General features: G+C 48.1%; 412 protein-coding genes, 45 tRNA genes, 7 rRNA genes, 26 pseudogenes and 5 riboswitches (2 of these 495 only partly in view). Of the genes and pseudogenes, 376 read left to right on the top strand and 114 right to left on the bottom strand.

All coding sequences use genetic code 11. The features are described 5' to 3' along the window. The 17 genes from L0M14_RS23675 to L0M14_RS23595 form a co-directional block, all read left to right on the top strand. Positions 1 to 2,287 (top strand): 23S ribosomal RNA (locus L0M14_RS23675); it begins 632 nt to the left of the window's first position. A gap of 203 nt (positions 2,288 to 2,490) precedes the next feature. Next, positions 2,491 to 2,607, top strand: a 5S ribosomal RNA gene (gene rrf, locus L0M14_RS23670). Between the two features lie 5 nt (positions 2,608 to 2,612). Beyond that, a tRNA-Asn gene (locus L0M14_RS23665) sits at positions 2,613 to 2,688 on the top strand. A 6-nt stretch (positions 2,689 to 2,694) separates the two neighbouring features. Then, positions 2,695 to 2,769, top strand: a tRNA-Glu gene (locus tag L0M14_RS23660). Positions 2,770 to 2,844: 75 nt separating this feature from the next. Continuing rightward, positions 2,845 to 2,920: transfer RNA gene (locus tag L0M14_RS23655), tRNA-Val, on the top strand. A 43-nt stretch (positions 2,921 to 2,963) separates the two neighbouring features. Beyond that, positions 2,964 to 3,040 (top strand) — tRNA-Met (locus tag L0M14_RS23650). A 27-nt stretch (positions 3,041 to 3,067) separates the two neighbouring features. After that, positions 3,068 to 3,144, top strand: a tRNA-Asp gene (locus L0M14_RS23645). Positions 3,145 to 3,159: 15 nt separating this feature from the next. Further along, positions 3,160 to 3,235, top strand: a tRNA-Lys gene (locus L0M14_RS23640). 7 nt (positions 3,236 to 3,242) lie between these two features. Next, positions 3,243 to 3,327: transfer RNA gene (locus L0M14_RS23635), tRNA-Leu, on the top strand. A 229-nt stretch (positions 3,328 to 3,556) separates the two neighbouring features. Then, entirely contained in the window at positions 3,557 to 3,808 is a 252-nt protein-coding gene (locus L0M14_RS23630) for a DUF1450 domain-containing protein (protein ID WP_235118950.1), read from the top strand. Positions 3,809 to 3,921: 113 nt separating this feature from the next. Beyond that, a complete protein-coding gene (locus L0M14_RS23625) occupies positions 3,922 to 4,431 on the top strand; it encodes a ferritin (RefSeq protein WP_235118949.1) in 510 nt (169 codons plus the stop codon). A gap of 184 nt (positions 4,432 to 4,615) precedes the next feature. Then, a tRNA-Gly gene (locus tag L0M14_RS23620) sits at positions 4,616 to 4,690 on the top strand. A 3-nt stretch (positions 4,691 to 4,693) separates the two neighbouring features. Further along, positions 4,694 to 4,770: transfer RNA gene (locus tag L0M14_RS23615), tRNA-Arg, on the top strand. A gap of 19 nt (positions 4,771 to 4,789) precedes the next feature. Then, a tRNA-Pro gene (locus L0M14_RS23610) sits at positions 4,790 to 4,863 on the top strand. A gap of 7 nt (positions 4,864 to 4,870) precedes the next feature. After that, a tRNA-Gly gene (locus tag L0M14_RS23605) sits at positions 4,871 to 4,941 on the top strand. Positions 4,942 to 5,136: 195 nt separating this feature from the next. Next, a riboswitch (cyclic di-AMP (ydaO/yuaA leader) is annotated at positions 5,137 to 5,350 on the top strand. 5 nt (positions 5,351 to 5,355) lie between these two features. Next, positions 5,356 to 6,228 carry a C40 family peptidase gene (locus L0M14_RS23600; RefSeq protein WP_235118948.1) on the top strand — a complete coding sequence of 291 codons (873 nt, stop codon included), beginning with the start codon at positions 5,356 to 5,358 and terminating at the stop codon, positions 6,226 to 6,228. A 176-nt stretch (positions 6,229 to 6,404) separates the two neighbouring features. Further along, positions 6,405 to 7,064 carry a hypothetical protein gene (locus L0M14_RS23595; RefSeq protein ID WP_235118947.1) on the top strand — a complete coding sequence of 220 codons (660 nt, stop codon included), beginning with the start codon at positions 6,405 to 6,407 and terminating at the stop codon, positions 7,062 to 7,064. Here L0M14_RS23595 and L0M14_RS23590 read toward each other — a convergent pair. The 3 genes from L0M14_RS23590 to L0M14_RS23580 form a co-directional block, all read right to left on the bottom strand. After that, a complete protein-coding gene (locus L0M14_RS23590) occupies positions 7,061 to 8,512 on the bottom strand; it encodes a phosphodiester glycosidase family protein (protein WP_235118946.1) in 1,452 nt (483 codons plus the stop codon). The two genes, L0M14_RS23595 and L0M14_RS23590, sit on opposite strands and share 4 nt — an antisense overlap. A gap of 43 nt (positions 8,513 to 8,555) precedes the next feature. After that, entirely contained in the window at positions 8,556 to 8,714 is a 159-nt protein-coding gene (locus L0M14_RS23585) for a hypothetical protein (protein ID WP_235118945.1), read from the bottom strand. 137 nt (positions 8,715 to 8,851) lie between these two features. Beyond that, complete coding sequence (locus L0M14_RS23580; protein ID WP_235118944.1) at positions 8,852 to 9,730, bottom strand: glycosyltransferase family 2 protein; 879 nt, start codon at positions 9,728 to 9,730, stop codon at positions 8,852 to 8,854. A 110-nt stretch (positions 9,731 to 9,840) separates the two neighbouring features. On the opposite strand from L0M14_RS23580, the gene yyaC reads away from it, so the two are divergent. Both yyaC and L0M14_RS23570 read left to right on the top strand, forming a co-directional pair. Further along, entirely contained in the window at positions 9,841 to 10,377 is a 537-nt protein-coding gene (gene yyaC, locus L0M14_RS23575) for a spore protease YyaC (RefSeq protein WP_235118943.1), read from the top strand. A gap of 383 nt (positions 10,378 to 10,760) precedes the next feature. Further along, positions 10,761 to 12,701 carry an ABC transporter ATP-binding protein gene (locus tag L0M14_RS23570; protein WP_235118942.1) on the top strand — a complete coding sequence of 647 codons (1,941 nt, stop codon included), beginning with the start codon at positions 10,761 to 10,763 and terminating at the stop codon, positions 12,699 to 12,701. A gap of 238 nt (positions 12,702 to 12,939) precedes the next feature. On the opposite strand, the gene L0M14_RS23565 is transcribed toward L0M14_RS23570, so the two are convergent. After that, complete coding sequence (locus L0M14_RS23565; protein WP_235118941.1) at positions 12,940 to 13,494, bottom strand: CcdC protein domain-containing protein; 555 nt, start codon at positions 13,492 to 13,494, stop codon at positions 12,940 to 12,942. Positions 13,495 to 13,659: 165 nt separating this feature from the next. Here L0M14_RS23565 and L0M14_RS23560 point away from each other — a divergent pair, with 165 nt between their 5' ends. The 3 genes from L0M14_RS23560 to L0M14_RS23550 all read left to right on the top strand — a co-directional run bounded on the left by L0M14_RS23560 (position 13,660) and on the right by L0M14_RS23550 (position 15,053). After that, positions 13,660 to 13,944, top strand: coding sequence for a hypothetical protein (locus L0M14_RS23560; RefSeq protein ID WP_235118940.1), 285 nt, complete (start codon positions 13,660 to 13,662; stop codon positions 13,942 to 13,944). Further along, complete coding sequence (locus L0M14_RS23555) at positions 13,944 to 14,582, top strand: HAD-IA family hydrolase (RefSeq protein WP_235118939.1); 639 nt, start codon at positions 13,944 to 13,946, stop codon at positions 14,580 to 14,582. Before L0M14_RS23560 ends, L0M14_RS23555 begins: the two co-directional genes overlap by 1 nt. Positions 14,583 to 14,720: 138 nt before the next feature. Continuing rightward, positions 14,721 to 15,053, top strand: a complete 333-nt coding sequence (locus L0M14_RS23550) for a hypothetical protein (protein WP_235118938.1) — start codon at positions 14,721 to 14,723, stop codon at positions 15,051 to 15,053. 241 nt (positions 15,054 to 15,294) lie between these two features. Here L0M14_RS23550 and L0M14_RS23545 read toward each other — a convergent pair whose 3' ends face one another. Genes L0M14_RS23545 through L0M14_RS23535 form a run of 3 tightly spaced genes read right to left on the bottom strand, consistent with a single transcriptional unit; the run spans position 15,295 to position 18,961 of the window. Further along, on the bottom strand, positions 15,295 to 17,445 hold the full coding sequence (locus L0M14_RS23545) for a DNA topoisomerase III (RefSeq protein ID WP_235118937.1): 2,151 nt from the start codon (positions 17,443 to 17,445) through the stop codon (positions 15,295 to 15,297). Positions 17,446 to 17,494: 49 nt separating this feature from the next. Beyond that, complete coding sequence (locus tag L0M14_RS23540; protein WP_235118936.1) at positions 17,495 to 18,166, bottom strand: hypothetical protein; 672 nt, start codon at positions 18,164 to 18,166, stop codon at positions 17,495 to 17,497. A 24-nt stretch (positions 18,167 to 18,190) separates the two neighbouring features. Further along, positions 18,191 to 18,961 carry a TSUP family transporter gene (locus L0M14_RS23535; protein WP_235118935.1) on the bottom strand — a complete coding sequence of 257 codons (771 nt, stop codon included), beginning with the start codon at positions 18,959 to 18,961 and terminating at the stop codon, positions 18,191 to 18,193. Positions 18,962 to 19,105: 144 nt separating this feature from the next. On the opposite strand from L0M14_RS23535, the gene L0M14_RS23530 reads away from it, so the two are divergent. The 5 genes and pseudogenes from L0M14_RS23530 to L0M14_RS23510 all read left to right on the top strand — a co-directional run bounded on the left by L0M14_RS23530 (position 19,106) and on the right by L0M14_RS23510 (position 24,026). After that, a complete protein-coding gene (locus L0M14_RS23530) occupies positions 19,106 to 20,152 on the top strand; it encodes a LacI family DNA-binding transcriptional regulator (RefSeq protein WP_235118934.1) in 1,047 nt (348 codons plus the stop codon). Positions 20,153 to 20,323: 171 nt separating this feature from the next. Next, positions 20,324 to 20,781, top strand: a pseudogene (locus tag L0M14_RS23525) (VOC family protein). Positions 20,782 to 20,872: 91 nt separating this feature from the next. Next, positions 20,873 to 21,571, top strand: coding sequence for an SDR family oxidoreductase (locus L0M14_RS23520; protein ID WP_235118933.1), 699 nt, complete (start codon positions 20,873 to 20,875; stop codon positions 21,569 to 21,571). A gap of 47 nt (positions 21,572 to 21,618) precedes the next feature. Next, positions 21,619 to 22,269: a ThuA domain-containing protein gene (locus L0M14_RS23515; protein WP_235118932.1), complete on the top strand. Its 651-nt coding sequence runs from the start codon at positions 21,619 to 21,621 to the stop codon at positions 22,267 to 22,269. A gap of 155 nt (positions 22,270 to 22,424) precedes the next feature. Beyond that, positions 22,425 to 24,026 carry a sensor domain-containing diguanylate cyclase gene (locus L0M14_RS23510; protein WP_235118931.1) on the top strand — a complete coding sequence of 534 codons (1,602 nt, stop codon included), beginning with the start codon at positions 22,425 to 22,427 and terminating at the stop codon, positions 24,024 to 24,026. A 53-nt stretch (positions 24,027 to 24,079) separates the two neighbouring features. Here L0M14_RS23510 and L0M14_RS23505 read toward each other — a convergent pair whose 3' ends face one another. Beyond that, positions 24,080 to 24,388, bottom strand: coding sequence for a hypothetical protein (locus L0M14_RS23505; protein ID WP_235118930.1), 309 nt, complete (start codon positions 24,386 to 24,388; stop codon positions 24,080 to 24,082). 281 nt (positions 24,389 to 24,669) lie between these two features. Here L0M14_RS23505 and L0M14_RS23500 point away from each other — a divergent pair, with 281 nt between their 5' ends. The 6 genes and pseudogenes from L0M14_RS23500 (at position 24,670) to L0M14_RS23475 (ending at position 30,285) form a co-directional block, all read left to right on the top strand. Further along, a complete protein-coding gene (locus L0M14_RS23500; protein WP_235118929.1) occupies positions 24,670 to 25,872 on the top strand; it encodes an MFS transporter in 1,203 nt (400 codons plus the stop codon). Beyond that, the gene (locus L0M14_RS23495; protein WP_235118928.1) at positions 25,865 to 26,512 is read left to right on the top strand and encodes a DUF4129 domain-containing protein; all 648 of its coding nucleotides are present in this window, start codon (positions 25,865 to 25,867) and stop codon (positions 26,510 to 26,512) included. The genes L0M14_RS23500 and L0M14_RS23495 overlap by 8 nt, the downstream gene beginning before the upstream one ends. Continuing rightward, positions 26,496 to 28,037, top strand: a complete 1,542-nt coding sequence (locus tag L0M14_RS23490) for a DUF4350 domain-containing protein (RefSeq protein WP_235118927.1) — start codon at positions 26,496 to 26,498, stop codon at positions 28,035 to 28,037. The genes L0M14_RS23495 and L0M14_RS23490 overlap by 17 nt, the downstream gene beginning before the upstream one ends. Before the next feature lie 5 nt (positions 28,038 to 28,042). After that, positions 28,043 to 28,962: pseudogene (locus L0M14_RS23485) on the top strand (AAA family ATPase). Positions 28,963 to 28,999: 37 nt separating this feature from the next. Further along, on the top strand, positions 29,000 to 29,893 hold the full coding sequence (locus tag L0M14_RS31660) for a DUF58 domain-containing protein (RefSeq protein ID WP_311198922.1): 894 nt from the start codon (positions 29,000 to 29,002) through the stop codon (positions 29,891 to 29,893). A 56-nt stretch (positions 29,894 to 29,949) separates the two neighbouring features. Beyond that, entirely contained in the window at positions 29,950 to 30,285 is a 336-nt protein-coding gene (locus L0M14_RS23475) for a hypothetical protein (RefSeq protein ID WP_235118926.1), read from the top strand. On the opposite strand, the gene L0M14_RS23470 is transcribed toward L0M14_RS23475, so the two are convergent. Both L0M14_RS23470 and L0M14_RS23465 read right to left on the bottom strand, forming a co-directional pair. After that, positions 30,263 to 30,862: a stage II sporulation protein M gene (locus L0M14_RS23470; RefSeq protein ID WP_350340524.1), complete on the bottom strand. Its 600-nt coding sequence runs from the start codon at positions 30,860 to 30,862 to the stop codon at positions 30,263 to 30,265. The two genes, L0M14_RS23475 and L0M14_RS23470, sit on opposite strands and share 23 nt — an antisense overlap. Positions 30,863 to 30,864: 2 nt before the next feature. Next, positions 30,865 to 31,254, bottom strand: a complete 390-nt coding sequence (locus L0M14_RS23465) for a stage II sporulation protein M (RefSeq protein WP_235118924.1) — start codon at positions 31,252 to 31,254, stop codon at positions 30,865 to 30,867. Between the two features lie 65 nt (positions 31,255 to 31,319). Here L0M14_RS23465 and L0M14_RS23460 point away from each other — a divergent pair, with 65 nt between their 5' ends. From L0M14_RS23460 to L0M14_RS23450, 3 genes are all read left to right on the top strand, one after another. Continuing rightward, positions 31,320 to 32,117 carry an RDD family protein gene (locus L0M14_RS23460; RefSeq protein WP_235118923.1) on the top strand — a complete coding sequence of 266 codons (798 nt, stop codon included), beginning with the start codon at positions 31,320 to 31,322 and terminating at the stop codon, positions 32,115 to 32,117. Between the two features lie 16 nt (positions 32,118 to 32,133). Further along, entirely contained in the window at positions 32,134 to 32,805 is a 672-nt protein-coding gene (locus L0M14_RS23455; RefSeq protein WP_235118922.1) for an NAD-dependent epimerase/dehydratase family protein, read from the top strand. A gap of 103 nt (positions 32,806 to 32,908) precedes the next feature. After that, complete coding sequence (locus L0M14_RS23450) at positions 32,909 to 33,214, top strand: hypothetical protein (RefSeq protein ID WP_235118921.1); 306 nt, start codon at positions 32,909 to 32,911, stop codon at positions 33,212 to 33,214. Between the two features lie 86 nt (positions 33,215 to 33,300). Here the strand turns inward: L0M14_RS23450 and L0M14_RS23445 are convergent. Together L0M14_RS23445 and L0M14_RS23440 are read right to left on the bottom strand one after the other, a co-directional pair. Further along, positions 33,301 to 34,217, bottom strand: a pseudogene (locus L0M14_RS23445) (ArsR/SmtB family transcription factor). Between the two features lie 309 nt (positions 34,218 to 34,526). Continuing rightward, positions 34,527 to 36,644 (bottom strand): methyl-accepting chemotaxis protein, encoded by a 2,118-nt coding sequence (locus tag L0M14_RS23440; protein WP_235118920.1) that lies wholly within the window; start codon positions 36,642 to 36,644, stop codon positions 34,527 to 34,529. 284 nt (positions 36,645 to 36,928) lie between these two features. Between L0M14_RS23440 and L0M14_RS23435 the strand changes: the two genes are divergently transcribed. The 6 genes from L0M14_RS23435 to L0M14_RS23410 all read left to right on the top strand — a co-directional run bounded on the left by L0M14_RS23435 (position 36,929) and on the right by L0M14_RS23410 (position 43,648). Continuing rightward, positions 36,929 to 38,275, top strand: a complete 1,347-nt coding sequence (locus L0M14_RS23435; protein WP_235118919.1) for an ABC transporter substrate-binding protein — start codon at positions 36,929 to 36,931, stop codon at positions 38,273 to 38,275. Between the two features lie 86 nt (positions 38,276 to 38,361). Continuing rightward, positions 38,362 to 39,282, top strand: coding sequence for a carbohydrate ABC transporter permease (locus tag L0M14_RS23430; protein ID WP_235123015.1), 921 nt, complete (start codon positions 38,362 to 38,364; stop codon positions 39,280 to 39,282). 3 nt (positions 39,283 to 39,285) lie between these two features. Further along, positions 39,286 to 40,131 (top strand): carbohydrate ABC transporter permease, encoded by an 846-nt coding sequence (locus L0M14_RS23425; RefSeq protein WP_405030803.1) that lies wholly within the window; start codon positions 39,286 to 39,288, stop codon positions 40,129 to 40,131. Between the two features lies 1 nt (position 40,132). Then, the gene (locus L0M14_RS23420) at positions 40,133 to 41,578 is read left to right on the top strand and encodes an arabinan endo-1,5-alpha-L-arabinosidase (RefSeq protein ID WP_235118918.1); all 1,446 of its coding nucleotides are present in this window, start codon (positions 40,133 to 40,135) and stop codon (positions 41,576 to 41,578) included. A 48-nt stretch (positions 41,579 to 41,626) separates the two neighbouring features. Continuing rightward, the gene (locus tag L0M14_RS23415; protein ID WP_235123013.1) at positions 41,627 to 42,625 is read left to right on the top strand and encodes a glycoside hydrolase family 43 protein; all 999 of its coding nucleotides are present in this window, start codon (positions 41,627 to 41,629) and stop codon (positions 42,623 to 42,625) included. A 39-nt stretch (positions 42,626 to 42,664) separates the two neighbouring features. After that, complete coding sequence (locus L0M14_RS23410) at positions 42,665 to 43,648, top strand: glycoside hydrolase family 43 protein (protein WP_235118917.1); 984 nt, start codon at positions 42,665 to 42,667, stop codon at positions 43,646 to 43,648. A gap of 67 nt (positions 43,649 to 43,715) precedes the next feature. On the opposite strand, the gene L0M14_RS23405 is transcribed toward L0M14_RS23410, so the two are convergent. The 5 genes from L0M14_RS23405 to L0M14_RS23385 are packed head-to-tail and all read right to left on the bottom strand — an operon-like array spanning position 43,716 to position 49,699. Continuing rightward, positions 43,716 to 44,900: an S-layer homology domain-containing protein gene (locus L0M14_RS23405; RefSeq protein WP_235118916.1), complete on the bottom strand. Its 1,185-nt coding sequence runs from the start codon at positions 44,898 to 44,900 to the stop codon at positions 43,716 to 43,718. A 30-nt stretch (positions 44,901 to 44,930) separates the two neighbouring features. Beyond that, positions 44,931 to 45,314, bottom strand: a complete 384-nt coding sequence (locus L0M14_RS23400; protein ID WP_235118915.1) for a ribosomal maturation YjgA family protein — start codon at positions 45,312 to 45,314, stop codon at positions 44,931 to 44,933. Between the two features lie 36 nt (positions 45,315 to 45,350). Next, positions 45,351 to 46,331, bottom strand: a complete 981-nt coding sequence (locus L0M14_RS23395) for a sugar ABC transporter substrate-binding protein (protein WP_235118914.1) — start codon at positions 46,329 to 46,331, stop codon at positions 45,351 to 45,353. Between the two features lies 1 nt (position 46,332). Continuing rightward, positions 46,333 to 47,919: a response regulator gene (locus L0M14_RS23390; protein WP_235118913.1), complete on the bottom strand. Its 1,587-nt coding sequence runs from the start codon at positions 47,917 to 47,919 to the stop codon at positions 46,333 to 46,335. Beyond that, complete coding sequence (locus L0M14_RS23385) at positions 47,894 to 49,699, bottom strand: sensor histidine kinase (protein WP_235118912.1); 1,806 nt, start codon at positions 49,697 to 49,699, stop codon at positions 47,894 to 47,896. Before L0M14_RS23385 ends, L0M14_RS23390 begins: the two co-directional genes overlap by 26 nt. A 285-nt stretch (positions 49,700 to 49,984) precedes the next feature. Here L0M14_RS23385 and L0M14_RS31655 point away from each other — a divergent pair, with 285 nt between their 5' ends. The 6 genes from L0M14_RS31655 to L0M14_RS23360 all read left to right on the top strand — a co-directional run bounded on the left by L0M14_RS31655 (position 49,985) and on the right by L0M14_RS23360 (position 55,901). Beyond that, complete coding sequence (locus tag L0M14_RS31655) at positions 49,985 to 50,515, top strand: substrate-binding domain-containing protein (protein WP_311198770.1); 531 nt, start codon at positions 49,985 to 49,987, stop codon at positions 50,513 to 50,515. An 8-nt stretch (positions 50,516 to 50,523) separates the two neighbouring features. Continuing rightward, positions 50,524 to 51,045, top strand: coding sequence for a substrate-binding domain-containing protein (locus L0M14_RS31650; RefSeq protein ID WP_311198769.1), 522 nt, complete (start codon positions 50,524 to 50,526; stop codon positions 51,043 to 51,045). 156 nt (positions 51,046 to 51,201) lie between these two features. After that, complete coding sequence (locus tag L0M14_RS23375) at positions 51,202 to 52,722, top strand: sugar ABC transporter ATP-binding protein (RefSeq protein ID WP_235118911.1); 1,521 nt, start codon at positions 51,202 to 51,204, stop codon at positions 52,720 to 52,722. Next, a complete protein-coding gene (locus L0M14_RS23370) occupies positions 52,719 to 53,750 on the top strand; it encodes an ABC transporter permease (protein WP_235118910.1) in 1,032 nt (343 codons plus the stop codon). Before L0M14_RS23375 ends, L0M14_RS23370 begins: the two co-directional genes overlap by 4 nt. Beyond that, positions 53,747 to 54,730: a galactofuranose ABC transporter, permease protein YjfF gene (gene yjfF / locus L0M14_RS23365; RefSeq protein WP_235118909.1), complete on the top strand. Its 984-nt coding sequence runs from the start codon at positions 53,747 to 53,749 to the stop codon at positions 54,728 to 54,730. The genes L0M14_RS23370 and yjfF overlap by 4 nt, the downstream gene beginning before the upstream one ends. Positions 54,731 to 54,839: 109 nt before the next feature. Next, the gene (locus tag L0M14_RS23360; protein WP_235118908.1) at positions 54,840 to 55,901 is read left to right on the top strand and encodes an ABC transporter substrate-binding protein; all 1,062 of its coding nucleotides are present in this window, start codon (positions 54,840 to 54,842) and stop codon (positions 55,899 to 55,901) included. Here L0M14_RS23360 and L0M14_RS23355 read toward each other — a convergent pair. After that, entirely contained in the window at positions 55,885 to 56,754 is an 870-nt protein-coding gene (locus L0M14_RS23355; protein ID WP_235118907.1) for an AraC family transcriptional regulator, read from the bottom strand. The two genes, L0M14_RS23360 and L0M14_RS23355, sit on opposite strands and share 17 nt — an antisense overlap. Before the next feature lie 171 nt (positions 56,755 to 56,925). Between L0M14_RS23355 and melA the strand changes: the two are divergent. The 3 genes and pseudogenes from melA to L0M14_RS23340 all read left to right on the top strand — a co-directional run bounded on the left by melA (position 56,926) and on the right by L0M14_RS23340 (position 60,983). After that, positions 56,926 to 58,223, top strand: a pseudogene (melA, locus tag L0M14_RS23350) (alpha-galactosidase). 717 nt (positions 58,224 to 58,940) lie between these two features. Next, on the top strand, positions 58,941 to 59,498 hold the full coding sequence (locus L0M14_RS23345) for a hypothetical protein (RefSeq protein WP_235118906.1): 558 nt from the start codon (positions 58,941 to 58,943) through the stop codon (positions 59,496 to 59,498). Between the two features lie 126 nt (positions 59,499 to 59,624). Beyond that, positions 59,625 to 60,983 (top strand): IS4 family transposase, encoded by a 1,359-nt coding sequence (locus L0M14_RS23340; protein ID WP_235117563.1) that lies wholly within the window; start codon positions 59,625 to 59,627, stop codon positions 60,981 to 60,983. Between the two features lie 531 nt (positions 60,984 to 61,514). Here L0M14_RS23340 and L0M14_RS23335 read toward each other — a convergent pair. The 3 genes from L0M14_RS23335 to L0M14_RS23325 all read right to left on the bottom strand — a co-directional run bounded on the left by L0M14_RS23335 (position 61,515) and on the right by L0M14_RS23325 (position 62,923). After that, positions 61,515 to 61,826: a dehydrogenase gene (locus L0M14_RS23335; protein ID WP_235123012.1), complete on the bottom strand. Its 312-nt coding sequence runs from the start codon at positions 61,824 to 61,826 to the stop codon at positions 61,515 to 61,517. Positions 61,827 to 61,924: 98 nt separating this feature from the next. Continuing rightward, positions 61,925 to 62,374: a cupredoxin domain-containing protein gene (locus tag L0M14_RS23330; RefSeq protein ID WP_235118905.1), complete on the bottom strand. Its 450-nt coding sequence runs from the start codon at positions 62,372 to 62,374 to the stop codon at positions 61,925 to 61,927. Between the two features lie 78 nt (positions 62,375 to 62,452). Next, a complete protein-coding gene (locus L0M14_RS23325) occupies positions 62,453 to 62,923 on the bottom strand; it encodes an HPP family protein (RefSeq protein WP_235118904.1) in 471 nt (156 codons plus the stop codon). Positions 62,924 to 63,037: 114 nt separating this feature from the next. Between L0M14_RS23325 and L0M14_RS23320 the strand changes: the two genes are divergently transcribed. From L0M14_RS23320 to L0M14_RS23300, 5 genes are all read left to right on the top strand, one after another. Continuing rightward, a complete protein-coding gene (locus tag L0M14_RS23320; RefSeq protein WP_235118903.1) occupies positions 63,038 to 63,928 on the top strand; it encodes a LysR family transcriptional regulator in 891 nt (296 codons plus the stop codon). A 127-nt stretch (positions 63,929 to 64,055) separates the two neighbouring features. Then, positions 64,056 to 64,658 carry an undecaprenyl phosphate transporter UptA gene (locus tag L0M14_RS23315; RefSeq protein ID WP_235118902.1) on the top strand — a complete coding sequence of 201 codons (603 nt, stop codon included), beginning with the start codon at positions 64,056 to 64,058 and terminating at the stop codon, positions 64,656 to 64,658. Between the two features lie 101 nt (positions 64,659 to 64,759). Next, a complete protein-coding gene (locus L0M14_RS23310) occupies positions 64,760 to 65,326 on the top strand; it encodes a thioredoxin family protein (RefSeq protein WP_235118901.1) in 567 nt (188 codons plus the stop codon). Between the two features lie 55 nt (positions 65,327 to 65,381). Further along, positions 65,382 to 66,005 carry an MBL fold metallo-hydrolase gene (locus L0M14_RS23305; RefSeq protein WP_235123011.1) on the top strand — a complete coding sequence of 208 codons (624 nt, stop codon included), beginning with the start codon at positions 65,382 to 65,384 and terminating at the stop codon, positions 66,003 to 66,005. A 251-nt stretch (positions 66,006 to 66,256) separates the two neighbouring features. Next, positions 66,257 to 66,580, top strand: coding sequence for a hypothetical protein (locus L0M14_RS23300; RefSeq protein ID WP_235118900.1), 324 nt, complete (start codon positions 66,257 to 66,259; stop codon positions 66,578 to 66,580). Positions 66,581 to 66,717: 137 nt separating this feature from the next. On the opposite strand, the gene L0M14_RS23295 is transcribed toward L0M14_RS23300, so the two are convergent. Beyond that, positions 66,718 to 68,085, bottom strand: coding sequence for an MFS transporter (locus tag L0M14_RS23295; RefSeq protein WP_235118899.1), 1,368 nt, complete (start codon positions 68,083 to 68,085; stop codon positions 66,718 to 66,720). Between the two features lie 483 nt (positions 68,086 to 68,568). Here L0M14_RS23295 and L0M14_RS23290 point away from each other — a divergent pair, with 483 nt between their 5' ends. From L0M14_RS23290 to L0M14_RS31645, 13 genes are all read left to right on the top strand, one after another. Then, positions 68,569 to 69,270: a CpaB family protein gene (locus L0M14_RS23290; protein ID WP_235118898.1), complete on the top strand. Its 702-nt coding sequence runs from the start codon at positions 68,569 to 68,571 to the stop codon at positions 69,268 to 69,270. 13 nt (positions 69,271 to 69,283) lie between these two features. After that, positions 69,284 to 70,510, top strand: a complete 1,227-nt coding sequence (locus tag L0M14_RS23285; protein WP_235118897.1) for a CpaE/TadZ family protein — start codon at positions 69,284 to 69,286, stop codon at positions 70,508 to 70,510. A 27-nt stretch (positions 70,511 to 70,537) separates the two neighbouring features. Continuing rightward, positions 70,538 to 71,929: an ATPase, T2SS/T4P/T4SS family gene (locus tag L0M14_RS23280; RefSeq protein WP_235118896.1), complete on the top strand. Its 1,392-nt coding sequence runs from the start codon at positions 70,538 to 70,540 to the stop codon at positions 71,927 to 71,929. A 39-nt stretch (positions 71,930 to 71,968) separates the two neighbouring features. Next, positions 71,969 to 72,643 (top strand): hypothetical protein, encoded by a 675-nt coding sequence (locus tag L0M14_RS23275; protein ID WP_235118895.1) that lies wholly within the window; start codon positions 71,969 to 71,971, stop codon positions 72,641 to 72,643. Beyond that, complete coding sequence (locus L0M14_RS23270) at positions 72,628 to 72,777, top strand: hypothetical protein (protein WP_235118894.1); 150 nt, start codon at positions 72,628 to 72,630, stop codon at positions 72,775 to 72,777. The genes L0M14_RS23275 and L0M14_RS23270 overlap by 16 nt, the downstream gene beginning before the upstream one ends. 138 nt (positions 72,778 to 72,915) lie before the next feature. Beyond that, entirely contained in the window at positions 72,916 to 73,818 is a 903-nt protein-coding gene (locus L0M14_RS23265) for a hypothetical protein (protein WP_235118893.1), read from the top strand. A gap of 20 nt (positions 73,819 to 73,838) precedes the next feature. Continuing rightward, positions 73,839 to 73,988, top strand: coding sequence for a hypothetical protein (locus tag L0M14_RS23260; RefSeq protein ID WP_235118892.1), 150 nt, complete (start codon positions 73,839 to 73,841; stop codon positions 73,986 to 73,988). Between the two features lie 11 nt (positions 73,989 to 73,999). Then, complete coding sequence (locus L0M14_RS31220) at positions 74,000 to 74,131, top strand: hypothetical protein (RefSeq protein ID WP_260115384.1); 132 nt, start codon at positions 74,000 to 74,002, stop codon at positions 74,129 to 74,131. Continuing rightward, positions 74,128 to 74,553 (top strand): hypothetical protein, encoded by a 426-nt coding sequence (locus L0M14_RS23255; protein ID WP_235118891.1) that lies wholly within the window; start codon positions 74,128 to 74,130, stop codon positions 74,551 to 74,553. The genes L0M14_RS31220 and L0M14_RS23255 overlap by 4 nt, the downstream gene beginning before the upstream one ends. Before the next feature lie 19 nt (positions 74,554 to 74,572). Continuing rightward, positions 74,573 to 75,055: a hypothetical protein gene (locus L0M14_RS23250; RefSeq protein ID WP_235118890.1), complete on the top strand. Its 483-nt coding sequence runs from the start codon at positions 74,573 to 74,575 to the stop codon at positions 75,053 to 75,055. Between the two features lie 84 nt (positions 75,056 to 75,139). Then, a complete protein-coding gene (locus L0M14_RS23245; RefSeq protein ID WP_235118889.1) occupies positions 75,140 to 75,952 on the top strand; it encodes an Rpn family recombination-promoting nuclease/putative transposase in 813 nt (270 codons plus the stop codon). Between the two features lie 258 nt (positions 75,953 to 76,210). Next, the gene (locus L0M14_RS23240) at positions 76,211 to 77,044 is read left to right on the top strand and encodes a M24 family metallopeptidase (protein ID WP_311198768.1); all 834 of its coding nucleotides are present in this window, start codon (positions 76,211 to 76,213) and stop codon (positions 77,042 to 77,044) included. Further along, a complete protein-coding gene (locus tag L0M14_RS31645; protein ID WP_350340523.1) occupies positions 76,926 to 77,402 on the top strand; it encodes a M24 family metallopeptidase in 477 nt (158 codons plus the stop codon). The genes L0M14_RS23240 and L0M14_RS31645 overlap by 119 nt, the downstream gene beginning before the upstream one ends. 209 nt (positions 77,403 to 77,611) lie before the next feature. Here L0M14_RS31645 and L0M14_RS23235 read toward each other — a convergent pair whose 3' ends face one another. Both L0M14_RS23235 and L0M14_RS23230 read right to left on the bottom strand, forming a co-directional pair. Then, a complete protein-coding gene (locus tag L0M14_RS23235; protein ID WP_235118888.1) occupies positions 77,612 to 78,178 on the bottom strand; it encodes a cysteine hydrolase family protein in 567 nt (188 codons plus the stop codon). 137 nt (positions 78,179 to 78,315) lie between these two features. Further along, positions 78,316 to 78,735, bottom strand: coding sequence for a MerR family transcriptional regulator (locus tag L0M14_RS23230; protein ID WP_235118887.1), 420 nt, complete (start codon positions 78,733 to 78,735; stop codon positions 78,316 to 78,318). Between the two features lie 175 nt (positions 78,736 to 78,910). Here L0M14_RS23230 and L0M14_RS23225 point away from each other — a divergent pair, with 175 nt between their 5' ends. Beyond that, entirely contained in the window at positions 78,911 to 79,768 is an 858-nt protein-coding gene (locus L0M14_RS23225; protein WP_235118886.1) for an SDR family NAD(P)-dependent oxidoreductase, read from the top strand. A 128-nt stretch (positions 79,769 to 79,896) separates the two neighbouring features. Here L0M14_RS23225 and L0M14_RS23220 read toward each other — a convergent pair whose 3' ends face one another. Further along, on the bottom strand, positions 79,897 to 80,328 hold the full coding sequence (locus L0M14_RS23220) for a PepSY-associated TM helix domain-containing protein (RefSeq protein ID WP_235118885.1): 432 nt from the start codon (positions 80,326 to 80,328) through the stop codon (positions 79,897 to 79,899). 151 nt (positions 80,329 to 80,479) lie between these two features. Here L0M14_RS23220 and L0M14_RS32260 point away from each other — a divergent pair, with 151 nt between their 5' ends. From L0M14_RS32260 to L0M14_RS23190, 6 genes are all read left to right on the top strand, one after another. Then, the gene (locus L0M14_RS32260; protein WP_405030802.1) at positions 80,480 to 81,646 is read left to right on the top strand and encodes a response regulator transcription factor; all 1,167 of its coding nucleotides are present in this window, start codon (positions 80,480 to 80,482) and stop codon (positions 81,644 to 81,646) included. 84 nt (positions 81,647 to 81,730) lie between these two features. Further along, a complete protein-coding gene (locus L0M14_RS23210) occupies positions 81,731 to 82,498 on the top strand; it encodes a sensor histidine kinase (protein ID WP_235118884.1) in 768 nt (255 codons plus the stop codon). A 130-nt stretch (positions 82,499 to 82,628) separates the two neighbouring features. Beyond that, positions 82,629 to 83,066, top strand: a complete 438-nt coding sequence (locus L0M14_RS23205) for an apurinic/apyrimidinic endonuclease family protein (protein WP_235118883.1) — start codon at positions 82,629 to 82,631, stop codon at positions 83,064 to 83,066. A gap of 1 nt (position 83,067) precedes the next feature. Beyond that, on the top strand, positions 83,068 to 83,730 hold the full coding sequence (locus L0M14_RS23200) for a PspA/IM30 family protein (RefSeq protein WP_235118882.1): 663 nt from the start codon (positions 83,068 to 83,070) through the stop codon (positions 83,728 to 83,730). A 197-nt stretch (positions 83,731 to 83,927) separates the two neighbouring features. Further along, the gene (locus L0M14_RS23195; RefSeq protein ID WP_235118881.1) at positions 83,928 to 84,638 is read left to right on the top strand and encodes a hypothetical protein; all 711 of its coding nucleotides are present in this window, start codon (positions 83,928 to 83,930) and stop codon (positions 84,636 to 84,638) included. 39 nt (positions 84,639 to 84,677) lie between these two features. Next, positions 84,678 to 85,754 carry a sensor histidine kinase gene (locus L0M14_RS23190; RefSeq protein ID WP_235118880.1) on the top strand — a complete coding sequence of 359 codons (1,077 nt, stop codon included), beginning with the start codon at positions 84,678 to 84,680 and terminating at the stop codon, positions 85,752 to 85,754. 34 nt (positions 85,755 to 85,788) lie between these two features. Here the strand turns inward: L0M14_RS23190 and L0M14_RS23185 are convergent, their stop codons facing one another. Then, positions 85,789 to 87,321, bottom strand: coding sequence for a sensor domain-containing diguanylate cyclase (locus L0M14_RS23185; protein ID WP_235118879.1), 1,533 nt, complete (start codon positions 87,319 to 87,321; stop codon positions 85,789 to 85,791). 582 nt (positions 87,322 to 87,903) lie between these two features. Between L0M14_RS23185 and L0M14_RS23180 the strand changes: the two genes are divergently transcribed. From L0M14_RS23180 to L0M14_RS23080, 21 genes are all read left to right on the top strand, one after another. Next, positions 87,904 to 89,445, top strand: a 16S ribosomal RNA gene (locus L0M14_RS23180). A gap of 331 nt (positions 89,446 to 89,776) precedes the next feature. Next, positions 89,777 to 92,713: ribosomal RNA gene (locus L0M14_RS23175) — 23S ribosomal RNA — on the top strand. 230 nt (positions 92,714 to 92,943) lie between these two features. After that, positions 92,944 to 93,060, top strand: a 5S ribosomal RNA gene (rrf, locus tag L0M14_RS23170). Together the 16S, 23S and 5S rRNA genes with 18 tRNA genes alongside form the textbook arrangement of a ribosomal RNA operon. A gap of 31 nt (positions 93,061 to 93,091) precedes the next feature. Then, a tRNA-Ile gene (locus L0M14_RS23165) sits at positions 93,092 to 93,165 on the top strand. A 6-nt stretch (positions 93,166 to 93,171) separates the two neighbouring features. Further along, positions 93,172 to 93,247, top strand: a tRNA-Asn gene (locus L0M14_RS23160). 6 nt (positions 93,248 to 93,253) lie between these two features. Beyond that, positions 93,254 to 93,325, top strand: a tRNA-Glu gene (locus tag L0M14_RS23155). 78 nt (positions 93,326 to 93,403) lie between these two features. Continuing rightward, positions 93,404 to 93,479: transfer RNA gene (locus L0M14_RS23150), tRNA-Val, on the top strand. A 45-nt stretch (positions 93,480 to 93,524) separates the two neighbouring features. Then, positions 93,525 to 93,601, top strand: a tRNA-Met gene (locus tag L0M14_RS23145). Positions 93,602 to 93,628: 27 nt separating this feature from the next. Beyond that, positions 93,629 to 93,705, top strand: a tRNA-Asp gene (locus tag L0M14_RS23140). Between the two features lie 18 nt (positions 93,706 to 93,723). Beyond that, a tRNA-Phe gene (locus L0M14_RS23135) sits at positions 93,724 to 93,799 on the top strand. Between the two features lie 15 nt (positions 93,800 to 93,814). Continuing rightward, positions 93,815 to 93,890: transfer RNA gene (locus L0M14_RS23130), tRNA-Thr, on the top strand. A gap of 33 nt (positions 93,891 to 93,923) precedes the next feature. Then, positions 93,924 to 93,997 (top strand) — tRNA-Trp (locus L0M14_RS23125). Between the two features lie 13 nt (positions 93,998 to 94,010). Further along, positions 94,011 to 94,086 (top strand) — tRNA-His (locus tag L0M14_RS23120). A 13-nt stretch (positions 94,087 to 94,099) separates the two neighbouring features. Next, positions 94,100 to 94,175: transfer RNA gene (locus tag L0M14_RS23115), tRNA-Lys, on the top strand. 73 nt (positions 94,176 to 94,248) lie between these two features. Then, positions 94,249 to 94,328, top strand: a tRNA-Leu gene (locus L0M14_RS23110). A gap of 42 nt (positions 94,329 to 94,370) precedes the next feature. Next, a tRNA-Gly gene (locus L0M14_RS23105) sits at positions 94,371 to 94,445 on the top strand. Positions 94,446 to 94,453: 8 nt separating this feature from the next. Further along, a tRNA-Cys gene (locus tag L0M14_RS23100) sits at positions 94,454 to 94,527 on the top strand. A 6-nt stretch (positions 94,528 to 94,533) separates the two neighbouring features. Next, positions 94,534 to 94,622: transfer RNA gene (locus L0M14_RS23095), tRNA-Leu, on the top strand. Between the two features lie 35 nt (positions 94,623 to 94,657). Continuing rightward, positions 94,658 to 94,734 (top strand) — tRNA-Arg (locus L0M14_RS23090). Positions 94,735 to 94,745: 11 nt separating this feature from the next. Next, a tRNA-Leu gene (locus tag L0M14_RS23085) sits at positions 94,746 to 94,824 on the top strand. Positions 94,825 to 94,832: 8 nt separating this feature from the next. Next, positions 94,833 to 94,906, top strand: a tRNA-Pro gene (locus L0M14_RS23080). A gap of 318 nt (positions 94,907 to 95,224) precedes the next feature. Here the strand turns inward: L0M14_RS23080 and L0M14_RS23075 are convergent. Both L0M14_RS23075 and L0M14_RS23070 read right to left on the bottom strand, forming a co-directional pair. After that, positions 95,225 to 96,229, bottom strand: a complete 1,005-nt coding sequence (locus L0M14_RS23075) for a DUF3231 family protein (RefSeq protein ID WP_235118878.1) — start codon at positions 96,227 to 96,229, stop codon at positions 95,225 to 95,227. Continuing rightward, positions 96,229 to 97,332, bottom strand: a complete 1,104-nt coding sequence (locus L0M14_RS23070) for an NAD(P)-binding protein (protein ID WP_235118877.1) — start codon at positions 97,330 to 97,332, stop codon at positions 96,229 to 96,231. Before L0M14_RS23070 ends, L0M14_RS23075 begins: the two co-directional genes overlap by 1 nt. 126 nt (positions 97,333 to 97,458) lie before the next feature. On the opposite strand from L0M14_RS23070, the gene bluB reads away from it, so the two are divergent. The 29 genes from bluB (at position 97,459) to L0M14_RS22925 (ending at position 131,401) form a co-directional block, all read left to right on the top strand. Then, the gene (gene bluB / locus L0M14_RS23065) at positions 97,459 to 98,112 is read left to right on the top strand and encodes a 5,6-dimethylbenzimidazole synthase (RefSeq protein WP_235118876.1); all 654 of its coding nucleotides are present in this window, start codon (positions 97,459 to 97,461) and stop codon (positions 98,110 to 98,112) included. Continuing rightward, positions 98,109 to 98,948 carry a polysaccharide deacetylase family protein gene (locus L0M14_RS23060; protein WP_235118875.1) on the top strand — a complete coding sequence of 280 codons (840 nt, stop codon included), beginning with the start codon at positions 98,109 to 98,111 and terminating at the stop codon, positions 98,946 to 98,948. The genes bluB and L0M14_RS23060 overlap by 4 nt, the downstream gene beginning before the upstream one ends. Before the next feature lie 979 nt (positions 98,949 to 99,927). Continuing rightward, positions 99,928 to 101,094, top strand: a complete 1,167-nt coding sequence (gene ltrA, locus L0M14_RS23055) for a group II intron reverse transcriptase/maturase (protein WP_235118299.1) — start codon at positions 99,928 to 99,930, stop codon at positions 101,092 to 101,094. A 429-nt stretch (positions 101,095 to 101,523) separates the two neighbouring features. Continuing rightward, a complete protein-coding gene (locus L0M14_RS23050; protein ID WP_235118874.1) occupies positions 101,524 to 102,642 on the top strand; it encodes a galactose-binding domain-containing protein in 1,119 nt (372 codons plus the stop codon). A 26-nt stretch (positions 102,643 to 102,668) separates the two neighbouring features. Next, the gene (locus tag L0M14_RS23045; RefSeq protein ID WP_235118873.1) at positions 102,669 to 105,326 is read left to right on the top strand and encodes a CARDB domain-containing protein; all 2,658 of its coding nucleotides are present in this window, start codon (positions 102,669 to 102,671) and stop codon (positions 105,324 to 105,326) included. A gap of 328 nt (positions 105,327 to 105,654) precedes the next feature. Continuing rightward, on the top strand, positions 105,655 to 106,581 hold the full coding sequence (locus L0M14_RS23040) for an ArsR/SmtB family transcription factor (RefSeq protein ID WP_235118872.1): 927 nt from the start codon (positions 105,655 to 105,657) through the stop codon (positions 106,579 to 106,581). Positions 106,582 to 106,846: 265 nt separating this feature from the next. Then, complete coding sequence (locus tag L0M14_RS23035; protein ID WP_235118871.1) at positions 106,847 to 108,196, top strand: ABC transporter substrate-binding protein; 1,350 nt, start codon at positions 106,847 to 106,849, stop codon at positions 108,194 to 108,196. A 79-nt stretch (positions 108,197 to 108,275) separates the two neighbouring features. Further along, positions 108,276 to 108,569 (top strand): hypothetical protein, encoded by a 294-nt coding sequence (locus L0M14_RS23030; RefSeq protein WP_235118870.1) that lies wholly within the window; start codon positions 108,276 to 108,278, stop codon positions 108,567 to 108,569. Then, positions 108,505 to 109,155, top strand: coding sequence for a carbohydrate ABC transporter permease (locus tag L0M14_RS23025; protein WP_235118869.1), 651 nt, complete (start codon positions 108,505 to 108,507; stop codon positions 109,153 to 109,155). Before L0M14_RS23030 ends, L0M14_RS23025 begins: the two co-directional genes overlap by 65 nt. 15 nt (positions 109,156 to 109,170) lie before the next feature. Further along, the gene (locus L0M14_RS23020; RefSeq protein WP_235118868.1) at positions 109,171 to 109,992 is read left to right on the top strand and encodes a carbohydrate ABC transporter permease; all 822 of its coding nucleotides are present in this window, start codon (positions 109,171 to 109,173) and stop codon (positions 109,990 to 109,992) included. 50 nt (positions 109,993 to 110,042) lie between these two features. Continuing rightward, a complete protein-coding gene (locus L0M14_RS23015) occupies positions 110,043 to 111,824 on the top strand; it encodes a sensor histidine kinase (protein WP_235118867.1) in 1,782 nt (593 codons plus the stop codon). Then, complete coding sequence (locus L0M14_RS23010; protein WP_235118866.1) at positions 111,817 to 113,418, top strand: response regulator; 1,602 nt, start codon at positions 111,817 to 111,819, stop codon at positions 113,416 to 113,418. The genes L0M14_RS23015 and L0M14_RS23010 overlap by 8 nt, the downstream gene beginning before the upstream one ends. Before the next feature lie 39 nt (positions 113,419 to 113,457). After that, positions 113,458 to 115,500 carry a glycoside hydrolase family 43 protein gene (locus L0M14_RS23005; protein ID WP_235118865.1) on the top strand — a complete coding sequence of 681 codons (2,043 nt, stop codon included), beginning with the start codon at positions 113,458 to 113,460 and terminating at the stop codon, positions 115,498 to 115,500. Between the two features lie 274 nt (positions 115,501 to 115,774). Then, positions 115,775 to 116,770, top strand: coding sequence for a Gfo/Idh/MocA family protein (locus L0M14_RS23000; RefSeq protein ID WP_235118864.1), 996 nt, complete (start codon positions 115,775 to 115,777; stop codon positions 116,768 to 116,770). Positions 116,771 to 116,791: 21 nt separating this feature from the next. After that, positions 116,792 to 117,748: a helix-turn-helix domain-containing protein gene (locus tag L0M14_RS22995; protein ID WP_235118863.1), complete on the top strand. Its 957-nt coding sequence runs from the start codon at positions 116,792 to 116,794 to the stop codon at positions 117,746 to 117,748. Beyond that, a complete protein-coding gene (locus tag L0M14_RS22990) occupies positions 117,745 to 118,827 on the top strand; it encodes a Gfo/Idh/MocA family protein (RefSeq protein ID WP_235118862.1) in 1,083 nt (360 codons plus the stop codon). Before L0M14_RS22995 ends, L0M14_RS22990 begins: the two co-directional genes overlap by 4 nt. 299 nt (positions 118,828 to 119,126) lie before the next feature. After that, a complete protein-coding gene (locus tag L0M14_RS22985; RefSeq protein ID WP_235118861.1) occupies positions 119,127 to 121,484 on the top strand; it encodes a dockerin type I domain-containing protein in 2,358 nt (785 codons plus the stop codon). 5 nt (positions 121,485 to 121,489) lie between these two features. Then, a complete protein-coding gene (locus tag L0M14_RS22980; RefSeq protein WP_235118860.1) occupies positions 121,490 to 124,105 on the top strand; it encodes an S-layer homology domain-containing protein in 2,616 nt (871 codons plus the stop codon). Between the two features lie 174 nt (positions 124,106 to 124,279). Further along, positions 124,280 to 124,705, top strand: coding sequence for a hypothetical protein (locus L0M14_RS22975; protein ID WP_235118859.1), 426 nt, complete (start codon positions 124,280 to 124,282; stop codon positions 124,703 to 124,705). Positions 124,706 to 124,810: 105 nt separating this feature from the next. Further along, positions 124,811 to 125,458: an HAD family hydrolase gene (locus L0M14_RS22970; RefSeq protein ID WP_311198766.1), complete on the top strand. Its 648-nt coding sequence runs from the start codon at positions 124,811 to 124,813 to the stop codon at positions 125,456 to 125,458. Between the two features lie 317 nt (positions 125,459 to 125,775). After that, positions 125,776 to 125,985, top strand: a complete 210-nt coding sequence (locus L0M14_RS22965; protein WP_235118858.1) for a hypothetical protein — start codon at positions 125,776 to 125,778, stop codon at positions 125,983 to 125,985. Continuing rightward, the gene (locus tag L0M14_RS22960; protein ID WP_235118857.1) at positions 125,982 to 127,070 is read left to right on the top strand and encodes a response regulator; all 1,089 of its coding nucleotides are present in this window, start codon (positions 125,982 to 125,984) and stop codon (positions 127,068 to 127,070) included. The genes L0M14_RS22965 and L0M14_RS22960 overlap by 4 nt, the downstream gene beginning before the upstream one ends. 172 nt (positions 127,071 to 127,242) lie before the next feature. Next, positions 127,243 to 127,647 carry a VOC family protein gene (locus L0M14_RS22955; protein WP_235118856.1) on the top strand — a complete coding sequence of 135 codons (405 nt, stop codon included), beginning with the start codon at positions 127,243 to 127,245 and terminating at the stop codon, positions 127,645 to 127,647. A gap of 451 nt (positions 127,648 to 128,098) precedes the next feature. Further along, complete coding sequence (locus L0M14_RS22950) at positions 128,099 to 128,494, top strand: MerR family transcriptional regulator (RefSeq protein WP_235118855.1); 396 nt, start codon at positions 128,099 to 128,101, stop codon at positions 128,492 to 128,494. A gap of 98 nt (positions 128,495 to 128,592) precedes the next feature. Next, positions 128,593 to 129,045: a YybH family protein gene (locus L0M14_RS22945; RefSeq protein WP_235118854.1), complete on the top strand. Its 453-nt coding sequence runs from the start codon at positions 128,593 to 128,595 to the stop codon at positions 129,043 to 129,045. Between the two features lie 169 nt (positions 129,046 to 129,214). Next, the gene (locus L0M14_RS22940; protein ID WP_235118853.1) at positions 129,215 to 129,691 is read left to right on the top strand and encodes a glycoside hydrolase; all 477 of its coding nucleotides are present in this window, start codon (positions 129,215 to 129,217) and stop codon (positions 129,689 to 129,691) included. Beyond that, a complete protein-coding gene (locus L0M14_RS22935; protein WP_235118852.1) occupies positions 129,646 to 130,560 on the top strand; it encodes a glycoside hydrolase family 30 beta sandwich domain-containing protein in 915 nt (304 codons plus the stop codon). The genes L0M14_RS22940 and L0M14_RS22935 overlap by 46 nt, the downstream gene beginning before the upstream one ends. Before the next feature lie 272 nt (positions 130,561 to 130,832). Next, a complete protein-coding gene (locus tag L0M14_RS22930) occupies positions 130,833 to 131,234 on the top strand; it encodes an NUDIX hydrolase (protein ID WP_235118851.1) in 402 nt (133 codons plus the stop codon). Between the two features lie 20 nt (positions 131,235 to 131,254). Beyond that, a complete protein-coding gene (locus tag L0M14_RS22925; RefSeq protein ID WP_235118850.1) occupies positions 131,255 to 131,401 on the top strand; it encodes a hypothetical protein in 147 nt (48 codons plus the stop codon). On the opposite strand, the gene L0M14_RS22920 is transcribed toward L0M14_RS22925, so the two are convergent. Together L0M14_RS22920 and L0M14_RS22915 are read right to left on the bottom strand one after the other, a co-directional pair. Then, positions 131,391 to 131,900, bottom strand: a complete 510-nt coding sequence (locus L0M14_RS22920; RefSeq protein ID WP_235118849.1) for an SRPBCC domain-containing protein — start codon at positions 131,898 to 131,900, stop codon at positions 131,391 to 131,393. The genes L0M14_RS22925 and L0M14_RS22920 overlap by 11 nt on opposite strands. 20 nt (positions 131,901 to 131,920) lie before the next feature. After that, positions 131,921 to 132,241 (bottom strand): ArsR/SmtB family transcription factor, encoded by a 321-nt coding sequence (locus L0M14_RS22915; protein WP_405030801.1) that lies wholly within the window; start codon positions 132,239 to 132,241, stop codon positions 131,921 to 131,923. A gap of 361 nt (positions 132,242 to 132,602) precedes the next feature. Between L0M14_RS22915 and L0M14_RS22910 the strand changes: the two genes are divergently transcribed. Then, on the top strand, positions 132,603 to 133,178 hold the full coding sequence (locus L0M14_RS22910; RefSeq protein ID WP_235118848.1) for a dihydrofolate reductase family protein: 576 nt from the start codon (positions 132,603 to 132,605) through the stop codon (positions 133,176 to 133,178). Positions 133,179 to 133,324: 146 nt separating this feature from the next. Here the strand turns inward: L0M14_RS22910 and L0M14_RS22905 are convergent, their stop codons facing one another. Next, positions 133,325 to 133,807: a helix-turn-helix domain-containing protein gene (locus tag L0M14_RS22905; protein WP_235118847.1), complete on the bottom strand. Its 483-nt coding sequence runs from the start codon at positions 133,805 to 133,807 to the stop codon at positions 133,325 to 133,327. Between the two features lie 157 nt (positions 133,808 to 133,964). On the opposite strand from L0M14_RS22905, the gene L0M14_RS22900 reads away from it, so the two are divergent. The 3 genes from L0M14_RS22900 (at position 133,965) to murI (ending at position 135,468) form a co-directional block, all read left to right on the top strand. Beyond that, positions 133,965 to 134,201, top strand: coding sequence for a discoidin domain-containing protein (locus L0M14_RS22900; RefSeq protein ID WP_235118846.1), 237 nt, complete (start codon positions 133,965 to 133,967; stop codon positions 134,199 to 134,201). A 131-nt stretch (positions 134,202 to 134,332) separates the two neighbouring features. Then, positions 134,333 to 134,518 carry a hypothetical protein gene (locus tag L0M14_RS22895; RefSeq protein ID WP_235118845.1) on the top strand — a complete coding sequence of 62 codons (186 nt, stop codon included), beginning with the start codon at positions 134,333 to 134,335 and terminating at the stop codon, positions 134,516 to 134,518. Positions 134,519 to 134,685: 167 nt separating this feature from the next. After that, entirely contained in the window at positions 134,686 to 135,468 is a 783-nt protein-coding gene (gene murI, locus L0M14_RS22890) for a glutamate racemase (protein WP_235118844.1), read from the top strand. A 57-nt stretch (positions 135,469 to 135,525) separates the two neighbouring features. Here the strand turns inward: murI and L0M14_RS22885 are convergent, their stop codons facing one another. Together L0M14_RS22885 and L0M14_RS22880 are read right to left on the bottom strand one after the other, a co-directional pair. Continuing rightward, complete coding sequence (locus L0M14_RS22885; protein WP_235118843.1) at positions 135,526 to 136,311, bottom strand: SDR family NAD(P)-dependent oxidoreductase; 786 nt, start codon at positions 136,309 to 136,311, stop codon at positions 135,526 to 135,528. Between the two features lie 58 nt (positions 136,312 to 136,369). Then, positions 136,370 to 136,681 (bottom strand): hypothetical protein, encoded by a 312-nt coding sequence (locus L0M14_RS22880; protein ID WP_235118842.1) that lies wholly within the window; start codon positions 136,679 to 136,681, stop codon positions 136,370 to 136,372. A 267-nt stretch (positions 136,682 to 136,948) separates the two neighbouring features. Between L0M14_RS22880 and L0M14_RS22875 the strand changes: the two genes are divergently transcribed. The 10 genes from L0M14_RS22875 (at position 136,949) to L0M14_RS22830 (ending at position 147,593) form a co-directional block, all read left to right on the top strand. Continuing rightward, the gene (locus tag L0M14_RS22875) at positions 136,949 to 137,410 is read left to right on the top strand and encodes a response regulator (protein ID WP_235118841.1); all 462 of its coding nucleotides are present in this window, start codon (positions 136,949 to 136,951) and stop codon (positions 137,408 to 137,410) included. A 115-nt stretch (positions 137,411 to 137,525) separates the two neighbouring features. After that, positions 137,526 to 138,554, top strand: coding sequence for a helix-turn-helix transcriptional regulator (locus tag L0M14_RS22870; RefSeq protein WP_235118840.1), 1,029 nt, complete (start codon positions 137,526 to 137,528; stop codon positions 138,552 to 138,554). Next, positions 138,551 to 140,365 (top strand): sensor histidine kinase, encoded by a 1,815-nt coding sequence (locus L0M14_RS22865; RefSeq protein WP_235118839.1) that lies wholly within the window; start codon positions 138,551 to 138,553, stop codon positions 140,363 to 140,365. The genes L0M14_RS22870 and L0M14_RS22865 overlap by 4 nt, the downstream gene beginning before the upstream one ends. Before the next feature lie 12 nt (positions 140,366 to 140,377). Then, positions 140,378 to 141,907 (top strand): response regulator transcription factor, encoded by a 1,530-nt coding sequence (locus L0M14_RS22860; protein WP_235118838.1) that lies wholly within the window; start codon positions 140,378 to 140,380, stop codon positions 141,905 to 141,907. 134 nt (positions 141,908 to 142,041) lie between these two features. Next, positions 142,042 to 143,739: an ABC transporter substrate-binding protein gene (locus tag L0M14_RS22855; RefSeq protein WP_235118837.1), complete on the top strand. Its 1,698-nt coding sequence runs from the start codon at positions 142,042 to 142,044 to the stop codon at positions 143,737 to 143,739. Between the two features lie 93 nt (positions 143,740 to 143,832). Beyond that, a complete protein-coding gene (locus tag L0M14_RS22850) occupies positions 143,833 to 144,804 on the top strand; it encodes an ABC transporter permease (protein WP_235118836.1) in 972 nt (323 codons plus the stop codon). Beyond that, positions 144,801 to 145,724, top strand: a complete 924-nt coding sequence (locus L0M14_RS22845) for a carbohydrate ABC transporter permease (RefSeq protein WP_235118835.1) — start codon at positions 144,801 to 144,803, stop codon at positions 145,722 to 145,724. The genes L0M14_RS22850 and L0M14_RS22845 overlap by 4 nt, the downstream gene beginning before the upstream one ends. 119 nt (positions 145,725 to 145,843) lie before the next feature. Beyond that, positions 145,844 to 146,377, top strand: coding sequence for a hypothetical protein (locus L0M14_RS22840; protein WP_235118834.1), 534 nt, complete (start codon positions 145,844 to 145,846; stop codon positions 146,375 to 146,377). Further along, positions 146,365 to 146,688 carry a hypothetical protein gene (locus L0M14_RS22835; RefSeq protein WP_235118833.1) on the top strand — a complete coding sequence of 108 codons (324 nt, stop codon included), beginning with the start codon at positions 146,365 to 146,367 and terminating at the stop codon, positions 146,686 to 146,688. The genes L0M14_RS22840 and L0M14_RS22835 overlap by 13 nt, the downstream gene beginning before the upstream one ends. 164 nt (positions 146,689 to 146,852) lie before the next feature. After that, the gene (locus tag L0M14_RS22830; RefSeq protein WP_235118832.1) at positions 146,853 to 147,593 is read left to right on the top strand and encodes an SDR family NAD(P)-dependent oxidoreductase; all 741 of its coding nucleotides are present in this window, start codon (positions 146,853 to 146,855) and stop codon (positions 147,591 to 147,593) included. Here L0M14_RS22830 and L0M14_RS22825 read toward each other — a convergent pair. The 3 genes from L0M14_RS22825 to L0M14_RS22815 all read right to left on the bottom strand — a co-directional run bounded on the left by L0M14_RS22825 (position 147,588) and on the right by L0M14_RS22815 (position 151,127). Then, entirely contained in the window at positions 147,588 to 148,676 is a 1,089-nt protein-coding gene (locus L0M14_RS22825; RefSeq protein WP_235118831.1) for a Gfo/Idh/MocA family protein, read from the bottom strand. The two genes, L0M14_RS22830 and L0M14_RS22825, sit on opposite strands and share 6 nt — an antisense overlap. A 132-nt stretch (positions 148,677 to 148,808) precedes the next feature. Further along, positions 148,809 to 150,662 carry an EAL domain-containing protein gene (locus L0M14_RS22820; protein WP_235118830.1) on the bottom strand — a complete coding sequence of 618 codons (1,854 nt, stop codon included), beginning with the start codon at positions 150,660 to 150,662 and terminating at the stop codon, positions 148,809 to 148,811. A gap of 126 nt (positions 150,663 to 150,788) precedes the next feature. Beyond that, the gene (locus L0M14_RS22815) at positions 150,789 to 151,127 is read right to left on the bottom strand and encodes a L,D-transpeptidase (protein ID WP_235118829.1); all 339 of its coding nucleotides are present in this window, start codon (positions 151,125 to 151,127) and stop codon (positions 150,789 to 150,791) included. A gap of 144 nt (positions 151,128 to 151,271) precedes the next feature. Between L0M14_RS22815 and L0M14_RS22810 the strand changes: the two genes are divergently transcribed. Next, positions 151,272 to 151,487 carry a CDGSH iron-sulfur domain-containing protein gene (locus tag L0M14_RS22810; RefSeq protein ID WP_235118828.1) on the top strand — a complete coding sequence of 72 codons (216 nt, stop codon included), beginning with the start codon at positions 151,272 to 151,274 and terminating at the stop codon, positions 151,485 to 151,487. 158 nt (positions 151,488 to 151,645) lie between these two features. Here L0M14_RS22810 and L0M14_RS22805 read toward each other — a convergent pair whose 3' ends face one another. The 3 genes from L0M14_RS22805 to L0M14_RS22795 all read right to left on the bottom strand — a co-directional run bounded on the left by L0M14_RS22805 (position 151,646) and on the right by L0M14_RS22795 (position 154,526). Beyond that, entirely contained in the window at positions 151,646 to 152,545 is a 900-nt protein-coding gene (locus L0M14_RS22805; RefSeq protein ID WP_235118827.1) for a DMT family transporter, read from the bottom strand. A 193-nt stretch (positions 152,546 to 152,738) separates the two neighbouring features. Next, the gene (locus L0M14_RS22800) at positions 152,739 to 153,860 is read right to left on the bottom strand and encodes an AbrB family transcriptional regulator (protein WP_235118826.1); all 1,122 of its coding nucleotides are present in this window, start codon (positions 153,858 to 153,860) and stop codon (positions 152,739 to 152,741) included. Between the two features lie 51 nt (positions 153,861 to 153,911). After that, positions 153,912 to 154,526: a TetR/AcrR family transcriptional regulator gene (locus L0M14_RS22795; RefSeq protein ID WP_235118825.1), complete on the bottom strand. Its 615-nt coding sequence runs from the start codon at positions 154,524 to 154,526 to the stop codon at positions 153,912 to 153,914. A 231-nt stretch (positions 154,527 to 154,757) separates the two neighbouring features. On the opposite strand from L0M14_RS22795, the gene L0M14_RS22790 reads away from it, so the two are divergent. The 3 genes from L0M14_RS22790 (at position 154,758) to L0M14_RS22780 (ending at position 158,986) form a co-directional block, all read left to right on the top strand. Next, positions 154,758 to 157,433, top strand: a complete 2,676-nt coding sequence (locus L0M14_RS22790; protein WP_235118824.1) for a YhgE/Pip domain-containing protein — start codon at positions 154,758 to 154,760, stop codon at positions 157,431 to 157,433. A gap of 112 nt (positions 157,434 to 157,545) precedes the next feature. Further along, entirely contained in the window at positions 157,546 to 158,469 is a 924-nt protein-coding gene (locus tag L0M14_RS22785) for an ArsR/SmtB family transcription factor (protein WP_235118823.1), read from the top strand. 151 nt (positions 158,470 to 158,620) lie between these two features. Continuing rightward, complete coding sequence (locus L0M14_RS22780) at positions 158,621 to 158,986, top strand: DUF1904 family protein (RefSeq protein WP_235118822.1); 366 nt, start codon at positions 158,621 to 158,623, stop codon at positions 158,984 to 158,986. 204 nt (positions 158,987 to 159,190) lie between these two features. On the opposite strand, the gene L0M14_RS22775 is transcribed toward L0M14_RS22780, so the two are convergent. Continuing rightward, the gene (locus L0M14_RS22775; RefSeq protein ID WP_235118821.1) at positions 159,191 to 159,799 is read right to left on the bottom strand and encodes a transglutaminase-like domain-containing protein; all 609 of its coding nucleotides are present in this window, start codon (positions 159,797 to 159,799) and stop codon (positions 159,191 to 159,193) included. Between the two features lie 98 nt (positions 159,800 to 159,897). Next, positions 159,898 to 160,794 carry a LysR family transcriptional regulator gene (locus tag L0M14_RS22770; RefSeq protein WP_235118820.1) on the bottom strand — a complete coding sequence of 299 codons (897 nt, stop codon included), beginning with the start codon at positions 160,792 to 160,794 and terminating at the stop codon, positions 159,898 to 159,900. Between the two features lie 115 nt (positions 160,795 to 160,909). Between L0M14_RS22770 and tkt the strand changes: the two genes are divergently transcribed. The 8 genes from tkt (at position 160,910) to L0M14_RS22730 (ending at position 171,079) form a co-directional block, all read left to right on the top strand. Beyond that, a complete protein-coding gene (gene tkt / locus L0M14_RS22765; protein WP_235118819.1) occupies positions 160,910 to 162,928 on the top strand; it encodes a transketolase in 2,019 nt (672 codons plus the stop codon). A 27-nt stretch (positions 162,929 to 162,955) separates the two neighbouring features. After that, positions 162,956 to 163,612 (top strand): fructose-6-phosphate aldolase, encoded by a 657-nt coding sequence (gene fsa, locus L0M14_RS22760; protein WP_235118818.1) that lies wholly within the window; start codon positions 162,956 to 162,958, stop codon positions 163,610 to 163,612. A 136-nt stretch (positions 163,613 to 163,748) separates the two neighbouring features. After that, entirely contained in the window at positions 163,749 to 164,237 is a 489-nt protein-coding gene (locus L0M14_RS22755; protein WP_235118817.1) for a NanQ anomerase/TabA/YiaL family protein, read from the top strand. A 276-nt stretch (positions 164,238 to 164,513) separates the two neighbouring features. Continuing rightward, positions 164,514 to 165,827 (top strand): ABC transporter substrate-binding protein, encoded by a 1,314-nt coding sequence (locus L0M14_RS22750; RefSeq protein WP_235118816.1) that lies wholly within the window; start codon positions 164,514 to 164,516, stop codon positions 165,825 to 165,827. A 25-nt stretch (positions 165,828 to 165,852) separates the two neighbouring features. Further along, positions 165,853 to 166,740 (top strand): carbohydrate ABC transporter permease, encoded by an 888-nt coding sequence (locus tag L0M14_RS22745; RefSeq protein ID WP_235118815.1) that lies wholly within the window; start codon positions 165,853 to 165,855, stop codon positions 166,738 to 166,740. Continuing rightward, the gene (locus tag L0M14_RS22740) at positions 166,740 to 167,561 is read left to right on the top strand and encodes a carbohydrate ABC transporter permease (RefSeq protein WP_235118814.1); all 822 of its coding nucleotides are present in this window, start codon (positions 166,740 to 166,742) and stop codon (positions 167,559 to 167,561) included. The genes L0M14_RS22745 and L0M14_RS22740 overlap by 1 nt, the downstream gene beginning before the upstream one ends. A gap of 94 nt (positions 167,562 to 167,655) precedes the next feature. Then, positions 167,656 to 169,446 carry a cache domain-containing sensor histidine kinase gene (locus tag L0M14_RS22735; protein WP_235118813.1) on the top strand — a complete coding sequence of 597 codons (1,791 nt, stop codon included), beginning with the start codon at positions 167,656 to 167,658 and terminating at the stop codon, positions 169,444 to 169,446. Then, complete coding sequence (locus L0M14_RS22730; protein WP_235118812.1) at positions 169,439 to 171,079, top strand: helix-turn-helix domain-containing protein; 1,641 nt, start codon at positions 169,439 to 169,441, stop codon at positions 171,077 to 171,079. Before L0M14_RS22735 ends, L0M14_RS22730 begins: the two co-directional genes overlap by 8 nt. A gap of 17 nt (positions 171,080 to 171,096) precedes the next feature. Here L0M14_RS22730 and L0M14_RS22725 read toward each other — a convergent pair whose 3' ends face one another. Then, positions 171,097 to 171,996, bottom strand: a complete 900-nt coding sequence (locus tag L0M14_RS22725) for an AraC family transcriptional regulator (protein WP_235118811.1) — start codon at positions 171,994 to 171,996, stop codon at positions 171,097 to 171,099. 147 nt (positions 171,997 to 172,143) lie between these two features. Here L0M14_RS22725 and yicI point away from each other — a divergent pair, with 147 nt between their 5' ends. After that, positions 172,144 to 174,480: an alpha-xylosidase gene (gene yicI, locus L0M14_RS22720; RefSeq protein WP_235118810.1), complete on the top strand. Its 2,337-nt coding sequence runs from the start codon at positions 172,144 to 172,146 to the stop codon at positions 174,478 to 174,480. 230 nt (positions 174,481 to 174,710) lie between these two features. On the opposite strand, the pseudogene L0M14_RS22715 reads toward yicI, so the two are convergent. Further along, positions 174,711 to 176,080 (bottom strand): annotated as a pseudogene (locus L0M14_RS22715) (MATE family efflux transporter). A gap of 192 nt (positions 176,081 to 176,272) precedes the next feature. Here L0M14_RS22715 and L0M14_RS22710 point away from each other — a divergent pair. After that, a complete protein-coding gene (locus tag L0M14_RS22710) occupies positions 176,273 to 176,650 on the top strand; it encodes an ATPase (protein ID WP_235118809.1) in 378 nt (125 codons plus the stop codon). 116 nt (positions 176,651 to 176,766) lie between these two features. Here the strand turns inward: L0M14_RS22710 and L0M14_RS22705 are convergent, their stop codons facing one another. Further along, positions 176,767 to 177,831, bottom strand: a complete 1,065-nt coding sequence (locus L0M14_RS22705) for an EAL domain-containing protein (RefSeq protein ID WP_235118808.1) — start codon at positions 177,829 to 177,831, stop codon at positions 176,767 to 176,769. A gap of 183 nt (positions 177,832 to 178,014) precedes the next feature. On the opposite strand from L0M14_RS22705, the gene L0M14_RS22700 reads away from it, so the two are divergent. From L0M14_RS22700 to L0M14_RS22625, 16 genes and pseudogenes are all read left to right on the top strand, one after another. After that, positions 178,015 to 178,587: a TetR/AcrR family transcriptional regulator gene (locus L0M14_RS22700; protein WP_235118806.1), complete on the top strand. Its 573-nt coding sequence runs from the start codon at positions 178,015 to 178,017 to the stop codon at positions 178,585 to 178,587. A gap of 44 nt (positions 178,588 to 178,631) precedes the next feature. Beyond that, entirely contained in the window at positions 178,632 to 179,906 is a 1,275-nt protein-coding gene (locus L0M14_RS22695; RefSeq protein ID WP_235118805.1) for an HlyD family secretion protein, read from the top strand. A gap of 6 nt (positions 179,907 to 179,912) precedes the next feature. Then, the gene (locus L0M14_RS22690; RefSeq protein ID WP_235118804.1) at positions 179,913 to 181,133 is read left to right on the top strand and encodes an ABC transporter permease; all 1,221 of its coding nucleotides are present in this window, start codon (positions 179,913 to 179,915) and stop codon (positions 181,131 to 181,133) included. 25 nt (positions 181,134 to 181,158) lie between these two features. After that, positions 181,159 to 181,428, top strand: a complete 270-nt coding sequence (locus L0M14_RS22685) for a hypothetical protein (RefSeq protein ID WP_235118803.1) — start codon at positions 181,159 to 181,161, stop codon at positions 181,426 to 181,428. Positions 181,429 to 181,432: 4 nt separating this feature from the next. Beyond that, on the top strand, positions 181,433 to 182,329 hold the full coding sequence (locus tag L0M14_RS22680) for a TolC family protein (RefSeq protein ID WP_235118802.1): 897 nt from the start codon (positions 181,433 to 181,435) through the stop codon (positions 182,327 to 182,329). Between the two features lie 313 nt (positions 182,330 to 182,642). Next, positions 182,643 to 182,930: an Asp-tRNA(Asn)/Glu-tRNA(Gln) amidotransferase subunit GatC gene (gatC, locus tag L0M14_RS22675; protein WP_235118800.1), complete on the top strand. Its 288-nt coding sequence runs from the start codon at positions 182,643 to 182,645 to the stop codon at positions 182,928 to 182,930. A gap of 32 nt (positions 182,931 to 182,962) precedes the next feature. After that, positions 182,963 to 184,422: pseudogene (gene gatA, locus L0M14_RS22670) on the top strand (Asp-tRNA(Asn)/Glu-tRNA(Gln) amidotransferase subunit GatA). A gap of 36 nt (positions 184,423 to 184,458) precedes the next feature. Beyond that, positions 184,459 to 185,910: an Asp-tRNA(Asn)/Glu-tRNA(Gln) amidotransferase subunit GatB gene (gene gatB, locus L0M14_RS22665; RefSeq protein WP_235118799.1), complete on the top strand. Its 1,452-nt coding sequence runs from the start codon at positions 184,459 to 184,461 to the stop codon at positions 185,908 to 185,910. Positions 185,911 to 186,005: 95 nt separating this feature from the next. Then, complete coding sequence (locus L0M14_RS22660) at positions 186,006 to 186,482, top strand: GNAT family N-acetyltransferase (RefSeq protein ID WP_235118797.1); 477 nt, start codon at positions 186,006 to 186,008, stop codon at positions 186,480 to 186,482. 47 nt (positions 186,483 to 186,529) lie between these two features. Next, on the top strand, positions 186,530 to 187,243 hold the full coding sequence (locus tag L0M14_RS22655) for an MgtC/SapB family protein (protein ID WP_235118795.1): 714 nt from the start codon (positions 186,530 to 186,532) through the stop codon (positions 187,241 to 187,243). A 62-nt stretch (positions 187,244 to 187,305) separates the two neighbouring features. Then, positions 187,306 to 187,908: an RNA polymerase sigma factor gene (locus tag L0M14_RS22650; protein ID WP_235118794.1), complete on the top strand. Its 603-nt coding sequence runs from the start codon at positions 187,306 to 187,308 to the stop codon at positions 187,906 to 187,908. Further along, entirely contained in the window at positions 187,859 to 188,191 is a 333-nt protein-coding gene (locus L0M14_RS22645; protein ID WP_235118793.1) for a hypothetical protein, read from the top strand. Before L0M14_RS22650 ends, L0M14_RS22645 begins: the two co-directional genes overlap by 50 nt. Positions 188,192 to 188,217: 26 nt before the next feature. Beyond that, positions 188,218 to 188,841 (top strand): DUF6677 family protein, encoded by a 624-nt coding sequence (locus L0M14_RS22640; RefSeq protein WP_235118792.1) that lies wholly within the window; start codon positions 188,218 to 188,220, stop codon positions 188,839 to 188,841. An 81-nt stretch (positions 188,842 to 188,922) separates the two neighbouring features. Beyond that, on the top strand, positions 188,923 to 189,357 hold the full coding sequence (perR, locus tag L0M14_RS22635) for a peroxide-responsive transcriptional repressor PerR (protein WP_235118791.1): 435 nt from the start codon (positions 188,923 to 188,925) through the stop codon (positions 189,355 to 189,357). A 122-nt stretch (positions 189,358 to 189,479) separates the two neighbouring features. Next, a complete protein-coding gene (locus L0M14_RS22630; protein WP_235118789.1) occupies positions 189,480 to 191,060 on the top strand; it encodes a glycosyl hydrolase family 18 protein in 1,581 nt (526 codons plus the stop codon). Then, complete coding sequence (locus L0M14_RS22625; protein ID WP_235118788.1) at positions 191,038 to 191,241, top strand: hypothetical protein; 204 nt, start codon at positions 191,038 to 191,040, stop codon at positions 191,239 to 191,241. The genes L0M14_RS22630 and L0M14_RS22625 overlap by 23 nt, the downstream gene beginning before the upstream one ends. Before the next feature lie 71 nt (positions 191,242 to 191,312). Here the strand turns inward: L0M14_RS22625 and L0M14_RS22620 are convergent. After that, positions 191,313 to 191,716: pseudogene (locus L0M14_RS22620) on the bottom strand (DUF2614 family zinc ribbon-containing protein). A 130-nt stretch (positions 191,717 to 191,846) separates the two neighbouring features. Between L0M14_RS22620 and L0M14_RS22615 the strand changes: the two are divergent. The 26 genes from L0M14_RS22615 (at position 191,847) to L0M14_RS22490 (ending at position 210,507) form a co-directional block, all read left to right on the top strand. Next, on the top strand, positions 191,847 to 192,716 hold the full coding sequence (locus L0M14_RS22615) for a nucleotidyltransferase-like protein (RefSeq protein ID WP_235118786.1): 870 nt from the start codon (positions 191,847 to 191,849) through the stop codon (positions 192,714 to 192,716). A gap of 901 nt (positions 192,717 to 193,617) precedes the next feature. Then, positions 193,618 to 194,784, top strand: coding sequence for a group II intron reverse transcriptase/maturase (gene ltrA / locus L0M14_RS22610; protein ID WP_235118299.1), 1,167 nt, complete (start codon positions 193,618 to 193,620; stop codon positions 194,782 to 194,784). Between the two features lie 453 nt (positions 194,785 to 195,237). Next, a 16S ribosomal RNA gene (locus L0M14_RS22605) occupies positions 195,238 to 196,779 on the top strand. Positions 196,780 to 197,053: 274 nt separating this feature from the next. Next, positions 197,054 to 199,997 (top strand): 23S ribosomal RNA (locus tag L0M14_RS22600). Between the two features lie 111 nt (positions 199,998 to 200,108). Next, positions 200,109 to 200,184, top strand: a tRNA-Asn gene (locus L0M14_RS22595). Positions 200,185 to 200,187: 3 nt separating this feature from the next. After that, a tRNA-Ser gene (locus tag L0M14_RS22590) sits at positions 200,188 to 200,279 on the top strand. A gap of 41 nt (positions 200,280 to 200,320) precedes the next feature. Beyond that, a tRNA-Glu gene (locus L0M14_RS22585) sits at positions 200,321 to 200,395 on the top strand. Positions 200,396 to 200,399: 4 nt separating this feature from the next. After that, a tRNA-Val gene (locus tag L0M14_RS22580) sits at positions 200,400 to 200,475 on the top strand. A gap of 42 nt (positions 200,476 to 200,517) precedes the next feature. Further along, positions 200,518 to 200,594, top strand: a tRNA-Met gene (locus L0M14_RS22575). Between the two features lie 27 nt (positions 200,595 to 200,621). Beyond that, positions 200,622 to 200,698, top strand: a tRNA-Asp gene (locus L0M14_RS22570). Between the two features lie 18 nt (positions 200,699 to 200,716). Then, positions 200,717 to 200,792 (top strand) — tRNA-Phe (locus L0M14_RS22565). A gap of 14 nt (positions 200,793 to 200,806) precedes the next feature. Continuing rightward, positions 200,807 to 200,882 (top strand) — tRNA-Thr (locus L0M14_RS22560). A gap of 27 nt (positions 200,883 to 200,909) precedes the next feature. Next, a tRNA-Tyr gene (locus tag L0M14_RS22555) sits at positions 200,910 to 200,994 on the top strand. 7 nt (positions 200,995 to 201,001) lie between these two features. After that, a tRNA-Trp gene (locus tag L0M14_RS22550) sits at positions 201,002 to 201,075 on the top strand. A gap of 13 nt (positions 201,076 to 201,088) precedes the next feature. Next, a tRNA-His gene (locus tag L0M14_RS22545) sits at positions 201,089 to 201,164 on the top strand. Between the two features lie 12 nt (positions 201,165 to 201,176). Further along, positions 201,177 to 201,248, top strand: a tRNA-Gln gene (locus L0M14_RS22540). A gap of 48 nt (positions 201,249 to 201,296) precedes the next feature. Continuing rightward, positions 201,297 to 201,371, top strand: a tRNA-Gly gene (locus L0M14_RS22535). Between the two features lie 8 nt (positions 201,372 to 201,379). Beyond that, positions 201,380 to 201,453 (top strand) — tRNA-Cys (locus L0M14_RS22530). Positions 201,454 to 201,459: 6 nt separating this feature from the next. Next, positions 201,460 to 201,548, top strand: a tRNA-Leu gene (locus L0M14_RS22525). Between the two features lie 30 nt (positions 201,549 to 201,578). Beyond that, positions 201,579 to 201,657, top strand: a tRNA-Leu gene (locus L0M14_RS22520). A 253-nt stretch (positions 201,658 to 201,910) separates the two neighbouring features. Next, on the top strand, positions 201,911 to 203,671 hold the full coding sequence (locus L0M14_RS22515) for a sensor histidine kinase (RefSeq protein ID WP_235118784.1): 1,761 nt from the start codon (positions 201,911 to 201,913) through the stop codon (positions 203,669 to 203,671). Between the two features lie 13 nt (positions 203,672 to 203,684). Continuing rightward, the gene (locus L0M14_RS22510; RefSeq protein WP_235118783.1) at positions 203,685 to 205,289 is read left to right on the top strand and encodes a response regulator transcription factor; all 1,605 of its coding nucleotides are present in this window, start codon (positions 203,685 to 203,687) and stop codon (positions 205,287 to 205,289) included. 133 nt (positions 205,290 to 205,422) lie between these two features. Then, positions 205,423 to 206,409: an ABC transporter permease gene (locus L0M14_RS22505; protein ID WP_235118782.1), complete on the top strand. Its 987-nt coding sequence runs from the start codon at positions 205,423 to 205,425 to the stop codon at positions 206,407 to 206,409. Between the two features lie 227 nt (positions 206,410 to 206,636). Further along, positions 206,637 to 207,368 (top strand): carbohydrate ABC transporter permease, encoded by a 732-nt coding sequence (locus L0M14_RS22500; RefSeq protein ID WP_311198765.1) that lies wholly within the window; start codon positions 206,637 to 206,639, stop codon positions 207,366 to 207,368. A 125-nt stretch (positions 207,369 to 207,493) separates the two neighbouring features. Then, positions 207,494 to 209,053 carry an ABC transporter substrate-binding protein gene (locus tag L0M14_RS22495; protein ID WP_235118781.1) on the top strand — a complete coding sequence of 520 codons (1,560 nt, stop codon included), beginning with the start codon at positions 207,494 to 207,496 and terminating at the stop codon, positions 209,051 to 209,053. Between the two features lie 110 nt (positions 209,054 to 209,163). Then, entirely contained in the window at positions 209,164 to 210,507 is a 1,344-nt protein-coding gene (locus L0M14_RS22490; protein WP_235118780.1) for a GH1 family beta-glucosidase, read from the top strand. A gap of 68 nt (positions 210,508 to 210,575) precedes the next feature. Here the strand turns inward: L0M14_RS22490 and L0M14_RS22485 are convergent, their stop codons facing one another. Further along, a complete protein-coding gene (locus tag L0M14_RS22485) occupies positions 210,576 to 210,677 on the bottom strand; it encodes a YjcZ family sporulation protein (protein ID WP_235118779.1) in 102 nt (33 codons plus the stop codon). A gap of 221 nt (positions 210,678 to 210,898) precedes the next feature. On the opposite strand from L0M14_RS22485, the gene L0M14_RS22480 reads away from it, so the two are divergent. Beyond that, positions 210,899 to 211,633 carry a class I SAM-dependent methyltransferase gene (locus L0M14_RS22480; RefSeq protein ID WP_235118778.1) on the top strand — a complete coding sequence of 245 codons (735 nt, stop codon included), beginning with the start codon at positions 210,899 to 210,901 and terminating at the stop codon, positions 211,631 to 211,633. Positions 211,634 to 211,711: 78 nt separating this feature from the next. After that, entirely contained in the window at positions 211,712 to 212,926 is a 1,215-nt protein-coding gene (locus L0M14_RS22475) for an ROK family transcriptional regulator (protein ID WP_235118777.1), read from the top strand. Here L0M14_RS22475 and L0M14_RS22470 read toward each other — a convergent pair. Further along, entirely contained in the window at positions 212,916 to 213,719 is an 804-nt protein-coding gene (locus L0M14_RS22470; RefSeq protein ID WP_235118776.1) for an alpha/beta fold hydrolase, read from the bottom strand. The two genes, L0M14_RS22475 and L0M14_RS22470, sit on opposite strands and share 11 nt — an antisense overlap. A gap of 425 nt (positions 213,720 to 214,144) precedes the next feature. On the opposite strand from L0M14_RS22470, the gene L0M14_RS22465 reads away from it, so the two are divergent. The 11 genes from L0M14_RS22465 (at position 214,145) to L0M14_RS22420 (ending at position 223,969) form a co-directional block, all read left to right on the top strand. Then, positions 214,145 to 214,522, top strand: coding sequence for a hypothetical protein (locus tag L0M14_RS22465; RefSeq protein ID WP_235118775.1), 378 nt, complete (start codon positions 214,145 to 214,147; stop codon positions 214,520 to 214,522). A 176-nt stretch (positions 214,523 to 214,698) separates the two neighbouring features. Beyond that, on the top strand, positions 214,699 to 215,415 hold the full coding sequence (locus tag L0M14_RS22460) for a response regulator transcription factor (protein WP_235118774.1): 717 nt from the start codon (positions 214,699 to 214,701) through the stop codon (positions 215,413 to 215,415). Then, positions 215,412 to 216,497: a HAMP domain-containing sensor histidine kinase gene (locus tag L0M14_RS22455; protein WP_235118773.1), complete on the top strand. Its 1,086-nt coding sequence runs from the start codon at positions 215,412 to 215,414 to the stop codon at positions 216,495 to 216,497. The genes L0M14_RS22460 and L0M14_RS22455 overlap by 4 nt, the downstream gene beginning before the upstream one ends. A 186-nt stretch (positions 216,498 to 216,683) precedes the next feature. Next, complete coding sequence (locus L0M14_RS22450; protein ID WP_235118772.1) at positions 216,684 to 217,127, top strand: stalk domain-containing protein; 444 nt, start codon at positions 216,684 to 216,686, stop codon at positions 217,125 to 217,127. 164 nt (positions 217,128 to 217,291) lie between these two features. Next, a complete protein-coding gene (locus L0M14_RS22445; RefSeq protein WP_311198764.1) occupies positions 217,292 to 218,317 on the top strand; it encodes a hypothetical protein in 1,026 nt (341 codons plus the stop codon). Continuing rightward, positions 218,278 to 218,724: a molybdopterin-dependent oxidoreductase gene (locus tag L0M14_RS31640; RefSeq protein WP_311198763.1), complete on the top strand. Its 447-nt coding sequence runs from the start codon at positions 218,278 to 218,280 to the stop codon at positions 218,722 to 218,724. The genes L0M14_RS22445 and L0M14_RS31640 overlap by 40 nt, the downstream gene beginning before the upstream one ends. A gap of 195 nt (positions 218,725 to 218,919) precedes the next feature. Then, the gene (locus tag L0M14_RS22440) at positions 218,920 to 219,567 is read left to right on the top strand and encodes an MOSC domain-containing protein (RefSeq protein ID WP_235118771.1); all 648 of its coding nucleotides are present in this window, start codon (positions 218,920 to 218,922) and stop codon (positions 219,565 to 219,567) included. Then, the gene (gene mobA / locus L0M14_RS22435; RefSeq protein ID WP_235118770.1) at positions 219,554 to 220,174 is read left to right on the top strand and encodes a molybdenum cofactor guanylyltransferase; all 621 of its coding nucleotides are present in this window, start codon (positions 219,554 to 219,556) and stop codon (positions 220,172 to 220,174) included. The genes L0M14_RS22440 and mobA overlap by 14 nt, the downstream gene beginning before the upstream one ends. Positions 220,175 to 220,299: 125 nt before the next feature. Continuing rightward, on the top strand, positions 220,300 to 221,304 hold the full coding sequence (moaA, locus tag L0M14_RS22430; protein ID WP_235118769.1) for a GTP 3',8-cyclase MoaA: 1,005 nt from the start codon (positions 220,300 to 220,302) through the stop codon (positions 221,302 to 221,304). 17 nt (positions 221,305 to 221,321) lie between these two features. After that, entirely contained in the window at positions 221,322 to 222,587 is a 1,266-nt protein-coding gene (locus tag L0M14_RS22425) for a molybdopterin molybdotransferase MoeA (protein WP_235118768.1), read from the top strand. A 113-nt stretch (positions 222,588 to 222,700) separates the two neighbouring features. Then, positions 222,701 to 223,969, top strand: coding sequence for an ATP-binding protein (locus tag L0M14_RS22420; protein WP_235118767.1), 1,269 nt, complete (start codon positions 222,701 to 222,703; stop codon positions 223,967 to 223,969). A gap of 140 nt (positions 223,970 to 224,109) precedes the next feature. On the opposite strand, the gene L0M14_RS22415 is transcribed toward L0M14_RS22420, so the two are convergent. Further along, positions 224,110 to 225,705, bottom strand: a complete 1,596-nt coding sequence (locus tag L0M14_RS22415; RefSeq protein ID WP_235118766.1) for a copper amine oxidase N-terminal domain-containing protein — start codon at positions 225,703 to 225,705, stop codon at positions 224,110 to 224,112. 173 nt (positions 225,706 to 225,878) lie between these two features. On the opposite strand from L0M14_RS22415, the gene L0M14_RS22410 reads away from it, so the two are divergent. Together L0M14_RS22410 and L0M14_RS22405 are read left to right on the top strand one after the other, a co-directional pair. Beyond that, positions 225,879 to 226,457, top strand: a complete 579-nt coding sequence (locus L0M14_RS22410; RefSeq protein WP_235118765.1) for an RNA polymerase sigma factor — start codon at positions 225,879 to 225,881, stop codon at positions 226,455 to 226,457. Continuing rightward, positions 226,454 to 227,275, top strand: a complete 822-nt coding sequence (locus L0M14_RS22405) for an anti-sigma factor (protein ID WP_235118764.1) — start codon at positions 226,454 to 226,456, stop codon at positions 227,273 to 227,275. Before L0M14_RS22410 ends, L0M14_RS22405 begins: the two co-directional genes overlap by 4 nt. A 463-nt stretch (positions 227,276 to 227,738) precedes the next feature. Here L0M14_RS22405 and L0M14_RS22400 read toward each other — a convergent pair whose 3' ends face one another. Then, a complete protein-coding gene (locus tag L0M14_RS22400; protein WP_235118763.1) occupies positions 227,739 to 228,443 on the bottom strand; it encodes a polysaccharide deacetylase family protein in 705 nt (234 codons plus the stop codon). 159 nt (positions 228,444 to 228,602) lie between these two features. Then, positions 228,603 to 229,394: a stalk domain-containing protein gene (locus tag L0M14_RS22395; protein ID WP_235118762.1), complete on the bottom strand. Its 792-nt coding sequence runs from the start codon at positions 229,392 to 229,394 to the stop codon at positions 228,603 to 228,605. Positions 229,395 to 229,400: 6 nt separating this feature from the next. Continuing rightward, a riboswitch (cyclic di-AMP (ydaO/yuaA leader) is annotated at positions 229,401 to 229,549 on the bottom strand. 163 nt (positions 229,550 to 229,712) lie between these two features. On the opposite strand from L0M14_RS22395, the gene L0M14_RS22390 reads away from it, so the two are divergent. The 6 genes from L0M14_RS22390 (at position 229,713) to cysK (ending at position 235,031) form a co-directional block, all read left to right on the top strand. After that, positions 229,713 to 230,303: a PspA/IM30 family protein gene (locus L0M14_RS22390; protein ID WP_235118761.1), complete on the top strand. Its 591-nt coding sequence runs from the start codon at positions 229,713 to 229,715 to the stop codon at positions 230,301 to 230,303. 578 nt (positions 230,304 to 230,881) lie between these two features. After that, positions 230,882 to 231,544, top strand: coding sequence for a cell wall-active antibiotics response protein LiaF (gene liaF, locus L0M14_RS22385; RefSeq protein ID WP_235118760.1), 663 nt, complete (start codon positions 230,882 to 230,884; stop codon positions 231,542 to 231,544). Positions 231,545 to 231,588: 44 nt separating this feature from the next. After that, the gene (locus tag L0M14_RS22380; RefSeq protein WP_235118759.1) at positions 231,589 to 232,638 is read left to right on the top strand and encodes a sensor histidine kinase; all 1,050 of its coding nucleotides are present in this window, start codon (positions 231,589 to 231,591) and stop codon (positions 232,636 to 232,638) included. A 67-nt stretch (positions 232,639 to 232,705) separates the two neighbouring features. Beyond that, positions 232,706 to 233,350 (top strand): response regulator transcription factor, encoded by a 645-nt coding sequence (locus L0M14_RS22375; protein WP_235118758.1) that lies wholly within the window; start codon positions 232,706 to 232,708, stop codon positions 233,348 to 233,350. 22 nt (positions 233,351 to 233,372) lie between these two features. Beyond that, the gene (gene lepB, locus L0M14_RS22370) at positions 233,373 to 233,921 is read left to right on the top strand and encodes a signal peptidase I (protein ID WP_235118757.1); all 549 of its coding nucleotides are present in this window, start codon (positions 233,373 to 233,375) and stop codon (positions 233,919 to 233,921) included. A gap of 171 nt (positions 233,922 to 234,092) precedes the next feature. Next, positions 234,093 to 235,031: a cysteine synthase A gene (gene cysK, locus L0M14_RS22365; protein ID WP_235118756.1), complete on the top strand. Its 939-nt coding sequence runs from the start codon at positions 234,093 to 234,095 to the stop codon at positions 235,029 to 235,031. Between the two features lie 34 nt (positions 235,032 to 235,065). Here cysK and L0M14_RS22360 read toward each other — a convergent pair whose 3' ends face one another. Continuing rightward, the gene (locus L0M14_RS22360) at positions 235,066 to 235,758 is read right to left on the bottom strand and encodes a hypothetical protein (RefSeq protein WP_235118755.1); all 693 of its coding nucleotides are present in this window, start codon (positions 235,756 to 235,758) and stop codon (positions 235,066 to 235,068) included. 188 nt (positions 235,759 to 235,946) lie between these two features. Here L0M14_RS22360 and L0M14_RS22355 point away from each other — a divergent pair, with 188 nt between their 5' ends. Continuing rightward, positions 235,947 to 236,393 (top strand): GNAT family N-acetyltransferase, encoded by a 447-nt coding sequence (locus L0M14_RS22355; RefSeq protein ID WP_235118754.1) that lies wholly within the window; start codon positions 235,947 to 235,949, stop codon positions 236,391 to 236,393. Positions 236,394 to 236,442: 49 nt separating this feature from the next. On the opposite strand, the gene L0M14_RS22350 is transcribed toward L0M14_RS22355, so the two are convergent. Further along, positions 236,443 to 236,778 carry a hypothetical protein gene (locus tag L0M14_RS22350; RefSeq protein ID WP_235118753.1) on the bottom strand — a complete coding sequence of 112 codons (336 nt, stop codon included), beginning with the start codon at positions 236,776 to 236,778 and terminating at the stop codon, positions 236,443 to 236,445. Between the two features lie 201 nt (positions 236,779 to 236,979). Between L0M14_RS22350 and zwf the strand changes: the two are divergent. The 5 genes and pseudogenes from zwf to L0M14_RS22325 all read left to right on the top strand — a co-directional run bounded on the left by zwf (position 236,980) and on the right by L0M14_RS22325 (position 243,649). Then, positions 236,980 to 238,517: pseudogene (zwf, locus tag L0M14_RS22345) on the top strand (glucose-6-phosphate dehydrogenase). A gap of 266 nt (positions 238,518 to 238,783) precedes the next feature. Further along, the gene (locus tag L0M14_RS22340) at positions 238,784 to 239,836 is read left to right on the top strand and encodes a metallophosphoesterase family protein (RefSeq protein ID WP_311198762.1); all 1,053 of its coding nucleotides are present in this window, start codon (positions 238,784 to 238,786) and stop codon (positions 239,834 to 239,836) included. Positions 239,837 to 239,923: 87 nt separating this feature from the next. After that, positions 239,924 to 241,507: a peptide chain release factor 3 gene (locus tag L0M14_RS22335; RefSeq protein WP_235118751.1), complete on the top strand. Its 1,584-nt coding sequence runs from the start codon at positions 239,924 to 239,926 to the stop codon at positions 241,505 to 241,507. A 235-nt stretch (positions 241,508 to 241,742) separates the two neighbouring features. Continuing rightward, positions 241,743 to 242,873: a glycosyltransferase family 4 protein gene (locus tag L0M14_RS22330; protein ID WP_235118750.1), complete on the top strand. Its 1,131-nt coding sequence runs from the start codon at positions 241,743 to 241,745 to the stop codon at positions 242,871 to 242,873. Further along, entirely contained in the window at positions 242,870 to 243,649 is a 780-nt protein-coding gene (locus L0M14_RS22325) for a YheC/YheD family protein (protein WP_235118749.1), read from the top strand. Before L0M14_RS22330 ends, L0M14_RS22325 begins: the two co-directional genes overlap by 4 nt. On the opposite strand, the gene L0M14_RS22320 is transcribed toward L0M14_RS22325, so the two are convergent. After that, the gene (locus L0M14_RS22320) at positions 243,650 to 245,077 is read right to left on the bottom strand and encodes a putative bifunctional diguanylate cyclase/phosphodiesterase (protein ID WP_235118748.1); all 1,428 of its coding nucleotides are present in this window, start codon (positions 245,075 to 245,077) and stop codon (positions 243,650 to 243,652) included. Positions 245,078 to 245,434: 357 nt separating this feature from the next. Between L0M14_RS22320 and L0M14_RS22315 the strand changes: the two genes are divergently transcribed. From L0M14_RS22315 to L0M14_RS22295, 5 genes are all read left to right on the top strand, one after another. Further along, a complete protein-coding gene (locus L0M14_RS22315; RefSeq protein ID WP_235118747.1) occupies positions 245,435 to 246,463 on the top strand; it encodes a LacI family DNA-binding transcriptional regulator in 1,029 nt (342 codons plus the stop codon). Between the two features lie 62 nt (positions 246,464 to 246,525). Further along, entirely contained in the window at positions 246,526 to 247,686 is a 1,161-nt protein-coding gene (locus tag L0M14_RS22310) for a Gfo/Idh/MocA family protein (protein ID WP_235123007.1), read from the top strand. Between the two features lie 132 nt (positions 247,687 to 247,818). Then, positions 247,819 to 248,448 (top strand): ThuA domain-containing protein, encoded by a 630-nt coding sequence (locus L0M14_RS22305; protein ID WP_235118746.1) that lies wholly within the window; start codon positions 247,819 to 247,821, stop codon positions 248,446 to 248,448. 161 nt (positions 248,449 to 248,609) lie between these two features. Further along, the gene (locus L0M14_RS22300; RefSeq protein WP_235118745.1) at positions 248,610 to 249,704 is read left to right on the top strand and encodes a Gfo/Idh/MocA family protein; all 1,095 of its coding nucleotides are present in this window, start codon (positions 248,610 to 248,612) and stop codon (positions 249,702 to 249,704) included. 92 nt (positions 249,705 to 249,796) lie between these two features. Beyond that, entirely contained in the window at positions 249,797 to 250,531 is a 735-nt protein-coding gene (locus L0M14_RS22295; protein WP_235118744.1) for an MtnX-like HAD-IB family phosphatase, read from the top strand. A gap of 264 nt (positions 250,532 to 250,795) precedes the next feature. Here the strand turns inward: L0M14_RS22295 and sspI are convergent, their stop codons facing one another. Continuing rightward, complete coding sequence (sspI, locus tag L0M14_RS22290; protein ID WP_235123006.1) at positions 250,796 to 250,999, bottom strand: small acid-soluble spore protein SspI; 204 nt, start codon at positions 250,997 to 250,999, stop codon at positions 250,796 to 250,798. Positions 251,000 to 251,154: 155 nt separating this feature from the next. On the opposite strand from sspI, the gene L0M14_RS22285 reads away from it, so the two are divergent. From L0M14_RS22285 to L0M14_RS22230, 10 genes and pseudogenes are all read left to right on the top strand, one after another. Further along, complete coding sequence (locus L0M14_RS22285; protein ID WP_235123005.1) at positions 251,155 to 251,814, top strand: potassium channel family protein; 660 nt, start codon at positions 251,155 to 251,157, stop codon at positions 251,812 to 251,814. Between the two features lie 11 nt (positions 251,815 to 251,825). Then, positions 251,826 to 252,620 carry a TrmH family RNA methyltransferase gene (locus tag L0M14_RS22280; protein ID WP_235123004.1) on the top strand — a complete coding sequence of 265 codons (795 nt, stop codon included), beginning with the start codon at positions 251,826 to 251,828 and terminating at the stop codon, positions 252,618 to 252,620. A gap of 299 nt (positions 252,621 to 252,919) precedes the next feature. After that, positions 252,920 to 253,889 (top strand): annotated as a pseudogene (locus tag L0M14_RS31635) (LacI family DNA-binding transcriptional regulator). 151 nt (positions 253,890 to 254,040) lie between these two features. Next, a complete protein-coding gene (locus L0M14_RS22260) occupies positions 254,041 to 255,003 on the top strand; it encodes an ABC transporter permease (protein ID WP_450091465.1) in 963 nt (320 codons plus the stop codon). Positions 255,004 to 255,015: 12 nt separating this feature from the next. After that, positions 255,016 to 255,924, top strand: coding sequence for a carbohydrate ABC transporter permease (locus L0M14_RS22255; RefSeq protein WP_235118740.1), 909 nt, complete (start codon positions 255,016 to 255,018; stop codon positions 255,922 to 255,924). Positions 255,925 to 256,053: 129 nt separating this feature from the next. Further along, complete coding sequence (locus tag L0M14_RS22250) at positions 256,054 to 257,679, top strand: ABC transporter substrate-binding protein (RefSeq protein WP_235118739.1); 1,626 nt, start codon at positions 256,054 to 256,056, stop codon at positions 257,677 to 257,679. 116 nt (positions 257,680 to 257,795) lie between these two features. Further along, positions 257,796 to 259,292: a glycoside hydrolase family 32 protein gene (locus L0M14_RS22245; protein WP_235118738.1), complete on the top strand. Its 1,497-nt coding sequence runs from the start codon at positions 257,796 to 257,798 to the stop codon at positions 259,290 to 259,292. A 108-nt stretch (positions 259,293 to 259,400) separates the two neighbouring features. Then, positions 259,401 to 260,357, top strand: coding sequence for a carbohydrate kinase family protein (locus tag L0M14_RS22240; protein ID WP_235118737.1), 957 nt, complete (start codon positions 259,401 to 259,403; stop codon positions 260,355 to 260,357). A gap of 149 nt (positions 260,358 to 260,506) precedes the next feature. Continuing rightward, the gene (locus tag L0M14_RS22235; protein ID WP_235123002.1) at positions 260,507 to 266,896 is read left to right on the top strand and encodes a GH32 C-terminal domain-containing protein; all 6,390 of its coding nucleotides are present in this window, start codon (positions 260,507 to 260,509) and stop codon (positions 266,894 to 266,896) included. A 180-nt stretch (positions 266,897 to 267,076) separates the two neighbouring features. Then, positions 267,077 to 268,171, top strand: a complete 1,095-nt coding sequence (locus L0M14_RS22230) for a LamG domain-containing protein (RefSeq protein ID WP_235118736.1) — start codon at positions 267,077 to 267,079, stop codon at positions 268,169 to 268,171. 18 nt (positions 268,172 to 268,189) lie between these two features. Here L0M14_RS22230 and L0M14_RS22225 read toward each other — a convergent pair whose 3' ends face one another. Then, the gene (locus tag L0M14_RS22225; protein WP_235118735.1) at positions 268,190 to 268,735 is read right to left on the bottom strand and encodes a CBO0543 family protein; all 546 of its coding nucleotides are present in this window, start codon (positions 268,733 to 268,735) and stop codon (positions 268,190 to 268,192) included. Positions 268,736 to 268,934: 199 nt separating this feature from the next. On the opposite strand from L0M14_RS22225, the gene L0M14_RS22220 reads away from it, so the two are divergent. Both L0M14_RS22220 and L0M14_RS22215 read left to right on the top strand, forming a co-directional pair. Then, a complete protein-coding gene (locus tag L0M14_RS22220) occupies positions 268,935 to 269,717 on the top strand; it encodes a hypothetical protein (protein ID WP_235118734.1) in 783 nt (260 codons plus the stop codon). Positions 269,718 to 269,729: 12 nt separating this feature from the next. Then, a complete protein-coding gene (locus L0M14_RS22215) occupies positions 269,730 to 270,194 on the top strand; it encodes a hypothetical protein (protein ID WP_235123001.1) in 465 nt (154 codons plus the stop codon). 243 nt (positions 270,195 to 270,437) lie between these two features. Here the strand turns inward: L0M14_RS22215 and L0M14_RS22210 are convergent, their stop codons facing one another. The 3 genes from L0M14_RS22210 to L0M14_RS22200 form a co-directional block, all read right to left on the bottom strand. Continuing rightward, complete coding sequence (locus L0M14_RS22210; protein WP_235118733.1) at positions 270,438 to 271,280, bottom strand: AraC family transcriptional regulator; 843 nt, start codon at positions 271,278 to 271,280, stop codon at positions 270,438 to 270,440. Between the two features lie 386 nt (positions 271,281 to 271,666). Further along, positions 271,667 to 271,900 (bottom strand): HPr family phosphocarrier protein, encoded by a 234-nt coding sequence (locus L0M14_RS22205; RefSeq protein ID WP_235118732.1) that lies wholly within the window; start codon positions 271,898 to 271,900, stop codon positions 271,667 to 271,669. A gap of 133 nt (positions 271,901 to 272,033) precedes the next feature. Continuing rightward, positions 272,034 to 273,053, bottom strand: a complete 1,020-nt coding sequence (locus tag L0M14_RS22200; RefSeq protein WP_235118731.1) for a LacI family DNA-binding transcriptional regulator — start codon at positions 273,051 to 273,053, stop codon at positions 272,034 to 272,036. A gap of 129 nt (positions 273,054 to 273,182) precedes the next feature. Here L0M14_RS22200 and L0M14_RS22195 point away from each other — a divergent pair, with 129 nt between their 5' ends. The 14 genes and pseudogenes from L0M14_RS22195 (at position 273,183) to L0M14_RS22135 (ending at position 287,116) form a co-directional block, all read left to right on the top strand. Continuing rightward, the gene (locus L0M14_RS22195; RefSeq protein WP_235118730.1) at positions 273,183 to 274,973 is read left to right on the top strand and encodes an L-fucose isomerase; all 1,791 of its coding nucleotides are present in this window, start codon (positions 273,183 to 273,185) and stop codon (positions 274,971 to 274,973) included. A gap of 14 nt (positions 274,974 to 274,987) precedes the next feature. Continuing rightward, positions 274,988 to 275,662, top strand: coding sequence for a class II aldolase/adducin family protein (locus L0M14_RS22190; protein WP_235118729.1), 675 nt, complete (start codon positions 274,988 to 274,990; stop codon positions 275,660 to 275,662). A 33-nt stretch (positions 275,663 to 275,695) separates the two neighbouring features. Further along, positions 275,696 to 277,210, top strand: a complete 1,515-nt coding sequence (locus tag L0M14_RS22185; protein WP_235118728.1) for a rhamnulokinase — start codon at positions 275,696 to 275,698, stop codon at positions 277,208 to 277,210. After that, positions 277,204 to 277,628, top strand: a pseudogene (gene fucU, locus L0M14_RS22180) (L-fucose mutarotase). Before L0M14_RS22185 ends, fucU begins: the two are co-directional and overlap by 7 nt. 305 nt (positions 277,629 to 277,933) lie before the next feature. Then, complete coding sequence (locus tag L0M14_RS22175; RefSeq protein WP_235118727.1) at positions 277,934 to 279,424, top strand: sugar ABC transporter ATP-binding protein; 1,491 nt, start codon at positions 277,934 to 277,936, stop codon at positions 279,422 to 279,424. 13 nt (positions 279,425 to 279,437) lie between these two features. Next, positions 279,438 to 280,430, top strand: coding sequence for an ABC transporter permease (locus L0M14_RS22170; RefSeq protein WP_235118726.1), 993 nt, complete (start codon positions 279,438 to 279,440; stop codon positions 280,428 to 280,430). Between the two features lie 81 nt (positions 280,431 to 280,511). Beyond that, positions 280,512 to 281,561 (top strand): ABC transporter substrate-binding protein, encoded by a 1,050-nt coding sequence (locus L0M14_RS22165; protein WP_235118725.1) that lies wholly within the window; start codon positions 280,512 to 280,514, stop codon positions 281,559 to 281,561. A gap of 116 nt (positions 281,562 to 281,677) precedes the next feature. Then, positions 281,678 to 283,306, top strand: coding sequence for a helix-turn-helix domain-containing protein (locus tag L0M14_RS22160; RefSeq protein WP_235118724.1), 1,629 nt, complete (start codon positions 281,678 to 281,680; stop codon positions 283,304 to 283,306). Further along, positions 283,303 to 284,388, top strand: a complete 1,086-nt coding sequence (locus L0M14_RS22155) for a cache domain-containing protein (protein WP_235118723.1) — start codon at positions 283,303 to 283,305, stop codon at positions 284,386 to 284,388. The genes L0M14_RS22160 and L0M14_RS22155 overlap by 4 nt, the downstream gene beginning before the upstream one ends. Further along, positions 284,286 to 285,173, top strand: a complete 888-nt coding sequence (locus L0M14_RS22150) for a sensor histidine kinase (protein WP_235123000.1) — start codon at positions 284,286 to 284,288, stop codon at positions 285,171 to 285,173. Before L0M14_RS22155 ends, L0M14_RS22150 begins: the two co-directional genes overlap by 103 nt. Then, the gene (locus L0M14_RS31215; protein WP_260115383.1) at positions 285,091 to 285,645 is read left to right on the top strand and encodes a substrate-binding domain-containing protein; all 555 of its coding nucleotides are present in this window, start codon (positions 285,091 to 285,093) and stop codon (positions 285,643 to 285,645) included. Before L0M14_RS22150 ends, L0M14_RS31215 begins: the two co-directional genes overlap by 83 nt. Further along, positions 285,642 to 286,085, top strand: a complete 444-nt coding sequence (locus tag L0M14_RS31210; protein ID WP_260115382.1) for a substrate-binding domain-containing protein — start codon at positions 285,642 to 285,644, stop codon at positions 286,083 to 286,085. Before L0M14_RS31215 ends, L0M14_RS31210 begins: the two co-directional genes overlap by 4 nt. Before the next feature lie 295 nt (positions 286,086 to 286,380). Next, positions 286,381 to 286,590 carry a hypothetical protein gene (locus L0M14_RS22140; RefSeq protein WP_235118722.1) on the top strand — a complete coding sequence of 70 codons (210 nt, stop codon included), beginning with the start codon at positions 286,381 to 286,383 and terminating at the stop codon, positions 286,588 to 286,590. A 10-nt stretch (positions 286,591 to 286,600) separates the two neighbouring features. After that, positions 286,601 to 287,116: a GNAT family N-acetyltransferase gene (locus tag L0M14_RS22135; RefSeq protein ID WP_235118721.1), complete on the top strand. Its 516-nt coding sequence runs from the start codon at positions 286,601 to 286,603 to the stop codon at positions 287,114 to 287,116. A gap of 153 nt (positions 287,117 to 287,269) precedes the next feature. Here the strand turns inward: L0M14_RS22135 and L0M14_RS22130 are convergent, their stop codons facing one another. Genes L0M14_RS22130 through L0M14_RS22120 form a run of 3 tightly spaced genes read right to left on the bottom strand, consistent with a single transcriptional unit; the run spans position 287,270 to position 290,118 of the window. Then, entirely contained in the window at positions 287,270 to 288,286 is a 1,017-nt protein-coding gene (locus L0M14_RS22130) for a zinc-binding alcohol dehydrogenase family protein (protein ID WP_235118720.1), read from the bottom strand. 27 nt (positions 288,287 to 288,313) lie between these two features. After that, a complete protein-coding gene (locus tag L0M14_RS22125) occupies positions 288,314 to 289,252 on the bottom strand; it encodes an aldo/keto reductase (protein WP_235118719.1) in 939 nt (312 codons plus the stop codon). Continuing rightward, complete coding sequence (locus L0M14_RS22120) at positions 289,249 to 290,118, bottom strand: amidohydrolase family protein (RefSeq protein WP_235118718.1); 870 nt, start codon at positions 290,116 to 290,118, stop codon at positions 289,249 to 289,251. The genes L0M14_RS22125 and L0M14_RS22120 overlap by 4 nt, the downstream gene beginning before the upstream one ends. 136 nt (positions 290,119 to 290,254) lie before the next feature. Here L0M14_RS22120 and L0M14_RS22115 point away from each other — a divergent pair, with 136 nt between their 5' ends. The 3 genes from L0M14_RS22115 to moaA (L0M14_RS22105) all read left to right on the top strand — a co-directional run bounded on the left by L0M14_RS22115 (position 290,255) and on the right by moaA (L0M14_RS22105) (position 292,659). Beyond that, entirely contained in the window at positions 290,255 to 291,118 is an 864-nt protein-coding gene (locus L0M14_RS22115; protein WP_235118717.1) for an AraC family transcriptional regulator, read from the top strand. Between the two features lie 208 nt (positions 291,119 to 291,326). Beyond that, positions 291,327 to 291,464, top strand: coding sequence for a hypothetical protein (locus L0M14_RS22110; RefSeq protein WP_235118716.1), 138 nt, complete (start codon positions 291,327 to 291,329; stop codon positions 291,462 to 291,464). Positions 291,465 to 291,630: 166 nt separating this feature from the next. Beyond that, on the top strand, positions 291,631 to 292,659 hold the full coding sequence (gene moaA / locus L0M14_RS22105; protein ID WP_405030800.1) for a GTP 3',8-cyclase MoaA: 1,029 nt from the start codon (positions 291,631 to 291,633) through the stop codon (positions 292,657 to 292,659). Positions 292,660 to 292,888: 229 nt separating this feature from the next. Here the strand turns inward: moaA (L0M14_RS22105) and L0M14_RS22100 are convergent, their stop codons facing one another. Next, positions 292,889 to 293,704: a hypothetical protein gene (locus L0M14_RS22100; protein WP_235118715.1), complete on the bottom strand. Its 816-nt coding sequence runs from the start codon at positions 293,702 to 293,704 to the stop codon at positions 292,889 to 292,891. 330 nt (positions 293,705 to 294,034) lie between these two features. On the opposite strand from L0M14_RS22100, the gene L0M14_RS22095 reads away from it, so the two are divergent. From L0M14_RS22095 to L0M14_RS22040, 13 genes are all read left to right on the top strand, one after another. Next, positions 294,035 to 294,568: a DinB family protein gene (locus L0M14_RS22095; RefSeq protein ID WP_235118714.1), complete on the top strand. Its 534-nt coding sequence runs from the start codon at positions 294,035 to 294,037 to the stop codon at positions 294,566 to 294,568. Positions 294,569 to 294,660: 92 nt separating this feature from the next. Then, positions 294,661 to 295,701, top strand: coding sequence for a LacI family DNA-binding transcriptional regulator (locus L0M14_RS22090; protein WP_235118713.1), 1,041 nt, complete (start codon positions 294,661 to 294,663; stop codon positions 295,699 to 295,701). Between the two features lie 157 nt (positions 295,702 to 295,858). Continuing rightward, entirely contained in the window at positions 295,859 to 297,442 is a 1,584-nt protein-coding gene (locus tag L0M14_RS22085) for a DUF5050 domain-containing protein (protein WP_235118712.1), read from the top strand. Between the two features lie 317 nt (positions 297,443 to 297,759). Continuing rightward, the gene (locus L0M14_RS31205) at positions 297,760 to 298,539 is read left to right on the top strand and encodes a spore germination protein (protein ID WP_260115381.1); all 780 of its coding nucleotides are present in this window, start codon (positions 297,760 to 297,762) and stop codon (positions 298,537 to 298,539) included. A 4-nt stretch (positions 298,540 to 298,543) separates the two neighbouring features. Next, positions 298,544 to 299,134 carry a spore germination protein gene (locus tag L0M14_RS31200; protein ID WP_311198761.1) on the top strand — a complete coding sequence of 197 codons (591 nt, stop codon included), beginning with the start codon at positions 298,544 to 298,546 and terminating at the stop codon, positions 299,132 to 299,134. 13 nt (positions 299,135 to 299,147) lie between these two features. Further along, positions 299,148 to 299,348, top strand: a complete 201-nt coding sequence (locus tag L0M14_RS22075) for a hypothetical protein (protein ID WP_235118711.1) — start codon at positions 299,148 to 299,150, stop codon at positions 299,346 to 299,348. A gap of 44 nt (positions 299,349 to 299,392) precedes the next feature. Further along, positions 299,393 to 300,076, top strand: a complete 684-nt coding sequence (locus tag L0M14_RS22070) for a hypothetical protein (RefSeq protein WP_235118710.1) — start codon at positions 299,393 to 299,395, stop codon at positions 300,074 to 300,076. A 153-nt stretch (positions 300,077 to 300,229) separates the two neighbouring features. Beyond that, positions 300,230 to 300,646, top strand: a complete 417-nt coding sequence (locus L0M14_RS22065; protein ID WP_235118709.1) for a Ger(x)C family spore germination protein — start codon at positions 300,230 to 300,232, stop codon at positions 300,644 to 300,646. 315 nt (positions 300,647 to 300,961) lie between these two features. After that, the gene (locus L0M14_RS22060) at positions 300,962 to 301,342 is read left to right on the top strand and encodes a Ger(x)C family spore germination C-terminal domain-containing protein (RefSeq protein WP_235118708.1); all 381 of its coding nucleotides are present in this window, start codon (positions 300,962 to 300,964) and stop codon (positions 301,340 to 301,342) included. Positions 301,343 to 301,545: 203 nt separating this feature from the next. Next, positions 301,546 to 302,682 carry a BtrH N-terminal domain-containing protein gene (locus L0M14_RS22055; protein WP_235118707.1) on the top strand — a complete coding sequence of 379 codons (1,137 nt, stop codon included), beginning with the start codon at positions 301,546 to 301,548 and terminating at the stop codon, positions 302,680 to 302,682. A 271-nt stretch (positions 302,683 to 302,953) separates the two neighbouring features. Next, positions 302,954 to 307,600 (top strand): fibronectin type III domain-containing protein, encoded by a 4,647-nt coding sequence (locus L0M14_RS22050; RefSeq protein ID WP_235118706.1) that lies wholly within the window; start codon positions 302,954 to 302,956, stop codon positions 307,598 to 307,600. Positions 307,601 to 307,797: 197 nt separating this feature from the next. Further along, positions 307,798 to 309,381, top strand: a complete 1,584-nt coding sequence (locus tag L0M14_RS22045; RefSeq protein WP_235118705.1) for a sensor domain-containing diguanylate cyclase — start codon at positions 307,798 to 307,800, stop codon at positions 309,379 to 309,381. Between the two features lie 65 nt (positions 309,382 to 309,446). Then, on the top strand, positions 309,447 to 310,841 hold the full coding sequence (locus tag L0M14_RS22040; RefSeq protein ID WP_235118704.1) for an MATE family efflux transporter: 1,395 nt from the start codon (positions 309,447 to 309,449) through the stop codon (positions 310,839 to 310,841). A 21-nt stretch (positions 310,842 to 310,862) separates the two neighbouring features. Here the strand turns inward: L0M14_RS22040 and L0M14_RS22035 are convergent, their stop codons facing one another. Continuing rightward, positions 310,863 to 311,792 carry a LysR family transcriptional regulator gene (locus L0M14_RS22035; protein ID WP_235118703.1) on the bottom strand — a complete coding sequence of 310 codons (930 nt, stop codon included), beginning with the start codon at positions 311,790 to 311,792 and terminating at the stop codon, positions 310,863 to 310,865. A 128-nt stretch (positions 311,793 to 311,920) separates the two neighbouring features. Between L0M14_RS22035 and L0M14_RS22030 the strand changes: the two are divergent. The 4 genes and pseudogenes from L0M14_RS22030 (at position 311,921) to L0M14_RS22015 (ending at position 316,969) form a co-directional block, all read left to right on the top strand. After that, positions 311,921 to 313,211 (top strand): annotated as a pseudogene (locus L0M14_RS22030) (adenylosuccinate synthase). 78 nt (positions 313,212 to 313,289) lie between these two features. Next, positions 313,290 to 314,387: an MBL fold metallo-hydrolase gene (locus tag L0M14_RS22025; RefSeq protein WP_235118702.1), complete on the top strand. Its 1,098-nt coding sequence runs from the start codon at positions 313,290 to 313,292 to the stop codon at positions 314,385 to 314,387. A gap of 65 nt (positions 314,388 to 314,452) precedes the next feature. Beyond that, entirely contained in the window at positions 314,453 to 316,207 is a 1,755-nt protein-coding gene (locus L0M14_RS22020; protein WP_235118701.1) for a protein kinase domain-containing protein, read from the top strand. Between the two features lie 126 nt (positions 316,208 to 316,333). Beyond that, complete coding sequence (locus L0M14_RS22015) at positions 316,334 to 316,969, top strand: FMN-dependent NADH-azoreductase (RefSeq protein ID WP_235118700.1); 636 nt, start codon at positions 316,334 to 316,336, stop codon at positions 316,967 to 316,969. Between the two features lie 75 nt (positions 316,970 to 317,044). Here L0M14_RS22015 and L0M14_RS22010 read toward each other — a convergent pair whose 3' ends face one another. Beyond that, on the bottom strand, positions 317,045 to 318,883 hold the full coding sequence (locus tag L0M14_RS22010) for a cation:proton antiporter family protein (RefSeq protein ID WP_235118699.1): 1,839 nt from the start codon (positions 318,881 to 318,883) through the stop codon (positions 317,045 to 317,047). Between the two features lie 348 nt (positions 318,884 to 319,231). Between L0M14_RS22010 and ehuB the strand changes: the two genes are divergently transcribed. From ehuB to L0M14_RS21960, 10 genes are all read left to right on the top strand, one after another. Continuing rightward, positions 319,232 to 320,134: an ectoine/hydroxyectoine ABC transporter substrate-binding protein EhuB gene (ehuB, locus tag L0M14_RS22005; RefSeq protein ID WP_235118698.1), complete on the top strand. Its 903-nt coding sequence runs from the start codon at positions 319,232 to 319,234 to the stop codon at positions 320,132 to 320,134. A 3-nt stretch (positions 320,135 to 320,137) separates the two neighbouring features. Next, a complete protein-coding gene (gene ehuC, locus L0M14_RS22000; protein WP_235118697.1) occupies positions 320,138 to 320,800 on the top strand; it encodes an ectoine/hydroxyectoine ABC transporter permease subunit EhuC in 663 nt (220 codons plus the stop codon). A gap of 3 nt (positions 320,801 to 320,803) precedes the next feature. Then, positions 320,804 to 321,472 (top strand): ectoine/hydroxyectoine ABC transporter permease subunit EhuD, encoded by a 669-nt coding sequence (gene ehuD, locus L0M14_RS21995; protein WP_235118696.1) that lies wholly within the window; start codon positions 320,804 to 320,806, stop codon positions 321,470 to 321,472. After that, positions 321,473 to 322,336 (top strand): ectoine/hydroxyectoine ABC transporter ATP-binding protein EhuA, encoded by an 864-nt coding sequence (gene ehuA / locus L0M14_RS21990; RefSeq protein WP_311198760.1) that lies wholly within the window; start codon positions 321,473 to 321,475, stop codon positions 322,334 to 322,336. It begins immediately after the preceding gene. A 13-nt stretch (positions 322,337 to 322,349) separates the two neighbouring features. Continuing rightward, a complete protein-coding gene (gene ectA, locus L0M14_RS21985; RefSeq protein ID WP_235118695.1) occupies positions 322,350 to 322,856 on the top strand; it encodes a diaminobutyrate acetyltransferase in 507 nt (168 codons plus the stop codon). Between the two features lie 34 nt (positions 322,857 to 322,890). Next, a complete protein-coding gene (ectB, locus tag L0M14_RS21980) occupies positions 322,891 to 324,186 on the top strand; it encodes a diaminobutyrate--2-oxoglutarate transaminase (RefSeq protein ID WP_235118694.1) in 1,296 nt (431 codons plus the stop codon). A gap of 15 nt (positions 324,187 to 324,201) precedes the next feature. Then, positions 324,202 to 324,582: an ectoine synthase gene (locus L0M14_RS21975; RefSeq protein WP_235118693.1), complete on the top strand. Its 381-nt coding sequence runs from the start codon at positions 324,202 to 324,204 to the stop codon at positions 324,580 to 324,582. Between the two features lie 24 nt (positions 324,583 to 324,606). Continuing rightward, positions 324,607 to 325,515 (top strand): ectoine hydroxylase, encoded by a 909-nt coding sequence (gene thpD / locus L0M14_RS21970; protein ID WP_235118692.1) that lies wholly within the window; start codon positions 324,607 to 324,609, stop codon positions 325,513 to 325,515. 99 nt (positions 325,516 to 325,614) lie between these two features. Next, the gene (locus tag L0M14_RS21965) at positions 325,615 to 326,130 is read left to right on the top strand and encodes a DUF2179 domain-containing protein (RefSeq protein WP_235118691.1); all 516 of its coding nucleotides are present in this window, start codon (positions 325,615 to 325,617) and stop codon (positions 326,128 to 326,130) included. Positions 326,131 to 326,175: 45 nt separating this feature from the next. Then, a riboswitch (cyclic di-AMP (ydaO/yuaA leader) is annotated at positions 326,176 to 326,316 on the top strand. A gap of 306 nt (positions 326,317 to 326,622) precedes the next feature. Then, positions 326,623 to 327,813 (top strand): KamA family radical SAM protein, encoded by a 1,191-nt coding sequence (locus tag L0M14_RS21960; protein ID WP_235118690.1) that lies wholly within the window; start codon positions 326,623 to 326,625, stop codon positions 327,811 to 327,813. 34 nt (positions 327,814 to 327,847) lie between these two features. Here the strand turns inward: L0M14_RS21960 and L0M14_RS21955 are convergent, their stop codons facing one another. Beyond that, complete coding sequence (locus L0M14_RS21955; protein WP_235118689.1) at positions 327,848 to 328,384, bottom strand: hypothetical protein; 537 nt, start codon at positions 328,382 to 328,384, stop codon at positions 327,848 to 327,850. 270 nt (positions 328,385 to 328,654) lie between these two features. Here L0M14_RS21955 and L0M14_RS21945 point away from each other — a divergent pair. The 5 genes and pseudogenes from L0M14_RS21945 to L0M14_RS21925 all read left to right on the top strand — a co-directional run bounded on the left by L0M14_RS21945 (position 328,655) and on the right by L0M14_RS21925 (position 331,485). Continuing rightward, a pseudogene (locus tag L0M14_RS21945) lies at positions 328,655 to 329,256 on the top strand (chromate transporter). Between the two features lie 23 nt (positions 329,257 to 329,279). After that, entirely contained in the window at positions 329,280 to 329,810 is a 531-nt protein-coding gene (locus L0M14_RS21940) for a chromate transporter (RefSeq protein ID WP_235118686.1), read from the top strand. Between the two features lie 17 nt (positions 329,811 to 329,827). Beyond that, on the top strand, positions 329,828 to 330,538 hold the full coding sequence (locus L0M14_RS21935) for a Crp/Fnr family transcriptional regulator (protein ID WP_235118685.1): 711 nt from the start codon (positions 329,828 to 329,830) through the stop codon (positions 330,536 to 330,538). Between the two features lie 147 nt (positions 330,539 to 330,685). Then, positions 330,686 to 331,081 carry a hypothetical protein gene (locus tag L0M14_RS21930; RefSeq protein ID WP_235118684.1) on the top strand — a complete coding sequence of 132 codons (396 nt, stop codon included), beginning with the start codon at positions 330,686 to 330,688 and terminating at the stop codon, positions 331,079 to 331,081. Continuing rightward, the gene (locus L0M14_RS21925) at positions 331,078 to 331,485 is read left to right on the top strand and encodes a sporulation protein YunB (RefSeq protein WP_235118683.1); all 408 of its coding nucleotides are present in this window, start codon (positions 331,078 to 331,080) and stop codon (positions 331,483 to 331,485) included. Before L0M14_RS21930 ends, L0M14_RS21925 begins: the two co-directional genes overlap by 4 nt. Positions 331,486 to 331,511: 26 nt before the next feature. Here the strand turns inward: L0M14_RS21925 and L0M14_RS21920 are convergent, their stop codons facing one another. Further along, on the bottom strand, positions 331,512 to 332,549 hold the full coding sequence (locus tag L0M14_RS21920) for a M23 family metallopeptidase (RefSeq protein ID WP_235118682.1): 1,038 nt from the start codon (positions 332,547 to 332,549) through the stop codon (positions 331,512 to 331,514). A 129-nt stretch (positions 332,550 to 332,678) separates the two neighbouring features. Between L0M14_RS21920 and larC (L0M14_RS21915) the strand changes: the two genes are divergently transcribed. Then, positions 332,679 to 333,161, top strand: a complete 483-nt coding sequence (gene larC / locus L0M14_RS21915; protein WP_235118681.1) for a nickel pincer cofactor biosynthesis protein LarC2 — start codon at positions 332,679 to 332,681, stop codon at positions 333,159 to 333,161. A gap of 27 nt (positions 333,162 to 333,188) precedes the next feature. Here larC (L0M14_RS21915) and larC (L0M14_RS21910) read toward each other — a convergent pair whose 3' ends face one another. From larC (L0M14_RS21910) to larE, 3 genes and pseudogenes are all read right to left on the bottom strand, one after another. Beyond that, positions 333,189 to 334,313 (bottom strand): nickel pincer cofactor biosynthesis protein LarC, encoded by a 1,125-nt coding sequence (gene larC, locus L0M14_RS21910; RefSeq protein WP_235118680.1) that lies wholly within the window; start codon positions 334,311 to 334,313, stop codon positions 333,189 to 333,191. A gap of 15 nt (positions 334,314 to 334,328) precedes the next feature. Next, a pseudogene (gene larB / locus L0M14_RS21905) lies at positions 334,329 to 335,112 on the bottom strand (nickel pincer cofactor biosynthesis protein LarB). Beyond that, positions 335,109 to 335,957, bottom strand: coding sequence for an ATP-dependent sacrificial sulfur transferase LarE (larE, locus tag L0M14_RS21900; protein WP_235118679.1), 849 nt, complete (start codon positions 335,955 to 335,957; stop codon positions 335,109 to 335,111). Before larE ends, larB begins: the two are co-directional and overlap by 4 nt. Positions 335,958 to 336,247: 290 nt before the next feature. On the opposite strand from larE, the gene lipA reads away from it, so the two are divergent. The 4 genes from lipA (at position 336,248) to L0M14_RS31195 (ending at position 340,025) form a co-directional block, all read left to right on the top strand. Beyond that, positions 336,248 to 337,123, top strand: a complete 876-nt coding sequence (gene lipA, locus L0M14_RS21895) for a lipoyl synthase (protein WP_235118678.1) — start codon at positions 336,248 to 336,250, stop codon at positions 337,121 to 337,123. A gap of 42 nt (positions 337,124 to 337,165) precedes the next feature. After that, the gene (locus tag L0M14_RS21890; RefSeq protein ID WP_235118677.1) at positions 337,166 to 337,477 is read left to right on the top strand and encodes a YutD family protein; all 312 of its coding nucleotides are present in this window, start codon (positions 337,166 to 337,168) and stop codon (positions 337,475 to 337,477) included. Positions 337,478 to 337,833: 356 nt separating this feature from the next. After that, the gene (locus L0M14_RS21885) at positions 337,834 to 339,246 is read left to right on the top strand and encodes a PAS domain-containing protein (protein ID WP_260115379.1); all 1,413 of its coding nucleotides are present in this window, start codon (positions 337,834 to 337,836) and stop codon (positions 339,244 to 339,246) included. After that, on the top strand, positions 339,210 to 340,025 hold the full coding sequence (locus L0M14_RS31195) for an ATP-binding protein (RefSeq protein WP_260115378.1): 816 nt from the start codon (positions 339,210 to 339,212) through the stop codon (positions 340,023 to 340,025). The genes L0M14_RS21885 and L0M14_RS31195 overlap by 37 nt, the downstream gene beginning before the upstream one ends. A 64-nt stretch (positions 340,026 to 340,089) precedes the next feature. Here L0M14_RS31195 and L0M14_RS21875 read toward each other — a convergent pair. The 4 genes and pseudogenes from L0M14_RS21875 to ylbJ all read right to left on the bottom strand — a co-directional run bounded on the left by L0M14_RS21875 (position 340,090) and on the right by ylbJ (position 345,089). After that, positions 340,090 to 340,903: pseudogene (locus L0M14_RS21875) on the bottom strand (NAD kinase). Between the two features lie 342 nt (positions 340,904 to 341,245). Continuing rightward, positions 341,246 to 343,360 carry an alpha-glucan family phosphorylase gene (gene glgP, locus L0M14_RS21870; protein ID WP_235118676.1) on the bottom strand — a complete coding sequence of 705 codons (2,115 nt, stop codon included), beginning with the start codon at positions 343,358 to 343,360 and terminating at the stop codon, positions 341,246 to 341,248. Continuing rightward, positions 343,305 to 343,802 carry a DUF3417 domain-containing protein gene (locus tag L0M14_RS21865; RefSeq protein WP_235118675.1) on the bottom strand — a complete coding sequence of 166 codons (498 nt, stop codon included), beginning with the start codon at positions 343,800 to 343,802 and terminating at the stop codon, positions 343,305 to 343,307. Before L0M14_RS21865 ends, glgP begins: the two co-directional genes overlap by 56 nt. Positions 343,803 to 343,848: 46 nt before the next feature. Continuing rightward, a pseudogene (gene ylbJ / locus L0M14_RS21860) lies at positions 343,849 to 345,089 on the bottom strand (sporulation integral membrane protein YlbJ). A gap of 294 nt (positions 345,090 to 345,383) precedes the next feature. Between ylbJ and L0M14_RS21855 the strand changes: the two are divergent. Together L0M14_RS21855 and L0M14_RS21850 are read left to right on the top strand one after the other, a co-directional pair. Next, the gene (locus tag L0M14_RS21855) at positions 345,384 to 345,776 is read left to right on the top strand and encodes a globin domain-containing protein (protein WP_235118674.1); all 393 of its coding nucleotides are present in this window, start codon (positions 345,384 to 345,386) and stop codon (positions 345,774 to 345,776) included. Between the two features lie 47 nt (positions 345,777 to 345,823). Further along, positions 345,824 to 346,522 carry a DUF2225 domain-containing protein gene (locus tag L0M14_RS21850; RefSeq protein WP_235118673.1) on the top strand — a complete coding sequence of 233 codons (699 nt, stop codon included), beginning with the start codon at positions 345,824 to 345,826 and terminating at the stop codon, positions 346,520 to 346,522. A gap of 84 nt (positions 346,523 to 346,606) precedes the next feature. Here L0M14_RS21850 and L0M14_RS21845 read toward each other — a convergent pair whose 3' ends face one another. From L0M14_RS21845 to L0M14_RS21835, 3 genes are read right to left on the bottom strand one after another with little or no spacing between them, the layout of a single operon-like run. Beyond that, the gene (locus L0M14_RS21845) at positions 346,607 to 347,716 is read right to left on the bottom strand and encodes a GGDEF domain-containing protein (protein ID WP_235118672.1); all 1,110 of its coding nucleotides are present in this window, start codon (positions 347,714 to 347,716) and stop codon (positions 346,607 to 346,609) included. 36 nt (positions 347,717 to 347,752) lie between these two features. Then, on the bottom strand, positions 347,753 to 347,989 hold the full coding sequence (locus L0M14_RS21840; protein WP_235118671.1) for a hypothetical protein: 237 nt from the start codon (positions 347,987 to 347,989) through the stop codon (positions 347,753 to 347,755). Positions 347,990 to 347,992: 3 nt separating this feature from the next. Continuing rightward, complete coding sequence (locus L0M14_RS21835) at positions 347,993 to 348,160, bottom strand: YycC family protein (RefSeq protein WP_235118670.1); 168 nt, start codon at positions 348,158 to 348,160, stop codon at positions 347,993 to 347,995. Between the two features lie 151 nt (positions 348,161 to 348,311). On the opposite strand from L0M14_RS21835, the gene L0M14_RS21830 reads away from it, so the two are divergent. Next, on the top strand, positions 348,312 to 350,111 hold the full coding sequence (locus tag L0M14_RS21830) for a M3 family oligoendopeptidase (RefSeq protein ID WP_235122996.1): 1,800 nt from the start codon (positions 348,312 to 348,314) through the stop codon (positions 350,109 to 350,111). 101 nt (positions 350,112 to 350,212) lie between these two features. Here L0M14_RS21830 and L0M14_RS21825 read toward each other — a convergent pair whose 3' ends face one another. Further along, a complete protein-coding gene (locus tag L0M14_RS21825; protein ID WP_235118669.1) occupies positions 350,213 to 351,472 on the bottom strand; it encodes a methyl-accepting chemotaxis protein in 1,260 nt (419 codons plus the stop codon). Positions 351,473 to 351,665: 193 nt separating this feature from the next. On the opposite strand from L0M14_RS21825, the gene L0M14_RS21820 reads away from it, so the two are divergent. After that, positions 351,666 to 351,890 (top strand): hypothetical protein, encoded by a 225-nt coding sequence (locus L0M14_RS21820; RefSeq protein WP_235118668.1) that lies wholly within the window; start codon positions 351,666 to 351,668, stop codon positions 351,888 to 351,890. A 180-nt stretch (positions 351,891 to 352,070) separates the two neighbouring features. Further along, positions 352,071 to 352,442, top strand: coding sequence for an O-methyltransferase (locus L0M14_RS21815; protein WP_235118667.1), 372 nt, complete (start codon positions 352,071 to 352,073; stop codon positions 352,440 to 352,442). Positions 352,443 to 352,505: 63 nt separating this feature from the next. Here L0M14_RS21815 and L0M14_RS21810 read toward each other — a convergent pair whose 3' ends face one another. Further along, a complete protein-coding gene (locus L0M14_RS21810; RefSeq protein WP_235118666.1) occupies positions 352,506 to 352,664 on the bottom strand; it encodes a hypothetical protein in 159 nt (52 codons plus the stop codon). 227 nt (positions 352,665 to 352,891) lie between these two features. On the opposite strand from L0M14_RS21810, the gene L0M14_RS21805 reads away from it, so the two are divergent. Then, positions 352,892 to 353,905: an ABC transporter substrate-binding protein gene (locus L0M14_RS21805; RefSeq protein WP_235118665.1), complete on the top strand. Its 1,014-nt coding sequence runs from the start codon at positions 352,892 to 352,894 to the stop codon at positions 353,903 to 353,905. A 169-nt stretch (positions 353,906 to 354,074) separates the two neighbouring features. Here L0M14_RS21805 and L0M14_RS21800 read toward each other — a convergent pair whose 3' ends face one another. Beyond that, the gene (locus L0M14_RS21800; protein WP_235118664.1) at positions 354,075 to 354,302 is read right to left on the bottom strand and encodes an alpha/beta-type small acid-soluble spore protein; all 228 of its coding nucleotides are present in this window, start codon (positions 354,300 to 354,302) and stop codon (positions 354,075 to 354,077) included. Between the two features lie 178 nt (positions 354,303 to 354,480). On the opposite strand from L0M14_RS21800, the gene L0M14_RS21795 reads away from it, so the two are divergent. From L0M14_RS21795 to ilvD, 3 genes and pseudogenes are all read left to right on the top strand, one after another. Next, positions 354,481 to 354,978, top strand: coding sequence for a hypothetical protein (locus L0M14_RS21795; protein WP_235118663.1), 498 nt, complete (start codon positions 354,481 to 354,483; stop codon positions 354,976 to 354,978). A gap of 2 nt (positions 354,979 to 354,980) precedes the next feature. Further along, positions 354,981 to 355,633: pseudogene (gene rnhA / locus L0M14_RS21790) on the top strand (ribonuclease H). Between the two features lie 105 nt (positions 355,634 to 355,738). Beyond that, on the top strand, positions 355,739 to 357,424 hold the full coding sequence (gene ilvD / locus L0M14_RS21785; protein WP_235118662.1) for a dihydroxy-acid dehydratase: 1,686 nt from the start codon (positions 355,739 to 355,741) through the stop codon (positions 357,422 to 357,424). 188 nt (positions 357,425 to 357,612) lie between these two features. Here ilvD and L0M14_RS21780 read toward each other — a convergent pair whose 3' ends face one another. Then, positions 357,613 to 358,638, bottom strand: a complete 1,026-nt coding sequence (locus tag L0M14_RS21780; protein WP_235118661.1) for a permease — start codon at positions 358,636 to 358,638, stop codon at positions 357,613 to 357,615. A gap of 466 nt (positions 358,639 to 359,104) precedes the next feature. Between L0M14_RS21780 and trpS the strand changes: the two genes are divergently transcribed. Beyond that, positions 359,105 to 360,085 (top strand): tryptophan--tRNA ligase, encoded by a 981-nt coding sequence (gene trpS, locus L0M14_RS21775; RefSeq protein ID WP_235118660.1) that lies wholly within the window; start codon positions 359,105 to 359,107, stop codon positions 360,083 to 360,085. A gap of 103 nt (positions 360,086 to 360,188) precedes the next feature. On the opposite strand, the gene bshA is transcribed toward trpS, so the two are convergent. Both bshA and L0M14_RS21765 read right to left on the bottom strand, forming a co-directional pair. Further along, positions 360,189 to 361,346 carry an N-acetyl-alpha-D-glucosaminyl L-malate synthase BshA gene (bshA, locus tag L0M14_RS21770; protein WP_235118659.1) on the bottom strand — a complete coding sequence of 386 codons (1,158 nt, stop codon included), beginning with the start codon at positions 361,344 to 361,346 and terminating at the stop codon, positions 360,189 to 360,191. A 157-nt stretch (positions 361,347 to 361,503) separates the two neighbouring features. Further along, positions 361,504 to 361,689: a DUF5325 family protein gene (locus L0M14_RS21765; protein ID WP_235118658.1), complete on the bottom strand. Its 186-nt coding sequence runs from the start codon at positions 361,687 to 361,689 to the stop codon at positions 361,504 to 361,506. Positions 361,690 to 361,840: 151 nt separating this feature from the next. Here L0M14_RS21765 and L0M14_RS21760 point away from each other — a divergent pair, with 151 nt between their 5' ends. Next, entirely contained in the window at positions 361,841 to 362,065 is a 225-nt protein-coding gene (locus tag L0M14_RS21760; protein WP_235118657.1) for an alpha/beta-type small acid-soluble spore protein, read from the top strand. 191 nt (positions 362,066 to 362,256) lie between these two features. On the opposite strand, the gene L0M14_RS21755 is transcribed toward L0M14_RS21760, so the two are convergent. After that, entirely contained in the window at positions 362,257 to 363,240 is a 984-nt protein-coding gene (locus tag L0M14_RS21755) for a metal-dependent hydrolase (protein ID WP_235118656.1), read from the bottom strand. Between the two features lie 129 nt (positions 363,241 to 363,369). On the opposite strand from L0M14_RS21755, the gene L0M14_RS21750 reads away from it, so the two are divergent. After that, positions 363,370 to 363,660 (top strand): hypothetical protein, encoded by a 291-nt coding sequence (locus tag L0M14_RS21750; RefSeq protein ID WP_235118655.1) that lies wholly within the window; start codon positions 363,370 to 363,372, stop codon positions 363,658 to 363,660. A gap of 61 nt (positions 363,661 to 363,721) precedes the next feature. Here the strand turns inward: L0M14_RS21750 and gerQ are convergent, their stop codons facing one another. The 7 genes and pseudogenes from gerQ to urtA form a co-directional block, all read right to left on the bottom strand. Next, positions 363,722 to 364,177 carry a spore coat protein GerQ gene (gene gerQ, locus L0M14_RS21745; protein WP_235118654.1) on the bottom strand — a complete coding sequence of 152 codons (456 nt, stop codon included), beginning with the start codon at positions 364,175 to 364,177 and terminating at the stop codon, positions 363,722 to 363,724. Positions 364,178 to 364,422: 245 nt separating this feature from the next. Continuing rightward, complete coding sequence (locus L0M14_RS21740) at positions 364,423 to 365,118, bottom strand: response regulator transcription factor (RefSeq protein WP_235118653.1); 696 nt, start codon at positions 365,116 to 365,118, stop codon at positions 364,423 to 364,425. 224 nt (positions 365,119 to 365,342) lie between these two features. After that, positions 365,343 to 366,038, bottom strand: a complete 696-nt coding sequence (urtE, locus tag L0M14_RS21735; RefSeq protein WP_235118652.1) for an urea ABC transporter ATP-binding subunit UrtE — start codon at positions 366,036 to 366,038, stop codon at positions 365,343 to 365,345. Then, positions 366,031 to 366,822: an urea ABC transporter ATP-binding protein UrtD gene (gene urtD / locus L0M14_RS21730; protein ID WP_405030799.1), complete on the bottom strand. Its 792-nt coding sequence runs from the start codon at positions 366,820 to 366,822 to the stop codon at positions 366,031 to 366,033. Before urtD ends, urtE begins: the two co-directional genes overlap by 8 nt. A gap of 61 nt (positions 366,823 to 366,883) precedes the next feature. Further along, positions 366,884 to 367,957 carry an urea ABC transporter permease subunit UrtC gene (urtC, locus tag L0M14_RS21725; RefSeq protein WP_405030798.1) on the bottom strand — a complete coding sequence of 358 codons (1,074 nt, stop codon included), beginning with the start codon at positions 367,955 to 367,957 and terminating at the stop codon, positions 366,884 to 366,886. A 21-nt stretch (positions 367,958 to 367,978) separates the two neighbouring features. Next, positions 367,979 to 368,885, bottom strand: a pseudogene (gene urtB, locus L0M14_RS21720) (urea ABC transporter permease subunit UrtB). 61 nt (positions 368,886 to 368,946) lie between these two features. Next, positions 368,947 to 370,218 carry an urea ABC transporter substrate-binding protein gene (urtA, locus tag L0M14_RS21715; protein ID WP_235118651.1) on the bottom strand — a complete coding sequence of 424 codons (1,272 nt, stop codon included), beginning with the start codon at positions 370,216 to 370,218 and terminating at the stop codon, positions 368,947 to 368,949. A gap of 277 nt (positions 370,219 to 370,495) precedes the next feature. Here urtA and L0M14_RS21710 point away from each other — a divergent pair, with 277 nt between their 5' ends. The 8 genes from L0M14_RS21710 to L0M14_RS21675 all read left to right on the top strand — a co-directional run bounded on the left by L0M14_RS21710 (position 370,496) and on the right by L0M14_RS21675 (position 377,293). Then, the gene (locus L0M14_RS21710) at positions 370,496 to 370,801 is read left to right on the top strand and encodes an urease subunit gamma (protein ID WP_235118650.1); all 306 of its coding nucleotides are present in this window, start codon (positions 370,496 to 370,498) and stop codon (positions 370,799 to 370,801) included. A 68-nt stretch (positions 370,802 to 370,869) separates the two neighbouring features. Continuing rightward, the gene (gene ureB, locus L0M14_RS21705; RefSeq protein ID WP_235118649.1) at positions 370,870 to 371,247 is read left to right on the top strand and encodes an urease subunit beta; all 378 of its coding nucleotides are present in this window, start codon (positions 370,870 to 370,872) and stop codon (positions 371,245 to 371,247) included. Further along, positions 371,234 to 372,949, top strand: a complete 1,716-nt coding sequence (ureC, locus tag L0M14_RS21700; RefSeq protein ID WP_235118648.1) for an urease subunit alpha — start codon at positions 371,234 to 371,236, stop codon at positions 372,947 to 372,949. Before ureB ends, ureC begins: the two co-directional genes overlap by 14 nt. A 17-nt stretch (positions 372,950 to 372,966) precedes the next feature. Beyond that, on the top strand, positions 372,967 to 373,671 hold the full coding sequence (locus tag L0M14_RS21695) for an urease accessory protein UreF (protein WP_235118647.1): 705 nt from the start codon (positions 372,967 to 372,969) through the stop codon (positions 373,669 to 373,671). A gap of 36 nt (positions 373,672 to 373,707) precedes the next feature. Next, positions 373,708 to 374,367, top strand: a complete 660-nt coding sequence (ureG, locus tag L0M14_RS21690) for an urease accessory protein UreG (protein ID WP_235118646.1) — start codon at positions 373,708 to 373,710, stop codon at positions 374,365 to 374,367. After that, complete coding sequence (locus tag L0M14_RS21685; RefSeq protein WP_235118645.1) at positions 374,360 to 375,214, top strand: urease accessory protein UreD; 855 nt, start codon at positions 374,360 to 374,362, stop codon at positions 375,212 to 375,214. Before ureG ends, L0M14_RS21685 begins: the two co-directional genes overlap by 8 nt. 223 nt (positions 375,215 to 375,437) lie before the next feature. Beyond that, positions 375,438 to 376,409 (top strand): heme o synthase, encoded by a 972-nt coding sequence (cyoE, locus tag L0M14_RS21680; RefSeq protein ID WP_235118644.1) that lies wholly within the window; start codon positions 375,438 to 375,440, stop codon positions 376,407 to 376,409. Positions 376,410 to 376,786: 377 nt separating this feature from the next. Beyond that, the gene (locus tag L0M14_RS21675) at positions 376,787 to 377,293 is read left to right on the top strand and encodes an SCO family protein (protein WP_235118643.1); all 507 of its coding nucleotides are present in this window, start codon (positions 376,787 to 376,789) and stop codon (positions 377,291 to 377,293) included. A gap of 1 nt (position 377,294) precedes the next feature. Here L0M14_RS21675 and L0M14_RS21670 read toward each other — a convergent pair whose 3' ends face one another. Together L0M14_RS21670 and L0M14_RS21665 are read right to left on the bottom strand one after the other, a co-directional pair. After that, a complete protein-coding gene (locus L0M14_RS21670) occupies positions 377,295 to 377,660 on the bottom strand; it encodes a ribonuclease M5 (RefSeq protein ID WP_235122993.1) in 366 nt (121 codons plus the stop codon). 367 nt (positions 377,661 to 378,027) lie between these two features. After that, positions 378,028 to 379,207, bottom strand: a pseudogene (locus tag L0M14_RS21665) (MFS transporter). A 127-nt stretch (positions 379,208 to 379,334) separates the two neighbouring features. On the opposite strand from L0M14_RS21665, the gene L0M14_RS21660 reads away from it, so the two are divergent. From L0M14_RS21660 to L0M14_RS31625, 12 genes are all read left to right on the top strand, one after another. Beyond that, entirely contained in the window at positions 379,335 to 379,490 is a 156-nt protein-coding gene (locus L0M14_RS21660) for a hypothetical protein (protein WP_235118642.1), read from the top strand. Between the two features lie 53 nt (positions 379,491 to 379,543). After that, positions 379,544 to 379,978 (top strand): hypothetical protein, encoded by a 435-nt coding sequence (locus L0M14_RS21655; protein WP_235118641.1) that lies wholly within the window; start codon positions 379,544 to 379,546, stop codon positions 379,976 to 379,978. Between the two features lie 63 nt (positions 379,979 to 380,041). Next, entirely contained in the window at positions 380,042 to 380,269 is a 228-nt protein-coding gene (locus L0M14_RS21650; RefSeq protein ID WP_235118640.1) for a hypothetical protein, read from the top strand. A 5-nt stretch (positions 380,270 to 380,274) separates the two neighbouring features. Next, entirely contained in the window at positions 380,275 to 381,153 is an 879-nt protein-coding gene (locus L0M14_RS21645; protein ID WP_235122992.1) for a transglutaminase-like domain-containing protein, read from the top strand. A gap of 360 nt (positions 381,154 to 381,513) precedes the next feature. Continuing rightward, the gene (locus tag L0M14_RS21640) at positions 381,514 to 382,008 is read left to right on the top strand and encodes an HAD-IA family hydrolase (RefSeq protein ID WP_311198759.1); all 495 of its coding nucleotides are present in this window, start codon (positions 381,514 to 381,516) and stop codon (positions 382,006 to 382,008) included. A gap of 21 nt (positions 382,009 to 382,029) precedes the next feature. Further along, positions 382,030 to 384,099 (top strand): peptidoglycan D,D-transpeptidase FtsI family protein, encoded by a 2,070-nt coding sequence (locus L0M14_RS21635; RefSeq protein WP_235118638.1) that lies wholly within the window; start codon positions 382,030 to 382,032, stop codon positions 384,097 to 384,099. Between the two features lie 455 nt (positions 384,100 to 384,554). Next, entirely contained in the window at positions 384,555 to 386,429 is a 1,875-nt protein-coding gene (gene asnB / locus L0M14_RS21630; RefSeq protein ID WP_235122991.1) for an asparagine synthase (glutamine-hydrolyzing), read from the top strand. Between the two features lie 229 nt (positions 386,430 to 386,658). Continuing rightward, positions 386,659 to 387,396, top strand: a complete 738-nt coding sequence (locus tag L0M14_RS21625) for a Cof-type HAD-IIB family hydrolase (RefSeq protein WP_235118637.1) — start codon at positions 386,659 to 386,661, stop codon at positions 387,394 to 387,396. A gap of 88 nt (positions 387,397 to 387,484) precedes the next feature. Continuing rightward, a complete protein-coding gene (locus tag L0M14_RS21620) occupies positions 387,485 to 387,970 on the top strand; it encodes a DUF456 domain-containing protein (protein WP_235118636.1) in 486 nt (161 codons plus the stop codon). Positions 387,971 to 388,027: 57 nt separating this feature from the next. Beyond that, positions 388,028 to 388,750 (top strand): ThuA domain-containing protein, encoded by a 723-nt coding sequence (locus L0M14_RS21615; protein WP_235118635.1) that lies wholly within the window; start codon positions 388,028 to 388,030, stop codon positions 388,748 to 388,750. Positions 388,751 to 388,767: 17 nt separating this feature from the next. Continuing rightward, positions 388,768 to 389,760 (top strand): oligosaccharide flippase family protein, encoded by a 993-nt coding sequence (locus tag L0M14_RS31630; RefSeq protein ID WP_311198758.1) that lies wholly within the window; start codon positions 388,768 to 388,770, stop codon positions 389,758 to 389,760. Beyond that, positions 389,757 to 390,443 carry a polysaccharide biosynthesis C-terminal domain-containing protein gene (locus tag L0M14_RS31625; RefSeq protein ID WP_311198757.1) on the top strand — a complete coding sequence of 229 codons (687 nt, stop codon included), beginning with the start codon at positions 389,757 to 389,759 and terminating at the stop codon, positions 390,441 to 390,443. Before L0M14_RS31630 ends, L0M14_RS31625 begins: the two co-directional genes overlap by 4 nt. Before the next feature lie 131 nt (positions 390,444 to 390,574). Here the strand turns inward: L0M14_RS31625 and L0M14_RS21605 are convergent. From L0M14_RS21605 to L0M14_RS21585, 5 genes and pseudogenes are all read right to left on the bottom strand, one after another. Beyond that, positions 390,575 to 391,874, bottom strand: a pseudogene (locus L0M14_RS21605) (DUF2515 family protein). Between the two features lie 43 nt (positions 391,875 to 391,917). Beyond that, complete coding sequence (locus tag L0M14_RS21600; RefSeq protein ID WP_235118634.1) at positions 391,918 to 392,121, bottom strand: hypothetical protein; 204 nt, start codon at positions 392,119 to 392,121, stop codon at positions 391,918 to 391,920. A 37-nt stretch (positions 392,122 to 392,158) separates the two neighbouring features. Next, complete coding sequence (locus L0M14_RS21595) at positions 392,159 to 392,404, bottom strand: type II toxin-antitoxin system antitoxin (RefSeq protein ID WP_235118633.1); 246 nt, start codon at positions 392,402 to 392,404, stop codon at positions 392,159 to 392,161. A gap of 13 nt (positions 392,405 to 392,417) precedes the next feature. Then, entirely contained in the window at positions 392,418 to 393,257 is an 840-nt protein-coding gene (locus L0M14_RS21590) for an SPFH domain-containing protein (protein ID WP_235118632.1), read from the bottom strand. A gap of 168 nt (positions 393,258 to 393,425) precedes the next feature. Beyond that, on the bottom strand, positions 393,426 to 393,578 hold the full coding sequence (locus L0M14_RS21585) for a DUF1540 domain-containing protein (protein WP_235118631.1): 153 nt from the start codon (positions 393,576 to 393,578) through the stop codon (positions 393,426 to 393,428). 193 nt (positions 393,579 to 393,771) lie between these two features. Here L0M14_RS21585 and L0M14_RS21580 point away from each other — a divergent pair, with 193 nt between their 5' ends. The 6 genes from L0M14_RS21580 to L0M14_RS21555 all read left to right on the top strand — a co-directional run bounded on the left by L0M14_RS21580 (position 393,772) and on the right by L0M14_RS21555 (position 399,716). Further along, positions 393,772 to 394,119 (top strand): thioredoxin family protein, encoded by a 348-nt coding sequence (locus tag L0M14_RS21580; protein ID WP_235118630.1) that lies wholly within the window; start codon positions 393,772 to 393,774, stop codon positions 394,117 to 394,119. 228 nt (positions 394,120 to 394,347) lie between these two features. Next, positions 394,348 to 395,256: a COX15/CtaA family protein gene (locus L0M14_RS21575; RefSeq protein WP_235118629.1), complete on the top strand. Its 909-nt coding sequence runs from the start codon at positions 394,348 to 394,350 to the stop codon at positions 395,254 to 395,256. A gap of 126 nt (positions 395,257 to 395,382) precedes the next feature. Then, positions 395,383 to 397,146, top strand: coding sequence for a UbiD family decarboxylase (locus tag L0M14_RS21570; RefSeq protein WP_235118628.1), 1,764 nt, complete (start codon positions 395,383 to 395,385; stop codon positions 397,144 to 397,146). Further along, positions 397,143 to 398,102 carry a DMT family transporter gene (locus L0M14_RS21565; protein WP_235118627.1) on the top strand — a complete coding sequence of 320 codons (960 nt, stop codon included), beginning with the start codon at positions 397,143 to 397,145 and terminating at the stop codon, positions 398,100 to 398,102. Before L0M14_RS21570 ends, L0M14_RS21565 begins: the two co-directional genes overlap by 4 nt. Before the next feature lie 89 nt (positions 398,103 to 398,191). Then, positions 398,192 to 398,908 (top strand): Cthe_2314 family HEPN domain-containing protein, encoded by a 717-nt coding sequence (locus L0M14_RS21560; protein ID WP_235118626.1) that lies wholly within the window; start codon positions 398,192 to 398,194, stop codon positions 398,906 to 398,908. 13 nt (positions 398,909 to 398,921) lie between these two features. After that, positions 398,922 to 399,716: an SDR family oxidoreductase gene (locus L0M14_RS21555; protein WP_235122990.1), complete on the top strand. Its 795-nt coding sequence runs from the start codon at positions 398,922 to 398,924 to the stop codon at positions 399,714 to 399,716. Between the two features lie 41 nt (positions 399,717 to 399,757). On the opposite strand, the gene L0M14_RS21550 is transcribed toward L0M14_RS21555, so the two are convergent. After that, positions 399,758 to 400,003: a NifU family protein gene (locus L0M14_RS21550; protein ID WP_235118625.1), complete on the bottom strand. Its 246-nt coding sequence runs from the start codon at positions 400,001 to 400,003 to the stop codon at positions 399,758 to 399,760. A 111-nt stretch (positions 400,004 to 400,114) separates the two neighbouring features. On the opposite strand from L0M14_RS21550, the gene L0M14_RS21545 reads away from it, so the two are divergent. Further along, entirely contained in the window at positions 400,115 to 400,369 is a 255-nt protein-coding gene (locus tag L0M14_RS21545; RefSeq protein ID WP_235118624.1) for a YuzB family protein, read from the top strand. Between the two features lie 41 nt (positions 400,370 to 400,410). Here the strand turns inward: L0M14_RS21545 and L0M14_RS21540 are convergent. Together L0M14_RS21540 and mqnE are read right to left on the bottom strand one after the other, a co-directional pair. Further along, a pseudogene (locus L0M14_RS21540) lies at positions 400,411 to 401,474 on the bottom strand (NAD(P)/FAD-dependent oxidoreductase). Positions 401,475 to 401,521: 47 nt separating this feature from the next. Then, entirely contained in the window at positions 401,522 to 402,622 is a 1,101-nt protein-coding gene (mqnE, locus tag L0M14_RS21535; RefSeq protein ID WP_235118623.1) for an aminofutalosine synthase MqnE, read from the bottom strand. Between the two features lie 265 nt (positions 402,623 to 402,887). On the opposite strand from mqnE, the gene L0M14_RS32065 reads away from it, so the two are divergent. Continuing rightward, entirely contained in the window at positions 402,888 to 403,028 is a 141-nt protein-coding gene (locus L0M14_RS32065; RefSeq protein ID WP_350340522.1) for an aspartyl-phosphate phosphatase Spo0E family protein, read from the top strand. Between the two features lie 85 nt (positions 403,029 to 403,113). Further along, the gene (locus L0M14_RS21530; RefSeq protein WP_235118622.1) at positions 403,114 to 403,476 is read left to right on the top strand and encodes a HesB/IscA family protein; all 363 of its coding nucleotides are present in this window, start codon (positions 403,114 to 403,116) and stop codon (positions 403,474 to 403,476) included. Positions 403,477 to 403,586: 110 nt separating this feature from the next. Here the strand turns inward: L0M14_RS21530 and L0M14_RS21525 are convergent, their stop codons facing one another. Beyond that, entirely contained in the window at positions 403,587 to 403,994 is a 408-nt protein-coding gene (locus L0M14_RS21525) for a YhjD family protein (protein ID WP_235118621.1), read from the bottom strand. Positions 403,995 to 404,221: 227 nt separating this feature from the next. Here L0M14_RS21525 and L0M14_RS21520 point away from each other — a divergent pair, with 227 nt between their 5' ends. Then, a complete protein-coding gene (locus L0M14_RS21520; protein ID WP_235118620.1) occupies positions 404,222 to 404,899 on the top strand; it encodes a glycoside hydrolase family 73 protein in 678 nt (225 codons plus the stop codon). A gap of 42 nt (positions 404,900 to 404,941) precedes the next feature. Here L0M14_RS21520 and L0M14_RS21515 read toward each other — a convergent pair whose 3' ends face one another. Beyond that, entirely contained in the window at positions 404,942 to 405,103 is a 162-nt protein-coding gene (locus L0M14_RS21515) for a mechanosensitive ion channel protein MscL (protein ID WP_235118619.1), read from the bottom strand. Positions 405,104 to 405,441: 338 nt separating this feature from the next. Between L0M14_RS21515 and sda the strand changes: the two genes are divergently transcribed. The 3 genes from sda (at position 405,442) to L0M14_RS21500 (ending at position 407,704) form a co-directional block, all read left to right on the top strand. After that, positions 405,442 to 405,606, top strand: coding sequence for a sporulation histidine kinase inhibitor Sda (gene sda / locus L0M14_RS21510; protein WP_405030797.1), 165 nt, complete (start codon positions 405,442 to 405,444; stop codon positions 405,604 to 405,606). Positions 405,607 to 406,205: 599 nt separating this feature from the next. Then, positions 406,206 to 407,396 (top strand): NAD(P)/FAD-dependent oxidoreductase, encoded by a 1,191-nt coding sequence (locus L0M14_RS21505; RefSeq protein ID WP_235118617.1) that lies wholly within the window; start codon positions 406,206 to 406,208, stop codon positions 407,394 to 407,396. A 29-nt stretch (positions 407,397 to 407,425) separates the two neighbouring features. Next, positions 407,426 to 407,704, top strand: a complete 279-nt coding sequence (locus tag L0M14_RS21500; RefSeq protein WP_235118616.1) for a hypothetical protein — start codon at positions 407,426 to 407,428, stop codon at positions 407,702 to 407,704. 196 nt (positions 407,705 to 407,900) lie between these two features. Here L0M14_RS21500 and hemQ read toward each other — a convergent pair. Continuing rightward, a pseudogene (hemQ, locus tag L0M14_RS21495) lies at positions 407,901 to 408,646 on the bottom strand (hydrogen peroxide-dependent heme synthase). A 203-nt stretch (positions 408,647 to 408,849) separates the two neighbouring features. Here hemQ and L0M14_RS21490 point away from each other — a divergent pair. The 4 genes from L0M14_RS21490 to dnaI all read left to right on the top strand — a co-directional run bounded on the left by L0M14_RS21490 (position 408,850) and on the right by dnaI (position 412,796). Continuing rightward, the gene (locus L0M14_RS21490) at positions 408,850 to 409,134 is read left to right on the top strand and encodes a YuiB family protein (RefSeq protein WP_235118615.1); all 285 of its coding nucleotides are present in this window, start codon (positions 408,850 to 408,852) and stop codon (positions 409,132 to 409,134) included. An 81-nt stretch (positions 409,135 to 409,215) separates the two neighbouring features. After that, entirely contained in the window at positions 409,216 to 410,091 is an 876-nt protein-coding gene (locus tag L0M14_RS21485) for an alpha/beta fold hydrolase (protein WP_235118614.1), read from the top strand. A 175-nt stretch (positions 410,092 to 410,266) separates the two neighbouring features. After that, positions 410,267 to 411,784, top strand: coding sequence for a replication initiation and membrane attachment family protein (locus tag L0M14_RS21480; RefSeq protein WP_235118613.1), 1,518 nt, complete (start codon positions 410,267 to 410,269; stop codon positions 411,782 to 411,784). A gap of 58 nt (positions 411,785 to 411,842) precedes the next feature. Then, the gene (gene dnaI / locus L0M14_RS21475) at positions 411,843 to 412,796 is read left to right on the top strand and encodes a primosomal protein DnaI (RefSeq protein WP_235118612.1); all 954 of its coding nucleotides are present in this window, start codon (positions 411,843 to 411,845) and stop codon (positions 412,794 to 412,796) included. A gap of 176 nt (positions 412,797 to 412,972) precedes the next feature. Here the strand turns inward: dnaI and L0M14_RS21470 are convergent, their stop codons facing one another. Continuing rightward, a complete protein-coding gene (locus L0M14_RS21470; RefSeq protein ID WP_235118611.1) occupies positions 412,973 to 413,977 on the bottom strand; it encodes a globin-coupled sensor protein in 1,005 nt (334 codons plus the stop codon). Positions 413,978 to 414,473: 496 nt separating this feature from the next. On the opposite strand from L0M14_RS21470, the gene L0M14_RS21465 reads away from it, so the two are divergent. The 3 genes from L0M14_RS21465 to uvrC all read left to right on the top strand — a co-directional run bounded on the left by L0M14_RS21465 (position 414,474) and on the right by uvrC (position 417,664). Next, entirely contained in the window at positions 414,474 to 414,848 is a 375-nt protein-coding gene (locus L0M14_RS21465; RefSeq protein ID WP_235118610.1) for a MerR family transcriptional regulator, read from the top strand. 142 nt (positions 414,849 to 414,990) lie between these two features. Then, positions 414,991 to 415,305: a thioredoxin gene (trxA, locus tag L0M14_RS21460; RefSeq protein ID WP_235118609.1), complete on the top strand. Its 315-nt coding sequence runs from the start codon at positions 414,991 to 414,993 to the stop codon at positions 415,303 to 415,305. A gap of 166 nt (positions 415,306 to 415,471) precedes the next feature. Continuing rightward, the gene (gene uvrC / locus L0M14_RS21455) at positions 415,472 to 417,664 is read left to right on the top strand and encodes an excinuclease ABC subunit UvrC (protein WP_405031114.1); all 2,193 of its coding nucleotides are present in this window, start codon (positions 415,472 to 415,474) and stop codon (positions 417,662 to 417,664) included. 14 nt (positions 417,665 to 417,678) lie between these two features. Here uvrC and L0M14_RS21450 read toward each other — a convergent pair whose 3' ends face one another. Beyond that, entirely contained in the window at positions 417,679 to 419,310 is a 1,632-nt protein-coding gene (locus L0M14_RS21450; protein ID WP_235118607.1) for a CPBP family glutamic-type intramembrane protease, read from the bottom strand. Between the two features lie 236 nt (positions 419,311 to 419,546). Further along, positions 419,547 to 419,694, top strand: a riboswitch (cyclic di-AMP (ydaO/yuaA leader). A 55-nt stretch (positions 419,695 to 419,749) separates the two neighbouring features. Between L0M14_RS21450 and L0M14_RS21445 the strand changes: the two are divergent. The 3 genes and pseudogenes from L0M14_RS21445 to L0M14_RS21435 all read left to right on the top strand — a co-directional run bounded on the left by L0M14_RS21445 (position 419,750) and on the right by L0M14_RS21435 (position 422,741). Continuing rightward, a pseudogene (locus tag L0M14_RS21445) lies at positions 419,750 to 421,098 on the top strand (TrkH family potassium uptake protein). A 12-nt stretch (positions 421,099 to 421,110) separates the two neighbouring features. Further along, positions 421,111 to 421,773 (top strand): potassium channel family protein, encoded by a 663-nt coding sequence (locus tag L0M14_RS21440; protein WP_235118606.1) that lies wholly within the window; start codon positions 421,111 to 421,113, stop codon positions 421,771 to 421,773. 242 nt (positions 421,774 to 422,015) lie between these two features. Further along, positions 422,016 to 422,741, top strand: a complete 726-nt coding sequence (locus L0M14_RS21435) for a response regulator transcription factor (RefSeq protein WP_235118605.1) — start codon at positions 422,016 to 422,018, stop codon at positions 422,739 to 422,741. 63 nt (positions 422,742 to 422,804) lie between these two features. Here L0M14_RS21435 and L0M14_RS21430 read toward each other — a convergent pair whose 3' ends face one another. Then, on the bottom strand, positions 422,805 to 423,704 hold the full coding sequence (locus tag L0M14_RS21430; protein WP_235118604.1) for a LysR family transcriptional regulator: 900 nt from the start codon (positions 423,702 to 423,704) through the stop codon (positions 422,805 to 422,807). 282 nt (positions 423,705 to 423,986) lie between these two features. Between L0M14_RS21430 and L0M14_RS21425 the strand changes: the two genes are divergently transcribed. The 6 genes and pseudogenes from L0M14_RS21425 (at position 423,987) to L0M14_RS21400 (ending at position 431,446) form a co-directional block, all read left to right on the top strand. Beyond that, entirely contained in the window at positions 423,987 to 424,649 is a 663-nt protein-coding gene (locus L0M14_RS21425) for a succinate dehydrogenase cytochrome b558 subunit (RefSeq protein ID WP_235118603.1), read from the top strand. A 16-nt stretch (positions 424,650 to 424,665) separates the two neighbouring features. After that, the gene (gene sdhA, locus L0M14_RS21420) at positions 424,666 to 426,429 is read left to right on the top strand and encodes a succinate dehydrogenase flavoprotein subunit (RefSeq protein WP_235118602.1); all 1,764 of its coding nucleotides are present in this window, start codon (positions 424,666 to 424,668) and stop codon (positions 426,427 to 426,429) included. 2 nt (positions 426,430 to 426,431) lie between these two features. After that, the gene (sdhB, locus tag L0M14_RS21415; RefSeq protein ID WP_235118601.1) at positions 426,432 to 427,196 is read left to right on the top strand and encodes a succinate dehydrogenase iron-sulfur subunit; all 765 of its coding nucleotides are present in this window, start codon (positions 426,432 to 426,434) and stop codon (positions 427,194 to 427,196) included. A gap of 158 nt (positions 427,197 to 427,354) precedes the next feature. Further along, entirely contained in the window at positions 427,355 to 428,443 is a 1,089-nt protein-coding gene (locus L0M14_RS21410; protein WP_235118600.1) for a YheC/YheD family protein, read from the top strand. 24 nt (positions 428,444 to 428,467) lie between these two features. Then, positions 428,468 to 429,645: pseudogene (locus L0M14_RS21405) on the top strand (YheC/YheD family protein). 25 nt (positions 429,646 to 429,670) lie between these two features. After that, entirely contained in the window at positions 429,671 to 431,446 is a 1,776-nt protein-coding gene (locus L0M14_RS21400) for an S-layer homology domain-containing protein (protein WP_235118598.1), read from the top strand. On the opposite strand, the gene L0M14_RS21395 is transcribed toward L0M14_RS21400, so the two are convergent. Together L0M14_RS21395 and L0M14_RS21390 are read right to left on the bottom strand one after the other, a co-directional pair. After that, the gene (locus L0M14_RS21395) at positions 431,436 to 433,577 is read right to left on the bottom strand and encodes a YheC/YheD family protein (RefSeq protein ID WP_235118597.1); all 2,142 of its coding nucleotides are present in this window, start codon (positions 433,575 to 433,577) and stop codon (positions 431,436 to 431,438) included. The two genes, L0M14_RS21400 and L0M14_RS21395, sit on opposite strands and share 11 nt — an antisense overlap. A 98-nt stretch (positions 433,578 to 433,675) precedes the next feature. After that, positions 433,676 to 433,849, bottom strand: coding sequence for a hypothetical protein (locus L0M14_RS21390; protein ID WP_235118596.1), 174 nt, complete (start codon positions 433,847 to 433,849; stop codon positions 433,676 to 433,678). Between the two features lie 150 nt (positions 433,850 to 433,999). Next, positions 434,000 to 434,107: riboswitch (guanidine-I (ykkC/yxkD leader) on the top strand. 65 nt (positions 434,108 to 434,172) lie between these two features. Here L0M14_RS21390 and L0M14_RS21385 point away from each other — a divergent pair. The 6 genes from L0M14_RS21385 (at position 434,173) to L0M14_RS21360 (ending at position 438,986) form a co-directional block, all read left to right on the top strand. Further along, the gene (locus tag L0M14_RS21385) at positions 434,173 to 435,198 is read left to right on the top strand and encodes an ABC transporter substrate-binding protein (RefSeq protein WP_235118595.1); all 1,026 of its coding nucleotides are present in this window, start codon (positions 434,173 to 434,175) and stop codon (positions 435,196 to 435,198) included. Positions 435,199 to 435,216: 18 nt separating this feature from the next. Then, on the top strand, positions 435,217 to 436,038 hold the full coding sequence (locus tag L0M14_RS21380; RefSeq protein ID WP_235118594.1) for an ABC transporter permease: 822 nt from the start codon (positions 435,217 to 435,219) through the stop codon (positions 436,036 to 436,038). A gap of 3 nt (positions 436,039 to 436,041) precedes the next feature. Continuing rightward, on the top strand, positions 436,042 to 436,845 hold the full coding sequence (locus tag L0M14_RS21375; protein ID WP_235118593.1) for an ABC transporter ATP-binding protein: 804 nt from the start codon (positions 436,042 to 436,044) through the stop codon (positions 436,843 to 436,845). Between the two features lie 192 nt (positions 436,846 to 437,037). Beyond that, on the top strand, positions 437,038 to 437,607 hold the full coding sequence (locus L0M14_RS21370) for a hypothetical protein (RefSeq protein ID WP_235118592.1): 570 nt from the start codon (positions 437,038 to 437,040) through the stop codon (positions 437,605 to 437,607). Continuing rightward, complete coding sequence (locus L0M14_RS21365; RefSeq protein ID WP_235118591.1) at positions 437,604 to 438,536, top strand: hypothetical protein; 933 nt, start codon at positions 437,604 to 437,606, stop codon at positions 438,534 to 438,536. The genes L0M14_RS21370 and L0M14_RS21365 overlap by 4 nt, the downstream gene beginning before the upstream one ends. A gap of 33 nt (positions 438,537 to 438,569) precedes the next feature. Next, positions 438,570 to 438,986: a hypothetical protein gene (locus tag L0M14_RS21360; protein WP_235118590.1), complete on the top strand. Its 417-nt coding sequence runs from the start codon at positions 438,570 to 438,572 to the stop codon at positions 438,984 to 438,986. Between the two features lie 73 nt (positions 438,987 to 439,059). On the opposite strand, the gene L0M14_RS21355 is transcribed toward L0M14_RS21360, so the two are convergent. Next, positions 439,060 to 439,842, bottom strand: coding sequence for a hypothetical protein (locus L0M14_RS21355; protein WP_235118589.1), 783 nt, complete (start codon positions 439,840 to 439,842; stop codon positions 439,060 to 439,062). Positions 439,843 to 439,919: 77 nt separating this feature from the next. Next, positions 439,920 to 440,943 (bottom strand): annotated as a pseudogene (locus L0M14_RS21350) (LacI family DNA-binding transcriptional regulator). A 438-nt stretch (positions 440,944 to 441,381) separates the two neighbouring features. Here L0M14_RS21350 and L0M14_RS21345 point away from each other — a divergent pair. From L0M14_RS21345 to L0M14_RS21305, 9 genes are all read left to right on the top strand, one after another. Continuing rightward, on the top strand, positions 441,382 to 442,266 hold the full coding sequence (locus tag L0M14_RS21345) for a hypothetical protein (RefSeq protein WP_235118588.1): 885 nt from the start codon (positions 441,382 to 441,384) through the stop codon (positions 442,264 to 442,266). Between the two features lie 36 nt (positions 442,267 to 442,302). Continuing rightward, entirely contained in the window at positions 442,303 to 448,272 is a 5,970-nt protein-coding gene (locus tag L0M14_RS21340) for a hemoblobin-interacting domain-containing protein (protein WP_235118587.1), read from the top strand. 361 nt (positions 448,273 to 448,633) lie between these two features. Then, positions 448,634 to 449,212 (top strand): TetR/AcrR family transcriptional regulator, encoded by a 579-nt coding sequence (locus tag L0M14_RS21335; RefSeq protein WP_235118586.1) that lies wholly within the window; start codon positions 448,634 to 448,636, stop codon positions 449,210 to 449,212. A gap of 317 nt (positions 449,213 to 449,529) precedes the next feature. Then, positions 449,530 to 450,231, top strand: coding sequence for an SDR family oxidoreductase (locus tag L0M14_RS21330; RefSeq protein WP_235118585.1), 702 nt, complete (start codon positions 449,530 to 449,532; stop codon positions 450,229 to 450,231). Then, a complete protein-coding gene (locus tag L0M14_RS21325) occupies positions 450,228 to 451,013 on the top strand; it encodes an SDR family NAD(P)-dependent oxidoreductase (protein WP_235118584.1) in 786 nt (261 codons plus the stop codon). The genes L0M14_RS21330 and L0M14_RS21325 overlap by 4 nt, the downstream gene beginning before the upstream one ends. A gap of 56 nt (positions 451,014 to 451,069) precedes the next feature. Beyond that, positions 451,070 to 452,152: an alkene reductase gene (locus L0M14_RS21320; RefSeq protein WP_235118583.1), complete on the top strand. Its 1,083-nt coding sequence runs from the start codon at positions 451,070 to 451,072 to the stop codon at positions 452,150 to 452,152. A gap of 111 nt (positions 452,153 to 452,263) precedes the next feature. Next, a complete protein-coding gene (locus L0M14_RS21315) occupies positions 452,264 to 453,262 on the top strand; it encodes an NADP-dependent oxidoreductase (protein WP_235118582.1) in 999 nt (332 codons plus the stop codon). Between the two features lie 247 nt (positions 453,263 to 453,509). Further along, a complete protein-coding gene (locus L0M14_RS21310) occupies positions 453,510 to 454,076 on the top strand; it encodes an HXXEE domain-containing protein (protein WP_235118581.1) in 567 nt (188 codons plus the stop codon). A gap of 158 nt (positions 454,077 to 454,234) precedes the next feature. Then, positions 454,235 to 454,735 (top strand): hypothetical protein, encoded by a 501-nt coding sequence (locus L0M14_RS21305; RefSeq protein ID WP_235118580.1) that lies wholly within the window; start codon positions 454,235 to 454,237, stop codon positions 454,733 to 454,735. A 162-nt stretch (positions 454,736 to 454,897) separates the two neighbouring features. Here L0M14_RS21305 and L0M14_RS21300 read toward each other — a convergent pair. Together L0M14_RS21300 and L0M14_RS21295 are read right to left on the bottom strand one after the other, a co-directional pair. After that, positions 454,898 to 455,530 (bottom strand): annotated as a pseudogene (locus L0M14_RS21300) (SDR family NAD(P)-dependent oxidoreductase); the annotation flags it as partial. A 44-nt stretch (positions 455,531 to 455,574) separates the two neighbouring features. Continuing rightward, the gene (locus tag L0M14_RS21295) at positions 455,575 to 455,736 is read right to left on the bottom strand and encodes an SDR family NAD(P)-dependent oxidoreductase (protein WP_235118579.1); all 162 of its coding nucleotides are present in this window, start codon (positions 455,734 to 455,736) and stop codon (positions 455,575 to 455,577) included. 161 nt (positions 455,737 to 455,897) lie between these two features. On the opposite strand from L0M14_RS21295, the gene L0M14_RS21290 reads away from it, so the two are divergent. After that, positions 455,898 to 456,806, top strand: a complete 909-nt coding sequence (locus L0M14_RS21290; protein ID WP_235118578.1) for a LysR family transcriptional regulator — start codon at positions 455,898 to 455,900, stop codon at positions 456,804 to 456,806. 213 nt (positions 456,807 to 457,019) lie between these two features. Further along, entirely contained in the window at positions 457,020 to 457,787 is a 768-nt protein-coding gene (locus L0M14_RS21285) for a hypothetical protein (protein WP_235118577.1), read from the top strand. A gap of 27 nt (positions 457,788 to 457,814) precedes the next feature. On the opposite strand, the gene L0M14_RS32255 is transcribed toward L0M14_RS21285, so the two are convergent. Next, a complete protein-coding gene (locus L0M14_RS32255; RefSeq protein ID WP_405031112.1) occupies positions 457,815 to 457,943 on the bottom strand; it encodes a hypothetical protein in 129 nt (42 codons plus the stop codon). On the opposite strand from L0M14_RS32255, the gene L0M14_RS21280 reads away from it, so the two are divergent. Further along, positions 457,920 to 458,126, top strand: a complete 207-nt coding sequence (locus tag L0M14_RS21280) for a hypothetical protein (RefSeq protein ID WP_235118576.1) — start codon at positions 457,920 to 457,922, stop codon at positions 458,124 to 458,126. The genes L0M14_RS32255 and L0M14_RS21280 overlap by 24 nt on opposite strands. 414 nt (positions 458,127 to 458,540) lie before the next feature. Here the strand turns inward: L0M14_RS21280 and L0M14_RS21275 are convergent, their stop codons facing one another. Beyond that, complete coding sequence (locus L0M14_RS21275) at positions 458,541 to 459,083, bottom strand: SMI1/KNR4 family protein (protein WP_235118575.1); 543 nt, start codon at positions 459,081 to 459,083, stop codon at positions 458,541 to 458,543. Positions 459,084 to 459,369: 286 nt separating this feature from the next. Between L0M14_RS21275 and L0M14_RS32360 the strand changes: the two are divergent. The 3 genes and pseudogenes from L0M14_RS32360 to L0M14_RS21265 all read left to right on the top strand — a co-directional run. Beyond that, positions 459,370 to 459,662: pseudogene (locus L0M14_RS32360) on the top strand (transposase); the annotation flags it as partial. A gap of 410 nt (positions 459,663 to 460,072) precedes the next feature. Beyond that, positions 460,073 to 460,804, top strand: a complete 732-nt coding sequence (locus L0M14_RS21270) for a hypothetical protein (RefSeq protein WP_235118574.1) — start codon at positions 460,073 to 460,075, stop codon at positions 460,802 to 460,804. Positions 460,805 to 460,876: 72 nt separating this feature from the next. Next, on the top strand, positions 460,877 to 461,373 hold the 5' portion of the coding sequence (locus L0M14_RS21265) for a hypothetical protein (protein ID WP_235118573.1). The gene runs 103 nt beyond the window's last position; 497 of the gene's 600 nt are visible here — the first part of the coding sequence; it begins with the start codon at positions 460,877 to 460,879; the stop codon falls past the right edge of the window.

Raw genomic sequence — 461,373 nt, 5'->3', positions numbered from 1 at the left:
CCGTGCGAGGTTAAGTCGAAGAGACGGAGCCGCAGCGAAAGCGAGTCTGAATAGGGCGCTTTAGTACGTGGACGTAGACCCGAAACCGTGTGATCTACCCCTGTCCAGGGTGAAGGTGAGGTAACACTCACTGGAGGCCCGAACCCACGAATGTTGAAAAATTCGGGGATGAGGTGGGGGTAGCGGAGAAATTCCAATCGAACTCGGAGATAGCTGGTTCTCCCCGAAATAGCTTTAGGGCTAGCCTCGGAGTAAAGAGTTGTGGAGGTAAAGCACTGATTGGGTGCGGGGCCCGCCAAGGGTTACCAAGTCCAGTCAAACTCTGAATGCCACAAACTCATATCCGGGAGTCAGACAGTGAGTGCTAAGATCCATTGTCAAAAGGGAAACAGCCCAGACCATCAGCTAAGGTCCCCAAGTGTGTGTTAAGTGGGAAAGGATGTGGAGTTGCACAGACAACCAGGATGTTGGCTTAGAAGCAGCCACCATTGAAAGAGTGCGTAATAGCTCACTGGTCGAGTGACTCTGCGCCGAAAATGTAACGGGGCTAAACACGCCACCGAAGCTATGGCATGTACGTAAGTACTTGGGTAGGGGAGCGTTGTATGTACATTGAAGTCTGACCGTAAGGACAGGTGGAGCGCATACAAGTGAGAATGCCGGTATAAGTAACGAAAAGATCAGTGAGAATCTGATCCGCCGAAAGCCTAAGGGTTCCTGAGGAAGGTTCGTCCGCTCAGGGTCAGTCGGGACCTAAGGCGAGGCCGAAAGGCGTAGTCGATGGACAACAGGTTGATATTCCTGTACCACCGTAGCCGTTATGAGCGATGGAGTGACGCAGAAGGATAGTGACGCGAGCTGATGGATGCTCGTCCAAGCAGTGAGGCTGGTGTGTAGGCAAATCCGCACACCGTAAGGCTGGGCTGTGATGGGGAGGGAAACTTAAAGTACCGAAGGTCATGATTTCACACTGCCAAGAAAAGCTTCTAGCCAGGTGAAGGTGCCCGTACCGCAAACCGACACAGGTGGGCGAGAAGAGAATTCTAAGGCGCGCGGAAGAACTCTCGTTAAGGAACTCGGCAAAAATGACCCCGTAACTTCGGGAGAAGGGGTGCCTCGGTAGGGTGAATAGCCCGAGGGGGCCGCAGTGAAAAGGCCCAAGCGACTGTTTAGCAAAAACACAGGTCTGTGCGAAGCCGCAAGGCGAAGTATACGGGCTGACGCCTGCCCGGTGCTGGAAGGTTAAGGGGAGCGGTTAGGGAGTAATCCCGAAGCTGTGAACCGAAGCCCCAGTAAACGGCGGCCGTAACTATAACGGTCCTAAGGTAGCGAAATTCCTTGTCAGGTAAATTCTGACCCGCACGAATGGCGTAACGACTTGGGCGCTGTCTCAACGAGAGATCCGGTGAAATTTTAATACCTGTGAAGATGCAGGTTACCCGCGACAAGACGGAAAGACCCCATGGAGCTTTACTGCAGCTTGATATTGGACTTTGGTACGATCTGTACAGGATAGGTGGGAGCCGTTGAAGCCTGAGCGCCAGCTTGGGTGGAGGCGCCGTTGGGATACCACCCTGATCGTATCGGAGTTCTAACCTGGTACCGTGATCCGGTATGGGGACAGTGTCAGGTGGGCAGTTTGACTGGGGCGGTCGCCTCCTAAAAAGTAACGGAGGCGTCTAAAGGTTCCCTCAGAATGGTTGGAAATCATTCGAAGAGTGCAAAGGCATAAGGGAGCTTGACTGCGAGACAAACAGGTCGAGCAGGGACGAAAGTCGGGCTTAGTGATCCGGTGGTACCGAATGGAAGGGCCATCGCTCAACGGATAAAAGCTACCCTGGGGATAACAGGCTTATCTCCCCCAAGAGTCCACATCGACGGGGAGGTTTGGCACCTCGATGTCGGCTCATCGCATCCTGGGGCTGAAGTAGGTCCCAAGGGTTGGGCTGTTCGCCCATTAAAGCGGTACGCGAGCTGGGTTCAGAACGTCGTGAGACAGTTCGGTCCCTATCTGTCGCGGGCGTAGGAAATTTGAGAGGAGCTGTCCTTAGTACGAGAGGACCGGGATGGACGTACCGCTGGTGTACCAGTTGTCTCGCCAGAGGCATAGCTGGGTAGCTATGTACGGAAGGGATAAGCGCTGAAAGCATCTAAGCGTGAAGCCCACCTCAAGATGAGATTTCCCAATTCGTAAGACCCCTTGTAGACGACGAGGTTGATAGGTTCGAGGTGGAAGTGCAGCAATGTATGGAGCTGACGAATACTAATCGGTCGAGGGCTTAACCTAAACAATCCCCACAAAGTGACGCGAAGCTGACGAAGCGAATTCCGATTACTTTGCGGGGAGCCCCGAAAGGTCAAGATCGATAGATTAAGATAAAAGGGCAAACAACTCACACTTTACGTAAGTTTCGTATCTAGTTTTCAAGGAATAAACCTTGAACAAAGCTTATGCTTTCGTAGCCAGTTTTGCTGAAGCAAAACTCTTAGTTTGGTGATGATGGCGGAGGGGATCCACGCGTTCCCATCTCGAACACGACCGTTAAGCCCTCCAGCGTCAATGGTACTTGAACCGAAGGGTTCTGGGAGAGTAGAACGTTGCCAAGCATTTTTCCCTGATAGCTCAGTTGGTAGAGCACTCGACTGTTAATCGAGTTGTCACAGGTTCGAGTCCTGTTCGGGGAGCCACATTAAGGCCCGTTGGTCAAGGGGTTAAGACACCTCCCTTTCACGGAGGTAACAGGGGTTCGAATCCCCTACGGGTCACCATTAATACCCACAAAGTGATGTGAGCTCAAAAGGCTAGATCTTATCACTTTGCATGGACGCTAAAAGATGATTCATGGAGGCTTAGCTCAGCTGGGAGAGCATCTGCCTTACAAGCAGAGGGTCGGCGGTTCGATCCCGTCAGCCTCCACCATAAATTTCCTATCTAGTAGTAGGAAGCGAATAGGTAATAACGACGCGGGGTGGAGCAGCCCGGTAGCTCGTCGGGCTCATAACCCGAAGGCCGCAGGTTCAAATCCTGCCCCCGCAACCAACCTCCAATAGCGAGGTAACTTAGTGTGGAGCCGTGGTGTAGAGGCCTAACATGCCTGCCTGTCACGCAGGAGACCGCGGGTTCGAATCCCGTCGGCTCCGCCATTTACAACTTTATTAGAGCCATTAGCTCAGTTGGTAGAGCACCTGACTTTTAATCAGGGTGTCGTAGGTTCGAGTCCTACATGGCTCACCATTGCTATGCGGTCGTGGCGGAATTGGCAGACGCGCACGGTTCAGGTCCGTGTGGGCTAACCCCCCGTGGAGGTTCGAGTCCTCTCGACCGCATCAAGTAAAAAAAGAGAGTGTTTAACAGCCTATGGCTATTGAACGCTCTCTTTTTTTAACATGTAAGAGTGTTTAACTTTTCCACCGAACTAAAACGTTAGGGCTGCCCCTTTTTAAAGCCAGAGACCGAGTCTTGGTCAAGCCCTTTCATTTTATGTTTGACAATGATAATTATTATCAATATTATGGATGATAAGATGTCAAGTTGAGCACGGGGAGTGAACATGACATGAAGACGATTAAATACTGCTGTAGAAACGAGAAATTTGGTTCCAAGCAAATATATAAATCGTTAAAAGACGAGTATCCTGACCTGAAACAAAAGAAGAAAGATTGCTTAGGCAACTGCAAGCATTGCAAGAAGGAATGCATCGCTATGCTCGGTAAAAAGGAACTGCTGTGCGCAGCATCTCCCCATCTCTTATACGCTCAGTTAAAGCAAATTATTGCGGATTCAAGAGCGGAAAAAGTAATGGTGTAAGCTTGCACAGGCTGAAGGTTATTGAATTCGTTTGTATTTCTAGGGGCAGTTCTGGTAATCTTGTATGTATGGGATTTTGACTAACGATAACCAAATAGAAAGGGCGTGCAGAAATGTTAAACGATACGCTTACAGAAGCTTTAAATGAACAAATGAACTATGAATTCTACTCTGCGCACGTCTATATGGCCATTGCCGGTTATTGCGCTGCTGAGAGCCTAGATGGCTTCTCAAACTTTTTTATTGTACAAGCTGAAGAAGAACGTTTCCATGCTATGAAGATGTTTAAATTTATAAATGATCGCGGAAAAAAGGTAACCCTAGCTGGTATGGAGACACCTGTAAACAACTATAAATCCATTTTGGATGCATTTGAACATGCCTTTAAACATGAGCAGGAAGTAACCAGAAGAATATATCATTTATCTGATCTGGCTTTAAATGACCGCGAGCATGCAACTATGCAATTCTTGAAATGGTTTATTGACGAGCAGGTAGAAGAAGAAGCAATGTTTGACAGCATAATTAATAAGCTTAAGCGGATCGATCAAGACAGCAATGCCTTCTTTATGCTTGATGCCGAATTTGCGCAAAGAACCTTCACGCCTCCGACTGGAGAATAATCGTCTTATGTATCATATAAACAAAGCCTACTCCAAGCTTACTACATGTTGCTGAGTAGGCTTTCCTTCTTATAGGGAGCCTCCAAAATAAATAAAAAAACATTTGCTTTTTTTCTAAATACCTGATATATTATTCCTTGTCGCCTCTGAAGAAATATTAGTGAGGGACATGCAATTAGGTCTTGCGGAAGTGGCTCAGGGGTAGAGCATCGCCTTGCCAAGGCGAGGGTCGCGGGTTCGAATCCCGTCTTCCGCTCCATAAGTGCCCTTAGCTCAGCCGGATAGAGCGTTTGACTACGAATCAAAAGGTCGGGAGTTCGAATCTCTCAGGGCACGCCATTCAAGTGAATATTGATTTCGGGACGTAGCTCAGCTTGGTAGAGCACCTGCTTTGGGAGCAGGGGGTCGCATGTTCAAATCGTGTCGTCCCGATATACACGCGGGTGTAGTTCAATGGTAGAACTCCAGCCTTCCAAGCTGGTAGCGTGGGTTCGATTCCCATCACCCGCTTATCTAATGAGAAGACCACAATTTGTGGTCTTTTTTCAATTTTTGATGTTTATGTTTATAATCGCATTTTATTAAAATCATTTAATAAGGCTTTGACTAGGCATAAAAGGGACGGGCAACCCCAAATTTTCGACATGGAAACTATTACTACGACACAAAAATTGATCTTTCTACGAAATCTATGATAGTCTATGACAGTAAAAAATGCCGAATCAGGGAGCAACATAAGCTCCTGTACGGGGGATTCTTTCTTAACAATGGGGTGAATGGCAGGATCACAGGTGCTCTAAGTGCTCTATTTGCTTGAAGTGTATCAAGTACATTATGTTTTGTAAGTCACCTGTGTAACAGCCAAGGGAATACCTCTTCCCGAACCCGTCAACTAACCTCGGAGGCTCAGGGAGGACATGGGTTTTGAGATTGTCAATGAAAGGTGTTATGGGAGTATCCACTTTGTTATGCGCGGCGGTTACCAGCAGTGTTGGATTTTCAGGTCAAGCAGAGGCAGCTCAACCTATTCCTGTTAAAGTTCAGATTAATGATGAAATTGTCCAGTTCGCGGAAGCTCAGCCGTTCATAGACTCGAAAGGGGTACTGCAAGTTCCCCTCAGGGCTGTATCTGAGAAGCTGGGTTATGAAGTTAAATGGGCTCAGCAGGGAGATGAGATTGCGGTTTCTCTGTTAACCAGAGATCAGGTTGTGTCGCTCAAAACCGATCAGCAGCAAGCTTTAGTGGGAAGCAAGAAAATTAGTATGGCAAGCAGTCCAACTCTTATTCAGGGGAGTACGTATGTGCCGCTGCGTTTCATTAGCGAGACGTTTGGATCACCTATTGATTGGAACGAGTCGAATCAAATTGCCATTGTCAACGCGGACGGCAAATCGCATCAACCGGCTTGGATCGCACCACCTCCCGCGCCAGCGGAGCCACCGTTATCGGACCAAATTGTGCAAATGGCGGACAGTTACTTAGGTGTACCTTATGTATGGGGAGGAACGACTCCAAGTGGTTTCGACTGTTCTGGGTTTGTTAACTTTGTCTATAATGCCAAGGGTGTTGAGCTGCCTAGAACTTCAGTCCAAATGTACGACCAATCCGGAGTAAGAGTTACCGATTTGAAAGTAGGAGATTTGGTCTTCTTTGCTTCAGGTATTGTCAATCATGTTGGAATTTATTTGGGTAATGATGAATTCATATCAGCTACTACTTCCAGAGGCGTTGCTGTAGAAAGTCTGACAAATCGTTATTGGAGCTCACGTTATGTGGGAGCCAAGCGCGTAATTTAAGGGATACATACTCAAAAAGGGAGCATTCGTTCTCATCAAGCCGCAAAATTGCGGTTTACGGAGCGAATGTTTCTTTTTTATGCAAAAATATCAAGTTATATATCGAATTTTTATTCATTTTCGCCTATAATGAAGTGATGTCCGGAGTCAGAGGAAGCGGGTGAAAGGCAATTAGCATGCTAGCTGGTGTTTGGAAGCAATGGCTATTTAAAAAAAGAGAAGCGGTTTCAAAGAATAGAAAGCAGGCTATCTCAAGCGGCGTATCCATACCCGGAGAAATTCAGGAAGTAATCCAACATTTCTTTTGCACTTATGATAATTTTCAAGGTGCCCGTAATCTTCAGACGGATACTTTTATAAAAGAAGTGTTTTACGCCACGAAGCAGGAGCCTATGGATCAAAGCACTGTTGAGGAAATGGAGACGTATCTCCACTACAATAATATGCAGAGACTGCGGCTAAAGCATTATGAAATTGATGAGTTTCTAATGGTCGACAGCGATGTGTGCCTGGTTGGCGTGACCAGAGAATACAGCGGCAATGTGAAAAACAGGGTGTTGTATTTTTTACATAAAGAAGATGGAGGCTGGCGCTTCCATCATATTGCAAGGTCTCATTATGGTGTTGTCCTTGATAAGTTTCAAGTAAGAGAACAGACGGGCTTTGTCATTGGTAATGAAAAAGCCGCGATGCTGTTTCTGACGCATAGTTCTTCTTCGGCGGCAACCAATTATATGACCGGAGATTACGTACACGCAGAAGGATACCTGGAAGTCGAGCAGCAAGTGAGCGGTCAACTGTTTTACAGGGTTGTTCGTATGAATCGCATTCATTAAGGAAAGGTAAGTGAAGCCCGGTATAGCTGAGAATCCCATGTTACTTTTCCACCAAGTGATTCTATGACTGCCCGAAGAGGCATATAGATATGTCCCTCTACGATTTCAGGAGCTGCAGGCAGTACGACTTTGTTACCATTCCAAAGCATGATCCGATCATCGGGATGCAGCCGGATATGGTTCGTACCATATTGTACAGTCAGTTCGCGTGCAGTTCCGTCCCATTCAAACTTCGCACCAATTCTCTCGAGAATTCCCCGCATGGGAACCATGCTGGTTTCTTCCGTTAAGTATCCTCGAAATTCTTGCACAAACTGTCCATTCACGGTTAATTGAATTTGTGGATTCTGCAATCTTTCCACAACAAGAGCGTTGCTGAGCTCCCTTCCAGGTGAAGTAATGATCGTGCCTCGCGCATACAACGCTGAGCTTGCGCCTCCATCTAAGTTCATGGCGTCTGTGATGCCTAACTGCTGTAAAACATGGGCCATATCCGAAATAGTGGCTGATGATACGGTGCCCATGAGCAGCTGACCGGATGCGTCAACGCCGATAAAGCTGCGAGCGTTCGCTTGAGTGGTGATTTTCGGGTCCGTAAAGCCATCACGGGTGTAATCGATGTCGATGTTTCCATCACTTAGCAGTCTAGGTCCAGCACCAACTGCAGCATCGACCATTGGCAATAGATCGGTACCGGAAAGAGATGCTTCCATGCTCATCGTATCCCCGATATGAATATTGGGCAGGACGTAGGTCTGGTTGTTGGCACTGTGGCCGATCAAGCAGACTTGTCCGTCTTCCGGGATCGTTACAGGGTCCTCTGTAATTGCGGTGACCACGTTGTTTTCAATGACAACTTTAACAGAATTCGTATAGGGAACTTGAGTGCCAAAGGAACGGGTATACCACACAACTTGATCATCTACGGAATCTCCGTAGTATTTGTTGATTCCCCATGCTGTAAAACGGTACGTGCTTTCCTCGTGGTTTACGCTGATTTGCTGCTGGGTCTCAACATTCTCTAAGTGTGCAGTATGGTCAGCGAGCACAAGCAGGGAAGCATTGCTGCCGGAGTGGAGTATACTGCCTGAGCCGATCAAAAGCCCATTCGGATAGCGGATTGATGCATCTTTTTCATAGGCATCGAAGAAGGTACCGTTAATGCCGGCGACAGCATGGCTGCGCTCCATCATGGAGCTGAAGGACTCAACATGCCCAATGCCGTCTGAAGCTATGACGGGTCTAATGCGCAAGTAAGGATCGCTTAGGTCGACGGAAACCCAATTGGCGCTGAAGACTTTACCGTTATAGGGAATGGTGGCTGAGTGCGTGTTGACGCTTTCCTGAGCGGAGGCTTGAAATGGGACCGATACGGATATCAGGACCGTACAGAACAGACATTGAAGGAATCCTGTACGGAACCTGTTAGGGGTTCTTGGTAGACGCATCTTTGAAGGTTTCCTTTCTACGTTGTGTTGGTAAGAAGGAGGTTTACTGCCTCCTCTTCTTAAGTTCGCTAAGCGAATAGAAGGTTCCTCTCCAATAGATGCCACCTTGCTTGAACGTCAGACTGACAGAGCGGATGATCGTATAAAGCAGCAGAGATGCGGTAACCGGCAGCAGAAAAGCGTCTTTACCAGGCGCCCCCATTAGTGCGAAGATCAGCTTACGGTAAAGAATAATCTGTATAATCACAGCAAGAGTGAATAGGATTCCTGATCCGTTCCAAAGGAGTAGCATGCCAATCCAAGGGAAAATAAAGAAAAGCAGCTGTCCTAGACAAGCGGCTATAGCAAACGGCAGGCTATAGTGAAAGCCTGAAAATAAATTTTTTCGAGTCCTTGAATTGCTTCTCGTAATGAGCGGTACCATTCCACCTGCAAGGAATGCCGTGCCGATAAAATGCGCTGTTTAAACCCGGCGCTTTTTAAGCGAATGCCTAGCTGGAGGTCGTCATCGGGGCGCAGAGCGATGGCTTGATGGGTGCCAATGGTCTCATAAGCATGACGGCTTACCATGTTAAAAGCACCGATGCCCATACCATGACGGCGCGTATCATCCCGATTAGCGTTCCAGGGACGGACAAATAGCGAGAAGGAGAAGAAAAAGAAGTGAACAAATCCCCGCAGCAAGGGCTGACGAGCTACCATTAGAGGAGCCAGCGTCAAGTGATCGACTTGATGCTCTTTCATGTAAGAAACTGCGTCCGTAATGGTTGTAGGTGAGAAAAGAATATCTGCATCGGTGAATAATACATATTGTCCTCTGGCTTGTAAGTAGCCCTGATAGAGGGCGTGATTTTTCCCTAGCCAGCCTTCCGGAAGGTGGGTGATATGAATGATTTTTAGCGGTGTGGAAATGCCGGTTCGCTGTTCGGACCATTTTCGAAGCTCCTCTAGCCTTATACCTGTAGCATCCTGTGAGCGGTCATTGACCGCAATGATCTCAAGCCGGGGGTAATTCTGAGAAAGAAGATGGCGAACCGTCTGCATGATGGTGCTTTCTTCTTCTTTCGCAGCAATAATGACGGAGACAAGCGGGGGCTTGTCCGGCAGGTTAGACCATCTGGGTAGCGGATATAGCAGGCGCAGCCCTTTAGAAAGCATGATGCTGGTCAAAAGCCAATATAGCAGGGTCAATAATGCGGCATAGTCATATATGGACATGGTGCACCACCTTGTGAAAGAATAGAAGTTGACCGCATTATAACATTGACAAACATCGGGTAGCAACGAAAGTACGGTGCCCGTCAAGCCATAGAGAAGGGGGAATCACGTTGAAGGAGGAAATTGTACAACCGGCTGACCGGTATTGGAAAAAACTGCGCGGCGATGAACTGGGCGACTATCTCCGTGCTGTTGCGGAAGTGCGGGAATTAAAGCCGGATCGTCTGGTATTTGTTTGTATAGGAACGGATCGATCTACAGGCGACGCATTGGGTCCACTTGTCGGTTCCGCCCTGCTGCAGGCCGGGTATCCCCGCGTCATTGGAACACTGGAGAAGCCCTGCGATGCAAGCAATCTGGTGGAACGGCTAGCGGAAATACCGCAGGAATCTGTGGTGATCGCCATTGACGCTTGTTTGGGTCAAAAGCAGTCCATCGGCCTCTACCAGGTGTCTAATCAGCCCATCTATCCGGGGAAGTCCGTAGGAAAGGTTCTTCCGCAGGTTGGGGATTATACCATTGCCGCAATCGTGAATGCGGATGGACCTAAGCAATATGCTGTGCTTCAGACAACTTCTCTGTATCATGTCATGAACATGGCACAGGAAGTGGTAAAAGCAGTTCAGTTTGCAGTACCGCTGGATTGATCGTAGAAACGAAGAGCACCAGAAGAGAGAGTAAGTAACAAGGGTCAAGAGCGGGATTAGACAGGAGATAGAGCCAAAAGAAGTTCCGGGGTAGGAATCGAGATCCAAGAATAAGGTCAGGACCCAAGGGAAGAGCAGTAGCAGGAGCCGAGGACTGAGAGCAGGGTTAGTCAGGAGACACCGCAAAGAGTATGGTCAGTGGCAGGAACGGAGTCCAAGAATAGAATCAGGATCCAGGGCAGCGACCAGGAACAGTCAGGTGCCAGAGAGAAGAGCGGGTCAGGAACTAGGTCAGTGGCAGGAATGGAGTCCAAGAATAGGGTCGGGAATTGGTGATGAACTCAGTCATCCAGCCCACGTGCGTAATCTCAAATGTAAAGTGAGTGGATTTTAAGACATACATTTCGGATCATGTCGACTATTATTTAGTGGGTCCGTTGGTTACGCTGGCAAGAGAAACGGGAGTGAATGCAGTGAGGAATGGGTTTGTTGAAGGTGTTAGTCATCATTTGGAGAAGAAAGGCCGGGTAGCCAAAGCAAATTTAAAGGACGTATCTTTACCTAGGATTTTAAAACTATTTCGAGGGTACAAGTCACAGCTTGCAGCTATTCTGTTGCTAGCTTTATTGGCGGCTGTCATCGGCCTGATTCCCCCTTTAGTGATGAGAGAGATTATTGATAAAGCTATTCCGCAAGGCAGTATGCGGCTGTTGACGGAGATGGCTATGCTTATGATTGCGCTGCCGGTGGCCAGCGGTGTGTTAGGCGTGTGGCAGAATCACTTAAACACGAAGGTGACGCAGGGTGTCATGCGGGATTTGGGGCAGTCGCTGTTTCGAAATCTGCAGCGGCAGTCGATGTCCTTTTTTACCGACGCTAAAAGCGGGGAGATTGTGCAGAGGCTGACGGGTGATGTACAGGCGGTTCAAAATGTGGTGACGTCATTAGTCGTATCGTCCATTACGCAAATTGTTATTGTTGCCACTACGATAGGAATCCTATTTGCTTTAGACTGGAAGCTTGCGATCCTATCGGTGTTGATACTGCCGCTGTTCGTACTGCCGGTGCGTAAGGTCTCGAAGGTGCGAAAGCAGCTGCGTGTAGAAACGCAGAAGGTCCGCGCTGACATCGCGTCCCAGCTTAGCGAAAGCTTTGGTGTGTCCGGTGCGCTTTTGACAAGGATTTTTGGGCGTGAGCGCCATCAGGAAGCGGAGTATCGTACGATGGTCCAGAAGGTCATGGACCTGGAGCTGCGGCTGAACCTCGTTGGCCGCTGGTTCGGGATGGCAACGAATACGCTGGGGCCGCTAGGCACAGCGATTATTTATATGTACGGCGGCTACTCCGTTATAACGGGGAGCATGACGCTGGGCGGTATTGTCGCGTTCGCGGCTTATCTAGGCCGCTTGTATATGCCTGTAGGCACGCTGCTGAACCTGCACGTGGAGGTTGCGACGGCGCTGGGCGTTTTCCAGCGCATCTTTGAATACGAGGACATGGTGCCGGGTGTCCTCGATCGACCGGACGCACGGCAGCTAGGGCTGGTGCGCGGGCACGTGGCATATAAGCAGGTATCCTTTGCTTATACGCCAGGGCAGTACGCGCTGCGCGGCGTCACCTTTGACGCGCAGCCGGGAGAGATGGTTGCGCTCGTCGGACCGAGCGGCGCTGGTAAATCGACGCTGATCGGCATGATCGCGCGTCTGTATGACCCGACGGAGGGTGCCGTCGAGGTCGATGGTGTGGACGTACGCGACGTCCAGCTCGCTTCGCTGCGCTCGCAAATCGCGTACGTGACACAGGAGTCGTTCCTGTTTCACGCCACGATCCGCGAGAACCTGCTCTTCGCGAAGGAAGACGCTTCGCAGGAGGAGATGGAGGCTGCGTGCCGCCAAGCCTACATCCATGATTTCATCATGTCGCTGCCCGAAGGGTACGACACGACAGTGGGCGAACGCGGCCACCGCCTCTCTGGAGGCGAGCGGCAGCGTATCGCCATTGCGCGCGCGATTCTCAAGCGCCCGCGCATCCTCATCCTCGACGAAGCGACCTCGCACCTGGACTCGGAATCCGAGTCCTATGTGCAGGCCGCGCTCGAGGAGCTGATGCAGGGGCGCACGACGCTTGTGATCGCGCACAGGCTTTCTACCGTGCTGGCCGCTGATCACATCCTGGTGATCGAAGCGGGCAGCATCGCCGAGCGGGGACGCATAGCGAGCTCTTGGCGCTGGGAGGACTGTATGCGAGGCTGTATCAAACGCAGTTCGAGAAAGCAAACGAAAGCTAATGGATGCTTCGGCATTCCAACAGCGTATGCTCGCTAGAGTGAGCTGCGCTTTTGAACGGTTGATGAAGGGAAAGAGAAAGCTCCGCAGTTTTCGGAGGAGCGTAGCGGTCTCCTCTGACAGTTTGCTATATCAGCAGCGATTGGAGAAAATCTACGGCAGCTGGCAATGAACCCCACTTGATCGACAAGCTGAAAGGCGATTCTCCATAAGAGCGGAGAATCGCCTTTTGATGGTACTCACATATGTGTGTCGGGCAAAGATAAGGGCCGTCTCATCATTTATCCAAGGTTGGATTACCAGGGGAAATGTCCGCAGCTGCTTCGTCATTCTCGAGCTTCACTTCTTCCCGGAGCAAGTAGCCGAAAAACAGCAAATAGTACGTGACGATTACGAAGAAAATGCCGGCTGTCAAAGGGTCCCTCGTGAATTGAGAAGGATCTGCAGGATTCATATTGTTTGGATTTGCAGCACTTGCGACAAACAAGATTCGGTAGGCAATACGTCCGATGAACAGGATGAGCACGGTAATTTCGACCCAAATATGGGTGCGGTAATACCAAGCGTCAGGCCGGCGTTCAAATCTGGTATGGCGTATGGCTGTCAATCCCAGGGCAGTTCCTGCGGCCATGCCGATCGCATAGGCGATAAAATGAATCGGATGCACGAATCCGAACGCCAGAATCATGAGACCGATGATGCTGAATATGCCGATGCGAAATTTAAGTCTGCCGCGGGAAAGCTTCTGAAAACCGATCGTGCGCTTCGTTCTACGGTAGACGATAAGCAGCACAATCAGGATTGGAATTGCATAATGAGACCAGTTTTGCACAATGTTTCCTCCAGACTTTGGTAATTGATTTCTATTGTAAACAAAAACAGGCGGCGTTGCATTAAAAATTGTTTGTCCGTTTACAAAAAAGCGTCATACACTTAATAGTATGTAGATACACTTACTATTACACACTATATGTGCCGCAAAGGAGTTGATTGCACAATGGCTCTGATTACGCATGCCAATATATGTAATACCGACAATGAAATCTATTGCTGCTTACGCAACAAGATTGTGAAGCTGGATGCTTACCAGAAGCAGCAGTTTTGCAGTGCTTGTAAAATGTATGCAGGAGACGTGGATGGACGCGGTGTTGCCTGTGTATGGGAAGATCTGCGAGATGTCAGCAATCCTCATTACGCTGCGGATCCGAATGCAGAGTTTGCAAGCAATCAAGTTCGTCAAGTGCCGCCAGAGGGGCCGGCCTTGTTTTTGTATTCAAGTTGATGAGCAAACACGTTCTGTTTGATTTCGATGGTACGTTGGTGGATTCCAGAGCTTTGCTGGTAAAGCTTTATAATGAGATCGCAGAAGAGAACCGGTTTCGGAAAATTCGTAACAGCGACCTGGTTATGCTCCGCAGCTTGTCGATATCGGAAAGAGTACATTGGCTAGGGGTGCCTGCCCTGCAAATTCCGAAGCTGATTTTGACCGGAAGGCGTCGTTACCAGGACAATCTTCGTTTTCTTCAGGTTGTACCCGGTATGAAGGAAGTGATCGGCCGACTTGCATCAAGTGGACACAAGATTTCAATCCTTTCCTCCAATTCCACCAGTAACATAAAACAGCTGCTGAAACAGAATCGAATGGATAGCGCGTTTGATGAAGTCGTATCAGCGAAGCATTTGCATGGCAAACATCACTCGATCAAAAGCATTATGAAGAGATGGGGAGTGCCTGCTTCTCGAATTGTGTATGTGGGTGATGAGCTTCGAGATATTGAAGCGTGCAAAAAGCTCGGAGTTCCCATTATTGCCGTAACTTGGGGCTATGATGCGCCTTCCTTACTTCGAAGAGGCAATCCGGACTATCTAGTGAATGCGCCTGGAGAACTACTTCATACGCTCCAAACCCTGACGACTTGAGTCAGGGTATTTTTCTTTCGAACACAGAAGTGCCTATGCTTAAATGCAATAGAACTGCAGCACTATTTATGATATGCTTATCCATGTAACAGCTAGAACGATGAATTAGTATGCTCAGATCGAAATGGAGAGGATGTCATGTCAGCTGGCAGGCAGGAATTAATTGATGAATTTTTTGAGATGATTCGCAAGCTGAACCGTACGGGTGCTGATATTCTTCATGTGAGGGACTTCTTTTGGAAGGCTTCAGAAATACGCACATTCGTTCCGCCGACCGTTGAATTTATGACCGTTTTGAAGCATTATAACGCAGTTCTGTTCCATGAGTTTAAAAGCTCCCTTGTGCCTAATTCCAGCATGAGCCTTCTAGCTAGCCTTCACATGGAGCCGGGAGAAGCGCTGATCAACTTGGGGATCACTAGCGTAGAAGAGCTGGAGCTTGCTGTCAAAGGAACAAGGACTACCGCCTAGGTACGATCTGCGGTGGACTGTACATATAAAATGCAACAAGTAAGCCCCTGCCTATTGAGCTTTAATAGGCAGGGGCTTACTTGTTGAGTCTTGCTTTGGCTAAGACAGTCTTGTGTTTACAGTGTGCTCACAGTTTAAGATTTGCTGTCGCTAAAACCGTTTTGTGCGTTCTATACTCTATTGCCTTGCTGTTAGGCCTGCGTTGTGTATGGCTTGCTGCATTAGTCTTGGCTTGGCTGCACTATTCTTGGTTTTGCTGCATGGCCGCCCGCAATTTATCAGCCAAGCTGTTGCCTACGCTTGTATTATCCGAATACTTCTGGATAAGCTGCTTGTTGGCCTTGGCGGATGCACGGCGACTACCACCGCCGCCTCCCGATTCGGTATCGAGCTTTTCCACGACATTGCAGGGACGGCATTGAAAATATTTCCCTGCTTTTCCGGTGTGAATCTCCATCTTCTTGTGACATTGCGGGCATCGGCGGTTGCTGAGCTGTCCGTCAGCCTCCCGTCTATAGGAGCATTCCCGACTCGAGCAAGTCAAATATTTGCCGCGTTTTCCTTTGATCTCTTGCAGGAATTCTCCGCATTCCGGGCACTTGCTGTGAGTGAGGTTATGCGGCTTGTAATTGGCCGAGCTCATTTTTACTTCGCTCACCAGCTCGGCTGCCTTCTTGCGGATTCCGCTGAGGAATTGCTCCATGCTTCCCTTGCCTTTGGCAATCCGCTCTAATTCCTGCTCCCATTCGGCCGTTAGCTCTGGTGAGCGCAGCTCCTCGGAGGCTAATTCAATAAGCTGAGCTCCTTTGCCGGTTGGCAGCAGCTGAGAGCCTTGACGCTCGATGGTATCGGAAGACACCAGCTTCTCGATAATATCGGCGCGCGTTGCCGGGGTCCCGAGATTGTGCTTCTCCATCTGTGACAGCAGGGAGGCCTCGGTGTATCTTCCTGGCGGCTTTGTTTGCCGGTTAAGCTGCCGGCTGCCTTTGACTGGCAGCGGGTCTCCAGCTTTAACCTGCGGCAGCAGCTGGGTTGGCTCGTCGTCCGCTTCTGCCTCCTCACGGTCCGGGTCGGAGAAGTCGCTAGCTCCGTAGACTTCCTTCCAACCAGCTTGTTTGATCACTTTACCGGAGGCGTAAAGCTTCTCACCGGCGATGTCAATGGTAAGCTTCGTTTCATCATATCGGCAAGGCCCGTAGAACAGTGCCAGGAACCTGCGGACAATTAAGTCATACAAACGGCGCTCATCCGCACTTAATGCGGCCAAAGATACGGCTTCACCGGTAGGGATGATAGCGTGATGATCGCTGACTTTGCTGTCATCCACAATTCGCTTGGTGATGTTCAGCGGCTTGCGCAGGAAAGGAGCCGCAAGCGGAGCGTAAGGTCCTATAGCTGCCCCTTTAAGCCTTGCAGGGAGTGTTGCAGCCATGTCGGAGGTTAAATGGCGTGAATCCGTCCGCGGGTAAGTCACAATCTTGTATTGTTCGTAGAGGCGCTGCAGCACATTGGATGTTTGCTTGGCGGAGAAGCCGAACTTACGGTTCGCATCACGCTGAAGCTCTGTTAAATCATAAGCAAGCGGATGGGGAATTTGCTTCTCCGTTTGCTGAACAGCGGCTACTTTGGCTTTAGTACCTTCCAGCTTGGCCTTGATCGCTTCGGCACGATCTCGGTCAAAGATGCGGGTATCGCCGCTCTTCGGGTCCCGCCATAGCGCGCGGAACGATCCGAAATCGGCTTCGATCATCCAGTAATCGACGGGACGGAACTCGCGGATTTCGGCCTCCCTGCGTATCATCATGGCGAGCGTCGGCGTCTGCACGCGTCCCGCAGACAGAGAAGCGCCGAACTTGCTGGTCAGCGCCCTGGTGACATTGAGACCGATGAGCCAGTCGGCCTCTGAACGGCATACGGCTGATTGATACAGCCGATTATAGTCGCTGCCTGGCTTCAGCTTGGCAAAGCCCTCACGGATGGCCTGATCCGTCTGCGAGGAGATCCAGAGCCGCTTGAACGGCTTTTTCCAGCGGATCAGCTCCATAATCCAGCGGGCGACAAGCTCTCCCTCGCGCCCTGCATCGGTGGCGATCACGAGCTCGGAGAGATCGGGACGCTTAGCCAGATGCTCGATTCCGCGGAATTGATGCGAGGTTTCCTTAATGACCTTAAGCTTCATGCGATCTGGGATGATCGGTAGATCTTCCAAATTCCACGTTTTGTAGCGTGGATCATAATCGTCGGGCTCGGCTAATGTAACCAGATGGCCCAGCGCCCATGTCACGACGTACTTGGGTCCCTCAAAGTGGTGCTTTTGCTTCTGATTGCAGCCGAGTACACGAGCGATTTCCTTGGCTACACTTGGCTTTTCGGTAAGCACTAACGTTTTCATTTCTGCTTCGTACCTCTTCTCTGATAACAGGATTGTAAGGGGCTGCTTTCTAATCGATCATGCCGACTTTGAATACAACGGCCCATTTGGCATTTTTCAAGGACTCTGGTGTAAAATCCACGTTCTTCATAAAGCTCTCGTCGGTGGCCTGGAACCCCCAGATGGGCGCATCCTCGTCATCGGGAATGTCTAATTCAGGAGGAGATGGAATCATCGCTGATATTTTGTGGTGAATCGAGGAGTCCACGTCCACCTCCATGCTCGACGAACCGTTCGAATGAACAAGAGCAACTGTGGCTGCATAGTGCGTTCCCTGCGTTTGCTCGCCATCCTTCTTGACTTCCTTCATAGATATAATCCACTCAGCACTAACGGGTGTGCTTTTCTCATTCATCAATGAAGATGAAAAGGGACCGAGTGTCTGGGTCTTACTTCCATTTTCCCAAATCTCGGCGTAAGTTTGAATCGATTTCTTATTCCCTGTGTACTGCAGCTTCACAGATCCTGCCGTGTCCATAAAGGGCTTAAACTTCGCAGCATCCCCCGCAAACAGCTCGGAAGGCTCGATATGAAGAACTCCTTCCTTGACGGAAGCGGTTTGTGCAGCAGGTGATACGGTAGAAAGTTCAACAGGGGCTTCAGCAGTAGATTCGGTTAAGTCACAGCCCGACAAGGTAAGCGATAGACCCATTCCCAAAACCAACAGATAACGAATTTGCATTTCATCCTCCCTATAACGGAACATTTACGCATGCGTCAGCAGCGACCAGACCTGTTTGCCTACAAGTAGTAAAGTTACAAGGATGAATAGCGGTTTGACAAAGGTGCTGCCTTTACGAATGGCGACTTGTGATCCGACCAGCGCACCGGCGATCATCGCGGCTCCCATCGGGAGCCCGTAGTAGATATTGACGGATTTCATCAGGAAAAAGGTTCCAAGACTTGCCACATTGCTGGCTAAATTAAGAACTTTGGCATTAGCGGATGCGCCGACAAAATCGAAGCCGACCATAAGAAATAGGAAGATCAGGAAAGAACCTGCCCCCGGTCCAAAGAATCCGTCATAAAAACCAATGCAGAAAGCCCCCGCAATGAGTAGGGCTGTCGTCTTAGGGGTTAATCCCGTAAACGTAGAGGTAACTCCCCAGTTTTTTTTCAGAAGCGTATAAATGGTAACTACGATCAGCATACCCACGACAAGAGGCTTTAAAAAGTCGGAAGGAATCTGCTTGACGGTATAGGTTCCAAGCACAGCGCCTCCAAACGAAAGAGGAAATAGGGACAGGGCAAGACGCGCGCTGATCTTTTTGGACATGAGAAAAGACCCCGTACTGGTTAACGAGGACATGGTGCCTCCCAGCTTATTAGTCCCTAGCCCAAATACGGGCGGTAATCCGGCGAATAGCAGAGCGGGAAGCGAGATGAGTCCTCCGCCTCCTACCACAGAATCGATAAAGGCAGCCAGAAATCCGGCGACGAGTAAAAAGATCAGCATGTGCAAGGTTGGAAAATCCATTGTTGTTGGCTCCTTGATGTATAATACAAGCTAGCATAAGCCAAATCCCAGTGATTTTCAATGAAATCTCGTTGACACTTATGGAAAAAGGGACGTATAATTGAGGTTGTAAACGCGTGTTCACGGAAAGTGGGGCTAATTATTTTGAAGAAGACGGAAACCAATAGCGAAGAAATTGCCAGACTGGCTGGGGTGTCACGGAGCACGGTTAGCCGGGTCATCAATAATTACTCGAACGTACCGGAGAAGACGCGTGCGAAGGTCATGAAAGTCATTGAACAGTATAATTATGTTCCGAACCTGTCTGCACAGGTGCTAGCGGGGAAGAAGACGAAAACAATCGGTCTATTCTTTATCGATGCTGGACACGTATCTGGTGACATGCTAAGCAATCTAATGATTGCGAGCATCATTGAATATGCGTCATCCTTCGGCTATTACGTGTTAACTCATATCATTCGCGATTCGAAGGATCCCAAGCAAGTGAGCCGCATTAAAGAAACCTACTTGCAAAGACGTGTCGACGGCGGCATCTTTATCGGTGCTGCGAATTATGAGCCTTTCATTGAAGAACTCGTTACGGAAGGATACATGGTTGCTATTGTAGACCAAAATTTACCTGGGCGCAATGAGCCGAACCGGATTGTTGTTAATTTTGATAATGAGCATAGCATTAATGCGGCTGTAGATTATTTGGTCAGTTTAAACCATAGCAAGATTGGAATTGTTAATGGGGATATGAAGCGATACGGGGGGCCGTCCAAGTACGAGGCTTTCGTGAACGCAATGAGCCGGAACAAACTCGAGATTGTGAGAGACTGGGTGCTGGCGGGAGATTTCAATGAAACCAGCGGCTATCAGGCGGTGAAGAGTCTTTTGGGGTCCTGTGGACGTGATCAGTTACCTACAGCCCTTATTGCAGCGAACGACAGCGTAGCATTCGGAGTGATTCGTGCTTTGCAGGAAGAGGGGATCTCCGTTCCGGACGATATCTCGGTGATCGGATTCGACGACCACGCTTTCAGCGCTCGTTTTCAGCCGAGTCTTACGACTTTCCGCATGGACTTTGAATGTATGATGCTCAAGCTGACGGAGCTTCTTATTAACAACATTGAGCAGGGCGCTAAAGATTTTAATAAAGTCATGATTCAATCTCAATTGATAGTCAGAGAATCTTGTAAGAAACTCTGATTTTTCTTTTATTCTAAAATAAACACGTGTTCATAACATATGAAAGCGCATTATTTAATGACGAGGTTTATATAAGCAAAGCAAGGCTAAACCTGTTGTTATTGGATCTTTGCCTAAATGGCGGATTCTTAACGAATACATAACATTCATTTTTAGAGAGGAAGATTTCCAATGGATAAAAACCTATTAGGCACGAAAGTAATTGCGCAAATCGGACTGCTTGTGAATGACATTGAACAAACAAGTCAAGTTTATGCTGATTTTTTCGGTGTAGATAAGCCACAGTGGTTTTGGACCGATACGGTGGATGTTGCGCAAACGGAGTACAACGGTCAGCCAACGGAAGCCAGATGTAAGCTTGCTTTTTTGATATGGGCTCCCTTCAGCTTGAACTGATTGAACCTGATGAAAAACCCAGCGTATGGCGGGATTGCTTGGACCGTGACGGGGAAGGATTTCATCATATCGCGTTTATCATTGACGGCATGAAAGAAAAAATCGCAGTATTGGAAAAGCATCAAATGCCGCTGCTGCAAAAGGGTGAGTATACAGGAGGAAGATACGCTTACCTGGATACGGTTCCGCAATTAAAGCTCATGATTGAGCTGCTTGAGAACGATAAGAAATAAAGCGTCGCGGTAAATTGGCGGAAAGCGGGATACAGAGAACTTGCAGAGTAGAATAAAGAGATGAAAAAGGTTAGTCACGAGGAGGCAGGACATGAATATCTTCATAACAGGTGCTAACCGCGGTCTAGGCTTTGCGTTAGCCAAGCTGGCTGTGGAGCGGGGATATACGGTTTATGCGGGAGCACGGGATCCGCTTGCTGCCGGGCAGCTGCAGGAGCTTCAAAAGGAGAATTCTGCGCGGATAAAGCCGGTAGCTCTGGATGTCACTAGTGAGGAATCCGTTGCAGCCGCGGCTCAAGTGCTTAAGGAAGAGGGAGTCAGTCTGCATGCTATTATCAACAATGCGGCTGTTTTGCTCGGAAGATCAGTGCCGATTGAGCAGCTTGCATTATCAGATGTAACCGATTCATTTGCCGTGAATCTGTTCGGGCCGATGCTTGTGGCCAAGCATTTTTTGCCGCTGCTAGTTAAAGACAGCAAATCGTCCTTCATCAATATTAGCTCAGAAGCGGGCAGTACAGCCGGTGCTTATGGCGGCGATTATCCGTATGCGTTGACCAAGGCTGCATTGAATTATTTCTCGCTGCAGATCAAACGTAGTCTCCAAGCTGAAGGTGTACAGGTGTATGCGGTGCATCCGGGCTGGATTCAAACAGATATGGGCGGAGCAGCTGCTCCGGGAGATCCTTATGCTGCGGCTAAGGGAATACTGGACCTGATGGACAGGAAGGTCGTTCCTGCCCATGATCAGGTGTTTGTGGATCATACAGGGGAAGCGATGCCTCTTTAAGAGGGGCATTTAGAGGGTCATAATGAAGTGAAGGGAGAAGGGATGCTATGAAGCGGATTATTGCGATCGTCGGAGATTTTTATCATCCGGTAGAGCCTATCCAACGCTCGCTCGAGACCGCTCTGCAGAAGCAGCTTGACGAGCGTTCGGTCGAGATCGAATATCTCAGTGAAGATCAGCTGCAAGCAGCGATGGAGAGCAAGCCGGATGCTGTTGTTTTTTTCAAAGAAGATCGACTGAACCCCCAGGACGAGGTCGTACATAGATGGATGAACGAAGAGACGGAAGCGGCTATCGTACAATATGTCGAGCAGGGAGGAGCCTGGCTGGGTTGGCATTCGGGGCTGGCTTCCTACTCACCTGACGGTGCTTATGTAGGTATGCTGCGGGGGTATTTCGAATATCATCCTGAGAAGCATAGCCTCGTATCCTATACGGAATTATTGGGAGGCAAACCGGCGGACCAAGCTGCATTTGCCATTATGGATGAGCATTATTTCGTGCACTGTGACCGCAGCCGGACAGACGTATTCTTATTGTCGGCTTCCAAGGATGGGGAATCGATAGCTGGTTGGCGGCATGAAGCCGGAGAGGGCCGTGTCGTGTGCTTCACACCTGCTCATACGGAGGAAGGGCTGTTGGACGCAGGACTATTACAGGTATTGGCTTCATGCGTGGATTGGTGTTTAAGCAAGTAAGGCGTTTATTCCAAGCGATATGTAATCAACAAACAGGGACTTTCCTAAGGAAAGTCTCTATTTTTGTCGAAAAATAGGAGGTGCTGTCCTTTCTTGACTCACTTCAAATGAGTTATAATAAATGAATTATAGATAAAGAGGGGTCAAACGCTCTCATGAAGCTGCTATCTTCATATTTCTCCAACCAGACCATTAAACAACGATTCCGCTTCTGGGTTGGTCTTATCATCATAGGATTAGGCCTTGCGATTATTGTATCGTTCTACATAAATGGAAAAGCCGACAGACTGCTAGAGACCAGAGAACAGTTGAAGCAGGTCGTGTCTATTCAAAGCCTGTATATCGAACGGTGGAGTCAGGAACGGATGGATACAATTAAGCGATTTGCCTTATCTGACAATGCTGTCCAACATCGTATCGATCTGCTTACATCCGATTTTGAAGCGTATGGCCGAATCCAATCGGACTTTGATCTTCTTTTCTTTGTAGATGTTGATGGATATTACAGGTCTTCGAAAGATCCTAATACAGGTATGTTTCTGGGGGACAGATCTTATTTTCAGGCTGCACGTGACAAAAAAAAGTTTATCTCCAGCATTTTGACCTCCAAACAGTCAGGTAATTTCATCATCACGTTCACGGCTCCAGTACTCGACTCATACGGTCAGTTCGCGGGGGCGGTAGTGGGCACGGTCAGCACGGACCTGTTGGACAAGCTGATGAATCAGCTCAGCTTTGGAAAAACGGGAGAGGTATACGTTCTTGACAGTGAAGGGAAAATCGTCACGATGTCAGGGCCGAACAAATCCGACGCCAATCAACTGATGGATACAGAAATACTCCGCAGAGCTAGAGCCGATGCTCAATCAGATCAAGCTTATATAGGCTTTCACGGAAAGCGCGTATACGGGCAATACCAGTGGTCTTCCGGTCGTGCCTGGACAGTGGTAGGAGAAATTACGGAGGAAGAAGTATTCGAGAACTTGAATCAGCTTCTTATTACGGAAATATTAATTATGCTAATTGTCTTGGTCTTGAGCTTTGCCGCGACGGTTACGTTGGCATCAAGGATCGAAAAGCCTATTCACTTTCTCGTGAAAGGAACCAAAATCATCCAAAACGGCAACTATAGTTATCAAATCAATCAGGAAGCGATCAGGACCGCACCTGTTGAGCTTCGCCAGCTTTGCCAGACTTATAATACGATGGCAAGCAAATTGAAGGACACCATTACGCTGCTCGAGCATTCAGCAATGGTAGACCAGTTGACGGAGGTCTTCAACCGCAGGTATATCATGCTAGAAGGCAGTGATCGGTTGAGAGCGTGTGTGAACGCGGGGAACTGCTGCTCGGTGATTTTGCTGGATATCGACCATTTCAAGAAAATTAATGATACGCGGGGGCATTTGATAGGAGATCGTGTCCTTCGCCATGTGGCCATGCTACTTCGCCAGTATGCCGATGAGCATACGATTGTGGCCAGATATGGAGGAGAAGAATTTATCTTGCTTGCGTTGAACAAAAACGCAGAGCAAAGCCTGCAGCTTGCAGAAAAGATTAGGCTGCGTCTAATCAATCATCCTTATGAAGAGGATGGAATTCAGGTCTCGATCACAGCCAGTCTGGGCGTTGCCGAATATTCGGAAGCCGGCATGATAGAAGGTAGCACACTGCTGGAGCATATCGTATCACGTGCGGATGAGGCTCTATACAGAGCGAAGACCGGCGGAAGAAATCGGGTCGCTTTAGCTGAATAGAATTCGTATACCTGCAGGTAGTCTGGAGGTCGTCAGCTTTCTCGCTGAAGGATTTAACTATCGGAACTTTCTTTAATCTCTTGTAGAAACACAATGCCGCACGACGGACACTCCATATCACTAAGCTTAAGAAGCGCGCCGCATGCGGGACACGACTCCTCCGGATGCGGTGCTTCATGGAAGCACGAAGCCTCTGGCGATGGCGCAGGCTCATCGTGCAATTCTTTTAAGATATCACTTATATCCTGCCCCTCTATAGAGACCACTTTAAGCTCCTCTGTCGGGAACCAAACAATGGTTCCGGTTTCATCACATACCGCTGAGGCGGGTAGCTTTCCATGTTCATCTTGTGAAGACAGCATACCTCCAACTAGATTAGGCTTTTGGAAAGATTCACTCCAAGGCCTGCTCCGATCAGGATATACCTCTTACCCGTCACTTGATTCCTCACAATCACAGCCATCCCAAACTCCCCCTTTGTAAAATCATTGCAGGTTGCAGAAACCTCTTTTCCCATAGTACGTAAGAACGTAAGGTGACGTTTCGGGCTTGAAAATTGTTTCATTTATATGGTCAGATTCCTGGGTGATTCGTGTATAATAGGCAGAGAGTCTGTCAAATTTCCAAATTTAGGAGGAATTGCATGTTGAATTTGTCTTTAAAACCAATGGGGATTGGTAGGATACTGGATAGAAGCTTCCAACTATACCGTAAGCATTTTGTGAAGCTAACATTAATCATGTTAATTTTATACGGGCCTTATTATTTACTGCAAAATTTGCTGCTTTATCAAGAAACAGCTTTCACGACGTCATCGATTCTGAATCAAATTCGCGAAGGGGCATCCTGGCAGGACATTTTGCAGTCGAGCTCATCTTTACAAGACGCTACTTCGCCGGCAGAGATCGCCAAAAATCTGCTTTTCGTTTTCTTGCTGCTTCCGATCTTTTTACTGGGTCTCATGCCGGCTTCGGTGGCTTCCACCATACATCTAATTAGAGCGGAATTATTCGGTGAAGAGGTTCCAGGTGTGGGAGGACTGCTGAAGAAATCGTTCCGCAGGTTTTGGCCTATGGTAGGCAGTACTGTCATTAACCTGATGATTATGGTTGGTATTTATTTTGGATTCGTGATTGTCATGATGCTTTTAGCTGTCGCTTTTATTTTTGGAGCGGGCGTTTCTGGGTCGATTAACGGTTCTGTCGGCGGTGGAGCGGCTGCATCCATGATCATCTTCTTTATTTTGCTGTTTATCGGCTTTTTGCTGACCTTCTCTTATTTTTTCATTCGCTGGGGTTATTATCTTGCAGTAGTGGCGAGCGGGGAAGATCTGATCGGCTTGGGACAAAGCTGGAGATTGACAAGAAAGCAGTTCTGGCGCTTGTTTCTGATGTATTTCGTACTCGTCGTGATTTTATATCTGTTTTTGACAGTGGTTCAATTGCTAGTAACGGCAGTGCTGGGAGCGGGGTTATTTGCCCAACTACTGGGCAGTTTGCTTAGTATTCTCATTTCTCCTCTATGGCTGCTTCCTTATGCACTTAGCTATTTTGATTTAAAGGTTCGCAACGAGGGTCTGGGTCTAGAGGCAATGATTGAAAGTGTGGTACATAACCAAGTAAACGGAATGGAAGGCCTTAGTGGCAGTGAGTGGAAGGATGGTATTGAAAGCATTAACCCGGTTAATCATTTACCCCATGAAAGAGAAGCGGGTGAAGCAGGTAACGGGAATCAACAGCAAGCTGAAGAAACCAAGAACAATGAGAATGGCGCTGACAAAGCAGCTGGTGAAAAGGAACCTGCTCTAGATGAGCAGCGAGAGGATTCGGATAAAAAGCATGACTAACTCCGTTCAACAAGTGTCAGAGGACAAAGAACAACTGAGTCAAATTCTGCAAGACAAGGAGTATACCGTATATAACCAGCAGGAGCACGGATCGATCTGGGATTGGCTGAAGCCGCTATGGCACAAGATCCGAAAATATTTGCCCGACATTCATCTTCCGAAGGGCTCAGGGGACTTCATTACGTATGCGGTGATGATTGTCCTGCTGGCCATTGCAGGGTATGGGATATACTGGTTCTCCAAACAAATCATTAGGCAAAAGCGTGTCCGCAGCACCGCATATCTTCCGGCAGGCGAGCTAAGCAGGTCTTACAATGAGTACTGGAGGCAGGCTGATGCAAGCCGTTTAACCCGCCAATGGAGGGAGGGCGTCCGTTACACGTATCTCTCCCTCTTGTTTTATTTGGAGGCTGGAAAGGCGCTCCGTGTGGAAAAGTGGAAGACGAACTGGGAGTATAGGGACGAGCTGGAAGAGAAGGAGCCGTCCCTGGTTCCTGTATTTCAAGAAAGCTCTCTTGTCTTTGATCGAATCTGGTATGGCAAGGAAGAGGTGACGGAGGAGCAATTTACGCGGTTCTACCAGCAGATTGCTCAAGTCATCGGACGAGAGGAGGGCCTCGGACATGAGAGGGCTGAATAAGCTGCATATGGGGTTCGCCCTCAGCACTCTATTATTTCTTGTTCTGGGTTATGTCGTTGTCAGGCCATCCCTGCCCGATCAACCTCCTTACTTGTCATTCTCTGCCGACCGGGACGGAACAAAAGCTTGGCGTGAGCTGCTAAGTAAGCATCAGAAGGTGAAGGAATGGCGTCTGGACTGGAACTATCTGCCTGAGGGCAGCGGTATGATGCTGGTTGCCGTAGAGCCTGAGGGCATCACGAAAGCAGAAAAAGATCGTGTGCTGCAATGGGTGGAGCAGGGAAACGACTTCATTCTTTTGCAGAAGCATCCCGAAGCTTGGCATGAGTTTGAGGTTGAGCGTGTAGAAGGCGATGCGGGTTTGGGAGCAGATGTGGATGCGGATGGAACTGCAGAAACAGATAAAGATACTGATGCGAGCTCAAGTGATAGTGCGAATGATAGTGCGAACGACAATGCGAACGATAGTTCGAATGATAATGCGAATGATAATGCGAATGATAATGCGAATGACAATGCGAATGATAGTGCGAATACGAAAATGCGTGCGAAGTCGAGTGAAAGTGAAGATACAAATGCAAATGCAAATGCAACTGCAGATTCCGTTTCAAGTGCAAATACGGATGATAGAGTCAAATCGAATGTAAGTAAAGATGCAAGTTCAAGTGCAGATATCCATGCAGATGATGATGAGGGAGAAGCGGGAGTGGCCGCTTTGTTCGACAGAGAGGAAGCGTCGGTTCCCGCCGTGCACTCCATCAAATTAGGAATGGACGCAGATGGAGAGAATTTGACCGGTGAGGTGGCTACCTCATACCGGATCAAACCGGGCAGCGGCGGCACGGTGCTGTTCTCTGACGGGAGCGGCACGCTCGCCAGCCGCATGCAGATCGGCGCAGGCAGCATGACGGTCATGCTGACGCCGGAGTGGCTGTTCAATGGGAAGGTGCTGGAGCACTCCCATTTTGAGTTGTTGTGGCCGCAGTTCACGAAGTCCTGGAGCGCCGTGTGGGTCGACGAGACCCATCACGGCTACGGGACGAAGCCTGGGCTGCTGGCCATCTACCCCGCGTGGCTGGTGCTCGCCAGCGCGCAGCTTGGCATCGCGCTGCTGCTGTGGCTCTGGCTGCGCGGCAAGCGCTTTGGCCCCGTCCACACGCCGCGGGCGTGGACGGTGCGGCGCGGCGACGAGACCCTGCGGGCCGTCGCCGCCTGGTACGAGCGCCTCGGCTATCGCGACGAGGCGCTGAGGCACCAGCAGCTGCATCTGCGGCAGCTGCTGCACCGGCGCTGGGGGCTAAGCCCCAGCGCAAGTACTGAGCAGGCGCTTGCGGCAGCACGCGCCCGCTGGCCTGAGGAGCAGGCGGCGCGGCTGGCGCGCCTGCTCGGCAGTGAGCCGCCGGCTGACGGCGGCGGCATCGCGGCAGCGCCCCCGGCGAAGCGGGGCGCGAGAACGAGCGTCCGCGAGTTCGTTACGCGGACGCGCGACATGGGCGAGATCATCGCCTACTTGGAGAAGGAGTGAGCGGAATGATAGAACTAATAGAAGCGATGGAGCAGCGACTGTATGGGCAGAAGCTGAACATCAGACTGCTGGCGGCTGCGATGCTTGCCGGAGGGCATGTCCTTTTGGAAGGCGTGCCGGGGCTGGGGAAGACGAAGATGGCGCGTACACTCGCAGCTCTTTCGGGAGGGGACTTCCGTCGGATTCAATTTACCCCTGATCTAATGCCCGGGGATATTACCGGCAGCGTGATTTATCATATGCACGACAGTAAATTTTCTACGATTCAAGGACCTATCTTTACGAACGTGCTTCTTGCCGATGAGATTAACCGTTCCGGTCCTAAGACGCAAGCTGCGCTGCTGGAAGCGATGGAGGAGCGGCAGGTCACGATACAAGGAACGACCTATCCGCTTCCGGAGCCGTTCTTCGTGATTGCGACGCAGAACCCGGTCGAATACGAAGGAACGTATCCGCTGCCAGAGGCGCAGCTGGACCGGTTCCTATTCAAGCTTGTGCTGGATTATCCGGGAGAAGAAGCGGAAGTCGAGATTCTCCGCCAGCATACGCCTTTTTTTAAAGAGAAGGAGCTTTCGCTAGAAGCCGTTATGAATGCCGGGCGAATGCATGAGCTGCAAAGGCAGCTTGCCGATGTTGTCGTGGAGGATTCCCTTTATACCTACATGGCAACCATCGTTCGAAAAACCCGCGAGTCCAGAAAGGTGCAGCTCGGGGCAAGTCCTCGTGCAGGCATTGCGCTGCTTATGGCCAGCAAGGCATGGGCGCTGTTGGAAGGAAGAAGCTATGTAACACCTGACGATATCAAAATGGTCGCGCGGCCGACGCTGCGGCACAGGCTGATTTTGACGCCTCAGACGGAATTGGAGGGGGAACCAGTGACCACATCATCCAAGAAACGCTCGGTTCTATTCCCGTTCCCAGGTAGGTTCTTCCTGCAGGAATTTGTTGTACCTACTCAGCGAATGATCGTGCTTGCTGCAATTGGAGCAATACTTACGTTGATTGGAGCGGTGTTTGGGCAAGGGCTTCCTGTATTCCTGAGCTGCAATGCGCTATTGCTCGTCTTAAGTGTTGTGGATGTCCTGCTGCTTCCGAAGAGGCAGGTTTGGAGTGTGACTAGGCATATACCCGATCAAGCGGATGTGAGGCAGGGCTTTGAAGTAAGCATTGAGTTGAGCACTAGTGAGCCTCAGTCTGGATATGTTGAGCTTAGGGACGATGTACCGGCGCCCTTCAGTGCAGTGCTTAACCGGCTTAGCGGACGGATGGAAGGGAGTAAAGCTTCATTTTTTTATACAACGATGGCTTTGGAACGAGGCCGATACGAATTTAAAAGCATATATCTCCGCTACTGGGGGGGACTTCAGCTATGGAAGAAGCAAGTGAAGCTGGAGCTATCCGATTGGGTTGACATTTACCCGGATTTATCTCAGGTCAGAGGGGTCCTAGGAGCTGTACAGAATACCTTGATTCTGGACGGCCACCGCATTGCGAGGAAGCAGACTAGCGGATCAGAGTTCCACTATATTCGGGATTATGTGCAAGGGGACGATGTGCGGCATTTGAACTGGAAAGCATCTGCTCGCGCAGCCAAGCTTATGACGAATTTATTTCAGCCGGAAAAAGGAAAAATCGTCACGATTTTGCTTGATTGCGGCAGACAGATGGGGATTGAACTGGACGGTCAGATCAAATTGGATCGAACGCTGGAAGCAGCTTTGACCCTGGCTGCAGTTGCCCTGAAGCAAGGGGATCAAGTGGCTTTACTGGCTTTCTCCAGTCGAATGAAGGTTTATGTTCCGCCTGGCAGGGGCTGCCGCATCTGCATGAGCTTACGCGGGCCGTCTATGACCTGAAAGCGGACTTTGTAGAATCTTCCTATTCGATCGCGATGAATCACTTGATGAAGTATTTGAAAAAAAGATCCCTGGTTGTTCTGTTCTCCGATATGGAGAGCTATTTGTACAACAAGGAGCTGCTTCCTTATACACACCGGCTTCGTAGAGCGCACTATGTACTGATGCTATCTCTTAGCGATCCGCTGCTGCATGAGTGGGCTCGGGTGCAGGTTGAAACCAGCAGAGAAGCCTACATCCAAAGTGTTGCCCACAAATTTGCCCTGGATCGGCATCAGTATACAGCGCAAATGGCCGGTCAAGGCATCCCTGTTATGGATGTCCCTGCCGACCAGTTAACGTTGTCTGCGGTTAATGCCTACTTAGAGCTTAAGTCGAAGGATGCTTTATAGCAGAGTGGTTTCGATTCTTTTGTTTTACATTCCGGGCACCGTACATGTAATAGAGGGCCAGGATGACCAGGGTTCCCCCTGCAATCAAGTATTTAACTTCCAGGGAGAGTGTCGAAGGTGTGATATAGCCTTCAATAATTCCTGCGATCACGAACAAAGGAACCGTTCCGATCAGCAGCTGAGCTGATTCTTTGGCCGACTCCAGGAACCTCGCTCTGCGGGGAAACGGGCCCGGTACGAAGAAGCGGTAGCCCATGTACAGTCCAGCTCCTCCCGCGATGAAGATGGCGCTCAGCTCGATAATACCGTGAGGCAGAATGTAGGCCCAGAATACATAGCTTTTGCCGGATTGCATGAATACCGCAGCTAGAGCTCCAACAATGAGTCCGTTGCTGATCATCAGATAAGCAGTGCCGAAGCCTAGGGTGACCCCGCTGATAAAAGCCATGACCGCTACGCGAATATTATTGGTCATTATGGCTGTCGAAATCAGCGGACTATGCAGATCGCCCCGCGGATCAGCAGTCTTGGAAGGATCAATTTGGTCAGCCATTTGACCGGGCATGATAAAGTGAATGTTTAACGGTCCTGACGGACGGAGAGAAAGCCTAGCAGACCACCAAGAATAAATAAGAGCAGCGCTGCGACAACAAACCAGCCTCTCGCCTGAATGAGGAGTGGGAAATGGTGCAGAAAAAACGTTTTAAGCTGCGTGCCGCTTTTGTTATTTTCCTTATACATCGCATTGTGAGCGCGGGATACGAGATGGTTCAAGTATACGGTCGTTTCATCCGCCGGGCTGTAGGTCTGCATGGCTGACAGATGTGAGGATACCGTTTTGTACAATTCGGTGAAACGGTCCAAATGGCCGGATTGCAGCTTGCCGCTTCGTTTATCCAACAGCTCCAGCTGCTGTTCGAGCTCCGTCCACATCGATTTGTTTTCCTTAATAAAACGTGTTAGTTCCATGCTTACCCCCTTTAGCTTTTATCAGTTTACAGTTTACCATAATTTTGGAATTGCGAGGAGATGCTATGAATGGGTCCACGGATAAAGAACTGATGATCGTTACGCCTGAGCAGGTTCAGCTGCAGTTTCAAACCGCTGGGCTCGGCAGCCGGGCGCTAGCTCATTTGGTCGACGGCTTTATTCTGACGGTTGTAAACTTTCTTCTCGTGCTATTTACAGTCGGAGTCGGCCGTTTGCTCCAAGGTAGTTGGTCCTTCGATATGGGAGATTATGTGCTAGCTTTGATCATTATCTTTTTTCTCTTGTTAAATTTAGGGTATTTGATCGGTACGGAAGCTTTCATGGGCGGGCAGACACCGGGCAAAAGGATCATAGGGGTTCGTGTGCTTCAAAATAACGGGCAGTCAGCTACTGTGCTGTCCATCGTGATTCGTAACTTGTTCCGCTTACTGGATATGCTGCCCAGCGGCTATTTTCTGGGAGCAGTCACGATACTGCTTAGTTCACGCGATAAGCGAATCGGGGATATGGTTGCAGGTACGATGGTTGTAATGGAGACGCGCAAGGAACGCTTAAAACGAAGGAAACGAATTGATCGGGCTATTGCCAAACGGAGCGGCAGCATCCCGCATGTGTTGTTGGATGATATTCAAAAGCGTGCTGTAACTTCTGAGGACTGGAGCTTACTACATGCATGGGCGGAACGGCTGCCGAATCTTCATGAAGCCAAGCTTCAAGAGCTGAGCGCTCCGATTGCCGCACATTTTGCTCATAAATTGGGGCTTGATCATGAACAGTATCCGGACAAAGCGGCATATGTGATCGCGGTCTATCAAGAGCTGCGTGAGGACTGGGAAGTGTAAGAGGGAGGTATCCAGGTTGGGACATACGGCAATTATTGCTGGGGCATCGGGCTTGGTCGGCCGAGAATTGACCGGACTGCTGCTTAGCAGCGGTAACTACGAGAAGGTAATTACTCTGGTCAGGACCTCTACCGGGAGTAAGAACGATAAACTCAGGGAAATCATCGTGGATTACGAGCATCTGGAAGACTGCATCTCTTGTGAAAATATGCAGGGAGCTCATGTGTTTTGCGCACTAGGAACAACGATCAAGAAGGCAGGAAGTCAAGAACAATTCCGCAAGGTCGACCATGAGTATCCCCTGGAGCTGGGGAACTTGGCGAAGCAGTACGGCGCGGCTGCATATGCCATTGTCTCAGCCATGGGGGCTGATCCGAAGTCGATGTTCTTCTACAGTCGGGTCAAGGGGGATGTCGAGCAGGGGCTTCGGCAGCTAAACCTGCGTACGCTCCACATTTTGCGACCATCACTGATTCTTGGACAACGAATCGAGAACCGTTCCGGTGAGAAACTTGCTGCTGCTGTAATGCGGCTCGTAGAGCCGCTTATGATCGGGGGGATGCGCCAATATCGGGCTATTGAGGCGAAGCATATTGCTTTGGCCATGATGAAGGCTGTCAATTCCGATATGACAGGTACTCACGTGTGGACCTCGGATCTCATTGAAGAGTTGGCAGCTAAGGCGTAGTCATAACTCAATTGGGATTGGCAGGACTCGCTTTCCTTAATCATGATTTATACACACCATACATATGGTAGAGTACAAGTCATGATGGAAAGGAGCCTTCCTTATGAGAGTTTTTGCCTTTCTATTGGCTGTTGTACTGCTGCTCTTGATTTGGACAAATCCCAATTCCGAGGATTTTGAAAAGTGGATACGTTCAAGGTATCTACCTGTATCGAGTAACATGGACAATTCCCAGCAGATGTTTGTGAGAAGTAAGAATTATATATTGTTCTCGTATCATGAAATGTATGTGCAGCATAGCGCGCGAGAATGGGATCGAACATATTATGCAGGATTTGGGATTCTGGACCGTATCATAGTAACGATGCCTATAGTAGGAGAATGGAGAAAAGCCCCAGAATTTGAGTAGAAATAGCCAAAGGAATCCGTGCCTTACATCAAAAAGAGCCGAGGGAAATATCCCTTACGGCTCTTTTTGCTATCATCCATGAATCCTTATTCTTCAAAATCCGTATACAGGACTCGTACGAGGAGGTCCTGATTATAGTTCCCGAAGTTTTGACCATAAATGGTCAGCCCGCGTTTATTTTTGGATCTATCGTCAACGGCCATTTTGAAATTGATTTCGCTTTTGTAATCCAGGTTTATATCGGCAAGTGTGACGTCGGAGATGCGGCAGCCATCGATAAAGCTGCCCTCTTCATTCACCCGTATCAACTTAAGGACACCGTATTGATTTAAATGCGGCGGCCACCAATCGGGATTAAAGGTACCGCGTGTATCGCCGAAATCCCCAGGACTGGTCCAGTAGCCTAGTTCTTTGTCATTGATGGAAAAGTAAATATCAGAGGGGTAATTACTGCAAAACCCAGGAGCTTCCGAGCTCAGTTCCATGGAGAATTGAATCTCCTTAAAGCTCTGATTCGGTTTCAAGTAATTGGGAATTCGGTATTCAAGGAAGCCCTCAGAAAGCCAAATGATTTGTGAATCAATTCTCTGCGGGTCTGCAAAGTAGCGCGGGTCGTCAAAATCGCCGACTATGCTGTCCTTTGTCGCAAGGCCGCAGGTAGGAAGAGCCTGATAGTTGCTGTAGTGGCCAACCTTGATGTTCACCTCATAGAGGTTCTCCGTCTCTTTGCTTCGCAAATCAACCATCAGCTTTTCTTCGTTCAAATAGCAAATTTTCTGAATACCGTGTTTGCCTACCGCGGTGTTGATTTCAATCAAGCCGCTTTCTTCGAGCTTTTTATATGCATAGTGATAGCGCCGTTGGTCAAGTTCAGCTTGCCGGCAAGATCATTCAGATTTAAGCTTTGGTTCTTTGCCAGGAGTTCTAAGATCTCAATACGTATTTCTGAGCTTAATGCTTTAAATATATTTAAACCAGAACGGAGTTCTTTAATATAGATCATAAGAAACGATCTCCTTTTTATTTTAAACTTATCATAAATGATATACGTAAAATTACAAAAATAATAGCCCTAAATCGCGAAAAATGTGAAAGTTATCATAAAAAATTTAAAATAAAGGTAGAGATCCTTCTTTGAATTCGATTTCTTGGTTATATATGGATGGGATTTTGCTGGTAATTTTCGTGTAAATTATTTATTTTATATATTTCTAATCTAAAAGAGATTGTATACCTAGTAATCGGTAAGCACGGGCATACAATCTCTGCTTATATTGCTTAGATGCTGCCATGTAAGAGGGGGCCGGTCTCATTATCCCTTGTTAATTTGAATTTGGAATTGCTTCAGCGAGGCAGACAGCTGCTTGGCTAATTGATCTAATTGCTGCGAGTAGTCAACGGTTTCATAGCTGGCCTCCGCTTGTTTTTGTGTCATGTTGGCAACAAGATTGGATGAAGCGAAGGACTGCTGGGCTACAGCGCTTACGTTGTGAATAGAGTCGGACAACGTCTGCTGGGATTGAATAAACGTATGTAAGGTGGTCGAAACCGTCTGAAGCTGCTGAATAAACTCCTCCATATCGTTATTAACCTCATTAAATATTTCATCGGTTTTGCGTACCTGCTCAATCTGATTCTCAAATAATACAGATGAGGCTTGCTGCTCGTTCACAATGTCCGTTACACTCGCTTGCAGCTGCAGAATCGTCGCGGATACGATTTCAATAGACTGCTTGGATTGCTCGGCCAGTTGACGAATTTCATCGGCAATGACGTTAAACCCTTTTCCGGCCGCTCCTGCTCTGGCAGCTTCAATAGAGGCATTAAGTGATAAGATATTTGTTTGTGAGGTCAGGTTTTTCATTAGAATTAGAATTTTTTGAATGGATTGCGTGCTGGTTTGAAAATCAATAAATTTTTGATTCATGGAGCGGTTCATGGCTTCGGTCTGCCTTGTTTGAATGGAAAGCTCGGATAGATAGGATGAGCCTTTATCACTAGAATGCTTTACATGTAAGGCAGAGTGTTCTAAGACTTCATTGGCCTTGGCAAAATCCTGAAGACGCTTGCTGAAATGATCGGTAAATTCACTGACTTTCTCCGCTTCCGAGGAGAGCACATTCGATCCAGCAGAGATTTCTTCACTAGCTGCGGCGATCTCTTTCGTAGAACGGTTGGTTGCTTCGGAAAGAGAGAGCAGCTTATCGGCTACTTGAAGAACATGAGAAGCGGATCCGTCTGTCTGTTTGACTAGGGCGGTCATGTTCTCCATCATGGTATCGAAGGAACGTCCGAGCTCACCGATTTCATCGTCCTTGCGAAAATGGGTGCGAACGTTCAGATTACCCTGAGCGCCTTCTTTCATAAACATGCTCATCTTGGATAATGGCTTGCTGATCATACGAACAACATACAATCCAACGAGAAGGGCGGCAAGGAAGGATAGACCTGACATGATTAAAGTAACAGAAAGAATCGTAGACGTTTCGCTTACAATCACGGAAACCGGCACCTCTCTCACAATCGACCAGTGGGTGATGGGAGATTTGTACGAAGTCACCAAGTAGTTGTGGTCGTCGGAGTAGAAGGTTGTGTTCGTGCTATTCTCTACGTTATCTGGGAATGCAAAGTGATAGGCTTGTCCGTAATCGCCTCCATCTTGATATACAATATGCTGACTGTCGTCGAGTACGTATATGCTGCTGTCTTCGGATAATCCAGATAACTGATCCTTAAGGCTGTCGGCTTTGATTTCAATAACCAGGTAGCCCAGCTGTTCGGCTGATTGTAAGCCATTCATCTGACGGCCCATGGCAAAACTGGACGTATAGGTTTTGGTGACGCGTGAATAACCATCTTGACGAGTAGGAAGCCAAGTAGGCTTCAGACCGCCTTTCTGCAAAGCTTTAAACCATTCGGTTTGAGCAATGCTCTCGTCATTAAACATTCTGTCAGATACTCGCAGGTCGACCCCATCGCTGCCGATAATATGTATGCCTTGGATGGAGGGTTCCGCAATAGCAATGGAATTCAAAAAGCTCTTCACCTTAGACTGGTTGTCCCTGTATGCAAAGGAGGTTAGAGGTTCTTTTTTCATATTCAACAAAGCGGTTTCCATGTTTCGATCCTGCAGGACTTGTCTGCTAAGACTATTGTAGATGCTGAAATAATAATCAAGCTTTTGCCCCAGCTGCACAACAGTTTGTGACGAGTTGTTTTCCATTTGCTTTTGAAGAATACTTTTGGAGAAGAAATAAGAGAGCATACCGACCGTGAGTGTGAACACGAGAATGCTTGTGAAAAAGGATAGAAAGAGTTTACTGCTTAAGCTCGATAGCTTACGTTTGGAGTAGAATGAGGCAGTCAACTTCAGTTTGATATCTTTGTTTGAGCCTTTGATGAAAGAAAGTGCCCGCAATCTTGGTCTCATTGTAAAACCACCCTTTTCTTTATTTATGTAATAATAAAACAAAACTTATAAAAAACTGTTTATCTTAGTATATGCTATAATAAAACCATAGGATAGAATTAATTGTCAACGACATATGAAGCGCTTACATTTATTAACCTAAGGAATAAACGCTTGATAAAGCGCATTCATAATTGGTATTGACAAAGGTTGGATAGGGATGTATCATACGAATATAAATTGTTTTAGACAAATCTAAAACGATTGTTATAAAGTAAAACGAAAATTGATTGGGGGAAAAATCAATGCGTAACACGACATTTAAAGTATTAACCGTCGCTATGGCTTCTATGTTAGCGCTTACTGCTTGCAGTAAATCTGACAGCAAACCTGCGGCAAGTTCTCCAGCTGAAACAAACAGCCCAAGTGCAACAGCGGGTACTACGGCGGCTGGCAAACCTACCAAAATCGTTTTCTGGACTTTCCAGGAGCTTCACTCCAAGTATTATCAAGGAATGGCCGAAAAGTGGAACAAATTACATCCAGATAAGCCCATCGAATTCGAAGGTAACGTATATCCATATGATGATTTACATAACAAATTGCTTGTAGCGCTGCAAACCGGTGTTGGTGCACCTGACATGGCCGATATCGAAATCACAAAATTCGCCAACTACTTAAAAGGAACGCCTCAGCTGGCTCCGCTAAATGATATTATCGAGCCGGAAATCAATAATCTCGTAAAATCCCGCCTCGACATTTATGCAAAGGACGGCAAATACTACGGTATTGACTACCATGTAGGCGCTTCTGTTATCTACTATAATAAAGAGATTTTAGATAAAGCCGGGGTGAATCCGGATAATATCAAAACATGGGATGACTTCAAAACAGCAGGTAAGACGGTGCTTGAAAAAACAGGCATCCCAATGACAACAGTTGAAGCAACCGAACAATGGTCCATGTGGCCGCTTATTGCACAGCAGGATTCAGACCTATTGGGCAAAGACGGAAGCGTAACGCTTGATAACGAGAAGAACATTAAAACAATGACTTATCTGCAAAATCTGGTGAAAGAGAAAATTGCAGTTCCTGCTCCAGGCGGCTTCCACCATGCGGAAGAGTACTATGCCTTCATGAACAAGGGCGGTGCCGCTTCCATCTGGATGCCAATGTGGTACATGGGTCGTTTCACAGACTATATGCCTGACCTGAAAGGCAAAATCATCATCAGACCTATGCCAGCTTGGGAACCAGGCGGCGCACGCTCCGCAGGTATGGGCGGAACAGGTACCGTTGTGACTCAACAATCTAAAGTACAAGATGTAACGAAGCAATTCTTGGCTTATGCGAAGCTTTCCAAAGAAGGCGCTATCGAAATTTGGAAGCAGCTTGGATTTGACCCCATTCGCTCCGATGTATGGAACGATCCAGCTTTGAAAGAGAAAAACAAATTCACGGATTACTTCGGAGACAATATCTTCGATACGTTGAACACAGTGAAAGACGAGATTAAGCCGGTGAATATCGGTGAGAAAACGCCAGCTGTTATCGATGCAGTAAAACGTACAGCAGAGTTTAAAATCATTAACGATCTGGAAGATCCAGCTAAGGTGTTAAAAGAAGTTGCAGACGAAGTCCGCAATCAATAATTGAAGATGGAGTAAAGATCACTAGCCATGCATCGAGCCTGGCTAGTGATTCTTTAAAGAAGGGAGGAAATGAGGTGGACCAGCAGATGTCTGTAACAACAGCAAAGGCCAATGCGCCGAAGCGAACGAGCTTTTTATACTCCAAAACGATCGCGCCTTACGTATTTGTGCTTCCTTTTCTAATTACATTCTTCGTGTTCTTTGCCTATCCGGTACTATCTACCATTCAAATGAGTTTTCAGGAAGTGCTGCCGGGTGCAACAAAATATATAGGTTTAAGAAACTATGAGAAGCTGTTTAACACCCATTTTTACAGAGCAATTTATAACAGTTTTATTTATACCATTTTAACGTTGGTTGTTTTAATTCCGCTTCCGCTTGTATTTGCTGTATTTTTAAATTCTAAAATGATGATCTTTAAAAACTTTTTCCGATCCACCCTGTTCGTGCCGGCTCTGGTGTCAGTCGTTGTAGCGGGTACGATTTTCCGCATGATGTTTGGTGAATTAGAAAATTCCTTTATAAATAGTCTGTTAGGTGTATTCGGCGTAGATAAAATGAAATGGCTGGGAAGCGCTAAATTCGGAATGTTAACGCTGGTGCTGTTGGCTACTTGGCGCTGGTTGGGTGTAAATATTATTTATTTTCTATCTGGACTTCAGAATATTCCTGCAGAGCTGTATGAGTCTGCTGAAATCGATGGTGCTACAACTTGGACCAAGTTTACTCGTATTACAGTCCCTTTGCTTAAGCCTGTAACCATTTACGTTTTAACGATTAGCGTGTTCGGTGGTTTGTCCATGTTTATTGAAAGCTACATGCTTTGGAGCGGTAACCGTTCACCGAACGATATTGGTTTAACGATGGTTGGATATATATATCAGCAAGGCATTGAACAAAATAATTTTGGTATGGGTTCTGCGATTGGACTGGTTCTTCTCGCCTTCATGCTGCTGCTGAATATGCTGCAATTAAAAATTTTCGGATTGTTTAATAAGGAGGACTAAGTCGTGGATAACAAACCTTCATGGAATGTATCATCTGTGTTGATGGTAGTGCTGTTTATTGTCGTCGCGATTCTGGTCCTTCTGCCGTTTTATGCGATTACATTGGCTTCATTTAAACCGGCGAATATGGTAATCAGCCAAGGGCTTACTTTTCGTATTCAGCCTGAGCTATTAACACTAGAGAACTACACGTCCTTGTTTACAAAGTCAGCGGGAACGTATTTCACGTGGTTTAGAAATAGTATCATCATCACGGTTCTGGGAACGGTCGCTTCTTTATTCTTTTCATCCCTTGTCGGATATGGGCTGGCGATGTATAACTTCCGTTTTAAAAATGTAGTCTTCACTATGATTTTGTTAATGATGATGGTTCCGCTCGAAATTATCATGCTTCCCCTGTATAAACTGATGATCAGCTTCAAGATGATTAACACGTTATGGGGAGTGATCATTCCGTTTGTCGTAGCACCTTTACCTGTATTTTTCTTCCGTCAATACGCAAGCGGCTTGTCTAAAGAGTTCATGGATGCGGGACGTATCGATGGGTGCACGGAGTACGGCATTTTTTATCGTATTTTTGTACCTTTAATGGTTCCTGCTTTCGGTGCGATGACCATTCTTCAGGCTCTGGGTAATTGGAACAACTTCTTATGGCCAACACTTGTGCTGCGTACCAAGGAAATGATTACGATTCCGATTGGACTTAGCTCTCTCATCACGCCGTACGGAAATAACTATCAAATTTTGCTGGCAGGCTGTGTGCTTGCGGTGCTGCCGATTCTGATTGTGTTTATTTTCTTCCAAAGATACTTTATCTCGGGCCTCACTGTTGGGGGAGTAAAGGGGTAATATGCACAGAAGTGTAAGGAACGGATGGATCCTATCGGCTTCCTTCGCCGGGATGCTGCTTGCAGCAGGATGTATGGGGAGTAAAGTACCTGCTCCGGTTAGTCCGAACGAGCCTATTCAATATCCGTTAATCGATTTGAAAAATGTGGATAACGAGCAGGAATGGCACGTTAATAACACGCATGATCCCTCGATATTCAAGGATGGGGATACCTATTATGTCTTCTCCACGGATGTTAAGGCAGGAGGCACGCCACGGCCTGGGATTATGGTTCGCAAATCCGAGGATTTAATCGCGTGGGATTGGGTTGGATACGCATTTCCTAATGGCATACCTGAGTCTGCTCTTTCCTGGACTAAGGCTACCACGTTATGGGCACCCGATGTTACGAAGCTCGGAGATACGTACTATTTGTACTACTCGGCATCGCAATTTGGTACCAATCGCTCAATGATTGGTGTCGCAACGAGCAAGCAGATCACGGGTCCTTGGGAAGACCAGGGAGCTGTAATCAAGACACAAGCGGGAGATGAGCCGAATGCGATCGACCCCAATGTAGTATTCGACGCTGAGGGTAACCCATGGCTCACATATGGTTCTTTTTTCGGAGGTATTTATGTTATGCAGTTGAATCCTGCTACTGGCAAGCCTGCCGAGCAAGGTTTTGGGACCAGGATCGCAAGCAGGGATCATCAAACAGAAGAAGGCGCTGTAGAGGCTCCATATATGATCTATAACAAAGAGACGAAGAAGTACTACTTATTTGTTTCCTATGACTCCCTATTTGCAGATTACAATGTTCGGGTCGGACGCTCGGATTCCATGAAGGGCCCCTTTGTGGATAAGAACGGTAACGACTTGAACGATACTAAGCATACTCCGCAATATGAGATAGGCAATAAAGTACTTGGCGGGTACAGCTTCACCAAGGGTGAGGGTTGGATAGCGCCAGGCCATAATTCAGTGCTGCAAGACCAGGGTAAGACCTTTATGGTCAGCCATGCCCGCGCTGAATCTAGAACCTCATGGTCTTATCTGCAGGTTAGACAAATGCTGTGGACCAAAGACGGATGGCCGGTCGTTTCACCTGAACGATATGCAGGAGAGTATTTGCAGTTGATTCCTAAATCCATCATCGCCGGTCAGTGGGAGCGCATCTATCAGGCCAAGGATGCCAATGGACGGGTGAAAGCTAAGCCGTTAATCTTGACAGCTGACGGTAAGGCGGAAGGGGAGCCGGGAGTTGGTTCCTGGAAGTTCGATGGAGAACATACGATAACGATTGAGTGGAGTGGTGACTCTGTTAATAAGCGGAGTGAACAAGTACTACTGCTACCATCTTGGGATTGGGAATTGAATCGCCCCTCACTCGTATTTACAGGCTTGGACGAACAAGGCGCATCTGTTTGGGGGAAACAAATCTCAGCCATTGATGAGGGAGAATAAGTAATGAAGCTTTGCATGCGATGTATCATTATGCTGCTGATCATAGGAATGCTGGGCTGCAGCAAAGTCATAGAGTCGCAGACGGATCGGGAAGGCGCGAAGCAGCTGGAATTTGCTAATCCGATTGTGGAGCAGAGGGCGGATCCCTGGGTGTACCTGCATCAGGATGGCTATTATTATTTTACCGCCTCGGTTCCTGAATATGACCGTATTGAGCTTCGCAGGGCGAAGACGATCCAAGAGCTTGGCAAGGCTGAGCCGGTGAACATCTGGACTAAGCACGCAGCTGGTACGATGAGTGCGAATATATGGGCACCGGAAATCCATTATATTGATGGAAAATGGTATGTATATGTGGCTGCTGCTAGACAGGGAGCGCCGTTTGATCACCGAATCTACGTTCTGGAGAATGATGCGGCGAACCCTTTAGAAGGGGAGTGGACCGAGAAAGGTCAGCTTCGAACGAATTGGGAGTCATTTTCGTTGGATGCAACAACCTTTGAACATCAAGGGATCAACTATTTAGTTTGGGCGCAGAAGGATCCGAAGATTGATGGGAATTCTAATCTTTATATCGCCGAAATGAGCAATCCTTGGACGATTAAGGGAGAGCAGTCCCTGCTTTCTAAACCCGACCAACCTTGGGAACGTATCGGATTTAAAGTGAATGAAGGTCCGGCCGTGATAAAGCGCAACGGGAAGATTTTTATTACTTATTCCGCTAGCGCTACGGATGATAACTACAGCATGGGGTTATTAACGGCATCCGATACAAGCAATCTGCTTGATCCGAAGAACTGGTCCAAAACGGATACACCAGTATTCTACTCTAGTCTGGAGAACAGTCAGTATGGACCCGGACATAATAGCTTCACGACAACGCCTGACGGTAAGCAGGATGTTCTCATTTACCATGCGCGTAATTACAAAGAGATTCATGGGGATCCGCTTTATGATCCCAATCGTCAAACTAGGGCACAAATATTTACCTGGAACAGCGACGGCACACCAAATTTTGGTAGGCCTGTAGCAGACAGCAGTAAGTAGATTAGATACATATAAAAGTTAATGAGAGAGGGATCATACATGAGTGAGCAGACGGCAAGTGCAAAAGAGGTATTTGTTAATCCGGTAATTGAACAGCGTGCAGACCCATGGGTGTATAAGCATACGGATGGGTATTATTATTTTACAGCTTCTGTCCCTGAATATGACCGAATTGAAGTCCGCCGGGCAAGAAGCATATCGGAGCTGGCTCAGGCTGAGCCCGTCGTAGCGTGGAGAAAATACGATACAGGTCCCATGAGTGCCAACATTTGGGCGCCTGAAATTCACTATATACAAGGCAAATGGTACATTTATTTTGCTGCAGCCAGAACGACGGAGACGAATAACGGCTTGTTCGACCATCGTATGTTCGTACTGGAGAACGAAGCTGCTAATCCATTGGAAGGAAATTGGGTGGAAAAAGGGCAGCTGAAGACCAATTGGGAGTCGTTCTCTCTGGATGCTACAACGTTCGAGCATCAGGGTGTGCGTTATCTCGTTTGGGCGCAGAAGGATCCCGAAATTCATGGAAACTCCAATCTGTACATCGCTCCCATGGACACACCTTGGTCTATAGAAGGCAAGCAGGTAATGATTGCAAAGCCGGAATATGACTGGGAAATTATTGGCTTCCATGTCAATGAAGGTGCGGCTGTCATCAAGAAGAACGGCAGGATTTTCATCAGCTATTCGGCTAGCGCCACGGATTATAATTACTGCATGGGACTGCTGAGCGCATCGGTCGACAGCAATCTGATGGACCCAAGCTCGTGGAGCAAGAGCCCTGCCCCGGTATTTACAACGAATGAGGCGAGTGGGCAGTATGGTCCTGGACATAACAGCTTTACCGTTTCAGCGGACGGAACAGAGGATATTCTTATCTATCACGCTCGCAATTACAAGGATATCGAAGGCGACCCGCTGTACGATCCAAATCGTCACATGCGCGCGCAGCGTCTGACTTGGAACAGCGACGGCACGCCGAACTTTGGTGTGCCGGTGCCGGACGGGGAAGAAGTGTAAGGAGCAAGAGGTACTAAAGGCTAACGTGAGAGTTCTAGGGAACTCTCGTCGTTAGCCTTTTGTTTGTTTAAGGAAATGCTTGCAAGTACGAAGCTATATACATGAAGGTTGCTTTCTTTGTTTTTGGATCAAAATTAAAGCCAATATAGAATGCATCTTTAGGATTAGTTATTTCTGCTGGGCTCATTCGTGGAATTAGGGCGCCATCAACTTCTTCAAAGAAAAAATTCGCGGTCAGGTTGTCGTTACTTCCATAATATCCATATGTTCCATACTGTTTAAGCACTTCTAGAATACCAATAGTATTTAGAGAGATACCCTTCTTAGATTGGAATGGAAGGAGGGATCTTGTGCCATCGTCACTAATAGCCCATGCATCCATATTACCGGCCTCATCGTAATGAACGCCTAGTCGACCATATTGGTAGCCTAGAAGTACGTTAGTACCTGTTGCAGGTCCGAGTTCAGTTTCTATTACCGATTTAGGCGTGCCTAGTGGAAAGAATTTATCCTTATGCTGCAGAGTCAAGTCGTCTGTTGAAATTGTAAAGGAAGTATAATCAGAGAGTTTCTCATATGGAACTGAAGATATTGTCTCTAACAAGTCAGGATCTGATGGTGAAGTAGGTCTCTTCTGAATGGATGTGCAGCCGTTAACTTTTAAAGTACGCATCCATTGAACGGCTTCGGCACGAGTAACCGGTTCATTACGACTAAATCCTTCTACGGTTGCATCTTCTTTTCCGTTTGCGAGATGATGGTTCAATAAGTAATTAATGGCTTCATCCCCTGTAAAATTCACTCCTTGAGCAGCACAAATGATTTCTGCTGCATTCTGTCTAGTGATGGGCTGTTCTCTTAATGTGGGATTTTGAAGACCTTGTGCAGGTTGTCTCCAATAGGAGGCTAGACGGTAGGGGGCATCGGACCATACCTCATTATCATGAGAAAGAGGATGAAATCCGTATGCTCGATAAAAAATAAGCAAAAACTCAGTTTCGGTGACTAACCGATCAGGCTGATAGGTGCCGTCGCTGTAGCCTTCGACAATTTGATTTAAAATTGCCCATTGAAATACGCGCTCAGACCAATGACCTCTCAAGTCGGATGGCGGTTCAATGCCTATTGACTTCCAAACTGAATGAATAGGAGGCATATAGCTTTGTTGGCTCGCATAGCTGATTTGTGTCAAACAACTTGAGATGAAGAGAGTAGCAGATATTAAACAGTTGAGCAACATTTGTTTTTGCACGATTTCTTTCTCCCAAATTTAACATTGTCATTAGATTTTTTCTTGCTTAGACAACCCATACCGATCCAACACAAATGCGAGCCCTACACCCACTGTATATCTCGCTAAATCCATCCATAGGAATCCCCGTCCAAGGATAAGTACCCCCAGAGTCGTCTGTCTGATTCCCACAATCCAATCCTCCTGGTAGAGTTGGCTGAATTCAATCGAGAAGCTAAACAAAAGTCCGGCTGTGAAGGCCCAAGACCGGCGTTGATTCATCCAGACAAACCGAAGGCCGAAATAGACCATGCTCGCCCACAGCATGTCGCCGGCGTGATCAGAGATCAGCTTTGGCAGCGAGGCGGCGTAGAACCGCGAGCACAATCCCAGGACAACACAAGCGATGGTGGCAGCTGCATATTTCCAGCGCATGTAAAATGATGGGCCTCCTTATCTATTGCTTATTATTCATCGAAATGTATCCACGTTGTCCTTGGTGATGACAACGCTGCCCGAATCGTCAATGGCCGGGATGTCCTTGTTCTTGATGGCCTCGATCAGTCGGGTGACGATTAAATATCCCCAACGGGACTCCTGTTGGGATACGGTTGCCGTAAGCTGGCCATTGCGGATACCCTCAAGGATCTCGGGCATGTCGTCGAAGGCGACAGCCGTTTGAGTCAGACCTTTGGCCTTCCAGACCATGATCGCCGATGGACCGGACAAGGAATCAAAGCCCACGAAAGCGTCAAAGTGAGGATGCGCTTCGATCATTTCCTCGAGATTTTGCAAGCTGATGGCGGGATCACCATGATTGGATCGAAGCTCCAGAAGCTGGATATCGGGGTGAGCCTTAAGCGCATCTTTAAACCCTTCTTCGCGTTCCCGCATGTTCATCATGGTATTCATACCTGTGCTGGCGATGATCATACCTCGGCCGTTCATCAGCTCGGCCACTGTCTGTCCCAGCCGAATTCCTGCCTGGCGGTTATGTGAGCCGATAAAGGAGAGGCGCTTGCTGTCTGGAGCGTCCGAATCGAAGCAAATCACTTTAATACCGGCTTCAACGGCTTTATTAATATAGGGAGTAAGGGCATCCGGGTCAACCGGATCGATGGCGATCCCATCGACCTGCTGCTTGATCAAATTTTCCATCATACGGATTTGCTGTTCCAGGTTCGCCTCTTCAGGAGATTTGACGATAATGTTCACCTGTGCCTGCCTGGCGGCTTCCTCTGCTTCCTTGGTTACAGGCTCAAAGAAGGGATGAGACATTGGGTATATGACAGCGAGTGTATAAGCCGCATGTTGCGTCTCTTCATTTATTGCCGGGAGCGTTGGCTGCTGTGTGGAATCAATAGCTTCCTTACATCCTGTTCCTGCTACAAGCAGCAAGCATGCAGCAACTACGGGAAGATAACGGATGCAGCGGAATAGGATTGTAGGCATCCTAGCCCTCCTTGCGAAAGTCTTTGGTTGTCTTGCCGGTGATTTTTTTGAACAGGTTGGAGAAATAGTTCGCATCCTGATATCCGACTTGATAGGCAATTTCATAGGACTTGGCGTTCGTGCTTTTTAGCAGCTCCATGGCTTTCTTCATCCGTGTCTTGGTCACGAATTCAATGAAGGTTTGACCTGTTTCCTGACTGAACAGGCTGCTGAAATAGCTCGGGCTCGTGTTCACATAAGATGCTACTGTCTGCAGCGAAATGTCCGCTTCATCATAATGCTGATGGATATAATCCTTGGCTTTCTGCACAATGCTTGTGGAAGAGTCCTTCAGCTGCATGCGGAAATGGACGGTCATACGTAATATATTCTCAATAAATTCAAGAGCTTCCTGCCAGCTGCGAATCTGTACGATTTTCTTCTCGCAACTCTCGATTTCACGCAAAATCTCTTCATGGTCCGTGCTAGCTTCCTTTAACCATTGAGCTGTCGTAACGGTCACGTCCATCAAGAAGTAATAACCGTACAGGGAATTGCTCCAATCGTAGCCTTTGACGCCTGATGCGTAGCTATCCGTGAAATCTTTAATTCGAGCGTATTCGCCGAACTTTAAGAAATCCAGCAATTGGTTGCGATCGAACTGCAGGAAGTCCTGCAGGGAATCCGTTCCCCCGCGGATTTGAATAAATTGATATTTGTTCCAGATGCGCTGATAGCTCCGGTCTTCATCCGCTTCCATGAAAGAACTGGATATTTCTTGAATCCTGTCACGAATCGAGCCAACCCCAATAATAAGCCGGTATGGACTTACCGCTTCGACATCCGGCTTTAGCTGGTTCAGCAAATGTTGGACCGTTTCCTCCAACCGATCGGGGTGATCTCCTTTCAGAATCCAGACCCATTCTTTTTTATTCCTGCGGAAATGCAGATGGTCTCCTAAAGCCAGCAGCCTCTGCTCTAATTCGCAGCAGGCTTGGTTTAAGGAAGCGGTCGAAGCGGCGGCGGGTTCGGCGTCAATCATGACAAACTCCGTCAGAATAACCCGATAAAAGCGCGAGAGCACATTAATTTCCAAAGCCGATGAGGCTTCCAATGCTTCTGCAGCTGTGATGGAGCCAAAGCACAAATCCAGGAGCAGTTTTTCTTTGGATGCGTTCACAGACTTATGAATTTCTTGACGGAGAGATTCGATTTCCTGCTTCTTTTTCTTTTCGGCATCAATCTGTTTGGATACGGCTGCTAATGTTTGCAATAGATCACCGGAGCTGAATGGCTTCAGACAGTATTCCGTAATGCCGATCCGCAGCGCATCTCTCGCATATTGGAACTCATCATGACCGCTCAGGATGATGATCTTGATATCCGGCATTTTTTGTTTCAATATTTTGCTGAGCTGAAGACCGTCCATAAATGGCATTTTAATGTCTGTAATCACAATATCAGGTGCAGCAGCTTCGATAAGGGGCAGGGCAATCTCGCCGTCCTCGGCATCTCCACAGTAAATGTATCCTTCAGCAGCCCAATCGATACGGCCCCGGACACCTTCTCTTACTATAATTTCATCATCGACCAGAAACACTTTTTTCATCTTCGATCCCCTCTTTCGGGATGGTAATCGTTATTTGCGTCCCATGACCGTACTCGCTTTCAATTGCAACCCCATAAGGCTCTCCATAGTAGAGCCGGATACGCTTATGAACATTCTTGATGCCGAAGCCGCTGTCCGCTTGCACGTCTTGCTCCAAAATGCTTCGAAGGTGCAGTACCTGCTCAGGCGTCATGCCGATCCCGTTGTCGATTACCTCGAGCAGAATGTGTCCTTCCGGAGAAAAGCCGCCTGTAATTGTGATCAATCCTTTACGACGTTTATTTTTAATGCCGTGATAGAGGGCGTTTTCCACGATAGGCTGTAAAGTCAGCTTCAGAATTCGGTAGGTAAATATAGCTTCATCAATATAGAGCTCAAAGTCCAGAATATCGCTATAACGCATCTTCTGAATCGTCAAATAGTTCCTGACATGCTCGATTTCATCCTTCAGCATAATCCAATCCTTGCCCTTGCTAAGTGTGATCCGAAAGAAATGGGAAAGGGCTTTCACCAAGTCGATCACCTGCTCGCTCTTCTTGGCCTCTGCCATCCAGACGATGGAGTCCAGTGTATTATATAGAAAGTGCGGATTGATCTGTGCTTGCAAGGTGCGCAGCTCCGCCTTCTTAATTTCTTCCTGTTCTCTGATACTGTGCGCAAGCAGCATACGAATTTGCTCCAGCATACTGTTGAAGCTGCTGCCCAGGTCCGAAATCTCGTCTTCACTGCGATTGTTCTTTACTTTGGCTTCCAGATTGCCCGAAGCGGCTTGGCGCATTTTGTGCTTGAGATACTGAATAGGGCGAATGACCTGTGATGTAATGAAATAATAGAGCGCAATGGTACATAGAATACTGAAGCCTACACTAATTAGGATCAAGTATTTGATTTCATTCGCATCCCGCATGACTTCCTTAAGCGGCGCATCACCAATGATTTTCCAGCCTGTAAGCTGGGAGGTGCTGAACACGATAAAGCGCTCAGGCGACGTGCTGCGGTCGATGAAGCTGCCCTTTTGCTGCTGCATGACCGGAATAGTTGCATACATTTTGGGATCCGTTACATGCTGTGGCAGAAAGATCGGATGTCCCTTGTCATCGGTTACGTACAGGTAGCCGGTTTCTCCGATTTTCGTGTGGTTCAGGAAGCTTTCTACGACGGAGGCGTCCAGGTCGATCATAATAAAGCCGATCACTTCATGTGTAACCCGCTGTTCGATCACAGCCGCCAGTGAAATGAGCTGATGGCCCTTCACCTCCGTTTGGTCTAAACGATCGTATATAGAAGAAGAAACAGGTGGAATGATCAGGGTTTCATCCGGATTGTTCAACAAGCTGAGAAAATGCGGATTTTTCATCATAATGCTCTCTGCCTGGAAAACCCCTTTTTTCTCACTGATTCCCTTGCCGTACATATTAACAATAGAAATGTTAATGATGCTGTCGCTAAATTTATAGGTTTCCCGGTAAACCTGAAACATTTTCAAAATATCTTTAGCATCCTCGTAAGTTTCGCTCTGGGTCAGCAGGAAGTGAAGCACGCTGTTATTCTTGCCAATCTCCAGAAATTTCTTGGTGTCCTGAAACAAAATATCGATATCCCGCTGCAATTGATCGGTGGTAACCTGAGTGGAAGCGATGCTGTGCTCCGAAACGGTTGTATACGATTTTTGATAGGATATGACGCCCACCCCTATGAGTGGCAGGATGGTTAACAATACAAACATAGCGATCAGCTTCGTCCGAAGACTGGAGGCCATCCATTTGCCAAGTTTCATCATGGTCAGGTTTCATCCCTCTGTGAAATGAATGCGATTTCAATAGCTCTAGCTTCATATTAGCAAATTTTTAAGGAAGCGACCATGCCTCGAAGGGGATCCGTAAAAAAACGATAGGAATTCAAAAGAAAATCTAGTTTTTTGTAGTTGCATGCAACCGGACAAGCAGCGGAATTGCGAAAAATAATCAAGGAACTTCAAAAGTTCTTCCATTCAGTTCCTTTCCGAAAGCGCTTTATAATAAGGTCACACCACCAAGGTGAACCATGAAGGGGAGGAAATACAAACATGAAAAAGATGAAACAAGTAAGCGCGGTGCTTTTGTCCGCTGTATCACTGATGGTTATGTCCGCTTGCGGAAGCAGCACTCAAACAAACGCCCCGGCAAGCACTTCAGCAGCTAAAGAAACGACAGCAGCTGCAACGGCGGCGGCGACAGCAGCGCCTGCAAAAGCAGATAAGAAAATTACACTCGGCTTTGCTCAGGTAGGAGCGGAGAGCGGATGGAGAACAGCGAATACCAAATCCATCCAGGATTCGGCTAAATCAGCTGGTATTGACCTGAAATTCTCTGACGCTCAGCAAAAGCAAGAGAACCAAATCAAAGCGATTCGTTCGTTTATCGCTCAGAAGGTAGATGTAATCGCATTCTCTCCAGTAGTAGAATCCGGTTGGGATACGGTACTGAAAGAGGCGAAAGATGCGAATATTCCAGTGATTTTGACTGACCGTGCCGTTGATTCCAAAGACACATCCTTGTATGTGACATTCATGGATCCGACTTCGTCGAAGAGGGTAAAAAAGCAGGTCAATGGTTAGTTGACCAAATGAAAGATAAGAAAGACCCGATCAACATTGTTGAGCTGCAAGGAACAACAGGCTCCGCTCCGGCTATCGATCGTAAGAAAGGCTTTGAAGAAGCCATCAAGAGCAACCCGAACCTGCAAATCGTGAAATCGCAAACAGGTGACTTCACTCGCGCTAAAGGTAAAGAAGTTATGGAAGCTTTCTTGAAGTCGATGAAGGCTGAAAACAAGAAAATCGATGTTCTGTATGCTCATAACGATGATATGGCGTTAGGCGCTGTGCAAGCGATCGAAGAGTTCGGTCTGAAACCGGGTAAAGACATTATCATTATTACAGTAGACGGTACCAAAGATGCATTCACAGCTGCTAAAGACGGTAAGATCAACCTGGTCGTAGAATGTAACCCGCTGCTCGGACCACAATTGATGGATGCAGTTAAAGATTTGTTAGCAGGTAAAACGCTGGAAAAACGTATTTTGACTAAAGAAGGCGTGTTTACACAAGAGCAAGCTGCAACTGAACTGCCTAACCGCCAGTACTAATTCGACGATTTTATTATTCATGTAGTGAACAAGAAGTCACCCGCATCTGCGCGGAACCGGTGTTTCGTGCATCGATCTTGAATGTTCAGGATCTGCATGCGGAGTGACTTCTTCTTTTCAGATGTAGAGGATTGCAGGATAGGAGGGATGAGTCTGATGGCTGAACAGAAACCCAGATTAGAGATGAAAGGAATCAGCAAGAGCTTCCCCGGTGTCAGAGCTCTTTCAAATGTAGATTTTAGGCTGTTCGCAGGCGAAGTCCATGCGTTGATGGGGGAGAACGGAGCAGGAAAGTCAACATTAATCAAAACGCTGACGGGCGTCCATCCGATTGATTCGGGCGACGTGTTCCTGGACAGCAAGAAAATTTATGTAGGCAGTCCGTTAGATGCCCAGGACCAAGGGATTAGCACAGTGTATCAGGAAGTAAATCTTTGTACGAATTTATCAGTAGCCGAAAATATTTTTATTGGTCGCGAGCCGCGCAAGTTTGGACGGATCCAGTGGAAGGAAATGCAGCGTCGGGCTAAGGAGCTTCTGGAAGGCCTCCATGTCTCGATCGATGTGACCAAGTCGTTATCCGTATACTCTGTTGCCCTTCAGCAAATGGTGGCAATAGCCAGAGCGCTCAACGTTTCAGCCAAGGTGCTGATTTTGGATGAACCGACATCCAGCTTGGATACAAGGGAAGTTAACGAGTTATTTAAAGTCATGAGAAAGCTGAAAGCAGACGGTCTTGCCATTTTATTCGTTACACACTTTATGGACCAGGTTTACGAGATATCGGATCGTATCACCGTACTGCGAAATGGAGAGCTCGTAGGCGAGTATATGACAGAGGAATTGCCAAGAATTCAATTGATATCGAAGATGATCGGCAAAGAGTGGGACGCACTGGAAGATGGGCCGAAATCACAAACGAAGGAAGTTGGACAAAAAGCGCTGAAGCCGATTCTTGAAGCCAAAGGAGTTGGACGTAAGGGTTCGATTGAGCCTTTCGATATGACTTTGAATTCCGGGGAAGTCGTCGGTCTGGCGGGACTGCTGGGCTCAGGGCGTACTGAAATCGCAAGGGTGCTCTTCGGAGCGGACAAATCCGACAGCGGTTCTGTTCGATTCGGGGAAAAAGATGCGCAGCTTACGTCTCCAAGACAAGCTATTGATAGAGGCATGGCCTTCTGTTCGGAGAACCGAAAAACAGAAGGAATTATCGGCGATCTGACAATCCGTGAAAATATCGTATTGGCTCTGCAGGCAACCAGGGGCTGGTACCGTTACCTAACGAAGACGAAGCAAACGGAAATAGCTGATAACTATATTCGTCTGCTGAATATAAATCCACCTAATCCGGAGCACTTGGTTAAAAATCTGAGCGGGGGCAATCAGCAAAAGGTGATCCTTGCTAGATGGCTGCTCACAGAGCCGAAGCTGCTCATTCTTGATGAGCCTACCCGGGGTATCGATATTGGAGCCAAGACGGAAATTCAAAAACTGATTCTCAAGTTGTGCGAGGAGGGCATGTCGATTCTGTTCATTTCCTCGGAGCTTGAAGAGGTGCTGCGGGTTAGCGGAAGAATTGCAGTACTAAGGGATCATCATAAGGTTACAGAAATGCAGAATCAGAATATTAGCCACAAGGAGATTATGCAGGCTATCGCAGGAGGGGGAGCACATTGAAAAACCGATTAGTCTGGGCGCTGCTGATGCTGGTTGTCCTGATTGTCATTAACGTGATCAAGACGCCGACCTTTCTCCAAATTGAACTTAAGGATGGACATTTGTTCGGAAGTCTTATTGATATTTTGAATCGCGCAGCGCCGCTCATTTTGATCTCCATCGGGATGACACTCGTTATTGCGACAAAGGGAATTGACCTGTCGGTTGGCTCCGTCGTTGCGATTGCAGGCGCAGTAGCCTGTTTGTTCGTAAGCCAGCATGAATCTGGCGATAGCACGGTATCTACGATGTTTACAGCGATCGGACTCGCTTTGATATTGTCACTGGTGGCTGGTGTTTGGAACGGACTGCTCGTTAGCGCGATTGGGATTCAGCCTATCGTCGCTACGCTTATTCTGATGGTGGCGGGCAGAGGTTTAGCTCAGCTCATCACAGGCGGACAGATCATTACCGTGTCCATGAAACCATACTCTTTTATCGGAGCAGGTTACTTAGCAGGGCTTCCATTCTCCATCTTCATCGCAGCAGGTATCTTCATTATCGCGCTGCTGTTGACGAGAAAAACCGCACTGGGCATGTTCATCGAATCGGTAGGAAGTAACCCGGAAGCGAGCCGTCTATCCGGTATTTACGCGAAGTCCGTGATTTGGATCGTCTATATCTTCTGCGGTTTATGCGCAGGTATCGCCGGACTAATTCTCAGCTCGAACGTATCGAGCGCAGACGGTAACAATGCGGGTCTATGGTATGAACTCGATGCTATTCTGGCTGTTGTTATTGGCGGCACTTCACTGAACGGCGGTCGTTTCTATCTACTCGGTACCGTTATAGGCGCCCTCATTATTCAAACGCTGACCACAACCATTTATTCCATTGGCGTACCGCCTGAAATCACGCTGGTTGTTAAGGCATTTGTCGTACTCATCGTGTGTCTTGTACAATCAGACAACTTTAGAAAGAAAATTTCTTATCTGGCAAAAAACAGATCTAAAGCAAGACAGGCAGCGAAGAAGGAGGTTTCCGCATGACCAGCAAGCTTAGAATCGATTCTCGTTACCTGCCTATTGTGGTGACCTTAGGACTTTTTATTCTGATGTTTCTAGTTGGTTCTCTTCGATATACGGGGTTCTTCTCCGCTCAAGTCTTTTATAATCTGCTGATCGATAATGCATTCTTAATTGTTGTTGCCGTCGGTATGACGTTTGTTATTGTATCAGGAGGCATTGACCTATCAGTCGGTTCTGTCATTGCACTGACGACGATGATCTCCGCTAGTCTGGTACAGGAACATCATGTACCTCCGCTTGTCGTCATTCCACTTGTGTTGCTGGTTGGCACAGTGTTCGGATGGATTATGGGCAGTATTATTCATTACTTCGAATTACAGCCGTTTATCGTAACACTGGCCGGCATGTTTCTGGCGAGAGGCTTATGTTATGTGATCAGCATTGAAACGATTACCATTGATAATCCGTTCTATCAGCATATTTCTCAGATGAAGATTCCTTTGCCTGGCGGATTTATTTCGATAAGTGTCGTCATCGCTCTGGTCGTGGTAGCGATCGCTATCTATCTGGCGCATTATACGAGGTTCGGAAGAGCAGCTTATGCGATCGGTGGAAACGAACAATCTGCGGTTCTTATGGGTCTGCCGGTTGCCAAGACAAAAATCCTCGTCTACATGCTCAGCGGCTTTTGTTCGGCGCTTGCCGGCGTGATTGTCACCTTCTATATGCTCTCCGGTTATGGACTGCATGCACTAGGTCTTGAGCTAGATACTATTGCGGCCGTTGTTATCGGTGGAACACTGTTGACTGGTGGAGTGGGCTTTGTAGCAGGAACGCTCGTAGGTGTTTGTATCCAAGGCATCATTCAGACGATGATTATGTTCGAGGGAACGCTTAGCTCCTGGTGGACGAAGATCGCGATTGGGGTTCTGTTATTCCTCTTTATCGTTCTTCAGCGGGTGCTAACCGCGGGGAAAAAATTAAATAAGCTTGGTGCTTAAAAGTGGAAATAGTCAGCTGCAAAGCTGGCTGTTTCCGTTTTTCGGGTAATCAGTTACAATTTAATAGATGAATGATGCATGGATTACAAAAGGAAAGTTGGGAATCTGCATGCAAAGAACGAGATATGGGCGAATGGGAAGGACAGCTGCACTTCTGGCAGGACTGGCTGTTATTGTGCTTCCCGGCTGCAATTCGAACGAAACGCACCCGCCAGCGGCAGACGCGACTGCTAGGCAAAGTCCTGCGGTAACGAGTAGGATGACGACGGTTTTGCCTGAGAAGAAGGAGCAAAAGATTGTCTTGGGCTTCTCTCAGCTTGGAGCGGAAAGTGCCTGGCGGATGGCTAATACGAACTCCATTATGGAGGCAGCTAAGGAATTGGACATTGAACTGCACTTCTCTGACGGTCAGCAGAAGCAGGAGAATCAGATCAAAGCGATTCGTTCGTTCATTGCTCAAAAGGTTGATGTAATCGCTTTCTCGCCGGTTGTGGAGTCGGGCTGGGAGCCCGTTTTGAAGGAAGCGAAGGACGCGGGAATTCCTGTTATCGTGACAGACCGAGCTGTGGATGTGTCCGACCCATCCTTGTATGTGACATACATGGGCTCTGATTTTTTAGAAGAGGGACGTAAAGCGGGTAAATATTTGCTTGATAAAATGGCCGGTCGCAGCGGTCCGATTCGGATCGTCGAGCTTCAGGGAACGGCAGGTTCGGCACCGACGATCGACAGGAAAAGGGGCTTTGAGGAGATCATTCAGCAGAACCCTGATATGGTCATTACGAAATCGCAAACCGGGGATTTTACGAGAGCCAAAGGCAAAGAGATTATGGAAGCCATGCTCAAGTCGGGAGGCAATCATATTGATGTGCTCTTTTCTCACAACGATGATATGGCTATTGGGGCTATCCAGGCTATCGAGGAGTTTGGCTTGAAGCCGGGGAAAGATATCATCATCGTCTCCGTTGACGGAGGACGGTCCGCCTTTCAATACATGGTCGATGGCAAAATCAACTGCATCGTGGAATGCAACCCGCTGCTCGGACCGCAGCTGATGCAAGCTGTCAAGGAGTTGGAGGCGGGCCGCATTCTGCCGAAGCGAATCGTAAAGAGTGAAGGCGTATTCACACAGGAAATGGCTGCTAAGGAGCTGCCTAATCGGAAGTACTAGCCTGCTGAATAGATTTGCGGAAGACGGTAGGTGCTGAGCCGCTCCATTTGTGAAACAGCTTGGAGAAGTAAAGCGCGTCGTTGTAGCCGACGGAAGCGGCAACCTGGTCAATCGTCATAGACGTCGCGAGCAGCTGCTCCGCGCGTTCCATCCGTATCTTCAGCAGATACTGCATAGGCGAATAGCCGGTCACTTGTTTGAACATTTTACAAAAATGAGTGCGGTGATAGCCGACCGTCCTTGCCAGCTGCTCGATGGATACCGACTGAGTAAACTGCAGCTCGAGATAACGGATGGCTTGTCCGACTTGGCGGTGTCCTGCGCTTTCGTGAGCCGATTGTGCAGGCCAGGGATTTCGCTCGGCGTTGGCTAGCTCATGGAGCAGCAGACGAAGCCAGCCAGCCGACTCCATATCTTCGACCGCCGGAGGCGCGGTTTGCGGGAAGCAGGAGAACAGGCGGCGGTATAGATGGCGAATTTTTTTGGTATTGCTGCCCGAAATGATCGGATTAGCGGGTGAAGCTCCTAACACAGAGAGAGTAGGCAGCGCCGAGCGTCCAGTAAGTGCAACCCACACATAATGCCATGGCTCATGGGCATCAGCTTCGTAGCTGAACAACTCCCCGGGAAAAATGATGAAGCTATCTCCGGTTGTGCAGGTATAGGTCTGGTCTAGTTGTGTGAATGTTCCCTTGCCGGATAATACGGTATGAATTAAATAATAATCGTGAACGGCCGGTCCCATTTTGTGCAGGGGAACCGGCCTTCCTTCTCCTGAGAATAAAACAGACAGTTCTCCAGTGCTTGTGTGGGGATTAATCGTAACGGAAAAGTAGTGGTGGTCTGGATTCATAAGTCCTCTTTGTTATGGGATTAGGTTGTGTTACGTGACTGTTAGGTTACTCTAAAATCCTACAAATGTCCATATTGCTGCTCGTTCTTTCCATTCCGTAATAGGGTGCCGGAGTTTATAGTGAAGGTACGGAAGCAAGACATGATAGAGAGCTTATGGAGGCGATTAGGAATGTCTAAAATTACTTTTTTGGGTGCGGGAAGTACGGTTTTTGCCAAGAACGTGCTGGGGGATTGTATGTTTACGCCTGCTCTGCAGGGCTTTGAACTGGCTTTGTTCGACATTGACCCGGGCCGGCTGCGGGATTCCGAGAGTATGCTAAAAAATCTCAAGATGACCTCCGGCAGTACATGTGAAGTAAAGGCTTATACGGATAGAAAGGAGGCGCTGCGTGGAGCGAAGTATGTGGTCAATGCGATCCAAGTGGGCGGATACGATCCGTGTACGATCACCGATTTTGAAATACCGAAGAAATATGGCTTGCGTCAGACGATTGCCGATACGGTGGGGATTGGCGGCATTTTCCGCAATCTGCGTACGATTCCTGTCATGCTTGAATTTGCTGCAGATATTCGGGAAGTATGTCCGGATGCTTGGTTCTTGAATTACACGAATCCCATGGCCGTGCTTACCAATGTCATGAATACGTACGGAGGTGTCCGCACGGTGGGCCTCTGTCACAGCGTACAAGTCTGTGTTCCGCATTTGTTTGAGCACCTGGGACTTGACCAGACCGGGGTGCAGGCGAAAATCGCAGGCATCAATCATATGGCATGGCTGCTGGAAGTGAGCAAGAACGGAGTGGACCTGTATCCGGAGATCAAGAAGCGGGCGGCGGAGAAGCAGTTGGAGAAGCACAACGACATGGTTCGCTACGAAATGATGCTGAAATTCGGCTATTATATTACGGAGTCGTCAGAGCATAATGCCGAATATCATCCATATTTTATAAAAAGGAATTATCCGGAGCTGATCGACCGGTTCAACATTCCGCTGGATGAATATCCTCGACGCTGCGTTGAGCAGATTGCGGGTTGGAAAAAATGCGAGATGACATCGTGAATAATGCAAGCTTGACTCACGAGCGCTCTCACGAGTATGCGTCTTATATCTTCGAAGCGATGGAGACGAACGTGCCGTTTAAGATTGGCGGCAATGTGATGAACACGGGCCTCATCACGAACCTGCCGCGCGAGGCTTGCGTGGAGGTGCCATGCCTGGTGGATCGCAGCGGCATCACGCCAACCTACGTAGGTGATCTTCCGCCCCAGTGTGCGGCGCTTAACCGCACGAACATCAATACGCAGCTGCTCACGATAGAGGCTGCTATGACCGGCAAGCGCGAGCATATTTACCATGCCGCGATGCTGGACCCGCATACCTCGGCGGAGCTGTCGATGGACGACATCGCCATGATGTGCGACGAGTTGATTGCGGCGCACGGGGATTGGCTGCCGTCGTATAAGTAAGTGGCTAGCGGAGCACAATTACCTATCAACCACAAGAAAGGCCAAGAAGCTGCTGCCGGAATACCGGCATGCTTTTTGGCCTTCTTGTTATTTCCTAGATGGGGAATTAAACAGAACCCTCAAAAGATTCACTACACTGTCCTAATTAAAGCTATTCCTTCATGCTCAGGTCCAGCAGTGGATCTGACTGTGTGAAATTGCCGATGATGTGTTCTCGAAAGACTTGCAGAAAGAACTTGGGTGAAAGTTGATCTCTGCCTCTCAAATTAAGTCGAATGTATTTTGACTCCACCGCTACCTGGCTGGGGAAGAGCCCCACCGAAAAACTTGTACCTTTTTTAAATGGTCCATAAGGTCCAACTAAGAAGAAGACATTATCACTCAAGTCTTGGGTAAATGTCTTCCTTTTTGTCGTTATTCGGTTATCTTTCCTTTATCCTTACTCAGATATCTCCAATATTCGTTTTAAATTTATGGAAAAAACAGGAATCGAACCTTGCAACTGCATGCCAAGCAGACCCGAGCATGCAGCGATACCATACCCGTGTCGATGTTTGAGTTCACTGCTTTTCACAACTTGAAGGGCTAGAAAACCGTCTAATACTTAAATGAATTAGTTGCATTTCGAAAACGGCGAAAAATTTTATACGCAGTAAATAGCCATGTGATGTCTGAAGACATTGTGACACAATCAAAAAATAAAAAAGGGTGTGAAACATGAAAAAAATATTATTAGTTTGTATTATAATCATGTTGTTGCTAGCATCGGCTTGTGGAAATGTTGAAATAACATCAAATCCAAATACTTCTAGTGAGCCTAAACCTGGAACGGATGAGTCTATTATAAAACCATCCGATTATTGTTCTGTAGAAAGTATAAATTTGGATAGTGAAACTGAAAAATATTTCTATGGAACTTGGAAAGTTGAGAAGCTTTTAGGATTTGCAAATTCATATAATGATGCTTCTGAATATCCAACAGGGCAGAAATTTATTGGAGATGAACTTATAATCCAAAAAGACTTTTTTTCATCAAAAGGACTAAAAAACTATAAGAAGTATCAATATGAACTGAAAAATCCATTATATGAGATTACATCGACATGCTATAACTCTGACTCTTTTTATAGATTTTATAAAATACATATCCCAGACTTACATATAAATGATGTAGTAAAAGTAATAGGTATAAGTGACCCTTCTACAAAACTTGGCATACCTATAAGTTTTTTTGTTATTAATAACTCAACTTTCGCACCTAATAAATCAGCGTAAGTCCAGGTGCGTACTGGATTTGTGATCGATAAGATACCCTGCTTGAAAATAGAAAAACACCGCTTCCTTTGGTAAAGTGAGAGTGTCGAAGTCACACTACTACCACACAGAAGAGGTGTCCTCTATATGATAGAGCAAAAGCTATCCATTGATCAACTGCCAGCAGAAATTAAGTTGGCTTTCCAGGAACTGAAGGTCATTAAACACTTGAATGATGCTGGCTTCAAAAAGAAGTTCGGCTTCACCTGTGCGACCTTGTTCCGAATCATATTTGTACTGTTGTTTCAGCAGAAAAATTGGTTTCGTCTGCTCGAAAGCCCTCAGGGCACAAATTATCCTGGGAAAGATGCGGTCTATCGTTTTCTCAATCACAGTGGATATGCTTGGCGACGCTTTTTAACACTACTAAGCCATGAGACCGTTCATCGCATGGAGCACCTTACCTCTGACAAGCGCGAAACGGCATTCATCTTCGATGATTCAATGTTTGAACGTAACCGAAGCAAGGCTGTCGAGATGCTCGCACGCTTTAAAGATCATGCCACAGGAGCGTACTATAAGGGTTTCCGCATGCTAACCATGGGATGGACAGATGGACATTCCTTCGTTCCAATTGACTTCGCGCTTCTCAGCTCGAACAACTCCAGCATCAATGGGATCGCCGACGGTATCGATAAACGCTCGTCAGGTTACAAGCGTCGGAAAGAAGCGCTGCAAAGTGCTCCAGATAACATCGCCGCTATGCTGGATCGCGCTATGGCTGCCGGTCTTTCCGCGTCCTATGTGCTCATGGATAGCTGGTTTACTCACGCGCCACTGATTCAAGAGATGCGTAATCGCGAATTACACGTCATTGGCATGGTGAAAAACGATAGAAAGCGATATCTAGTAGATGGGCATCGCATTTGCCTGAATTCACTATATTCACTTGCGGCTCGCATCGAGGGAAAGAACCGGCACATCCTTCGGCAGATTCGGACGGAGCTAGCTCCAGGGATCCCCGTCATGGTTGTGTTCGTCCGTCATCGATCCAAGAAGAAGGAATGGCTAGCTATCCTCTCTACCGATCTTACGTTATCTGCTTCAGACATCATTCGGATTTACAGAATGCGTTGGGAAATAGAAGTCTTCTTTAAGTGCGCCAAATCCTTGCTGCGCCTGCAGAAGGAGTTTCAAGGACGCTCTTACGATCTGCTTATTAGCCATACAACGATCGTATTCGCGCGCTATATCTTACTGGCTTGGCAGCATCGCCAAAGCACGGATCAGCGGACAATTGGCGGTCTGTTCTATTTGTTGTGTGACGAAGTTGGCACGATTGACTGGGTCGTTGCACTTCAACAACTGGTCGAACTGATGAACGAAGTTGCCACAAAAGTTGGGAAGAGAATCTCAAAACTGATCCATCGTCAACTCCACGATTGGATAGCCGGTTTGCCTAGCTACATCAAGGTTTATTTGCCAATTTCAAGCTGCGAAAGTTGAGTTAATAACAATAGACTTATCTTATTATCAGAGGCAACTATTTTTGAGCTTAAAAGAATTACTGATACAGATCTATCATATAAAATCCCGAGGATGCCTTAAGAGCATATTTTACATTTTTATCTAAAGAAGATTGGAACGCGATGGCATCTTTATATGGCGGCACAGAATTTTCTGAAAATTCAACAGATATAAACAACATTGGGGAAAATCAACCTTAGGGGCATAACATTACATTTTCCCCTTACTTTTTAATTCACCTGCGTTCAGGCATATGTATAAATCCCCCCAATTTCGTAATGTGTCCAAACTATTATTTACATTTTGTTGTCTATCTTTTTGGGAAAATAACGAAGAACAGCTCTGTCTCTCATGTGAACAGAACTGTTCTTTTGGGCATTGTTCCACGGAAAGGAACGATACCGTCCCTCGAAATTAGCCCAGTCGATCATCTTCGTAAGACCTTGCTTCGCGTCAACCTTGGCACACGTCCAGTAAGACGACGAAGTCGTGTTTACTGTCTGCTTGCGATCAACCGCCGAATGCGTCGCGGAATGCCTGGTTGAGCGCAGGCAGTTCTACGTTCCAGAGCGGCGCGATTTCCGGGCCTACGTTCTCGTCGAACCAATCCGAGAGTGCTTTGCGGTTGCTGCCGTTCTCTACGATAAACGGCAAATTGAGCATCACTTTTTTGATGTACAGCTCTTCAGCCTGCTTCATTTGCTCTGGGGAAATCCATGTTTTGAGACGTTTGGCGGTTCTGTACAGCTCTTTGCTGCAAGCCCGTCTGATTCCACGGGCGGTCGGAAACTGCTGTTTATGCTTTTCGTTCGTTTTGTTCATCATCGCCGTTGCTACACCCTCTCTATGCTATGTGTATGCATCTAGAGGGCGGATAGCTACAGCTGCTGCGGCAGGCAGGAGCCCATGTTGCACAGAAGCTAGTCGATGACTTCAATATATCCGATCATCGGACCGTTATGCGCTTCATCGGCGTGTGCCAGGCAGATCAAACGGTAGGTGCCTGTCTGATTAGGGGTGAAGGAGACGACAGTCGTCTTGCCTTTCTTGACCTCTCCTCTAACATTTAAGCCTTCGATGAGGAACGGATGACTCACTCCGTTAACGCCCAGGATGTTAAGCTTAACATGCTCGCCTTTGTGAACGACGATGCTCCCCGGATCCCATCGGTACGCTTCGATTTTTTTGCCATCTGCTGTGGTGGAGGAGAATTCCCCTGTGACCATGTGGAAGGTGCGTTCCACAACAGGCTGTGCATCGGCAGGAAGAAGCTTCACACGGTTAGCATACAGAACGCCTGCAGCGACGATCAGTAGAGCGGCGGCTGCAAGAACAACATGCTTGCGCTGAATGATCCATACTTTAGACACGGCGGGTCGCCTCCTGTTTAGTGAATTTTGTACATCATATGCAGGGGCTTGTCAGTGCATGTCTAACAGGCTGGACCGTCACCACCACTTGGCGGGGTAAGAGGCTTTGGCTGCGCGATGATACCCATAGGCGACCAGCACAAGGACGATGGAGCCGATCAGCACGGGTGTGAAGAGGAAGCCCCAGGAGGCGCCGGTTGTCATCACAACCAGCGGATCAGCCCCGGCGGGAGGATGCAGCGTGCGGGTAAGCTGCATTAGGGTGATCGCCGCGCCGACGGCCAGAGCCATGCTCCACGCATGGTCGCCGAAGGCGAAGAGCGCGCACAGACCGACCAGCGTGCTGAGCGCATGCCCGCCGACGATGCTGCGCGGCTGTGCGAGCGGGCTCTGCGACAGCGCAAAGGCGATGACGCAGGAAGCGCCGAAGGGCGCCATCAGCAGCGGGAACCGGGCGGAGTCGCCCAGCAGGCTAAGGAGCCAGATGGCCAGAAAGCCGCCGAAGCCCGGCAGGAGCTTCAGGGCTGTGCTTTTAATGGATGTTGTCATAGGATAGTGCACCTCTTTCCAAGGAGTTGCCTAGATGATATCATCAGCATATATATTTGAAAAATGAATGATTTCAATATGTCATATTTGATTTTTCGATAGGTGGTGGTGGTAATGATTGAACAGATGGATGGACGAAGCATGAGGACGTTTGTAGCGGTGCTGGAAGAAAGAAGCCTTAGCAAGGCGGCTGCGCGGCTCGGCTATGTGCAGTCTACGATAACGGCACAGATTCAGCAGATGGAGCAGCTAATGGGAGTGCGCTTGTTTCAGCGTTTGCCTAGAGGCGTTGAGCCTACGGAAGCGGGCAAAGCCATAGCGCCGTTTGCCTATCGATTTTTACAGCTGGGGCAATCTCTTCAGGATCAATTAAGCGGTCTCGACGAGCCGAAGGGGCCCGTACGCATGCGGGCTTTGGAATCGTTTTGTGTACCACATTTGCCGCAGCTTTTACCGGCGTTTATCAGGCAGTATCCGCAGATCGAGCTGCATTTCGAAACCGGCTTTCAGCACGATATCGTGGAGGAAGTGAATGCTTATCGGATAGATTTGGGAATTGTTCCGAGTGATCCGCAGCTCCCACAGATGGAGTTTATTCCTTTATTTTCGGATGAATTGGTGTGGGTGGCGGCATCGGAGCTAGCGTGCGGTATGCAGGATGGAGAGTGGGGGAATCTCCCGCAGGTTAAGGTCATCAGCTATGGCGGACGGTGCATCTATCACCACATCGTGGAGAGAGAGCTGCAGAAGAAAGGCGTGATACACTTTTCCGTAATGGAATTCGATAGCTTGGAAATGATCAAGCAAACCGTGATTTGCGGAATGGGTGCGGCTCTTCTGCCCTTTAGTTCGGTGCAAGCTGAAATTGCGTCTGGTCGTCTAACGCGTGTGAAGACGGACACATCGATACCGATCAATCATGGACTGATCTGTATGAAGGACAGAGAACTCAGCACCGCGGCTAGAATTTGGAAAGATAGGCTGCTTGACTGGTTTCAAACCTAATCTCATAAGCAGGTTCAAAGTGGTTGACATGTATAGGTCTATGATAGAATAGGATAGGTTAGGATCATGCAGATATACAAGCTATCGAGAGAAGATCCGGCTAGTATGTGTGGAGAGAGGGCTATGAATGGGTGATTTGATTCACAGTGTTCTGTTGTACTTGGAGAGTCTTGGCTATTGGGGGATTTTCCTTGGTCTTATGCTGGAGGTAATTCCCAATGAATTGCTTTTGGCTTACGCAGGATACTTGGTTTCCAAAGGAGAAATCAGCTTTATCGGCGCCATTATATGTGCGGTTATCGGAGGGACACTAGCTCAAATTGTCCTTTATTGGATCGGACGCTACGGTGGCAGACCTTTCCTTGAGAGGTACGGCAAGTATTTGCTCATCAGCAAGCATCATATTGATGTTGCCGAGTCTTGGTTTAACCGGTATGGAACGGGGATGATCTTCACTGCGCGATTTATCCCGATTGTCCGTCATGCGATTTCCATCCCAGGCGGTCTGGCAAGAATGCCTTTAGGCAAGTTTACGTTGTATACCGCACTAGCGTTGGTACCATATTCGTTCTTGTATGTGTACCTAGGTATGGCACTTAAAGACAACTGGGAAAAAATTGATGAGGTGGCGGGGCCTTATATAAAGCCTCTCATTATAGCTGCAATCGTACTCACGCTTTTATACGTTGCCTATCAATTTTTTATGAAGAGAAGAAATAGAGCATCTTAGTCTTTCTTTCAAATGAAGCGTGTACACACAACCGTTTGGAGCTTTCGCAAGCATTTGCTACAATATACTTAATCTAAATCGTTACAGGAGGCCAGAAAAAGATGAGTACTAATCTCGCTAACAAGCTTCGCACAGGCATTAAACCGCAGCAATTTATCGACGGCATGGAGAAGAATCAAGAGCAGTTTCTTGCATATTACAACAGCTTTGAGTGGGCAAGTGAGGATGACAAGGAGTTTTTCGAACAGTTAAACAACCGCGATGACCTGCGCTGCCTGATTCTTTGCGCCGATTGGTGCGGAGACGTGGTGCGCAACGTTCCGGTCGTGTTCAGAGCATTGGAAAACAGCGGAGTGCCTGTTGAAGTGCTGATTCAGGAGCAGAATATGGACGTCATGGACCAGTTCCTGACCATGGGCGGCCGCGCCATTCCGATTGTGATTTTCACTGATACGGGCGGTTTTGTTTTAGGCCAGTGGGGTCCTCGTCCGAAGCATGTACAAGCGGTTATGACCCAGTTCAAGCAGGAAAACCCTGACCGCGAAGCGCCGGATTATAATGAAAAAATTCAAGTCGCCAGAGCTGAGATGGGCCGTCAATACGGTGAAGGCAACAGCTATCATGCTGCGATTGTGCAAGAGCTTCGTGAACTGATCTCTACGTTTTAAGCTTTAGGTAAAAGCAATAGCAAGTATTCTTACATAGATTGAGAGCGAATGAATGATGATTAAGATCGACACGGTCCCGTTGGGGCCGCTCGGCACGAATGCTTACTTACTGTCTAATCCCGATACGAAAAAAGGGATTATCATCGATCCCGGTATGAATCCGCAGCCGTTGATCAAAAAAATTGCTAGCCTCGATATTGAAGCGATTTTGCTGACACATGCGCATTTTGACCATATCGGTGGCGTAGACGAGATTCGTAAGCTGAAAAAATGCCCCGTATATATTCATGATTTGGAAGCCGACTGGCTGACCAATCCCAAGAAGAACGGTTCTGCACGTTGGCCGGAGCTGGGAGCGGATATCGTAACCGACCCTGCCGAGTTTGCACTGGACGAAGGGCAGGTGCTTGAGTTTCTTGGCATCCAGCTAAAGGTATTTCATACACCTGGTCATTCTCCGGGCAGTGTCAGCTTCTTATATGACAAGCACCTGTTCGGCGGCGATGTGCTGTTCCGGTTGTCGGTCGGACGCACCGACCTGCCAGGAGGCGACACGAACACGCTGCTGGACTCCATACAAGACAAGCTGTTTCTGTTAAATGACGATGTGATTGTGTATCCGGGTCATGGAGTCAGAACGACGATAGGCTTCGAGCGCGATAACAATCCATATGTGTAAGGAAGAAGAGACTGTCCGATAGGACAGTCTCTTCTTATCGATAAAGCAGGTCCATTCCGAGCTTCAGTTGATGTTCTCCGACCATCCGTGGAGAGACGAAGATACTTGACTATTTTTAGTTCATATGGGTATTTACCGTGTTCCGTGTAGGTGCTCTCCCATAGACTGATGTTGTAAGTAAATGACCCAGCCAAAGTGACTTCAACAAATACAACTTCAGGCTTTTATTACTAATGGAGGTGCTTTCTATTATGGAACATGTTAAACCTAGCTACACCGCCCCTGTTTATCCGGTACAACCAATGCCGATGCCAAGTCCTGCTCCTGCCCCAATGCCAATGCCAATGCCGCAACCTGTAGCCCCGATTATGAACAAACCGGTTCACAACGACATTCATTTGCACGCTTCCTATCAACAAACGTCGATTATTTATCCGAAGCCTGTTATGAAGCCAGCTGTGGTAGCGGCTGTAGCACCGGCCGCTGTAGCTCCGTACAGCTCGGCAGGAAGCATTCTGGTCCTGTTCATTCTGCTGGTTATTATCACTCGCGGATTTTTGGCAGCTAAGTGCTAGGCCAAATAGAAAAGAAGGATCGAGCTTTCGTATCCTTCAAGCATGTAGAGTGAAAAGCAAAGAGCCTCTTACCATCTCATCGGAGTGGAATGGAGGCTCTTTGGTGTTAACAGGAAGTTTCCTATACGAGAGAAGCTTTAGCGCGAATCTGTCTGCGTAGCAGGCCGCGCGGAGCGGATGTACCAGTAAAGCACAAGGGTGGAACAGAGAGATACAGCCAGCAGTACTGCATACGTCCGGCTATATCTCTCTACGGCAGGCAGCCTGTTAAAAGCATGAAGAAGGAGGCCGCACACTGCGGTAGACATGGATCCTCCAAAGAACTGAATTAACTGCATAAGCCCCATCCCCGATCCGATCTGGGCTTTAGGTAGCAGCTGGGAGGTCTCATTATTGAGCGACGCGATTGCGGCAGAGATAGCAGGTGATAATGCCAGATATCCGCCTAGTATGATGTACGATGCAGAACCGATGCCGAGCATGAAAGAAAGCAGCACGGCAATAAAGAGTGCATGGGCGATGAGAAGAAACAGCCTATTCCCATAGGTATCGATCCAGCGGCCGACAAATCGGGATAGAAAGGCGGACAATAAAGCTCCCGGCGCAATCGTTAGTCCAATGGTCAGTGGAGAACGGCCGTAGAGATCGGATAAGGCGAGCGGCATCAGGAACAAGTTGCCCAGGTTTACTATGAGGATGCACCATCCGATGATAAGCAGCTTGCGGTAATGAGTGTTCTTGAGCAGTGCCGGATTGATGAAGGTATCTTGGCCTTTACGCAGATGCCACACGTGAGTGATGATGGTGACCGCGCTGACCGCGAGCCATACGATGGACAGCTGGGTAACGGCTAGCAAAAGAGTGACGGCATTAGCAACTGTGAGCGATGCCCCTATCAGATCGAAGCCTGATGAAGGAGGCAGGTCGCGCGGCAGCAAACGAAGCAGCACCGGCAGAACGAGAAGGATGAGACAGGTGAGTCCAAAGAGTCCGTTCCAACCGAAATATTCGGTGATGATTCCTCCGGCAATGGGGCCGATGCCAAATGCCATGGCACTTCCAGCGGAGATCATCGCGATAGCTCGTCCCCTACGTTGAGGCGGAATATACCTACTGGCTAAAATAAGCCCGAGTCCAGCCATCGCGCCGGCTCCTGCAGATTGAAGAATCCGCGCTGCAAGCAGCACTCCATAGGTTTGTGCAAACAATCCTAATACGGATGAAAACCCTAGAACGAGGAGTCCTACAGTTAGCAGTCTTCGAATTGCAATGGAGTCAGAAAGGCGGCTGTAAATAACCGTAGACAGCGCATATCCGATGGAGTAACTGGAAATAATCCAGGATCCCAAATCTGCTGTGATGTGTAAATCTCCAATAATGCTGGGCATGGAGACATTGAACATTGTGGTGTTCATCACGACAATGAACAGGCCGCAGGTCCAGATCGGCATGACGATCCGGTCATTCATTGACTGCGGTGCGGAATTTGAAGCTTCAGTTTTCATGATGTAGGTTCCTCTCTATTTACATACTGCGAAATCCTCAACGGACATCCTTCCATAATGGTGTTTAATATATCATAGCACTGTAGATTATCGCACCCTTGTCTTCTCTAGCATACTCGGAGCAGTCCCCTAATTATGTATGACATCAAACATGCAGGTCATTAATCATCAACGCTGTACGGTATATCCAGCAATCAGCTGTTGAAATTTGGAAGAAAATGTGTTACTTTAAAAATAACTTAGCGGCATGTGCGGAGGAACCGCCTGTCTCACTTGTTCTTATAACAGGTGAGCAGGCGGTTTTTTATGTTCATGCAGCGTATATAGCTACAAATTGCGAAGAACGCAAATTTCAAGGCTTGTTGTCCCCGGAGTTTGCGTTTTTATTTTTTATTTACGTATTCACCTTTCTCTAGACACGGTCCATCATTTTTGTAAGACATGGGTAGAGTTTTATCTCATCAAGGCAAGGAGGTTCCTTATTTGAATCGAAGAAGAAGCCTGCTGATTAGCGCTATTTCGGCGATACTAGCCGGTTGTATCGTTTACGGCGTGTATCGGCTGCAGCTCAAACAAATCGAATTGCAGCAAACCGTACAGGTTGCGGTTCCTGTAGATTTTATCAGGGCGGGTACTTACGTAACAGCTGACATGGTTGCCCTGAAAGCTGTACAGCAGGGCAGTGTAACCGAGGATATGATTACTGATTTGAGCGAAGTGGTTGATAAGGAAACCGTTCTTCCGCTAGGCAAGCAGGAGCCGATCCTGCGCTGGAAGATGAACCGTTACCATCTCCTGCCGGGTGAACGTGAGTCTACGTTTCAAATCCCGAAAGAATATGTTTTGTCGGTATCCAACGGGATTCGTGCGGGAGATCGGGTTCGAGTTTATTTATCATCGTCGGAGGGCTCCAGAAGATTATTCGAGCAAGAGATTACGGTAGCTTCCGTCAAAACCGCATCCAATGTCGAAATTGATAATCCGAAGAATTCCAACCTATTGTCGAAAGCAGAAGGGGATGCGGAGAAGATGTATGTCTCCAGGCTGGAGGCGAACGGACCGATCGATCAAATTAATTTGAATCTTACGGAAGAGGAGTGGTTGGACATCGACCGTCTGTGCAGCGGCAAAAAGGCAAAGCTGGTTATTGCGTTCAGTTCTTCATCGATATTATCTGCACCATAAAGGAGGGATTCATTTGCAGGCTTTATTGCTTTCTACAGACGATCGTCTCGCAGACGAGCTGACGAATGTTGTTTTTAAAGAAAATATGGAATGGATGGTTTGCGAGTCCGTCGATGGCATGGAGCAAGCGCTGGCATGTCAGTCATATACGCACTTCATCCTATCTGATAGACATCTGGATTTCGTACATATGCAGGAGCTTCTGGAACGCTGTCGGAATGAGTGGCCGTCGATGAAGATCATGGTACTGCTCTCCAATTATCATGACGCTGCTATGAATAGCAAATACATGAAAATGTGTAAGCTTCACAAGCTGGATTACGTCCAGCCTGGAAGAGGCACAGCCGTGATCGCCGACTTGATTCGTGCATGGGTGGAGCAGCCGGAGGCTGATCTCCAGTATGGACAGGGCAAGATCCTTGCTTTTGTCGGCTCGACTCCGAACATAGGGACAACACTGACTTCGTTCGGTACGGCCTATTGTCTGGCAGAAGAAACGTCATCAGAAGTCGGTTATTTATGTTTGAATTTAAAAAGCTCCAAACTGCACCGATACCTGGGCAGAGATGAGAAAGTGTTCACGCTCGACAGCTTGAGGGCTGAATTAAAGTCTCAAACCTTAACGCCGCAAAGGCTAAGACAAGTGTGTGAGCAGATGCGGGAAGCTCCAGGGCTGTATGTGCTGTTTGGCAATATGCTGAGGGAACAAGCGGAATTCTTCACTCCTTCGGAGATCGATCATCTGCTTCGTACGGCAAGATCTGCCTTTGATATCTGTGTAATTGAAGTCAATGCTTATTGGGATAATGCCGCGACAGTGTGCGGTCTGCTCGAAGCAGATACCCGCATTGCCGTAACTACACCGGATCTGGCCCAGTTTCAAGAGGATTTTACGAGATGGATTAAACAGGTAGGCACGGTGTTCGGGCTGCAGAGTGATACCTTCGAGTTGGTTACGGTGCAGATGGACAAGCTGTCCAGGCAGCACTCCTTTACCAGTAAGGATATCAGGAAGGAAACGCAGCTGCACTTAATCGGGGAGGTTTCCAAACATGGAGATGCGCTACCACTTTGCAACCAGGGAAAGCTGCTGGAGCTATTCCATACAGGACATGCCATGAGAAAAGAAGTATCAACGGTGGCCTCCAAGCTGGCTGATTTTTATCAATGGCCACAGCGGCAGCAGATGAAAAGAAAGCCGTGGTTAAAAAGGCTGCTGACTGGCAGTACGGTTACGTAAAGCTATAAAGAAGCTGAAAGCGGGTGAGTGATACTGAAAGAAGAAAGATTTTCCGTCATCACGTACATGCATAGGCGCAGCGATGCTGCAAACGGCGATGTTGAAAGACGAATGCCTGAACGGGGGCCTGCGATGGAGAACAAAGACTCCATCGTGACTGTTTTTGAAGAGTGGGTCCGCGATATTCGCAGTGAGCTTGCGATCGCCAAAGGCAGAACGGATGAGGAGAGGCAGGAGTACAATGAAACGCTAAATCGTGCGATTTTGGGGTATGAGGAGGACCGCAGCAAGCTGCTGGCCTTAATCCATGACATCGTGGCAAAGCGAAGGCTCTCGGATCTTCCTATAGGCTCTAGCTATGGATCGCTGCCGGAAGCAATATTTGCGGAAATTATCGGTCTTAATGTACTAGAACTCATACTTAAGAACAAGGAAGGCTTAGAAGAAATACAAGTTGTGGGCCGGCAAATTTTCGAAGTCCGTAACGGCACAGCGGTGCCATCCGTTCACATGCTTCCATCGGTTCGTGATTTGGAGCGTATTCAGCAAAATTTGGTTTTGTTTAATCAAGATACGCTGAATCCGCGCAAAAAATGGGCAGAGGTCGTTCTCCGTGATGGTTCCCGCGTAACCATGACTGCAGCAGGTTTTACATCGGAGCCTACGCTAACGATCCGACTCTATACAGTGAAAAAATTTGAGCTTGCAGCATTGGCTGCACCAGGTCTTGCCACGATGAATGAAGCAATGAAGGGGCTCATCTTATGTTTGATTCGTTCGTACTTCAACATGGTTGTAATCGGTCCTACCAACTCGGGGAAAACGAATTTTATTAAAGCTATGATCGCGGAAATGGAGGATCATGAACGAATTATAACCATTGAATCCAGATTCGAGCTCCATTTACGCAGAGATTTTCCTCAGAAGAACATTGTCGAATACGAGATCGACGAAGAAGATCCCAGGCACGCCGGTATGCAGGCCTTCAAGCTGGCTCTACGACAATCGCCCAAACGGATCTGTCACGCGGAAATTCGTGATCATGATGCTAATTTATATGTGAGGGCATGCACACGAGGGCACGAAGGAAGCATTACTTCCGTTCATGTGAATGAGCTGGAGGATGTGCCGGATGCCATTACCGATATGTGTATGCTCGATGGCAGAGGGATGGATCCCATCCGGCTCACAAAGCGAATAACTGAATATGTGACGCAGGTTGGATTTGAGATGGCTGTTGTAAAGGGGAAACGAAAAATCGTACGAATTGGCGAATTCAGCTATGAAAAAGGACAAGTATGCGTAAATGATTTGGCAATTTACGACGATTCCACAGACTCATGGAAATTTCCCGGAAATTGTCGGATCGCGCATCGCAAAAAATCTACAAAAATGACCGAACCGGGTATTCGCTGTTGACACAGCTAGGCTGGATTGGGAAAGAAGGCGAATAAGCGTATGCTGATCTTCGGGAAAATAGGCAGTATTCTGCTCCTCTTTGCGCTCATTTATATCAGTGTGAAGAGCCTGCTGAGTATGCTTGTCCGACAACGCAAGGCTAGATATCGGCTGCTTTATGTCAAACAATCGAAGCTCACTGTCAAAATGCAGGAATATCTGCTTCGAAAGCCTGGCATATACGCGTATTTGAATGAAATGATCGAATCTGTCGAATCTCCTTTTAGCTTGCAGCAGGTTGTGACGATTACATGTCTACTATTGCTTGGGGGAATCGTGGCAGGAGCCTTATTTTTTCAAAGCGTTAAAGGGGTTCTGGTCGTGGCTGTTATTCTCGCTTCATTGCCGGTGATGCTTCTACGTATGCGTTTAATCAGCATCAGAATGCGAACCCGACTCGAGTTTTTGCCGGCCGTGGAAGTGTTTTATCAATATTATATGGTTTCCCCGAACAAGAACGTCAGGTCCGCTTTGAAGTCATGCTTGGAGGAAGGAAGAATGCTGTATCCCATTAAGCCTGTGTTCGAGCAGTTATATCGCAATATCATGACACATCGGGATCTTGACGAAAGTCTGCGAATCTTTGCTCTTACGCTGGGCCATACATGGGCAGATTACTTTGTCGGCGTGCTGAAGGTTGCTTTGCAGGAGGGGGTTACGTGGGTGAAAGCTTAAAGGAATTAGTATCGGATATGCGCAAAGCCCAAAGAAGCGACCAAGTGGAGCGAAATAAGCTGCTTGAAATTCGGATTGCTAATTTTACACCGATTTTTTTCTTGCCTTGTTCTTATTTATTAATTTTAAAATAAACCCGGAAAGCGCCTATCAATACTATGTGCTTGATCCGGAAGGGCGCAATATGCTGTTGGATGCTATGCTGCTCATTTTTGTTTCATTTTTAATGGGGATTTACTTGTCACTGCGAAGAATGTGAGAGAGGTGATGGTTTGATCATCGGAAGCACACAGTTTTATTGGGTACAGGTAGGTTTGAATGTCATTCTCTATCTATTTATTGCGGTAGCCATATACTGCCTATTGGAGCAAATTCCTGTACGCAAGAAAAGGTGGAGGGTCTTTCGTTATACAGGTGGTGCGTTATCACACCGAATAGTTCCGCGTGGGTTACTTACGCTAATGCTGGTGAGCGGTAAGGCGATCGAGGAGAAGGGCCAATTGCTGCACGGATGCGGGATTCAAGTTGAGGCGGCTCTTTACGAGACAGCTCGCCGAATAATGCTGCTAGTGCTCTTCATCGGTATTTGGGCCGGTTACATGGACCTCAGGCTAGGCTTTGCAGTTAGCTTGATTAATCCCGTATACGTCATGCTGGGCAGCGGTATTGGCTCCATTCTGGTTTTGTTCGACACGAAGCTCCTGATTGCTATGAAAGAACAAAGAGCGCACCGCATCGTGAAAGAGATTTATATCATTAGTCATCATTTGCTTTATTACCAAGAATCCAAGATGAACCTTCATGCCAAGCTATCCCGCTGTGAGCCTAAAACCCGTACGGTCCGTGCAGCTTTTCACTCCATGCTAAACGAATGGTACCATGATGCGGAAACGGCCATTTCTGCTTTCAAGCAGCGCCTTGGAACGGATGAATCCTACAGCTTTGGGGAGACGATCAATGCACTTAGACTTCATGAGCATGAGGATTACTATGGTCTGCTGCGACAGCGGATTCAGGATTATAAAGAGAAGATGGAGCTTGTTAGGGAAAGTCGCAAAGAAACCGTTTCTTATATGCTGTTCATCCTAGCCGGCTTACCGATCCTAAATACATTTCGTGTTTTCATGTATCCCTGGATTGTCGAGGGACAGCGGTTGTTTAATTCCATTAACTAAGAAAAAGGAAGGTAATTAACATGAGAAATATATTAATCACAGTAATGATGCTGATTGTGGTGGCTCTGCTGTTTACCAGCATTATCAATGACGGTACGACGGGAATGCGGCATAACATTCAGACACATGGAACCACGGCAAATACCAATATTACTGCTTTAACACCGTGAGATCATTGCTAATGGCGGCGATGCTCATTCTCGTCGTAATTATGATTTACAACAGTACGCTGGGAGGGAGCTCAGGAACCCGCCAACAGGTCAAAGATAGCGGAGGAAGACTCAATACGGTCATTGAGCGGATCGATCCATGAGGCAGATCCTTGTATTTATTTTATTCGCAGCCATGCTTTGTTGGTTGATGTTTGCCCCTGTCTATAAACATGTCATCATCATGAGGCAGGCTCTCCTTCAAAAGGAAGTCGACTATATGCTCGAAATCGGAGCAAGCGGAAGCTACGGGTATATCGGGGATTCGATGATCGAGGCATCCAGAGAAAGAATGGAGGAACGGGGGTTTGTTGCGGCAGATCTTCTCTATACAGTTACAACAACCTCCGGTGCCAATGGATCGAATCCGTCTGCTCCGCTGCCAAGAGGAACCGGGATCAAGCTTACCCTTACCTACCCGTACCATCGATTATTTATTATTGATCAATTGGTGGGGATGTCTGTTCCTGCCTCCGCAGAACGTATGGGGGCAACAGGAATGAAAATGAGCGAATATGTGCCTTAAGCACTGAGGTTGTGATCTCATGTATAAGCTATTGTTATTTATTTTATTGACTGTTGTTTGTATGACGATGTATGCCCTGCAGGCGGATGAAGAGATTTCCATGCATACCCTGTTTCAAGGGAAGCACGCGCTTAATAACGCGGTCCACGCTGCTGCCCAGCAGAGTGACCTCAATAAACTCAGTAAGGGTATTCCCTCTATTGATCAGAGTTTAGCGCAGCAGACTGCTTTACAATATTTACAAGCAAATCTTCGTCTAAATGAGCAAAACGAGCCGCTACCGGATACTTTTTTACGTTCCCAGGTAGAGATTGTTCTTTTCAAAGTAATCAATGATCAGTATTTTTTTCCGTACACCTACATCAATGCGGATTACAATTATTCGGTTACCTTTCGTAAGCCTGGAGTTATTATGTTTATCAAGCTGCAGTATCCGCGTGTTTATTCGGTACTCCAGCCAATTACATGGACCATCAAGGCATCTGCTGAGATGGTGTATTGACCAAATTTGCGGAGAAACAGCAAACTGCGTTGTGGGTATGCGCGCTGGATGCGATATAATTATTGATAGATCAACCATTCGTTTGTGCTTCCTGACTTCAAGCGTAAAGAGGCCGATATTGTATTCAAAGCCCGATTACGGGAGCGGGATATCGTGTGCTTCCTTTTGTTGGAGATGCAATCAACCGTGGACATGGAGATGCCGCTTCGATTGCTCATGTATCAAACGGAGATTTGGCGATATATCTTAAGAAACAGAGACGGCGTTAAGTCAGTCAAATCGGCCGAATTGCCTGTGATCGTGCCAATTGTACTATATAATGGCAGCAGACCTTGGACCGCTAAACGAAGATTCAGGCAGCTGCTAGCAGGTGAAGAGGCCTTTGGGGAAGAGCTTCTTGATTTCGGCTATATCTTGCTTGATGTTGAGCGGTATTCGGAGGAAGAGCTGCTACGGCTTTCCAACACGATCGGCGCCGTATTTCTTTTGGATCAAACAGCTGATCAGCTTCAGCTACTGGAAAGACTGCGTAAGCTGATGAAAACCATTCACAGTATGCCGGAGCCTTCCAAGGGGCAATTTTTGAATTGGTTAACACGTGTCGTTGCCGTTCATTTGCCTAAAGAGCGTGTGGACGTAGAAAAGTTTTTGCAGGATATGAAGGATGAAGGAGGGGCTGTCATGGGGCTGCATGATAACTTGCAGGCAATCAGGCAAAAGGGAGTAGAGGAAGGCTTGGCCAAGGGCATAGAAGAAGGAATAGAAAGAGGACATAAGCAGGGTAAAGCGCAGGTTGCTAAAAATCTGATCGATTTAGGGATGGATAACCGTTCCATTGCAATTGCCACGGATCTTGCCGAGGCTGAAATTGAACGGCTCAGGAAGGAGATTCATTAGTAGCTTCGTTTTATTCAGGTTGGGGTGATTTGGTACGCGAATAAGAGCGATTCAATGAATTCGTTTTGATTCAATGTTCCGTAGATCGTCGTCGGTGTTACAGCTGGCACGATCTTTTTGTATGTCTTCGGAAGCTTGTCACGTCATGGAATCGGCTTTATCGACATACTTTCAGCAGTTTTTGCATTTTGTACTTTCTATCGGATATTGTTGAAGAAAGTAAGCAGAAGTTACACCAGATAGAAAGGATGGCTGAGCATGAGTGATCTATTTAAAGAAAGGCAGGCAAAGCTCCAAGAAACACTGCGGGAACGAGGCTTGATAGGGTTTCTTGTCACGCAGAATGTAGACATTTATTATTACTGCGGGTCCATGCAGATGGGATATTTGTTTATCCCTGCTGAGGGGGAAGCTGTGTATATGGTGCGGCGCAGCGTGCAAAGGGCGGAAGAGGAGGCGGCTGCCATCGTCGAAGCGCTGGGGTCGATGAAGACGATGAAGGACCGCCTTGCAGCCCGCTGCGCGGGGCTGCAGGCGGAGGCCGCACCGGGCTCCGTGCGGCTTGCGACAGAGCTGGACGTGCTTCCCGTCCAGCTGTTCCAGCGCCTGCAGGCCGCGTTCCCGGACGCGGCCTGGGAGGACGGCGCGCTGCTCATCCGTGAGCAGCGCATGATCAAATCGCCGCCCGAGGTGGCGGCGATCCGTGAAGCCGCGCGCGTCGTGGACGCGGCGCTGGAGGCGGTCATCCCCTCCATTCGCGAGGGGATGGCGGAGTTTGAGCTGATGGCGCTCATCGAGCATCAGCTCCGGCTGCGCGGGCACCAAGGGCTGATGCGCATGCGCGCCTACAATTCCGAGTTGATCACCGGAATGGTGGCGTCAGGCGCTTCGGCAGCGGTGCCCACTTATTTTGACGGCCGGCCGGGGGCCGGGGCTCCACCCGTCCAGCCCGCAAAGCTCAGGCCGCGCCTTGATCCGGCGCGGCGAGCCGATTCTCGTCGATCTGGGCTGCATGATCGACGGTTATGTCATCGATCAGACGCGCACGCTGGTGATCGGCGGTCTAGAACCGGAGCTGCAGCGGGCGTATGAGGTGGCGGAGCAGGTGCTCCGCGCCACAGAGGAGAGGCTGCAGCCGGGGACGATCAGCGAGCACTTGTATCTGCTCGCGCTCGATCAAGTTCATGAAGCGGGCTTAAGCGCCCACTTCATGGGGCATGGCTCTGACCAAGTGAAATTCCTTGGTCATGGCATCGGGCTCGAGATTGACGAGCTGCCTGTTCTCGCCAAAGGCTTTACCTATCCGCTCGCACCAGGTATGGTTATCGCGATCGAACCGAAATTTACATTTCCCGGCAAGGGAGTTGTGGGCGTAGAGGATACGTACCTGATCACCGAAACAGGCTTTGAAAAGCTGACGGTTACACGCCCGGGATTGATTGTATTATAAGGCAACTTCATATGTCTATCACCATCATCACCATCACATGCCTAATTTTTGGCCTTGTTATGATGTAAGTCAATCCGACAATTATCCAAATGAAACCGGGGCTTTCCTCCAGGTGATATTCTGCCTGAGGGAAAGCCCCTTTGATTGGAGGAGGATGTGGTTCATCCACAGCTAGCTTGCACTCGAAAGGATCGAAATGCCAGTGCCCTTTATCCTTTACTGATCCATTCATCTACCGTCATGACATCGGCTTGACGAGGAAATACCTTTTCCATAAGCACGCGGTGCACCTCCGGGTCAGCATCCAGACATGCGTCGGATAGCACCGTCAAGGCATAGTCTTTATCTGCCGCTTCCCGCAGCGTAGAGAGAATGACGCCGCTTGTTGCGATACCGCAAAGGATTAGCGTATCGATCTGATGGGCGCGGAGGATAACTTCCAAATTGCTTCCGGCAAAAGCACTGACGCGATATTTGGTGACAACGGGTTCATCGGCTTGCGGCTTAACAGACTCATGGATCTGTGTAGACGGGTCCAGGACCGTCATGCCGCCCCTTGAAGATATTGCGGAGAAGGCCTTGTTCCGCGGGCTTACTTCCGGGTATCCTTCACTAAATCCGACTCGGACAAAGATAACGGGGATCTTTTGTTTACGCGCGGTCTCGACGGCTTGCTGAATAGGGACCAGCAAGCTCCCATCATTTGCGAAGCGTGAGACGATTCCATTTTGTATATCCATGACAAGCAGTGCAGGTTTGCTAGATTGCTGCTGCATAAGGTGGCCAACTCCTATCGTTAGATGGTTGTGATAAACGGAGAACTCTCCCTTTTAATATTAAGCGGAGTACTCTCCGTATGTCAAGCTGATAGAAAGGAGCTAATCCCTATCGCATCAATAGGTTTCTGAGCAGGTCACCTCCGCTGAACCAAAGGCGATTTCCTCACTGGTTCCACTAAGGTACATTCTTCCTTGTTCCCCCCTGTGTGTCCCGCCTTTAATTGGCCATCGATAAAATCAACAATTTGCTGCAGGGAAGATATTTGCTGTTCGATCTTCTTTTTATGCTCCTGCAGTAGGGGGGTTAGCTCCGAATACTCGCCCAAATTTCCATCCTGAGAAAGCTGGAGTATCGGTTTCATGCTGTCCAGGGACATGCCGGTTTTCTTCAGACAGGTAACGATGCGCATCGTTTCGATATCTTCCGCATGGTACACGCGATGCTTGTTTTGCTTCCTCTCCGCACGCGGCAGCAAGCCAATCTTCTCATAGTAGCGAATCGTATCCTCCGACAGCCCGGTTTGAATGGCAGTCTCCTTAATCGTAAACGTCACAGCGTCGTCCTCCTTTGATTCTATATGACCAATGTATAACTTGGAGTTGACTTCAAGTCAATACATTCGTCATGTGCAATGATTTTTTGTCTTACCCGCTTGACTTGGAGTCGCCTCCAATTTGTAGACTGTTTCCATGAAATGAAACTACCTTGTATGGATAATGGAGGAAAATATGGGGACAGAAGCATACATTCGAACCGCTCTGATAACAGGCGCAAGTAACGGAATTGGATTGGAGTTGACTCGTAACTTACTGAAGGAGAATTGGGAAGTGATTGGGTTAAACCGATCGAGGTTTCCTGCTCAGGATCATTTGCTTCAGCATGCAGCTCACACCGGCAAGTTGCGGGAATATAACGCCGATCTGACGGATTTCACACAATTAAAGCGGGCGCTCGAATTGATGAAAGCGAAAGAGAGAAAAGTCGATGTGATCTTCAATAATGCCGGCGCAAGCTTAAATGAATTGAGGTATTCGAGGCAGGGGAGAGAAATGCATTTCGATCTGCAAACCGTAGCGCCTTACATCGTAATTATGGAAATGAAGGAGCTATTGAAGCAGGGAGAGCTTCGAACCGTGGTCAACACATCTACGAGTGCTTTTACATTTATGAAGTCGTTTCATACCGAAGCATTGGAACGTCCTGAATCATTCAAGAAATTATTCGGGCCCTACGCCGCAACGAAGCTTGCTTTATCCTTATGGACGAAGGAGCTTGCTCCGCTGGCTGCAAAGGACGGCATCATCCTGAGAAGTGTGGACCCTGGCGGTAATAATACCATTCGAGAAGGGAAAAATTCCGGCCTGCCGATATACTTGAAACTAGCTATGAAATGGTTCTTCCCTCCGCCCAGTAAAGGAGCTTCGTTACTTTATGATGCAGCGCTTGGGCAGCATGGTGATGCAACCGGAATATTTTTAATGAAAGGGAAGGTTACGGAGTTGAAGTATACGGATCAAGGACGACATGTGCTGGAGAAGGTACAAGCGATTTACGAAGAGGAATTTAAAACGATTCATATTGCATAGACAACAGAGTAACCGACTCAATCGATCAACGATTGGGGCGGTTATTTCTATGCATATACGTGATTTGTGAAAGCACAAAGAAAAGGCCAACCAGCTTTCCTGGTTACCCTTCAGACAGTTACAGGTGTTCATCCGTTTCTTCGCTTTCTACTTCTGCTTTGTGCTCTTAACGTTTGAATCGATAGGGCAATTCCAGTCAGTGTCAAAATAATCAGTGCAATAGCCGTGATGTCTACCAGCCATTTCAGATTCGTTGATCCTACACGGCCTTCGTGCAGCTGATGAACCCATCCGGCTAGCGAGCTTCCTTGTTGGCCGAAGCCTTCGGGTTTTCGTGACACTGCTGTATTTGCATTCGCATCCGTACTGTTTCCGGTACTGCCTGCAGTGGGCGAGGCGCTAGGGTTTGTGGATTGCGCAGGCATCCTCATCTCTTTCTGAGAGGAGGTTTGACCCATAAGCCAGGTCTCGGACAGTAGTAATCCGGTGATGGCCTCCACTAAGATAAAGAGGGAGGTGATAAGCCCAATCCAGAGGTGAAGCTGACGAAATTTTCTCAAAGTAAGATCTCTCCTTTAGTAACAAGGGTTTACCCTATATAATGGCTCTAATTGGAAGTTTTCCATGTACGAGCCATAGTATTTGATTTACCGTACTTTTACCTTTATGGCGTATACTAAGCTATCTTTTTACATGTGGCGGTGAACTCAAATGAACCTTCTTCTTGCTGAAGACGATAACAAACTGGGGAAATTAATGAAGTATGTATTAGAGAAAAAAGGGAATTATCACGTGGACTGGGTGGATAATGGGGAAGACGCTTTTCAATATGCCCGCGCTGCAGTCTATGATGTATGTATCATTGATTGGATGATGCCGGGAGTTGATGGGATCGAGGTGTGCAAGAGGCTCAGAGCATTGAACTATTCTCAGGCCATCCTCCTCCTTACGGCTAAAGATTCTTTGCAAGATAAAATTGTCGGCTTGGATGCAGGGGCCGATGATTATCTGACAAAGCCTTTTGAAATGGAGGAGCTGCTTGCTCGCCTGCGGTCGCTGACACGGCGTAATTATGCGCCTCTTCAACAAGATATCACTACTTTTGGAGAGTTCACGCTCAACCGCAGCTCCCGCCAATTATTTAGATGTTCAGAGGAAATTCTTCTTTCCCAACGGGAGTACCAGCTGCTTGATTTACTTGTGCAGAATGAAGGTAATGCGCTCACGAGAGAGGTTATATTGGACCGCATCTGGGGGATCGGAAGCGATGTGTCCTACAAGAACGTGGACGTTACGATCAAGATGCTTCGGAATAAATTGGAGGCTGAGAGCGGTGGGAAACCGTGGATCCAAAGTGTTCGGGGGGGGTTGGCTATCGATTTGATACGTGATTGGATACGCAATAAAGCCAAGAAGAAAGATGTGTTTATTCAAACACAAAAGAAATTAACCATGACCTATGCAGGGCTGATCATTCTTTTTTTAGTGCTATTCGCTGTTGTTGCGATTAGCCTTATGCTCGGAGTGGAGTACAAGGAGCAGCGCCAAAGCCTGCAATCGGCCATGTATGCTTCCGAGGGTGGCAGACCCGAGATACCCGATCTTGCGAATTCAAGCGATCAGGAGCTGTTCTTCTATTACATCCTGGATGGTTCTGATCATGTTATTGCGGGCAGTGAGGCTGTACCGATGGGCAGAAGTCTGAATATGGCTCAAATCGCCGGTTGGCATCCAAATGCTGACGAATATCGACTGGCTTATATTCGGCCGGGCCATACTCATGAGCCATTTCATGATCATGAACGAGAACAGGGTTTCAAGAAACTGAAAAGGGATGATAGGCTTCTTTTAATGGGGCCCGTCCTCTCAAAACTTTGAATGGAAATACTGAAACGATTTACGCTGCAAAAAGATCTCTCTTTTCTTCTGGAGCTGTTTAAAGATCTAATCGGGGTTTTTCTGGTGATTTTCATTCTATTTCTTGCCGTTGCGATCTGGCTCAGCTATTCCATGTCCAAGAAAGCGATGATTCCTATTCAGACAGTCTACCATCAGCAGCAGCAGTTTTTAGCGGACGCCTCTCATGAGCTCAGGACACCGCTTACGATTATGAATACGTCATTCGATGTGATCGAGCTGGAGCACGGAGAAGACTTTACTCCTTATACCAAAGAAGTGCTAGCCGATATGAAAGATGAGGTCGGCCGGATGAGCCGCTTGGTACAGCACCTGCTGCTCTTGGCACGTTCCGATTCTGGATCTGTACAATTTGAAACGGTCTCCTTTGATTTAGTACCGAAGCTGCGTCTCTGGGTACAGGCCTTTGAGTCTTTGGCTAGACAGAAGTGCATTTCGATCCGTGCCGAGTTCCCTGAGGAGCTTATCGTTATGGGAGACCTCGAGCGTATCAAACAGGTCGTCTATATCCTTTTGGACAATGCGATGAAATATACGCCGGAGGAAGGCGTCGTTGATGTCATGCTGGAGGCTGCATCCAAGAGATGGGTGCTTTCCATCAAGGATACGGGGATCGGCATTCCTGAGGAGGATAGATCACGGATCTTCGACCGGTTTTACCGTGCTGAGAAGCATCGCTCCAGAGAGGAAGGAAGCGCAGGACTGGGCTTATCCATTGCCAAGTGGATTGTTGAGGCTCACAAAGGGTCCATTGAGGTAGTAAGCAGCGTCGGTCATGGAAGCACTTTTATAGTAAAAATTCCACATAAATAGCTAGCTGTGCCCGGGTCTCCTCACATGAGGATGAAAGGGCACTATTTTTTTGTGTTTACCGTACTTTTACCTTTCATCGTTATAGTGGGAAATGTGAAGAAGAACGAAACCAGGAAAGGATGAGGAAAGCATGAGACTCGGTAAACAATGGCTCAAACGATTGTTCATTCTCGCTCTTATTTTCGCGGTGATTGGAGTCGGAGTAGCGTGGGCTGCCGGATGGGACAAGTCCCATTATGAGCAAGCTTTTCATCAAGTGAAGCAAAACGCAGTTCCGTATATGCCTTGGGGACATGGGAAGTCCCAGATGACAATGAATGATCATTATGATAGGGGCAGCATGCATGGAGGTTTTGACAGACATCACGACCTGGGCGAAGGCTTGGCGGCCCTAATGGGTATCATGCTAGGCGCGGCAGCGCTATATTGGGTGCTGAAAAGAAGAAGAAAATTGGTTGGAATGTTCACAGCGAATGCAGGATCTGCAGCACCTGCAGTTATTCCGTCTACATCTGATTTTCTGGATCAATGGGAACAAAATCAAATGAAAATAAAGGAGATGAACTAACATGGGAATCTTAAGCCGAATCAAGAATGTCATTCTGGCGGAAACCAACGAAATGTTGGATAAATACGAGCAGTCGGTCCATATGGTGAATCATTATCTTCGCGAATTTGAACAAGAGCTGGCCAAAGGGCAAAAAGCGCTGGCTAACCAATTATTTATTGAAAAAAGACAAGTCGCTATGATCGCTGAGGTCGAAGCGGTTATTGAAAAAAGAGATCGCCAAGCCAAGCTGGCAGTGGATCAAGGTGAAGATCACATTGCTAGGCTGGCTTTACAGGAAAAGCTTATGCAGGAGAAAAAGCTGGCCGCTTACACGCAGCAATATGAAGCAATCAAGGAGCAAACCCGAACATTGGAAGAACGGATCGGACAGCTCCTCGTACAATCGGAAGAATTCAACCATCGCCGGCTGCTTCTGGCTTCCCGGATTAATATCGCAAGCTCCATGAAACAAATGAGCCAAGCAGCGGTCTCCTTTCAAACGGAGAATGTCAGCAAAGGCTTTGCACGCGCGGAAGAGCAGGTGCTGAGGATGGAAGCAGATATTGAGGCCATGGCTCATTTTTCTTCCCCTGTCAAGCGATCGGCGCCTCAATATGTGGATCCCAATCTGAAGGATGAGATTGAGCTTGCACTGGATGAATTGAAGCAACATAGGCAGTAGCGGCGCATCACATACGAGATGAGTTCACGGAAGAGGTAACTGTTAGATGTGTCTCATACCTCTCTAGGCCATCCTCACTCCAGTCCAGGCTGGAGTTTTTTTATTTTTACCGTACTTTTACTATTCATCATTATTATGAAAGGAATATTTCAAATAAGCGAGGAAATGTTACTTACTATAAGGGGGAAACGATTAGGATGAGTTCACAGGAAGCAAGGATCGCGAAGGAGTCGTGGATCCCCAAGAAGGAACGAAAATGGGTAATCGGTGCCAGCCTGGTAGCCGTGTTACTGATAGTATGGAAGGTCATGGATCTGCTAAAAGTGCCATCAGCTACCCTACATAGCAGGCAATTCGAACACACGTTTAAAGACTTCGGCTCCAATGCGAGAATCCTGCTATTTATCGTACTGGCTTATTATGTATTCCTGCTTGTGATCAAGCTGCGTGCGTGGGACGGTAAGAATCAAGTTAAGAAAATGCTGGCAGCCCTGCTTCGTATTGCCCGCAAATGGCACACGCCTGCAGCGATTATTGCGATTGCTTTCATCATTCTGCATACAGTGGCCGTTTTTATGTACGGCTTTAAATTCGATTTTAACAATATAAGCGGTCTGTTAGCTTTGCTGGTTCTTCTGCCAGTACCTGTGTCGGGCTTATTCCGTTACCGGAAGCTGGATCGAAAGTGGCATTTGCGTTCCGGCATCGCCTTCGCCGTTCTTTTCCTGATTCATGCTTTTTTTATAAAAACCGTTGAGCCTCATCATCGCCTTCACCTAACAGTCAAAAAGCCAATCAGCACTATCCGCGCGGATAGTCTTGATTGGCTTTTATTGGGTTTATCTATGCTTCTGTACTATGCTCCAAGATTGGAGGTTCTTCTTCTTTTCAGCAGCTTTTCAAGATAATAAGTGATAATAACAAATACGGCGATCATACCAAAGTAAGTGGAGAGCACACTCCATGCGCTAACGCTTGGACCGCTTCCTCGTCCTCTTTACATGCCGGCCATTCAGCAAAGCGTCACGATTATGAATGAATTCTACTTGATTGCCCTCGTTCTCTTCATCGTAGTTGGTTGGGTAATCGCCACCCGGTTTGCTTCCTATTTTTCCAAGCCGATCGTGACCTTGCAGCAAATGACGCACAGGATAATTCAATTCGATTTTAGTGAGCGATGGAAGGGAACGAGGAAGGATGAGCTAGGGAACCTCGGGGATAACATGAACCGGCTCATGGTGATTATCGGTGAATTTATCGAAGAATTGAGAGGCAAGAACGAGCTGCTTGAGGATGAATTGGAACGTAAGAACAGCATGGAACGAATGCGAAAGCAGTTTGTTTCCAACGTCTCTCACGAATTAAAAACGCCGATTGCGCTCATTCAGGGCTATGCCGAAGGACTCCGGCAAAACGTTCACGAAGATACGGAGAGCCGAAACGAATACTGCGATGTCATTATTGATGAAGCGAAAAAAATGAATGAGCTGGTCAGGGAGCTTCTCCTTCTGTCCCAGCTGGAATCAGGGCACACAGTTCTTCAGCAAGAAGTTTTTGATATCCATGACAGCATTCAAACATCCGTATCACGATTTCAAAGCTTATATGCTAAGCGGAGAATACATTTTGAGCTGGAATTCGAGGAGAGCCCGTGCCTGGTTTTCGGTGACCGTTCCAAGATCAATCAAGTCTTGAACAATTATGTATCGAACGCTGTTTTCTTTTTGAACGATAAGAATAAAATTCGGATTAGAACAGGCATTGCAGGCAATACCTTACGGGTTTCCGTACACAATACCGGACCTCATATTCCGGAGGAAGAATTGGAGCCTATTTGGACGAGCTTTTACAAAGTGGACAAAGCGAGAACAAGAGGGGAAGGCGGGACGGGGCTTGGCTTATCAATTGTGAAGCAAATTATGAATCTTCATCAAATGCATTTTGGCGCCGCGAATGTAGAGGACGGTGTTGAATTTTGGTTCGAACTCCCTTTATACGATGAAAAGCGACCAGCAAACCTTTGAGTTTGCTGGTTTTATTTTACAGATACTTATATCATTAGCTTGTCGTAACTTGATTGCGTCCCTTATGTTTAGATCGATATAGCCGGTCATCCGCTTCTTGATACAATTCAGTGAATGATGTCTGGTTATCTTTTTTCGCGGTAACTCCGATGCTGACTGTACAACGCATAGTGACGCTGTTATGTCCTGTAAAAATGGCTTGTTCTACCCTTTGGCGAATGAGCTCGGCTAACCATAGAGCCTTACTCATGTCCATATTAGGAAGTGTTATGGCAAACTCCTCGCCGCCCATCCTACCCACTATTCCATATTGTTCGGCAGTTTCTTGAATAAGCGCGGCTACCTGAGTTAGAGCATAGTCCCCAGCTTGATGACCGTATTGATCGTTAATGGATTTAAAGTAATCGATATCGATCAGCATGAAGGATATCACGGTATACTCTTTCAACATGTTATTACTCGTTTCTAGCATGTACTGACGATTATAAACTTGAGTTAGCCCATCAACAGTAGCTTGTCGAAGCAGTTCGGATTCGTAGGCTACCCGCTCACTAATATCGGTACAGATCAGGACTGACCCTGCAAGCCGATTTCTCGACAGGATAGGAATGTAACTGACCGAATAATGGTAAGGTGGCGCATCAAACCGAGATTCATTCGCATCCTTAGATTCATAATATTCATAACGTTCGAGCAAGTCGGGTCTTTCCTCAAGAATGACGTTGATATGGTGTCCTAAGATTTTGTTAGAATGAAGATGGATACCTATTTTTCGAATAATTTGTACAGCGGAGGGGTTTAAGTCTAGGACGATACCTTCAGGATCCAGAACAACCACACCTTCACGCATATGCTCGATGACCAAATCTTTCACCATGGGGCGGACACGAAGCAGTTTGTAGTGAAATATGGCCAAACCTAAGAGCAATCCACCGGGAACGGCAGAGGCAGACACGCTTACTTCTATATCCATAATAGTAGTCAGGAATGTAAGAATGAAAGGGATTACGGTACTAGCCAGAATCAGTCCATATTGGATACGGTTATACCGAAATACACTTCTTAGACTTAAAATTAGTCTACCTATAACGAACAGGCCGATTGCTCGAGTGTATCCAATAAACAGTAAGCCCAAGCTTGTAGATTGTACATGGATTCTTGACAGCCCGCCGAATGGCTCTATAGATATGTAGCTTCGCATCAAATGATGGGTGGAATCGGTAAAAATAAGTAACAAATATATGGCGCAGGGAATGCTAAGCCAGAATAAATGCTTGCGGACCTTCTGCACATCGATCCCAGTCAGCTCCATGATCATTCCATAGACCGTTATAGGTGAGGCAAACAGAGGAATTTGTTCGAGATTACGCCACATTAATTTTATGGACATATCCGTGCTTGTAAGCTCTCCAATGCTGGCCAAGGCCAAAATAGCGTTTAAAAACATTGTGAAAATAAAATAATTGGCACCTGTAGTGTTACGAAAACGCATCGAATACAGCATTAAGATGATAAATATGAAAAAGCTGAACAGCGTTGAGAACGGAAAGCTTGTATGAAGCAGCATAGTCATTACCTCGTGGTCAAGGGTTTAGGTTACTTGCCATTTTAATGTGATGTAACATTTATTTTCAATGTAAAATTATAGAATGATGGGGCGGTTGGTTTCATGAATTACTTCTAAACTGGATGAACTCCCTAGATGAACTGAAAGCTATCTATAATTATTATGAATGAACTTGATTCCTTCAAAGTTAAAATTAAAAGATGTTGTTTTTTGTCGATGAGCATGGTATAGTTTGAATCCTGTTCCGTATTGAACAGATCGACAAGTGAATTTTTAGAAATTTCGTTATGTCTGAGCACGTTGAGTATCTTCATGCATGGATCGAAAAAAGAAATTTTAAAAAGTACTTGCAATTGAAATTTAGACATGGTATATTACTTCTCGCTGCTCCGGTAACGCGGCAGTGAATGAAAGAAATTGTTCTTTGAAAACTGAACAACGAGTGAAGAAAGCAAGTCGTGTAAACGACTTTAAACAAAGAGATTGCAAAATCTCGTCAGCTTTAAGATTGAGCTATTCAGCTTAACAATAGGTTTACCTTATTGGAGAGTTTGATCCTGGATCAAATCTGCAATGGGGCCTTTATTGGAGAGTTTGATCCTGGCTCAGGACGAACGCTGGCGGCGTGCCTAATACATGCAAGTCGAGCGGGCTTGTCCCTTCGGGGACAAGCTAGCGGCGGACGGGTGAGTAACACGTAGGCAACCTGCCTGTAAGATCGGGATAACTATCGGAAACGATAGCTAAGACCGGATAGCTGGTTTCTCTGCATGGAGAGATCATGAAACACGGTGCAAGCTGTGGCTTACAGATGGGCCTGCGGCGCATTAGCTAGTTGGTGAGGTAACGGCTCACCAAGGCGACGATGCGTAGCCGACCTGAGAGGGTGAACGGCCACACTGGGACTGAGACACGGCCCAGACTCCTACGGGAGGCAGCAGTAGGGAATCTTCCGCAATGGACGAAAGTCTGACGGAGCAACGCCGCGTGAGTGATGAAGGTTTTCGGATCGTAAAGCTCTGTTGCCCTAGACGAACAGCAGGGGGAGTAACTGCCCTTTGTGTGACGGTATAGGAGAAGAAAGCCCCGGCTAACTACGTGCCAGCAGCCGCGGTAATACGTAGGGGGCAAGCGTTGTCCGGAATTATTGGGCGTAAAGCGCGCGCAGGCGGCTATTTAAGTTTGGTGTTTAAGCCCGGGGCTCAACCCCGGTTCGCATCGAAAACTGGATGGCTTGAGTGTAGGAGAGGAAAGTGGAATTCCACGTGTAGCGGTGAAATGCGTAGAGATGTGGAGGAACACCAGTGGCGAAGGCGACTTTCTGGCCTATAACTGACGCTGAGGCGCGAAAGCGTGGGGAGCAAACAGGATTAGATACCCTGGTAGTCCACGCCGTAAACGATGCATGCTAGGTGTCGGGGATTCGATTCCTCGGTGCCGAAGTAAACACAGTAAGCATGCCGCCTGGGGAGTACGCTCGCAAGAGTGAAACTCAAAGGAATTGACGGGGACCCGCACAAGCAGTGGAGTATGTGGTTTAATTCGAAGCAACGCGAAGAACCTTACCAGGTCTTGACATCTGGGTGAAAGCACTGGAGACAGTGCCCTCTTTCGGGACACCCAAGACAGGTGGTGCATGGTTGTCGTCAGCTCGTGTCGTGAGATGTTGGGTTAAGTCCCGCAACGAGCGCAACCCTTGATCTTAGTTGCCAGCATTTCGGGTGGGCACTCTAAGATGACTGCCGGTGACAAACCGGAGGAAGGTGGGGATGACGTCAAATCATCATGCCCCTTATGACCTGGGCTACACACGTACTACAATGGTCGTTACAACGGGAAGCGAAGGAGCGATCTGGAGCCAATCCTAAAAAGGCGATCTCAGTTCGGATTGCAGGCTGCAACTCGCCTGCATGAAGTCGGAATTGCTAGTAATCGCGGATCAGCATGCCGCGGTGAATACGTTCCCGGGTCTTGTACACACCGCCCGTCACACCACGAGAGTTTACAACACCCGAAGTCGGTGAGGTAACCGCAAGGAGCCAGCCGCCGAAGGTGGGGTAGATGATTGGGGTGAAGTCGTAACAAGGTAGCCGTATCGGAAGGTGCGGCTGGATCACCTCCTTTCTATGGAGACTCGGTTCTGCAACGAACCAGTCAAGTGCGTAAAGCACAAACAGCTTCTTCACTCGTGTTCAGTTTTGAAAGGTCAATCCTTTCAACTTGGTTGACAACTGACAGCGCTTCGCGCATGTAACGGTTGCAACTAGGATGATAACCAACAATGCTTCGCAATTGTAATGGTTACATCGTTTGTTCCTTGAAAACTAGATAACGAAAACGAAACGTAAAGCGTGAAACTTAGAATTCCTAATCACCATTTGTGCAAACAAGTGATGAAGTGAAATTTTAGCAAAACTGATTCTTACGTAGCAATTATTGCTGCGCAATAATCTAAGGTTAAGCTAGAAAGAGCACACGGAGGATGCCTAGGCGCTAGGAGCCGAAGAAGGACGTGGCGAACGACGAAATGCCTCGGGGAGCCGTAAGCAGGCTTTGATCCGGGGATGTCCGAATGGGGGAACCCAGCTGTGGTAATGCGCAGTTACTATGCAGTGAATACATAGCTGCATGAGAGGCATACCCAGGGAACTGAAACATCTAAGTACCTGGAGGAAAAGAAAACAAAATGTGATTCCGTCAGTAGCGGCGAGCGAAAGCGGATTAGCCCAAACCAAGGAGCTTGCTCCTTGGGGTTGTAGGACCTCGATGTGGCAAAAGTTTGTTAGGCGAAGTGATCTGGAAAGGTCTGGCAAAGAGGGTAAAAGCCCCGTAGCCAAAAACAAACGTATGCCTAGAGGGATCCTGAGTACGGCGGGATACGTGAAACCCCGTCGGAATCCGGCAGGACCATCTGCCAAGGCTAAATACTACCTAGCGACCGATAGTGAAGCAGTACCGTGAGGGAAAGGTGAAAAGCACCGCGAAAGCGGAGTGAAAAAGAACCTGAAACCGTGTGCTTACAAGAAGTCAGAGCCCTATGATGCAAACTCGTTTGCATCACGGGTGATGGCGTGCCTTTTGTAGAATGAACCGGCGAGTTACGTTCCCGTGCGAGGTTAAGCTGAAGAAGCGGAGCCGTAGCGAAAGCGAGTCTGAATAGGGCGCTTTAGTACGTGGACGTAGACCCGAAACCGTGTGATCTACCCCTGTCCAGGGTGAAGGTGAGGTAACACTCACTGGAGGCCCGAACCCACGAATGTTGAAAAATTCGGGGATGAGGTGGGGGTAGCGGAGAAATTCCAATCGAACTCGGAGATAGCTGGTTCTCCCCGAAATAGCTTTAGGGCTAGCCTCGGAATCAAGAGTTGTGGAGGTAAAGCACTGATTGGGTGCGGGGCCCGCCAAGGGTTACCAAGTCCAGTCAAACTCTGAATGCCATAAACTCATATCCGGGAGTCAGACAGTGAGTGCTAAGATCCATTGTCAAAAGGGAAACAGCCCAGACCATCAGCTAAGGTCCCCAAGTGTGTGTTAAGTGGGAAAGGATGTGGAGTTGCACAGACAACCAGGATGTTGGCTTAGAAGCAGCCACCATTGAAAGAGTGCGTAATAGCTCACTGGTCGAGTGACTCTGCGCCGAAAATGTAACGGGGCTAAACACGCCACCGAAGCTATGGCATGTACGTAAGTACTTGGGTAGGGGAGCGTTGTATGTACGTTGAAGTCTGACCGTAAGGACAGGTGGAGCGCATACAAGTGAGAATGCCGGTATAAGTAACGAAAAGATCAGTGAGAATCTGATCCGCCGAAAGCCTAAGGGTTCCTGAGGAAGGTTCGTCCGCTCAGGGTCAGTCGGGACCTAAGGCGAGGCCGAAAGGCGTAGTCGATGGACAACAGGTTGATATTCCTGTACCACCGTAGCCGTTATGAGCGATGGAGTGACGCAGAAGGATAGTGACGCGAGCTGATGGATGCTCGTCCAAGCAGTGAGGCTGGTGTGTAGGCAAATCCGCACACCGTAAGGCTGGGCTGTGATGGGGAGGGAAACTTAAAGTACCGAAGGTCATGATTTCACACTGCCAAGAAAAGCTTCTAGCCAGGTGAAGGTGCCCGTACCGCAAACCGACACAGGTGGGCGAGAAGAGAATTCTAAGGCGCGCGGAAGAACTCTCGTTAAGGAACTCGGCAAAATGACCCCGTAACTTCGGGAGAAGGGGTGCCTCGGTAGGGTGAATAGCCCGAGGGGGCCGCAGTGAAAAGGCCCAAGCGACTGTTTAGCAAAAACACAGGTCTGTGCGAAGCCGCAAGGCGAAGTATACGGGCTGACGCCTGCCCGGTGCTGGAAGGTTAAGGGGAGCGGTTAGGGAGTAATCCCGAAGCTGTGAACCGAAGCCCCAGTAAACGGCGGCCGTAACTATAACGGTCCTAAGGTAGCGAAATTCCTTGTCAGGTAAATTCTGACCCGCACGAATGGCGTAACGACTTGGGCGCTGTCTCAACGAGAGATCCGGTGAAATTTTAATACCTGTGAAGATGCAGGTTACCCGCGACAAGACGGAAAGACCCCATGGAGCTTTACTGCAGCTTGATATTGGACTTTGGTACGATCTGTACAGGATAGGTGGGAGCCGTTGAAGCCTGAGCGCCAGCTTGGGTGGAGGCGCCGTTGGGATACCACCCTGATCGTATCGGAGTTCTAACCTGGTACCGTGATCCGGTATGGGGACAGTGTCAGGTGGGCAGTTTGACTGGGGCGGTCGCCTCCTAAAAAGTAACGGAGGCGTCTAAAGGTTCCCTCAGAATGGTTGGAAATCATTCGAAGAGTGCAAAGGCATAAGGGAGCTTGACTGCGAGACAAACAGGTCGAGCAGGGACGAAAGTCGGGCTTAGTGATCCGGTGGTACCGAATGGAAGGGCCATCGCTCAACGGATAAAAGCTACCCTGGGGATAACAGGCTTATCTCCCCCAAGAGTCCACATCGACGGGGAGGTTTGGCACCTCGATGTCGGCTCATCGCATCCTGGGGCTGAAGTAGGTCCCAAGGGTTGGGCTGTTCGCCCATTAAAGCGGTACGCGAGCTGGGTTCAGAACGTCGTGAGACAGTTCGGTCCCTATCTGTCGCGGGCGTAGGAAATTTGAGAGGAGCTGTCCTTAGTACGAGAGGACCGGGATGGACGTACCGCTGGTGTACCAGTTGTCTCGCCAGAGGCATAGCTGGGTAGCTATGTACGGAAGGGATAAGCGCTGAAAGCATCTAAGCGTGAAGCCCACCTCAAGATGAGATTTCCCAATTCGTAAGACCCCTTGTAGACGACGAGGTTGATAGGTTCGAGGTGGAAGTGCAGCAATGTATGGAGCTGACGAATACTAATCGGTCGAGGGCTTAACCTAATCCCATCCAAGTGATGAAGAGCTCCGTAGCGAACTCAAGTACTTGAATGGGGCCCCAAAGAATGAAGATCACAAGGTCAACACCTGAAGGGCAAACAACTCACACTTTACGTAAGTTTCGTATCTAGTTTTCAGGGTGCAAGCCACCTTGAGTTAAGAGCATAAGATGTTTCCTGGCAGAAGCATCGTAAGTATAAGCTCGCCACAGTTTTGCTAACGCAAAACAATCGTTTGGTGATGATGGCGGAGGGGATCCACGCGTTCCCATCTCGAACACGACCGTTAAGCCCTCCAGCGTCAATGGTACTTGAACCGAAGGGTTCTGGGAGAGTAGAACGTTGCCAAGCGATGCCCACGAAGTGGGCTTTTTTCATCCAAGGGCCCTTAGCTCAGCTGGTTAGAGCGCACCCCTGATAAGGGTGAGGTCGGTGGTTCGAGTCCACTAGGGCCCATTCTATTCCCTGATAGCTCAGTTGGTAGAGCACTCGACTGTTAATCGAGTTGTCACAGGTTCGAGTCCTGTTCGGGGAGCCACATTAAGGCCCGTTGGTCAAGGGGTTAAGACACCTCCCTTTCACGGAGGTAACAGGGGTTCGAATCCCCTACGGGTCATAAGTCCCCACAAAGTGGAACGAAGCTTTGAAGCTTATTCCAAATACTTTGCGGTGAGCCCTAACAGCATTACTTCATGGAGGCTTAGCTCAGCTGGGAGAGCATCTGCCTTACAAGCAGAGGGTCGGCGGTTCGATCCCGTCAGCCTCCACCATAACTTTCCTATCTAGTAGTAGGAAGCGAATGTAATAGATAACGACGCGGGGTGGAGCAGCCCGGTAGCTCGTCGGGCTCATAACCCGAAGGCCGCAGGTTCAAATCCTGCCCCCGCAACCAACCTCCAAGTGCGAGGTAACCTAGTGTGGAGCCGTGGTGTAGAGGCCTAACATGCCTGCCTGTCACGCAGGAGACCGCGGGTTCGAATCCCGTCGGCTCCGCCATTTATTTTGATATAGTAAGGCTCGGTAGCTCAGTCGGTAGAGCAGAGGACTGAAAATCCTCGTGTCGGCGGTTCGATTCCGTCCCGAGCCACCATTTTTTAAATTATTTGCCGTTGTAGCTCAACTGGTAGAGCAACTGACTTGTAATCAGTAGGTTGGGGGTTCAAGTCCTCTCGACGGCACCAGAGAACCTTCTTTTATCCTTAAGCGAAGATTATAGGGGCATAGTTTAAAGGTAGAACAAAGGTCTCCAAAACCTTTGGTGTGGGTTCGATTCCTGCTGCCCCTGCCAAACTTTTACGATGGCGGTCGTGGCGAAGGGGTTAACGCACTGGTCTGTGGCTCCAGCATTCGTGGGTTCAAGTCCCATCGATCGCCCCATTTTTCATCATTAGAGCCATTAGCTCAGTTGGTAGAGCACCTGACTTTTAATCAGGGTGTCGTAGGTTCGAGTCCTACATGGCTCACCACTTTACACCAGAAGGTGAAGTGGAAGTTTCAAAGGTAACCCTGGTTACATTTTCGGGGCCCATTATGAATCATGCGCGTATGGCGGAATTGGCAGACGCACTAGACTTAGGATCTAGCGGGCGACCGTGGGGGTTCAAGTCCCTCTACGCGCATCTTGCTTTCAAAAGGGAGTTTATCTCGTTGGAAGCATCCTTGCGGAAGTGGCTCAGGGGTAGAGCATCGCCTTGCCAAGGCGAGGGTCGCGGGTTCGAATCCCGTCTTCCGCTCCAATATTTGCGGCGCCATAGCCAAGTGGTAAGGCAGAGCTCTGCAAAAGCTTTACCCCCAGTTCGAGTCTGGGTGGCGCCTCCAAGATAAGCCGGAGTGGCGGAATCGGCAGACGCACAGGACTTAAAATCCTGCGGTAGGTGACTACCGTACCAGTTCAAGTCTGGTCTTCGGCACCATTTACGTACATGCAAGATCTAATCAATTTACCCTTGTGCCCTTAGCTCAGCCGGATAGAGCGTTTGACTACGAATCAAAAGGTCGGGAGTTCGAATCTCTCAGGGCACGCCATCTTCAAGCATGCCGGCGTGGCGGAATGGCAGACGCGCTCGACTCAAAATCGAGTGGGAAACCGTGGAGGTTCGAGTCCTCTCGCCGGTATATATTATCGGGACGTAGCTCAGCTTGGTAGAGCACCTGCTTTGGGAGCAGGGGGTCGCATGTTCAAATCGTGTCGTCCCGATCGTTAAAAATGAAGAAGCATAATTCGACAGTGATAATAAACTGTACGAATTATGCTTTTTTTGTATAGGCACTGCAATGATTGATTTGCTTGATTTGTGACGGTGCGCTTCTTCAAGAGCATGCAGGGCAGTTGCTTTTCAACTACTCGTAGGGGGACTAGTGACGGAAAGAGACTTATCGCGGCGCGTATGGCTCTGGTTAGTTTCAAATGAGAGAGGCTGCTACTAATGGAGCCGCTGCCGCAGTGAAACCATTTAACCGCAGGCAATGGCTTTCTCATTCAGATGCTCGCTCGTAGGTGATTGGTAGTAAGGAATTAACCGAAGACTAATGCTTGGCGATCAACGGCTCCAGGAACTTTTTCCAGCCATTCTTGATTGATCATGAATTTCGTGAGTTTCTCCGAGAAGGTCCCTGCTTTGCCGATAAGTGCCGTATAACTGCTTAGTAGATCATGCTTCATGACAGATCCAAGAGAGTATCCGTATTGTGTCAAGATGGAACCATATACACCGGCGATATGACTAACCATAATTCGGTCGGAAAACAGCTTTTGTTTCGTGTCGGTGATTTCTCCGATATAGGTAGGCGGTGAAGGTAACGAGTCCTTATCGAGCAGCTGGGCAAGCTCCCTGAACTGTTGTTTGGCTGAAGAGCTGCCTTCTAGTAAAAGTTCCTTTACCGCCTGGGTTTCAGCGATTTGCGCGAATCCCATGCTCAATGTCTCAGTGAAGCTGAGAATTCGTAGAGAGGCATACAAATTGGCTATTTCCATGCTGTTCAAGGGACGAGTATCACCCAGCCATCCGTTGAGATAGCTTGGCTTTTGCATCTTTTCTTGTGCTGCCGGTATTGGAAGGGTTGGTGGGCGCCAATACATCCCTTTGGACAAAAGAAGGTCCATCACCCGCTGTGAAAGCTGTACAGAAGCGTTCATACATTCCTCGAAATAACTGCGTACATCAGACCGGGCACCGGAAGCTAGTGCTTTCGAATGAAATTCAAGGCCAAGTAAAGCTCCAACTTGAAGATAATGAAGCAGGAATTGATCGCTATACAAAGCGGGAGCCGCTTTATTACTGTCAGAGGTAGCGAAGCCAGTAGGGATCGGAAATCCGTTACTGGAAAGAAGTTCTTTTCGTTTACACACAATTTCATGATTGATCTGTAAGGTATAGATATATAATTCCTTAATGTCTGGATCGGATGCATGATGATGGAACACATCCAAAAACCACGTCGACATTTCGTTGATGGTATAGCCAGTCCATAGATAGCCAATTTCAGAGGCGGTTAAAGCAGTGAATTGTGGACTGCTCATTAGGTTGTCACTCCTTGTTTTAACTTGATATAAGGTCTGAGCATATAGCTTGCGATTCGCAAAGGATTGATCGCTTTGCTTTGAAACAGCTTTTCGCCGATATAGCTTTGTAACCAGCTTACGACCCAGTCGAGGTCGTTATTGTCCAGTTGTTCCATTGCTCTTCTCAGCACGAGGGAATTTTCATAACTTTGTCGCAGGGGCTTTGTCAGTTCTTCATAGCGGCCTAACCCGCATAAATCATAAGCAGCATATATCCCTGTCAGTAAGGCAACATATTGACCAAAACCCATAAATGGCATCATGCTCCCAAAGCAATTTCCGGTGTAAAAAGTATTAGCCAACCTGGCACTGCGGCAAATCCTCAACAGGATAGTTTGAAATCTGAAACTCATCGGTAACATGGAGATCTTGGTTGAGTGTTGCCATAACTTTTTTATAAAATCGCAACCAGAGATCTTCGATAGATAGATGCGCGGACTCGGCGCGGTCGGGAATAGCGATGACAAGATTGGCTTCTTTTCCGAGTATGGAATCACATACCCATAGCCGTAAGGCGCAATCTCATAATCCATCCAGGCCATGACCGTATAGCGGTCGAAGGACCCTTCCACTGTAGCTCCTTTCATGCTAACCGATAAATCCTCCCGAAAATTCCGCGTTTGTTTGGCATATTCGCCATCTCCTGTAGCCATAACGACATGTGTAAAATCTTTGAGCAGCTGCTCGTAGGTTTTATCGGAGTTAAATGAAATGGGGGCTTTCACTTGCCGGCTAAGCTGGAATTCATAGGAATCCTCCTCTCTTCCCCGAACATTGGTAAATCCAAGCTGTCCTTCGATTACAGCCCGTTCATGCTGGGAGAATAGAGTAAGACTTTGGATACTGGACGTAGGATGAAGAAAGATACCATGCTTTTCCGATAAGGAAGCGATACCATCATGAACAGGCCTGGTAAAAATGTTAAGCAGGATTTCTCCATTCACAAAACGATCGCCGATCTTGCTGCGTTTCTCGAATATGCTTGGCGTAATGCCGTGCTTCTCTAGTGTGATTGCGCAGGCTAGCCCGGATAGTCCAGCTCCCATGATGGCAATGTTCAAACCAGGCACCTCCTTATTCTAGATTTACATATTTATCATTTTTTCCCAATGAGGTCTGTAGCATGTGTACGGCTGAAAAATTTGCATGAACTTATGGTAAAATACGGATGAGAGGGGAGTGATACCATGTTTTCTAAAGAAGAACGGGATGCGGTCTATAAGGCCATCTATACGAGAAGGGACATTCGTACGTTTTTGCCTGATCCGATTGCAGAGGAAATGGTCAACAATTTGCTGCTGGCCGCACATCATGCACCGTCGGTTGGTTTCATGCAGCCCTGGAGTTTTATACTTGTTACTTCAGAGGAAGTGAAGGCTCGACTAGCATGGGCAGCGGATAAGGAGCGAAGAGCGTTAGCTATTCACTATGAGGATAGCAGGCAGGACCAGTTCTTAAACCTTAAAATCGAAGGGATCCGGCAAGCGCCTCTCAGTATTTGCATCACTTGTGACCCGACCCGCGGCGGTTCCCATGTGCTGGGGAGGAACTCGATTCCGGAAACGGACATTTTATCCGTAGCCTGCGCGATTGAGAATATGTGGCTGGCTGCTTGTGCGGAGGGTTTAGCGTTAGGATGGGTAAGCTTTTACAAGAAAAATGACTTAAGAGATATATTGGGGATACCTCCCCACATCGAGCCGGTGGCTTTGCTATCGATAGGATATACGGACCACTATCCCGATAAACCGATTCTGGAAAGCAGTAATTGGGAGAAACGCAGGAGCTTGGATGATTTGATTTTCACGGATTCATGGGGAGCAAGGAGATCTCGTTCATGAGCGAAAAGCTGCTGATTATCAATGCAGATGATTTTGGAATGTGCCATGCGACCAATCAGGCCATCAGCACGTTACTTTTTGAAGGCGCTATCACTTCAACGAGCATCATGATGCCCTGCCCATGGGTTAGTGAGGCGGTAGCATTGGTGAGGCAAAATCCCCACTGGGATGTAGGTATCCATATCACCCATACGAGCGAGTGGAGCAATTATAAATGGGGACCGCTCAATAGGAAGCTGTCCACACTGATGAACGAGTGCGGTTATTTCCCAGCGAAGACGGAAGAAGTCGCAGCAGCCGCTGATCCGGAAGAGCTATACGCGGAGGCTGTTGCTCAGATAGAGATGGCGCTGCGACTGGGTATAGAGCCTACGAATATAGACAATCACATGGGAAGCATGAATCACGTACCCGAGCTGTTATTGAAGCTTTGTCAAACCTACAGGCTGCCGCTGCGGTATCCGAAGCAACCGCACCCCGCCATGCCGCGGTCTCATAATAAACAGCTCGTAGAGCAAGCTGAAGAGATGGGGATTTTGTTACCGGATGATGTGATGTTCCTTCCATTCTTCTCTACAGAGACAGGTGAAGAGCTGACGTATGAAGCAACCAAAGCGACGCTCCTACGATGTTTGCAGCAGTTGCGTGCGGGAATCACCGAGCTGCTTTTTCATCCGTCCTTGGATACGGAGGAGCTTCAAGCTATTACGGATACATGGAAACTACGGCGATTCGAATTTGATGTGTTCCGGGACCCGGAGATTGCCGATTGTATAGCCAATGAAGGGATAAATCTCATCACCTGGCGTGAGCTTCGAAATATGCAGCGCGTCTAGGGAGTCATGCTGCTAAACAAAACCAGCGGCCTATGCTGCCGTTTAGATTATTGATGAGGGTTCAAATCGTAATTGGAAAAACGTAATGACCAGCAGCCATCACTAAGGCTGCTGGTTTTTCTGTGCGCCTCACAGTCGCACAATCTAAGTGGTTCAAATCCACTCGGTAACTTTACCCTTTAAAGTGCCGTAGCCGAAGCAGAAGTCCTAACTCCAGTAGGAGAAGGATTGGCAGGGTGTCTCTCGCGAGGGGGAATCCGAAGGGCCTGCAGGCAAAGTCCAGCCCGGAATGCGGTGAACCAGAGGTGGCGGAGATGTTGGATGACCCGCCGGAAAAACGGGGAAATCTATGCCATAGGCATATCTTGCAGGAAAGCGCGAAAGGGATATGACCTGCAAGGCTCATCTACGTGATTAGGGTCAGGATGGATGGAACAGAATGTGCAGATAACTGAGGGAAGTCTCGTAGTTTCCTCTGCGCAAACGCGTGTGAGGTAGGCAAGGTATAACCCTAAGGGGAAAGCCAAATCGATGAACTGCGAGATGGCGGATCGTTCCGTAGTAGCGAATAAGTCTGAGCCGATGAAAGCTGGTAACAGTCTAGAGGGGAAAACTCGGATGAGTATGCGCGTGGGGAAAAAAATATTCTTAGTCGCATAACCTGCTTCCACTTCAAAAGAGGGAAGACAGAGGCAAAGGGAACGTGCTTCGTCAAAGACTGTGAGTTCAAGTGAGTGGAGATCGTAAGCGCCTTAAACCAGAGAGGGTATGACCAAGAGGGTGCGTCCCGCCGAGAGCGAGATAGCGCTTGGGGATAGAGGCAAACTGGCGACCTGAGTACACCTCAGGCAACAGGAGCGATTGAAAAAAAATTTTTTCTAACACGCGGTTGCATGAGGTAGAACGAGTAAGGAATCGATCATCTGTAGCGCGAACAAGATCAGCTTGGTGAGTAGCAGGTAAAGGTGGTGAAACACCAATGAAACCGAAACGACGATACTACTCCCTGATCGACAAAATATATCAAATGGACAATCTGAATGAAGCCTGGCTGGCAGTAAAGAAGAATCAAGGAAGTGGCGGAATTGATGGGGTAAGCATTGGTATGTTCGAGAAGAACATAGGCATCAACCTAAAGGAAATCCAAAGGCTACTGCAACAAGATCGGTACAAACCCGACCCTGTCAGGCGACATTTCATCGAGAAGGAAAACGGGAAGTTAAGACCGTTAGGCATTCCCACAATCCGAGATCGCGTATGCCAGCAGGCTGTACGTCAAATCATCGAGCCGATCTTTGAGCAAGACTTCTACTACTACAGCTTTGGCTTCCGACCTGGATACTCTGCGCATCAAGCAATAAACACGATTCGACGAGCAAAGCGCGGCGGATACGACTATGTGGTAGACCTCGACATTATATCCTTTTTCGATGAAATTCCGCATGAACTGCTGATGGAAAAGGTTCGTGAACGAATAACCGACGGTAAAGTGCTGACGCTCATTCGCGGATGGCTCACCGCAGGAGTCATGGAAGATGATCAGTTCCATGAAACGTTAGTCGGGTCCCCACAAGGCGGGGTCATCAGTCCATTACTTGCGAATCTATATCTGAATCATTTCGACTGGAGTATGAAGGAGAAGGGGTTTGCTGTGGTCAGATATGCAGATGATGCAGTTATTCTTTGCAAAACAAAGGAGCGAGCAGAAGAAGCATACCAAACGGCAAAAACCATCTTAGAAGGGGAACTTCAGCTGAGAATGCATCCAGAGAAAACGAAAGTGGTGCAATTCGATGAAGGATTCCGTTTTCTAGGATTTGACTTCTGGAAAGAATATCTCATCTTGCCGGACGCAAAAGTGAAGAAGTACAAAGAGAAAGTCCACAAGATCACCCGAAGGCAGCAAGGTAACAACCTTAACGAAATGATGAAGAAGCTAAATGAAGTGTCACGCGGGTTTGGTAACTATTTTGGGATTGGGAACGTAAAGAAAAAGTTTCAACGCCTAGACGAATGGACACGCATGAGAGTGCGAGCTTTTATGCGGAAAAAGAAGTCTACGGTTTCAAACCGGCTTATTCCAAACAAAGTATTGGAAGAAGCAGGGATGGTATTTCTAACAAACTTACTCACCACACGTTTCTAATTCAGCAGTGAAATTTGCAATCCGGTGACGGGTGAAGACGACTCACTCCTGAAGATGGGGAACTGACGAAGGAAAGCCGTGTGCGGGAAATCCGCATGCACGGTTTGATGAGGAGTCCGGGGGAGTAATCCCCCGTCTTACTCTACTTTTTTTGGGAATTGTCACAAATGTATTAGAAAATGTCATGAGAGGAGTAGGTGGCAATATGTGGGATTCCTTATAATCAAAGCAAGCAGCTTCATCATGCATGTTCAGTATGGTAAGCGCTTTACAAGTGTGGATTGGAGATGATGGCAGAAGAGAATGCAAGAGGTAAAGAATGGCGAATTTGCGCGAATTTGCTGAAAGGAGAGACTTTGAAACTTGTAAACGGATTGGGTCTATAGCAAGAAAAAGTAAAGCTTATCTCAAAAAATGGAGGCTTATTGAATGGCGAAGATACGCAGCAAGTCTATGAAACACTCGTTTCTTATTGGTTTTCTCGCATTCATTCTAATCGTAGCGGAGTGGATGGCAGTTCCCGTAACTTCACAGGCAGCAACCAATCTTGCCGCGGGCAAGTCGGTTACTTCCAGCGGCCACAATGATGTCTATGTAGAGAGCAATCTGACAGACAGTAATCAAGGAACCTATTGGGAGAGCGTCAACAGTGCTTTTCCACAATGGGCACGTGTTGATCTTGGAAGTATTAGCAGTGTGAATCAAGTGGTCTTGAAGCTTCCTGCCGGATGGGGGACCAGGACACAAGCAATATCCATTCTGGGAAGTACGGATGATTCGAACTACACCACAATTGCCAATTCTGCTGCATATACCTTTGATCCGGCTAGCGGCAATACGGTTACCATTGATTTCACGTCAGTAAGCGTACGCTATGTCAAAATCAATGTTACTTCTAACAACGGATGGCCCGCGGCTCAAATCTCTGAGCTAGAAGTGTACGGCAGCACATCGCCAACACCTACGCCTACGCCGTCACCTGAAGGGACCTATGAGGCTGAGAATGCTGCTTTGTCCGGTGGTGCTAAAGTAAATACGGATCATACCGGCTATACGGGAAGTGGTTTTGTTGACGGCATTCAAGCAGTAGGGGCTGCGGCGCAATTTACAGTCAATGCGGCCTCAGAGGGCAGTTACAATGTCACTCTTCGCTATGCAAATGCGATGGGATCCACGGAAACCGTTAGCATTTATGTGAACGGAGCAAAATTCAAGCAAACATCCCTGCCTAATTTGGCCAATTGGAACACGTGGTCTAACAAAACCGAGACGCTGACGTTACATGCGGGAGCCAATACGATCACGTACAAATACGACGCCGGCGACAATGGTAACGTTAATTATGACTATATCACGGTAGAAAGCGCGGGCTCTACACCAACGCCGACACCAACACCAACACCTCCTTCAGGGAATGACACGAATTTGGCGCTGAACAAACCGATCGAGGCTTCTTCTACGGTAAATACGTTTATTGCGAAGAATGCCAATGACGGCAGCACCTCCACCTACTGGGAAGGGCCGGCGGCAGCTATCCCAACACGTTGAATGTGAGTCTAGGGGCCAATGCCAATTTGAGTTCGATCGTGCTGAAGCTGAATCCTGACAGCGCATGGGGGGCACGTACCCAGACGCTGGAGGTGCTCGGGCACACTCAAAATTCCACTTCATATACGACTTTGGTGGCCTCGGCAAGCTATACTTTCAATCCTGCCACTGGGAACACTGTAACCATTCCAATCAGCGCGATTGCCAGCGATGTGCAGCTGAAATTTACAGCCAATACCGGCTCAGGGGCCGGGCAAGTGGCCGAGCTTGAAATTATGGGTACACCTGCTCCGAATCCCGACCTCACGGTTACGGCGGCTTCGTGGACACCGGCTTCCCCAATTGAATCAAACGCAATCACACTGAACGCTACGGTGAAAAATGTAGGGAGTGCGGCATCGGCAGCTTCAACGGTGTCTTTCTATCTGGGCTCCAATTTGGTTGGCACAGCGCCTGTCGGTGCTTTAGCTGCTGGTGCGTCCACCGCAGTATCGGCAAATATCGGCACCAAGGATACGGGCACTTACACGGTGACAGCCAAAGTAGATGAATCCAATTCGGTGATTGAACAAAATGAGACGAACAATGCTTACACTAGCACTTCATCCATGACGGTCGCTCCGGTTTCCAGCTCGGATTTGGTAGGAACGGTCTCCTGGTCTCCCGGTAATCCGACAGCAAATAGTGCTGTGAGTTTCTCGGTAAACCTTAAGAACCAAGGGACGGCTTCATCGGCAAGCGCATCTCACGGTATTAGCGTTGCATTGAAGAATGCCAGCGGTACAACGATTCAGACGTTTAATGGGTCTTACAGCGGAGTATTAGCGGCAGGGGCCTCGACCAATGTGGCCTTACCAGGCACTTGGACGGCGGCAAGCGGCAGCTACACGGTGACGGTCACAGTAGCTCCAGATGCCAATGAAATCAGCGCGAAGCAGGCGAATAATACCAGCACAATCAGTCTCGTTGTCTACGCAGCTCAAGGCGCAAGTGTGCCTTATACACGCTATGATACGCAAGATGCCAGCATTGGAGGGACAGCATCCGTGAAATCTGCGCCGACCTTCGATCAATCGCTCATAGCATCGGAAGCATCCGGGCAAAGCTATGTGGCGCTCCCTGCGAACGGTTCCTATGCGGAGTGGACGGTACGAAGCGGTGAGGGCGGAGCCGGTGTCACGATGAGGTTTACAATGCCGGACTCAAGTGACGGGATGGGATTAAACGGTTCGCTCGATGTCTATGTGAACGGCTCGAAGGCGAAGACGGTCTCCCTGACCTCTTATTACAGCTGGCAGTACTTCTCCAGCGATATGCCTGCAGACGCACCAGGAGGAGGACGGCCGTTATTCCGTTTTGACGAGGTACACTTTAAGCTGGATACTCCACTCAAAGGCGGAGATAAGATCCGCATTGTAAAAAATAACGGAGACAGCCTGGAGTACGGTGTGGATTTCCTGGAAATCGAGCCGATTTCAGCTGCCGTTGCCCGTCCGGCCAATTCCGTTACCGTAACGGATTACGGAGCTGTCGCCAATGACGGACAGGATGATCTGGCCGCATTCAATGCTGCAGTAAGCGCAGCCGTATCCTCCGGCAAAACGTTGTATATACCGGAAGGAACGTTCAATCTGTCCAGCATGTGGCAGATCGGATCAGCCAGCAACATGATCAACAACATGACGATTACAGGTGCGGGCATGTGGCATACCAACATTCAGTTTACGAATCCGAATGCGGCGGGCGGCGGAATTTCGCTCCGCATCAGCGGCAAGCTGGATTTTAGCAATGTGTACATGAACTCGAATCTGCGCTCCCGTTACAATCAGAATGCGGTTTACAAAGGATTCATGGATAACTTCGGAACGAATTCCAAGGTTCATGAAGTCTGGGTGGAGCATTTTGAATGCGGATTCTGGGTAGCTGACTATGCGCATACGCCTGCGATTCATGCGGAGGGTCTGGTAATTGAGAACAGCCGTGTTCGAAACAACCTTGCGGATGGCATCAACTTCGCACAAGGGACCAGCAATTCGACGGTACGTAACACCAGCCTGCGCAATAACGGTGACGATGCTTTAGCTGTATGGACCAGCGACACCAATGGTGCTCCGGCAGGCGTCAACAACACGTTCTCCTATAACACCATCGAGAATAACTGGCGTGCAGCCGCCATTGCCTTCTTCGGAGGCAGCGGGCATAAAGCAACGAACAATTTAATTGTGGATACGGTCGGCGGTTCCGGATTCAGAATGAATACCGTTTTCCCCGGCTACCATTTCCAAAATAACACAGGCATCGTATTCTCCGATAATACGCTGATTAATACCGGAACCAGTCAGGATCTCTACAACGGCGAACGCGGAGCGATCGATCTTGAGGCATCCAACGATGCGATTAAGAACGTTACCGTCTCGAATGTTAACATCCTGAACACACAGCGCGATGCCATTCAGTTTGGCTACGGCGGCGGGTTCCAGAACATTAACTTTACCAACATCCATATCGACGGCACAGGACTTGATGGGGTAACAACATCGCGATTCTCGGGCCAGCATAAAGGTGCTGCCATTTACACCTACACGGGGAATGGATCGGCGACATTCACAGGTCTGACGACGAACCGAATCGCGTACCCAGATCTGTATTTCATCCAGCCCGGGTTCAATCTTACTATTAAATAGCGCAGCATGGTAAAAAAGCAGAGAGGTTCTACGGAACAACTTGGAGATTGTTGATAAAGGAGAATGGAGGGCTCAGTAGTTTTCGGAGAAGCGTAGCGCTCGCCTTTGACAGATTGTTATTACCTTTGAGAAAGGTTTAGGAGAATAAAAATAACAAGATGTCAACAGCGATCGGAGAAAAGCTACTGAAGATCGTAATGGACGCAGCTTTATCAACAGTCAGAGAGGTTCCTCGGAACCTCTCTTTTTTGCGTGTATTTCAGTTAGACGAAAGTTTACAATTATTATATAATATATGTATTGATACAAAAAAACGGGAGTGAACGATGTGCTCGATTTAAGTATAGAGAATCCGGATGAACTTGTTCTTGTTGCACACGCCTTGTCGACAGACCTAAGGGTCAAGATTATTAAGCTGCTGAACACCAAGAAGCTGAATATCAATGAAATTGCCGAGGCCCTAGACATACCGGTGTCGACAGCCGCATCCAACATTAAGGTTCTGGAAGGAGCGCGGTTGATCGAGACGGAGCTGCTTCCCGCAACGAGAGGCGCGATGAAGGTATGCACCCGCACCTATGACGATATTCGCATTATGCTCAATCCGCAGTTCAGCCATATGCAGCAGATCAATAATTGCTACGAGATTGAGATGCCGGTCGGATACTTTACGAACTGCCAGGTTTCACCTACGTGCGGAATGGCCAATACCGATCAGATGATTATTCAGGAGGATTCGCCGGGCAGCTTCTTTCATCCGGGACGCTTCAGCGCACAGATCATTTGGTTTCGCAAGGGATTTATCGAATACCGCTTTCCGCTGGAAATCCCCAAAGGAGCACGCATTCAATCCGTGCAATTTATACTCGAGCTATGCTCGGAAGCACCGAATTTTGACAACAATTGGCCCTCGGATATCACCTTCTGGATCAATGGAGTCGATATAGGGACCATGACCTCTCCAGGTGATTTTGGCGGACGAAGAGGCAAGCTGAACCCGCCCTGGTGGCCGGATACGGCTACACAGTTCGGTCTGCTGAAAACCATAACGGTTGACGGGGCCTTGACATCCATTGACAATGTTCAGGTATCGTCCGTGAACCTGCATCAATTGGCCATTTCGACCAATAGCTTTATTGACCTGAAGCTGGGTGTGAAGGATGACGCCACGCATAAGGGCGGGGTCAATCTGTTTGGAAACAAATTCGGGGATTACGAGCAGGGGATTGTAATGAAGATTTTTTATTCGATTTAAAAGGGTGACTTGAGGGGATCTATGCAGCCGACGGGGTTGCTTAGGTCTTCTTTTCATTTAGGGAAATAGGAGATTTCTCAAACGAAAAAGGCGACTGTTCTCAAGTGAAGGACATTTTTTTAGGCACATGACATATTTATAGCGATTGCCCCGAATCTAAAAATCCGTCACTATCATCTAAAATGCGAGCATTGTTGGGCGTGCCTTGCAAACCTATAATCAGATTTATCAAGGAAAACGCATTCAACCATTAGGAGGTCCAAACATGACTCAGACAAAAAAAGCAATTGGCGCACTCTCGCTCGTTCTTACTTCTTCACTTGTGTTAGGCGCATGTGCCAAAACAGATGAGCCCTCGGCTGCAGCGCCAAGCTCGACTACGGCTGCATCGACCGATGCCGGAGCAGCTTCCGGATCGGGAGCAAGCAGCTCCGCAGCGCCTGTTAAGATTTCGTATTGGACGCCCTTCAGCGGCGGCGACGGTGAGTTCATGACTTCGATGGTCAAGAAGTTTAACGAAGAGCAAAAAGAGATTCAAGTCGAGATGCTGAATACGAAATCCGATGATTACTACACCAAGCTGCAAACTGCTATTGTATCTGACCAAGCGCCGGACGTAGCCATTGTTCATGCATCCAGAATGCCGCAGTTCGCGCCGTCCCAATTTATCGTGCCTCTTGATGATATCGCAGCAAAAGCAAGCGTGAATTGGAGCGATTATAACGCTAATATTTTGAACTCTACTGTGTTTGACAATAAACACTATTCCTTGCCGCTCGACACTCACGCTCTCGTCATGTATTACAACAAGAAGTTTTTGGATCAGGCAGGTGTGCTGAAGGACGGCAAGCCGGTTTATGATAATAGCCCTGAAGGCTTCGTCAGTTTCCTGCAAAAGATTAAAGATAAGGTACCTGGCGACATTGCTCCACTGGCGCAGCCGAATGTACGCATTGATTCCTACTGGATGTGGTGGGGCTTCTACAATCAGCTGAAGGATGGCGGCAAATTCTACTCCGAAGACGGCAAGAAGGGTGCGCTGAACAACCCGGCCGCATTGAAATCGCTGACTTATGTCGATGACTTGTATAAGAAAGGGCTTATCCCGCCTAACATCAACGATGCCTTCAAAATGTTCCAAGATGGCAAAGCCGCTGTCCTGATCACAGGCGTGTGGGGAACGGGAGCTTTTGAATCAACGCAAGGTCTTGATTTTGGCGTAACGACGATGCCGCAAATATATGATCAACCGGCAACCTGGGGAGATTCCCATACACTGGCGCTTCCGAAGCATTCCAAGGAAGATGCTGCGAAGCAATTGGCTGCGGTTAAGTTTGCCAGCTGGAATACCAGCCATGGCGATACCTGGGCACAAGCAGGTCACGTACCGGCAGTTGTGAAAGCAACCCAATCCGATATGTTCAAAGGCCTCAAATACCGCAGTGATTATGCGAAAACAGCTGATTTCGTCAAATATTGGCCACGTGATGCCAAACAGGCGCCGATTAACGATGAAATCATTAAAGAATTCGAAAAAATGATGAATAACAAGCAAGATCCGGCTACTACCCTCAAGAATTCGGATGCGATCATTGAAAAGATGCTCAGCAAATAATCGCCATAGGTTATAGGAAGGAAATGAGCCCCTGCCCGTTCAGGGGCTTTTGCGCTCAAAAGCTCACGGGAGGAACAGAATGATGAGAATGGCCGCAGCCAGAAAAAATTGGGGCACGGGAATCCTGATGGTGCTTCCTTACTTTTTACTATTCGCCTGCTTTTCGTTATATCCGATTCTTAATGGCTTTCGCTTAAGCTTCTTTAGCTGGAGTCTGATGGGGGTCAGCAAGTTTATCGGACTCAGCAATTATTCGGAGCTTCTTGAGGATGAGGAGTTCCTTACGAATGTAGGGCATACGTTCTTTTTTGTTGTCGTCTCCGGTGCCGCTGCTGACGGTGTCGGGACTGCTGGTTTCGCTGCTCGTGAATAATGTGCGAAGAGGCAAAACCTTTTACCGCGCCTCGGTGTTTCTGCCGATGATGCTGTCGGTATCCGTTATGGCCAGTATTTGGGTGATTTTCCTGCAGCCGTATACGGGAATTTTAAGTGTTGTACTAAAGGACATTGGGATCAATCACGAAATCTTCTGGTTATCGGACGGCAAGCTGGCCTGGGTATCGTTATTTATTTCCACACTATGGTGGACGCTGGGCTTTAATCTAGTTCTCTACCTAGCCGCACTGCAGGACATTCCAGCCGTCTATTACGAAGCTGCGCAGATAGAGGGAGCAACCAGGTGGCAATCCCTTCGTTTTATCACGCTGCCTTCGTTATCAAGAATTACCGCATTAGTAGTTGTCCTGCAAACCATCTCATCGTTCAAAATATTTGGCCAGTCGCAGCTCATTACAGGCGGAGGACCGGCAGGGGCAACGAAGACGATTGTATTCTCCATCTACGAGCATGGCTTCCATTCCTTTGAGATGGGGTATGCTTCTGCGATCTCCATGGTGCTCATGCTGATCATCTTTATCGTATCGATTTTGCAGTACGTGTTTTTACAAAGGAATGTGTGAGGAGGTTACATAATCATGAAAAAGCTTGGACATATGGCGGGACACATCCTCATGGTGATCGTAGCCCTCTTGTTTTTAACACCGGTTGTTTGGATGATTCTGCTTTCGCTTAAGGCGGAAGGCAGTTCTTGGTTCCAGAGCTCAGGATTTCTCGGGTTAAATTTAACGTTGAGCAACTATTCTAAGGTGCTGAGCCAGGCGCCAATATTCGGCTGGATGGGTAATAGTTTGATTGTTGCGTGCTCATCGACACTGCTTATTCTTGTATTTGCATCCATGGCAGCTTTCACACTATCCCGAAATCCGTTTCCTGGCAGCAAGGTACTGTTTTTTCTCTTTTTGTCCGGCATGATGATCCCTTCGGAGGCGACGTTGATTCCTTTATATATTCAAATGAAGGACATGGGACTCATCGGATCGCTGGAGTCGCTGATTCTTCCGGCTGCAGCCGCTCCGCTCGGCATTTTCGTAATGAAGCAATTCTTCGACGGTTTGCCGAAGGAGATGGAGGAGGCGGCGAGAATAGACGGAGCAGGAGCATTCCGCATTTGGTGGAACATCTTTCTGCCTTTATCACGCCCGGCGATGTCCGCACTTGGCATCTTCTCGTTCATCGGAGCCTGGAATGACTATTTATGGCCGCTGGTATCGATCTCGAACAAAGCCTACATGACCATTACATTAGGCCTGCCATCTTTCCAAAGCGCTTATTTGCAGCAGTATTCTCTTCCGATGACAGCGAACGCATTAGCTACCATACCTGTACTGATTGTATTTATCCTATTCCAAAAGCACATCATCAAGGGGATTGCATTTACCGGAGGAAAAGAGGAATAGTGAAACCGCTATCGAAATGAAAGGTATCAGCCAGGAAAGGAAAGTTCACCATGAAACGAAGCCTTCTGCAAGCTTATAAAGATCAGCCGCTCCTTACCAAGCTGATCTTATTTCATTTTGTGCTTATCGCCCCGCTTTTGATCATGGGCTACATCATGTACAACAGCTTTGTGAGCTCTATGGAGCAAAAGGTAGGCAACGATCAGGAGGATTTGATCCAGCAGCTGGCCATCAACATCGATACCTACATGGAGGAGCTAAACCGCTTATCTCTTAGTCCTTACCAGGATGCAAGCGTCATGGAATATCTGAAGACTCCCCGCAATCCCGAGGACGTGCTATCCATCGACCAGCTCTGGCGGTTAAGGCAGTTCGTCAAACAGCTATCTCTGAACGGGAGAGTGGATATCCGTGGCGTAGCGCTCTACGGGATTCAGGGCGCAGCCTATATCGATCGACCGGATGTTCCTGATGGGCAGTACAACCCCGAGTGGAAGCAGGAGGCCTGGTATCAAAAGGTCTTAGAAGGTTCCGGAAGGGTATGGTTTATCGGGGACCATACATATGTGTCCAATCGGGGCGGGACCTATCAGGTATTTACACTAGCCAGGGAACTGCTCGATTTAGACAATGGGCAAACAGTCGGATACATTACGCTGGATGTGGATTCCTCGGTATTAAAGGGCATGCTCGAGCAGGTTTCCGTTGACTACGATAAAGATATGTACTTGCTCGAGAAGAGCGGAGATATCGCTTTTACGAGAACGGACAGAGAGCCTCCGCCGATTGTCAAAGGCCTTCAAGGAGCGGGAAACCTGCATCTTTCCAAGGAAGGGAAGATCGTAATTTATAACACCTCGAAGGTAACCGGATGGAGAATTGTTGAGGTTGTGCCGGTCGCTTTTTTATTAAAAGACATGAATGTCGTCCGGAATTTTATTTTGCTGGCAGCGGGCATTAGTTTATTGATCTCGTTATTGTTCTCCATATGGATCGCGGTTCGGATCACGAAACCGATCAGCCTGCTTAGAAATCTGATGAAACGAGTGGAGCACGGGGAACTGAACGTGTCCATTCCGATTACGAGCAGAGATGAGATTGGACAGCTTGGACATACGTTTAATATCATGGCTTCCCGTCTGAAGCAGCTGGGATACCGGTTATTTGAGATGGAAATCCGCGAAAAAAACTCACAGATTGCCGTTTTGCAAAGCCAAATCAATCCCCACTTCCTCTACAACACGCTGGGCGCAATCTCCATGTACGCAGACGTTCAGGGCAATACCGAGGTTGTGCAGATGACGAATAACTTGAGCAGATTGCTTCGATACAGCGTGGGCGGCAATGACAGCAATGAAGTGGAGCTGCGCCGAGAGGTCGAGCACGTATCGGGCTATATGAGCATTTTGCAGGTGCGTTCGGATAACAGGCTTCGCTTCGAGACGAAGATTCCCGAGGAGCTGGCCGGATGCAGCGTGCTGCGGTTCATGCTTCAGCCCATCGTCGAAAATGCCGTCATGCATGGCATTGAGAAGGCCGAGGGTGTAGGTGTGGTGGAGCTTTCGGCAGTACAAGAGGACGATATCCTTCATATCACGGTCACAGACACGGGTGTCGGCATGAGCAAATCGCGGCTGCACGAGCTGAGGGTAAGCCTGCAAAGAGAAACGGCACCAGAGGGACCTGGGGGCTACGGGCTCATCAACGTACACCGGCGTATCGTTCTGAGATATGGCAAGCAATACGGCTTATCCATCGATAGTCGGGCGGGGGAAGGAACGGTCGTTCATATTCATCTGCCGCTTCGGAAGGAGGAGGACGGACATGTATAAACTCATCATCGCGGACGACGAGTCCATCTTTCGTGTCGGGCTTGGCAAAATGGTGCGTGAAGTCAGCGACCAATGGGATATTGTCGGGGAGGCCCGCAACGGCTATGAAGCGCTTGAGCTGGTCAGCGAGCACAGCCCTGATTTGGTGATTACGGATATTCGCATGCCTCAGATGGACGGAATCGGGCTTCAATATGTGTTAAAAGAGAAATATCCCAATGTGATGGTTATCGTATTGAGCGGGTATGATGAATTTTCGTTTGCGAGGGACTCCCTGCGCTTGGGGGCAAGGGATTATTTAACCAAGCCTGTGACCAGAGAAGATCTGAGCAAGGCGCTGCTGCAAGCCGCAGAGGAAATCAGAATAGCGCAGCAAAGCAAGGAGACGGAATCGCGGGAAGATTTGCAGGTCAAGCAGCTCATGCGTCAGCATTTTCTAGAAGCGATGGTGGCTGGAAGGCTTCACGAGGAAGAGCATCCCATGCTTCAGAAGCTGGGCATCGCTTGCAAGGATGAGGACCTGATCTGTATGATCGTAAGCTTGGACAGAGAGTCCATTGAGGATGAGCGTTATTTTCAAAAGGACCCTGCCTTATTCCTGCTTTACATTAAGCAGTTTTTACAGGAAATGCTGGATCAATCCGGAGAGGGCTTAGCGTTTGTGGACGGGACCTCTCAAGTAACAGCGGTCGTTCATGCCTCAACCTTTGCCAAAACACCGGACTTCCTTCAGCAATTCGGAAGCTTGTTTCGAAAGCAAATCAAGGGCATGTCCCACTTAACTGTAACCGTTGGCATTGGCGGCATCGCGCGCTCGTTGGATGAAGTTCCGAGGTCCTACAAGGAAGCGGAGATGGCTTTGCTGTATCGCTTGGTACAGGGCGGGGACCGTGTCATCGAATATAACGAGGTTGCGGCTTCTTCCTCGGAAAAGGAGCTGCTCCCTCTGGAATGGAAAAGCATTGAAATGGGTTTATACGAGGGAAAAGAGCAGCACACCAGAGAGGAAGTGAACCGTTTTGTCACGGAGCTTTGCTCTCAGGCTAATTCGCCTGCTTTCATTATTCAGGAATGCTGTAAAATGCTGCTTCACTTTTATGAGCTGGCTGTAGGACTGCCTCACTTAGAAGAATGGGCAAAGGAGAACGATATCAAGCATATCCTAGCGGAGCTAAGCGAGATTACAGACCGGAAAGAGCTGGCGATCTTCTGCGCGGATTGGGTCGGTAATCTGGCAGCATCCATGGGCAGCCGCAAGAAACAGACTCATCATGATCCGGTTCAGATCGTGGTAGACTACATAACGGAGTGTTATGCAGAACCACTTAGCTTAGCAGCGGTAGCCGAGAAGGTTTTCTTGAATCCCTCTTACCTAAGCACGCTTTTTAAGCAAAAAAAGGGTAAGCCGTTTATCGATTATGTAACCGAGGTGCGTATCGATGCGGCGAAAAAGCTGCTGCTCACGACGGAAGACAAACTGCAAGCCATTTCGGAGAAGACCGGATTTGTGAATATGCGCCATTTTCACCGTGTGTTTAAGGATCATACCGGAGTGACGCCGAATCAATATCGTTCGATGATGCATAAGGAGTAGATTGGATCTTCAAAAACGGAAGAATAGTGAGGAACTGCGATGAAAGACACGTTTAAGCCTGTATATGGATTATCTGCTGTCGGCACTAGATTCTATCAGAATCCATTGCCTGTTACGCAGCAAGGTATGCCTTTGGACCCGGCGCATGCGGTATTTCCGGATCCTTATGTCATCAAATATAACGGGGAGTATTATTGCTTTGCTACCGGAATTGACGGTATCCCTGTTCTCCATTCTAAGGATCTGACCGAGTGGCGGCATCTCGGTTATGCCTATCGAAGCTCTCAGGAGAAGCAGTACTGGGGCCCCTGTGTGCTGATAGAGAACGGACGGTTCTATCTCTATTATTCGTCCATGAAGGCAGACAGCGAAGATGTACATGAGCAGCGTTTAAATGTCGCGGTAGCGGACCATCCTGCCGGTCCTTATACATACCGTAAAACCCTGTTCAATACCTTCAGTATCGACGCCCATGTGGTCAAAGACGCTAAGGGAGAGTTAGTCCTGTTTTACTCGACGAACGAGGTGATGGGAGCCGACCCGGATAGACCGGGCACGGTCATTTTGGCTGACCGCCTCCTTGATCCGATGACCGTTTCCGGGAATCCTCACTTGATTGTGAAACCGACGATGGATGAGGAGATCTATGAAGAGAACCGTTTTGGTGACGGGCGGGATTGGCATACGATCGAGGGTGCTTTTTATTTGACTGCCAAGAATCGCGGGTATGTGATGTATAGCGGTAATGCCTTTACGAAGCCTTTTTATTATATCGGTTATTCCGCAAGTGAAGAGCCTTTAGAGGCTGCGGGGTTTAGTCGGCAAAGATGGCAAAAGTATCCGAATGATGCGACCTATGCACCGCTTCTGAAGCAGAACGCTGAGGTCGAGGGTGTGGGGCATAACTCTGTTGTTATGGCTCCGAACAATGTGGATCCATGGGTTGTGTATCATGGGCGCGATGCGCGCAGGAGCCCTGAGCCCGGGCGGGAAGAAAGACAGCTGCGCATGGACCCACTTCTATGGAATGGGGAGCGGATGTGGGTGCCCGGTCCAACGTGGACGGAGCAGAATGCGCCGGCATTGCCGTCCTTGATAGACCGCTTTGATCAAGAGGATGGAAGCGTGTTGTCTTCATTGTGGGAGGCTCTATCCGGTAGTTGGCACATTCATGAGGGGCAAGCCTTGCAGAGTAGTAGTAGCGGGTTCAGGTTGGCACTTACGAAGGAAAGCTACGACAGCTATGTCTACGAAGTCAACGCGAAATGGGTTCCCGGCCATATGGGCGGGCAGTACGGGGCTTTGATCGGCTATAAGGATGCGTGGAACTACGTCCGTGTTCTGTTAGATGCCGGACAGCGTAAACTGGCTGTAGAGACGGTAGTCAATGGCGTATGTCTGGAAGCGGCAGAGGTTTCCTTGAAGACAGACTTTGCGTATGAACGCTATCATAGGCTCGTTGTCACCAAATTAGGGCGAAGGGTGAACGTAGCTCTGGATGATGTCGTGAAGCTGGAGCTGGACGTTTGCTCAGGCTTTGGACGCGTGGGCATGTTCACGCATGTTGCTTCTGCGTTCTTTGATGGAGCAGCGTTGACGGAGCATATGGAATTGACTCCGGAGAATCAGCAGTCATTCCTTCGTTATTTGAATTTGCAGTGCGGCGAGGGAGAGCGGGATGGCTGGGCGGAGGAGGAAGGCGCGCACTGGCGCATGCAGCATGGCGAGCTCAGCTGCATGGCCAGGGACGGCAAGCGGCGCAGCGTAACGCTTGCTGCGTCTCTGCTCGGCGGCTCGTTCACCTTCGCCGCCGATGTCGAGCTGCCCGGCGCCGCCAAGCCGGGCGCCATAGGGCTTTCGCTGATCGCTGCGGATCAGCGGGAAAGTGCGCGCGTCTCAGCGGACGCGCGGGAGCTACGAGGGACGAGTCACACGTTCCTCGTCCGCAAGGCAGGGTCCAACCTGCAAGTCTGGTTGGACCAGCTGCTGCTGTACGCCGGCGCTGCGGAGCCGGCGGCGGGCGTGGCCCTATGGAGTAACGTGCCTGTCCGTTACTCCCATATCAGGCTGACGCGCAGCTAGGCGGGGATGCGAGGGTTATCGTTTATGAAGGGGAGATCAGCGATTCTTAACTGGTCTCTTTTTTCATTCACGGGGAGAACGAAGAAGCGGACGCTCGTCTTGTCCTCCGCTTGGCTTGGTTGATCGTCTGACTGTCAAATGAGTGTCTCCAACTATTCCTGCGATGTCCTTTTTCCACACACTTATGTCTTGATCTTGCACTAAAATTATTGGGGTTTGTGTGCTACAGTTAAAGCAAGATGTCATGATTTCATAGTGAAGGAGAGAGGCTTTCATGATTCGTATCGGTAAGATCAGCTACTGGCACGTGCATGCTTGGGACTATACGAGAGAGGCTCAAGAGCACCCCGATGTGGATATTGTCGCCGTATGGGACGAGGACGAGAAGCGGGGCCGGGAAGCAGCAGGAAAACTTGGCGTGGATTTCCATACTTCATTAGACGAACTGCTCGGCAGAAGCGATGTTGATGCGGTCATTGTAGATGCACCTACGTCTATGCATAGGGATATCATGGTAGCTGCGGCGAGAGCAGGCAAGCACATTTTCACGGAGAAGGTGCTGGCTCCTACGCAGCAAGAAGCGAACGAAATTGTAAGAGAAGCTGCTCAGAGCGGTGTCAAGCTAACGGTATCGCTGCCCCGATTAAATGACGGCTATACGCTAGCTATAAGGCAATTGCTCTCGGAGGGTGCGCTTGGCAGAGTCACACAGGTGCGGGTAAGGTTGTCTCATAACGGGGCTACCGCAGGCTGGCTGCCGGAGCATTTTTACAATCCGGAAGAATGTATAAGCGGAGCGCTGATTGATCTGGGGTGCCATCCGATGTATCTGACACATTTGTTTCTTGATGAAGCAACTTCTGGCGTCTCAGCTCAGTATGGATACATCACCGGAAAAGCTGTAGAAGATAACGCGGCAGCCCTGCTCTTTACAGATTCAGGTGCGCTGGGCATTGTGGAAGCCGGTTTTGTTACCTCAAGTTCACCGTTCACGATTGAGATTCATGGAACCGAAGGATCCTTGTTGTACGGAACACCGGAGGAAAAGCTGCTGCTGCGATGTTCGAACGGAGGGTTTGATTCTTGGGAGGAAGTGCCGTTAACTCCGAGGAAAGAGAGCGCATTCAATCAGTGGATCGGGCATATTCGGAATAACACGGAAGCGGAAGAAAACATTCGTTTGGCGCTGGCCTTGAGCTCCTTGATGGAAGCTTCGAATCAATCCGTTCGGGAGCGGCGGACGGTTCGTATAGATGAACTTCGCCAGTAAGCGAGGAAAGGGAGCTGTTCGATGATCCGATCCCCCTATCAGACCATGTGGGAGCGGCAGGATGCGTTGGAGAGACTTGATATGCGGATTCAATGGGGCGACTATGAGATCCGTGTTCTTCGGTTTCATTTGACGTCCTTCGCTCCTGGCAAAGTGATTGGCATGCATAAGCATAATGAATTTGAATTTCATTTTATCCCCAGTGGAAAGGGAATTGTGCAGTCGGCCAGCGGCCAGGTATACCTCTTGAGGGATGGGATGTTTTATGTAACAGGCCCTGGGGTGATGCACTATCAGGAGGCGGATGCGCAGGAATCCATGGAAGAGCTCTGCCTTCATATCGATATTGTGGAGCGAAGCGGGAGCGGCGGGATTGATTGTTACGAGCAAGCGGAATCGCGCGCATGCATACAAAGGCTTGAAGGCATGCCGCTTCTGCCAACGGTCGATCTTCATGGAGCTATGCCCTATTTTCTGGAAGCTTATCAAGCATGTACGGACAATTGGATGGGAGCTTACACGACGATTAAGCAGTGCATTATTCAGATTTTGCTTAGAGCTGTTCGGGCCTATGACAGCGGGGGCCTCCCTACATCGCTGCCTGCGAGGGATATGAATACTTACCGTTACCGGTTTGCTATGCAGTATATCCGCGCCAACTATACAGGTTCCGTTACCTTGGAGGATTTAGCTGACAAAATGCATATCAGCTCCCGCCAGCTACAGAGGATATTTAAGAACCGGCATCCGGAGCGATCTTTTAGCGTCATCTTGGAGGAAGTTCGATTGGAAGCTGTGTGCCGCAAATTGGTGGAGAGTGATCAGCCGATCGAGATGATTGCTCTTCAAGAAGGTTTTTCTTCGGGAAACTATTTACACGCCGTATTTCGCAAACGATTCGGCCTGACGCCGAGCCAGTATCGGGAGAAGCATCAAGCTTTGATGCATTTGCAGAGAAACGAGGAGGGGATTTCATGACTGCTGTCTATCGAATTGGGGTAATCGGCTGTGGAGGGATTGCTAACGGCAAGCATATGCCGAGCTTAAAGAAGTTGAAACAGGTTCAAATGGTGGCATTTTGTGATATTGAAGAGGAGCGAGCTCATAAGGCGGCTGCGGAGTACGGTACGGAAGGATCCCAGGTGTACACAGACTATCGGGAATTACTGCAGGACGGGACGATCGATATTGTTCATGTATGTACACCTAATGACTCTCATGCCGAAATCGCCATCGCAGCGCTTGAAGCAGGTAAGCATGTCATGTGTGAGAAGCCTATGGCGAAGACTGCGGCTGATGCCAAAGCCATGATGGAAGCGGCAAGACGCACGGGGAAAAAGCTCACAATTGGCTACAATAACCGTTTTCGGCCGGATAGTCAACATCTGAAGAAGCTGTGTGAGGAAGGTGAGCTCGGGCATATTTATTATGCGAAGGCACATGCCATCCGCAGGCGTGCAGTTCCGACATGGGGGGTATTCCTGGATGAAGACAAACAAGGCGGGGGACCGCTCATTGATATTGGCACTCACGCCTTAGACCTGACTCTGTGGATGATGAATAACTACAAGCCCAAAGTCGTTCTCGGCACTTCCTATCATAAGCTGTCTCAACGTGAGGGAGCGGCTAACGCTTGGGGACCCTGGGACCCCGCAAAGTTTACCGTTGAAGATTCCGCATTCGGCATGGTCGTCATGGAGGATGGAGCTACGATTACGCTTGAATCCAGCTGGGCGCTGAATTCTTTGGACGTCGATGAAGCCAAGTGCACGCTGTGTGGTACAGAAGGCGGGGCAGATATGAAGGGCGGGCTACGCATCAATGGCGAAAAGCACAGCCGTTTGTATACGACGGAAGTCGACCTTCATGCGGGCGGAGTCGCTTTTTATGATGGGGCAACCGAGGATGCGCCTGATGTCGAAATGAGAATGTGGATCAAAGCTATCGAGGAAGATGCGGAGCCCGTAGTCACTCCGGAGCAGGCATATGTTGTATCTCAGATCCTGGAGGCGATCTATGAATCGGCCCGCACGGGGCAAGCGGTGTATGTAGGATAGTGTATGGTGAATAAGGCTTGACTTGTCCATGGGATGAGTTAAGTCTTTTTTATGTGATAAGAATATTCTTGATTCATGTAAGGATCACTTCTAAGTGCTAGGATTCGCCTCAAAGTTAAGGCGCCACTCTAGTGAGATTCGCTTATTGAATACGATAGATGTATAGGTATAAAGGACTAATTTGCATAATGAAATGTGTCGAAAAATAGAGGTGTGAGTCGAATTGATGACGAAGATATGCTTGTACAAAGGGAACACAGTCAACATGTAGCAGTCATTTGATTAAAGGGGGATTATGATTGAAATCACCGGTCAGTAAAGGGTTTAGGATCTCATTAGCGGTAGCATTGAGCATCTTGATGGCAGTTGTCTACAGTTCAGTAGCTTTTGCAGAATCATGGAATTTCGTGGATGGTAATGGTACAAACGGCATTAACGTAGATCCTACGAAGAATGCAGGAAATCCCAAGATGGTCGATTTTAACGGTACTATGTTTGCCGCTTGGTCGGAATCGATCGGCTCAACAAGTCAAATTCGCGTCAAACAGTATGACCACGGGTCTTGGGGAACTGGGGATAACGATACACCTCTTAACAAAGACACAACCAAGGATGCGCTTAACGTATCGCTTGTTGTGTTCAATAATGAATTGTACGCAACTTGGCAAGAGCTGGGGCCAACATCTTACTGGCAGCTTCGAGTAGCCAAATATAACGGAACTTCGTGGAGCCGCGTTGACGGCGATGGGACAAGCGGCATTAACACGAGCAGCAACACAAATGCCAGAAATCCGAAGCTCATCGAATATAACAGCTCGTTATATGTATTTTGGGATGAAACAGGCGGTAATGGTATTAACCAGATTCGGGTAAAAAAATATGCCGGAGGGTCTACCTGGAATTCAGCGGACGGAGGCTCGTCGCTTAACCAGAATTCCTCACATGCGGGGCAGGCTCCATCTGCAGTCGTATATAACGGCAAGCTTTACTTGACCTGGCAGGAGAACGACAATAGTTCCATTAGTCAGCTGCGAATCAAGTCCTATGATGGGACGACATGGAGTTTCGTAGATGGCGGTGGAGCAAGCGGCTTGAATTATAATACGGCCATGCGGGCTAATGCTCCGGCACTGGCAGTCTATAATGGGGAACTTTATGTAGCGTGGTGTGAACAATCGACCAAGACGCAGCTTCGCGTTAAAAAATATGACGGAACGAATTGGGTGCTGGTTGACGGCGGTCAGAGCACAGGATTGAATCAGAACACCAATTATGACGCTTATCAGGCCAGATTGGCTGTATTCGATGGCAATTTGTACGCAACATGGCACGAAGGAAGCCCGAACTATCATGTCAGGGTAAAAAAATACGATGGTATATCATGGGGATCTGCTGACGGGAACAGTACGAAAGGTCTAAATAACAATACTTCTTACAGTGCCACTTATGGTTATCTAGTAGAGTTTGACAGTGCTTTATATGACATTTTTTTGGAGAATAACGGCGCGAATCAAGTTAGGGTTGTTCAGATGGGGCCGTCTAATGCAGCTCCGACAGCAGCGAACGTGATTTTCACGGGAACGCTGAAGGAAGGCAATACGCTAACGGGGGCATTCGCGTATGGCGACCTCGAGAATGATCCAATGGGCACAACGATCTACAAATGGTACATAGCCGACGACGCAGCAGGAACCAATAAAACGGTGATATCAGGAGCTACAACGAGCTCACTGTCCCTAACGCATGCACAGGCCGGTAAATACATCATTTTCGAAGTAACACCTGTGGCTACTGCGGGTACTCAGACGGGTACTCCGACGACATACACAAGCGCGAGCGCGGTACTCGCGAACGAAGCACCGACAGCGTCTAGTGTGAGCTTTACAGGAACGCTGAAGGAAGGCAACACGCTAACGGGGGCATTCGCGTATGGTGACCTCGAGAATGATCCAATGGGCACAACAATATACAAATGGTACATAGCTGATGACGCAGCAGGAACCAATAAAACGGTGATATCAGGAGCTACAACAAGCTCACTATCCCTAACACATGCAGAGGCCGGTAAATACATCATTTTCGAAGTAACACCTGTGGCTACTGCGGGTACTCAGACGGGTACGCCGGTCTCATATACGAGTTTGACAGAAGTTGGGGCGAACGCAGCTCCAATCATATCTGATTTGATGATCACCGGTGATACGATGCTGAATAAAAACAAAACACTGACGGCCACCTATACGTATTCCGATATGGAAAATGATCTTCAGAGCGGGTCTACATACCGTTGGTATACGGCCGATGACATGAACGGACCTAAGCAATTGATTACAGGTGAAGTAGGAACCACACTCCAGTTGAGTGCTTCTATGTATAACAAGTACATCATCTTTGAAGTAACGCCGGGCGCAAGCACGGGGACAACTCCCGGAGATCCAGTGCAAACGCACGTGGGACCTATCGGGGTGCTTAAAGGTGACGCCAATGGGGACGGACAAGTCACACCAGCCGACTCCCTGTTCGTCAACAAAATCATACAAGGTAAGGTACCCTTGACCGATGAACTGAAATTTATACTGGACGTCAATAACGATGGCAAAGTCGATGCTGTGGATGCTAAATTAATTCTCGACATCTACTTAGGAAAAGGGGTGTGACATTTTTGAACAGTCTTAATACCTTCATGTATAAGCATTCTCTACGCCGAATGGTTTCTATGCTCCTGTTATTTTGTATGACACTTGTATTCATACCAGTCGCAAATGCCAATGTAGCAATGCCGCTAACAGCACAGGTCATTGGCGCGATTGGACATACTGGAGAAACGGTATCCGTTGCCGTCTATATGCAGCCAGGTATGATTTCAAATGTGGATGATGCTTTTTGGAAATATTCATTGAAATTGAATTACGATGCCAACGTACTTACGGATGCAGTTGTTAAGGATACGGCTCAATCCGCCAACTTTGACTCATCCAAGTCCGTTACGGGCAGTGTTTATGTGGAAGCCAGTTCATTCGGCAACCTGACATTTATAGACGAGCCTACTCGAGTATTTACAGTAGATTTTAAAATTAAAGATGATGCTCTACTCGGAGAAACGAACATTCAACTTGATTCCGGCACTTATACCTTGGAAACAACAGACATAGCTATTTCAACCCTGATTCCCGGGAAAGTAACGGTAGTTAACGACGCTCCTACTGCAGACCAAGTTACAATTAACGGCACTCCGGTTGTGGGGACTGCCTTGACCGGTGATTATGTTTACAAGGATACGGAAAACAACGCCGAAGCCGTTCCCGCCTTTAAGTGGTATCAAGCGAGCAGCTCATCTGGTACGGATAAGACAGTCATTGATGGCGCCACAGCCAAGACCTTTACTTTGACTTCAGCTCAACTCGACAAGTACATCTTCTTTGAGGTGACACCGGCTGCACAGGCAGGTATACCTGCAGGATTGCCTACACTGAGTGAACCAATTGGTCCAGTCACACGAGTGGCGCAAACAGCGGTAGTGAAGATTGGTTCACTGTCAGCCTACAGAGGCTCGACGATTACGGTTCCCGTTTCCGTGAAGTCCGTTTCTACAGGAGTATCCGCATACGGGATGCGCATTCATTTTGACAGTACGGCACTGAAGCTGGAACAGATCATACCTCCTTCCGAAACGGTTTTCTCAAGCACATACAGTAATGATGAAGGATGGGTGCGTACCGCATGGTCAGATGCAACCGGCGGAGATCAGCCTATTACGGTTGGCAAAGATTTGTTTAAGCTCGTGTTTAAGGTTTCGGATTCGGCTGAATATGGCGCCAGAGACCTTACTGTAGAAAATACAAGTGATAAACAGCAATTCACCATCGTGGATACAGATGCTGAAGAAATGACGAGTACACTGGAGCCAGGGATTATCAACATCACAAAAAGAACGTCTAGCTCTGCAGGGGGAACTGGTGGCAAAGAAATCATTAAGTTGGACGTTGCTGCCGGTGGTTCCAAAGCAAGCGGTGTTGTATCCAGCGCGGTTATCGAAAGAACAGCTAAATCGGATGGAACGAAAAGCGATAAAGTGACCTTCGCGACGGATCAAGCCCAGAAGGCGGTTGACAGTATTAAACAAGCTGGAGCCTCTTCCGCTAACATTTTAATACCGGATGCCAAAGACGAGGTGTCCGAAGTAGAAGTAACAGTTCCTAAGGAATCCGGAAAGCTGATTGCGGATGCCAAGATCGACATCGGACTCATGACGGATAACGTGCATGTGAACATTCCGAATGACTCGCTGCAAGGATTCACGGATGACCTGTATTTCCACTTCGTACCGATTAAGAATGATGTCGAAAAGCAGGACGTCAAAGATCGGGCTAATAAGGAAGCGCTGATCAAGAATGCAACAGGTGCCAAAGGAGTAACGGTCGTCGGTCGTCCGATGACGATCGAGACGAACCTTCAGAACCGTCAGGTGACGCTCGTTATGCCTTTGAAGGATGTAAATCTTAGCGAGGATGAGCTCGCCAAACTGGGCATTTATGTAGAGCATAGCGACGGAACGAAGGAACTGCTCTCCGGGAAGCTTGTGAATTATGACGGTGAAGACGGCGGTAAGGGCTTTCAGTTCTCTGTGCATAAATTCAGTACATTTTCTCTTGTGCATCTAGAAGGTAAGCCGGAAGCACATACGGCCTATGTGAATGGCTACGAAGACGGCACGTTCCGTCCGGACCATTCCATTACACGTGCGGAAATGGCGGCTATTTTATCACGTGTGGCTGGGAAATCCGCTGAAGGGGAAGACATGACGTATTCCGATGTATCTTCGGATCATTGGGCTAGCGCAGCAATCTCCCAGGCAGCGAAGATGAAGCTGATGAGCGGCTACCCGGACGGAAGCTTCAAGCCTGACCAGCCGATTACCCGCGCAGAAATGGCGGCACTAAGCTCTCTGTTGATTACAGGGAATCCGGCGCAAGGTACAGGATTTGACGATATATCCAGCCATTGGGCCGAGCAGGCGATCCTTGCTGTTCAAGGAGCGGGCATCATCCAGGGCTATGAAGATGGCAGCTACAGACCGGATCAATATGTCACCAGAGCGGAGACAGTGGTCATCATGAACAAACTGCTTGTTCGTGGACCGTCTGACGGTGAGCAGGGTTCAGTTTGGAAAGACGTCGAGAGCACGAACTGGGCGCTAAAGGACATTCAGGAAGCGTCTGTGGAACATTACTATGTGAAGAATCAAGACGGAAATGAAACTTGGATTCAACTACCATAAATCAAGTCTGTTTCTAAAACAAGGCTGGACAGTTGATATGACTGTTCAGCCTTTTCTTCAGTTGACCCCGCAAATTATCTGAAGCCTCTTCGAAGTCAAAGTTCCATTTCATGGGATTATTTGGTGATTTCGAATATAATGAGGAATAGGTTGAGAATGTAGGGGGCGATAGCTTTGAGACGTAATATCTTGCTGTCATTCGCAGCTCACGTACTGGCACTGATCGTGACATTAATTGTCTTTGCAATGGGAAGTCACGCCGTATTCCTTGGTCTCGCCATCGTGGCAGCGCTTCTGACATATGCAGCATGCGGGTATGCGTGCCTAAGACCACTAAACAATGCGATTACGAGCTTGCTATCTGTGTCGTTCGTTAGCTTAATTGGTTTAATGATCGGCCTATATGGTCTGATCTTTCCTAGTCCAATGGGCTTCAATTGGATGATTTTTTTAGGCTATCATTTATATGTATTCGGTTTATTCCAGGCCCTTCAGTTCGATCCTGGTCCGCCTTACACGATTTGGTTCTTTATCACTCCATCTTTGTTTCTGTGGTTGGGTTTGCAGCTTCGATTACGTAGAAAGGGGAGGAGTAACTAGGGCAGTGGGTCCTCAGCCTGTCCCTGCGATTGCGGCAGATTTTAGATATGAACCTTCTTTATCGGCTTCCCGATAAATGAAATGGCGTAAAATTCCCAGGAGGTGTTGGTCATAGAAGCTTTTATTTTTGATATGGACGGTGTCATTATCGATAGTGAGCCGCTGCATTTTGAAGTAGATATGAAGACGATGGCACAGCTAGGCTCGCCTATCTCCAAGGAGAGCTTGGAAGCCTACGTGGGTATGACGAATCCGGAGATGTGGACGCTTATCAAAAAAGAGTATAACCTGTCTCAGACGGTATTCGAGATTATAGATTTACAGTTGGGTGCGAAGCTGGCGTATTTGAGAGAAACGGAAGTTACACCCATTCCGGGTATTCGTGAGCTGCTGAAGGAGTTACATGAACGACACATTCCTATAGGTCTTGCCTCTTCGTCACCACGAGTGTTTATAGAAGCTGTACTTAAGAAGCTGGAGGTATCGTCCTATTTTACCTGTATCGTCAGTGCGGAAGAAGTGGCGAAGGGGAAGCCAGCGCCTGATGTGTACTTGGAGGCTGCGCATCAAATGAACGTATCCCCTGCGGCATGCTGGGTACTGGAGGATTCGCGCAACGGGCTTAAAGCCGCTAGGGCAGCGGGGATGAAGTGCATCGGGTTTATCAACCCGAACTCAGGCAATCAAGATTTATCCGCTGCGGATATCATCGTTTCAACCATAACGGAAATTTCCGTAGCAGGACTTACATAACCTTCATAATCGCGATTCAAGAGAACCGACAGACTGGGTGCAGTCTGCTCCGGTTCTTTTTTTGAAATATAAGAATTTATAAGTTTCACTCAATAATTCGGCGTATATTTTTTATAAACGTACTCGTCATTAAAGGACGGAGTAAGCCGTTTATCTCACATCATGTGGGGCTCCCCGCCAATTATCTAAGTAAGTTTCGATCCCAAGGCTGCACTTTGCGGTGTACTTTACCTGCACAGTTCTATGTCGAATAAGTACGATTACTGCAGTAAATCAAAACCTGCCCACATTGTTGGTCCTCGGGATCAAATCTATAATTGATATCGAGGCTGGAAGCCGAGCAGACGGACCTGCATCTGAGGCACGATCATTTTAAACGGGTCGGATTGTCGAATCTAATCTACCGGTTACGGATGTTTTATTATTCGGAGGCGAAGATTAATTTCTACAATTCACCTTCGGACGGCGGTGCGGTTGTGGAGATCGAATTGCCTCTGGTCGATAAGCTGAAAGGAGAATCCGAATGAACAGAATCATCATTGTCGACGATGAAGAATTAATTCGTGAAAGTCTCGCCATTCAATTAGCTGAGTTAGAGGGAATCGCAGTCTCCGCTACACTGCATAACGGGAGCAAGGCGCTGGACTGGTTAAAGGAACATTATGCGGACATTTGTATGACGGATGTAAGGATGCCCTTGGTAGATGGGCTTCAACTGATCGAAGAGATTAATACCAGGTGTCCATGGATGACCTGTATTGTCATTTCCAGCTATGACGACTTTCAATACGCCAAGAAGAGCATCATGCTGGGTGCCGTAGACTACGTGCTCAAACCGATCGATAATACGCTGCTATGCGAAGCGGTAGAAAAGGCCTGCACCAGAATTCAAGCGCAGCGCCGGAGCGAAGCGAACCGGCTGCTGCTGCAGAAACTCCCGGTGTACAAGCCGGTGCTGGAGCAGTGGATTGACATGATTTTGACGGTTTTTTTACACGGTCAGCCGCTGATTATCGTGGATACGCTCGCTATGTTCGAGGAATGGATAGACGGCCGCTACGAGATTTTGAATGACCTTGCCATGGCGTGGACTGCGCTCGTGATCGAGGAGCTGAAGAAGCAGGACATTCTCGTGAGCTTTGAGGAAGGTGAGGATGTGGGACTCGGCGAGGCAAGTCTGCGGCACGAAGATGTGCGGCATTATTACCGACTTTGTGCGGTCAGGCGGCTGGAGCGGGCGGCCAATGTGCTGATGGACCGGGCGCGTAAAGCGAAAAACTTGCAGAGAGAAAGCGTCGTGGATCAAGTCAAGCGATACATTGAGGATCATTATGCCGAGAGCTGGGGGCTGCAGGACTTGGCCGACCACGTGGCGATGAGCCGCTCATATCTAGCCAAGCTGTTTAAAGACCAGGTTGGGATGACGATCTGGACGTATTGCGTCAATGTACGCATGCGGAATGCCAGAGATTTGCTGTTAACCACCTCGCTGAAAAGCTACGAGATCGCGATGCGAGTCGGCTACGAGAACAGCATTCACTTTTCCCGGATCTTCAAACAGTATCATGGAATGAATCCCATGGAGTATAAGGAGAAATTCAGGGAGCAATGAGCAGGCGATTTGGATCTGGAGAAAAAGCCTTGGATACACATATATCCATATCGTGTATTGACGCAAGTCGAATTCGGGAGTATGTCAAAAAATAAAAAAACGCTACTGACATACTGTTGTCAGGAGCGTTTTTTTATAATCGGAGTAAGAAACATAAAGGAGTGGGACATACATGCAATTTGCTTCTGTACGCATCATTACCGACGACGTGGATCGTCTTGTTGAATTCTATGAGATCGTCATAGGTGTTTCAGCGGAACGCCCCGCGCCCGTCTTTGCCGAATTCGTTGTGCCATCGTGCACCCTGGCGATTGGCCACTCCCAGACGGTGCCACTGTTCGGCGCTGGTTCCGCAGTGGCGGCCAACAATCACACTGTCATCCTCGAGTTCCGCGTCCACGATGTCGATGCCGAATACGAGCGCTTGAAGCCGTTCATCGACGAATGGGTAAAGGAACCAACCACGATGCCATGGGGAAACCGTGCTGCGCTGTTTCGCGATCCCGACGGGAATCTGGTTAATCTCTTCGCACCGGTGACCGAGGAAGCGATCAAACGGTTCAGCGGTAGGCATTGATGAACCGTTGAAGTGAGTGGGACCTCAATTTGTGGTCAATATCATGTATTGTGCAAGAATTTCCATGAGCAAGTATCAGGAGCAGCTATGGCTGCTCCTTTACTGTTTTCAGTTCTGTTTCCGATCCTTTCGTTTTGCAGGAATTACAACCGCATCCTGTTGATAAGCATGATGATCCGTTTGCTTTTCGTCTTTGAATCATCACGATACCCGCTATTACGAAAATAAGTGCGATACCGGCTAAAACGAAAGGATTCAAAAAGAATGAGGATACCCCTAAAACTGCCAGTCCTCCAAGTAGTGGCAACGTACAACACAAAGCACACGCACCTAGTAGCCCAAGACCTGCTAGCCAACTCCCTTTTCCCATTTACATCACCTTCCAAATGAAGTTATAATCCAATCATAAAACTTAAAGCTCACTTTAAGTCAAGGTCAAGGGAGTGTTTTTATGTCTGGTCTTCGCATTGGGCAACTCGCGGCTAAAGCAGAAATCAGCGCATCGACGCTGCGTTACTACGAATCCGTTGGATTACTTCCTGCTCCAGAACGCATATATGGTCAGCGACGATATCAAGAAGGGTTGCTAGATCGCATCCATTTTATCAAAGTCGCTCAGCAAACCGGTTTTAGTATTCAAGAAATTACTATTCTTTTGGAAGGCTTTGAACCAAGCGATTCGCCTTCGGATCGTTGGGAGCTCATGGCCAAACAAAAACGTTCAGAACTAGAAGAGCGAAAGAAGCAGCTTAATTCAATGATACAAATTTTAGATAGTGGATTAAGCTGTAAATGCCTAACTTGGTCGGAATGCAAGGAGAAAATAGAAAGTAACGGTTCTTGTTAGAGGAGAAATTTGATGTTCATGGCTTTGCGAATTGGATACGATAGTCGAATGAAAACGAAGCGGACCGCAGCGGTCGGCAGGTAAAGGGGCTGAATGTAATGAAGGTTACATTTAATGAAGTTCAAGACGTGCTAGAAAATTACAAGTCTGCAGTTTACGATACAAATGTTGAAAGATTCTTAGCGGCATATGCTCCCGAAATGCATATTTATGATTGTTGGAGTAGCTTTGAAAGCAAGGGGATCTCTCCCATGAAGGCAAATGTTGAAGAGTGGTTTAACGGATTAAGGGCGGATGGCATTTCATTAATTGTTGATTTCAATGACCTAGCAGTAGAAGAAAACTTGAATCTTGCATTCGTTTACTGTGCCGTTACCTTTGCTGCACACGATATAGAATCAGGAGAAAAGCTTCGCCAAATAACAAATCGGTTTACATTTGGCTTAAGGAAAGAGAATGATTCCTGGCTTATTATTCATCAACATTCTTCCTTACCCATACATGTAGAGACTGGAATGGGTCTTTTTGATTCAGCGAAGATCCCAAGCTAAGAGGCGAGAGCCTCAGCCATATGAACACAAGCAAGCTGCCATTTCGGCAGCTTGCTTGTTGTTTTCTATACAGTAAATGAGCGTTTAGCCACAGTGAAATGTAAGCGATTTCAAGTTAGTGTAGAGAGGGCTGATGATCAGCCTAATACGATAAAGAGGTGATGAATAGATGTTTGGAAAAAGAAAGAAGGCAGGCAGCATCCTAGCATTAAGCGCAATGCTATTAGCCAGTTTCAGTTCGGTTTCATCGGCAGCGGGAAGTTCGGTCACCCTCTACAAGGATACGACGTATCAGACGATCTGGGGATTCGGGGCAGCCGCCAATCACCCGGTCAATGAGCTGAAGAACAACTACACGTCCGCTGTGCAGAGTCAGATTCTGGATAAACTGTTCAAAGTGGATGAATCCAATGCGGGGCTGTCCATGGTCAGACTGGAAATCAATCCATATACCTCCTCCGAAGATGCGGTACAGACGACATTCATGCCCTCTGACGGTGTGCTGGATTGGAACACGGACCTGCATCAGAGATGGTTTGCGCAGGAAGCCAAGAACAGAGGCATGAACCAGTTCTATGCGGTCCCTTGGAGCCCGCCCGGTTGGATGAAAGACAATGGCTCCCCGAATATAATGGAGGGCACCTGAAGACGACCCACTACGATAAGTTTGCGAATTATTTAAAAACCTACGTGGATCACTACCGTAATACGTTCGGCTTCAATATCAAATGGGTCAGCGTCCAAAACGAACCAGACCTGTCCACCCCGTATGCATCCGCGCAGTATACGACCAGTGAAATGAATCAAGCCGCCGCCAAGGTCGCCGATGCGATTCACAGTTTGAATCAAGGGGTGCTGGTTGGAGCACCGGAGGGCTCAAATCGTATGGCCTCGAATAATTATATGGTCAACTTCAGCACGGCCACGAGAGATAAATTTGATTTTGTCACGGTGCATGATTACGGAACATATACGGACGTAAATCATTTCGGCAAGCCCTTGATTAGCACGGAGGTGAGCGATTTTCAAAATGCCAATGACCCCTCAATCACCGATGGGCTGAAATGGGCCAATATAATCGCATCGGACCTGAAGCGGGGCGAGAGGGGCTGGCTCTACTGGTGGGCTGTGAATCCTGCATCAAGCGGCACAGGTGAGGGCTTAATCAACTTAGGTGCCAATAACTCTTTTTCGGTGAATAAACGGCTGTATGTGATGGGGCAATTCAGTCGTTACTTGCGGCCTGACGACATTCGTATTCTAGCAGCCTCAAGTGACAGCAATCTGATCTCGATTGCCGGTACCAACCATACAGGCAGGGCGTCGGTCATTATCATCAATAATAGCTCTTCTGCCATAACCACGACCATCAGCGGCTTGACTTTTGACCACGTATCGGGAAGACGAACCAGCGCGTCGGAAGACTTGGCGAAGCTAGCCGATCTGACAGTGAACGGCGGTTCGGTTACCGTGACGCTGCCGGGCAAGTCTGTTACGAGCTATACGGAGTACTAGACATTGTGCCCCTGCTAAAATGATATAAAAAAGGCGTTTTACTCAGGCATACCTCCTGGTAGACGCCTTTTCCACGTATGCGGTCCGCGTTGATACTCGATCTTTTGGAGACCTCAGAATGAAGCCCCGGCTTGATGATGTCTGAACGGATGTAAATCTGATATCATGAATGCAGAGATACAAAGATGTTATGTTGCAGAAAGGCTGTTGGAATTCATATCGAGCAGGATGGCATATGGAGATTGGCATCGCCTAGTAAGGAGGGAAAAGCATTGACAGCTGTTATTGATAAAATTGCCTGGGTGCATGTCGCTAACGGGCAAGTCCTGTGCGCACGATCCAAAGGCAAAGAGAACTTCTATATTCCTGGGGGAAAGCGGGACCCTGGAGAGACAGATGAGGAGACCCTTAGAAGAGAAATAGAGGAAGAACTGTCTGTACGGATAAAGCCGGAAACCATTACGTATTTCGGTACGTTTGAGGCGCAGGCTCATGACAAGTCAGCGGGAGTTCTGGTGCGAATGACTTGCTATAGGGGAGACTACGAGGGAGAACTGCTTCCGGCTTCCGAAATCGAAGAAGCGGCCTGGCTGAGCTATTCAGACAGGGAGAGGGTATCTTCCGTGAGTCAGTTGATCTTTGATAAGCTGCTGGAGATGAAGCTGATCCAGTAAAGTGGCGGGACTGTCTTGGCATGTGGCATGTGACGGGACGAACCCAATTGCGTAAGCTTTTCATGGGGACTGGCAGTATCGACGAGCAAAAAAGGCAGCAAGGATTTACCGTAACAGGTGTCCTTGCTGCCGTTTTTACTAGATGGAGACGGGCTCTTATCGAATAGTCTCCAAGTATTCTGCGAAACGATCCATCGTCTCCGTGATTCCTTGCTCCATGCCCATTTCGATAACCTGTTTAAGCGCTTCGGCGCTTTCGTACCGGGCACGGCTGACATATTTCGTTGTTCCTTCAAACTCTTCGAAGGTCACAGTAATGTCAGAAGAAGGCATACCCTGCGATTCATTCCCTTCGGCATCGGAGAAGTAATCCGTGTAGGAGAACGTCGCTGGCGCTTCAATCTCCTTATAAATGGCCTTGCCCCAAGATTCAAAACCGAAGAAATCGCCCTGCTTCTCATCTACGCATTTCATGCAGTAATGCCAGGCTCCGCCCGGACGTAAATCGACCGTACAGTGAGTAACTTCCCAGCCGCGGGGACCCCACCATTTCTTCAGGTGCTCGGCTTCTGTGTGGGCTTTGAATACAAGCTCGCGCGGGGCGTTGAAAATGCGCTCCATAATCAGATACTGACCTTCTGTTTGAATTACTAATTGATTAGACATTATTAAATCCCTCCTAATGATTATGAACCTGAATGATCTTCCTGATCTCGAAGCTTTTGTAAGTAACTCTCTAGGTTGTTAAGCCGCTCATCCCAGACACCGCGGTACGTGGACAGCCACGTATCCAGCGCTTGAAAGGGCTCCAAGCGAAGCTTGTAATTCCGACGGTTCGCGACAGCCTGAACCTCGACTACACCCGCATCCAGCAGGACGCGCAGATGCTTGGAAGCCTGAGGCTGACGGATGCCGAGTCGTTCGGCGATTTCGCCTACAGACAAGTGGCTGTCCAGCAGCAGCTCTACGATGCGTGCTCGGTTCGGTTCAGCGAGAGCGCTGAACAAGGAACTGTCTATCGGTTCGATGTCTCAGCCACCTCATTTCGTTTCGCGTATCGAACTCGTGTCTTTAATATACCTCATAAGGAATATTCCTGTCAAGGAATGTTTGATGAAAATTGTTGTCGATACTTACTGTCTTGTCCAACTGCATCCTCTAAAGGAATGACGAAGAGTCCACCCATCGGCAGACTCTATGGTATAATTTGACTTGTACAACTGAACTTGGGCGGAAGGCAGCCTCCGGAAAGGAGGTCATGGTTCCTAACGGACGAATAAGATTAGCAATCTATAAGAAACAATCCAATCCGAATTGTTCTATAATGGAGTTAATGTACATATCCCTCATGAAAAAGGTGAACTGATAATGAGAAAACTCGTTCTATTTTTACACGCATCACTTGATGGTTTTGTTGAAGGTCCAAACGGTGAAATGGACATTGGCTGGGTTTCCTACGATGCTGATTTGGAGAAACATGCGAAAGAAATTCTGAGCACGGCCGACACCGTCATTTGGGGACGGGGGACTTATCAGATGATGCACAATTACTGGCCATCTGTGGCTTCGGACCCATCAGCTTCGCAGCATGAACGGGATCATGCCGAGTGGATTGAAAAAACAACCAAAATCGTTTTTTCCACGACGCTGGAGAAAGCCGAATGGAACAATTCCAGACTGGTGAAAGAAGATATCGAGGGAGAGATCAAGAACCTCAAACAGCAGCCGGGCAAGGATATGGTCATCCTCGGCAGTCCTAGACTCGCACACCACCTTATGCAACTTGATTTAATCGATGAGTATAAAATCACGGTTTCTCCCGTTCTGATCGGCAGTGGGTTGCCGTTATTCCAAGGTCTCAAGGATAAGATCAATCTGAAACTTATCGAAAACAAAACCTTTGATTCTGGGGCCATTGGTCTCGTTTACCAGACGGTTAGATAACCTTGTCTCCTAAAGTAGATTACGCTAACGATGAACGCTTGTTAAATCCATAATTTTAAAACCTCCTATTAGAAGCAAACTTGAACTATTGCTCTGGTAGGAGGTTTTTTTATGACTTTAAGTGAACTAAATGCCAGTTACCTTTCTTACTGCATCAAAATCTGACTCTTCTGATACTGTGAAGGCGCCATCCCCGTCCACTTCTTGAACGTTTTTGAATAATGCGCTTCGTCGCAGTAGCCGACGGCTTTGGCGATGCTTTGAATTTTCATATCCCCGTTTTTCAATAAAATCTTGGATTGCTCCACACGATATTGGTGAATGTAGTCCAGAAAGTTAATACCTAAATCCTGTTTGAAGCGCATAGACAGGTAGCCACTGGAAATAAAAAATTCTTTAGCCACAGATGCCAGCGACAATTCATTGGAATCGTAGTGGGCGGCGATATACTCTTGGATTTGTTGGACTTTGCTCCTAGGGGCTTTTCTTGTGGGCGAGCTCTCCACATACTGTTGAATGACTTGGGCGACAAGCCCTGCCAGATCTTCCAGCGTCTCAATTTGCTGAACTTGGTTGGCTAGATGGACAATTTTGGGCTGCCAGTCATTGGAGCTGTGAGGTTGTTCCATTCAACAAGCTTGCGAGCAAAGAGAGGGTTTGCAGATTTACTTCTTCACGCGAATGTAAAGCATGTGTCTGGAAGTACTCGAACCACTTGTCCGTCTGGTTCAAAGCTTCTGCATAATCACCGGTCCGAAGGGCCTCTAGAATAGAAGATTCCAATACGTGCTCAGCCGTATCGTTATGGACTCTACAGGCAGCGGAAGTGACTACGCTCGCGGCTACGAGGTATACGTATCGGCGGACGGAACGAACTGGGGCTCGGCGGTAGCCAGTGGAACTGGAAGTTCCGCTGTCATCACGGTCGACTTCCCAGCGCAGTCTGCTCGCTATATCAAAGTTGTGCAAACGGGAACTGCTTCTAATTGGTGGTCCATCCACGAAATCGCGGTATATAAGTAGAGCCAAATGTACATGAGGAGCATTCTAGCCGGTGAATTCGCCGCGCGGGGTGCTCCTCTTTCCACCTCCCTTACTTTTCCACCCCGTTTAGGGTATGATAAGGAATGGACAAAAAGGGAGGGATATCACTTATGATTAAATTAGGCCTAGGAACCGCCGAATTGGAAGCGCTGCTTCAAGAAGGAATCGCGGACGAGCAGGCGAGAGCAGCGATTGCCAAAGCAATTGCAGCCAATAATGAAGCGATTGCTCAGCAGGTGCTGGCGCTGGTTTCCAGCGACCTCATGAACGCGTTCAAGCAAATGGGAATGAAGTAAATCATTGATAACACAGGCAGGCTTGCCTGTGTTTTTTCACATATATTTATGGGGGTATTGTACATATAAATAGCCCATGGAGATTGTTCGATGGACTTTGTATAATGGAATCTATGGCTCACGATCAATTGAGGGTTGAAAATAAATGCGCATATAAGGTGAATGACATGAGAATAGCTTTTTTTGATTCGGGAATCGGTGGAATCACGGTATTGGCTGAAGCGATGAGGCGGCTGCCGCAGGAGGATTACTTGTATTTTGCCGATACGCTCCATGTCCCGTATGGGACGAAATCGAAGGAAGACGTACTTGACTATGTGAAAAAATCGGTAGACACCATTATTCAACACGATGTCAAAGCGCTTGTTATTGCCTGCAATACGGCCACAAGCATTGCGGTCGCAGACCTCAGAAGCACTTACGGGATTCCTATCATAGGCATGGAACCCGCAGTGAAGCCGGCTCTGGAGATGAACCGCTCCACAGGGAAGCGGGTGCTGGTATTTGCTACGCCGTTAACGCTCAAGCAGACGAAGTATTTGGAGCTGATATCCCGTATTGATGACCAGCACATGGTGGATTCGCTGCCGCTGCCGGAGCTGGTGGAGTTTTGCGAGGCGCTTCAATTTAATCCAGCCATCATTACGGCTTATTTCCAGGAGAAGCTGACCGGATTTGATTTGAGCCTTTACGGCACCGTGGTGCTGGGCTGCACGCATTTTCCTTTTTACAAGGACCTGTTAAGAAGCATTCTTCCCGATCATATTCAAATTGTAGACGGCAGCAGCGGCGCGGTTAACCGCCTGAAGCACGTGATGGAGGAAGAGGGGAATCTCGGAACGGATGGTCAAGCTGAGGTTGCCTTTCTTTGCTCGAATCAAGACCCTGTTTATATGAAAAAAATGCAAGACGCGCTGGCGATCATCCGAAATCGCGCGACTAAGAAGTAAACAAAGAACGCTTGGCAGCCGCAAAGGCCGTCTACAGCGTTCTTTTTCTATAGCTATCTATCCCTTGGCTCTAGACGCCAGTGATTTTCTCATCACGGATCCGAGCATGCTGACCATCGTCTTCCGCGGCAGCAAGCGGGCAAGCAGGGCGTTGAGGACGTTCAGCTTCCCGTCAATGACGAAGCTTTTATTCTGACTAAGCGCTTTCAGCGCTGTGTCTACGACTTGCTCCGGGGAGCGCTTCCTGTCCAGCTCGACTTCCTTGGCTTTGGTGAAAAATTGAGTATCTGTCGGGCCTGGACAAAGCGCAAGCACTTTAATGCCCTGATGGCGGTATTCCTCCCAGAGAGACTCGGAGAAGGATAACACGAATGTCTTCGTAGCGCTGTACACCGAGCAATAAGGGAAAGGGAAGAACGATAACAGCGAAGCCAGGTTGATGATCGCCCCGTCGCCTTTAGCCAGCATTGGCGGCAAAAACAGATGTGTCATATCGACCAATGAAGCGACATTCAGCTTAATCTGCTGCCGATATTCTTCGGCCGAATGACTGAGAAACTCACCACTCAAGCCAAATCCCGCGTTGTTCACCAATAAGTCCACGTGCCATCCCAGCTCCTGCACCTGCCGAAATATCTCAGAAGGCGTGTGCTCCAGACTGAGGTCTGCTGTTATGACTTGAACTTCGACGGCAAACCTGCCGGCCAGCTCACGGGCTAAGCGCTCCAATGTATCTTGCGAACGCGCCGCCAGGATCAATCGGTATCCTTGTGCGGCCAAGCGGTGTGCAAATACTTCCCCGATGCCTGAAGATGCTCCTGTAATAAGTGCGGTTTTATTCATATTCCGTATAGTCCTTCCTGCAGCTGCTTATATTCAATATGCGTTAACACTCGGTCATTTAATCATATTTGTCTTCGTCCACACGATGCTTATGCTCCAGAATCAGCTCCGCCTCCGTTTCAAAGTTGAGATACAGCGGCGCGGGCAGCTTGGCGATCAGGGCATCGATTACGGGATGCGCCAATAGTTCATCCACTGTCGCAGGCTGCTGCTCAAGTTCGTAGACCCATTCTCTCATGGAGTCGATAAATGTATAAAAAGATGCTTCAAAAGCATTCGCAGCTTCTTCTGCATCGTCACCGGATGCGGCCGACATGGTGTTCCAACGGGACAGCATCGTGTCCAATGCTTCATGGATACAATTTTTCATAAGATGACCTCCCTGATCGTAAAAATCATACCCTTTTATTCCTGTTTTGGGTAGCTATACTTGAATAATTGGCAGGCAGCCTCAAGCTGCCGCTAGTTCAATTAACGGCATAGAATAGAAGATGACCGGGCTCTCCCTATCTATGGTATTATTTACCACGGGTGAAATGTTGAGCTTTGTCATCTGGTAAATACAGCAATGGCTCAGGATTGTATTCGTTTATCTCGTAAATATGATACATTGTAAAGGAGTAAGGAGGTATTGCTGATGTGGCGTGTCATGCTTGTGGATGATGAACCTCTCGTATTAGAGGGGATGCGGGTTATGGTAGATTGGAACAGGTACAGCTTTGATATATGCGGTGAAGCGACGGATGGCAGCGAGGCGTTGGAGCTTATTGGAGAGCTTCGTCCCGATGTTGTATTCACAGATATTCGGATGCCGCTCTTAACCGGTATTGATCTGATTCAGCGCACCAATGAATCGATGAAACAGCCGCCTACATTTGTTATTTTAAGCGGCTATGATGATTTCTCCTATGCGCAGACGGCAATGCGTGAGAATGTAAGCGATTATTTGCTCAAGCCGATTGACGAACAAGAAATTGAAACTGTGCTAAAAAGGCTGCAGCAGGAGCTCGGCCAGAAACAGAGAACCAACGAAGAAATGGAGCAGAAGAGACAGCTGCTGGTCTCCACATCTGGACCCGACTCGTACGCGGCGAGGTAACAGGACTTCTGGAAGGAAGTATTGACTTACTTGGAGCTGCAGGAAGAGCTGAGCTTAGATGCGTCTTGATCGAAGGAAGTGTCCCAGAGGGAATTGAAGAGCAAGAGGATCGTGCATGGTTTCAAGTGAAGACTTTTATGAAAGCGCTTTTGAAAAATATGCACCCGGACGGCTCCTTCATCTCTTTGAGGACGGAACAGGACGTATAGGTCTGATTTTGCTTGATCATTCAGGAATATTCGCAGAATTGGAAGCGTTTAGCCGGCATATGAAGCATGAACTTCATGTTCCTGATGACTTCAATCTCTACCTGCTAGTAAGCGAAAGGAGGAAAGGTGCGAAAAACATTCATGAGCTTTACAAGCAGGCGCTACAGACCCGCAGACTTGCTTCCTATCAGGAGGGCAATCTCTATTATTACAGCTCACTGAGCAAGCTTCAATTGAACGAAGAGATGCAGGAGCAGAGTGTCCAGATGCTGCTGGAGGCGGTGGAGAGCCTTGATCACGCAGAGATGGAGAGTCAGGTCGCTCAGTGGTTTGCAGAATGTAAAACTTCTCGGGCTTCTGTAGAGATCGTCGAGTTTCATCTGGCCAATCTCCAGTTGGAACTCATCAGGCTTGTTCATGACTGGCAGGGAGATATTCAGGAGTTCGGAGAGCGGTTGCTGAAGCTGGAGAAGAGGACGCGCCATCCGCAGTTGCAAGATTTAGAACGCTATGCAAGAGAGATGCTTCGAGTAACCGCTGCTTATTTGGAGGATATGAAGCAGCATAATTCCAAAAGCCCGATTGTTCAGATCGTTCAATATGTGAACAAGCACTATAACCAAAAGCTGCAGCTGCAAACCATTGCGGAAGAACATCATTTGAATTCCACGTATTTAGGTCAGATTTTCAAAAAGCATACCGGTCAATCCTTCAATGAATATATTCATGTCAGACGTATTGAGGAAGCGAAAAAGCTGCTCAAGCGAACCCATTTAAAAACTAGCGATATTGCTTCCATGGTAGGTTACCAGGACCCGGATTATTTTATTCGCAAATTCAAATCCATTACCAATCAATTGCCTACGGCCTATAAGAAGTCAGAGTCCGAGCAGGATTCACCAGATGCAGAGCCTAGTGGAGGAGACGAAGCATGAGAAGAAATTTTGGCTTGCTCAGGTGGGTCGATGATATTCCTCTGACCTATAAATTGCTGCTTATGTATCTGGTCTGTGTACTGTTACCCATAGTCGCTATCAACTTCTTGTTTCTTGACCGTTTATCGCAAAACGTCAAGGAGAGGGAGACACAAAACCTGCAAATCTCGCTGGATCGCGCCAGCAGCAGCATCAATGAGCTGATACAAGGAGGAGTGGCGATCAGTCACGCGATATCGACGGACCGCGCTTTGTATGAGGAATTGGATCATCGTTATGCGGATAATGTGGAATTCTATGAGGCTTATAACAATCTTCTCCGGGATAAAGTGAATCACTATATGCCAGCTAACACGCAGATTGAACAGATTAAAGTGTACACCAATAATAAGACGATACAGTCAGGTGGCAATTATGCCGTTCTTGACGAAGAGGTCATGAAGAGTGAGTGGTACCAGAGTTTCATTGCTTCTACAGAAAAAGTGTTTGTGTATGCCTACAAGGAGAAAGAAGCGATCAATCCGGAATACTATTCGCCGCATCTGAGTATCATAACCCGATTGAACAGCTTTGATGATACTAGGGCCTTTACTAAAGTTTTAAAAATTGATATCGCTTTAAACAAAATATACGATACCCTAACGCAGGAAAAAGATTATTTGGACCTTTACCTGGTGAACGGCAGCAATCAAATCATTATGTCCACGACAAGCGGCTACCAGCTGGACAACGCTCCTTGGTATTTGAATTTGTCACCGAAATTTCAGATGGGACAGTTCCCTCATTTCGAACATCCTCTGGGTGGAGCCTCCTTTACAAGAGGCTGGCAGGTCGTAGGCTTTGCCGAGAATGATCGGACGGCGTCTGCGATGAAGGAATCGAGAGATTATATTTTCGCACTTGCAGGCGGATCGACCTTGATCACCTCTATTCTCATCTATATTATTTTGCGTTCGTATAACTATAGGGTAAAACGTCTGTCCCGTCATATGGAAAAAGTGAAAACCGGCAAATTCGATCCGCTTGTTCTCCATGAAGGCCGGGATGAGATCGGGGAGCTTGTAAGAAGCTTTAATCGCATGACCTCCAAGATGAAGATGCTGATTAACGATGTGTACAAGCTGGAGATTCAGAAGAAAGACCTGGAGCTGGAGCGAGTACGGGCGGAGCTTAACTTGCTGCAGAGCCAGATGAATCCGCACTTTTTGTTCAATACGCTGAACGCCATACTCGTCGTATGCACAAGAAACCGCTACACGGATATTACCGAAATTATCAAGAGCTTATCCAAGATATTAAGAAGATTGATCAGCTGGAAAGAGGATATCGTCACGGTCCGCGAGGAAGTCAGCTTTACGGATATGTACCTGAAGGTGGAGAAATTCCGCTTCGGGGATCGTTTCGATTACAGGTTCCACATTGATGAAGAAGCTATGGAATATAAGATTCCCAAGATGAGTATTCAGCCGCTTGTTGAGAATGCGTGCAAGCACGGCCTGCAGACGATCAAAGGCATCGGGCATATTGAAATTGATGTGCAGGTGCTGAAAACCAGCTTGTGCATACGCATTGCTGATAACGGCAAGGGTATGGAGGAGGAGGAACTCAAACAGCTGCTTCTTAATGTAAGAAGCGAGCAGCAAGTCAATGAACATATCGGCGTTCGCAATGTGTATCGAAGGCTGCAGCTGAATTATGGTGATCAAGTCAAGTTCAAGATGGAAAGCACGCCGGGAACGGGGACGGTCATTATCATGGATATCCCGATGAGAATGCTGGACACTCCGTTTACAAGCCGATTTACGAACTAGAGGGGGAGAGCCATGTACAGTGTACTGCTGGTGGATGATGAGCCTAGAGCCATTGAGGGTCTGGAGCTTTTGATAGATTGGGAGTCGCTCGGGTTTCGGATATGCGGTACGTGCTCTGATGGCTTAGAGGCGCTCGAACTAGCTAAGGAACTGGGACCTGATTTAATTATTACCGATATTCGAATGCCTGTGATGGACGGTCTTGAGCTGATTGCCGCAGCCCGCGATCAGTTGGATGGCCAGGTCCGCTTTATAATCCTGAGCGCTTACAGTGAATTCGATTATGCCAAGCGGGCGATGCAGCATGGAATCAAGCACTATATTCTCAAGCCGATTATGGAGGAAGAAGTAACGGATCTGCTTGCACAGGTGCGCGCGGAGCTGGAGGAAAGCCGACTTCACATCGAGATGGATGCCATAGCGTTTGAAGAAAAAGTGATCTCGTGCCTATGTCATCTATTGGAGGGCAATTCGGATGCAGCCGAGCTATTTCTGACATCCGCAGAGGCAGGGGAGCTGCTGCAGGAGGTCAACGACTGGAGATTTATTTTGATTGAATCAGAAGAAGGACAGAGCCCGGCTCTTCGCGCTGCGGCAAGGCAGGCGATTGGCAGGAAGGAGTATGTCTATATGCTCGATCTGGGTCCGCACTCGTTTGGTGTGGCCTCCGGGGGTGAGCCGTTGGCAGATGCTTTGTTTGAAGCGCTTCGGTCTGTCTCATCCGCCCATTTTGCCGTTGCTTCAGGTAAGCCGCAGGCCGGGCTTCGGAATATCGCAGAATCTTACCGAAGTGCACGCGAAATGATTAACTATCAATTCTTCCAAGAGGAGCCCCGTGTCATTGAATATGAACATATGAATGAAGATCAGCGGGAAGAGCGTATGGATGGAATGTTGAGCGCGCAGCATCTGACCGACGCCATTGAAAAGCTGGACAAAGCTGCCTTACAGGAAGCGCTGGAGCAGTTTAGAATGGCGATAAGCCATAGTCGTTTCGCGCCGGAAATCGCTAAAATGGTGGGCATTCATGTGGCATGCAGGAGCATGGCGATGCTGAAGGACATGAACGAAAATGCACAGGAGCTGGTACAGCAGCATGGCTTGATCCGGCTGACGCGCTCGAAGCTGCATGTGCATGAAGCACTGGACCTGCTGCAGAGCTTTGGCGAAGCGTGTATATCGGTCATGGCTAAATCGCAAAGCGACCAATCCAAGGGCATCATTCATGACATTAATGAATATGTAGAGCAGCATTATAGAGATAGTATTACCATTAAGTCGATTGGAGAAAAGTTCTATATTCACCCTGTCTACCTTGGACAGCTGTTCATGAAGAAGAACGGAGTTACGCTGAATGAAAGGGTTCATGACTTACGCATCGAGGAGGCAGCTCGTTTACTCAGGGACACGGACATGAAATACAATCAAATCGCGGAGCATGTAGGTTATTTGAATTATGATAAGTTCCTAAAGCAATTCGAAAAACGTTTGCATATGAAGCCTTCTCAATACCAAAAGGAACAATCCGAAGGGGACATGTAAAAATCTTATATTTTTCAGGTGAAACCTTTAATTACGAAATTGTTCGAAAGTAAGCGTTTGCATACAATGAAAGAGGTTACATGAAAGGGGTTACAACACTCCGGATGTAATACATGAGAAAAAGGGGTATTCGAATGAAGAATCGCAAACAATTTGTTGTGTTAAACAGTTTGGTTCTCATGCTCGCTGCAGGCAGCGTACTGGCAGGCTGCAGCAAATCACCTGCGGAACCGGCGTCTTCTGCAGCAGCTACTCAAGGAGCAGCAGCAACAGATGCGGCAACAAATAAAGTCGAGCCTTTTAATGTAAGCGTTTATATCGGAGATGCAGGCTTCCAACAACCGGCACCAGACAATAAAATTTATAAATTGATGAAAGATAAGCTGGGCGTTACGTTCCAATTCGATTTCCTTGCCGGAGACTCTAATCAAAAAGCAGGGGTTATGATTGCGGGCGGCGACTACCCGGATATAATGACTGCAAACACGAAGTTTACCGATGCGGGTGCTTACATTCCTCTTGAGGATCTGATCGAGAAGAATGCTCCTAATTTGAAGAAGCACTACGAAGCGGTATGGAATCAAATGAAGGACCCGAAAGACGGTCATATCTATATTTTGCCTAACTATGGAGTATATACAGGCGAGTTACATGCAACTTATTACTCAGGACCTGCATTCTGGATTCAAAAAGCCGTTCTGAAAGAAGCAGGTTATCCGAAAATCAAAACGTTGGATGAATACTTCGCTCTAATTAAGAATTACAAAGAGAAGCATCCTGAGATCGACGGTAAACCGACAATCGGGTTTGATATCTTGAACTATGACTGGCGAAACTGGGGACTGCTCAATCCTCCGCAGCATCTCATGGGCCATCCTAATGACGGCGGGGTTGTCGTAGAAAACAATGTAGCTTCCATCTTTGCTGACAAAGATCCAGCGAAGCAATACTACAAAAAGTTGAATGAAATCAATAATCAAGGCTTGCTAGATAAAGAGTCTTTCGTTCAAAACTTCGATCAATATATGGCGAAAATTTCCAGCGGCAGCGTACTTGGTATGTTTGATCAGCACTGGAGCTTCCAAGCTGCTGAAGATGCGCTCACTACGCAAGATAAAAATGATCGAACTTACGTAGGTTTGCCGCTCATGTTTAATGCAAGCGACAAAGACTACTACAGAGATCTTCCGCCACTGAACCTGAATAACGGCTTTGGTATTAGTGTTAACGCGAAGGATCCTGTGAGAATTCTTAAAATGCTCGATGCTTTGATGTCGGAAGAATGGCAAAAAACGCTGACTTGGGGTATTCAAGGCGAAGACTACCAAGTGAATGACAAAGGTATGTTCTCGCGTACAGAACAACAGCGTAAAAATGCTACGGATGCGACATGGAAGCTTTCGAATACAGCTGAAGCGTTCTACAAATTCGCACCGAAATGGGAGGGCAGCTTCCCGGATGGCAATGCGACTGCTCCTAATGATCAACCGGATGAGTATTACGCGGGTCAGAAGGCTATCGACAAAGAGCTGCTTGATGCTTACGGATATAAGACATATATCGACTTCTTTAGCAAACCGCCTGCAAACCCTGTGTACTACCCAGCTTGGAGCATTACACTGGAAGACGGTTCACCTGCGAAAATCGCCAATACGAAGCTGAATGAGCTTGGAACAAAATATTTACCAAAAGCAATTCTTTCTACACCGGATCAGTTTGATAATGTATGGAACGAGTACACAGGTCAAATCAAGAAGGTAGACGTAAAAGCATACGAAGATCGCATTAATGAGCAAATTCAATGGAGAATCAAAAACTGGAGCACGAAGTAACCAGTCATGAATTTGTAAAAGTGGAAGTCGTATAGCTTCCACTTTTGCAACATTCGGGGATACGGAGAATACGGAAAGATCGGGGAGAATCAGATGGCAGAAACCCTAACAACCAAACGTGCAAATGAAACTCTGGCGACCGATAGAGCAAAACGTAGATGGTCATGGGCACTCATCAGAAACCAATGGCAGCTCATCATGATGTCGGTCCCGCTTTTGATATATATCGTTGTTTTTGCTTACGTTCCCGTGTGGGGATGGTTAACCGCCTTTCAGGATTACAGGCCGGCCAAGAAGTTTGCCGACCAAACGTGGGTGGGCTTCAAACACTTCAAGTTTCTATTCTCGGATGATCACTTTCTGCAGGTACTGCGCAACACGGTCGGCATGAGTCTGATCAATCTTGTACTTGGCTTTGTCACTTCCATCGTTTTGGCTTTGCTGCTGAATGAAGTGAAGAACATGCTGTTCAAGCGAACCGTGCAGACGATCTCGTACCTGCCGCACTTCTTGTCCTGGGTAATTGCAGCGGGTATTGTCGCAACATCCCTTTCCATTAACGACGGTATTGTGAATATTGTGCTGATGAAGCTGCACATCATCGATGAGCCGATTGTTTGGCTGAGCGAGGGTAAATACTTCTGGGGTATCGTTGGGGCCTCTAATGTGTGGAAGGAAATCGGTTGGAATACGATTATCTATCTGGCGGCCATGGCGTCCGTTGACCCGTCGCTATACGAAGCTGCCGAGATGGATGGAGCCAATCGTTACCGCAAGATGCTGCATATCACGCTGCCTGGTATCAAGCCGACATTTGTTATTTTGCTTATCATTTCCATCGGGCACATTCTCGATGCGGGATTTGAAGTTCAATACTTGCTAGGTAACGGACTGGTCGTAGACTGGTCGGAGACGATCGATATTTTCGTACTGAAATACGGGATTGCCCAAGGAAATTACTCGCTGGCTACGGCAGGCGGTATGTTCAAAACGATTGTTAGCGTGACGCTGCTGTTGTTTGCCAACTGGGTTTCCAAACGTCTGGGAGAGGAGAGACTGTTATGAAAGCCAATACTCGTACAACATTTCGACTGGAGCCAGCCGTATTTCATACGGTCAACTCCATTCTCCTGATCTTCCTCGTGATGGTTACCCTGTATCCGTTTCTGAATACGATCGCCGTGTCATTCAATGACGGTAATGATACGATTCGCGGAGGTATCTATCTATGGCCTCGGGTGTGGACACTCAAAAACTACAACGCCATTTTCGCATCGGGAACCGTGTACCACGCATTTATGATTTCTGTGGCACGGACTGTGCTCGCAACGATACTGAATATATTCCTGACGACGATGCTCGCTTATGCGCTTAGCCGTAAGGAATATCTCTTCCGCAAGCCGATTACAGTCATCTATGTATTGACGATGTATTTCAATGCCGGTCTGATTCCGACCTACTTCTTGATCAAGGACTTGGGACTGCTCAACAGCTTCTGGGTATACATTCTTCCAAGCTTGGTCAGCGCGTTCAATCTGATCGTCATACGGACGTATATCCAAACCTTGCCGGAAAGTATGGTGGAATCGGCGAAAATAGACGGAGCCAGTGACTTCCGCATTTTCCTACAGATCGTATTCCCGCTCTGTAAGCCGGTTCTGGCTACGATCGCGTTATTCGTTGCGGTAGGCGCTTGGAATTCCTGGTTCGATACGTTCTTATACGCCTCGTCCAAGCAAAACTTGAGTACGCTGCAGTATGAGCTGACCAAGCTGCTTGCCTCGACGCTCAACACAGGCGGCAGCGGCAATGCCAGCTTGGCCAACGGAGCCGGAATGAACAAGGACATGGCGTCAGCGGTAGTAACACCTCTGTCGATTCGGGCAGCGATTACGATTGTAGCTTCCGTGCCGATCCTGCTAGTCTATCCGTTCCTTCAGAAGTATTTCGTTGTTGGCTTGAATGTGGGTAGTGTAAAAGAATAAGTATATGAATTGACCGTAAGACATCCGGCCGTATCTGGCAGGGTGTCTTATATTTTTTTCGGCAGCGGGCAATACTAACTCGTGATCCATAATTCCCCTTTACAAGGAGTGTTGGAGTTATGAGTATTAATGCTATTTGCTACGTTGGGCTGGCATCGCTAAGTGTTATGTTGCTAGTGTATGTCTTCATCCGTAAACGAAATTATGCTAGTCTTCTTTTGTTCTTAGCCATGATCGGTTTTGGATACATTGTAGAGTATGTGATCTATGTACTCTTGGACAGCTATCGTTACTATCCGAAGCTTCTTTCACATAATAGCTACTACGACAGCAGTATGGGAGCCATCGCTTCCAACATGCTGTCGCTGCCTTCCGTTGCGACTATGATCGCCTCGTTCCACATGGGCTGGATACCGGCAATCGTCAGCGCTATTGTATTTGTTGGAATTGAGTGGGGCTTTCTACGACTAGGCATCTATGAGCATCATTGGTGGCGGCTGATGTATACAGGGATCAGCTTGCCGTTTTATTTCAGGTTTGCTGTTTTTCTCATGAACAAGATCGAGAAGTCGGCAAGGGGGTTCTACAAGGAGTCATTTTGTTTTTTATTTGCGGTGCGATGCTGGGGACGCTTCAATTTATGCCTGTCATGATCTTTAACAGCAGGTCATATCATATCGGCTGGTTCAGTGACCCTTCCCGAGATACGAATGCGTTCGGAGGCTTTTATTATTTATGCATCAGCTTGTTTATGGTCGTGCTGATCATGCTGCCATGGAAACAGACATGGCTCAAAATGCTGTTAGTGGTGGGCACGATCTATATCATAAAGTCCTTTCTGGCGAACGTAGGAATTCTGCATAGCTATGTTTGGTGGGATTACCCCTACTACATCCTAATACATGTTATTGTATTTATGCTGTGTGCAAAGATGAGCAGGCAATTGAATTTAGGCTTAACTTGACATTTCTCTAGTGCAAACGTTCTCCCTATTTCGATAGATACTTGCCGTTATCGGTTTATTTGATTCAAAAAAAATGAATTCAGAATTTAAATAATTCAATTATACAAAATCAAGCTAGCGCTATACACTGTTACTAAGTAAAACACGGAGGAGTGGTAGCGCATATGGATTTGAAGAACAAAGTGGCGTTGGTTACAGGCGGAGGGACAGGGATCGGCAGGGCTGTTTGCCTTGAGCTGGCGGAAAGAGGTGCGGTCGTTGCTGTGAACTATTCGCGTTCGAAATCAGAGGCTGACGAAACGGTGCAAAAGATTCAAGAACTCGGGGGTACTGCCCAGGCTTATCAAGCGGATGTGTCCCGTGATAAGGAAGTGTGCGAGATGGTCCGTTGCATCGTGGAGTCGTTTGGCGGACTGGATTTGCTCGTCAATAATGCCAGCATCACCCGGCATATTCCTCTGGAGGATTTGGAAGCAGCTGACGAGGAGGTATGGGACGAGCTGTATGCGGTCAATGTTAAAGGTATGTTCTTCTGTGCCCGCGCCGCAGCGGAGCATATGAAGAAAGGCACCCAAGGAGCCATCGTCAATGTCGGCAGTGTAGCCGGGACAACAGGACTAGGCTCCTCGATGCCTTATGCAGTGTCTAAAGCGGCGGTACACGGCTTGACTAAGTCGCTGGCTCGTGCGCTTGCACCAAAGATCAGAGTCAACAGCGTAGCGCCCGGAGCAGTTGCGACAAGGTGGTGGGAAGGCCGGGAAGAGCAGATGAACCGCTTGAGCGGACATCTGCCCCTGCAGCGGATTTCCACACCGGAGGACATCGCGAAGCTCATTTGTCATACGCTCGAACAGGAAGCGATGACCGGACAAATCCTCACCATTGATTGCGGTCAAACCCTATAACGATTCGGCCCAAGGCTGGGGAGTGGATGACACTTCCCGGCCTGTTTCGATGGCTTCTTCCATGAGCATACCCAGATAGTGATCCTGCGACGCTTCCGGAAGGCCGTAGAAGCTGGAGCCTCCTGCCGCATATTCCCCCATCTTAAGCAGACAAGTTGCGATCGCGATTTCATCGTCATACAATCTGGCCGGAGCAAATGGATTCTCATATACCCAACGCTCACCCGCCAGGATCCCCTTAAGAAAGTAACCCTCTGCATTCTCGGCCTCGCCCCGATTGATTCTTTTCAAATCCATGTAGATCGGCGTCGCATGATCGGCTAGACTTCGAACGGAGGTATCGAAGATTTCTCCGCGCTCGCCTCGAACAGACAAATGATTCGAGCGAGTCCAGGAGCGATGTTGGTCTTGAGTGAAATCATAGATGCCCAGCTTATCGCCAAAGTTCAGCCAAGCCAAATCCCGTTTGGAAGGGATGATGCGTTCCTCTTGCGGAGGACCGCTGCGGGTAGGCCCGGCCACCCACTTGGAGGTGAAACGCATCGCTTTGATGCTCACATCTTCGAAGCCGATTCCCAGCATCGTTCGAATCAGACTGACCGCATGATACAAGTGAGAGATCGACACGGTCGTTTCAGATACTTCACCGAGCTGTCCCGATTGAATGAGCGCCAAGCGGGCCATTTGCAGAGGGTGAAACTGATACTGCTCCGCTACTTGAATGCGGGCTCCCTGACTTGTTAAATTCGTATGCAGCTTCTTGAGCCCTTCGAGATCCGGAGCCGGTGGCGTTTCCGCCAAGGCGGGGATGCCTAGCTCGGCTAACTGAAACAAGTATTCGTAGCAAGCAGTCCAGCTTACGGATACGACTACATAGTCAGGCCGCTCCGCGCGCAGCATATCCTGCAGGGTCGGATATGCGGGCACGCGCCACTCTTGCTCCATTTGCGTTCTCTTCGCTTCATCTCTTACCACACTGCCGCTTATCCGGAACAAGTGGGGAAGAGCCTGCGCGATACGATAAAAATATTGAGCTCGAAATCCAGCTCCGCCTATGATTCCGAATGTGATTGGTTTTGTCATATGACACCGCCTTTAGAAGAATGAATTGCTTGGAGATTCAATGGCTTGGGGCTTCTCTGCCTTGAACTTCGCCACGCATGTCCATTCTCCTTGCGTAAACGGTGGAACGAGCTTGTACAAAAAAATATATCATTAAGATACACGGGTTTGAGGCTTCTCACCCGAGTTGGTTTGCAGCCGAGCTAAGAATCCGGCAAGGCAATCACTTGGGAGCGGCTGGCTCAACAAATAGCCCTGAGCAACATCACATTTTAGCTTCTTAAGCTCGGATAGCTGCTCTTCATTTTCCACTCCTTCGGCTATAACGATGTACTCTAGTTGTTTAGCGAGCTGAACGATGGACTGCATGATGGTACTCTCCCGGTTATTAAGAACTCCCTGCGTGAAGGAACGATCGATTTTCAAAGTATGAAGCGGCAGACTCTTTAAATAGTTCAGCGAAGAGTATCCTGTACCGAAGTCATCCAATGCGAGCATAACGCCAAACGATTCGAGACGCTGGAGCTGCCGTTCGGCCCGTGCAAAAGAGCTGATCAGCGTCGTTTCCGTAATTTCGAGCTCAATACTCGAAGGCGGCAGTCCGGACCGCTCAAGCACCCGGTTTACTTCATCCGGGAAGAACGGGTCTGACAGCTGCACAGCAGATATATTCACGGACATGGTAATATCACCAATAACTGGAAGAATCTGTAGATGTACCAGACATGCCTGTTCAAGCACCCACAAACCGATTTGCCGAATGAGGCCGGTCTCCTCGGCAATGGGAATAAACTCGGCAGGAGAAACAGGGCCAAGTTCGGGGTGATTCCATCGCAGCAGGGCTTCAAATCCCCGTAATCGGCCGTTTTGCAAATCAAATTGCGGTTGATAATGCAGCAACAATTGCTCTTTGGATAGCGCCTGGTACAGTGCGTCTTGCAGTTGGTATCGCCGAAGCAAAGCCTCTTCTGAGTAGCTTTCTCCGAGACACTCCCCGGCGGTTTCCTGCAGAGTGCTAAGCGCTTTTTGGATAAAATGCTCGGCAGCCTCCCCTTGATACGGCAGGAAGGAGGTGTTCGAAAATAAATAAACCAGCTTGTTGTTGATCAAGAATGGTTTGGTTAAACGCTGCCTTATTCCGTCCATAAAAGCGTCCATCCCTAAAATACGCTCGCTATCATAGCAGCATAGCATAAACTCCTGATTCCCTGCGTGAATGAGCTGTTCATTAGAGAATCTGGCGCTCATTTCTTGCAGAATCAGCTGACGATACTCTGGACCGTGTACAGCATGGATCGCCCTCAGATTTTCGATTCGAAAAGCGATGAGATGAAACGGCACCTGCTTTTCAATAAGCTTTCTGAGCCTGCGCAGCAGCCAGTTTTTGTTGGGGATTCCGGAGCTCGGGTCAAACAAATCGGCCGTTTTACGTGTTCTCTCCGCTTGAAAGATGTACACAATGGTGCAAGCTGCAAGTGGATACAAGAAGAGATACATGAACACATATTTGCTAAGCAGTAATTGGGTCATAGGTGTTTGAAACAGAAAGCTCCATCCGAAATGACCGGCAGTAAGGATAAGGCCAAGTGCCGATGAAAATAACAGCTGGCCAGCCCTACAGTGAGGAAAAGGTATAGCTCGAAACAGCAGTCCTACAGCTGCCGCAGTCACGATCACGATTACCCCTGGGGTAACACCTGTCCCGCTAAGGCATAGACGAAACGCACTGACCGCAGTAACACAGATAGCTGCTGCGAGACCGCCGCCGTAGAAGCTGCCCAAGGCGACGGGAACAATCCGCATATCCAGAATAATGCCGTCCGGCAGATGGATGGGCATTAGCATGGACAGGATGCCTGCCATTGAGCAGGTCAACCCGCATGCGATCGCTTTGGACCACTTCTCAGAATGGCAGGAAACTGGGAGAAGTCGGTTCATAAACATGATCAGTAAGACAACATCCCCCAAATTTCTGATTAAATGATAAAGCGTTTGTGAAACAACCAATACATAACCTCCGATCCATTCACTTCTATTACTTATTATGGAAAGAAAGTTTTTAGAAACTTGAGGGGTGAGTATTAAGGAAATGTTAGGATTTTGAAAAATCTGTGTCCACAAGCAACTTTCAGCTCAAGGTCTGATCGTCACTCGAGTATGAATGGGAACCAGGTTGGACAATTCTACAACGTCCTCATTGTACATGCGAATGCAGCCGTGGGATGTGCGCCTTCCGACAGAGGAGGGATCGTTGGTCCCGTGAATGCCGTAATGCGGCTTACTTAAACCCATCCAGAAAGCGCCATAAGGACCTCCGGGGTTGGGCTCTTTGTTCACAATGGTGTACTCGCCCGTTGGGGTTTGGGTAAGCATTTTGCCGATTCCCACCGGAAAGCCTCTTACCACGATATTTCCATCGAGCAGATACAGTTGAAAGTCGGATAAGTCCACAATGATGCGATACTTTGGCATATGCAAATCACCTCGCTTCATTGTATGTAAGAGCTGGTGAAGGTGCAGGGCTTGGCTTGTGGCAGTGCTATGGATAGGCAGCCGGACTTTTTCCTGTAATTATTGGATATACTTATTGTAAAAGAGTTTCATAGGAGGGTGCCTATGCCAGATGAAAACAAAGTGACGATTAAAGTTAACGACAACGGATCGCTTAGAGTGACGGGACAAGTAGATTTAGTAGACGCGGAAGGGAACCTGTTTGAGCATAAAGATTCCTTTTCCTTATGCCGGTGCGGCGCATCGGGAAATAAGCCCTTCTGCGACGGAACACACAAGTCGGTCGGCTTCGAAAGCGCTCCGAGAGCCAATCAGGCTTAATGGTTCTCTGCAAAGCGGAATTGAGACATTGAAGGTTACAAAATAAAGCGGCAGTCAGGACTGTTCGACATGCTCCTCTCGGCTAGCAGGTTTTCACCTGTCTAACTAAGGATGAGCCTATCAGCCCTGATCTGCCGCTATTTGTTACCACCTATTATCTAGACAGAAGGATTGACCGCTGCTGGCGCACTCTTGCGGTAATTGGATATCGTAACACCCAGCAGGATCAGCACGCCGCCGCCAATCTGTGCCGCACTAATGGAGTCGCCCAAAACAAAATAAGCAACGATGATGGCGACAAACGGAGGAATATTCATAAACATGGAGCTGGTGGAGGCTCCCACAACCGAAATGCCCTGATTCCACCAGAACCCTGCGAGTCCTTGACCAAAGACGGCAACACAGGTGAGCAGCAGCCACGTAGTCAGATGCAGGCTGATATGCATATGTCCCTGACTTGCTTCCCACAAGGCAGCGGGGGTCATCAGCACGGTTCCGATCACCGTTGCCAGAATTGTAATATCGTATGACGGCATCGTAGCACTCAGCTTACGGATAAACAAGAGGCTGACCGATAGCGCCAACATGGCGAGCAGGATGAGAATATCGCCTTGGGAAATGCCCATTGCTTTCCCGCCGAAAGCAACAATGAGCACGACTCCGATTAAGGCCAGCCCAGCTCCGGACAGTTTATTCAAGGTAATCGTTTCTTTCAAAAACAAACGCGCTAGGAAAGTTGTTGCGACAGGAGATAAGGCAATGATGAGTGAAGCATTGCCTGCGGTTGAATATTGAAGCCCGATGAAATAAAAGAATTGATTGAATAACGTTCCAAATAGTCCTGCAAATAAAAGGATGAACCATTCCTGTTTGGTCGGCCGCCTCATTTTTTTGCTGATCAAACCGATCGAGAGTAGAAAGATCGAAGTAAGCACAAGTCTGGAGTAAGACAGGAAGATCGGAGAGAAATCTCTCAGCAGATAGGCGCTGGCTACATAATTGCCGCCCCATAGCAGTGAAACGCCGAGCAGTCGTAAGTAAATGTTGCTGTTGGTCATGATTCAAGGTTCCCTTCGTTATTGGATCTGCAGCTTACTCATTATAAGCAATGGCGAAGCAAGCGGTAAAACGGGATTCAACGTCAAAAAGGACGGAATTCCGTCTTGAAGCGGGGTTATGACGGGAAAACCCACTGCTTCGTCAGGAATAAAAGAGCGGAGCAGCCCGGAAGACTGCTCCTGATAGCAAACGCTATTCATGTTGTGTATGTGGCGAAGATGAATCGTTCTTGCGGCGGTGCGCCATTCGAAATGCGGCCTTCAGTACGGACGATACAACGAAGTAAATGAACAGGATGCGGAAGGTTTGATAGCCTGATACGACAGACAGATCGGCTCCGACCTCGTGCGCCATGATGCCCATCTGATCCATGCCGCCGGGGGCCATGCTGAGCAGGCTGGTCGCAGGCGAAATCGGATGCATGAGCGACAGCAGCATGCTTAGTCCCAGGGATGAAAGAACGAGCAGCACGCCGCTGCATATAGCAATGGAAATGGTACGCAGCTTACGCTCCAACTTGCCGGGCTGCAGCAGCAGTCCTACATAGCTGCCGATCATAAACTGGGAGATGTTGAGCAGACTGGCAGGCAGCTGGGGCCCCTGGTAGCCGCTAAGATGCAGCAAAGCCGTGCCGATCATTGGCCCAAGCATGTAAGCGGTAGGGAGCTTGATCAGCTTACCAATCCATGCACTCAACAAACAGACGATCGCGTACAAACCGATGTTAGGAAACAATCCGGCCCACGTAGCCGCAGCTGTATGGGCGGCTTCAACTGCAGTGCCTGCATGGGCTCCTGTAAGCCAAGGACTGTACAAGAGCAGGGGCACGAAGAATACAATCATCATCAGTCTAGATACTTGAAAGAACGTTACGACAGTGACATCGATTTCTTTGAACTCCTCGGCCAGTGTAATAATCTGCGTAAGTCCGCCGGGAATACTGGCTGTCATCATCGTGGCAAAATCAATACCGGACAGCTTAGAGATGAGCAGTGCCAAGCCAATGCAGATAGCGATTAAGGATACCGTCATCAGCAGCATGGAAGGCAGCTGATGGACAATTTCAATAAGGGCATCTTTCGTCAGCGACAATCCAAGTGAGTATCCTACGATTAGGATGCCCGCATCTCGGATGGAACCGGGCCATACTAAGGGAAGCTTTGCCCATTTTGATGCAAGCAGTACGACGATCATGGGACCGAGAAGCCACGGAATCGGCATGCCAATCCATGTAAACAAGCAGCCCCCGATGAAGGAGACCAAGGCGGTTAGCAGGTAACGCGCAGCCCTTGAGTTGAACCACTTCTTATCCATGGCAACGATCCGTTTCCGCCTTGAAAGTAAGGTCATGTGAAATCATAGTTGTTATGGCTCCTTTGGAGGTTCTTTGGGCCTTGTCATACCCTCAGATACATATTCAATGATTTTATCGATAATTGGTGAAAAGCTTTCTGCTCCAAGCTGATCCTTGTGCAGCCGAAGCATAAGCACAGCGCGCATGACACCTGCGGCGAGTTCAGCGTCATCGTCGCGGAAGCTTCCCTGACGAATAAAGCTTTTCATCACTTCCACGCCTTTATTCATGTCCTCGAGGGAAGACTGCTGCAGATGTTCAGGTAGCTTGCGGACCAACCGCTCGTAATCTCCCTTTTGAAACACATTTTGAAGAAACGGATTCTCGTCAGCCAATTGATAGGCCTTGTGGAAAAATGAGGACATCCGCTCTTTCGGCGGGAGGTCTTCTCGCAGCAGCTCGGACAGCAGCTGATTCCGGACTCCTTCCTCATTCTTCAGTACGGCAAAATAAAGCTCTTCCTTAGAGGAGAAGAACTTGTAAAAGGAGCCCTTGGCGATGCCGCAGGCAAGCACAATGTCGTCGATACTTGTTTTAGCCAAGCCGTATTGAATGAACAGCTCTTTGCCTTTAGTTAGCATACATTGATAGATATGCTCTTTTTCTTGCTCGGTAAACTTAGGCATGATCATCTCCACATTTTTGTGATTTATATGACTGAAAATAGATATTTAGTCACATGAAATATCATCATCATAACAATGGAGGGGTTAAAAGTAAACAGCTGCTGCAAGCGCCAATTTAGACGCCTAATGTCCGGAATTATCAAATTTGAAACTTCCAGATAGAAGGTTGAAGTATCAGCGCATGTGGTTCATGGTACAATAAACCAAATGAAAACTAGGTGGTTGATGTCCGTGAAAAACATCTGGAGCATATATGCGTCGGATTGGAAGCATATTTTCAAAGTTCCTACGGGAATTTTTTTAATGGTGGCCCTCGCAGTGCTCCCATCGGTATACGATTGGGTGAATGTCATCTCGGTTTGGGATCCTTATGCGCATACGGAGGGCATTAAGATTGCCGTAACTAGCGAGGATGAAGGCGCTATTGTGCAGGACAAGACAGTGAACATTGGTCACGATGTGATGGAAAGTTTGAAAACGAACAGGAAGCTCGGCTGGACCTTCGTTGATGAGGAAGAAGCCAAGCGGGGGGTGGAGCGGGGAGATTACTATGCGAGCATTCTCATTCCACCTGATTTCTCCAGGAAATTGACGAGCATTGCCAGCGGCAGCCCGCAGAAACCGGCTGTGGAATACACCGTGAACGAGAAGATCAATGCCGTGGCCCCCAAAATCACCAGCTCCGGCGTCTCGGCTCTGACAGCTCAAATCAACGAGAATTTTATGAAAACCGTCAGTGAGACTGCGCTTCAGAAGTTTGCTGAAGTCGGCCTTCAGATTGAAGAGGAGCTGCCTACGATTCGGAAGGTAGAAAGCGGCATTTTAACGTTGGAACAAAGCCTGCCGGAAGTGGAGCAGATGGGACAGAAGGTACTGGAGGTCGAGGCCAAGCTGCCCGAAATTCATGAGAAGGCTCAGAAGATTGTAGAACTCGAGCAGCACATTCCCCAGCTGGAGGAAGCGGGTAAAGCGATTTTGCAAGTTGAAGCTCACTGGCCTCAAATCAATGAAGCGGCACAGCAGGTTGTTACTTTGCAGAAGAAACTGCCGGAGATACAGCGCGCAGCGGACCGGGCTGCCGAGATTGCCCAGAACTTCGATAAGGTGGATGCTGCATTGAGTTCTGGCATAGAGAAGGCACAGCAAGCCGGGGAGATCGTTAGCACGGCGCAGCAGGCTTTGCCTAAAGTCGAGGAGATCGTCGAGCAGGGCGGTGCGTTTGCTGGTGCGGTGCAGGATTTTCTAATTAAGAATGAAGCGGCGCTGGATACGCTCCCGTCTGTTGTCAAGATGAACCTATTCCTCTTGCAGCAAACGGCTCAATCTGTGAGCCAGATTACACAGCAGTTGATGGACGCCAACCTGGACCCGCAGAAGGCGGTAACCGCTCTAACCTTCATTCAGGCTCGGCTAACCGGGGGAGCGGAGGTGCTGACTCGAACCATAGACTTGCTCCAAAGACTGAATGCCTATGTATCTAGCCCGATCATCACGGATTCGATCACCCGGCTTGGGACGCTTCAATCCAATATGCAGGAGCAGATACGGACGGTTGGAAGCATCATTTCGGCAATCAACAGCGGAACGAAGCCGACACAGGATCTGGTTGAACGGCTTAACGCTCGAGCTAAGGAAGCGGATGCGCTGCTTGGAGACGTGTTGTCCCGATATGATACGGAGATCGTCCCGCAGATGAAGCAGGCGCTGGAGAGAGTGAAATCAGCGGCTCAAGACGCTTCTGATACGCTGCAGATCGCCAAGTCACAGCTGCCGAATATCAAGGAGCTCCTGAATGACGCCCAAGCGGGCATTCAGTTTGGTCAGGAACAGCTTGCAGCGCTTCAGCAGGACCTGCCGCAAATTCGAGCTAAAGTTCAAGAAACTACAGCTGCTTTGCAGGATAAACTGGATCAGTTTACCCGTGCAGTGAACGCCGCCGCTGCATTCGTGCAGACGGATTTGCCCAAGGTAGGGGAAAAACTTCATGAAGCCTCCGATTTCGTTCGTCAGGATTTGCCTGGGTTGGAGCAGCAGCTGCATCAAGCCTCCGACTTTGTGCAGAACAAGCTGCCGGAAGTGGAGGATGGGGTCCATCAGGTGGCGGATTTGGTGCGAAATGACCTGCCAGATCTGGAAAACGCCGTACATCAAGCAGCGGACCGAATCAGGCAGGTGCAAGGGGACGGCAGCTTGGCCGACCTCTCGCGCTTGCTGCGCGGCGATATCGCGGAAGAAAGCGATTTTCTCGCTAGGCCTGTACAAATCAACGAGCATCGCTTATATCCGATTCCAAATTACGGCTCGGCGATGGCGCCTTTTTATGCGGTACTTTCCTTGTGGGTAGGGTCAACCCTGCTTATTTCTCTCCTGCGTATTGAAGTAGAAAATCCGGATAACAGATACAAGGGCTACCACATGTACTTCGGCCGCTTACTCACCTTCCTCACACTTGGACTGATTCAGGCTGTGATTATGACACTAGGTGATATATGGGTGCTCGGTACCTATGTTGTACACCCGGTATGGTTCGTGTTATTTGCCATATTGGTCGGAAGCATCTTTGTCACCATTACTTATACGCTGCTCAGTGTGTTCGGCAACATAGGCAAAGGCATTGCTATCGTGTTTATGGTGTTTCAATTTTCCAGCTCAGGAGGCACCTTTCCGATTAGCACGACGTCGCATTTCTTTCAGATGCTGAACCCCTATATGCCGTTCACCTATGCAATCAGCCTGCTGCGGGAAGCGGTAGGAGGAATCCTAGTAGCAACCGCAGTCAAAGACGTGCTCTGTCTGGTAGCCTTTATTGCACTCAGCTATCTGCTCGCACTTGCGCTCAAAAAGCCGCTTTCTGGGTTGATCAGGCGATCGGCAGAAAATGCGAAGCGCACGAAAATTATTTCCTAATCAAAATGTAAACAACGGTTCGCCATCCCCTATGAAAAAATTGGGAAACCCTATATGATAGAGGGAGAATGCTACGGATCGTTAGGACCCTTTTCATATCGGAGGATATTTGATGAAAGCAGATATAACCACGGGCTCGCTGCCTCTCTTTGAGGCGTTGGCCAGCTCGGTGCGCATTCAGATCCTGCATCTGCTTGCCGAAAGAGAGATGAACATTAAAGAGCTTGCAGAAGCACTACAGCTAAGCAGCGCTATCATGACCATGCATGTGAAAAAGCTGGAGAAAGCGAAGCTGATCAAAACCGCTATTATGCCAGGGAGGGGAGGTCAGCAGAAGCTGTGCTCGATCAACCCTGAGATGAGTAAGATCGAGCTGTACCTGCCTCAGAAGGATAAGTCCGCCATTCGCGAACACACGCATATCGAAATTCCGATCGGCCATTATACGGACATTGAAGTGAATCCGACCTGCGGCCTGGCTACCGTGAGCAAGCTAATCGGCAACTTTGACGACTCCCGCAGCTTTTTATCCCCTGAGCGGGTGAACGCCAAAATTTTGTGGATCGGCAGCGGCTATGTCGAATACAAAATTCCGAATTATCTGATCGCGAGCGAGAATCCGGTAGAGCTGGAGATTTCGCTTGAACTGGCCTCTGAAGCGCCAAGTGTTAACAACGATTGGCCCTCTGATATTTCCTTTTACCTTAATCAGCAGTACTTGGGACAGTGGACCTCTCCCGGAGATTTTGGCGGTACGCAGCGCGGCAGATATACGCCGGATTGGTGGAGCTCTGCGCTGAATCAGTTCGGGCTGCTCAAAATGTTCAAAATCAACAAGGACGGCACGTTCCTTGACGGACAGAAGCTATCCGACGTGACGCTAGGCGACCTCGATATCCGGCAGAAGCAGTGGACGCTGCGGATTGCGGTTTTGCCGGATGCCAAGCATGTCGGCGGACTTACGTTGTTTGGGAGCGGATTTGGAAATTACAATCAGGACATTGTCGTGAAGCTTTACAAGGAAACGAAGGAGTAAAGCATGCACAGACTGCAGCCATCAATCGATGGCTTTTTTGCTGCGACATAGAAACTGGAGCGAATTCCCAATGAAAAGCCCCATTTTCAAGAACGGCATGTTAGGTGTATACTTGACGTTGACGTGAGGTTTTCGACTGGAGGACAGCAGTATGCCGTTTTTAAGATTTAAAGGGTTTGACAAGCAAGTCATTGAGAGCATGTCAACATCGCTCATAGAGCAGTTTTGCCATATAGCGGACATTCCCGCGGAGATTGTTAAGCTAGAGCTGCTTCAAGTGGAGCGGGTTACGAACTCACCCTTGTCGGTAGAGATTTATATGTTTCAGAGGGAGCAAGAGAAGCATGACGCTATAGCGGCCATGCTGGACTCCGAGCTTTCGCAGCTCGGCTATCAGGCTCATATCTTTTTTGTGATTTTGTCTCCCGCTTTGTATTACAAAGAGGGGAAGCCGATCAAAGAAATTCCTCGCAAATCGGCGGGGACGGGCACTCCATTGCCTACAAGCCCTGTATAGGGCGAGGAACTATATAGGAGACTTGAAACATTTTTTTGCTGCAGCGCTAAAGATAGGCGTTAAAGAATCCGCGGCAGGAGAATGCTTTCAATCACGAAAAACGGGGGTCGCAGATGCGGCTCCCGTTTTCGTTCATTTATTTCGTTCTCAGCGAAGGTCTGTCGCAGTTGCCTTGTACTCTAATGTTCTGCATGAAATTTATAATCACAACTGATTGGGTAGACCATGAAGATACATTTCTATGCAGTCAGTGCTGCTTTTTAATGCTTTAATGGTCTTAGCATTCGGAGACGTATATATGGTCAAATAATCAACCTCGTCATAATCTTCTCGGATCGGAAAAGCAAGTTTTTCTTCATTTAATGAGAACTCTGCGTAGACTCCTGGTTTATTGCCTCGTGAGTCCAAGCGGATCCACTTCCCCAATTTTTGTACATAAACAGCGTTTAATGCATGAATACAATAGCCTGTGTCTGGAGTTTCTCCGAGCGTAAGTCGTTGATAGCAGAAGCCAGAAGGGATTCCTGCTCTTCGTAATATTGCACATAAGAGGTTGGCTTTTGCATAGCAAATTCCTTCTTTATGAATCAATGCTTCCGACGCGGAACAAGTAATTCTAGAGCTCTGGATGTCCCAGGAATGATCAATCTCATCACGGACATATTCATAAGATTTCTTAATAAAGTCCACTTGATCTTGTGAGGAAGCTTCCAATTTGATAGTCAATTCAGCAATCAAATGATGTTCAAAATCAACCTCATCTGTCACGATCAAGTAATCGTTAATGATTTGCGATTCAAGAATCAAGCTCATTTCATTCAGCCCCTAAACGATTATGTACAAGTAATCTCCATATGGTTGTTGGTATAATTATGCAACAAGATGAAAATATATTCAATACCGTTCATCATCTACATGTCCGTCTGCTGCGTCATCTCCAGCTTCTTCACGAACTCAGCTGCCGCCATGGACAGCGGCATATTCTTGAGTGTAATAATCCCCGTTCGGGTAGGCGGTATGGATATATCCAGCTCAATTTTGAAAAGAGAGCCGTCCGCGAGCTCCTTCGTTACAAATTCCTCGGTCACATAGGAGATGCCGAACCCTCTTTTGGCAAACTCAATCAGAAGATCCACACTGCCGAGCTCAATCTCGGGCTGAAGCGAGTAGCCGTGCTGGAGAAAAAGGCTTGTGATTAAATTCCGCGAGCTGCTGTTGCGCGAGAACAAAATGATCGGATAGGTCAGCAGCTGCTTGAGGGAGAGCCGCTGTCCAGCGAGCGCCTTATATTTGGGACCGGCAACAAAGCAATCCTGAAGCGTAATGCCCTCGCGAACGTGGAGCTGTTCGTCATGCCGCGGAGAGCGCACGATACCAATGTCCATGCGTCCTTCTTTCAACTGCTTGATGATCTCAGGTGTTGTACCGTGAACCAAATGAATCTGCACATGCGGAAATTCCTCATGAAATACCTCCAAGAACGGTAGCAGGTAATGCTTACAGAGGGAGTCGCTGCCCCCGATCTTAATCTCCCCGTCGCTAATATTTCTCAGCTCATCCATCTTCGCCTCGGCCGAAGCGATGAGATTGTAAGCCTGCTCAATGTAGGAGAAGAGGACGGCACCCTCAGTGGTCAATTCCACCCCCTTAGAAGTGCGGGCAAACAAGATGAGACCCAACAGTTCTTCCAATTGTTTGATGGAATGGGTAACGCTCGGCTGGGTAATAAAAAGCTCCTTGGCGGCCTTAGAAAGGCTTCCTGACTTGGCAGTCAGGTAAAATACTTTGTATAGCTCTAAATTATACATATAGACACCTTCTATAACGAGTATTCAAACTATTAATTATTTCAATGTTATTTCGTTTATTATAATAAAAAATAGCAGAAGAATCACATTCAAAAAATCATGGGAGGCGAAATTTTTGGCACAGACCACTGTTTCGATCGAACAACTTAGTATTAACACCATTCGTACCTTAACCATCGATGCCGTTGAGAAAGCAGCTATGGGACATCCGGGTATGCCGATGGGGGCAGCTCCGATGGCGTACGCGCTTTGGACGCGTCATCTGAAGCACAATCCGTCCAACCCGAAATGGGCGGACCGCGACCGTTTCGTGCTGTCTGCAGGACACGGATCTATGCTGCTGTACAGCCTGCTTCACTTGAGCGGCTATGATGTGACGCTGGACGATATTAAGGAATTCCGCCAATGGGGCAGCAAAACGCCGGGACATCCGGAGTACGGACATACAGCGGGAGTAGAAGCGACTACAGGTCCGCTTGGCCAAGGTGTTGGCATGGCTGTGGGAATGGCCATGGCGGAAGCGCATTTGGCATCGGTATATAATAAAGAGAATTATCAGCTTGTGGATCACTATACGTATGCAATTTGCGGAGACGGAGACCTTATGGAGGGGATATCCGGTGAAGCGGCTTCACTGGCAGGCCATTTACAATTAGGCAAGCTGATCATGCTTTATGATTCCAACGATATTTCGTTGGACGGTGAACTGGGCATGTCGTTCTCGGAAAGTGTCCGTACACGCTTTGAATCGTACGGCTGGCAGTACCTTCGTGTGGATGATCAGCACGATGTTGATGCAGTGAGCAAAGCGATCGAAGAGGCAAAGGCAGATTCAGGCCGTCCAACGCTGATTGAGGTGAAGACGACGATTGGCTACGGCAGTCCGAACAAGGCCGGCAAAGGCGGCCATGGCGGCACGCACGGAAGTCCGCTCGGCAAAGAAGAGCTGCGGCTGACGAAGGAAGCGCTGGGATGGCCTCTAGAGCCGGATTTCTATGTGCCGCAGGAAGTCAAGGATCACTTCGCTGCGTTCAAGCAGCAGGGAGCAGAATCGGAAGCTGCCTGGGAGCAGCTGTGGAACGGCTACGAGGCTGCTTATCCGGAGCTTGCGCAGCAGTTCAAACAGGCGACAGCCGGCGAGCTGCCGCAGGATTGGAACGCGGATGTGCCGCGCTTCGCTCCGGAGGACGGAGCGGTTTCGACGCGGGTCGCATCTGGCAAGGTCATCAACGCGCTGGCGAAGCGCGTGTCTTACCTGGTTGGAGGCTCCGCGGACCTGGCGAGCTCCAACATGACGATGATTAGCGGCGAAGGTGCATTCAGCGCCGCGGATTACAGCGGCCGCAACCTCTGGTTCGGCGTGCGTGAATTTGCCATGGGCACAGCGCTGAACGGCATGCTGCTGCACGGCGGACTGCGCGCATTCGGCGGCACGTTCCTCGTGTTCAGCGATTACCTGCGCGGCGCGATTCGCTTATCCGCGCTGATGAAGCAGCCGGTCGTGTATGTCTTCACACACGACAGTATCGCGGTCGGTGAGGACGGACCTACGCACCAACCGATCGAGCAAATTCCATCGCTGCGCATGATCCCGGATTTGACCTTGTTCCGTCCGGCGGACGCGAACGAAACGGCGGCCGCGTGGGAATACGCGATGCAGGCCAAAGAAGGCCCGTTCGTCATGGCGCTCTCCCGACAAAACCTGCCTGTACTTCCGGGTACCGCAGAGGCTGCTTTTGCCAACATCGCACAAGGCGCTTATGTCTTGTCCGACTGCGAAGGCATGCCGGATGTACAGCTGATCGCGACGGGCTCAGAAGTAAGTCTGGCCCTGGATGTGCAGAAGAAGCTGCAGGAAGAGAACATCAAGGCTCGCGTAATCAGCATGCCAAGCCGGGAGCTGTTCGAACAGCAGCCTGAAGATGTGCGCAATGCCGTCGTTCTTCCACAGGTGAAAGCGAACGTCGTCATCGAAATGGCGTATCCTTCCGGCTGGGATGAAGTTACCGGTGGCGGCGCGCTCCAGATTGGCATCCGCAAGTTCGGCGCTTCTGCGAAAGCGGATCGCGTGATTCGCGAATACGGCTTCCATGCTGAAGGCATCATCGAACAGATCAAGAAAAAGTTTTTCTAAACATTTGAAAAAAGGCGGGGATGGACGATGAAATTTTTTATCGACACAGCGAATGTAGAGGAAATTCGTAAGGCTCACGAGCTGGGCGTAGTAGCGGGGGTAACGACGAATCCTTCTTTGATTGCTAAAGAGGGCAGAGACTTCTTTGAGACGATTAAAGAAATCATCACCATTGTCGGCGACGTTCCGATCAGTGCGGAAGTCATCTCGCTGAAAGCAGACGAAATGGTCGAACAGGGCAAGAAGCTGGCTGCACTGTCTCCGAATATCGTGATCAAGCTTCCGATGACCACGGAAGGACTGAAGGCAACAAGTGTATTCAGCAAGCTTGGCATCAAAACGAATGTTACGCTGATTTTCAGCTCTACCCAAGCCCTGCTTGCCGCAAGAGCCGGAGCGACGTTCGTGTCCCCGTTCATCGGCCGTTTGGATGACATCAACCAGATCGGGATGAATCTAATTAAGGAAATTGCTGACATATTCCGTATTCACGGTATTCAATCCGAAATCATCGCGGCAAGTGTGCGCCATTCCGCGCACGTCATTGAAGCTGCTTTGGCTGGCTCACATATCGCTACTGTGCCGTACAAAGTCATTGAGTCCATGACGAAGCATCCGCTGACTGACGCGGGAATCGAGAAATTCCTGGCTGACTGGGAAGGCGCCAAGCAAAGCCAGTTTTAAATAGTGTAATGCCATAGTAACCCAGGATTCGCTTCTTATAGCGAGTCCTTTTTTGTCAATTCGGCTATATCCGACCTTTGCCTAAAGCACCGTTAGCAGGGTATAGTTACTCCAAAAGGACAAAGGAGTTTTTGCGATGATCATCAGTGACATAGCGTTATGGGAACAGGAAAGGCACCTGATGCCTGCTGCCGTTCAAAGAGGAATTGAATACATTCGCAGTAAAGATATCACCCAGTGGGAGCCCGGTAAATATGAGCTGGAGGGCAGCCATATGTTTGCCTTGGTGCAGGAAACGGAGACGAAGCCCTTCCTTGATCAGCGCCCTGAATCTCATCAGACGTATACGGATATTCAGCTGCTCGTCAGCGGCTTGGAAAAGATGGGGGTAAGCAAGCTTACACCGGGCCTTACGCCTGTAGAAGACAATTTCGAGAGAGGAGATATTGCTTTCTACGACAAAGCCCGAATCGAATCCGAATCGGAAATTGTTCTGCTTCCTGGTATGTACGCCGTTTTTTTTCCTAGCGATGTACATCGTCCTTGCTGCTCGGTGGTAGACAATGGACCGATTAAAAAGGTTGTCATCAAGATTCACCGGGACCTGTTAAGAGCTTCGGTTTAACGTGCCGTGTGTTCTCCGAGAGCTGTTAACACCTTGTTATTCGATTGAAAAAAGAGACTGGCTCCCGCCGCGATTTTCTGAAAACTACTGTCCCCTCCATAAACCTTGATCAACAGTCTGAGGCTCCACTTTGTGGGGCCTTTTTGTGTTCCTGCGAACGGAGATGACACTTTTTACCCTCAATTAAGCACGATATTTCATGGCGAAATAACTGCCGGCAAGGTAAATTGAGTGTAGAACAAGTTTAGAGAAATGGATGAGAGGGTTGGTTATAGAATGAAACGGCATGTATTAGGGGCAACAACAGCAGGGCTTGTAGCGTTAAGCTTGATCACAGCAGGCTGCGGCAGTTCAGATTCGGGAAAAACAGACACGGCAAATAACGCGGGCGCGGCAAGCTCTGCTCCACAAGAAAGCGCCTCCGCTAAACCGGTGACGTTGGAACTCTTCCAATATTCACCGGAGATGACAGACGCTATGCATCAAATGGCAGAACAGTATCACAAGGAAAATCCGAACGTGACCATCAATGTTACGATCAATCAGGACAATTACTATCCGCTGCTCAAAACGAAAATCAACGCCGGTGAAGTGCCGGACATCTTTATGACAGGCGCCTATAACGACAATAAGACGTATCAGGATTATTCTTATGACCTGACGAATGAACCTTTCATGGCGAATATCGCCGACAGCGCCAAGACAGGTGTGACTCTAGATGGCAAGGTGTTGGGGTACCCTTTGATCCTTCAATCCTACTCCTTTATTTACAACAAGAAGCTGTTTGCTGATGCCGGCATCAAGGAGCTGCCGAAAACCTTCAGCGAGCTGGAAGCAGCCGCGAAGCAGCTGCAAGCTAAAGGCATAACGCCGTTTACGAACGGCTACAAAGAATGGTGGGTACTCGAGCAAACGATTACACCGATTCTTGCATCAGCCGGCGGCGACTATGCGCAGACATATGCTGATATTAATGCAGGTAAGAAAAAGCTTAGCGATATCAAAGAGCTTGTCAATCTCTTCCCGTTGATTGACCTGACGCTAAAATATTCGAGCGGTAAGCCCCTCGAGACTGATTTTAATACATCGGTTTCGGATTTCGCTCAAGGTAAAGCAGCCATCCTGCACCAAGGAAGCTGGGCGGAAGACGCCATTCGCAAAATTAATCCGACAATCGACATCGGTTTCTTGCCTCATCCAGTTGGAGAAGACGGATCAAAAGCAGGCTTAATGGTTGACTCTAACATTGTATACAGAGTCAATAAGGATTCGAAGAATCTGAAGGAAACACTGAAGTTCTTCAATTGGCTGACTACATCGGAATACGGCAAAAATTTCGTTCCTAAGGTTGTGAAGCAAATCTCCACCATTAAGGACGCGCCTTTCCCGGATTCTCAATTGGCTAAAGATACGAGCGAGTATTTGAAAAACGGCAAGACCTACCCTTGGGTAAAAGGATATTATCCGGATGGATACGAGCAGCAAGGCGGACAAATACTCCAGCAATATGTCGGAGGCGTAACGGATAAGGATAAAACTGTGGCGCAGCTGGACAGTACCTGGGCTAAGCTGGCTAAGGCAGCGCAATAATTGTAAAGCTTATGGGGTGTGAGAGATGACTACAGCTAGTAAACGTTGGAGGGAATTAGGCGTCTTCATCACGTTCGTGGCACCGGTTCTCGTTCTAATTCTTCTTTCGGCAGAAATTCCGTTTATCATGTCGCTCTATTACTCTCTAACGAAATGGAACGGAATCTCTAAACATATTACGTTTATTGGACTTCAGAATTTTAAGGAACTATTTCTAACCGACACAGATGCGCTGGCTTCGTTCTTCTTCACATTACGCTACAGCGTAGCCACTATTGTCGCAACGAACGTAATCGCTCTTTTGCTGGCGGTTGTGTTAACCAAAACGTTTAAACTCACAAGTATTCTCCGCGCAGCGTTTTTCGTGCCATACATCGTTAGTTTAGTTATTATCGGGTTTATATGGAAATTTGTATTTTCCAATGCGTTCAGCTCACTCTACGAGTGGACGCATTGGCCGCTCTTTCAGTGGAGCTGGCTGGGGACGGCTGACCTAGCATTTATCTCGGTTGTCTTTGTGAGTGTATGGCAATCTGTCGGTTTTTACATGATGATCTACATCACAGGCCTGCAGTCGATTCCCGGTGAATTGAATGAAGCCGCGGCCATTGACGGCGCCAACGGGTTCAACCGTTTTTTTAGGATTACACTTCCGCTTCTCATGCCGTCTTTAACGGTAGCGTTATTCCTTTCCATTTCCAATTCGCTGAAGGTCTTCGATATTATCTTCACACTAACTTTCGGCGGACCCGGCAAGACGACAACCAGCTCAACTATGGATATTTATAACGAAGCCTTTGTGAACAATCGTTTTGGTTATGCAACTGCCAAATCATTGATGTTTGTCGTCCTTATTCTTCTCATCACCTTGATTCAGGTGAAGTTCTTCAAAAGCAAGGAAGTGGAAGCCTGATGCAGAACAAAGGATTCACAAGAAGTGTCAATACGGCGGTCACGATTGCAGCCTTACTGTTCCTCTATCCGTTTTTTCTTGTTGTGATCAATACATTTAAAGGCTATAAGGAAGTCGTTACGAACGTGCTCAGTTGGCCAGGCGAATGGGTGTGGGACAACTATGCAATGGTCTGGAGCTTAATCCAGTACCCTAAGCTGTTCACGAATACATTGTTGCTCACTTTGGCAAGCGTAGCGGGCATCGTGCTCTTCGGCGCTATGGCCGGTTACAAGCTAAGCCGGACGAAGACAAGGCTCAGTACATTCCTGTTCTTCCTAACGATCGCACCGATGATGCTGCCCTTTCAATCGTTTATGGTGCCCTTGACCAAGCTGGCCAAGGAGTTGCACCTGATCAACCATTTGCCCGGATTGACGCTTGTTTATTGGGGCCTAGGATGCCCGATGGCCGTATTCCTGTTTCACGGTTTTGTTAAGTCGATACCTATGGAACTGGAAGAATGCGCTTCTATGGATGGCTGCTCGTCCTACAGGATCTTTTTTAACATCATTTTTCCTGTCATGTTGCCCGTAGTAAGTACGGTCATTATTCTCAATGTCATGTGGATTTGGAATGATTTCCTTCTGCCGCTTATTATGCTCAACGGAAAAGAGGCTACGCTGCAGTTGGCTTCCTATAAGTTCTTTGGACAGTACAAAAGTGAATGGAACTATGCACTGACAGCGGTTGTTATGGTTACTCTGCCGCCTATTATCTTCTTTTTGTTTATGCAAAAGTTTATTATCAAAGGAATGGTAGCCGGAGCTGTCAAGGGCTGATAACCGGCTTCCTCCTTGTAAGTTTTCTCTTGCGTGAATAGGTCCTTCGGAGATAGTATAAGGAGAAAATTCATGAATAGGCGGGAGCGCGCATATGGCGCAAAAATATTGGAACCGAGCCAAGCAGGCCGTCATGGGACGGCTTCGCAACAAGCTCGTTTTTGCTTTTTCTCTGCTTGTTGCCCTTATTGTCATCTTACTGTCGTATCTCTCCTTTCGGCAAACGGTCAGTCTCAGTGAGCAGAGCTTTATGGAAAGCAATCAGAAGCTTCTGAAATTAGTTAACAAAAATTTAGACAGCTACCTGTCGCAAATCGATGAGCTATCCTTATCACCGCATAAGGACATCCAGTTTATGGATGCGCTCTATTCTGATGAGTATCTCGGACAATTTTATATTCAGAATCAAATGAAGAACTGGTTTTATTCCCGGGAGGATATTGAGCGGTTAACCATTTATACCCCCCGTAACAGGCAAGAATATACGATTTCTCGCTCTGCTACAAATTTGGTCCAGCATACGGATTTCCAAACGGAGAGTGAATCGTGGTTTCAGGAAGCCGTACACAGCCCTCATTTTCGGAGCATAGAACCCAAGCCCGAAGCGGGTCAGGAGCGTTCAAACGAGCTGCTCACCTTTCACCGGATTATTATTAATATCGCAGATAAAGCACCGCTTGCCGCTGTCTCGATCACCTTGAATGAGAAGGAGTTCTCGCATATCATCAAGGATTTGTCCGATGATAAGGAAGAGGCGATTGCTGTCTTCAACGACCACAACCAACCTATATACATCAAAGGCTCAGCTTTCATGGAAAGCGGTGTAGAGGAGCTGCTTCAGCAGGTGAGCCCGAGCAAGGAAGAGACTCAGCTTCTCACCTGGCCTGCGCATAAGGACGATTTGATTATGGCCCATTTTTCCTCTGGTAACCAGTGGAAGCTTCTGAAGCTGATACCAAAGGAAATGATGAATCAAGGAGCGGAACGTGCAAGAAACATGAATCTTGCTATTGGAAGCGGGTTTGTCGTGTTCGCCATTGTGGTGACTGTATTTGTATCCAATGCGATAACACGCCGATTAAAGCTGTTTTCGAGACACATCGAGCGTTTAGGAGAGGGACATTTCGAGCCCAGTGCTGAAATCAGGGGCATGGACGAGGTAGCTCATCTTTCACGTAAATTTAATCAGATGGTCGTACGGATCGATGATCTGATCGCCGAACGGTATGAGCTTGCATTAGGTGAGCGGAATGCCAAGCTCAAGGCGCTTGAAGCACAGATCAATCCGCACTTCTTATACAATTCTCTGCAAGCGATTTCTACGGAAGCGATCGTAAATGATATGGAATCGATCCATAGCATGGTCGATGCCTTGGCTTCATCCTTGCGGTACTGTATCCGAGAGAGCGATACGGTAAAAGTCATCGATGAATTAGCGCATATCTCCAATTATTTACTGCTGCAGCATGCCCGATTTGGCAGTAGGCTTCACGTGCGCATAGAGATTGAAGAGGAAGCTAACGAGTGTATCATTCCGAAGATGTCGCTCCAAATCTTGCTTGAAAATGCAATTGAGCATGCACTGGAGCAAATGTCAGGTCCTATTCATATCAACATTACGGGTGAAATTACCGGTAACCGTCTTGATTTGCAGGTATCGGATGACGGTCCGGGCATCACATCTGAGCGGCTTGAACAAATCATCGCCGGATTCGATGAGGATTATCTTGCCTATCAAGACAGTATTGGACTAAAGAACTTGCATTCGCGTCTAAGGCTTATGTTCGGTTCTGAAGCATCGCTAACCATTCGGCAAAACGATCGCAGCGGGACCGCCGTAGATATAGGATTACCTGTTAGAAGGGAGAGCGGCATGCATGTATAGTGCGCTAATCATCGATGACGAGCTGCCGGCACGAAGAGCGATAAGAGCCTTAGGTCAGTGGGAGCAATTCGGGATTACGGATCTTTATGAAGCGGAGAACGGCATGCAGGGGCTGGAGCTTTTGGCCGAGTTTAGGCCCGATGTGGTGTTTATTGATATGAAGATGCCCGTCGTGAGCGGTGTTGAATTTATGAATCAGGCCGTGAATGTTATGCAGACCAAGTTTATTGTGATCAGCGGGTTTGACGATTTCAATTATATGAGGAGCGCTATTCACTCCGGGGCTGTTGATTACTTGCTGAAGCCGATCAAACGAAAAGAGCTGAATGAAGCTTTAGAGAAAGCGGTCGAGCAGCTGAAGGCGGAGCAGAGCAGGCAGCAGCGTGAGGTAGCAAGCGGTATCATGCACAATATATCGATGCCGCTTGTGAAGGAGAAGGTGTTTTCTTCAATTCTGGACCATACAGGACGTCATCATCGGATGGAAGAGCTGGCAGACTTCATTGATACGAAGCAGGGAGATCTATTTTCAGTCGTTGTCATATTGGCCCTGAATATCGCTGAGGTGTGCCGCAATAATTTTTATGGTGATCCCCATAGCTGCTACTACGCCGTGACGAATGCGCTAAATGAACTGCTCGAAGAGCTGGGAGACGCATTCAGCTTCAAGAGTGGAAGGGATGAGCAGGAAATTGTCGTGATCCTATCCTCCGGTCAAGCCGTTCCCGCCCATTACGCGCAAGAACGGATCCGTCATGCGCTTGAGAAGCTGCGAGAGACTTTTGGCTTTGATTGCATAGCATCATTCGATGAATCCCCGTGCAGTATCGATCAATTGGCGGCAGCCTATGAATCGACCAAGCTTGTTTTGCTGCAAGCCGACTTGTTACATGTGTCCCCTGTCTATGTATGCGGCGAAAAGGTGAATGAAGCGGTGGTACGCGAGTCCATTCTTACCTTGAAGGAATCCTTAGTACATGCATTAGAGGCGGGCAGCTCCAAATATGCGCTCAGTCTTATCGAGAAATATGTTCAGCATGTGACTTCAACCGGCACATTTACGGTAGAGGCAATGATCAAAATCGCAGCCGAGCTCCGTGTGTTACTTGAGCAAATCCTCAAAGAAATGGATGTCTATAGCTCTGAGTGGCCAAGCATATATGACAAAAGATTTTCGCAGCCGGTGATGCGCTTCCATATGTTCCAAGAGAGACTTCTAAACTGCTTGGAAGAAGCGTTCAAAATGATATTGGACTCGCGCCGGACCTCTCACAAATTTGATGTTGAGAAAGTAAAGAACTATATCGAACGCCACTATTACGAAGAAATTCCGATTTCACTGTTAACCGATACCTTTTATCTAAGCAAGGAACACCTTCATCGGTTGTTCAAGCAAATGTACGGCTGCGGAGTACATGAATACACGCTAAGAGTTCGGATGGAAAAGGCCAAGGAGCTTCTTGCGGATGACCAACTCAGAATTCAGACGGTTAGCGAAAAAGTAGGCTTCAAGGATACGAACTATTTTAGCAAAGCATTTAAAAAGCACTGCAGCGTATCCCCGGTGGAGTTCCGTCAACAGCTAGTTCAAGCGGGGAGCATCCAGGATTCGAACAGTAGACGAACTCTATAATTCAAACAGCTGCAACTCTAGTCAGCATGATTCCGAGCTTGTTCCATGAATGCGTGGCGGTAATCCGTCGGAGTCATGCCCTTCAGTGCTTTGAACGTTTTGATAAAATAACTGGGACTTTCGAAGCCGACTTCGCTTGCGATGTCGATAATTTTCGTGTGGGGGTTCTCCAGACACCGTATGGCTTGCTCAATTCTCAAGGAGTTTATATATTCAACCGGCGTTTTCTTTACGATGGATTTGAAAAATCGGCAGAAGTGCCCTTCGCTCATCGCTACGAGCGCTGCGAGCTCCCCGAGGGGAAGACGCTCCTTGTAATTCTCGCGGATATACGACAGAACGGGCTTAATCCGTTCTATTTTTTTTGCGTCTGAGGAGATTCCCGGTAGATCGGAAGAATGTTCGCTATGGGGGAGCAACTCGGCGAAAATGGCCAGCAGATCCGCTTTTATTTTCAGCTCGAAGCCTGCGGGCTTTCCCTCATATTGCCGCATCATATCCTCCATATAATGGAGCACGGATCGCTCCCAGGCTGTGTGCCTACGATAAATATCCGGAAGCAGCAGCTTCCGCTCGAGCCAGGGGCTGAGATATTTATTTTGAATTGCGTCATACGTGCTGCTGCTGAGTAGCTGGGGATCGCAAACAATGGCATGAAAGTAGGCGGGCTGCTCCTGGTCGGGATAACTGGCATGCAGCTGGCCGCTTGGAATCAGCAAGCCCTCGCCCTGCTGAAGAATGACGGTATCAGTTCCGATATGAAACAGCGCGCTTCCATACGTCATATAGATTAGTTCAATTTCTCTGTGCCAGTGGTAGCTGAAGAACAGCCCGTTGACCAGCTCCACTTTGTAAACGCTTAAAGGAAACAGGACATCGCCGTGCATCCGGCCCTCGTGTAAAGCCTCGAAATCCATCGTTTCACATCCCGGATATCAAAATTGTTATATCAAATGATCAGCATACTGCAAGACAAACAACGGTTAAAGATATTATCATTTTACATAGATGAACCATGGATGATCAATATATTTATAACAGGGATCGATAAGGAGATGACCGGCATGAAATTTAGCGATGGCCAATGGATGACACGCAAAGGATACCAGATTATTAGCCCGGTAGAGGTGCATGATGCAATGGCGACAGACCGGACGCTCACACTGTTCGGGCCCCCTAAACCGATCGTAGACCGGTCCGGCGAATTGGACACTCCTTTAATCGAGGTTAAGCTGTCTTCACCGATTCAGGATGTCATTCGTGTGCAAATTGTTCACCATAAGGGGAAAAAGCAAGCAGGTCCTTATTTCGCCATTCACAGCGAAGATGGGCATGCTGTTGAGGTCATAGACAGCGAGCACGAAGCTTGTTTAATCAGCGGCGGGCTGCGAGCAAGTATTCACCGACACGAGCCGTGGAAGCTGCAGTTCGATTACAACGGACGCAAGCTGACGTCCAGCAGCTTCAAGAACGCAGGCTATGTGATTTCCGAGCATCCCGGAGAAAGCACATTTGTCAGAGAGCAGCTTGATTTAAGCGTAGGAGAAAGCGTATACGGGCTGGGCGAGCGATTTACTCCTTTTGTCAAAAACGGGCAAAGTGTGGACATCTGGAATCGTGACGGGGGGACGAACTCCGAGCAATCTTACAAGAATATCCCATTTTATATCACGAATAAAGGGTATGGGGTTTTCGTTAACCATCCCGAACAAGTTTCCTTCGAAGTAGCTTCTGAGAAAGTATCCAAGGTGCAGTTCAGCGTTGAAGGGGAATATCTGGACTATTATTTGATCGGCGGAGCCAATTTGAAAGAAGTGCTCGGCAATTACACGACGTTGACAGGTAAGCCTGCTTTGCCGCCGGCATGGACATTTGGTTTATGGCTGACAACCTCGTTTACTACGAATTATGATGAGTCTACCGTAACCGGCTTTATTGACGGCATGGCGGAGAGAGATCTGCCGCTGCATGTCTTCCACTTCGATTGCTTCTGGATGCGGGAATTCCATTGGTGTGATTTTGAATGGGACAAACGGATTTTCCCGGAGCCGGAGAAGATGCTGCAGCGACTCAAAAACAAAGGGTTGAAAATTTGCGTCTGGATTAATCCCTACATTGCGCAGCGTTCCTATCTATTTGAGGAAGGGATGCAGAACGGATACCTGCTCAAGCGGCCCAATGGCGATGTCTGGCAGTGGGATATGTGGCAGCCGGGAATGGGGATCGTAGACTTTACGAATCCTGCGGCCTGTGAATGGTTTGCAGGCAAGCTTCGCAAGCTGGTTGATATGGGAGTTGATTCCTTCAAGACAGATTTCGGCGAACGTATTCCAACGGATGTCGTCTATTATGACGGGTCGGATCCATTCAAAATGCACAACTACTACACACAGCTGTATAACAAAGTCGTGTTCGAGGTGTTAGAGGAAAAGCTGGGCAAAGGCGAAGCAGCATTGTTCGCTCGTTCCGCTACCGCAGGCGGACAGCAGTTCCCCGTTCACTGGGGCGGAGATTGTACGGCCACGTATGAATCCATGGCTGAAAGCCTTCGCGGAGGGCTATCCCTGGGGCTGTCCGGCTTCGGCTTCTGGAGCCATGATATTGGCGGCTTCGAGAGCACGTCTACCGCGGACCTCTACAAGCGTTGGGCTGCTTTCGGCCTAATGTCGAGCCACAGTCGATTGCACGGCAGCCGCTCCTATCGGGTTCCGTGGATGTATGATGAGGAAGCGGTCGATGTGCTGCGCTTCTTCACAAAGCTGAAGTGCAGACTGATGCCTTACTTATTCGGCAAAGCTGTGGATGCCTCCAGAAAAGGACTGCCGCTCATGCGCGCTATGGTGCTCGAGTTCCAAGACGATCCAACCTGTGATTCGCTTGACAGGCAGTATATGCTGGGCGATTCGCTGCTCGTAGCGCCTGTGTTCGATGAAGAAGGGGTTGCCGTTTACTATCTCCCTGAAGGTGTATGGACGAACTTCCTCACAGGGAAGCGGGTAGAAGGTGGAAAATGGCTGAAAGAAAAACACAGCTATCTGAGCATTCCGCTTTATGTTCGCCCGAATTCACTAGTGGCTGTAGGGAAGGTAGACGACCGACCTGATTATGACTACCCCGCGCAGAGTGAATATCATCTGTTCGAGCTGCAGGATGGTCATAGAGCGGAGTCGCGCATGTATCATCCGGAATCCAAAGAAGAGGCAATTCTTACCGCTGTGCGTAAAGGAAATACGATCGATATCGTCTCCTCCGGGTCCGCCGCTCATGCGGAAGGCTGGAGTTTGATTCTCAGAGGGATTACTTCTGTAAGCTCAGTGAACGGCGGCACAGTGGAAGCTCATGAGCAGGGTGTCCGAATTTCGGCGGCCGCTTCGAGAACGCCGGTCAGCATTCAGATTTAATGTTGATAGTGAGTCGCGATAGATGGAGTGGAGAGAATGGTAGTTTTCGAGAAAAGCTATTGAGGCAAGTAGCGATCTTGGAGTTATCGACAAAAAGCCCTAGTGAAACGGGGAACCGTTTCACTAGGGCTTTTTTAAATTTTGGGGCTTCCCGCAAAGTGCTTGTATTATTTCAAAGGCATAGCATCACTTTGTGGGGTTACTTCGTTATGCCGGCTTCACGGCACTCATCATTTTGCTTTTTTCCAGTTGCCGAAGCGGTAGTAGATGACATTGAGCACCACCGCTACGATGAATCCGATCGGGAAGCTCCACCAGATGGCGTCGAAGCCGTAGGTATGCCCCAGATACACGGCAAGCGGATTGCGGATCAACAGCAGCGCTATGAATGCGACCACAAGTGGGAAGACGACCGCGCCAGCGGACCGGACAACCCCTGCTACAACATTGAAAATACCGAAAATAATAAATGACCACAAGCTGATATTGTTAATATGCTCTCCCCAGATCAATCGCCTTGCCATCAATCGGCAGGAAGAGGGAAAGCGCCTCGCGGTTAAAGACATGCAGCAGCAGCACCAAGACTCCGGTCAGTACGATGTTGGTCAGCACGCCCGTCCATGTGATGCGGGAAACCCGATCCCATAACCCTGCTCCGATATTTTGCGCCGCCATGGAGGTAACCGCCCCGCCGATTGCCATGGCAGGCATCTGAACGTAGCTAGAGATTTGCATCGCTACACCGAAGGCAGCAGTAGCCTCTGACCCGTACGAGTTGACCAGATGAATGAGGATGAGGTTGCTCAGTGATACAACGACCATGTTAAGCCCCATAGGAAGCCCTTTTTGTACAAGAATACGGATAAGCGACCAATCAAGCCTCAACATATGCAAATCTTGTTTTGTAATCCGCAGGAAGTATTTTTTACCATATAAATAGAGGATAAGCAAGGCAAGGCTGACAGACTGCGCGATAAAGGTAGCAATGGCGGACCCGGATATGTCCAGCTTAGGGAACGGACCATAGCCATTAATAAGAAGCGGATTCAGAGCTACATCCAGCACTGCGGATAACAGCAAAGTAAAAAGGTGTTTTTGCATCACCTGATCCCCGCAGAACGGCCATAATCAAATTGAAGCCGAACATGAACGGTACGCCTGCAAACATAATACGGGTGTAGGATATAGCCATTTCTTTGACGTCCGCCGGGGTATTCATCCAACCCAAGATTAGGGAGCTAAAGAAGAGGCCAATCAAAGCGACGACAATAGAAAGCACGCAAAAGAAGACCGTACTTGTACCGACGACTTTCTTGGCTTCTTCCACGCGCTTTGCTCCCAAGTTTTGACCGATGAGAATAACGGCAGCCATGGCGATGCCGAAGATGGCGCTGATGAGGAAGAACATAATGATATTGGCATTCGAAGTGGCAGCCAAGGCTTGCTCTCCCAAGAATTTGCCGATCCATATAGAATTGATCGAGCCATTCAGCGATTGTAATACATTCCCAAGTAGAATGGGCAGAGAGAATAGAATTAATGTTTTCCCGATAGGACCTTCTGTTAGGGAAGGACGGGCTTTTGGAGTGGCTGAACTCATGGTAATCTCCTTTAGTGATGTAATCGATAACTCCTTCTAGTATATTCCACAATTATGAAGCAAATATGAACAAAACGATTCTCTTTCATTGGACACTCTCCCAATTTTTTAGTACATTATTCATAGATTTATATACTAGCAAGTTTCGACATGCTGAAAGCTGCCAGGCTTCATGGGAATGGGGGAGTTGCAATGCTTCGTCTAGGTGAGAAAGTTATCGTGATTGCAGATAGTTTGGAACAGAATCTGCCAATCGGACAATATGGTTATTTAATTGCATACGACCGGAATGCGGATAATGTATTTGATTACGTCATCCGAGTGCCGAAGGATAACAAGCATTATTACGTGCCTGCGTCAGATATAGAACTGGAAGAAGTCCTGCTGCAGGAGGAAGCGGAGCGCATTGAGCGGGAAGCCTTGATTGACTATGCGCTTGCTACGAAGAATGAGGAACTGTTCCGCCGTATTATGAATGGTGAAGAAACAGATGAACAAGCGGAGACGGGCAAGGAAGTACAGTCCCGAGAGGATTTCATGAAGCAAATCAGCTTGAAAGCTTGGATCTGATCTTAAGTAGCTTTTCTAAGAGAGTGCTACGCTTCTCCGAACACTTCGGAGATCTTCATTTTCACTTGATGAACAAACTGAGGACCCGGTGAAAAGACACCGGGTCCTGTTTATCGTTACGCGATCACGATCACATCAGATTGCAGTTTTTCCGCAGAAGGCTTGCCGATCAAGTAGCCCTGCGCGAGAGGAATCCCGGCCATTTTGCAGAATTCCCACTCTTCCTTTCGCTCCATTCCCTCCGCCAGCACTTTAGCGCCGAAAGCAGAAGAAGCCTTCACGATTTGCTTAATTTTATGCTGCTTGGAGAGGTCAAGGTCACAGCCGTCGATCAGATCACGGTCAATTTTCACAAAATCGGGCTTCAGTTCGTTCAAGACGTCGATGGTGGAATAACCTGCGCCCACATCATCCAACGCTACCTGAATGCCTGCCCGTTTATATACCTCAAAAATGCTGCGCAAATGATTCACGCTCGCAATATGCTCCGTTTCTACAACCTCAAATACAAAATCCGCCGGATCCAGATCAAACCGCTGAATAGCCTCAAACGTGTGGCTCAAACAGTAATTCGGATTATAAATCGAAGACGGTAAAAAATTAATAAATCTTTTCAACCCCTTAGGGAGATGAGCGTGACTGGTTTCAATGGCCGAGATGCGAGCTGCCCGGTCGAGGAATGAATGCAATCCCGTCTCTTGAGCCACTTGAAATAATTGATAGGGCTGGAACGCTTGTCCGTCCGGTGCGGGGCGAAGCAAGAATTCATACCCGTAAACTGTGTTGCTCTCCGTGGCTGCGATTGGCTGCATATAGCTGGCAAACCGTTTGGCCTGAATAATGCTAACAAGGTCGTGATGCTGCATCCTGGAGAAATAAGTATCCATATGCAGCCATCCTGTTTGCGGCGGTTCAAGATCAGGGCTAGTCGTAAGAAGCATGGAAACCTCTTTAATATCCTCAGGGGTGCAGATGCGCCGCAAAGTGGCGAAGACATCCAACAAGGTTTCTTTATGTTCATAGTGCAAATAGTATGCTTTACTGCCGGAATGGGCGCAGAAGTCATGACTGGCACCTAGTTGCTCCATTTTATTCAGTGCAAAAGCAGCGGATGGCCGCAGCCATACATAGCCTGTATCTTGAATCGGTTCTACTCGATTGCAGTTCATGCAGTCACTCATGATTTTCCTCCAATGGTCAATTCTATAGGTAGTATTACTACAACGCTCATGGAAATCCTGCTAAAAAGGAGATGCTGATTTTTCCAAGGAAAGTTATTGATAAATGAAATCATACATGGTAAATTAATAACCGAACATAAAACTGAAATAGTATTTTAGTTCTGACGGAGAGTGAGCATAGACATGGATGCCAAACAAATATTGATCATGGAATCGGCGAAAAAATCGTTCTCCCTGTTCGGATATAAAGGAACGACGATGGATCAAATCGCCAAGATTGCAGGTGTAGGCAAGGCTACAATTTATACCTTCTTTGAAAATAAAGAGGTGCTCCTTCACGCGATTGTTCAGTCACTTGTAGCAGAGATGAAAGCTGTCGCGCAGCAGGCGATTGATCAAGAGCAAACCACGCACGAAAGAATCCATAGAGCCATCTATGGGATTTTGCTGTTCAGGAAAGAGCACGAGCTTTTAATCCAGCTGTCACATGAAGTGCAGCAATACGGCAATCAAGTTGCCCAGCAGGCCTTGACCAGTATTGAACGGGAAGTAATTGATTTCATGAGCCAGCACATTGAACGTGCCGTGTCGAGTGGATCCATGAAACCTTGCGATCCTAAGATTACGGCCTTTATTGTGTTTAAAATGTATGTTGCTCTTGTGTTTGACTGGGAGCAGCACGAACCGCCATTAACAGATGAGAAAATCTCGGAGCTGCTCAATCTATATTTGATGAATGGGTTGGCAATTTCATAATTTCGGAATGAAGTACATCATGATATCGAGATGGAGGCATATGTATGCGATTTATTCGACCGATGGTCTATATAGGTATGGCGGCTGTCATCGGGGCTAGTGCGTTTTTATTAACATCCAAAGAAGCGGTAAGCCAGACAGAAGCAGCTAATCAAACACATCCAACGGCTTATATTGAAGCAAATGAAGTCAGCGCGAGCTTCAAGGTAGGAGGACGGGTTACGGAAATCCTTGTGAAGGAAGGAGATGCTGTGAAAAAGGGCCAGGTGCTCGCACGGCTGCAAAGCGATGAGATCGCTGCAAAGGTGGAGCAGGCCAAAGCGGCTGTAGCTCTCGCGCAGGGCAAGATTGCTGAGGCCAAGGGGGCGAGTGCGACAGCAGAGGCCAAGAAGCAGCAGGGAATCGCGGGCGTAGCGGTGACTGCTGATACGGCCGAGCAGCAGGTCGCTCAGGCACAGGCTGCCGTGAAGGCGGCGCAGGCTAAAGTCGACGGGCTGCACAATGGCGCACGGCCTGAAGAGAAGAAGCAGGCGGAGATTCAGTATCAAGCCGCGCAAGAGGTATTTCTTCTTGCAGAGCAGAACCTCGGCCGGTTGAATGCGATGCTTGAAGAGGGTCTTGTTGCGCAAGCGGATATAGATAAAGTGAAAGCCAGCTACCAGGAGGCTAAGATGAAACGGGACCTCGCAGAGCAGCAGCTCAATATGGCGACACAAGGTCCACGTGAGGAAGAGATCCGGGGAGCAGAAGCGCTGCTGGAGCAGGCGAAAGCTGCTTTGTCATTGGCGGAAGCGAATCGTGAGACCGTGAAAGTGAGACAGGGCGACGTCGCCGCAGCGGAAGCGGCTGTACAGCAGGCGCACGGAGCGATTCAATCCGCCGAGTCCGCGGAGAATCAGGCAAAGGCCGCACAGCTGGAGGCGGAAACCTACCTCAGCTATACCGAGCTGCTCGCACCGAGTGATGGTGTCATCCTGTCCCAGTCCGCGCAGGTTGGCGAGCTTGTTGGTTCCGGCTTCCCGGTGTTCACGATGCAGTCAGTGGAAGGGCGCTGGGCCAAATTTTATATGCCCGAGACTTCCCTAGCAGGGCTTAAGGCCGGGGATAAGATCAGCATGACGATGCTGGCTACAGGCGAGAAGCTTGAAGGAACGGTGTCTACCGTTGCGGCGGCTCCGGATTTTGCCATCAAGAAGGCCACTCAGAGCGCAGGAGAGACCGATATTCGATCATTCGGCATTAAGGTGGAGCTAGGCAGCTTGCCGGAGCATACGCCGACAGGCATGACACTCATATGGAACGGCAGATCGGAAGGGTGATGAATCATGGAGCTTCGTGTCGGCAAGCTAATCGCTGAAGAATGGATGCACATTATTAAGGACCGCCGTTTGTTTGCGATCTTATTCCTTGTTCCTATTATGTATACACTCTTGTTTGGCTCGATCTATGTTCATCATAAGGTCACCGGGATGGCAACGGTTGTGCTCGATCAGGATCAGAGCCCCCTTAGCCGGCAAGTCATTCAAGCCTTCGAAGAGAGTGAATCCTTTCAAGTTACGAAAGAGCTTCATACGGAAGAAGAAGTCAAGCAGGCGCTGGCCACAGGCTCAGCCAAGGTGGGTCTTGTGATACCGAGTGATTTTGAAGCGAGATTGAAGCATGGCGAGACGCTTCCTCTACTAACACTGATTGACGGCAGCAACATGATGATTTCAAATTCCGCCACTAAGGGTGCGAATGAAGTCATTACGACCTTTAGCATGGGCTATTCCATGAAAAAGCTGCAGCTTCAGCAGGGCCTGCAAGACGAGCAGGTGATGAATACCTTATCTCCGATCCCGTACCGGTACCGGATTATGTATAATTCTACCTTTAACTACAGCGACTTTATGCTGTACGGCTTGATGGGAGCCATTTTGCAGCAGGTGCTGTTTCTGGGCATTGCTTTAACCATAACAAGGGATAAGGACAACGGCACGTGGGAGCGCTTTGCTCAGTGGAAACGGAATCCCTGGAGGATCGCCTATGCCAAAACGGCTCCCTATTTTTTAATAAATCTATGCAATACCGCCGTGGCGTTTGTAGTCGCGCTCTATGTATTTGAAGCCCCGATGGGCGGCAGCCTGCTTACCGGAGCTGCCGTAATCGTAAGCTTCACCTTCGCCGTAAGCGGAATCGGCTACTTGATCAGCTTGTTCTCGGGCAATCAGCTCGGCTCCACCCAGACAGCCATGCTGATCGCAGTGCCTTCCTTTATGCTCTCCGGATTCACCTGGCCGTTTGAAGCGATGCCCAAAGCGCTGCAAGTTGTCGGACACATGCTGCCTCTGACTTACTTTCTGGACGGTGTCCGCAATATTTTTATCAAAGGCAATGATTTTACGGTGATTTGGAAGGATTGCGTTGCACTGGTTTTAACAGGTACGATAACGTATTTCATCGCTTTGCTGCTAACGAGGTTCGTTGTATTTTCCAAAAAACAAACAGTAGACGCCGAAGCAGACAGTGTCCATGCCCTTCATCAGGGGACCAACCTATCGGCATGATTCTATACAGAAGGATGCGACAGCTATGAAAAAAACGCTTATCTCCTTATCCGCTGCATTCCTGATATTTACAGCGATGCAGCCTGTTCTTTACGCGGATACCACAGGGAGTATCGATGACGACGATCCTAACCAGAATGTTTACGTATTCTCCGAATCGCTGGATACAGTCGACACCTTGAATCTGAATGAGGTGCTGGACCGTGCCTTGAAGAATTCGCACAACCTCGCCATGCTTACATTAAAATATGCAGCGCAAGGCAGTAAGAAAAGGGGATCTCCAGGAGCAGCTTGACAATATGGGCAGCCCTTCCTTCACACCCGCACACCTGCCGAATACCCCTGATGAGATTGCCAATACGCCCGGCCTGCCTGCGATTACAGATCCGGTGGAATTGTCTTGGACCATTATGCAGAACACGGCCATGAATCAAATGCTTCAGGGCTTGGGCGCTTTGGCTGGAGGGATGAATACCATCATCAGCTCACAGCGAGCACAGATGAGTACGGCCGTGCATCAGCTCGACACCGATCAGCGGAACTCTTTATTGCAATCGGATGAAGCGGAAGCGGGGATCCGCCTGATGATGATCGCACAGTATGCGCAGCTCCTTGGCCAAAAGAAGCAGCTTGATTTTATGCAGGAGTACCAATTGGTCATCGAAAAGGAGCTAAGGCGCGCATCCATGCTGGAGCAGCAGGGCTTGGCTTCTCTTGATGCTGTGCAGTCTGCACAGAAGGCTTTGGCTAAACAAAAAGACGACATCGTAACGTTAACGAACAATTTCCGTCTAGCACTGGTACAGCAGTGTACGGATATCGGGATTTCCTATAACCCGAATCAGGTACTCCAAGATATAGAGCCGATTGCGATTGAACCTGTGAAAGAGAGTGACACCATCACGCTGCTCACCAATTCCTATCAGATGAAGATGGCAGGCAATAACATCGATGAAGCGGTCTGGGAATCAGGGCATTCGGTGACCCAGAATACGTACGGTGATCAATACCTTGGAGTCAATCAGGCGCTGGCCGGACAGAAGAACGAGCAGACGAGGCTGGAGCTCACCAAGAAAATTCAAGCTACGTATCATGATGCACAAAATGCGTACCAAGCGTGCCTAACGGCAAAGCGCAATGTGAACGACATTCAGGCCGATTTGAAAAAGTCCAGCTCCGCTACAATGTCGGCGTGATATCCAAGCACGATCTGCAAACATTTATGATTAAGGTCCGTCAGAACGAAACAGTATTGGAAGCCGCCAAATTAAAGTACTACGTGCTGAAGGAAAAAGCCGCAGCCATGGATACCGGATTCATTCAATAGTTAGGCATACAGAATCTCTTCATTAATAATGCTCAAACCGATACGCTCCGTACGTCAGCATCAACGCAAACGATGCTGCACGAATCGGAGCTTTTTGCATGGTGTGGCTCGCTTCACTTTTGGTGGATGGTTGGGATATAATGAAAAGAATGACTTGATGTGCATGCAAAGGGTGTAGAGGAATGAGCATTACCAAAATGGATGTAGAACATGTGGCCAAGCTGGCTAGATTGGATCTTTCGGAAAATGAGAAGGATGAGTTTACCAATCAGCTCAACGCGATTTTGAAATATGCCGAGCAGCTCAATGAGCTGAATACGGACGATGTAGCACCGACGAGCCATGCGATGCCGCTTGTGAACGTGATGCGCGAGGACGAAACAAGACCATCGCTGCCGATCGAAAAAGTGCTGCTGAATGCGCCGGATGAAGAAGACGGCCAATTTAAAGTTCCGGCTGTGCTGGAATAAGATTACATACATATGGAAGGGAGTGCCTGTCGTTGTCTTTGTTTGATCTAACCTTACAACAACTCCACAATAAGCTGCACAGCAAAGAGCTGAAGGTAGCCGATTTAGTGGATCAATCTTATACACGAATCAAGGAAGTAGACGGGAAAGTCCAAGCTTTTCTTACGCTGGATGAAGAAGGAGCTCGCGAGTCCGCAAAGAAGCTGGATGAGCAGCTGCTTGGAGACAGCTCTAGAGGGCTTTTGTTCGGACTTCCGATCGGCATCAAGGATAACATTGTAACAGAAGGCTTGAAAACGACTTGCGCCAGCAAGTTTCTATCGAATTACAATCCGATTTACGATGCCACTGTCGTACGCAAGCTGAAAGACGCACAAACCGTGACCATCGGCAAGCTGAACATGGACGAGTTCGCCATGGGCGGCTCCAACGAGAATTCTGCTTTCCATCCTTCCTATAATCCGTGGAACATCGAGTATGTTCCAGGCGGCTCCAGCGGCGGCTCCGCTGCGGCAGTTGCAGCAGGCGAGGTGTATTTCGCGCTCGGCTCCGATACCGGCGGATCGATTCGTCAACCCGCCGCTTATTGCGGCATCGTCGGCATGAAGCCGACTTACGGTCTTGTTTCCCGTTTTGGCTTGGTTGCTTTTGCATCCTCGCTTGACCAAATCGGACCGCTGACCAAGAACGTGGAAGACTCGGCCTATCTGCTTCAAGCGATCGCTGGACATGATCCTAGCGATTCGACGTCAGCGAAGGTCGACATTCCCGACTATTTGAGCGCTCTTACCGGCGATGTCAAAGGCTTACGTATAGGCGTACCGAAGGAATACATGGGCAAGGGTATCGACCCTGCCGTGAAGGATAAAGTGCTGGAAGCACTCAAAGTGCTGGAAGGTCTGGGTGCTGTCTGGGGAAGAAGTGGACATGCCTCATTCCGAATATGCGGTTGCTACCTACTACTTGCTTGCTTCGTCGGAAGCATCCTCCAACCTGGCTCGCTTTGACGGCGTCCGCTACAGGGGTGCGTTCCGATAACGCGCGCAACCTGCTCGACGTGTACCACATGTCCCGCAGCGAAGGCTTCGGTCCCGAAGTGAAGCGCCGTATTATGCTAGGCACCTATGCGCTTAGCTCAGGCTACTACGACGCTTATTACCTGAAAGCGCAAAAAGTCCGTACCTTAATCAAGCAGGACTTCGATAATGTGTTTGCCAAGTATGATGTCATCATCGGGCCTACTGCGCCAACCCCGGCGTTCAAAATCGGCGAACAGACGGACGATCCGCTGACGATGTACTTGAATGATATTATGACAATTCCGGTGAACTTGGCCGGTGTTCCTGCAATCAGCGTTCCTTGCGGCTTCGTCGGCGGAATGCCGGTTGGACTGCAAATCATCGGCAAGGCACTGGATGAGTCGACTGTTCTTCGCGTGGCGCATGCCTTTGAGCAGAACACCGACCATCATAAACAACGCCCTCAATTGTAAGCAGGAATCACTTTAGTTATAAGGAGGCACGACATCTTGACGGTAACGACGGATACCCAATTTGAAACAGTCATCGGTCTGGAGGTCCATGTGGAGCTTCATACCGCATCCAAAATATTTTGCGGCTGCGCAACCTCGTTCGGAGCGCCGCCGAACACCAACACCTGTCCGGTTTGCTTGGGGCACCCTGGCGTGCTGCCTGTATTGAACCGCAGAGCGGTAGAGTACGCGATGAAAGCGTCAATGGCGCTGAACTGCACGATTGCAACGAATAGCAAGTTTGACCGCAAAAATTACTTTTACCCAGATTCACCTAAAGCGTACCAAATCTCCCAATATGATCAACCGATTGGCGAGAACGGCTGGATCGATATCGAAGTGAACGGTGTAACAAAACGAATCGGCATTACCCGTGTTCACCTGGAGGAAGACGCCGGTAAGCTGACGCATGTGGATGGAGGGTATGCTTCCCTGGTTGATTTCAACCGTGTTGGAACACCTTTGATCGAAATCGTATCGGAACCAGACCTGCGTTCCCCGGAAGAAGCGCGCGCGTATCTCGAGAAGCTGAAAGCAATCATGCTGTATTGCGACGTTTCCGATGTCAAAATGGAAGAGGGCTCTCTTCGCTGCGACGCGAACATCAGCTTGCGCCCTGTCGGACAAGAGAAATTCGGCACAAGAGCCGAACTCAAGAACATGAACTCGTTCCGCGGCGTTCAAAGAGGTCTCGAGTATGAAGAGCTTCGCCAAGCGGATATTCTCCGCAGCGGCGGTGAAGTCGTGCAGGAGACACGCCGCTGGGATGATGCCCAAGGCAAAACCTTGACCATGCGTGGCAAAGAGCAGGCGCACGATTACCGGTACTTCCCGGACCCGGACCTGGTCAGCCTTTACATAGACGATGCTTGGAAGGATCGTGTTAGAGAATCAATTCCAGAGCTGCCGGATGCGCGTAAAGCGAGATATACGAGTGAGCATGGTCTTCCTAGCTATGATGCCGAAGTCATCACAGCTTCGATGAAGCTGGCCGATTTCTTTGAGGAGAGCCTGCAGTATACGAAAGACGCCAAAGCGGTTTCTAACTGGATCATGGGTGATCTTCTTGGATACCTGAATGCGAATAACCTGGAGCTGCAGGATGTGAAGGTAACAGGCAAAGGGCTGGGCGAAATGATCGGCTTGATCGAGAAAGGCACGATCTCCAGTAAAATCGCCAAAACCGTATTCAAAGAGATGATCGAATCCGGCAAAGATCCACAGAAAATTGTTGAGGAGCAAGGTCTGGTGCAAATCAGCGATGAGGGCGCGATTAAAGCAATCGTAGAAAAGGTCGTAGACGGCAGTCCTCAGTCAGTCGCCGACTATAAAGCGGGCAAGGAGAAAGCCGTTGGCTTCCTTGTTGGGCAAGTGATGAAAGAGACCAAGGGCAAGGCGAACCCAGGACTTGTCAACAAATTAATAGTGGAGTGTCTCAATAGCAAATGATAAGATGAGAGTGGTGATCCTGTATAAGGACACCACTTTTTTTCTTATTAAATGACTAATTACCTATACACATATAAGGGGGGAAAGTCATAGCTATGACCATTAGGAAGCTTCCTTTAGAAACCAATGAAGAGATTCTTACACTACTCACTCTGCAAACGGCTTCTTACCGGGTAGAAGCTCAACTGATCGGCTTTGAGGATATTCCTCCGCTTAAAGATGGAATCGCGTCGATTCGTTCCTCTACGGAAACGTTTATCGGCTATTTCCTGGATGATGATGGAGTGAGCACGCTTGCGGGCGTTATTTCCTATTCCTGTGACGGGTCAGTTGTAACAATCTGCCGTATGATGGTTCATCCGGATTACTTTCGCCGCGGGATTGCAAGTAGCTTGCTCCAGTTCGTGCTCGCAGAGCAAGAGGAGCGTGGAGCTTCACGCTTTGTTGTTTCGACTGGCGCAGCCAACTACCCGGCCGTTGAATTATACCAAAGCTTTGGATTCGCCAAGCGACGCACGCTCACTGTCGGTCCTGGGATTACCTTGACTGTCTTCGAACGTCCCGCAGGATGATCTGATTGAGTCTGCATCTTGAATCTACATCGAGGAGTGAACATTATATGAGTAACCCATGGGTCATCGATCAATTACATGTCACGATACGTTTGTTTTTAGCGCTTCTCTTGGGAGGGCTTATCGGCTTCGAGAGGGAAGTGAGCAGCCATGCCGCGGGTCTGAGAACGCACATACTTGTATGTGTAGGTTCAGCGCTTGTGATGCTTCTATCCATGTACGGCTTTAGCGCTTTCGTCAATGAAGTGAACGTTCGGATCGACCCCTCCCGACTTGCTGCTCAGGTGATTAGCGGCATTGGTTTTTTAGGCGCGGGTACGATTATATTTAACGGCAGGTCAATTACAGGGCTAACGACCGCGGCATCGCTTTGGGTTGTTGCCGGCATCGGTTTGGCTGTAGGAGCGGGCTTCTACTACCCGGCAGTTTTGGCCTGTATGATGGTGCTGATCAGCTTGTGGATCCTTAACAAAGTGGAGCACAAATATTTTAGCGGTAAAAAGCTTCGCATCCTCAAAATAACGGCTACCGATCAACCGGGTATTTTAGCCTCCATTACAGCATTGCTTGATGAGAAGAAAGTAGACATCCGCAAAATTGCAATGGAAGATCAAAAGAGTGATCGCTCTCCTGACATGAAGGTGATCCAGCTCACGTTCTATGTTACGGTTCCTAAACCGGCCGTTATTATATCCGTTTTAGAAGGTGTTAACAAAATTATTGGAGTGGAAGAAGTTGTCATTGAAAAAAGTAAGGTGTAAGTGAAGGGGATCTGAACAGCCAGGCGTCTAAGCTTTTGTACGAATGGAAGGGGGTGCCAAGCATGGACAATTTGACGGATGAGCAGCTTGTGGAGATGATCCGTCAAGGTCAGACCGAAGCCTATCGGATCATGGTAGAGCGTCATAAGAATTACATTTATACGCTCATCTACAAAATGGTAGAGCACAGGGAGACTGCTGAGGACTTAACCCAGGAAGTGTTCGTCAAGCTGTATCGCTCGCTACCTGGCTTCCGTGGAGAATCGAAGCTTACTACCTGGTTATATCGAATGACAGTCAACATGGTGAGCGACTACAGACGCACTCAGAAGCGGAAGCCGTACGTGGCCCTCTTGGATAAAATGAAGGGGTGGCTTACGGAGCCCAAGGAACAGCCTGAACAAATGACGCTCATAAAGGATGAAAGGCAGCAAATACAAAATTTGCTGGCGGGCCTCCCCGATAAATACAGAGTGATTTTGTATTTGTATCACTATAAGCAGCTGTCCTATCAAGAGATGTCGCAAGTAACGGGTTTACCTGTCAAAACGATTGAGACTAGGCTGTATCGGGGCAAGGCGCTGCTTAAGCAGAAATGGTTGGAGGTGAATCCACATGAACAGGAAGCAGGAGGACAACGAGCAGTTCACGTCATACCTGAATAACCTACTTGATGAAATGCCGCTTGAGTCAACGTCCGATGGCTTTACGGACCGGGTCATGCGTCAAGTGCTGGAGGAGAGTGTCTCAGCTCCAAGCGCCTCAACTCCAAGACCTAAGGCCGCTTCATCCCGACGCAAAAGTCAGCTTCTTCATGGACTCATCGCATCGGCAGCCACCATTCTCTTTATCCAGTCTGGACTCATACATAAGCTAGTCACGATTGACTCAGGAATTAACCAGCTTTCCTCTTATATAGCTGACTTAACTCACTATCTTCCTTCCTAATATGCCTAGAACGGAGGTTTTAACACTTGAACATTCCAAGAGAACACGATCGCTTTACAGATTTTTCACAGCAGGATGATCTGCTCGGCAAGCCTTTTTCATCGAATTCCAACATGTCCTATGTCAACAGCGCCTATACCTCACCATATAATCAGTCTCCAAAGAAGCGGAAATGGGTTACCGGTGCTTTGGCGTTCCTCGTTCCAGGCACAGGACACCTATATTTAGGCCTGATGCAGCGCGGCCTATTTATTATGATGCTCATTATTATCGATATTGTGATGATGGTGGGCCTTAATACACAGGAGCATACAAGCACTGCTCTTATGACCTTCTTTGCATTAATCCTGCCGGTCATTTATTTTTACAACCTGTTTGATGCGCTGCAATCAACAGACAGAACTAATCGTCGGAACGAGTTGGGCGAGCTTGCCGCTCAAGACGATTTAGATGATCCTATTTATAAGCTTATGCGCGGCAGCAACCTCGGTGTTTTGCTCATTGCGGCTGGTGTTCTGTTTTTTCTGCTCAGCTCCAAGCCGAGATGGTTTGAAGCAATCTTCGACCTCTTCGGTTCTTACATTGGGTCTGTTGTTTTAATCCTTGCGGGGATGGTCGTGTTCCTGCTTGAATCACGCAAAAACAAGTAGCGCCACGTTGACAAAAGTCTGTAAACGCACGTACAATATAATGTAAAGCATTACAGATAACACATCAGGTGGTGAGAATTCATGGTAGTACAACTAGAACAGGCTCTTGCCAAGTTAAAAACAACAGGAGTACGAATGACCCCGCAGCGGCACGCCATTCTATCTTATTTACTGGATTCCATGACTCATCCGACTGCTGATGACATTTATAAAGCGCTTGAAACGAAGTTTCCGAATATGAGTGTTGCCACGGTTTACAATAATCTCAAAGTGTTTATCGAAGCGGGACTCGTTCGTGAACTGACTTACGGTGACAGCTCCAGCAGATTTGATGCGGATATGACGGATCATTACCACGCACTTTGTGAGGTATGCGGCAAGATCACTGATTTTGAATATCCTCCGCTCCACGATGTTGAGGCGACGGCCGCCGTTCAGACGGGCTTTCAAGTCCGAGGGCATAGACTCGAAGTTTACGGTGTTTGCCCGGATTGCACGGGGATTACCAAACATTAACACATCTCGCAGAATTCCTCTTTTATACGTATTCTATTGTATAATAAACGTGTTTGAACCTTCTTATCGAGAAGCGGATAACACGTTTTTCTATTTGTAAATGGCTAAAAGGAAGTGAAAACTTGTATCCACCTTTGACCGAACCAAGGGCTCGACGCAAAAAAAAATCGATAGGACGGATTATATTCCTGTTATTCATTGTTCTTTTGATACTTGCATCCGGTATCGTATATTTCTTTTTCCGGTACTTGGCGCCTAATAAGCAGCATGTAGCCACCGATTTTCATGATCTAAGCAAACCTGTCTTTTACCAAGGCAAATACTTTAAGACCAGTGCAATTGGTGAAAAAGATGCTATCAAGCTTCCTCTCGAACTTATCCAGGAATGGATTGATCCGACGATTGTCTTTGAGAAGTCAAGCGATTCCGTAATTATAACAACGAAAGACAAGGTTCTGCGTTTTAAAACAAGTGAGCTTTCCGCTTTTATGAATGAGAAACCGTATACATTATCGTTCCCGGTAGAGAAGAAGGATCAAGAGATCTACGTGCCGATTGATCCACTCCAGGAATTGTATCATATCGAAATTAGAGAATCGGATGCATCCGGTGCGGTGATGCTGTTCAAACAAGGCGATCATGTTCAATGGGGGAAAATGAATGCTCAGGACAAAACGCAGCTTCGGACCGGCGCTTCGGTAAAAATGCCAATAGTCTCTGAGGCGGCACCTGACGAGCAGGTCATAATCCTGGGCGAGGAGAATGGCTGGCTCCAAGTCCAGCAGAAAACAGGGCCAATAGGTTATGTTAAAAAGGGTGCCGTTACTCTGGACCACGAAGAAACCATACCTGTTCAAAAAGGTGAAGAAGCGCAATTCGCACCGAAGCCACCTGAGGGCAAACTAAATGTAACATGGGAGCATGTCATATCGAAGAATCCCGACACCTCCAAAATTTCTGACATGCCTGGCCTGAACGTCATTAGTCCCACCTGGTTCTCCTTGGCTAACGACACGGGCAAAGTCAGCAATTCTGCAGATTCCGCTTATGTGAAGTGGGCTCACGCTCGTAATTATCAGGTGTGGGCACTGTTTAGCAATGGTTTTGAGCCGGATCGGACCTCTAAAGCGTTATCTACCTATGATCTGCGCATGAAAATGATTAAACAGCTGCTTGGATTCGCGAAGACTTACGATTTGCAAGGCTTCAATATCGATTTTGAAAATGTATATGTAAAAGACAAAGAGAACCTAGTACAATTCGTTCGGGAAATGACTCCTCTCATGCATGAGCAAGGACTGGCGGTTTCTATTGACGTCACGCCGAAGTCATCCAACGAAATGTGGTCCGTATTTTATGACAGGCCTGCTTTGGGGGAAGTTGTTGACTACATGATGCTTATGGCTTACGACGAATATTGGGCTACCAGTCCCAAATCAGGTTCAGTGTCTTCGTTGCCTTGGGCAGAGAAATCGCTTGTGCAGCTTTTGGATGTAGAGAAGGTTCCATCATCTAAGGTTGTGCTAGGAATGCCATTTTATACACGCCAATGGACAGAACAAACAAAGAATGGCAAAACAGTGGTGAGATCCAAGACGCTCTCCATGGAACAAGCTCAGTCCATCATCAAAGAGAAAAAAGCTGACACCTGTCTTTTTGCCGGATGCGGGGCAGAATTATGTGGAATTCAAAGATGGGGATAACCTTGTGCGGATTTGGCTGGAAGATGAGATATCCGTTCAATCAAGAGTTGGATTGGCTCATAAATACGATTTAGCTGGTATAGCCTCATGGAGGCGCGGCTTTGAGACTAAAGAAATGTGGAACACAATTGATGAAACGCTGCATAATGAATCCGCAGACATGAAGAAAGCCGGCCCATAACGGGTCGGCTTTTTTCGCACTAGACAAACACTTGCGTCTTTAAGTGAACGTTGAACTCATTAATTATTGGATCAATGAGGCTTATGCTCATGATCTCGATTTGGTTCTAGTGACTGCATACTGCCTAGGTTTGGAGATTCTTGATCTTCTGCCTGATACTGTGGATCGACCGTCAAGATCGTTTTGCAAAACATGCAGCGGTCGGTCTTGCCGAGCATCTTCGTACGTCTTCCGCATTCGGGGCAGTCTAGGACGGTTGCAGAGGTAGAAAGCATCCCCGCCAAAAATATATACCCATGCTGACCATCATGGTGATCATTCCGATAATCATAAAGATAATGGCCATTATTCTGCCGACCTGTCCCCAATCAAAAACAATACCTGCAAGTCCGACGATCATAAGCAGCATCCCGCCCATTGTTAAGGCAAGTCCCCAAAGTCGAAATTCATTCACCTTGCTAGATTTAAAACGCACTTTCCATACTTCCTCTCCACTGGTTGCTCTAACCGTTTTTTGTGTGAATTGTCACAGTATTCAGCAGGAAACTCCATCTTCCTTGTAGAAATAAATAATATCCAAATCAAGACAGGAGCTTCTGATACCCATGGGAATCGATAAAGAGCAGCTATTGCTTAAGTTCCGCAGTGACGAACAAATTATCAGTGTCATGTCGGTTGATAACCCTAAGCAGCTTCCCGCGCTGACAGACGGGTTCGATATACTGCTTCTCATAATTACAAGTAATCTGAGTCTGAACAATTATACTTTTAATTATATAAGAGAGGACCTTCGTATACAAGAAAGATGGATTGAGCCGGCTACACTTGAGCAATGGATTCGGAACGGAGAGAACCGTAATATCATTCATTGGCTGTTAAAAGGGGAGATACTTCTGGATCACCATACATACTTAGAAGGCCTTCGCCATAGAATGCTTGAATTTCCTGCGGATTTACGAGAACACAAACTACTTATTGAATTTTCATTATTTCTGCGAAAATACCTGCAAAGTAAGGAATACCTTCTTGATGAGCATTTGCTGGATGCTTTCAACAACATACTCGAAGCTCTACACCATTGGGCGCGCATTGTTATCATCGAGGAGGGGTATCACCCTGAGATTACAGTATGGAAACAAATTCGTTCCATTAACCCGGGGGTATACAAGCTCTATGAGGAACTAACGATGAGCAAGGAGACAATCAAGCAAAGGGTTCAACTCGTGCTGCTTGCTTGTGAATTTTCTGTTATGTCCAAAATGGAACGCTGCTGCAAAGGAATTATCACGGTTCTCGCAGAAAATGAGAAGCCTGTCAGCGTAGAGGAATTGCAGCTTCATCCGCTTCTAATTGAGGTGAGTGCTGAGCTGCCGCTGTTGCTTAACAAGCTAGTGAAGAAGGGGCTTATCAAAGAAGTTGCCGTACCAATGGACGATGACATATCCGAGCTAGAACTCAAATATACAACCCTGTAACCCCAACATATCTTGAATCGACCTATTGGTTGATTCTTTTTTTGTGCGCCTCACAGTCGCACAATCTAAGTGGTTCAAATCCACTCGGTAACTTTACCCTTTAAAGTGCCGTAGCCGAAGCAGAAGTCCTAACTCCAGTAGGAGAAGGATTGGCAGGGTGTCTCTCGCGAGGGGGAATCCGAAGGGCCTGCAGGCAAAGTCCAGCCCGGAATGCGGTGAACCAGAGGTGGCGGAGATGTTGGATGACCCGCCGGAAAAACGGGGAAATCTATGCCATAGGCATATCTTGCAGGAAAGCGCGAAAGGGATATGACCTGCAAGGCTCATCTACGTGATTAGGGTCAGGATGGATGGAACAGAATGTGCAGATAACTGAGGGGAAGTCTCGTAGTTTCCTCTGCGCAAACGCGTGTGAGGTAGGCAAGGTATAACCCTAAGGGGAAAGCCAAATCGATGAACTGCGAGATGGCGGATCGTTCCGTAGTAGCGAATAAGTCTGAGCCGATGAAAGCTGGTAACAGTCTAGAGGGGAAAACTCGGATGAGTATGCGCGTGGGGAAAAAAATATTCTTAGTCGCATAACCTGCTTCCACTTCAAAAGAGGGAAGACAGAGGCAAAGGGAACGTGCTTCGTCAAAGACTGTGAGTTCAAGTGAGTGGAGATCGTAAGCGCCTTAAACCAGAGAGGGTATGACCAAGAGGGTGCGTCCCGCCGAGAGCGAGATAGCGCTTGGGGATAGAGGCAAACTGGCGACCTGAGTACACCTCAGGCAACAGGAGCGATTGAAAAAAAATTTTTTCTAACACGCGGTTGCATGAGGTAGAACGAGTAAGGAATCGATCATCTGTAGCGCGAACAAGATCAGCTTGGTGAGTAGCAGGTAAAGGTGGTGAAACACCAATGAAACCGAAACGACGATACTACTCCCTGATCGACAAAATATATCAAATGGACAATCTGAATGAAGCCTGGCTGGCAGTAAAGAAGAATCAAGGAAGTGGCGGAATTGATGGGGTAAGCATTGGTATGTTCGAGAAGAACATAGGCATCAACCTAAAGGAAATCCAAAGGCTACTGCAACAAGATCGGTACAAACCCGACCCTGTCAGGCGACATTTCATCGAGAAGGAAAACGGGAAGTTAAGACCGTTAGGCATTCCCACAATCCGAGATCGCGTATGCCAGCAGGCTGTACGTCAAATCATCGAGCCGATCTTTGAGCAAGACTTCTACTACTACAGCTTTGGCTTCCGACCTGGATACTCTGCGCATCAAGCAATAAACACGATTCGACGAGCAAAGCGCGGCGGATACGACTATGTGGTAGACCTCGACATTATATCCTTTTTCGATGAAATTCCGCATGAACTGCTGATGGAAAAGGTTCGTGAACGAATAACCGACGGTAAAGTGCTGACGCTCATTCGCGGATGGCTCACCGCAGGAGTCATGGAAGATGATCAGTTCCATGAAACGTTAGTCGGGTCCCCACAAGGCGGGGTCATCAGTCCATTACTTGCGAATCTATATCTGAATCATTTCGACTGGAGTATGAAGGAGAAGGGGTTTGCTGTGGTCAGATATGCAGATGATGCAGTTATTCTTTGCAAAACAAAGGAGCGAGCAGAAGAAGCATACCAAACGGCAAAAACCATCTTAGAAGGGGAACTTCAGCTGAGAATGCATCCAGAGAAAACGAAAGTGGTGCAATTCGATGAAGGATTCCGTTTTCTAGGATTTGACTTCTGGAAAGAATATCTCATCTTGCCGGACGCAAAAGTGAAGAAGTACAAAGAGAAAGTCCACAAGATCACCCGAAGGCAGCAAGGTAACAACCTTAACGAAATGATGAAGAAGCTAAATGAAGTGTCACGCGGGTTTGGTAACTATTTTGGGATTGGGAACGTAAAGAAAAAGTTTCAACGCCTAGACGAATGGACACGCATGAGAGTGCGAGCTTTTATGCGGAAAAAGAAGTCTACGGTTTCAAACCGGCTTATTCCAAACAAAGTATTGGAAGAAGCAGGGATGGTATTTCTAACAAACTTACTCACCACACGTTTCTAATTCAGCAGTGAAATTTGCAATCCGGTGACGGGTGAAGACGACTCACTCCTGAAGATGGGGAACTGACGAAGGAAAGCCGTGTGCGGGAAATCCGCATGCACGGTTTGATGAGGAGTCCGGGGGAGTAATCCCCCGTCTTACTCTACTATTTTCTTGACGAACGGATACCTACTGTGATAAATTAATCCTCGCCGCTAAAAACGGGCTATAATCTTACTTCGTATGAGTCAAGCCGAAAAAGATTTTTTTGAAAAAAAGCTTGCATCGAACTGGGTGAATGTGATATATTAAAAAAGTCGCCGCTGAAACAGTGGTGCAAACAAAGTCAGAAATTGTTCTTTGAAAACTGAACAACGAGTGAAGAAGTGAGTCGATTTTTCGACTTTAAACAAAGAGATTGTAAAATCTCGTCAGCTTTGACATTGAGCTATTCAGCTTAACAATAGGTTTACCTTATTGGAGAGTTTGATCCTGGCTCAGGACGAACGCTGGCGGCGTGCCTAATACATGCAAGTCGAGCGGGCTTGTCCCTTCGGGGACAAGCTAGCGGCGGACGGGTGAGTAACACGTAGGCAACCTGCCTGTAAGAGCGGGATAACTATCGGAAACGATAGCTAAGACCGGATAGCTGGTTTCTCTGCATGGGGAGATCATGAAACACGGTGCAAGCTGTGGCTTACAGATGGGCCTGCGGCGCATTAGCTAGTTGGTGAGGTAACAGCTCACCAAGGCGACGATGCGTAGCCGACCTGAGAGGGTGAACGGCCACACTGGGACTGAGACACGGCCCAGACTCCTACGGGAGGCAGCAGTAGGGAATCTTCCGCAATGGACGAAAGTCTGACGGAGCAACGCCGCGTGAGTGATGAAGGTTTTCGGATCGTAAAGCTCTGTTGCCCTAGACGAACAGCATCAGGAGTAACTGCCTGGTGTGTGACGGTATAGGAGAAGAAAGCCCCGGCTAACTACGTGCCAGCAGCCGCGGTAATACGTAGGGGGCAAGCGTTGTCCGGAATTATTGGGCGTAAAGCGCGCGCAGGCGGCTATTTAAGTTTGGTGTTTAAGCCCGGGGCTCAACCCCGGTTCGCATCGAAAACTGGATGGCTTGAGTGTAGGAGAGGAAAGTGGAATTCCACGTGTAGCGGTGAAATGCGTAGAGATGTGGAGGAACACCAGTGGCGAAGGCGACTTTCTGGCCTATAACTGACGCTGAGGCGCGAAAGCGTGGGGAGCAAACAGGATTAGATACCCTGGTAGTCCACGCCGTAAACGATGCATGCTAGGTGTCGGGGATTCGATTCCTCGGTGCCGAAGTAAACACAGTAAGCATGCCGCCTGGGGAGTACGCTCGCAAGAGTGAAACTCAAAGGAATTGACGGGGACCCGCACAAGCAGTGGAGTATGTGGTTTAATTCGAAGCAACGCGAAGAACCTTACCAGGTCTTGACATCCCTCTGACCGTCCTAGAGATAGGGCTTCCTTTCGGGGCAGAGGAGACAGGTGGTGCATGGTTGTCGTCAGCTCGTGTCGTGAGATGTTGGGTTAAGTCCCGCAACGAGCGCAACCCTTGATCTTAGTTGCCAGCACTTCGGGTGGGCACTCTAAGATGACTGCCGGTGACAAACCGGAGGAAGGTGGGGATGACGTCAAATCATCATGCCCCTTATGACCTGGGCTACACACGTACTACAATGGTCGTTACAACGGGAAGCGAAGGAGCGATCTGGAGCCAATCCTAAAAAGGCGATCTCAGTTCGGATTGCAGGCTGCAACTCGCCTGCATGAAGTCGGAATTGCTAGTAATCGCGGATCAGCATGCCGCGGTGAATACGTTCCCGGGTCTTGTACACACCGCCCGTCACACCACGAGAGTTTACAACACCCGAAGTCGGTGAGGTAACCGCAAGGAGCCAGCCGCCGAAGGTGGGGTAGATGATTGGGGTGAAGTCGTAACAAGGTAGCCGTATCGGAAGGTGCGGCTGGATCACCTCCTTTCTATGGAGACTCGTTCCTGCGATGGAACAGTCAAGTGCTCATAGAGCACAAAACAGCTTCTTCACTCGTGTTCAGTTTTGAAAGGTCAATCTTGGTCCCCAAAAAGTGAAGATAAGCTTCGCAGCCGATTCCGAATACTTTCCGGGGAGCCCCAAAACCCTTTCACAACCTTGTTCCTTGAAAACTAGATAACGAAAACGAAACGTAAAGCGTGAAACTTAGAAATCCTTTTCATTGACTGTGTCACAGCAGTTAGTGAAAGTTATTTTTAGCTGGTTAAGCTAGAAAGAGCACACGGAGGATGCCTAGGCGCTAGGAGCCGAAGAAGGACGTGGCGAACGACGAAATGCCTCGGGGAGCCGTAAGCAGGCTTTGATCCGGGGATGTCCGAATGGGGGAACCCAGCTGTGGTAATGCGCAGTTACTATGCAGTGAATACATAGCTGCATGAGAGGCATACCCAGGGAACTGAAACATCTAAGTACCTGGAGGAAAAGAAAACAAAATGTGATTCCGTCAGTAGCGGCGAGCGAACGCGGATTAGCCCAAACCAAGGAGCTTGCTCCTTGGGGTTGTAGGACCTCAACGTGGCAAAAGTTTGTTAGGTGAAGTGATCTGGAAAGGTCCGGCAAAGAGGGTAAAAGCCCCGTAGCCAAAAACAAACGTATGCCTAGAGGGATCCTGAGTACGGCGGGACACGTGAAACCCCGTCGGAATCCGGCAGGACCATCTGCCAAGGCTAAATACTACCTAGCGACCGATAGTGAAGCAGTACCGTGAGGGAAAGGTGAAAAGCACCGCGAAAGCGGAGTGAAAAAGAACCTGAAACCGTGTGCTTACAAGAAGTCAGAGCCCTATGATGCAAACTCGTTTGCATCACGGGTGATGGCGTGCCTTTTGTAGAATGAACCGGCGAGTTACGTTCCCGTGCGAGGTTAAGCTGAAGAAGCGGAGCCGTAGCGAAAGCGAGTCTGAATAGGGCGATTTAGTACGTGGACGTAGACCCGAAACCGTGTGATCTACCCCTGTCCAGGGTGAAGGTGAGGTAACACTCACTGGAGGCCCGAACCCACGAATGTTGAAAAATTCGGGGATGAGGTGGGGGTAGCGGAGAAATTCCAATCGAACTCGGAGATAGCTGGTTCTCCCCGAAATAGCTTTAGGGCTAGCCTCGGAATCAAGAGTTGTGGAGGTAAAGCACTGATTGGGTGCGGGGCCCGCCAAGGGTTACCAAGTCCAGTCAAACTCTGAATGCCACAAACTCATATCCGGGAGTCAGACAGTGAGTGCTAAGATCCATTGTCAAAAGGGAAACAGCCCAGACCATCAGCTAAGGTCCCCAAGTGTGTGTTAAGTGGGAAAGGATGTGGAGTTGCACAGACAACCAGGATGTTGGCTTAGAAGCAGCCACCATTGAAAGAGTGCGTAATAGCTCACTGGTCGAGTGACTCTGCGCCGAAAATGTAACGGGGCTAAACACGCCACCGAAGCTATGGCTTGCAGTAATGCATGGGTAGGGGAGCGTTGAATGCGGGTAGAAGTCAGACCGGAAGGACTGGTGGACTGCATTCAAGTGAGAATGCCGGTATAAGTAACGAAAAGATCAGTGAGAATCTGATCCGCCGAAAGCCTAAGGGTTCCTGAGGAAGGTTCGTCCGCTCAGGGTCAGTCGGGACCTAAGGCGAGGCCGAAAGGCGTAGTCGATGGACAACAGGTTGATATTCCTGTACCACCGTAGCCGTTATGAGCGATGGAGTGACGCAGAAGGATAGTGACGCGAGCTGATGGATGCTCGTCCAAGCAGTGAGGCTGGTGTGTAGGCAAATCCGCACACCGTAAGGCTGGGCTGTGATGGGGAGGGAAATTTATAGTACCGAAGGTCATGAGTTTCACACTGCCAAGAAAAGCTTCTAGCCAGGCGAAGGTGCCCGTACCGCAAACCGACACAGGTGGGCGAGAAGAGAATTCTAAGGCGCGCGGAAGAACTCTCGTTAAGGAACTCGGCAAAATGACCCCGTAACTTCGGGAGAAGGGGTGCCTCGGTAGGGTGAATAGCCCGAGGGGGCCGCAGTGAAAAGGCCCAAGCGACTGTTTAGCAAAAACACAGGTCTGTGCGAAGCCGCAAGGCGAAGTATACGGGCTGACGCCTGCCCGGTGCTGGAAGGTTAAGGGGGGCGGGGAGGGGTGAGGGAGTAATCCCGAAGCTGTGAACCGAAGCCCCAGTAAACGGCGGCCGTAACTATAACGGTCCTAAGGTAGCGAAATTCCTTGTCAGGTAAATTCTGACCCGCACGAATGGCGTAACGACTTGGGCGCTGTCTCAACGAGAGATCCGGTGAAATTTTAATACCTGTGAAGATGCAGGTTACCCGCGACAAGACGGAAAGACCCCATGGAGCTTTACTGCAGCTTGATATTGGACTTTGGTACGATCTGTACAGGATAGGTGGGAGCCGTTGAAGCCTGAGCGCCAGCTTGGGGTGGAGGCGCCGTTGGGATACCACCCTGATCGTATCGGAGTTCTAACCTGGTACCGTAATCCGGTATGGGGACAGTGTCAGGTGGGCAGTTTGACTGGGGCGGTCGCCTCCTAAAAAGTAACGGAGGCGTCTAAAGGTTCCCTCAGAATGGTTGGAAATCATTCGAAGAGTGCAAAAGGCATAAGGAGCTTGACTGCGAGACAAACAGGTCGAGCAGGGACGAAAGTCGGGCTTAGTGATCCGGTGGTACCGAATGGAAGGGCCATCGCTCAACGGATAAAAGCTACCCTGGGGATAACAGGCTTATCTCCCCCAAGAGTCCACATCGACGGGGAGGTTTGGCACCTCGATGTCGGCTCATCGCATCCTGGGGCTGAAGTAGGTCCCAAGGGTTGGGCTGTTCGCCCATTAAAGCGGTACGCGAGCTGGGTTCAGAACGTCGTGAGACAGTTCGGTCCCTATCTGTCGCGGGCGTAGGAAATTTGAGAGGAGCTGTCCTTAGTACGAGAGGACCGGGATGGACGTACCGCTGGTGTACCAGTTGTCTCGCCAGAGGCATAGCTGGGTAGCTATGTACGGAAGGGATAAGCGCTGAAAGCATCTAAGCGTGAAGCCCACCTCAAGATGAGATTTCCCAATTCGTAAGACCCCTTGTAGACGACGAGGTTGATAGGTTCGAGGTGGAAGTGCAGCAATGTATGGAGCTGACGAATACTAATCGGTCGAGGGCTTAACCTATGAGCATTCCGAAGGCAAGCTAGCTTCGGAAGCATTAAGAAATACTCACACTTTACGTAAGTTTCGTATCTAGTTTTCAGGGTGCAATCCTTGAATTGAATAATGCAATATTCCCTGATAGCTCAGTTGGTAGAGCACTCGACTGTTAATCGAGTTGTCACAGGTTCGAGTCCTGTTCGGGGAGCCATATGGAGAGGTGTCCGAGCTGGCCGAAGGAGCACGATTGGAAATCGTGTAGGCGTCACAAGCGTCTCGAGGGTTCGAATCCCTCTCTCTCCGCCAGACTTTACAAATTGTAACAAATGAAGTAAGATAGAAAGCATGGCCCGTTGGTCAAGGGGTTAAGACACCTCCCTTTCACGGAGGTAACAGGGGTTCGAATCCCCTACGGGTCACCAATATGGAGGCTTAGCTCAGCTGGGAGAGCATCTGCCTTACAAGCAGAGGGTCGGCGGTTCGATCCCGTCAGCCTCCACCATAACTTTTCTGTAAGTAGTAGGAAGCGAATATGTAATAATGACGCGGGGTGGAGCAGCCCGGTAGCTCGTCGGGCTCATAACCCGAAGGCCGCAGGTTCAAATCCTGCCCCCGCAACCAACCTCCAATAGCGAGGTAACCTAGTGTGGAGCCGTGGTGTAGAGGCCTAACATGCCTGCCTGTCACGCAGGAGACCGCGGGTTCGAATCCCGTCGGCTCCGCCATTTATTTTTATATAGTAAGGCTCGGTAGCTCAGTCGGTAGAGCAGAGGACTGAAAATCCTCGTGTCGGCGGTTCGATTCCGTCCCGAGCCACCATTATTACTTTATTTGCCGTTGTAGCTCAACTGGTAGAGCAACTGACTTGTAATCAGTAGGTTGGGGGTTCAAGTCCTCTCGACGGCACCATTTTTTCATGTGTAGCAAGAGTTATACGGAGGCTTAGTGAAGTGGCTAAACACGGCAGACTGTAAATCTGCTCTCTACGAGTTCGGTGGTTCGAATCCATCAGCCTCCACCAGTTATATAGGGGCATAGTTTAAAGGTAGAACAAAGGTCTCCAAAACCTTTGGTGTGGGTTCGATTCCTGCTGCCCCTGCCAAACTTTTACCATGGCGGTCGTGGCGAAGGGGTTAACGCACTGGTCTGTGGCTCCAGCATTCGTGGGTTCAAGTCCCATCGATCGCCCCATTTTTTCATTAATGGGGATTAGCCAAGCGGTAAGGCAACGGACTTTGACTCCGTCATGCCTAGGTTCGAATCCTAGATCCCCAGTAATGTTCTTACACAATATAATATGAGTGATGTTATTTTGATTTATTTGCGGAAGTGGCTCAGAGGTAGAGCATCGCCTTGCCAAGGCGAGGGTCGCGGGTTCGAATCCCGTCTTCCGCTCCATAATTTGCGGCGCCATAGCCAAGTGGTAAGGCAGAGCTCTGCAAAAGCTTTACCCCCAGTTCGAGTCTGGGTGGCGCCTCCAAGATAGGCCGGAGTGGCGGAATCGGCAGACGCACAGGACTTAAAATCCTGCGGTAGGTGACTACCGTACCAGTTCAAGTCTGGTCTTCGGCACCATTGCTTTTTATTAGTATTCATAAGAAATAAGCCGGCGTGGCGGAATGGCAGACGCGCTCGACTCAAAATCGAGTGGGAAACCGTGGAGGTTCGAGTCCTCTCGCCGGTATCAAAAGAGACTGCGGAATGATTACTCATTCCGCAGTCTCTTTTTTTGATAGCAATTTGAATATTTTATTTGTATTAATTTCAATGGATGAGTATTCATAATGCTATCTCAATGTCAAATAATGCTAGATATATGTGATGCTATCAGATAAAATAAAGATTTAGTTATTTGGCATGAATTGAAAAGGATACTTGGAAAACGTAGACGAACTTGTTTTACATGTCCACTACAGTTAAGCGAGGCGGGGTCCTATTTGACTATTGTAAATTCCGTAAGGTTTAAGATCTTTATTGGTTTTGTGCTGGTTGTTGCACCATTGATAGTATTCCTCGTCATTAATAATGTGTATTCTATGAATGTGGTGCGTGATCAAATTTCTCAAAATTACAGCAAGCTTCTAGAGCAGTATGTCATGGATACAGATAATACGTTAAAGGAATTTGATAATTATTTGTTTCATCTTTATTCGGACCCTGACGTGATCAATATGACTGTTTATAATGAGCATTCAGATGATTATGTATTAGCCAAGCAGCGCTTATACAATAAATTCTCTAAACAAATAGACATCTACAATTTGATAAATACCTTCTATTTCTACTCCAAAAACACAGACGACCTATTGGTGGCCACAAGAGAAAATTCCTACTATGATGAACGAGTTCAAGCTGTAAAGCAAGTCATAATTGAAAGCGATAACAACCATTCCGAAGGTCATGAGGATTGGAAACTGTTAATCTCTAAAAGCGGTGTTAAATATCTAGTTAAAAGCAATACGGAGCTAGGGGCAGGCTTTTCAACAGGTATGTTAATCCGTATGGATAGCCTCGTTCAGCCTTTAAGTAACTGGGATGTAGGCATAGACGGCGGGACATTGGCGATAACAAATGAAGGGCTGCCGTTAACAGAGCAATTTTTTAATGTGGAGTCTTATCAGCAATTTGAAAAGCAGCTGGAATTAAAGAAGTCAGAGTATCATGTTGTTAGAGATAAGAAGAAGGATGAGCAGTATTTAGTTGTCAAACAGTCTTCAACTCACGCGCCCATTCAATATTTACTAATAATTGCAGAGAAAAATATGCTCAAGAACCTGCCATATTTGCAAGTGATTATTTATTTTCTGCCTTTAGGTGGAGCAATTGTATTGGCCATGTATTTGCTTTATCTGCAGGGCATATTGTTTAAGCCATTAACACAATTAATAAGAGGAATGAGAAAGATCGCACAAGGTGAGCTGCAGGTTAGATTAAAAGAAGGCGGGTCCACAGAGTTTGCGGTTCTTATCACGATTTTTAATAATATGGTGAATCAGATTGAGAATCTGAAAATAAGTGTGTATGAAGAGAAAATAAGAGTACAACAGGCGGAGTTTAAACATTTGCAAGTACAGATCAACCCTCACTTTTACATGAATAGCTTAAATATTATCTATAACTTAGCCGCTCTCAAGGATACAAAATCCGTTCAGAAAATGTCTTTACATCTAGCGGATTACTTCCGATTTATTATGCGGACGAACCGCACTACATTAACGCTTCGCGATGAGCTTCAGCATATTGCAAATTACCTTGAAATTCAGGTGATGCGGTATCCCGATCATTTAACCTTCCAAATTGATGTGTCAGATCAATACGCAGAATATTATATTCCGCCACTCATTATTCAGCCATTCGTTGAAAATTCAATTATACACGGGTTTACCAAAGAGCATGGGGTGTTTCACATTCAAGTAAAGGCGCTACCCGATCCATCAGCTCCAGAGGATTATTTCATTCTTACGGTAATAGACAATGGGAATGGGTATGATGAAGGAATGCTGAGGAGTCTAAACTCCGAACAATATCTGCAGGAATCTGGTGATAAGCATTTAGGTATTTGGAATGTAAGGCATAGGCTTAGAATGAATTACGGAGAACAGGTAAGTATTAGCTTCCAGAATGGTACAGAGTATGGTGTGGGGCACGGGGCTGTGGTGATATTAAAATTACCGTTTGTTTCAATTATGAAATCATAGGGGGATGAAGGGTATGTTTCATGTACTGGTCGTAGACGACGAGAGAATTGCAGTTAAAGGGATCACTTTAGGAATCGATTGGTCCGATCTTCCAATTGTAGAGATGCATGAAGCCCTTGACGTCAAAGAAGCTAAACATATTCTTGAAACAAAAAAAATAGATGTCATGATCTCTGATATTGAAATGCCAGGAGCGACCGGATTGGATTTGCAAGAGTGGCTTCGGACCCATTCACCACATACGGAAACGATTTTTTTGACCGGACATGCAAATTTTGAATATGCACAGCAAGCGATCCGTTTAGGCAGCTTTGACTATGTGTTAAAGCCAGTGGATCATGAGAGGTTAAAGGAGATCGTCGCCCAAGCATTAGAAAAGATCAAAAGTGATCAGGTGCAAGTTGAGTTTAATGAGACGTATAAAACCTATTATAATCACTGGGTGAGTGAGCTTCCGGTGTTGATAGAGAAATTTTGGCAGGAGTTAATAGCGGGGAAAATACCTCTTAACGAAGACAAGCTGATGCGAAGCTTCCAGATGTACAATATTCCGCTGCGTACAGATAGTACAATTTTGCCTATTCTGATTAGTGTCGAGAATTGGAAAGAGGACCTTAATGCTAGGGACGAGGAGATTATGGAGTATGCCATTAGAAAGGCGGCTGCCGAACTAATCGTAGAGGATGGGCAAGGTTGTGTGATACAAGAAAACGGTTCGAGTCTCGTACTGCTGTATACTCCTGGTGGTATAGATAGAGAAAGTGTGAGGAGTAAATGTGAAGCTTACATTACTGCTTGTAATCGTTATTTTCAATGCAGCCTTTCATGCTACATAGGAGAAAAAAGTGAGATTCCACGACTGCTCAAGAAGGTGTCTGATTTATTTCACATAGAAAGAAATAATGTGACCAAAAGCAATTGTGTGCTTCTAGAGATTGATAATAGTGAAAGTCAATCGAATAAACCGCAGTCGCTTGCCCTAACGGATTTACAAGTTCTGCTGGAAGCCGGGAAGAAGAGTGAATTGATCCAGAGGGTCCAAGAAACAATTGATCGTATGCAATTTGCAGAAGTTGGTGCTGAATCAGTGGAAGCTTTTTATTATGGCTTCTTGCATTTGGTGTATCTGGTTTTGCATAAAAAGGGACTCTCCGTACATGGGATGATCTCCTCGCAGGAGCTTCAGGATTTTGGTACAGCGACAAGATCATTAAATCAATTGAGAAACTGGGCTGTGCGCACGGCAATTCTATGCTGCGACTACATGAACAGTCATCTGAAGGATGTATCTGCAGTTACGGGCAGAGTATGTCATTATATCGATGAGCATCTGCACGAGGAGATCAGCCGCGAAGAGATAGCAGCCTATGTCTTTTTAAACCCGGCTTATTTATCGAGGCTTTTCAAGAAAGAGACAGGCTTGTCCATTTCCGAGTATATGTTAAAAGTAAGAATGGAAAAAGCGAAAAAGCTGCTGGCTGAATCGAACGATAAAATTAGTTCTGTAGCGGAGAAGACCGGTTATACGCATTTTTCATTTTTCGCTAAAATGTTCAAGAAGTATACAGGCTTTTCTCCTCAAGAATACCGAAAAAGCTTTCAAAGAACGTTAGACTAGCACAAAAAAGCCAGCATCGATGAAGATGTCACATTAGTGCTTAAAGAGTCACATTACAGATAGATGAGAATTCCCAAAAAATCTACAATAAGAGCATACAAGGAAATTGATTTGGAGGGGAGCATGAACTTTTATGAGCGAAACAGCTAACATTGCGTCTACATCAGGTTCGCGTGTAAAAACATCGAGTGCTGTAAGGACGAAACCTTCTTTTTTATGGGTTCTCCGTAAATACTGGATTTTTTACGTGATGATGGCGCCGGCAGCAATTATCTTGCTCATCAACAACTATATCCCGATGCTGGGTGTGCTGATTGCCTTTAAGAATGTCAACTACACCAAAGGGATTATCGCAAGCCCTTGGGTAGGATTTGCAAACTTTAAGTATTTGTTCTCGAGCGAAGCAGCGTGGGTCATTACAAGGAATACGATCAGCTATAACGTGGTTTTTATTATACTTAATCTAATCATCCCTGTAGCATTCGCGATTATGTTTAATGAGATGAGAAGTAAGCTATTGTCTAAGTTTCATCAAAGCACGATGTTTCTTCCGTTTTTCCTTTCCATGGTGTGCGTAGCTTATCTCGTATACGCTTTTCTTGGATCCGAGCATGGATTTGTAAACACGGTTTTATTCCCGATGCTTGGCATTAATCCGATTGATTGGTATACGGAACCAAAGTATTGGACTGTGATCCTGCCGATTGTGAATACGTGGAAAAATATCGGATATTACACCGTCATTTATATGGCAGCAATCATCGGTATTGATGGTGAATATTATGAAGCTGCTTTGATTGATGGTGCAAGTAAATGGCAGCAAGTTAAGAATATTACGCTTCCCTTAATCATGCCCGTGATCATTACAATGACGCTCTTGCAGGTAGGCAGAATCTTTTATGCCGATTTCGGTTTGTTCTTTCAGGTCACGAAAAACGCAGGCGCATTGTTCCCGACTACCCAGGTTATCGATACGTACGTGTATCAGACGTTCCTGACGATGGGGGATATCGGAATGTCATCCGCAGCAGGGCTGTATCAAGCGGTTGTAGGATTTATCCTGGTGCTTCTCTCCAATCTGTTGGTTAGAAAAGTGAGTAAAGATAATGCATTATTCTAGAAAGTGGGGGCTGTCATGAGTCAAGCAGCAGTGAAACCAACCTACCGGATAGCTAAGAAGAAAGGGCCCAATGAATTATCGAACACAGCCAATTTTTGGTGAATTTATTCTTCTGGTTTTATTCAGCGGCCTGTATTCTGCCTCTTGTCCTGGTTATTGTGGTCTCGTTTTCGGATGAGAAAGCCGTTCTGGTTCATGGTTATAACTTTATTCCGGAAGCATGGAGTATGGAATCTTACAAATTTATGTTTAAAGACTGGCATCAAATCCTGCGATCATTTGGGATTTCGGTGTACCTCGCGGTTGTAGGTACGGCAATCAGCTTAGTAGTAATGGCACTCTACGCATATCCAATATCGAGGTCTGACTTCCCGCACAAAAATTTCTTCTCCTTCTTTATGTTCTTCACTATGCTATTTAATGGCGGTCTGGTGCCTTGGTACCTGGTATATACGCAAATGCTTGATTTGAAGAATACGCTGGCAGCACTGATGATTCCTCTGCTAGTGTCCGCATTCTATGTACTACTCTTAAGAACGTTTTTCGCCAATTCAATTCCTATGGCACTGATTGAAGCAGCGAAGATTGACGGAGCAGGTGAAATTCGAACCTTCAGCCAAATTATCCTGCCTTTGTCACTACCGGTACTGGCTTCTGTTGCTCTGTTCCAGGTCCTCAACTACTGGAATGATTGGTTCCTGAGTCTGGTATTTATTTCGGGCAGTAAGAACATTAACCTTCAGTTTATGATGTACAAAACCATGCTGGATATTCAGTTCCTATCATCCAATGTACAGGCCAGTCAAGGATTGGCGGCAGCAGGAGGCGTACTGAAGCTTCCTACAGAAACAGTTCGTATGGCCATGGCGGTGCTTGGTATCGGACCTATCGTATTCGCCTATCCTTTCTTCCAAAAGTACTTCAAAAAAGGTCTCATGGTTGGAGCTGTGAAGGGTTAGATAAATTTATTTTTTTTGAGTACTTAGGAAAAAAATGCTTTTAATGTTTTCAAATGGAATTGGCTTTTACCGATGAAAGATCGGATTAGCATATAAGCAGAACAAAAAAGGGAGGCAATTTTTCAATGAAATCCATTCGTAAGAGTGCAGTTGTCTTAGCTGCAACGGCAATGTCTTTGTCCCTCGCACTTGCTGGATGCTCCTCATCCAGCAGCAATGAAGCAGGCTCAGGAAGCACCCAAGCTCCTGCAGCGTCCGGCAGCCCTGCCGCTACGAAAGCCGCTTCATCCTCGGATTTGAAACCGTACGAAATCAAAATGGTATATCCGGGCACAGCGCAACCAGATCAGGCAAAAGTGGAAGAAGCAATGAACAAAATCTTGAAAGAGAAAATCAACGCTACCATTAAACTCATGCCGATCGATTGGGGTCAATGGGATAATAAAACGAACTTGATGATTGCCTCCCGTGAAGATTTTGATATTCTGTTCACTGCTCAGTGGAACGGTCATGCTGTTAACGTTGGTAAAGGGGCTTTGCTTCCTCTCAACGACCTGCTAAGTCAGTACGGGAAAGGAATCACAGATTCATTAGACCCGAACTTCCTTGAAGGTGCGAAAATCGACGGTAAAAACTATGGCGTGCCTACGAATAAAGAGCTTGCCGCGTCCGGTGGTATCGTGTATCGTACCGACATTGCTAAAGAGCTAGGACTGGATTTGAGCAACGTCAAGACCATCCAAGATCTCGAACCGATCTTAAAAACGGTCAAAGAGAAAAAGCCTGAAATGACAGCTCTGTTCCTGAGAGAAGGTGATAACTTCAATGCTCACTATTTCGCTCAATATGACTTCTTGGGTGATGCAACGATTCCTGGAACGATTATGAAAGACGGCGACAGCACGAAAGTTATTCCTGTATGGGATCAGCCACGATATAAAGAAACATTGAAGATCACACGTGACTTCTATCAAAAAGGTTACGTCAACAAAGACGCCGCAACAACGCAATTATCCTATCAAGATGCTATGAAAACAGGCAATGTGTTCATGATCACACAATCCTTGAAGCCAGGTAAAGACGCTGAGATGGCTGCAAGCACAGGTTTGATTGGCAAGCTGGGTCAAGTTGAGATGACAGCTCGCACAATCTCCACAGGTGATTCTGCAGGTTCGATGCTGGGTATCTCCGCATCTTCTAAAGATCCTGCACGCGCTATGATGTTCATTAACTTGCTTCACACAGATAAAGCTTTGAACAACCTGATTAACTTTGGTATTGAAGGCGTTCACTATACAAAAGTTGAAGGTAAAGACAACATCATCAAAGCAACGGATGCCGGCAAAAATTATGCTCCAGGCGCTGCATGGATGTTCGGTAACCAATTCTTAAACTACCTGTTCGAGAATGAAGATCCTCAGAAATGGGAGAAATACAAAGAATTCAATAAATCCGGTAAGAAATCTCCAGGCCTCGGCTTTACATTCAATTCCGAGCCTGTGAAAACAGAAGTCGCAGCCGCTGTAAACGTGGAAAAAGAATTCAACGCTGCATTGGATACAGGTTCTGTTGATCCGGATGCAACACTTGCAAAATATCAAGAAAAAATGAAAGCAGCCGGTATGGACAAAATCATCGCAGAAAAACAAAAACAATTCGACGCTTTCTTGGCTACAAAGAAATAAGAATTGCTACTAGCGAAGGGATTGAAGCTGCGGCTTCAATCCTTTTGCATTTTCTGCGATGATCCAATTACAATAGAGTAGAAACAGCGACAAGAGAGGGGCTTCAGTATATGGCTATCGTACAATTTCCTAAGGATTTTATATGGGGTGCAGCAACCGCTTCCTATCAAGTAGAGGGAGCTTATAACGAAGACGGACGAGGGATGTCGATCTGGGATACATTTTCCCGTACGCCGGGTAAGGTGTGGAACGGAGATAACGGAGATGTAGCTTGTGACAGCTACCACCGCTATGAAGAGGATATCGCAATCATGAAGGACCTAGGTATCACAGAATACCGATTTTCGATGGCTTGGCCGAGAATTATTCCGGATGGCAGCGGTGAGATTAACCGGAAAGGTCTGGATTTCTACCACCGTTTCGTCGACAAGCTGATTGAGAATGGCATTACACCGATATGTACGTTATATCATTGGGACTTGCCTCAAGCGCTGCAGGATCAGGGCGGATGGGCGAATCGGGCAACCATTGACGCTTTTGTTCGTTACTCGGAAATTGTTTTCAAAGAGTTTCAAGGGAAAATCAAATCTTGGATTACTTTAAATGAGCCGTGGTGTGTCTCCTTTTTGTCCAATTATTTAGGTATTCATGCACCTGGATTCACGGACTTGCAGTTAGCGGTGGATGTATCTCATCATCTGCTTGTTGCGCATGGTCGTACTGTTCGTAAATTTCGTTCCTTAGGCTTGGAGGGTACAATCGGCTATGCGCCGAACGTGACTTGGATTGAGCCGTACAGCCCGTTAGAGCAGGATGTTCAAGCTAGCCGCCGGGCTACTGGATGGTTCACCGATTGGTTTTTTGAACCGGTATTCAAAGGCAGCTACCCGGAGTATTTGGTGAAATGGTTTGAAGATAAAGGGGCGGTTCTTCATGTCGAGCCAGGAGACCTCGAAGATATTAGCCAACCGATTGATTTCTTGGGTATTAACTATTACACAGGCAATGTAGGAAGATATAAAGAAGGTGAAGGCCTGTTTGATTGTGAAGACATCGATATGGGCTACGAGCGCACGGATATTGATTGGCCTATTTATTCAGATGGATTCTATCAGGTGCTAACTTATTTGAAAAATACGTATGGAGAAATCCCAATTTTCATTACGGAGAACGGCGCTTGCTACAATGATGAGCCTGCTGACGGCAGGGTTCGTGATGAGAAAAGAATTGCTTATTTGAGCAAGCATTTGACTCAACTGAACAGAGCAATCACGGCAGGAGTCCCGGTAAAGGGTTACTTTGTGTGGTCGTTAATGGATAATTTTGAATGGGCGGAAGGCTACAGCAAGCGCTTCGGAATCGTTCATGTCGATTATCGTACATTGAAACGTACGAAGAAAGACAGCTTTTATTGGTATCAAAAGGTGGCTTCAAATGGTTGGTTTACGGTTTAGCTGTATCCCAATAAAAAAGAAGGGGCTTGGTTCCTATGAACCAGAGCCCCTCCTTTTTGCTTAGTTAATTACCAAGCTACGCCGTATACTGTACTTACGATAACAAGCAGAATGAAGAGAACCAGTATAGCTGTGGCGGAAGTATAACCAACACCCGCAGCAACGCCCATGGATGACGCCTCCTAACTGAATATGTGATTTTGTCGAATAGACTGTACTAATTTATGGAAATCGCTATGAAAATGATTGGGCATTTAGCTCGATACCAGTAAAAATGAACGACTTGGGCAGAAGCCTTTTTTTAGCAAGCTGAAGAAATTGCCGAACAAGTGATACCAGCCCTCCATATGGTAGTTATGAGGTACAAGTGCAATGTGGAGGTGCTAGAATCATGAATTACTTGGATATGTTGGCTAAGCTTGGAGTCGGGAACGCGCACCCCGGAGGCTTTGGGGAAACGGTGAAACAGCTGCAAAAATATCCGATTCCATCAGGAAAAAAAGTACTGGAGGTAGGCTGCGGTACAGGGCGTACAGCTTGCTATTTAGCTAGTCAAGGCTGTAGCGTATCAGCCATCGATATCAGGCCTGAAATGGTGGTTAAAGCGAAACGAAGAGCAGAGAAACTAGGAGTCCAGGTGAGTTTTCTGGAAGGGGACGTATGCCAGCTTCCTTTTGAAAATAACAGCTTTGATGTCATTATGGTGGAGTCCGTAACGAATTTTGCTCAAGCGGATAAAGCATTATCCGAATATGAAAGAGTGCTTATGCCCGGTGGAATTGTATATGATCGGGAAGTTATTCGTGTAAAGAATATGAAGCCTGAAGTCCATCAGGCTCTGTGTGACTTCTACGGCGTTCCCGCGCTGTACGATCTCGGCGAATGGAAAGGAATGATGCAGTCGGCGGGATTTGCCGAGGTTTCAAGCTCGGGTATTCATCCTTTTCCGACAGCTTCCATGTGGGAGGACTCCGTTCAGTTCCCGGATCCCGTACATTTATCAGATAACTCATCGATATTTGATCCTCAAATTTGGCAGCTTACTGCACAATATGATCAGCTGATGAACCAGTATCATAAATATTTGGGATATACACTTCTTATAGGAACAAAGGGAAACAAATAAAAAATGTAGCAGCAGGAAGGATATCATCCCCTTCACGCCGAAATACCGAGAATTATGTTCAATTGGGGGATGCTTGCATTGGATTTTCCAAGAATTACAGAGCGGATATCAAATCGGAAAGCTAAAGAAATCTATGAACTGATTCGCCGTCAGAGAACGGTATCTAAGACTGACTTGTTGGATGCCAGCGGGATGACGGTCAGCACGCTAACGAGGCTGCTAGAGGAGCTGGTGAGCCAGGGACTCATTCTTGAATCGGGTTTCGGCATTTCCACGGGAGGCCGCAGGCCGATTTTGTATGAGATGAATTCAACTTACGCCTATGTGTTCGGTTTGGAGATATCAAGGACGCTTTCAAGGCTCGTGCTGGTAGATTTGGCTATGAATCCTGTTGAATCCTACAGCTGGGCGATGACTGCGGAGATGACACCTGAGCTGCTCATAGGTTTAATAGCTCAAGAAGCAGAAAGAATGCTTCAAACACACGATATTTCGAAAGAAATAGTGCTAGGTTTAGGGATAGGGGCAGTAGGTCCGTTGGATCGGATGGCAGGTATCATTCTGGAACCGTCCTATTTCCCAGCTCCCGGATGGAATCATGTTGAAATTAGCCAGGCATTGGAACAGCGTCTCGGAGTAGAAGTGCTTCTGGATAATGGCGCGAATACAGCGTTGTTAGCCGAATCCTGGATGAACCGCTCGCAAAGCTTTAAGCATTTGCTTTATATCCACATAGGGATCGGGCTTCGCTCCTCTATGGTTTCAGAAGGAAAGGTAATCTACGGTGCGGTCGATATGGAGGGCTCTGTCGGACAAATGATTATTCAGACCGATGGAGTCCCGCATCGGGACGCATCGGGCAATTATGGTGCTTTGGAGTCGTATGCCTCCTTGTATGCCGTTGAGAAGGCTGCGCGCTCTGCTCTTAAGCAAGGGCGGTCGACACTGTTGTCACAATTGGTGGAGGATCCGGAGCAGCTGAAATATCAGCACGTTTTGGAAGCTGTCAATAAAAATGATCCCCTGGCTGTGGAGATCATGACATCGGCTGCGACCTATTTTGGAATCGGCCTTGCCAATCTATTAAATATATTGCATCCGGAAAAGGTAATCTTGGGCGGACCGCTGATTAGAAACAATGACCTGTTCTTTCAGACGGCAACGCAGACAGCCATTCGCAAGACTTACTACTACCCGACTTACCAAGTTGTTTTCAGCAAAGGTAATTTGGGCGAGGAAGCGCTCGCGATTGGCGCCGCGGTAATGATGATGGATCAGCTAGTTAAGGCTTAATGCTGTTGAGGAAACCCAGGAGAACGGCGTTGAATGCATCCGGCTTTTCCTGAGGAGTTAAATGTGATGCCTCAGGTATGACATGGAATTGTGAAGCTGGGATTTGATCAGCCATGGATTTCATGATTTCAGGCGTAGTGATCGGATCCTGTTCACCCGCGATGACTAACGTCGGTACTTGGATGGATGTAAGGAGATCAGAGGCATCCGGCCGGAAAGCCATAGCGAGACTCGCATGAACAAGGCCCTCGGGTTCCATTGCCGTCATAACTTGCTCCAGCTCGGAAACAAGGCCCGGACTTTCAGCACGCGTATGCTCAGTCAAAAGCTTGGGCAGCATCGCATCCTTGGCTGCAGATGAGCCTTTCTCATAAAGCGAAGCAGCCATCTTCATCCTATTCTGACGGCCTTCCGGAGAATCAGCCTCAGGCCGAGTATTAGCCAGTATCAAGGCGCTGAAGCGTTCGGGCGCTTTTCGGAGCAGAGCAAAGGCTACATAACCGCCCATGGAGAATCCTCCAAGAACAGCTCTAGGAATTTGAAGCTGATCCATCATTGCCAGGATATCGTCTGCATAGCGATCTAACGATATGTTAGAGGAAGGCAGCTCGGAGCGACCCATCCCTAGTAAGTCCGGAGTGATGACGCGATAGGAGCTAGCAGTTAATGTTTCAATCTGATGGCTCCACATCCGATGATCGAGAGGGAATCCATGCAGCAGAATGATCGGTAGTGCTGATACGGGGCCCTGATCCTCAATGAATAGGGATGTTTCTTGAACGGTAATGTACATGATCATTCACTCCTAATCAGTAGTTTTTTTCTTTCATGCTACACGAAATTTCATTTATTTTCCAATGGCAAACCTTAAGCGGCTCGATGAGCTTGCTTTAAGGTTTTTTTGTATGTGTAAGTCCTAGTTGGTTACCATTTCTACTAGGAAATTGTGAGGGGGGCGGAGAATGGATGTAGGTCTAAAGGCATGGCTTGTGATAAAATCATTCCTGCAATTACCACTGTAGAAACCTACTCCATACGACCGATATTAGTTCCATGGGACGAGAATAGCGAAAAAAATCGAAAGAGTTATGTCAAATAAAAAAATTATGGTTAACTCATACTTCTCTAACAATTGCTTGTTATTCTCAAAACATCCCGAATCCATTAACCATTATTAGGCAACGAAGGATACAGAATGAAGGAATGGAGTTGATTCGAATGACAAAAAAGCCATGGTCTACACAGGAATTGGACAAGTTGATTCGATTGTCAAGCGAATGTCCGCCTGTTGTCATTGCAAGAGAACTATCTCGCCCCGTTACATCCGTTCGTAAAAAAATGAGGGAAATCGGCATTAGTTATGTAACCGGGGAAGAATGGAAAAAACGACAAATTCAATACCTGATATCAGACGAAGGGGCATCCTACAAAAATCATGTCACTCCGGTATCGCCAAGCTCGGATTTTGAGTCTCCGGTGTTGGATGAGTTTTGGAAAACACTTGTTACTATGGCAAGAGTCGCGAAGAAAAGAGGAAAACGTGTAGACGTTCTTTCTTTCATAGATACGTACCGCAAAATACGCACAGGCGGTTAAATAGAGAGTAGGGGGATATGCGGGTAACCGACATGTTCCTTTTTTATTTGGGGATCGCGTTTGCAACATCTACGAAAGACTCGATAAAGGTTTATCTCATTTGTAATACTTCTGTAAGCCCTGAGGATGGCAAATTGGAGTATAATAGTGCCAAACGTTTGTGGAGGCATGCGCGCATGAGCGGAGTTATACTGGTCGTGGACGACGAAACCAATATTATAGATGTATGTACATTGTATCTGGAAAGGGAAGGCTTCCGGGTTATATCCGCAGGTAATGGTGAGGAAGCGCTGCGGATGTGGAGGCAGTATGCCCCGGACCTCATGATTCTAGACCTCATGATGCCAGGCATCAATGGTTGGCAGGTCTGTGTAGAAATCCGCCAAGAGCAGGATATCCCGATTATTATGCTTACAGCACGGGGAGAGGAGAAGGATCGGCTTACAGGACTGACGATGGGGGCAGACGACTATTTAACCAAGCCGTTTAGTCCTCGTGAATTAGTTCTAAGGGTCAAGGCGATTATGCGCAGAATGCAGCGTAGTCTGCAGACTAGCCAGGTTCATGATCCTGGAGCTCAGCATGTGTGGAAATTGCCGGGCATTGAGCTAAACAGTCTCAACCGAATGGTAACGGTACAGGGAGAAGAAATCGAATTGACTGTGAAAGAGTTTGAACTCTTGCAGTTATTTATCAGTCACCCGGACCAAGTCTTTTCAAGGAATCAGCTCCTTAGCAAGGTCTGGGATTTCGATTATTATGGGGACACGACGACGGTAACCGTACATATTCGCAGATTGAGGGAGAAGATTGAGCCAAATCCTTCTGAGCCTCGTTTTATCAAAACAGTATGGGGGATTGGCTACAAATTTGAGAGCAGGGAACCTTTATGAAGCTCCGGTACTATTTACTTACTGCGAATATCGTTAGTACAGGCTTGATTCTAACCGCTTTATTTATTTGCTATCAGTATATGCTGCTGTTGTTGCGCGACGTGATCTTATTAACGGCAGTAACGGTATGTGCGGCAGGTGCTTCCATGCTCATTCACTATTGGATGACAAGGCCTCTGGAGATATCTATTCATGCCATTGCCAGAGAAGCTGCTAGCATTGCTCAAGGGGAATTTCAAGGACAAGTTCCAGAGCTTGGCCCGATCGAATTTCAGAAACTCGCAAAGCGATTTAACGAGATGTCGGATAAGCTTCAGGAAAGCTTTCAACGATTGAAGAATGAGGAAGCATCCCGAAGAGAGCTGGTGGCCAATGTTTCACATGATTTACGTACGCCGATGGCATCGATTCAAGCATTTGTGGAGGCGCTGCAGGATGATATCGTAAGTGATCGTGTTACTTTTGACCGGTATTTGAAAACGATACAATTGGAGACGGTACGTCTAAACGATTTGATTGAGGAGCTTTTTAAGCTCTCCCAATTGGAAGCTGGAGGGCTGGAGTTTAAACCAGAGCTTTATCATGTGGATGCTCTCTTGCTCGATACGCTGCAAAGCCTTGCTGTTTTACTCGAAGAAAAGAGGCTTAACGTTCAGACGGACGTGCCTGAAATGCTTCCACCTGCGCTGCTGATGCCTCTTGAAGTGAAGCGGGTTATCTCCAATATCCTGCATAATGCGATTCGCCATTCTTCCGTAAACGGTACAATTTGGATCGAAGCAGAGCTTCTCTCGGAACAGTTTGTACAAATTCGCATATCTGATGAAGGGGAAGGTATGGAGCAGCATGAACAGCTGCGCATTTTTGAGAGGTTTTATCGGGCAGATCCTTCAAGAACGAGAACTAGCGGAGGAGCGGGGTTGGGGCTGGCCATTGCCAAATTTATTATAGATTTGCACGGAGGAGAGATCGGCGTCTGGAGCGAACCGGGGCGCGGCAGTCAGTTTTGGTTTACGCTGCCAATCTGCTCTTTGGAGCAAGTCCAGGGCAAGCTTAACTCAACAGCATATAAAGCGATCTGAACCTGGCGGTGGCCGGGTTTTTCATATTCACTGACTTTGAAGAGGGAAACTAAATGACATCGGTTACCATACGGAACGAAAGTTAGGCTTGTAAGAATAATGTAAGGATTCCGTTATACTTCCATAAGTTATGGGCCTTATTCTTAAATCTGTAGGAAACAGAACGAAGAAGGAGGCTGTATGAAAATGAAAAGTTGGAAAAAGATTGCTGTAATTTCTATGGTGGTGTTCGCGGTTGCGCTGCCCGGCGCTGCATCAGCGGAAGAATCGATGATGGCTGGGTATGATTATACGAAGGTGAACACGATTATGAAGGACGGTATGGAACTGGTCCCACTTAGGGAAATAGCAGAATCGCTAGGCTACCAGGTGATATGGGGGGATGAGAATCGCTCCATTACCATTAACGATAAGAAGGATATGATGATGGACGATTCTATGAAAGATAAGACAATGGATGGCATGATGGAAAAGGGGCACTCTTGGATGCTGCAGATCGGAAGCACATCAATGAAAGATGGCGAAGCTGAAGTTATGTTGGAGGTCGCGCCGATGATTGTAAATGATATGACCTATGTTCCCAAAGAGGTTGTTGATCAACATTTACTTCAGCCCATGATGATGAAGTAAAATCGAAATTGAAGATGAAACCGGAGTAACTTTTAAGTAAGTCTGCTCTGGTTTTTGTATTATTTTACCGGGAGATTCAAGGAGATGTAATATAGGCGAATAAGCTTTCCGCTGAACGTGTTCGCATATCTTCGAAAGACTTCATAGAGGTGTACTTCATATCTATGCGTTATACTTATTGTATAAAGAATGGGGAGGGGAACGGTGGAATGGAATCAAAGAGAAGCTGGCTGAAGCAGTCGTTTGGTAAACGTCTGAATCAGCTTCACAGCTGGAACGCATGGATTCTTCTGCTGCTTGCGGTTAGCGGCATTGTGCTGAGTATAGGTGCGATTCGCGGCGAGCTGGGAGGTCTGCGCGTAACCTTAAAGCAGCTGCATATTGCGCTTGGCGTTATTTCAATTGTACTCATCGCACTATACGCGCCGATGATTCGGAAGCACTGGAGGCAAATCCGCGGGCACAGCGGTAGGCGCGGCAATTTGCTGCTCGTGCTGGCGCTCCTGCTAGGCTGGAGTGCATCGGGCGTCGTCTTATGGCAGTTCCGCCATCTGCCGCCCGCCTGGAACAACACGGCACTCCTCCTCCACGATCTGCTAACTTGGGTCGGAGTGCCGTATGCCGTGTACCACGCCATCTCGCGCAGCAGATGGCTGAAACGCCAGCAGCGCGCGGAGCAAGCCGCGGCTGCCGCAGCAAGGCCGCCCGCCTCGCAGGCGGCTGTACATGTGCCCGCCGCCACGGATGGTGCGGCGGTGGGACAGTCCGCCGGCACGGATGGTGCGGCGGTGGGACGGTCCGCCGGCACGGATGATGCGGCGGAGCGGTCGGCAGCGCAGGCGGTTATCGCCGCGCTGAAGGCTTCACCGATCACACGCGCATCGTTCCTGCGGCTTGCCGCAGGACTGCTGCTCGTGATCGGGGTAGGCCCCGCCTTTTACCGCTGGGTAAAAGGCGCGTTCGACACCGGCGGCAGCGATATTGCCGCGGTTGCCGTCCAGGACGGCAACCGCATGCTCCCGCCGCCGGAGCCGCTGCCGGACTCCGCCGCTGTGGTCGGCGGGGGGCTCAGGGGAATTTCCGTATTTATACGGTCACGGAAATTCCGGCTTTTTCCTCGGATACGTGGAAATTTGCCGTATCCGGTCTCGTGGAGCGTCCCAGCGTTTGGAGCTGGGAGCAATTTCTGAAGCTGAAGCGCACCGTTCAAGTCAGCGATTTCCACTGCGTTACGGGATGGTCGGTGTACAAATGTACATGGGAGGGCATTCCACTCAAGGAAATGCTTGCTGCTGCAGGTGTAAAGCCTGAAGCTAAGTTTGTTAAATTTTACTCCGGCGATGGTGTTTATACGGACGCCTTGTCCTTGGATCAGGCCGCTATTGATGATGTGATGGTTGCGGTCATGCTGGACGGCAAGCCAATCCCTCAGAAGCTCGGCGGACCGGTGAGGCTGATCGTGCCCAAGATGTTCGCATATAAATCTGTGAAATGGCTGCAGGGCATTGAACTGATTGATAAGGAGCACATCGGTTACTGGGAGGTCAGAGGCTACCGTAACGACGCTTGGGTATGGGTTGATCAGGAGCATGTGTGAATGGGATATCCGGCTGTATGCCGATGAATGGTAAGTAGGCCGATTCAGGAATGAAAGAGTAGTTGTACGGGCAGCGCCGCTGTGCTGCGAACCTTGCATAGGCCCTAAGCACTGAACAAGGGCTGCGATCCCACTTTCTTCGCATTTTCTGCTATAATCAGGATAAAATGCTGGGGGAAAGTTTGGTGGTAGCAAGTGGAGATTGTTTCAGTTAATGTAGGTATTCCACAATCGATAATTTATCAGGGCAAAGAGCTGGAAACTGGGATTTATAAGTCCCAAGTCAGCTCTTCTTTGCGTTTGACAAAGACGCAGTTGGAGGGTGACGGCCAAGCAGACCTGGTGAATCACGGGGGGCCCGATAAAGCGATTTGTGTGTATGCGAAGGAGCATTTTGCCTACTGGGAAAGCAAGCTCGGCTGCGAACTCCATCCCGGTGCTTTCGGTGAAAATTTGACTGTAACCGGACTGCTTGAAGATGTGGTCTGTATCGGCGATATCTTCCAGATTGGGGATGCTGTAGTTCAAGTGTCTCAACCTAGACAGCCGTGTCATAAGCTTGCTAAACGCTATGATGTTCAAGATCTTCCTGTTCAAGTGCAGAATACCGGATTTACCGGGTATTATTTTCGAGTCCTGAAGGAAGGAAACATACCGGCACAGCCGACAATTCGATTGACTCAGAAGGATCCTGCTGGAATTACAGTAGCTAATGCTAATCAGATCAAGTACCATGACAAGGCCAATGCAGAAGGGATTCGCTCTATTTTGGCTGTCGAAGCCCTTTCGCAAAGCTGGCGGCAATCGTTCGAGAAGCGCTTGTCTGAGCTTGAAACATGCTGACAGGTGTCATCCTAGCCGGTGGGAAGAACCGCAGGATGGGGGGAGACTGAAGGCGCTGCTGCCATACAAAGGAAGCACAATCCTGCACATCCAGTTAGCGGAGATGAGAAAAATCTGCGGAACCGTGTTCATTGTGACGAACAATAGAGACATGATTGAACCTGAGATTTCATCCTTTCAAGGATTGGATATTCGCATCATATCTGATGTGTACCTTCAAGCGGGGCCTTTGGCAGGTATTCATGCTGCCTGTAAAGCTGCTTCAGGAGAGCAACTTTGGGTTGTCGGCTGCGATATGCCTCATTTGTCAGCGGATGCTGCCATCGCCATGAAAAGCCGATTAGCTAGCGCTGATTTTGAAGCGGTTATCCCTGTCATAGGTGGACGCATTCATCCCCTGCATGGGATCTATTCGAGAAAGGTCGGAGACACGGCTGAGCAATTGCTCATTCAGGAGCAGTACCGGGTTATGGAGCTTTTGCAGCGTTGCCGATGGCTGGCGGCTGACGATGCTTTTTTTGCAGAGCACGGCATTGCGCTGCAATTTGCGAGTAATCTGAACACACCGGAAGAGTATCATGCCAGCATGATGAGGAATGAAACCTGACATCGATCTTTAGCAGGAACACTCGACTATTAACTTGAATCTTGTTTTCTCTCTTATTCAACCTTGTGACACTGTGAAAATGTGAGGAAATATGACATAATGGGCGTAGAAAGAGGTGGATTCCTATGTCCAATCAGCTGATTGATCGATTTGGCCGTGTACATGATTATTTGCGGATATCCGTGACGGACAGGTGTAATTTACGTTGTGTCTATTGTATGCCTGAAGAAGGCTTGGAGTTTGAGCCTGAAGATAGGGTGCTTCGCTTTGATGAAATCGCCGAGGTTGTACGCGTTCTGGCCGGTCTTGGTGTTCGAAAGCTTAGGCTGACCGGGGGAGAGCCGCTCGTACGTAAACATCTAGAAAAATTAATCGGCATGCTGTCAGTGATTCCTGGAATTGAAGATATTGCATTAACGACGAACGGCATTTATTTCGCTGCAAAGGCGGAGAAGCTGCGCGCAGCAGGATTAACCCGAGTTAACATTAGCTTGGATTCGCTAAAAGCGGACCGGTTCTCGTTCATTACCCGTGGTGGAGATATTCGCCGTGTCCTGGAGAGTATAGAAGCCGCCCATCGGGTCGGACTTGTCCCTATTAAATTGAATGTGGTGCTTATGAAAGGCTTGAATGACGACGAGATCGAGGATTTCTTACAAATGACAATGGAACGTCCCGTTCAGATCAGATTTATAGAATATATGCCGATCGGGCATCAAGACGATACTTGGAAGGCGAGATACGTTCCGCTAAGCTCTGTTATGGAGTGCTGCTTAGAGAAAGGCTGGATAGTGGAACCTTCGGAGAAGGTTTATGGCAACGGCCCATCGCGTAATTACCGCATTCAAGGTGCGCAGGGATCATTCGGCTTAATTCATCCGGTGAGTGATCATTTCTGTGAAGCCTGCAGCCGGTTGAGGATTACAGCGGACGGTAATATCAAGCCCTGCCTTTTCTGGTCGGACGAATTCAATGTAAGAAGACATATGGGGAATGAGGCCGCTTTGAAAGAGTTATTCTTTCGGGCTTTGGACATCAAACCGCAAAATCATGAAATGGCTCAGACGTTATTCAATCAGGAACTATCCCACATGCCTACTGTGCGGCGTATGTCGCAGATAGGAGGCTGAGTCAGGAGGAACGATAAGTGACCGACAGTATAAATCTGAAATTCGGACGCAGCGTTGTAACCGTTGAGCAGGCTTGGGAATCTTTGGTAGTCCATCTAAATAGGATGGAGACGGAGCATGTCCCGCTCGCTTCTGCATTCGGAAGAAGATTGGCGGTTCCCGTGCATGCGGACCATGACGTCCCACACTTTCGCAGGTCGGGAGTCGATGGTTACGCGGTGCGTGCTGCTGATATTGGACAAGCAAGCTTTGAATGTCCTGTCACCTTACAAGTAACGGAGCATATACCCAGCGGTACGATGCCTCAGCAAACGATTGGCCCTGGTATGGCTGCCAGGATTATGACTGGCGCCCCTGTACCTGATGGAGCTGATGCTGTCGTTATGCTGGAAATGACGGATTGTCTGATGGAGGACTCGCCGTCTGTCGGCATTGTACAGATTAAGAAGGCGGTGCCTACAGGCAGTAATATTACTCCGGTTGCTGGGGAGGTCGGTGTCGGGGAGCACCTAATCAAGCAAGGAGAACGGGTGGGGCCCGGAGAAGCTGCGATTTTGGCTACATTTGGCTACAGTCATGTTCCGGTATATAAGAAGCCCGTTGTGGCCATCTTTTCTACCGGGTCGGAGCTGCTAAACGTTGAAAAGCCTCTCCAGCCCGGGCGCATACGAAACAGTAATAGTTATATGCTGGCCTTTCAAGTAGAGGCGGCAGGGGGAGTGCCCGTGATTATGCCTGCTTTACCGGACGATGTGGCGGAGGTTAAACAAGCGCTGGAGCGGGCCTTTGAATCGGCCGATTTCATCATTACGTCAGGTGGTGTTTCCGTAGGGGACTACGATGTGCTTGTAGAATTATTCGGTCGTTGGGATGGCAATCTTTTATTTAATAAAGTTTCCATGCGGCCCGGTACACCTACAAGTGCAGCAATCTGGAAGGAGAAGCTGCTGCTTGCTCTCTCGGGCAACCCTGGGGCCTCATTCGTTGGCTTCGAGCTGTTTGCGGGACCTTGTATCCGAGCCATGCAGGGATGTGAGCAGCCATTTCCGGTAGAGAGCAGCGCTTATCTCGATATCGATTATGGCAAGGGCTCGGCATATCCTCGCTATGTGAGAGGGACAACCCGGGTAGAAGATGGAGTGCGGAAGGTTCAACCAGCGGGAATCGATAAATCCAGCATCATGGTTTCTATTAAGGACGCGGATTGTTTGATTAAGCTGCCAGCTGGAGGCGGCGGGTTTCGCAAAGGTGTTCCTGTAGCTGTATATTCTCTCGAAAGTTAATTGATTATTAGATTTCTTTCTGATATAGTTGATGCCCGAAAGGGCTTCAACGTTTCGTTTTGATCTAGACTAGCACACAAGTCGGAAATCTAGAGAAGAGGAACTTCTGCCGAATGGTTAAAGATCTGTTTTTTCAGATAATAGTGGCGCTCATACCCATTCTAATCGCACACTACTCTTTAACAACGCTGAAACTACCCAATACCTTTTGGCTCTATGGTCCATTAGCGGGAATTGCCATTATTGTATGCGTCTCCATGCCAGTAAACTTTAATGGATTTCTGTGGGATTTACGTTCAGCGCTGCTTGTGACTTGTTTTTTGTACGCCGGTCCTAGAGCTGGCTTGATTGCTGCCTTCATGATGGTTGCCTATCGACTTGCACTTGGGGGACCGATGCTCTATTTGATTGTAACATCTGCTGTTATGCAATCTTTTCCGCCTTTCATCCTACACCAACGATTTATCAAAAGTGAACCTAAGAAACGCATACGAATGGTTTTTTTCCTTTCTCTTGTTTCTTTTTCGATTCTTTTCTTTCATCTGTATATCTATACCTCAGCGTCGGGGGAAACACCGTTTTCTCATTTAAGCCCTTGGCATTATTTGCTTTTTGGCATTATTCATGTATCGGCGATGCTCATTTCCAGCATACTGATAGAAAATATTATAGAGATGTACCAACTGCGCAAGGAACGCTCCAGAACTGAAAAGCTTGCGGTGCTGAGCGAATTGGCCGCTTCTGTGGCGCATGAAATTCGGAATCCATTAACTGTGGTAAGAGGATTTTTGCAGTTAACCCAGCAATCATTGGACGAGAAAAATAAAAGCTTCATCTCTACGGCGATTCTGGAGCTGGACCGTGCAGAGAAAATCATCAGCGATTATTTAAGCTTTGCGAAACCGCAGATCGAACATATCAGTGTGATACAGGTCGAAGAGCTGGTGAACAGCACCACCGATGTAATCAGGGCCTATGCCTCCATGCGGGGGGTAGAGATGCACACGCTTCCCTATCCGGAATCTCTGCAGGTGGCCTCGGACAAGCATAAGCTGCAGCAGGTTCTGATGAATCTGATCAAAAATGCTATTGAAGCGGTGCCGGAGCATAAGGAGGATGGGCGGGTCGAAGTACGCATCTCAATCGAACGTAACTTCGTGAAGATTGAGGTAGCCGATAATGGAAAAGGGATGACCCCGGAGCAAGTCACAAGACTAGGTGATCCGTACTATTCAACCAAAGATACGGGAACAGGACTTGGCTTGATGGTCACTTTCCGTTTGGTAGAAGCGATGGATGGAAAGCTGATATTCCACAGTAAGCCTGGCAAAGGAACACAAGCAGTCCTTTATATACCATTATTTGAAAAAAATAAGCCGTGAGAGCTTGCGCAGATAATTGCAGCTCTACGGCTTTTTAATTGGTAAGAAAGTTTAAGTTTTATACTTTTGCTTCGCATCAACATTGACAAACTCGCTCGTCCTTTAAGGTCGACGAAGTCGTTTATCCCTGGTTGCTATAATTAATGCTGATGATTGTCGTTCATCGCTTTCGTCAGCGTGATGGACCAGTCGGCTTCATTCCATGCTACATTCCAGCCGAGCAGCTCCGTGATGAAGCGAAGAGGAACTTGCGTACGGCCGTCACGAAGGACAACGCTGGCTCCAATCTCTTTGCGCATTCCGTTCACTTCCATGTAGTCATTATCCACCCAGAAGGTCAGTGTATCAGTACCGGATTTGACCCAAGCGGTTTGTGTAGCTTGATCCCAGGTCACTTCTGCACCGATGCCTTCAGCTAAGAAGCGGAGAGGCACGTAGGTGTTGTTTTCCCACATGAACGGAGCCGTATCCATCAAGGTCACTTGATCATTGACCTTGAATTCGCTGCTGCCGATTTTCAGCCATATTTTCTTTGGGGCATCCATAGTTGCAGAGTCATGAAATTTATCCTGAAACTGTGCTACGATGCCTCCTGCCAAGTAATCGCCGGTATGCATCATATGGGCATAGGCTTCCCGTTCGCTGGAGTAAGCTTTGGCATAATCCATGTTTACATAGTTATCGAAAGCACTGATCAATTGCGCGACATGAGGCTTTAATGCTGTCTCTATGTCTGTGGTTTTGAATTGTTCCGGGTTGGCACCTTCAAGGAAGGCTCCGAAATCGGTACCGTAGCTGCCCAGCTTCTCCAAGACTTCTTTGCGTTTTAATTCGTCCTTCGCCGCTGTCGCTTTCACGTAATCGACGAAGAAGCCGATATGCGCGTTCCATAGTTCTTTAAATGCATCCCCAGCCTCTTCGCCATATATGGAAGCGACAGCTTTGGTAAGATCATCACTGTTTGCGAGTAATGCGTTTGAGACAGCCTCAAAATCCGGCGCGTCATTGATTCCTTTTTGCATAGTCAATACAGCTAATTCGGCATGCTCGCTGAGCAAGCGGTCCAGGGCGGAACGAAGGTCTGCTGCAGCGGCACTGGAACCATCGGCATTGAATTTATCAGGAAATTGTTTGACGATGGCATCCGCCAATACTTGGCCGAAATGAACCATATGCATGTAGGCTTCGCGCTCACTTTGGTAAGCTTGAGTATAATCTTTGTTGACGTAGTTATCAAAGGCGCTGATCAATTGGCTTACATGGGCAGTTAAGCCTTTGGCGACGTCTTCCGCTTTGATATTGGGGTTAGCTCCTGCTAGAAAGGCGCCAAAATCCGGACCATATTCTTCTAATTTATCCAATGCAGCCTTCCGTCCGTCTTCATCCTTCTTGGCTGTAGCAGTCACGTAATCGACGAAGAAACCGATGTGCCTTTTCCACAATTCGCTAAAGGCTTTCCCTGCATCTTCGCCGTATACGGAAGCGACTGCTTGAGACAGATCATCTCCGTTAGCCATAAGGGCTGCTGCTGCATCTTGAAAGTCCGGAGCACCGTCAATCCCCTTTTGCATGGTAACGACAGCCATAGCAGCGTGCTCTCCGAGTAATCCTTCAAGCGTGACGCGCAGATCGGATGAGCTGCTTTTGACGGTTACCGTGTGGGCGCTTGCCATGGTTGGAAATACCAGTGTAAGGCCCAGCGCAGCGGTTGCTAATTTCTTCATCATTGGTTTCATTCGTTTCATCTCTCCTTTAATATGCTTTTTGTTGCATCTGAAGAGGGAAACGGAGGAAGTTTGGTTTTGGATCACAGTTGAGCTCTTTTTTTAAAAAATATTTTATGGTCATCCCATACAAGCCTTTTTTGCGAAATATATAATAGGAGGAGACTTTGGAAAGGGGATCCTTGATGACAGATACCTTAACTGATCTACAAATCATGGAAAGAATCGTGCGTAAAGATGCCGATGCTTTGCGTTATCTGTATGAAAGATATGAAAGACCGGTCTATGCCTTTGCTTATCGGATCGTTCATGACCCAATGATGGCAGAAGAAGTCGCTCAGGAGCTGTTTCTCCGAATATGGCATGCAGCGGAACGATACGATGCGGAGAACGGTAAATTGACTAGTTGGATGTTTACTTTGACACGTAATATCGCGATCGATCAGCTTCGGAAAAAGCAAAGCCGCACAAGCGGGCAAGTAGCAGGGCCGGAGCAAATGAACCGGGTGCAGGATACCGCGAAAAGTACAGAAGAAGTAGTTGAATCGCAGTGGATGGGGCAGCGGATTAAAGATGCGTTGGGAGAACTTAATCCAGATCAAAAGCAGGTGTTGGATCTGATTTATTATCAAGGCTACACGCAGCAGGAAGTGTCTGATCAGGAGGCCATTCCTCTCGGTACGGTTAAGAGCAGGGTTCGTTTGGCGCTCAAACAGCTCAAATCGAAGCTCACTGGCATAAGGAAGGAGGAGCAGCATATATGAATAAGCCGGAAGCTATGTGTGATCTTAGAGAACTATACGCCTTAGGTGGATTGGACGATCAGGAACGGAAGGAATTTGAACAGCATCTAAAAGGCTGTGTGGAGTGTAAGTCAGCGCTTGCCGAGCTTGCTGAAATTATCGATCTTCTCCCGCTTGCCGCTGAGCCGGTGGAAGTCCCGGAAGGTATGAAGGAACGAATTCTTGGAAGGGTTCTTGGTGAGCAAACTTCTATAGAGCAACGAGTAAATCGCATAACGGATACGTCTTCTTCAGCAGCTTCGTTGCCGCTTTCAGTCGAGATAACCAAGAGACGTGCAGTTGAATCGACATCTCGTTCCGGTGGCAGGTGGAGACCTTGGCTGTATGGAGGCTTATCGGCTGCGATACTTGTCCTAGGCGTGTACAGCTACGATTTGAAGGAGCAAAATACATACTTGAAAGCTCAGCTAGTTGCGCTTAACCAGCCTGCGGAGGGAGCGAGAACCGGCAGTGTCGTATCCCTCAACAGTACGGCTGCGGATATTGTTGCCAAGGGGCTTGCCACCATCGTCATTGATACCAAGGGGACGCACCTGCTTGTTCAAGCGGAAAAGCTCCCCGAGCTCAAAGGTAATGAGGCCTTTCAGGTATGGCTTTTAAAAGGTAAGGATGTCGTCGTCAATGCAGGCACGTTCATGAGCCATGACGGGACAGGCGGTTTATATTTTACGATGGAGCCCAGCAGCTACGATCAAATTGCCATTACCTTGGAGCCGGATGCCTATGGAGACAAGCCGAGAGGTAAACCGGTGCTTGCAGCAAGTCTTGGGAAAAGTTAGCCGCCGCGAGTTAGGTGGTGACTCTTTAGAAAAAGGCTGGATAGGACAGCTGAAATGGAAGACATAGGGCCTTCCCTGTTCCGTAATGGCAAGCAGTAGAGGAAGCTGCTTGTCCCGTGGGCCGGGGACCAGCACATACAAATCCTGAATGGACTCATGAAGCCATTCATTTGATACTTGTAAAGACGGCTGTAGTGGGATGTGGACCACAAGGCCGTCTTTGGGTTCTGGAATTTCCGGTTGTCCATATAGTTCCGTGATGGAAGCGATCCACGCAGCGGTCTCATCGCGGACCTGTTCCGTACAAGGAAACCGGGCGATCACTTTTTCGGTGGATGGTTGGAACACTTCTGCCTGGGGCGTGATCTCTGATGCCGTAAGGGAAAGAGGAGGAGCACCGAATAGCAATAATCCCAGCATGAGCGTTATTGACTTTATCAAATCTTTCATTATGAGGTTTCCTTTACTTGTTCATTTTTGCTATCAGATCGGTGACCGTTAGAAATTGATAGCCTTGTTTTTTGAGCTCTGGCAGTAGAATCTTTAATGCTTCAACGGTTTGGGAGCAATCGCCCTGCAGATCATGAAACAGGATAATGTCTCCGTTATGAATATGAGTTAGGACGGAGCTGACGATTTTATCAACACCGGGCTTCTTCCAATCCTTCGTATCTTGATACCAGGACCACATGACAACTGTAAAACGATCCTGTTTGGCCAGTTCAATCAATGATTGATCGTAGTAACCGCCGGGAGGGCGAAACACGTGAGGAACTTGCTCGGTGATATCAAAAATAATATCCTGCGTCTGTTCGATTTCCTCCTTAAGCTTATTAGGAGAGACATGCCGCAGAAAATGATGGTCGTAGGTGTGGTTGGCGATTTCATGCCCCTCATTGACTTCGCGGATCGCGATTTGAGGGTACATCTGGACTCTTTTCCCCAACACAAAAAAAGTTGCTTTCGCATCGTACTGCTTGAGTACATCCAGAACCTGCGGCGTATAGACGGGATTCGGACCGTCGTCAAACGTGAGGGCGACCAGCTTTTGAGTGGTCTGAACTTTTGAAACTACCTGAGTTTGCGGAACAGGAACAGCTCCTGTCATGAGGGTTAAGGAAGCGGCAAGCTGAGCGGCAACGAGCAGTTTACGATGGAGCTTAGCCATGGGTCGTTACCTCCTTTGGAGATAGTCTTTGACCCTTTTCTCCAACCTATTCGCCATGAAGCCGAGGCAATATTTGTGAGGAACATGAAAAAAAGCCGGAATGCTGTAAGGAATAGTCATTCCTTGTTCAGCAACCAGCTTAGTTTTCGTTAGATGTCCTTATTCGGATAACTTATACACTTTAATTTTTTGAATGCCGAATTGCTTTAACGATTCTTTGGAGGCGGGTATAAAGATGTCTAGATGGTTGCCTTTTACAGAACCACCTGTATCCGTAGCATAAGCATACATACCGCCAGCAGGAAGCCCGTCAAATGAGTACCCTTCGATATACAGCTTGGAACCCAGCGGGATAACAGAAGGATCTACAGCCACAGTTCCCAGCATGAGTGGATTGCCCATAAAATCAAACGCCGCGTAGCCGCCGTTCTCGGCAGGATCGGCTGAATAAGCGGTTGCCTCGAATTCCTGGTAATCCGGGGAGTGCTGGTTGCCGTCTTTGTTTAAAATAGCTAAATTGCTGCTAGCATCCCACTGCACGGGCACATCGGATGCCTCTGATATGAATCGGAGAGGAACATAGACACGGCCCTCTTGAAATTCGGCGTGTGTGTCCATTTCTACCGGCGTATTGTCAATGACTGCTTCTTTTTCCCCTGAGATCAACGTTATCGTGTGTTTCTCATTATTTAAAGTCACTTTGATCTTATCTCCATCTTTTTCCCAATGGAGCGCATATCCAAGCTTCTCTGTAACGAAGCGAACCGGTACTTGCGTAAAATGGTTGTTGTCCAAAAAAGGCTGTGCATCCGGAAATTGTACAAGGTCATCGTTGACCTGCACTTTCACTTCCATCTCGGCTGCATTCGCATGAAGCGGGGAAAATAAGCCTCCTGCCAATACGGTCATAGACACAGCTAGGCTAGCCAGCCCTTTTAAAGCAATATTCAATTGGATTCCTCCTTCTAGTGAAGCCTCCGAGGTTAGTTGACGGGTTCGGGAAGAAGGTTCTCCCTAGTTTGCCTCTGAAACAGCACACATTCACCCCAAGTATATCGTCCCCCGTACCGGCGCATGAGGAGCTCCGGACTCGGCTCCAATTATATTATCATCGTGGCTATAGGCCAACAACGGCCAAAATGTGGAAGTGTGCGGCGGAACCTGGACTTAAGTCCAGTATGAAATACAGTCGGGAGTCCGTTTTGAGAGTGAAGTGTTTGGATTACGATAGAAGCATAAGATTCGGAATGTAAAGGGGCGGAATTGACAATGGGTATGAAGCGGGTTGGGCAGATGGGGACCGGATACGGTTTTTCTATATCGGAAATAGAAGCAGCAGAGCAGCGCTATCATGAAGCGCTGCAGCGAGCTGTTGAGCTGCGGCTGCAATGTGTTGACGCGGAGGAGCTTGCTGAGCTCCGCACGGAGCAGGCCGAGCTTGCGATGCGAGCTGGCGACGAGGACCTGGCGCGGCGTGCGCTGCAGGAGAAGCTGCGCCTGGAGGCTGCGCGCGAAGACCTCCGCGCGCAGTACAGGAAGTGCCAGGATGATATCCTGGCACTAGCAGAGGAGCTGCAGCGGCTTCGCGCCGCTGCAGGCAATATGCGGCCGCGGGGCGCAGGGCCGCATGATGACGCAGGCTCGCGCGAAGCGCTGCGCGAGCTGGAACACGCGGGCCGCGAGCTCGGCCGCGAGGCTTGGCACGGCCTGCGTGAAGCGGCCGTGCTGTCGCGCGAGACGCTGAAGGAGGCGAGCTGCAACTTGCGGGAGGAGCTGCGCGCCGTGCGCGGCAGACTCCGGGAGGAGTGGCAGCACAGCCGCTTCAGCGGCTGTGAAGGGCGGGCGCGCTCCCGGAAGTAGCGTGCCGCACAGCACGAGCATGTGCGCCCTTGGCGCAGCCGCGCAGCCCGCGAGTGCGCCCTCGGCGCAGCCGTGCAGCCCGCGAGTCCGCGTCCTCGGCGCAGCCGCGCAGCCCGCGAGTCCGCGCCCTTGGCGCAGCCACGCAGCACGAGCATGTGCGCCCCTCGGCGCAGCCGTGCAGCCCGCGAGTCCGCGCCCTTGGCGCAGCCGCGCAGCCCGCGAGTCCGCCCTCGGCGCAGCCGTGCAGCCCACGAGTCCGCGCCCTCGGCGCAGCCGTGCAGCCCGCGAGTCCGCGTCCTCGGCGCAGCCGCGCAGCCCGCGAGTCCGCCCTCGGCGCAGCCGCGCGCACGTGAGTATGCGCCCTATGCGCCACACGCTAGCGCTCGCCATGCAACTTACGCGCCTCCAAGTCGCACCCAAAATGGGGCAGGGCTGTGCGCGGAGAGCAGCGCTGGTCGCGTCTTTTCATCTTGGAGGGCGCAGATTCTTATGGTATGCTAGAATAATGCGGTCACAGCGGCTTTTTACCACAATGTGTACAGCCTATCTTATAATCGAGCAGCCAGAGGAGGTGCAACATGGGAGAAGATACGAAACCTAACCGAAGCCGGAATACAGCGCTGCTGCTGATCGGGGCCGGTCTTTTTTTACTTCTGGATCATACGGTCGGCTTTTTTCCCATTCTTGCGATTCTCCTCGTTCTATTGGGTATTCATCGAATCAGATCGCGAAGAGAACGAAAAGGCTATGTGCTGATCGGTGCGGGAATTGTCATCTTATTTGCCAACCATCTGTCCATCGTCATTTCCATTGTTTTGATTTTGTTGGGACTTTATTTTATTCGATCCAAGCAATTCCCTAAAGACGAATCGTACAACCAGAAGCATAAAATTATCGACAGCATGAGATTGGGACGAGAGCCGTGGATTCTGCGTAATAGCAGCATTTGGTACGTCATCGGTGAAACTTATATTGACCTATCTCTCGCGATCCTCGAGAAAAAAGAAACGACGCTCATTCTTCAAGGCGTCATTGGCGATGTTGATATTATCGTACCTGAAGATATAGGTATTTCCGTCACCTCATCTGTGATAATGGGTCAAATAGCAGCAGGACGGGAAAAAGAAGCTGGTGTGTTGAACAAGCTTATCTGGGAGTCCAGTAATTATGAGTGGGCGGACCATCGAGTGAAACTAGTTGTCTCTTACATCGTAGGAGATGTGGACATTAAAATTTTGTAAGTTGATCCGGGGATCCGGACCAGGCTGGAGAAGGAGGACCGTGCTTGGACGGCTATAAAAGAAAGTTAACGAATATGATATGGCGCAGCATGGGGGAATCCATTCTTTTCAGTCTGATCATTTTAGGAGCAGTTTTATATTTTCTCAGCTCTCGTAATATGATCGTTCCATTCCGCACCTGGCAGGAAGGTGTGCAGATCAGCTTCCTGGTAGTTGGGTCAGTGCTAGTCATCGGAGCCGTCTACGGCTTCTGGAGCAGCAATCGTGTCACCCGCAGGCTGGAGCCTCTTATGGAGACGATGATCCAGCTGGAAAAGGGAACCTTTAGCCGCGGTGGCTTTGAGCACGGTGAAGACGAAATCGGTAGACTCGGCGAGCAGCTGGGTCGAGTGATGAAGAAATGGGAGGAACAGGTTACTTCCCTCCAGCGGCTCTCTAATGATAATGCGGAGCTTGCTGAGAAGGCGAGGCTATCGGCGGTCATTGAAGAACGCCAAAGATTGGCTAGAGAGCTGCATGACGCGGTTAGTCAGCAATTGTTTGCCATATCTATGACGGCTACGGCAGTGGGGCGGACGCTGGATAAGGATTTCAGCAAAGCTCAGCGGCAAATTCATCTTATCGAAGAAATGGCTTCAGTTGCTCAATCCGAGATGAGAGCCCTGCTGCTTCATTTACGGCCGGTGCATCTGGAAGGAAAGCGCTTGTCCGAAGGCCTTGTTGAGCTGCTGCGTGAATTAGCGGCCAAGGTTCCGATGGAGATTTCATGGGATATGGACGATGAAATTCGGCTGCCCAAGGGGATCGAGGATCACCTGTTTCGTATCGTGCAGGAGGCGCTGTCTAATGCGCTGCGGCACTCCAAGGCGAACAAGCTGGAGGTCAAGCTCCTGCATCGCCCAGATGGTATACGTTTGTCCATTCGCGATGACGGCGTAGGGTTTGATTTGGATGCTAAGAAGCATGCGTCCTATGGTATTGTCTCGATGAAAGAACGCGTGAATGAGATTGGCGGGCATTTACATATCATTACAGCGCCCGAGCGGGGAACGAGGATCGAAATCCGGGTTCCGCTAATTGGGCAGGAGCCATAATTTGTGAGCAGATAATTCCCCTATGGGAAGTGCTGGGAGACAGGTGCAAGGAGAGGAGTATCGAATCATGGAATCGAATATTAAAGTACTTCTTGTAGATGATCATGAGATGGTGAGAATCGGGCTGGCCGCAGTGCTTGGCACTGAAGATGGAATCGAGGTTGTCGGAGAGGCCAGCAATGGACAGGATGGCATACGTCTGGCACAGGAGTACAAGCCGGATGTGGTTCTTATGGACCTGGTCATGGAGGGTATGGATGGCATTGAGACAACACGCAAGCTGCTGCAGCTGTATCCGGAGTGCAAGGTGATTGTACTAACCAGCTTTCTTGACGATGAAAAAATGTACCCGGTTATCGAAGCGGGCGCATTCAGCTATTTATTGAAGACGTCGCGGGCTTCAGAAATCGCACAAGCTATTCGCGCGGCTGCTAACGGCCAATCGATTCTGGAATCTCAGGTGGCCTCTAAGATTATGAACCGTTTTCGCCAGCCGAAGCCGGCGAGCGCTCCGCATGAAGAGCTTACAGAACGGGAAATGGAAGTACTGCGATTAATTGCAAAAGGGAAATCTAACCAAGAACTGGCGGATGAATTATTTATCGGTGTCAAAACGGTTAAGTTTCATGTGACCAATGTACTGGCCAAGCTGGGAGTGGAAGATCGTACTCAAGCGGCTATTTATGCGTTCAAGAATGGATTGGCCGAGTAAAAGTAAGAGGAGGAGCAAACGAATGAATATATTGAAGCAAATATGGAGCTGGTTCGGTTCGATTGCCATCTCCTTCGTCCTTGTCGTATTCTTGGGCGTATTTGTATTTCAGTCAACGAAGGTGATGGGGCATTCCATGGACCCAACCCTTCATGATAAGCAAAGAGTCTATGTATCCAAGCTGCCGCATACCTTTTCGTCAGAGCCGGATTACGGTGACATTGTCATCATCGACAGCCGCGTCAATATGAAACGGACCTTTAAGAATGACCTCCTGGATAGTCCGCTTCTGAATTTGTTTACCCGAACGGACGACCAGCATGTTTGGATCAAACGTGTGATAGGCAAGCCCGGAGATGTGATTGAGTACAAGGATCACCATGTGTATCGCAATGGGGAGCTTCTGGATGAGCCTTATCTCAACGAGCAAATGAAAGATGACAAGATGAAGTCCTGGACGGTCCCCGCCGACCACGTGTTTGTCATGGGAGATAACCGCAACAACAGTATGGATAGCCGGGTCATTGGTTTTGTGCCGCTGGATCATGTTCTGGGTAAGAAGCTGTTCTAAGTCATTAGACCGATCAAAATGGAACTCCTGGTCTTATCGCCTTGTAAGTAAGGGTGGTGAGATTAAGGAGTTTTTTGTATTGCTTGTAAAAATGCGGCACATCGTGTTACGGTTAAATAACCAATTAATCTGGTTGGAAAAATAAGATTTAATTCAAAGGAGGAAATCTGCATGCTAAAATCCAACATCGCCAAGAATCTTACAGAATTAATCGGCAATACCCCGCTATTGGAATTGGGAAGCTATGGAGCAAGCTTGTCGTTAGAAGCAACTTTGATCGCCAAGCTGGAATATTTTAATCCGGCAGGTAGTGTGAAGGATCGAATCGGCTATGCGATGATTCAAGATGCGGAGGAAAAAGGACTGCTGCGTAAGGATTCGGTCATTATTGAAGCGACCAGCGGAAATACGGGGATCGCTCTTGCTTTTGTAGCTGCGGCTAAAGGCTATCGGCTTATGATTGTGCTGCCGGAGACGTTCAGTGTGGAGCGCAGAAATGTACTGCAGGCTCTAGGTGCGGAGTTGATTTTGACGCCGGGCTCGGAGGGAATGCCGGGGGCGCTTCGAAGAGCTGAGGAGTTGGCTGAACAAATTCCCCATGCGTTTGTAGCGCATCAATTCGACAATCCGGCCAATCCTCGGATTCATAGGCAAACGACGGCAGAGGAAATATGGCGGGATACGAATGGCGAAATCGATCTCTTCGTAGCCGGAGTGGGAACGGGCGGAACGATAACGGGTGTAGGTGAAGTACTGAAGCAGCGTAAGCCATCCATTCAAATTGTCGCTGTGGAGCCTTCTGAATCTCCTGTCTTATCCGGAGGAACGAGGGGAGCCCATCAATTGCAGGGATTAGGACCGGGCTTTATTCCAAGCGTGTATAATGCTGAGTCAGTGGATGAAATCGTACAAGTTCACCATGAGGATGCTTTTGAGGCGTCGAGGTTGCTTGCGCGAACGGAAGGCCTCTTGGTAGGCATATCTTCAGGAGCTGCCGTTCATGCGGCTGTTCAGCTTGCTAGAAGGGCGGAGAATAGGGGCAAGAACATCGTTGTCCTTCTGCCGGATACTGGGGAGCGATATTTATCTACGACGCTGTATCAGCAATAATAAAAAGCCGTGTGAGCACTCGTCTCATACGGCTTTACATGCGTGTATCGAGCAGTAAACCTTTCATGGGGACCGGTAAATATCCCTTCTGCCTGCGGTATTGGGTGTATGTCTGGAGCGGTGAGTTCTCCACTTGGAACAAGCCCTCCGAAGGCAATTGTTCTAGGGAATCCATGGTGCTGCCTAGCAGTGAAGCAAAGTTGCTGACGCCTTTCAGCCGTTTTTTTATATCAGACAGACCGTCAGCTACGAGCTTCTTGAATTCGTCTTCATGGAGCTGCAGGGCTCCGTTCTCATCAGGTGAGATGCCAGGCCCCTGGGCTAGATAAAGCTTAGCGGCTTGATCGATACCCTTAGCTAACGTCAGGTTTACTTGACCTCCCGATTGATTCAAGTTCTCCTGCAGCTTGTTGAACGAGGAGACAAATTGACGGAGAGGCTTTATGAGTTCATTGGTATCCTCTGAGGAATCGGGGGCAAAGCGCGAGCTAGCCTGCAGCCATGCTTTGGCTGATTGCTTGGCATCGTCCGCCGAACGCACAAGATCGGCCGTATCTTGCGCCGCCTGTTTGACCAGCTGCTTATAGGCGGTCTGATCATAGGGCAGGTTCAGGAATTGCCTGGACTTGCCCGGACTGCCGCTAACACTGCGTACAGAGGACACTTTATAGTAGTCTTTATTGGTCTTATAGCTGTTAATGATGGCAAGAGGATAGGCTGTAATCAAGGTATTCACCTCATTTTCTAAGATGCTCGGACTGGAATATTCCACTTACTGCTAGTATAACATTGGAACGATTTGGGGTAAATTGGGCTTGCAGCGAAAAAAACGAAAGATAGGCAAAGAATCGCGGAAGCAAGTCACGGCTTTTACACATAAGATAGCATTATTGCTTCTTGTGGAGGCGATGCCGAATGATTCGTAAACGATTGCCCTCAGTGGATGATAGGAGTATACATCGTTTGGTCGTAGACCAGCTGGTTCCTTTCTCCAAGTTCAAAAGAGCCGCGAACGCTTCTGCTACTTTTACGGAAATTAAAAAAAGATTGAATCAAGGCACAACTTTCGTTGTGGCGAAAGGGCTTCGCGCACCTGTGGGCTTCATTTCGCTGCTGCATAAATCAAAGGTGCTTTTCATCGATATGCTTGCGGTTGACCCTAGAACCCAGAGCCGGGGATGGGGGAAGGAATTAATGAGAGCCGCAGAAGAGTTCGGAAGAGCTAGGGGATGTCACCATGCGGAGCTATTTGTGGATGACAGCAATCCGAAAGCGCTGCAATTTTATATGGGCAGGGGCTACAGCACGGAGCAGTATTTTCCCGATTTGGGCTGTTACCGAATGAGTAAGCCGCTTCATTGACAAAAAATAAGAGGGCTGCAGACACTTAGGTCGGTAGCCCTCTTATGCTTTAAACGATGGCGAATAAGAATGCAGTGGAAGCTAGCGGCAGCGCAAGAGCCTCGTTATAAGCGAAGCCGCCGAAGCTTAACGGTCCTGGGTATACGTCATGGAATGCTTTCGTTTCCGCTTGTTCTTCCTTCTTCCTGGATTTTACTGCAACAGATTTACGTTTCTTGCTTTGGGAGCTAGTGACGGTAGCGGCTTTATCGTTGAGAATCAGATGGCCGTTCTCGACTCGGCTTAGAACACCGTAGATCTCCGAGCCGTCATACAAGTAAATGAACACCGGTTTGCCGCAGTACGCCGCACAACTTTTTTCCGTTACTGGGAAAACTCTTTCCATAAAAGGTACGCACCTCCGCATTTGTTTATCTGTAATCAGCCTATTCGCAAAGTGGGACGTTGGTATGGACAGATGTCTATATATCAGGAAAATTTAGCAAAGGTATTGATAAAACTGATTGCATATTAAGTTGAATCCCTTACCTATTTTAGGTATGCTAAGCATAATAACTAATTCCAATAGAGAAAGAATGATGCATAGATGAGTGGAGCTGTATTCTATATTTTTGGCGCAACAGGTGATCTGGCGAAAAAGAAAGCTGTTTCCTGCTTTTTATAGCTTGTATCGTGAAGGAAAGCTTGGAGAAAATTTTGCGGTTGTCGGACTCGCGCGCAGACCCCGCACCAATGAACAATTTCGTGAAGATGTGAAGCATTCCATCCAGGAATTTGCCCGTTATCAGAGCAAAAACGAAGCGGAATGGGAGCAATTTGCTCAGCGGTTCGAGTATATGTCCCTCGACATTAATAACGTAGAGGGTTTTCATCAACTAAATCAGTTAACCGCCCGATTGGACGAACAATACCAAACAGGCGGCAATCGTTTGTTCTATCTGGCTCTAGCGCCTGAATTGTTTGGCAACGTATCCTATAATCTCCGCGAAGGAGGTCTTCTTGAGACTCAAGGATGGCATCGTCTTGTGATCGAGAAGCCCTTTGGCTATGATCTCGCTTCGGCAGAGCGCCTGAATGGTCAGCTTCGTCAAGTGTTTGAAGAGAAGGATATTTATCGTATCGATCATTACTTGGGCAAGGAAATGGTGCAAAATATCGAGTTCGTACGTTTCGCTAACGCGTTCTTCGAACCGCTTTGGAACAATAAATACATAGCGAACATCCAAATCACGCTAAGTGAGACGGTAGGTGTCGAAGAGCGTGGAGGTTATTACGACCATTCCGGCGCTCTCCGTGACATGGGCCAAAATCACATGCTGCAAATGCTCATGATGATGGCCATGGAGCCGCCTAGCCGTTTGCATCCCGAAGACATCCGCGACGAGAAGGTGAAGGTACTCCGTTCTCTCCGTATGTTCCAGGATGGCGACGATGTACGCAATAATGTGGTTCGGGGCCAGTATAGCGAGGGCTCGGCCAAAGGTAAGGCGCTCCCTGCATATCGCAGCGAGGATTCGGTGAATCCGCAGTCGACGACAGAGACCTATTTTGCCGCGCGTGTATTCGTAGATAATTTCCGTTGGGCGGGAGTTCCTTTCTACATTCGTACAGGTAAAAGGCTTCCGGTTAAAACAACGGAGGTTGTGGTCGAGTTTAAGAACATTCCAACCAATGTGTACTTGGCTAAGAAGCATGATCTTCAGCCGAATTTGCTTGTCTTCCGCGTCAATCCGATGGAGGGCATCTATCTGAAAATGAACGCCAAGCAGCCGGGCTCAGAGGGTGTTATCGTTCCTGTGGCGATGGATTTTTGCCAGAGCTGTCAAGTCGGTATCAATACACCGGAAGCCTATGAGCGTCTGCTGTATGACGCGGCAAGAGGAGATTCCACGTATTTCACCCGCTGGGATGAAGTGGCTCTCGCTTGGGGAGTACGTGGATAAGATCGCAGCAGCATGGGCCGAGACATCTAGCGATCTAAAACATTACCCTGCAGGATCATGGGGTCCTGTGGAAGCGAGAGAGCTGCTTGAACACGACGGCTTCAAATGGTGGCCGATCAACGGACAGAATGAAGGCGAAGTCGATTGGGTTACCGAGCCGAAGACATCGGTACTCACCTAAGCCGGACGACGTTCAAAGAAATACACGTAGTGAAGAACCAATGGGCTTAGGTGTCCCGTTGGTTTTTTGCTATCCTATGAGCGTTTATGCATGCAGTTCTTCTCTCGAAAATGTGAATTTGCTTCCTAGCGAAGGCTTCGCTTTGCGGGTTGAGTAAGCGCTGCACTGCAGTCACATTGCCCTGTCGTTTTATGTTATAATGGTGGTTGACTAAATTTAAGGCTTCCTACGCCAGTAGAGGTGCAGCAATGTCAAGGAGAGTATTTTTGCGATGGCTCCTGTTTATTGGGGCGCTCCTGATTGGGGCAAGCGCATATTTTAGCCAGAAGGTGAAGAAGACATTTCTATCGGGCAGCCAAGTTGATCCTTCAACCGCAGCTGCCGATCCGGAACCAAGCAGTACTGCAGAGAGCACGGAAATGCCGCAGACCGGGCCGCTTCTATCCTATTTTATCTTAAGCGACCTGCATGTGAGCGTTGGAGACCCGCAGACGAAAAGCAAGCTAAGGCAGGCGTTAGATGATATTACTCATTTCGATTCTCCTGTAGACGCCATTATTATGACCGGTGATTTGACCGATACAGGTACGGAACGGGATTATAAGGAGCTGCATACCATTGTAAACGAATATAAACTGCCGCCTGTACATGCGAACATGGGCAACCATGATTACTATACGATCTGGATTAACCAGGACAACAGTTGGGATCAGAAAGCCGTGCCCAATGGAAAAACAGATGCTCTGTCCAGGGAACAGTTTATGAAGTTTTTCGGCTATAGCAAGCCGTACAATGAATATAAGGTGAAGAATCATACGATGCTCCTTCTATCGCAAGAAGCCTATGTCCAGGAGAAGCCGGAAGTAGGAGAAGGGGCTTGGTATTCCGACGATCAACTGGCTTGGTTCAAGGCGAGCCTGAAGGCGAATTATGTGCCGGGCAGGCCGCTTTTCGTCATGACACACCAGCCGCTGCCAGTCGGGGATACGAACGGAGCGACACACCAACTGATTCGTGCCAGGGAGTTCAGGGCGGCGCTCAAGCCCTATAAGAATGTGTTTGTATTTTGCGGGCACCGGCATATGGATTTTCAAAACGGAGTTGCGCATTATGTGCAGGAAACGTTTCACTATTTCCACAATTCCTCGGTAGGCCGTCCGCTCAATAAAGCCTACCAGCAGGAAGTGAAACATAAATCGCAAGGTTTGTATGTGCAGGTGTATGCGGATAAAGTGGTGCTTCGCGGCAGGGAATTCAGCAATCGAACGTATACTGCCGAGGCCGACTGGACGATCGAGCTGCAGAAAGCAAATGCATAGGCGCTAGAACGAAGATATTCTTGCATACATGATGATCAAGCCATCTAACTAACCAGAAAGAAAGATAATAAGGAAGGGACTAACCTGATGACAACGCAAGTGAATAAAGTGCTCGAAACCGAGGTTGCCAAACGCCGCACCTTCGCGATTATTTCTCACCCGGATGCGGGGAAAACAACGCTAACAGAAAAGCTGCTTCTGTTCGGAGGCGCGATTCGTCTGGCCGGTACGGTCAAAGGGCGTAAAGCAAGCAAGCATGCAACCTCCGACTGGATGGAGATTGAGAAGCAGCGGGGAATTTCGGTTACATCAAGCGTGATGCAGTTTGATTATGAAGGCCATCGCGTCAACATTCTGGATACCCCGGGTCACCAGGATTTTAGTGAAGATACGTATCGGACATTAACCGCGGCGGACAGCGCCGTGATGCTGATCGATGTAGCCAAAGGGGTCGAGACGCAGACGAAGAAGCTATTCCAAGTTTGCCGGATGCGTGGCATTCCGATCTTTACGTTCATCAACAAGCTGGACCGTGAGGGCCGCGATCCGTTTGAACTGCTGGAGGAGCTGGAAGAAGTGCTTGGCATTCGTTCTTATCCGATGAACTGGCCGATCGGCTCGGGCAAGCAGTTCTGCGGTGTCTATGACCGTGGGAAGACGCAGCTGGAGTTGTTCCAAGGCGACGATCATAAAGAGATCGAGGTTCGTAAAGTCAGCGGAGTTGACGATCCTCTCGTTCGTGAAATCGCCGGTGAATTCCTTCATCAGCAGTTGAGCCAGGATATTGAGCTCCTCGATGTGGCGGGCGATCCATTTGACATGGAGAAGGTGCTGCAGGGCGAACTGACGCCTGTATTCTTCGGAAGTGCGGTTAACAACTTCGGTGTGCAGACATTCCTTGAGAACTTCCTGCAGCTGGCACCGAAACCGGAGCCGCGCAACAGTACGGCAGGTGTGATCGAGCCGACGAAGGAAAAGTTCTCCGGCTATGTGTTTAAAATTCAAGCCAACATGAATCCGGCCCACAGAGACCGTATCGCGTTTCTGCGGATCGTATCGGGCAAATTCGAGCGTGGCATGACGGTCAAGCACGTGCGCGCAGGCAAAGATATCAAGCTTTCGCAGCCGCAGCAGTTCCTTGCACAGGACCGAGATATCGTGGAAGAGGCTTTCGCAGGAGATATCATCGGGCTCTTCGACCCGGGGATCTTCCGCATCGGCGATTCGCTGAGCCAAGGTGAGGAAATCGTGTTTGACGAGCTGCCGACGTTCTCGCCGGAGCTTTTCAGCAAGGTCTCGATCAAGAACGCGCTCAAGCAAAAGCAGTTCCTGAAAGGCATCGACCAGCTGACGGAGGAAGGGATGATTCAGGTCTTTACGACGATCGGCTTCGAAGATATGATTCTTGGCGTCGTAGGCCAGCTGCAGTTCGAGGTGTTGGAGCATCGGATGAAGAACGAATACGGCGTGGATATCCTGCTGCAAAGACAGAACTATCAATTCGCCAGATGGATTATCGACGAGAAGATCGATCCCGGTAAGTTCCGGATCAATTCCCAGCTCGTGAAGGATAAAAAAGGCAACTACGTTGCGCTGTTTGAAAGCGAATATGCGTTACGATCCTCCATGGAGAAAAATCCGAACGCCCAGTTTTTAACCAATGCGCCTTAACAGTTGATACCAGCCAACGACAGCCAAATCAGAGGGTAGTCAGCTGATTACGCACTAGTAGCTAATTAACAATATCAGCCAAAAAAAGAGACCGCACCAAGCTAGTGAGCTTGGTTTGCGGTCTCTTTTTTTTGCAGCTACAGGTCAAACTGCCATTCTTGTCGCAAATCTTGATGAGCACTCATACTATAGGTACGGATTCAGTCTAAATCCTTAAAGGATGTGACTTACTCACGTGAAGATTCTTATTGTAGCTCCTGAACAAATTCCGGTGCCGCCCCTCAAGGGAGGCTCGGTGGAGATATGCATCTACGCTATCGCCCGCGAGTTGGCGAAGCACCATCAGGTGACGGTCATCAGCAGGACTCATCCCCGATACTCACAGGTGACAAAACGGGGGGCTTTGACCATCAAGCGGGTGGCAAGCGGCTCATCCGATATCTACCTAAAGTCCGTTCTTCGGGCGATAAAGGGGACATCCTACGACTGGATTCAAGTCGATAATCGTCCCCGATACGCTGCTCTGATTAAACGAAAAGCCGGAAAAACACCGGTCTCCCTGTTTCTTCATTCATTAACGTTCGTCCAGCAACCTCACGCATCTCGAAGCAATGCCGCCGAATGGCTGGCTGAGGTAGACAGGATCATCGCAAACAGCGCTTCTTTGAAAAAGAGGCTGAGCGCGATGTTTCCGACTTCGCGTCACAAAATAAAGCGAGTATATCTTGGTACGGATGTATCCAGATTCAGGCCGGCTAGTGCTGCTGAGAAAGCCAAAATTCGCCGGGAAATGGACGTAAACGGAGGATTTCAGGTACTCTTTGCAGGGCGGATTATTCGAAGAAAAGGAATTCCGGTATTAATTAAAGCCATGCATATGGCAAGAAAGCAGGTTCCCGGAGCGAAGCTCCTGATTGCCGGGTCAGAGCATAGGAAGGGCTATAAGGCTCAATTGAGAAGAGAGGCCAAGAGGCTTTCTGTGCCGCTTCGATTCTTAGGGAATGTGCCCCACGGTAAGGTGCACCACATCTATTGGCTGGCGGATTGCTTCGTATGTCCATCCCAGAAGCATGAAGCGTTCGGGCTTGTCAATGTGGAAGCTATGGCATCCGGCCTGCCTGTCATCGCTTCGGCTAATGGAGGCATCAAGGAAATTATCAAGCATGGGCGCAGCGGAATCGCTGTAAAAGCTTATCGGAGGCCGCAAGCTTTTGCCAAAAGTATTGTAGCTGTTGCACATAACCGGGCATGGGCCGGGAAACTAGCCAGGCAGGCTCGGATCGATGCGGTTAAGCGGTTCAGCTGGCAAGCGACAGCACGCACGCTCGCTGCATGTTACAGGAAGAAGCGGGAGGGTTCTTCATGAGCAAGATTTTACGCAGGCATATTAACAGCAAATGGGCCAAAACCAAGGCTATTCAAACCGCAAGCAGGTTGGAAACCTATATCCCTCTCACAAAGCGGATGACCTACCGGACACTCAAACAGATGCTTCATAAGCATCGAATGGTTTACATCAAGCCGGACAGCGGTATGTTCGGTAATGGTGTCATGCGTGTGGAATGGCATAAGGGTCGGCAGGACCAATCTTACTTCTATCAGGAAGGCGAGACGCCAAGAAGCTTTGGGCGTTTTGTCGATATGTATAGATCTATTCGTAAATTGATCGGTAAGCGCCGTTATTTGGTTCAAAGAGGGATCGAGCTGCTGACCTACAAGGGAAATCGCTTTGATATCCGGGTGATGGTTCAACAGAGTCCTGTACAGGAGTGGGAAACTACGGGAATTATTGGTCGGGTAGCGCACCCTCGCAAGATTGTAACGAACTTTCATAACGGAGGAGCTCTCAAGGACCCGGGGCTGCTGCTGCAGGGATATATGGCGGATAGAGAGAGTAAAAAGCTGATGCATAGGCTCCAATTGATAGGACTGCACGCTGCAAAGGCCATGCAGTCCCGATTTAAGGGAGTGAATGAAATTGGTGTGGATGTGGCGATTGATCATAAGCTTCATCCATGGATATTAGAGGTGAACACGTCACCTGACCCGTATATCTTTCGGAGACTGAGAGATAAGCGCGTCTATGCCAAGGTGATGCAGTATGCCAAATCGAACGGAAGAGTAAAGCCTAAAAACCGGTGATCAGCTGCATTCTTCGCGGGGTTCATCATCCTGTCGCAGCGACAAGGCTTTGCAAGCAATGAGCAGCTCTAGCTCTTGTGCCGAGATCGGCGGGCTAAGCAGGTAGCCTTGAATCGTGTTGCATTTGGTTTCGCGCAGGATTTCCAGCTGGCTGAGTTCTTCAACTCCTTCAGCGACGACCTGGAGATTGAGGGTGTGACCGAGATGAATGATGGCATGTGTAATGGCCAAATCACTATGGTTATTATGAATGTTTTTGACAAAGGACCTGTCTATTTTCAAACAATTGATCGGAAAATGCTTTAAGTAGCTGAGCGAAGAGTAGCCGATTCCGAAGTCATCGATGGAGATGGAGATTCCATAATCACAGAGCCTCTCCAGGATGGAAACCGTTTTATCCATGTTGTGCATGATGGTGCTTTCCGTAATTTCGAATTCGAGAAAGCTGGGATCAATGTGCATTTGATCGATGACGCGGATGACCTTATCGGCAAAGTCGTGCTCCTGGAACTGGCAGGGGGAAATATTGACAGCTAGCTGGTAGTTAATGATACCGGCTTCCAGCCATTTTTTCTTCTGCATGCAGGCGTGTCTGAGTACCCATTCTCCAAGCGGCAAAATCAAGCCGCTCTCCTCAGCAAGCGGAATGAACTCTCCCGGAGGAATAATACCATGCACGGGATGATTCCATCTGACCAGTGCTTCCAAACAAATAATTTGGCCAGTGGACAGTTCTAGTCGCGGTTGATAATAGAGCGTAAGCTGATCCTCCTGGATCGCCTTGCGCAGTTCGGTTTCAAGCTGAATATATGCGGCAGCATTCGCTTTCTCGTGCTCTGGTTCATAGTGAAGGCTTTTATTTTTGCCGGTGTTCTTGGCGGCGCGCAGTGCGAGATCTGCTTGCTTAAGCGCCAGGTCTACAGAGTGTTCCTCCAAATCGACTTGGCTAATGCCGACACTGGCGTTTACATAGCAGGACTGGGAGTCCATGCAGAACGGTTCCAGGAAAACTTGTTGAATTCGATCGATGTTTGCGGTCAATTCCTGTTGGTTATCTGCGTGAAGCAGAAGTACGAATTCATCGTCACCGGTTTGAATGACAAGTCTTCTATCATTGGCAACAAGCAGACGATCAGCAATTTCTTTAAGCAATTGGTCTCCGGATGCATATCCGAGCGAGAGGTTAATATGGCGAAATCGATCAATGTCGAGTAAGAGAAGGCTGCATATAGGGGTGTAATTCTCTCGATATAGCAATTGAAGCGAAGAGACGAGAAGGTTGCGAAGGACATTGCGGTCATGTATTCTCAGGTGTGCATAGTCGGGGGGTGAACCGCTGTAGTGAGCTTCTTTGGCTTCTTTCGTCACGAATGTGGTCTCGTCTGCCATTGATGAAAAGGAACGAAACAACTTTCTGATGAATTTCAATGTGATCCCTCATCCCTACATCATAGTGTACGCTCTTTTCTATCATAAAACGAAATTCAGTTTATAGACAACATCACAATTAGGTCGAAAAGGGATAAAATGTAAGGTAACCGCAAACTTTGACGAAAAAAAAGAAAATTTTGTCGCGAAGGGGGAGGGTGCAAGGAGAACTAATGGTACATGTTTGTCGCAAAACGATCAATGTAAAGAGAACTATTGACACACAGATGACCAAATGAGAAAATGTACGCGTGTACATTTTGGTTTTACATAACTTCATACATACCGTAGTGACTGTTGAAAGTCATGGAAATGTTGTGGGAATGGATTGTTTGAGTTTTTTGCAGGAGGGACATTATGGTAACTAGACGAGAAGTCGCTGTATTAGCGGGAGTTTCAGAAGCGACGGTGTCCCGGGTATTTAACGGCTTGGGCCCCATGAAGCCCGAAACGAGAGATCGCGTATTGCAGGCGGCTAAGGAACTGGATTATCATCCGAACGCCATCGCCCAAAGCTTTGCCCGCAGAAGGAGCGGGAATTTAGGTGTTGTTCTTCCGTACATGCCTAAGGTCCATTTATTCTCTGCTTACTACTTCTCAGAGATTCTAAGCGGAATCGGCGAGGAAGTGAAGGAACATGGCTATGATATGCTGCTAACCCTGTTGTCGCCGGATGAGCACATCGACTATACACACATGCACAGATCGCAGAAGGTAGATGCATGTGTCATTCTTGGCTCGCAGGATACGCCGGAGCAGAGGGAGTCGCTTCTGCAGCTTCATGAGCAGGGCTTTCCGTTTTGTCTAGTCAATCAGCACTTCGAAGGGATGGCGCTCCACGAGGTGGATGCCGACCATGTGCATGGAAGCTTGCTGGCCGTGCGCCATTTGTTGGAGGAAGGTTGCCGGCATGTCGCTTTCCTCAATGGGTCCCCACTGTATTCCAACAGCAAGGATCGGCATGAGGGATACCGGAAGGCTATGCAAGAAGCAGGTCTTGAGATATCTCCTTCCTGGCTGCTGGAGGGCAACTACAGCAGGAAGAGCGGATATGAGGCCGCAGATAAGCTCTGGGAGCTTAGACACGAGGTGGATGCTGTCTTTGCCGCGAATGACCGCATGGCGATAGGGTTGATACAGGGCTTGCGCGAGCGGGGATGGATCGCCGGCCGGGATTTTGCTGTAGTTGGCTGTGACGATTCCGATGCGGCCAAGCTAAGTGACCCTCCGCTGACGAGCATCAGTGTGCCGTTCTACGAGATGGGCCGGGCTGCGGCGCGAAGTGTTCTTGCCAGAGTAACCGGCAGCGAGCAAGAAGATGGGCTTGTGCAGCTGAAGCTGCCCACAGGGCTCATGGTACGCCAATCATCCAGAAGAAACAGCTAAGCTTAAAGCATGGTATAGATTCGAATTCGATATCCGCTAAATCCAAAGGAGGAGCAGTATTGATGAAATCATTCAATATCGGGATGGTTGGTTATAAGTTTATGGGAAAAGCGCACAGTCACGCGTACCGTGACCTGCATATGTTCTTTCCTCAGGTAGCGGTTCCCCAGATGAAGCTCATTTGCGGACGCGATGAAAGCGGTGTCAGCGCAGCGGCCGACCAGTTCGGCTGGGACGGCTATGTCACGGACTGGCGCGAGCTGGTCACGCATCCGGATATCGACATCGTCGATATCAATGCACCCAGCGACGCGCACAAGGAAATTGCGCTTGCAGCGGCCAAGGCCGGCAAGCATCTGTTCTGCGAGAAGCCGCTGGCGCTGACCCTTGCGGATGCAAGGGAAATGCTGCAGGCGGCTGAGGAAGCCGGGGTGAAGCACATGGTCGGCTTCAACTACCGGTTTGCTCCAGCGGTGCAGCTGGCGAAGAAGCTGGTGGCCGAGGGTCGTCTCGGCCGCATTCATCACTTCCGCGCCTGGTTCCTGCAGGATTGGATCGTAGATCCAGAGTTCCCGCTGGTATGGCGCCTGCAGAAGGAAATTGCCGGCTCCGGCTCGCACGGCGATCTGGGCGCGCATCTAATCGATCTGGCGCACTTCCTGATCGGCGACATGACGGAGGTCATCGGCATGAGCGAGACGTTCGTCAAGGAACGTCCAATGCCTTCGGCGATGACCGGACTGAGCGCCAAGGGCAGCAAAGACGCGCCGCTTGGACCTGTAACCGTCGATGACGCGACGCTGTTCATGGCTCGTTTTGCAAACGGAGCCCTTGGCAGCTTTGAGGCAACCCGCTTTGCGCCGGGCCACCGCTGTACGAATTCTTTTGAGATTAACGGCAGCAAGGGCAGCGTGAAGTTTGATTTTGAACGGATGAATGAGCTTCAAGTGTATTTCACCGACGATGCCGAAGACGTGCAGGGCTTCCGCCGTGTGCTTGCGACAGATGCTGCTCATGCTTACATGGATGCATGGTGGCCTGCCGGTCATACGATTGGGTATGAGCATACTTTTGTCCATGAGGTTGTGGAGCTGATGAAGGCGATGGAAGAAGACAGACAGCCTGTTCCGAATTTTGTGGACGGCGTCAAATGCCAGGAAGTGCTAGAAGCGGTTGACCGTTCTATTGAAGAACGCCGTTGGGTCCAAATTAGTGAAATGTAGCTTAGCGTAGGCGTGTCTAAACAAGGTGACGTCTACCTTCAGGAACGGGCTTATGGAGCATGATATACGTTGGAGTGAAAGTATCGAATAAGGTGACGAGGTCGCCCAAGTAGAGAGGAGCATGACTTACCTATGAGTAAACAGGCATTAATCGTATGGGGCGGATGGGACGGTCATCAGCCGGAGGAAGTAGCAGGTATTCTTGGTGGTGTTCTTCGTGAGGAAGGCTTCCAGGTTGAGATATCGGATACGCTCGACAGCTTCAAGGATGCGGAGAAGTTAAAAAGCATGGATCTCCTTGTTCCTGTGTGGACCATGGGCACCATCACGAAGGAACAATTATCGCCGCTGCTGGCAGCGGTCAAAGAAGGCGGCTCGGGCATTGCAGGCTGTCACGGCGGCATGGGTGATTCTTTCCGGAACGAAGTGGAGTATCAGTACATGGTAGGCGGGCAGTGGGTTGCGCATCCAGGGAATGACGGTGTTACCTACACAGTCCGAATCAAGGATAGCGAACATCCGCTGACCAAGGGAATCGAGGATTTCGTCGTAGTTTCTGAAAAATACTACATGCATATTGATCCTGTGATTGAGGTTCTTGCCGTCACAGATTTCGATCATGTGGAAATGCCGGTGGCCTGGACCAAGAAGTACGGCGAAGGTAAGGTGTACTACAACTCACTGGGGCATCAGGCGGACATTGTCCGTATGCCGCAAACCTTAGAAATGATGCGCAGGGGCATGCTCTGGGCCGCAAGATAGCTTCCATGCTAGAAGCACGATTGCATGATAGATGGAGGACCTCAAGATAGACAATAAGTATCTCAAGGCAGCTTGCACAATAAGACAGCAGAATGGGACCTAATGATAAGCTCATTAAAAGCAGAGCAGATCGAAGACAGATCGGGAGGATCGATGGAGTTATGGGCAAATTAAAAGTGGGCATCATCGGTTGCGGCAACATCAGTGCTATTTATATGAAAAACATACCAACCTTTTCTCAGTTGGAGCTTTCCGCTTGCGCGGATCTGGATGTGAACCGGGCCAAGGCGCGCGCTGAGGAATTCGGTATTGAAAAAGCTTACTCAGTCAGCGAACTGCTGGCGGATCCTTCCATTCAGATCGTCATTAATTTAACAATTCCCGCAGCACATGCGGAAGTATGTCTGCAAGTGCTGGAAGCAGGGAAGCATGTTTATGTGGAAAAGCCGCTTGCCGTAACACGTGAGGAAGGCCGCGCTATCCTGGAGAAGGCCCAAAGCAAGGGATTGCTGGTCGGCAGCGCTCCTGATACGTTCCTGGGCGGAGGTATTCAGACATGCCGCAAGCTGATCGAAGACGGCTGGATCGGTACGCCGATTGCAGGGACTGCTTTTATGATGAGCAGAGGCCATGAATTCTGGCATCCGGATCCGGAGTTTTACTATCAGCAGGGCGGAGGTCCAATGTTCGATATGGGACCTTACTATTTGACAGCGCTGGTCGCTTTGCTCGGACCGATTCGCCGCGTGACAGGATCAGCTGGAATCAGCTACCCGGAGCGTACGATTACGAGCGAGAAGAAGCGCGGGCAAAAGATTCAGGTTGAAGTGCCTACACATGTCGCTGGTGTACTTGATTTCCATAGCGGCGCGATTGCAACCTTGGTGACAAGCTTTGACATCTCGGGAGGCACGAATCTGCCGAACATTGAGATTTACGGAAGCAAGGCCTCGCTCCGAGTACCTGATCCGAACACATTCGGCGGACCTGTGTACATACGCAAGCATGGCGGCGATTGGGAGCCGATTCCGCTGACGCATGGCTACACCGAAAACTGCCGCGGCTTAGGCGTAGCGGCTATGGCGCAAGCCATTCTCGATGGCGATACGCGTGCGCACCGCGCTAACGGCCAGCTTGCTTATCATGTGCTGGAAGCTATGCACGGTTTCCATGACGCGTCCAGTGAAGGCAAGCACTATCTCATGCACAGCAGCTGCGAGAAGCCTGCTCCTCTTGAAGCGTATTCCGTGCTATAATCACTCTATAAGTAAGTGCCTCCTTCGCATTGAAGGGGGCATTTTGAATTTTCGATGTGGAGTGGGAGCAATACGGAAGGAGTTGTACGATTTTGAACAAAATAGCGGTAGTCACGGATTTTGACGGAACCTTGATGGAGCAGGACGTCGGCAGCACGATTATGAAGCAATTGGGCGTGGAACAAGAGTCACAGCTGATTGAAGTGCTTGCCAGGTTCAAGCGCAAAGAGATCGGTTCCTATACATGGATTGAGGCATCTACACCGCTGCTTGAAGGTAAACGCGAGCAGGTCGACCGTCTGATTGAGGACAAAGAACTCCGGGATGGGGCGCTAGACTTTCTTTCCTTTTGCAAAGGGGAGCAGGTGCCTGTTACGATCCTTAGCGACGGGCTGATTTATTATATCGAGCGTATTTTGGATCGACTTCAGGTGGAAGCCGAACAGGTGATTAGCAACCCGATTACTTATTCGGACAATGGTGAGCTGCGGTATGGCTTGCAAAATGATAATGCTGCTTGCAAATGGTGCGGGTGCTGCAAGGCAAGTGTGGTGAGAAAGCTGAAGCAGGATGGCTGGAGTATTATTTACATAGGGGATGGGGGCAGCGATTATTACGGCTCTGCGTTTGCGGATTGGATTTTCGCTAGATCCAGCTTGGTAAGGTATTTAACGGAGGAAGGAACGGAGTTTTATCCGTTTCAAACGTTTTGGGATGTGTTGGAAGTTGTACAGCGCAATTGGAATGACTTTCTTGCAGGCACAGCTCCTCGCCGATTAAACGTGAGGGTACCGGCTGCTTGCTCATTCCCGGATGATGAGACTTAGTTTTGATGGGCTTCAAAGTGAACTTAAGTACATGAATGGGGTCCAGAGGAAGAAGATTTATGCTGGCTGGCAGAAAAGCACTAAGGAATTAAATAGCCAAGGGAAGCTTGGATACGCTACCCCCTGGCTTGTTGAGAACATGTGCGGGTAAGGCAATATTTGCTTAAGCAAGCAAGCAGCAAGCAGCAAGCACTACCATTGCAAACTTCCTGTTGACTCACCCCTATACAGCGGTCTTTCCTATGGATAGTTTCCGCACAATGCTTACTGCAGGTGGTCCTTTAGCGTACCTACAAGCTCATTTTGAATAGATTCATCGCTGTGCTGCCAAATAATCTCAAAAAGTACGCCCAGCCCAGGAAGTACACGCTCTTCTCCGCCAATGGAATCCTCGATAATTTCTTGAAGCTCGTCATTCGATTTATTTTGGACACGCTGCAGGATGGCCTGTCTAAGATTAATGTTCATTCGGAGAAACCTCGCTTCCATTTCGTTATCTCTCCTAATATGCGCAAGTTGGGGGAGCTTCATGCTTACCATTGCTAGGTGAAAAGTGAGATGGCTTTGGCAGTGTGTTATAATAATCGTTAGATTATGTGGAGCATGGAAGGATGGAGCAGCAAATGAAAAAGCAGTTTGCCATTATCGGCATGGGAAGATTCGGCTCGAGTGTAGCCAAAACCCTATCACAGCTTGGCTTTGAGGTACTTGCTATCGATCATCGTGAAAGCGTCGTACAAGATGTTTCCATGCTTGTTACTCATGCGGTACAGGCTGATTCTACCGACGAAGATGCGCTTCGGGCTCTGGGCATCCGTAATTTTGATGTTGTGGTTGTAGCCATCGGGGAGGATATTCAGGCGAGTATCTTAACTACATTAATTCTGAAGGAAATGGGCATTGCTACAATTGTAGTGAAGGCCGTCAATGATCTTCATGGAAAAGTGCTGAAAAAAATCGGCGCGGACAAGGTCATTTTTCCGGAGCGGGATATGGGGCAGCGCGTTGCCCACCACCTCATTTCATCCAATATTCTCGATTATATCGAGCTTTCTGCGGATTACAGCATTGTAGAGATTCAGGCTTCCAAGCATATGCTCGGCAGAAGCCTGCGGCAGCTTGATATTCGCGCCAAGTATGGATGTAACGTGATTGCGATTAAACAAGATCAGAAGTTGGTCATTCCTCCAAGTGCGGAAGATCCGCTAACTGATGAGGATATTTTAGTTATCGTAGGAAAAAATACAGATCTTCAACATTTTGAAGTGACTTTCGCGGAGTAATATATATGCATATTGAAATTATGTCGGTTCAAAATCCCCGGGTCAAAGAATGGGCGCAGCTGCTGGAGCGCCGCGGCCGTGATAAGCAGGGGAGATACCTGATTGAAGGGTATCACTTGGTAGAAGAAGCGCTTCGTTCCGGCGCTGCCGTGGAGTGCGTTGTCTACAGCGTAGACAAAGACCTGCCCTCCGGCTTGCTGGAAGCAGCCGGAGTGGCCGTGGAATGGATTGCCGTGAGTCAGGCAGTCCTTGAGAAATGCTCGGATACGCAGACCCCGCAGGGCGTATTCGCCGTAGTGGCCAAGCGAGGCATGACCGCTGACGAGCTGCTTGAAGCCCGGCCGGATTTGGCCGTAATCCTGGACGGCGTCCAGGATCCAGGCAATCTCGGCACGATCATTCGAAGCGCCGATGCGGTCGGCGCCGGTGCTGTTGTGATCGGCCGAGGCACGGTCGATCTGTACAATCCCAAGACGATCCGCTCGACGATGGGATCGCTCTATCATCTGCCGATCGTGGAGGCGGATCTGCAGGAACTGCTGCCGCGCGCCCGGGAGCGCGGCATGCGTTTGGTCACCACGAGCCTGCAGGCGCAGCGCTCGTGCTACGAAACGGACCTGCGCCAGCCGACGTGGCTGGTCATGGGCAACGAAGCGAAGGGCGTCTCGCCCGAGGTGGCGGCGCTGTCGGATGTGCAGGTGATCATCCCGATGCAGGGCAAGGCCGAGTCGCTGAATGTTGCAATGGCGGCGACAGTGCTGCTGTTTGAGGCTTCGCGGCAGCGGTTGGTTTCGGAGTTACCATGATCGTTGTGAGTTGTAATTCACTGTGATAATTTGAGACAATTATTTGAATCAGTACTAGCAGGATGCACCTTGCTAGTATTGATTTTTTTATTTTTGGATATATCTGCAACACCAGAAGTCAGATTCAGGATCAAACATGTATCGCAAAACTCATGCTGATGCCAGAGTGGGATTCCACTCTCAGTCTTTGGCCCTTAGTTTCTTTCAAAACATGAACATTAATTTTTATTATTGAAACGTTTCCAAAATCGTGCTAATATGAATGTAACAACAAAGAGAAAGCAAGTGGGGGTGTTCGTGTGGCGAGTTTAAAGGACGTTGCAGATCTAGCCGGTGTTGGTGTTGGGACCGTATCCCGAGTCATTAACAATTATTCAGTGAAGCCGAAGACTCGAGAGAAGGTAATGGAAGCGATAAAAGTTTTAAACTATACACCGAATGAAGTGGCTAGAAATTTCAAAATGCAAAAGTCAAACTTAGTCGCTTTACTGCTGCCCAGTATCTGGAATCCATTTTTTCTGAGCTGGCGTATTATATCGAGGATGAGTTGGACCGTGAAGGCTTTAAACTCATACTTTGCAATAGCGGGGGCAAGCCTTCGAAGGAGCTCTATTATTTTGATGTGCTGAACCAAAACAAAGTGGCTGGCATTCTCGGTATTACTTACAATGAGATTGAAAGCAGCATGAATACGGATATTCCGATTGTAAGCATTGACCGCCATTTTTCTAAATCCATTACCTGCGTGACTTCAGACAACTATAACGGCGGGAGGCTTGCTCTAAGGGAGTTGGTCAAAGCTGGTGTTAAGAAGCCGGCCTTTCTGGGAGTTGTAACTTCCGTATTCAGTGAAACGATGCTGCGAAAAAAGGGTTTATCGATGAAGCGGAAGAGCTTGGGGTCAAGTATATTGTGTATGAAGAGCCGGACCCGATTATGGATGAACTGAAATACTTCGGTAACTTTTTTAAAGTTAGGGAATACCGTGAAGTGGATGGGGTTTTTGCAATAACGGATATGTTCGCGGCTACATACATTGATCAAGCGCAGAAATACGGGATTAGGGTTCCGGAGGATGTAAAAGTGATCGGGTATGACGGCATTCAGGACACCCATTTATTTCACCCCATATTATCTACGATTCGTCAGCCAGTTGAAGAGATGGCTCGGACATCGGTGAGGCTGCTTCTACGAAAAATTGACGGGCAGGTGCTCGAGCAAGAGACGTATCGGATCCCTGTTCAATTTAGGCCAGGTGAAACTACCTGATTGCTTAAAAGGAACAGGTAAGTTTTTTGAAAGATTTGGAAACGTTTCAAAAACAACTTCCAAATCTTCATGATTAACTTGGAAAAGTGGTTTTCAATAGCTATTTTGGAAACGTTTCTATTTATACTTCAAAAAGAGAGGTAGACATATCATGAAGTACACTTCTGTGACCATGGCTCATAAAAAGCCTAAGGTTTCCCAAAGTAACTTGAAACGACGGATGAAAGCTATTGCGGGTAATTATCAATTGTATTTATTTTTACTTCCCACAATTGTATTTTTTGCCATATTTGCGTACTGGCCTATGTATGGTGTGACGATTGCTTTCAAAGATTTTTCGGTGGCAAAAGGAATTATGGACAGTCCCTGGGTCGGATTTAAGCATTTTGAACGTTTTTTTACATCATTTAATTTTTGGCAGTTGATTAGAAATACGTTGGGTCTTAGTGTAATCGGCCTTTTGGTAACCTTTCCACTTCCTATCATTCTTGCGCTTTCGCTGAATCAGGTGACGAATTTACGCTTCAAAAAGTTTGTACAAACAACGGTATATGCACCTTTCTTTATTTCTACTGTTGTTTTATCGGGAATGATTCTGGTGTTTCTGTCACCGACGGGAATTATTAATCAGGCGGTTGTTCATCTAAGCGGTCAGCAGCCAATCTTATTTATGTCCAAGCCGGAATATTTCAAAGCCATCTACATTCTCTCTGATGTGTGGCAAGGGACAGGCTTCGGTGCGATTATCTATCTGGCCGCGCTGGCTGGCGTCAATCCCGAAATTCATGAAGCGGCAATCGTCGATGGAGCGACGAAATGGCAGCGTGTTTTACATGTAGATGTCCCGTCCATTATGCCAACAGCTGTGATCCTGCTAATTCTCGCGGTTGGAAATGTGATGAATATTGGTTTCGAAAAGGCTTATCTGCTCCAAACGCCTACCAATCTGCCTACTTCAGAAATCATCTCAACTTACGTATACAAAGTCGGTTTAAAGCAATCTCAGTATAGTTTCTCTACAGCAGTCGGGTTATTCAATTCCGTCATTAATTTAATCTTACTAGTTGTCGTAAACAAAGCTGCCAAGAAGTTGTCCAACACAAGTTTGTTCTAGGGGAGTTGTAATATGTCCGTCAGTCAATCAGAAACATCATTGCGATCACGCAGTGACATTGGTTTCGATGTTCTTAATTACACTGTCTTGACCGTAATTGCACTGCTTGTTATTTACCCTTTGTATTTTGTTTTTATAGCTTCATTCAGTGATCCCTCAGCGGTTTTAAACGGAGAAATGTGGATCTTGCCTAAAGGGGTAACACTAGAGGGATACATGCGGCTGTTCAAAGAAAGCAGTATCTGGATAGGCTACAAAAATACAATACTATACACAACTGTCGGAACTACCATTAACGTGCTGTTAACCCTACTAGCAGGGTATGCACTTTCTCGTAAAGATTTGTATGGACGTCAGGTCATTATGTTGTATCTGTTAGTTACAATGTTTTTCTCTGGTGGTCTAATTCCTACGTATCTCGTCGTTAAAAAGCTGCATTTGGTAAACACCATGTGGGCATTAATTTTACCGAAAGCGGTCTCTTTATTCAATATCATTATCGCCAGGACATTTTTCCAGGAGACAATTCCGATTGAATTGCTTGAGCAGGCGAAGATTGACGGATGCTCAGACACCACATTCTTTTTAAGAATCGTGATGCCATTGTCACAATCTATTATCGCGGTGTTAGCGTTGTTTTACGCTGTTGGCTATTGGAATTCATTCTTTGATGCACTGATCTATTTAGGCGATGAAAAAATGTATCCTTTACAGCTGGTGCTGCGCAATATCCTCGTTGTCCAGAATGAGTTAGCCAGCAAATTTGTTACAGATGTGCAATCAGCGGACGTACAACAGAGGATTGCGAATCTATTGAAGTATGGTGTTATCGTTGTAGCATCATTACCTTTGTTGGTTGTGTATCCATTTATGCAGCGATACTTTGTCAAGGGAGTTATGATTGGCAGCGTGAAAGGTTAGTCCGATAGATGATCGTACATCTCATTACACTAAGGAGGTGGTTCTTCCTGGGTGGGCCTTGGGAAGGTTGTCAGACAGGGACATTGGTTCATATAAGAATGTTTATTAAAAAAGGGAGGCAAAAAACAAATGAAAAAATGCCTGGCAACATCTTTAATTTTAGTAGTTTCCGCAAGTGTACTCTTTACAGGATGTTCTAAAAACAATTCCAATACTGACACTGCTTCAGCTACTAAGAATGGCAAGAATGCTTCGTCGACGGCCGAAATCAATACAACAGGTTATCCTATTGTAAAAGACAAAGTTACTCTAAATTTCGTTTCTCCCAAAAATCCTATGGCTCCGAGCTTCGGGGACATGACTTTTTTTAAGAATCTTGAAAATCAATCTAATGTACACATTGAATGGAACAACATTCCGTCGGATGGATATCAGGAGAAGAAAAACATTCTGATCGCGACTAACGATCTGCCAGACGCTTTTTATAACGCTCAATTCACCGATTTTGATCTAATCAAGCTCGGCGGTGAGGGGACGATCATTCCGCTTGAAAAGCTGATCGATCAGTACATGCCCAACTTAAAGGCTTTATTTGAGAAAAGACCGGACCTGAAGGCCATTGTTACTGCTCCTGACGGACACATTTATTCTCTTCCATATGCTGAAGAAATGAACTTGATCAATATGCCGAATCAAATGTTTATTAATAAAGCATGGCTGGATAAACTGAATCTGAAAATGCCGACTACCCTAGATGAATATCACGACGTTCTCAAGGCGTTTAAAGATAATAATGTGAACGGTAAAGGAACGGTAATTCCATTGTCCTTCTGGTTTCAAGGTTGGTGCGGCAACGAAGGGGATTTACTTGGAATGTTCGGGGCGCCTGACGTAACGCAAGATGATCATCGCATCGTAAAAGATGGCAAAGTGCTGTACTCTGTTGCTCTACCCGAGTATAAAGAAGCAATCGCTTACTTTCATAAATGGTACGAAGAAGGTCTGATTGACCCTGAGTTTGCGACAGTCGATGCCCAGAAGCTGCAAGCGAAAGGGAAAACAGCGGATGAAACATTAGGTTCATTTATTTGGTGGGAAGGTCCGGAAATTGTGGGTGAAAGTCGTATGAAAGACTATGCGCTACTACCTCCACTTAAAAATAAAGAAGGCAATATCGTCATCGGTAAGACCAATTATTCGGAGTATACCCGTGATTCCTTCGTCATTACGAAAGCTAATAAAAGCCCAGAAATTACGGCACGCTGGGTTGACCAATTATACGATCCGAAGACAGGTATTCAAGCACACTGGGGACCGATCGGCGAGGTTTATAAGGAAGAAAACGGTAAGCTTGTGAATTTGCCGGTCCCTGACGGCACAACCGCCGGGGAGTACCGTAATAAAGTGGCACCTGGTGGACCTTTGGCTGTAACGAAAGATCAATTCGGAACACTTGTGGACATGGAGCCTCGTGCAAAACAGCGTTTGGATGAACTGCAGAAGTATTACTTCCCTTACCAGGTTAAAGAGAACTATCCATTTGTCTTCCTCCCTGCCGATGAGTTGGAAAAAGTCAATCAGATTGAGACACAGCTGAAAGAATACACCAAACAGATGAAAGCGAAATGGCTGATGGATGGCGGCATTGAAAACGATTGGGATAGTTATTTGAAGAAACTTGATCAGATCGGGCTGAAGGATTACTTGACTATCTACCAAAATGCGTATGATAACTTCAAAAAAAATAACAAATAAAGCAAGCCGATACTAAAAGAAGAAACCGGAACCGAAACCAATCATCAAGTGCTCCGGTTTCTTCTACCTAAAGTCGAGCATTGCGTTGATAGTAGTATGGAAGGATGGAGAAGAAAATGATTACTGAAGCTTACAATGAAAAATATCGTCCACAATATCATTTTACCCCTCCTGCTATGTGGATGAATGATCCTAACGGAATGGTGTATTTTCAAGGAGAATACCATTTGTTTTATCAGTATCACCCAGAAGGTATCACGTGGGGACCGATGCATTGGGGGCATGCCGTAAGTACGGATTTAGTACATTGGGAACATCTCTCTATAGCATTAAAACCGGACCACAACGGGTTTATTTTTTCAGGGAGCGCTGTAGTTGACTGGAGCGATACCAGTGGGTTTTTCTCAGGTCAGCCGGGGCTTGTCGCCATGTTTACCCATGCTGATCAGTACCCAGAATCTGAACGGCCCAGACAAAGGCAAAGTCTGGCTTACAGCGCGGATAAAGGGAGAACATGGGTCATGTATGAAGGTAATCCTGTTCTCTGTAATGAACAAATAACGGATTTTCGCGATCCGAAAGTGTTCTGGTATACAGCTGGAGGCCACTGGGTGATGGTAGTGGCGGCTGGAGACCGTATTCAAATGTATACATCGAGTAACCTCAAGGACTGGACTTATGCCAGTGAATTCGGTGCTGCAGAAGGCTCGCATGACGGCGTATGGGAATGTCCGGATCTGATCGAGCTGCCGGTTGAAGGAAAGGATGGGATAAGCAAATGGGTCCTCATAGTTAGTATTGGCGACCATCCTGAATTACCGGAAGGCTCGAGAACGCAGTATTTTATAGGCAGCTTTAATGGATATTCATTTATGAGTGAGTCATCAGACAATTCAGTGCTTTGGCTGGACTACGGCCGGGATAATTATGCCGGCGTGACATGGTCTGATGCTCATCGAGATAAGCAGGAGAAGATCTTTATCGGCTGGATGAGTAATTGGAAATATGCGAACCAAACTCCAACAAGTACATGGCGAAGTGCAATGACAATACCGCGTGAATTAATGCTTCGAGAGACGGAAACTGGTATTCGTTTGGTTCAGACTCCCATTCCTGAACTACAAAAACTACGTTTGCACGAGCAAGCGGTTCATCAAAAGAATATTACTATTTCTCCGGGTGAAAATCCCCTTGAAGACATGAATGGAGTAACATATGAGTTAGTTTGCGAAATGGAATTAGGAGATGCTTCAGAAGTCGGTTTCAAGCTTCGGACCTCTCCTCAAGAAGAGACCGTGATAGGTTATCAAACGGCTTCCCAAACCTTATACGTTGATCGCAGTAAATCTGGTGAAAGCAGTTTTCATCACGCATTTCCCTGTAGGCATGAGGTTCAAGTTCAACCAAAGAAGGGTCGTATCCTTTTCCATATTTATGTTGACCATTCTTCGATTGAAGTATTCGTTAATGAAGGAGAGGTCGTGATTACAGATCAGATTTTTCCAAACCCAGCAAGTACGGGGGCAGAACTGTATGTATATGGAGGAGAGTCTAGAGTTGTTTCTTTGTCATACTTTCCATTGCAATCTATGTATTCTTTTGTGACGGCATAATTCCGCATAAGCTAGAAAGACACAACCGAATGAATGCTTAGCCATGCATGAGCTTCATTCGGGGTGTGCTTTTGGTGATTCTAAAAAACAGGTGAGGAGTCGTATGAAATGGAAGCAGTTGCAATTGGTGAGTTGTTAATTGATTTCACCCCAGAAGGACGCGGGGACGGTAAGGAAGGACACGTTGCATTTTTACGTAATCCTGGTGGTGCTCCGGCTAACGTAATGGCTGCATTGACTAAATGGGGAATTCAGACTGCTATGATTGCGAAAATTGGCGACGACCCGTTAGGCCACTATCTTAAAGGGGTACTACAGGAGGCAGGCGTCAATACCGATGGTGTGGTCCTCACACAAGAGGCACCGACCACACTCGCATTTGTTCACCTCGATAAGACGGGTGACAGAAGCTTTCATTTTTACCGCAATCCCGGAGCGGATTGTTTGCTGCGGCCTGAAGAGATTAATAGAGATCAAATTACTAGAGCACGCATATTTCATTATGGTTCTATTTCTAAAACTCACGAGCCGGCAGCATCAGCAACACGGTATGCGGTTCGGACTGCGAAGGAAAGCGGAGCTTTGATTTCTTACGACCCGAATCTCAGACTCCCATTATGGGAATCTGAGACGTGTGCAAAGCAAACTCTACTGGAAGGCTTTAGTGATGCGGATATCCTGAAATTGTCGGAGGAAGAGCTACTTTTTTTAACAGGTATCAATGACCCTATCGAGGGGACAAAGTATATTTACGACACCTACGGGACGCGATTGATCCTTATAACACTAGGAGCGCTTGGTAGTTTTTATCGATACGGTACTTTATTTGGCATTCATCCCGGATTTCAAGTAGAAGTTGTAGATACGACAGGCGCAGGCGATGCCTTTCTGGCAGGCGTATTATTTTGCGTGTTAGAGAAAGGGGGCATAGACGGTTGGAGTAAGGGGGAATTAGAGCGACTGCTCTCTTTCGCTAATGCTTCTGGAGCTTTGACGACGTGCAGTAAGGGAGCGATTCCGGCATTGCCATCAGTAACAGCCATTCGTAATTTAACGATGGAATAGTGTTGGTATTTGTACTAATTTACAATATCAATACATTTTCTTTTGCGATTTTGGAAACGTTTCAAAAATATTTTGTAAGCGATTACTTTATTGTTTTGTTTTAAATTATTAATAATCAATTAAAGTTTGGAGGTTGTGCTTTGATAAACATGAAGAACATGAAGGCATTTCGAATCAGCATGATTATTTTACTATTGGTTTCCATGATTTATCCTGTCTTAAGTATAAATGGCGTTCAAGTTGCATTAGCCGATTCTGCGAATGTTTCTGATAATGTGTATGGCAATAATTATTCGAGCCCAGTAAATTCATTATCAATTTCCCAAAACGTATATGCCCCTACAATTGAAAATTCTGGATTTGAGACGGGAGATTTGACCGGTTGGACGGTAATCGAAGGGACGGCATTCGGTCCGGACAGCGTCTCTGATGCTCAAACCTATTGGGCTGAAGGTATTCCATTTCAACAAGAGGGTACCTATCACCTCGATGGATGGAAATATAATGAAACCGATTTGGGAAGATTGCGGTCTTCAACTTTTACTTTAGGCGGTTCTGGTTGGATCACCTTTATGCTGGGCGGTGGCAGACATACAGACCAGGAATATATTGAAGTGCATGATGCAGACACGAATACAGTATTGGCGCGTTTCGGGAATACAGAATGGACAGACAAAAACTTTCCTCATGTGGAACAAGGGCTACGTCTAGCTAACTTGGTGAAATATAAAGCGGACCTTTCCCAACATATTGGGAAAAATCTATATGTCGACATTGTAGATAACGGTACTTCGGATTGGGGCCTTATGTTTGCAGATTCATTTGAAACGTATTACCCAGATGTCCCTAGTGATGGCATTCGCGCTGACAACTTGTATGACCCGGATCCTAAAGAAATTGTAAATCCAGGTTTTGAATCAGGGGATTTGACGGGATGGAATGTTGTTGAAGGTCATGCATTCGGTTCTCATAGTGTTACAGCGGATACTTACTGGTGGGCTGAAAAAATCCCTTACAATCAGGAAGGCAGCTATCATCTGGACGGATGGAACAATGGAGAGAGCGGTGCCGAAGCAGAGACAGGCAAGCTGCGTTCCTCCACATTCAAATTAAGTGGTACCGGCTGGATTAGCTTCCGGTTGGGTGGTGGCAAGAATACAGATCTGGTGCATATCGATGTCTATGATTCGAATACAAATGAATTACTTGCCAGATATGGCAACACGGAATTTAATGACGCTAACTTTCCAAATGTCGATCAAGGCCTGCGTCTAGCCAATATGGTCCAGTATAAAGCTAATTTGTCGGCGTTTTTGGGAGAAAATCTGTACATTGAGCTTGTCGATAATGCCACAAGCGATTGGGGACTCATGTTTGCCGATGATTTCAAAACTTACCTAACAAGTGTTCCTTTGGAAGGCATTGAGGCAAAAAATTTGTATACACCGGTAACCTACGAACCGCGCAATCCTAGTTTCGAGACGGGCAATTTAATGGGGTGGACCATCGTATCTGGGGATGCATTCGGTCCTAGCAGCGTATCCAAGGATACCTACTGGTGGACTGAGAAGATTCCGTTTAATCAGGAAGGTACTTACCATTTGGATGGCTGGCGGTATGATGAATCGAAAACCGGTATTCTGAGGTCATCAACATTTACCTTAGGAGGGGCTGGTTGGGTTACCTTTAAGCTAGGTGGCGGTAAAAATACCAATCTCGTTCATGTTGATATTTATAATGCAGATACGGATGAGCTGATTGCACGTTATGGGAATACGGAGTTTAAGGATATTAATTTTCCTCATATTGATCAGGGAATGAACTTGGCTAATATGGTCCAATACAGAGCTGATCTGTCCAATCACTTGAATGAAAATCTGTATATTGAAATCGTCGATAACGCTACTAGCGATTGGGGGATTATTTTCGCAGACGCCTTCTATACGTACCATACGACCGTCCCGACAGAAGGTATAGTAGCTACGAATCTCTACTACGTAACCCCTGCAGATATTCAAAATCCTGGATTTGAAACCGGAGATTTAACAGGGTGGACCATACAAGGGGATGCATTCTCTAGCGCGGTAACGAACAAGACGGCAGACGAAGCGCTGAATCTCTACGGTCAGCAGGGTACTTATCATGTCGGAGGTTTTACACAATCCAATGATAGGACGGGAACCTTAACGTCAAGCTCCTTTAGGCTTTCGGGAACCGGATTTATTGACTTTCTGGTCAGTGGCGGTAAGGACACAGATCATTTATATGTTGCATTGGTGCGCGCATCGGATCATACCGTACTGATGAAGGCTACTGGCAATCAATCTGATATATATACGCGAGTTACATGGGATGCAACGCCATATATCGGTGAGGAACTTTATATTCAAGTTGTTGATGAAAGCAGCTTCGACCATATGAACGTTGATGATTTCCATGTCCTAGGTTTGGGTGAAATCGGAAGCTGGAGCTTTAATGAAATGAATGGAACAACAACTCTGGACCAGGTACGAAATAGGCAAGATGATGTTAATTATGTGTTTAATGATGCAAAGTATAAACCGAACAGTGCTCCGGAATGGAGGGAAGGTGTAGCCGGCAAAGGTTTGCTTTTCGATGGGTACTCGACATGGATTTCCAGACATGCAAATGAAATTGCAAAACCAAGTGATGAAATTACAATTTCAGCGTGGGTAGCTCCAAGATCGTATGAGTGGGGCGATCAAGGGAAGCTGTCGGCTATAGTGAATCAATATGACCCTACAAACAATTCGGGTTATATACTTGGCATGGGTAGGTTAGGCACTTGGTCATTTCAGGCCGGAATTAACGGTAAATGGACGGAAGTGTGGGCGGATCCTAACAAACCTCTGAATAAGTTCGAATGGTCGTACGTGACAGCAACTTATAGCAAAACGGATGGAATGTTACGTTTATATTTGAATGGTGAACAGGTTGGAGAAACGAGATCGGAGAAGAAGCTGGCTATTACTCCGGCGGGCAGCGACTTCATGATCGGTAAGAATAATTCGGGAGCGATCATTAACGGCGTATTTACAGCCAACATGTTCAACGGCATGATGGATGAAGTGAAGCTCTACAACAAAAGGCTCAGCGCGGAAGAAATTCAGTCCCAATATAATTCGGTAAAGTCGACCTTCTCGAATGGCAGCGTACCGAAACCTAACCTAGATTTCGACCGGAGCGTGTATGATGGCGACCGTTACAGGCCTCAATATCATTTTATTGCTCCCGGACAATGGATGAACGAGCCTCATGCACCGCTTTATTTTAATGGTAAGTATCATATTTTCTATCAATTTGATCCGCAAGGTCCTTATTGGCATCAGATTCATTGGGGTCATGCAGTTAGTGATGACATGGTGCATTGGAAGGATATGCCTGTTGCTATTGCACCGACAGCAGGTTCGGAGACACCTGATGGTGTATGGTCAGGCAGCTCAGTCGTAGACGATAACGGTAATCCGGCGCTCTTCTTTACTGCAGGTAATGATAGCGCCACTCCGAATCAATCGGTAGGTTTAGCGAGAAGTACATTCAATAATGACGGAGATGTCAATCTTGGGAATTGGACATTACATGGTCAACCTATTGTTAATCAATCAGCCAATTTGCCTGCTACTGAAGGCGAAGTATGGTATGGCAATTTCCGTGACCCATTCGTCTGGAAAGACGGAGATACCTGGTATCTCATTATTGGATCAGGAATCAAGAATGTTGGTGGAGCGGCTCTTTTGTATACATCCAAAGATATGGTTAATTGGGAGTACCAGCATCCATTCTTTGTAGGGGACTATACGAAATATCACAAGACCGGGCAAGTCTGGGAACTTCCCGTATTCCTTCCGCTCGGTAAGGATAGTAAGGGTACGATGAAATACGCCATGTTGATTAACCCTTGGTTCGATCATTATGATGCAGATAATGTTAAATATGTATTCTATTGGATTGGTACATGGGATAAGGCAAATAACAAGTTTGTTCCTGATCAAGAGGAGCCAAGGCTGTTTGACTACGGTGAGCACTTCACTGGTCCAAGTGGAATGGTTGATGGTAAGGGAAGGACAATTCTGTTCAGCATTGCACAGGACCGCCGTTCTGAGCAGCAACACTATGATGCAGGATGGGCGCATAATGCAGGATTGCCAGTCGTTTTGTCGCTTCGTAATGATACGGAGCTTGGAATTACACCGATAGAAGAGTTGAATTCTCTACGTGGCGATCAGATTGTAAATGTAGAGCAGTCGAATCTCGCTCAGGCAAACGACAAATTGCAGCAAGTGAAAGGTGACATGCTTGAAATTATACTGGAAGCACATGTAGGTAGCGCAAAGAAGCTAGGATTCAAGCTTCGTGCGACTACGGATGGGCAGGAAGAAACAAATCTTTACTACGATGTTGAAAACAAGTTATTAAGCATCGATAGAATGAAATCATCCCTGGACCCGGATATTTTAAAAGGTATTCAGAGCGGGAATATGGAGTTGGACGGAGATCTGCTGAAATTGCATATGTATCTAGACCGCTCCATGATTGAAGCTTACGCCAATGGCAAAAAAAGTATCACTTCACGTATTTATCCTACACGTGGTGATGCGATGAATGTGAGTCTGTGGAGTGACGGCGGAGATATCGATATTCAAAGCTTGAAGGTTTGGAAAATGAACTCTGCATATGGCAGCAAGATGGAATCGTATTGGCAGCCTGTAAAGCAGGAGCCTGCAACGGGTACGCTTGAGAATCACGATTTTGAAACAGGTGATTTGACAGGCTGGATAGCTGAAGATACCGCGTTTTCTAACAAGAATGTGACAAAGGTCAATGATTGGGGATGGGGTGGGCCCTTTAATCAGGCTTCGGACCGAAACGATCCTAATCGATATCATGTGTGGGGATTGAATCCTGAAGATGGTGAAGATGCGACAGGCACTCTGAAGTCAAAGAATTTTATACTAGGCGGTAATGGTGGTATTAACTTCCTTATTGGTGGAGGGAAGGACATCGATAATCTGTATGTGGCGCTTGTCCGTGCTAAGGATAAAGTCATCCTAATGAAAGAAACGGGAGCTGACAACGAACAGTACCGAAGAATCTCTTGGGATGCATCAGCTTATTTGGGTCAAGAACTATATATGGAAGTAGTCGATAATAAAAAGGGTGGATGGGGACATATCAACGTTGATAATTTCAATGTACCTGTTGCCTTAGATAATTCCCAAGGTTCAGTACTTCATGGAGGTCAAGGTTCTCAGGAAGCTTCTGATGCGCAAAGCAACGGGCTTTCGTCCAACAGCATCAAAGTTACCGTTGATCAGCTTAAAAAAGAAGTTAATCAGAATGGTGTTACCGTTACGAAAGTGAATATTGACGATAAATCTCTAAAAGCTTTACTTGGGACGTTAAAAGATGATGCGTTACACCAAGTATTCATTGATGTGCCGGTAACAGTGGATGATGCCGCAGATGTTTCTTTGCCGCTCTCGGTACTGCGCGATGCTGTTGAAACACAATCAAATGGGATTATCAGCATTCGATTAGATCAGGTGACTTATGAATTGCCTTTGCAGCTGTTCTCCAATGATAAATACAAGGGTATCGACGGACAAATTCACGTTGTAATTGAACCACAGTCCGCGAAAGACCTAGCGTTGCTGCAAGGGAAATTGGCTTTATCCAATCTGAAGGTGATCTCAGGAGCAATAGATTTCAAGATTATACTTGACGATAACGGCAAAAAATCTGAAATTAACGATTTTGGAAATCTCTATGTGTCTCGTTCCGTAACTCTCAATCAGTATGTGGATTCAAAAACGAGCACAGCCGTAATGTATAATCCTCAATCAGGGGAAGTATCTTTTGTTCCGGCTATCTTTGAGAGTAAGGATGGAAAAACAGTCGTCACCATGAAGAGAAATGGCAACAGTATGTATACGGTAGTTCAATCAAGCAATTCCTTCTCGGATATTCAACATCATTGGGCCGAACATGAGATTCGTTTACTTGCATCCAAACAAATCTTGAGTGGTTTAAGTGAAGATCGTTTCGGACCCGATATTCATGTAACGAGAGCTGAGTTCGCAACGATGCTGGTTCGTTCGTTAGGACTCATCGACCAAGCAGATGGAAGCTCTAGCTTTAACGACGTTGATGCAACGGCCTGGTATTCAAGACCAGTTGGGGCTGCAGTGGATTTTGGTATCATAAATGGCTATCAAGACGGGAGTTTCAAACCTGATCAATTGGTTACCAGAGAAGAGATTTCGGTAATGCTTTCCAGAGCTATACAGTTTGCGAGAGGATATGTGGATCACACAACAACTGCAGATGGGATGTTGGCCCAATACTCGGACGGTACGATGGTAAGTGACTGGGCGAAGCAAGCTATTTTGGAGAGTCTTCAAAACAATCTGATGAACGGTGACTCTGAAGGGAAATTGCGACCCGCTTCCTTTGCGACAAGAGCCGAGACAGCGGTAATGATCAAGCGATTCCTCATTTACATTCATTTTATGAATTAGCTCGGACAGATACAAGCTGGGGAATAGTTGTGAGCTTTCCCCAGCTTGCTTTTAACTTTATTGAGACTGCATGACTGTGAAAGGAGATGATACATGTAAGTAATGAGACGAAAAGAAAAGTAGACAGTGAGATGTATGGAAATGATACCAGGCACGTCTATATGAAGGAGTTGATTAATTATGGGAAAATGGAAAAAAACGTGTGCGTACTTAATCTCCGCATTCATGCTAGGTTCAGGGTTGCTCATTTCTACTCCTGAAGTACAAGCCGCTACAACTTTAGTTGGTCAGTGGAGTTTTAATGAAGGTAATGGAAAGGTAACCAAAGAACAGGTGTCACAAACAAACGATACTATCAACTATGTATTTAACCAAGCGGTGTATAAACCCTCAACCGACCCAGAATGGAGGAATGATGGAATAAGCGGCAAAGCATTGCTGTTTGACGGCTATTCCACATGGGTGACCCATCCTGCGATAACAACACCTCAATCACAAATTAGTATTGAAGCTTGGGTAGCCCCACGTGCCTATGAATGGGGAGATGGAAACAAGCTGGAAGCTATTGTGAATCAGCAAAACAAGGATGCGAAACAAGGTTTTATTTTAGGTATTGATCGTCATGGTACCTGGTCATTCCAATTCGGATCGAATAACAATTGGTATGAAGTGTGGTCATTTGAACCGCTTCCTAAATATGAATGGTCTTACTTAACGGCCACGTACGACAGTCAAACTGGGAAAATGGTGTTATATGTAAACGGCAAGCAGGTAAGTTCAAATATGGCTCCGGTACATTCTCTCCTCACACCTGCGAGTACGGACCTGCTCATAGGAAAGAATAACCAAAGTACAAATCTAGGTGTGTTTCCGCTTAATATGTTCAATGGACTTATAGACGAAATCAAAGTCTCAAACGGTACCCTCAGCCCTATTGAAGTTGAGAACGCTTACAACGCCTATATGGCTGCTTTAGGCGGTAATCTGCCAACGCCTGACTTAAAATTTGATAGATCGGTCTATAACGGAGATACATATAGACCGACTTACCATGCAATTGCCCCGCAGCATTGGCAGAATGAGCCGCATGCGCCGTTATTTTTCAACGGCCAGTATCATTTGTTTTATCAATTCAACCAACACGGACCCTATTGGCATAATATGCATTGGGGGCATTGGGTCAGCACCGACATGGTCCATTGGCGTGACCTTCCGCCTGCCCTATCTCCTGGATTATTTCAGGTGGACCCAGACGGTGACTGCTTCACCATGTAAAAGTGTAGAGTAAAGCTTTCATTTACTGATTCTAAGAATAACTAAACGCGCTAATAAACTTGCTGTGATATAAAATAAAAAGGAATAAATGAATTTCCATGTATTTAAATGATAATAACCGATCCATACAAAAATTGGTTCAGCTACGAATGCTATGACAGCCCCAGTTAAGATGTTGGCGATAATAAAGGTTTTCAAATTTGATGAAAATAATTGATACACGATCATTAAGATGATTGGCACTAATATAGAATCAGCAGTCAATAGTGGAGGAATTATTGGAATTAATTTCATTGGGTATCCCCACCATGAAAGATTAGTTCCAAAATCGTCAAGAATAACTGCCATGATGTTTATCATGCACCCATAAAAGGCTATTTCATATGCTCTTTTTTTATCGACGATTCTCCACCAAATAATCAGTGGAAATATAGATAACCCAACGAGCAGCCACCATTCCCATGTAAACACAGTTTCATATTTCCATTGATGAACAGTGAGCTGATGCAGTTTATCCCTTGCCTTTTGTACTTCCTCATAAGCCTCAGTTAAATGGTTTCCCATCTTGTTGCTCCTCGAATAATTTATTTTTCCGAGATACCTTTGAGTTTGTTTAATTTTCCAATCACTCATTAGTCAACAATATTTCCCCAATAACATCCCGATTATTCCTTGATCGAAACATTATCGACTAAGTATGTATGACCCTAAATAGGCAATAATAAAAATACAGAATTTAACAAAGAAAAGGAAAGCCATCGTAGTGAATAACTTTGAAAATGTTGAAAATAAATTTCGCCGCTACAAAGCCCATGTTAGCATTGCCGGAACAACGCAATTTCATTTGCGAAACCCTTACGTAATCGCATGGTGGTCGGCAGCTTTTCCGGGTTTTGGTCATCTTTTGTTGAGTAAGTATTTACGGGGATTAGTGTTGTTCATTTGGGAAGTGATTGTCAATTACAATGCAAAAATCAATTTAGCCATGGTCCATTCGTTTTGCGGGAATATAGATCTTGCTAAAGAAGTATTAGACGTTAGATGGATGCTCATGTATATTCCCGTTTATTTATTTGGCATTTGGGACAGTTATCGAACATGCGTCGATATGAATAAAGTTTATTTGCTCGCTGAACGAGAAGATGCGCCTTATAATTCCTTTAGTATTGGAGCACTTGAAATCAATTATCTAGACAAACGTAAACCTATTATGTCCGTCCTTTGGTCTTTATTTATGCCAGGACTTGGGCAACTGCATATACACAGACTCTTAACGGCTTTCTTCTCACTTGTATGGACGATACTCTTTTTATATTTCTCAAAGACGCTTGTTGCCGTTCATCACCTATTCATGGGGGAGATAACACAAGCAACAGAAGTTTTGGATAAACAATGGCTTTTGTATATGCCCTCCATGTGGGGATTTGCTGTTTTCGATTCGTATCTGAACACCGTTGAGAATAATAAATTGTTCGATTCTGAACAAAATACACATCTCATAAAAAAGTACCAAAGTCCGAAGTTTAAGGTTAGAAGGGGAGAATAGTAGGTGAATAAGGTGATCCAAATTTTCTCCACTTTTGAACATTCAACAAATTTAGAGTTGGCTATTAGTTCTTTAGAGAAAAACGGCATCAATAAAGAGAATATCTTCGCAGTCCCTTTAACCAATCGAAAAACCCAACGTAGAATGTTTGATAGTATTCACAACGCAGATGGGATTTCGCTTATTAGCACAGGAGCGATGTTAGGTACTGCATTTGCAGTTATAGGAGCAAGTGTTGGGTTTAAACTTGCGTGGGGTCCGATTTATTGGGGACTTATTGGCACTGGTGCAGGCTTTATATTAGGGTTTTTAATTGATTTGTTTTATTACAGAGTCATAAAGAAACAACAACGCCTTTTGAGCGTTAAAAATTCAGAAATTATTATTATTGTAGAGTGTGAAGAGAATAAAGGTGACATTGTGGAAGAAGTCCTATGGCATCATTTAGCTCTAGGTACTGCGAGAATCATAAGTTAAAACCCAAACTAGCCCTATGCAATAACGGGATGGCTCTATTTTATTAACACGGTAGCCATGACTCATAAAATGGCTCTGAGACAGTGAAATATTCATTAATACAAGTTTTTCTATTCACCAAGTTATTTGACGCTTACGTTCAATTGCTGTGCTCACTATCGCAGCCCTTTATACCTGAGATGGAACTTTAGGTGGGATTGGTCACGTTGGTGGCCAAGGTGCGATAGTGAAGGGGGTTCTTCCTTACATCCGAGAAGCTCGGCGATAGCGGAGAGGGGTCGTTTTGCAAATTTCTCGGAACACCCGGCCAAACTGGACCAGAGATCCGAAGCCTACTTGGTCGGCGATGTCAATGACCTTAATGGTTGTTGTCGCCAGCAAGCGCTGAGCTTCTTGAATTCGTACGAGATGGATGTACTCCACGAAAGCGAAGCCGGTAACTCTTTTGAACATTCTGCTTACATAAGTCGGGTTCATATGGAACCGCTCCGCTACATCTTCCAACCGGATATTTTCCATATAGTGTGCATTGATATATTGGACGATCTTGGAGATTTTCTCATGCAGCGGGCTTAGATGCTCGGGTGCCTGCACAGGGTGCATGCGTACGTAGCGGGCAGTGAGCAGCAGCAGTTCAATCAGGTACTGCCGAAGCAGGAAATGTTGTCCGAGTAATGGTTCCTTGATTTCAGACATCATTTTTTGAAAAATGGCTTCAACGGTGGGGCGAAATGCAGGCTCTAATTGGAGCACAGGCGTTCCTTGTGCGAATGCATCGAGCAGATAGGGAATTTCTACCGTCGCAGAGCCGAGAAAGCTTTCGCTAAAATTCATAACAACCCGCTCATGGCCGAGCTTGTCCGAATCTGCCGTGGCATGAAGCTCTCTGCGTTTGATGAGCACAAGATCGCCGGGAGTAATCAGATAAGCATGATCCTTGATAAAATACATGCGCTCGCCATGGTAGAGATAATAGAGCTCGTAAACATCATGCATATGATTCGTCCGCTCAAATGAACCGGATCGCTGAATGTGCTGAAAATAGAAGGGTCCGTCTTCCTTGCCGAACGTAACGGAATGAGTCATGGCGAAGCCTCCTTAAATGAACTGTATATAAAGAATCACAGTCGCTCATAAATCGGATGAGAGGTGATTCATTGTCTTGTTTTAGCTATATCTTATTATAAACGAATCGAATTCCATGCGATACTAAGCGTAAAAAGAACAGGGAGGCCATAGGCCTCCCTCTGAGTTGTTGATAAAGCAGGGTCGATTCCGAGCTTCAGTAGCTTTTCTCCGAGCGCTGTTGACATTTTGTTATTCGATTAGGATAAAAGACTTCTAAGGTGATAACAAAACTGTCAAAGGCGCCCGCTACGCTTCTCCGAAAACTACTGAGCCCTCCAATTCCCTTTATCAACAGTCGAAGGGAGGCCATAGGCCTCCCTTGATCTTACTTGCTCTTAATCATGTTAACCAATCTCCAAATACTCCCCGAGCTCTTTGAACAACGCCTTATAGTTCACATCATCCGGAATGACGAGCGCTAACGGCTCGTTTAACTTGAGCACATACATCCCTAGAATGGATTTGGCATCAGCCATCCCGCTTACTCCGTGAATCCAAATGTCGAAGTCGTATTTGCATACAATTTGATTGATTTTCTCGATATCCTTGACGTCTTTTACTTTAATAGGTGTTTTCATGATGGACCTCCCCTTTCCCAAATTCATGATTGGAATTGTTTTACAAAGGAAGTATATCAAAAGAAGTGATCCGCTTATATATAAAATAGTACGCAGTTTCCTTGAATATTCTCATGTCTTTCAGCAATAAAAATCATTGATGACGGAGGTCTCTAACCGACCTGCGAACCAACAGATCTGAGGGAAGTACGATTTTTTTCCATGGGTCTGGTTGGTCACGGCTTTGAATGCGTTCGATCAACATCTGCGTGCCGGTATAGCCGAATTGGTAAGCCTGCTGGGAAATAACGGTCAAGAACGGGTCTACTTCCGAAAAAGGGCCAAGATCATCAAATCCCACAACGGAAATGTCTTCAGGCACTCGCAGTCCACGCTTATGAAGCATTCGAATCGTTTCTACAGCGAGTACATTGTTGCCTGCCAAGATGGCTGTCGGAAAGGGCTGCATGTGATCCAGCCAGGCTTCTATATGTGAATAATCATCGATGGGGCGGAAGCTGGATTCATGCATATAGCCCTCGTGAACCGGGAGGTCATTCAGCTTCATGCCGTCGAGATATCCTTGGAGGCGAAGCCGGGCGCTGGAGGTAGTGGATACCCCGTTAACCATGGCTATGCGGCGGTGGCCCAGATCAGACAAGTGCTCCACGAGTCTGCGAGCGCCGTCCCTGCTGTCGCCAAGGACAAGGTCGGCCTCCATGCCGGGCACTTCCCGGTCGAGCAGGACAAAGGGAACGCTGCTGCTTTGAAGTCTTTCGAGATTAGGAAGAGAAGAGTCTCCGGTGGGCGCTATCAAGACACCGTCTACTCGAGTAGCCAGAATGGTGTTGATATAATCGGCTTCTTTCTCCAGTGTTTCATCACTATTTCCAAACAATAAGCGATACCCGTATTTACGCGCGGCATCTTCGGCTCCACGGGAGAGGGTTGTATAGAAAGGGTTCGTAATGTCGGTGATGAGCAAAAACAACAGATTGGTTTGCTGAAGCACGAGGCTTCTGGCCATGTGATTGGGAACATAGTTCAGCTCTTCCATAACCCTTTTCACCTTGGAGCGGGTTTTTTCGCTGATTCTCCCTGTGTTATTGATAACTCTAGAAACGGTCATAGCGGAGACGTTAGCCTTCTTCGCAATATCGTAAATCGTAACCATGGTAGCGGCTCCTTGCTTTCATATTCTGAATCTTATATTACCGAAGATGGGGATTGACAGCAAGAGGGTTCGTTGATATTTTAATGTTATCGGTAACTCAAAACCAACAAAATGTCTGGAGGTCTCTATATGACAGTTGAACAGGTTCGCTGGAAAGAAGGATTTCCCAAAATCGGTATTCGTCCGACCATTGATGGTAGACGCAAGGGAGTGCGTGAGTCCCTGGAAGATCAAACGATGGCTATGGCTGAGTCTGTGGCCCGCTTACTTACGGAGCAATTGCGGTATCCGAACGGACAACCGGTGGAATGCGTGATTGCGGATTCATGCATCGGTGGCGTGGCGGAATCTGCGGCATGTGCAACCAAATTTGCTAGGGCTGGGGTTGGTGTCTCGATTACCGTAACACCTTGCTGGTGCTATGGTACGGAGACGATGGATATGGACCCCTCCATTCCGAAAGCAGTCTGGGGATTTAACGGAACCGAGCGTCCCGGGGCGGTTTACTTGGCTGCAGTGCTTGCCGGCTATGCACAAAAGGGGCTTCCGGCTTTCGGCATATATGGAGGAGAAGTGCAGGATGCCGGAGATACGACGATTCCGGAGGATGTGAAGGAAAAGCTGCTTCGATTTGCTAAAGCGGGAATTGCAACTGCAATTATGCGTGGATCCTCTTACTTGTCAATGGGCTCTGTATCCATGGGAATCGCGGGCTCGATGGTTAGCGACAGCTTCTTTCAGGAATATCTCGGCATGAGAACGGAATATATCGATATGACTGAATTTGTACGAAGGATGGAAGAAGGCATCTATGATTCTGCGGAATTTGAGAAAGCGCTTGCATGGGTGGAAGAGAACTGCAAGGAAGGCGCAGACAACAATCCGGAGTCGATTCAGAAGACCCGGGAGCAGAAGGATCAAGACTGGGAGACTGTGGTCAAAATGACCCTGATTGCCCGTGATCTGATGGTTGGCAACCCGCGTCTTGCCGAGCTTGGCTACGGAGAAGAGGCTCTGGGTCATAACGCCATCGTATCCGGCTTTCAAGGACAGCGTCAGTGGACGGATCACTTCCCGAACGGTGACTTCCTTGAAGCGATTCTGAACTCCTCGTTCGACTGGAACGGTATTCGCGCGCCGTATCTGGTGGCTACGGAGAATGACAGCTTGAACGGAGCTGTGATGCTGATGGGGTATTTGCTAACCAATACAGCTCAAATATTTGCTGATGTGCGGACGTACTGGAGCGCGGAATCCGTTGAGCGGGTTACCGGTCATAAGCTCGATGGTCTGGCCGAGAACGGCATGCTTCACCTGATCAACTCGGGCCCGGCCACGCTGGATGGAACTGGCGAACAGCAAGAGAATGGGAAGCCTGTCATGAAGCCGTTCTGGAACATTACAGAAGAGGAAGCGGATCGATGTCTGCAAGCGACTTCCTGGAGACCGGCATCTGTGGAATATTTCCGCGGAGGCGGCTATTCGTCCGATTATTTAACACGCGGTGGCATGCCAATGACCATGTCCCGCATTAATTTGGTCAAAGGCATCGGACCTGTGCTGCAGATCGCCGAAGGATATTCCGTGGAGCTTCCGGAACACGTGCACGATGTGTTGGATAAACGCACGGACCCTACCTGGCCGACGACTTGGTTTGCACCTGTGTTAAACGGTGAAGGGGCATTCCGCAGTGTGTATGACGTTATGGACAATTGGGGAGCCAACCACGGATCGATCAGCTACGGCCATATTGGCGCGGATTTGATTACGCTGGCATCGATTCTTCGCATTCCTGTCAATATGCATAACGTACCGGATGAAAAGCTTTTCCGCCCTCGGGCTTGGGGCTTGTTTGGAACCAAAGACGCGGAAGCGGCGGATTACCGGGCTTGCCAAAATTTCGGACCTATTTACAAATGAAGGAGGCTGGAGAGGTGAGCAAAATCAGTGGGAGCGTTTCTTCCATTCGGGAAGAACTGTGTACCTATGCAAGGAAGACCGTAGCGAATCGGTTGGTTGTCGGTCCCGGCGGCAATATCTCCGCAAGATGGGAGGATAAAATGTATCTTTCCCCCAGCGGCTTTGCGCTAGATGAAATCTCACCCGAGCAGTGGGTGGAGGTGGATATCCCAACCGGAGAAATTACGGATACAGGCTTCCGTCCCTCCTCAGAAGTGCTTATGCATTTGTACGCCTACCGGGCTAACCCGAGCATCGGAGCTATCGTTCATACCCACCCGCCTTATTGTATTGCTTTTACGCTAGTTGAAAAGGAGCTTCCCGTTATGTTTCCGGACCAGGCTGCTTTGGTCGGTAAGACTGTGTATGTGCCTTATGTACTGCCAACAACAGATAAACTGGCGGATGCATTCGTTGAAAAGGTCCATGAAGCGAGCTCTGTGCTTCTTGGCAATCACGGACTCGTCACAACAGGACGCAATTTAAGGGAAGCTTACTATCGTACGGAGGTTGTGGAGGAAAGTGCGAAAATCTATCTGATCGCAAAAGCAATCCAGGAGCCGAAGGCGCTCACGAATGAAGAATTTCAAGAGATTGCTTCGCTGGAAAGTGAAGCTTACCGTATTCAATTACTGCAAAAGATGAAATAAAACGCCAATGATTAGGTGAGGGAGGGAGCGCAGATGTTAGAGGACCAGGAGGTACTTGCGTTCGACCTGGGAGCGAGCAGCGGCCGGGCCCTGATCGGCAGGATGATCCATGAATCAGGTGGGGCTCCCCGTCTGAAAGTGGAGGAGATTCACAGGTTCCCGAACGGACCCGTGGAGATCGGCGATCACTTGTACTGGGATATTCTTAGGCTGCTTGAAGAATTGAAAACAGGGCTGCGCAAAGCTTTTCAGGACGGATACAGCCCCCGGACCTTCGGCATTGACACATGGGGAGTTGATTTCGGGCTGCTCGACGCTAACGGTGAGCTGATGGGAAACCCCTATCACTACCGAGACCCTCACACTCAGGAAGTGATCGAGGACGTCGTTTCGTCTATCGGCAAGGAAGCCTTGTTCGAGCAGAGCGGTCTCCAGCTCATGCCCTTTAATACGGTTTACCAGCTGGCTGCGATGAAACAGGCGGCATCCCCGAAGCTCGATGCCGCCCGGACGTTACTGCTCACTCCCGACCTGCTCGTTTATTTTCTGACAGGGCGCATGGTCTGCGAATTTACGATGGCGACGACAACGCAGCTATACCATCCAAGCAAGCAGGCTTGGAATACGGAGCTGATGGATCGCCTGAGCATTCCGCCTCATCTCTTTCTTGAGGTGATTCATCCAGGCACTGCCATCGCTCCATTAACCCAGCGGGTATGCAAGGAGCTAGGCGTACCTCCGGTTGAGGCTGTAGCCGTAGGCACTCATGATACGGAATCGGCAGCCGTTGCTGTTCCTTGCTGTTCGGATGAATCTTTTGTCTATTTGGTCTGCGGGACCTGGTCCCTAATGGGGACGGAGCGGGAGCAGCCTCTTCTGACGGAGGAAGCGGCTAGGCTGGAATTTTCCAATGAAGGCGGAGTCGGCGGCACGTACCAGTTGCTCAAAAATATTATGGGTCTGTGGATCCTGCAGGAGTGCAAGGCGGAGTGGGACGGTCAGGGTAGTGTTTATTCATATTCCCGCCTTGTCCAAGAGGCCGCCGGTGCTGAGCCGTTCCGAAGTCTGATCGACCCGGATGATTTCCGCTTCTATTCCCCGCATGACATGATCGGCAAAATTCAAGCCTTCTGTCTGGAATCCGGGCAGCCTGTACCTCAGCGTGTAGGCGAGATCACCCGCTGTGTGCTTGAGAGCTTGGCGCTGAAATACAAGCAGACCGTGCTGCAGATCGAGTCGCTCACAGGGGAGTCTTTTCAAGGCCTGCATATGGTTGGCGGAGGCATTCAGAATGAGCTGTTGTGTCAGCTTACGGCAAATGCGTTGGCTCGGCCTGTATGGGCGGGCCCGGTTGAGGCCAGCGCAATTGGCAACATGCTGGTTCAATACATGTCGACCGGGCATTGCAAGGATCTCCAGACTGCCAGAAGGCTGGTGGCTGATTCCTTCCCGATTCGGCTGTATGAACCGCAGCAACATCCAGAATGGGTGAATGCCTATCTGAGATTTACGCAATTACAAGCAAGGAAGGAGGAAGAACAATGCTGAAAGGTATATCGCCCTACATTTCGCCGGAGCTAATGAAAGTCATGATGGAGATGGGGCATGGAGATGAGATCGTGCTGGCTGACGGCAATTTCCCAGCGGCTAGCCATGCAAAGACTCTCGTCCGCTGTGACGGTCATTCGCTGCCCGTGCTGTTGGATGCCATCTTGGAGCTGTTTCCTCTTGACCCTTATGTGGCCAAACCTGTCGCACTCATGCAAGTCGTTGCGGGTGATCCTGTGGAAACTCCCATTTGGGAGGAGTAGAGGCCATTATCCGAAATAGAGCGGGATTGGCCGAACCTTTTGAACAAGTCGAGCGCTTTGCATTTTATGAGCGTGCGAAACAGGCATACGCCATTGTCGCCACGGGTGAGAAGGCGCTGTATGCCAACGTGATTTTGAAGAAAGGCGTTGTGTAAAGGTATGCCTGCCCTTGGATACCAAGGAGCAGGGAGAGTGTCGATAAAGTGAAATGGAGGGATCAGTAGTTTTCGGAGAGGCGTAGCGCTCGGAGAAAAGCTACTGAAGCTCGTAATGGCTCAGCTTTATCGATATTCACAGCCTGCCCTTGGTCCCCAAGGGCAGGCTTTTTTTAAGCAACTGGATGCTGCAAATCATACAAAAACACACATTTTCTCAGAGAATCCTCCACTCCTTTGTTCCAGACAGTCAGCTAAGATTAGTCTTGTAAGATACAGATGCAGATAAGAGTGGAGTGACGATCATGAGTGGGCCATTAGTGCTTATGGAGGGAATTGACAAGCAATTCCCTGGGGTCTTGGCGTTGAACCAATGCCGATTTGAACTGCAGGCTGGTGAAGTGCACGCTCTGGTAGGAGAGAACGGCGCTGGAAAATCAACCATGATGAAAATTCTTACCGGCGTGTATTCGAAGGATGCCGGCACCATTTTGTATAAGGGACAGGAAGTTCACATTCCTAACACGAAGGCGGCGCAAGAGCGGGGGATCAGTATCATTCATCAAGAGCTGAATATGATGCCCCACCTGACGGTTGCCCAGAATATTTTTATCGGACGTGAACCCCGCAGGGGGTGGTTTTTGAATGAGAAGGAGCTCAATGCGAAGACTCAGGCGCTGTTTGATCTAATGAATCTGAAGCTGGATCCAAGAACGGTCATGTCTGAGCTTACGGTTGCCAAGCAGCAAATGGTGGAAATTGCGAAAGCGCTCTCTTTTGAATCGGAGGTTCTCATTATGGATGAACCGACGGCTGCGCTGACGCAATCCGAGATTGAGGAGCTCTTCCGGATGATTGAGCAGCTTAGAAAACGCGGAGTTGGCATTGTATACATTTCCCACCGCATGGAAGAGCTCAAACGCATCACAGACCGCATTACGGTCATGCGTGACGGCTGCTACATCGATACGGTTCGGACCGCCTCGATCACGATTGATCAGATTATTTCCATGATGGTCGGACGGGAAATCCAGCATGTGACGAAGCCCGCTATAACGACGCAAAGTAAGGACAGAGTGCTGGAGGTTCGCGGTTTAAACCAAGGCTCTTCTCTTCAAAATATCAGCTTCCATGTGAATCGGGGAGAAATTGTCGGCTTTGCCGGATTAATGGGCGCAGGGCGAACAGAGGTGGCAAGGGCTATTTTCGGCGCTGATCCTTATGATTCGGGGGAGATCATCATCCACGGCAAGCCTGCCAAGATCAAGCAGCCGCATGATGCGGTAGCACATGGACTCGGTTATTTGTCAGAAGACCGCAAGCGTTTCGGATGTCTGGTGGATATGGATGTCAAAATGAATGTTGCCGTTTCCAGCTATGCCCGGTTTAGCAGGTCAGGGTGGATGAATGATGCCGGCATTAGGCAAACCGCCGAACAACATGTGGAAACGCTAAGGATTAAGACGCCTGGGGTAGATCAACTAGTCAAGTTTCTATCGGGAGGCAACCAGCAAAAGGTGGTTATCAGCAAGTGGCTGACTCGAAATTGTGACATTCTGATCTTTGATGAGCCGACCCGAGGCATTGATGTCGGAGCCAAATCCGAAATATACAAGCTTCTGGAGCAGCTGGCGGCGGACGGAAAAGCAATCCTCATGATTTCCTCCGAATTGCCGGAAGTTTTGAGACTGAGCCATCGAATCATCGTGATGTGTGAGGGCAGGATCACCGGAGAGCTTAGCAGCGAAGAAGCAGATCAAGAAAAAATCATGAAATTTGCAACAGCGAGAAATTAGGGGGATAGGACCAATGAAAGTTACGTTATCCAACCAGCAGCCGTCGTTGAAAGGCGGCACGATGCAAAAAATGCTTGCCTTTGCCAGTCTGATCTTGTTAGTTGTCATCTTCTCGTTATCATCCAGCAACTTCTTTCGCTTTGACAATCTGGTCGCCATTATCCTCGCTACCGCAGTTACCGGGGTACTGGCACTGGGCTCAACCTTTGTCATCATAACCTCAGGAATTGATCTGGCTGTAGGAACGGTCATGACCTTTGCTTCTGTCATCACAGGTCTGATTGTCACGACTTGGCAGCTGTCCATGCCGCTTGGCATCGTCGGCGGTATTGCAGCAGGGGCCTTATGCGGTCTGATCAGCGGGCTCGCCGTAGCGAAGATGAAAATTCCGCCTTTTATCGCTACATTGGCCATGATGATGATCACGAAAGGCTTGTCGCTTGTTTTATCGCACACAAAGCCGATTTATTTTAATGATACTCCGGCCTTTTCGCAAATTTCGATGGGGTCGATCATCGGTTCGATCGTTCCGGGCTGGGATATTCCCAATGCTGTACTGATCTTCTTCGTACTGGCGATTATCGCGAGTCTCATTCTCTCCAAGACCATTATCGGGCGCTTCACCTTTGCGCTGGGCAGTAATGAAGAGGCTACCAGACTCTCGGGCATTAACGTCGACCGCTGGAAAATCATCATCTATACGATTACCGGCGTGTTCAGCGGGATTGCGGGTATCTTGATGGCGTCCCGATTGAATTCGGCGCAGCCGGCATTAGGTGCCGGTTATGAGCTGGAGGCTATCGCAGCTGTAGTTATCGGCGGCACTTCGCTTAGCGGTGGCCAAGGCTCTATATTGGGGACGGTCATCGGCGCTTTGATTATGAGTGTACTAACGAATGGGCTTCGAATTCTGTCCGTACCGCAGGAGTGGCAAACGGTCATTGTCGGCTTGGTCGTCATCATGGCTGTCTATGCGGATATTCTTCGCAGGAAGAAAAAGAACTAAGCAAAGAAGAATGAACCACGGTAGAACCTCCAACAAGGAGTTTCATACAATCCAAATTAAATGACTAGGGAGATCACAAGTATGGCAAAGAAACCGTATATGAAGCTTACAGGCATGATGCTTTTGACTGCAGCACTTCTGAGCGCTTGCGGAGGCGGAACGGGGGCTGGCACCGGAGCAGGAGCAAGTGCAACTCCAGGTGCGCAGCAAGCAAGCGAAGCGCCTAAGGCTTCTGCGAAGCCGGCTGAAACCAAATCAGCGGAGAAAATCTACATTCCGGTCATCTCTAAGGGATTCCAGCACCAATTTTGGCAGGCTGTTAAGCAAGGCGCTGAAAAGGCGGCGAAAGAGTTCGATGTAGAAATCACGTTTGAAGGGCCGGAAACGGAAGCACAAGTAGACAAACAAATCGAAATGCTGCAAGCTGCGCTCGGCAAAAATCCGAAAGCGATTGCCCTGGCGGCGCTGGACACGAAAGCTGCGCTGCCGCTGCTGCAGAAGGCAAAGTCTGCAAACATCCCGATCATCGGCTTTGACTCCGGTGTAGACAGCGATATTCCGGTGACCACAGCGGCTACCGACAATAAAGCGGCGGCTGCGCTCGCAGCAGATAAAATGGCGGAAGCGATCGGCAAGGAAGGCGAGATCGCCCTTGTCGTCCATGACCAGACGAGCCGAACAGGTGTCGACCGCCGTGACGGATTCACGGAAGAAATCAAAGCCAAGTACCCGAATATCAAAATTGTGGATACTCAGTACGGTGGCGGAGACCAATTGAAATCGACAGACCTGGCTAAAGCCATCATTCAGGCTCATCCGAACATTAAAGGAATTTTCGGCGCTAATGAAGGTTCGGCTATCGGCGTTGTGAACGCCGTGACAGAGCTGAAGAAGGATAAGATTGTCGTTATCGGTTTCGACTCCGGCAAGCAGCAAATCGAAGCCATCCGCAGCGGCAAGATGCTAGGCGCCATTACTCAGGATCCGATCGGTATCGGCTACTGGGCAGTGAAAGCGGCTGTGCAGTCGTTGAAGGGCGAAAGTGTGCCGAAAACCATTGACACAGGCTTCCACTGGTTTGATAAAACGAATATGGACTCCGATGAAATCAAGCCTTTGCTTTACAATTGATTCGGAGTGGTGAGAAGACAGCCCCGTGGTTGTCTTCTTACCCGTTTCATGTGAGAATATTGAAAGCGGCATCATTTCGCGAGCGATCTATCCTATCCATCTGTGAGGTTAATCTTATGTATACGTTAATCCTGGTTGATGATGAAGATGAAGTAAGAGAAGGTATTATAAGCAGAACGAATTGGGCTGCCTGCGGCTTTCAGCTGGTAGGGGCATTCGAGAACGGCAGGGATGCGGCAGAAGCCCTGGAGTCACTTCGTCCGGATGTGATTATTACCGATATTTCCATGCCATTCATGAATGGACTAGAGCTTACGCGTATTGCGATGGAGACCTGCAAGGACACCAAAATCGTGATTATTACCGGCTATGAAGAGTTTGAGTATGCCAAACAGGCGATTTCCCTCAAAGTAAGCGAGTACCTCATGAAGCCGATCAATCTACAGGAATTTACGGCTTTCCTAGAAAAATTAAAGCTGGAGCTTGATGATGAGCACATGTCGCGGGAGAATCTCAGTACGATTCGCCAGCAATTGAATCAAAGCCTGCCGCTGCTGAAGGAACGGTTCTTAGAGCGGATGGTGAGCTCGATCATGAAGAAGGATGAGATCGACAGGAGATTCAAGTATTTTGACCTATCACTTGCCGGGTCTTATTTTATTGCGCTGGTGGCGGGAATCGACGATTTGCATACGAAAGAGGCCTCCCGAATTGCGATAGATGCAAATACAGATATTGAACTTTTACAATTTGCCGTCTATAACATTTTCCAGGAAATATTTGAAAAAGAACATGCCGGCATCGTATTCCGCAATCGAGATGACAATATCGTCATCCTGCTGTCCGGTGATGGTGAGGAGGTCGGCACGCTGGCCCAGACTTTGGCTTCACAGACTGCTTACAGTGTAGAGAAATTCCTTAGGCTTTCCCTCACCATTGGAGTAGGGCGGACGTATACATCACTGCCTCATTTGTCCAAATCGTATCAGGAGGCATGCTCCGCCTTGGATTACCGCTTACTGCTTGGAAGCAACCGCTTGATCTGCATTACCGACTTGGAAAGAGGAATACGTTCCGATACTGTGGAGTATTTGGAATGGGAAAAACGACTGCTTTCAGCATTGAAAATGGGCAAGGGAAATCAGGTGAGCAAAGTACTCACATCTTGGCTGGAGGAATGGAGGTCAACAGGCCTTTCGGTAGAGAGATGCTTTGGCATGCTGCACAAGCTGCTTGCGGCGCTGATGAACTGGGTGACGGAAACCGGCTGCGATGAGGTTGAAGTCTTTGGCAGGGACCCCTTCGGGGAAATGAAATCGTATCACACGCTTGACCATATCAAACAATGGTTAGAGGAGCTGTGCCATCGGATTGTGTGTCATGTCGGAGAAAAACGCAACGTCGATACCCAGAATCACATGCAGCTTGCCGTAGCCTATATTCATGAGCATTACGGAAATGAGACGTTATCGTTACAGCAGGTATGCGCGTATATATTCATGAGCAGCAGCTATTTCAGCGCCCTGTTTAAACAGCATACCGGGCTTACCTTTGTGGAATATTTAACCAAGCACCGGATGGAAAAGGCGAAGGAGCTGCTTCTAGCGACGGCACTCAAGACCTATGAAATCGCAGCCCGAGTAGGCTATAGTGACCCGCAATATTTTAGTGTCATTTTCAAAAGGCAAACGGGAATGACGCCGAAGGAATTCCGAAACCGGATTCAAGCGGGCGAGGCTCTATGAGAGGAGTTCGCTTCTTTCAATTCAAAAGCATTCATATCCAGATCGCAGCGGCATTCTCTGTTCTTATTCTTTGCACTACCGCCATTCTTAGCTTTACAGCCTATAAGCTTTCGGAAGATGCAGTTACGAATAATTCACTGGAATATACCACAGAGCTCGTCAAGCAAGTTTATACTAATGTGGAAACGTATATCCAAAATATTGAGAACATTTCCTCCCTGACGTTAGATAACGGTGACCTGAAACGCTATGCGTCTATGAAGAACGAACATAGTGAAGAAGATCAGCTGCTGGAAACGCAAATTCGGGAGTATTTCCATTCGATCATTACCTCCCATCATGATATCACTTCCATTGTCTTTGTCTCAGATGACGGGGGAGTCGTATCCGACCGGGCTGCGGATCTTTTAAAGCAGGAGAACGTCATGAAAGAGCAGGAGTGGTATAAGCGGGCAGTTGAGCTCCAGGGTCAAACGGCCGTTTCTTCCTCTCATGTACAAAATTTATATATAGGCGAGTACCGTTGGGTCGTGTCGATCAGCAGGCAGCTTCCAGCTCATGATGGACACGGCGGAGGTGTGCTGTTGGTCGACTTGAACTACAGTGTCATTAACAACCTATGTAAACAGGTCCAGGTAGGTAAACATGGGTATGTGTTCATCATCGACCCCTCCGGTGATTTGGTGTATCATCCGCAGCAGCAAATTATGAATACACAGCTCAAATCGGAAAGAATTGAAGACATTCTTCATGCCAAAGACGGAACAGTTGTGCTGAATTCAGGGAATGAACGGAAAATATATACCGTCTCGACCACCAAATTTGGGTGGAAAATTGTCGGGGTGATTTATCCGGAGGATCTCGCTCCCAACAAACGTGCTATGCAGCTGTCTACAGCTTATTGGGGAAGTCTTTGTTTGGCGATTGCGCTCATCCTTTCTTTTTCATCTCTTTTACGTTGTCGAGACCGCTCAAACAGCTGGAATCACACATTAAGCTTGTTGAAAAAGGGAACTTCGACCTGCGTGTCGACATTGAAAACACGAATGAGATCGGAAAATTGGCCCGAAGCTTTAATTTAATGATTTACAAAATTAAGGAGCTCATGCAGCAGATCGTGTACGAGCAGGAAAACAAGCGAATGAGTGAGTTAAAAGCGCTCCAGGCGCAAATTAAGCCGCATTTCCTCTATAATACGTTGGACTCCATTATATGGATGGCTGAAACCGGGAAGCTGAATGAAGTCGTAAGCATGACTTCCGCGCTGGCGAAGCTCCTGAGATCCAGCATCAGCAAGGGCGGAGAGCTGGTAACCATCGCAGTTGAATTAGAGCAAATTCGCCATTACTTGACCATTCAACAGATCCGTTACCGCAATAAATTTACGTATTCTATTGATGTGCCTGAAGAGCTGTATCAAGCAAAGATATTAAAGCTGGTTCTGCAGCCGCTCGTAGAGAATGCGATCTATCATGGCATGAAGCATAAAGCGGAGCTCGGACATATTCGTATCACCGGCCAAAGAAAGCACAATACGATTGAGCTAGCTGTCGTGGACGATGGTGTCGGCATGACCGAGGAGAAGGCAAGGACGATTCTAAGCGAACGCAAACCCGTACCGGATGGCTTCACCAGCTCGGGGGTCGGCGTGCAAAATGTTCATGAACGGATTGAGCTATATTTTGGCGTAGGGTATGGGCTTAGCTTCGAGAGTGAGCTGGATGAGGGTACGACGGTTACCATCCTGGTGCCTTACCTAACGGAGGAAGAGGGGGGTAGCAGAATTGAAGAAATTCATAGGGCTTATCTGTGCCACCGTATTACTCCTGGCCGGCGGTGCGGGTTATTACTCTTGGGATATGTTTAGAGCTGCCGATCCCAGCAGACCGATTGTGTTTGTTCCCAAAACGACGGACGCGCGGATCTCTTTCTGGCAGGTCATGAATCAAGGCGTGATGGCGGCTGCCAAGGAGTACGGCGCAGAAGTAAACATTATAGGAACAGCTGCTGAGACAGATATTGATGAGCAGATTCATCTGTTGGAGCAAGTGATCCCCCAGAAGCCGAAAGCGATCGTACTGGCTGCGACCGATTACAATCGGCTGGTGCCGATCAGTAATAAGATCAAGGAAGCGGGCATTCCTCTCATTACCGTCGACTCCGGGGTAAACGGAGATATGGCGGATAGCTTTGTCGCAACGGATAATTATTCAGCCGGGAGAAAAGCGGGCCAGTTCATGCGGGATTTGCTGCCTGCCCATGCCAAGGTTGCTGTTTTGAGTACGGTAAAGGGTTCTATTAGCGTAATGGAGCGGGAGAGGGTGTCCGGGACAGCTTGACGGAAGGCGGACTGATTGTAACCGACACCCTGTATTCGGATGCGCAAGAGGAACGCGCCTACCAGCTAGCTACAGGATTGCTGAAGGGGAATGAAGCGCATAGACCGGATGGCATCATCTGCTTGAATGAACCGACCAGCACGGGAGCGGCTAGAGCCATGAAAGAACAGCAGCTGGCTGTGGGTGAAATCCCCATGGTTGGCTTCGACAGCTCGAAAGAGGAGATTAAGTTTTTGGAGGAAGGGATTTTTCAAGCCATTGTGGTGCAGAAGCCATTTAACATGGGATATTTAGCCATAAAGACGGCTTTGGAGGCATCCGAAGGAAAAAAGGTCGAGCTCCGCATTGATACGGGAGCCAGCGTCATTACCAAGGATACGATGTACACCAAGGACAATCAGAAGCTGCTCGTTCCTTTCGTGGAGCACGAAGGGCAGTGACGGAGGAGCGATGAGGGTTTCTAGCGCCAAAGATCAAGTCCGATTCGTCGATTGAGGATATTGCGGTCGATCCCGGCACGTAACTGATGGGTATAAACATTGATGAGCATCAGGTCGAGCGGGATTGGTCGTCGAGGTGGATCGAGATAGCATCAAGCTCGCAGTTTACAGTGCATTTTAATGATGGTAAGATTTATTTATCGCATCTCTTCATCGCAGCAGGCCTTTATGTTCGATCCGAACAGGTTATCCATGGTTACGAATGGAAAGACTTGTACCAGGAGGGATGATCCGTATGCCTAAGCGAGAAGAAACAGAAGGAGGTCGTCATAAGATGACTACACCTGTTAAGCCAATTCGCCCTACTCATCTGGAATTTGAGACAGAATCGGAAATGCAGAATTTCATTAATTATGCGACCAGTAAGAAGAAAACAACTGATCCAGGGCTAGATCGGTTGCGTCAATTGATGAAAACACATAAACGGGCACCGGAAAGGAAGTAATTCCTGAAGTATGCTTACGTATAGAAACATTTCATGGGAATGCCAAAATCTTATTGAAGGATTCGACTGTTCTGATGAAATTAGCGTTGAATTATTTCTCAAAGAGCAAGCCTTCATGCTGCATCATTTAAGATCAGCGGTTACCCGGCTATATTTTGATGAAAATCAAAACCTAGTCGGGTATTTCGCTTTATATAACGACCACGTCCATGTATTTGCAAATCAGATGACAAAATATGGTTGGAATCTTCCCGAGGGACTAGACTTATTTCCGGCTGTAAAGCTGCATTATCTAGGTGTAGATCGGAAGTATAGAAATAGAGGATACGGTGAATATTTGCTTGGTGAGGTAGTTGAACTCGTTGAAGATATAGCTAAGACCAGCGGCTGCAACTTTCTTACCATAGAGGCACTGCCTAATGCCGTTGAGTTTTATGCGAAGTATGGTTTTCAAATCAGATCACGGCAATCGGGCAAAGGGGAATTTTACCACATGGTGCTAAAACTCGATGAGTTAGAAGAATAGTTTCAATAAATGAAATAATCCTCGCTCCCGTATGACCGGGAACGGGGATTATTTCATTTATTGAAGGACTCGCGTTCTTTGTTGTAAACTGTAGAACCTGAGGGCGTACCCTTTAAGGTTTGAACACGAGATATATCATAAGGAGGCTGCCGTTTAAAGCTCTACCATAGCTTTTATAACTTTCGATTCCGGCCGCAGCCAATCGTCAAAAGCTTCCATCATGGTTTCAAAGGATGATCGGTGCGTAATGTAGGATTCTACATCGATACTTCCTTTGCGAACGGCTTCAAGAACGTGAAGGAAGTCCTCCTTCGTAGCGTTACGGCTGCCCATTAGTGTCATTTCCCGTTTATGAAATTCAGGGTTGTGAAAGGAAATATCCGCTTTAGCCAGCCCGACATAGACCAGTGAGCCGCCGTTTGCAACATAGTTGAAGGACTGCTCCATCGATCTTGCATTTCCCGTTGCATCGAACACAATAATGGGATAATCACCCTCTGTGATTTCACTTACCCGCTCCTTGGGCTGTTTCGTTGCATCTACCGTATGGTTTACCTGGGCCCACTCTCGGCAAAAGGCCAGCCTTTCCTCGTTGATGTCCATGGCAATTACACGAGCCCCTGCAAGCTTGGCGAATACCATGACACCTAGTCCAATAGGACCGGCACCGATGACCAAGACCGTATCATTCGGCTGTATTGGAGAGCGGCGAACCGCATGAGCCCCGATAGCCAAAGGCTCTAGCACGGCTGATTGGTCCAACGTTAAGCCATCTGTTTGGAGCAGGTGTGTAACCGGCAGCGCAATCCGCTCACGCATGCCGCCGTCGATATGGACGCCGAGCACCTGCATCGAGGTGCAGCAGTTTGTTTTGCCGCTGCGGCAAGCGATGCAGACGCCGCAGTGCATATAAGGGATCACACACACTTGATCCCCTGCCCGAAGCTCCGCTGGATCTGACGGGGCATACTCGACGACGCCGGCGAGCTCATGCCCGAGTATACGCGGATAAGTAAAGTAAGGCTGATTGCCTTTGTAGGCGTGCAGATCCGTGCCGCAGATGCCGATGCGCCGAATTCGAACGATCGCTTCACCGGGTCCGCAAGCAGGCTCAGGCAGATCGTCAACGAGCTTGAAGTGATCGGTTTGTTCACAAATAATTCCTCTCATGTAGGAACTTCAACTCCTTATCGTCATTTACGGCCGAACGTTATACTCCGGAAGTCCGCTTGCCCAGCTTTTTCCTTGGATCGGCTTTAAGATTTCGAGAACCTCCCTGAGCAGCTGTTCATCCATGGGCTCCTCGCTCCACTGGATATTGTTTCGGATGTTCTCTGGACTAGCTGTACTGACGAGTGTGGTTGGGATGCGTTCGTTTGCTGTGGCAAATTGTACCGCCAGCTTCGTCATGTCGGCCCCTCTGCTTGCGCAATAGTCGGCTGCCTGCCTACACACAGTTTTTATTTCTTGGGTCGCTGGATGCCACTCCGCAACCGGCCTTGTTCCCAGCAGTCCCATTGATAGCGGGGAAGCATTAACTACGCCAATGTTGCGGCTTTCCAGCAGAGGAAGCAGCTCCACAAGTGTCGTATCGTTTAAAGAATAATGGCAGTAAGAGAGGACGACATCCAGCTCGGTGTAGGACAATGCTTTTTCAAAAAGTGACAAGGGCAGTCCCGATACTCCGTAATATCGAATTTTTCCGTCTTTCTTCAGTTGTTCTAGAGCCTGGAAGGCCCCCTCAGCTGCAGCTTCAAACGGCACGAATTCCAAATCATGCAAAAACATGATGTCCAGATAATCCGTTTGCAGACGTCGCAAGCTCTCTTCCGCACTTTCGAGGATACGCTGCTTGGAAAAATCAAAATGGTCCGCTCCGTAACGTCCCGCTTTGGTAGAGAGGATAAAACGGTCCCGTGGAAGCTGCGCAATTGCTTTGCCGAGTACAGTTTCCGCCTTCGTCAAGCCGTAATAGGGAGATACGTCAATCAAATTGATGCCATGGTCAACGGCTTCATGTACCGTTCGAATGCTCTCAGCATCATCCGTTTCCCGGAAAACAGAACCAAGGGATGAGGCTCCGAAGCTAAGCGCCGATACTTCTAGACCCGTCTTGCCAAGCTTACGGTATTTCATAATCGTTCTCCTTCCTTTAGCTTTCTGCTTACATCATTCAGCTTGTAAAATGTTCTGGCATTCTCTCCAAACAGCAGTGTCCGTTCCTGCTCGCTCCAGCTATCAGGGATTGCCTGCTGCAATACGCTCATCGTCTGATCGTAGCTTGCCGCAAGCAGACATACCGGCCAGTCGCTGCCAAACATGACGCGCTGCGGACCGAATAATTCAAGAATCTGGCGGATATAGAAGGTGAAATCAGCCTGTTTCCAATGTCTGTGGTCTGCTTCCGTTACCATGCCCGAGAGCTTGCAATAGAGCTTCGGATGAGCGGCAATCTCCCTCATGTAGCTGAGCCAAGGCGCAGTAGCGCCTTCAGCAATCCTTGGCTTTGCTAGATGATCAATGACACCTCGCAGGTGGGGCACACGCTCTAGCAGTCTAACCAGTGGGGGCAGCTGGTGAGAGACGACAAGCAGATCGATGGGAACGTCTTCGGCTGCGTAAGCGCTTAAAGCTTCTAGGAAGCTCGGCTCCAGAATACTTGAGGCATCCGGCATTTCCTGTATCATGATACGAAATCCCACGAATTTCGGGTGCCGGCTGAACCGCTCGTAATGACTTCGATGCTCAGGATCATGGAGATCCAGCCATCCTACGACACCCAGAATCGAATCATCTGTATCAGCCAAAGAAAGCAAATAATCGGTTTCCGCCAATGTCGGAGCGGCTTGTACCGCGATGCTTCCATCCAATTGATGCTGCTTTAGATGGGGGAGCAAATCCTGGGGACTGAAATCCCGGTAAAGGACGGGCAAATCCGGCGTTATCCATCCGTAGTCGCCTCGTTCGATTCGCCAATAATGCTGATGCGCATCAATCCGCATAACCCACACACTCCTTATGGTCCAATTATGATCATTGTACAATGATGGAATTGACTAGAAAATAGTTTATATTTGCGAAAATATACCCTAAATTGATATTATATAAGAAAAAAACGATACGATGGAGGAAATCCGTATGGATGCTGTTCGGAAGGCGTTGTTCGATGATCCGATGTTTCCGTTTCAGCTTGTTTTTCAAGATACGAAAAGTCCCCAGCGGGAACTGCCCGAACACTTACATGAATTGTACGAAATGGTTTACATCTATAAGGGAAAGGGCACCTTCTTTATTAACCGGAATTTCTATGAAATGAACGCCGGTGATGTGTTTCTCATTCCTGGGGACACAATTCATAGGGCCTTCCCCGATCCTGATGACCCGGTCACATCTACGGCGGTGTTTTTTTCTCGGGTATTGGTGCCTATCGATTCAAGCAGTGATTCCTATTCAAGCTTATACTGCTACGAGCTCGCCCGAAAGAGGAAACGCTACAAATTTGAAGCCTCGGATTCGCTGCGAATGCAGCTGGAGTCGGCATTACTTATGATGCATCAGGAAACGTGCGAGAAACAACTAGGCTACAAGCAGGCCGTCCGTCTGCATTTGCAGCAGCTGCTGCTTCGATTCAATCGTGCGGCTGTTTCCGAGATTCAGGCAGACACGGCCGATATTCAGGTGGGACCGGGATGGATGAAGGATATTTTGCAATACATGGATGAGCATCATGCCGAGCGGGGGATGGGCTTGTCCGCTTTAGCGGAGCGAGTTTCCGTAACGGCGGCGCACTTCTCCCGGGTATTCAAGCAGTTGACCGGTATGAACGTGACCGATTATGTCAACGCCAAACGAATTGTCCGCGCCAAAGAGCTTCTGCTCACTACGGAAGCTAGTATAGATGTCATTGCAGATCGGTGCGGCTTTGATAGCTTGCCTTATTTTCATCGGGTCTTTAAAGCGGCTACCGGACTAACTCCGGGAATTTTCCGACGGCAGAGATAGTCTTGCTTGCAGTTCAATTGTCTTCTTTTCGTGTAAATATGTTATTTTATGGGTATTATACCTATGGAAAACACGAATCGGCTTTAAACTGAATGAGGAGGTATGTTCAAATGGATGCCAAAAAATAGAGGATGAGCTTGCTCATAAGCTTTCCGAAGGGGATATAGAGAAGCCCGATACCAGTGAGGAAGCGCGCAGGAAGCTGCCCATGAAGACGGAAATCCGTATTCAGGCGGAGGTTGACCCGGTACTTGAAGAGACCAAACGATTCCGGGAGCTGGCGGATGAGGTGGATACACGTTATGAAAAGTACGACCGTCTGCTGGAGAATAAGCAAGAACAATAGCAAGTGTACTGTTCGCACTGATACGCAGCAAAGGCTGAACCACTGTCATTTTGATGGAGGGCGGCCTTTTTATTTGTTGAGAGAGTATCAACGGAGATGATTATACAGGCACGGAACAAATGCGATATACTAGCAGTGTACGTTTGTACGTAAAGGGGTGGGGAACATGGAGACTTTCAATCGGCATATGTCAAAAATAGAGGATGCTCTCCACAGACCGCTGCGCGACCTGCGAATATCGATCACGGATCGGTGCAATTTTCGCTGCCGGTATTGTATGCCGGAAGAGGTGTTTGGACCGGATTATTTATTTTTGCCGAAGGATCGTATGCTGACGCTTCCTGAGATGGAGCGTTTGACACGAATCTTTGTATCGCTGGGCGTAGAGAAGATTCGAATAACCGGAGGAGAGCCTCTGCTGCGAAAAGATATCGGTGAGATTATTTCGTTAATCCGCCATATAGAAGGCGTGAAGGATATAGCTGTTACGACGAATGGTTCGCTGCTGAAGCAAAGGGCCAAAGAACTGAAGGAAGCAGGCTTGAAACGCATCACTGTTAGTCTGGATAGCCTCAATGAAGAGCGGTTTGGCGCCATGAACGGGAGGGAATTTCCCGTGAAGGGTATACTGGAAGGGATTGATGCCGCGGCATCGGAAGGCCTTAAGGTGAAGGTGAATATGGTGGTGCAAAAGGGTGTGAACGACCAAGACATTGTTCCGATGGCCGCCTATTTCAAGGAAAAGGGGCATATTCTTAGGTTTATAGAATTCATGGATGTTGGCAACAGCAATGGCTGGAATCTGCAGCATGTCGTGCCGAGCAAGCAAATCATAGAAATCATCCACCAAGTCATGCCGCTTGTACCGGCCGAGTCGAATTATTACGGGGAAGTAGCATCCCGCTATTATTATCAAGGTTCAACCGACGAGATTGGACTAATTTCTTCCGTGACGCAGGCGTTCTGCGGAACCTGTACGCGGGCAAGGCTTTCAGCCGAAGGGCACTTGTATACCTGCTTGTTCACATCAGCGAAAACCGATCTGCTGGGCGCGCTGCGCTCGGGCTCAAGCGACGAAGAGCTGAAGGAGCTGATCACCGAAGTATGGTCACAAAGGCAGGACCGATATTCGGAGCTGCGGTCTGAGCTGACGGAGGCTATGCCTAAGGTAGAGATGTCGCACATTGGCGGGTAGTGGAAGCCGAATGCAGCCAGAGTGTTGATCAAGGTAAATGAAGGCCTTAGTAATTTTCGGAGAAGTGTAGAGCAGGTGCCTTTGACAGTTTTGATAGTACTTTGAAGGCTTTATTTCTATCGAATATCAGTGCTCGGAGAAAAACAACTGAAGCTCATCATGAACGCTTCTTTATCAACAAAAAAGGCCCGTCTGGAAAGTGATGAACTTTTCGCAGACAGCCTTTTTGTCATACCTTTTGAATCTTACTGGGATTGTTGATTTTATAAGGAACCGGGTGCTTGGTCAGCTTCTTGGCAACCACCTTAGCTTCGAACGTTATGGTATCCCCGATGTTAAGCTCCAGCTTCTTCATCGTAGCGCTATTGCTGGACCAGGCCGCTCCGATTTCAAGCGCGGGGTCAAGAATGGCTGCTGCCTCATAGATAATCACTTCATCGTCATTATCGGAGAAATTGTTCGGAACGGTGGTAAACTCTTGTACCGTTGCGGTCATTTTTACTTTATCTTCAGGAAGCTCGAGCTTGGGCGCCTTGCCTTTTTTGGCTTTTGGCGGTGCTGCCTCTGCGCGCTCGGGCTGTATCTCTGTTATCGTCTCTGCGACTGCAGCAACAGCCTGCGCTTGATCCTGCTCTTGTCCGAGTGCAGTTTGCTCTGCCTGGATAACACTGGATTCTTCTTGGAGCAACGATTCAGACTCAGTCGCAGCTTTAGCGGAGGTGGAATTTGCTGCCGACTTCTCCCCGGCAGGTTCTTCGGTGGAAGCCGCTGCCTTCTGGCCATAGCTCGCTGCTTGCATTTCTTTCAGGTATGAAGGGTGAATGCAGTGGAGCCGCTTGTCTTCAAATTCAATGACGGCTGTTATTTTATCCACGTATCCTACGATTTGACAGGTTAGATTGGAACCGCTGCCTTTATAGAAAAAAGCCTTGGATTTGGTGGCTTTGTCGGATAGCAGCCCCCACTCCTTGCATTGCTCCAGGAGCTCGCTTTCCTGATCGAAGGGAGTATATGCAGCGGGCTCAATAAAAAACGAAAGTGCCATGGTTTGTCCGCCTTTCTGGTTTACACTGATTCTATGTAAGTAGTTTATCATACAAGCCGGTATGGAGAAACTTGGCTGTCTATTACTCCGGCTGCCGCCCGGGCGGAAGAATCGGCTCCCGAGCATAGCCGCTTAACCAATATTTGAATAATAGCAGAATTCGTAGCTTCAGTTTACATGAAATGGATGTATGTATGAAGTCAAACTTGTCGTAAGTAAGGGGAGATCTTAACTTGCGGCGGTTTTATAAGTTTTTCTGGGAAATTATTGAAGCAGTAATTATAGTTAGTAGTAGAGTGGAGCTATACATACAAAGGAGGATGAACCGAAATGTACTTTGATTTACAAGGGGAAGACGGCATGACGCCGGTTGTTGGAATGCTATATTCCGCAGTAAGAGAGAATAGCCGACGCATGCAATCCATCACCGATGGTATGTCACAAGTAGAAGTTGACTACAGGGGGCTTCATGACAAGTTTAATAGTACAGCTCAGTTAATCAAACATATTACTTATGTTGATCTGAACTGGGTTTATAGGATAATGAGGCAGCCTCTTCCTGCATCGCTGATCGAACAATACGGTCCCATGATCGATGCCAATAATAAACTGCCCATGGTCAAGGGAGTACCCTTGAGCACACTGAACTCGAACTATGAAGTTGTGCTTGATAGGTTAAGAGAGGCATGTAAACAAGTAACGGATGCGGATCTGGAGAGAGTTGTCACATTTGGACATGAGAACGAGAAGAAAGCCACGCTGCGTTGGGGCTTGTGGCACATGGCTGACCACAGCCGTTATCATCAGGCGCAAGTGAATCAGCTCAGAAGATGGTATCGAGAGAAACTAAAATTAAATGTATAAATGAAGGTTTAAGATAAATGTTGAAAAAAGTTGAAGATTTCTTTATACTATTTGTAGAAATCGAAACTACAAAGAGTAGGATGTCATGATAGATGAAAAAGATAACACTGCAAACGATAGCTGAACATTTGAATGTTTCCAAAGCTCTAGTATCCAAAGCTCTCTCTAACGATCCTGCGGTCAATGATGTCACCAAAGAACAGATCTGGAAGACGGCGGAGGAGCTGGGCTACCGCATTAAGTCTTCCAAGAAAGCATTTCCCGCATCTCGTACGGGCAATCTGGCTGTCCTTATGCCGCGCGGCTACATGAATGATATTGAATATTGGGGCAAGGTACTCGGAGGAATCGATGCCGAATTGTCCAAACACGGATTCAGCATGCTGCTTTCGGGCATCGATACGTCCATACCGCCGAAGGAAGGGATGCCAGCCAGCATTCATGAGAATAAAGCGGACGGTGTGATCGTGCTGGGACATATCCCGCAGGATTACATTGATGATTTGAAAGCAAGAAGCTTCCCTTTCGTGCTGGTGGATACGAATATTCAAGACCCCACCATCGACCATGTGCTGGCCAATAACTTTATTGGCGCTTATCAGGCTACGAATCACCTGATTCAAGCCGGTCATAAGAACTTAGCTTTTGTTGGCGACGTGGAATCGGCCTGGAGCTTTGCGGAGAGGCTTCGAGGCTTTGAGCAAGCCGTTCGTACTTGGAATGAAAAGGCTCCGTATCCTGTGACGACAGTGAGAATTGAGGGAACCGGGGTTAGCGGACGAGGTAATTACACCTCCGCTGAATTCTCCCAAACCTTGGTCGGTCATGTCCGTAACAACCCTCCGGTAACGGGACTCTTCTGCGCCAACGATATGATTGCTATTGAGACGCAATCCATTCTTGCCCAGATGGGAGTTGGCTGTCCATCCGAAGTATCGATCATCGGCTTTGATGATCTCGCACTAAGTGAATTGACCCAGCCGAAGTTGACAACGGTCAAGGTACCCAAGACGGAAATGGGCAAAACAGCCGTTGAGCTCATACTGCGAAGAATCGGGGATCCCGAAGGATGGCCGGAGCTGGTCTTGCTATCTACGTTTTTGGTGGAACGCGCTTCGGTTCAGAAGCTGTAGACAAGCTCAGTACTTTTCGAAGACCCAGATATATCAACAAAAAAATGGCAGCCGAATTAAAAAAACGGCTGCCATTTCTTTGTAATAGAAACATTTGCCAGAAATTGGACGTCTACATATTCGTTGATCGATTTCATGTAGAAGGGATGAGAGCTGTGTGAGCAAGAAATGGTTTACTGCGTTTATGGTGGTTTCTGTTTGTATAGGCGGCTGCTTGACGACGGCTGCGCCAAGCTATGCGGCAGAATCGGAAGTAAGTGTCACCCTGCCTGACTTTAGCGTGAAGCTAAACGGCAATGAGGTGGAGAATCAGAACCGGGAATATCCGCTGCTCGTGTACAAAGATATTACTTACGTGCCCATGACATGGTATGATTGCAGGCTGCTGGGCCTGGAGACGAAGTGGGATTCGACTAGCGGTCTCTCGATCGCGAAAGGCAACGTTGCCTCTTCTTATGTGTCGTACCAGTCAGACAAAAAGAACAAGAATCGCTTCAAGGCGCAGATTCATTCCTCACAGATCACGATCAACGGCAAGTCCGTTGATAATGCGAAGGAAGAATATCCATTACTGAGCTACAACAATGTGGCGTACTTCCCTCTAACCTGGAGATTCGCTCATGATGAATTCGGATGGGAGTATCAGTGGAGCGAATCGGAAGGACTTTCCATTCAGTCGGATAATCCGCAGATTACTTCGGTGCCGCTGCCGGCTTCTGTTGGGGATATGGGTGTTGCAAGGTATAAGGATTACTACTATTTCGCTGAAACAGAAGACGGCATGAATAACATCTATCGATCGCCGGCTAGTGATCCGACAAAGAAGGAGCTGGTTTATTCATACGCATACAGCGATTCTTACAGCTCGAATAAGCGTGTCTCATTTTTGATCAAGGATAACGAGCTTTGGTTTTCGTATCACGAAGGCGGAGCCATCATGGGGCATGATGTGTATGGGAAAATCTCGGATGACGGCAAGGGTACGGTGGAGCACCAAGGTTATCTGGATTTTGCAAGTGCTCCGAAAGGCACTCTCGTGGTCAATCAAAGCGTTCCGCCGTCAGGAGATAATCTCCGTTTGGCTGCTGCGGGGCAAGATCGTTGGAATGGTACTTCTATGGGTGACCCGAAGCTGATTTACGGCTGGCACATAGGGGACGGCTATACTCCAGACCGTTCTACTACCGTTATCGGCACCGATGCCTACGTGATGGGCTCGGCTGACCCCAACGATCCGAGTTCTCTGAATCACATTTATCGAATCAACCTGCAGACCAATAAGACGACAGAACTGACTTCCTTTGGCGTTAAAACTTTTACTATCATAAAAGATCAATTGATGTATGTAAAAGATAGCGATCATCTCTTATACACGGCCAACCTGGACGGGACCGGCGAGCAGCAGCTGTCCGATCATCCAGTATCCGATTGGTATGATGTGATAGACGGTCACATCTACTATATGTCGGGCTATGTCTTTGAGCCTCGTCAGTTGTACCAGGCGGATCTATCCCAAGAAGATGCCCCAGTCCTGCTGGATCAAGTGATTCGAACTGCAGAAGTGAATGGTAAGCTGGTCTGCCAAATTGCGGAAGGCGGCCAATACGGAATGAAGGTCCTTGACGCCGCGGGAGATCTCCGTCTTTCTATTACGGACGGAGTTGCACAATTTTTTACGGATGGGGATTCGATCGTCTACGAGTCGTCCTCCGATCACTCCGTGAAGTGGCTGAAGCCTTAGCGAAAGTCTGCCAAAGCAATGAATTCTGATCGAGTAGGTGAAGCACTGTGAAGCGTACAAAAATAAAACTGCTGCTTGCCGGCATCATGGCAATGGCTCTAATAGGGGCCGGTATGGTTCCAACTGGACGGCGGAGGTCAGGACGTCGAAGAATAATCATTCAGTAAGCTAACAAGCTAAAGCTTGAATAACGGGCAGGATGAAATGTCACATCGGGCATTCATCCTGTCTTTTTGCGTATGCATATCCGCATGCTTATTGGTACATCCTACTTACACCAAGTATGGAAAGTATAGGCGATGAGCAGGTGAAGCGTCATGGTCACACAAATTAATGAGCAGCAAGAACAAACAGCTAGCCGGGAAACATTTGAATGGATCGTGAACAGCCTGGGTGAATCTCCGGATATCGTACACAACTGCTTTTCCAAAAATAAACAGGAATTTGACATGGTGTATATTTCCAGTTTAACGGAAGAGCAGCGCATTTCTGATACGCTGCTTGTTCCTTTTTATCAATCGGATTCATTTGAAAGCTTTATTGAATATGTAGAATCGCTTCCTAATGTCACCTTACATAGAACTTGCGTGAGTACACTTGAAAAAATGCTTCGCGGCCATGCAGCCTTGTACCTTGGAGACAAGGTGTATCTTGTGGATTTGAAGCTGGTCAAAAATAATAAAGTCCGCGACGCTGCAGTTGAAAATGTCGTTCAAGGCCCCAAAGACGGTCTTAGTGAGGATATTGCGGTCAATTTGAATTTGATTCGCTGCCGATATCCGCGAACAACGCTAATGATTGAGCACAGAGAGGTCGGAACCGTTTCGAGGACGCCGCTTGCCCTTATTTATGATGAAGAGTGTACCGACCCCAAGGTGGTGGAAGAGGTCAAGAAGTCGTTAGATCGGATCGATGCGGACATCGTACAAGCCGTCAATCAACTTAGTATGCTGATGACATCGAAGAAAAGAACGATATTCCCTACGATGCTCTCTACGGAGAGGCCCGACCGGGTTGCGTTTAATCTAAACCATGGCAAAGTAGTTCTACTTCTGCAGGAGCCCCTTTGCACTAATTGTTCCCTCCGTATTTTTTGATTTTATGGCGAGTATGGAGGACTTTTACCAAAATTACTGGATTAGCCGGTTTGTTGTGATTTTACGCATGCTTGGACTTTTTGTAAGCACAACGCTTGCATCCTGGTACGTAGGTTTAGTCAGTTATAATCCGGAGGTGCTCCGGGTCCAGCTTTCCTTGTCGATCGCGGGCAGCCGGGCCAGCGTTCCGTATCCTTCTTACGTGGAAGTATTCTTTATGTTGATCATGACGGAAATGTTGATTGAAGCGAGTATTAGACTTCCCAAAAGTATCGGGAGCACGGCGACAACAGTTGGCGGTTTGATCCTTGGACAAGCGGCTACGCAAGCAGGCCTGGTTAGTAATATCATGATTATTTTGATTGCAGCCGTGGCAATTTCCAATTTTGTCATTCCCATTAACATGATGTCCTTCGGCATGCGTGTTGCAAAATATGTACTGCTTCTTTTCACAACCATGTTCGGATTAATGGGCTTAATTGCGGCTTTTATCGGTTTAGTGGCTTATTTGGCAAGTATGGAAAGCTATGGACAGCCTTACTTGAAGCTGTACTTCGAAAGCTCACGTATGGCGGCAAAGAAATCGGATTCCTAGGGGGCTGCTGCCATTGCTTCGATATTATTATTATTTGATTCTAGTCAATATGCTGGTGAGTGTATTGATCTTCGTCCCCAGAATCATGCTGGAGCATAAATATAGCGGAGCGATTATGTCCATCGGTTTAGGGGGATACTCGGTGGGGTATTTTTATACGCAAACAGCTATGCGCTGGCGAAGTTTCCGGGACAGACCTTCCCCGAAATATTAAGAAACTCTTCGTTGCCGGACTTTTTGGGTAAAGGAGTTTTGCTATTGTCCGGAATCATGTGGTATTTGGCCGGTTTGATTACACTCTTGGCGTTTGCCGACATCACTAGAAGCTTTATCAATCCCGAAACGAACAATTTTCAAGTTCTTGGCGTGTTTTTTGTGGTGGTGCTTGCCATCTCGACCATGAAGTCCGACAAGGTACTGTACACCGTGGAGATTTTGCTAGTATTTAGCGTTCCTTTTATCCTGTTTCTGTTGGGAAAATCCTTTTTTAATAAATACTTAAGCTATGATTCGATTCTCATTGTTGCTTCACATGTCACCGAACCTGTTGGTTGGACAACGATAAGCGCGGCTACGTATACCTACACGGGTTACATCAATATGCTGATTTTCAATAAATACATCACCAAGAAGCCTAAATTGCTATGGGTTGTGGCTTTGCTGGGGGTGGGGAATTTATGTACTTCGTTCTTTATCCCGATCGGCTTTTTGGGAGCGGACGGGTCTACAGATTTTCCATTCCCTTGGGTGGCAACGGCGGACAGTATGCGTATGGAGCTAGCTTTCGTAGAGCGGGTGCTATATGTGTTCTTGCTGCTTTATGCCATTTTGGCGTATACCAGTATGTTTATTCATTGGCATGTAGGGATTGAAATGTTTAAAGGCGCTTTTTACCGGCCGAATCCGAGCAAGCTGCGAAACCGTATCATTGCAGGGGCATAGCACTTGGGTTTGTGACGGGCGTATTCCTATTTAGCAAAATGTTGTGGAATGATGAGAAGCTGTATCAATTCAGTAAAAGCTGGTTAAATGTCAGACTAGGTGTGGAAATAATTCTGCTTCTGCTTTTACTCTACCTGGCTAGGAGGAAATCACGTGCGTCGTCCGGCTCCTAGAAGCATGCTGTTTCTTTTCATGCTCATCTTACTCCTTACAGCATCCGGCTGCGGGTTTAAGGACATCGACAAGCGTTTTTTTGTAGTTACCATAGGCGTGGACAAGCCTGAAGATTCATCAAAAAAATATGCCGTATATGTGAAGCTGGCCATTCCCTCTCCGCAGGAACGATTTGGTTCTAATCAGGCATTAATTGTTAAGGAAGAGGCTAACTCCATCACGGAAGCGGTAAGAATTATCAAGTCCAAGGTAGATAAGGAACTGGAATTTGGACATTGCAAGACCATCATTTTGGGAGAGGCCATGATTCATAGCGATATCACAGACATGATGGACTGGTTTGTACGTAGAAGGGATATTCAAAAAAGAGGCCTGGGTTGCGGTAGGCAGACCTAATGCTGTATCGGTGATGGAGGTGCATCCCAAATCGGAACGATTGCCTTCTAATCTGCTTTTCATGTTTTTTGGCCAATCGGGAACGGAGACAGCCTATGTAACATCCGTCTATTCCTTTGATTTTAGAAGAAGAATGACTGAACGTGGTATTGACCCTATTATTCCTATCGTAGAACCTCGGCCCAACGGCCAGCTAACCATCAATAAGCTCTCAATATTTAATAAACAACAGCAGGTCATAGATCTCAGCTCAGAGGAAACCAAAATATTTAACGTATTCTATGAGGGATCGGCAAGGTGGATATTAGGGTCGGCATGGAGAATGATGAAAGCTATATGCTTTCCGCCGATGATGTGAACGGGAGCTTTCGTGTATTGGACGGCAAATCTGAGATACCTTTAATTAAAGTAAATGTAAAAGTTACGGGATTGGTTGAAGAATCAACAATACCGCTGCAGGTGGAGAGGATAGATGCTTACCAGCAGATGGCGGAAAAAGAAATTGAGGATCGGGTGCTGGCGCTTGTTAAAAAGTTTCAAAAAAATAAAGTGGACCCCATGGGCTTCGGAAGAAGATACCGCGCCATGCATCCCGGCAAAGATAATCATTGGGAGGAGTGGTTGCAGGCATACCCGAAGGCGGAGTTTGAGGTGAAAGCGAAAGTAAGGCTGAGAGGAACGGGAACGATCCGATAGGCCTAAATGGTGATTGGTTACATTCAAGTATAGAAGAAAAAGGTCGGATGGAGAAAATAAGTATCCATATGACCTTTTTTTGTTTTGTAAAATGGATACCGGCGGTTATCCGGATTGAGTCTCTGGCAACTCCACTCGGCAAGTCTCCTTCATGTACCCTTGATGTATGGAATTACAATACAACGAAGGAAGGCAGTGGAAACGTGAAAAATATTGTAGAACATGTGCCCCGCTACTTTGAACCGTATGTCAATGACTGCTTTGCGACTGCTTATGGCGCTTGTCTGGCTCATCTCGGGCATGACCCAAGGCTCGTGCTTGCTGATTATCTTTCTTTTATGTTTGACCCAAGCACCAACTTTATCGGTACGACCTTTATGTACCGCTTCTCCACTTCGGTGGAGTTTACGGAGGCGGAGCTCAACTCCTCGCTGGGACTGGCTTATTTTCCCGAAACAACCTACTATGATCCGGATGCTCCTTATACGGAGAACGAGAAGCATCGAGATAAAATCCGGTTTCAGCTATATATTCATGATGACTCCGAGGTTGCGGCAGCCCGGCTCAAGGAGCTGATTGACAGCAATAAGGCTGTAGCGGCTGTGGTGGACCTGTATTATATGAGCTACCACCGTGCCTATATGAAAGAGCATGGACTGCATGCTATCGTGATCACCGGGTACGATGAAGAGAAGGGAGTTTATCACGTATTCGATAAATACTTACTGAGCAGCAGCGATTTTGACGGGGAAATCCCCATGGAGGACATCATCACGGCCAGACTATCGGATGTGCCGCGTCTGAATCCGATTATCGGTGAGTATCGAAGACCGATCCGCAATCTTTGGATGGAATTCGATGCAGGAAGTGACTATACGCCGGATCGTGCCAAGCTGCTGGGCATCCTTCGGGAAAGCTATTCGCGAATGAGCGGCAGGGAGGAAGCGTCCACAGGCTATAGCGGACTTCGAAGCATTGAGGAATTCAGGCAGAGCCTGCTGCGCCGCAAGGAGCACCCCGTGGACACGGATACAGCAAACTTCTTTAAAGAGTATTATAATGTTTGTTTAAAAAGAGTCGCCAGAGGGCGAAACCGCTTCCGGGTGTTCCTCCTCGAGATCGCCGACTTGCTGCCACAGGAGACTGTGGGTGTGATAACAGAGCAATTGGCCGAATCGGCCAAACGCTGGGATATCTGTGCCAATCTGTCGTTAAAATTGGCTATATCCAAATCGGTTCGGATGTATGATGATCTGGATCGCAATGTACAAGCCATTCTTGAAATCGAAAGCGCGATTGTCGAGCAGCTGCGGCTGTGTGAAATGGAGCTGCAGGTATAGTTGATGGAGCCCGTCCCTCATGATGAATCATGGGGGCGGGCTTTTGTCTGTGGTCAAAGTTACCGTAGAACATCTACTCAAGTTCGAACACACGGATATTTCTAACAGGGAATAATCCCCTGTAGGAGATAGCGCGCTTTAAGGAGGGGAAAGAAGAATTTATTCAGAATATTGCGATGAAGTTGATGATTGTGGCGATTCCGGAATCGCATCTCTATCATCGTTACCGCAATATTCAAAATTACGAGCACATGGAGGAACAGACGACAAGATGAGAGACTCAAGAGCAACTAGGCAGCTATTCCGTATGTTACTGGCATCCCTGCTTGTTTTGGTTCTGGTATGGCCTGCATATTTGCCCGTGGCTTCGGCTGCGACCAATGATGCAAATATGCCCGCAAATCGCCAATTGCATCGAGCTGTCACGATGGCCGATGGTAAGGTCATGGTGACCGGCGGAAACGATGGTATGCAGCATACTGCCACCACGATGATTTATAATCCGACTTTAAATTCTTGGATGTACGGAGTTTCCATGCTGACTGCACGGTTTAGTCACGCCGCAGTCTTGCTGCATGATGGCCGGGTAATGGTCATTGGAGGAAACAGTTTTGACACCGGCGTTCTTAATAGTGTTGAAATTTACAACCCTTCTACGAGCACATGGAGCGCGGCTGCTCCGCTATCCGTGCTGAGGGCAGCCCACACCGCTGTGACACTTCCGGATGGCCGTGTGTTGGTAATTGGCGGCGGGAATGATGATGGTGATCTTGCATCAACTGAAATTTACGATCCGTCGACGAATGTGTGGTCCGCAGGCCCTAGCATGCCCTCGACCCGAAAAGAATTCGGCGCGGCGCTGATGGGTGACGGAAGAGTGTTGGTTTCGGGCGGTACGGTGAACGGCTCGATGTCCAATAGCGCACTGATCTATGATCCTACTTCAAACAGCTGGTCAGCCGCTGCGAACATGCCAACGATGCGTTACATTCATGGTTCAACAACGCTTGAGGACGGAAGAGTTTCGGTGGTGGGCGGTTTCGATCCGAACTACACGCCGCTTACGAGCACCGTCATTTACGATCCGGAAACGGACAGCTGGATCTCCGGTCCCACGTTGAACGTAGGGCTCATCGCACCTGAAGCGGTGCTGCTGCAGACAGGGGAGGTATTCGTAGCCGGCGGAGCAGGTAATTCCGGACCTTCGAATCACAGTGAGTCGCACCGACCGGTGCCGCGAACTTCCATGCCGAAGGCGAGTGTTGCTGCAGGCGCAGTCTCTCCCGGCACGAACGTCTCGTTATCTACCTTCGCAGCAGGCGCGGCGATTTATTATACGACTGACGGCAGCACGCCGACGACGGCTAGTACCGTGTATAGCGGGCCGATCACGGTGAATGGACCGGTGACGATCAAAGCGATCGCGAATCGCAGCGACTGGGGAAGCAGCCGATTGATGACCGCCGCCTATACATTGAACATTCCGCTCACCGAGACGCCGACGGCATCTCCGGCTGGCAGCGAAGTTGCCCGAGGTGCGCTTGTTACACTTTCGACAAGCACCAACGGGGCGGTTATTCACTATACGACAGATGGCAGCACGCCGACTTCGGTAAGCACGGTTTACGATAGTGCGATCGCCATCAACGCGGCGATGACGATTAAAGCGATTGCCGTAATGGACGGTATGGCAGATAGTATGGTTATGTCTGAAGCGTATACGCTACAGCCAACGAAACCCGATGCGCCCGGCGTGACAGGCGTCACGCCGGGTGATGGCTCTGCTAGTATCGCGGTAACCGTTCCTTCGGACGGCGGACGGCCAATTACGTCTTATACGGTAACATCTTCGCCGGATGGTATCACAGCCTCTGGCGCAAGCAGCCCGATTGATATCACTGGCTTGACGAATGGGACGGCTTACACGTTCACCGTAACCGCCACGAACTCCGTTGGCACTTCGGACGCATCGGAAGCCTCAGACAGTGTTACACCGGCAGGCAAACCGAGCTCACCGACAGTAGTTACGGCGGAGGGAGGCAGCGGTGAAGCGACGGTAACCTTTACTGCTCCTAACGATAACGGCGGCAGTGCGATTGCCGGCTACACGGTTACAGCATCGCCTGGCGGCTTAACCGGGACCGGCACAGGCAGCCCGATTAAGGTTATTGGACTAACCAACGGCACGTCGTACACGTTTACGGTGACGTCGACGAACAGCGCGGCAACGTCGGATTCGTCCGTTCCGTCGAATGCGATCGTTCCGATGGCCGTTTCGGAGGCTCCGGCGAATGTTAGCGCGATATGGGGCAATGGTGAAGCGACGGTGTCGTTTGATCCGCCTGCCGACAACGGCGGCAGCAGCATTACGCAGTATACCGTAACAGTTTTACCGGGGGGCCGGACAGTGACTGGTTCCGGCAGCCCGATTCCAGTTACGGAACTGACGAATGGCACGGCTTATACCTTTACCGTGACAGCAACGAACGCAGTAGGAACTTCGGAAGCTTCCGAAGAGTCTTCTCCTGTGACGCCGGCTACGGTACCGCAAGCGCCGACAAACGTAGCCGCTTCCCGAGGTGACAGCCAAGCGACGGTGTCTTTCGACGCTCCTGCCGATAATGGCGGCAGTGCAGTTACGAGCTACACCGTGACGGCTTCACCTGGTGGCCGGACGTCAACTGGCACAGGCAGCACAATTAACGTAACAGGGCTGACGAATGGTACCGCCTATACGTTCACAGTAACGGCTACGAACGCGGCTGGCACATCTGAGGTTTCTGTACCTTCAAACGGCGTTACTCCGGCAGCGGTTCCTGGTGTTCCGAGTGGTGTGACGGTTGAAGAAGGGGAAGGAGAAGCGACGGTTGGATTCACGCCTCCTTCCAACGATGGCGGCAGTCCGATTACCGGATACACGGTGACAGTTTACCCTGATGGACGCACCGTAAACGGTACAAGCAGCCCTATTACGGTAACAGATCTGGTTTACGGTGTATCGTATGCATTTAAGGTGTCGGCAACGAATGATGCCGGAACGTCGGCATTGTCGGCCTTAACACCTGATCTTGTACTGATTACGGAACCGGGAGCGCCGACCGACGTCTCTGCAGCATGGGGCAACACCCAAGCTGCCGTATCGTTTACGCCTCCGGCATTTGTAGGCGGTAGTCCAATTACAGGCTATACGGTAACGGTATGGCCGGGGGAACAGACAGTGGAGGGGAGCGAGAGTCCGATCGTTGTAACAGGGCTTGATAACGGCACTGCTTACACGTTCACGGTTAGGGCGATGAATGCTGCTGGATCTTCCGATGCATCCGCATCTACTGAGTCGGTTACGCCGGCGACTGTCCCGGGAGTACCGACGGAAGTTACCGCTACGGCAAGCAATGGCAAAGCGTACGTATCGTTTAAACCGCCGGTTGACAATGGCGGTAGCTCCGTAACGCAATATACAGTAACGGTCTTACCGGGTGGGCAGACCGTAACGGGAACGAACAGCCCGATTACCGTTACAGGACTTACTAACGGTACGTCTTATACCTTTACGGTTACGGCTACGAATATAGCAGGCAACTCCGAAGCTTCCAGTGAGTCGGCAGCCGTGACACCACGTGCTCGCTCTTCTTCTGCAGCTGCTGCTCCTGTCGCTCCTTCAGAGCCTAGTGCGGATGTACTCGTTAACGGCAGCCGCGAAAGCGCAGGCAAGCTGATAACGTCTGAGGTGAATGGACGTAAGGTAACGACAGTTGAAGTCGATGAGGCGAAGCTGAAGGCCAAGCTGGATATACAAACGAAAGGCGCGGTTATTACGATTCCAGTTGTAACTAAGTCGGACGTTGTGTCCGGTGAATTGAACGGCAGAATGGTACGGAGCATGGAAGACAAATCGGCAGTTGTCGAGATTAAGACAGAGACAAGCTCGTACTCTCTCCCCGCTCAGCAAATTAATATCGGAAGTATGGCTGAGAAGTTCGGTGAAGGAGTTGAGCTTCAGGACATCAAGGTTCGGATTGAGATCGGAGCCCCGAAGGAGGATACCGCCAAGGTCGTTGAGCAATTAGCCGGCTCAGGTGATCTCCAGCTCGTTGTACCTGCCGTGGAATTTAACGTCAGCGGCACGTTCAAAGACAAGACGGTTACGATCGACCGTTTTAATGCGTACGTTGAAAGGACGATTGCTATTCCGGACGGAGTTGACCCATCCAAGATTACGACGGGCGTTGTGATTGAAGAGAACGGAACGGTTCGTCACGTGCCGACCAAGATCGTGAAGCTTGATGGCCGCTATTATGCGCAAATCAATAGTTTGACAAACAGCACATATTCAGTTGTCTGGCATCCCGTTGCATTCGCCGATGTGAAAGGTCATTGGGCGGAAGCAGCTATAAACGATATGGGCTCTCGCATGGTCATAAATGGTGTGGATGACCGTACCTTCCTGCCGGAGCAGAATATCACGCGGGCGGAATTCGCCGCGATGCTTGTTCGTGCACTCGGCTTGAAACCAAACGCATCGCGCGCTTCCTTTGCAGATGTGAGTGCATCGTCCTGGTATTCGGACTATGTCGGTACAGCTGTCGAGTACGGGCTCGTCCAGGGATTCGGCGATGGGAACTTCCAGCCGGAGGCAACCATTACCCGTGAGCAGGCGATGGTCATGACGGCGAAGGCACTGCGGTTGACAAACGATGCGTTGCCGAAGCTTAGCGGCAATCAAGTGCAAGCTATCATCGCCGGATTCGGTGATGGCGGTGCATCAGGTGATTGGGCTGCAGAGAGCATCGCATTGCTAGTCGATCGCAAATTGGTCGGTGGAGTAACCGGCAACCAACTTGCGCCAAAAGATTTAATCACTCGTGCACAGGCGGCGATGATGATTCAACGGCTGCTGCAGCAAGCGAAATTGATTTGAAGTTACAGGTAGAATGAGGTGGAAGCCGACGCGATCGTAAGATTGCGCCGGCTTTTTTTACCATCATAAAATTTATAATTCCAGGGCCACAAACTCTCAATGTATCATTTAATATCGTTATGTTTTTTTTTGAAGGAATTACCTGCTCCTGCACGAAATCTATCATTTTAACATTTAAGCAGCCGGAGTTGGTAGATTTGTTTCTGTGGCCATACTTGTTTCAGCTTATACCTTTCTTACTCTTATTTTATATGGCTATTGAGATTTATTTTCGAGACCCCAAAAATAGACTTCACCGCATTGCGATGATTATGTTTTTCTTGTTCAGTTCCTTATATTTCGGGCAATTCTTAATGAATATTGTTCCGCTTGATTACTCGGCGTTAATGTCTCGTTATATAGTGCTGAGCTCCTCTTGCATGATTATGTCGGTCGTGATTTATTTTTTTGGCAAGTTAAAAGGAATGTCGCTCGTGCACAGGCCTATTCATGTCATTTCGCTGCCCCCGCTTTTCGGCTTGATCGTGTTGTTTTGGAACTCGCCTTTGACCGAAGTGCTGGTGGAGCAAAACGGCCATTGGCGCATCGAACGTTATAGCGTTCTTGTGCAAGCCACTTTTGCCGTTATTGTACTTTATACGCTAATCTGCATCCTTACATTGCTCTTCTTAACGATTCGCGCAGCGAGAAAGAACAGCCTCAGCGATCAGGAAAAAGTCAGGCTGAAAGTGATTTGGAGAGGAACTCTATTTGCCAGCTTATGGGTCATTTTGATAAATAGCCTTAATGTGGTGACACTGCAGGTATTCAATATGTCCATGTCGCCTGTGGCTCCTTATTGTATTGTCGTGTTTGCCTTGTTCATTCGTTATGCCATGATCAACTATAATTTTCTATCCTCCGCCATCAGACGGTATGAAATCTTATTTAAGCTATCACCTAACGGTATCGTACTGGTGGATGAATTAGGCCAAATGATTGAGGCTAACGATGCTTATCTGCAAATCATCGGCGTAGATGCGGAAAATACGAATTGGTACCGAAAAAGAGTGACCTCATTTATTCAGTTCGAGCCTAGCAGTCATGAGGCGACGATGACGGAGGCTTATGTCAACCGGAAATCTTTACTGCTGGAGCTGCAAATAAGAAATTATAGGAATGAGCTGCGATCCATCCAATTGAATATGGACTTTATCGAGATAGATGGGAAAATATGGACGTATATGATGGTGAACGACATCACGCAGCAACAAGAACATCAGGAAATGCTATTCAGGCTTGCCTATCATGATGCTTTGACAGGATTGTTAAACCGGAGAAGATTTTATGAACTGTTGGGAGAGACGTTTCAGCAAACAGGTGCAGCAAGCAGTCAAGTTGCGGTGATGCTGATCGACCTTGACCGCTTTAAGTGGGTGAACGATACGTTCGGCCATTCCGCCGGTGACGAGCTTTTGATTACAGTTGCTGAGAGACTGCAGGCCGCAGCACCAGTTGATGCGCAAATTGCCAGACTTGGCGGAGATGAATTTGTCATTCTTCTGCCGCGGCTGGACTCTGAGCAGGATGTCCGCATGCTGGCCAAGAGGTTAATTGAACAGCTGAATCAACCAGTCAGGTTAAACGGCACGAGCTATGAGGTAACCGGCAGTATTGGTGTCAGTGTTGCACGAAAAGGCGATACGAATCCGGAAGCAATTATGCGCTGCGCCGATACCGCCATGTATGAGGCCAAGAAGAACGGACGCAATCGATTCAATGTACATAATGGCAGCAAGTAGTCATTGACTGGAATCGCTTTCGTACTCTACACTAGGAGCATTTGATGCCCAAGGAGTAGAGAAACTTGAGAGATAGCACAGCATTAGAATCCTTGCCTACATGGAAGAGATTAAGCTTATACGCCGTAACATGGCCGATTTTTGTAGATTCAGTGCTTAGAATGCTGCTTGGAACCGCTGATGTATTCATGCTCAGTCGTATCTCGGATTTGGTTACCGGGGCCGTGGGATTGGCCAATGAAATTATTATCTTCTGCATACTTATGTTCGGCTTTGTAGGCATCGGAACTAGTGTAGCTGTAGCTCAATATCTTGGAGCTGGACGCGAGAAGGAAGCAAGCCGCATATCCGCTCTGGCGATTACGATTAATATGGTATTCGGGCTGATCATTAGTCTGGCGCTCTACTTGTTCGGCGAGCCGCTGATGCGGCTCATGCATTTGGCGCCGGATCAGGTCGAGATCGCCAGCCGCTACTTAAAGCTGATCGGGGCGTTCATCTGGATTGAGGCGTTATCATACGCGATATCGTCTGTCATCCGTTCGCATGGACACACCAGGGATGTCATGTTTGTGACGCTTGGCGTCAACATCGTGCATGTTGCCGGTAACTTTTTGTTGATTTTCGGGCATTTCGGGTTTCCAGAATGGGGAGTAACCGGTGCAGCTGTGTCTACGGTTACGAGTCGGCTCCTAGGGTTGGTCGTTTTACTTGTGATCCTTTATCGCCGCATACCGATTCGGATTCGCCTCAAGGATTATGTTTCGTTCGAAAGGCAGTACGTCAAACAAATTCTTGGAGTAGGGCTTCCGGCGGCAGGCGAGCATTTATCCTGGCAGTCTCAGCACATGATGATCGTAAGCTTCATCAATATCATCGGCCCCGCCGCGCTTAGTACCCATGTCTATGTGATGAACATATCCAACTACTTCATGGCGCTGGGTATGGCGATTGGGGCAGGGACGGAAATCCTCGTCGGTCATATGGTCGGAGCCGGCGAGTTTCAGGCGGCCTATCACAAGCTGCTGCGCAGCCTGCGGATCAGCTTTGTCGTGACAGCGGTCGTCGTCGGAATAGCAGCCTTTCTCCGCAAAGACTTCCTGAGCTTATTCACCGACAACCCGCAGATTATTGCCGTCGGCTCTAGCATTCTGCTGCTATCGGTGATACTGGAGCCCGGACGGACGTTTAATCTGGTTGTCATCAACTCGCTTCGAGCTGCGGGGGATGCTAGATTTCCCGTGCTTCTGGGTGTGCTGTCCATGTGGGGAGTGGCCGTACCGCTTGCCTATTGGCTGGGCGTCCATACAGACCTCGGCCTGCTGGGCGTGTGGATTGCCTTCACGGTTGACGAATGGCTGCGGGGACTTATGATGCTGCTGCGCTGGAGAAGCCGCGCCTGGGAGAAGAAGGTGCTGATTAAACCGGCTGCCGAAGTGGAAGCGGTCGTCGCTTCATAAATAGAACAAGAAACCGGTCTGTCACTTGGTGATGGGCCGGTTTTGTTTGTTTTGCTTAGGCTCATTGGGGTCACCTAACAACTGTTCATACAGCTTTTTCGAGGCTGCTGACAGAGGTGTGCTTTTCAAAGTAGCGATCCCTACTTGTCTAGGGGGAGGCGGGGAAAGAAGAGGAATTTCGTATAGCGTACCATTCGCAAGCTCCTGCTCTACAAAGGACCTGACCACGCAAGCGATGCCAAAGCCGCTTCGTGCAAATTCAATCAGCAAATCCACGCTTCCGAGCTCGATCTCTGGCTGCAAAGCGAAGCCTTGCCCCATGACAAACTGGTCGATATAAGCTCTGGAATTGCTGCCCTTCTCTAAAAGGATAAGCGGATACTCGAGCAGTTGTTGTAGAGAGAGCGGCTTGTCTAAGAGGTGTTTGTAGGCTTCCCCGGTGATAAAGCAATCTTGAATCTCCATGCTCTCCTGTACGTTAATTTGATGGTCGGAGAGGGGGAGGTTCACAATGCCCATATCGATTTTTCCTTCCTTCAGAAGAGACACCGTTTCAGGCGTCGTACGGTTTGTCACTTGAATTTTAATGTTAGGATACGCTTCATGGAACGATCGTAAATGTGGAAGGAGATAATGCCGGCATAAGGAGTCGCCTGCTCCAATCTTGATTTCTCCAGCGGAGAGCTGCTGCATCTCGGCCATTTTCCGTTCGCCGTTGAGAATGAAATGGTAGGCTTGTTCAATGTAAGTAAACAATGCTTGGCCTTCGGTCGTCAAGGTGACGCCTTTACTGGTACGGATAAATAACTGACAACAAAGCTTGGCTTCCAATTGTTTGATGGAATGGGTAACAGCCGGCTGAGTGATGAACAGCTCTTCGGCGGCTTTGGACAAGCTGCCTGCATGGGCGGTTATATAAAAGACTTGGTACAGCTCCATGTTATGTATCATGTGTATTTGGCCTCCATATCATAAATGAGAGTTATATTTAATATTACTAATATTCATTATTTTTATATGACTGTTCGAATTATACTGGCTGTAGAACGGAAATTCAATGATGAATAGGAGAGATCAATTTGACTGTTACTGCCATTGTAGGTGCGAATTGGGGGAGATGAAGGAAAAGGGAAAATGACCGATGTGCTGTCAGGTGGTTCGCGTTGTGTCGTCAGATACCAAGGTGGAAGCAATGCGGGGCATACCATCATCAATTCATATGGCAAATTTGCCCTGCACCTTCTGCCATCGGGGGTGTTTCATCCGGAGGTGCTGAATATCATCGGTCCCGGTGTGGCCCTTAACATCATGCAGCTGCTCCAGGAGCTGGACGCTTTGGCGAAAAGAGGTGTTACGCAGCCGCGGCTCATGATCTCCGAGCGGACGCAAGTCGTGATGCCTTACCACATTCTGTTTGACGAGCTTGAGGAGTCGCGTCTGGGGGACAGGAAGTTTGGTTCGACGAAGCAGGGCATTGCGCCATTTTACGCTGATAAATATGCAAAGCTGGGGATTCAGGTCGCAGACTTATTTGATGAGGCACGCGTCAGGGCCAGAGTGTCTGCTTCGCTTGAAGCGAAGCAGGTGCTGTTGAAGCATTTGTACAACCATCCGGCGCTAGAGGTAGACGTGATCGTTCGTGAATTGATGCTACAGGCAGAAGCTATTCGGCCTTTTGTAGGGAATACTTCCTTAGTTCTGCAAGAAGTGCTTGCGGATGGGGGAGAGATTTTGATTGAGGGGCAATTAGGCGCACTGCGGGACCCGGATCATGGGATATATCCATATTCGACTTCATCGTCCACATTGGCGGGATTTGGAGCAGTAGGCGCAGGGCTGCCTGCGTCCTCAATAAAGCGTGTTATTGCAGTGACCAAATCTTATTCCAGCTGTGTGGGCGAAGGGCCGTTCGTAACTGAGCTGTCTGGAGAAGCTGCTGATCAGTTGAGGCAGAGAGGAGGGGCAGATGGGGAATACGGAGTGAAGACAGGAAGACCCCGGCGAGTCGGGTGGTTCGATGCGGTAGCTACCCGATACGGGTGTACCATTCAGGGGGCGACAGCTGTTGCGCTTACGAACTTAGACGTTCTCGGGTACTTGGACGAGATACTGGTTTGCATGGCTTATGATATACAGGGCATGCAAACTCAGCAATTTCCTGCCTCTTGTCAGCTTGAGCAAGCAGTTCCTGTATACCGGATATTTCCCGGCTGGAAATGTGACATCTCAGGAATCAGAACGTTTGCTGAGCTTCCCGAAGCCGCGCAGTATTACGTTACGGAGCTCGAGGCTGCCCTGGGGGTTTCGATTGATTGGGTATCCGTCGGGCCGGAAAGGGAACAGTTAATCAAGAGAATTCGTGAATCCTGACGGAACTCGCTATAATACAAATACGAGATCCATTCCCAAGATGAATCTTGCATTTAATGAAAGAATGAGGTGCGGAACATGACCGCTCTAGTTGTAATGGTTAGCTTGGCGGCGCTTTTGATCGCAGCTAGCTATCTGATTTTGAACTATTACCCTCCCTTAGGCAGCAAGGATAAGGGACCATCCGTCTATGGATCTCCCCATTACGCCGAAGGCAAGTTCAGCTATTTTCTTCCAACAAAGATGGATATGCGACTGTCCACGAGTCTGTCCATGCTCTTTGATTTTATGAAAGGAAATCCAAACGCGAAGCCCAAGCAACCGCTGCGTCCGGAGCGGTGGATTCCTCAGGAACACCGGGATGATCAAACTAGAGTAACCTGGCTGGGGCATTCCGCCATGATCGTAGAGGTGAATGGTTCAATACTGCTGCTGGACCCGATGCTGGGCAGTGCTCCTTCTCCATTTCCCTTTATGGGCGGAAAACGCTACAGCAAGCAGCTTCCTTTTGATATTCAGGAGCTGCCGGAGATTGATGCCGTGCTGTTTTCCCATGATCATTACGATCATCTGGACTATGGCACAATGATGCGGATCAAAGATAAGGTCCGGCGTTTTATAGTGCCGCTAGGCGTGAAAGCTCATCTTGTCCGCTGGGGAGTGGACGCTGATATAATCAGCGAGCACGATTGGTGGGACAACCTTGAATACGAAGGGCTGTCCCTGACTTGCGCACCGGCAAGGCACTTCTCGGGAAGAAGTCTTGGCGATCGCGATGCAAGCTTATGGTGCTCTTGGGTTATCGACTCAGGGACCTCGCGAATCTTCTTTAGCGGAGATAGCGGTTATGGCCCGCATTTTGAGGAAATTGGAAACCGCTGCGGTCCGTTTGACCTGACGCTGATGGAATGCGGCCAGTATGATGAGCGATGGGCGCCCATTCATATGATGCCGGAGCAGACAGTTCAAGCTCATCTTGATGTACAGGGCAAGCTGATGCTGCCTATTCACTGGGGAGCCTTTACGTTAGCCTTCCATGATTGGACGGATCCGGTAGAGCGGGCGGTGGCTGCGGCTGAGAAGCAAGGTGTGAGCATCGTAACGCCAAGAATTGGCGAAGCGGTACAACTTGGATCTAGGCAGCTTCCCCGGACAAAATGGTGGAGAGCCGTATAAGCTTGTCACGGTTCGACATGTATTTTGGTATAATGGAACTATTCGTGAATGAATAGGAGTCAGCTATGATAACAGTTCCTGGGTACAAAGTGCTCCATACCGTTTATGAGGATAATTACATTTGGATTGCTCACGCCTATTCCGAGGCAGCCTCGCGTGTCGTACTGCTGAAGATGGCAAAAGCGGGGCCCCGAGCGATTGTAGAGAATGCCAAGCTCATGCATGAACATGAAGTTCTTGCTCCTATGCAGGGCCCCGGCATATTGAAGCCGCATTCGTTCTTCAGGCAGGGTACCTCGGTTGTGCTGGTGTTTGATATTTTTCATGGTATCGTGCTGCGCAACTATTTGTTGACAGTTCCGATGGAAGTTGAACATTTCTTACAGATGGCTGTGCAGCTGTGCGACATATTAGCCTATATTCATGAGAGAGATCTAGTTCATATGAATGTTAGACCAGATACAATTATTGTCAGACCTCAGTCTTTGGAGGTCTGTTTAACAGGTTTCAGCGATTCGATTTCCATGCAGCAATCGATGCAGGTCTCCATGCTGGAGGGCAGTCCTCCCTATATGGCGCCTGAACGCACATCCATTAAGCGCATGCGAATAGACGCGCGAACGGATCTTTATTCACTAGGTGTAACATTCTTTGAAATGCTGGCGGGGGAGCTGCCCTTTACAGCGAAGGACCCGCTCGAATGGGCTCATGCGCATAAAGCCAAGCGTCCGCCTTGTTTATCCGCTGCATATGGGATTCCTGCGATACTGGCTGAAATCGTTGCAAAACTGCTTGCAAAGGCGCCCAGTGAGCGCTACCAAAGCGCGGCAGGAATAAGAGCCGATTTGCAGCGATGCAAGGACCGCTGGGAAGAATGCGGCTCTCTTGCGTCATTTGAGCTAGGAATGAACGATGTGCCTCCCCGGCAAGAGTTTGAAGGAGAAGCGGCAGTAAACCAGGGGGAAGGTCAGGCGCTCCGAGAGTCTCTTCTCGATGTGACTGGTGTTCCTGAGACCGTGCTGGCCGTAGGCTCCATGCCGATTCTACAAGGCGCCGAGTCTCCTTTTTCCGGAGCGTACTTTGGCAGCATGCTGGACATGGCGGTTGTCTACAAAGCATCTCAGGCGATCACGGAGGATCGATCCGGGTCTCGAGCTATGCATGAAATATTGCGGATCTGCGTCGAATATGCTGGAGCTAGCAGCGGGTGCTGGTTGGATGCTTCAACATCTAACGAGCTTACTGTAGCAGCCTCTCTTGTTGCAGAGAAAGTAGGATGGTCGCTGCAAACCACAGCCGTCCCCCTTGAGCTTGCAGAGCATGTATGCAGAGATGTTGTAAAAGATGCGGCTGCCGCACATGCTGTGGTTCGACTGAATCATGCTGCCTTGGAGGGACGATACGCGGAAAATCCCTACATTGTGGAAAATAAAGTCATGTCCGTGATGTGTTCTCCTGTCATTGCAAATGATGAACTCATTGGACTCATTTATTTGGAAAATAACGTCATGCCCTCGGCGTTTCATGATGGGAACGAGCGCGTATGGCAGATGCTGATGAAGCAGTTTATGAATGCTATACGTCTCTTGAAGGCAGTGGAGCCGGGAACGTTGGAGCAGGAGCCGACCCTTCTGACCTCGCGGGAGGTTGAAGTACTGACTCTGATTTCGCAGGGGATGTCCAGCAAGGAAATTGGGAGCCGGCTTTTCTTGGCGGCAGATACGATTAAAGTGCATGTCAGGCATATATTTGAAAAGCTTCAGGTAAATCGGCGTATTCAGGCTGTAGCTGAAGCCAGAAGACGGAATTTGATTCCATGAGCAGATATCGGGCGCGGTACAAGGCAAATCGGGTGATATCTATGTTCACAGCAAGCATACAAACCCCCGTTAATATGTATACTAGGACTGCCTTATAAACCAGTATACAAGGAGCTGTTTGTCACAGTGGCTAAAATTCTCTACATTACGGCACACCCGCACGATCATCAGACCTCTTATAGTATGGCGGTCGGTAAAGCATTTATCGACGCCTACAAGGAAGCAAATTCCGGTGATGAAGTCGAGCATCTTGACCTGTACAGTGTGCAAGTTCCTCATATCGATGCTGATGTGTTCAGCGGGTGGGGAAAGCTTCGCGGCGGTAATGAGTTCTCGAGTTTAAGCAAGGAAGAGCAGGCTAAAGTCGGGAGATTATCCGAGCTGGCGGAGCAATTTGTCTCTGCAGATAAGTATGTCATCGTAACCCCAATGTGGAACTTCTCCTTCCCTCCGATTATGAAAGCCTATATCGATTCGGTTTGCGTCGCGGGGAAAACATTCAAATACACGGAGAATGGTCCGGTAGGTCTACTTCCTGACAAAAAAATGCTCCACATTCAAGCACGCGGAGGTATTTATTCGGAGGGTCCTGCCGCCGATATGGAGATGGGACACCGTTATTTGGGCATTATCGCCTCATTCTTCGGTATTAAGGATTTCCAAGGCATCTTCGTCGAAGGGCACAACCAATTCCCTGACAAAGCGCAGCAAATTAAAGAAGAAGCGATTCAGCGCGCGCAAGCATTGGCGAAATCGTTCTAATTGTAAAGCAAAGAAACCTAATCGAATGGCTCTATGTGAAGCCGATCGGATTAGGTTTCTTTTTCGTTTAACCGTCTATCGTACCTTAGCTCGGAATTCGTCCACCTGCTCGGGAGTACCGCTGACCAGCAGACGATCGCCCAAGCGAATTTCTGTATTTCCGTGAGGAATCAGATAGGACTCGCCGCGGTAGATTCGCAGGATGAGAATATTCTCAAGACCAGGCAGCTGACGCAATAAGGTTGTGAGCATAGGCAAATGCCGAATCGTAACCTCGGAAATGGAGCCGTCCTGGTCGGAGAGCAGCTTCAACGCGCCCGGGCTGTCGATCAAGGCTCTAAGAACTGTTCGTGCCGCATACAAGGTCGAGAATACTTCGAAGCCTTCCGCGGCGAGCTCCTGCTGGGACTCCGGCGCTTCGACCCGGATCAGTACCCGCTTGTCTGATTCAGCTCGTACCCGGCGGGCAAGCCGGATATTGAAAGCATCATCCATCGTGGCGAGCACAATCATGTCTGCCTCGAGTGCTCCTTCCTGCTCCAACGTTTGCTCGTTCCACTGAGATACCTGACGAACGATGTTTTGCTCATGCAGATTCGATATCTCCGTCGTCGCCGAAGTTGATGAGGAAGCGGTAAAAATATGAATTTCATAGACATCCTCTTTGGCGAGCTCCTGAGCGACAGGCATCGAGACGTGGTTCATTCCGACAATCGAAATCGTGGTCTTGCGCTCTGCCGGCTTTGGAGACATTTTGTTATAGATGACCGGAAAGATCAGGCAGCTCAGTATGGCTACTAAAATCAGTGCGCCGTGGAAGGATTCGCTGATAATGTGCAAATCCAATGCCAATGTGGCCGCCGCGATGACGAGGCTAAGCTTGGAAGATAGCAGAACACCTGAGCTGATGACTTCTCGCCATGAGAACCATTTTTTCAGGATCATCATGGGAATGACTTTGGCGGCAAACATCATGAGCAGCAGCAGAGGAATGCTGAGCAATAGCTTCATGTCGGTCAATAGTGGCTTCAGCTCCAGATTGGCGCCGATCATAACGAAAAATATCGGAATCAGAAAACCGTAGCCGAACGATTCCAGTTGATGGACAAATTCCTTTTTTGGACGCAACAGAGAAACAATGACCCCGGCAAGGAAAGCGCCCAAGATATTTTCAACACCTAAGCTTTCAGATAAAAACACGATGGCGAGAATCAAAGCAAAGATTGCCCTAGTGCCGAATTGAATCGTACTTTGGCTAAGTACCTGAAAGACTTTACCGGATGCAAATTTACGTACGGATAGATAAATGAGTGTAACCAGAAAGAAGAACAGAAACAGCAGCAGCATGCGCATCATGTTGTTGGACAAGAAGCTGACGTAGAAGGCAAGCAGAATCATGGTGAAAAAGTCCGCCAATACCGTAATCAGCAGCAGAGTTTGTCCCAAGTCGTTCTGAACCATCTTTCGTTCCTTGAGCACCGGTACAACGACGCCGAGGGAGATGGTGCCGATAATCAGCGTGGTCAGAAACACCCGATTGACAAAGCCTGCCCACACCAGCCCCCAAGAGAGCACACCGGAAAGCAGGAAGATCGAGACAAAGATGACGCAGGCCACAACGACAGGCTGGTACTGCTTCTTAGCGGAAGTCTTCTGTTTCGTAAAGGATGTGAAGTCGATCTCTACGCCGCTAAGAAACATTAAATAAATGAATCCAAGCAGGGAGAGAAGCTCCAGCCATGGGTCGCTGCCCACGAGATTAAATCCGCTCTTGCCCAGAATAAGCCCCGCTAAAATCTCTGCGACAACAACAGGAATCACCCGTAATCGAAGCTGATAAAGCAGGATCGGTACCAAGAATGAAATCGTAACTACAAGGATCAAACTTCCCAGTGATCCATTGCCATGTTCCATAGAGATCCCTCCAGCTATTCAATTAGGTATATCGAATTTTCCCGAAATTCATCGGATTTCTTTAATTTTAACTAAAAAAGACCAAATTATCAATTTTACAAGAAGTAATCATCGATTCTATACGCTTTTTATTCATTATCTAATCGGCACACCGATTTTATGAATCAGCCGGATCCGGCAGGATATGGGAGGATATGGGAGGATGTTTTTGGATGGGTCCGCTTATCTCCCCTCAGCGGAGGAGAGCGGGGCTCAGCCCTGCTCAGCCATTATTATGCGGGGTGAGTCATACAACGATATCATGTTACCCTTATATGGGGCCCCAAATACAGGAAAAGGAGTTTTCTAATGAAGAAGTTATTCTCATGCGCGTTAACTGTACTGCTGGCTGTCACAGTGGCAGGCTGCGCAACCCAAAGCGCAGGAAGTACGGCATCAACGAATGATGAAACCTCGACTAAACAGAAGAACACGCTGGAGAAGGCCAAGGAGCAAGGATTTATTAGTGTTGGATTTGCTAACGAGAAGCCTTATGCTTACGCTACACCTGATGGCAAATTAACAGGAGAAGCAGTTGAAGTGGCAAGAGTGGTTCTAAAAAATCTAGGCATCAATGAAATGAATGGCGTACTGACCGAGTTCGGTTCCCTCATTCCGGGACTGAAGGCAAAGCGCTTCGATATTATTACAGCAGGGATGTTTGTTAATCCTGAGAGAAGCAAGCAAGTGGCGTTTGCTAACCCTGAATACAGCATTGGAGAAGCCATCGCCGTCAAACAAGGAAACCCTAAACATTTACATAGTTATAAGGATATCGCAGCCAATCCAGATGTGAAGGTAGGCGTCATGGTGGGAGCGATCGAGAAAGATTACATGACCAAGTCGGGCATTGCCGACAATCAGATTGTGACGGTTCCAGATCAGCCATCGGCGATTTCGGCCCTGCAGGCGGGACGTGTCGATGCCGTTACGATGACAGGACCTTCGCTGCAAGCCATGCTGGAATCAGCGAAAGATAGCAAAGTTGAGCGGGTTATGGATTTCAAACAGCCGGAAATTGACGGCAAAAGTGTTCGAGGCTATGGAGCTGCCGCATTCCGCAAGGAAGATGCAGAATTTCAGAAGGCTTTCAATGCAGAGCTCGAGAAGCTGAAGAAATCCGGGCAATTGCTTGAAATTCTCAAGCCATTCGGATTTACCGAGCAGGAACTGCCGGGCGATATGACAGCCGAGCAGCTGTCCAAAGAGTAGACAATGAGCTGGCTCGCTTCTGTCATTGGATTTCTCCCTTTACTCGTAAAGGGGGCGCTAGTCACGCTCGAAATTACCCTGTTAGCGATTATATTGTCAGCAATTATATCGTTCATCATTGGATTGATGAGGCTTTCCAAACACCGTACGGTACGAATTATCGCTACGATGTATGTGGAAGTACTGCGCGGGACCTCGCTGCTTGTTCAATTATTCTGGCTCTACTTCGCGCTCCCTATGCTCCTTGATGTCCAAATTCCGGCAATGACGGCGGCGATATTAGCCTTGGGCATGAATTACGGCGCATACGGCTCCGAGGTGGTCAGAAGCTCGATCCTGTCCGTTCCGCGCGGGCAATACGAAGCGGCTACCGCACTGAATATGGGACCATGGCTCCGTATGAGGCGCATTATTTTGCCGCAGGCCCTTTCACTTATGCTTCCTTCCTTTGGTAATTTGCAGATTGAGCTGCTCAAAGGAACCTCGCTCGTGTACCTCATTACCTTGACAGATCTTACGTACCAAGGAATGTTGCTGCGTACGTATGACAGCTCGAGTACAGCGCAAATTTTCGCAGCTCTCTTGATCATGTATTTCATCCTGTCCTATGCGTTGACGCTGCTTATTCGTTTCGCAGAGCGCAGGATGGCGAGGGGGAGGGCATAAATCATGTGGGATTGGCACTACGCTTTTCAAATTCTTCCGCAGCTGCTTCGCGCACTGCCTATCACGATTGCCGCAACGCTGCTTGGATTCGCAGTTGCTTGTGTACTCGGACTTCCGCTTGCCTTGGCGCGAAGATCGAGGAATAAGCCGCTTGCTTGGGCGGCCAAAGCCTGGATTGAATTTATTCGCAGCACACCGCTGCTGGTGCAGTTGTTTGTCTTGTTTTACGCGCTTCCGTTGTACGGGATTTCATTCTCGCCCTTCCTGACAGGAATTATCGGACTGGGCTTGCACTACAGCGCCTATATGTCAGAGGTGTACCGGTCCGGCATCGAGGCGGTTCCAAGGGGACAATGGGAGGCGTCCAAGGCACTTAATTTTCGCCCAGGCCAGACATGGAGGCGTATCATTCTGCCGCAGGCGCTGCCGCCGATTATCCCCGTCATGGGCAACTACATGATCACGATGCTGAAGGAAACACCGATATTATCGGCGATCACGCTCGTGGAGCTGCTGCAAACCGCCAAATCGATCGGATCGGGATCCTTTAAATATTTGGAGGCCTTTACCTTGGTAGGCATCTTGTTCCTGATCATGAGCTATCCTTCGTCATTGGCGGTATCCAGGCTGGAGAAGAAGTTTCAAAGAATCAGGGCAAGGGAGAACGGATAAATGGAGATGGATAGAAACCAGATCGTCCGGAATGAAAGCACAATGTCCTTGGAACCGATCGTCAAGTATCGCAGCATCAGCAAATCCTATGGTGACGTTCAAGTCCTGAATAAGATTGATCTGGACATTATGCCAGGGGAGAAGGTCGCTGTGATCGGACCGAGCGGTTCAGGAAAAACGACACTCGCTAGAATGCTAATGACGCTGGAGCAGCCGACAGCCGGCACCATTGAAGTCGATGGAGAGATGCTTTGGCATGAGGAAAAGGGCGGCAGGTTCGTCACCGCCGGTGAGAAGCATCTGCACCGGGTGCGAAGCAAGATCGGCATGGTGTTCCAGCATTTTAATCTGTTTCCGCATATGACCATTATGCGAAATGTGACCGAAGCACCCATGTATGTGCTCGGTCTGGACAGAGAGACGGCCGAACAGCGCGCTTACGAAATGCTCTCGAAGGTGGGTCTCGCTGATAAGCTGGCTGAATATCCTTCGCGCTTATCGGGCGGACAGAAGCAGCGCGTCGCGATCGCGAGAGCTGTCGTTATGCGTCCGAAGATCATGCTGTTCGACGAAGCGACGTCGGCGCTTGACCCGGAGCTCGTCGGTGAAGTGCTTGCGGTTATCAAAGATCTTGCCGCTCAAGGAGATATGGCGATGATGCTGATTACGCATGAAATGGACTTTGCGCGTGACATTGCCGATCGCATTATCTTTACGGATGGCGGCTCGATCGTCGAGCAGGGTACGCCTGAGCAGATTTTTGAGAATCCGCAAAGCCCGCGTTTGCAAGCATTCTTAAGCCGATTCAGACAAACTTGGTTCATGGGTAATGGCTTGCAGCAGGTGTCCCCGTCAGCCGAATAGGAGGTCAACGAACTTGAAGCAAGTACAAACAGAAAGCTGCTTGATCCGTAAAGCTCGCGCTCTAGACGGCAAAGCCGTATGGAAGCTTGTAGCGGACAGCGGAAAGCTGGATGTTAATTCAGCCTATTGCTACATTATGCTATGCGAATTTTTCTCGGAAACCTGCTACATCGCTGAGATTGATGGCAAACCGGCAGGCTTCGTATCGTCTTATGTACTGCCGGATCATCCGGATATGCTCTTCGTATGGCAGATTGTTGTAGCCAGAGAGTATCAGGGCCGGGGGATTGCAGCTTCACTGCTGCAGGAACTGGTGAGCAGCGAAGCTTGCAGGCAGGTACGGTATGTGCAGGCTACCATTTCCCCGAGCAATACGGCATCCCAGACGCTGTTCCGCCGGCTCGCTTCGGATTTGCAAGCGAAGCTCGAGATCAAGGAGGGTTTTCCCGCTACCTTATTCCCGGGAGATGCTCATGAAGACGAAGATTTGATACAGATTGGACCTTTCAACAAGAAGTAAACTTATGATTACAAACCGACAGGAGGAATGTTGCATGAAGCTACTAGATCCTAGCAAGCCGTCTTTACATGTATTTGATACGTTGGAATCCGAGGTAAGAAGCTACTGCCGATCGTTTCCAACGGTCTTTTCCAGAGCGAAGGGCTATAAGCTGTGGGATACGGCAGGAAATGAATATATCGATTTCTTTGCCGGGGCCGGGGCGTTAAATTACGGCCACAATAACACCGCTTTGAAGCAAAAGCTCGTTCAATACATTCAGAATGACGGTGTTTCTCACAGCTTGGATATGGCGACTGAAGCGAAAGAACAATTCCTGGAGCGGTTTCAAAAAGTCATTCTACAGCCTAGGGGCTTATCCTATAAAGTACAGTTTCCGGGGCCAACAGGAGCCAATTCCGTGGAAAGCGCCTTGAAGCTGGCTCGGAAGGTAACAGGCAGATCAACGGTTGTTGGATTTACCAACGCCTTCCATGGCATGACCTTGGGCGCATTGTCTGTGACAGGTAATAAATTCAAGCGCAGAGGCGCAGGTGTTCCGCTTCATCACTCGGTTTCCATGCCGTATGATGGTTACCTTGGCAGCGACGTGGATACCATTACGTATCTGGAAAGCTGCATTGCGGACACGGGCAGCGGAATATCGCTGCCGGCGGCGGTTATCGTAGAGACGATTCAAGGCGAAGGCGGCATCAACGAGGCCAGCATCGGATGGCTTCAACGTCTCGAGAAGCTGTGTAAAGCGAGCGGCATTCTGCTTATTGTCGATGACGTACAGATGGGCTGCGGCCGGACGGGAACGTTCTTCAGCTTCGAGCAGGCGGGAATCAAGCCTGATATTATCTGCCTTTCGAAATCAATAGGCGGCTACGGTTTGCCGATGGCCCTAACCTTGATCGCACCTGAGCTGGATATTTGGGAGCCGGGCGAGCATAACGGAACGTTCAGAGGCAACAATCTGGCTTTCATTACGGCAGCGGAAGCACTTCGTTACTGGGAGTCGGAGCAATTTACTAATGAAATTATGGCCAAAGGAGACATTCTCCGCAGCAAATTGCTGGAAATCACCAAATCCTTCCCAGAGCTGCAGGGTGAGGTTAGAGGCCGAGGCCTTATGCAAGGAATCGCCTTTGGCATCAGCGGACTGGCAGAACGGATCTGCGAGCGCGTTTTCTCCAAGGGGCTAATCATGGAGACATCCGGTACGGACAGCGAGGTCGCCAAGATTATGCCGCCGCTTGTCATTGATGAAGAGGGCCTAAGGAAAGGTCTTGACATATTGGAGCAGAGCGTAAAAGAAATCGCTCATGAAATGAAAGAACAGAAATAAGGGAGGACACGATTCATGATTGTTAGAAATCTGCGCGACATCGCTGGAACCGAGCATGATGTCGATACCGAGAACTGGAGCAGCGTTCGTCTTCTGGTTAAGAAGGACGGAGTTGGATTCTCTTTACATGAGACGATCATTAAGCCGGAAACAGAATCCACGTTTTGGTATAAAAACCACGTCGAGGCTGTGTACTGCACAGAAGGGGAAGGCGAGGTTGAGGTGCTGGAAACGGGAGTCGTTTATCCGATCCAGGCAGGAACCTTGTACGTGCTGAACGGCCACGAGAAGCATACCCTTCGAGCCAAGACGCAAATGCGCATGGTCTGTGTGTTTAACCCGCCTTGTTCGGGAAATGAAGTTCATGATGAAGAAGGTACGTATCCGTTAGACTAATTATGATGGAAAGGGGCAATTGCCATGACTACGAAAGGTCAAGTTATATTGAACACTTCCAACACTACCCATGATATTTATCCTTCCCGGGTTTTTAAAGAGCCAAGACTGCTGACAAGGCAAGACCCGGTTGTATACACCACAGCTCTTCACACCTCTGAAATTAACGAAGAGCAGCTCGCTTTTTACGACAAAAACGGTTATTTGTTCCTTGATTCCTTCTTCGATGAAGCTCAGGTTCAGCAGTGGCGGGAAGAAATGGGCCTGCTCTGGGCGGAGAGCAAAACGTCGGATCGCCCCGAGGTCATTCGTGAGCCTAGCAGCGATGAAATTCGCTCCATTTTTGCGGTGCATCGGGATCATGAGGTGTTCAAAGGAATTGCCGAGCACCCGAGGATTCAAGCGATTATTCAGCAAATTTTGGGAAGCGAAGCGTACGTCCACCAGTCCCGCATTAACTTCAAGCAAGGTTTCACGGGTAAAGAGTTCTACTGGCACTCTGACTTTGAAACCTGGCATGTAGAAGATGGTATGCCTCGAATGAGAGCGCTCAGCTGCTCCATTGCGCTGGAGGACAATACGCCCAACAACGGACCGCTAATGGTAGTTCCAGGTTCGCATCGCACGTTCGTATCCTGCGTTGGTGAAACGCCGGACGACAATTTCAAGTCATCGCTCCGCCGCCAGGAATATGGAGTTCCGGATCGAGACAGCTTAACATATCTGGTGCAGCAGGGTGGAATTACCGCTCCTGTAGGGAATGCGGGCTCCATCGTTCTGTTCGACTGCAATCTGATGCACGGCTCTAACAGCAACATCACGCCGCTGCCAAGAAGCAATGTATTTATTGTCTACAACAGTGTGCATAATAAATTGGCGGAGCCGTATTCAGGTCAGAATCCGAGACCGGATTACATCGCTACTCGTTCGTAAAATATTTTGCTCGGCGCTGTCAAAGCGTCTTGTGCCTTCACATGAAGGGTCCGCCTGTCTTGTCGGGCGGGCCTTCATTTCCAGGAAGGGGAGGACAACTTGCTTACGATCTTGGCCAGTATTTTAGCGATTCAGATTGTGTACGTTTCCTGTTTTACCTTGAGAATGCTTCTGACGTTGAAGGGTGAAACTTACACGGCGGCTGCACTTAGTATGCTGGAAATCATCATTTATGTAATTGGCTTGAATTTGGTTTTAAAATATCTCGACCAGCCTGCATGTTTGATCGTTTATGCCGTAGGCTACGGTCTTGGTGTGCTGACAGGCTCTTGGATTGAAGAGAGATTAGCGCTCGGCTACATATCCGTGAAAGTCATTACCGATGAGGTTCATAATTATATGGCGGCATTTTTGCGTAGGCAAGGCTTTGGTGTAACTTCTTGGATTGGTTGGGGGCGTGACGGCGAGCGTCTTATGTTGGAGGTTCTGGCAAAGCGGAAAAGTGAAAAATATTTGTACGACTGTATCCTGGCTGTTGATCCTAAGGCATTTGTGGTGACGATGGAGTCCAAGCGGCTCAACGGCGGCTTCTGGCTGAAATCAACGCGCAGATAGCGGAACGTTCTGCTGTCGTTGACAAAGAGGAGGAACATTATGTAAACTATGACTACGCTTAATTTCCAGTTCTTGAATTGGAAAGCGGGGGAACCAATTTTTAGGGGCGAATCATGCATGCTTCATGTAGGGAACCATCTTTCCCGAGCCCGACAGCTAACCTCGTCAGCAGTGGATGGGTCGTAACAGCATAAGTGAGCCTATGCGTTTTGTTGACCCGTACATCGGGTTTTTTGTGTCTACAGGGCCCGATTATAGCGGATAAAAGGAGTGATTCAGCTTCTTGATCCAGCTATGGCGGGTCATTTTTTTATGTTTATACACCGGCTTATTTATGCAGGCCTTGAAGCTCTGGGAACAGAGACAGACCGGAAGAAGAAGCCAGACAAACCGAAGGAAGGAGGAAGAGAGCAAGCAGCTGCACAATCCGCTTCTTTTCCATTCATACTGTGGTCTGTTAAGCGTACTATCGACCTGCCAAGGAGGACTCGTATGCCGCAACCTAAGTATATTACCGATATCGATAAAATTATGGAAATTCCTGAGCATGAGCGAACGAAGCTGAAACAGATTACCGAGAAATTCGTGTTTCGAGTGAACGATTATTATTTACGATTGATCGACTGGAACGATCCCCATGATCCGATCAAGAAGCTAGTCATTCCCAATGAAGGCGAGCTGTCTGAGTATGGGCGGTGGGATGCATCCGATGAGGATACGAATTATGTCGTACCGGGCTGCCAGCATAAGTACCGGACGACAGCACTGCTGATCGTTTCAGAAGTGTGCGGCGCCTACTGCAGGTATTGCTTCCGCAAGCGCTTGTTCCGCAATGATGTGAATGAAGCGACGTCTGATGTCGATGCGGGCTTGAATTATATTGCGGAGCATCCCGAAATCAATAATGTGCTGCTAACTGGCGGAGATAGCTTGATTCTAGGCACAGCCCGGTTAGAGAAGATCTTCCATAGGCTGCGTGAAATTGATCATGTGAAAATTATCCGTCTGGGCTCTAAAATACCCGTTTTCAATCCGATGCGGATCTATGAGGATGAGAAGCTGCTTGAAGTGATTCGGAATCATTCCAGCGCTGACAAACGGATCTATGTCATGGCGCATATCAATCATCCGCGTGAAATTACGGCTGAAGCGAAGAAAGCCTTCGAAGCTCTGCATCAAGCTGGAGCCATAGTCGTCAATCAAACCCCTGTGCTGAAGGGCATTAATGACCGCCCTGAGGTGCTGGCCGAGCTGCTGGATAAGCTGTCCTGGGCCGGTGTAACCCCGTATTACTTCTTTATTAACCGTCCGGTTGCGGGCAACAGGGACTTTGTCCTGCCGCTTGCAGAGGTGTACCGTTTGGTTGAGGAAGCCAAGGCTCGCACATCGGGTCTAGGCAAAAGGGTGCGTTTGTCCATGAGCCATACCTCCGGCAAGATTGAGATTTTGGCGATTGAGGATGGCAAGGCCTACTTGAAATATCATCAATCCCGTGATGATCAGTACGGCAAGTTTATGATTTTGGATTGCCCTGATGACGCCGCATGGTTTGACGATCTTCCGGGAAGCGAGCAGTATTGGGAGAAACCGGTCAAGAAGACCAACGATATTATATCCGTTAACGAGCTTCCCGCAATGCCTCAGCTTGCTGTTAGAAGCCAGCGAAATGTTTCATGTTCATAGTGTGCTGACCAGCTCTGGGAGCTGGTTTTTTGTTTTAGTGGGAGTGTTGTTTTTGCACGGCTGCGATCTTATCAGTAATTGCTTTTACCAAGAGAAAGAGAAGTATGTAGATGGGAAAGGAATATAAGTATTCCCAAGCATAAAGCTGATAGATATCCCAAACGGATGCGAGCGGCTCCAAAATAAAGGAGAAAAAGGCGCTCAAACAAATTGCGGCCCCCAGAAATAACAGCCAATTCGTGAATAATTGATAAATCATCATGGAGAATATGGCAATCGACCAATCAATACAAATAATCCGCGGTCCCCAGGGCAGCAGCATGCTGGGATAATCCCACAGCTGAAGCTCGCCTCCCAAAGAGTCAGCTATTAGAGATGCTATAAATATGCATGAGCCAAAGAAGACAATGGCAAGCAGACGGATTCGGTCTACAGCCATGACCCAGACCAAAGTCAGCACCGCCGTAAACAGCAGCAGCAAAAGCCACTGCCACGAGAGAAACACATGTTGATACCAGTACACCCACCTGGCGTCGCTTAAAGCAGTTTGTAGTTCGTTAAGTTCATTCATCGATTAATCTCATTTCATAGAAGAATCAGTCCTTATTATATAGAATTATTTCCAATGAACGGTTATTTCATCCAAAGCAATCCCAATAGATCAAGATACTCTATTATCATTCAAACTAATTAGGACGATAAGCATTTATGAATTCAAAAACCGGGCTAACTTTATTCCAGAATGAAATAAAGCTGCTATAATAGAACTATATAATAGCAATATGGGGAAAAGGAGAGTGAGAAACGCGTGAATAGGTTTAAGGAACGATTTCATAAGCTTATGCTTATTTTCTGGGTATTCTGCCGGATTGGTCCCACCACATTTGGCGGAGGCTACGCCATGATACCGGTCATCGAACGCGAAATTGTGAAAAAAGAAACTGGATGGAAGCAGCCGAAATGGGGAATTTGATTTCAGTTGCAGGCTCCGCGCCAGGAGGCGTTGGTGTCAATGCTGCGGCTTTCATCGGATACCGACTCTCCGGCATCAGCGGGGCAATCCTTGCTGTAATCGGCATCACGCTGCCGACTCTTGTCATTGTTTCGGCGCTAAGTCTTGTCTATTCCCATATCCATACGCTTCCTAAAGTTATGGCTGCTCTTAAAGGCATTCATGCCGGTATTATTGCGCTTATTCTTATTGCCGCTTACCGAATGGCCAAAGCTTCTTTCATGGATAAAACCACCGTGGCAATCGGGATTGCATCGCTCGGATTGCTTCTTGCAACATCGATTCATCCTATTATTATCATTGCACTGGGGATTGCAGCAGGTCTTTTGACGGGAGTTATTAAATCCTTGATGGGTATCGCCATGTATAAAGAAAAAGCGAACAAAACGGGAGCCAAGACTGAGCTTGTGTTTCCTGAGTATTACATTTAATTTAGAGAGCAGGAGGGAGCGAGATGTGGCAATTATTCGCCATCTTTTTTAAAATCGGCTGCATCTCATTCGGAGGCGGATACGCCGTCATTCCCGTCATTGAGCATGAGACTTTGCTGCATGGCTGGATGGATACCGCAAGATTTCAAGAAGTGGTCTCGTTAGCCGGTATGGCACCGGGCCCCATTGCTACCAATACGGCTACATTAATTGGTTATGAGACAGGAGGCATCGGAGGGGCAATCCTGTCTACATTCGGAATGGTGCTGCCATCGCTGCTAATTATCGTCCTACTGGCTGCTTTTTTTCAAAAAGTGCATGAGCATCGCTTCGTGAAAAACTCATTTTACGGATTAAAACCGGTCGTTACCGGTTTCATCGCATATGCAGCTCTTCATTTTGGTTTGGGTTCTGGTTGGGCGGATGCTCTGTCGTGGACAACAATTGGCACTTTGTTGATCTGCGGCGCTTCGGTGTACGGCGTGTTAAAGCATAATTTGCACCCTTTTGCTGTTATTGTTGCATCGGGGCTTGCCGGCATCATTTTATTTTAATTCGAGAAGGAAGCGAGTTGTATAAAGAAGACATGATGGAAGTAAATAAAAGGGTCATCGATGCTGTCCGTGAGATTCCCATGCTTCATGATCTGGATGAGCAGGAGCTGCAAATGATTGCGGAGATCTCCATGATCCGCTTCTTTCCTGCGAAAACAACGGTGTTTATGGAAGGGGAGGAGAGGCACTCCGTATTTTTTATCCTTCGAGGCGTCGTCAAAGTGCACAAAATCGATATGCAGGGGAACGAATATATCGTCTCTTTTCTGACGGAAGGGGAGATGTTCCCGCATGCAGGACTGTTCGAAACGGCGCCTTATCCAGGTACGGCGGAAGCGGGGGAGGATTCGGAGCTGGTCGTCATTCCGATCAAGGATTTTGAACGTATTATTCTGAGCCATCCGGTTCTGGCTATCAAGATTATGCGTCTGATGGGACAAAAAATCAGAGAGCTTCAATCCAAGCTCCAGGAACTCAGCAAAAGCGATGTGAACTATCGTCTGAGCGCACTGCTGCTTCGCCTTGCTGACGGATATGGACAACCTACGGAGAAAGGAGTTTCCGTTCAAATACGTTTGACCCATTCAGATATGGCGAAGATGGTCGGAACCACACGTGAAACAGTCAGCCGGTACTTGAACAAGCTGAAGAAAGACGGCATATTGACCATTAATCAGGGAGAGCTTCTCATTATCAACCGGCAGTCGCTGGAACTAATGATGGAATAGCTCATAGAGGAATACAAGGGAGCCACATGTTGTATGGCAACAGCTTTCCGTTCACTTGACAGGGTGGCCGTGAACACGGTCAGCCTTCTTTTTGTCTCCGTTTTGCATAAGGTGGTAGTATGACAAGCGGGGCAAGGAGGGGATCGAATGCTGCGAAGACGACGATGGAGAAGCCGGCCGACAGCCAAAGCCAGCCGCAAGAAGGTGCTGCTGATTGTGCTTCTCATCCTTGTCTTGTTTGTTGTCCAATCATTTATGTACGTTGAGCGCAATTTGCGCCCACCGCTAATGAATCTGGCCAAAGTGCGCATTAAGCAAATTGCTACGGAGGCGATTAATAGCGCAATTGCCGACCATGTGGCCAAGAATGCTAACGCTGAACAGCTCATTGACTGGAAACTGGACAGTAACGGGAAAATTACAGGCTTCATGCTGAACTATGCGGAGCATATGCGCATCACAGGAGATACGGTCAATGCCGTAAGGGGGAGCTTAACAATCTCCAAAGCGTATCGGAGCACATCCCGCTGGGGCAGGCGTTGAATAGTGCCATTCTCGCATCCTTTGGACCGGAAATTCCGATCAAATTGCTGCCTGTAGGCAACGTGAAGGTCGATCTGAGCACACGATCGCAAAATGCCGGCATCAATATGGTACTATTTGAAGTGTATGTGCATATCATCGCCGAAGTTTCTGTCATTATTCCCTTTGATTCGGATACCGAAATCGTCGAAACGGAAATTCCGATTTCGTATTCGCTAGTCGTTGGGGATGTACCTATGTATTATTTTGACAACAAGGGCAATCCTGTCGGAGACGCTAAAGACTCAGCTGCTGCACCAAGCTTATCGATACCTTCACTGCCGCAAACAAGCACAACCACGGTTCCTAAGGCCGATGTGCCTGTAACGACGGAAGAGAAGAAACAAACGGAGCCGGCTCCGTAGAGCCGGCTTCTATTTCTCTGTGTGAGCTATTTGCTTTTTCTACGGGCAGATTCTTCGCGTTCCCACCTGCGCAGAGAGGGATAAGGGTCGAAGCTCCACTCCGTAAGGCCGTTGTCGCGGTACATGCCGAAGTGCAGATGGGGCGGGAATTTGCCGGAAGTTCCGGGCTTGCCGTAGCCGGAGCTGCCAACCCAGCCGAGTGTTTGTCCGGGCTTTACGACATCCCCCTCCTTAATGCCTTTTTGGAACCCGGAAAGATGTGCGTAATAATGATAGATATTATCGAGATCCCGAATTCCGATTCTCCAGCCTCCATAAGGGTTCCAGCCTTTGATTTCTATGATGCCGTAACAAGTGCTGCGGACGGGTACCCCGTGCCGGGCAAACAGGTCGGTGCCCTCATGAATCCTGTAGCCTCCCCAACCTCGGCTAGCTCCCCAAGTGCTCCTGTACGAATAATCCGCTTGAATCGGAAGGGGGAAGGCGTGCTCGGACAAATCGAGTGTGCCGAAGGCTTGGTAAATGCGGGCAAATTGCTTGATCCTCTGGACACTTCGGGTATTCTGATAGTAGTTCCACAAACCGATGTCTATATCGTCCTCCCTGATGCCCTCCTTGCTCATAATCGCTGTCATTGCAGCGAGCACATCCAAGTCGTTGTCGCGGTCCGCTATGTTGTCGCCTGAACCGTCGCGTCCATATCCATGAAACAAAGTGATAGACTTCGGATTGTTATCCTGCTGATCGGGATTTAACAATCCGCTCCAGTCCGACTCCGTAAAATACATGTGAAGCAGTCCTTGCCGTTGAGGTCTTTTTCTGGCTGTATTTATCGTGCGCTCATATTGATCCACAGCCGCTAAATACGTCCACGGAATACCTGTCACGGTTTCTGTTTTCTCAAACAATTCCATTCGCTGCACCGCTGCTTGCTTGTGATTTTTGACTGATGCGGGCACGGCTTCGTTATTGGTTGCATGTGCGCGGACACTGCCCAAATCTGGTTCTGCTGTAAGAAGGAAGCTGAGTAAGAGAACCCGAGGCCAAATTTGTCTGCTTTTCATCCCTACCATCCTTCCTGAAATCTTCATGGTTAGGATGCGCCCTCCATGGAATTTTTATCCCAGGCGTTTGCCTGTTGATTCCTTAGGCATGTATATTTGGTATGATGCGAGTACGAGGAGGGAACTGTCATGTTCAATCATAGAGAGGAGCATGTCGATAAGGACTTGCTGCTCATTCAGGCAAATCTGGACGATATGAATCCGGAGTGGGTGTCTTACATCATGGACAAGCTGTTTGAGTGTGGAGCTAATGATGTCTATGTCATTCCGATCATTATGAAAAAAGGCAGACCGGGCATTATGCTGAACGTCTTAATTGATGCCGCGAAGCAGGATTCCGTAGAAGAAATTATTTTCTCCGAAACAACGACGCTTGGTATTCGTTATTTGCATGCTTCCTGCCATCGCTTGGCTAGGGAGTTCAAGCAGGTCAGTACCCAATGGGGCCCGATGACGGTCAAAGTTGGCTACCATCAAGGTAAGCTTGTACAATATGCTCCTGAGTTTAAAGAATGCGAGCAAGTGGCGAAGCAGTTTGGCGTGCCCTTAAAGCTGGTATATGATGAAGTAAGAAAACAATTTATGTTGGAAATGAAGAACGCCTCTTCCTGATAGACAGGAGAGGCGTTCCTTGTGATGCTAGTGGTTATGTGAGTGCCCATGTGCATGATCGTGATCATGCTCGTGATCGTGCCGGTGCTCATGTGAATGACCGTGAGCGTGTTCGTGACCATGATCGTGCTCGTGTGAGTGATTGTGATCATGCTCGTCATCGTGCCGGTGCTCATGTGAATGACCGTGAGCGTGCTCGTGTCCATGATCGTGCTCATGCGAATGGCTGTGGTCATGCCCGTGTCCGTGATCGTGCTCATGCGAGTGATTGTGAGCATGTCCGTGTCCATGCTCGTGGTCATGCGAGTGACTGTGAGCATGATCATGTCCATGATGATGGTGATGATGATCCTCGTGGACGTGCGAATGTCCATGCTCATGCTGCAAATGCTCATGCGTCATCTGCCATTTGCCGATGTAGGGATCCGTCTTGCCGATGACTACCCGCAATACGTTCGGTTGCTTCGGCAGGTCTCTGGTGCCTGCGCCGTAACCGATCGAATCTACAATCATCGGCGGGTAGCTCTTGGAGAATTCATCGACGATTCCCGCGATAATGCCTGCGCCGGTAGGCGTGGTCATTTCTAGGCTGTAGTTCGTAGAAGCGATGGGAACACCGCGCATCATCTCTAGTGTTGCCGGAGCGGGAACCGGATAAATGCCGTGATCGATATGTATCGTCCCTGAGCCGAGCGGCACCGGCGAGGCGTAAATTTTCTCGATTTGCAACGAATCAATTGCTAATGCAACGCCAATGACATCAACGATGGAGTCAATGGCTCCCACTTCGTGAAAATGGACCTTTTCTACGGAAATGCCGTGAATTTTCGCTTCGGCGAAGGCGATTTTTTCAAAGATGGCGAGGCTAAGAGCCGTGACACGTTCGTTGAACCCGGCTTGCTGGATCACCTGCACGATTTCGGAATAGTGCCGATGATGTTTCGGCGGGTGCTCAGGGTCAAGGAGGACATCCAGCTTCAGTGCGGAGATGCCGCGCTTGATGACCCGCTTCCATTCCATCGAATAAGGCTCGAGCTTAATCTTGCTGAGCTCTTCTTCGATGTAGGAACGATCCGCACCGGCGTCAACCAGGGCGCCCAACGTCATATCGCCGCTGATGCCGGAGAAGCAGTCCAAATATAAAATGCGCATATCCGGTTACCTACTTTACGATTTTTTAGACATATTCTTGTTAATTAGTCCGGCATAATAACCGGCTCCAAAGCCGTTGTCGATGTTCACGACGGAAATACCCGGCGAGCAGGCATTCAGCATCGAGAGCAGGGCCGCGACGCCTCCGAGGTTCGCGCCGTAGCCGATGCTCGTCGGCACAGCGACGATCGGCTTCGCGACAAGCCCGCCGAGGACGCTCGTCAGCGCGCCCTCCATGCCGGCGACGACCACAATCGCGTTAGCACCGCGAATGAGGTCGAGCCGGCGGAACAGCCGGTGAATGCCGGCAACGCCGACGTCGAACACGCGTTCGACTTGGCTGCCTAGGCATTCCGCCGTAAGAGCGGCCTCCTCCGCCACGGGGAGGTCGGAGGTTCCGGCGCACACGACGGCGATATAGCCGTCGTGGACCTTCTGCGGCGCGCGCTTGAACCAGGTGAGCGCCCGCGCGGTTTCGTGGTAGCTGACGCCTTCCACGGCAGCTACGACATGAGCGGCTTTAGCCGCGTCGACCCGCGTGGCAAGCACGCGGTCGGTGTGCTCCTGCAGCCGCTGGAAAATCCCCACGAGCTGCTCGGGCGTCTTGCCTTCCCCCGAAAATCACCTCGGGGAAGCCAGTGCGCTTCTCGCGCTCGATATCCAGCTGCGCGTAGCCGATGTCCGCAGTTGCGTTGCCTTCTCCCGACGCGCTGCCGTCTTTAATGATCTGCCGTTTAGCTTCTTCAACGTCCAAGTCGCCCGCTTGAACGAGCTTTAGTATTTTTTCCAAATCCATCATAAGGATGCTTCTTTCACCTTTTCTTTGGTTTCTTTGGACAAGACTTCATTCATACTTCCCGTACGATAGCCCTGTAGATCAAGCGTCACATAGTTGAAGCCGAGCTTGGTAAACTTATCATAAATCGCGTCGCGGTGCTCAATCACCTTATGAATCTCGTCAGGCATGACTTCAATTCGGGCGATCTTGTCATGATGTCGGACCCGAACCTGGTATAGTCCCAATTGGCTCAGGAAAAATTCACCTTCATCCAGCTGGTCGATTTTCCACTTCTCGATGCGTGTTCCATAAGGAATACGCGAGGAGAGGCAGGCGAAAGAAGGTTTATCCCAGGTAGGCAGCCCGAGCTCTTTGGACAGCTGGCGGATCTCTTCCTTCGTGAGACCTGCTTCCTGCAAAGTGCTGCGCACACCTTGTTCATTCTTAGCCTGAAGGCCGGGACGGTAGTCGCCCAGATCATCTACGTTGGATCCGTCCAAAATATAGGGATAGCCAAGTTCCTTGGCTAATTGCTGCAAATGCGAATATAACCCGGTCTTGCAGTGGTAGCAGCGGTCCGGATTATTGGCGACGAAGTTCGCGTTCTCTAATTCCTTAACCTCTGTCTTGTGCATTGCGACGCCCAGTTGCTCCGCCAGCTCGACTGCGGCATCAAACTCCCTTGAAGGAAACGTCTCAGATGCGGCTGTGACTGCTAGTACCTGATCGCCCAGCTCTTGCTTGGCGCGTTTTAATACGAACGTGCTGTCTACTCCCCCCGAAAAGGCTACTAATACACGGCCCATTTCTTTAAGGATTTGACCTAAACGCGCGTCTTTGGCACGCGTCGCTTCAGAAATGCTCATCTATTTTCCCTCCCATACAGCCTATCTTAACTTCTCTGCAGCTGTTTTGGTCACCTAGGAGTCTGTCCGATGAATGCAGTCGAAGGTATATGTATGCAACAATGACAGTAAACATGCGGCGTTAGCGGCATGTTTGCGGTCATTGTTGACCCGGTATGCACCCAAGTAACTCCGTCGGACAGACTCCTAGATTAGTGTATCATAACTGAAGAGCAAAGTGGATTGTTTCTCTAAGCATTCATGCTATAATGAGAGAAATGCGAAACCAACGATAAAGGCGGGTAGTTACAATGCCTACAAAACCGATAGAGAGAAAACCAGACTGGCTTAAGATTAAGCTGAATACCGGAGAGAATTTTAAAGAATTGAAATCCATGATGCGATCCAAGACGCTTCATACGGTTTGCGAGGAAGCCAAGTGCCCGAACATTCATGAATGCTGGGCGAATCGCACGGCTACATTTATGATTCTCGGGGACATTTGTACGAGAGCTTGCCGATTTTGCGCAGTCAAGACAGGTCTTCCTACCGAGCTGGATCTGCAGGAGCCTGAGCGCGTAGCGGATGCCGCCCAGCAGATGGGGCTGCAGCATTGCGTTGTGACATCCGTCGCACGCGATGATTTGGAAGACGGCGGCGCGATGATTTTTGCTGAGACGATCAAGGCGATTCGCCGCAAAATGCCGCTTTGCTCCGTAGAGGTGTTAATTCCGGATTTTCTGGGCCGTGAAGCCTCGCTGGCTGCGGTGCTGGAAGCGAAACCGGATATTCTGAACCACAACATGGAAACCGTCGAACGCATGTCCGACCGTGTCCGTTCCAAAGCGAAATACCGCCGATCGCTGGAGCTTCTCGAAAGATCCAAGCGCATAGCACCTCATATTCCAACGAAGTCAAGTATTATGATTGGTGTCGGCGAAGAGTGGGATGAACTGCTTCAGACGATGGACGATCTTCGAGCTGTGGATTGCGATATCATGACGATTGGTCAATATCTGCAACCATCTCCAACACACCTGGAAGTAAAGAAATATTATACACCGGAGCAGTTTGCACAGCTGAAAGAGGAGGGCATGCGCAGAGGCTTCAAGCATGTGGAATCAGGACCTTTGGTCCGAAGCTCCTATCATGCGCATGAGCAGGTTCAATCCGCCTCGAAGGCCTAAGGCACTGTGCCGGATCATTAGAAAGGAGTCCATTTTCCTACCATGATCCACATTGCGAACAAAACTTATGAGATCGTAACCGACCACAAGAACGGATGGAACTTTGAAGTGTTCCGGGACCGGTTCAGCGAAGTGCTGGAACGCTATGATTATATTGTTGGGGATTGGGGTTACAACCAATTGCGGTTGAGGGGATTCTTCAAGGAAAATCATCCTAAGGTTACCAAGGAAAGTTCCATTGCTTTTCTGCAGGATTATCTCAATGAATACTGCAATTTTGGCTGTGCCTATTTTATTATCGAAAAAGTAAATAACAAGACCCAGACCCCGCAGGCAGCGGCTACGTCCGGCTGACTGCAGTAAACCTTGCGAAGAATTTTTCGCAGGGTTTTTTATACTTACCGATAAAGAATAATGGAGAGCTCAGCAGTTTTCGGAGAAGCGTAGCGGTCGCCTTTGACAGATTGTTGTTACCTTATAGAAAGATTTTATTACAATGAAACAACAACCTGTCAACAGCGATCGGAGAAAATTGCTGAAGCTCGTAATGGAACGGATTTTATCGGAACCCAAAGAAAAAACCTTGCGAAATTCCTTTCGCAGGGTTTACTTTTTTCTTCTTTTTATTGATTATTCGTTACTTTCGTCTTATGCTTGGATAAGAATAGCAACTCCAATTGAGCAAAGAGCAAATGATGGGGAGTACGAGAATGAGGATGCCACAGCAATTGCCCATGGAAAGCATGATCCACAAAGCGCCCAATGGAATCGGTGTCGTGGATGCGGAGGGTCGTTTTACCTATGTGAATGAAGCATTCTGCCGAATATGCGGTTATTTGGAAGAAGAGATGCTGACAATGACCCTTTACATGATTTTGCATCAAAAGGAACAAGAGAGGGCGGCATTCGCTCTATCTGCGCTTACAAGCGGTTTCCAGCAAAGCGGTCAGCTGCGTACTCAGGTGATGCACAAGAAGGGGCACTCCATAGAAGCAATTATGGATATTTCTTTGCACACGGAACAAGATGAACAGCGTTTTTTCATTTATATACAAACTGAAGCTAGGGCTTCTCGAGATCAGGATCAAGGACAGCTTCAAGGTCAAGGTGCAGCTTGGTTGAATAACTGCCTGCATGTGTTGGAGCATTCGTTAGATATTTTTTGCCGGATCTCATCAGAAGGTAATATTCTTTATGTATCACCTGCTGTGAAAGGGATTCTTGGGTATGAGACGGGGGAGTTAACGGGAGCTCCTTACTGGCTTTATGTCCATCCGGAAGACAGAGCTTTTATCCAGAATTACTTTCAGGATCTGGCCCGGATGACGGAGCGCAGCGTTGGGAGATTTCGGCTGCGCTGCAAGAACGGCAGCTATGTTTGGATGGAGTCTGCTTGCAAAATACTCAGAAATGAGCAAAACGAGTTCGTTGAAACGATGAACGTATTTCGCGATATTACAGAACAGAAGCGGCAAGAGGACCAGCTAAGGCGCAATAAAGCCATGTTCGATTTGATCACAGAACATGCCCAGGACCTGATTTCGTATGTATCTGCCGAAGGCGATTTTGAATATGTAAGCCCTTCCATACGAGCGTTGCTGGGTTACAGCCAGCAAGAGATCATAGGGACATCCTCGCTCTTTCTGATGCACGAAGAGGATAGAGCTGCAGTGATAGATAGAAGCTTATTTGAAGAGGCCGATGTTTCTCTGCATATGCTGCGGCTGCGTCACAAGAACGGTACATATTTGTGGTTTGAGTCGTTCATGAAAGTGATACGGGATGACGAAGGCCGGTTTGATAAGATTATGGGCATTGCCCGAGATATAACAACTCGAAGAGCAGCGGAGGATAAGCTTAGGGAACAGGAATACCGTTACCGGGAATTAGTCGAGAATTCACCGGATGCGGTTATCATTAGTGCAGGCGGGAAGTGGCTGTATGTCAACCAAACTGCCGTACAGCTATTCGGAGCCCCTCCAAAGAAAAGCTGTTGGAACATGCTTCCCAAAGCTCCTCTGTCTGCAGCACACAGGGGCTATTCAATAAGTTCAAGTCTGTGGAGCGAAACGGGTCATCCGAGCTGGTGGAGCTTCAGTGTGTTCGATTTGATGGCGCCGTAATCGACGTCGAAATGAAATCACTCCCTACACTTTACAAGAATGAACCTGCGGTACATACGATCGTGCGTGACATTACGGAACGCAATCAAACGCGGGAGCTGCTGAAGGCCTCCGAGAAGTTAAACATCGCGGGACAGCTGGCTGCCGGAATTGCTCATGAGATCAGAAATCCACTCTCAGCGCTGAAAGGCTTTCTTCAATTCATACGTTCGGGGTCCGGAGGAAAGAAGGAGTATTTCGAGATTATGCTGGATGAAATTAATCGGATCGAGCTAATCGTCGGGGAATTGTTGATTCTGGCCAAACCGGAACAGAGCATGTTAGAACGGCAGATTGACCTGAGAATCGTGCTGAAGCAGGTAATCGTATTGTTGGAAGCCCAAGCGATTCTTAACGGTGTACAGTTAGTGAGCGAGCTATCCTCCATATCGCTGTCACCTATCGTCGGTGACGAGAATCAATTGAAGCAAGTGTTCATCAATATCATAAAGAATGCAATTGAAGCGATGCCGGCAGGCGGAGATATCCGCATTGAACTCGTACAGCAGGACGGCATGGTTGAGGTACATATTACGGACCAGGGCGGCGGCATGCCGGAAGCCTCCATTCATCGTCTAGGAGAGCCTTTTTATACAACCAAGGAATCCGGCAACGGGCTAGGGCTCATGGTCAGTTTTAAGATTGTAGAGCAGCACAATGGCTCCATTAACATTCATAGTCAGCAGGGAGTAGGCACAGTATTTCGTGTGAGCTTTCCCGCTTTTGACCAAAATCGTTGATACAAAAAAAAGCTCGGTTCACACGATTCTAAAAAACGTGCGAAGCGAGCTTTTTGACGTACGACTATTTGACATCGTAACCGATAAATGCCTCACGGACTCTGTTCCAAAATGGAAACGGCCGGAAGCGGGCGAATTTTACTTTCGTACTTGCCGCTACGCGGCAGCGTATGGAGATGACATCGCTGCGCTGCATGTAGAGATGGTCCAGCGAGAGAAGCATGTTCTGATTAGCCTTAGGATAGATGTCACAGTGGTGGTGTTTGGGCAAAATAATGGGAGACCCGAGAGTTCGGAACACGCGATTATTAATGGATGCGATCTCTGCAACTTGTATGGCCTCCAGGGAAGGATGCACCATCGCTCCGCCCAAGCTTTTGTTGTAGGCGGTACTTCCGGCCGGCGATGAGATGCAGATACCGTCACCCCCGGAACATTTCGAACATTTCATCGTTGATGTGCAGCTGGGCGACCAAGGAAACCTCGATGCCCCTAAGTGTAAACTCATTAAGAGCCAAATGAGTTTCAACGCCGGAAGCTGTCGTAATCTCAATTTCGACAACCGGGTATTGAACCACGCGAAGCTCGTCAGGTCCTGCGATGTTCAGCATGAGCGCAGCAAGGTGGTCCAGCTCCCCAGGCTTCCAATCTGCGAAGAACCCCAAGTGTCCTGTATGTATACCAACAAATGCGATGGTGTCGAGCTGGTGGACATATTGATGGAATGCCTGAAGCATCGTACCGTCGCCGCCAATGGATAGAACAATATCCGGGCTTTCTTCGTCTCTGGGCATACCGTGATGAGAGGCGATAAAATGAAATCGCTCCGCCAATTCCTGTGAAATTTCATCGCCCCGGTCAATCACATTATATTTCAAGTGCCTTCCTCCTAGCAGCTTATTCCAATTCCTAGCATCGCCAATCAGGCGGAATTACATTCATCTTGGGCACCGAACATAACGCCAGTGTTACTTTCATAATAATCAATTAAATGAAATAAGAAAAGCCCCAAACGGGGCTCAGTCTTTTGATAAAGGTACATGGAGAACTCAGTAGTTTTCGGAGAAGCGTAGCGGGTGCCTTTGACAGTTTTGTTATCACCTTAGAAAGCTTTTATTCCAATCGAATAGCAAAATGCCAACAGCACTCGGAGAAAATCTACTGTAGCTCGGAATGTTCCCTACTTTATCAACAAACTCAGCTCCAAACGGGGCTGTCTCTTATCTTTGCAGAGTGGTGGTCACAATCGGAAGCTCATACGAATGGATAAAGTTCGGACTGATAGGTCTTACGCGGACCGAGAAGTGAGGTCCATGAATCAAATGAGCCGGGATCGAAGCTTTAAACCTTTGTATTTGTTCCAAAAAATCGCCCGTAGGCTGCATATTCACGATCATTTGCTCCCAGCTGCCGTCTTTTTCTTCATAGTAGATGATTTCAACCGCAGTGTCAGGCGGCCAAATGGGGCCGTAATAAACGTCAGCGGTGATCTCCTTCTTGGCGGGAGGTCCTTCACTACCTGCCAGCACCTCTGTTGTTTTCTTGGCTGCACGGTCTTCTACGGACAATATTTTCACATGATGCCAATTCTGTTTAATGAATTGCTTATAGTCGGCTACCTTCGTAGCTAGATCATAACCGTTCTTTACGAAGCGAAGGGAGCGGTTTGCCGTCGGCAGGTAGGTGATCGTTGTATAATCTTCTACCATACGATGGGTATTGTAGACCGGAGCAAGGGTTTGTATCGAGTGTTTCATACGGCTGATCCACGAATGCGGAACCTCCCCCTGATGGTAGTAAAGAGGGATAATTTCCTGCTCCAGAACTCGATAAATCGCATCCGTATTCTCTCTTTCCTGTGTATCCCAATCCGCTTCACCCGTGGATCCGATTGCCCAACCGTTTGTTCCGTCATAGCCTTCTTCCCACCAGCCGTCTAGCACGCTGAAATTCAGCACACCGTTCATGGCGGCTTTTTGCCCGCTTGTTCCGCTTGCTTCCAGCGGCCTTCTCGGATTGTTCAGCCAGACATCGACACCTTGCACCAGGTAACGTGCCATGTTCATATCGTAATTTTCCAGCATCACGATTTTCCCAGCGAATTCCTTCATTTGAGATACTCGGTAGATTTCCCGAATTAAATCTTGCCCCGGGTGGTCGGCAGGGTGGGCTTTTCCGGCAAAGATCAGTTGAACCGGGCGTTCCGGATGGTTGAGCAGCTTGTTTAACCGCTCTAAATCGTTGAAAATGAGGTTCGCACGCTTATAAGTAGCAAAACGTCGGGCAAAACCGATCGTTAAAGCCTTAGGATTCAAATATTGATGTACCTCTTGTATCCGCTGTTCCGATTCACCGTTGCGCCGGCGCTGCTCCATGAGATTGAGCCTTGCAAACCCAATCATCTCGCTTTTCAGATGCTGGTGAACATGCCAGATGGATTCATCCGGAATAATAGAAACAGCCTGCCACTGTTGGATATTGGATTGATGGTCGCTCCAAGATTCCGGAAGATACTGATGAAACAGCTTTTTCCATTCCCCGGCCGTCCATGTGTCCATGTGAACACCGTTTGTAATGGAATCAATGGGAACTTCACCTGGCTCGATATTGCCGTGAAATTCTCGGAACATATCGCGCGAAACTTGCCCGTGCAGTTTGCTGACACCGTTGCGAAGTCCGGAGGTATTCATAGCCAGGTGTGTCATGTTGAAAAGGTTTTTGGCCTTATCAAGGCCAAGATTCAGAATATCTTGCTTATGGGCCGGCATCTCAGAAAAGAGCGGACCCAGGTGATGCTCGACCATCCCTAAGGGAAACGCGTCATGTCCGGCCGGTACCGGCGTGTGGGTCGTAAATACTGTAGCTGAGCGTACGGTTTCCACTGCCACATGAAAGGGAAGACCCAGATGCAGCAGCTCTTTCAATCTTTCTAGTGTCAAAAATGCAGCATGGCCTTCATTGATGTGATACACATTCGGATATATGCCAAGAGCCCGTAAGGCCTTGATTCCCCCGATACCCAGAAGAATTTCCTGAGCAATCCGCATGTCTTGATTTCCTCCATACAATTGGGAGGTCAGTTCCCTGTCTTCGTAGCGGTTGGATAGCTGATCAGCGTCAAGCAAGTATACAGTAATCCTGCCAACTTGTGCGCTCCATACCTGCAAATCGATCTTTCTGCCCGGCATATTAACCGAAATCATCAGTTCTTTCCCATCTTTTTTTGCCGGCTGAATCGGGAGCTTTGAAAAATCATATTGGAATAATTCCGCATGCTGATTACCTGCTGAATCTAATTTCTGCGTGAAGTAGCCTTTTTTTATATAAGAGTCCAATACCTGTCAGCGGAACGCCTAAATCGCTAGCTGATTTGCAGTGGTCGCCCGCAAGAATTCCGAGTCCGCCTGAATAAATGGGGAGTGATTCGTGAAATCCGAATTCAGCGGAGAAGTAAGCAATTTTCACAAAGCTTTGCTCAGGATGAGAGCTCTGAAACCATGAAGCTCCGTTCATATATTGATCGAACTCTGAAATGATACGCTTGTAGGCTTCCATAAATGCGGTGTCCTGGCAAAGATCATGTAACCGGGAGGGCTCCAATTCTTGCAGCAGTTGAACCGGATTGTGTCCAGATTGCTCCCATTTGACGGGATCCATGCTCTTAAAAAGCTTAAGGGCCTCCTCATTCCAGCTGAACCATAAATTATAAGATAGATCTGTTAGACGATGTATTGCAGGGGGGAGCGTTCTTGATTCATTCGTTAAAGCAGCTGGCATATCTTGATGTCCTCTTCCTTTGTTTGAATTTTCCTGATTATCCATATTATCTTGATCCACCCACCTTTTCATACATCAGTTTAAGAAAGGAGTATGCGACAAACAGAAGCACGATGACTGCAAATACGGAAAGGAAGAGCCCTCCGCTCAATGGAAACGCTAGCTTCATAAAGCTGGAGAGGGGGAGGCCGCCTGATACTCCGGCAAAAAGACGGCTGACTGCCCGCGGAACTGCTGCATAGGCTCCCAAATAACGAGCACAATAGCAGCGGAGAGCAGGCCATGGATGAATCTGGCTGTTAAGAACGGCCAGTAGCGCAGGTTGGTATGGCTCAGCAGACTAACAATCTGGGCATGCACCGATAATCCGGCCCATGACAAGATAAAAGCTGCGATGGCGACTTTGCTGGAAAGCGCCAGGCTGGCTGCAGCGGTGCCTGCTGCTTTGGCGCCGAGTGTTACTTCGAATAATCCGTTCATGACCGCACGCGATAGCTCATTAGGAAGTCCAAAGGTAGTTAGCAGAGTACGGACCAGGACATACATCGCATTCATGACCTGAGCGGCTGTCAATACTTCCAGGACAACGGAGAAGAACACCACAAGGCCCCCGACGACAAACATTAAACCCAGCGATTGCACAATGGCTTGACTAAGCAACAGCCCGATCGGTCTGCCGTCCTGCAATCTGGCTGCGTGCATAGCGCGGAAGGCTCTGGTCCAGATTGTTCCTTCCGCGGTGGGAGGTGGACTTGGAGGAGGCGCGCTCTTCTTGCCGTGAAAGCGCATCAGGATGCCAATGAGTACGGATCCGCCGTAATGTGCGGCCGCCAGGATGACGGCCAGACTCACATCGTGGAAAAAATCCAACCGACACCGCCCCGATGAGAAAAATCGGGTCCGAGCTCGTTGTAAAGGCGACCAGCCGCTCGCCTTCCTCACGATTTACCAGCTTCTGGTCCCAGAGCTGGGAGGTCAACTTGGCCCCGATCGGGTACCCGGACGCGAAGCCCATGGCCATGACGAATCCGCCGATACCGGGAATTCGAAAAACAGGCCGCATCATCGGATCGAGCAGCGTCCCGAAAAATGTACGATTCCGAAGCCAAGCAGGACTTCGGATATGACGAAGAACGGGAACAGTGCTGGGAAGAGCACGTCCCACCAGATGGCAACCCCGCGCAAAGCGGCATCGAGGCCCTCCTTGGGGAATACGAGCAAGCATATGCAAATCGCAATGATTGTGAATGCGATGAAAAATGCCGCTGTAAGATTCTTTTTTTGCATAGGGACGCATCTCCTTGGGAATCCGCCTTAAGTTTACAGTGAATTATATGAGTCGGGATGGACATACATTCCGCCCGATAAATCTTGGACTTTGGTACTGAAATTTATTAGGGTTTATGGTAAAATAGCACTAAGTCAATTGACGCAGTTCATGCGTAAAGTCTTATATCATAGTCCGCGGGAGTGATCCATATGACAGGTGTTATTGCCGGAATCGTCGTATGTGCTTTTGTGTTTGTTATTAAAGAGACATTAATGACTGCTGCGGATGAGGATTGGGAGAGCTACTAGATCATGACAGAGGACAAAAGAGAAACCATATATGACATCATGGGAGGCGCGAGGACGGTACGCATGCTTGTGGAAGCCTTTTATCCTCGAGTGCAGCAGCACCCGCTGCTCGCGCCATTGTTCCCATCGGATATTCATCCGGTCATGGAGAAGCAGTATTTATTTTTGAGTCAATTTTTCGGAGGGCCTTCGCTCTATTCCGATCAATACGGACATCCGATGATGCAGGCCAGGCACTTGCCTTTTCCTGTAACCAAGGAGCGGGCGGATGCATGGCTGGGCTGTATGTCAGCGGCAATGAATGACATTGGGATGCCTCAGGATCTTAAGGATTTTTTATTAGAACGGCTGCAAGGGCCGGCTTATCATTTTATCAATACATCGGATTCGGACTGAATCGCTTACTTATAAGGATTAACAACGTTTAGAAGGACGGGAGAATTATGGTTGAGCCACTCTATGAAATCAGTGTAACTTGCACTTACTGCAGCAATTCCTTTCAGACTTCCAAGGTGCGCCCAAGCTTCAAGAAGGCGAAGAAGACGGATACTGATTTTTGTGTGCACTATAAAGACTTGAATCCTGACTTTTATGTGGTAAGAATTTGCCCGTTCTGCGGATATGCGCATACCGAGAATTTTTCTGATAAATGGAATCCAGCACAGAAGGAAGCGTTCCACGAACGAGTGGCGAAGAACTGGACCATGCGGAGCTTTAATGGGGAGCGTACTTCGGAAGACGCCATGCTCAGCTATAAGCTCGCCTTGCTAAGCGCGCAGATCAAGGATGAGAAGCCAAGAGTGGTTGCAGGTCTTTTGCACCATATCGCGTGGTTGTACCGCTATCAGGAGGATACCGAGCAGGAGAATAGGTTCCTTGCTTTTGCACTGGATGCATATGTGAATGTGTACGAGTCAGAAGGCTTGGATCTGAATAATGCCAAACTCATGTATTTGATGGGTGAGCTGAATCGAAGATTGAGCAGCTACAATGAAGCGGTCAAATGGTTCTCGCGTATTATTAACGACCGTAAGATTATGGACGCAGGCATGATCCGGGCAAGCCGTGAGCAGTGGATGGCTACTCGTGAAGATATGCTGGCCAGACGCATGGTGCTGCCTGAAGAGATGAAACATGCATAAGATTAAGAATAAGGGCACTTATTGTGCTGCAAGGCCCCAAATAAAAACGCTTATCGACTTGGATGCAATCGAATGCATCCGAAATCAATAAGCGTTTTTTTGTGCTTGCTGCTGCTTGGCGGAATCCATGAGGGTATAGCGGTTTTTTCCTGTTTTCTTGGATAGGTAAAGAGCCTGATCGGCTTCACCTACAATACGCTGCAGATCATCATGGAGGTCCCGTGCTGTGGATATGCCAATCGAGATGGTAATCGGCTTGATAGACAGAGTGCTTGTCTCAGAAAAGTAGTGGGCTACCGTGCGGCAAAGATGGTTCGCATAATGCTCGAGTACCGCAGGGGAAGTCTCTGTGCTTAAGAGAATAAATTCTTCTCCTCCGTATCGGGCTATATAATCCTGTTCTTGAATGGAATTCCGCAAAATGGATGCCATATCCCGCAGCAGCTGATCCCCATCCAGGTGACCGAATTGATCGTTGAACTGTTTGAAGTGGTCGATATCAATCATAAAGATGGAAATGGCCCGCTTAGTAAGCGTTTTCTTAGCGATCGTCATGAAGCTGCGCAGGTTTGGCAGCCGGGTCAAGCCGTCTTGATTGGCTTGTAGCTCTAATTGGCGCTGCAGACGCCAGCTCCTGTTCTCATCATTAACCATCACGACCAAGATGATGAAGGTAACGATGGTTGTCAGCAGCATGAATAACTGATTTAGAGCATAACCCCACGTAAGAATCGGATGATGATAGAACTGGGTAAGAAGCCGAATGAAAAAGACAAGGATACATAATTGCAGACTGTGACGAATAGGGATATCCATGAAAGCGCTTCGATATGAGCGGTTGTAGAACAAGGAAGAAAGCAGCGCAGGGGAAAGTAATTCTTGAACTACCATCATATACGGTTGATCTTCGTGTGCAAGTATGCCATAACAACCGGGCAGCAGAGTGGACAGTACCGCAGCTAATGGTCCGTAGCGCAGTCCCGCCATAAATATGGGCAAGGAACGCAGGTCGACGAGTCCCAGAGGCTCCGGCAGCGGCTCGAGCATCATCATGATGCTCGCTATGCCGGTAAACAGTGGTGCAAGCCATTCTTCGTAGGATTCGATAATCATCCTGCTGCGAATTTTCATGGCGATGTAATTCAGAGTGACTAAGGTGCAAGCGCTAGTTAGAGGGATCAAGTATTCATTCATAAGGGCTATTCGACTCCTTAAGCCCGGAAGCTGCGACTACCTGTTTCGTAACGCCTGGTCCGTCAATAAGTAATCGCGGTCCGTATCAATAACCGTCACTTTATTGTGACAGCAGGGGAATACAAGCAGCTTTTTCTTACCTTCATGGATCGATTCTAGTTCGTGGATTCTGAGCGGCAGCAGCACATTCGGGCTATGACAAAATGGACATTCCGCTACATAAATATCCTTCATGATGATGTCATAAGGCCATGTGTTTGCGAATGGAATCAAGGTCTACTCCGGTTTCTGACCGTTGTCGCTGTCGGAGGGGAGATTCTTGGCAAGCTCCGCAAGCTTTTGAAGTAAAATATGTTGAGGCATATGCATGAGATGCTCGAGAGGGACCTTGAGCTGCTCAGCCAGCTTCTGTGCGGTCTCTGGAGAAATTTGTAACGGTTTCATAGCAATCTTCACCTTTCTCTTCAAACATACCGTTCAATACTTTAATTGATAACACAATTTTTACTTGGAAGCAATGACCCTTCAGGAATTTGGAAATTGACCCGCGAGTATGTTTTAATGAAGATAAGGAAAGGACAGGTGATCTGTTGTGCTGCAAACACCTTTAAATCAAACATGGAATCTGGATACATTCTTCCCGGGAGGCAGCGAATCTGCCGAGTTTTCCGCCTTTTTGCAGGAACTGAAGAGCTCAATATCATCATTTCAAAATCAAGTGCGAGCAGCCGTTTCCCCGCAGCAAGCGTCCGATACGGATGGTCTCGCTGAGCTTGTTAAACTTTTGCAAACGATTCTAAAAAATGTCCATGAGGCGGAGTCATTCGTAGGCTGTTTGCTGGCCGATAATCAGGCAGATAAGAAGGCTGCTGTATTAAGCGGGCAGGTAAAGAGCCTCTATGCCGAATATTTATCCTCCCTGACGTTGTTCGACCAGATCCTTACGGGAATTCCCGATCAAGTTTGGCATGAGCTGCTTCATCAGGAGCCATTTACTTCGATTGCGTTTCCATTGAATGAACGCCGCTTGCTGGCAAAAGAGAAGCTGTCTCCTGAACTGGAAGCGTTAATTAATGATTTGTCCGTAGATGGGTATCACGGCTGGAGCGATTTGTATGACACAACAGTCGGCCAGTTCCGAATGACGGTTGAGGAGAATGGACAGAAGCTGGAACTCTCGGCAGGACAGGCCTTTAACAAGCTGCACACCGAAAATCGCGAAGAACGTCTGCGGTTGTTTGATCAGTGGGAGCAAGCATGGGCGGATAAGGCCGACTATTGCGCTGAAGCACTCAATCACTTAGCTGGATTTCGTTTGCAAGTGTATAAGCATCGTGGCTGGAATTCCATCCATAAAGAACCGCTTGCGATCAACCGCATGCAGGAACAGACGCTAAATGCCATGTGGGATACGATTGACCGCAGCAAGCACATCTTTGTTGATTACTTGAATAGAAAAGCCCAGTTGATGGGTGTTCCCAAGCTGGCATGGGCAGATGTCGATGCTCCGCTCGGCGATTCCGCTAAGACAATCAGCTATGACGAAGGCGCGAAGCTGATCATTGAGCAGTTTGAACGATTCAGTCCTAAGATGGCAGCGTTCTCTGCGCAAGCCTTTGAAAAGAGATGGATCGAGGCGGAAGATCGACCAGGCAAGCGCCCCGGAGGATTCTGTACTTCCTTCCCAGTTGCGGGAGAAACGCGCATTTTCATGACCTACGGGGGGACGGCCAACAACGTCTCCACACTTGCGCACGAGCTTGGACACGGCTACCACCAGCATGTTATGAACGATATGCCGGCACTAGCTCAAGAGTATGCAATGAACGTGGCCGAAACAGCCTCTACCTTTGCAGAAATGATTGTCGCCGACGCGGCGGTAAAAGGCGCGACTTCCGATCAGGAGCGCATTACTCTGCTCGAGGATAAAATTCAGCGTTCGATTGCCTTCTTCATGAACATCCATGCCCGGTTTATTTTTGAGACCAACTTCTATGCGGAGCGCAGTAAAGGACTTGTTAGTGTAGAACGGTTAAATGAGTTGATGCTAAGTGCGCAGAAAGAGGCGTTTCAGGATGCGCTGAGCAGCTATCATCCTCATTTTTGGGCCTCGAAGCTGCATTTCTACGCGACGGATGTGCCTTTTTACAATTTCCCGTACACATTCGGGTACATGTTTAGCGCGGGTATTTATGCAAGAGCCGTTGAAGAAGGTCCTGCTTTTGAAGACAAGTATGTGGAATTGCTCCGGGATACGGGCAGTATGACGGTGGAAGAGTTTGCGCAAAAGCACCTAGGTGTAGACCTGACGCAGCCTGATTTCTGGCAAAAGGCCGTCGATATGGCCATTGCCGATGTAGAACAGTTTATGAAGCTGACTGCGGAGCAAGCGTAGCGGGCGCTTGGAGAAAAGCTACTGAAGCTCGGAGTGGACTACGTTATCAACAAAAAAGAGAGCATGGCATAAAATCTGCCTTGCTCTCTATTTCTCTTACTTTAGATTTTGAAGATTTGTATTGTCTGCTGCAGCTGGGTGACCACGCGAGTCATATCTTCGGCCTGCTTGACGATATCCTGAACCGTAGCAATTTGCTCGTTCATGGAAGCGGAGACTTCTTCCGTTCCAGCAGCTGACTCCTGGGTGATGGCGGATATGTTCTCCATGGACGCTGCAATAATTTGAGAATTGCTTAGCATATTGGCGCTCTCATCAGCAAGGCGGGTGATCTCTTCCGAGATAAAGCCGACGCTGCCGACGATTTCGGCAAACACTTTTTCCGTCTGGTCAATAAGTACGGTTTGCTTTTTCACGACATCTTCGTTGATTTGAATACTGCGAATAGCTTCTTGAATACCTTGTTCGATGCTCTTGACGAAGCCGAACACCTCACGCGTGAGCGAAGTCGACTCCTCGGCGAGCTTTCTGACCTGCTGGGCGACGACAGCGAAGCCTTTGCCGTGTTCACCGGCACGAGCCGCTTCAATGGAGGCGTTCAGAGAGAGCAGGTTGGTCTGTTCTGCGATCTCGGAGATGGATCTTGTTACATTGCCGATACCGGCAGCTTGCTTAGCCAGCATGTCGATCGTTTCGGATACCTGCTTGGTTACCTCGACGTTACGCTTCATTCCCGTGCCTTGGCTGTCAACAGAGTTACGTCCTTTATCAACCAGGGTCATCATTTGATCCGATCGTTGTTTCATTTCGCCGGCAGAATCGGCATAGACCTGGATCTTACTTTCAATATCCTTAGCCGTCATGGATGCACTGGATACCTCTTCAGAGATTTGTCCTGCACCGGAAGCAAGCTCATGAGCCGATATACTTACCTGTTCCAAGACGGTGCGGAAATTTTCATTCTTCATATAAATATCTCTGCTGGAAGTAAATACCTGTTTGGTGATGGTATTCGTTTCTTGCAGGATGTCCCTCAGCTTATCGATCATTTTATTGAAGGATTGTCCGAGCTGTCCGAGCGTGTCGTCTGAAGTGACTTGTACCTTTTGAGAGAAGTCGCCCTTGGAAATGTTGAGTGCGATTCGAGACAGTTCTGCCACCGGCTCCGTTAATTGTTTCTCAAATAAGCGGATAAAGGGGTAGCTGCCAACGGCCATCAGAACCAGGAATATGATTCCAAGTAAGCGGTTCCAATCAGGTACAATTGTAAGAACTAGGAGAGAGATAACATTTAGACCGATTATTGTATAACAACCGATCTGCAGTTTCTTTCTAAAGGACAGTGATGATAATGATTTCATTCTACCGACTCCTCTGTCAAATATATACATGTATGCAGGATCTAGGTGTTATGCTTGAAATTATATCATTGTATCGGCAAACATTCTACAATAATCCGACATAAATGAGCAAAATTTTACAGAGAAGTTGGCTCTTTGAGAGGGAGTGTCCTATAATAGAGGTACTAAGAAGCAAAGACGGAGGATGCCCATAGTGCTTAATAACTGTAAGCGTTGCGGGAAGCTATATCTGCATAACCATGGAGCTTATTGTGAAGATTGTCGCAAGGAAGAGGCCGAGCTGTACCGGACTGTCCGTGAATATATTGCCAAAAACCCGCGCAGTACGCTGTTAGACGTGCACACGCATACCCAAATTCCTATTCCCAAGCTGCTTCAGATGCAGAAGGATTCTTTTTTACAATTTAAAAATCCCTGATAGACCTAGATCACATATATAGTGATTTAGGTCTATTTGCTTACCAGTTGATGAATTTTGATAAAAAATTCGAAATTTTGTAAACAAATTGTTGAAATTTGTGAATTCACTGAGTATAATGGGTCTATAGGCATGGAAATACAAATTATTCCAAAAAATGATAACAAAAGGAGAGAAGTAATGAACTTGGAACTTATGCCATTAGCTAGACAGATGGATGTGGCTTTTAAAGAGATGAAAGAGGAATTCATGCAATTGACTTCAGGAACCGTGCTGTTTCAGATTCGAAATAATGTGATTGGGAAGTTCGGAATTAAGCATCTGCCACTGGAGAGTAAAGGGGGACAATTAGTAGTTAGCGGCAAGGGACTGGGGGAGGTACATTACCAAACATTTCGGCAGATGGCGATCGACTCGCTGAAGTACAAGAGGAACTGGACACACGGTGAGATTGCGATGGATTTTGCGATTCGGCAGGACTTGTTATCGGTAAGTATTCAGTTCGAGAGCAATTATAATATGTCAAATCTTAAGAGCGGGAAAGCCTTGTAAATCAAGGCTTTTTCTTTTTTTTGGTTATTTCGGTACATAGAAAAAGAAGAGGCTGCCCTCTTCTTATCTTCCGCGTCTCTTATCTCTGCTAGGTGGACCAAAGCCCCCATTGACGTCCTGCATATCATTGTCGGATAGTTCTTGATTAAGATCCTCTAATTCAACCTCTTGTTTTTCGACTTGCAGTTCTTGTTCAGCTGGCTTTTGATTTTCTTCATTCATATAATCACCTCAAATTCAATATTATTGAAGATATTTTAGCATAGAGAGTATCCTGTGAAATCACCCGAATGGGTTATAGAAAATACGAGCAGGTGTTAGATTGATCTGATCTTTGGTTGACAAAAAGGTAAATATACATGTAACCTATCATAGATAATGATAATCGTTATCACTCATTGGTGCTTATTGCACAAGACAAAAGTACTGAGACGGAGGAACTACATAACATGGCAAGAATAACTGGAAAGTTTCAGGCAAAAGGTACGGCGATGCTGGCTCTCGTTATGATTATGGCGATGTGGCTGACTGCGTGCGGTGGGAAACCGCAAACTTCGTCATCGACAGCAACCGCAGCTCCGACGGCAGCTTCATCGGTGGCGCCTGCGGAAGAAGGAACTCGCACGATTAAACATGCGATGGGGGAAACGGCGGTACCCGCACACCCGCAGCGCGTGGTGATTCTTACGGATGAAGGAACGGAAGCGCTATTAGCGCTAGGAATCAAACCGGTTGGTGCTGTCGAATCTTATTATGGAGATCCGTGGTTCGCACATATTAAGGACGATATGCAGGGGGTAACGACAGTTGGCGGGGAGTCCCAGCCCAATCTTGAGATAATCGCTTCACTGAAGCCGGACCTAATTATTGGGAATAAGATGCGTCATGAGAAAATTTACGACCAGTTAAAGCTCATTGCTCCGACCGTATTCTCGGAGACGCTGCGCGGCGAGTGGAAAAATAATTTCCAGCTGTATGCGGATGCGCTGAACAAAAAAGCGGAAGGCGACAAGGTTATCGCAGCGTTTGATGCTCGAATTGAGGACTTCAAGAGCAAGGCTGGAGACAAGCTGAAGGAGAAGGTTGCAGTAGTCCGATTTATGGGCGGCAAGACGAGATTCTACTTCGGCAACATGTTTACCGGTGTCATTTTCAAACAGATTGGGTTCCAAAGAACGGATCCGAAGAGTGATGAAAAGTCATTCGAGGATATTACCAAGGAGCGTTTGACCGAGCTGGAGTCCGCAGACCGCGTGTTTTATTTTACCTATGAGATTGGTGACGGAAAAGGCTCCAAGCAGGAGCAGGATTGGCTGAATGATCCGCTATGGCAAAACCTGAAGCCAGTCAAAGAAAACAAGGTGGTCAAGGTGGACGATGCTACCTGGAATACCGCCGGCGGTGTGAGAGCGGCTAATATTCTGCTTGATGACCTGTACAAGATTTATGATGTAAAGCCATAATTCAGATGGAAAAAGGTCTTTTGCTCATTGTGGGCATGAGGCCTTCTTCTTTATAGCTGCCAGCGGGTGCGGGAAGGATGCAGGTCCTGTGAATACAATAAAAAAGGCTTACCCCTTAGCCGTGTTGCAGCTTGGGATAAACCCTTGATCTAAGTATAGGAGAAACGAATTATCTGCTGAATTTGCCAGCTAGCTGCTGCTCAGCAATTTGTACGAGACGGCGAGTGATGTGACCTCCGATTGCACCGGTGTCACGGGTAGCCATGTAGCCATAGTAACCATCTTGAGGAATTTGGATGCCCAGTTCTTGAGCAACCTCATACTTCATTTGGTCTAGTGCCTGGTTGGCTTGTGGAACAACTAAGGAGTTACTGCTGCGAGATTGTCCTGTACCCATTTGATATCACCTCCAGTAATAGGTATTATGTTCGTTTTTTGAAATTGTACTCTTAAATAAAATTGGAAATTTCGACCATATGCGCTTCGTGAATCTAGACTCACATGCGGCTGTTGTCTTTGTTATAATTGATGAAGAGAAACAAAAGCTTCAAAATGAAAGGGTATGGAGGACGAGCATGTTCGAACTAATAACAGATCACTGGTCTTTTGATAAGGATTTGCAAATCATTCATGCCGATGTCAAACTGTCGATACAGCAAGATAGCGTAGTTGAAGAACCGCTGTGTGTGGATGTAGGCCTTCCGGCTTTGCTATTCAGCGCGCTTCACGATACGGACCCAAATCGGTTCGCCCCGGCAGATCAATGGCAGCGGATGCCGTTCTTCGTCTGCGGATGCGGTGACCCGGAGTGTCGAGGGTTCTCGTTTGTAGTGAGGCATAAAAGCGCTGATCAGCTCGAGCTGACGAATGTGGAAGAACGTCCGGACGGTACATATCGTGAGCTCGATAGCTACTTGCTTGATGCACACGAATACTTAAGACAAGTGCTGCAAGTGGGAGAGGCCTTTCTGGAATTCATTCAAGGCTTGGATTATCGTCCTTATTTCTCGGATACGGTTGCGGTTGTGTCGGATCTGGTAGGGCAATTACAACAACAAGTACGGAGTGTGTGAGAATGGCGCAGTCAAAATTTTATGTCGTTTGGGTAGGCAACCAGCCTGGGATTTATCGTACTTGGGCGGATTGTCAGGCTCAGACGAAAGGATTCCCCCAAGCAAAGTTCAAGTCCTATGAGTCGGAAGGCGAGGCGCTTAAAGCGTACGAGAGGGGCTGGCAAAAGTCGCTGAACTTCTCCGGCGGAGGCGGGGGAGCGGCAGCAGCTCGGCAAAAAAATCGTCCACTGCTGCAGGGACGCCGCCGGAAGTCGACTATAACAGCATATCCGTCGATGTCGGGTGCTCGGGCAATCCGGGGATTGTGGAGTATAAAGGAGTGGATACCCGTACGGGCGATATTATTTTTTATCAGGGGCCTATCTCCAAAGGAACGAACAATTTAGGAGAATTTTTAGCTATTGTTCACGGCCTTGCTTATTTGAAAAAGCAGGGCAGCAGCAAGACGATTTATACGGATTCTGTAACGGCACTCAGCTGGATTCGGAAAAAGGAGGTCGCTACCAATTTAGTGCGCGACGCTTCTACAGAGGAAATATGGACCCTGGTAGACAGGGCCCTCGCATGGCTGAAGAACAATTCCTATTCGAATAAAATTGTCAAATGGGATACCAAGAAATGGGGAGAAATCAAGGCTGATTTTGGAAGGAAATAGCATGGTTCTTTCTGCAGTGCTTGAACTCATTAAAGCGAGAAAAATAGCGAAAAGTATGATATGATAGATTCAATGTTTGTGAAACGAAATCTAGGAGGAACAACAATGGCAAATCCAAAAATGCGAAGCGATATGATCAAAAAAGGTTTCGACCGCGCGCCACACCGCAGCTTGCTGCGTGCCGCAGGGGTGAAAGAGGAAGATTTCGGCAAGCCGTTTATCGCGGTTTGTAACTCGTATATAGACATTATTCCGGGCCACGTGCACCTTCAAGAATTCGGTAAACTGGTTAAGGAAGCCATCCGTGAAGCGGGCGGCGTACCGTTCGAATTCAACACCATCGGTGTGGATGACGGTATTGCGATGGGTCACATCGGTATGCGTTACTCGCTGCCAAGCCGTGAGATCATTGCAGACTCTTTTGAAACCGTCGTGAATGCGCACTGGTTTGACGGTGTCGTTTGTATCCCGAACTGTGACAAAATTACACCGGGCATGATCATGGGCTTGCTTCGTGTCAACATCCCAACAGTGCTTGTCAGCGGCGGTCCGATGAAAGCCGGTAAAGATAAGAACGGCAAATCGATCTCCCTGTCTTCCGTATTTGAAGGCGTGGGCGCTTATCAAGCGGGTAAGCTCGATGAGGCGGGACTTGAAGAATTGGAGCAATACGGCTGTCCGACTTGCGGTTCCTGCTCCGGTATGTTCACGGCTAACTCCATGAACTGCTTGGCTGAGGGACTTGGTCTGGCGCTTCCTGGTAACGGAACGATCCTGGCTGTTGCTGAAGAGCGCAAAGAGTTCGTGAAGCGTTCTGCCCGTCAATTGATGGAGCTGATCGAGAAAGACATTAAGCCTCGTGACATCGTAACGATCGATGCCATCGATAACGCATTTGCGCTTGATATGGCGATGGGTGGTTCCACAAATACCGTTCTGCATACGCTGGCTATCGCACACGAAGCAGGCATCGACTATCCGATTTCCCGCATTAATGAAATTGCGGAGCGCGTTCCGCATTTGGCGAAAATCGCACCTGCTTCTGACTATCACATCGAGGATGTGCACTTGGCAGGCGGCGTGAGCGCTGTGATCAATGAGGTACTGAAGAAACCAGGTGCGATGAACGGCGATTGTTTGACCGTTACTGGTAAAACGCTTCGTGAAAACGTAGCAGGTTGCGAAATTTTGAACACGGATGTCATTCATACTTTGGACAACCCGCATAGTGAAAAAGGCGGTTTGGCTGTCCTGTTCGGTAACCTGGCACCTGAAGGCAGCATCGTCAAAGTCGGTGCGGTAGACAAATCCGTCGGCGGCCGTCACGTGGGTCCTGCGATCTGCTTCGACTCTCAAGAAGAAGCGCTTTATGGTATTGCCAACGGCAAAGTGAAGGAAGGCCATGTTGTGGTTATTCGTTATGAAGGACCTAAGGGCGGTCCAGGTATGCCGGAAATGCTGGCTCCTACTTCTCAAATCGTTGGTATGGGTCTCGGTGCGAAGGTTGGTCTGATTACAGATGGACGTTTCTCCGGCGCATCCCGCGGTATCAGCATCGGACATATTTCTCCGGAAGCGGCTGAAGGCGGTCCGTTGGCATTCGTTCAAGACGGCGACATTATCGACCTCGATATGGACAACCGTAAAATCGAGCTGCAAATCAGCGATGAAGAAATGGCGAAGCGCCGTGAGAATTGGAAAGGTTTTGAGCCGAAAATTCAATCCGGTTACCTTGCTCGTTACTCCAAGCTGGTTACGAACGCAAGCGCAGGCGGCGTGTTGAAAATCTAATCTGTTTTCGTATAAAAAGCTTTGCTTGTTACAGCGTAATTTCGCTGACAAGCAAAGTTTTTCTTTGTGCGGAGAAAGGCAACACTGCAGAAAATCCGCAGCAGCGAATAGCGAAAGGAACGAGTCGCTGACATACTTTGCAAGCAACGTTATCCTATGCCGCCGCCAAACCCCAGCACAGCCGTGGCCTAGGGCCACAGAATCATTTCGAACAAGTGGGAGCCTGCCAGAACCACGATCGTCACAATCATAGCTAACTGTAGTACGAATCGCGCTTTAAAGACCGATAGCAGCATAAAGGTGCTTTTGATATCGATCATGGGACCGAACACGAGGAAGCCGAGCAGGGCGCCTAAGGAGAACGTATCGCTAAAGGAAGCAGCGACAAAGGCATCTGTAGTGGAGCACAATGACAGCAGATAGGCAAAGACGATCATGAACATGTGAGAGACTAATGAGTCCTGTCCGAAGCTGGCTAAGCTCGCTTTCGGAATGAACGTTTGAATGAAGGCTGTTACGAGTGCGCCGAACATCAAATATTTGCTCATTTCCAGCAGTTCCGAGTAGGCGTGGCTGAGCATGATCATGGGACGACCGCTGGTATGAGAGTGATCGTGTCCCGGGTGGCTGCAGCCTTCTTCGCATGGATCCGCAGCGTTCATACGAAGCGTGTTGCGAACGGGATTATAGGTGACGAATCGAGTCATGAGCAGTCCCACGACAAGGGCTACGAGAAAGGTCAGTCCCATGCGGGCATAAGCCATGAGAGGTTCCGTGTCAAAGGCCATGTAGGTAGCGGCGAAGGAAACCGGATTAAGAACGGGGCCCACGAGGATCAAAATAACGGCAATGTAAACCGGCATGCCTTTTCTCATCAGTCGGCGGACAAAGGGAATCATCCCGCATTCGCAGAGCGGGAACAGAATGCCGAGCAGGCAGGCGAACAAGATTCCGCCTAAGGGATGCCGCGGCGTCATTTTACGGATAAATGATTCCGGGATGAAGTTCTCGACGATGGTGGACATGGTTATACCCAGCAGCATAAAGGGCAGTGCGTCCAGAAAAATACTGAAGAACGTATGAACAACCTGCATCCATTTCCCATCTAGGACAAGCCAATGCGGGAGTTCTCTATGTGTGGCAATCAAATAGATAAGCTGCATACAGACTGCAGCGATGATCGGCAGGCTCCACCGGTAAAATGTAGAAGGCAAGGTCCATTTCCCCTTTGTAACAAGATCGGATATGCTTCTATCTTATGTCAGGGAGAGAGCGGATAGGACAACATGTAGAGTTGACATTGAAGGGGCAGTGTGTATAATTACAATAAATGTGATACGAAGCGATGACAGGAACAAGTAAGCTTGGCAGGCGTTTCCCAGAGAGCCGGTGGTTGGTGCGAACCGGTGGAACCCGCAGGACGAATGGATCCTTGAGCTTGAGGCTGAACACAGATGCCGTTGTAGAGCCGGAACCCGGGCCGGCCCCGAACGAACGCATCTGACAAGTATGCCAAACGGCAGCTCCCCGTTACCGGAGTCTGAAGGCTTCTCTGCGTATGCATGATCATACGCTAGAAAGCAAATTAGGGTGGTACCACGGTCTCTCGTCCCTTGCGGCGGGAGGCCTTTTTGTTGTTGTTTGCTATAGGAGATGACCCATATTCGAGGAGGAAGTAACATGAAACGAGTATTATCCGGCATGCAGTCCAGCGGATTTTTGACCATAGGCAATTATATCGGCGCGCTTCGCAACTACGTAAAGCTCCAGCACCTGCATGAATGCTTTTTTATGGTCGTTGATTTACATGCGGTGACGGTTCCCCAAGAGCCTGCTGCGCTTCGGGAACAGACGGAATCCGCTGCGGCGCTGTACATTGCCTCCGGTATTGATCCAAACAAGGCGTCCGTATTCCTGCAATCCCATGTCCACGCTCACGCCGAGCTGGGATGGTTGATGACGACGCTCACGCATATGGGCGAATTGGAGCGGATGACGCAGTTTAAGGATAAATCCGCGGGTAAGGATTCGGTAGGTGCAGGGTTGTTCACGTACCCGTCCCTGATGGCGGCGGATATCCTGCTGTATAACGCGGATCTGATTCCGGTTGGTGATGATCAGAAGCAGCACTTGGAGCTGACCCGCGATCTGGCGCACCGTTTTAACAACCGTTTCGGTGATTACTTTACGATGCCGGAGCCTTATATGCCGGAGGTTGGAGCGAGAATTATGTCGCTCGATGATGCATCGAAGAAGATGAGCAAAAGCAATCCGAATCCGGGCAGCTATATTGCGATGCTGGATGAGCCGAGCGTGATCCGCAAGAAGATCAGCCGTGCGGTAACCGACTCGGGCCGCGAGGTGAAATATGATCCCCAGAACAAGCCGGAGGTTAGCAATCTCATCAGCATCTATTCGCACTTTGCGGACATGAGCGTCGCAGAAATCGAGGCGAAGTATGAAGGGCAAGGTTATGGACCGTTCAAAAAGGATTTGGCTGAGCATCTTGTAGCTGTGCTCGAGCCGATCCAGCAGCGTTACCGCGAAATTCGAGCTTCCGGAGAGATTTTTGATATTTTGAAAAAAGGCGCAGAGGAAGCGGCGGAAGTGGCGAATGCGACACTGCTTGAAGTGAAGAAGCGTATGGGTTTTGTTATTTAAGTAGTAAAATGAAGAAGCCGGCAGCACCCCTCGGTTAGGGGTATTACCGGTTTCTTTTTCGATAGTCCAAAGTGGATCGATGTTGCGGGGGTTATTCCTCTCGTCACATGGACAGTGAGGAGTTGCAGCTTGAGGCCTCAGTGACCTTGTAATAGATCCGCTCATACTGCTCTACAATGGCAGCGGCGGAGAACTGCGCGCGAGCGCGTTGAATGCCGGCTAGCGAAAAATCGTGATACAGCGCGGAATCACTCAGCAGCCTGACAGCGTAAGCAGCCATCTCTTCGATATGGCCCACAGGGGCCAGATACCCGTTGACGCCATGGTTGACCACTTCGGGAATGCCTCCCGTGTTGGAGCCGATCGTAGGGACACCCCCTGCCATGGCTTCTAAGGCTACAAGTCCGAAGCTTTCCTTCTCGGAAGGCAGCAGCAGAAGGTCGGCTAGGCCGATCACTTCGGCTACGTTGTTCTGTTTGCCGAGATAATGAACCCGGCTTGTGAGGTCTAATTCCTTGACCTGATGCACGGCTTTGGCAAGCTCGGGCCCTTCGCCGACAAAGACGAGGTGAGAAGGGACTTCCTTATGAATGCCGGCAAAGATGTCTATGACATCGCTGATCCGCTTAACAGGGCGGAAGTTAGACATGTGCAGCACGATCTTCTCGTTCGGCTTGGCAAATTGCGCGCGAAGCTGCGGGTTGACCGGTGCTATGTAGTCCTGAGGGTCGACAAAATTGTAGACCAGCTCGATTGGCTTTTCATTACCGAGCACCTCGTATGTTTCTGCGATTAAATCCTGAGAGACAGCCGTAACGGCATCGCTTTGGTGAATGGCCAGCCGTATGAGATCCCGCAGAGAGGGATCGTGTCCGAGAATCGTAATATCTGTACCGTGCAGGGTCGTGACGACTTTCAGATGATCCCCGACCATCTGCTTCGCCAAATAAGCGCATATGGCATGGGGAACAGCGTAATGCACATGAAGAATATCCAGCTTCTCCTGCTTGGCGACTTGAGCGAGCTTGTTGGCGAGCGCCAGATCATAAGGCGGATAGCGAAATACATAATAATCGCTCACTTCTACCTCGTGATAGAAAATATTGGAATGAAATTGTCCGAGCCTAAACGGCATTCGGTCGGTGATGAAATGAACCTCGTGTCCTCTTTCTGCGAGCATCTTGCCTAGCTCTGTTGCGACGACGCCGGAACCACCTAAAGTAGGATAACAAGAAATACCGATTTTCAAACGCTTCACCACGTTTCTTTACAAATTATTCATTTATTTCTGAAATAAAATATTTTCATTTTGGTAATAAATCCGATAAAAAAAGTAGTGGCACTTGGACAACTACTTTCTTTGGCGTTTTGGGATATTTTAGTTCTGAGAAAAGTATAGCTTTCCGTACAAGCCCGTGTCAACGGTTCTGCTTGTTCCTTTTGCGCAGCTTGGCTTTGAAGGCGAAGCCGTACCCTATAAAACCAAGAGCGATCAGCGCGCACAGGAGTACCATCCATGGCTGTCTTAACGCAATGAAGAAGCTGATCGAGGCCAGCAGCAAGGTACCGACCAGGGCGAATAATAGTGCGAGCGGTTTGCTCATGATGTCACCTGCTTTCTTATATAAGGTTCCCGTATCTTATTTTAAACTTTTTTTCTTGGGCGTGCATATAATTTCATTTCCTCCACATACTATGTTTGCAAGCTTGCAAATACATCAAAGATTATAGCTGACTGAAAGGAGTCTGATCCTAATGGGTACAGGACAATCTCGTAACAGTAATACGCTAGTAGTTCCGCAAGCCAACCAAGCTTTGGACCAATTGAAGTATGAGGTAGCTCAAGAGCTGGGCATCCAAATTCCTCAAGATGGTTACTATGGTTACATGGCAACTCGTGACACCGGTGCAATCGGTGGTCACATCACTCGCCGCTTGGTGCAAATCGCTGAGCAAACGCTGGCTGGACAATTCCGTTAATTCGGAGCTGTCATACTAGTACAATAGCTTTTTGTTTGATGTAACAATTGTATCAATATAGCCCAGGGAACCAAGGTCCCCTGGGCTTGTATTATGTAATTGGCAGCATACAAGAAACGTGAAGATCATGCGAATACACGCAAATATACACAAAGACACGCACTCCTGGGAAGTGCGCGTCTTTTTTGCTTTTAATATAAATCCACACGAAGCTTCTTCTCTAAGCGGGTATCGTTTACCCAGCCGACATACGAATCAAGGGTATTGTACTCATGATCCATGAGCAGAACGGCGACGAATGGATACTGCTTGCGGTGGCGGTAACGGACATCGGCCCATCTGACCTCATAGCCCCAACGGTGCTCTTTGACTTCCGCGCAGGTGAACGAGGAGAAATAGAGCAGAGCTTGAATGTTCTCGTGGTTCTTCGATACTTCAATCGCCGGATGGCTGTCGCATTTGACGGTATCGATCCATTTGAGCTTTAGGTTTCTCAGCTCTCCGAGCTGGTAGGTTCCATCTCCGCGTCTCTTTACCACATTCCATACATATAGGTGAAAGGTTGCAATTAAGGTGTACGAGTCCCCGGGCTTATAGGTGGGATCTTTGCGGAACAAGCCCTTTTCCAAAATATAATGATCGAGTGAACGCCACATATAGTAAACCGCTATGAGCCCATAAAGGATAGGGAAAATTAGTGTCGGGCTGGCGATGTGAAAGGCCCACATCACGATGGCGATAATATGGCTGAGAAAGATAAACGGATCAAAGATGTGTATAATGTTCCACGAGACCCATTTCTCCGAGATAGGCCTAAGCGCCTGTGTACCGTAAGTATTGAACAAATCGGTAAAAACGTGAAAACAAACGGCAATACCTACCCACATGAGCACGTGCCTTAGCGGCAAGCCGTGAAAGCAGAGAGCAAGCACGCCTGTAATGAGCAGGGTCCAAATCGCCAGTGCGGGGAGAGAATGGGAACGTCCCCGATGGTTGCGAATATAGACGGCATTTCCCTTAAATCGCAGCAGCCCGTCCGCATCGGGAATTTGTGACCCGACAACGGTGCCGATAAAAACAGCGGTAGCCACTGTAGGATCTGCAGCTACTACGGGATCAATGTGAGCAAGTCCCGCCAGTCCCAAGCCGATAACAAGATGTGTTCCAGTGTCCAAAAGTAGGCTCCTCCCAAAAGTTATCGTAAGCACCACTCAGGCCTTCCAGCGGAAGGCCGCATCATGAAGCGCCGCTTTCAATTAGTTTACCATTTTGGAGCAAAAATTAAATCAGAAGGAGAGCTAAAAATGTTCAAAGTTTTTGTAGAATATGCCATAAATCCTGAGGAACGCGTTTCCTACCTTAACTATATGCAGGCATGGAAGCTCAGGGAAGGGCGATTGACTCTTATGGAGGGAACGGACCAACCAGGATTGTTCGTGGAGATATGGGATGGTGTCAGTTATACAGAGTACGAGGAGTTAAAGAAGCAGCGTTTGCAGGAAGGCGCATCTTTGGAAAAGGAGACCGCAAATTGGAGCCGTTGGGTGAAAGGTGGACTTCAGAAGCTGCACATGTGGCACTTTACGGAGAGTTAAGCGAACAAAGAAGCCGCAGTCCCCTGGGATGGGAGCCGCGGCTCTAAGCGGTTCGTAAAAGCTATCTTCCAACTGGCTTCTGTGCTGCAAATGGATAAGCATAATTCAATTCTTCATCGAATGTAATGTAGTCGAGGTTGACCATCAGCAGGAGGTATCTCATTCCTGTTGCTGGATCACTGATGATGATGTGGTCGCGGCCCGCGGCTTCCAGAACTCCTTTGAAAATTTTAGCGTTCCATTCGGAGTTGTTTTCATATGTCATATAGATCGTCGCGACTTTGCCGAGGTTCAAACGAAGGATGTTTTCGATAAAGGATTGCTCGAGCGGAAGCTGGCCGTCTCCGACGTAAGTGGAGGCACCTGGTGTGGCAGTTGCAGGCATAGGCATTGCTGGATTAACAGCAGGCATTTTCGTTCCACCTGTTGCAGGGACCATAGTTTGACCAGGGTAAGTCGGATAAGTAGGATAGCCGTAAGGTACTTGCATGGACGATCTGTAAGGGTTGTTCATCATTGTGAAAATCCTCCTAAGAGTTTTTTGCCAGAAGGCTGGCGTAAGTAATTTGCTCGCATCAACGTTGGGCCTGGTAGCTCTTCGGTCAGCCGTTTAGTAGGCATTCGCCGATGGGCCAATTTCCATATCATCATATTGAGCTTGCGCCTAATTGGTGCCTGCCAGCAGTAAGGTTTTTTTGAGGAAGTCCATGACAATGACCCCTATATAGCAAAAAAAGCCCCTCAGGGAGCTTCGTGTATGCTTTATGAAAGGGATGGATCGGGGAGGAATTTGTAGCCAACACCCCAGACGGTTTTAATATGCTTCGGATCCTTGGGGTCGGCTTCAATCTTCTTACGCAGGTTGGCAATGTGAACGTCTATAGCTCTTTCTGTTACATAAGTGTCAAAACCGCGCACTTTGTTCAGCAGTTCTTCTCTGCTGTAGACGCGGCCTTCATTTTGCCAGAACAATCTCATGATTTCAAATTCAGAGAAGGTTGTCTCGACGACTTTGTTGTTCACATATAGGCAGCGCTTTTCGAAGTCCAGACGAATGGGATGCCCCGCTGGTGTCTCGTGTACTGGAGTAGGGAAAGATTGAGACCGTCTTAGCAACGCTTGTATTCTTGCGGCGAACTCTCGCATGCTAAACGGTTTACATAAATAATCATCTGCGCCCGTTTGAAGCCCGCGAACCCGATCGGTGACCTCGCTCTTCGCGGAGACCATCAAAATCGGCACGGTCGAGCCAGTTCTAAATATGGAGCACAGCTTCATGCCGTCAATATCCGGCAGCATGATGTCGAGCACGACGACGTCCGGAATAAAGGTTTGAAAAATCTGTTCGCCTTGTGTGCCATTCTCGGCGCGTTTTACTTCATAACCTTCTTCATATAGGTACATCGTCATCATCTCACCGATACTTAGATCGTCCTCGATAATTAAGATTTTAGACATAAGCATATCCCTCCTTTTCGTCAAAAAAGTCCGGCGACGCTATGACAGCACATGTCGAATCTATGTATTATTCCGCACATTTAACTATACTTCATCCAATATGAGACGTCCAGTTTCATAAAATGGAAGAGTATATAAAAAAAGGAGGCTGGAATTCGTCTGACTCCTGAAAAGGGATCAGTACTTCCAGCTTCCTTCTTTGAAATTGAGGGGATGGGCAACCCTCATACTGTTAAGTGCTTGCGGACTTGCTCTTCACTTATCTGCTCCGCATTGCCTTTGGCTACGATTGTGCCTCGATCAAGAACATAATAATGGTCCGCAATGCTGGCGGCGAATTCCAAGCTTTGTTCGACAAGCAGAACGGCAATTTCCCGGCTTCGTTTGATTGATTCAATAATCGCTTCGATTTCCATGACAATGGATGGCTGAATGCCCTCCATGGGCTCATCCAGCAGGAGCAGCTTTGGACCGGATGCCAGAGCTCTTGCGATTGCAAGTTGTTGCTGTTGTCCTCCGCTTAAGTCTCCGCCCTTACGCTGAAGCATTTCCCGCAGGACAGGAAATGTCTCGAACAAAGACTCGGGAAGCCTCTTGCGTCCATCTGAAGCCGCCTCTAGTCCGAGCAGCAAATTCTCTTCTACCGTCAGCTGAGGGAAGATATCTCGCCCTTGAGGGACATATCCAATCCCTGCCTTTGCTCTGCGGTCAGGGGTGAAAGATGTGATGTCTCTCCCGCAATAGCTGATCGTTCCGCTGCGCGGCTTGATGAGACCCATGATCGTCTTCATCAGCGTGGATTTACCGACGCCGTTACGCCCCATCAGACAGACGACCTGTCCCGGCTCCACTTTCAAATGGACATTTCGGATCACCATGCTTTCCCCGTATCCGGCTTCGATTCTTTCCAGATTAAGCATCGCGTTCAACTCTCCTTCCCAAATAAACCTCCGCCACCTTATCATCCGATTGAATGTCTTCCATCGTTCCTTCACGAAGCACAGTCCCCTCATGCAGCACGGTAACTGTCTTCGCAAACCTTCTTACGAATTCCATATCGTGTTCGACAACGATAATCGTCTGGTTATTACTGATGGCATGCAGCAGCTCGCCGGTTTTCTCTGTCTCGCTGTCGGTCATGCCCGCCGCGGGCTCATCCAGCAGAAGGAGATCGGGCTCTTGCATGAGCAGCATGCCGATTTCCAGCCACTGCTTTTCTCCGTGAGAAAGCGAGCCCGCGCGGGCGGCGGCTTTGTCCTGCAGTCCGATCATCTCAAGGCGATGAAGCAGGCGGTCGCGCTGCTCGCTGGTTGTTTTCGCCCACAACGCACTTAGTAGGCCCCGCTTTTGCTTCATGGAAAGTGCAAGATTTTCAAAAACGGTCAAGGTTGTGAATACAGAGGGAGCTTGAAATTTGCGTCCGATTCCGAGTTCGGCGAGCTGATGCTCCTGAAATTTGGAGATGTCGATCGAGTCTTTAAACACTACCCTCCCGTGGCTAGGCTTTACTTTGCCGCACATGACATCTAACAGCGTTGTTTTGCCAGCACCGTTCGGTCCGATGAGAAAGCGGAGCTCACCTGCCTGGACCCTGAAGTCGAGGCTGCGGAGCGCTTTAAATCCGTCAAAGTCGACTTCAAGTCCTTCCACACGCAGGATGTCCCTGCCGGGTAATGGGGATTGCATGGCGTACTGTCCAAGCATGGGGATTCCTCCTCTTTATTTAGTTTGGGATAAAGCGCGGATACAGCCGAAACTTCTATGATCATCTGGCTTCTTGCGATGATACTGCTTTCGGAAGCACGGGTTTTTTCCAATTGGAGAGGTAATGAGTGATGGTCCCGACAATGCCTTTCGGTAGGAATAGAACGACGACGATAAACATGGCGCCCATCATAATAGGCCACCAGGCCGGGTATGCTTCGCTGAAGGTAGTTTTAGCTGCATTTGTGATCAGTGCTCCGAGTACGGCTCCTCCGATTGTCGAGCGGCCGCCGATGGCAACCCATAGGACCATTTCAATCGAAGGGACAATTCCCATTTGAGCAGGGGAGATGATGCCTTCTTGAAGAACAAAGAGTACGCCGGCGAGTCCGGCTAACCCCGCGGATACACAATAAATGAACACTTTAAACACAACCGGATTGTATCCGATGAAACGGACACGGTTCTCTCCGTCGCGGATAGCGGTCAGAATTTTGCCCAATCGGCTAGATACGAGAAAGCTGCAGAGAACGAGAACAAGAGCGACAACTGCCAATGTGACATAGAAGAACAATAGCTTCGTCGAAGGGGAGCGCAAGTTCAGTCCCAGGAACGTTTCGAAATTCGTCAGGCCGTTCGTTCCTCCCGTATAGCCTTGCTGGCCCACAAACAGCGTAACGGTTATGATGACCAGCGCTTGCGACAGGATAGAGAAGAACGCGCCTTTAATTCGGTTACGGAACGTGAAGTAGCCAAGAATGAAGGCGACAATCATGGGCAGGGTGAGCGCCATCAAGAAGGCGAACAGCGGATTGTGAAAGGGGACCCAGAACCAGGGAAGGCTCTCGACGCCGCTCCACGACATAAAATCCGGTAGTCCCTGGGGCGTAGACACGAGCTTAAGATGCATGGCCATGCAGTATGCGCCCAGTCCGAAATAGACACCGTGCCCCAAACTTAAAATACCGGTATACCCCCAAATCAGATCAATCCCCATTGCGATAATGGCATATGCCAGGAACTTGCCGAGCAAAGATAAACGGAATTCGGATAAAAACAGTGGTGAGAGCGCCAGTAGAATCAGGCACGCTGAATAGGCAATAAGCTTAGCTCTGGGTGGAGCGGTTGCGATCATGATAGCTGTCACTTCCTTTCATCAATCTAAGGATCTGGATCGGATCGTCACAAGGCCCATCGGCTTCCACTGCAGGAAAGGCGATGATCAGCGTAAATACAAGCACCTTGCCAAGTGTTGCGCTAGTTGAGTATTCGAGCGCGGTGTTAAAAATACCGATGCCCATAGCGCCGGCGACTGTGCCGATCAGCTTGCCGATTCCGCCAAGCACAACGACCATGAAGGCATCGACAATGTAGTAGGTGCCAATCGTAGGTCCGATGGGACCGAGCAGCGATAATGCGCAGCCGGCAATACCGGCCATAGCCGAGCCGAATGCGAAGGATTGCGCGTCTACGCGTCTCGTGGAGATGCCCAGACATGCTGCCATTTGGCGATTTTGCATGACAGCCCGCATCTTTCTGCCTCCGGCCGAATGATAGAGGTAGAGGTAAATGGCAGTAATACAAACGGCTACCAATGCAATAATAAACAGCCGCTTATAAGGTAGAATCAGGTCCGCGGTAATATGCAGTCCGCCTTCGAGCCATTCCGGGGCTTTTACAGCAACGTTCGGAGCGCCGAAAATAGTCCGCGCCAGCTGCTGCAGCACAAGGCTGACGCCCCAAGTAGCCAATAAGCTGTCGAGCGGTCTGCCGTACAGGAAGCGCACGAGCAGTACCTCTAGCAGCCAGCCGATCACGAAGGCGACGGCGAAGGCGACGACGAGAGATACAGCGAAATACCAGCCGAATGCGGAAGCGGGCAGCCATTTCTGGAAGCACTGCTGAACCAGATAAGCCATATATGCGCCAATCATGATGAATTCTCCGTGCGCCATATTCATTACATTCATCAGTCCAAAAGTAATGGCAAGGCCGATAGCGATCAAGAGCAGGATGGAGCTCAAGCTCAGACCGTTGAATAATTGCAAAAGCAGCAGACTCATGACATCACCTCATGTTTGATGAAATACAGGACTGCCGTGAGGCAGTCCTGGCTACAATGAATTACTTCGTCACTTCTGCGCCCCAAGGGTATGTTTTGAGGAAAGGATCCGGCTTCAGAGGCTGACCGGAGTTCCAGATCTCTTTGATCATGCCGTCTGCTTGGATTTCGCCGATACGTGCCGTTTTGAAGATGTGCTGGTTCTCGCCTTCAATTGTTACTTTACCTTCCGGTGCGTTCCATTCGATGCCTTTCGCTGCGGCTTTCACTTTATCGACGTCAAAGGAGCCTGCTTTCTTCACAGCTTCAGCCCATAGGTAGACGGCGGTGTAGCCTGCTTCTATCGGATCATCCGTTACGCGATCTTGGCCGTATTTGGCTTTGTAGGCTTCAACGAATTTTTTATTTTCCGGCGTATCCGTTGTTTGATAATAGTTCCATGCGGTGTAATGACCTTCCAGTACGGAGGCGCCGATGCCGCGGACTTCTTCTTCCGCGATACTTACGGACATAGTCGTTACATCCTTGGAAGTGATGCCTGCATCCTTCAATTGTTTGAAGAACGCAACGTTGCTATCGCCGTTCAGTGTGTTGAAGATGACGTCCGGCTTACCTTTTTTAATTTTGCTGATGATTGTGTTGTAGTCCGTGTGTCCAAGTGGGGTGTACTCTTCCGCTACGAGAGTACCTCCTTCAGCTTTGAGCTGTTCTTTGATGATCTTATTAGCCGTTCTGGGGAATACATAGTCGGAGCCGAGTAAGTAGAACTTTTTACCTTTATTTTGAAGCAGCCAGGAGACGGCCGGGATGATTTGTTGGTTCGTAGTGGCTCCTGTATAGAAAATATTAGGGGATGATTCCAAGCCTTCATATTGAACGGGATACCAGAGCAAGCCTTTGTTTTGCTCCACAACCGGCAGTACCGCTTTACGGCTTGCGGATGTCCAGCATCCAAAGATGGTCACAACGCTGTCTTTTTGAAGGAGCTTCTTTGTTTTCTCTGCGAATGTCGGCCAATCCGATGCGCCGTCTTCAATAACAGGCTTAATTTTCTTGCCGAGCAGTCCGCCTGTCGCGTTAATTTCGTCGATCGCCATGAGCTCGGCGTCTTTGACGGAAACTTCACTGATGGACATCGTGCCTGTTAAGGAGTGCAGGATTCCAACAGGTACCGTATCCCCGGCAGCTGCTTTTGCTTCGGCAGTTTTGGTGGCGTCAGGCGCAGTCGCCCCAGTGGATGAGGTGGTTTCGGTCTTCGCGCATCCCGCCAGGGCCATCATAAGGGCCATACTGAGTGTTACGGTGAGCTTGCCGAGATTTCTTTTCTCTGTCATGTAATTCCACTCCCTTTAGAAAATTTTGGATCACATCGACAATGATACGGTGTCTTGAAACTTAGTGTCAATATACTTAACACTAAAAGTGAAATATTGTGTTTTCAACAAAATAAACAGCCTGTTATTGTTACTTTTACATAAATACGAAAGATGACTTCATCATTTATTCATAATTATGTTAAAAAAGCTTACATAAAGTGATTTACTTCGCACATATATACGAATATAATGAGTGTAAGAAGTTTCCAATATTCGGGTTTAGAGAGGTGAAGACGTGTACCTAACCGAGAGAGAAAAGGAAAAGCTGCTAGTAACGGTAGCTGCGGACCTGGCTCGCCGACGACTGGCTAGAGGAGTGAAGCTGAACTATCCGGAGAGTATCGCTCTGCTAACTTCGGAGATTATGGAGGGCGCTAGAGACGGGATGACTGTTGCGCAGCTTATGGAGTACGGCACCAAGATTTTACGGGCTGAACAAGTCATGGAAGGAATACCGCAAATGATACATGAGGTTCAGGTGGAAGCTACGTTTCCTGACGGCACCAAGCTTGTGACGGTTCATCAGCCGATAGCCGAATAGGCGTCGCACGGAAGCTATATATGAAGAAAGTTGGTTAATGAAGCTAACGTATAGAGAGGAGTGGGGATATGGTTCCAGGGGAATTTCGGATCCAGAAGGGTAGTATCGAGATGAATAAGGGGAGAAAGACAGTTGAAGTCCTTGTTACAAATACAGGAGACCGTCCTGTGCAGGTAGGCTCGCATTTTCACTTCTTTGAAGTGAATCGATCACTGGAATTCCCTAGGGAGCAAGCATACGGCATGAGGCTGGATATCCCCGCCGGAACGGCTGTGCGCTTTGAGCCCGGCGAACAGAAGCCTGTCCAACTGGTCGAATTGGGCGGCGCTAAATTATCTTACGGACTAAACGGTCTTAGCCGGGGCCAGGCCTTATTTGGCAGTATGCCGCAGGAAGTGAGAGACAGATGGAAGACTTGGGAGGGGAAGAGCAGTGAGTCAAATTGACCGCAAAAGCTATGCGCTTATGTTCGGTCCCACCCAAGGCGATGCGGTCCGCTTGGCGGATACGGAGCTGTGGGCGGAGATTGAGTATGATTACACGGTTTACGGCGATGAATGCAAGTTCGGAGGCGGCAAGGTCATTCGTGACGGTATGGGTCAATCCAGCTCGGCGATGCGTGGCCAAGGCGTGCTTGATACGCTGATTACGAATGCCGTCATTATTGATCACTGGGGAATTGTCAAAGCCGATATTGGTTTAAAGGACGGTCATATCGTCGGCATCGGCAAAGCGGGCAACCCCGATATCATGGACGGCGTTCATCCGAATTTGATCGTAGGCGCAAGCACGGAGATCATCGCCGGTGAAGGGAAGATCGTGACGGCGGGCGGTATCGACGCTCATATTCATTTTATATGCCCGCAGCAGATCGAAACGGCGTTATCCTCCGGCGTTACCACGATGATCGGCGGCGGTACCGGGCCGGCGACAGGTACGAATGCGACGACCTGTACGCCAGGCGCTTGGCACATGCAGCGTATGCTGGAGGCGGCAGAAGCATTCCCGATGAACCTGGGGTTCACGGGGAAGGGTAACGCTTCGTTCCTCGCTCCGCTCACTGAGCAGATTGAAGCGGGAGCCATTGGGCTGAAGCTGCACGAGGATTGGGGCACGACGCCTGCGGCCATCGACGCTTGTCTTGAAGCAGCCGACCGGTACGATATTCAAGTTGCTATTCATACAGATACATTAAATGAAGCGGGATTCTTAGAAGATACCCTTGCTGCCTTTAAAGGAAGAACCATTCATACGTACCATACCGAAGGGGCGGGCGGAGGACATGCGCCTGATATCATCCGGGCTTCGGCTGAACTGAATGTGCTTCCGTCTTCTACGAATCCGACACGTCCTTTCACGATCAATACGATTGAAGAGCATCTGGATATGCTTATGGTCTGCCATCATTTGGACAGTCGGATTCCGGAAGATGTGGCGTTCGCAGATTCCAGGATTCGTCCGGAGACGATTGCGGCTGAGGATATACTGCATGATATGGGCGTATTCAGCATGCTGAGCTCGGATTCGCAAGCCATGGGGCGCGTAGGGGAGGTTATTATCCGTACCTGGCAAACTGCAGATAAGATGAAGAAACAGCGTGGACCGCTCTCGCCTGATACGGAAGCGAACGATAATTTTCGAATTAAACGTTATATTGCCAAATACACAATCAACCCTGCGATCACCCATGGTGTATCTCATCTGGTAGGCTCCATCGAGCCCGGCAAATTTGCTGATCTCGTGATTTGGAGTCCCATGTTCTTCGGCGTGAAGCCGGATCTGGTGTTGAAAGGCGGCAGTATTGCCTATGCGCAAATGGGTGACCCGAACGCCTCCATTCCGACTCCGCAGCCTGTCTTCGGTAGACCGATGTTTGCATCTTACGGCAGGGCCAATACACAAAGCTCGATTACCTTTGTCTCACAGGTGGCCTACGAGAAGGGGATCGCCGAGAAGCTAGGTCTTCAAAAGAGGGTGGAGCCTGTAAGAGGCTGCCGCAGCATTTCTAAAAAAGACATGATTCACAATGCCGGAACTCCTGCTATCGAAGTCAATCCGGAAACCTATGAAGTAAAGGTGGACGGAGAGATAATTACCTGCGAGCCTGCTACTGAGCTGCCTATGGCTCAGCGGTATTTTTTGTTCTAGTTGATTTGAGGTGAGATATGATGAGTTCCCATCAGCAGGCTTATGATTGGCTTGCTTATCAGCAGCTTCTTGATTCGGCGCTGCCGATCGGGGGCTTCTCCCATTCATTTGGGTTGGAGACATTGGTGCAGCAGGGAAGGCTGCAAACTCTGGAAGAGCTGGAAGCCTACATTCGAACGATGCTTTCGTGCAGCTGGTCGACTTCGGATGCTCTTGTCATCAAGGCGGCATATAGGTACATCCCAGCTGAGAAGTGGGAGGAATTGTGGGAGATGGATCACCTGATTCATGTACAGCGGGCATCCAGTGAAACAAGATCTGGGGTGCAGAAGATGGGGCGAAGGCTGCATCAGTTGGCCCGCACCATGTATCCGGAAATGAATTGGGGGCCTCTTGACGAAGCGGTCAAGTTAGAGCGGTGCCACAGCACGTATCCTCTCATTCATGGTTGGGTGAGCTATCATTTGCAGGTTCCAGTGGCGCAAGCGGTCCAGGGATATTTGTACAGCTGTGTGGTGACGTGCATCAACAGCGCCCTGCGTCTTATGTCCATGGGCCAGACGCAAGGACAGGTGCTGCTAACCAAGCTGATTCCCGTAATTCCTGCTGCGTGGACGCAGGCCGAGGATCTCGACCCATCCGATGCCTATACCAGCACGCCGGAGGCGGAGCTTGCGATGATGCAGCATGAAGGCTTGTATTCAAGATTGTTTATGTCATAAATCAATGTTTGTTCACTATAAAGGGAGGGATTTTCTATGTGTCAAGGTCAAACGCATCACCATCATCATTGGGAACAACCGCAGGCAGATCGCAGTCGTCCGATGCGAATCGGTATTGGAGGTCCGGTCGGCTCAGGTAAAACGGCACTTGTAGAGCGACTAGCAAGAAAGCTTCAGCATGATTACAGTATCGCGGTAATTACAAATGACATCTACACGAAGGAAGATGCCAGAATTTTGATCCGCTCCGAGGCACTGCCGGAAGAACGAATTATTGGTGTAGAAACCGGCGGTTGCCCGCATACAGCGATCCGCGAAGATGCCTCCATGAACTTTGAGGCCATTGAAGAGCTGCAAAGCCGTTTTGACGATTTGAACATGATCTTCATCGAAAGCGGCGGAGACAACCTTGCTGCGGCCTTCAGCCCCGAACTTGTGGATCGCTTCATCTATATTATTGACGTAGCGCAGGGGGAGAAAATCCCTCGTAAGGGCGGGCCGGGAATCATCCGCTCCGACATGCTAGTCATCAATAAAATCGATCTGGCGCCCCATGTGGGAGCAAGTCTTGAAGTGATGGAAGAGGACACCAAGAAGATGCGCGGCGATCGCCCTTATATTTTCTCCAATTTGATGGGCGGCACCGGACTCGACGATATTGTGAATTGGGTGCGCCAGGAATACAGCCATGCCTAGAGTTACCGGGGAGATTCGTGCAGAATTCGCTGTGCGGGGCGGCAGGACGCAGCTCGTCGGCAAATACCAAACCTCCCCGCTCAAGATTGCCAAGACGTTTCGATATGAAAACGAAACGCTTCTTCCCGATAAAAATACCGAGGACCAGCTTGGCGTGTATGTGATGGACTGTTCGCCCGGATTGATGGCAGGAGACCATTATGAGCTGAACTGGCGGATTGGGCCAGGAGCTAAAGTATTTTTAACGAATCAATCGTTTACGAAAATTCATCCGGCTAAGGACGGAGTCGGCAGTACGCAAAAGCAGGTCATCATGCTTGATCAGGATGCTTTGCTCGAATATATCCCTGAGCCTGTTATGCTATATAAGGATGCTTGCTATGCAGGTGAAACGGAAGTGTATGCGAGCGCAGGCTCGACCTTAGTTTGGACCGATGTGCTTTGCCCAGGAAGAGCACAGAGGGGCGAAATTTTTCAGTATGAGAGCTATGCGAATCGCCTGAAGGTTTCTTATGAGGGGGAGCTCATTTTTTATCAAAATCAGCAGGTGCTTCCTTCGGAAATGAAGCTGGATGCTCCCGGCAGTTGGGGGCCGGATACCCACATGGGCAGCTTATTCGTCTGTTCGGACCGGATTGGCTTACGGCAATTGGAACGGCTAAACGAACAGCTGAGCGCGTTGAATGTGAGGGAAGTCCGTTATGGTGCCAGCCTCACTTATAAGCATGGACTTATGCTAACCGTATTGGGAAGGAACGCGTGGCAGCTTCAAGACCTGCTTACTAAAGCCTGGGTGATCCTTCGTTCCAGCCTGCTTTCATTAGCGCCATTAACTATTCATAAATAATCGGAGAAAGAGCCTTCGGGCTCTTTTTTCATGCATAACTGTCGAAAAACTAATCTATAAATGGAATGCTTCCCGCCCTTTTCACACATACTGGAATGAGAATCGACAAAATGATGACATCTCTGGCCGTTTCATTGTCAAACGATGATTAGGTTGGTATGATTAGAAACGTGAATGACAAGATCGTATTTGCTCGCATTTCATATATAGGAGGGCAATTCAAGTGGATAATCAAATAAGCTACGAGACAGCTCCAAGCGGTGTGCTTAAAGCGTCCGAGCTTCCGGAGGCGCAGGAAGCCGCAGAGGTTCAAGCGACTGCTGAGCCGGTTACCTGGAAGGATTATTACCAGCTAACGAAGCCTGGTCTTATCTATTCCAATTCCATGACAGCATTCGCGGGCTTCTGGGTTGCGTCCAAATGGAATATAGATTGGCTGCTATTGCTTTATACATTGGTAGGAACCGCACTGGTTATGGCTTCAGGGACTGTCCTGAATAATTATCTGGATCGTGACCGGGATGCTAAGATGGAACGAACGCAGAACCGGGCTCTGCCTAGCGGAAGAATGAAGCCCAATACCGTGCTCACCTACGGTATCACTCTGGGAGTGCTTGGTCTGGGAACGCTCTATTTATTAGCAGATTCTCCGTTAGCTGCGCTTCTGGGATTAATCGGATTATTCTTATACGTATGGGTCTACACAGCATGGTTCAAAAGAACCTCCGTATGGGGCACTTTCGTAGGCGCATTTTCCGGGGCAGTTCCACCTGTGATCGGCTATTGCACAGTAAGCGGTACTTTTGATTTAGGAGCAGTTCTACTGTTTCTGTTTCTTTTCCTGTGGCAGCCGCCTCATTTCTGGGCACTTGGCATTCGCCGAATGGAAGAATACCGCGCGGCGGATTTTCCTTTATTGCCAGTTGTTAAAGGGACCTACATTACCAAGAAGAGCATGCTTCGCTATGTAGTCTTGCTTGTTCCGGTGACGGTTATGCTGACAGCATTCGGCTATCTAGGCTATACATTCCTATTCGTATCGACGGCGATGGGGCTGATCTGGGTGTTCATGACGGTCAAGGGCTTTAGTGCCCACGGAGACGCTGAAGTGAAATGGGCGAAGGGGATGTTCGTGTTCTCTATTAATTATTTAACGCTGTTATCGATCTTGATGGTATTCAGCACGCTGAAGTAAACGATCCTTGATTTCAATCGAATAACAAAATGTGAACGGCGATCGGAGAAAATCTACGGAAGCTCGTAATGGACTCAACTTTATCGACAAACTTGACTCCCATGGCAACATGGGAGTTTCTTCTTTGTAGTAAATAAGAAAGTATAAGTTTTATACTTTTGCTTCGCATCAACCTTGATAAACGCGCTCATCCTTTAAGGACGACAAAGTCGTTTATCTTTGAATACATAGGCGTTAAAGAAGGGAGAAGAGATGAACACATTTTTAGCGAAAAACTGGTTTAAATTAGCTATCGGTATTATTCTAGTGGCAATGATTGCTTCCTTTGCTTATAAGCTTTGGTTTCAGCAGGGAGGGAAGACGAACGGTTAAAAGCGATGAAAGCGGCTCCTGATTTCCAGTTAACCGATCTTGACGGGAAGACCGTGTCCTCCAAGGACTTGAACGGTAAGGTTAGATTGGTCTATTTCTTTTACTCGTTTTGTCCGGATGTATGCTTACCGACTTCATTCTTACTTTCGCAAGTGCAGGAGTCTTTGAAGGATAAGGGATTGCTTGGAGATAAAGCGCAAATTCTATCCATTACCGTGGATCCGACCAGGGATACACCTGAAGTGCTGAAGGAGTTCGGTAATCGATTTGAATCCAAACCCGTTCCTGGCGGTTGGACTTTCCTGAGAGGTAATGAAGCCGATACGATGAAGCTGGCTGAGGACTTTGGCATTATGGTGATTAAAGAAAAGAATGGTGATTTCTCTCACTCCAATGCGATCCTTCTCGTTGACAAAAAAGGGATGCTGCGAAATTATTACGATGCCGGCAATCCGGAGCTCGACGCAGATCACATCGTGAAGGATGTTATTACCTTATCCAAAGAAAAGTAATTTAATAATCGGTCGCTCCAAAGGCAGGGTCTGGTTCTGGGTACACAATGTACTCTTCCAGCCCTGCTTTTTCTAATTGCTGAATGAGGTATTCCTCAGGGGTGCCTTCAACGCCGGCATAGCCCTTGCGAGTGTAGATCTGCTCAGCGTCCGGGAACGTATCGCGCAGAAGTCCGCGAATTCTTTTCCCAGAAGAGTCATTGTCGGTAAATAGGTAAACCTGACGTGTTCCGGCTTTTTTCTTAAGTGAATCTAAGGTGAGCGAGCTGGGCGTTCCATAGGTGCAGAGAATAAGAATGTCGTCATTGACGATTCGCTTCAAACGGCTTTTGTCGTTTTTTCCCTCTACGATGATCACTATCGACATGTTGATCCCCTCACTGATGGTTTTTTTTGTAGTATAACCACAATTGGGAACGCATCCAAGCATTTTATACAAATTCCAAGCAGAATATGTCTTGATTTCCCGGGAAATGACAGCGTGGGCGCAAAAAACGACTTGCTGCACGCAAGTCGCTTGTTTGTCGATCAAGCAGAGTCCATTACGAGCTTCAGTAGCTTTTCTCCGATTGCTGCCCGACATTTTGTTATTCGATTGAAATAGAAGCTTTTAAGGTGATAACAAAACTGTCAAAGGCAACCGCTACGCTTCTCCGAAAACTACTGAGCTCTTCACTTCAGCTTTATCTAATAAACTGACGACTTGCAGCACGCAAGTCGCTTCCTAAAATATTTTATACCGTGGCAGGCACCTTGAAGGTCCGGAATGGAATCAGTGACAAGGCAAGCATTAGAATAAAGAATGCGATGAAATACGAAGAGATTTGATCCCTAAGTTGTCCGGCCAGCATGGGACCGAAAAAAGCCCCGATTGAATGGGAGATCGATAAAATCGAGAAGACGCGCCCATAACGGTTACTGCTAGTAATGCTCGCTAGGAGAGCGGCAAGCGCCGGAAAAGATGACGCCCTTGGCCGTTCCGATAAGGAACAAAGAAACAGCTAATGGAATCGGCCAGTGAATCGCTAGTCCGAAAAAGATGATAGCCAAACAAAAGCTTCCCGCTAGAGTACGAACCAATGGAGAAATTTGATTCAAGAACCATAGGCTCAGGCTGCATAGCGCACCAAGGCTGACAAGTGAGAAGAAGACACCGGATGTTAAAATGGATCCCTGTGAGGCTTTCATCAACGGCAATTCAAAGAATAGAATGCCTTGTGAGCAGGAAATCGCCATCGGAATAAGAAAGAACAGCCATGGAATTGCGATCGCAGGGCTATCCTCCGCAAGCGGGAGCTCATGACCATGGTGATCCAGCATAGGACCGTGGCTTTCGGGACTTTTCCCAGATTCGATCGAAGATACGATTTTTTCTTCTTTTACCCCGAAGATAGCTAGAATGCCTGTTGCGATAAGAACCCAGCCCAGTACGGAGAAAGCGGTAGTGAAGCCGATTTTGGCTACAAGAAGAGCTCCGGCGGCTGGAGAAACAACGGAAGCGAGCGTATGAACCAGACCGTTGCCGGTCATCAGCTTGCTTTGGTGAACGCGATCACGGGCAATTCTAGCCAGCAGGGACAGACAGGCAGGGGACAGGAAGGCAAGCACAAACCCGCTGATGGAACGAATGTAGAGCAGGTGCCAAGGGTCTTTGACGCTGGATTGGAATAAGAGAATAATCCCTGCTACAATCAAGCTGAAGACGATGAAAAACTTGCTTCCGTATTTGTCCACGCCGACACCGGCAATCAGATTGCCTGGCAGGTGTGTAATGGAATATACACCCATGATCAAGCCGATAAACGAAGGGGCTGCACCAAGAGAGAGTGCAAACGGTGACAAGATCGGATATTGCGCATGCAGATCAAAGAACGCTACAAACATAAACAGGTAGAGCCAAATCGCAGTTTTCAACTGTTTCACCACCATTTTTCATAAAATCGTTGAAGGAATCTTGTCTCCTTAGATGTACGCCTCTTGTCCGCTAGATATAACCTCTCCTCATAAATGACACAATTTGAAGCGTTAGGGGGCCGCCTGCATGGATTGGTTGATTCGTATATTGCTCGCGGTTGCGGCTGTGCTGCTGATGTTTCGATTGCAGAGCATCTACCGAAGGACACGGGGCCGAGTCGATAAAGGCGAAGTGATACGGAAGAAGCTGGAGGAATTGAGGAAAAAAAGAGATGATGATTAGCGTTTCCCTGTAGTATGATAGGAACGTACTTTGACTAACGGGGGGATTGTAAATTGGAACAATGGGTCAGCTTTGCACAGGACCGGTGGTATTTGCTGGTAGCCGCAATCATAGCGCTGTTTATCATCATGGGGATCGTAAAAACGATCATGAAATGGATATTGATTGTTGTCATTGTCGGTGCTGTCGTGGTATACGGTGCCAATTATAAGGATAAGCTTCAAACCATTGGAGCTAGCGTCATCAGCCAGGTAGGGGATGAGATCAAAGAAAAAGCGGTCACGACATTAAAGGACGAAGCTAAGGATGCTAAATTTAAAGCAAACCCGGACGGTTCGTTTGTGATCACGACCAAGAGCTTGCAAATTGAAGGAAAAGCCGGCTCTGAAGAAGTGAAGGTCACCTTTATGGGGAAAACGTTCACAATGAATGCGAATGCGGCTGTTAATGCCATTGTGGAGCAAGCAAAGAAGAACGCCGCTTCGTAGGATGAGAGGGGAATCCTTATCCAAATCGCAGATTTGATAAAAGACAACTGGCTGTCATTCAATATGATTTCGCTTGTCATCGTGCTGATATTTGCAGGATCCGTCATTCAAGGCCTTTTTCGGGGCGGCTCGAATTCGGCCAAGCATCTGATTTACATGGTGATGGAAGCGATCACGGTTCTGATTAGCATGTTTTTGGCCTGGAAGGGAGTGCAGCTTGTTTCGCCGCTGATTCAAACCTGGCTGAAATCGCAGCAGCTGCAGCTTCCGACTGGGGACAGCAGCACTTGAAACAGGTGTATTACACCGTAGTCACCAGTGTGCGCGATTTTCCTCTGCTGCGCTTTGGCGTGCTGTTTTTATTGGGTTATATGATTGTCAAGCAGGGGATCCAGCTGTTGTCGGACCCGCTTATCCGTTTGTTTGTGGCTAGCCGCGATGCTGCGTATCGGGACGGCTCCAGGTCTTTCTTCAGCTCGCTGGGCGGCGGCTTGATTGGCATCGTAACGGGACTGGCTCGCTCGCTGATGGTGATTGCGGTGCTGTTTATTTATGTGACCTTTTTTCCGCATTCCCCTTTAACATCTTACATTCAGGCTTCTCATATGTATCAAAAGGGTGCGGAAGAAGTCATCTCGCCGTTTACCGGCGATTTTATCGCTGACAAGGTACCTGTATTCACCAGGGCTGTTGAGGATGAGTTCACCAACATTTTGCAGCGGCGATATGAAGTTCTGGATGCGAAAATCCCTGATAATATCTCAGATGCAGCCAAGGAAATTACGGCATCAGCCGGCACCGACGAAGACAAGGCCCGACTGTTGTACAAGTGGGTAGGCTCCAGAGTGCAGTATGATTGGGAAAAGGTCAGGCTTTACGAGGAGGATCGGATCTGGAAGGAACAAACACCGGAGGATACCTTCAACTCGCGCAAAGGGGTATGCATTGATTACTCCAGATTGTACGCGCAAATGGCTCGTTCCGTCGGACTTGACGTTAAAGTGGTCACGGGGCTGGGGTATGACGGGAAGGGCAGCTATGGTCCGCATGCCTGGAATGAAGTATATTTATCAGAAACCGCTCGCTGGGTACCGCTGGATTCGACTTGGGTATCAAGCGGCGGCAACTGGTTTAATCCGCCCAATTTCGATCAGACGCACATTAGAGAAGCATGAGCTGCATAGACCAGAGAAGCCAACCTTATACAAGGGTTCGGCTTCTTTTTTCCTTCCATGTAAGTTGTGTTACACTGTAGGGAGAGTAAAGAGTAATTATGTATCGGATACATAGAATGAAGGGGAATTTATGGGGAAAAGAATACAAGAATACCGGATGATTTACTTTGACGCGGGGGATACGCTGCTTATGATTCCGGCCGCTCAGGCTATACTAAAGCAATATTTGGCGGACCGCAGCTTGATCGCGATGAAGATCACATCGGTGAACTGTTCACCGAAGCATTCCGTCTATTTTATTACGGGAAGAAGACCGATACATTTGAGGCTTGTACGCCTGAATCCGACCGTCAATTCTGGGTGGAATTGTACAAATATGTGCTTCATAAGCTGGATGCGCACGAAGCTTGGACAGCGGATGAAATCCACGCATGCTGCCATGAACTCTACGATATCTACACAGCTCCAGCCTATTATGAACTGTTTGACGATGTCATTCCATGCTTGGAGCGGCTTCGTGATCTGGGGCTCCGGCTTGGAGTGATCAGCAATTTTGCTCCGACCCTGAAAGCCATTTTGAAAAGTAAGGGGGTATATCATTTCTTTGACCCTGTCATTGTGTCTACCGAGGTTGGTTTGGAGAAGCCGGACCCCGCGATATTCCGCTTAGCGCTGAAGATGGCGAATGTGGAGGCCAAGGATGTGCTGTATATCGGCGATCACGAAACCAATGATATATGGGCTCCGAACCAAGAAGGAATCGAGGCTGTCAAAATATTGCGCTACGACTACCATACAGGCCAAGGCATTCGCTCTCTGATGGAATTGTTTGATGAACTTGAAGTCAGAAAGTAAGCAAGGAAAGGATGGAAAGCAATGAAGTCATCATCATTGATGGATGACCCTAAGAAGCAGGAAATTACGAAGAAGCGGCACTTTTCCTTTCGAATTAATATCTTTTTCTTTGTTACGTTTACGCTTTTCTCCGTGTTGATCGTTCGTTTGGCTATACTGCAGTTCGTGCAGGCGAAGGATTTGAAGGCAGCAGAGAATACTAACACCAATACAACGACGAAGATCGCACCGATTCGCGGTAATATCTATGATTCCAATAAATCTCCGCTTGCCTATACGATTCCGATTCAGTCTTTATTTTTCCGGATTGAGCCAGGGCAGCAAAACAAAGATGAAGTCATTGCGCTAGCGACGAGCTTGGTCAATGACGTATTTAACAAATACGGCAAGCCGGATGCGAAAAAGCTGACCCCGGCAGATGTCGTGCTGGCCATGGATTTGGGCTATGACATTGACAAGAAGGAAACGAAAGCCCCTAGCTATTATCAAGTGCCGCGGCGAATCAAAGCGGATCTCTCCCAGGAAGAGATTGCCTACCTGCTGGAGCATCGCGATGTGTACAAATGGCTGGAAGTCAATGAAGAAAGTATTCGGATGTATGAGAAGGAAGAAGACAATACAACGATTGCTACACAGTTAATTGGCTATTTGAAGTCCTACAACAATCAAACCTCTCAGGACATGTACAAGGATAACCCGAATAGCAAAGAGTATCTAAGCTCGGAGAACGTAGGTTTTGATGGAATCGAGCGGATGTACCAGGATGAGCTCAGGGGAACCAATGGAAGCAAGGTATATCCGGTAGATGCGGCAATGAGAATTATCGGTAGAGCAACCATTACTGCGCCTGTCAAAGGGAATAACTTGTACCTGACGATCAATAAAGATATTCAGAAGGTTGCAGAGAAGACTATTGCGGAGCATATTAAATATTTGACCAATCCCGCAAATAACAGTGATGCATACTTGAAGTGGGGAACGAAAGCAGCATCTGGCTTTGCAGTAGCTATGGAGGTCGATACAGGCCGGGTGGTTACGATGGCCAATTACCCGGACTATGACTCCAACGTTTGGACTGGGGGTATCTTGCAAAGCGATTATGATCAAATCGGAACATTTATCGCCAATGGTTCCATAACGACTGCAAAAGCCAAGTACCCGACGGAAAAAGAAAACGCCAAGCATCCTTCCTCAATCGTATTTATGGGCTCTACGATTAAGCCTTTATCTGTACTAATCGGACTTAAGGAAAAGCTGTTCGCTGCTTCTGACACGTATTACGATTCCGGCTCTTTCAGCTTTGGTAAGACAGGAAGCGCAAGCACCATCCGAAACTCCGACAGTCACCCATACGGCGTTCTGAATGCTTCGAGTGCTATTGAACATTCCTCGAATACGTACATGTCTGCTATGGTCGGTATTCCTTTCTATAACAAATTTGGGGGAGAAAATCAGGCCGTCACCGATAAATGGGCGGAATATCTTGCAAAGTTCGGTCTTGGCGTCGAAACCGGAAGCGGACTTCCGAATGAAAACACCGGATCGAACGATTTTATCAGGAATGCTAAGAAGGATAGCTATCAATCCGCGATGGTCTACGCATCTTGGGGGCAGAATGAGAAAACGACAACCCTTCAGCTCGCGCAGTATGCTGCTACACTAGCAAGCCGAGGCAAGCGGATGAAGCCGCTGTTTGTGGACGAAATCCGGACGTATGAAGGGGATTTAGTGAAGAAATTCGAACCGGAAGTGCTCAATGACTTAACCGGGGAATTCTCCAACAATAGCGACTGGAACACAATCATTCATGGTATGAAGAGCGGAGCGGAAGGCATTGATGATCTGCCGTTCAACGTAGCTAGGAAAACAGGTACATCCACGCAAGGGGTAGCGGGCGGTACGGTTGAAAATGCGGTGTTCATCGCGTTCGCGCCGGTGGAGCATCCTAAGCTCGCTGTAGCTGTTGTTGTGCCGGAAGGCGGCTTCGGACGCTATGGAGCATCTCCGATTGCAGCAAAAATTTTCCAGGCATATGATGAAGCCAATGATGGAATCTTGACTAAGCTCGGCGGCGGTAAGAAGCCGTGGTAATCGAATAAACGGGAAATCGCGGCTATGCGTTTTGCATGGACCGCGATTTTTTTGTAGTTGCGCCCCGAACTATGTAAGGATGTCTCTATTGGAATTTCGGATGTACGTTTTTCGAGGATAACAGCACGCTCGGGCATGTACCAGCATAAGATGAAGCAGGTAAGCGAACCATCGTTGTAACCGGTACAACAGTACCAACTATCTTAAAAGTTGCCTTCAGCAAACATTTATGCGTCAGGGAAAGGGAGGCGGTAATGATGAAAAGAACCCGGCTTTCGTCTTCGCTCAAGCGTCTGATCATTACGATTATGTTCTTATAATGAAGGATGGTCGATTCAAAACGTCCCGCACACTCCTCCATCTCTATTTCCAGTATGGTCGGCAGGTATGGTATACTAATGTATCGAAAGTTCGACTGATAGAAATGATGTTGGTGTGGAGGAGTGAGTATCACCATGTGCGGTATTGCAGGTGTAGTGTATTTTGAAGATAGAGAACCGTCCATTCCAATGCTGGAGCAAATGACGAATGTGATCGTGCATCGAGGACCGAATGATTCCGGATTTTGGACGGATAATCGCGTCGGACTAGGCTTTCGCAGATTGTCTATTATTGACATCCAGGAAGGACATCAGCCATTAACCAATGAAGATGATTCCGTGTGGATTATATTTAACGGAGAAATTTATAACTATAAAGAGCTTCGAAGCATGCTGCAGGGGCGCGGTCATCAATTCCGCACACATAGCGACACAGAAGTCATCGTGCATATGTATGAGGAGTACGGTGAGGATTGCGTTAAGCACCTTCGTGGCATGTTCGGCTTTGCGATTTGGGATAAAAAGAAGAAGCAGCTGTTCGCAGCGCGCGACCATTTCGGCATTAAGCCGTTTTATTATCATGTCAATGACCGTCAATTCCTGTTTGGTTCCGAAATCAAGAGCTTGCTGGCAGCCGAAGGGATGAATCGTCTGATTCATACGGACAGCCTGCTGAATTACTTGACCTTTCAATATGTGCCTGAGCCCAACACGATGTTTCACGGCATCCAGAAGCTGCCTCCGGCCCATTATGTGAAGGTTACTTTCGACGGGGATATGTCTATACATAAGTATTGGGATCCAATGTTCGAACCGGAAGACCGTCCGTTCGATGAATATGTGGAACAAATTCGCGAGAAGCTGAAAGATTCCGTCGCCCACCATATGGTGAGCGATGTTGAGCGCGGCTGCTTCCTCTCGAGCGGTATCGATTCGACGGCTATTGCTACGCATATGCGCAACATCGAACCGATCCGTACGTTCTCGGTAGGCTTTGAAGGGCCGAACAACGAAACGCCGATCGCGGCTCAGACCGCTGCTGCGCTGGGTACGGAGCATTATGACAAAATCATCACACGTGATGATTTCTTCAACACGCTGCCTAAAGCGGTCTGGCACCAGGATGAGCCGGTAGCAGATCCTTCGGCGATTGCCCTCTACCACGTGGCTCAGCTGGCGCGCGAGCACGTAACCGTCGTGCTGTCCGGCGAGGGCGCTGACGAGCTGTTCGGCGGCTACCGCATCTACCGCGAGCCGCTGTCGCTGGCTCCGATCGAGCGTTTGCCGCATTCGATCAAGCGGATGCTGAACCGCTTTGCCAGAGTGCTGCCGAGCGGCATCTCCGGACGTAACTACTTGCTGCGCGGTACGACGCCGCTGGAGGAGCGCTTCCTCGGGAACGCGAAAATCTTCACCGAGGACATGAAGGCCGAGGTTCTGCGGTTGGACAGCGAGATGCTGCGCGCGTACAAGAATCCCCAGCAGATCGCTGCGGATTACTACAACATGACGAAGCATTTGGATCCGGTCAGCCGAATGCAGTACATCGATATGAACCTGTGGATGCCGGGCGATATCCTGATGAAAGCCGATAAGATGACGATGGCTCATTCCTTGGAGCTCCGCGTGCCGTTTCTCGACAAGGAGCTGTATGAAGTCGCCCGCCGCATTCCGGCGAAGTACCGCATCGCGAACGGGACGACCAAGTACATTTTCCGCAAAGCGATGGAGGGCATCATCCCGGACTTCATCCTGAACCGTCCGAAGCTTGGCTTCCCGGTGCCGCTTCGGCAGTGGGTGCACGGTCCAATGGGTGACACGCTGCTGGAGCAAATCAAAGCCAGCGGCATCGAGGATTACATCAACATCGGCACGGTTGAGAAAATGCTCCAGAAGCACCGCAATGGGCAGGGAGACTTCGCGCGCCGCATTTGGACGATCTACATCTTTGCCTTGTGGCATATGACTTATATGGAAGAGCTGCCGAAGAAGGCGGTCTTTGCTCATTAAGAAAGCGAGAGATACGGAGGGAGTCTTGCTTAAGGCTTCATCGAATGCGCCAACGGAGAGCTCAGTGGTTTTCGGAAAAGTGTCAGCGGTCGCCTTTGTAAACGGGTTCTAACTACTGCGATATTATTTCAAGGAACCTGTTTACAACAGCGATTGGAGGAAATTACCGAAGCTCGTAGTGGTCATTCTTTATCCCTAAGCACACACTCCCTCCCATTAGGAGGAGTGTATGGGAAACTACAAACTGCTGGCGCTCGACATGGATGGCACGCTTCTGACCGAAGCGAAAGAAATCAGCGAGCCGAATAAGGAAGCCATTCACACGGCGATCGAAGCTGGTGTAACGGTCATCTTTTCAACAGGACGCGGCGTACAGAGCGCTTTACCTTACGTAGAAGAGCTCGGTCTGGAATCCCCGATGGTAGCGGTGAACGGCAGCGAAGTGTGGGAAGCCCCGGGTAAGCTGCACCAGCGAACGCTCCTGTCCGCAGACCTCGTAGAGAAGCTGCACGGTATCGCCATCGACCTGGATTCCTGGTGGTGGGCGTACGCGGTAGACGGCGTATTCAACAGAGATAATTGGCCGGATGACCTAGAGAGCCACCAATGGCTGAAATTCGGCTATTATACGGAAAACGAACCGAAGCTGAAGAAAATTCGCCAAACGGCGGAGAGCTGGGGCGTCTTCGAAATCACCAACTCGCATCCTTGCAATATTGAGCTGAATCCTCTGGGAATCAGTAAAGCGAGCGGACTAGAAGCCGTATGCAAACTGCTGGGCATCACCATGTCTCAGGTTGTCGCTATGGGCGACAGCGAGAATGACATTACGATGCTTCAGGCTGCGGGGCTTGGCGTGGCAATGGGTAATGCGCAGGAGCGTGTCAAAGGCATTGCAGATATGACGACCGTAACCAATGAAGAACATGCTGTAGCGAAGATCATTCATGAGGTCATTCTCAAGTAACGATTAGACGGTTATGCGTCGAAATGATGATTGTTTTGCTTGACAATACATACCGTTTCCGAAATTCGAGTAAAGGGAGTTGCTCCACATGGTAGTGACTGGCTGGATTTTGGTTATCCTATTATTTGTAGTGGGAATGGTCGGTGCCGTTTACCCGGTTCTGCCCGGTGTACTGGCGATCTACGGAGCCTTTTTTGTCTATGGCTTTATGATCGGGTTTGAGCCATTCGGTATTTGGTTCTGGCTGATCCAAACGTTGACCGTTCTGATCATCATTGTGGCGGATTATGCGGTAAGCGCACTGGGGGTTAAGAAGTTTGGCGGTTCCAAGGCATCTGTAATCGGAAGCACGATTGGCTTGATTGCCGGTCCGTTCGTCATTCCGGCTTTTGGTTTGATTCTCGGTCCTTTTATTGGAGCTGTTCTTGGTGAAATCATCATAGGAACGAACTGGAAACAAGCTTTTAAAGTGGGGATCGGCTCCGTTCTTGGTTTTTTTGCCAGTACCTTGGTGAAAATTATCCTGCAGCTAGGGATGATCGCTGTCTTCTTTATCTGGATCTTCGCCCACTAACTTAACTTGAACATAGCGTTTTGTCAGCTAGGCAAGAATAGGGAGGCTTTTGTAGGCATGATACGGGTTACGGTATGGAATGAGAATTTGCATGAACAGACTCACAAGGAAGTTCAGGAGGTATATCCCAAAGGCATTCATAATGCGATAGCAGAAGGAATTGCCGATGGAGCGTTTGAGGTCCGCACAGCTACGCTTGAGCAGCCCGAGCACGGATTGACCCAAGAGGTGCTGGACGGCACAGATGTGCTCATCTGGTGGGGTCATATGGGGCATGACCAAGTCGCAGACGAAATCGTGGACCGCGTTCAGCAGAGAGTGCTTCAAGGGATGGGACTTATCGTTCTGCATTCCGGTCACTTCTCCAAAATCTTCAAGAGGCTGATGGGCACCTCGTGCGATCTCAAGTGGAGAGAAGCCAATGAGAAGGAACGAATCTGGGTCGTCGATCCCGCACATCCGATTGCAGAAGGGCTGGATCAGTATTTCGAGCTTGAGCATGAGGAAATGTACGGTGAGCATTTTGACATTCCGGCTCCGGATGAGCTGGTCTTCATCAGCTGGTTCGAGGGCGGAGAAGTGTTCCGCAGCGGCTGCACCTATCACAGAGGGAACGGCAAAGTCTTCTACTTCCGGCCCGGGCATGAAACTCATCCGACATATTATAACGCCAATGTGCTCAAAGTCATTAAGAACGGCATCAAGTGGGCCGCGCCCGTGCATGGCGTAAGACATTATTACGGCAATCACAAGCCGCTTGAAACAATTCAAGGTAAATAAGAGAGAAGGAACGGACGTTGACAAAGGAAACAAAGGATTCACTCGTAAAAGGGACGCTCATTCTCACCGTGGCCGCGCTTGTAGCGCGGTTTCTCGGCGTTTTTCAGCGTATCCCGCTTGTACATTTGCTTGGGGATGCTGGCAATGGCAGTTATTCCATCGCATTCAGTCTTTATTCCGCGTTATTGGTCATCGCGACTGCGGGCATTCCCAGTGCGCTAAGCAAAATGATCTCGGAGAAAAACGCGCTCGGCAGACAAGCCGAAGCTGCGAGGATTTATAAAGCCGCAATTTGGTTCGCTATTGGCGCGGGCCTTTTTATGACGCTGCTTCTATACATAGGTGCGCCGCTTTATGCGGAAACCATCTCCCACGGGGGTCCGGATGCTACACTAGCGACCCGTGCCATTGCTCCGGCGATGCTGATGTTTCCGCTGATTGCCATTATGCGCGGTTACTTTCAAGGACGGCAAAACATGATGCCTAACGGCATTTCTCAGGTTGTCGAGCAGATTTTTCGCTTGATTACCTCCATTGTCCTTGCTTATTTCCTGCTGAAGGTCAGCCTGGGCTGGGCGGTGGCAGGAGCGTCCTTTGGCGGGGTAGCAGGAGGCGCCGCAGCGCTTGTCGTCATGATTTATTTTACCGTTAAGCTTAAAAAACGAGACGCAGCTGCTTCTAAGCTGGCGAGAGAGCAGACAGCGGCAGCTCAATCTGGACCCGCATCCACGGGGGCTATGCCTAGATACCGCGACATTTACCGCGGATTGTTCAAGCTCTCGATCCCGATCGTTGTTTTTTCCATGATGGTGCCTTTGGTGTATTTAATCGATACGTCCATTATTACGCCGCTGCTTGAGGGTGCAATTGGTCACAAAGAGGCTCTTGGACTGGTGGGGATTATGGGCGCTCGCGCCCAATCGCTTGCGGGGATTCCGATTATTCTAGCCATTGCGCTCAGCCAGTCCGTGGTGCCGATTATTTCCGCTGCTTATTCCAAAAGGATTTGAAGCAAGTCAGCCACCAGACCTCCCGAGTGCTTCAGCTTGCTATTTTGTCGGGCTTGCCGGCTGTTCTTGTGATCAGTATTGCGGCGAGACCACTTGATTTGATGCTTTTCGGGTATGAGGATTCTACATATGGATTGGCTCACGGACCACATATGATATCGCTGCTGACGTTGAGTGCGATGTTTCAGATCACCATGCAGACCTCAGGTGCTGTTCTCATGGGTATGGGACGCATGAGGCCGCTTATTGTGCATGTCATTATTGGCTTGGCCATCAAGCTGATCGGCAGCTTTCTCCTGGCCCAATGGCTTGGTATATATGGAATTACCATTTCAACAGGTCTGTGCTTTATCGTGATGAGCTGGCTGAATACCCGGACCATTCGTAAAGAAGTAGATTTCACGATTCTCGGACGACGCTCAGTAGGCATCGCATTGACGGTTATTGTAATCGCTGCGGTGGGTTTAAGCGTCGAATGGCTGACGAACGCAAATATTCATCCATTTGCTTGGTACCGAATGAACGCGGTCATCAATTCCGTCATCGTGTGCGCTGTAGCAGGTGTCTTATATCCGGTGATGCTGATGGCAACTCGCGTTGTAACGAAGGAAGATGTTCAGAACTTCCCGGCACCGCTGCAAAAGCTGATCCGTAAAGCCGGACGTTTGATGGGCCGGGCTTAGTTATTTAAAGTAGAGCCCGTTATATGTAAAAGAATTCAGTGCCTGATTCCAGGTCGTAAGCCTGCCTGTCCTGCCTAGTTCACCAATCTGACTAAGAGGCATCCTACAGTCTGAGCGGGAGCCGCTGATCTTTAAGTGTCGAGTGGCATGGCTTCACTAGCCAGGATAGCAAGCTCGATTTTATTCAAACCAAAGCCATATTCGTTTGTCATGTCAAAACGAAACGGCACGTCAATCGGCCTTACATGCTGCAGCGGCTTCTGAATATCCGTTAGCCACTCGCCGCATTCTGCAGCGGCCATCTCCCGGTCCGGCCAAGCGCTTGTTAGCATCGGACTAAAGAAAGGAAGTGATCCTTTCTTTAGTTGATTACCATTCAGCCTCTCCTGATAGGCTTCTGCAGGAGGGGCTTTTCTTGTTTTAGTAAAGATCTGCGGCCAGTAATCAGAACGGGAGGCTGTGTGGGGCGTAGACGAAGCGAATCTCAAGACACCGAGATGAACCTCGGGAATCCCGAACAAAATGGCGTATAGGCTCTTGCCGAACTCGATACGCTCATGCAAACTGCCGAAATCCTCCAAAATAAGTCCGGCCAGTCTGAGGCTTTCAACAGCTTGTCCTGCATTTTCGGCTAGCTTTCCATAAGGGAAAACAACCTGGTTAAGCTGCATCCAGGATTGGGTTTGAAATAAAAAGGTATCGAGTACGGACTGCTTGTAATAAGGATTCAGAATGATCCTTTGCTCGATATAATTCTGTTCATTGACGATTAGTCCAATCGTAAGCGGGATGGGGTCTCGGACCTCCCAGAAGTCGGTCCACATTGCTTCCATAAATACGGATACGCCGAATTCGGGCAGCAGATGAAACAGGCTGCAGTTTCTTTTTACATTCCTCGTAAAGCAGAATCTGGGGGTATGCATCATGAAAGATCAGCGCGTTGGCACGCTCTAAGAAGCTAAAAAGCTGCTCGGCTTGAAGCTCATTCAGCAAAAAAGACAGAAGCTCGCCCCGAAGGTCAGTCATGCACCAGCCTCCGTTACGGGATACCATATGCGCCAGCAGAGCCCAGTGGAGCTCAGGGTGATCTTGATAAGCATCCCAGTACGCTTTCGTTCGAGTGACATTGTTGCGGTTGTTTCGGCGGACGCGTTCTTGTATATGATTGACGAGGCTAGCTTCCTCTGGAGATGGAGGAGGTGGCAGGACTCCAGCATGCTTCCGCCCGAAGCTGCGCTTTACAGCTTCTTGGATTCGGTGGGCCGTTTCTTCGGAGAGTGGAAGCTGCTCTGCCGAATGACCGGCTACCTCAGCTGCGTAGAGCAGTTCGGAGAGGTTATTTTCGAGTATTTGTACGAGACCTCGGGGGAACCCCGCAGCTTTTTCCAATACCTTGATTATACTGTGTTCGGATTTATCAGCACGTGGCATGATATCCCTCCTTCGATCATCATCCGCATATTGTTTACTGAATCTATGCAGGGTATGTGACGGGGAGGGTGAGAAAAGAAAAAGAGACCCCATCCGCAGGCGTGCTAGCATCCATCATTACATCAAACAGATGAAGCTCCAGATGGTTCCCAGCTGCGCTAATCTCGGGCACATGTTGTGTCACCGGCGTATGGCAGCGGTCAGAATCCAGGCAGCCTGTCAAATGCAAAGAAGAATGGCGCGTCATTGTGCGGGAGTCTCTCTTGAAGCTTGAAGATTGAAGCTCAGTCCTGATCAGTTGAAGTTGAAGTTGAAGCTGGAGTCGAGGTCGAATGCTCTTCTGGTTCAGTCAAGTTATTCGAAGCACGGCCAGCACCGGGCTTGGGCAGACGCCCCGCCCGATGGAGCGCATCACGAAGCAGGTACTCTATGTGTCCGTTCACACTGCGGAATTCATCTTGAGCCCACCGCTCCAGCGCTTCGTAGAGCCTAGGATCTAGTCGGAGGGGAAAGTTTTTCTTTGGAGCCATGGCTGCAGCACCCTTAATACAAGGTGCCCGTATTGATGACCGGATTCGCCGAGCGGTCGGACACAATGGCTACGAGCAAATTGTTAATCATGGCGGCTTTCTTCTCTTCATCGAGCTGCAGCCCATCGGCTTCCAGTTGGCTGATGGCCATCTGCACCATGCCTACGGCGCCCTCTACGATTTTTTGTCGCGCAGAGAGGATGGCTGAGGCTTGCTGGCGCTGCAGCATGGCACTTGCAATCTCGGTGGAATAAGCCAAATGCGTAAGCCGGGCTTCCATGATTTCCACACCTGCAACAGACAGCCTCTCCTGCAGCTCCTGGCTGAGCTCCTCAGCCACTTCGCTGGCGTTTCCGCGCAGAGAGGAGCCTTCCCCTTCATAGCGGTCGTAGGGATATTTGGTCGCCACATGCCGGAGAGCAGTCTCGCTTTGAATCTCCACAAATTTATGATAGTTATCTACTTCAAACAGCGCTTTGTACGTATCGACAACTCGAAAGACGACGACGGCGGCGATCTCGATCGGGTTCCCATCGACATCATTGACCTTTAACTTGACGCTGTTAAAATTGCGAACGCGAAGCGATATTTTCTTACGGGTCGAGAACGGAATGACGAGCCACAAGCCGCTTTTTCTGATCGTACCCGCATATTTGCCGAAAAAAGTGATGACAGAGGCTTCGTTAGGTTGAATGATCGTAATCGTAGAGCTAAAGAGGATGCCTATAATGACAACGATCATGCCTGTGACAAACCATTCCTGAATCAGAAGCAGCACGCCAAGACCAATACCAAGTAGAGACAGGATGATACCGATAAAACCATTCACTGACCATGCTTTCGTTTCATTCATGAGATTCAGCTCCTTATCCTATATGCATATCTAATTGATATGTATATGATATCACTTTTTACTTTTAATGTAAATTCCAATAAATGTTTGATAATAATTATCATTCTTGATAAACTAAGAGCAACAACAAAAAAAGGAACCCGCGAAGGTCCCTTTTCCACACAAGCATTATTTCATTTCAAACGTCTTGCAGTCCGTTTCGGCGGAATGATCCGCACGCTTGGAACTGTGATTTACAATGTAAATGGAATCCGCCTTACATTTGTTCTGCTCGCCCCAGAAGCGGCAGGAGTTCACTTCGCATAGTACGCCTTGTGCCATTGTGATTCACCTCCTTATGGCATATAATGAGCGCATGTCAACGAGTTGGAACAAGGTGGCTCTTGTTCCGGCAGGTTGAATGAACCCCTCTTACAGGATAGGGGTCTTCATGCTGTCCCTAGTATGGTCCAAAAGAAGTGGAAACATGAGGAATCTTCTTAAACAAATTTGAGAATCGGATGAGGTGGATGCCGTGCTTAAAGTAACAAGCGAACAACAATTCAAGGAACTGGTTGCGAATTCTCCGCTAACCGTTGCCGTCTTCAAAACGACATGGTGCAAAGACTGCCATTATATTGAACCTTTCATGCCGGATCTGGAGAAGGCTTATAGCGATCGGATCTCCTTTGTGGAATTGGACCGTGACGAGGTTCCTGATTTATGTGAGGAGCTAAACATATTGGGCATTCCTAGCTTTATTGCTTTCCGTCAGGGCAGCGAACTGATTCGTTTCGTCAGCAAGCTTCGAAAAACCCGCGAGGAAATCGAGCAGTTTTTGGATCGCGCCATCGAAGTATCTTCCGCAATGACCAAATCTTAAGTTAAATGGACATAATGAATAAGACGGCTCTAGTGAGACCGCTCCGTTGATCGAATCCATCGACTATCGGGCGGCTTGCCGAGGCGTTTTTTTCTTTTTGAAGCAAGGTGTCGGTTTCAATGCTTTGTAACAATTGCGAATGGATTTGCCCCTCAAATAAAGCTATAATTGTAACGACTAGTCGCATTCGACATATTATTCGGAAGCCACGATACAAAAGTAGGTGCCATGATGAAGCAAAAAGTAATTCAAAGATTTGCGAATCTTTCGGCGATCGGTATGTTCCTGATTCTTGCTATGGGCGCTCTCGTAACGAAGGCCGATGCAGGCAGGGGATGCGGGGATGAATGGCCGCTGTGCCACGGGAAGTTCGTTCCGGCTCATACGATTTCCTCATTTATCGAGTACAGTCACCGGCTTGTTGTCGGAGTTGTAACGCTTATTCTGATCGCGACCTTTTATCTAGTGTTTCGATACGTCAAACGTGCCGACGCCAAGTGGTTTATTACGGGGACGATCGTCATGACTCTCATTCAGGCGGTTATGGGTGCTATGGCCGTTATCTGGCCGCAATCCTCCGTCGTGCTGGCTCTGCATTTCGGCTTGTCGCTTCTCGCTTTTGCCTTTTCCTTACTGCTCGCACTCATATTTACTCCTTACGGGGATTACGATGGAGCAGGCGTTGTCAGAGGAGGCTTTAAGGCGCTGGTATGGATAACAGCTGTTTACACATACATTGTGGTGTATTTGGGGGCATTCGTGCGTCATACCTCTTCCTCGGGCGGTTGCTCGGGATGGCCGCTCTGTAACGGCGAAGTGATCCCAGAGCTCAGCGGGGCGACCGGAATCGTCTTCATGCATCGCATCGCTGCGCTGCTCTTGTTTTTTTGCATTCTTACGCTGTACATTCAGGCGAAAAAAAGGTACGATGCTACTGATAAAATGGTTCTCGGCAGTAAATGGGCGTTGATCTTCGTCCTGCTGCAAATTATCAGCGGGGCAGTCGTAACTTGGTCCATGACCAACGAGACAGCGTACTTGTTTACTGGTATGATCCATGCCATGATCATTGCCTGCTTATTCGGATTTTTAAGTTATCTATGCGTATTGACGCTGTATTATCGCAAACAAACCTAATGATGAGTACGGGAAAAGCCTTCGTGAGAAGGCTATTTCCATAACTGCGTGAAGAAATTGAAAATCCTTCGCAGCGAGAAAATGCGGGGGATGAAAAAGTAACGAATGAAAAGGTGGACGCACAACATGGTACCAACGAATTTGCGGGTTTTCCTGGATATGCTTCGACGGGAGAACCAACTGATTGAAATATCGGCTCCTGTAGACCCCAATTTGGAGCTTGCCGAGATTCATAGAAGAGTCATTGATGAGCAAGGGCCAGCGCTGCTGTTTACCAATGTAAAAGGCAGCTCCTTCCCTGTGGTAACGAACATGTTCGGTACGACGCGCCGCGTGGACCTCGCGTTCGGACCAAAGCCCGAGCAATTTATGAAAGCGGTTGTGAACGCAACGAGCACACTGATTCCGCCTACGCCTAAAGCCCTCTGGGGGGAGCGTTCCCTAATCTTCGACCTGCTCAAGGTCGGAACCAAGCAGGTCCAGTCCGGACAGGCGCCGATCCTCGGCAGCCTAAGCAAAGACAATCCGCTCGCCGGCATGCCGATCCTGACGAGCTGGCAGGAAGACGGCGGCCCGTTCGTTACGCTGCCGCTGGTCTATACCGAGCATCCGGACGGAGGCCATCATAATCTCGGCATGTACCGCATGCACGTGTATGATGACCGCACCACCGGAATGCACTGGCAAATCCATAAAGGCGGCGGCTTCCATTACCATGAAGCCGAGAAGAAGAACCAGGCGCTGCCCGTCACCGTGTTCCTAGGCGGCCCGCCTGCGCTCATCGCCTCCGCGATTGCGCCGGTGCCCGAGCACCTGCCCGAGCTGATGCTCGCTTCGCTCATCCTCGGGCAGAAGCTCCCCATGGTGGACAATCCCCATGGGGGCCACCGCCTCGTAGCCGAGGCGGAATTCGCGATATGCGGCGCCGTGCCGCCGCATCTTCGCCGTCCCGAAGGGCCGTTCGGCGACCACTTCGGGTACTACTCACTCATCCATGATTTCCCTGTTTTCAACGTGAATCATGTATGGCACCGCAAGGACGCGATCTATCCGGCCACGATCGTCGGCAAACCCCGCCAGGAGGATTACTTCCTGGGCGAATTCCTGCAGCGCTTGCTAGAGCCTGCGTTTCCGATGGCGATGCCCGGTGTCAAGGAGCTCTGGACATACGCCGAGACAGGCTTCCATCCGCTAGCTGCCGCCGTAGTGCGGGAGAGCTACAGCCGCGAAGCGTTGGGAACAGCCTTCCGCATATTGGGAGAGGGCCAGTTGTCCCTAACGAAGTTCCTGATTGTAACCGACCAATCGGTTGCGCTATCCAATTTCCCGCAGCTGCTGGAAACCGTGCTGGAACGCTTTAACCCGCAGCAGGATTTGTTCGTCTTTAACAAAACATCGCACGATACGTTAGACTACACAGGCGATCGGCTGAACCACGGCAGCAAAGCAGTCCTACTTGGTACCGGAGAGCCGATTCGCACGCTGCCAAGAACGTATACCCTTGGAGAGCTGCCTGAAATCAGTGATATCGCCGTTTACTGTGCAGGCTGTCTGGTCGTATCGGGCGCTTCTTATACACAGGAGCCGGAGCTGCCGCAGCGATTAGTAGCGAGCTCCGCCGACAGATTAGTAGAGTGGCCTTTGGTCATTCTAGTCGACGACGCCAGCAGTATCGCAGGCGATCAAACTAAATTCTTATGGACAGTGTTCACACGCTTCAATCCGGCTGCAGATATGTACGCCCGGTCCCATGTGAATCGCCATCATATCAGCTATGAATTGCCGCTTGTCATCGATGCCCGAATGAAGCCGGGATACCCGGATGAGCTTGTACCGCGGGAAGATATCGTACAGCTTGTCGACAAGCGCTGGAAGGAATACTTCTCATGAGTACATCCTCCTCCCAAAAGCTTCTGCCGCACCTGGGCTTCGTTCTCGTATATGTGCTTTGGGGAATTAACATGACCTCGATGAAAATCGGAGGAACCGAGTGGGATCCGCTGGTATTTAATGGGCTTCGCTTTGCAAGTATGATTCCCATTTTGTGGGTCTATACTTACTTTTATTATCGTTCTCGTTCACTTCAAATCGATATCCAGCTCAAAGACTTCCTTCTGGTATGCGGTTTGGGGATATTGAATGCTGTTGGTATGGAATCGCTGCTGCAGTATGCGCTGCAGTTCTCCAATGCCGCTAACGGCGCTGTACTGGGGCGCGGGTTCATGCCGGTGATCACCGTGATTATCGCGCTTGCAACCCGTCAGGTTAAATTAACGTGGCGCATTATGGTCGGGATCCCGCTTGCCTTGGGCAGTGTTATTGTCATAGTGTCAGGCGGAGCCGGCGGATTTCATATTGGCGCTGATACCTTCCGGGGTGATATTTTGCTTCTGATGAGGAGTGTGATGGGAGCGGTCTATCTCATCGGCATGAACAGACTTGTGAGCAAGTATCCGCTGCCTCTCCTGATTTCTCTCGAGATGACAGCCGGGGCCGCCGCATTGCTGCCGTTTGTTTTCTACTATGCAGATACCTCTTATTTTGCAGCCATATCCAAGACAGGCTGGTTCAGCCTCATCTATACATCCATGTTTGCGACTGCGCTGGGTTTCTCCATCCATAACTGGAGCCTGGGGCGGCTTGGGGCCTTCAAATCGTCCGCTTATGGGTATTTGTTACCCATTACAGCAGCTTTAGCCGGATTTTTTGTGCTGCATGAGTCGATCTCCTTGTATCAGTGTATCGGAGGCGCAGGTGTTTTGACCGCCATGTACCTGGTCCAGCGGGACAGGGGACGGAGTCCTGTTCATACTACAGGTGCTGCAACCAACAGCGTCAAGCTGTAACTAGTTTGGATTCAACTGCACAATGGATCGGCCGTAAAAAAGTATCATTGCTACAACAGATAACTGGCTCAGGAAAGCGGGGACTAGACGTGCTGAGAAAATTGTTTAACGAACAAAGACGTATAGACAGCGGCCTTCTTCTTGAAGCCTTTAGTGCTGTGAGAGATTATATAGAAGTGTTAGAGACGGTCGGGCGTACGCTCCCGGCCGCTCCTAATAAGTGGTATCATCGCAGAGCAATTTGGAGCAAAGGCTTTCTGGATGCTCTGGATGAGCTGGAACAAAGCAAGTATTGCTGTGAACGGTACGCCGAGCATATTCACAAAGCATTCCTTGAAGAAATGAATGTCGAGGAAGTTGTGGAATATCGACGCTTTGTCTACTTTTATAAAAACGCATTCATACGTGTGTTCTCGATTCTGGATAAGCTGGGTACGTTTATGAATGACTTGTTCGATTTGAAAACGGATACGATCAAGATCCGATTCTCTTACTTCACCGTGCTTCGCCGCATGCATGAGCGCCACATTCATAGTCCACTGGAGCTCCAGCTCTACAATTTAAAAATGGAGTATAAAAGCGCTTTGGACCGTCTGCGTAATCAGCGGAATATGGAGATACACCATATTAATGCAGAGATGCTGGACGACCTGATGCAGAAGGAGCCTTATCCCGGAGAACGGATCCATATTGAAAATGTAAAAGCTAATCTTGAAGATTTGCAGCAGGGATTTGACATGGTATGCCGCTCATTGACTGTGGCCTTCTCGTACATAACGGAAAAGTCCAAGAATGTAAGGGGGTAAAGAAACCATGGAATTGAGGGGGCGGACGGCTCTCATTACTGGCAGTGCCAAAGGTCTTGGGAAAATGACGGCGTTAGCGTTGGCCCGTATGGGCTGCAATGTGGCGGTAAACTACGTCAACAGTGAGCCGGAAGCTGCTCAGCTGGTTCGGGACCTGGAGATGCTTGGCGTGCGAAGTATTGCCGTTCAAGGCGATGTGGCAAAGAGAGAAGATGTAGCCCGTATGGTCGAAGAGACTCGGCAGCAGCTCGGAGCCATCGACATCCTGATCAATAATGCGGGACCGTTTTATCGCGAAAGACGATTTTTCGCAGATTACGAGTGGGATGACATCGATTATTTAACCCGCGGCAATCTGCTTGGTGTCATGGAGCTCGATCATAAGGTGCTTCCTATGATGAGAAAGAACCGCTGGGGACGCATCATTCACTTTGGATTTGGCAAAGCCGCCGAGGCTCGGGGATGGACGCACAGATCTGTATATGCTGCCGCAAAAGTAGGCTTAGTATCCTTCACGAAGACGCTGGCTGAAGAGGAAGCGGGTAATGGAATTACCGTGAATATGATCTGTCCCGGAGACATTCGGGAGCCGTACAAAGAACGGACGATGGACGAGGCGAGACGGGAAGCGGATGGTGAAACACCGGTTGGACGCCCAGGAACGGGGGAGGATGTTGCGCGTGTCATCGCATTTCTATGTTCGCCGAGTTCAGACTTCATCACAGGAAATATAATGGATATCTCGGGGGCTTTGGATCCGATCCAGCCTTTGCCGGTTCTCAAGCAGCGCAACAAGATCAATGAATAAATCAAAAAAGAGCTTACCGCCAAGGTAAGCTCTTCTATTACTTAGAATACTTGAACAACTTCATGTACGCCTTCTACTTCTTCAACCAGCGCTCTTTCGATACCGGCTTTTAAAGTAATAGTGGAGCTTGGGCAGCTGCCGCAGGCACCCATCAGTTTCAGCTTCACGATTCCATCTTCAACATCGACGAGCTCGACGTCGCCGCCATCACGTTGGAGAAATGGGCGAAGCTTATCTAGTACTTCAAGGACTTCATCATACATGGTCTCTTTTGTATTTTCAGTCATATTGAATCATCTCCTTTCTTTTACTATTATAGTACAATAAAGATCAATTGAAAATGGATTTCAATCTTCGCAAATATCTTAAACATCATACAGTTAGGTGGACTTAATCAAATGAGGCCTATTATTGAATTCTGTGCGAGCAACATGCATAACGGTACCGACAAAGTCATGAAAACCTTGGAACAGAATCCGGAATACGATGTAGTTGAATACGGCTGCTTAGGCAACTGCGGTCAGTGTTATATGGAGCCCTATGCACTAGTAAATGGTGAGATTATTAGCGCTCAATCCGGCGAGCAGCTGCTTGAAGCTATTTGTAATAAAATTAAAGAAATAGAAGCCATGTACGATCTTCTTGGTGATTAACTGCACGTTTTTGCACCTAGGAATGGTTCACTAGACTGAGCTTACCCGAAGTGATGCTTGGATTTCCAAAGCACACCGCTCTTGATCGCGCGTGCGATTTTTCCTGTCATCACTGTACGCTTGCCCATAATGCCGAAGCCGGCTTTCTTGCCAAGCGATCCCAGAACCCCTTTGAGCTTGATTTTACCGAGCCGAGGGGTTTCGCCGTTCCAAGCAGCGAAGATGACTTCCGCAATTTGCCTGCCCTGGCCTTCCGCTGCTTGCGCACTTGGGCAAAAGGAAGTGAGGCGCAATCTCCCACAACATAAACCTCAGGATAGTCAGGCACTTGATGGTACTCATTGAGCACTACCCGGCCTTGCTTGTCTTTAGCTACATTCATAGCTTGTACAATGGGGCTAGGCTGAATGCCTGCAGTCCAAATCGTTGCATCGGTTTTGATAATTTCATCTTGATTATATAAATCCCCGCCGTCCAAGCGAACCAGAGATACATGCGGCCTAAGCTCAATATCATGCTCAATCATCCAGTCCCTTACATATTGCTGCAGGTTGTCAGGGAAGGAGGACAAGAGACTCGGTCCGCGGTCAATGAGGCGAATGTTTAGGTCCGGTCTGCTTTCACGAAGCTCCGACGCCATTTCAACACCGCTCAGACCACCGCCGATAATGGAAATTTGGCCGTATGGCGCAACATCGTTAACCTTTTGATAGGTAGCCCGTGTTTGCGAAAACGTTTGGATACTGTAGGAATTTTCTTCAGCGCCTGGTATTCCGTGATAGTTATCAACGCAGCCTAGACCGACAACAAGCCAATCATAGGAGAGAGGCTCTTGATCAGCAAAAATCACCTGTTTCTGATCCAAGTCGACTTCGGTAACCTCTCCATAAGTGAGAATTAATCGAGGATCAACCGGATAAGCTACCCGAATGTGCGTCTCGGCAATTGTCCCTGATGCAAGCGCGTAGTATTCAGTTTTGAGGCCTTGAAAAGGACTCCGGTCAACTAAAACAAGAACCGTGTCGTCAGGCAGTTTTTTTTCTAACAATTGCAGAGCTATGGTTAGTCCTCCATAACCCCCTCCGAGAATAACAAGCTTCTTCATAGAATCCTTAATCCCTTCTGGTCTTGATCTATGTGTGGTTAGTATGACTAATAAACCTTGATTTCATTATAAAAGGTGTCGCGTTCCACAGGAATGCGGCCAGCGCCTTTAATCAGCCATACCAGTTCTTCTTTGGTGAGACCTTCAGGGGATGTCGCGCCTGCGGCATGTGAAATTCGTTCCTTCACAATTGTGCCGTGAGCGTCAGATGCGCCGAAAGCAAATGATAGCTGGGTAAGCTTCGTACCAATGTTGATGAAATATGCTTTAATATGCGGGAAATTGTCTAGCATCAAGCGGCTGATCGCAATCGTCTTGAGCTCATCGAAAGCAGGAACCCGTCGCTTCAAGCTGGCGTTCTTGCTGGCAGGCTGCACCGAATTCGGAATGAACACGAGGAAACCGCCAGTTTCATCTTGCAGCTCGCGGAGCAGCATCATATGCTGGATCCGTTCTTCTAGGGTTTCGATCGAGCCGTACAGCATCGTCGCATGGGTTTTCATGCCGAGGTTATGCGCGGTGCGGTGTACCTCCAGCCATTCTTCCGAGGAAGCCTTTTCCACTTTCATCTTGTTGCGGTAGCGCTCTGTGAGAATTTCGGCGCCACCTCCAGGGAGGGTGGACAAGCCAGCATCCATTAAAGTCTTGAGGACATCACGATAGCTCAGGCCGCTGATACGCGAGAAGAACTCAATCTCCGCAGCTGTGTGGGCCTTAATCGTAACATTAGGGTAAGCGTTCTTTAACTGACGAATGCAATCGACATAATACTCAAAAGGTACATGAGGATTGTGCCCCTGACTGATATGGAACTCGCGCAGCTCCGGATGATAGTGCTCGGCTACATACTCGAGCATTTGGCTCGGAGTGAGCGTGTAGGAGCCTTCTTCCCCTTCATCCCGGCGGAAATGGCAGAATGCGCAGTGCTCTTCGCATACATTTGTAAAATAAAGACTCATATTTTCGACAAAGTAAACTTTTTTTCCGTTCAAGCGCTGGTTTACTTTATTCGCTAATTGACCAATGGTCGGAAGATCGTCCGACTGATATAGAAACACGCCGTCTTCAAGCGATAATCGTTCCCCGTTCTCGACTTTGTCGGCAATTTCCGCCATCCGCTTGTCTGGGTCCGTAACCACTGTACTCATGTTTGTTTCCTCCCGTCTCAATTTAAACCCTTATTATTATAAACCTACGTTTAAGGAGGGGCAATACGTACTCACCGATAATCCGACAATCGACACAAATCTATGAAACTTTTCATATTCAAACAAAACATATTTCATTCCCTACGAGATTCCTGTATACTAGTTCATTGTGAGATGTTAGGCAGAAAGTTAGGTTAAAAGTTAGGTTAAAGGTGATAATAACGTGCTACCCAATTTTGTGACCGAACCGCAGGAACGACTAAATATGGAAATCGAGCAACTAAGGGGACAAATGGTTTCGCTTGGCAGCATGTATGGTTTCCTTCATCCTGATGTTCAGAGATGCAGTAGACAGCTGGATCAACTTTTGCTTCAATATTATGCGTTACGAGGTAACAATCAATGAGCCTGGTTCACGGATTCATTGCCCTTGAGCTATTGCTGCAAGAAGAGTATACTCAGTTATAAGCATGACGATAGGAGGGTTTCTAATGATTAAGATCAGTGAATCTGCTTGCGATAAAATCAAGGATTTGTTGGCCTCTGAGGAATCACCGAATCTTTTCCTGCGTGTAGGCGTGAAGGCTGGAGGCTGCAGCGGCTTTTCCTACGGAATGGGCTTCGATGATGAGCAGAAGGATAACGATAAAGAAATGATCATTCATGGATTGAAAGTCGTGGTAGACGAAGAAAGCGCTAAGTATTTGTACGGCGTCGAAATCGGCTATGAGGACTCTGGCATGAGTGGAGGCTTTACCATCAACAACCCGAACGCTGTAGCATCCTGCGGCTGCGGACAATCGTTCCGCACGAAGGAAGAGGATGCGGTGTTAGCGCAGCCTTGTGAGGATTAAGGGTTGCTACAAACAACAGCACCAATATAGCCTATAACAGTACCGACCTCCTTAACAGATGTTAAGGGGGTTTTTTATATGCGGTCAGAAAATTTCTCAAAGCAATTCCTCTAATGGATCTCTTTTTTGAGTTCCTTGCTTAATTGGCGAACATAAAGCGTCAACCTTACGCGAAGTTCGGCCTTGGCTGTTTGGCGCAGAACTTCAAGCTCATGCGTATAACCACGGCAGCGGTATTTGTAATGCAGCTCATCTTTTTGGTTTTCGTTGTGTTCCTCACGCCATATTTTGATGTTTTGTGAGCGTAATGTCCGGTTGATGCGGACAAGGTCCTTATGAATATCAGCAACCAATCGGTCGGCTGCCGCCAGATAAAGGGATTTCAGGGGCGTTTCCAAAGATGATTGAAGCTCACCAACATTCTTATCGATAATGGTTAACAGGAAAGGAAGAAGTACAGATTCCCGAATGAGATAAAGCTCTTCAGCGGTAGGCAATGCGGCAGACGTAAGGGCCATAGGAAAATCAACCTCCAAAAATAAAAGCGAATATACGTTCGTATTTATTATATGTTAAAGTGTATCGCGATTATTCCGAATACGCAAGATTTTCTCTTGTACGGTTCTGTGCGAACATCCGAAGCATGGATTCGGAGAAATCTTCACAGAAAACTGGTTGAAAAGAGCACCCATTCCTATAAATTGCGAATAAGATAATAGAGATGGGTGTGAAGGGAGGGATACTATTGACGAGACAAGAGTTCATTCAATTGATTGCTCCCATTGCAGTGAAGCTGCGCTTGGAGGGTTCTCCGATTTTCCCGTCCGTACGAATTGCACAGGCCATTCTGGAAACCGGAGGCAACGTGAATGCGTGGAACAATTTGGTGGGATATAAGGTAGGCAGCGGTCAGATTACTCCTTATTGGGATGGAAGTCATGTCACCGCTTCGACTTGGGAAGTAATTGACGGAACGCGGCTTGATCATGTACCAGGTGATTTTCGCGCTTATTCAAGTATAGAGAATGGATTCAGGGATCAGGATTTATTGTTCCAAAATACGCGTTACGCGCCTGTTAGGGCGGCGGCAACTCCTGAAGAGCAAGCACAAGCGCTGCAGAGCAGCGGATACGCTACGGATCCCGATTATGCGGGTAAAATTATCAGTATCATTCAATCTTCCAATCTTAAACAGTACGACGAGGAGGTTACGCGAATGCTTGAAGAATTGCAGGCACAAATTGCGGCCTTGCAGACGAGGGTAACCGCGATTGAGGGGCTGGAATCGATGAAAACGGTACCTGCATGGGCTCAAGATGCAGTGAACGCTGCGGTCGCAGCCAAGCTGATCGATACGCCGACAGGCGGCAGTTACGACTTTTATCGATTGTTGACCGTGCTTCACCGAAAAGGAATCATTTAAGGCAAGAAAAAAAGACCGCAGGTGTTGAGGGTTGATCGAACCTCAATACACCATGCGGCCTTTTATTTTTACATGTTCACCGTATTTTTCTTTCATTAGTTTTGTCTGCTCTAACATATACTGATAAATTTCTTTTAAACGGCTGTTTATAGGTTTGATGGTTTCTTTAATTTCTCCATTAAGCACGATATCGTAGACGATCATGTTATCTCTCTCCTTTTTGGTTGTTGTTGTTTTCTATAGCTTTATTGTAGACGGCATTTATTAAACGACGATTAAAATAATCTTGCAAAATTGTGAACTAGCTTAAAAGAATGTTAAATCTATTCTGTTTCTATAAAAATATTGATCAATTTTTTTTATCACTAGATTAGGTTGTTAGCATGTGCATAACTTTATACACATTGTACATGTTGAAAGTAGACAGGTTTTGACATGTATCAACACCTTACCCACAGGTTGTACACAATGTTCTGTGGATAACGGAACGCTTGTTCTAATTTTTAGCCCATGATAATATAATTACAAATTCTAGAAATAAGGTGATTGAAGTGAGATTAATAAGTGATGAAACGTTGATCGACTCTTACTACAAAGCACTTGACTTGAAATTAGAGACAGATTTCGTAGATTTGCTCCTGGCGGAAATTAAGCGACGTAATTTAAAACTAGATGTGTACGTAAAAGATGAGGCTCCTCTTAATTGAGCTTCTTTTTTTCTAGGAAGTAATATGCATAGTGAAGCTATGTCCGCACTCTATGCAAGTGAGCAAGTGTGTACAAGCAGTTTCAACGACTGTTGCAGACTCGAGTTCCATGGAGATATGGTCGATTTCCCTATACGGGGAGTATGGGCCTAAGTAGTCTGCGAGCTTACCGTAATCGTGCGCTTGCCGCTCACAATTTGGACAAGCGACATGCAGAGGCTCCAGACCATTGCAAACAGGGCATATATATGACAAAGGGTATTCCTCCTAATCCACGAATTAGGCATAGAATACCCTGTTTTATTTTAAATTAACGATTACAATTTTTAAGCGTTTGAAAGGACAAGCATAATTCGCGGATATGCCCTATTTTCGGTCAAAAAGCACTTGATATTTACCATTGGACATTATATCATTACGTGAGAATGGGTTTCCGTGTGCTGTGTGATAAATTCTTATACTGTTCCTTCATATTAAGATATGTGTGAGTACAAACTAGAAGTAGCACAATAAGCACTTAATACTCTTTGTGTAATATTTCACAATATAGAGAAAATTATAAAAACCATAACAAAATCGGATATGGAAGTGAGAGAGACATGAGTCGCATACCAAGAATCGTAATTTTAGGCGCAGGCTACGGCGGAATCTTGACGGCTATTCGTCTACAAAAAGAACTGAATTATAATGAAGCAGACGTTACGCTTGTTAATAAGCACGACTATCATTATATTACGACACATCTTCATATGCCTGCAGCGGGTACGGATAACCCTGAAAATGCACGCGTGAACATTCTTAAGCTGATCGATGAATTCAAAGTCGATTTTGTTAAATCAACGGTAACGCAGATTCGCCCTCATGAGAAAAAAGTCATACTGGAAGACGGCACATTATCCTACGATTATTTAGTGATCGGTCTTGGCGGCGAGCCGGAAACATTCGGTATTCCAGGGCTTAAAGAATATGCAATGAACATTCGCAGCATCAACAGCGTTCGTTTTATCCGTGAGCATATTGAATATCAATTTGCAAAATTTAAGAGAGAGCCTGAACGTAAGGATTATCTGACCTTCGTAGTGGGCGGGGCGGGTTTCACCGGAATCGAATTCATCGGAGAGCTTGCTGACCGTGTTCCTGAGCTTTGCAAAGAATTCGACGTGGACCCTTCATTGGTTAAAATTTATAATATTGAGGCTGCGCCAACGGCACTGCCGGGCTTTGATCCTGAGCTTGTCGAATATGGCATGAAAGTGCTGCAGGACAAAGGTGTTATATTTAAAATCGGCACAGCTATCAAAGAGTGCACACCTGAAGGCGTACTGATTGCTGGAGACGAGTTCATCAAATCGGCAACGGTTGTATGGACAGGCGGTATCCGCGGCAATCACATGCTTGATGATGCAGGCTTTGAAACGATGCGCGGCAGAATTAAAGTGGATGATTACCTGCGTTCCCCGCAGTTCGATAATATCTATGTTGTCGGGGACTGCTCCATCGTCATGAATGATGAAGGCAGACCGTACCCGCCAACTGCGCAAATCGCCATGCAGCAGGGCGAAGCGGTAGCACATAACCTGATTGCTTCTATTCGCGGTTCGCAAATGAAGACGTTCAAGTTCTCTAATAAAGGAACGGTAGCTTCTCTAGGAAAAGGCCAAGCGATCGGTATCGTTGGATCCCGTAAGCTGAAAGGCAATGTGGCTGCCTTGATGAAAAAAGTAGTCGATATTCGTTACCTGTATATTATCGGCGGCATTCCGCTTGTGATTCGCAAGGGTCGTTTCTAGATTACACAGAAGATCTGGAGGATGAACGGATGCGGCACTGCAGTGTTCAAGTTAGAGGACTCCTAACCAGGGACGAATTGGACCGTTACAATGCACTCATGGAAGTCGGACATTATCTTGAGACGGAGAAGCGCTATGATCTAGTAGCAACCGTACAAAAGGAAATCGATATTCTTATTCTTCCTGCGATCGAGAGACTGAAGGAGAAGAGCCGTAAGCGAGACAGAGATACCGAAGAGTACCTGGCCCGCAAGGCGCAGATGGAAGCCGAGCTGGCAGCCGCCCTTCAAGACGACGATGAAGAATAAGTGATGCAAAAAGAAGCTGATCTCTTAGGAGTCAGCTTCTTTTGTTGATAAAGTAGGTTCCATTACAAGCTTTAGCAGCTTTTCTCCGATCGCTACGCTTCTCCGAAAACTACTGAGCTCTTCATTTCAACTTTACCAATAACAAGCAAAAAGAAGCTGATCTCATTGAGGTCAGCTTCTTTGACGTTGTGTGGAATTAGAGGCGAAGGAGGTTGTCGAATTTCTCTGGCGTAAGCAGGTTGCCTACGTAGAAATCACCGAACTCGCCATAACGGGCGCTGACTTCATCAAAGCGCATCTCGTACACCAGCTTCTTGAATTGAAGCGCGTCGTCCGCGAAAAGTGTAACGCCCCATTCCCAGTCGTCCAGGCCTACGGAGCCGGTAATAATCTGTTTAACCTTCCCTGCATAGCCACGACCGATCATTCCGTGGGAACGCATCATCGTTTTGCGCTCATCCGCGCTCAGCATGTACCAGTTGTCGCCTCCGTCGCGACGTTTGTTCATCGGATAGAAGCAGATGTGCTTGGCCTTAGGCAAAGCGGGCTTCAGACGTGCTTGCAGCTCTGGGTCCTGCGAAGGATCGATGCCTGGCTTTGCTAGGTAGCTGCTGAGTTCGACAATGGATACATAGGAATATACAGGTATTGTAAATTCAGCAAAAGCAGATTTGTTAAATGCTGTTTCCACTTCGTTGAGTTCTTCTAAAGTTTCACGAAGCTGCATGAATACGAAATCAGCCTTTTGGCCGACAATGCTATATACAGCTGTGCTGCCGAGTTTGTCATTCTCGATTTGCTGCCAGTCGGATAAGAAGGATTGCAGCTCGTCCAAAGCGATTTTCCGCTGCTGAGGAGTTGCAGCTTTCAAGCGTTCCAATCGATCAGTCGGAAGTCGTGCAGCGCATACCAGCCTTCTAATGTTTGTACTGCTTCACTCATGAATTAAATTCCTCCTAAAATATCACGGCATTAGTCCCCTACATTGTATCCAATCTCTGGACAAAGGGCAAATGGACAAAGGGTGAAGCGGTAAATGTTCATGATGTGTACACTTTACCTTCACTTGACAGATAGATTACAATATGAAAGGAAACCGTAACGATTGATTGTAAGATAGCTTTCAAAAATGGAGGTAGATAGCTTTGCTGCAAATGGTTATTGCTACAGTCCTAATGTTGGTTCTCTTTTTTGGACTTGGCTTTATTTTGAATATGCTCATGAAGACGACTTGGTTCCCTCTCTATGCTTATATAGCCTTAATTATTGGTGTGATTATTTATGGCACGTTAGGGACGGCATCCTTTTTGTCGGATAATACCGGATTCACAATCGTTGATTATGTTCCGGCTGTGGGCGGTTTGATTGGCGCGGTGCTGAGCGGATCGGCGATTAAGGCGCTGCGGCTTAAAGGCTTCAAGATGTTTTAATTACATAACAGCTTCACATAAAAAAGGCAAAAGTGGTCACTCTATGATGAGAATGAATTTGATCATCCGGAGGAGAGAACTTTGCCTTTTGCTCATGTTAACGGAACCTCACTGCACTATCATTCAACGGGAAAAGGAATTCCCATCATATTTATCCACCCCCCCCTCATGACTTCACAAACGTTCAACTATCAGAAAGCGCAGCTCTCGGATGAATTTCGGGTTATTACCTTCGATATTAGGGGGCATGGCCTCAGTAATCCGTCTGAGCGGACCTTTACATACTCGTTGATCGTAGAGGATATGCGGCAATTAATGAATTACCTGGATATCAAGGAAGCTTATGTTTGCGGATACTCGACAGGCGGTTCTATTGCTCTGGAAGCCCTGCTTGCTTACCCGAAGCAATTCATAGGCGGCATTATTGTGAGCGGTATGTCGGAAGTCAATGACACTTATAACAAGAGCAGAATATGGTTAGCGGCTCAAATGGAAAGAAATCAAATTCTACACAAGCTGCTCGCAAGAGCCGTCTCGATCGGTAATGCCGACATGGAGCTTACCTATCAAAATTTGTATGGCAGCGCACTCCGGGGAGAACGGGCTAATGCGCAGCAATATTATGCGTACTCCATGAGATACAACTGTACGGATCGTTTAAAATACATTGACCAGCCTACTTTGCTTATATACGGCCAGAAGGACACGAGCTTCAGTCGATATGCGCATCTTCTTCACGATAAGCTTCCCAACAGCTCGCTCTACTTTATCAAGGACGCCCCGCATCAGGTTCCGATCAAGAACCCATATCGGATGAACGATCTGATCCGCTTGTGGGTGGAGAGCTTGAATGATAGGGAAACCGAGCGGGTAAAGCTTGATCTTGAGATTGCTAAAAAGCTGAACCCGGCGATGTACAGCCATGATGAGGATATACAGGGTTTGCCTCTTCAATAAGATATTGTGAGCCTCCCACGGGAGGCTTATTTTTGTTAGCTACACGTAAGAAGGAAAATATATCTTTCCCTCGAACACTCCAAGCGTGTCGATTTTTGTGGTAGACTGATAGAGTATGGCCGAACCGGCTAGAGATACTAGAATCGGATGAATGCAGGATGGGGCGATTGCGAGAATGCGAATGACGAATATGCTGCATTTTACGGAGAATCACCGATTTTGTGTTAGCCGTGATTTCTCTTTAAGCAGTATCGATTATAAAATGCTTACGATGATGTACCAGCCGATGATAGGCGGTTTTGCCTTGAGCCTCTATCACGCTCTCTATCAGCAGATTGGATCCGATCGGGTAGGCTACTCGGCCTTGGAGCAGCAGCGTAAGCTATTCCTGCTGCTGGAGCTGGAGCAAGGGGAGCGGGGGAGAAAGTTCTTTATTGAGCAGTCGTCCAAGCTAGAAGCGATCGGTTTGCTTCAGACGATGCGTAAATTTTTACCGGGCGAAGAAGATTATATATTTGAATATACATTGTTTCAGCCGCTTGGGCCGAATGAATTTTTTCGTAACCAGCATTTCACCTTGCTCCTGCGAGATAAGGTAGGCAAATATATGGTCCTTTCGCTGCGAGAGGAGCTCCTTGCCGAAGAGCCGGAAGAATGCAAGGAGGCAGCCGGAGAGAACTTGTCGGTGCCTTTCTATGATTTATTCCGATTGAACACACAAGTGATCGATTATGAGCTGGAACAGGCTTTATATGAAGCCTCTGCATCCAAACAAGGAGAAGGCCGTCTTGATGTAACGACGAGGGGATTTCAGTACTCGGATATTATTACCCGATTTCCCAGAGGAGCAAGCAACCGTGTTTACGTAGAAGCGCTCAAGCATAAGCCGGACCAATTGGCTGCCATAAATATGGTTGCTAAGAAGTATAACTTGGCCTTGCAGGAAATATGCCGTTTGCTGGATGAGGACGGTACTTTTACGGAAGACGGGGAGCTGGAGATGGATCGACTGCAATACAGCGCTAATCTGTTCTACCGTCAGAGCAAGAAGCGCGGTGAGGAACGCGAGAGGTCCTTTGCTAAGATCGAGGAATCTATGTATAGCGAAGGAGCAGCGGAGCCTGACAGCGGTACGGAACGCCCTGTGGAAATGCAGTACTATCTGGAGGTGCCGCAGCTGCTGCGCGGCGAGTGTACCGATCACCAGTACAATTATATTTTACGTAACGAGCCTTATATCGCTGTACTGCGAATGTTTTTCACGCAAGGTTCGATCCCGGACGGGGTACTTAATATTTTTGAGAAAATTGACTTGAATTACAAGCTTAAGGAAGAAGTGATTAACGTACTGATTCACTTCCTGCATATTGACCGGCGCTCCTGGGCCAGATCGTCCATCGAAGCGGTAGCCTCGGATATGCTAGGCAAGCAAGTTTTGACCTATGAACAGGCGGTCGAATACGTACGCGAAAAAATTCGCTTTAAGCAGAAAGCGGCATCCAAGGTAGAAGCGGCTAAAGCGGGCGGCGGATCGGCAACGAGAGGACGCCAAGGCAAGCAGCAGAAGCCGCAAATTCCGATTGTTGTGCATGATACGGAGGCTGTTGCCTCACCTACGATTACAGCCGAAGAGCTGGAAGCCGCCAGAAGAATGGCAAAGAAGCTGGATGAACGTTTCAATCGCAAGAGCTAATTGAAGCTGAAGTTCGAAGTTCAAGCGCTAAGATTTGAAGATCAGGGAGGTGCAGACCATGGAATCCCTTTCCCAATTGCTGCGGTCACTGCCGGAATCAGAGTGGAGAAGAAAGGCCGAAGCGAAAATTCAAGGTGTTATGGAAGATCCATTGATACTGAAATTTCGCCAGAAATATCCGTTTATCGATGATCACGCTGTGAAAATCAATATGAACAAGCTGTACCAGTATGTGACCGAGTACAAGGTTTGTTCCGATTGTCCGGGCTTGGAGCGTTGTCCGAACGATATGACAGGCCACTATACCATGCTTACGGCGGAAGCAGTCAGCGGCTTTACCTATATTCACGAAGAGAAAGTGGCATGTAAAAAATTTAGCGCGAAACAGCTTCAAGATGCGATCAGCAGCCGGATTCGCACCTTCCATGTCGATCCCCGTATGATTTCAAGGAATTATTCGTTCGAGGATATTTTGGAGACGGATCTGGTCAGAGCTAAGGCTGTGATGCAAATCAACGATTACGTGAATTTGACCATCGAGGAAGGCTTGCAGAACAAAGGCTTGTACCTGTCAGGACCGTTCGGAACCGGCAAGACATTCCTCATGTGCTACATGCTGTACCAGCTAGCTAAAGTAGGCATGACCGGAGCTATCGTATATATGCCTGATTTTGCGGAGGATCTCAAAGGTATGTTCCAAGAACCGCAGAAGCTGAAGGAGACGATAGACCTGTTGAAGGAAACGGACCTGCTAGTTTTTGACGATATTGGAGCGGAGAATTTGAACCCATGGCTGAGAGATCATGTCATTGGAGCTATTTTGAACTACCGGATGAATAGGAAGCCCACATTCTTTACATCGAATTATGAGATGACCGGTCTCGAGAAGCATTTCGGATTCACCAACAAGGATGGAGACGAGGAGTTTAAAGGTCAGAGGATCATGGACCGAATCCGTCCATTCGTAGATGTTGTTTCCGTGAACGGAGCCAACAAGCGGGGGCTAGCATAACCATAATACGGCTATGAAAAAAAGGCTGAAGAGCGCGTAACCTGTAAGGTCATGCTGCGGCTTCAGCCTTTTTGTGTAGATAAGAAAGTGTAAGTTGTATACTTTTGCTTCGCATCAACCTTGACAAACGCGCTCGTCTTTTAAGGACGACGAAGCCGTTTATCTCAGCTGCAACGTTAATTCTTTTTCAATTGCTCCAGTTCGTCAGTCACGTTCTCGATCATTTGCACAAACGAGGTCAGCTCCTCGGCGCTGGCAGCTTGCGTCCGCGCGTAAGCCGTCGTTTCCATCGATCCCTGCTTGACCTGCTCCAGCTTTTGCGAAATCATTTTCAGCTTGGATTGGATTTGATCCAGCGATTCCCGCGAGTGGGAAGCTAATTTGCGCACCTCATTGGCTACAACCTCAAAGCCTCGTCCGTGCTCGCCGGAGCGCGCTGCTTCGATAGCTGCGTTCAAGCCGAGGAGATGGGTTTGATCGGAAATTTCCTTCATAATAGAGCCCATTTTCTCGATGTCTTTGATTTCTCGGTGAAGCTCATCGATGCGCTGATTGGACTGTTCCTGAGATTCTGCAGTCTGAATGGCCGTCTCCGCTACAGATTGGCTGCTGCCGTTCAATTCTACCATCATGGAAGCGAGATCCTGGACGGCTCTGCTGATTGTGCTTAGGACCGACTGCTGCTCATCCGCGAGATTTTGCAGCTTAGCTTGTTCGTCCTGCTCATAAGCCTCCAGCACCAGCTGGGAATCCAAATTAAATAATTTGCTAAGGGAGGCAAGTACAGTTGTCCAGTCGGTTGGCATTAATGCCGCAAAGTGGCGTGAGGCCAAATCGGTGTACTTCAGATAAGTACCCAAATACCAATCGGTTGTAAGCCCGATTCGAGAATGGATTTTGCCGATATGCAGCCTTCTGGTGATATATTCTTCATCAATTGTACCGGAAGCCATGGATAGAAAATACCAACGCTGCGTCTCTTTTAATCGCTCTAGAGTACTGTGCTTTTCAATGATGTCTCGCAGCTTCGGCCATTTCATGATGTCGTTATACAGCTCGTCCACCAGTTGATTGACGATATGCTTAAATTCCTCTTCCTTGCTTTTCAAAAGGGCTAGATCCTCTGGTGTGATTGATATATAATCGAGCATCTGCTGTCTGGCATTATTTACGTGAATCATGGAGGAAACAGCTCCTTAGGACTGATTTTGGTGGTAGAACCATTGAAAAATGGTGGTAGAACCAATGAAAAAGAACCGCTTCGCATGAAACACGAAGCGGTTCTTCAACCTGTGTACATTAGCGTGTCATCACTTGAATGACAGTCGCAATAACCGCTACAACGAACAGAACTCCGAAAAAATATGCCGAAGCCCATGCCGACATCCAAAGAGTCGTTACGCGGTTCTTCATAAACGTGAAGCTCAGGATGTTTAGGATCGCTCATTTCAGTACCCCCTGCCGTTCATTAGCTTGCTAGTTAGTAACCTAAACTTTAGTATACCCAATCACGCAGAATGTTGTAAAGATTTACGAAGTGACAATTGTGCAAACGAATATGGGTTTTGATCCTTAATTTTAAGAATCATGAAAAAAGTGCTTGACTGTGACATTAGTGTTATGGTTTACAATAGCATTACTTGATCAAGTGTATACAAGAAATGAGTGGTGAATACGATGCGGATCAGTGAGTTGTCGAAGCTTACCGGCGCTAGCATCCGTTCCCTGCGCTATTACGAGCAAAAAGGTCTGATTGCAACGGTGAGGCAGGACAATGGCTACCGGGTGTTTAACCAGATGGCGGTGGAGCGGGTGAAGACGATTCAATTTTATCTGAGTCTCGGTTTCTCGACCGAGCAGATCGAAGGCTTTCTGAATTGCGTCATGAAGCACCAGGAATCACAGTGTGACGATTTGCTGCCCCTCTACACAGAGAAGCTTCGCGATGTGGAAAAGCAGATGGAGACGCTTAAGCTCATCCAAGCTAATTTACAGGACCGTATTGCTTATATTCAGCAGCAAAAAGTACTGCCGGAGGAGCACACTCCTTAGTGGATGGACCTGGATGGCAGCTATTCACTCCCCCTGCGTTTGATTGAAAAGGGCTTGTTCTGTGGTATACTTTACATGTTGACGCACAGTAGAAATCTACTTGATGCTATAAATTTTTGATTTTATGAAGGAGGAAACGATCATGGCAATTGTGAATGTTTCGGACCAAAGCTTTAAAGCGGAAGTTGAAGGAGAAGGTACTGTCCTTGTGGACTTTTGGGCGCCTTGGTGCGGACCTTGCAAAATGATTGCACCTGTTCTTGAGGAATTGGATAAAGAAGTTGAAGCTTTGAAAATTGCAAAGGTGAACGTCGATGACAATCCGGAATCCGCAGCTCGTTTTGGCGTTATGAGTATTCCTACACTGATCGTATTCAAAGATGGCCAGCCAGTTGATAAAGTCGTTGGCTTCCAGTCCAAGGATGCTCTGAAGAACGTAGTCAGCCGTCATCAATAAACCGTTTTTACAGCAACATCCAAGGTAAAAAGCCGTGAGAGAAAAGCTCTTTTTCTGCTATGCTGAAAAAGAGCTTTTTTTGTACGAAAGAGTAGAACATAGGTTCTGTAAGAGCGTAAGTTATGTGTTTATAGGTAACATGGAGAGGAGGGCCGTCACGATGGAAATGGATATGGAGGACCGGGAAGCCCGGGAGCGGAGCATGGAAGTGATTCGCAACAAGCTGGCGCTGCTGCCTGACAAGCCGGGCTGCTATTTGATGAAGAACCGGGAAGGCACCATTATCTATGTGGGCAAGGCCAAAATTCTGAAAAATCGGGTTCGTTCGTATTTCACAGGCAGCCACAGCGCGAAGACGCAGCGGCTCGTCAGTGAAATCCGCGACTTTGAATATATTATTACCTCCAGCAATATGGAGGCGCTGATTCTGGAATGCAACTTGATTAAGCAGCATCATCCTCGCTATAACGTACTTCTGAAGGATGACAAGACATTCCCTTACATCAAGATTACTAACGAGAAGCAGCCGCGTCTGGAAGTCACGCGGCGGATTTATAAGGATAAGGCCAAGTATTTCGGACCTTATCCGAACGCCTTCGCCGCCCAGCAGACGAAGAAGCTGCTGGACCGGCTGTACCCGCTGCGCAAGTGCAAGACCATGCCTGATAAAGTATGCCTATACTATCATATCGGGCAGTGTCTGGCGCCTTGCGAATATGAAGTATCCGCGGAGACGAACGAGCGGATGGTGCAGGAGATCACCCGTTTCCTGAACGGGGGACATGGTGAGATCAAGCAGGAGCTGACGGCCAAGATGCAGGCCGCGGCGGAAGAGCTCAACTTTGAGCGCGCTAAAGAGCTGCGCGATCATATCATGAACATCGACGCGGTCATGGAGAAGCAGAAGATTACGACGAACGACGCGGTCGACCGCGATGTGTTCGGCTATGCCGTAGACAAAGGCTGGATGGCGGTGCACATCCAGTACATGCGGCAGGGCAAGCTGATTGAGCGGCACGTGTCGCTGTTCCCTTATTATGGAGACGAGTACAACGACTTCATGTCCTACGTGACGCAGGTATACAGCGATAACCCGGCGCTGCCTAAGGAGATCTTCCTGCCTGGCATGCCGGACACAGCAGGCACACCGGACATAGTGCAGGCAGAACCGAATGTTGCGTCGCCAACTTTCATAAGTACTGAGGCAGAGCCGACTGCAGTGGTTCCAGCTTCCGCAAGTGGCGACGCAGAGCCGACTGCAGTGGTTCCAGCTTCCGCAAGTGGCGACGCAGAGCCGACTGCAATGGTTCCATCCTCCGCAAGTGCCGACACGGAGCCGACTACAGTGGTGCCTACCTTCGCAAGTATGGGGACAGACCCGAGTGCAGTGGCACCGGCCTCTGCAAGTACGGACGCAGAAACCGCCAATCTCGCTGCCGGTGCAGCCGCAAGCTCGACAAGCGCTTCCGCATCTTCGAATGAAGCTGAAGAGAAGGAGGTGCGCGACGCGCTTGAATCGTGGCTCAAGGTGAAGGTTCATTTTCCGCAGCGCGGTCTCAAGAAGCAGATGGTTGATATGGCCAGAGACAACGCCCGAATGGCGCTTGAGGAGAAATTTAGATTGCTTGAGCGTGATGAGAACAGGTCTGTCAAGGCTGTTGAAAACCTTGGAGGGATGCTGGGTACCGGGATCATACGCCGCATCGAGGCCTTCGATAATTCCAACATTCAAGGGACGAACCCGGTGTCCGCTATGGTTGTCTTTGTAAACGGTAAACCGGACCGCAAGGAATACAGAAAGTATAAGGTGAAGACGGTACAAGGACCGGACGACTACGAAACCATGCGGGAAGTTATCCGCCGTCGTTATGAGCGTGTACTTAAAGAGAACCTTACCATGCCGGACCTTATCGTAGTGGACGGCGGCAAGGGCCAAATATCTGCTGCCATCGACGTGCTGGAAAATGAGCTTGGTTTATTCATTCCGGTCTGCGGTCTAGTGAAAGACGCGAAGCATAAGACAGCGCAGCTGATGATGGGGGATCCTGCTGAAGTGGTGCCGCTGGCGCGGGACAGCCAGGAATTCTACTTGCTTCAGCGCATTCAGGATGAAGTCCATCGCTTCGCCATTACATTCCACAGGGAAACAAGGGCCAAGTCGATGGTCGTCTCCCAACTCGATTCCATTCCCGGTATCGGCGAGAAGCGGCGCAAGGCTCTCTTAAAGCATTTCGGCTCGGTTCGCAAAATAAAAGAGGCTCAAGTCGAAGACTTTAAGCCTCTGGGCATTGGTGAAAAGCTGGCGCGCGACATTCTTCAAGCACTGCAAGGTGAAACAGCAACGGCTCCCCAAGAATAAGGGGAGCCGCCTTTTTACGTCAATGAACGAATAGGGCTTCGTGGACACGTTTTACGGTGCAGCCAGGCGATGACAAGCCCAGCAAGTGCCGGAAGCAGGACATAGAAGATACCGGTGAGCACATCGCTCGGTTTCCCCAGCGAGAACAGCGAAAGGCCCATCAAAATGCTGTCCATGCTCGCATGCGCGAACAGGGAGGTCAGGAAGCCGTACTTGAGAAACACATACCCAAGAATCATGCCGATGACGGTCACTTCAATCAAGCGGGTATATACAGGGTAGATCGGATATTGCGTGTGGCTGGCCGCCCAAATGATACTTGGAATCAGAACGGCAATAAAGTTGTTGCGAAGCAGCTTCTTAAAGAGCAGGATCCCCAGCACGCGATATGCTGCTTCTTCCGAGATCGCTGCGGCCCAGGCCATAAGCGGGAAGAGCTTGGGCTCGAGCTGATTCAGCACAGAGTCTGTAGGATCGTTCACGGCCCACACATCGAAATTTGCTTCACCGGCAAAGAAGAGAACCTGCTGGACGCCTAGAATGAATAAGGCAATCAAGTAGCCCCGCCCCATGCCGGAGCTGACCTCCGAACCGAAAGAGGAATCCTTCCATGTGGACCAGATATGCGTTTTCCCGGAAATCTCCCATAGCTTGCTTCCTGCAGTAAGCGAGATATAGACGGACAACCCCAGCAGCATCGTCACCACATTCATAAACAGCGTGCTCAATAGCGTTGCCAATCCACCGTTTTCATAGCCCGCCATCGCTTTAAAAGCAGGATACATATTGATATTGTTGGCGATATAAATGGTGGTAAAAAGGATCGTCAGCAGCAGGCCTCTGCGAAATTCCATCTGTTTGCGGTATTTTACCGCGTACACGACAGCCGCAATGGACATGAGAAATGTAAATCCCATACTAATCCAAGTCATGATCGATGCGGAACGGTCTTGCTGATCCAACCAAGCCTGGTGCTCCGGGGGAATGCTAAATTGTACAGTGCTTCCAATGATCGCTTGATCATCAAAATCAAGCTGAAGCCGAAGCTTCGAGCTCCCGATCGCATCCGACTGCTTCTCATATAGATAGGTGTTTGCATTGGAGGCTGTCGGGTTCTCTGAGCTAGAATCGTCTACAGCTACAAAATCATCGGGGTTAAATCCGAGCCGCGTCATTTCCTGCCGGGACAGCAGATCAGCTCTTTGCCGGCTGATGGGTGCGCTGCGAAGGGCCTTGGTGTCGGTCTCTTTCCAGCCGAAAATATGCGCATTCGTGTAGTTCACTTCTACCTGGAACTGCCGCTTGGTCTCAGGTTCCAAGACTGTAACTTGATAGTAATCGATGGGAAATCGTTCACCGTACTTGAGACTGTAAGCCTCGACGATATGCTCTTTCTGGAGATAGCCGCTTCGTGTCTTTTTCGATTGGTACACGACGAAGGTCTTTGTGCTTGAGATCGTAATTCCGTATCTGTCTTGAATAAATTGCGCTGCTGCTTCTGCAGCCTGCTGCTTTGCGATGGTCGGATTCTCACTCGGTGCCGCTTCGTCGGACTGCAGACCGGACCACATATTAATCCCGAAGTAAAGCACGATTCCTATGCAGGCGAGGATCAATAGCGGACGGTTCAGCTTCAGTCGGTTCATGTACAGGGCTCAACCCCTTTATGGTTCATTTTTATAAACGGATAAAATAAAAGTATCACAGATGAAAAAGAAAGCCAATTCTTTCAAAATAAAACGCAATCGCGGGCAAATGCTTGATTTCGAGTTGTAAAACCCTCCTTAGCTCCTCAGAAACGAGCGATTCCTCCTTATATAACCTCAAAAGCCCGAAAACCAACTTTGTGCGGATGCCAAAAGAGATATATAATTCATATCAATTGAATAAAAAGCCGAATTTCTTGTTGAAAACGGGGGAACCATGTAATTGGGGTGAATTTTGCTAAGACTTTTCATGTTACAGCAAATAGGGTGACCGCGCGCATCCGAATCCGTCAGCTAACCTCGTAGGCTTTACGTCAGGAACCATAGCGATAAGGCATTGGATTTCCAGTGTCTTTTTTGCGTGTGTACAGGGGGATTTATGAAAAAGTTAACGATCTGGCGGCTCACGCCTCCACAAATTCTGGTGCTTGGCTTTGCAATCATCATTTTGTTGGGAACAGGGCTTCTCTCTTTGCCGATTGCCTCAGTTACTGGCGAATCCGTGCATTTTCTTGACGCCTTTTTCACGGCAACGTCAGCTACTTGCGTAACCGGGCTCGTAGTCGTCGATACCGGCTCGACTTACACCATGTTCGGTCAAATTGTCATTATAACCTTGATCCAGATTGGCGGGCTCGGTTTTATGACCATGGCCACCTTGTTCGCCTTTGTCCTACGTAAGAAAATTACGCTGAAGGAAAGGCTTTTATTACAAGAGGCTTTTAACCAAGGCAGCATGGAAGGTATCGTGCGCTTGATCCGCAAGGTCATCATTTATTCTCTTGGTATTGAAGCCATTGCAGCTGTTATTTTTACAATTCGCTGGTCCTTTGATATGGATCTACCTAAGGCTATATATTTTGGAATTTGGCATTCGATTTCGATGTTCAATAATGCCGGATTTGATCTTTTCGGAACGGTTGATGCTCCATTTGCTTCCTTTACCGCTTATGCTGATGATTTTGTAGTGAATGTGGTAGCTATGGTGACTGTGGTGCTCGGCGGCTTGGGATTTATCGTCATGTCGGATTTACTGGAGTATCGCAAGACGAGAAAGCTTTCGCTTCATTCTAAGGTTGTTTTGATTATGAACGGGCTTCTCATCCTGCTTGGAGCCATCGTGATTTTTACGTTTGAATATTCGAACACGATGACGCTTGAGCCTTTGAACTTTGGCGGAAAAATTCTTTCATCCTTCTTCCAGTCCGTAGCTCCTAGAACTGCCGGACCGAATACGATTGACATCGGCTCTATGCGGCAGGCTACTCAGTTCTTCATGGTGATTCTCATGTTTATCGGTGCTTCACCTGGCTCAACGGGGGCGGGATTAAGACGACGACGTTTGCCATTCTGATCGCGGCGATCATTACGATGATCCGAGGCAAGGAAGATATTGTGATTTTCCGTTTTCGTTTGGCGAAGGACCGCATTCTTAAAGCGATTACGCTGACGATGATTGCCTTGATTGTCGTTATCTTCGTGGCCATGCTGCTGTCAACAACGGAGGATGCGCAATTTTTGAAAATTTTGTTTGAAGTGACCTCTGCGTTCAGCACGGTGGGACTATCAATGGGACTTACTCCGTCGCTTACGGTGTTTGGCAAAATCATGATTATCTTGATCATGTTCGCCGGCCGACTGGGACTGCTTACATTGGCATTCGCCTTACAACCGAAGCAAGAGAAGGAATTGTATAGATACCCAGAGGGTAAAATCACGATTGGATAGGGGAACATAGAAATGAAGAAGAATCAATATGCCGTCATCGGTCTTGGCCGGTTTGGATCGAGTTTATCCAAGGAGCTGATTAAGCTTGGGTATGAGGTTCTTGGCATCGACAAGGACGAGGAAGCAGTTGATGAGATGAGCTCGGAGCTCACACACACCGTTGTGGCGGACTCAACGGACGAGGAGGTTCTCAAATCTCTGGGCGTGCGTAATTTTGACTGTGCGGTTGTAGCGATAGGTGACGATATCCAAGCGAGCATTTTAACGGCGATTGTCCTCAAGGATTTAGGTGTGAAAATGGTGGTCGCCAAAGCCCTATCGGAACTTCACGGGAAGGTACTGAATAAGATCGGGGTAGATCGCGTAATTTATCCGGAACGGGATATGGGCATTCGCGTCGCCCACCAGTTGGTTTCGCCTAATTTGCTGGATTACATAGAACTGTCTAAGGATTACACCATTGTAGAGCTCTCGGTGCCCAAGCGTCTTTGCGGGTTATCGATTAAGGAGCTAGACCCACGGGCTAAATACGGCTGCAGCGTTGTGGCGATTAATAAGAAGAACGGGGTCATCATCGCACCAATGGCTACCGATGTAGTGAATGAGAAAGACGTCATGGTGATTATTGGCACGAATGATCAGATCGAAGAGTTTGAACATGAAGTAATCCGTTAGAGCTTCAGCGCTAGCAATCATCTTCATAGACCGGGTTTTGGACAGAGATGCCGAACCGGTCTTTTTCTGTGTTAACAAAAAACTAACATTTTTACTTGTTGGCAGGATGATTTCTATTGTATATTAAGATTACATAAAGTATTTCGACACTTTTCTACCATCATAGACAGACAATTGAAGGCTTACCTGACGATTTCCTCATACTTTTCTAACAAATGAATGATGAGCAGAGGTGGGCGTACATGGATAAGGTGCTTGTAATTGAAGATGATGTAATGGTTGGCGACATGGTCTCCATGTATTTGGGGGAAGAAGGCTTCCGGGTAATGAGAAAGGGAAATGGCGAAGAAGGGCTGCATGCTATCGCTTCGTTTGAACCGGATGTGATTCTGTTGGATTTGATGCTGCCGGATATGGATGGTCTTGAATTATGCAAGCAGGTGCGGGAAACTTCGATGGTGCCGATCATGATCGTGTCTATGAAAAACAAAGTAGTAGAACGTGTAAGCGCTTTAACGGTGGGGGCGGACGATTTTCTTAGTAAACCGTTCAGTATGCACGAGATGAGTGCTAGAGTGCAGGCGCTGCTGCGGAGAGCGAAGATTTACCAGGCCCGTGTACAGGAAGCGTCGATGGAGGAAGCAGAATTTCACCAAGAGGTGCGTAGTACGGAAATATCCGATACTATGATAAGTCTGGATGCCGACTCCAGGTCCATGTGGGTCAAGGGAGGGTTGGTTAATACCACTTACTCCGAATTTGAGATTATGAGATGCTTTGTGAATCACCCGGGACGGGTGTTCAGCAGAGAGGACTTGATCAACACCGTCAGGGGCTTTGACTCTTTTGTCACGGACCGGGCAATCGACGTGCATATCGCGAACTTACGGAAGAAGGTTGAGGAAAATCCAAAGCAGCCCAAGCGGATCCGAACTGTTTGGGGGGTTGGATACAAATTCATACTTTGAGATAACCATAAAGAACCTCTTTATGCTGGTTGGCTAGTTTTTCGGCCAAGAGCGTGAAGAGGTTTATTTGTTTGATTCCTCGAAATAGCGAGTTGCTTTTTGTACGAAATTCATGGCTACTGCGTTCGATTCCGCCTCATCAGTATAGATCAGGGATGTTGTCCGTTTCGTCTCCTCGAGCTCGGTCAAGTTGCGCAGCATGAGCTGGTTGTTCGGAATGAGATCCTCCCGTAAATAAGAGCGGGGCAGCAAAGTTGCGGTTTTGCAGGTGGATACCAAGCGCAGTATTGCTTCAAAGGAGTCGATCTCCATCTGAACCTCTGGAAATACAGCAAAGCGGTGAAACAGCTCGTCCATGAGAACGCGGTACCAGGTTCCTTTGGAAAAAAGGATCATGGGCAGCTCGTGTAAGTCAGTTACAGATAAAGCAGGCCGGTCAATATAAGCATGCCCGAGAGGCAGCACCAGACAGAGATGATCGTCAAACAAAGGCTCGCAATGAAGTCCCGCTGCGTGGATCTGCGAGGCGACCAGCCCTATGTCCACCCTCTTTTCTTTGACCATGGTAACGACTTCGTGCGTTTTCCCGGTCAGCAGCTTGATATCCGTAAGAGGATGCTCTTGGATAAAGTAAGTGATTAAATCAGGAAGCGTTGCCTGCAGCGTGGTCAAGCTGGCCCCGATGGTAAGGGATGCATGGCTGCCCGCGGCTTTGTAGGCCTGAATGGCCTGCATGAATTTGCGCTCCAGATGACGCAGTTCAATGGCATGGTCATAGCAGATCTGGCCGACTTTCGTGAGCTCCAGTCTTTTGCCTTTGCGGATAAAGAGCTCGACTCCAAGCTCCTCCTCCAGCTTCATGATTTTACGCGAAAGAGCGGGCTGTGACAGATTAAGGACTTGTGAGGCTTTATTGAGACTAGCTTGCTCGACAACGACTGCGAATACATCGAATAGCTCCAAGGAAGATCACCTGCTTCTTATTTAAAAGGGATATGATATGTGAATATGCAATTTTGTTATAAGTGTATATACAAAATCGGCACTTCCATTATAAGCGAGAAAGAGGTACGATGTATATGTCACTTCTTGTTCACAATTTTTGGACGATCTGCATAAACATCGGCCGTAATGGCACACTAGGCGTGGATGAATCTGGGTTGACGCTCGTTTGCGGCGAGGTTACAATGATATGTGGCTTGTCTGAAAATGTCGAATGTACTTATTTTAGGGGGAATTGGTTCAATGTCGGGTAGTAATTCGTATTACTTTCGAAAGATCCACTCTTTGCTTGGCGTAATTCCAGTGGGCTTCTTTCTCATCGAGCATCTGCTCACGAACTACGAAGCGGTTAAAGGTCACGGCGCTTTCGTGGATCAGATCAATTGGCTGAACGGATTGCCTCTCGTGCTGTTCTTGGAGATCTTCGGCATCTGGCTTCCGCTTCTTTACCATGCCGTCTATGGACTCTATGTGGCTTACCAAGCCCGCCATAATGTAAGCAACTACGGTTATTTCCGCAATCAAATGTTCTTCTTGCAGCGTGTAACCGGTGTTCTTACCTTCTTGTTCGTTGCTTGGCACTTCTTCGAGACGCGCTTTCAGGTGGCGATCGGTAATGTCAACCACGAAGATTTGGGGCTTACGATGCATGATATTGCAACGAATCCAGTCATGTTCGTCATTTATCTGATCGGTGTTCTGTCTGCGACGTTCCACTTCAGCAACGGTATGTGGTCCTTCCTGGTTAGCTGGGGGATTACAGTGGGACCTCGCGCTCAGCGAATTTCCTCATACATCTGGCTAGGTGTATTCGTGGTTATGAGCATCATGTTTATTATGTCTTTGACTGCTTTTACAGATACTCAATTTACTCAGCTGCCTGCAGAGGCGCACGCAGGGCATTAAGGGAGGGTGAACATCAATGGCTAATTCAAAAATCATCGTCGTCGGCGGAGGCCTTGCGGGACTCATGGCGACTATCAAAGCAGCAGAAGCCGGAGTTCACGTACAGTTGTTCTCCTTGGTTCCTGTAAAGCGATCCCACTCCGTCTGTGCACAAGGCGGAATTAACGGTGCAGTAAATACAAAAGGTGAAGGTGACTCTACTTGGGAGCACTTTGATGATACGGTATACGGCGGGGACTTCCTTGCGAACCAGCCGCCGGTAAAGGCGTTATGCGACGCTGCTCCTGGCATTATTCACTTGATGGACCGTATGGGAGTTATGTTTAACCGTACGCCGGAAGGACTGCTGGATTTCCGTCGCTTTGGCGGTACCAAATACCATCGTACGGCGTTTGCGGGGGCAACTACTGGACAGCAGCTGCTTTACGCGCTTGACGAGCAAGTACGCCGCTGGGAGACTGCGGGACTTGTTACCAAGTTTGAACACTGGGAATTCCTCGGCGCAGTACTCGATGATGAAGGTATTTGCCGTGGTATTGCCGCTCAGGATCTGCGCAGCATGGAGGTTAAAACCTTCCCTTCGGAAGCCGTTATCCTTGCTACAGGCGGTCCTGGTATTATCTTTGGTAAAACGACGAACTCCGTTATCAATACAGGTACGGCAGCAAGTGCTGTCTATCAGCAAGGCGTGAAATATGCGAACGGCGAAATGATTCAAATTCACCCGACAGCGATTCCGGGAGATGATAAGCTCCGCTTAATGTCAGAGTCGGCGCGTGGTGAAGGCGGCCGGATTTGGACCTACAAGGACGGCAAGCCTTGGTACTTCCTGGAGGAAAAATATCCGGCTTACGGAAACCTCGTTCCGCGGGATATCGCAACGCGCGAGATCTTCTCTGTATGTGTGGATCAGAAGCTCGGAATCAACGGCGAGAACATGGTGTATCTGGACCTTTCACATAAAGATCCGAAAGAGTTAGACGTTAAACTCGGCGGTATCATGGAGATTTATGAGAAATTTATGGGCGACGACCCTCGCAAAATCCCGATGAAGATCTTCCCGGCCGTTCACTATTCCATGGGCGGTATATGGGTTGACTACAACATGATGACGAACGTTCCTGGTTTGTTTGCTGCCGGCGAATGTGAGTACCAGCATCACGGAGCCAACCGTCTCGGTGCGAACTCCCTGGTGTCTGCGATCTTCGACGGCATGGTATCCGGACCGAAAGCGGTCGAGTACATCCGCGGCTTGAACAAGAGCTCTGAGGATGTTTCCTCTACGATCTATGATCGTGAAACGAAGCGTCATACAGACCGTTATGAGAGCCTGCTGAAGATGAACAGCGGTACTGAGAATGCCTATGCGCTTCATAAAGAACTAGGCGATATGATGAACGCCAACATGACGGTAGTTCGTTATAATGATCGTCTTCAAGATACAATCAACCGCATTAAAGATATGAAAGAAAGATACAACAACATCAACATTACGGATACGGCAAGATGGAACAACCAAGGTGTTGCTTTCACTCGTCAGCTGTGGAATATGTTCGAGCTAGCGGAAGCAATGACGCTTGGGGCTTTGATGCGTAACGAAAGCCGGGGAGCTCACTACAAGCCGGAATTCCCTGAGCGTGATGATGAAAACTTCATGAAAACGACCATTGCTGACTGGACGCCGGATGGACCGAAAATCAGCTACGAAGATATTGACGTGTCCTTAATTGCGCCTCGTAAACGCGATTACTCCACGGAGAAGAAGAAGGGAGGACATTAATCATGGCAGACACACAAACTGCGCAAAAAACAGTGAAATTCATTGTGACGCGCCAAGAGAGCCCTGAGTCCAAGCCTTACACCGAAGAGTTCGAAGTTCCGTATCGTCCGAATATGAACGTGATCAGTGCGCTGATGGAAGTACAGCGTAACCCGAAGAACTCCAAAGGGGACAAGACAACGCCGGTATGTTGGGAATCCAACTGTCTGGAAGAAGTATGCGGCGCTTGCTCCATGGTGATCAACGGCAAGCCGCGCCAAGCTTGCTCGGCGCTTATCGATAAGCTGGAGCAGCCTGTACGCGTTGCTCCGATGAGCACGTTCCCTGTTATGCGTGACCTGGTTATCGATCGCGGACGCATGTTCAATGCATTAAAGAAAGTCAAAGCGTGGGTGCCGATCGACGGAACGTACGACCTCGGTCCTGGTCCGCGTATGGCTGAATCCAAGCGTCAGTGGGCATACGAATTGTCCAAATGTATGACATGCGGCGTTTGCTTGGAATCCTGCCCGAACGTGAACGACAAAACCGACTTTATCGGTCCGGCTGCGGTCTCCCAAGTTCGCCTGTTCAACGCTCACCCGACAGGTGAGATGAACAAAGATGAACGTCTGGAGGCATTGATGACAGATGGTGGTATCGAAGGCTGCGGGAACTCGCAGAACTGCGTACGCTCTTGTCCGAAAGGCATTCCGCTTACGACATCGATCGCGGCGATGAATGCTGATACCACGAAGCACTTATTCAAGAAATGGTTAGGTATGTAATAAGCACACTTTCATAATAAAGTCTGGTCTCTATCTGTAGATGGAGATCAGGCTTTTTTTCGTCTACATATATTACCACCCCTCAGGTGGCTCCATTTTGGCCGGTTCCCTCTTATAATGAATACGAGTTAACTAACGACTGCACTAGGGGAGGTCACATGGCAACAGAGAGAGAGTTAACCATTGGAATGATGTGTGAGACTAGGAACGTTAGCCGCCTAAAGACTGCATGTGCGGCATTTTCAAAGGCGAATGATGCTTCCTTTTTTTATTTTGTGCCTGAGGACGTTAATCTTGAGGATAAAACCATTCATGGCCAAACCCTATCGATGGGAGAATGGGTCACACGAACATTTGAGTACCCCGATGTCATCCATGATTGTGTGGCTCGAAGAGGGAAGTTTCATGACGAAGTGTACGAGGGGCTTGCTTCCATTCCTATGACGACGGACAAGCCTTTCAAGGTGGGGGACAAGATGCAGGTATATCGAAAGATCGAATCGGATGGTCGATTCGCCGACCTGTTGATTCCATCCGTTCAAGTTACTAACATGGAACAAATCCGTTTGTGGCTCGACAGGTATCAAGGAATTATTTTGAAACCAGTCAGAGGTATGCAGGGCAAGAGGGTATTCTGCGTGAAACAAACACAAACCGGCTTTACGGTCATCAAAGACCGAGAAACCATTCATCTTACTGAATCTAAACTAGAAAAATGGCTCCAAACCGAGGGCATGGCTGATAACATCCGGTATTTGATACAGCCCCTCATTTGCAGCGAAACGCAGGATGGTAATCCGTTTGATATACGCGCACATATGGCAAGAGGTAAAAACGGAGATTGGCAAATCGTGAGAATTTACCCGAGAGTGGGGCCAAGGACGAGTATCACTTCCAATTTCAGCACAGGCGGATATTTGGCTGATCTGGATCATTTTTGTGAGCTAGACTTAGGTATGCCGAATATTCGGGATTTCAAGAGAAAGCTGAGTAAACTGGCACTGACCTTTGCTCCTCATATGGAGAAGCTGCTTAAATACGGTTTGCATCAACTTGCTATGGATATGGGGCTTGATGCTAATGGGAAGCTTTGGTTATTTGAGGTCAACTTTAATCGGATCGGTGTGAATTTCCAAGAGGTTGAGATTGCAAGACATGCCATTGATTATGCCATTCATTTGGCGAGAACGCATGCAGTCCAACAGACTAAGCGCATGGATCAGTCGCGCCAACTGATATTCGCTTGAGAGTCATACATTACCAAATCGCAAATGGATCCATTTTCGCCTGTTGCCCTTTATAATGAATACAAAGAACAGGTGCTTGAGTGTTTAAGGGAGGGTAAGATGACAACAGAACGGCCGCTATCAATTGCGATGATGTGCGAAAGAAGGGCTGGTACTCGCTTGAAATTTGCACTTGCCGCCATTGCGAAGCTAAAGGGTGTGGAATTTTTTTATTTCCTACCGGAAGATGTCGATATGGTTCATAAAACCATTCAAGGTCAGATTTGGATCAAGGATGAATGGGTGATGCAAACATTTGATTATCCGGATGCGATTCATGACAGAGCAGCACGAAGGGGAAAGAAGTACGCGGAGGTTTATGAGGCATTTGCTGATATTCCTATGACGACAAACAAGCCTGCTGGTGTAGGTAACAAGATGGAAATGTACCGCCTCCTGCTTAAAGACGGTAGATTTAAGAATCTATTAATTCCATCACTCAAACTCACTCGTGTAGATCAAGTATTCCAATGGTTGGAGCGGCGGCAAGAGGTTATTATGAAGCCTGTCGGAAGCTACGGCGGCCATAGTCTCTATTACATGAAGAAAGAGCCACAGGGATTCACGGTTATTGCCGAGAAACAACGGCTTTCTTTGAATGAGCATGAATTTACAGATTGGATAACAGGGATATGGGAGTCACGCAAGCAGGCTTATTTGATTCAGCCTTACATTCGCAGTGAAACGAAAGAAGGCAATCCGTTCGATATCCGTATTCATCTTGCTAAAGGGGAGGGCGGTGAGTGGCATATCGCACGGGTTTATCCGAGAATCGGAGAGAAGTCCGGTAAAACCTCGAATTTGAGTACTGGCGGCTTCACGGCTGAGCTGGATACATTTTACCGGATGAATCTAGGGAAAAAGAATCTCACGCCTTTCGCAGTAAGCTCTATGCATTGGGAATTGACTTTGCCGCTCACTTGCAGACACTGCTTGACTACAACATCAATGAAGTCGCCATGGATCTCGGTATGGATTTACAAGGAAGGCTATGGCTATTTGAAGTGAACTTAATTCGAATCGGTACGATTGCTGTTGAAATGGATGTGGCTCGACATCTTATTGATCACACCGTCCACCTGGCAGAAGAAAATGGTACACAGCAATCCAATTCCAGAGAAACACTGAAGTCTGCAGGCCTTTTTGCAAACACACTTACTTAATTTAACTTGAGGAGCACGACGATCAATGGACAACCAGACAAACAATGGCAAACGGAAAAAGGCTTATTTAAAACTCGTTAACGCTTCCTTATTAGCGGTTTCGTTAACTTCGAGCATGACGGGAACGGCAAGTGCGTATGCACAGACGAATCCGCAGAACATCCAAAGTGTGGAACAAATTCCTGTTTATCAAGGGAATTCCCTGTCCTATTTTCAAAATATGATTCAATCCACGACAACAACCATACAGTCGCAGAATAACGGTGAATACAATCCTTCCATGGACCGTAGTGTCTCGGTCAAAGCTAACAAGTTGCTAAGAGGATATTTAGCTGCGAACCAACAAGCTGACGTCAAGGATGACGGGGTCAATTATGCAATATTGAAATCCACAGAAAACGGATCGGTCCGTCTCGTGGATGCTGATACTGGCGAATATGAATATACGCCGAATGCTGGTTTTACAGGTGATGACTACTTTACCTACATGCTGGTAGACGGACAATCATTCGGTATTGTAAATATTCACGTGAAAAAATCGGAAAGCTCCTCAAGCACTCCTAACTCTAATGTAGCCATTGAAGCATCTACCAAAGACAACAAGACTGCGAATGCCGCATCTGTTGAGATGGGGACTTCCGCAAACGGTAATCAAGTGGCAACCATCCAAGTGCTTGCTGACGGTTTGAAAGAAGCTGCCGGCAAAGCAAAGTCGGGTGAAGTCATCACGATCAAAGCTGCATCTGTGAATGGAGCCGATGTTCAGGCCAATATTCCGGGAGCCGCGATACATGCACTGGCGGATAAAAAAGCGGTATTGGCGATTCAGACAGGGGATGTAGGTGTTCGCATTCCATCCGCTTCGTCCGCGCTGCAGCGTGCTGTTGCTCAAGCAGGTACCACTATGGATCAAGCTAGCGTACGTATAGATATTATGAAGCAGCCAGCTCCTACAGTAAAGGCAGCTGCGGGTAAGGCGGTTAGTGATGCATACCAGCTTAAGCTGACATTAACCGTAGATGGCAAAGAATCCCCTGTTGCTGGATTTGACAAGCAGTTTGCTTCTGTTAGTATGTCTCTGCCAGCTGCCCCTCAGGATGCCAAGAATCTGGTCGGTGTCATGGTCGAGAATGGGCGCTTGACTCCGGTTCCTTTGACGGTGGACGCTGACGGTAGTGTCGATTTGCACAGCACTAGAAGCGGAACCTTCATGGTTATTGAACACACCGCCCCGGCGTTCAGCGATACGAAGGGACACTGGGCATCGGATGCTATACAAACTCTGTCTGATAAAATGATCATACAAGACTCCGGATCCCTCTTTAATCCTGATAGTAACATCACTAGAGCAGAGTTTGCGGTAATGATGTCTCGCGCTTTGGGATTGGCGGGATCCGAAATGTCGGCTCAAGCTAGTCCGTTTCATGATATAAATCCGGATGCCGCAGATGCGGCGGCGATTCAAGCGACAGTTGAGGCGGGTATTTTCAAAGGAGTCGCTGAAGATCTCTTTGCTCCGGATCGGATCATCACTAGGGAGCAGATGGCAGCTGTGCTTATACGTGCCGCAAAAGCCTATGATTTGATTCTCCCTGCAAGTGCTTCGGCTCCGAAGCTCACTCAGTATCAGGATTTCCAAAACGTATCCGACTGGGCAAAGCAAGAAGTTGGAGAAGCCATACAAGCAGGCCTCATTCAAGGCGTGAGCGACACGTCAATTTCATCCTCAAGCTCAGGTACGAAAGCGCAAAGTGCCATGCTGCTCATGCAGCTGCTGAAGCGTGTAGGACTTATGAATTAAATATTTCCTCAGGAAGAGCCGCGGCGTTAGCCCGGTTCTTTTTGTTTTTGGCCAGATGAAGCGCAAAGGGGATGGCGAACCTGGCGGCTTCAAAACCGTGAAATGTATTGCCGATTTGATTGAAATTGGCCTCAAAGAGCCACAAGGAACGATCGCTGTCTACACCAATGTCTAACGCGATTTCATGACATTGTTTACCCAGGCACTCGGATAGGTAGTCAGCAGCTTTGAGGGCATAGGCTTTGAGTTTGCGATCCATCTCCATATGCAAGGCTTCGCCATATTGGCTGGACAGGAACCATTCCCACTTAGAAGCAAGACGGAGCGTGCCTTGATGGTTCGTCACCTGTCTGGCCGAAGACAGGGAGATGAAAGGCTGGATGAATACTACAGCCCAATTCCCGTCGCCGTCTCTCATCATGTGAGTCCGCAGATGGAAGGGAAAGCCTTCGCTAGAAGAACTATCGACATGGCGCTGAGCTACGTATCCTTGATTGCAGAACATTTGCAGGAAGGCTTCGAATTCGATCCGACTCAAATAATGCAGAAACTGCTGGTCGAACAGCTCGTAATCCTGCTCTCTTTTTTGAATGATGATAATGCTCTTGCCATGGGAGCCGACAGCAGGTTTGATAACAATCTTGCCGTGTTTGTCGGTGAATTCCAACATGAATGGGGCATCCTCAACAGACATGTAAGGGATAACCGTATCGGCCAAAAGCGGGTGTTGGCTCAGCCAATCATAGACCCTCTCCTTGCTCAGGGAGCCGCCCTCCAGCTCGTGAGTGAAGGGGATGTCTGACAGTGAGTCGTAGAGTACTTCATATTCGATGATGCCTCTACGTTTAAATCGATCATAGACCACATCGGGAAGCGGGCAAGGCTTCTTGACCCACACCCCATCTTCGAATACACGCCCGATAATCATCTGTTGCTCCATTTTGACATTCTTAGGATGAAAATAGTAGAACTCGGCATTGTACAGCTTGGCTACTGCGTTGCAAGCCTCTGCGAAGCTCTGTTCCAGATGAACGGGAGCCAGCATGCCGATGACGTACTTCTCGGTAGATTCGCTTTTGTTGGAGCTGTAGTTGTTTTGGAGCTGCAGACTGCTGCTTTGCCGCGCCAAATACAACGCATAGGCAATCGTATGTGCAGCTCGTTCCCGTTCGTGGAACCGGGTCTGCGGCGATGTATTCGCTTCATAGAACCAGGTGCGGCGCGACCGGTCAATAACAAGATCGATGCCTAGCTCATCAAGATCAAATGGATAAAAGCTGTCCAGATGCTCCGCAATGTTGAGTCCGAGCTGCTTCAAATAAAGTCCTAAGAATGGGTGCTGCTCTGGATATTCTTCTTGAAAAAAGACGTCCAACGGCACGGTTCGGCCGCCGCCGCTCAGATTACTGATTAACGACCCTGGCGCACCGATCCTGGGATAGACATGGGTAACCCGCCACAATCCTTCGCCGTCCCTTTGCACATGAACCCGAAAGTCGAAGGGTTCGTCCTTCTTGGTGCGGATATGCTGATACGGCTGAATAAGCATGACGCCCTGGGCAAGCAGATGAATAAGCCGCTGCTCCAGTTCCTTGGTGCTGCATGAGGTGACTTCCGCACGCTCCTGCCACGTGTAGCTGCCTTCACTTACCGACTTGATGCCAACGATGGAATGACCTTGTCTCCCTAGATCGGGTTTGATAATCGCATGCGGATATTCGCGAAGGAAATGCAGCACGGTATCCATTCCGGTTATCACATGGGTTGGCATAATGAGGCTAGCTAAATCTGTTGATTTCAGCATTTTTTGATACATATCGTACTTGCCGTTAATGACATGCGAACTGAACGGGACGAGCTGTGCAAGCTTCCTCGCCTGTTCGGATTGTTGGCTTACTGGAAGCGGGTTGATAGCTATTACGGACTTGGGGAGCGGGTAGTTCCCTTCCTCCGACCAATGAGCGGAAACTCGCTTGCGTCCCCGGATGCTTCCGGATGTCAATTCGATACCTGCATCGTCAAAAAAAATCAACTCAACCCCTTGCTTAGAGGCTTCGTCAAGAAGCGCGTCCAAGCGCTCTTTCGGAAGAACCGCTGAAGGTTGATGGGAGCTGTATACGCCAATTAACATAAGAAAAACCTCTCCTACTAAACTCCGCCATATACAAAGTATGGCTAGGATGGAGTCTGTTTATGAGAGGTTGAACATCATTTATATGAGTTTGTTAATCATTTCATCTTGTTGTCTGCATGAGTAGACATCGTGTGAGGCTGCGGGGTAAGCGTAGAGGAAGTGATCGACGCTGCTTCATGAGCTGGGGAAGGAATGGAAGTTTCTTTCTTATAATCAGGAGCCAGTGCATCATTAGCTAACATCCGAATATGAAAATGGATCGAGTGCATCTGATTCACCTCATTTTTTCATTAGTATATGTTATATAATATTACACAAGATTATTTTTGACAAGGTTTTAAAAATATATGTTATATATATTGACATAAAGAAAGTGTATCGGCTATGATGGAAACAAATCAGTCAGACAATCGCATAGCATCAATGTTTTCTAGGGTTCCGCAGCGGGGAAGATCAGCTGGTCTGGTCCAAGAGAGGACACACGGCACCACATGCCGTGCACACGGAGGGACAAAAGCCCGGGAGGATATCAGAACTTGATATCGTTCCGGGCTTTATTTTTTATCAGCAAACACGGGGAGGAAGATTCGGAATGAAGAAAAGTTGGGTAAGTTTGATGCTGGCGCTGGTTTTGATGGGTTCCGTATTAAGCGGATGCGGGGGTAGTAAAGAAGCTGCAACGACGGCCAAGGCCGGAGGGCAAGAGCCGATCAAAATTGCGTTAAGTCCTTGGCCGGGCTGGTTCGTCTGGTATTTGGTGAAGGAGAAGGGCTTCTTTGAGAAAAACGGTGTCAACGCTGAGCTTGTCTGGTTTCCGGTCTACAGTGATTCGCTATCGGCACTGGCTTCCGGTAAAGTGGATGCAAACAGTCAGACGCTGAGCGATACACTGGCACCGGCCAGCAAGGGCATTGGCCTGAAAGGCGTTCTGGTGAACGACAACTCCAATGGGGGCGATGGTGTAGTCGTCAAGCCTGAGATTCAATCCCTGCAGGATTTGAAAGGGAAAAAGGTGGCAACAGAGCTGGGTACGGTGGATCACCTGCTCATGTTGACTTCCTTGGAGAAGGCGGGCTTGGCCGAGAAAGACGTCGCATATACGAATATGACGGTCAATGATGCCGGTCCGGCATTTATTTCGGGGAATTTGGATGCGGCTGTGCTGTGGGAGCCGTTCCTGAGTAAGGCGCTAGCTTCGGGCAAAGGAAAGCTGCTGTTCTCCTCCGCGGATACTCCAGGGCTCATTCCAGATCTTCTCGTGTTCCGTGAGGAAGTAACGAAGAATCGTCCGGAAGATGTAAAGAAAATTATTAACGCATGGTTCGATGCGCTGGACTACTGGAAGGCCAATCCGGAAGAGTCGCTGCAGATCATGGCGAAAGCCGCGGAAACACCGCTTGACGAATACAAGGCCGGCGTGAACAGTGTGAAGATTTTTCAAATCGAGGATAACCTGAAGGCCTTCCAGAAAGGCGATTCCTATACTTCCCTGGCCTTCACATCCAAGAAAACGGCTGAATTCCTGAAGGGACTAGACATGCTTTCCTCCATACCGGATGCAGATTCATTCCTGGATGGACACTTTGTTGAGGAAGTAGCCAAAGAACGTCATCAGTAAAAGGAGGATGTGCAGCCTATGCATACAAATGCGATAACCAAAAAGCGAAGATCCTCCTTGTTCGCGATACGCGGAGAGATCAGTCGCAAATCCTATATGTCAGGGATTTTGCTCGTCATTGTGCTATTCATCATCCTGTGGAGCGTGCTGAGCTATGGGGAGCTTGTAAACAGAACATTCCTGCCCGCGCCGGGTCAGGTCATCAAACAGTTCTTCATTCAAGTGCAAACTGCCGTGTTCTGGCATCATGTCGGCATCAGTATGTATCGCGTAGGTATGGGGTTCCTGCTTGCCTGCATGCTCGGAATTCCGCTTGGCATTTTAGCGGGAACGTTTCGTTTCGCGGAATCGCTCATCGTGCCTGCGGCTGAATTTATCCGCTATATGCCCGCTACAGCTTTCATACCGCTGATTATGGTGTGGGCAGGGATTGGCGAAGGGGCTAAAATCCTGGTGATCTTCATCGGCTGCTTCTTCCAGCTGCTGCTCATGGTCGCTGACAATACGCGGGCGGTATCCAATGATTTGCTGCAAACCTCTTACACACTGGGAGCCGGCCGCTGGCAGGCTATTGAGAAGGTGCTCATTCCTGCCCTGCTGCCGGACCTGATGAATACAATGAGGCTTATCATTGGTTGGGCCTGGACATATTTGGTCGTGGCGGAGCTGGTTGCGGCGAGCAGCGGACTCGGATTTTCGATTATGAAGGCGCAGCGCTTTTTGAATACGGATATTATTTTCGTAGGTATTATAGCCATCGGCATTCTGGGGCTGTTAACGGACCGTACGTTTGCTTACTGTCACCGGAGATTTTTCCCGTGGCTGGAAGGAGGGAGATAGAACATGATGAATGTCGTGGATCTCAGACCGTATGAAGAAGCTGCAGAAAGTAAAATAACGGCTGTTGATGTCAGTAAAGTGTACAGCACCAAAAAGTCTCAGTTTACCGCGCTGAATCGGGTCTCTTTTCATGTGAATGCCCACGAGTTTGTCAGCTTCGTCGGTCCTTCCGGCTGCGGCAAGTCTTCGCTGCTGCGTATCATTGCGGGTCTCGAAAGTATGACGAGCGGCTCCATGAGCATCTCTGGTCATGAAATCGACGGACCCGGCGCGGACCGCGGAATGGTGTTTCAATCCTATACCTTATTTCCGTGGCTGACTGTGCGGGAAAATATTGAATTCGGCCTGACGCTGAAGGGTGTGCCCCTTTTTGAAAAGAGGGCTGTAGCGGATCACTTCATGGAGCTGGTCGGCTTGCACAAGTTTGCGAGGTCACTGCCGAAGGAGCTTTCAGGAGGGATGAAGCAGCGGGTCGCGATCGCCAGAGCGCTGGCTAACAATCCAGAGGTGCTGCTCATGGATGAACCGTTCGGGGCACTGGATCCGCAGACGAAGAATGCGATGCAGGAGCTGCTCCTGCGTATCTGGGAGAAAGAGAAGACGACCGTCGTCTTCATCACGCACGATATCGAAGAAGCGATCTTCCTGTCCCAGCGCGTCTACGTCATGCAGGCTCATCCTGGTATGATCCGCAAGGAAATCGTTGTGCCTCGTGGTCTGCGCAGCATAGATGGGGTGAAGGATTCCGAGCCTTTTATTAAGCTGAAAAAGGAGATTATTTCTTTGATTGGGGATCATCATGAATGATAGATAGGTGATGGATTGTAGATCATTGTTACGATCACAAGCACTAAATTCCCATTAATCATTAAATCAGTGAGCTGTTCCGGTAATGGAGCGGCTTTTTTTGTTATGTAAGAAAATGGTTTGAATGGGTAATTCGAGCAACCTTTTCGGGGAGTCTCCGTCTAATGATGTAGTTGAAAGGAGTGTACGGATATGAATAGGAAATGGATGGTTAGCCTAGCAGGATGTACATGGGTTGTAGTTAGCTTCGTCTTTGCAACTGTATCAGCGGCAGATTCGATGGACCTCCCAAAACCGCAGTTTATAACCACTGTGAAGGATGCGCCGTTTTATGCCCATATGTCAAAAGAAGTGCCTACGGGCGCTGTAAGCAGGTTTCAAACACTTAAAGTCAAAGAAATCGTGGGTGACGGCAAAGATGTGTGGTATAAAATAGACACCTGGCTGGGTGAGCAATGGATGCCTAGTACGGATGGTGTGGTCGTGCTCGGAACCATTGATTCCATAGAAGAAATCCATGAGGAACCCGCCGATTTCGATATGCTTCTTACCCGTGAGGAACAACTGTACGAAATCCCTGGCCTTACGAAAGCGTCGATGACTCTCGCTCCGCAAACCGTTCATGTTCTGTCTACATGGGATACGGGGCAAGAAGGATACCGCTTCAGGGAAATCATTTGGTATAAGATTCAAACAGATCAAGGACCTCTATGGGTGCTGCCTAAGGGGAAAAAACGGGTATTAAGCCTGTACACAAGTTGATTACGCTTCCTACAGGTGGCTATGGCACATCCGCACCTGAGGCAGACGATCAGTTGAAATGGTTCGAAGCGGGGAGTGAGTTGGAAGCATCAGCGCACTGGGGAGATTGGTTTCAAATCAAGTCGGGCACTGCCGAGGCAGTTTGGATCAATCCGAGCTTATCTTTGTATAAGCGCCCTCTCGGGACCGTAGCTTCTGACGAAATGCTGCATTTTAATGAGAAAACGGCCGTATACACCTATCCAAGCCCTGAATCTGTTGTACATCCAAAAGGTTACTATGCTCCGCAGGACGTGCAAAGCATCGCGAAATGGTCTGGTGACGGCATGCTGGATTGGTACCTATTCCACGGCTCTGATGGAGACCTGTGGGTTCCGGAGCCTAGAAACGACACCGACAAGTCATTAGTTGGAAGCTGGAGATTGATCCAGTCGCAGCAGGATGAGACAGCGGGAGATTCACAGGTAGCTCCTCTTGAAGTCACTTTGCTGAAATATTCGCAGAGGCATAGCTTCTACCAAGATGAGGGCATTCCCTTTACACTTCAAGTGCGAAACATTTCGGATCAAACGTTAACCGTTTCACCGAATAAGTTTGAATTGCAGATCTTTAAACTTAACGGGAAACCGGAAGAGGCTTTGAACCATCTGGAGAAGAATGAACTCGTGTGGACAAGAAAGCTGCCTCCACTTTCGGCGGCGTTTCCAGCAGGCACGAGCTCGCAATCCATTTTTATCGAATGGGAACAACAAAACATGGACGGGATTCCTGCTGTACCTGGCGAATACGCTCTGAGGATGGTGCCGACTTCCATCCGCTTGGAGATGGGAGAAGCGAAAGAGTCGCAGGTCATCGAAGAGGAAGCCGTTCAAAAGATGCTCGGCGATCCGGTGGTTTTTGGTGTTATTGAAGGGAATGAGGGGAATTAGGTTGCTTACATAGCAAATTATAGGAGGGGAAATATGAATCCGAAGATACTTAGAATGGGGATATCGTTATGTATAATTTGCATGATGATTGGATGTACTTCGAAGGGAGGACGCATTAACACTTCTTACGATTTCACAGCCATGGCTAATGGCGTAACGAAATATCAGGATAAGTACGAAGTTGATGGTATAAGAATTACCCATTCTCTTTCTTTGCTACAATTTTATCCTCAGGGTGATGCTTTTCTTCGTTATGTAAATAAATACGATAAGACTGAGGGGGACCGTCACATTCTGATAAGTAAAGAAACGCGAATTGTAGACGCTAATGGTCGATCAATCCAGCCAGAAAAAATTGAAAAGGGTAGCAAGGTGAATTTCACGGTGTACTTAATTGAAGATAATTATTTTCTTGTAGCATCGGAAATAAAAATAGCAGACGTCGAATAGTCGCGGCGACCTTCTACTCAGATGATTAAATACATTTTCCCTTAGTTGCATGGCTCAACTCGAAGTTTTTGAATTACAAACCAAGTTCATTCATGTATCCAGGGAAGTAACGTTTTATTGCGTTTATATTAAAGGAATCTTTACCCGTCCAAATAGAATCGGGTCCGAACCAATTTGATCTTGCTGGTACTTTACGGTATTTCTCTTCCAAATTACCGTGCGGCCTTATTATGCCTAACTTAGCCATGAGTTCTATTAATAGATGCCGTTCTTCGTCATTCGATTTTATTACTTGTTTTAATTGACTATTTAATTTGCTTGGTCCATCCTCTGGCTGAATGGATAATATTACTGAAAGAATCTCTCGCATAGTGCCTATATCTGAAAATGTAGGTTCTGGTACTTTTTCGTTTTTGAATTTTTCTAATATGAAGACATTAGGCATTTGAAAAAGGGAATCCCCTCCCCCGAATTTGTAAATTGTAAATAGGGTAGGGTTATAATCATAATTTTTAAATTCAGGAATTCCACATGTTTTGCAATATCCAGTACCAGTGTGTTTATGTGGAGCTAATGGGAAGAGGTTGCTGAAACAATCCGCAACACCACGGAATTCTAAAATTCTAGTACTTAAACTAGATAAGAAATAATTCCCTACTACATGAGGACTATATTGAAGAATGACAGTGTTTATTCGATCGATTACTATATCGTGATGTAAATATTCCGGATCGGCGAACAGACCATTATTTCGCAGTAATTTAAGGTCTTCCTCTTCTAATACTCTGGGAGTATCTAGCCAACCATTTCTCCAATACATTGAGAAGAATAACTTTTTAATATTAGAATCTAGCATATATTCCTTCCTTCGAGCAAAAGATACATTGAACTTGTAATTATTAGCTGATAATAAACAAGACTCCTCAACACTATTTACCTCCTACCGCAAGACCCCCGAACGACGATTTCCGGCTCGACAAGCACGGAGGAGGAATCGATCTGGCCGTTGATCATGTCGAATAGCATGTGCGCGGCGAACAGGCCGATTTTTTTCGTGGTCCTGACGGATGGTGGTCAAAGGAGGCAGCGTGTATTTGCTGGCCTCAATATCGTCGCAGCCGATGATGGCTACGTCCTCAGGTACAGAAAGTCCGTGCTCCTTGAGTGCTCTGATGGCTCCGATTGCAAGCAAGTCCGAAGCGGCGAAGATCGCGGAAGGCAGTTTGTCCTGCGAGTTGATCAATTGCTTCGTTAACTGGTACCCGCTGTTCTCGAAGAAGTCGGTGCCGTTGACGAACCATTCCGGGACAATCGGCAGACCGAAGCTGGACAATGCTTGTTTAAAGGATTCCTCACGAATGCGGGAGATTTCCGATTTAACAGAAGACCCAATAAAGCCGATTTCCCTGTACCCGTTCAGGTAGAAATGCTCGACTACCTTCAAAGATACCTTCGTATTATCCGTCATAATGTGGCCGGAGCTTTTGCCGTCCAGCTTCAGGTCGATGCCAATGCAAGGGATTTCGCTTTGATCCAATTCGTGAATGCTTTGCTCGATATCATCACCGGCGAAGATCACACAACCATCCACATGAAAATGACGGCAGCGGGACAAGTAGTTACTGTTCTTCTCATGAAGCAGTTTTTCGTTCGAAAAGAACAGCAGATCATACCCGTACACGCCGATGCGTTTTTTGAATGTATTCAGCACATGCAGGAAAAATTGATGGTCCATTTCGATGTTGAACGCCCCGGCGAAGATGACGCCAATCAGATTGGAGGGAGCGTCGTCTGCCCCCTTGATATAAGAGGAAGCGGGATGAGCATAGCCGTGCTGCTCCATAATCTGGAGTACTTTTTTCTTGGTTTCCTCGCTTACGTCGCTGTAGTTGTTCAGGATTTTGGAAACGGTAGAAATGGATACGCCTGCAAGCTCGGCGATGGATTTCATTTTAATCTTTTTCATGGTTTGAGAGCCCCCTGCTGCTGGTTCGAACATCGAATGCAGCTATTTAATCACTATTTTCCGAAAATATTTCGATGATTCTATTGTATTCGTATGAGGGAGCGGCGTCAATAAAATCATGAGCGCGAGAGACTGGATTTAGGAAGACGTGCTTAAAGGGGGATACTGCTGCGTGTAAATAAGTTATAACTGCAAAGTTAAGGGATGCGAAAATTTTCGGAAGATTTACTACTTCTTTTCTAGGATAAAATGCAATTTTGGGAAGGGAGTGGGAGGTAGTCCTTGTTATAATAAGGTTTTTTCTTTTTGAAAATATTTCGGTTAGTATCTTTACAACTCGAAAATTTTAGAGGATAATTGTGGTATTCTCCGAAAAATACGAAAATTTTGAATGGTATCGAAAACTGCATGGAGAGGAGGTGCCGGTTCTTGTTTACCTATTTGTCTAATGAAGATTTGAATGTAGAAGTTGCTCAGGTAGGCGGCTATGCGGGTTCGCGTTTTGATTGGACGGGTTTTATTACGCAGGTGCAGCTTAAAGAAGGGGGACATAGATTTTGTACAGTTGAGAAAATGACAGATGAGCCATTAAAGCATGGTGGAGCCGGATTATGCGGTGAATTCGGTATTTTTAAGCCGATTGGTTATGAGGATGCGGAGGTCGGAGCCTTGTTTCCAAAGCCGGGCGTTGGTTTGCTTCAGCGTCTGGAGCCGAATCCTTATGAATTTCATGCTCCTTATCCGATTCAGCCGTTTCATGTGGATGTATCCGGCGACCATCGCAGCATTTCCTACTTGGTGCATCCGGTTGATTGCCGGGGGTACTCCTTTCATTTGGCCAAAAGAATCCGTCTTCAGGGTTCATCCATCAGGATTGATTACTCGCTGACCAACTCAGGGAGCAAGACGATCGAAACGCAGGAGTATATCCATAATTTCATTCGTATTGATGATCATCCGATCGGTCCGGGCTACAGGCTTGGATTTTCTTTTCCTATTAAGATTGGGATGATGGAGCCGCTGTATACACCGGAGGTCCTGCAGGTATCGGATCAAGCAGTAACGTTTCAAGAAGCGGTGTCGCAAGATTTTTATTGCCGATTAGGAGGCTTTGAAGGCTTGAATGAGCTTTCATGGGAGCTGATTCATGGACCTAGCCGAGTCGGAATGAGGGAGACAGCTTTATTTCCTGTTTCTATGATTGCTGTTTGGGGGACTTCGCACGTCGTATCGCCGGAGCTGTTCATCGATCTGCTGTTAGAGCCTGGCGAGACGAAGAGATGGTCAAGGAGATTTGAATTTTTCAAGCTTTAATAACGAAGCAGCTAAGACTAGAGGAGGTCGAAATCAGTGTTTCGAAAAAAAATAGCCGTTATCATGGCATGCTCGATGCTGGCAGCGCAAACTGCACCAATGGCGTTCGCAGCGCCGTCTTCAGAATCTTCTGTCGCTGGCGCCTTATCGGATATGAAAGGTCATTGGGCGGAAGCCACTGTTAATGATTGGGTTCGGCAAGGAGTTGTAAGCGGTTACGAGGATGGGAGCTTTCAGCCGGATCGTCAGGTAACCCGCGCAGAGTTTGCTGTGATGATCGGTCATATCTTCCATTTTCCTGTGGTACAAGCAGATAACGCCTTCACGGATGTGGATTCAAATGCCTGGTATGCGCAGGATGTAGCTGCAGCCCGGGAATATGGCTATGTTTCCGGTTATCCGGGAGGATTGTTTAAGCCCGATGAGCCTATCAAGCGGCAGGATGCTGCGCTCATGATCGGTAAGGCTTTTCACATGCAGGCTGCTGCTTCTGCTGCAGGTCTCGGTGCTTTTTCAGACGGGTCGGAGGTAGCTGCTTACGCGCAAACCGCCGTCAAGACGCTGACAAACTCGGGATATATGAATGGTTATCCGGACGGCACGCTTCGCCCATCGGGGGCGATCACGAGAGCCGAGGCGGTAGTGATGCTTTCGCGCGCAGCGGGAACGATGCTGGGAGCAGGGCAGGCTGAAACCGGCGAGGAGATAAAAGGCAATGTGATCGTAAATCAGCCTGGCGCTGATTTGCGCAATGTCCGTATTGACGGGAATCTGTATCTGGCTGCCGGCGTCGGCGAAGGTGATGTGCATTTGGATCATGTCACTGTTCAGGGGCAAACGATTGTGGCTGGGGGCGGAGCCAACAGTGTTCATTTTGACAACTCGTCGCTTGGAAAAGTGCTCGTACATAAGAAAAGCGGACCGGTACGTGTTGTGGCATCCGGCTCAACCTCTGTAAGCGATTTGACCGTACAGGGCAGTGCCAATCTGGAGGCTAAGGATGTAACGGGAAGCGGCATCGAGCAGGTGCATATTGCAGGTGAAGAGGGCAGTGCGCAAGCGGGCAAAGTGAAGCTCGACGGTAAATTTGCCCAGGTACAGGTCGATGCATCCGGCACGGATCTAGAGGTATCGGAGAACAGCGAGATAGATTCCGTGACTTCAACGGAACAAGCATCTAATATGAAGCTCACGATCTCAGGCAAAATAGGCAGTCTGGAGCTCAAGGGCAAGACATCACTGAACGTGACAGACAAAGCACAGGTAGGCAGTCTGCAAATTGCTTCAACTGCTGGAGGAACGACCGTTTCCTCTAAAGGAAAGATCAATGAAGCGAAGGTAGACGCCGATAACGTGCAGGTCAATGGTGAGCACACGCCGAAGGGACAAGGCTTTAGAGTGGATCAAGGCGGTTCGGTAACACGCAGCTCGAGTAGTTCCTCAGGTGGTTCCTCTGGAAGCAGCGGCGGGTCAGGCGGCAACGGGGGAGGCTCCGGAAATGGCGGAAATAATGGCGGCGGTTCCGGTGGCGGAACTGGAGACGATGGTGGTGGAACTGGCGGCAATGGAGGCGACAATAACGGTGGAGATAACCCGGGCCAGACTGATCCATGGACGCTGGTGTGGCACGATGAGTTTGACGGCTCCCAGGTCGACCGCACCAAATGGACCTTCGACCTGACGAACGGTTACGACAGCGGTGACGGTTACGTATCCGGCTGGGGAAACAACGAGAAAGAATACTATACGGAAGAGAACGCGGCCGTACAGGATGGCAAGCTGCTCATCACAGCGAAGAAAGAAGATCGTGGCGGCGTACCGTACACCTCTTCCCGTTTGAAGACAGCGGGCTTGTACGCCAAGAAATACGGCAAGTTCGAAATCAGAGCGAAGCTGCCTACGGGGCAGGGCTATTGGCCAGCCATTTGGATGCTGCCGGAGGACAGAGCCTACGGTGTCTGGGCATCATCGGGCGAAATCGATATTATGGAGGCTTGGGGCAGCAAGCCGAACAAAGTGGCCGGAACGATCCATTATGGAGAGACATGGCCGAACAACTCCTTTACGGGAAAAGAATATCAATTCCCAGAGGGCTCGAGCATTGCAGATTGGCATACATACAGCCTGGAATGGGAGCCCGGCGAAATCCGTTGGTACGTCGACGGTACCTTATACTCCACGCAAAACGAATGGTACAGCAAAGGCTTGAACCAAGCGGACGATTACACCTATCCAGCTCCATTTGACCAAAAGTTTCACCTGCTGCTCAATCTGGCGGTCGGCGGCTTCTTTGATGGTGACCCCGGTCCAGATACACAGTTCCCAAAATCGATGGAAGTCGATTATGTCCGCGTGTATGACTTGACGGGCAGAGCGTATCGTCAGCCTGTGAAGCCTGTTTACGAGAAGTTGCCGATTCCGTCAGAAGTAAGAGCTCCGTTGGAAGACGGGAATCTAGTCTATAACAACAACTTCGATATCGATCAGCCAAATGTAGACGGAATCGAAGGCGTAGCGAATACGGACTACTGGAAATTCCAAGCGGATCCTGCCAAGCAGGCGGCGGCGACTGTATCGATAGACGCTCTGGATAACCGCAATTTTGCCAAGACGACGATTTCAAGCGGCGGTTCGACGGCGGATGCAATTCAGCTATGGCAGGAAGCTCCGGCTGTGAAAGGACACACGTATAAAGTTACATTTGATGCCAAAACATCTGCTTCGCGCACCATATCAGCCAAAGTGTCAGGCGGATCAGCGCGTGGATATTCCGCTTACTCGAGAATGAAGACTTATGCGCTCACCAATCAGGTGCAGAGCTTTGAAGATTCATTCGTGATGAAAGCCGATACGGACCTTGCGGCTAACGTACTGTTTAATTTGGGAAGCAATAATGGAAGCGTTTGGATCGGTAATGTGAAAATGGTTGAAATCGACGGACTGCCGAATCTCGAGGACGCTGCCAAGGTGCCGCTCAACGGCTCCGGCAACCACGTGTACAATGGAACCTTTGACCAAGGGGATGCTAGCCGCATGACGTATTGGCATGTGCTTACTTCCCAGGGCGCAGAAGCGAGCGCAATTGTAAGCGAAGCTCAGCGTAACCTTCAGGTGTCCATTACAGAGCCGGGAAGTGGGGAAGCGAATTCGGTACAGGTGCTGCAAAAAGGAATCAATCTGATTCACGATCAGACCTATGAGCTTAGCTTCGACGCAGCGGCCTCCGCAGCCGAAAGAACGATGGAAGCAGAGCTTCTCAGCAAAGACGGATCGGTTTCGTACGGTAAACAATCCGTGACACTGGATACAACCTTGTCCTCCAAAACAGTATCGTTCAGCATGACACAGCCGACAGACCCGGAAGCGCAGCTTGTGTTCCATCTTGGCGGTTCGTCCGGTACAGTTACGCTTGATAATGTAAAGCTGGTTCGCACAAGTATTTATTTTGATCCGAATGTTGTGTTCTATCCGCTGCAAAACGGCAGCTTTGATAACGGTATGACCGGCTGGGAAGCGATCAGCGACAGCGGCTATGCAACAGGAGCGGTCAATAATGGCGAGATGAAGCTGACGGTTGCGAATCAAGGCTCACAGCCATGGGGCGCTCTGCTGCTTCAAAAAGGTCTTGTCACAACGCAGGGACTGGATTATGTGGTGAGATTCGACGCTCGTGCTTCCGTGAATCGGAAGATGGAGGTCATTGCGGAGACTTCCTCTTATCGAAGATTTTTTGACCAAACGGTCGATCTGACGAACCAAATGAAAACGTACGAGTTTACGTTCCGCATGACGGAGAATCAACCGCTGGATTTGAAATTTCTGGTGGGGCTCATTGCAGATACGACAGCTGTAGGCTCGGCTCATGATATTTTTATCGATAATGTTGCTTTCGAAGTGAAGGGAGCTCCAACGAAGCCGCCGGTGCTTGCCGCCGACCAAGCAGATAACAAGGTTGGCAAATCGGTCGAGCTTACGTTCAGTGATGATGCCGCTTGGCGGTCAGCGATTCAATCTGTCCTCATCAATGGCGCGGAGATTCCAGCAGATAGCTATACGGTGCAGATGGGCTCGATCATCCTGAACGCAAGTCTATTTACGACCCCGGCTACTTACACGATTCAAATTCAAGCTGATGGATATGCGGCGGCGCAGGTGTCGCAAGCCGTTCTAATCGCAGATAACGCTTCCTGGGTAGAAGTCGGCTCCAATTTACTACAGGATGGCAGCTTCACCGACAGTACGGAGTTTGGCGTGGGTGAGACGTCGTCACCTGTGTGGAAGACGCACAATCAGGGCATCTACGAGCCGGGCAAAGGGCAAGCTGATTTTGCTCTAGCCAATGGTCAGGTTCAAGCTACAGTTATGAGTGCAGGCGGAGAATGGTGGGAGATTCAGCTTTACCAAATGGGCGTTCCGATCCACGAAGCAGGCACCTACAAAATTGCCTTTGATATGAACTCGGACCGAGCCCGTCCTGTTTACGCAGACTTGGGCGGCCAGCGTGAAACCTTCGATGTGAGCAGCGGCTTGCATACGTACGAGCGTGTGATTGATGTGGCGGAAACAGGGGATAAGAAATTTATGTTTGGCCTTGGAAAAGATGCCGCCGACCCGGCAGTATCGGTTCCGTACGGCATCACGATTGACAATGTCAAGGTCGTGAAGGTCGTAGCGGGTGACAATGGTGGCGGGGGTAGCGATCCTGTTCCAGTTCCAGAAAAGCAGTGGGTGGAAGTGGGCGACAGTGTCGTGCAAGACGGCACATTCGCAGCCAGCACGCAGTTCGGTGACGGAGAAACGTCCGCTCCGGTATGGAAGGTGCACAATCAAGGCGTGTATGAGACAGGCAAGGGGCAGGCTGATTTTACACTGAACAATGGTCAAGTACAGGCGACTGTAACGAGTGCAGGCGGTGCATGGTGGGAAATTCAGCTGTATCAAATGAATGTCCCCGTCGAGACTGGTACTTACAAGCTTTCCATGGATGTGAAATCAACACAGCCACGCAACGTCTATGTAGAGCTTCAGGATGTAGCGAACAAAGAAGTCATTGCTGTAGACAGCACCATGAAAACGTACGAGCGTATCCTGGATGTAACCGTGCCCGGCAGCAAAAAACTGCTCATCGGGCTGGGAGAAGAAGCGGGAGATGCGGAAGTAACACTACCGTACGATGTGACCATCGATAATGTTCGTTTGGTCAAGGTGGTGGAGGCGGCAGGAGCAGCTCCGACTTTACATGCCAACACAAATGGCAACTACGTCGGTCAGCCTTTTGATCTTACCTTTACAGATAGTGAAGCTTGGAGAAATGCCATTACTTCCTTGTCCATTAACGGTGCGACCGTAGCAGAAAGCGTATATTACAACGTATACGGTGGGCGGATTGCGATGAATCCGGCGGGCTTTCCGTCACCGGGAACCTATACGATCTCCGTGAATGCGGCAGGGTATCCTGATGCGGCTGTCGATCAAGTCATCCAAGCACTTCCTCTCACAGATACGCTCTACTTGACTGGGGGGGCGCAAGGAATCTCCGGTTTGTCCAGATTCGCCGGTTCCGCAGAAAGCAGTGACATCATTGTCTCTGCTGAAGGCGGGACGTACCTCACGGTGAACAATCCGGTTACGTACATGTTTGATGGAATTACCGCTCCATATGCCGGAGGCAGTGCGGTGACGACCTACGCATTGGATCTGGATACCGTATCCGCTACGGCGGGTACGGGCGTCCTCGCCCTGATCTCTTACGATTTTGACGGCGACGGCACTTGGGATCGGACGGAGCAGTCTCCGCTCTACGCGCTGAACCCAGTAGCAAATGAGTGGGAACGATTCACGCAAGCAGATCGCGGTTCCGTCACTGCTACAGGCGACTATCAAGACTTCCATAACGGCTGCATTAAGCTGGAGTTGTGGAATCAGATCGGTAACGGTGACACGCAAGTCAAGGTAAACGCTCCGGTGGGGCAGGGTTCCAAGATTGTGATTCCTTATCAGTTTTAATAGGGATAGCGTCAACATTTTGAAGGTAACAGTTTATTTTCTTTTATGTAAAAAGTCTCAGCAATTTATGCTGAGGCTTTTTTACCTTTTAAGATATATGGGGGGTCCAGCCAACATTTTAACTCGGAGAATATACGCTAAGGACGTTCAGAAGTATAATCAGCGGATTCTTTTTACTCTAAGGTTGGAAAATATAGTTGTAGACTAAGGAAAGACTGACGTTAGCGTTAAGCTAACGGGCAGGATAGTTCCAATATGTGGAAGTATAGAACAACTGACTCAGTAGGAATATAATGCCATATGACGATTTCTTTACTGATCGTTCTCAATATGTTATATTACTTGAGGGAGGGAGATGGGAATGGCGAGAAGCAAGGAGTTTGAAGAGAAAGAGGTCTTGGATAAGGCGATGAGGCTCTTTTGGGAGCAGGGGTACGAGAAAACGTCCATGACCGAGTTGGTTGAGCATATGGGCATTCATCGAAGAAGCTTGTATGATACTTTTGGCGATAAGCACAATCTGTTCCTAAAAGCGATGGACCGGTTTGACGACAAAATCAGCGCCGCGCTTGCTGGAGGGGTTAAACGTTCCAAGACTGCATCGGAGGCATTACAGTTTATTTTTAGTTTTATGATCGACGGGGATGAGGACTCGCCAGCCGGGTGCTTAATGGTGAATTCGGCCGTAGAATTGGCGGCGCGCGACGCCGAGGTCGACAACAAGTCCACGAAATCATTCACGACAGCAGAGCAAGTGCTCAAGGAGATTATTCTTTGGGGACAGCGTGAAGGTGAATTCACCTCCACTTACAATGCTGAGGAATTGGCGGAATACCTGCATAATGTATGGATAGGGTTAAGGGTAATGGCAAGAACCTCGGCTTCCAAAGAAAAGCTTCACCGCATTAGTCATATTTCGATGAAACTTTTGGAAGAATGAGTGTAGTCAGTTCAGATGCAAAAAGTCACCCTTATGCTAATTCATGCTCTTTCAGATCTATTTATTTTATACCTATTTTAGAATGATCATTCTCAAAAGGAATCGCAGAAAGAAGCCCTAAAGCTTTGCTTTAAGCACAACACAAAAACAACAGGATAAGGCATGCAGTTTTTTTTGCAATATCAAGAATGATCGTTCCCAATAAGGGGCGGATATCGAGCAATAACTCGCTTACCGTATACTACAGATCAAAACGCAGAGCGAATAGCTTTAAAAACAATTTCATAAACAAAATACAATAAAAGGAGCACATGAACATGAATATTTCACAACAAGTTGCATTTGTCACTGGCGCGAATCGAGGTTTTGGTCGCCATCTCGCCCTTGAACTTCTATCCAGAGGAGCTAAGGTGTATGCCGGAGCCAGAAATCCGAAGTCCATTGACATTCCCGGTGCAATTCCTGTAAAGCTTGATATTACCAACCCTCAAGAGGTAGCTGCAGCTGCTATGGCCGCTAAAGATGTTACGCTTCTGATCAACAATGCAGGCTCGGCTACAGGCGCTACTTTGCTTGACGGTGATCTCGATCAAATACAGTTGGAAATTAATACGCATTTCTTTGGCACATTATCCATGATTCGCAATTTCGCACCTATTCTTATTAATAATGGGGGAGGATCCATACTGAATATTCTTTCGGCATTATCATGGTTCAGTATTGGGGGAAGTGAAGGCGCTTATTCAGCTGCAAAGGCAGCAGCTTGGGCAATGACGAACGAGTTGCGCTTAAATCTGTATCCTCAAAATGTAAGAGTAGCTGGCTTGCATGTGGGCTTTATGGATACAGACATGACATCAGGGGTTGAAGCTCCGAAGTCCAACCCTGCTGATATTGCAAAAATTGCAATTGATGGAATAGAGTCCGATAGCTTTGAAATTCTTGCTGATGAACCGAGCCGTCAACTCCAGCGTGCTCTCGCTGGCGGTGTAGCTGCTATTTACCCACAGCTTAAATGATGAACAAAACTGTGCTAATTACCGGAGCGTCGGGCGGAATTGGAAAAGAGCTGGCGGATCGTTTCGCCAAAGACGGATATGACTTGGTATTAGTCGCACGCAGCGAGGACAAGCTCGTGGAACTCGCGAGGGAATATCGGGAAAAGTACCATGTCCAAACGACATACATCGCCAAAAATGTTGCGTTACCTGGGGTGGCAGAGGAAATCTACTGGGAGCTTAAAGAAAAAGGGATTACCGTCGACTTTCTTGTTAATAATGCGGGCTTCGGCTTGTACGGTGAATTCTTAGAGACACAGCTAGAGCAAGAGATGAATATGATCGACATCAATATCAAGGCTCTGACTGTAATGACGAAGGTGTTCTTACCGGATATGGTCAAAAGGCACCAAGGGGGCGTGCTGAATGTGGCTTCATTGGTTGCTTTTTTTCCAGGACCACTTATGGCGGTTTACTACGCGACAAAGGCATACGTACTATCGTTCACTGAGGCTTTGGAGAATGAGTTGCGTGGCACGGGCGTGACTGTGTCCGCACTCTGTCCGGGGCCAACTGCCACAGGTTTCGTCGATCGTGCTGGGCTGACCACCTCAAAGTTGTTTAGAAACGGCGTCATGGAGGTTGGACAGGTGGCTGACATAGGATATCGCGAATTCTTGCGGGGCAAGACTTTAATCATAACAGGGGGGCGCAACAAGTTCATGGCGTTCTTGCCGCGGTTGCTGCCTCGTAAGCTCATGACAAATGCGGTCAGATCCGCACAGGCTAAAGTGGAGCGATAATTGAAAAAACATTGGAGTTAATAAAATAGACCAAACTCAAAAAGGGGTTATTAAGAATGGAAATACTGTGGAGCAAAACGAAAATTGGCAATCTGGAATTACCCCATCGGTTAGCGATGGCACCAATGACACGTAGTAGAGCGCACGAGGATGGTACGCCGGGAGAGTTAACTTCACATTATTATGCACAAAGAGCATCGATGGGTTTAATTATTAGTGAAGGCACACAACCTTCTGATGATGGACAAGGTTACTTAAGGTCACCGGGCATCTATACGGAAAAACATATTGAAGGTTGGAAAAAGGTTACGGACTCGGTACATGATGCAGGTGGATTTATTTTTATCCAATTAATGCATGTCGGTCGTGTTTCGCACCCCGACAATACACCACATCATCGTCAACCCGTTGCACCATCTGCGATCAAACCCGGTGAAGAAATGTTTACGGCAAAAGGGATGCAGGAAATACCCGTTCCAAGAGAATTAAGTGAAGAGGATATCCAGACGACAATTGCAGACTTCCGGAAAGCAGCAGCGGCAGCAATTAAAGCAGGTGCTGACGGCGTTGAAATTCACGGAGCCAATGGTTATCTGATTAATCAATTTTTCGGGGAGAATTCTAATACACGGGCGGATAAATACGGTGGATCGATAGAGAACCGTGCTCGCTTTGCAATTGAAGTAACAAAAGCAATCGTTGAAGAAATTGGAGCAGAACGAACAGGTTTCCGTATTTCGCCGGGAACACCTCTTAACGGAATTGATGAGGGCGAACACGGCCCTGAAGTATATCTTCACCTTGTAAAAGAATTAGCTCAATATAATTTAGCTTACCTCCATGTTATGCATTTAGGGAACGAAACACTGCTCCGTGAAATTCGCAACATCTGGCCAAATCCTTTATTAGTCAATAGAGCTGGACGGTCTCTAGATGATCTTAGTGTAGATATTGATAATGGCCTTGCTGATATGGCGCCAGTCGGGGTATGGTCATTAGCTAATCCAGACTTAGTTGAACGTCTTAAAGAAGGCTTTCCTTTGAATGAAGCTGATCGTAATACATTGTACTCTGGCAACGGAAGTGAGGGTTACACAGATTATCCTACGATGAAAGAACTTCAATCTCAACAACAGTAAAGAACAACATGGATATTGCTATATGATGGCGTACAAGTTAAAGTACGCCATCAATTTTTCCAAAATACGAATGTGGAAATAAGATAAATGAGAAAAGGAGAAGATGAATAATTGAAAGCTGCACAAATGAAAAAATATTCGAAACAAATCCAATTAGAAATAAACAATATAAAAATACCGGAAATCAATAACCATGAGGTTCTTATCAAAGTAAAAGCGGCGGGTGTAAATCCCTTAGACATTCTTATCTTAAATGGGAGTATTCGCATGATTGCCGATTATGACTTCCCTTTAACTTTAGGAAACGAACTATCCGGCGTTATTGAGGCTGTTGGAAAAGATGTTGTGAAATTCAAGGTTGGAGATCTCGTTTATACGAGGCTGCCAATGAATAAAATTGGAGCTTTTGCTGAGTACGCGGCAGTCCATGAGGGGGCGATTTCCATTATGCCTAAAAACCTTTCTTTTATTGAGGCCGCCGCGGTACCCCTCACGGCTTTGACTGCATATCAAGCCTTGCATGATGTACTTCATGTTCAGCCCGATAAAAAGCTATTTATTCCTGGAGGAACCGGCGGTTTTGGTACGATGGCAATCCCGATTGCCAAATCGATGGGGTTATATGTGATTACGAGCGGCAGTGAAAGAGGTAGATCACGTACTCTGTCCATCGGCGCTGATCAATTCATTAACTATAAAGAGGAAAATTATTATGATTTGCTATCTAATATCGATTATGTTATCGATACTTTAGGGATAAAAGAAATTAAAACGGAACTTGCTATTCTCAAACCACATGGGAAATTGGTTTCATTGAAGGCTTTACCCAATTACCGCTTTGCTGTTGAAAATAACTTTCCAATATGGAAAAAGCTATTATTTGGTTTAGTAGGTGCTCGTTTAGATCGATTAGCAGCTAAACAGAATAAAGAGTATCGCTTCTTATTCGTGTCCGCCAATGGCAGGCAATTACAAGAACTAACGAAGTTAGTTGAGGATGAAGATATTAAGCCGGCTATAGATTCAGTTTATAATTTTGATGACATTAACAAGGCTTTAATTAAAGTTTCAACTGGTCACTCCGAAGGAAAAGTGATTGTAACCTTTTAAGGAGCGGACATATAAATTTTGGAAATAGCTCGAAGGGGGCCTTTGCATAACACTGCATTCACGCTTCGTGGCATTTGGCTGATTACGCTAACTGGGAACGATAGTTGAATAACCAGGGAGCAGATCGCCGCAACCGACATCTGTTCCCTTTTTCTTTGAAGTAACGGGAATTATGTATAGGAAAATAAATTAATTAACCGAATATATTTTTTAGAATTGATAAATCAGGAAGGAGGGATTACGTAAGATGCTGAATTATTGGGCAGAGAATCAAAATTGGGCTAAATTAACACCTTGGTTGGGATCCATTACCATTGTAATGCTATTCTTGACATTCAGTCCTGTCGATACGATGTTCTGGGCATTGATCAACATCCCATTATATTTGTTTCATCAAACCGAGGAGCATTATTGGCCGGGTGGCTTTAAGGATTACTTTAATCGAGTCGTGAATGGGTTGCCGGAGGGTGACGAGGCGTTAACGGATGAAAAAGTGTTTTGGATCAATATTATTCTAGTATGGCTTGCGTTCCTAATTTTCGGACTTTTATGTATCGTAAATATCGGCTTTGGTTTGTTGATTGTCATTTTTAGCTTGATGAACTGTGCTACCCATATTTTTACAGGAATTAAATATAGAGAATGGAATCCGGGTCTGGTAATGGCAAGCCTTCAGTTTCTAGCATCCGTTTATGGTGCATACGTGATTACGGCTAAAGGTATTTCCCATCCAATGACCTGGTGGATTAGCTCGGTTTTATTTTTGATTCTTGTTCATGCCATCTTATTTAAGTTTGTGATGGGTAAAAAATAGGTCGGGAACTAACGAGAAACGATAGCGCTGCGGCGATGGAACCGATTCATAGCTTATTTTCGATTCGGTGCGCTCCGCTCAACTAGCGGGCAGGATAGTTACAATATTTGGTGAAATGTTTTAGAAGCTCGTTTGGTATTATTTACGAGGTAAAATGAATGTATGGAAGGATCTATTGTTGCTTTGAGATGTATCAAAACAGCGTAAAGGACTGGGTCAAAATGACATATACGATGTGGCAAACCATCTATAACAAAGCACACAATCAAACAACTCGTGAGGAAATTGACGAGTTGCTCTCTACACTTGAAAACGGGATATGTAATTTGTCAGATGATGAAATTACAGTTAAAGTGGGGTGTTTTATTCCCAGTCAAAACTGTGAAGGTGCCGCGGATGGCTATTTAGAGCTGCTAGCTGCCATATCACCGTTTCGAACCAATATAACCCAAAACCTTCTTATCATCGCACTTCGGCCTATTTATTATTTGGGATTTGAGGAGATAGAAAGTCTCTGTCAGTACATAGCCACTGTCGCAAAAGATGGACGTTATTTAAACAATGATCAGCAAAAAGTGCTCGCGGATTTGGCCACAAGAAAAACACTTATCGAATCTGCCTTTACTACGATGCTTCAGTTTGAAAAAACGTATCGATAAAGCATCAAAAAAGAGATGCACGATTAAGGGGTATTAAGCTATCGGGCAGAAGAGTTGAATTGAAGTCTACGTATCGGCTCAGTTTGGAAGCATTGCAAAAAACAGGGGACAGACTGCCTAGGCAGCCGCCCCCTGTTTCTTTACCATCTGTTAATTCCAAATCTAACGGTGGCTTATCGGCGTTCCTTGCGCTCCGTTCGAAGCAGCCTCCCATGTCTCCCAAGTCGCTAAACGATCAGCATAGACTCCGCGAACCAAAGGCAAGACCCTTGCGCCGACCGCAAAACGCAGAGGTGGGTCCTCGGCGTCTACGATCTGAAGAATCGCTTCGGCCGTCGCCTTCGGGTCGCCTCGTTCTTCTGTCGATAAACGAACGGACACTCGATTTCGAAGTTCAGCGTAGACTTCCAATTCCTGTGATGTCTTCATGGACAGGGGGCTTCCAAAGTCGGTTGCAAAGGCGCCCGGCTCGAGCAACGTGACCTTAATGCCAAAGCTTTTAACCTCTTGAGCGAGGCTATCGTGCAGCGCTTCGACTGCCCATTTGGTAGCACAATAGAAGCCAATGAGCGGCGCAGCAACGATACCCATGGCGCTTGAGACGCCGAGAATGTGTCCGCTGCCCTGTAGTCGAAGCAGAGGCAGGGCAGCTTGGATGACACGAAGCGTACCAAAGTAATTGGCGTCAAATAGTTCGCGGACGTCGGATTCGTCAGCCTCCTCAGTCGTGCCGACCAGTGTATAACCGGCATTGTTTAGGACGACGTCCAGCCTGCCGAAATGCGCATGAGCCTGCTGAACGGCATGCTCGACCTGCCGGGAATCTGTTACATCGAGCGCTAGGGGAGAACAGCGTCTCCAAAACGTTCCTTAAGGTCGGCGATGCTTTCCGGTGTGCGAGCGGTCGCGGCAACCTTATCCCCGCGCGAGAGAGCGGCCTCCGCCCAAATGCGCCCTAATCCGCGAGAGGCTCCTGTAATGAACCAGACTTTGTTTTCCATAGTATTCTCCTCCAATATAGTTCCTGTTTGTAGTATTTTTAAAGCTTCTGTTTTCTCTTTCGTTCTTCTCTAATGTTACGGTTTAGCAGCTTGATACGGAATTTCAAATAAGTTAGCATGGTATTAACTTATGGTTTATACAAAAGGAGGGGCTTGCCTGAATGATTGAGCAACTGAAGACGTTTGTTCAAGTGGCGGAGTCCGGAAGCTTTTCTAAGGCAGCCGAAAAGCTTTTTATTTCTTCAACCGCTGTGATGAAGCAAATGAATACTTTGGAAAAGCAAGCCGGAATCCCACTTTTTATCCGTACCAACCACGGTGTCAGCCTCACAAAGGCAGGAACAGCTTTTATCAAAGATGCGGAATATATGCTGCAGTATTTTCAAGAATCTCTTATCCGCATGCATCAGTCCGCACAGACCAATCGGCATATTGTTCGAGTGGGTACTTCTATGCTTAACCCCTGTAAGGTTTTGATTGATTTGTGGAATGGAATTAGCGACCTATACCCTCAATTCGGAATAAACATCGTTCATTTCGAAGATGACGCACATACACTCCCAACCACTCACCGCATGATCGGCCAATCGCTCGATATCATTGCGGGGCCATTTCTTACAGATAACTTGAAGGATTATTACCGTGTGCTCGAACTGGGGAGTTACCGCGTTTGTTTTGCCGTATCTCGGCAACATAGACTGGCTTCAAGAAAAACACTTTTTGTCAAAGATTTGTATGGGGAAAGATTGGCTGTAGTGAATGGTGGGAATAGTGCCGTCATTCGTGACATGCGTGAGTTCCTGAAAATGAAACATCCTCAAATACAAATTAAGGATGTTCTGCGTCTCTATGATCTTGATGTGTTTAATCGCTGCGAGGAAAGTAATACGGTTATGTTAACATTGGAGGCCTGGGCAGATATTCATCCATCCTTGGTGACGATCCCTAGTGATTTAGATTTCGCAGTTCCATATGGTTTAATATATCCATTACATCCATCCAAGGAAGTTGGTCAATTCTTAGAAATCATAAAAGAAATGCAAGGTAATGTTTTACCTAAGGTGGAGTGATGTCGAGGTGTACTGTGTAAAAGACTGTTTTCGTTGTGGGCATCTGCTCCTTGGTTTTGTTTAAATATCGGGCAGGATAGCTTGATCACATTCGAGAATATAGGCGTCTGGAAAAGCAATGCAGGGATGGATACAAGATATGAATGTTACTATGCAGCTAAAATTTACGAATAATAAAAGCATTTTTGAGGAGGGAAAGTCCTGAAGCTATTTTTGAACGATTCTCCTTATCGGTTGGAGCAAGGCTACGAATTAGGATTTGGCCCAAGCGTTTATGCAACGATGGCTGATGTCATTCTAGCTTTTTCAAGCCCTAATGAGGATATTCTTTTCTCGTACGCGAATTGGGACATAAATTTGGATCCACATAAGGATTATATGATTGAACAATCAGCCGAGTTTTTCCACTCCGATATGATCCCTGACCCTAAGATAAGCCAAAAAGTGAAGGGAATATTATTAAAACATTATGCGCCTGATTGCGATCCGAAAACGAGTCTAGCCTTGATGGAGAGCTTAATGACTCGTTTTAAACAAACCCCTTTGGATGAGTTAAATGAGGAAATTCAACATAAAATAGGTTTCGCTGTGCACGAGATGCAAACATTTTACACACTAGAAGATCGTGACGAGAACACGCAAGCTTTTGTGAAAAGCCGTATAGTCGATGTTAATTCTACCTGGCTGTTGACTAATGAAAGGCCAATGCATTTGAAAAACCTAATATGGTATCGGGTAAACTCAAAGGAAGAAATTCTACGATCATTTCACCTAACTGATTGGTGGTTTAACTGTGCGATAGTAAAGAGGAATACAGACGTGGAAAATTTCAGCTACTTTCTCGATTACACAGAGGAACATGGAGAGGAGCATGATGGAATGGTCCTTTACATTAAGCCTAGTAACAGGGAACATTTTTTTGACACAGTTATTCCACGATTGTCGGAAGTTTTAGGTGATAAACTTCAAGTAGTTAGATAGTCAGCTTAGGCAAACAGACGCGTTGCGCTACTCTTCTCCGAAAACTATCGAGCCCTTCATTTCCCCTGTGACAACCAAACATCCCGGACGATCAATTATCGTCACGCTGCCTTTATTGTAGGTGAACCAGTATTGGATCGTATTTCCTGTGCTCAGTCCGGATACGGTACTTACAAGCTTTCCATGGATGTGAAATCAACGCAGCCACGCAACGTCTATGCAGAGCTTCAGGATGTAGCGAACAAAGTAGTCATTGCTGTAGACAGCACCATGAAAAAGTACGAGCGTATCCTGGATGTAATCGTGCCCAGCAGCAAAAAACTGCTCATCGGGCTGTGAAAAGAAGCGGGAGATGCCGATGTGTCAGTGCCGTACGATGTGACCATCGATAATGTTCGTTTGGTCAAGGTGGTGGAGGCGGCAGGCTTCCAAGATTGTGATTCCTTATCAGTTTTAATAGGGATAGCGTGAACATTTTGACTGATTCATACGCTAGGGATTAGCGGATATGCATGTTTGCCAATCTTGCTGAACTTAGTGGACGTGTATAGATGATTTTCGTCATACTAATGACCGCTAATGATGTTTAGCGGTCATTAGCTATGAGTAGGAAGAATCCGCTATTTATGCATCTGAACGTCCTTTACGTATATGTTCCAAGTTGAAATTTGGCTGAACCCCATATCTCGTTAAAAAGTGAAAAAGCCGCAGCATGGAGTACTGAGACTTGTTTTATAAATCCTAAAGCAATAGTTATTCATAAAATCTGTGCGTGCCCCATAACCAAAAGTGGTCGCCTTGTGAAATGATAAATCGGTCAAACCAAACTTCAAAAGGAATTGGAAGATGAATGGCGTGTTCAAGAGTACCTCCACACTCAAACCAAATGAGACAATTATTTTGACCTTGTTTGACTAGATTTGAATCCACGAGCAACGTGTCACCATCACAATGACTAGCTACAGGGTACCAATGTTCTGGTATGAAATCCCAATAATTATTTACGATTCCATTTAAACTCAATATATCAAATTGAACTGCATTTTCTTGCATGAATAAACTTGCGCCATTATGGATTTCATAAAAAGCACGAACACCACTAGGCAAACACCAATTCGTCTGTTCTTCGAAATGATTAAAATCGATTTGATTGGCAGGTTCGTGAAATTGGAAACGACATTCACCTAAGTAGCCGTTCGTTCGTTGAACTAATAAAGTTCCATCATAATTGTCGATTCGTTTGTGAAGAGTGGAAAGGGTATTTTCTATGATGCTTTTCGCATTCAAAGTCGTCATAAATCACCTCATTAGTTACTCCACCAAGCAGATACTTGTAATGAAAGCTACTTCATAAGATTAGCACTCTCCTATCCTAGATTCAAATTATTGAGAGTCGCGACTTTTCCTGTAACAACCAAACATCCCGAACGATCAATCATCGTCCGGGATGTTTTTGTTTTCTTACTGTGTATGCGTGTAACTAACCGTATCGTACTGCACGCTGCCTTTATTGTAGGTGAACCAGCCGGTATATCCAATGGCACACCCTGATGCTTCATGGGTTTTTCCGTGACGTATCTCACTTTGGATGGCTGCTTGTTCGTTCTCCAACTATGACATGGTCGTCAAAGTCTATACCAAGAGTGAATTACACCGTTACTCCACGCCTCATCAGGATAGCGATTGCTGGAAGAAGCTTTACAATGAGCGTACAAGCGTGGAGCATTGCAATTCTCGAGTGAAAATCAATTGACCGCAGAAGCCATGCACGTCTGGGGAATTCAGAAGGTAACCACCCACCAATATTTGAGCACCATTGTACTGTTGACCTCCGTGCTGGCAGTGGCACGAAAAGCTAGTAAGATGAGCGCTTAACTTTTGAATAAATTCTACGGGTCTGTCCATCTCTACATCCACGCAAGAATGAAATGAAATTGCTGTCTAAATCCCAGTCTAGGAATTAAGCAATAATTGATATGTAACTAATCTGCCAAGTAATACGTCTATAAAATATAAATAACTGACATATGCTCATCGAATGGAACGAGAAATGATTTTACACTTTATATTTTGATTGGTATTAGTTTAATTACCATGGTTGAAAAATAATCAAAAGCAAATTGTTTACAAAAAAACGAAAATGAAATAAAATATTCCAGAATACCAATTTAATGGAAATAAGTTTGCGTATCTTGATTTTCAAATGATGGGGGTGAATTGATATTTAATATGCTGTCTTTGTTGTCGTCCGAATGTAAAAAATTGAATGGAGATGATTAGATATTATGAAACTCAAAAAAATAAGTATATTTCTATCAGCCATTATTTCGTTATCGTTAATTGCAACAGTAGCAAGTGCAGCACCTGCAGCATCTGCAGATACAAAAACAACAGACAAAGATAAACTACAAAAAGTGATGGCTCATGTAAAGCAAATGCGAGATAGTGGTTCATCAATAGAAGATATTACAAAATATAAGAAGACCCAAGGAATAGAAACAAAGTCATACAACACAATTTATGTTGACGAAAATGGAAATGAGATTAGCAGTACCAAAGGATTTTCAACACAATCTCTTGAAGCACAGTATAGAGCGATTACTAACTATATTGATTATGACGGCAGTACAGGAGAATATATTATTAATTCTGAAGTAAAAGCAACAACGGGTTTATGTGGTTGTGACCCAATAATCTGGTTAGCAGATGCAGATAAACGTGATGATGGTACCGTTTTGTTTAATTTGAAAGATAATTGGTTTAGAGATGCACTTCAAGGTTATACAGCTTATTCATGGGTGGTTGTTCGTCCTCTAACTAGTAGTAGTACAAGTACAACAAGTAGTGTTAAATACACACATACCTATGAGACAACGCAAACGACTACATCGTATACAGGTTCAGCCGACTGGACTTGGTATAGCTCAGGTACAATTGGGGTTAGTTATACAGTTAATACATCAAACATTGAAGCGAAATGGGATAAGTCAGCTACAGCCAACGTATATGTAAATTAAAAATTAAAAATTAAAATGAGAAAGCAGAGATACGTTCTTTGCTTTTTCTGTCATTAAAGTGGGTGAAAATTTATGCTTAAGAAGAAAGTAAGCATTTTATTTATAACTTTTTTATTAAGTGCTTGTCAGTTTAAAGGTGAATCTAAAGAGCCACAAATTATGATTTCATTGGATTCCGAATTCGATGTAACAAAATATTATTCAGAACAATTGTTTAATGACATTTTTTATCTAAATAATCTTAGTCATATGGAAAGTGAAGACACGAAGACTCTTCGTACTTATTCTGAAGGGTATAGCTCTTATATTCAAAAAGACATATTTGCGAAATTAGAACCTGAATTTTTAAAAATTACTAAGGGGAATTATGGTGACGAAAACAAAAATAAGATATTAGAAGCTAATCATCAGATAACATTTATTGTGACTAAAACCTATGACTACCTTCACTCAAGCAAGAAGGAGGTCCCAAAAGAATACTTCAACCAATTGATTGATTTGAATAATATTTTACAAACAAACTCAACGAACGAACTTTCACTTTATAACATTGAAGCTAATCAAGATGA

The organism is Paenibacillus hexagrammi (assembly GCF_021513275.1).
Classification (GTDB): Bacteria; Bacillota; Bacilli; order Paenibacillales; family NBRC-103111; genus Paenibacillus_E; species Paenibacillus_E hexagrammi.
This window is presented reverse-complemented; position numbering and strand designations above follow the sequence as displayed.

Excerpts from the sequence above, each read along its gene's own strand:
- L0M14_RS21595 (WP_235118633.1), bottom strand. The coding sequence starts at position 392,404 with ATGGCTCCAAAGAAAAACTTTCCCCTCCGACTAGATCCTAGGCTCTAC.
- L0M14_RS22700 (WP_235118806.1), top strand. The coding sequence starts at position 178,015 with ATGGATGCCAAACAAATATTGATCATGGAATCGGCGAAAAAATCGTTC.
- L0M14_RS23060 (WP_235118875.1), top strand. The coding sequence starts at position 98,109 with ATGAGCGAAAAGCTGCTGATTATCAATGCAGATGATTTTGGAATGTGC.
- L0M14_RS21515 (WP_235118619.1), bottom strand. The coding sequence starts at position 405,103 with ATGATCGTCTACGATATCGTGCTTAATGGAGAAATTAAAGAAACCATC.
- L0M14_RS23300 (WP_235118900.1), top strand. The coding sequence starts at position 66,257 with ATGGAACATGTTAAACCTAGCTACACCGCCCCTGTTTATCCGGTACAA.
- L0M14_RS21335 (WP_235118586.1), top strand. The coding sequence starts at position 448,634 with ATGGCGAGAAGCAAGGAGTTTGAAGAGAAAGAGGTCTTGGATAAGGCG.
- L0M14_RS22235 (WP_235123002.1), top strand. The coding sequence starts at position 260,507 with ATGAAGAACATGAAGGCATTTCGAATCAGCATGATTATTTTACTATTG.
- L0M14_RS23545 (WP_235118937.1), bottom strand. The coding sequence starts at position 17,445 with ATGAAAACGTTAGTGCTTACCGAAAAGCCAAGTGTAGCCAAGGAAATC.
- L0M14_RS21670 (WP_235122993.1), bottom strand. The coding sequence starts at position 377,660 with ATGTCGATAGTGATCATCGTAGAGGGAAAAAACGACAAAAGCCGTTTG.
- L0M14_RS22795 (WP_235118825.1), bottom strand. The coding sequence starts at position 154,526 with ATGCCTAAGTTTACCGAGCAAGAAAAAGAGCATATCTATCAATGTATG.
- L0M14_RS23185 (WP_235118879.1), bottom strand. The coding sequence starts at position 87,321 with ATGCTGCTTCATACAAGCTTTCCGTTCTCAACGCTGTTCAGCTTTTTC.
- L0M14_RS22920 (WP_235118849.1), bottom strand. The coding sequence starts at position 131,900 with ATGTCTAATCAATTAGTAATTCAAACAGAAGGTCAGTATCTGATTATG.
- L0M14_RS22910 (WP_235118848.1), top strand. The coding sequence starts at position 132,603 with ATGAGAAAACTCGTTCTATTTTTACACGCATCACTTGATGGTTTTGTT.
- mqnE (WP_235118623.1), bottom strand. The coding sequence starts at position 402,622 with ATGAGTACAGTGGTTACGGACCCAGACAAGCGGATGGCGGAAATTGCC.
- L0M14_RS22880 (WP_235118842.1), bottom strand. The coding sequence starts at position 136,681 with ATGAAAAATTGTATCCATGAAGCATTGGACACGATGCTGTCCCGTTGG.
- L0M14_RS21570 (WP_235118628.1), top strand. The coding sequence starts at position 395,383 with ATGGTACCAACGAATTTGCGGGTTTTCCTGGATATGCTTCGACGGGAG.
- murI (WP_235118844.1), top strand. The coding sequence starts at position 134,686 with ATGAGAATAGCTTTTTTTGATTCGGGAATCGGTGGAATCACGGTATTG.
- L0M14_RS22155 (WP_235118723.1), top strand. The coding sequence starts at position 283,303 with ATGAGAGGAGTTCGCTTCTTTCAATTCAAAAGCATTCATATCCAGATC.
- L0M14_RS22415 (WP_235118766.1), bottom strand. The coding sequence starts at position 225,705 with ATGAAACCAATGATGAAGAAATTAGCAACCGCTGCGCTGGGCCTTACA.
- L0M14_RS21355 (WP_235118589.1), bottom strand. The coding sequence starts at position 439,842 with ATGCTAGATTCTAATATTAAAAAGTTATTCTTCTCAATGTATTGGAGA.
- L0M14_RS22710 (WP_235118809.1), top strand. The coding sequence starts at position 176,273 with ATGCTTCGTCTAGGTGAGAAAGTTATCGTGATTGCAGATAGTTTGGAA.
- L0M14_RS22310 (WP_235123007.1), top strand. The coding sequence starts at position 246,526 with ATGAAATCATTCAATATCGGGATGGTTGGTTATAAGTTTATGGGAAAA.
- L0M14_RS23000 (WP_235118864.1), top strand. The coding sequence starts at position 115,775 with ATGATTCGTATCGGTAAGATCAGCTACTGGCACGTGCATGCTTGGGAC.
- L0M14_RS22695 (WP_235118805.1), top strand. The coding sequence starts at position 178,632 with ATGCGATTTATTCGACCGATGGTCTATATAGGTATGGCGGCTGTCATC.
- L0M14_RS22770 (WP_235118820.1), bottom strand. The coding sequence starts at position 160,794 with ATGTATAATTTAGAGCTATACAAAGTATTTTACCTGACTGCCAAGTCA.
- L0M14_RS22355 (WP_235118754.1), top strand. The coding sequence starts at position 235,947 with ATGATTCGTAAACGATTGCCCTCAGTGGATGATAGGAGTATACATCGT.
- L0M14_RS22660 (WP_235118797.1), top strand. The coding sequence starts at position 186,006 with ATGACCATTAGGAAGCTTCCTTTAGAAACCAATGAAGAGATTCTTACA.
- L0M14_RS21270 (WP_235118574.1), top strand. The coding sequence starts at position 460,073 with ATGAAACTCAAAAAAATAAGTATATTTCTATCAGCCATTATTTCGTTA.
- L0M14_RS22130 (WP_235118720.1), bottom strand. The coding sequence starts at position 288,286 with ATGAGAGGAATTATTTGTGAACAAACCGATCACTTCAAGCTCGTTGAC.
- L0M14_RS21565 (WP_235118627.1), top strand. The coding sequence starts at position 397,143 with ATGAGTACATCCTCCTCCCAAAAGCTTCTGCCGCACCTGGGCTTCGTT.
- L0M14_RS22990 (WP_235118862.1), top strand. The coding sequence starts at position 117,745 with ATGACTGCTGTCTATCGAATTGGGGTAATCGGCTGTGGAGGGATTGCT.
- L0M14_RS21760 (WP_235118657.1), top strand. The coding sequence starts at position 361,841 with ATGGGTACAGGACAATCTCGTAACAGTAATACGCTAGTAGTTCCGCAA.
- L0M14_RS23465 (WP_235118924.1), bottom strand. The coding sequence starts at position 31,254 with ATGGAACTAACACGTTTTATTAAGGAAAACAAATCGATGTGGACGGAG.
- L0M14_RS21805 (WP_235118665.1), top strand. The coding sequence starts at position 352,892 with ATGGCAAGAATAACTGGAAAGTTTCAGGCAAAAGGTACGGCGATGCTG.
- L0M14_RS21325 (WP_235118584.1), top strand. The coding sequence starts at position 450,228 with ATGATGAACAAAACTGTGCTAATTACCGGAGCGTCGGGCGGAATTGGA.
- ltrA (WP_235118299.1), top strand. The coding sequence starts at position 99,928 with ATGAAACCGAAACGACGATACTACTCCCTGATCGACAAAATATATCAA.
- L0M14_RS22445 (WP_311198764.1), top strand. The coding sequence starts at position 217,292 with ATGCGTTATACTTATTGTATAAAGAATGGGGAGGGGAACGGTGGAATG.
- L0M14_RS22165 (WP_235118725.1), top strand. The coding sequence starts at position 280,512 with ATGGCAAAGAAACCGTATATGAAGCTTACAGGCATGATGCTTTTGACT.
- L0M14_RS22780 (WP_235118822.1), top strand. The coding sequence starts at position 158,621 with ATGCCGTTTTTAAGATTTAAAGGGTTTGACAAGCAAGTCATTGAGAGC.
- L0M14_RS23390 (WP_235118913.1), bottom strand. The coding sequence starts at position 47,919 with ATGAAAAAAGTGTTTCTGGTCGATGATGAAATTATAGTAAGAGAAGGT.
- L0M14_RS23360 (WP_235118908.1), top strand. The coding sequence starts at position 54,840 with ATGCAAAGAACGAGATATGGGCGAATGGGAAGGACAGCTGCACTTCTG.
- gerQ (WP_235118654.1), bottom strand. The coding sequence starts at position 364,177 with ATGATGAACAACCCTTACAGATCGTCCATGCAAGTACCTTACGGCTAT.
- L0M14_RS21850 (WP_235118673.1), top strand. The coding sequence starts at position 345,824 with ATGGTTGAGCCACTCTATGAAATCAGTGTAACTTGCACTTACTGCAGC.
- L0M14_RS22125 (WP_235118719.1), bottom strand. The coding sequence starts at position 289,252 with ATGAAATACCGTAAGCTTGGCAAGACGGGTCTAGAAGTATCGGCGCTT.
- L0M14_RS22815 (WP_235118829.1), bottom strand. The coding sequence starts at position 151,127 with ATGCCAAAGTATCGCATCATTGTGGACTTATCCGACTTTCAACTGTAT.
- L0M14_RS22470 (WP_235118776.1), bottom strand. The coding sequence starts at position 213,719 with ATGTACATTACCGTTCAAGAAACATCCCTATTCATTGAGGATCAGGGC.
- L0M14_RS21385 (WP_235118595.1), top strand. The coding sequence starts at position 434,173 with ATGAAGAAAAGTTGGGTAAGTTTGATGCTGGCGCTGGTTTTGATGGGT.
- yjfF (WP_235118909.1), top strand. The coding sequence starts at position 53,747 with ATGACCAGCAAGCTTAGAATCGATTCTCGTTACCTGCCTATTGTGGTG.
- L0M14_RS22020 (WP_235118701.1), top strand. The coding sequence starts at position 314,453 with ATGATAACAGTTCCTGGGTACAAAGTGCTCCATACCGTTTATGAGGAT.
- L0M14_RS22335 (WP_235118751.1), top strand. The coding sequence starts at position 239,924 with ATGACAACGCAAGTGAATAAAGTGCTCGAAACCGAGGTTGCCAAACGC.
- L0M14_RS22350 (WP_235118753.1), bottom strand. The coding sequence starts at position 236,778 with ATGGAAAGAGTTTTCCCAGTAACGGAAAAAAGTTGTGCGGCGTACTGC.
- L0M14_RS23385 (WP_235118912.1), bottom strand. The coding sequence starts at position 49,699 with ATGATGAAACTTGGCAAATGGATGGCCTCCAGTCTTCGGACGAAGCTG.
- L0M14_RS21650 (WP_235118640.1), top strand. The coding sequence starts at position 380,042 with ATGATTTCGCTTGTCATCGTGCTGATATTTGCAGGATCCGTCATTCAA.
- L0M14_RS23440 (WP_235118920.1), bottom strand. The coding sequence starts at position 36,644 with ATGAGACCAAGATTGCGGGCACTTTCTTTCATCAAAGGCTCAAACAAA.
- L0M14_RS23005 (WP_235118865.1), top strand. The coding sequence starts at position 113,458 with ATGAAAGACACGTTTAAGCCTGTATATGGATTATCTGCTGTCGGCACT.
- L0M14_RS23235 (WP_235118888.1), bottom strand. The coding sequence starts at position 78,178 with ATGCAGCAGCAATCTAGCAAACCTGCACTGCTTGTCATGGATATACAA.
- L0M14_RS21615 (WP_235118635.1), top strand. The coding sequence starts at position 388,028 with ATGATACGGGTTACGGTATGGAATGAGAATTTGCATGAACAGACTCAC.
- sdhB (WP_235118601.1), top strand. The coding sequence starts at position 426,432 with ATGGCAGACACACAAACTGCGCAAAAAACAGTGAAATTCATTGTGACG.
- L0M14_RS23240 (WP_311198768.1), top strand. The coding sequence starts at position 76,211 with ATGAGTGATCTATTTAAAGAAAGGCAGGCAAAGCTCCAAGAAACACTG.
- L0M14_RS23585 (WP_235118945.1), bottom strand. The coding sequence starts at position 8,714 with ATGGGGGCGCCTGGTAAAGACGCTTTTCTGCTGCCGGTTACCGCATCT.
- L0M14_RS22800 (WP_235118826.1), bottom strand. The coding sequence starts at position 153,860 with ATGGATAAGAAGTGGTTCAACTCAAGGGCTGCGCGTTACCTGCTAACC.
- L0M14_RS21590 (WP_235118632.1), bottom strand. The coding sequence starts at position 393,257 with ATGAATGAAACGAAAGCATGGTCAGTGAATGGTTTTATCGGTATCATC.
- L0M14_RS23630 (WP_235118950.1), top strand. The coding sequence starts at position 3,557 with ATGAAGACGATTAAATACTGCTGTAGAAACGAGAAATTTGGTTCCAAG.
- L0M14_RS23415 (WP_235123013.1), top strand. The coding sequence starts at position 41,627 with ATGCTGGGCTGCAGCAAAGTCATAGAGTCGCAGACGGATCGGGAAGGC.
- L0M14_RS22650 (WP_235118794.1), top strand. The coding sequence starts at position 187,306 with ATGGACAATTTGACGGATGAGCAGCTTGTGGAGATGATCCGTCAAGGT.
- lipA (WP_235118678.1), top strand. The coding sequence starts at position 336,248 with ATGCCTACAAAACCGATAGAGAGAAAACCAGACTGGCTTAAGATTAAG.
- L0M14_RS23260 (WP_235118892.1), top strand. The coding sequence starts at position 73,839 with ATGAGAAATATATTAATCACAGTAATGATGCTGATTGTGGTGGCTCTG.
- L0M14_RS21380 (WP_235118594.1), top strand. The coding sequence starts at position 435,217 with ATGCATACAAATGCGATAACCAAAAAGCGAAGATCCTCCTTGTTCGCG.
- L0M14_RS23515 (WP_235118932.1), top strand. The coding sequence starts at position 21,619 with ATGAAGCGGATTATTGCGATCGTCGGAGATTTTTATCATCCGGTAGAG.
- urtA (WP_235118651.1), bottom strand. The coding sequence starts at position 370,218 with ATGACAGAGAAAAGAAATCTCGGCAAGCTCACCGTAACACTCAGTATG.
- L0M14_RS22480 (WP_235118778.1), top strand. The coding sequence starts at position 210,899 with ATGAATTACTTGGATATGTTGGCTAAGCTTGGAGTCGGGAACGCGCAC.
- asnB (WP_235122991.1), top strand. The coding sequence starts at position 384,555 with ATGTGCGGTATTGCAGGTGTAGTGTATTTTGAAGATAGAGAACCGTCC.
- L0M14_RS22240 (WP_235118737.1), top strand. The coding sequence starts at position 259,401 with ATGGAAGCAGTTGCAATTGGTGAGTTGTTAATTGATTTCACCCCAGAA.
- L0M14_RS22845 (WP_235118835.1), top strand. The coding sequence starts at position 144,801 with ATGAAAGCCAATACTCGTACAACATTTCGACTGGAGCCAGCCGTATTT.
- L0M14_RS21695 (WP_235118647.1), top strand. The coding sequence starts at position 372,967 with ATGATGAGTTCCCATCAGCAGGCTTATGATTGGCTTGCTTATCAGCAG.
- L0M14_RS22745 (WP_235118815.1), top strand. The coding sequence starts at position 165,853 with ATGACTACAGCTAGTAAACGTTGGAGGGAATTAGGCGTCTTCATCACG.
- L0M14_RS21585 (WP_235118631.1), bottom strand. The coding sequence starts at position 393,578 with ATGGCACAAGGCGTACTATGCGAAGTGAACTCCTGCCGCTTCTGGGGC.
- L0M14_RS21305 (WP_235118580.1), top strand. The coding sequence starts at position 454,235 with ATGTATGGAAGGATCTATTGTTGCTTTGAGATGTATCAAAACAGCGTA.
- L0M14_RS22140 (WP_235118722.1), top strand. The coding sequence starts at position 286,381 with ATGCCTAAGCGAGAAGAAACAGAAGGAGGTCGTCATAAGATGACTACA.
- L0M14_RS22375 (WP_235118758.1), top strand. The coding sequence starts at position 232,706 with ATGGAATCGAATATTAAAGTACTTCTTGTAGATGATCATGAGATGGTG.
- urtE (WP_235118652.1), bottom strand. The coding sequence starts at position 366,038 with ATGCTTAATCTGGAAAGAATCGAAGCCGGATACGGGGAAAGCATGGTG.
- L0M14_RS22170 (WP_235118726.1), top strand. The coding sequence starts at position 279,438 with ATGAAAGTTACGTTATCCAACCAGCAGCCGTCGTTGAAAGGCGGCACG.
- L0M14_RS23035 (WP_235118871.1), top strand. The coding sequence starts at position 106,847 with ATGACTCAGACAAAAAAAGCAATTGGCGCACTCTCGCTCGTTCTTACT.
- L0M14_RS21885 (WP_260115379.1), top strand. The coding sequence starts at position 337,834 with ATGAGGATGCCACAGCAATTGCCCATGGAAAGCATGATCCACAAAGCG.
- L0M14_RS23340 (WP_235117563.1), top strand. The coding sequence starts at position 59,625 with ATGATAGAGCAAAAGCTATCCATTGATCAACTGCCAGCAGAAATTAAG.
- L0M14_RS22300 (WP_235118745.1), top strand. The coding sequence starts at position 248,610 with ATGGGCAAATTAAAAGTGGGCATCATCGGTTGCGGCAACATCAGTGCT.
- L0M14_RS22325 (WP_235118749.1), top strand. The coding sequence starts at position 242,870 with ATGAGCAAGATTTTACGCAGGCATATTAACAGCAAATGGGCCAAAACC.
- L0M14_RS23250 (WP_235118890.1), top strand. The coding sequence starts at position 74,573 with ATGTATAAGCTATTGTTATTTATTTTATTGACTGTTGTTTGTATGACG.
- moaA (WP_405030800.1), top strand. The coding sequence starts at position 291,631 with ATGGAGACTTTCAATCGGCATATGTCAAAAATAGAGGATGCTCTCCAC.
- L0M14_RS22490 (WP_235118780.1), top strand. The coding sequence starts at position 209,164 with ATGGCTATCGTACAATTTCCTAAGGATTTTATATGGGGTGCAGCAACC.
- L0M14_RS22940 (WP_235118853.1), top strand. The coding sequence starts at position 129,215 with ATGTTTGGAAAAAGAAAGAAGGCAGGCAGCATCCTAGCATTAAGCGCA.
- L0M14_RS22035 (WP_235118703.1), bottom strand. The coding sequence starts at position 311,792 with ATGATACATAACATGGAGCTGTACCAAGTCTTTTATATAACCGCCCAT.
- uvrC (WP_405031114.1), top strand. The coding sequence starts at position 415,472 with ATGGATATGGAGGACCGGGAAGCCCGGGAGCGGAGCATGGAAGTGATT.
- L0M14_RS21450 (WP_235118607.1), bottom strand. The coding sequence starts at position 419,310 with ATGAACCGACTGAAGCTGAACCGTCCGCTATTGATCCTCGCCTGCATA.
- L0M14_RS23320 (WP_235118903.1), top strand. The coding sequence starts at position 63,038 with ATGATTGAACAGATGGATGGACGAAGCATGAGGACGTTTGTAGCGGTG.
- L0M14_RS21435 (WP_235118605.1), top strand. The coding sequence starts at position 422,016 with ATGGATAAGGTGCTTGTAATTGAAGATGATGTAATGGTTGGCGACATG.
- L0M14_RS22225 (WP_235118735.1), bottom strand. The coding sequence starts at position 268,735 with ATGGGAAACCATTTAACTGAGGCTTATGAGGAAGTACAAAAGGCAAGG.
- L0M14_RS23295 (WP_235118899.1), bottom strand. The coding sequence starts at position 68,085 with ATGAAAACTGAAGCTTCAAATTCCGCACCGCAGTCAATGAATGACCGG.
- L0M14_RS21940 (WP_235118686.1), top strand. The coding sequence starts at position 329,280 with ATGTGGCAATTATTCGCCATCTTTTTTAAAATCGGCTGCATCTCATTC.
- L0M14_RS23595 (WP_235118947.1), top strand. The coding sequence starts at position 6,405 with ATGCTAGCTGGTGTTTGGAAGCAATGGCTATTTAAAAAAAGAGAAGCG.
- ureB (WP_235118649.1), top strand. The coding sequence starts at position 370,870 with ATGGTTCCAGGGGAATTTCGGATCCAGAAGGGTAGTATCGAGATGAAT.
- L0M14_RS21470 (WP_235118611.1), bottom strand. The coding sequence starts at position 413,977 with ATGATTCACGTAAATAATGCCAGACAGCAGATGCTCGATTATATATCA.
- L0M14_RS22690 (WP_235118804.1), top strand. The coding sequence starts at position 179,913 with ATGGAGCTTCGTGTCGGCAAGCTAATCGCTGAAGAATGGATGCACATT.
- L0M14_RS22945 (WP_235118854.1), top strand. The coding sequence starts at position 128,593 with ATGAAGGTTACATTTAATGAAGTTCAAGACGTGCTAGAAAATTACAAG.
- L0M14_RS22095 (WP_235118714.1), top strand. The coding sequence starts at position 294,035 with ATGTACTTTGATTTACAAGGGGAAGACGGCATGACGCCGGTTGTTGGA.
- L0M14_RS23560 (WP_235118940.1), top strand. The coding sequence starts at position 13,660 with ATGGCTCTGATTACGCATGCCAATATATGTAATACCGACAATGAAATC.
- L0M14_RS23275 (WP_235118895.1), top strand. The coding sequence starts at position 71,969 with ATGCTGATCTTCGGGAAAATAGGCAGTATTCTGCTCCTCTTTGCGCTC.
- L0M14_RS22615 (WP_235118786.1), top strand. The coding sequence starts at position 191,847 with ATGGGAATCGATAAAGAGCAGCTATTGCTTAAGTTCCGCAGTGACGAA.
- L0M14_RS22955 (WP_235118856.1), top strand. The coding sequence starts at position 127,243 with ATGCAATTTGCTTCTGTACGCATCATTACCGACGACGTGGATCGTCTT.
- L0M14_RS22465 (WP_235118775.1), top strand. The coding sequence starts at position 214,145 with ATGACAAAAAAGCCATGGTCTACACAGGAATTGGACAAGTTGATTCGA.
- L0M14_RS22850 (WP_235118836.1), top strand. The coding sequence starts at position 143,833 with ATGGCAGAAACCCTAACAACCAAACGTGCAAATGAAACTCTGGCGACC.
- L0M14_RS23500 (WP_235118929.1), top strand. The coding sequence starts at position 24,670 with ATGTTGAATTTGTCTTTAAAACCAATGGGGATTGGTAGGATACTGGAT.
- L0M14_RS31220 (WP_260115384.1), top strand. The coding sequence starts at position 74,000 with ATGGCGGCGATGCTCATTCTCGTCGTAATTATGATTTACAACAGTACG.
- L0M14_RS23325 (WP_235118904.1), bottom strand. The coding sequence starts at position 62,923 with ATGACAACATCCATTAAAAGCACAGCCCTGAAGCTCCTGCCGGGCTTC.
- larE (WP_235118679.1), bottom strand. The coding sequence starts at position 335,957 with ATGAGCATTTCTGAAGCGACGCGTGCCAAAGACGCGCGTTTAGGTCAA.
- L0M14_RS21295 (WP_235118579.1), bottom strand. The coding sequence starts at position 455,736 with ATGGAAAACAAAGTCTGGTTCATTACAGGAGCCTCTCGCGGATTAGGG.
- L0M14_RS21465 (WP_235118610.1), top strand. The coding sequence starts at position 414,474 with ATGCGGATCAGTGAGTTGTCGAAGCTTACCGGCGCTAGCATCCGTTCC.
- L0M14_RS22115 (WP_235118717.1), top strand. The coding sequence starts at position 290,255 with ATGGATGCTGTTCGGAAGGCGTTGTTCGATGATCCGATGTTTCCGTTT.
- L0M14_RS23420 (WP_235118918.1), top strand. The coding sequence starts at position 40,133 with ATGCACAGAAGTGTAAGGAACGGATGGATCCTATCGGCTTCCTTCGCC.
- L0M14_RS31205 (WP_260115381.1), top strand. The coding sequence starts at position 297,760 with ATGGTCACACAAATTAATGAGCAGCAAGAACAAACAGCTAGCCGGGAA.
- L0M14_RS23255 (WP_235118891.1), top strand. The coding sequence starts at position 74,128 with ATGAGGCAGATCCTTGTATTTATTTTATTCGCAGCCATGCTTTGTTGG.
- L0M14_RS23510 (WP_235118931.1), top strand. The coding sequence starts at position 22,425 with ATGAAGCTGCTATCTTCATATTTCTCCAACCAGACCATTAAACAACGA.
- L0M14_RS21635 (WP_235118638.1), top strand. The coding sequence starts at position 382,030 with ATGAAGTCATCATCATTGATGGATGACCCTAAGAAGCAGGAAATTACG.
- L0M14_RS23355 (WP_235118907.1), bottom strand. The coding sequence starts at position 56,754 with ATGAATCCAGACCACCACTACTTTTCCGTTACGATTAATCCCCACACA.
- L0M14_RS21765 (WP_235118658.1), bottom strand. The coding sequence starts at position 361,689 with ATGAGCAAACCGCTCGCACTATTATTCGCCCTGGTCGGTACCTTGCTG.
- larC (WP_235118681.1), top strand. The coding sequence starts at position 332,679 with ATGTTCAATCATAGAGAGGAGCATGTCGATAAGGACTTGCTGCTCATT.
- L0M14_RS22400 (WP_235118763.1), bottom strand. The coding sequence starts at position 228,443 with ATGGCTAAGCTCCATCGTAAACTGCTCGTTGCCGCTCAGCTTGCCGCT.
- L0M14_RS21740 (WP_235118653.1), bottom strand. The coding sequence starts at position 365,118 with ATGTCTAAAATCTTAATTATCGAGGACGATCTAAGTATCGGTGAGATG.
- L0M14_RS21625 (WP_235118637.1), top strand. The coding sequence starts at position 386,659 with ATGGGAAACTACAAACTGCTGGCGCTCGACATGGATGGCACGCTTCTG.
- L0M14_RS22865 (WP_235118839.1), top strand. The coding sequence starts at position 138,551 with ATGAGAAGAAATTTTGGCTTGCTCAGGTGGGTCGATGATATTCCTCTG.
- L0M14_RS22905 (WP_235118847.1), bottom strand. The coding sequence starts at position 133,807 with ATGGAACAACCTCACAGCTCCAATGACTGGCAGCCCAAAATTGTCCAT.
- L0M14_RS21600 (WP_235118634.1), bottom strand. The coding sequence starts at position 392,121 with ATGACGCGCCATTCTTCTTTGCATTTGACAGGCTGCCTGGATTCTGAC.
- L0M14_RS23450 (WP_235118921.1), top strand. The coding sequence starts at position 32,909 with ATGAGAGTTTTTGCCTTTCTATTGGCTGTTGTACTGCTGCTCTTGATT.
- L0M14_RS23430 (WP_235123015.1), top strand. The coding sequence starts at position 38,362 with ATGTCTGTAACAACAGCAAAGGCCAATGCGCCGAAGCGAACGAGCTTT.
- L0M14_RS21835 (WP_235118670.1), bottom strand. The coding sequence starts at position 348,160 with ATGAAACCGTTACAAATTTCTCCAGAGACCGCACAGAAGCTGGCTGAG.
- L0M14_RS21685 (WP_235118645.1), top strand. The coding sequence starts at position 374,360 with ATGCCTAGAGTTACCGGGGAGATTCGTGCAGAATTCGCTGTGCGGGGC.
- L0M14_RS22730 (WP_235118812.1), top strand. The coding sequence starts at position 169,439 with ATGTATAGTGCGCTAATCATCGATGACGAGCTGCCGGCACGAAGAGCG.
- L0M14_RS22855 (WP_235118837.1), top strand. The coding sequence starts at position 142,042 with ATGAAGAATCGCAAACAATTTGTTGTGTTAAACAGTTTGGTTCTCATG.
- L0M14_RS22390 (WP_235118761.1), top strand. The coding sequence starts at position 229,713 with ATGGGTATGAAGCGGGTTGGGCAGATGGGGACCGGATACGGTTTTTCT.
- L0M14_RS31660 (WP_311198922.1), top strand. The coding sequence starts at position 29,000 with ATGATCGTGCTTGCTGCAATTGGAGCAATACTTACGTTGATTGGAGCG.
- L0M14_RS22735 (WP_235118813.1), top strand. The coding sequence starts at position 167,656 with ATGGCGCAAAAATATTGGAACCGAGCCAAGCAGGCCGTCATGGGACGG.
- L0M14_RS21370 (WP_235118592.1), top strand. The coding sequence starts at position 437,038 with ATGAATAGGAAATGGATGGTTAGCCTAGCAGGATGTACATGGGTTGTA.
- sspI (WP_235123006.1), bottom strand. The coding sequence starts at position 250,999 with ATGAACATTAATCTTAGACAGGCCATCCTGCAGCGTGTCCAAAATAAA.
- L0M14_RS22185 (WP_235118728.1), top strand. The coding sequence starts at position 275,696 with ATGTTAGAGGACCAGGAGGTACTTGCGTTCGACCTGGGAGCGAGCAGC.
- L0M14_RS23520 (WP_235118933.1), top strand. The coding sequence starts at position 20,873 with ATGAATATCTTCATAACAGGTGCTAACCGCGGTCTAGGCTTTGCGTTA.
- L0M14_RS22775 (WP_235118821.1), bottom strand. The coding sequence starts at position 159,799 with ATGAGCTTGATTCTTGAATCGCAAATCATTAACGATTACTTGATCGTG.
- L0M14_RS22960 (WP_235118857.1), top strand. The coding sequence starts at position 125,982 with ATGAACAGAATCATCATTGTCGACGATGAAGAATTAATTCGTGAAAGT.
- L0M14_RS23345 (WP_235118906.1), top strand. The coding sequence starts at position 58,941 with ATGAAAAAAATATTATTAGTTTGTATTATAATCATGTTGTTGCTAGCA.
- L0M14_RS21675 (WP_235118643.1), top strand. The coding sequence starts at position 376,787 with ATGAAAGCGGCTCCTGATTTCCAGTTAACCGATCTTGACGGGAAGACC.
- L0M14_RS23460 (WP_235118923.1), top strand. The coding sequence starts at position 31,320 with ATGAATGGGTCCACGGATAAAGAACTGATGATCGTTACGCCTGAGCAG.
- L0M14_RS31650 (WP_311198769.1), top strand. The coding sequence starts at position 50,524 with ATGAAAGATAAGAAAGACCCGATCAACATTGTTGAGCTGCAAGGAACA.
- L0M14_RS22810 (WP_235118828.1), top strand. The coding sequence starts at position 151,272 with ATGCCAGATGAAAACAAAGTGACGATTAAAGTTAACGACAACGGATCG.
- L0M14_RS22315 (WP_235118747.1), top strand. The coding sequence starts at position 245,435 with ATGGTAACTAGACGAGAAGTCGCTGTATTAGCGGGAGTTTCAGAAGCG.
- L0M14_RS22460 (WP_235118774.1), top strand. The coding sequence starts at position 214,699 with ATGAGCGGAGTTATACTGGTCGTGGACGACGAAACCAATATTATAGAT.
- trxA (WP_235118609.1), top strand. The coding sequence starts at position 414,991 with ATGGCAATTGTGAATGTTTCGGACCAAAGCTTTAAAGCGGAAGTTGAA.
- bluB (WP_235118876.1), top strand. The coding sequence starts at position 97,459 with ATGTTTTCTAAAGAAGAACGGGATGCGGTCTATAAGGCCATCTATACG.
- L0M14_RS21290 (WP_235118578.1), top strand. The coding sequence starts at position 455,898 with ATGATTGAGCAACTGAAGACGTTTGTTCAAGTGGCGGAGTCCGGAAGC.
- L0M14_RS22860 (WP_235118838.1), top strand. The coding sequence starts at position 140,378 with ATGTACAGTGTACTGCTGGTGGATGATGAGCCTAGAGCCATTGAGGGT.
- L0M14_RS22950 (WP_235118855.1), top strand. The coding sequence starts at position 128,099 with ATGTCTGGTCTTCGCATTGGGCAACTCGCGGCTAAAGCAGAAATCAGC.
- L0M14_RS22450 (WP_235118772.1), top strand. The coding sequence starts at position 216,684 with ATGAAAAGTTGGAAAAAGATTGCTGTAATTTCTATGGTGGTGTTCGCG.
- L0M14_RS23335 (WP_235123012.1), bottom strand. The coding sequence starts at position 61,826 with ATGAACAAAACGAACGAAAAGCATAAACAGCAGTTTCCGACCGCCCGT.
- L0M14_RS21500 (WP_235118616.1), top strand. The coding sequence starts at position 407,426 with ATGCGGCACTGCAGTGTTCAAGTTAGAGGACTCCTAACCAGGGACGAA.
- L0M14_RS23015 (WP_235118867.1), top strand. The coding sequence starts at position 110,043 with ATGAAACGAAGCCTTCTGCAAGCTTATAAAGATCAGCCGCTCCTTACC.
- ilvD (WP_235118662.1), top strand. The coding sequence starts at position 355,739 with ATGGCAAATCCAAAAATGCGAAGCGATATGATCAAAAAAGGTTTCGAC.
- L0M14_RS22410 (WP_235118765.1), top strand. The coding sequence starts at position 225,879 with ATGACAGATACCTTAACTGATCTACAAATCATGGAAAGAATCGTGCGT.
- L0M14_RS22230 (WP_235118736.1), top strand. The coding sequence starts at position 267,077 with ATGGGAAAATGGAAAAAAACGTGTGCGTACTTAATCTCCGCATTCATG.
- L0M14_RS23495 (WP_235118928.1), top strand. The coding sequence starts at position 25,865 with ATGACTAACTCCGTTCAACAAGTGTCAGAGGACAAAGAACAACTGAGT.
- L0M14_RS22680 (WP_235118802.1), top strand. The coding sequence starts at position 181,433 with ATGGGCAGCCCTTCCTTCACACCCGCACACCTGCCGAATACCCCTGAT.
- L0M14_RS22895 (WP_235118845.1), top strand. The coding sequence starts at position 134,333 with ATGATTAAATTAGGCCTAGGAACCGCCGAATTGGAAGCGCTGCTTCAA.
- L0M14_RS22995 (WP_235118863.1), top strand. The coding sequence starts at position 116,792 with ATGATCCGATCCCCCTATCAGACCATGTGGGAGCGGCAGGATGCGTTG.
- larC (WP_235118680.1), bottom strand. The coding sequence starts at position 334,313 with ATGCGCATTTTATATTTGGACTGCTTCTCCGGCATCAGCGGCGATATG.
- L0M14_RS22705 (WP_235118808.1), bottom strand. The coding sequence starts at position 177,831 with ATGAGTGACTGCATGAACTGCAATCGAGTAGAACCGATTCAAGATACA.
- L0M14_RS22840 (WP_235118834.1), top strand. The coding sequence starts at position 145,844 with ATGAGTATTAATGCTATTTGCTACGTTGGGCTGGCATCGCTAAGTGTT.
- L0M14_RS21545 (WP_235118624.1), top strand. The coding sequence starts at position 400,115 with ATGAGGCCTATTATTGAATTCTGTGCGAGCAACATGCATAACGGTACC.
- L0M14_RS21960 (WP_235118690.1), top strand. The coding sequence starts at position 326,623 with ATGCCGCAACCTAAGTATATTACCGATATCGATAAAATTATGGAAATT.
- L0M14_RS21815 (WP_235118667.1), top strand. The coding sequence starts at position 352,071 with ATGAACTTGGAACTTATGCCATTAGCTAGACAGATGGATGTGGCTTTT.
- L0M14_RS22195 (WP_235118730.1), top strand. The coding sequence starts at position 273,183 with ATGACAGTTGAACAGGTTCGCTGGAAAGAAGGATTTCCCAAAATCGGT.
- L0M14_RS21505 (WP_235118617.1), top strand. The coding sequence starts at position 406,206 with ATGAGTCGCATACCAAGAATCGTAATTTTAGGCGCAGGCTACGGCGGA.
- L0M14_RS23535 (WP_235118935.1), bottom strand. The coding sequence starts at position 18,961 with ATGGATTTTCCAACCTTGCACATGCTGATCTTTTTACTCGTCGCCGGA.
- L0M14_RS23010 (WP_235118866.1), top strand. The coding sequence starts at position 111,817 with ATGTATAAACTCATCATCGCGGACGACGAGTCCATCTTTCGTGTCGGG.
- L0M14_RS22110 (WP_235118716.1), top strand. The coding sequence starts at position 291,327 with ATGAAGACGGAAATCCGTATTCAGGCGGAGGTTGACCCGGTACTTGAA.
- L0M14_RS22825 (WP_235118831.1), bottom strand. The coding sequence starts at position 148,676 with ATGACAAAACCAATCACATTCGGAATCATAGGCGGAGCTGGATTTCGA.
- moaA (WP_235118769.1), top strand. The coding sequence starts at position 220,300 with ATGTCCAATCAGCTGATTGATCGATTTGGCCGTGTACATGATTATTTG.
- L0M14_RS22175 (WP_235118727.1), top strand. The coding sequence starts at position 277,934 with ATGAGTGGGCCATTAGTGCTTATGGAGGGAATTGACAAGCAATTCCCT.
- L0M14_RS22420 (WP_235118767.1), top strand. The coding sequence starts at position 222,701 with ATGGTTAAAGATCTGTTTTTTCAGATAATAGTGGCGCTCATACCCATT.
- perR (WP_235118791.1), top strand. The coding sequence starts at position 188,923 with ATGGTAGTACAACTAGAACAGGCTCTTGCCAAGTTAAAAACAACAGGA.
- L0M14_RS22830 (WP_235118832.1), top strand. The coding sequence starts at position 146,853 with ATGGATTTGAAGAACAAAGTGGCGTTGGTTACAGGCGGAGGGACAGGG.
- urtC (WP_405030798.1), bottom strand. The coding sequence starts at position 367,957 with ATGATCGCAACCGCTCCACCCAGAGCTAAGCTTATTGCCTATTCAGCG.
- L0M14_RS22505 (WP_235118782.1), top strand. The coding sequence starts at position 205,423 with ATGAGCGAAACAGCTAACATTGCGTCTACATCAGGTTCGCGTGTAAAA.
- L0M14_RS22875 (WP_235118841.1), top strand. The coding sequence starts at position 136,949 with ATGTGGCGTGTCATGCTTGTGGATGATGAACCTCTCGTATTAGAGGGG.
- L0M14_RS21440 (WP_235118606.1), top strand. The coding sequence starts at position 421,111 with ATGAAGAAGAATCAATATGCCGTCATCGGTCTTGGCCGGTTTGGATCG.
- L0M14_RS22500 (WP_311198765.1), top strand. The coding sequence starts at position 206,637 with ATGGAATCTTACAAATTTATGTTTAAAGACTGGCATCAAATCCTGCGA.
- L0M14_RS22925 (WP_235118850.1), top strand. The coding sequence starts at position 131,255 with ATGTGGCATGTGACGGGACGAACCCAATTGCGTAAGCTTTTCATGGGG.
- L0M14_RS22090 (WP_235118713.1), top strand. The coding sequence starts at position 294,661 with ATGAAAAAGATAACACTGCAAACGATAGCTGAACATTTGAATGTTTCC.
- L0M14_RS21530 (WP_235118622.1), top strand. The coding sequence starts at position 403,114 with ATGATTAAGATCAGTGAATCTGCTTGCGATAAAATCAAGGATTTGTTG.
- L0M14_RS22245 (WP_235118738.1), top strand. The coding sequence starts at position 257,796 with ATGATTACTGAAGCTTACAATGAAAAATATCGTCCACAATATCATTTT.
- L0M14_RS21620 (WP_235118636.1), top strand. The coding sequence starts at position 387,485 with ATGGTAGTGACTGGCTGGATTTTGGTTATCCTATTATTTGTAGTGGGA.
- L0M14_RS22405 (WP_235118764.1), top strand. The coding sequence starts at position 226,454 with ATGAATAAGCCGGAAGCTATGTGTGATCTTAGAGAACTATACGCCTTA.
- L0M14_RS23540 (WP_235118936.1), bottom strand. The coding sequence starts at position 18,166 with ATGCAAATTCGTTATCTGTTGGTTTTGGGAATGGGTCTATCGCTTACC.
- L0M14_RS22025 (WP_235118702.1), top strand. The coding sequence starts at position 313,290 with ATGACCGCTCTAGTTGTAATGGTTAGCTTGGCGGCGCTTTTGATCGCA.
- ltrA (WP_235118299.1), top strand. The coding sequence starts at position 193,618 with ATGAAACCGAAACGACGATACTACTCCCTGATCGACAAAATATATCAA.
- L0M14_RS23580 (WP_235118944.1), bottom strand. The coding sequence starts at position 9,730 with ATGTCCATATATGACTATGCCGCATTATTGACCCTGCTATATTGGCTT.
- yicI (WP_235118810.1), top strand. The coding sequence starts at position 172,144 with ATGAAATTTAGCGATGGCCAATGGATGACACGCAAAGGATACCAGATT.
- L0M14_RS21480 (WP_235118613.1), top strand. The coding sequence starts at position 410,267 with ATGCGAATGACGAATATGCTGCATTTTACGGAGAATCACCGATTTTGT.
- L0M14_RS21845 (WP_235118672.1), bottom strand. The coding sequence starts at position 347,716 with ATGAATGAATACTTGATCCCTCTAACTAGCGCTTGCACCTTAGTCACT.
- L0M14_RS21330 (WP_235118585.1), top strand. The coding sequence starts at position 449,530 with ATGAATATTTCACAACAAGTTGCATTTGTCACTGGCGCGAATCGAGGT.
- L0M14_RS22255 (WP_235118740.1), top strand. The coding sequence starts at position 255,016 with ATGTCCGTCAGTCAATCAGAAACATCATTGCGATCACGCAGTGACATT.
- L0M14_RS21275 (WP_235118575.1), bottom strand. The coding sequence starts at position 459,083 with ATGACGACTTTGAATGCGAAAAGCATCATAGAAAATACCCTTTCCACT.
- ehuB (WP_235118698.1), top strand. The coding sequence starts at position 319,232 with ATGAAGAAGTTATTCTCATGCGCGTTAACTGTACTGCTGGCTGTCACA.
- L0M14_RS21955 (WP_235118689.1), bottom strand. The coding sequence starts at position 328,384 with ATGAATGAACTTAACGAACTACAAACTGCTTTAAGCGACGCCAGGTGG.
- L0M14_RS23020 (WP_235118868.1), top strand. The coding sequence starts at position 109,171 with ATGAAAAAGCTTGGACATATGGCGGGACACATCCTCATGGTGATCGTA.
- L0M14_RS22725 (WP_235118811.1), bottom strand. The coding sequence starts at position 171,996 with ATGGATTTCGAGGCTTTACACGAGGGCCGGATGCACGGCGATGTCCTG.
- L0M14_RS22740 (WP_235118814.1), top strand. The coding sequence starts at position 166,740 with ATGCAGAACAAAGGATTCACAAGAAGTGTCAATACGGCGGTCACGATT.
- L0M14_RS31200 (WP_311198761.1), top strand. The coding sequence starts at position 298,544 with ATGGCGAGTATGGAGGACTTTTACCAAAATTACTGGATTAGCCGGTTT.
- L0M14_RS23590 (WP_235118946.1), bottom strand. The coding sequence starts at position 8,512 with ATGCGTCTACCAAGAACCCCTAACAGGTTCCGTACAGGATTCCTTCAA.
- L0M14_RS32065 (WP_350340522.1), top strand. The coding sequence starts at position 402,888 with ATGGAAATCGAGCAACTAAGGGGACAAATGGTTTCGCTTGGCAGCATG.
- L0M14_RS22060 (WP_235118708.1), top strand. The coding sequence starts at position 300,962 with ATGGAGAATGATGAAAGCTATATGCTTTCCGCCGATGATGTGAACGGG.
- L0M14_RS22510 (WP_235118783.1), top strand. The coding sequence starts at position 203,685 with ATGTTTCATGTACTGGTCGTAGACGACGAGAGAATTGCAGTTAAAGGG.
- L0M14_RS22305 (WP_235118746.1), top strand. The coding sequence starts at position 247,819 with ATGAGTAAACAGGCATTAATCGTATGGGGCGGATGGGACGGTCATCAG.
- L0M14_RS22160 (WP_235118724.1), top strand. The coding sequence starts at position 281,678 with ATGTATACGTTAATCCTGGTTGATGATGAAGATGAAGTAAGAGAAGGT.
- L0M14_RS23435 (WP_235118919.1), top strand. The coding sequence starts at position 36,929 with ATGCGTAACACGACATTTAAAGTATTAACCGTCGCTATGGCTTCTATG.
- L0M14_RS22200 (WP_235118731.1), bottom strand. The coding sequence starts at position 273,053 with ATGGTTACGATTTACGATATTGCGAAGAAGGCTAACGTCTCCGCTATG.
- L0M14_RS21310 (WP_235118581.1), top strand. The coding sequence starts at position 453,510 with ATGCTGAATTATTGGGCAGAGAATCAAAATTGGGCTAAATTAACACCT.
- L0M14_RS23625 (WP_235118949.1), top strand. The coding sequence starts at position 3,922 with ATGTTAAACGATACGCTTACAGAAGCTTTAAATGAACAAATGAACTAT.
- L0M14_RS22455 (WP_235118773.1), top strand. The coding sequence starts at position 215,412 with ATGAAGCTCCGGTACTATTTACTTACTGCGAATATCGTTAGTACAGGC.
- L0M14_RS22805 (WP_235118827.1), bottom strand. The coding sequence starts at position 152,545 with ATGACCAACAGCAACATTTACTTACGACTGCTCGGCGTTTCACTGCTA.
- L0M14_RS22210 (WP_235118733.1), bottom strand. The coding sequence starts at position 271,280 with ATGACTCATTCCGTTACGTTCGGCAAGGAAGACGGACCCTTCTATTTT.
- L0M14_RS21550 (WP_235118625.1), bottom strand. The coding sequence starts at position 400,003 with ATGACTGAAAATACAAAAGAGACCATGTATGATGAAGTCCTTGAAGTA.
- L0M14_RS21930 (WP_235118684.1), top strand. The coding sequence starts at position 330,686 with ATGCTGCGAAGACGACGATGGAGAAGCCGGCCGACAGCCAAAGCCAGC.
- L0M14_RS23195 (WP_235118881.1), top strand. The coding sequence starts at position 83,928 with ATGAGTTCACAGGAAGCAAGGATCGCGAAGGAGTCGTGGATCCCCAAG.
- L0M14_RS22645 (WP_235118793.1), top strand. The coding sequence starts at position 187,859 with ATGAACAGGAAGCAGGAGGACAACGAGCAGTTCACGTCATACCTGAAT.
- L0M14_RS21855 (WP_235118674.1), top strand. The coding sequence starts at position 345,384 with ATGACAGAGGACAAAAGAGAAACCATATATGACATCATGGGAGGCGCG.
- L0M14_RS21795 (WP_235118663.1), top strand. The coding sequence starts at position 354,481 with ATGTTCGAACTAATAACAGATCACTGGTCTTTTGATAAGGATTTGCAA.
- L0M14_RS22010 (WP_235118699.1), bottom strand. The coding sequence starts at position 318,883 with ATGGAACATGGCAATGGATCACTGGGAAGTTTGATCCTTGTAGTTACG.
- dnaI (WP_235118612.1), top strand. The coding sequence starts at position 411,843 with ATGGAATCCCTTTCCCAATTGCTGCGGTCACTGCCGGAATCAGAGTGG.
- L0M14_RS23400 (WP_235118915.1), bottom strand. The coding sequence starts at position 45,314 with ATGCGCTGGAAATATGCAGCTGCCACCATCGCTTGTGTTGTCCTGGGA.
- L0M14_RS23555 (WP_235118939.1), top strand. The coding sequence starts at position 13,944 with ATGAGCAAACACGTTCTGTTTGATTTCGATGGTACGTTGGTGGATTCC.
- L0M14_RS21390 (WP_235118596.1), bottom strand. The coding sequence starts at position 433,849 with ATGCACTCGATCCATTTTCATATTCGGATGTTAGCTAATGATGCACTG.
- L0M14_RS22870 (WP_235118840.1), top strand. The coding sequence starts at position 137,526 with ATGGTTTCAAGTGAAGACTTTTATGAAAGCGCTTTTGAAAAATATGCA.
- L0M14_RS21865 (WP_235118675.1), bottom strand. The coding sequence starts at position 343,802 with ATGCCAGCTGCTTTAACGAATGAATCAAGAACGCTCCCCCCTGCAATA.
- L0M14_RS21920 (WP_235118682.1), bottom strand. The coding sequence starts at position 332,549 with ATGAAAAGCAGACAAATTTGGCCTCGGGTTCTCTTACTCAGCTTCCTT.
- L0M14_RS21320 (WP_235118583.1), top strand. The coding sequence starts at position 451,070 with ATGGAAATACTGTGGAGCAAAACGAAAATTGGCAATCTGGAATTACCC.
- L0M14_RS22135 (WP_235118721.1), top strand. The coding sequence starts at position 286,601 with ATGCTTACGTATAGAAACATTTCATGGGAATGCCAAAATCTTATTGAA.
- L0M14_RS23410 (WP_235118917.1), top strand. The coding sequence starts at position 42,665 with ATGAGTGAGCAGACGGCAAGTGCAAAAGAGGTATTTGTTAATCCGGTA.
- L0M14_RS22755 (WP_235118817.1), top strand. The coding sequence starts at position 163,749 with ATGATCATCAGTGACATAGCGTTATGGGAACAGGAAAGGCACCTGATG.
- L0M14_RS23075 (WP_235118878.1), bottom strand. The coding sequence starts at position 96,229 with ATGAGCAGTCCACAATTCACTGCTTTAACCGCCTCTGAAATTGGCTAT.
- L0M14_RS22120 (WP_235118718.1), bottom strand. The coding sequence starts at position 290,118 with ATGCGGATTGATGCGCATCAGCATTATTGGCGAATCGAACGAGGCGAC.
- L0M14_RS21575 (WP_235118629.1), top strand. The coding sequence starts at position 394,348 with ATGATGAAGCAAAAAGTAATTCAAAGATTTGCGAATCTTTCGGCGATC.
- L0M14_RS23030 (WP_235118870.1), top strand. The coding sequence starts at position 108,276 with ATGATGAGAATGGCCGCAGCCAGAAAAAATTGGGGCACGGGAATCCTG.
- L0M14_RS23050 (WP_235118874.1), top strand. The coding sequence starts at position 101,524 with ATGGCGAAGATACGCAGCAAGTCTATGAAACACTCGTTTCTTATTGGT.
- cysK (WP_235118756.1), top strand. The coding sequence starts at position 234,093 with ATGCTAAAATCCAACATCGCCAAGAATCTTACAGAATTAATCGGCAAT.
- ehuD (WP_235118696.1), top strand. The coding sequence starts at position 320,804 with ATGTGGGATTGGCACTACGCTTTTCAAATTCTTCCGCAGCTGCTTCGC.
- ehuC (WP_235118697.1), top strand. The coding sequence starts at position 320,138 with ATGAGCTGGCTCGCTTCTGTCATTGGATTTCTCCCTTTACTCGTAAAG.
- L0M14_RS22260 (WP_450091465.1), top strand. The coding sequence starts at position 254,041 with ATGAAGTACACTTCTGTGACCATGGCTCATAAAAAGCCTAAGGTTTCC.
- L0M14_RS23225 (WP_235118886.1), top strand. The coding sequence starts at position 78,911 with ATGGGGACAGAAGCATACATTCGAACCGCTCTGATAACAGGCGCAAGT.
- L0M14_RS22885 (WP_235118843.1), bottom strand. The coding sequence starts at position 136,311 with ATGAATAAAACCGCACTTATTACAGGAGCATCTTCAGGCATCGGGGAA.
- L0M14_RS22485 (WP_235118779.1), bottom strand. The coding sequence starts at position 210,677 with ATGGGCGTTGCTGCGGGTGTTGGTTATACTTCCGCCACAGCTATACTG.
- L0M14_RS22785 (WP_235118823.1), top strand. The coding sequence starts at position 157,546 with ATGAAAGCAGATATAACCACGGGCTCGCTGCCTCTCTTTGAGGCGTTG.
- L0M14_RS23395 (WP_235118914.1), bottom strand. The coding sequence starts at position 46,331 with ATGCCTACAATCCTATTCCGCTGCATCCGTTATCTTCCCGTAGTTGCT.
- L0M14_RS23305 (WP_235123011.1), top strand. The coding sequence starts at position 65,382 with ATGATTAAGATCGACACGGTCCCGTTGGGGCCGCTCGGCACGAATGCT.
- ureG (WP_235118646.1), top strand. The coding sequence starts at position 373,708 with ATGTGTCAAGGTCAAACGCATCACCATCATCATTGGGAACAACCGCAG.
- L0M14_RS22835 (WP_235118833.1), top strand. The coding sequence starts at position 146,365 with ATGCCTGTCATGATCTTTAACAGCAGGTCATATCATATCGGCTGGTTC.
- L0M14_RS22050 (WP_235118706.1), top strand. The coding sequence starts at position 302,954 with ATGAGAGACTCAAGAGCAACTAGGCAGCTATTCCGTATGTTACTGGCA.
- L0M14_RS21525 (WP_235118621.1), bottom strand. The coding sequence starts at position 403,994 with ATGGCCCTTACGTCTGCCGCATTGCCTACCGCTGAAGAGCTTTATCTC.
- thpD (WP_235118692.1), top strand. The coding sequence starts at position 324,607 with ATGACTACGAAAGGTCAAGTTATATTGAACACTTCCAACACTACCCAT.
- L0M14_RS21890 (WP_235118677.1), top strand. The coding sequence starts at position 337,166 with ATGATCCACATTGCGAACAAAACTTATGAGATCGTAACCGACCACAAG.
- L0M14_RS22250 (WP_235118739.1), top strand. The coding sequence starts at position 256,054 with ATGAAAAAATGCCTGGCAACATCTTTAATTTTAGTAGTTTCCGCAAGT.
- L0M14_RS21425 (WP_235118603.1), top strand. The coding sequence starts at position 423,987 with ATGTCGGGTAGTAATTCGTATTACTTTCGAAAGATCCACTCTTTGCTT.
- L0M14_RS21825 (WP_235118669.1), bottom strand. The coding sequence starts at position 351,472 with ATGAAATCATTATCATCACTGTCCTTTAGAAAGAAACTGCAGATCGGT.
- L0M14_RS21395 (WP_235118597.1), bottom strand. The coding sequence starts at position 433,577 with ATGTTAATTGGCGTATACAGCTCCCATCAACCTTCAGCGGTTCTTCCG.
- L0M14_RS22205 (WP_235118732.1), bottom strand. The coding sequence starts at position 271,900 with ATGAAAACACCTATTAAAGTAAAAGACGTCAAGGATATCGAGAAAATC.
- L0M14_RS21410 (WP_235118600.1), top strand. The coding sequence starts at position 427,355 with ATGGCAACAGAGAGAGAGTTAACCATTGGAATGATGTGTGAGACTAGG.
- L0M14_RS22685 (WP_235118803.1), top strand. The coding sequence starts at position 181,159 with ATGAAAAAAACGCTTATCTCCTTATCCGCTGCATTCCTGATATTTACA.
- L0M14_RS22100 (WP_235118715.1), bottom strand. The coding sequence starts at position 293,704 with ATGGCACTTTCGTTTTTTATTGAGCCCGCTGCATATACTCCCTTCGAT.
- urtD (WP_405030799.1), bottom strand. The coding sequence starts at position 366,822 with ATGCTTGGACAGTACGCCATGCAATCCCCATTACCCGGCAGGGACATC.
- fsa (WP_235118818.1), top strand. The coding sequence starts at position 162,956 with ATGAAATTTTTTATCGACACAGCGAATGTAGAGGAAATTCGTAAGGCT.
- L0M14_RS21750 (WP_235118655.1), top strand. The coding sequence starts at position 363,370 with ATGTTCAAAGTTTTTGTAGAATATGCCATAAATCCTGAGGAACGCGTT.
- lepB (WP_235118757.1), top strand. The coding sequence starts at position 233,373 with ATGAATATATTGAAGCAAATATGGAGCTGGTTCGGTTCGATTGCCATC.
- liaF (WP_235118760.1), top strand. The coding sequence starts at position 230,882 with ATGGGAGAAGATACGAAACCTAACCGAAGCCGGAATACAGCGCTGCTG.
- L0M14_RS21975 (WP_235118693.1), top strand. The coding sequence starts at position 324,202 with ATGATTGTTAGAAATCTGCGCGACATCGCTGGAACCGAGCATGATGTC.
- L0M14_RS23490 (WP_235118927.1), top strand. The coding sequence starts at position 26,496 with ATGAGAGGGCTGAATAAGCTGCATATGGGGTTCGCCCTCAGCACTCTA.
- L0M14_RS21375 (WP_235118593.1), top strand. The coding sequence starts at position 436,042 with ATGATGAATGTCGTGGATCTCAGACCGTATGAAGAAGCTGCAGAAAGT.
- L0M14_RS32260 (WP_405030802.1), top strand. The coding sequence starts at position 80,480 with ATGAACCTTCTTCTTGCTGAAGACGATAACAAACTGGGGAAATTAATG.
- sdhA (WP_235118602.1), top strand. The coding sequence starts at position 424,666 with ATGGCTAATTCAAAAATCATCGTCGTCGGCGGAGGCCTTGCGGGACTC.
- L0M14_RS22285 (WP_235123005.1), top strand. The coding sequence starts at position 251,155 with ATGAAAAAGCAGTTTGCCATTATCGGCATGGGAAGATTCGGCTCGAGT.
- L0M14_RS31655 (WP_311198770.1), top strand. The coding sequence starts at position 49,985 with ATGAAAAAGATGAAACAAGTAAGCGCGGTGCTTTTGTCCGCTGTATCA.
- L0M14_RS21660 (WP_235118642.1), top strand. The coding sequence starts at position 379,335 with ATGGATTGGTTGATTCGTATATTGCTCGCGGTTGCGGCTGTGCTGCTG.
- L0M14_RS23505 (WP_235118930.1), bottom strand. The coding sequence starts at position 24,388 with ATGCTGTCTTCACAAGATGAACATGGAAAGCTACCCGCCTCAGCGGTA.
- L0M14_RS22655 (WP_235118795.1), top strand. The coding sequence starts at position 186,530 with ATGAGTAACCCATGGGTCATCGATCAATTACATGTCACGATACGTTTG.
- ectB (WP_235118694.1), top strand. The coding sequence starts at position 322,891 with ATGAAGCTACTAGATCCTAGCAAGCCGTCTTTACATGTATTTGATACG.
- L0M14_RS23315 (WP_235118902.1), top strand. The coding sequence starts at position 64,056 with ATGGGTGATTTGATTCACAGTGTTCTGTTGTACTTGGAGAGTCTTGGC.
- L0M14_RS23375 (WP_235118911.1), top strand. The coding sequence starts at position 51,202 with ATGGCTGAACAGAAACCCAGATTAGAGATGAAAGGAATCAGCAAGAGC.
- L0M14_RS23205 (WP_235118883.1), top strand. The coding sequence starts at position 82,629 with ATGAGACTCGGTAAACAATGGCTCAAACGATTGTTCATTCTCGCTCTT.
- L0M14_RS21800 (WP_235118664.1), bottom strand. The coding sequence starts at position 354,302 with ATGGGTACAGGACAATCTCGCAGCAGTAACTCCTTAGTTGTTCCACAA.
- ehuA (WP_311198760.1), top strand. The coding sequence starts at position 321,473 with ATGGAGATGGATAGAAACCAGATCGTCCGGAATGAAAGCACAATGTCC.
- L0M14_RS23550 (WP_235118938.1), top strand. The coding sequence starts at position 14,721 with ATGTCAGCTGGCAGGCAGGAATTAATTGATGAATTTTTTGAGATGATT.
- L0M14_RS21810 (WP_235118666.1), bottom strand. The coding sequence starts at position 352,664 with ATGAATGAAGAAAATCAAAAGCCAGCTGAACAAGAACTGCAAGTCGAA.
- trpS (WP_235118660.1), top strand. The coding sequence starts at position 359,105 with ATGAAACGAGTATTATCCGGCATGCAGTCCAGCGGATTTTTGACCATA.
- L0M14_RS23200 (WP_235118882.1), top strand. The coding sequence starts at position 83,068 with ATGGGAATCTTAAGCCGAATCAAGAATGTCATTCTGGCGGAAACCAAC.
- L0M14_RS23310 (WP_235118901.1), top strand. The coding sequence starts at position 64,760 with ATGAGTACTAATCTCGCTAACAAGCTTCGCACAGGCATTAAACCGCAG.
- L0M14_RS22495 (WP_235118781.1), top strand. The coding sequence starts at position 207,494 with ATGAAATCCATTCGTAAGAGTGCAGTTGTCTTAGCTGCAACGGCAATG.
- L0M14_RS21360 (WP_235118590.1), top strand. The coding sequence starts at position 438,570 with ATGAATCCGAAGATACTTAGAATGGGGATATCGTTATGTATAATTTGC.
- L0M14_RS22750 (WP_235118816.1), top strand. The coding sequence starts at position 164,514 with ATGAAACGGCATGTATTAGGGGCAACAACAGCAGGGCTTGTAGCGTTA.
- L0M14_RS21400 (WP_235118598.1), top strand. The coding sequence starts at position 429,671 with ATGGACAACCAGACAAACAATGGCAAACGGAAAAAGGCTTATTTAAAA.
- gatC (WP_235118800.1), top strand. The coding sequence starts at position 182,643 with ATGAGCATTACCAAAATGGATGTAGAACATGTGGCCAAGCTGGCTAGA.